This is a genomic window from Streptomyces viridifaciens (assembly GCF_001888885.2).
Lineage (GTDB): Bacteria > Actinomycetota > Actinomycetes > Streptomycetales > Streptomycetaceae > Kitasatospora > Kitasatospora aureofaciens.
In genome coordinates, this window is sequence record NZ_CP090841.1 from 882,501 (window position 1) to 1,339,913 (window position 457,413).

The following is a 457,413-nucleotide window of genomic DNA, read 5'->3' on the forward strand; positions in this document are numbered from 1 at the left end:
GGACGGGCACCGGGTGCCGTTGCTGGCCAACGTCGGTGGCCCGGCGGACGTGCCGGCCGCGCTGGAGAACGGTGCGGAGGGCGTGGGCCTGTTCCGTACCGAGTTCCTGTTCCTGGACGACTCGGCGCAGGCTCCGAGCGAGGAGAAGCAGGTCGAGGCGTACCGCAAGGTGCTGGAGGCGTTCCCGGAGGGTCGGGTCGTGGTCCGGGTGCTGGACGCGGGCGCGGACAAGCCGCTGGACTTCCTGACCCCGGTCGACGAGCCGAACCCGGCGCTGGGCGTGCGCGGTCTGCGCACCCTGCTCGAGCACCCCGAGGTGCTCGCCACCCAGCTGCGGGCGCTGGCCCGGGCCGCCGCGGGCCTGCCGGTGCACCTCGAGGTGATGGCCCCGATGGTGGCCGACCGCAAGGATGCCGGGGACTTCGCGGCCGCCTGCCGCAAGGCCGGGCTGCAGGCCAAGTTCGGCGCCATGGTGGAGATCCCGTCGGCCGCGCTGCGGGCCCGGGCGATCCTGCAGGAGGTCGAGTTCCTGTCGCTGGGCACCAACGACCTGGCGCAGTACACCTTCGCGGCCGACCGTCAGGTCGGTGCGCTGGCCCGGCTGCAGGACCCGTGGCAGCCGGCGCTGCTGGACCTGATCGCCTCGGCCGCCGAAGCGGCGCAGGTGACCGGCAAGAGCTGCGGTGTCTGCGGTGAGGCGGCCTCGGACCCGCTGCTGGCCGTGGTGCTGGCCGGTCTGGGCGTCACCAGCCTCTCCATGGGCTCGGCCTCGATCCCGTACGTGCGGAGCATGCTGGCCAAGTACACGCTGGCGCAGTGCCGTCGGGCGGCCGAGGCGGCCCGGGCCGCGGACAGTGCCGACGAGGCGCGGGCCGCGGCGCAGCAGGTGCTCTCCGGCGAGTAGGACGTGACAAGGCGTAGGAGTAGCGGAAGGGGCGCCCCCACCCATGGCGGTGGGGGCGCCCCTTCGGCGTTGCGCGGGGAGAGGGTCAGCTGCCGGTCAGGCCTGGCGGTCGACCCGGAGCTGCTCGAAGAAGCGCAGGTGGTCGAGGTTGTCGACGGAGCCGGGGTTGACGGCCTGCTCCAGCGGGGTGCCGGAGAGGATGCGCTTGACCGGGACCTCGATGCGCTTGCCGGTGAGGGTGTGCGGCAGGCCGCGGACGGCGATCACCTCGTCGGGGACGTGGCGCGGGGAGAGTTCGGTGCGCAGCGAGGTGCGGATGCGGCCGATGAGGTCCTGGTCGAGTTCGGCGCCGGGGGCGAGGACGACGAACAGCGGCATCCAGTAGCCGCCGTCGGGCTCCTCCAGGCCGATGACCAGGGATTCGGCGATCTCGGGGAGTCGCTCGACCACCTCGTAGATGTCCGAGGAGCCCATCCGCACGCCCTGGCGGTTGAGGGTGGAGTCGGAGCGGCCGTGGATGACGACGGTGCCGCGGGAGGTGACGGTGATCCAGTCGCCGTGGCGCCAGATGCCGGGGTAGGTGTCGAAGTAGCTGTCGTGGTACCGGGTGCCCTCGGGGTCGTTCCAGAAGCCGGTGGGCATGGACGGGATGGGCTTGGTGACGACGAGTTCGCCGACGGTGTCGGTGTGCGGGTGGCCCTGGACGTCCCAGGACTCGACGGCGGCGCCGAGGCAGGGGGCCTGGATCTCGCCGAGGTGCACCGGCAGGGTGGGGACGCCGCCCACGAAGCAGGAGCAGACGTCGGTGCCGCCGCTGACCGAGGCGAGCCAGACGTCCTGCTTGACCTCGTCGTAGATCCAGCGGAAGCCGTCGGGCGGGAGCGGGGAGCCGGTGGTGCCGATGCAGCGGACCGCGGAGAGGTCGAGGTCGCGGCCGGGGTGCAGTTCGGCCTTGCGGCTGGCGATGGCATAGGCGGCGGAGGTGCCGAGGACGGTGGCGCGGGTGCGGGCGGCGACCGACCACAGGGCTCCGGTGTCCGGGTGGCCGGGGCTGCCGTCGTAGGTGACGATCGTGGCTCCGACGAGGAGGCCGGCCAGCAGGAAGTTCCACATCATCCAGCCGGTGGAGGTGTACCAGAGGAAGCGGTCCTGGGGGCCGAGGTCGAGGTGGAGGCCGGCCTGCTTGAGGTGTTCGAGCAGGATGCCGCCCTGGCTCTGGACGATGGCCTTGGGCAGGCCGGTGGTGCCGGAGGAGTAGAGGACCCAGAGCGGGTGGTCGAAGGGGACGGGCTCGAAGACCGGGGTCGCGTCGTCGGCGACGAGGTCGTCCCACTGGAGGGCGCCCTCGGGGGCGGGGGCGCCGAGCAGCGGGACGTGCACGACGGTGTGCAGACTGGGGAGTTCGCGGCGCAGCTCGGCGACGACCTCGGTGCGGTCGTGGTCCTTGCCGCCGTAGTGGTAGCCGTCGATGGCGAACAGGACGGCGGGTTCGATCTGCTGGAGGCGGTCGAGGACGCTGCGGGCGCCGAAGTCGGGGGCGCAGCTGGTCCAGATGGCGCCGACGGCGGCGGTGGCGAGGAGGGCGACGGCGGCCTGCGGAATGTTGGGCAGGTAGGCGCTGACCCGGTCGCCGGGGCCGATGCCGCGGGCGCGCAGGGCGGCGGCGAGCGAGCCGACCTGGCGGCGGAGTTCGGACCAGGTCAGGGCGGCCGGCTGCTCGGTGGTCTCGTCGAGGTGGAGGATCGCCGGGCGGTCGGCGTTCGCCGGGTCGTCGGCGGCGCGAAGGGCGTGCTCGGCGTAGTTGAGGCGGGCGCCGGGGAACCAGCGGGCGCCGGGCATGGCCGGGTCGGCGAGGACTGCCTCGGGGGCCTCGGTGAAGCGGACGTCGAACCACTGGGTGACGGCCGTCCAGAAGCGGTCGAGGTCGGCGGTGGACCAGGCGTGCAGGTCGGCGTAGCGCTGGGCGGCCTGCTGGTCGTCGGCGGCCGGGGCCAGCGGGGCGGCCGGGGCGCCGTGGTGTTCGGCTGCCCAGGCCTGGAAGGCCACCAGGCTGGTGGCAGCTGCGCGAGCGGGGTTGGGGCGCCAGAGCGGCTGGTCCTGGGGTGGGGTGCTCACGGTGGTGGTCTCCCGGCCGTTGGTGGGGACGGGTGAGCTCGTGGCCAACCCGTCCGGTTGGGCTGTCGGTGCAGACCATGCCATGTGAGCGCCCGCTGCGCCAGGGTTGGCCGGTGGCTTCGCCGCTGCTCAGCTCGGGTCGAACTCGCCGCCGAACCAGCGGCGCAGGATGCCGTTGTGGAAGTCCCACACGAGCGGGGTGTCGGCGGTGGCGAGGAGCCAGCCCTCGGTCTCGTCGGTGGGGCGCGAGGGCGGGAGTTCGGCGAGCGGCCGGGCGGGGAGGAGTCCGCAGAGCATCACGAAGCGGCCGTTGGGGTCGGAGGCCATGTGGATCAGGCGGATGTCGGCGGCGTCGGCCAGGATGCCGGTCTCCTCGGCGAGTTCGCGTACGCAGGCCTGCTGCCAGCTCTCGCCGTAGTCCATGTAGCCGCCGGGGAAGGCGAGTTGGCCGTAACCGGGCTCGATGGTGCGGCGGATGACGACCAGGGCGGGGTCCGCGTCGGGCCGGGTGACGGGCAGGACGGTGACCGCGACGGGCAGCGGGTTGCGGTAGCTGATCTCGGCGCAGCCGGGGCAGGTACGCGGCCAGGCCTGGATGCCGGGCGGGTACGGGGTGCCGCAGAAGTGGCAGTGGGAGAACGGCCGGTGGATCGCTTGCATCGCTTCGTCGGTGGTCATGGCCGGATGGTAGTCCTCCCTCTCAGTGGGCCCGCTCTGCGGCCGGGGCCCTCCCGGTGGATCCGGGCCCGGCGGGTTCGGGCCCGGCGGGTTCGGTCCCGGCGGGCTCCTCGCGGCCGGGGCGCAGGAGGGCGGGGTGGAGGAGGCGGGCGTCGCCGGCGTGGTAGGTGCGGGCACGGGGCCCGCCTCGGGCGCCGCCGCGCTCGGTGGTGGTGCCGGTGCTCTCGACGAAGCCGGGGACGGAGAGCACCTTGCGGTGGAAGTTGCCGGGGTGGAGCTTCTCGTCCCAGACGGCCTCGTAGACGGCGCGAAGGTCGGGGATGGTGAAGTCGTAGGGCAGGAAGGCGGTGGCGAGCGGACTGTACTCCAGCTTGGCGCGCACCCGGTCGAGCCCGTCGGCGACGATCCGGGCGTGGTCGAAGGCCAGCGGGATCGGGCGGGGTGTGCTCCGGCTGGGACCGGTGTGCCCGTCGACGCCACCCCCGTGGGTGTCGACGGGCACACCGGTGGCTCGGGCGCGGTCGGTGGACCGCGGGGCCAGGTCGAGGTCGGCGACCGGGTGCCAGGCGGCGGCCGCCGCGTCCGTCCCGGCCTGCGGGTCGGGCAGGTCGGGGGCGAAGGCCAGGTAGGCGACGGAGACGACGTGCATCCGCGGGTCCCGCTCGGGGGCTCCGTAGGTGCCGAGCTGTTCCAGGTGCAGGCGGCAGAGGGCGGCCTCGGCCTCGGAGGCGCCCTGCAGGCCCGTCTCCTCGGCGAGCTCGCGGGCGGCGGCCTCGTCCAGCCCCTCCTCCCCCGCCCGCAGGAAGCCGCCGGGCAGCGCCCAGCAGCCCTGGAACGGCGGGGCACCGCGTTCGACCAGCAGCACGTGCAGGCGGCCGGCCCGCAGCGTGAGGGCGACGACGTCGACGGTGACGGCGATCGGGGCGTAGGCGCGCGGGTCGTACGCGGCGAGCCATTCCTGCTCGGCCGTGGGCCCGGCGGCGGGCTGGGGGGACGGTTCGTCCACTGCCATCGCCGGCTCCTCTCCGCGCCCGCCGGGGCACCTGTTGCGTCGTTCTCGGAATGAGCACAACGTAACGACTTCGTTCCCCGGCGGCAAACGGTTTTCCGGGTCCGCGGGGGCCTCCGGCTTCTAGGCTGTGACCAGGAACGACCGTGCCGAGGAGACTGCCATGCCCACTGCTCCCCCGCCGGACTTCGCCGCGGCGCTGGCGGCCGGTCCGCTCGTGCTGGACGGCGGGATGTCCAACCAGCTGGCGGCCGCGGGGCACGACCTGTCGGACGCCCTGTGGTCGGCGCGGCTGCTCGCGGACGACCCGGAGGCCGTGGTCGCGGCGCACCGGGCGTACTTCGCGGCCGGGGCCGAGGTCGCCATCACGGCGAGCTACCAGGCGAGCTTCGAGGGCTTCGCCCGGCGCGGAGTGGGTCGTGCGGCGGCCGCGCGGCTGTTGGCGAGCAGCGTGGAGCTGGCCCGGGAGGCGGTGCGGGCCGAGCCGGGCGGGCGGCGTCGCTGGGTGGCGGCGTCGGTGGGCCCGTACGGGGCGGTGCTGGCGGACGGTTCGGAGTACCGGGGCCGGTACGGGCTGAGCCACGCGGAACTGGTGGCCTTCCACCGGCCGCGGCTGGAGGTGCTGGCGGCGGCCCGGCCGGACGTGCTGGCGCTGGAGACGGTCCCGGACGCGGACGAGGCGCGGGCGCTGCTGGAGCTGGTGCGCGGGATCGGCGTGCCGGCCTGGCTGTCCTACAGCGTGGCGGACGGCCGGACCAGGGCCGGGCAGCCGCTGGCGGAGGCGTTCGCGCTGGCCGCGGAGGTGGACGAGGTGCTGGCGGTGGGCGTCAACTGCTGCACGCCGAGGGACGCGGACCTGGCGGTGGCGGTGGCCGCCGAGGTGACCGGGAAGCCGGTGGTGGTGTACCCGAACAGCGGGGAGCGGTGGGACGCGGACCGCCGGGACTGGCGCGGGGAGCCGACCTTCCGCTCGGCCCGGGTGGGCGGCTGGCTGGCGGACGGCGCCCGGCTGGTCGGCGGCTGCTGCCGGATCGGTACGGACGGGATCGCCGCGCTGGCGGCCGAGGTGGCGGTGCGGCGCGGCGTGCTCAGCGGTGTGGACGGGTAGCTCCGGCCGAGGGGCGCGGAAACCGAAGGCGCGGGAACCGGGGGCGGGGAAGCCGAGGGCGCAGAAGGTTAACACCCGGCCGAGACCGGGTTACCGAGGGGGAAGGTGCACGGACGGACGGCGGCCTGGCAGACTCGTCCCGTCACCACTGCGGTCGACAATGTCGACCGCCTGTCAGCGCGGAGGTACCCCATGCCCGGCCCGATCCAGTCGCTCTCCCGGGCCGCCGCGATCATGCGCCTGCTGGCCGGCGGTGAGCGCCGCCTGGGCCTTTCCGAGGTGGCGACCGCCCTGGACCTGGCCAAGGGCACCGCGCACGGCATCCTGCGCACGCTGCAGCAGGAGGGGTTCGTCGAACAGGACCCGGAGAGCGGCAAGTACCAGCTGGGCGCCGAGCTGTTGCGGCTCGGGCAGAGCTACCTGGACGTGCACGAGCTGCGGGCGCGGGCGCTGGTGTGGGCGGACGACCTGGCCAGGGCGGCCGGCGAGACCGTGTACCTGGGTGTGCTGCACCAGCAGGGCGTGCTGATCGTGCACCACGTCTTCCGGCCCGACGACACCCGGCAGGTGCTGGAGGTCGGTTCGATGCAGCCGCTGCACAGCACCGCGATCGGCAAGGTGCTGGTGGCCTACGACCCGGTCGCGCGGGGCGAGTTGGGTGACGGGCCGTACGAGTCGTACACCCTGCGGACGTTGACCGGGGCGGGCGAGCTGGACGCCGAGTGCGCGCTGATCCGGGAGCGCGGCTGGGCCGACTCGGTCGAGGAGACCTGGGAGGGCGTGGCCTCGATCGCCGCGCTGATCCAGGACCGCCGGCGCAACCCGGTGGGCGCGGTGTGCATCAACGGCCCGGTGGAACGGGTCTGCGAGGACGGCTTCGTGAAGCCCTCGCTGGTGGCCTCGGTGCGCAGCGCGGCGCGGGCGATCTCCCGCGACCTGGGCGCCGGGCGGTTCTGAGCACGGCGGTCGATTCGTCACGCTGAGGCGCGGACAGGCGGTGAGCCTGTCCGCGCCTTGGCGTTTTGTCCCAGTTCGGGGCGCTCCGCTGGGTAACTTCGGAGGGTCGACCGAGGGAAGGGTCACAGCTGCGTAACCCCGCCTTGACGCGGAGCCGACCTGGGGAGGAAGCTTCCGCATGACGGTCGACATTGTCGAACGATGGCCGGGAAGATCACTCCCACAGCGCGCTCACCCGCACAGGGTTCCACCGGCCACCTGCCCCCACCCGCACCTCCGGGCATTGACAAGGGAGTCTTTGTGTCCGCGTTCTCCAACGGCGACGTCTTCGTCGGCGAAACCCTCGGCACCGCCGCCCTGATACTCCTCGGCGGTGGCGTCTGCGCCGCCGTGACCCTCAAGAAGTCGAAGGCCATGAACGCCGGTTGGCTGGCGATCACCTTCGGCTGGGGCTTCGCGGTCCTGATCGCCGCCTACATGACCGGTGCCAAGTCCGGCGCCCACCTCAACCCGGCCGTCACCATCGCGCTCGCGGTCAAGAGCGGCGACTGGAGCCAGGTGCCGCTCTACATCGGCTCCCAGATGCTCGGCGCGATCATCGGCGCCGTGCTGGTCTGGCTCACCTACCTCGGCCAGTTCCAGGCCAACAAGGAACCCACCCTCGGCATCTTCTCGACCGGGCCCGAGATCCGGAACCCGATCCAGAACGTGATCACCGAGGTCATCGGCACCTTCGTGCTCTGCATGGCGATCCTGACCCTCGGCACCACCAAGGGCCTGGACAGCAGCGGCATGGGCACCCTGATCGTCGCCCTCACCGTCGTCGGCATCGGCCTCTCGCTCGGCGGCCCGACCGGCTACGCCATCAACCCGGCCCGTGACCTCGGCCCGCGCATCGTGCACGCGCTGCTGCCGATCCCGAACAAGGGCAGCTCCGACTGGTCCTACGCCTGGGTCCCGGTCGTCGGGCCGATCCTGGGCGGACTGGCGGCCGGCGGCGTCTACAACGCCCTCTTCTAAAGGACCCCCGGCAAGGGCACAGTCGAACCCGCCGAGCACGGGGACTGACCGGACGGGCGTCCACCGAACGTCCGTGTCAGGCCCACCCACCCCGTAACCCCCGAACTTGAGCCGAGGACCCTCCACATGACCTCCACTGGCAACTACATCGCCGCGATCGACCAGGGCACCACCTCCAGCCGCTGCATCATCTTCGGCGCCGACGGCCGGATCGTCGCCGTCGACCAGCAGGAGCACCGGCAGATCTTCCCCCAGCCCGGCTACGTCGAGCACGACGCCGCCGAGATCTGGACCCGGGTGCAGTCGGTCGTCCGCGGCGCGCTGGAGAAGGCCGGCCTGACCAAGGACGACATCCGCGCGATCGGCATCACCAACCAGCGCGAGACCACCGTCCTGTGGGACAAGAACACCGGCGAGCCGGTGCACAACGCCCTGGTGTGGCAGGACACCCGCACCGAGGCGCTCTGCCGCGAGCTGGGCCGCAACGTCGGCCAGGACCGCTTCCGCCGCGAGACCGGCCTCCCGCTGGCCAGCTACTTCGCCGGCCCGAAGATCCGCTGGCTGCTGGACAACGTCGAGGGCCTGCGCGAGCGCGCCGAGGCCGGCGACATCCTGTTCGGCACCATGGACACCTGGGTGATCTGGAACCTCACCGGCGGTGTCGACGGCGGCAAGCACGTCACCGACGTGACCAACGCCAGCCGCACCATGCTGATGAACCTGAAGACCCTGGCCTGGGACGAGAGCATCGCCGAGTCGATGGGCGTGCCGATGGCCGTCCTGCCGGAGATCCGCTCCTCCGCCGAGGTGTACGGCGAGGCCGTCGGCGACCTGGCCGGTGTCCCGGTCGCGTCCGCGCTCGGCGACCAGCAGGCCGCGCTGTTCGGCCAGACCTGCTTCGCGGAGGGCGAGGCCAAGTCCACCTACGGCACCGGCACCTTCCTGCTGCTGAACACCGGCGAGAAGATCGTCAACTCGTACCACGGCCTGCTGACCACGGTCGGCTACCGGATCGGCGACCAGGCCCCGGTGTACGCGCTGGAGGGCTCGATCGCCGTCACCGGCTCGCTCGTCCAGTGGCTGCGCGACCAGCTCGGCATCATCTCCACCGCCGCCGAGATCGAGACCCTCGCCAACACCGTCGAGGACAACGGCGGCGCCTACTTCGTCCCGGCCTTCTCCGGCCTGTTCGCCCCGTACTGGCGCTCCGACGCCCGCGGTGTGATCGCCGGTCTGACCCGGTACGTCACCAAGGGCCACCTGGCCCGGGCCGTCCTGGAGGCCACCGCCTGGCAGACCCGCGAGGTCGTCGACGCCATGCAGAAGGACTCCGGGGTCGAGCTCACCGCCCTCAAGGTCGACGGCGGCATGACCAGCAACAACCTGCTCATGCAGAACATCGCCGACGTCCTGGACGCCCCGGTCGAGCGCCCGTACGTGGCCGAGACCACCGCCCTCGGCGCGGCCTACGCGGCCGGACTCGCCGTCGGCTTCTGGAACGACCTCGACACCCTGCGGGCCAACTGGCACCGCGCCGCCGAGTGGACCCCGCGCATGGACGAGGCCACCCGGGAGCGTGAGTACAAGAAGTGGCTCAAGGCCGTGGAGCGCACCATGGGCTGGGTGGAGGAGGAAGAGAACAACTGACCGACAAGCCGGTCGGGGCCCCTTGCCCCGACCGGCCGGTTCCGCTCAACCGGCCCGCCGCACCGGGCCGACCGGCCCCTCCCGCAGGGGCCGCACCGCACACGAGAGGAGTAACGGCGCCGCCCGACCAGCGCGCCGTACACAACCACCATGGCAACCATCCCGACCCTGGGCGCCGAGCGCACCGCCGGCCGCACCGCCTCCCGCGCCGAGACCCGTGAGCTGCTCGGCAAGGCCACCTACGACCTGCTGGTGATCGGGGGCGGCATCCTCGGCACGGCCGTCGCCTGGACCGCGTCCCAGGCCGGCCTGAAGGTCGCCATGGTCGACGCCGGCGACTTCGCCGGTGCCACCTCCAGCGCCTCCTCCAAGCTCGTCCACGGCGGTCTGCGCTACCTGCAGACCGGCGCGGTCAAGCTGGTCGCGGAGAACCACAAGGAGCGCCGCGCGCTCTCCACCGACGTGGCCCCGCACCTGGTCAACCCGCTGACCTTCTTCGTGCCGGTCTACAAGGGCGGCCCGCACGGCGCGGCCAAGCTCGGCGCCGGCGTGTTCCTGTACTCGGCGCTGTCCGCCTTCCGCGACGGCATGGGCCGGGTCTCCACCGCCGCCCACGCCGCCCAGCAGGTGCCCGCACTGCGTACCGAGGGCCTGCGCTCGGTGGCCGTCTACGGCGACCACCAGATGAACGACTCGCGCGTCGCGGTGATGACCGTGCGCGCCGCCGTCGACGCCGGCGCCGTGGTGCTCAACCACGCCGAGGTCACCGGCCTGCGCTTCACCGGCGGCCGGGTCACCGGCGCCGAGCTGCGCGACCGCCTGGACGGCAGCGAGTTCGGCGTGAACGCCCGCCTGGTGCTCAACGCCACCGGCCCGTGGGTGGACCACCTGCGCAAGATGGAGGACGCCGGCGCCGCGCCGTCGATCCGCCTCTCCAAGGGCGCCCACGTCGTCGTCAAGCGCCGCTCGCCGTGGCGCGCCGCGCTGACCATCCCGATCGACAAGTACCGCGTCTCCTTCGCCATCCCGTGGGAGGACCACGTCCTGCTCGGGACCACCGACGAGGAGTACACCGGCGACCCGAAGGACGTCCGGGCCACCGACGCCGACATCGACCAGATCATGGGCGAGGCCGCGCACGCGATCCGCGACGAGCACCTCGACCGCGACCTGATCACCTACTCCTTCGCCGGCCTGCGGGTGCTGCCCGGCGGCCCGGGCGACACCGCCGCCGCCAAGCGCGAGACCGTCGTCACCGAGGGCCGCGGCGGCATGCTGTCGGTCTCCGGCGGCAAGTGGACCACCTACCGGCACATCGGCCGCACCGTGCTGGAGAAGCTGGCCCACGTCCCCGGCACCAGCCTCGGCGAGGACATGTCCCCGATCGCCCCGACCGTCCCGCTGCCGGGCGTCGGCGCGCCGAACGCGGTGGCGCACCGCCTGCTGATCGACCGCGAGCCGGGCTCGCGGATGGAGCCGCTGGTGGCCAAGCACCTGGCCAGCCACTACGGCACGCTCTCCTTCGAGATCGCCCGCATGATCGACGAGAACCCGGAGCTCGGCCGGCCGATCCACGAGGACGGTCCGGACGTCTGGGCGCAGGTCGCCTACGCGGCCGAGAACGAGTGGGCGTACACCGCGGACGACGTGCTGCGGCGCCGCACCACCATGACGGTGCGCGGGCTGGACACCCCGGAGATCCGGGGCGAGGTCGAGGCCTTCCTGGCGAAGCGCTCCAAGTAACCGGCGTACGGCGGACGGGCGTTCGGGGTTCCCCCCGGACGCCCGTCCGGCGTTCCCGTCAGACCGGCGTACCGGCCTTGACCACGTACCGCAGGTGCTCCTCCGGGCGGGTCAGCACGGCGAGGTCGGCCAGCGGGTCGCCGTCCACCACCAGCAGGTCGGCGTGCGCGCCCGGGGCGAGGGTGCCGATCTCCCCCTCCATCCCGAGCAGGCGGGCCGCCGTGGTGGTCGCCGAGCGGAGCACGTCGGCGACCGGCTGGACCTGGGCGCGCAGGGTGAACTCCTCCAGCTGGGCCGGGTGCAGCGGGCCGAGCAGGTCGCTTCCGTAGACCAGGTTCACGCCCGCGCGGTGGGCGCGCTCCAGCGCCTCCAGGCCCCGGTCGCGGACCTCCGCGAGCTTGCCGACGGAGGCCGGCGGCAGGCCCGAGGCAGCGCCGAGCCGGGCCGTCTGCTCGTAGGCGACCAGGGTGGGGACCAGGAAGGCGTCCTTCTCCAGCAGCAGCGCGACCGTGGTGTCGTCCAGCAGGTTGCCGTGCTCGACGCAGCGCACCCCGGCCCGCAGGGCGCGGTCGATCGCCCGCGGGTGGTAGGCGTGCACGGTGACGTAGCGGTTGTGGTTCTCCGCCTCCTCGACGGCCGCCCGGATCTCCTCCTCGCTGTACTGGACGGCGGCGATCTCGTCGTGCGGGGAGGCGACGCCGCCGGACAGCAACACCTTGAGGTGCCGGGCGCCCTTGCGGAACTCGTCCCGAGCGGCGGCGCGCACCGCGTCCACGCCGTCGGCGATCCGGCCGAAGTTCGGGCGGGCCTCGCAGCAGGGCAGGGCGTCCTCGCCGAGCGGGCGCAGGTCGCCGTGGCCGCCCGTCTGGGAGAGCGCCTTGCCGCCGTGCAGCAGGCGCGGGCCGGGCACCAGGCCCTCGGCCAGGGCGCGGGCCATGCCGTGGTCGGCACCGCCGACGTCGCGCACGGTGGTGAAGCCGCGGCGCAGCATGCGCTCGGCCTCGGCGAGGGCGCGGACGGTGGCGTAGCCGGGCGTCCAGTTCGCGAAATCGCGCAGGTCGAGCGAGGTGACCAGCAGGTGGACGTGGGCGTCGATCAGGCCGGGCAGGACGGTGCCGCCCTGCGCGTCGACGACCCGGACGCCGTCGGTGGCGGCGGGCGGGCGGCCGGTGCCGGTGGCGGTGATCCGGCCGTCGGCGGCCTCCAGCCAGCCCGGATCGGTGCGGGTGCCGTCCTCGGGGTGGAGCAGATGGGCGTTGGTGATCAGCAGGCGGTTCATGCGCCCGCCTCGCTGCGCTCGGCGGGGGCGTTCACCCGTGCGCGCCTCCTGGTGGTTCGCTCGCTTCGCTCGCTCATGCGGTGGTCCCCTCCGGTTTCAGTACGGGCCGTATTGAATACGACCTGTACTGAATACACCATGTATCGTGCTCCTGTGAACCCACCCCCCACCGACCCCGCCGCTCCCCGGCCGCCCCGTCGTCGGATCCACACCCGGGCCCGGCTGCTCGCCTCGGCGAGCGAGCTGTTCCTCACCGCCGGCTTCGCGCGGACGAGCATCGAGGACGTCTGCGCCGCGGCCGGGTACACCCGCGGCGCCTTCTACTCGAACTTCGGCAGCAAGGAGGGCCTGCTGCTGGCGCTCTTCGACGACCGGGCCGCCGAGCGGATGGCCGAGCTGGAGCGGCTCGCCGCCGGCTGCGAGGGGTTGGCGCCACGGGAGCGGGCCCGGCTGCTGGTCGAGGCGCTGCTGCGGGTCGAGCCAGCGGAGACCGGGTGGATCCTGCTGTTCCTGGAGTTCCGGCTGGTCGCGGCCCGGTCGGCGGCACTGGCCGAGCAGGTCGCCGCGCACGACCGGACCCTGGCGCGGGCTGCGGCGGACGTCCTGGAACGGGCCCTGCCCGAGCTGGTGCCCGCGGGGGCGGACGCCCGTCAGGCGGCGGCGGTGATCCTGGCGGCACGCGAGGGACTGCTGGCCCGTACGGCGGCGGGCGGCGCGGTGGCCGAGGAACTGATGGCGGCGACGGCGGCGGTGCTTTCGGGCCTGTTGGTGCACTGACGCGAACGCCGGGGGGCGGCACCCGTACCCGTCCGGGTGCCGCCCCTGGGCGGCGGTGTGCGCGGGGCGCGCGCTAGACCAGCAGGCTCAGCGGCAGGATCAGGGCTATGGCGACGACCGAGATGATCGTCTCCATCACCGACCAGGACTTCAGCGTCTGGCCGACGCTCATCCCGAAGTACTCCTTCACCAGCCAGAAGCCGGCGTCGTTGACGTGCGAGAGGAACAGTGAACCGGCTCCGACCGCGAGCACCAGCAGGGCCGAGTGGGTCGAGGACATGTTCGCCGCGAGCGGGGAGACGATGCCGGCCGCGGTGATGGTGGCGACCGTCGCCGAACCGGTGGCCAGGCGGATCAGCACCGCGATCAGCCAGCCCAGCAGCAGCGCCGAGATGTGCCACTGGCCGGCCCAGTGGCTGACCATGTCGCCGACGCCCACGTCGATCAGGGTCTGCTTGAAGCCGCCGCCCGCGCCGACGATGAACACGATGCCCGCGATCGGGCCGAGCGCCTTGCCGACGGTGTCGGAGATCCGCGCCCTGTCGAAGCCGGCGGCCCTGCCGAGGGTCAGCATGCCGAGCAGCGTCGCCGCCAGCAGGGCGATCAGCGGGGAGCCGACGAAGTCGAGCACCCGCTGGACCATCGCCTTCGGGTCGTCGATCACGACGTCCGCCAGGGCCTTGCCGAGCATCAGCACGACCGGCAGCAGGATGGTCGCCAGCACCGCGCCGAAGGACGGAGTGTGCTCGCGCTTGACCGGCTCCTCGGGGGTGACGGCGGTCGGGGACTCCAGCGGGCCGACCCAGCGCTCGGCCACCCGGGAGAACAGCGGACCGGCGATGACCAGGGTCGGGATCGCGACCAGCAGGCCCAGCGCCAGGGTGATGCCGAGATCGGCCTTCAGCGCGTCGATCGCGACCAGCGGGCCCGGGTGCGGGGGCACCAGGCCGTGCAGCACCGACAGGCCGGCCAGGGCCGGGATGCCGACCCGCATCAGCGGCACGTTGCCGCGCCGGGCGACCAGCAGCACGATCGGGATCAGCAGGACGACGCCGACCTCGAAGAACAGCGGCAGGCCGAGCAGGGCGGCGATCAGCGCCATCGCCCAGGGCAGCGCCTTGCTGCCGGTCCGGGCCAGCACGGTGTCCGCGATGATGTTGGCGCCGCCGGAGTCGGCGAGCAGCTTGCCGAGCATCGCGCCCAGGCCGATCAGCAGGCCGACGCTGGCCACGGTGGATCCGAAGCCCGTGGAGAAGCTGTTCAGCAGCTTGTCGAAGGGGGCGCCCGCGACGACGGCCAGCAGTCCGGAGCCGAGCGTGAGGGCGAGGAAGGGGTGCAGCTTCAGCCGGGTGATCAGCAGGATGATCGCACCGATGCTGAGCAGTACCGCGACCAGCAGCTGGGTGTTGTCGCTGGTGTGCGGCAGGGCCGGTGGGGCGGCCGCCAGCAGAGTAGTGGGGGCAATGCTCACGCGAGGTCTCCATTGACGGGCCGCAGCAGCGCCACGGCCATCTCGACGAGTTCTTCGGGGGACGGGCCCACGTCCAGCACGGCGCCGTTCTCGTCCGCACCCAGGGGCTCCAAAGTGGCGTACTGGGAGTCGAGCAGCGACGTCGGCATGAAGTGGCCGGTGCGGTGCGAGAGCCGGTCTCCGACCAGCTCGTGGCCACCGCTGAGGTGCAGGAAGAAAGCGTCCGGGGCGTCCGCGCGCAGGATGTCGCGGTAGCTGTGCTTCAACGCCGAGCAGGTGACCACGCCGCCGGTGCCTGCCTCGGTGTGCGCCTTGAGCCAGGCGCCGATGGCGCGCAGCCACGGCTCACGGTCCTGGTCGTCCAGCGGGATGCCGGCGGACATCTTGGCGATGTTGGCCGGCGGGTGGAACTCGTCCGCCTCGGCGAAGGGGAGATCGAGGCGGTCGGCCAGGAGGCGGGCCAGCGTGGTCTTGCCGACACCGGAGACGCCCATCACCACGACGGTGCGGGGGGCGTCCGGGAGGGCGCGGTTCTCGACGTTGAGAGCCATGGGTGGTGCTCCTTCGTTGCAGGCCGCCACTATCGCTTCAAAGATATGACGTATTCAAGTGCCGGAAACCAAATCGTCATACTTTTACTTCCCCCGGGGAGCGGGGGTGCAGGCGGGGTGGGGTCGGTGAGTGCGCGGGCGCGAGTGAGGCGGGGGCGGGGCGGGCGGAGCCGGGGGGCGTGGGCGGAGGGTGACGTGGGGATTCCGGCGCGTGGCGTCTACGCTGGGCGGATGGAGATCCAGGGGCTGCCCGGTCGGGTGCTTGACGAGCTCGGGCCGGCGATCGCGTCGGGGGAGATCCCCGAGGGCGCGGTGCTGCGCGGGGAGGAGCTGGAGCAGCGGTTCGGGGTGTCCCGGACGGTCGTCCGGGAGGCGGTGCGCGTCCTGGAAGGGATGCGCCTGGTGGCGTCCCGGCGGCGGGTCGGGATCACCGTCCAGCCGAAGTCGCTCTGGGACGTCTTCGACCCCATGGTGATCCGCTGGCGCCTGGCCGGCGCCGACCGGCCCGCCCAGCTACGCTCGCTCGGCTCGCTGCGGGTGGCCGTCGAACCGGCCGCGGCCGCACTCGCCGCCACCCACGCCACCGACGACGACCGGCGCGAACTCAGCTCGCTGGCCGTGGAGTTGACGGTCGCCGCGCGGGAGGCCGACCTCACCACCTTCCTCGGGCACGACATCGCCTTCCACGCGCTGGTGCTCCGCGCCTCCGGGAACGAGATGTTCGCCCACCTCGGGGACACCGTGGGAGCGGTACTCACCGGCCGGACCGAGTACCATCTGATGCCCCATCAGCCGGAACCGTACGCGATCAGGCTGCACCGGGAGGTCGCCGACGCGATCTGCGGGGGCGATGCCGCCCACGCGGAACGGGCGATGCGGACGATCGTCACGGGCGCCCTGGGCGAGCTCAACCTGCAGCTGGGCTGAGCTCCGGCCGCCGCCTGCCCCGGATCACACGGTTTGGCGGCAGTTCGGTGGATTCGGACGCATGGTCCGGGTTCGGCGGGGGCAGAGTGAGGCGAGGGGGCGCGTTTCGCGTGCGCCCGTTCCGTGTCCGCCACCGGATTCGCGCCTGGGGGTCTCCCGATGTCCCTGCCACGCCGCCGTCGCCGCCTGCCCGACGAGGTGCGCCACGCCGCGGTCCGGGCCGTGCTCTGCCTCGCCTTCACCCTGGTCGGCGTGGTGGTCGCCACCCTGGCCTCGTACGCGGGCAGCTGGTTGATGACGCCCGCGCTGCTGGCGATGGGGCTCGGGGTGTTCGGCACGATGTGGTGCCTGCTGGAGATCCTGATCTCCCGCCAGGTCGCCGCCCAGCGGATGCGCGGCCCGAACTCCGCGTACCCGATGGCGGGCAGTCGGGCCGCTCCCGAGCCGCTGGCCGCCCGGCCACTCCCCCGGCCCGTCGGCGCACCGCAACAGCCGTACCAGCAGCGCCAGTCGTACCGTCCCGGGCCGCCCCAGCGCGGAGTGCCGACGCGCTAGCCGCCCGGCTCCCACGGCCGCACGGGCGGCGGGGTCGACCGTCGGCGCGCTCCCCTAGAGTCGGGATCATGAAGTTCTTCCGTGCCAAGGAAAAGCCCCAGTACGACCCCGACCTCACCAACCTGACGGTCGACCAGGCTGAGCACCTGCGCCAGTTGGTGCGCCGGTACCACGCGGACATCGGCGTACAGGTGACGGTCTCCGGGCAGACCCTCCGGCGGGCCGAGGGCACCAACAACCTGTACAACCTCGCCGAGTTCTGCCGCCGCACCGATCCGAGTGACTGGCCCGGGATCGTCGCGCGGCACTTCGGCTCCCTCACGGGCGCCGCCCGGACGGTGCCCGGCGGTGCCGACGAGACCCTGAGCCGCGTCTACCTCCGGCTCGTCGCCGACGACGCGTTCCCGGCCGAGATCGCCTCCGCGTTCAGCTACACCCGGCCGGTCGCGACCGGTCTGCTGGAGGCGCTCTCGGTCGACCTGCCCGACACCGTACGGACCTTGGACGACAAGGCCGTCGCCGAGGTCGGGCTGCAGCGGCTGCGGGCCGCCGGCCGGGCCAACCTGATCGCCGACCCGGTCGAGTACGACGTCCTCCAGGGCCCCACCGAGGGCTCGACCCTGTACGCCGTGCACGGCGACTCGATGTTCGTGGCCAGCAAGGCGCTGGTGCTGGACGACCTGGCCCGCGCGGTGACCGGGCGCGAACTCCCCGAGGAGGGCGCCCTGTTCGCCGCGCCCAGCCGGGAATACCTGTTCTTCCACCCGCTCGCCGAGGCCGGGGTCGCGGGCGCGGTCAACGATCTGGCGTCGATGGCGCTGCGCGTCCACCAGGAGAACCCGGGGCCGCTGTCGCCCCGGCTCTACTGGTGGCACAAGGGCGAGGTGACCAACCTGACGCGGATCGACGAGGCCGAGCGCTCGTTCTCCATCGAGCCGCCCGACGAACTCACGGCGGTCCTGCGCCGGTTGGCGGGGAGCTAATCGGTGACCACCCGGTAGTGGGTGGTGAGCCGGCCGCCGTCCAGGACGTGGAAGGCGAGCATCGGCGGGTGGTCGAAGAGGATGCCCTTCCCGCCCTCGCAGGGCAGCGTGATGGTGGAGACCACCCCCGGCGCGACCAGTACCGGCAAGCCCGCGAAGGTGGTCGCGGCGGACGTGTGGGCGTGGCCGCAGAGCAGCGCGGCCACCCGGGGGTGGCGGTGCAGCACCTGCGCCAGCCGTTCCTCGCCGAACTGGCGGATCCCGTCGACGAACGGGACGTGCAGTTCGACCGGCGGGTGGTGGAAGGCCACCAGAGCGGGCAACTCCTGGCGGCCGGAACCCAGTTGGGCGTCCAGCCAGTCCAGGGTGGCGTCGTCCAGCAGGCCGTCGTGCTGGTCGGGTATCGAGGAGTCGAGCATCAGCACGTCGGTGCCGGGCAGTTGGTGCAGCCGGTTGACCGGGTCGGTCGTGGGCTCCTCGCCGAGCAGCACCTGCCGGTACGGCGCCCGGCTGTCGTGGTTGCCGGGGCAGGTGAGCACCGGATGCCGCGAGGCCAGCACCTCGGCGGCCTGCCGGTACTCCTCGGGCAGGCCGTGGTCGGCGAGGTCGCCGGTGACCAGCACCGCGTCCAGCGGGCCGGGCAGGGCGTCCAGGTAGGCCATCACCTGCTCGGCCCGCCGCCGGGCCCGCTTGCCCGCGTCCCGGCGGTGGACCTGGCCGAGGTGGATGTCACTGAGGTGCGCGATCGTCAGCATGTGATCACGCTAGTGACTTCACGTCTGCGCGGGAACCTCCGCGGGGCGCTTGAACATCCGGGTGGCGGTGATCTCGCCGTGGATGGTCGGGCCGTCCGGGTCCTGCGGGGCGGGCAGGCCGGGGCGCAGGTGCTCCTCCACCGAGATGTACTTGAGGCCGGCCCGCAGGTCGGCGTCGTTGCGCAGCCGGATCACCAGTGGGAACTCGGCGAGCGCGGTGGTGTCGAACAGGCCGGTGGTGTAGATGAGCTGGACGCCGAGGGCGTCCGCCACCGCGCGCTGGAGTTCCAGCAGGTAGGTGGCGTTGGCGCGGCCGATCGGGTTGTCGAGGAACAGTGTGCCCGCGTGCCGCAGTTGGGACTGGCCGCGGTCGTTGGCGCGCAGCGCGGCCATCGTGCAGTAGAGCGCGATGGCCGCGGTGAGCAGCTGGCCGCCGGAGAAGACGTCGGACATCTGGCCGACGCCGACCCGCTCGGCGCGCAGCACCGCGTCCGGCTTGAGGATCTCGACGCTGACGCCCTTGGGTCCGATCGCGGCGGCGACGCCGCGCAGCAGCAGGGACATGCCGTCGCGGCGCAGGTCGCTGTTCTTCCGGACGGCGGCGCGGGTGGCCTCGTCGATGACCTCGCCGAGGCGTTCGACCAGGGTGGCGGGGTCCGGGTCCTCGAAGCGGATCCGCAGGAACTCCTGGCCGGACCACTCCCCTAGGCCCTCGGGCAGCCGGGACAGCCGCTGGGCGGCGCGCAGGGTGGTGAGCGAGGACTCGACCAGGCCGCGCAGCCGGTCGACGATCGAGCCGCGGTTGCGCTCCAGCTGGGCGAGCTCGTCGGTGAGCACCCGCAGCCGGGGCGCGAAGGCGGCGGCCCAGGCGGCGGCGTGCTCGGGCAGCGCGGAGGCGGGCAGTTCGCGGATCTGCTGGCGGGCCGGGGTGCGGACGGCCTCGTAGCGGGCGGCGTTGGCATGCCGGACCAGCGCGTCGGAGGCGTCACGGACGGCGAGTTCGGCGGAGGACAGCTCGCCGGCGGCCGTCCGCAGGGCGCGGCGGGCGTCGGTGCAGGCGTTGCGGGCCTCGGGCAGCGAGCCGAGGTAGGGCTCGACCGGCTGGCCGTCCTCCTCCTGCTGCTCGCGCAGGCCGTCGCGCAGCTGGCCGGCCAGCTCGTCGAAGTCGGCGGCGGCGGACTGGGCGGTGTCGAAGGTGCGCTGGAGGTCGGCGTGCGCGGTGCGGGCGGCGTCCACGGCCTCCCGGCACTCGGCGAGCCGGCTGGTGGCGGTGCGCAGCAGGGTCTGGGCGTGCTCGGGGTCGGTGGGGACGAGTTCCTCGGGCAGCTCGGTGTGCGCCTCGCCGTCGGCGGGGGCGGAGCGCTCGGCCTCGCCGCGCAGGCGGCCGAGCTGCTCGCTGGCGGTGGCGGAGCGGGCCTCGATGGTGGCGACCAGTTCCTCGGCGCGGGCGGCGGCGGCCTGGCGGGCCGGGCCGTCGGCGCCGTCGGGGCTGCCGAGGAGTTCCTCGGCGCGGGTGCGGACCTTGTTCGTGAGGCGGTCGAGTTCGGCCGCGGCGGCGGCCTCGTCGCCCTCGGCGCGGGCCTGTTCGGCGCGCAGGTCGGCGCCGACGCCGACCTTCTCGTACAGCTGGGAGGCGGACCGGTAGGCCTCGCGCAGGGCGGGCAGCGCGGCGGGGGCGATCTGCTCGGCGGGCTCGTCGGTCTGCTCGGCGGCGGGGATCTCGGCGCGTTCGGCGCGCAGGGCGCGTACCGTGCGGCGGGCGTCGTCGGCGGCGCGCTGGGCGGCCCGGCGGTCCTCGTCGCAGGTGCGGGCGCGCTCGGCGCAGACGGCCTGGCGGCGGTCGCACTCGGCGGCGTCCTCGGCGAGTTCGCGCTGGCGGCGGGCCCAGTTGGCGCGCTCGCGCAGCCGGAAGGCGAGGCCGGAGAGGGCGTCGGCGCGGCGGCGGGCGCGCTGGGCGGCCTCGCGGTGCTCCTCGTGGGCGGAGGCGGCGGCCGCGTGGTCGGCCTCGGCCTCGTCGTGGTCCGCGCGCAGGGTGGCCAGGGCGGCGGCGGCCTGCTCGGCGTGCTCGCGGGCGGCCTCGGCGGCGGCGGCGAGTTCGGCCAGGGTGCCGGGCGGGCAGCTGGCGTGCCAGGAGGCGAGGCGGGCGGCGAGGGCGCGGTCGGCGCCGAGGCGGCCGGCGAGCTCGCGGATGTGCTCCTCGCGGGCGGCGGCGCGGGCGCGCAGTTCGCGGCGCTCGCCGTCGGCGGCGGACTCGTCGTGCATGGCCGGGTTCGGCGGCACCAGGAAGAAGGCCGGCTCGTCCGTGATCGGGGCGATCAGTGAGGCGGCGGCGCCGACGGCCACGGTGGAACGCGGCAGCAGGGCGGCGGCCTGCAGGGCCTCTCGGGCGCGCTCCAGCGAGGACGGGTCGGTGACGACCACGCCGTCGACCAGTTCGGGTCGGGCGGCGAGGATCGCCTCGTGGTCGGCCGGGTCGACGGACTGGGCGAGGTAGCGCCAGCCGGGCAGGGCGGGGATGCCGTGCTCGGCGAGGTACTCGACGGTGGCCAGCACGTCGGGGCCGGGCGGCAGCAGGCCGCCGTCGCCGAGCGCGGCGAGGATGCGGGAGTCGTCTGCGGCGGCCGTCCGGAGGTCGAACAGGGTGCGTTCGGCGGTGGCGATGGCCTCGTCGAGGAGTTCGCGCAGGTACTCGGCGTTGCGGTCGAGTACGGCGGGGGTGAGGAAGCCGGCGTCCTCCTCGGCGTCCTCCTGGTAGGGCGTCAGGGAGAGCAGGTCGGCCAGGCGCTGCTCGGTGGCGAGCAGGGCGGCGGTGCGCTGCTCGGCGGCCAGCGCGCGGGCGGCGGCCTTGCGGGCGTCGCCGGCCCGCTCGGCGGCGAGTTCGGCGCGGGAGGTGGCGGCGGCGGCCTCGCGCAGCCGGGTGGCGCAGGCCTCGGCGGCGGTACGGGCCTGGGCGAGGGCCGCGGCGGCGGCCTTCTCGACGTCGGCGGCGTGCAGCGCGGCCCGGGCCGGGTCCACGTCGCCGTCGGCGTCGATGAAGCCGGCCTCGACGGCGGCCTCGGTCTCCTGCTCGACCTCGGCGAGGCGCTGGCGCAGGTGTTCGGCCTCGCTGCGGGCCTTCTGGGCGGCGGTGGCGGCCTCGGTGGCGGCGGACTGGGCCTTGCCGCCGTCCTCCTGGAGCTCGCTCGCGCGCTGTTCCTCGGTGTCGGCGCGGGATTCGGCGGCCGCGGCGGCGGCTTCCAGGGCGCGGGCGAGCGCGGTGGCGGCGCGGGCGCGGGCGGCGAGCGCGGGGGCGGCGTCCAGCTCGGCCTCGCGGATGGCGGCGGCGACCCGGGCGACCCGGTCGGCGGCGGCGCGCTGGCGCAGCACGGCCTCGGCGGCCTGCCAGGCGGAGTGCAGGGTGCGGGCGTCGATGAGTTCGCGGCGCAGCGCGGCGGCCTCGGCGGTGGCGGCGGCGAGGCTCAGGGTGGCGTGCCGGTGGGTGAGTTCGTCGGCGATGAGGCTGTGCCGGGTGCGGTCGGACTCGGCGGCGCTGACGGCGCTCGCGGCGGCGGCGACCTCGATGGCGAGGTCCTGGGCGCGGTCGCGTTCGGCGGCGGCGCGGGAGGTGAGGGCGTGGGCGAGGCGGCGGGCGCGGCGCTCGGCGGTGCGGTGGGCCTCGCGGACGCTCTCGCGGGCGGCGGTGGCGTCGACGATGCGTTCCAGCAGGTCGAGCGAGCCGGCGGTGAAGTCGCGTTCGGCGGTGAGTTCGGCGCGCAGGCCGAGCTTGGCGGCGAAGCCGTGCACCAGGTCGGCCAGGCCGTCGGTGTCCCGGGTGTCGGTGACGGCGCGCAGCAGCAGGTCGGTGAAGTCCTTGTCCTGCTTGACCGCGAAGAGGCCGGCCGCCTCGCCCTCGTCGGCGTTCATCTCGCGCTGGTAGCGGAAGAGTTCGGGGTCGAGGCCCAGTTCGCCGAGGTGTTCGGTCCAGCGGTCGTGGCCGTCCTCGAAGACCAGGTCGAGGTGGGGGTGGGCCTTGCCGGCCTCGGTGAGGGCGTCGCGGAAGCCCTTCATGGTGCGGCGGCGGCCTCGGGCCTTCTGGTCGCCGGCCAGGCTGACGCGTTCGGCGACCGGCAGGGAGTCGAGGGTGAGGCCGGGGCCGGGGCGGAAGGAGTACCAGGTCTCGGCGAACTTGCGCGGGTCGGAGGAGACCTGGCGGCCGCGCCACTCGCTGACCTTGCCGACCACGATCAGCTCGCCGGTGACGGTGTGCTGCCACTCCAGGGCGACGTGGCCGCAGTCGTCGGCGAGCAGGAACTTGCGCAGCACGCCGGAGCTGGCGCCGCCGAGGGTGTTGCGGTGGCCGGGGAGCATCACCGAGAAGATCAGCTTGAGCAGGACGGACTTGCCGCCGCCGTTCTCCAGGAAGAGCACGCCGGCCGGGGCGGGGCGGCGGACCGGGCCGTCGGTGTCCTCGCCGAACAGGCCGATCTGCTGCGGGGCCGGGTCGGCGACGGGCTCGCCGACGCCGCGCAGGTCGAGCACCGTGTCGGCGTAGCGGGCGCCGGCCGGTCCGATCGAGTAGAGGCGGACCCGGTTGAGCTCGTACATGTGCGGCGGTTCTCCGTGCGTCTTATGGGGTTGTCAGAGCGGTCAGAGCGAGTGGAACGGCAGGCCGGCGTCGGCGACCAGCTCGTCACCGGTGTCCGGCGGCAGCAGGCTGGCGGTGCCGTCGGAGACCGGGACGATGCCGAGGTCGAGCAGTTCGGCCATCGCGGCGCTGCCGGCCAGGTCGCGGACCTGGAGCTGGTAGCGGGCGGTGGTGCGGTAGGTGCCGCCGGAGTCGTCGGAGACCTTCTGCAGGAAGCCGGAGTCGACCAGGAACATGACGGCCTTGGCGACTATGCCGATGGTGGAGCCGGAGAGCCGGCGGGCGTCCTTGGTGGCGCCGGTGGCGGTGCGTCGGGCCCAGACCCGCCAGGCGGCCTCCAGGCCGGGGGCGTCGGAGGCCGGGTCGGTGTTGGCGCCGTCGGCGTCGGCCTGCTCCTCCAGGCGGCGGCAGGCCTGGCGGACGAAGGAGTCGACGCCGTTGACGGTGATCCGGCCGAGGTAGCCGTCGTCGGCGAGGTCCTCGGGGCGGGGGAAGGCCAACGCGGCGACGGCCAGGTGGGCCAGGCCGTGCAGGAAGCGGTCGGTGGACTCGGAGGCGGCGCGGCGCGAGTAGTCGCCCATCCGGACGGCGAACAGCGAGTCCTCGGCGGCGGCGACGGCCATCCCGGCCCGCGGCGAGACCTCCAGGACGACCAGGCCCATGCCGGTGGCGATGGCGTCGGCGAGGCGGGCGAACGGCGGGTCCTCGCGGTGGCGGCGGACGAGTTCGGCGTACTCGGCGTCGCGGGCGGGGAGCAGCTTGGCCTGGAGGCCGAAGGAGACCAGCCGGGCGGCGTCGGCGACGTCGGCCGGGGTGATCGGCGCGGGGGCCGCGGGTTCGGTCTCGGCCGCCCAGGACGTGTCGTGGTTGGTCGTCACGGGCGGTGCTCCTCGGGGGTGGCGCGGTGGTTACGGTTCGTCAATGTGCTGTTCCGGCGTCGGGTCAGCCGGCGTCCTTGCGGTCGGCGGCCATGCCGACCGCGTCGAGCAGGGCGCTGCCGACGATCAGGTCGGCGCCGCCGAACTCCCGGTCGCGCAGCGGGGTGCCGTCGTCCACGGCGAACAGCAGGCGCTCCTCGCCCTGGCGGTAGGCGGTGCCGACCGGCGGGCTGGCCGCGTGCACGGCCAGCAGGGCGACCAGGTACGGGAGTTCCGGGTCCCGCTTGCGGGCGTCGGCGAGCAGGCCGGAGAGCCGGCGGGGGGCGTCCGGGGGCAGGTCGAGCAGCTCCAGGGCGGATTCGAGCTGGGCCTCGGAGAAGCGGCTGTCGTCCGGGGTGGCGACGAGGTCCGGGTCGGGCAGTTCGGCGCCGAGGTGCTCGCGCTCGACGGGCGGGGTGAGCAGCAGGTCGACCAGGTCGGCGACCCGGACCGAGACGGGCGTGCGCAGGCCGGCGCCGCGGGCGAAGAAGGCGCCGGTGGGGCGGACGGCCTGCTCCACCGGCAGCCGCAGCACGGGGGCGAGCAGCTGCCCGTACAGGTCGATGCCGCTGCGGGCGCCGGGGGTGGCGAAGGCCTGCCGGTCCTGCTCGGCGCGGAACAGCGGGCCGGCCTCCAGCAGGCGGGTCTGCAGCTGGGTGTGACGGCGGATGCAGTCCTTGACGATGTCGACCAGCTCGGCGGCTCGGCGCTTGTGCTCGGGGTCCTCGGCCTCGTCGCGGGCCTTGCGGATGTTGGTGAGAATCGCGTTCTCGTGCCGGTAGCGGTCGGCGATGTGGTCCAGCGCCTCGTCGATGAGGTCCGGGACCGCCTTCATCCAGTCGACCGCGCGGACGTTGCGGCGGGTGGCGTCGAGGGCGCGGCGCAGCGTCTCGGCGTACTGGACGGTGCGGTACCGGGCCTGTTCGGCGGCCAGTTGGGCATCGGCCAGGCGGCCGCGGCGGATCAGCACCTCCAGCTTGACCTCGGCGGCGATCTGGGCCGAGGTGACGTCGGTGTCGAGCGCGCCGACCAGGACGTTGACCGCCTCGTCGGTGGTGCGCAGGTAGACGCCGCCGTCGGGGCCGGGGACCTCCTCGATCAGCTTGAAGTCGTAGTCGCGGCGGACGTACTCGCCGTCCGGCCCGAAGGTGCCGTAGACCGCGCGGAAGCCGCGGTCCACGCTGCCGACGTTGATCAGCGACTCCAGCACCCAGCGGGCGACCCGCTCGTGCTCGAGGGCGTGCCGGTGCGGGGCCTGGGCGGCGACCCTGGGCAGCATCCGGGCGAGCACCGTCTCGCGGTCGGCCCCGGTGTCGAAGTCCATGTTCAGGGTGACCAGGTCGATCGCGGCGAGGCCGACCTCGGCCATCGCGTAGCCGCCGTACTCGCCGGCCAGGTTGACCTTGCGGTTGTCCAGGTCGTGCAGCGGGGCGGTGCAGGCCAGCGCCTTGAGCCGGCGGGCGAGGCCCTCGTCGGCGGCGGGGCCGGGCGCGGGCCGCGGTGCGGGCACGGCGGCGCCGGCGGCCGGCCGGCGGCCGGTCTCGGTGGGCGGGTCAGCGATGGCGGTCACGGTGGACAAGATTAGAGGTTCGCACCGACATCGACCGAAACGGACCTTGCGGGTGGAGCGAGCCGCAGGCCGGGGGGCGTGTCCGGTGCGGATTCGGAACGCGGTTTCGACGGGATTCCGCCATTCCCGAACCGGTATTCGACAAAACCGTGAGGGCCGCGGGACGGTTCGGTGATGATCGACGCATGATCACCCGACTGGCCGCAGCGTCCCTCGGCGCCGCCCTGTCCATGACCCTCCTCATCACCGGCGCCGCGGTGGCCGCGCCGGCCGGCACGCCGTCGACCTCCGCCCAGCACGTGACCGTGTCGCAGAGCGGGAACTACCCCGGCGGCTTCTTCACCTCCGGCAACATGGCCGCGAGCTGGGTCTCCTCCGGCACCTCGGACCTCACCGGCCCGACCCACTTCACCGTCGACCTGCCGCCCGGCGTCACCACCGACGGCGCGATGTTCTACTCCACGCCGTACGACTACACCTTCACCGAGACCCTCTCCCCCGACGGCCGCCACCTGGAGGCCGTGCTCACCGGCACCCGGGTCGTCGGGAAGAGCGAGTTCATGAAGCTGAGCCTGCGCACCACTCCCGGGGTGCCGGTCGCGGGCGTGATCACGGTGACGGCCGCCAACCCGAACGACACCGACCCGACCGGGCACGTCTCCCGCTACGACCTCGGCAGCGGCAGCCAACTGCCCGCGACCGTCCAGGCCGCCCCGGCCGTCACCGGCCTGGGCACCACCACCGGCCCGGGCGCGGGCGGCACCCCGGTGACCGTCAGCGGCAGCAACCTGGCCCACGGCATGGTGCTGGTCGGCGGCGTCCCGGCGGCGGGCACCTGCACCGACACCGCCTGCACGGTGACCACGCCGGGCGGCTCGGGCAGCGCCCCGGTCAGCGTGGTGACCCCGGGCGGCACGGCCACCGCGCCGGCCGGCTTCGACTACACCGGCGCCGCACCGCCGGCGCCGCCCGCGCCGGTGGTCAGCAGCCTGACCACCACCAGCGGGCCGGTGACCGGCGGGACCGGCGTGTACGTCCAGGGCGCCAACCTGACGTACGGCTCGATCGCCTTCGGCGGGGTTCCGGCCGCGCACGTCTCCTGCGGGCCGTCCTTCTGTTCGGCCACCGCTCCGGCGGGTGCCGCGCCCGGCCCGGTTGACGTGACGGTCACCACGGCGGGCGGCACCAGCGCGCCGGTGACGTACACGTACACGGCGTAACACCTGCGCCCTCGGTGCCCGGGTGCCGCTCCGGCGCCCGGGCACCGGTGCGTCCGGGGGCGGTGCGTCCGCCATGGCACCGGTGGCGTCCGGGGTCGCCCAGGGGTGCGTTGAACATGTTCAAAAGCTGGGTCTAGAGTCGGTTCCGCGCAGGTGGGACAAGGCTCCGCCTGCACCTCGGCGTGCCCCCGCCAGGAGGCCGCTCGACATGGAGGTGTGCGAGATGGACGGCGACCCTGCGGTCATCCTGCGGCGGGTCCGGCGGTGGCTCCGGTTCTTCCTGGTCTGCCTGGTGCTGAGCGGCCTGACCGCCTTCCCCCTGGAGACCGAGACCGGCTGGCTGGTCGACTTCGCCTCCGGCCCGGCGGCGCCGCTGGCCGACCACTTCCCGGCCGCGCTCGCCTGGTTCGAACGGGTGCACACCGGCATCGTCGAGACCAACGACCGCTTCCCGTTCCTGGCGTACGGCACCGACTGGCTGGCCTTCGCCCACCTGGTGATCGGCGCCGCCTTCTGGGGGCCGCTCAAGGATCCGGTCCGCAACATCTGGGTGATCCGCTGGGCGGTGCTCGCCTGCGGCGCGGTGATCCCGCTGGCACTGGTCTGCGGACCGCTGCGGGGAATCCCGCTGGCATGGCGATTCATCGACATGTCGTTCGGTGTCTTCGGCGTCATCCCTCTGCTGATCGTGCTGCGGGCGCTGCGTCCGCTGGAACGTTCCTTCCAGCAACGCACGGCCACGCACTGAGTCGAGGGCCCTCGGCGCCGCCCCGGGGCGCGTGCACAATGGCCGCGCGCCGGAGGGCGCTGCGGGCGTCCGGGTCACGGTCACCGGGCTCCATCCCCAGGCCCTACCATCTGGCTCAACAGCTGCTGGGAGGCGGACGGGCGTGGCCGATGCGGTGATCGATCTCAATGCGGACCTCGGCGAGGGGTTCGGACGCTGGAGCCTGACCGACGACGAGGCGCTGCTGTCCGTCGTGACCAGCGCCAACGTCGCCTGCGGCTACCACGCCGGGGACCCGTCGACGATGCGCCGGGTCTGCGCGCTCGCGGCCGAACGCGGCGTCCGGATCGGCGCCCAGGTCTCCTACCACGACCTGGCCGGCTTCGGGCGCCGCGCGATGGACGTCCCGCCGGAGGAACTGGCCGACGAGATCGCCTACCAGATCGGCGCCCTCCAGGTCTTCGCCCGCGCCGCCGGCTCCCGGGTGTCCTACGTCAAACCGCACGGCGCCCTCTACAACCGGGTGGTCGGCGACTCCGAGCAGGCCGAGGCCGTGGTGGCCGGGGTGCTCCGCGCCGGAGCGGTCTGCGACGGGCCGCTGCCCGTCCTCGGACTGCCCGGCTCCCGGCTGCTCACGGTCGCCGAGGGGGTCGGGCTGCCGGTCGTCACCGAAGCCTTCGCCGACCGCGCCTACACCTGGGCCGGCACCCTCGTCCCGCGCCGCGAACCCGATGCGGTGGTGCACGACCCCGAATCGGTGATCACCCGCGCGGTCGGCATCGCCCGGGACAGCACGGTGGAGGCCGTCGGCGGCGAGCCCATCGCCGTCGAGGCCCGCTCGCTGTGCGTCCACGGCGACACCCCGGGCGCCGCCCAGCTCGCCTGGCGGATCCGCGGCGCCCTCGCCTCGGCGGGGGTCCGGGTCGAGGCGTTCACCTGACGGCGGACGGGCGGAGCCGGGGGCACCGGTGCGGGGTACCCGGCGAGCCTCCGTGGCGGTCCCGTTCAGCCTAGGGCGGCGTTCGGCCCAGTACGGCGTCCGGCCCAGTACGGGCCCGGTGCGGGTTCAGCCGACGCCCAGCGCCTTCGCGGCCGCGGCCGCGAAGGCGTCCGGGTTGTCGAGCATGATGTTGTGGCCGCAGTCCGGCACCTCCACCACCCGCACCCCCGCAGCGCGCAGTTCGTCGGCGCCCGCCGGCTCCTCGGCCTCCGGGTGGAGGAAGGTGCGCGGGAGGTCGAGCCCGAGCAGCAGCTCGCGCATGGTCGGTTCGCTCCCCCGCGCGAGGTGCACGGCGCTGCGGTACAGGCCCTCGGGCCCGGCCAGTCGCATGGTGGACCACCAGAACGCTCCGACCCGGTCGGCGACTTCCGCCCGTCCGCCGGCCAGGAACTCCGCCTCGGTGTAGCTCGCGATGCCGCTGCTGCCGATCCGCCGGCGGCCGGACTCGATCGGGTCCAGGTTGGCGTCCACCAGGAGCAGTCGCGACACCAGCCCGGGGTGCCGGTGCGCCAGGACGATCGCGATCGCTCCGCCCATGCTGTGGCCGACCACCTCGACCTGGCGCAGCCCGGCGGCCGCGACCGCCGCCGCGACCGCGTCGGCGTGCGCCTCCAGGGTGTAGGAGAAGTCGGTGGGCCGGTCACTGATCCCGAAGCCGAGCAGGTCCAGCAGCAGTGAGCGGCGCCCGGTGAGCAGCGGGTGGGCGACGGCCGCCGCGAAGTAGACCGGCGAGCTGGCGCCGAGCCCGTGCAGGTAGAGCCGGGCGGGCCCGGCGCCGGGCAGCTCGACCCAGCGGATCCGGTCGCCGTTCGCGGTGACGGGGGCTTCGCGCATGCGCACACACTCCTGTGTCGGTCGGTAGCTGCGGAGACCATACATCGAAGCCGAGGTATCGCGTAAGCGATATACCTGCGCTCCGAGACACGGATCTGAGAGAGTGGGCCCCATGCTGAAGCTCGCCATCCTCGGGTTCCTGTACGACCGGCCGCTGCACGGCTACGAGCTGCGCCGCCACCTCGCCGCGCTCACCGGCCACGTCCGCCCGATCAGCGACGGCTCGCTCTACCCGGCGATCAAGCGCCTGGAGGCCGACGGCCTGCTGGTCCGCGAGACCGAGCCCGGCAGCGCCGCCGCGCCCCGGCACACCCTGCACCTGACCGGGGCCGGCCGCACCGCGCTGCTCGACCGGCTGCGCGCACCCGAGCCGCTCGACATCAGCGACGGGAACCGCTGGACCGCCCTGGTCTCCTTCCTGCGCCACCTCGACGACCCGGCCGCCCAGGCCGCCGTGCTGCGCCGCCGGATCGCCTTTCTGTCCGAACCGGCCAGCTTCTTCTACGAGGGCGACCGCCCGCGCGCCGCAGAGGAGTTCACCGACCCGTTCCGGCGCGGCCTGCTGCTGACCGCCCGGGCCACCACCGAGGCCGAACTCTCCTGGCTGCGCGCCGCCGTCGACGAACTGTCGAGCTGACAGGCCGACAAGGCGAATCGCCCGCGTTGACCGAAAGCCGCCGAACCGCCCTTCCCTCCCCGTCCCACCCGTGTTCCGATGGCACCCATGGGCAACGACACGCATCTGCGCAACAAGCGACGCGAAGGCTACGACGGCACGGGCGCCGGCGCGATCACCCCGGACGGCTGCGCGGTCGAGGTGTGGACCCGCCTCCCGGTGGGCGACGCCCCGGACGTGATCGAGGCCGCGGTGCCGCCCGGCGCCCGGATCCTCGAACTGGGCTGCGGCGTCGGCCGGATGACCCACCCGCTGGTCGAACGCGGCTTCGCCGTCACGGCCGTGGACGAGTCCGCCGAGATGCTGGCCCGGGTGCGCGAGGGCGTCCGCACGGTGCGCAGCCCGATCGAGCGGCTGGACCTCGGCGAGCGGTTCGACGTCGTCGTGCTGGCCTCCTTCCTGGTGCACGCCGGCGATCCGGCCGTCCGCCAGGGCCTGTTGGAGACCTGCCGCCGCCACGTCGCCGAGGACGGCTGCGTGCTGGTGCAGCGCGAGGGCGAGGACTGGCACCGCAACGTGCCGCGGGAGAGCCGGATCGCCGGAACGGACGGGGTGGCCCGGATCGTCTCGGCGACACCGGTCGGTTCCGGGGTGAACTCCGTCCACGCCGAGTACGTCTTCCCGGACGGCACCTGGACGCAGACCTTCCTGTCCCGTCCGCTCAGCACGGAGGCCTTCGAGCAGGCCCTGGCGGACGCCGGCCTGCGGGTCGAGACGTACCTGACGGAGGACCGCACCTGGGTCCGGGCACGGCCCGCGGGCTAGTCCGAACCCGGCCAGGTGCGCAAAGTCCGGTCAAGGGGTGAACGAAGAATTGTCACTTTCACCCCGCGCCATCGGCCGCTCCGGGCCCGTGCGCGGCCCGGGCCGCGCGGGTCACGGTCGTCCGCATGCCGCTCCGGCCCGCGAGGACCCACCGTGCCGCAACCAGCGCCCCGCCCGCCCGATCCCACCGGCGCAAGTAGAACGGCGTTCCACGACGGCGCCCGAAAAACCAGTGGCCGGGACACCCTCGTGGTGTCCCGGCCACTGAACGTTGAGCCTCGGCCCGAAGCGGAGCCGCCAGGGCAGGCCCTCAGCGCCCGAACTCCCGGGCGGCGGTCAACCGGCCGCGTACGGCGGCGTGGACCTCGGCCTCCTCGGCCGGGTCGGCGGCGAGCCTTCGCAGCCGCTCCAGCACACGCGCGTCGCCCGTGGTGGCGACGTGGCGCGCGGCGAGCTCGCGCGTGGACTCCTCGCAGTCCCAGAGGGACTCGACGGCGGGCCCCTCGGGGAAGTGCACATCGGTCACGGCGAGCGCCCGGGCGGCGCGACCGCGCAGTTCGGAGGAGGCGGCCTCCCCGTAGATGTGGCGCAGGACCGGGACGGCGTCGGCGGCGGCCAGCCGCCCCGCACCGTCGACCAGCGATCCCAGGCCGGTACCGCTGACCCCGCGCACGGAGATCCAGCGGCGCAGTCCGGCGACCACCAGCGGCGCGTCGGCCGGTTCCCCGGCATCGGCGAGCAGGCGGACGGCCGTCTCCCCGAGCGCGCTGTCGGCTCCCCCGCTGGCCGGGTCGGCCCAGCGGCGGGCCTGGGCCAGCACCTCGGGACCGCGCATCCGCCCCAACAGCTCCAGAGCTGCCCGGACGATCCGGTCGTCCACGTCAGCTGCGGCGGCCTCGATCAGTTCGAGGGCGGCCGGATCGCGCTGGTCGACCAGGTAGCGCAGGGCGGCCCGCCGGGCGCCGGGCAGGCCGTCCCTGGCGGCCTCCAGCAGGACGGGACGGTCCTCGGGCCGGACGACGGCGGTCAGACAGCGGGCGGCCGCGGCGGCGCGGCGGTCCACGGCATCGGGGCCGGACGGGTCCTCGTCGACGCGCACCGGCTCGGGACGGCCCAGGAAGGCGTCGGCGCCGAGGTTGCCCAGGTGCCCCTGGTCGGCCCAGGCCAGGACGTCCGCGGTGGACCAGCCCGGGGTGACCCCGCTGCGGTTGATCTGGCGCTGCCAGAGGTCGAAGGGTGACTGCTCGCTGGCCGCGGCCACTCTGGGGTGGTAGGCCGCCCAGAGCCGCCAGGGCCTGGGCTCGTAGGCGTTGCGGATGAACTCGCGCAGCTCGGCGTCGCCCTCGGGGCCCGGCGGGAAGCGGTCCAGCACGGCGGTGCCGAGCAGCAGCAGGCCCCGGTCGTCGTCGCGCAGGGCGAGTTCGTCCAGGGCCCAGGCCCAGTTGGCGCCGGTGGCGGCGTACTCGCGCAGCATCAGCAGCGCGTCGCGCCGGCCGTACGCGGCGAGGTGGCCCAGGACGGAGAGGGCGAGGCCGGTGCGGCTCTCGTCGTCGCTGACGAGGTCCTCGGCGGAGTGGAGGTGGTCCTCGATCCCGTCGAGGGAGGCCTCCAGCTCCATGTAGAGGCGGGCGTAGTAGAGGGAGCGGCTCTCGACCTGCCAGTCGGCCCGCGGATCCCTGGTGACGCACTCCTCCAGCGCGGCGATGGCCTCGGCACGGTCGGCGGCCAGCGCGTGGAGCTGCCCGTCACCACGGCCTCGCTGAAGGAGGCCTAGGAGGCTGGCACTAGGTGCTATCACTGGCTCGAACATGAGGTCAGCATCCGTTGCGGCGGTCGTAGTGGCAACGGGATTTCCGTCGCCGGGGGTCTCTGGTCGGTACTGCGGTGGGCGCCCGGGCGCCGGAATCACCGAAGGTTACCGCCTCGGACCCCCTTCCGCACACAGGGCGACGAGGGCCGCCGCCACAGTGGCATATGCCAGGGGAATTTGGCCTGCGTTCTGTCCAAATCGCCCACACCGGCGTGGACGCTGTGCGACAGTCTTCTCACCACCCGACGACCCGCACGGGAGCCGCACCCAGCGATGGATCCGTCATGAACATGCCCTTTTGTGCCGCCCGCCCACCGGACACCGCCACGGTGGACGGCGCCCCGGCGGGCGATCCGGACGGCAAGGCCGAGGACGACTCCGACGGCAGGTCGGACAGCGGAACGGAGGGCGGAGTGGACGGCACGACGCAGGGGCCCTCCGGCCCCTCCCTCGACAGCGACGGCCACCCCGGCCCCCGCGACCGCGACCGCGACCGCAAGCCGGTCATCGGCTCGGCGGAGTGGGACCTGCTGACCGACGGCGTCCGCTGGAACGCGGAGACCTACCTCCTCCTCGGCTGCGATCCGGGCCACGGCCCGCTCAGCCTCGACCGGCTGCCCGACCGCCTCCCCGAGGCGGACCGGCCGCTGCTGCGCCGGATGATGACCGACGCCCTGGTGCACGGCCGTCCGGCCGCCGGCACCCTGCGGATCCGCCGCCCCGGCGGACGGCACCACAGCGTCGAGTGCGCGGGCGAACCCGTGCTCGGCGCGGACGGCACCGTCACCGCGCTGCGCATGCTGCTCCGGCCGGCCCCGGCCGCCTGAGCCGACGACCGATCCCGGCCCACACCCCGGCCCGAAGCCCCGCTCGGTGCCCGACCGGCATCCCGCCGGCCGCCCGTCTCACGACGGCCGCGGCCGGTTCTTGGCATCCGCCGCCCGCAGCTCCCGGCCGAGCTCCGCCCGCAGTTCGTCCACCACCGGCAGCCCCCGGTACCGCGCGGTCAGCCGGTACATCTCGCGCAGCCGGTCCCAGGTCCGGTGCGAGGAGTTCTGGCCGATCAGGTTCATCACCATCTTGGCCTGGAACGCCGCCGCGTCCGGCTCCCCGGTGATCCACTGCACCGAGGCCAGGGTGATCCGGTCGAACAGCGCCGAGCGCAGCTGCCCGGTGCCCTCCCGCAGGGCGATCACCCGCTCCGCGTGCCGCCGGGCCCGGGGGGCGGCCGCCTCGTCGTGCTCGGCCAGGGTGCGCAGCACCAGCCCCTGCATGCCGCGCAGTTCGGCCTCGTCGAAGACCTGCATCCAGGACGGCGCCGGCTCCGGCGACTCCTCGGCGAACAGGTCCTCCGCCTCGCCGAGCAGCCGGTAGGTGTCCTGGGAGTGCCCGATCGATGCGTGCGCCCAGGCCTCGACGGTGTTGAACATCGCACGGGTCCTGGGCAGCAGCAGACCGCCGCCCGCCTTGGCCGCCGACATCAGGTCGATCGCGTCGTCGGCCCGGCCCAGGTGGACCATCTGCCGGGCGGCCCGGGAGATCGCCTCACCGGCCCGCGGCCGGTCGCCGGCCTCCTTGGCCGCCTCGGCCGCGATCATGAAGTACCGCTGGGCGGTGGGCTCCAGACCCACGTCGTGCGACATCCAGCCCGCCAGCACCGCCAGATTGGCCGCGACCAGCCACAACCGCTGCTCCACCGCCGGTGCGTGGCGGTGGGTCAACAGGCCGCCGACCTCGTTCAGTTGACCGACCACCGCCTTGCGCTGGAGCCCGCCGCCCCGAGCGGCGTCCCAGGCCCGGAACACCTGCACCGAGCGCTCCAGCGACTCCACCTCGTCGAGCCCCACCGGGCCAGCGTCGTACACGTCCACCACCGGGCGCGGGCCGCCCCCGGTGACCACCTGGCGGGGCCCGGGCACGGAGGCCGCGTAGGCCACCGCGTCCCCGCCCAGCCAGCCCTTCAGCGAGTCGGCGATGACCGCCCCGGTCGTGAGCGCGGCTCCGGCGCCCACCAATCCACGTCGGTTCAGCATGAGGTCCATTCCCGTGAACTCGGTGAGGACCGCGGCTGTTCGATCCGGCGACCACGGCGCTGCTGCGGAGGGCTCCGCTCCGGACCTGGTGGGCCGGTGTCGTTCCAGACCGAGGTCCTCAGTGGTGACGACACGGCCGAGCCGCTCCGTGAACACGGCTGCCAGCACCCTCGGCACCGGATCGCGCGGGATCTCCCCCTGCTCGATCCACCGTCGTACCCTCGACGTGTCGGTGGACAACTGCTGCTGCCCCAGCGCGGCACCCCGACGGTTGACCAGCCGTGCCAACTCGCCCTTGGACCATCCGGTCAGGACGAACAGATCGGCGAGTCGGGTGTTGGGTTCCCTGCTCAATGAAGCCCCCAGGTTCCTCGGCACCTCGAGGCTAGAGGCTCCGGCAAGTGCCAGGCGAGCATTCGCCACCGTTCGCCAGGGCCCGCCAGACTACTAAGCCAGTGCCTGACGGGTGTGTTGTAGGGGTGCGCCACCTCGGCCCTCGGGTCGGGCGGCGTCCCACCAGGGCCGGGGCAGTCCCCCGACCGTGGCACGGGGCGCTCCCGGTCCTCACCCGAGGGGGTGGCGCGGCCGGGTGGCGCGGGGGCGCCGGGCACGGCCACGGCAGTCCGGCCGACCGCATTCCCCAGGGTGCGGACGGCCGGAGCACTGCCGAACAGGGGTTCCCGACCCCGCGTCCGTGCCCGGCGCCCGCGCTCCACCCACCGACCGCAGCAGGGCCGCCGCCGTGCCAGGAAGCACCCGGCGACGGCCCTCCCCGCCCCGCGGGGCACACCCGCCGACGGACCGGAAGGGACCACCCTCAGCCCATGTACTCCTCAGCGACGACCCCCACGCCGACCGCGACCCGCACCACGCTGCGCCCCCCCACCGCAGCCACCGGCCGTCCGGGGCCCAAGCAGGTGCCCCCGGCGAGCCGTCCGGTCGCTCCGCGCGGCACCGAGGGCCGGTCCACGGACGCCCGGGTCCCGGCCGGCCGTACGGCGCTGGGGCTGCGCACCCCCGAGACCGCTCCGCCGGTCGGCCACCGCCTCCCGCTGGCCCGTCAGGCCGACGGCCAGGTGCTGCGCGCCCGGCGGCCCGGCCAGCCGCTCGGGCCGGAGCGGATCGATCCGTCCGCTCTGCAGACCCCGGCGGTGCGGGCCGCGCTGGGCAGTGTCGCGCGGATATGTCCCGCGTTCACCCCGCGCCAGGTCCTGCGCGAGGGCAGCCGCCACATCCTGGTGGCGGGCACCATCGGGCGGGCTCCGGTGGTCGCCAAGTGCCTGGCGCCGCAGGCGGTGCGGAGTGAGTACTTCGAGCAGCTGGTGGCCGACTTCCACCACGAGGTCGCGGTCTACCGGGCGTTCGTCCGGCACCGCCCGCCGGTGCGGCTGCCCCGGCTGGTCGCGGCCGATCACGACCGGTGCGTGCTCGTCATGGAGCGCGTTCCCGGGCGGCCGGCCGCCCGGGAACGCCACCCGGTCAGCGCGCCCACCCCGGGCGAGGTGCGGGCGCTGCTCGGCGCCGTCCGGACGCTGAACCTCTGGCGGCCGCCGAGCGACGTCTTCCAGCCGCGCCTGGACTACCAGTTGGAGATCGCCCGCTACCACTCGGTGGGCCAGCTCACCGACCGGGACGCGGGCGACCTGCGCGGCCTGCTGCACGGCCTCGGCCACACCCCGCTGCAGCTGTGCCACGGCGACGCCCTGCTCAGCAACATGCTGCTGGCGCCGTCCGGCCCGGTGCTGGTCGACTGGGAGCAGGCCGGCTGGTACCTGCCGGGCTACGACCTGGCGGTTCTGTGGAGCGTGCTCTCCGGCGACACCGCAGCCCGCCGCCAGATCAGCCAACTCGCCCAGAACGGCGGCACGCTGGCCCGGGACGCGTTCCTGGTGAACCTGGTGCTGGTGCTGATGCGGGAGATCCGGCTGTACGACGTGCCGGGCGCCGGCGAGGAGCAGCGGATCATGATCCGCCGGCTCTACGACGACGCCGCGCTGGCCCGCCGCGCGGTCCGGGCCGCGGTCGGCACCCGCTGAGCCGCCGGGGTCCGGCGCTCGGGTCGGGCCCGACCCGAGCGCCGGGCCCGACCGAACCGCCGGGCCTGACGGAACCGCCGGGCCTGGGGGGCGTTGAGCCACTGGGCCGCTACGGCCGGGCGCCGCGTTCCAGGGCCGCCCGGCCGGCGGCGTCCAGGACGGCCTCCTCGGGTGCCAGGTGCACCCGGCTGCTGAGCACGTCCCGCAGGTAGCGCTCCAGCGGGTGACGCCGACTCAGTCCCGGGTTTCCGGTGAGCGCGACGGCCTGCTGGACGGCCGCGGTGGCGGCACGGGTGGCCAGCAGTTGGGCGGGGCCGGTCCGGGCCACCGCGTCCGGCTCGCCCCGGTCCACCCGGGGGGCCAGGCCGTGGAGCAGTTCCTCCGCCCCGATCAGCTGGGCCTCGATCTCGCCGAGCGCGCAGCGGTAGCGCGGCAGGGTGCCGAGCGGTTCGGTCAGATTGGCCGGAGTGCGCTGGTTCAGGAACCGGACCAGCCATGCCCCGGCGGCCCGGGCGACCCCGATCGCCACCGCGGCGAGTGCCAGGTCCTGCCACGCGCGGGCGAGTTCGGCTTCCGCGACGTCCTCCTGACCGGGTGTACGTAGACCGAGCGCGAGTTCGACCGGGACCCGCACCCCGTCGAGCACGACGTCGTGGCTGGCGCTGGCCCGCAGGCCGAGCTGGTCCCAGGTGGGGTCGATCTCCAGGCCCTCGCTCTCGCCGCGGACCAGGAACGTTCCGACCCTGGGCTCGGGTTCGTCGGTCCGCGCCGTGACGGCCATCCAGGCCAGCGCCTCCGCGCCGGTGCAGTACGTCTTCCGGCCGGTCAGCATCCAGCCGTCGCCGTCCCGCCGGGCCAGCGTCGCGGGCAGCGCGTCCGGTCGGCCGCCGGGCTCCATCCGCAGCGTGTTGACCAGCGCGGGCCCGCGCCGGGACTCGGTGAGCAGCCGCCGGTAGCCGGCCGCCGGCCAGGTCGCGCGGCGGGCCTGCTCGGCGTGCTGGAGCAGGGTGAAGGCGGTGACCACGGCCACCGAGGCGTCCCCGCGGCCGAGTTGGGTGAGCACCCGGACGGTGTCGGCGAGCGTGCCGCCCGGACCGCCGTACCGCGGGGACACGGTCAGGGTGAGCAGTCCCGCCTCGTGGACGGCCTCGATGCCCTGGTACGGGAAGGTGGCGTCGCGGTCGTGCTCCTCGGCGCGGGCGGCGAGCAGGTCGACCACCCGGGGCAGGCCGGACAGGGCGGCCTCGACCGCGGAGCGGTCGGGTGCGGACGCGGATCCGGGTGCGGACGCGGCTGCGGTGGGTCCGGTGGGTGCAGCGGGCCTGGCGGAGGCCTTGGGGCGCGCGGGCGGCGCGGACGCTGCCGGGGGCGCGGACCGGGCGGGCGGCTCGGCGGGCGCGGGCGGCTCGGGGTGGCCGGAATCCGACGGTTCGGTTCGAGGACGATCGTTCGGTGAACGATCGTTGGCGGCGAGGGTCGTCATGGGGCTGGTGCCTCCGGGCGGCAGCGTGGCTCAGCGAGTGCGGGCGGCACGCCGTACGGGCGCGCGGAACCGGCCGGCGGCCCCGACGGCCGGCACCCGACCCGTCCCCGGGATGTTTCGGCGCCGACCCGGTCCGGTCGGCCGCCCGCCGCCACGGGGGCCGAATCCCCCGTCAGCGACCCGGACAGACCGCGCTGGCGGTCCGGCGCAGGTCCAAATGCCTGCGGCGGGTCAACAGCGGGAGACGACACGGCATGTCCGCGACTGTACGAACCGGTGATCGATACCGTCAAGCAGCGTCCGAGCCCCGGGCGGGCCCGGTCAGCCCTGCTGGAACATGTCGGCCGGAAGCGGCTTCAGCAGCTGGTACAGGTCGTCCGAAATCGGTCGGTCCCAGGACGCGATGGTGACCAGCACGCCGTCGCTGCGGCCGAACTGGGCGCAGAACACGCGCTCCTCGCTGACCTTGACCTTCTTCACGATCAGCAGGTCGTCCCCGAGCATGACCGGGAAGTCCTCGGCCGAGACGAACTCGACCGGCTCGTCGTTCTCCAGCGCCGCGAGCAGCTGCCGCACCTCGAAGGGCACCTCGTCGCCGGTCTCCCGGGCGGGCGAGCCCTCGGGAAGGTTGCCGATGAACATCGCCGGGCCTCTGCCGCCGAACAGGTCGTAGCGCAGGAAGATGCCCTGGCAGGAGCCGTCCGGGCCGGTCATCATGGCCGCACCGAAGTCGCCGGGCCAGTCGCCCGGGTCCATCGCGAGCACGTCGAAGTCCGGGCCGGCGGGCTGTCCGGAGCGACGGCGGAGAAAAGACATGGGAACATCGTACGTGTCCGGCACACCGTACTCGCGAGGCGGGTGGGACCCCGACGGGGGACGGGCGGGAGGTCGACGCTCAGAGACCAATGTTGACTCTGAGCAACCGTCCGGGCTACGTTCGGTTCAGCACGACAGCCGTTCTGGGTTTCACCCTCCGGGGGGACGGCATGTCGCAACGCGGCCCTACACGCGTATCCCTCACTGTGCACTTGTCGTGCCGAACTGCCGAGCCCAGCTTCGTCATCGTCATCGCGCACAGCGCAAACACACAAGCCAACAGTTCCACTGCAGTTCCGTGCAACAAGAGCCAGATCCGCGGGGCCCCGGCCCGTCGCTCCCGTGGATCTGCTCGGGACGCCGCCGCGTGGGGGCGTGCGGGTCCCGAGCAAGAGGTGCCGTGGTCCGAGTCGCTCTCGGCTTCGGCGCCAGCCTCCCGGCGACTGCCGGCCCCTCGTGGGCCGGGACCGGCCGACGCACCCCGGTGCGCAGGGGATGACTGGGAGGTATGGCCTGGCATTGCTGCCGGGCCGCACAGCAGGCGCCGTGTCTGGCCGCGTGGGGGCGGTGGGCACGGCGTCTGCCTGTGCTCATACTCTGAGCTGCGTTTGTCTAACAGTCAACAGAAATTCTGACGGAGCACGCTCAATAGATCATCAGTTGTGATGTTCGGTACCGGAAACAAGCGTCCGCGCCCGCTGCGGAACCACCGGGGGGCGACCGGGGCCACCCCGGGACCACCCGCGGAGCGGCCCCGGGCCGCCGCACGTGTTCCTGGCAGCTCGGACCGCCCCGCGGAACGAGGCCCGCTCAGGTGAGGTCGAACTCGCCGTCCCGGGCGCCGAGCACGAAGGCTCGCCACTCGGCCGGGGTGAAGACCAGGACCGGCCCGTCCTCCTGACGGCCGTCCCGCATCCCGATGTACCCGTCCACGAACGCGATCTGGACGTCCCCGACCCCCTGGCTGCTGCACAGCCACTCGGCCCCGGTGAAGTCCACCTTCGGCTTGCCGTTCGGCGCGAGCTCCGGCTCCACCCCGGCCGCACCGGCGTTCACACCGGTGTCCGTACTGCTGTTCACTGCCACTGATCGATCTCCTCCCGACGGCGTTCCACGATCAGCCTAGCCACACCGCGCGGCCCCGGTCAGCGGGTTGACGAGGTCTCCGCCGGGGCCAGGAGGAGGGCCGGCGGAGAAGGGCCGGCGGAGGAAGGCCGGCGGAGGAGGCGGCGGAGGAGCGGTCGGGACGCGGTGGGGCGTGTCCCGACCGGCGAGGGCCCCGGGCAGCTGCCAGAGTGCTCCCCAGGACGACGCGTACGGACCCGCCCGCCGGGCAGGGGTCGGTCGGCGGTGTCGTACGGGCCCCGAGCCGTCGTCGCGCCGTCGTCGGGCGCCCTCGGGCGTCCTCCCGGCGTCCCGGGCCGCCCCGGGCCGTCCGGTACTCCGACGGTTCCCCGAAGGTCCGCCCACGACCCGCCCACGACCCGCCCACGACCCGCCCAGGACCCCCTCCTGACCCGTTCACCACCCGCCCACGACCCCGCCCTAGGGAGCAGCCGATGAGCCGCCGGGACGGCACCCGCACCCGCGCCGACGTCATCCCCATCTCCGACGCCCCCTCGGCCCACCCGCCGGCGCCCCGCACCCCGCCCTCGCCCACCCCGCTGCCCCGGCCCACCCCGGCCCGGACCGCCTTGCACGGCCGGGTCGGGATCGTCCTGGTCTCGCACAGCCAGGAACTGGCCACCGCCGTACGCTCCCTGGCGCTCACTCTGACCGGATCCGACTCCCCCGCGCCGGTCGCCGCGACGGGCGGCGACCCGGCCGACGGACCGGGCATCAGCGCGGTGCTGGTGGCCGCCGCCACCCGGCGGGTCGACCAGGGCCACGGCGTGGTGGTGCTCGCCGACCTCGGCGGCGCGGTCACCACCGTACGGACCCTGCTGTCCGACGCCGACGAGCACGGCCTGCCGTTCCCGGTCCGCTTCGCGAACGCGCCGTTCGTGGAGGGCGCGGTGGCCGCCACCGCGACCGCCACCGCGGGCGGGGACCTGGCAGCCGTGGTGGACGCGGCAGAAGAGGCCTACCGGCAGCAGAAGGGCTGAAACCGGCGCGCCCTACGGGCGCTCCTCGCCCGCCCAGGTGAAGACCGCCGGGCCGCTGCACTCCAGCGCGTGGCGCAGCCGCTCGTGCTCGAAGTCGAGCATCGGCGGCAGCTCGTCCAGCGCGAACCAGCCCACCTCCAACGACTCGTCGTCGTTCACCCGGGCCTCGCCGCCGACGGCCCGGCAGCGGAAGGTCAGCACCAGGTACTGCGTCACGTCGCCGTTCGGGTAGGTGACCGGCCGGGTGACCGTGGTCGAGGCGAGCAGCTCGGGCACGACCACCACACCGGTCTCCTCCAGGCACTCGCGCACCACGCCGTCGGCCGGCTGTTCGCCGGGGTCGAGTATTCCGCCGACCGAGGCCCACCTCCCGTCGTCGACCCGGCGGGCGAGCAGCACCCGCTCCCGGTCGTCCACGACGACGGCGCAGACGGCGCTCAGCCAGAGCGGGCGGTTGCCCACGAGGGAGCGGAGTTCGAGGAGGAAGGGGGGAATCGCCATGCGCCGCAGCCTACCGAGCCGTCGGCGGCTCCCCGCGGGAACGTATTCACGGAATAGAGGGGGGATGAAGTCGTTGTCCGGAAATGGTGAAAGACGGCAGGTGGGATTGTCGGATGAGATTAAATTCGGTCGTTCTGACCAATTTCGCTCGATCTGTTGATCAATCGCACCGGGACGGCCATTGGAGTGACCGGCGAATTTGTCGGGACGCCGTCAAAATGTGGCACCCCGGCGGCGGAGCACCCCGAAGACGATCCGGCCGAGCAGCAGCACCCCCGTCGCCAGGCAGCCGGCCACCGCCATCGCCCAGGCCGGACCGTCACCGTCCGGAACGATCACGGCCACGACGATGCCCAGCACGAGGCAGGCCACACCCGCCACGGCCAGCGGAATCCGGTGGGTGACCAGGGCTCCACCGCTGCACGCGCGGGCCCACCGGGTCGCACCGTGCAGATGGAAAGGATCACGGTCCGCATCTGCCATGAGCCCAAGGTACCCCGCACGGGCCGGCCCGGCAGCCCGCGGGGAGTGATCGTCCGCGCGCTCTGCGCGATCACCGATCAGGGGCTTCATCCGGCCGCGGACGCGTGTGCATGCTCCACAATCAGTCCACGAAAAATCCTCGGCCCCCCGGTACAACCATCCGTCCGGTGCAGCGGTCTCAATGGCATCGAGTGATCCAGGAGCCGTTCACGGGACGGGTGAGAACCCCCCACCGAGAACCGGAATACCCAGGGAGCGGAGCCGCCGCCTCCTGGAGCCGGAGGCCGGGCTCCGTCCTCCGGCGGTACCGCCACGCCGCTCGGCGACCAAGGGGGAACCGTTGCCGCAGACCCAATCCACCCCATCGACCTCCCCGGCCCGCGCCAGGCCCGTGCCCGGCGTCCGGGCACTGCCACCATCCACCGGCTGCGCGTCCGACCACCACGGCGCCGGCCGACCCCGACCGGCCGTCGAGGCGAAGCGCTTCGAGAGCACGCGACTCGATGCCAAGCGCCTCGACGCCAAACGCCTCGATGCGACGCTCCTAGACCCGAGGCAGCTCGACCCGAGACACCTCGGAACGAGGCCTGCCAACGCGGGGAACGTCGACGTCGGGTACGTCGGCGCCGGGCCCGTCGACGCGGGGAACGTCGACGCCGGAAACGTCAACGCCAGGAGCATCGACGCGATGCGGACCGGCACGGAACAGCAGGACGCACGGGGCGAATGGCTGCGGTTCGCCCCCGTACAGCCGCTGTTCCGGGCCCGGGCCGCCCAGCGCCTCGCCGTCCTCGCCTACCACGGGGTCACCGACCACCGCTCCTTCGGCGCCCAGCTCGACCGACTGCGGCGACTCGCCACCCCGGTCTCGCTGGAAGCCGTCCTCCAGGCCGTCACCGAGCGGCGGCCGCTGCCGCCGCGCAGCGTCCTGGTCACCTTCGACGACGCCGACCGGAGCGTCCTCACCCACGCCCTGCCCGCCCTCGACGCGCGGGGCATCCCCGCCACCGCCTTCGTCATCTCCGAACTCATCGGCACCGAGCGACCCTTCTGGTGGCACGAGGCCGACTTCCTCGCCCGCCACGGCGGCCGCGCCCGCTCACTCGACTGCGGCCACCCCTCCCAACTGCTCCCCCGGCTCAAGGCCATGCCCGACCCGGACCGGCGCCGGAGCCTGCACGAACTGCGGGTCAGCGCCGACCGCCGGCCACCCCGTCAGGAACAGCTCACCCCCGCCGACCTGCTCGCCCTGCGGGACGGCGGCGTCGCCATCGGCAACCACACCCAGGGGCACCCCTGCCTCGGCCGCTGCGACGACGCCACCGTGCGCACGGAGATCACCGGCGCCCACGAAGCCCTCACCCACTGGCTCGGCGAACCCCCGATCGCCTTCGCCTACCCCGACGGCGGCCACGACCCCCGCGCCGAAACCGTTCTGCAGGAACTCGGCTACCGCCTCGGCTTCCTCTCCGACCACCGCCTCGGCCCCCGACTCCCCACCCACCCCCTCCAGATCAGCCGCCTCCAGGTCGACTCCACCACCAGCACCCGCCGCTTCGACACCATCCTTTCGGGCCTCGAACCCGCCTACCGCCGCTGGCGCCGCCAAGGAGTCGCCTGACGACCGACGGCGCTGTGTGCGGATCACTCCCCCACAGCGCCGTCCCCTTCAGGCCATTTCCGTCCCCTGAGCGGCCCTGCCCCGCAGACACGCCGCGTGCCCCCACGGCATCGCCCGGGCGCCCGTTCCAGCCACCTCGAACGGCGAGGACCGCTGCCCGGCCTGATCGACCTCCCACGCCGCAGGAACCACAGGCGTTCCTCAGCAGGCCCCGCCCCCTTTAGGGCTCACGCCGCTCCTGGGTACCACCCGAACCACACGAGAAGTCGGGCCGGCCGACTTCCTGCGCATACGGTCTGCCGACCCCCTCAGCAGGCGTCGTGCCCACGGACCAGGTGGGAGCCCTGCCGCCCACGCGCTGCATGGTCCAGGTATCGCCCGGGCCGCGTGAGAAGTCGGGCGGATCGACTTCCTGCGCATCACGCGGTGCCATGGCCCGGGGCGGGTGGCCTCGGGCGCCCGTGCCGTCTGCACGAGAAGTCGGCCTGGTCGACTTCTGCGCGGAGCTGACGCCGAGGCCGCGGATCCGGCGGGCTGCTGGCATCCCGATGTTCGTGCCGGCCGGGGGCGCGCTGCGGCGCTGGGTCTCAGCCTGCTCGGGTGCGCGAGAAGTCGGCCTGGTCGACTTCTCGTGTGGGGCCAGGGCGGGTGGGTTAGGCGGTGACGGGGGCGAGGGTGAGGCCCTGGGGGTAGAGGGTGGCCGTGGGGGGGAGGGTGGCGGGGAGGCCGGCGTGGAGGACGGTGAGGGTGCCGGTTCCGGTGCGGGTGGGGTCGGCGACGCGGCGGAGGGCCTGGGCGGCGACAGCGTCGGCGGAACCGAGGAGTGCGAGGGCCGGGGAGGCGGTGGGGGCGACGGCGGCGCGGATGCGGTCGGCGACGAGTTCGTAGTGGGTGCAGCCGAGGACGATCACGTCGGTGCCGTGCGGGGTGCGGGCGGCCGCGTCGGCGATGGCCGCGGCGGTGGCGTCCTCGTCGCCGTGCTCGACGGCGTCCGCGAGGCCGGGGCAGGCGACCTCGGTGACGTCGGCGGTACCGCCGAAGTCGCGGATCAGCCCGCGCTGGTAGTCGCTGCCGGTGGTGGCCGGGGTGGCCCAGATGGCGACGCGGCCGCCGAGTGCGGCGGCGGGCTTGATGGCCGGGACGGTGCCGATGACCGGCAGGCCGGGCTCCAGTTCGGCGCGCAGGGTGGCGAGCGCGTGGACCGAGGCCGTGTTGCAGGCGACCACCAGGGCATCGGGTTCGAGGGCGGCCGCGGCCCGGCAGCAGCCGAGGGCCAGTTCGGTGACCTCTTCGGGCGTGAGCGGCCCCCACGGCATCGAGGCCGGATTGGAAGAGAGCACCAGATCGACGTCCGGGCGCAGCTTCCGAAGGGCGTCGGCGGCGGCCAGCAGGCCGATTCCGGAGTCCATCAGTGCGATCTTCACGAGGCAAGACTTTAGTCGATCCACCCGTCCCGGCCGGTTCTGCGGCAGACTGCCGGGGTGACCGTCCTGCTGTGGATCGCCGCGTTCTCCCTGCTGGTCTGGCTCTGGCTGGCGTGCTGCCACGGTCTGTTCTGGCGCACCGACGTGCGGCTGCCGCCGCGTCGTCCGCCGGTGCGGTGGCCGCGGGTGGTGGTCGTGGTGCCGGCCCGGGACGAGGCGGCGGTGCTGCCGGTGAGCCTGCCGACGCTGCTGGCGCAGAAGTACCCGGGGCGGGCGCGGGTGATCCTGGTGGACGACCACAGTGCGGACGGCACCGGGGCGCTGGCCGCGGAGCTGCGGACGATGGACGGGCTGGAGCTGACCGTCACCAGCCCTCCCCCTCTGCCGCCGGGCTGGACGGGCAAGCTGTGGGCGCTGCGGCACGGGGTGGAGCTGGCCGGTACGGACGCCGAGTACCTGCTGCTGACGGACGCGGACATCGCGCACGGCCCGGATTCGCTGGCCGAGCTGGTGGCCGCCGCCGAGGGCAACGGGCTGGACCTGGTGTCGCAGATGGCCCGGCTGCGGGTGGAGACCGGTTGGGAGCGGCTGATCGTTCCGGCGTTCGTCTACTTCTTCGCCCAGCTGTACCCGTTCCGCCGGAGCAACCGCCCCGGCTCCCGGACGGCGGCCGCGGCGGGTGGCTGCTCGCTGGTGCGGCGGGAGGCCCTGGAGCGTGCGGGCGGGGTGGCCGCGATCCGGGGGGCGGTGATCGACGACGTGTCGCTGGCCCGGGCGGTGAAGTCCTCGGGCGGGCGTACCTGGTTGGGGCTCGCCGGGGAGGTGGACAGCGTCCGTCCGTACCCGCGGCTGGAGCAGTTGTGGCGGATGGTGTCGCGCAGTGCGTACGCCCAGTTGCGGCACTCGCCGTTGCTGCTGCTCGGGACGGTGCTGGGGCTGGCACTGGTGTACCTGGTGCCGCCGGTGGCGACGGTGGCCGGGCTGGTGGCGGGGGCGCCGCCGGTGGCGGTGGCGGGCGGGGCGGCCTGGGCGCTGATGGCGGGCACCTACCTGCCGATGGTCCGGTACTACGGGCAGCCGGTCGCGGCCGTGCTGCTGCTGCCGTTCACGGCTTCGCTGTACCTGCTGATGACGGTGGACTCGGCGGTGCAGCACTGGCGCGGCCGGGGCGCGGCCTGGAAGGGGCGGACGTACTCCGGGGCCTAAAGGGGCACCAGCGGGCACGGGCGGGCACCAGCGGGCACGGACGGCGGCGGGCGGGCACCAGCAGCGGGCACCAGCGGGCACTGGAAAACGGCGGGCGCGCCGGGCCGGTCGGCTCCATACTGCTCGAATGGACCGTCAGCGGATCTCCCGGCTCGCCCATGCCCACCACCCGATCGCGGCGCCGTTGTCGGACGGCTCGGTGGCCCGCCTGCTGGACCGCGCGCTGGCCGGGCAGGAGGCCGGCCGGGCACTGGACCTCGGCTGCGGCGAGGGTGCCTGGCTGCTGCGGGCGTTGGCCGCGCGGCCGGCTTGGCGGGCGGTGGGGGTGGACCTGGACGCGGCGGCGCTGACCCGGGCCCGGGAGACGGCGACCGCCCTCGGCGTGGAGCGCCGGATCGGCCTGCACCACCGGGACGCCCGGGATTTCACCGCTCCGGAGCCCTTCGACCTGGTGCTGTGCGTGGGCGCCACCCATGCCTTCGACGGGCTGCTGCCCACGCTCGCTGCGGCCCGTGAACTCCTCGCCCCCGGCGGGAGGTTGCTGGTCGGTGAGGGGTTCTGGGAGCGCGAGCCGTCCCGGGCCGCGCTGGACGGGCTGGGCGCCGCCCCGGAGGACTTCGCGGACCTGGCGACCACCACCGACCGGGTGCTCGCGGACGGCTGGACACCGGTGTACGGGCACGTCAGCACGGCACGGGAGTGGGACGACTACGAGTTCTCCTGGACGGGTTCGCTGGCCGGGTGGGCACTCGACCACCCGGACCACCCGGATGCGGCGGCCGCCCGCGAGGCCGCGGACCGCCACCGCGCCGACTGGCTGCACGGCTACCGGGGGACGCTCGGTTTCGTCACCTACCTGCTGCGCCGCGACTGAACCCTCCGACTCCAGGTGCTACTTCTGCGTCCGCGCGAGGAAGTCGTCGATCAGCGGCGCGATTTCGGGCAGCTTCTCCTCCAGCGCGAAGTGCCCGGTGTCGAAGACGTGCAGTTCCGCCCCGGGCAGGTCGCGCAGGTAGGCGCGGGCGCCGGCCTCGGTGAAGAACGGGTCGTTGCGGCCCCAGAGCACCAGCGTGGGCGGCTGGTTGGCACGCAGCCAGTCCTGCCAGGCCGGGTAGAGCTCGAGGTTGGAGAAGTAGTCGAGGGCCAGTTCGACCTGGATGTCCTTGCGGCCGGGCAGGTCGAGGTAGTGCTGGTCGAGGGTCCAGCCGTCGGGGGCGACCAGGCTGGGGTCGCCGGTGCCGCCCTCGTACTGGCTGCGGGTGACGTCCAGGGTGAGGATCGACCGGGCGGCCTCCTCGGCGCCGGGGACGCCGCGCCGGTGGGCGATGAACTCCCTCGCCTGCTCGGAGAGTCCCTCCTCGTAGGCGTTGCCGTTCTGGACCACCAGGCCGGTGATCCACTCCGGTCGGCGGGTGGCCAGGCGCAGGCCGACGGGCGCACCGAAGTCGAAGACGTACAGCGCGAAGCGGTCCAGACCGAGGGCGAGGCAGAAGCGCTCGGTCACGTCGGCGAGGGTGTCGAAGCGGTACCGGAAGGCGTCGGGCGCGGGGCTGTCGCTGTTGCCGAAGCCGGGGTAGTCGGGGGCTATCAGCCGGTAGCGGGTGCCGAGGGCGTCGAGCAGGCGGGCGTACTGGTGCGAGGCGGAGGGGAAGCCGTGCAGCAGCAGGAGGACGGGGGCGTCGGTCGGGCCGGTTTCGCGGTAGAAGACGCGCAGGCCGTCGAGGTCGACGTGGCGGTGGTGGACGTGTGGAATCGTCAGCTCGCTCACACTAACCATTAAACAGCATATGAATGGTTAGGCAAGAGCCTTCGAGCAAGCTGATCGACCGCCACAACCACGTGGGGGCTCAGCCCTTCTGCAGCTGCTCCCGCTGCACCAGGTAGTCCAGCACCTCGGGCATGCCCTCGACGCCGCCGGCCTTGGTCGGCGACGTGCGGTACTCGCCCTGGACGACCACCGTCGGCAGCTCGTTGATGCCGTAGCGGACGAACTGGGCGGCCGCGTCGTCCACCGACTGCCCGACCTCGGCGGAGCGGTAGGCGGCGCCGAAGCGCACCGCGTCGACGCCTTGGCGCACCGCCCAGTCGGTGGCGGCGGCCTCGGTGTTGAGGTCGGCGTGCTCGGTGTGGATCGAGCGGAAGGCGCTGGTCTGCAGCCGCTCGACCAGGCCCAGGCGCTCCAGCGTGTAGTACAGGCGCGCGTGGGCCCGCTGCACGCCCTCGTCCGGGCTGCCCTGCCAGATCGCCGGCACCCGGCGCAGCACGACGTCGGCGCGGTGCTTCTCGGCCCAGGCCCGCAGGGGCTGCTCGAGCGCCTGGGAGTGACTGCAGTCGTACCAGAAGAACTCGACGGCCTCGGTGCGGGCGTTCTCACGCACCGGCTGCGGATGGTCGAGCCTGACGAACTGGGCACCCTCGGAGGGGGGTTGATGGGAGACCGCACCGGCCTGAACGGGGGACACGGCAATCCCGGCGGCGACGGCGAGCAGGACGGTGGACCGCAGCAGCGACTTCGATTTCACACCGCGCAGTCTGCTGGTGACGACCAGTTACCGACGAGTCGGGGCCGAACGTCGAGCTCGGGTTCACCCGGACGGCGCAAGGACCCGCACCGGATCCCGCCGTAGCCCCAACCGAGACCCCCGTCGCGCCCCGTCGGAGATCCCGCCTGAACGCCCGAGGCAGTCGGAACGCCCGAGGCGGCGCACGTCGGAACGCCCTGGGCGGCGCACGTCGGGCAGAACCCGTCGGTGCACGTGAGCCGCGACGCCCGTCAGCTCGCGGGGTCGGCCGTCCACACCTCGGCGACCAGCCGCTGCCAGTCGTCCACCACCGCACCCAGCTCGAAGTGCTCCAGCGCGTGCGCCCGGGCGGCCGCGCCGAGGCCCGCGCGGTTGCAGGCCAGCACCTTGGCCAGGGCTTCGGCCAGGGCGAGCGGGTCGCCCGGGGCGACCAGCGCTCCGGTGGCGCCGTCCCGGACCACCTCGCGCACCCAGCCGACGTCCGTGGCCACGGCCGGCACCCCGGCCAGGGCCGCCTCGATCAGCGCGCCGGGCACGCCCTCGCTGTCGCTGGTGAGCAGCAGCGCGTCGGCCGCCCGGTAGAGCGGCGCCGGGTCGGGCAGCGGGCCGAGGAAGTGGGCGCGGGCGGCGGCCGGGTGGCGGGCCAGTGCCTCGAGCAGCGGGCCCTCCCCGGCCACGGCCATCCGGACGTCGGGCAGCCGGTCGAGCACGTCGAGGGCGAGGTCGAGCCGCTTCTCGGGGGATATCGCGCCGATCCAGGCGACCAGCAGGACGTCCGCCGGCAGGCCCAGGGCGTGCCGGGCGGCGCGCCGGTCGTCCCGGCCGTCGGCGGGCGGATAGCTCTCGGCGGCCCGGGAGTTGGGGATCACCCGGACCTTGCCCTCGGGCAGCTCGAACTGCTCCTCCAGCACTTCGCGCGCCTCGTCGGTGAGCGTGGTGACGGCGGCGGCGCGGTGCATCAGGGCGCCGCCGCGCAGTCTGCGCAGCCGGTTGGCGGTCCAGTAGCGGGGGTGGCCGACGGAGACGTAGACGAAGGGGGTCCGGGTGCCGGCCAGGGCGAGGGCGCAGGCGGCCAGGGTGTCGGAGCCGTGGGCGAGCACGACGTCGGCGGCGCGGGCGGCGGAGCGCAGTGCCCGCAGGGTCGTGGGGCGCAGGCGGCCGGGGCCGAGGACGGCGGCGGCGCGCAGCCGGGCGGTGTCGGGACACCCCTCACCGCAGGTCCCGGGTACGGCCGTCCCCGCGGTGCACACCTCCGACACGACCGCACCCGGCCGCGCGGGTGGCACGGCCGGGTGGGGGGCGAGGGCGCACAGCGCGGAGGCCTGGCCCCGGCGGCGCAGTTCCCGGTGGAGGTCACGGGCGAAGTTCTGGGCGCCGCCCCGGCGTTCGTCGCTGATCAGGTGCAGGACACGCGGGCGGGCTCCGGCCGAATCGGCCGCCGTAGGGTCGGGCATGGACCGACCTTGGCACAGCGCTCGGCCCGGTACAGCCCCTTCGCGCAACCTGGCGGTGGCCCGCACGCCCGCGCCCGTACACCCGGTGTGCGCTGAAGACCCGCCGTCGTGCGCCGGTTGCGACCGCTGTGCGCCCCTTCTCGCCCCTGCCGCTCCGCGGTGCCGCCCTCCGCTCCCCCGCACGCCGCGTCAGGTACCGGCTCACACCATCGAGTGGGGAGCGAGCCGCACGGCGCCGATGGACCGGTACGCGGAGGGCCCGGTCGCCACCCGGGTTCACCGGGCACGGGCCGGGCGGGGGAACGGCCCCCACTGTCGGGTGGTTACGCGGATCGGGTGAACGCGGGTTGGACCTGGGCCCGGCCGCTCGGCAGGATGTCCGGCCGGAGCAACCCTCGCGCTGCCCCATCTCCCCCTCTCGCGTTCGGATTTGGAGTCACCCGGTGTTCAAGGGATTCCGCAGCTTCCTGCTGCGCGGAAACGTGGTGGACCTCGCGGTCGGCATCGTGATCGGCGCCGCCTTCACCGCCGTCGTCACCGGGTTCGTCAGCGCCTTCCTGACCCCGCTGGTCGGGGTCGCCACCGGTGCGGTCGGCGACTTCACCCAGAAGACCTTCGAGGTGGGCGGCACCAAGTTCCCGTACGGCCTCTTCGTCAATGCCGTGATCGGGTTCGTGCTGGTCAGCGCGGTCATCTACTTCGCCGTGGTGGTACCGGTCGGCAAGCTGCAGGACCGCTTCGAGAAGTCCAAGCCCGCGCCGGCCGCCAAGGTGGACTGCCCGGAGTGCCTGAGCTCGATCCCGGCCGCCGCGACCCGCTGCTCGTTCTGCACCACCGAGGTCGCCGCCCGGCCCGCTCTGCCCGCCCAGGCGCAGGCGCTGCAGTCGCACTGACGCCCCGCCGGTGGGCTGCGGAGTTCTCCCGCGCAGCGCGTCCGGGTTGCCCGCTCCGGGCGCTGACGGGAACTTTATCCCCGAAACATTCACGAGCCCCCGTCGCACCCTCGGCGGGGGCTCGAATGCGCCGGGCGCACGCCCCGTCCGCAAAAGTTTCTCCATGGGGGCCGGGCGTCCGCCGGCCGGTCGCCGCAAGGCCTTCCGACCGCTGCGTCCGGGTGCTGTTCGATCACTGACGGGGTGCCAGGGTTGTCCGGAACTGAGCGCCGGAATGTCCGTTCTTACTACTTTCGAAACCTTTGTGCGAGCGAAGACTGTGTAAACACTCGAACTGCTCCCCCTCCCGCTCTCCTCAGCAGGCGCATTGTGGGCTTACCGTATGCCCCATGACCTCGCCCCGCTCCTACGACGGAGTCGGCTACCCCTCTCCGTCCTTCTCCTCCGGCACGCCGATCTACGACAGCCTCGTGGCTGAGCGCGGCGTCCCCCAGATCGCACCCATCAACGTGCCGGCCGCCCTGCCGCCGGCCCTGTCCTCCGGTTACGGATCCGGCCTCGGCCAGTCCTACGAGAACCGGTACGGCAACGGGTACGAGAGTGCCGGCAGCAACCTCCCCGCGCTGCCGCCCGCCCGCCTCGCCCTGGGCCCCGGCCCGAGCAGCGGCCCCTCCGCCGGCCCGGCCACGGCGTACATCCCCGCGCAGTCCGCGCCGGCGTACGCCTCCGCCCCGCAGCCGACCGTCCCCGCTTACGGCGCCCCCCAGCCGTACCAGCGGCCGCAGCCCGCCGCCCCCGCCTTCGCCCAGACCGCGAGCGGCGGCTACCAGCCGACCGGCGGCCAGAGCTTCGGCGGCCAGAACACCTTCATCGGCCAGGGCAGCCAGCAGACCTTCGGCGCCCAGCCGACCGGCGGACCGGCCGGTTTCGGCCAGGGCCAGCCGGGCGGCCTCCCGCAGGGCGGTCCGCAGAGCTTCGGCGGCCAGCAGTCCTTCGGCGGCCCGAACCCGGCCGGTCCCGGCTTCCAGGGCCAGGGCGGCGACCAGGGCTTCGGCGGCGCCCAACTGCGCCCGGCCATGGCGCCGGTCGCGCCGGTCCGCCCGATGCAGCCGCAGCGCCCGGGCCCGTACGGCGAGCCCGGGGGCTTCCAGCAGGGCGGCTACCAGCAGCAGGGCCAGGGCTACTGAGCACTGCCACCGAGGGGCCGACCCCACCGGCCCGCACCCGCACCACCTGAGCACCACCCGGCGCCCCCTGAACGCCGGGCGAACGGAGAAACGGGTCATCCACGGACCGCCCGGAACGCCCCCCACGGCGTACCGGGCGGTCCGTGCGCGTACGGGGCGGACCCTGCGCGTACCAGGCGGGCCTGCGCATGCCGGGCGGTCCCCTGCGCACACGGGTCCGGGAGGCGCCCGACCCCTGCGGGCCGGGAGCGGGCCCGGCACCTCCGGGTGCCGTGCGTCCGGACGCAGCGCTGCTGGCAGGATGGGGGAATGCACCTCACCGGACTCCACGTCTACCCCGTCAAATCGATGTACCGCCTGAGCCCCGACAGCTCCGCGGTCCACCCCTGGGGTCTGGCCGGAGACCGCCGCTGGATGCTCGCCGACCCCACCGGACGCTTCGTCAGCCAGCGCGAGAACGCCGCCCTCGGACAGATCCGGGTCCGCCCGCTGCCCGACGGCGCACTTGCGCTGACCGCTCCAGACGGTTCCCGGATCGAGGTCGCCGCCCCCGCCGTCACCACCGGGGACCCGGTCGCCGAGGTCGAGGTCTGGGGCACCCGCTTCCGCGCCGTCGAGGCCGCCAAGGAGGCGCACCTGTGGATCGGCGAACACCTCGGCGACTACCGCCTGGTGCACCTGGACGACCCGCGCGCCAGGCCCGTCGACCCCGAGTACGGCGAGCCCGGCGACACCGTCTCGATGGCCGACGGCTTCCCGCTGCTGCTCACCACCACCGCCTCGCTGGAGCGGCTCAACGAGCTGATCGCCGCCGAGCACCCGGACGCCCACGAGACGCTGCCGATGGAGCGCTTCCGCCCCAACGTGGTGGTCGGCGGCTCCGAGCCCTGGGCCGAGGACGGCTGGCGCCGGATCCGGATCGGCGCGCTCACCTTCAAGGTGGTCAAGCCCTGCGGCCGCTGCGTGGTCACCACCACCGACCAGGAGAGCGGCGAGCGCCGCGGCCCCGAGCCGCTGCGCACCCTGGCCCGGCACCACAAGCTGATGCGCAGGGCCGCGTTCGGGCAGAACCTGATCCCCGAGCGGCCGGCCGGCGTCGAGGGCGACGTCCTGGGCACGCTGCTCGTCGGCGACGACGTCGAGGTACTGGAGGACGGGGCTCACTGGCCGGCCGACGGACGCTGAGCCGCCGGCACGCCCTGGCCGCGGTTGCGCGTGCGGCCCGCCGGTACGGAACTCCGGCTGTGCGCGCTCGTTGAAACAAGTGGTCGGAACCTGTGGCCGCGGTGGGCGCCCCCGGTGTCCACGCGGCGGCGGGCCGCCGGACCGGCCGTCCGGGCGGCCCGGAACGGGCGGACCGACCACCCGCCGGGGCGCGCTACGGTGGGCGGACGGCCCGCGCACCCCCGCGCCCACGGCCCGTTGATCGCCGGCACGACGAAGGTGGGGACGACAGACCGTCATGGCTGAGCACAGGGTCCGGGTCACCCAGGACAGCGCATCCCGCTGGCGTCGCCGCGCGGGCGAGTACGACACGCTCGCGGAGGCCCTGGCGGCCGCCGAGCCGGGCGACACCGTGACCGTCCGGCCGGGCACCTTCCGGGAGAACGTGCTGCTGGACAAGCCGGTGACGATCGTCCCGGCCCAGGGCCCGGGCACCGTCCGGATCGAACCGTCCTCCGGGGTCGCGATCACCGTCACCGCCGCCGCGACCGTGAAGGACCTGGTGGTCGAGGGCGGCGACAGCTCCTCCCCGGCCGTCCTGGTCACCGGGCCGGAGGCGACGCCCGCGTTCAGCGGCTGCCGGATCGACACGCGCTCCGCCACCGGGATCGAGATCGGCGGCGGCGCCCGGCCGACCCTGCGCGGCTGCGTGATCGCCAACCCGGGCGGCCTCGGACTGCGGCTGCGCGGCGAGGGGACGGCCGCCGCCTTCGAGGACTGCGAGGTCACCGCGGCCGGCCAGGCCGGACTCGCCGTCCTCGGCGGGGCGACCGCCGCCCTGGACCGCTGCCGGGTGCACCACGCCTCCGGCGCCGGAGTGCTGCTCTCCGACCCGGGCAGCGCGGCCGAGCTCACCGGCTGCGAGATCTACGAGATCCGCGGCAGCGGCGTTCAGGCCGAGGCGCAGGCGGGTGGACGGCTGGTCGACTGCGACATCCACCGGGTCACCGGCAACGGCCTGACCCTGGACGGTGAGGCCGAACTCGTGCTCACCGGCTGCCGGGTGCACGACCTGCCGGAGAACGGCGCCGACCTGCGCGGACGCGCCAGGCTCACCCTCCTGCACAGCACCGTGCGGGACTTCGGGCGCGGGGCGCTGTCGGTCTGGGACCAGGGCACCGAGGCGGTCGCCCAATCCTGCCAGCTCCACGGCTCCACCGGCGAGTACCCGGCGCTGTGGGTCAGCGACGGCGCCCGGCTCACCCTCACCGACTGCTCGCTGCACGACCTGCCGGACGCGCTGTTCGTCCTCGACCGGGACTCCGCCGCGGTCGCCCAAGGTTGCTCGTTCAGCCGGATCCGCAGCTCGGCGGTCTCGGTCAGCGGCGGGGCCACGGTCACGCTGGCCTCCTGCCGGGTGCAGGAGGCCGGAACCGGGCTCTGGTTCCGCGACCACGGCAGCGGAGGGTTGCTCACCGACTGCGAGATCTCCGACGTCGCCACCGGAGTCATCGTCACCAAGGGCGCCGACCCGGTGCTGCGCGAATGCACCGTACGGACGAGCACCGACGCCGGGGTGTACGTCTCGGCGCAGGGGCGCGGCACCTTCGAGGACTGCCGGGTCTCGCACGGCAAGGGCTTCGGCTTCCACATCATCGACGGGTGCCGCACCCAGCTCACCCGGTGCCGGGCGGAGCAGAACGAGCGAGCCGGGTTCGAGTTCTCCGAACCCGGGCCGGTCGCCGAGGGGTGCACCTCGGACGACGTGGCGCCGGCTGGGTCCGCGGGCGCCAAGGCCTCCGGACTGCCGGAACTGCCGGGCCCGAGGGGCGGCCAACCAGCCTCTTCAAGGCCGCCGTTGACGGCCCCTTCGATGTCCTCGGCAGCCTCCACCGTCTCGACGGCTTCGGCTGCAACGGCTGCAACGGCTTCGACGCGTTCGGCGGGTTCGGCGGCGACCGCCGCGATCGCACCGATCCCGGACTGTCGGCCCGCCGACGAGGCACTCGCCGAGCTGGACTCGCTGGTCGGACTGGCCACGGTGAAGCAGGAGGTGCGCACCCTGATCGACCTGATCTCGGTCGGCCGGCGCCGCCGCCAGGCCGGGCTCAAGGCGCCCTCGCTGCGCCGGCACCTGGTCTTCACCGGCGCCCCTGGCACCGGCAAGACCACCGTCGCCCGGCTGTACGGCGAGATCCTGGCCTCGCTCGGGGTGCTCCAGCGCGGACACCTGGTCGAGGTGGCCCGGGTCGACCTGGTCGGCGAGCACATCGGCTCCACCGCGATCCGCACCGCCGCCGCCTTCGACCGGGCGCGCGGCGGGGTGCTGTTCATCGACGAGGCGTACGCGCTCGCACCCGAGGACGGCGCCCGGGACTTCGGGCGCGAGGCGATCGACACCCTGGTCAAGCTGATGGAGGACCATCGGGACGAGGTGGTCGTCATCGTGGCGGGCTACACCGCCGAGATGAAGCGCTTCCTTTCCGCCAACCCCGGTGTCTCGTCACGTTTCTCACGCACCATCACCTTTCCCGACTACACGGCGGACGAACTGCTGGAGATCGCCCGGGCGCAGTGCGCGGAGCACGAGTACGCGCTCTCCGAGGCGGCCGAGGATGCGCTGCTGGAGCACTTCGACCGGCTGGAGCGCGGCCCCAACTTCGGCAACGGGCGCACCGCGCGGCAGATCTTCGAGACCATGGTCGAGCGCCACGCGGTGCGGGTGGCGGGCCTGGCCGACCCGTCCACCGAGGAGCTGCAGCTGCTGGTCCCGGCGGACCTGCCGGTGGTGCCGCAGCCGTAGCGGGCTGGGGAACTCCCCGACGGCCGCGGACCGTTGGGCGCACATGAGCATGCTGTTGACGGGCGCGGCGGGCGGCTTGCTGTTACCGGCCGGACTGGTGGTGCTGTTCTTCCTCGGCGCGGTGGTGCGGCGGTTCCGCAACCGGCCGGCGGTGGGCGGGCCGGGCACCCCGGCGGGGGGCCGGGGTGCGGGGGCGACCGCGACGGAGGAGTTGCACGCGCTGCTCTACCCGAGCAAGCGGGTGCAGCTGGAGCAGCGGCGGATCGAGCTGGTGCTGCGGGACGACGAGCACGACGGTGCGCCGAAGCGCACGGGGATCGACCTCGCGGGTGGGCGGGCGGTGATCCGGCGGGGCGGAGGGGAGACGGGTGACAGGCGACAGGGTCAGCCCGTCCAGGCGCCTCCCGTTAGGAAGGACTCCATCGCGGCCCGGTACGGCGCGATGTCGATCCGCTCACCGGCCAGCCAGGCGTCCGAGTAGTACTTGTCCAGGTAGCGGTCCCCCGGGTCACAGATCAGGGTGACCACGCTGCCCGTCCGCCCGGCCGTCCGCATCTCCGCGACGATCCGCAGCGCGCTCCACAGCCCCGTCCCGGTGGAGGCCCCGGCCTTCTTGCCGAGCACCTGCTCCAGCACCCGCACGGCGGCGATCGAAGCGGCATCCGGAACCTTCATCATCCGGTCGACCGCCCCCGGCACGAAGCTCGGCTCCATCCGGGGCCGCCCGATGCCCTCGATCCGGGAGCCACTCCCGCAGGCCGCGTCCGGGTCGTGGTTGACCCAGCCGTCGAAGAAGCAGGAGTTCTCCGGGTCCGCCACGCAGATCCGGGTGTCGTACTGCATGTAGTGCACGTACCGGGCGATGGTCGCGGAGGTGCCGCCCGTCCCCGCGGTGGCGACGATCCAGGTCGGCTCGGGGTGGGGCTCCAGGCGCAGCTGGGCGAAGACCGACTCGGCGATGTTGTTGTTGCCGCGCCAGTCGGTGGCGCGCTCGGCGTAGGTGAACTGGTCCATGTAGTGCCCGCCGGTCTCCTCGGCGAGCTTCGCGGAGGCTTCGTACACCTCGTCCGAGCGCTCGACCAGGTGGCACTCGCCGCCGTGGAACTGGATCAGGTCGATCTTGGCCTGGCTGGTGCTCTTGGCCATGACCGCGATGAACGGCACCCCGATCAGCTGGGCGAAGTACGCCTCGGAGACGGCGGTGGAGCCGCTGGAGGCCTCGATCACCGGCTTGCCTGGGCGGATCCAGCCGTTGCAGAGCCCGTACAGGAACAGCGAGCGGGCGAGGCGGTGCTTGAGCGAGCCGGTCGGATGGGTGGACTCGTCCTTGAGGTAGAGGTCGATCCCCCACTCGGCCGGCAGCGGGAAGCGCAGCAGGTGGGTGTCGGCGGAGCGGTTGGCGTCGGCCTGGACCTTGCGCACCGCTTCCTTGAGCCAGGCGCGGTAGTTCGGGTCCGAGCGGTCGACGTCGACGGTCGGCTCGATGTCGAGGCTCACACCGGACTGGGTGCTCATGGTCACTACTCCCTCGTTGCGGCCCCCCGCTGCTCACTACGAGTGTACGAGTGTCACGATAAGTGACCGTTTTCGGAGACCCAGCTTCCGCTTATCCCCTTCGGGTTCGGTGGCCGTGCCGCCGGCGCCACGGTGCCACCCAACGCCACCCACTGCCACCCACTGCCACCCGGCGCTAGACCGGCACCGACTGCGGGTCCGCCAGGTACGGGCCCCAGCCGAGCTCGGCCGCGCCCGCGAGTGCACCGTGCGCCAGCTCCGCGCCGACGATCGGCACCCGACCACTGCGTCCCCACAGGCTGCGCTCGGCGACCACGGCGCGCAGCCGGTCGGGGGCGGCCTCCAGGAGGTCCAGGTGCAGTCCGCTGAGCACCACCCGGTCCGGATTGAGGATGTTGGCGACCCCGGCCAGTCCGAGCCCGAGCCGGTCGATCACGTGCTCCACCGCCGCCCGCGCCCGCTCGTCGGTCGAGGCCGCCCAGCACAGCTCGCGCGCCTGGTCGATCAGCGGGCGCCCCGGCTCCGGGGTGAGGCCGGCGGCGGCGAACAACGCGTCGGGGTCGGTCTCGGAGTTGAGGCAGCCCCGGTTGCCGCACACGCAGGGACGACCCTGCGGGTCGACGGTGAGGTGGCCGACCTCCAGGGCGAGCCCGGCGCTGCCGGTGTGCAGGTGGCCGTCGATCACCAGGGCGCCGCCGACGCCGCGATGGCCGGAGGTGACGAAGAGCAGGTGGCGGGCTCCGCGTCCGGCGCCGTGCCGGTACTCGGCGAGCGCGGCGAGGTTGGCGTCGTTGGCGATGGCGGTGGGCAGCGGGTGCACCGCCATCGGCCCGTGGTCGGCGCGGCCGACCTCGACGTCGTACAGGTCGGCGACCGGGGTGCCGCTCGGCCAGGCGAAGTGGAGCGCGGCGAGCGCGGTGCCGTCCGGTTCGGTGACCGGGTTGGGCAGTGCGAGCGCGGCCGCCAGGCAGCGGCGGCTGGTCGAGCGGGCCAGTTCGGCGCCGGCCTGGGCGACGGCGCGCAGCATCCGGACCGGATCGGTGGCGGCGGGCAACGGCAGGTGGACCGGCGGGTCGAGGAGTCCGCCGAGGCCCGCGAGGGTGACGCTCAGGCCGTCGGCGTGGATCTGACCGGCGACCACGACCGGGCCCTCGGGGTCAATTGCCAGCCGGTGCGAGGGACGGCCGCGACCGCCGCCGGCCGGGCGCGAGTCGACGGTGATCAGGCCGAGCGCCTCCAGCTCGGCCGTGACCGCGCCGGCGGTGGCCCGGGTGACGTCCAGCGCGCGGGTGAGCGCGGAACGGGTGGGCGTCTGGCCGGTGTGGATCAACGAGAGCGCCGGGCCGAGCAGCGTCCGACCGCGGTCGGGAGCCGCGCGGCGGTGGGCGTCGCGCTGCACGTCGGGGTCGGTCCCGGAGCGGGGCCGCGGGCTTGAGGGTGAGAGCTGCACGCCCCTATTGTTACTTTGTGCCGCTTCGAAACAAAATCCGTTCCCACTGCCACACCGACGAATCCTCCTCCCAGTCTCGCAGCACAACTCTGGCGCCCGACAGGCCCTGGGGCGCCGCACGGCTCGCACTCACCGCCTTCTTCGCCGTCGACGGCTTCCTGTTCGCCGCCTGGGTCGTCCGCATCCCCGACATCCGGAGCCAGGTCAGCGCCTCACACAGCGCGCTCGGGCTCGCCCTGCTCTGCCTCTCCATCGGCGCCGTGCTCACCATGCCGGTGGTCGGGCGGCTCTGTCTCCGGTACGGCTCGAGGCCGGTCACCGTCGGCTCGCTCGCCCTGCTCGGTCTCGCCGTACCGCTGCCGGCGCACGCCCACTCGGTGCTGTCGCTCGGCGCCGTGCTGCTGCTGTTCGGCGCCGGGTACGGCGGGGCCAACGTCGCCATGAACAGCGCCGCCGTCGACCTGGTGGCGCAGCTGCGGCGGCCCGTCATGCCCAGCTTCCACGCCGGGTACAGCCTGGGCGGCCTGGTCGGCGCCGGGTTCGGCGGACTGCTCGCCGACCGGCTGACCACCGCTTGGGCGCTCGCGCTCGGCGGGCTGCTTGGGCTGGCCGTCACCGTCGGCGCGGGCATCGTGCTGCTGCGCAGCCCGGCGGCGCCGATGGTCGCACCGGAGCGCGGCGGTGCCGGGTCCGCCGCCGGGTCCGCCGCCGACGCCGGCGGCGGGTCCGACCGCGGGTCCGGTGAGGGTGGCGTGGCCGTGGGCCCTGCCGAGAACTCCACGGTCCGCCCGACCGGGGCACCCGTCCGGTTGCTGGTGCTGATGCTCGGGTTCACGGCGCTGTGCACGGCGTACGGCGAGGGCGCGATCGCCGACTGGACCACCCTCCACCTCACCGACGACGTGCACGCGAGCGCCGGGACGGCCGCCGCCGGGTACGCCGCGTACGCCTTCGCCATGACCAGTGGGCGGGTGGGCGGCACCTGGCTGTCCATACGGCTCGGCCAGAACCGGCTGATGCTGCTCGGCGGGCTGACCGCGGCGGCCGGCATGCTGGTCGCCGCTCTGGCCCCGGCCGTGCCGCTGGCCATCGGGGGGTTCATCCTGGTCGGCCTGGGGCTGGCCAACCTGTTCCCGCTCGCGATCGCCCGCGCCGGCGCGGCGGGCGGACCCCAGGGCGTCGCGCTGGCCTCGACGCTCGGGTACGGGGGGATGCTCATCGGGCCGGTGGTGATCGGCTTCCTCGCCGACGCGGCCGGACTGCCGCTGGCCCTCACGACGGTCGCGGTCGCGGCCACGACGGCGGCGCTGCTGCCGTTCGCGGTCGGGCGGCGCGGCTGACAGATGACAGATGACAGCGAACGGATGACAGATTTCATCATCTGTCATCCGTTCGCTGTCATCTGTTTCCCGGCCTGCGCCTGCTTCGCCCCTTCCCCGCCCCGCCCCTCACGGATCCGCCGCACAAATGGCAGGATGCGACTCCATGACCACCACCGGACGCATCCAGGTACTGCGGGCGAGCGAGCGCCCGGCCACCCCGTGGCTCAACGGGGGCGGGGTGACCAGGGAAGTGGCCGGGTTCCCCGCCGGGGCCGGCCTGAACGACTTCGACTGGCGGGTGAGCCTCGCCGACGTGGCCTCGGCCGGGCCCTTCTCGCCGTTCCCCGGGATCGACCGGGTGATCACCCTGATCGAGGGCGCGGGCATGGCGCTCACCGTGGACGGCGTCGAGCGGTCCGTCGATGCCCCGTTCCGCCCGTTCGCCTTCCCGGGCGACGCCGCCACCGACTGCCGACTGCTGGGCGGTCCGGTGGTGGACTTCAACGTGATGACCCGACGCGGCCGGGTCGAGGCCGCCGTGGACCTGGTCACCGAGCCCGGCGCCGTCCAGGTCCCGTCCGCCGCCACCGTGCTGCTGGTCTGCCTCGCAGGTTCGGCCACCGTCGACGACGGCGAACTGACCCGCTACGACGCCGCCTTGCTCGACGCACCCGGCACGCACCAGCTCCGGCCCCACGGTGTCACGGCCGTCATCACCTTCCGCACCGCCACCGCCACCTCCGCCCACGCCCACGCCGCCGGCACGAGCTGAGCAACGCACTGCCCGTGCCCCCGGAGCGACCGGGGGCACGGGCAGCGGCGCCTGCCGCACAGACGGCGAGCGATCCGTCAGCCGCAGAACACCGGCGTGGCGTGCGCCGGGTCCAGGGCGTTGGTCACCAGGTGCAGCGCCGTCGGCGAGAAGGCGATCGCCACGTGCTCGGCCAGCGTGACCGGGCAGTGGTCCTGCAGTACCTCGTTGTCCACGTCCGGCCCGTTCAGGAACTGTGTCCGCCAGGGGGTGACGACCTCGTCGTACACGGTCGAGATCACCGTGTAGTGCACGCCCGGCACGGTGTCCGGCCGCGAGGCCATGGCGGTGTTGAAGTCGGAGCCCACCGCCTGGTCACGACAGGCCTGGCAGACGGTGTAGATCAGGTCGGCCACCCCGGGGAAGTACGGCGCCAGCTTGGTGATCCCGTCGAGGGTGGTGCCGTGGTTGGACGGCGCCAGGCCGATCAGCTTGTCCACCTTCGAGGCCCCGCCGAGGAACTTCAGGTAGTAGTTCGGCAGCATGCCGCCCTGCGAGTGCCCGACGATGTCGACCTTGGCCGCGCCGGTCGCGGTCCTCACCAGATCGATGAAGCGGGCGAGTTGGGCCGCAGAGGCGGGTACCGCCCCGAGGCCGCCGATCGGCAGCAGCAGTCCGCTGCCGGTGGAGGTGATGCCGGGGACGGTGCCGTAGTCGAGGGCGAAGACGCAGTAGCCCAGGCCCTTCAGCAACGGGGACAGCGCCAGCCAGTTCTCGTAGCGGTTGGCGAAGGTGCCGTGCACCAGCACCACGGGGTCGGGGTGCGCGGCGGACGGTCGGCAGCTCCAGTCGTTGGCACCGGGCGGCGAGGCCACCGTGTCACCGTCGGGCGGGAGTTCGGCCGCGGCGGCGACGGCCGGAGCCGCTGCGGGCGCCGAGGCGGGCGCCGCCGAAGCGGGCGCCGCCGCACCGACCATCAGCGCGCCGGCGAGTACGGCCGCACCGAAGGCCCCTCCGAGCCGACGGCGCAACGGAGTTGCGGAGAAGCAGAGAAGTGGGGTCCTCAACTGTTGCCTCCACGGCGGAAGTTTGTTACCAACAGGTAACCCGAGTGGCTCAATGATGCGGTCGCCCCTCCGGCCCGGCCCTTGGGCGTTCCCCAGACCTGGACGGTGTTCTCTGTGACCGGTCACAACGCACCCCACTGCTCCCCTACGGCCCGCCCCGCCGCAGCGCCCACGACCCGCCCCGCCGCCCCCTCCTCCGACTCCCCCGCCGACTCCTCCTCCACGGTCACCGACCACCCGACGGTCACCGACCACCCCACCCGGTGGCACGTCCCGGTGATCGGCGGACTCCCCGCCGACCAGCGACTCATCGGCGGCGCCCGCGAGTTGGCCACGCGCCTGGTCGCCGCTCTGCTGGACCGCGTGCCGGTCTACCGCCGCCTCCCTCGCGAACAGCTCACCGGTGAGCTCACCCGGGATGCCGAACGCCGCATCCGCGCCCTCGCCCACGCCGTCCGCACCGGGCTCCCCGCCCCCGCGGAGGAGTTCACCGACGTACGGGAGGCCGCTGCCCGCCGCGCCGAGGAGGGCCTGCCGCTGGACGCCGTCCTGCTCGCCCACCACCTCGGGCTGGAGGTCTGCTGGGAGTTCCTCACCCGGGACGCCCACGCCGGTGACGCCGCCGACCTGTTGCTGCTCAACCGCCTGCTGCTCGACCAGCTGCGCCGGGCCGCGATCGCCGCCGGTGTCGGCTACCTCGACGGGCAGCGCTCGGCCGGCGACCGCCGTTCCACCGCCCGGCAGTCCCTGCTCACCGCGCTGCTCGCCGGAACCCCCACCGAGGAGGCCGCCGCCCGGGCCGGAACGGAACTTCCGGCCGGCTACGCCGTGCTCTGCCTGTCCCTCGCCGACCATCCGGACGAGTACTCGCCCGGCATCGACCCGGGCATCGCGGCCCGCCGCAAGCTCCGCCGCTTCGGAGCCGAACTCGACCACCGCACCCGGCAGTCGGCGCTCACCGCGCTCACTCCGTCCGGCGGGTTGGTGCTCGTCCCGCTCGACACCGCGCCGGATCCGACCACCGATCCGACCGACGGGAGAGTCGCGGACGAGCTGTGGCCCCAACTCTCCGCAGCACTCGCCGCCGCGGCCCGCGCCGCCGGTGTCCCCGTGCTGGCCGGAGCGGCCGCCGCGGTACCGGCCGAGGTGTCCGGCGCCGCCGCGCTCGCGTACGAAGTCCTGGATGTGGCGAGGGCGTTCGGCCTGCCGCCCGGGCTGCACCGGTTGGACGACGTACTGCTGGAGTACCAGTTGACCCGGCCCAGCCGGGCCCGCTCCCGGCTCGCCGCACTGCTCGAACCGCTCGCAGACGGCGGGGAGTTGCTCACCACCCTGCGCACCCACCTGGCCGGCGGCCTCAACCGCCGCCACACCGCCGGCGCCCTGCACCTGCACCCGAACACCGTCGACTACCGGCTGCGCCGGATCGCCGTCCTCACCGGTCTGGACCCGGCCCGCCCGGCCGACGTGCTGCGGATCACCGCCGCCATCGCCGCACGGACCGCCGAGCAGTCGGGCTCGGCCCGGCGGCCGACCGAACCGCCTTCCCCCGCAGGCCAGTTATGAAAAAATGACGTCGCCCGCACCACCGGATACCGAAGGCGGCGCGGGCAGCGGTGACGCGCCGGTGCTCAGCAGTTCAGGTTGGAGTGGGCCCCCACCCAGCTGTCCAGCGTGGACCAGGTCTGCGGCCCGACCACGCCGTCCTGTCCGATGCCGGCACAGCGCTGGAAGGTCCACACGGCCGAGTCGGTCGCCGGACCCCAGAGACCGTCCACGTCCAGCTTCGGGCTCCCGAACGAGTACGGGACGTGGTCGAGTTCGCACTGGAGCTGCTTCACCGCGCTACCGGTGGCGGTGGAACGCAGCGTGGGCTCGGAGCCGGTGTAGCCGCAGTACTGCGAGGCCTGTGCCGAGGCGGTGGGCGCGGTCGCGAGCCCGGCCGCCAGCACGAGACCGGCGGTGACGAGCCCGCCGACGAGACGGTTACGCATGGAGGTCCCCCGTTCGATGGATCGTTCGTCCGAAGTCATGGTGATCTTCGAACGAACGGCACCCTAGCCGACGAACCATCAGGATTCAGGAGGACCAATCTAAAAGCTCGACAAAGCGATCCTCAGGCCTGCTGCTCGCCCGGCAACCGGAGGTCCCATCCGACCAGGGCGCGCAGTTGCTCCGCGGTCACCCCGTCCGGCACCGGCCGGGGCGGTTCGTGGCGCAGCGGCGGCTGCCAGCCCTCCTCCTCGCTCCAGCGGCGGACCACCTTGGCCGGGGCGCCTGCGACCACGCTGTGGTCGGGCACCTCGCCCCGCACCACCGCGCCCGCCGCGACCACCACGTTGCGCCCGATCCGCGCCCCCGGCATGATCACGGCACCGGTGCCGATCCAGCTGCCCGCGCCGATCTCCACCGGCTCGTTGCGCGGCCACTGCTTGCCGATCGGCAGCTCGGTGTCGCGGTACTCGTGCGCCTGGTCGCTGACGTACACGCCGGGGCCGGTCCAGACGTCGTCGCCGATGACGATCGACTGGTGGCCCACGATGTGGCTGTCCCGGCCGATCACGCACCCGCCGCCGATCCGCACGATCGGCTCCGGCCCGAGGTCGAGCCCGGGCAGGAACCCCGCGCTGATGGTGACCCGCTCGCCGATGATCGAGAACGGTCCGATGGTGATCCACTGCTCGTTGAACACCGCCCCGAGCGGGAAGGCGAGGGTCGTGCCGTCGCCCAGCTCGCCGAACCGGTACGGTCCCGGGTTCCGGTTGGTCACCGCGCCGGTCCGTTGCATCCAGCGCCAGCCCCGGTGGACGAGGCGTCCGGCGGCCCGGCGGCCACCGGTCCGGACGGTGGAGAGGAGGGAACGGGTTATCGGCATGCGCTCACGTTACCGGCCCGTAGGGTCCGCCCGTCCGTCGGGAGGCCGACATCACACCCGTTCACACCCGTCCCGGCAGTCAGCCTCACCCGCCACCGCAGACCGCCCTACCGGCCTCCGCGCACCCGCTCCCACCGGCCACCCACCACCCGCCGCCGTGCACCCCGCGCCCGCCCCGCCCCCGGTCCCGGTCCCGGCCGTCCGGAATCCGCCACCGCTGTCGGACCCAGGTGAAAGACTCCGCCGCATGGAGATCTCCGAGCACATCGACGCGCTGCGCCGCGAGGGCGTTCTGCTGGCCGACGCCGCCGCCCGCACCGACCTCGCCGCCCCCGTCCCGACCTGCCCGGACTGGCGGCTGAGCGACCTGGTGCGGCACGTCGGCCAGGTCCACCGCTGGGCCGCCGCCTACCCGTCGCAGGGGCTGGACGCCGTGCTGGACGAGGCCGGCGCCCAGGCCGTCATCGGCCCGGACCCCTCGGACGCCGCGCTGCTCGACTGGTTCCGCGAAGGCCACGCGGCGCTGGTGACGACGCTGTCGGAGGCCCCGGCCGACCTCGAGTGCTGGAGCTTCCTGCCCGCACCCAGCCCGCTGGCCTTCTGGGCCCGCCGCCAGGCCCACGAGACCGCCGTCCACCGCTTCGACGCCGACGCGGCGGCCGGCTCCCCGGGCCCGGCCGTGGACCCCGCGTTCGCTCTGGACGGCATCGACGAACTGCTGCGCGGCTTCATGGCCCGCGGCCGGGCGAAGGTGCACTGCGACGGCCCCCGCACCGTCCGGATCCGGGCCACCGACGGCCCGGGCTCCTGGCGCCTGACCGTCTCCCGCGAGCCGCTCGCCGTCACCACCGAGGAGAGCCCCGAGCCGGCCGACCTGATCATCACCGGCCCGGCCCACGAGCTCTACCTGCTGCTCTGGAACCGGCTGACGGTCGAACAGGCCGAGCGGCAGGCGCAGACCGGGCCGGTCGAACTCAGCGGCGACCGGGGCCTGCTCGACCTCTGGCGGGACGGCGCGGCCATCCGCTGACCCCACGTCGACCTGCCCGGTCGTCGGCCGGGCAGGTCATCGGCCGGGCAGGTCATCGGCCGGGCAGGCAGTCATGGGCCGGGCGGGTCGGCCACGGGACACCGGCCACAAACGACCAGCCTCACGTCACGCCTCAAGCCTCGAGCCACCCGCCGCCCCTACGGCTCAGCGAACCCAGGCCGCCGGCCGCTTCTCCAGGAAAGCCCGCATCCCCTCCTGCGCCTCCGCCGAACCGAACAGCAGCGCGGACAGCTGCACCAGCTCGTCCGCGTCCCGCTGGAAGGACCGCACCACCTCGGCGTTGGCCAGGCGCTTCGACTCCGCCAGCCCCTGCGGTGAGCCCTGGCGCAACGCGTCCAGCAGGCCCTTCAGCACCACGCCGGTGTCCTCGGTGGACCCGGCGGCCTGGGTGATCAGCCCGATCCGGGCCGCCTCGGCGGCGTCGAAGACCTCGCCGGTGAGGTAGTAGCGGGAGGCGGCACGCGGCTCCAGCTTGGGGCGCAGCGGCAGCGAGATGACGGCGGGCGCGAGGCCGAGGCGGACCTCGGTGAAGGCGAAGGTCGCGGCCGGTCCGGCGACGGCGAGGTCTGCCGCGCCGATCAGACCGAGGCCGCCGGCCCGGGCGTGCCCGTCGACCACGGCGATCACCGGCTTGGTGCAGTCCACGATCGCCTTCTGCAGCTCGACCAGGCCGCGCGGGCCCACGGTCGGGTCCGCGCCGGTCGCCTCGGAGAGATCCGCGCCCGCGCAGAACACCTTGCCGGTGTGGGTGAGCACCACCGCGCGGACGTCCTGGTTCGCCGCGGCCACCGCCAGTCCGGCGTGCAGTTCGGACATCAGGCGGGAGGAGAGCGCGTTGCGGTTGTGCGGCGAGTCGAGGGTGAGCGTGGTGACGGCGTCGGCGGTGGTGACGCGGACGAGGGGCTCTGCGCTGGTCATCGGCGTGGGCCTGCCTTCCGGCTGAGGGTGGGTCGGACTGCGGGCGCGGTCCGGGGTGCCCGGACCGCGCCCGCACGACTCTGGCACGCCCACCCGCCCCTCGGCCAGAGCCGGCCGCTGCCCGGCGGAGCGCAGCGGCCGCCGGAGGGACGGAAAACCGCTGGTCGCGGCCGTCCGCCGCCGGGCAGCATGGGCGCCATGACCACCGAAGCCCCGGTCCTGCTGCTCGCCCGCGCATCAACGAGACCGGTCTCCAGTTGCGCACCGCCGCCGGGCTGCGCGGCCTGCGGGCTCGCACCGCCGCCTCCTGGCGCGCACCGCGCGAACTGCTCGGCGCGCCGGTCCACGTGTACGGCGGGCCGCTGTTCGCCGACGCGGTCGGCCGGGAGCTCGGGCTCGCCCTGCTGGAGCCCGCCGAGGACTGGCTGGCCAGGCTGCCGCGCGCGCTGACCGGCCGCCGGGTGTCCGCGACGACGCTGGCCGAGGCCCGTGCGCTGCGCGGCCCGGCCTTCGTGAAGCCCCCGGCGGACAAGCTGTTCCCCGCCCGGGTCTACCTCGACGGCGGCGCGCTGCCCGGTCCCGAGCTGCTGGACGGCGACACGCCGGTGCTGGTGAGCGAGGTGGTGCGGTTCCGCGCGGAGTACCGGCTGTTCGTCCTGGACGGCATGGTGCGGGCCGGTTCGCGCTACGCGGTGGACGGCGACCTGTCCGTGGCACCGCTCGGGCGGGACGGCTCCCAGGTACTGGCCTTCGCCCGTGATGTGCTGGTCGCCTCGGCCGCGCAAGCGCCGCTGCCGAGCGCGGTGGTGGTGGACGTCGGGCCGACGGACCACGGGTGGGCGGTGGTGGAGGCCAACGCCGCCTGGGCCAGCGGGGGTTACGCCGCCGGGCCGGAGGACGTCCTGGACGTGGTGCTGCGCTCCTCCGGTCCGGCCACCCAACTGACCGGCACCGACGTGCCGTTCCTGCGCGAGCTGCCCGAAGTGGTGTGCTGACGGCGCCGGTTGGGTGCGCCGGGTCGATCGGCCGGCGTCATCGCTTGCGGCACCGGCGGGCGATGCCGCACGATCGTGCGCCATGACCACCAAGCACCTCACCCACATCACCGAGCCGCCCGGCGTCGCCCCCGGGACCGGCTACACCCAAGTCGTCACCGGCAGCGGTCGACTGGTCCAGGTCTCCGGGCAGGTCGCCTTCGACGAGCACCGGAACCTGGTCGGCGCGGGTGACCCGAAGGCGCAGGCCCGCCAGGTCTTCGAGAACCTGAGCCGCTGCCTCGCCGCCGCCGGGGCCGACTTCTCGGACGTCGTCAAGTTCACCTTCTTCATGACCGACATCGCCCACCTGCCGGCGATCCGGGAGGCCCGCGACGAGTACCTGGGCGACCTTCCGCTCCCGGCGGCCTCCGCGGTGCAGGTCGCCGCGCTGTTCCGGCCGGATGTACTGATCGAGATCGAGGCGATGGCGATCGTCCGGGCGTAGCCGCCGGCCAGGCACAGGGTCGCGGCGCGTCACGGGGCCGCGGCGGGTCAGGCGGTCCGCATCCCGGGCGTCACGCCGCCGGCAGCCGTGCGTCCCGCCGTCCGGCCCACCGGACGGCGTGGCCCATCGCCAGGCCAGCCGCCGCGAGCACCGCGCCCAGGACGGCCCAGCCGGCCGGCCCGTAGCCGATCACCGCGGTGCTGACCAGCGCCGGACCGGCCATCAGCGCGGCGGCCGTACCCGCGTTGAACACTCCCTGGTAGGCGCCGTGGCCGCGCTCGCCCGCGAGGTCGTAGCTCAGTGCCCAGCCGCCCGCCTGGCCCATCACCTCGGCGAGCGACTGCAGCGCGATCCCCGCCAGCACCACAACCGCGGCGAGGATCCCGGGCAGTCCGTGCGCCAGGGCGAGGACCAGGCAGGAGGCGGCGAGCAGCAGCCCGGCACGACGGCACGCCCGGGCGGCGGCCGTCCGCTCCTCGGTGCCGCGGGTGGCCCGCACCTGGAGGGCGATCACCATCAGGGTGTTGACGACCAGGCTGCCCGCGACGGTGATCCGCGGCGCGGCGGTCTGCTGGACGATCCACAGCGGCACGCCGACCTCCAGGACGGCGAACTGCAGGCCGAGCACCGAGCACAGCGCGGTCACGGCCAGGAAGGGGCCGTCGCGCAGCGCCGGATTGCCCCGGCCCTGCTTGACGCCCTTGTCGACGGGATCCGAAGGGTTCGCGGCGCCGGACCTGGCCGCGGCGCCGGAGCCGCCCTCGGTGCCGGACACGCCAGGCGTACCGGCCCGGTCCCGGGACTCGGCCGCCACCGAGGCCGCTGCCGGCGCCGCCACCACCGGCAGCCGGTGGAGCAGGAACGCGACGGCCACGTAGGAGACGGCGTCGGCCAGGATCGCCGACAGGTAGACCGCCCGGGTGTCGAGTTGGAGCGCGATCGCGCCGAGTCCCGTCCCCAGGCAGATGCCGATGTTGGTCACCACCCGCAGGTGGGCCCGGCCGGCCACCCGGCGGTCGGCGGGCAGCACCTCGGCGTAGAGCGCGTTCCGGGCCGCGGACGATCCCCGGTCGACGGCGGAGACGGCGCAGGCCAGGACCACGAAGGCCGGATAGCTGTGCACGAACACGTACCCCGCGGTGCCGACCGCCTCCGCCGAGACCAGCGCCACCAGGACCCTGCGGGCACCCCAGCGGTCGGCAGCCCGACCGGCCGGCACGCTGGCGACGACCCCGCAGAGGCCGGCGGCGGTCATCCCGAACCCCAGCTGGGCGGCGCTCAGGCCGAGCACCCGGGTGAAGAACAGCACCGCGACGGACAACGAGAGGCCGTTGCCGACCGTGTTGACCAGGGTGATCCCGGCGAGCCGACGGACCGTCGGATCGGGGTGCAAGCGGCGCCGGAGGGCCTCGGGCAGGCGGCCGGACCGGCCGGGTTCGGGCATGGCGAAGGACGGGGCGGAGGACTCCGCCGGTGAGGTGGTCATGCCGTCGATTCCACCGCCGTCCGGGGTGGAGCAGGTACTCCTTTAGGCTCTGGCTAAATCTCTGCGGGTCGGCAGCTGGTAGCCGGACCTCGCGTCGGCGTCGGACGTCGGCATCGGGAGGAGAACGCCCGTGCACCGCTTCACGCTCCGCCTGGCCGACCTCGCCAGCACCTGGTTCGCCTACTCGCCGATCCTGGAGGCCACGCTCAGCCTGCGGATGTGGAGCCACCCCGGCGTGTACCGGCTGCAGAGCCGGGCCTTCGAGCAGCTCCGGCCCTCGTTCGAGCGCCTGGACTCCCGGCTGCTGTTGTCACTGGTCGCCGACAACCGCTGGGTCCCCGACTTCCTGACGCCCCGCCCGTCCGCCCCCGCGCCCGAGTTCCGCACCGAGCTGGCCACCGTCCGCGGACTGCCGCCGGAGCTGCTACGCGGCGAACTGGAGCAGACCTTCCGGCCGAACGGGCAGCCGCTTCCCGCCCTGCTCGAAGCCGGACTGGCGGACCCGGAGCGGCTGTTGGCGCGGATCTGCGACGCGCTGGAGGAATACTGGGAGGTCTGTCTGGCGCCCACCTGGTGGCCCCAGGCCCGCGCGGTGTTGGAGGCTGACCTGGTGTACCGGGCGCGGGTGCTCGCCCAGCACGGCGCGGCGGCACTGTTCACGGACCTGGACCACCGGCTGCAGTGGACGGACGGCGTGCTGTCGATCAACCGGCACTGGACGGACGGGGACGTGGAGACCGCCGTGGACGGGCGCGGGCTCGTGCTCTGCCCGACCTTCTTCGTCCGGGGCGCGATCACCATGATCGACAGCAGCCGCGCGCCGCAGATCAGCTACCCCGCGCGCGGGCAGGCGGGCATGGCCGGCCAGGGATCACCGGTGCCGCCGCAGGCCCTGGAGGCGCTGGTCGGCGCCCCGAAGGCCCGACTGCTCTCGCTGCTCGCCGAACCGGCCTCCACCACCGAGCTCGCCTACCGCCTCGGCGTCACCCCGGGTGCGGTCAGCCAGCACCTCTCCGTCCTGGCGGCCACCGGCCTGGTCACCCGAGCCCGGCACGGGCGCTCGGTGCTGTACCGGCGCAGCGTGCTCGGGGACGAGCTGACGGGTGGCAGGTGACAGCGAACAGATTTCTACGGCGCGGCCCCGGCCGGTTCGCGGAGGGGGCCGGCACCCGCGGGTACGACAACCTCATCACGGGCGTCTCCGGACCGACCGTCTACCACGACGCCAAGTCCGTTGCCACGTAAGGCCGCACGGGCGCCAACGGCCAGTGGTGGACCTTCGACGCCCCCTGGTCGATCGCCCGGAAGACGGCCTCCCCCAAGTCGAAGGACCTGCTGGGCGCGATGGTCCGGGAGATGTCCGGTGACACCCCGTCCGGCACCCTGATGAGCTCGCTCGACACCGGGCTCAACCAGCGGGCCCCGTAAGACGGACGGGGCCGACGCTCCTCCCCCACCGGAGCAGCGCCGGCCCCACCCACGCGTGCCGACCGGGAACAGCTACCGCGCCGCCATCGCCATCAGCTTGCGCGCCGCCCGGTTCTGCCGCAGCAACTGCGCGAAGGTCGTGTGCCCCTGGGTGGTCCGGGCGAACGCCCGCCACGCCGCCGGCACCAGGCAGACCGCCGCGTGGAACAGGTACGGCCGCCGCTCGAAGGCGCCCAGCAGCTGCTTGCCCGCGCGCATCTCCACGCCCAGCCCGGCCTTGACCGCGAACGCGTAGTTCAGCGCCTCGCGCCGCACCGACGCCGCGTCGCCCGCCTCCGCGACCCGCACCGCCCACTCGCCGGCCAGCCGGCCCGAACGCAGCGCGTACGAGATGCCCTCGCGGGTCCACGGCTCCAGCAGCCCGGCCGCGTCCCCGGCGACCAGGACCCGGCCGCGGGAGAGCGGCGAGTCCTCCGCCCGGCAACGGGTCAGGTGCCCGGACTCGACCCGCGGGGCGAAGCCGGACAGGCCCAGCCGCCGGATGTAGTCGGCGAGGTACTGCTTGGTCCGCTCGCCGTCGCCGCGCGCCGAGATGACGCCCACGGTCAGGCTGCTGGTCTCGGTCTTCGGGAACACCCAGCCGTAACTGCCGGGCAGCGGGCCCCAGTCGAGGTGGATCCGGCCCGACCAGTCGGCGGCGACCTGCGGCGGCACCGGGATCTCGGCCTCCAGGCCGAGGTCGATCTGGTCGAAGGTGACGCCCACGTGCCGGGCGATCCGGCTGGCGCTGCCGTCCGCGCCGACCACCGCACGGGCCTCGAAGCTGCGCCCGTCGGCCGCCGTCACCAGCGCCGTCCGGTGCTCGCCTCCGCGCTGCTCGACCCCGGTGACGGTCACCCCGGTGACCAGCACCGCCCCGGCCTGCTTGGCCGCCTGCACCAGGCGCAGGTCGAACTCGTCCCGGTTGACCAGCCCGAACAGCATCCGCCTGGCCCGGCGCGTCCGGGTGTACCGGCCGTCGTAGGCGAAGGTGACGGCGGACACCCGGTCCTGCAGGGGTAGTTCGAAGTTCGGCGGCAGGCTGTCCCGGGAGGGGCCGATGATGCCGCCGCCGCAGGTCTTGTAGCGGGGGTGCTCGGCCTTGTCGAGCAGCAGCACCCGGCGGCCCTGCGCGGCGGCGGCGTACGCGGCCGAGGCTCCGGCCGGTCCGGCGCCGACCACCACGACGTCCCAGACGCCGTCGGGCGGCAGCGGCGCCTCGTCGAGCGGGCTGTTGAGCGGGCTACGGGAATCGGGGCTTCCGGAGTCTGTCACGTCGAGCAATCCTATGCGTCCGGCCACCGGCCCGGACGCCGCACCGCCCGCCGATCCCGATGGTCCCCGGAAGCCCTCGAACGCCTCCGCCTATGATCGGCGGTACCCCAACCGATCTGCTCCGCCCGAACCACCCCCGGGCGGACCGCCCCCTCGGAGCACCGATGTCACAGCCCCTGGCCGACGCCGTCCGGTCCCTGATGGACCGTGCCCGCACCGACCTCGCCGAGCTGGTCGCCTTCCCATCGGTCGCCGACCCGCGCCAGTTCCCGGTCGAGGAGTGCCAGAAGGCCGCCCAGTGGGTCGCCGACGCCTTCGCCGCCGAGGGCCTGGGCAACATCCAGCTGCTGGACACCCCGGACGGCACCCAGTCCGTTTACGGCGAGCTGCCCGGCCCGGACGGCGCCCCGACCGTCCTGCTCTACTCGCACTACGACGTCCAGCCCCCGCTCGACGAGAACGCCTGGCTGAGCCCCGCCTTCGAACTGACCGAGCGTGACGGCCGCTGGTACGGGCGCGGCGCCGCCGACTGCAAGGGCAACATCCTGATGCACCTGACCGCCCTGCGGGCGCTGCGCCAGGTGTACGGGGACGGCTACCCGGTCGGCCTGAAGATCATCGTGGAGGGCTCGGAGGAGCAGGGCACCGGCGGCCTGGAGCGCTATGCCGAGGCCCACCCCGAGCTGCTCGCCGCCGACGTCATCGTGATCGGGGACACCGGCAACTTCGCCCCTGGCCTGCCCACCGTGACCACCTCGCTGCGCGGCATGACGGTGGTCGAGGCCTCGGTCACCACCCTGGCCGGCAACCTGCACTCCGGTGCCTTCGGCGGCGCCGCCCCGGACGCTCTGCAGTCCCTGGTCCGGATGCTCGCCTCGCTGCACGACGAGAACGGCGACGTCGCGGTCGCCGGGCTGGCCGCCGACCAGCCCTGGGAGGGCGTGCAGTACCCGGAGGAGCAGTTCCGCACCGACGCCAGGGTGGTCGACGGCGTCGAGCTGACCGGCACCGGCACGGTCGCCGACCGCCTCTGGGCCCGCCCGTCCGTCACCGTCCTCGGCATCGACGCCCCGCCGGTGATCGGCGCCACCTCCTCGGTGCAGGCCGCCGCCAAGGCGCTGATCAGCCTGCGCGTCCCGCCGGGCATGAGCTCGGACGCCGCCCAGGACGCCCTGGTCGCCCACCTGGAGGCGCAGGTCCCGCTCGGCGCCCGGCTGACGATCCAGCGCCAGGGCAACGGCGCCCCGTTCCGCGCCGACACCGACGGCCCGGCCTACGAGGCGATGGGCGAGGCGATGGCCGAGGCCTTCGGAACCCCGATGGTCACGGCCGGCGAGGGCGGCTCGATCCCGCTCTGCAACACCCTGCGCTCGCTCTACCCGCAGGCCGAGATCGTGCTGATCGGCGTCGAGGAGCCGACCACCCAGATCCACGCCGTCAACGAGAGCGTCGACCCGCAGGAGCTGGAGCGGATGGCCCTCACCGAGGCCCTGTTCCTCCGCCGCTACGCCGAACTGCGCTCCAGCTGACGCGAGTTCGCACCGGTTCCGGGCCGCCCGCCACGCCACCGGCGGGCGGCCGCGACCACCGCCGCGTAGCCGACCGCGCCCACGGCGAGCCCGGCCCCGGCACCGAAGCACACCTCCGGGACGAAGTTGCGCCGCAGCGGGCTCAGCCGGTGCAGCACCCCGGCCGCCGTCGCCGCGCCCAGCGCCGCGGTGGCCAGCCGCCGGGTCCGCGGCGCGAGCCGCACCGCCGGGCGCACCGGCTCGACGGCCCGCACCGCACGCACCGCCCAACCGCCCATCGCGGCCAGCGCGAGCGCCGAACTCCCGTACTGCAGCGCCTCGTAGACCGGGACGCCGGCCACCTTCCGGTCAAGTACGGGCAGCAGCCGCACGCCCAGCCGGCCGCCGTGGGTGAACGCGTCCCAGCCGACGTGGGTGGCCGCGCCGACCGCCGCCGAGACCAGGAACCACGCCGCGTCGACACCCCGCACGGCCGCGCCCGCACCTCCGGGCCGCCGGGCCGTCAGCGCCTCCGCGCCGCCCGCCCACCGCTCCGGCAGCAGCCCCACCAGCGGCGCCCGCAGCAGCCCGTGCCACCCCGCCACCAGCGCACCGGCGATCGCCACGTCCAGCGTCGGCACCGCCCACCAGGCGTGCGTCAGACCTCCGCGCCCGTACACCCCGGGCAGCAGGGATTCGGCGAAGAACGGCACGTCGGGCGCCATCGACCCGGCCACCAGCGCCGAGGCCACCAACGGCCCGCGCTCCCCGGCGGCGCGCAACAGGGGCAGGACGGCGGCGGGGTGGCTCAACGTGAACGGCATGCCTCCATCCTGACGCCCCCACCGCCCGCCCGACCAACCAGGGCCCCGCCCTCCCCGCCCGGTGGCCCGCCCGGCCGGGCCCTTCCTCCACCGGGCCCGCCCTCCCGCCGGATCGGCCCGCTCCGCCGGGCCCGCGCTCCCCGCCGCGTCGGCCGTCCGCTCCGCGCCTACACGGCGTCCGCCGTACTGGCCAGGCCGAGCGCCACCCGGCACCCCGCCTCCAGATACCGCAGCTCCCCGCTGCGCCGGGCGTCCAGCGCCGCCGCGAGACGCCGGTAGCGGCTCGGCGGCAGCAGGTCGGCCGCCTCGTCCAGCGTGACGAACCGGCAGCCGCGCAGCTCCTCCTGCTGCAGCAACAGGTTCTGCCGGCCCGCGGCGTCCAGCAGCCCGCCGTCGTACATCAGCCGCAGGCCGCCGCGGCGCGGGCCGGTGCGCGGCTCCCAGTCGACGGCGAGCAGGCGCAGCACCGAGGGGTCGAGCCGCAGCCCCAGCTCCTCGGCGGTCTCGCGCAGGGCGGCGTCGGTGGGGGCCTCGCCGCGTTCGACCACGCCGCCGGGGAAGTCCCAGTCGGGCTTGTAGACCGGGTCGACGAGCAGTACCCGGTCCTGCTCGTCGAAGAACAGCACGGCCGAGGCCACGGTGTCCCCGGTCGGGTCGGGGGCCTGGACGATCGGGCAGCGCGCGTCGCCGACCCGGACCAGCTCGGCTATCCGGTGCGCGGTCTCGCGCGGGGTGAGCGCGCTGGTGTCGAGCATCCGGGCGTCGCCGACCAGCCAGCGGCGGGCGGCCCGGTAGCGGGGCAGGTGTTCGAAGCACCAGGTACGGACCCGCTCGGAGGCCTCCGGGTCACCGGGGCACTCCTCGCGGCGCGCTATCCGGTCAAGAAGGATCGTTTCTTCTGGATCCAGGACGAAGTGGTGCACCGCGATCCCGTGCGCGGCCAGGTCGCCGAATATCTCGTCCCGGTAGTCCTCTCTCAGCAGCGTCATGGGCACCACCAGCGGGCCGCCGACCTCGCCGATCAGCGCGGCCGCCGTCTCGGGCACGAGCCGGCGCCAGGCCGCGAGGTCCTGGAAGTCGGACACCGTGGCCAGCCGGTCGGCCGGGAGCATCCGGCGCAGCCCGAAGCCCACCAGCTCGGGATCGAAGAGCACGCTCCCCGGCAGCAGTTCCACCAGCTCGCGGCAGGCGCTCGTCTTGCCCGCCCCGAATGTGCCATTGACCCAGACGATCACAACGTCCCCTGCCCTCGACTCGCCCCGATGCCGTTCGCACCGGGCAGCGCCCCCGTCGGCCGAACCAGCGCCACCCGTGGTGGTACCCGCGCGATGCCGCTCCCCAAAACTGCTCGCCGCGCCCGCCCGCGCGCCCCGGCCCACCCCTTGACAGGGGCATGTGCCCAGGCCACGGGCCCGGTACGGACATGTACGGACCGGCCGACAACAAAGCCGCACGCCGCGGCCACCCCCTGCGCACGGGAAGTCGGACCGGCCGACTTCCCGTGCGCGCCCCTCCCGTACGCCGCTCGCGCCGCCCTTGCGCCGCCCGCGCCCCTCCCAGCCACGACCCGGCCGCCCTCAGTCCACTCTCCCGCCCCCGACGCCGGCCCTCCCCGCCCTCCGCCTGCCTCGGCGCGTACCCCTTGCGCCGCCCCCGCCCCGGCACGTACAGAGGAACGATGAAGCTGCTCCCCGCCGGCCGGGTCATCGTCATCGGCTCGGTCAACACCGACCGGATCCTCCGCTGCCCCGTGCTCCCGGCGCCGGGCGAGACCGTCCTCGCCGCCGACGCCACGCTGGGGTTCGGCGGCAAGGGCGGCAACCAGGCGGTGGCGGCGGCCCGGATGGGAGCCGCGACCCACCTGGTCGCCAAGGTCGGGCGCGACGCCGACGGGGAGGCGGCGCTCGCCGATCTGCGCGGCGCGCAGATCGAGACGGGCGCCGTGCACACCCACCCCGACGCGCCCACCGGTCAGGCGATCGTCATGGTCGAACCCGGAGGGGAGAACAGCATCGTGGTCGTCCCCGGCGCCAACGCCCGGCTGACCCCGGAGGAGGTCATGGCCGCCCTGGCCCGGCTCCACCTGCTCCCGGTCGATGTCGTGCTCACCAGCAACGAGGTCCCCGCGGAGTGCATCCGCGCCACCGCCGCCGCCCTGCCCGCCGCGGGCCCGAACGGGGGCACCCGCTGGCTGCACAACACCGCCCCGGCCGGCGACCTGCCCGGTCGCGGCCCCACCGGCCGCCGCCCCTTGGTGGTGGCCAACGCCGTCGAGGCCCGCCAGCTCACCGGCGCCGCCACCGCCACCGAGGCCGCCCGTGCCCTGGCCCGGCTGGCCGAGGGGGCGGTGGTCACCCTCGGCGGCGAGGGGGCCGTGGTCGTCACCGGGGAGGGACTCACCCGGCTGCCCGCACCCGCCGTCCAGGTGGTCGACACCACCGGCGCCGGCGACGTGTTCTGCGGCGCACTCGCCGCCCGGCTCGCCCGCGGCGCGGCCCTCGCCGAGGCGGCGGCCACGGCCGTGGCCGCCGGGGCCTTCGCCGTCACCGCGCTCGGCGCCCGCGGCGCGCTTCCCCGCCCGGCGGACCTCTGATCCACCGGCTGCTGACCGACCGATTGCCGACCTGCCGGCTGCTGACCGACCGCCGGCCGACCCGCGTCGGGCCGCAACGGCCCGCAGGCGTGCGGGGCACCCGGCCCGCCGGCTCGGGCGCCCCGCATCGGATGTGCTACGGCCGTCCCATGAACGCCGGGTAGTACCCCTTGCTGATCGACGAGATCCGGATCCGCGTCCCGGGCCGCGCGGCCTCCACGTACTGGTTGTTGCCGAGGTAGATCGCCACGTGCTGGATGCCCCGGGCGGTCCCGTTCGGCGACCAGAACAGCAGGTCACCGCGGCGCAGCTGGCTCGCCTTGATCGGCGTGGTGGCCGCGTACTGGTCGTTGGCGACCCGCGGCAGGGCGATGCCGCCGCGCCGGAAGGACTGCTGCACCAGGCCCGAGCAGTCGTACCCGTCGGGCCCGTTGCCCGCGGTCCGGAACGGCTTGCCCAGCTGGGCGAGCGCGTACTGCACCGCCGCCTCGACGTTGCGGTCCGCCGCCACCGAGCCGCTGGAGGCGCCGCCCGAGGAACCGGACGAGGAGGAGCCGCCCGAGGAGCCGCCGGTCCGCTGCAGGTAGACGTCGTAGTGGGAGGTCCAGCGCCACTCCCCCTTGGTGTTCTTGAACCAGTACCGCGAGCCGTCCCAGCCCGGCTTGATCCCGCCGTTCGAGGACTTCGACGACGACGTGGACGACGCCGCGGACGAGGACTTGGGCGTGGACTTCGAGGAGGACTCCGCGCCGCCGGTCCGCGCCAGGTACACGCTGTAGTGGCTGGTCCAGCGCCACTGCCCCTGGCTGTCCTTGAACCAGTACCGCGAGCCGTCCCACCCGGCGTGCGCCGGCGCCCGCTCGGCCGCGGCGGGGCTCACACCGGTGCCGAGGCCGATGGCCCCCACGCCGACCGCGATCATGGCCGCCATGCCGATCCCCCGGCGGATCCGCCCGTCCCGCGCGGGACGGGCGGCGTTGGCGGAACGGGCCTCGGTGGCGGGGGCGTGCTGCCCGGTCGGTTCGTCGGCGACATCCGGCGCGCCGGTGTTGACGGTGGTCATCCTGCTGACTTCCTTCACTGCTGCGAACGCCTGCGGCGTACGGCCGCCGAACGGGCGGCTGCGGAAACTGCTGCGGACACGCGGTACGCCCCGGCACGGCCGGTTCGTACGGCTCGGCAGATCCCGTCCGACATGCCGGGGCCTCCGGCCGTGCGACCGGAAGCCGCGGCATGTCGCCCAGGGATTCAGTTCTGCCTGCGTGTCACGTTATGCACGCGTCCGCTCACTGCGCGCAGTGGAGTGCGCCAAAGGAAGGTTTCCGGGTGGGGGAGCCGACGGCGCATCAGGATGAACACCCGTCACCGCGGGACGTCCCGACGCCCCCTCATCAGCGGCCCTCGGCCTCCGCCAGCAGCTGCTTCTTCAGCACCTTCCCCAGGGCGTTCCTGGGCAGTTCGGGCACGAGCACGACTCGGCGCGGCCGCTTGTGCACCGAGAGCCGCTCCGCCACGAAGGCCGTCAGCTGTTCCTCCGTCACAACGCCGTCGGGGATGACGTACGCGACGATCACCTGTCCGAGGTCCTCGTCCGGCGCGCCGACCACCGCCGCGTCGGCGACCGCCGGGTGGTCGCGCAGCGCGGCCTCCACCTCGCCCGCGCCGATCCGGTAGCCGCCGCTCTTGATCAGGTCCACCGACGCGCGCCCGACGATCCGGTGGAAGCCGTCCGCCCCGATCACCGCGACGTCACCGGTGCGGAACCAGCCGTCGGCCGTCCAGGCCTCGGCGTCGGCATCCGGCCGGTTGAGGTAGCCGCTGAACAGCGTGGGGCCGCAGACCTGCAACTCACCGACGCTCTCCCCGTCGTACGGCACCGGCTCGCCGTCCTCGCCGACCAACCGGGTGCGCACCCCCTCCAGCGGCAATCCGACGCTGCCGGGCCGCCGTTCACCGTCCGCCCTGGTGCTGACGGTGATCAGCGACTCGGTCATCCCGTAGCGCTCGATAGGGGCGTGCCCGGTGAGCGCCGCCAGCTTCTCGAACACCGGTACCGGCAGCGGCGCACTGCCGGAGACCAGCAGCCGGGCCGAGGACAACCGCCCGGCCGCCTCCTGATCCGCCGCCAGCCGGGACCAGACGGTGGGCACGCCGAAGTACAGGCTGCCGCCCGCCGCCGCGTACCCCGCCGGGGTGGGCCGGCCGGTGTGCACCAGCCGGCTGCCGGTGCGCAGGGCGCCGAGCACACCGAGCAGCAGTCCGTGCACGTGGAACAGCGGCAGACCGTGGACGAGGGTGTCCTCGGCGGTCCACTGCCAGGCGGCGGCGAGGGCGTCCAGGTCGGCGGCGATCGCCGCGCGCCGGATCACCGCACCCTTGGGCGCGCCGGTGGTGCCCGAGGTGTAGAGCACGAAGCCCGTCGCGTCGGGGGCCGGCTCGGCGAACGTGGTCGACGAGCGCTCGGCGGGGTCGACGGGCAGGGCCGTCACCGACGCCCCGTCAGGCGCGGCCTCTCCGGCTGCGTGCGCCAGCAGCGCCGCGCCCGAGTCGCGCAGGATGTGCTCGCGCTCCTTGGGGCCCGAGTCGGGCGGCAGCGGCACCACCGGGACGCCCGCCAGCAGGCCGCCGACCACGGCGGTGACCGTCTCCAGGGTGGGCCGGGCGAGCACGGCGAGCGCGGGAGCCCCGGCCACCCGGTCGGCGACCGCGGTCGCCGCGCCCAGCAGCGCCTCCCGGGAGAGCGCCCGGCCGTCGATCCGCAGCGCGTCCGCCGCGTCGCCGTGGTCGCCCTGAAGTGCCGTCAGCAGTGCCATGCTTCCGTCCTCGCCCTCGTCCTCGTCCTGATCGCGCGGCGGGCTCCCGCGCCCGGCCGCCGTCGGGCCGACTCTACGGGCCGGCGCGGCGCCCCCCTCCGGCACGGGGGCGGAAACGGCGGAGGGCGTGGCACCGAGCACCCGGTGCCACGCCCTCCGGTCCACGGGACCGCTCGGATCAGCCCTTGCGGGCCTTCACCTCGGTGGTGAGCTGCGGCAGCACCTGGAAGAGGTCGCCGACCACGCCGTAGTCGACCAGCTCGAAGATCGGGGCCTCGGCGTCCTTGTTCACGGCCACGATGGTCTTCGAGGTCTGCATGCCGGCCCGGTGCTGGATGGCGCCGGAGATGCCCGCCGCGATGTAGAGCTGCGGGGAGACCTGCTTGCCGGTCTGGCCGACCTGGTTGCTGTGCGGGTACCAGCCGGCGTCGACGGCGGCGCGCGAGGCGCCGACGGCCGCGCCCAGCGCGTCCGCGAGCTCCTCGACCACGCCGAAGCCCTCGGCGGCACCGACGCCGCGGCCGCCGGAGACCACGATGGCGGCCTCGGTCAGCTCGGGGCGGCCGGTCGAGACGCGCGGGGTGCGCGAGGTGACCTTGGCGGCGTTGCCGGTGAACTCCACCGACACGTTCTCGACGGCGCCGGCGGCCGGAGCGGCCTCCGGGGCGACGGCGTTCGGCTTGACGGTGATGACCGGCGCGCCCTTGGTGACCTTGGACTTCACCTGGAAGGACGCGGCGAACACCGACTGGGTGGCGACCGGGCCGCCGTCGCCGGCCTCCAGGTCGACGGCGTCGGTGATGATGCCGGAGCCGATCCGCAGCGCGACGCGCGCGGCGACCTCCTTGCCCTCACCGGAGGACGTCACCAGCACGGCGGCCGGGGACACCGTCTTGGCGATCTGGGCCAGGGCGTCCACCTTGGGGACGACCAGCTGGTCGGCGAACTCGGCGCCGTCCGCGACGTACACCTTGGCGGCGCCGAACTCGGCGGCCTTGGCGGCGATGTCGGCGGCCGCGGCACCGGCGCCCAGGACGACGGCGGACGGCTCGCCGATGCGGCGGGCCAGGGTCAGCAGTTCGAGGGCCGGCTTGCGGACCACACCGTCGGCGTGGTCCACCAGAACCAGGATCTCAGCCATGATTCGTTGCTCCTGATCGATCGTTGGATGCGCTGACGGGCGGGACTAGATGAACTTCTGGTCGGCGAGGAAGGCGGCGAGCTGCTTGCCGCCCTCGCCCTCGTCCTTGACGACCGTGCCCGCGGTGCGCGCCGGGCGCGCCGCCACCGAGTCGACCGCCGTCCACGAACCCGCCAGGCCGACCTCGTCGGCCTCGATGCCCAGGTCGTCCAGGTCCAGCGACTGCACCGGCTTCTTCTTCGCCGCCATGATCCCCTTGAAGGAGGGGTAGCGGGCCTCGCCCGACTGGTCCGTCACCGAGACCACGGCCGGCAGCGAGGCCTCCACCAGCTCGGTCGCCGCGTCACCGTCACGACGGCCCTTGATCACGCCGCCCTCGACCGACACCTCGGACAGCAGCGTCACCTGCGGCACACCCAGCCGCTCCGCCAGCAGCGCCGGCAGCACACCCATCGTGCCGTCCGTCGACGCCATGCCACCGATCACCAGGTCGAACCCGGTCTTCTCCAGCGCCTTCGCCAGGATCGCCGACGTCGCCAGCACGTCCGAACCGTGGATGTCGTCGTCGTTCACGTGGACGGCCTTGTCCGCGCCCATCGACAGCGCCTTGCGCAGCGCGTCCTTCGCGTCGTCCGGACCCACCGTCAGCACCGTCACCTCGGCACCGTCGTTCGCCTCGGCGATCCGCAGCGCCTGCTCGACGCCGTACTCGTCCAGCTCCGACAGGAGGCCGTCCACGCCCTCCCGGTCGGTGGTGTGGTCGTCCGCGAAACGACGGTCACCCGTCGCGTCCGGCACGTACTTCACACAGACAACGATCCTCAAGCTCACGGCCTTGTCTCCTGTACTGGTCTCGTCCGGCGGCTGCGGCGTGCAAGCGGGCGCGAACACGGCACGCACCCGCTCCGGGCAGCGAGTTTCCCGTGCCGGTCCGGAACTTCCTGGCAGCATACTCGGCGGTACACCAGCGGTCACTACTGGCCAGTAGCTTATGCCGGACGGCCCGGGTCGCCGCCTGCGCCCATCCTGCCCCAGCCAGGGGCCGGCTCCACCTCGCGGGGCGGCGCCGACCGCAGATGACAGATATCAGCAAACAGATTTCATCATCTGTTCGCTGACATCTGTCATCTGTTCGCTGTCACTTGTTACTCGGCACCCGCCATCAGACCGCCTGACCCAGCGCCGCGATCACATCCGCCTTGCGCGGCATCCCGGCCGCCCGGCGCACCACCCGGCCCGCCGCGTCCAGCACCAGCACGGTCGGCGTCCGCAGGACCTCCAGCCGACGGACCAGCTCCAGCTGAGCCTCGGCATCCAGCTCGACGTGCTCCACCCCGTCGACCATCCCCGCGACCTCCGCGAGCACCCTCCGGGTGGCCCGGCAGGGCTGGCAGAACGCAGTGGAGAACTGCACCAGGGTCGCCCGCTCACCGAGCGGCCCGCCCAGGTCCGCCTCCGACAGTCGTACCGTCCCGTCCTTGGTGCGCACCCTCAGCCTTCCGTCGCGCCCGGCCCTCAACAGCCCGAACGTGGTCGCCATCGCCAACACGACAACGCACACCACGAGTCCGGTCATCCCTCCAGTCTGCGTCAGCGCGTGCGGGCTCCGAAAGGAAGGTCGACCCGCCGACCCCGGGCCCGTACGATCGGCAGGTGGACTCCGACCCCCTCTCCCCACCGCTGCTGACCGTCCGTCGCGCCGTCGACCCGGATCCGATCGCCACCGCCGGCCGTCGCTGACGCGCCCCGCCGCAGCCGTCCGCCGCGACCCTCCCGGAGCCCCCGTGCAGACCGACCCCCGCGGTCCCCGCTTCGCCGCCGCACTCACCGCAGTGGTGCTGGCCGCCGTCCTCATCACCGGCAGCGGGTTACTGCTGGCCGCCCAGACCCTCGTGTTCGTACTCGGCGCGGTGGGCGGCCCCCGCGTCTCCCCGTACAGCTGGCTGTTCCACGTCTTCATCGCGCCGCACCTGACACCGCCCACCGAGACCCAGGACGAGCGGCCGCTGCGCTTCACCCAGGGCGGCGGGGCCGTGTTCGCCGCCGTGGGCACCCTCGGCTACCTCACCGGGGTGACCTGGCTCGGCCTGCTGTCCACCGGCTTCGCCCTGGCGGCCGCGTTCCTGAACGCAGTCTTCGGCTACTGCCTGGGCTGCGAGATCTATCCGATCGTCCGACGCGCCCAGGGCCGACTGGGCGCGGGCGCCTGACGCCACCCCCGGTACCACCGCCGACACCACCCGCCCGGGAAACGAGGCGGAACGGAAAGGTTCCCGACCGAACTCATCACGGAGATCACACCGTGAATATTCGCTTGACCGCACCCCTCAGGTGACAGCAGGCACTCGTTCGGGGGATCATCTCCGTGTATCACCCGTGACCGCCGCGGCGTGCCGTGCTCCGGTCGGCTCCCACGCACGGCGCGGGTACCCGCCGTACCGGGCCCCGGCCCGTGGAAGTCAGGACTGACCGTGGCAGAGTTCGTCTACCCGCCGGTGATCGGCGCCGCACTCACCGCCTTCCGCGCACTCGACGTGCGGATAAAGATCATCGGTGCCGAGCACATCCCCGCCACCGGCGGAGCGGTGCTGGTCAGCAACCACATCAGCTACCTGGACTTCCTCTTCGCCGGCCTCGGCGCCTACCGCGGCGGCAAGCGCAAGACACGCTTCATGGCCAAGGACGACGTCTTCCGGCACCGCATCTCCGGTCCACTGATGCGCGGCATGAAGCACATCCCCGTCGACCGCACCGACGGCCAGCCCGCCTACGAGGCCGCCGTGCGCGCCCTCAAGGCCGGCGAGGTCGTCGGGGTCTTCCCCGAGGCGACCATCAGCCGCTCGTTCATGCTGAAGAAGTTCAAGACCGGCGCCGCCCGGATGGCCGCCGACTCCGGCGCCCCGCTGCTGCCCGTCGTCCTCTGGGGCACTCAGCAACTCTGGACCAAGGGCCGCCCGAAGACCCTCACCAAGCGCCACATCCCGGTGACCATCATGATCGGCGAGCCGATCCACCTGGGCCCGAACGACAAGCCCGTCATGGTCACCAGAAAGCTGCGCGCCGCCATGACCGAGATGCTCGACCGGGCCCAGCGCGAGTACCCCGGCAAGCCCTCCGGCCCGGACGACACCTGGTGGCTGCCCGCGCAGCTCGGCGGCACCGCGCCCACCCTGGAGGTCGCCGAGGCCGAGGACGAGGCGGAGGCCCTCGCCAAGGCCGAGCGCCGCGCCGCCCGGGGCTGACCCGCCCCGCACTGCCGAGCACTTCCGCGACCACCCCCGCAAAGACTTCCGAGCGCCCGTCCGATCCGTCCACTCCTTGTGACCGAGCAGACGCATTCCGTTGCGTGTCGCCCGGCCTCCGATGTTCCCGTCTGGCACAGTGACAGCTCCTCCAGGGGCCGTCCCCTGGATTCGTCCTGGGTCCCTCCCGCCATCGGAGCCGGGGCACAACGTCGGAGCGGTCGGAAAGGTCGGAGACGGAGATGACGCGGAGCACCGGTACACGGCAGCCCCTCACGAGCAAGGCCCGCACCCGCGCAACCGCCGGTGCGGGCCTCCTGCTCGTAGGCGCCCTGATCACCGGTTGCGGGGCCGAGCCCGGCGAGATCCCGCTCTCCGAGATCCGCCCGGAGTCCCCCACCGCCACCCCCACACCCAGCCAGTCAGCCACCCCGGACGCCGTCGGCGCCGCAGCCGCGGAGGCACACAACGGACTGATCGTCAGCCGGGCCTACACCGACGCCACGCGCACCACCAGCGCCATCGTCACCGTCGGCCCCGACGGTACCAGCCAGCGCCAGGTCACCCAGCCGCCCGCGCGCGCCCGTGACGACCGCCCCGACTGGTCCCCCGACGGCAGCGCCATCGCCTTCGACCGCACCGACCCGCAGACCGGCACCGCCCGCCTCTGGACAGTCTCCACCAGCGGTGAGAACGCGCACCAGATCAGCCAACTCTGCGACGCCGCCGGCGGCGGCGCCGACTGCGCCAACGAGGACGAACGCGCCCCCGCCTTCTCCCCCGACGGCAAGCAGCTCGCCTTCAGCCGTTCCTGGGGCGCCCTCGACGAGGCCCACAACAAGCAGATCCAGTACTCGGACCTCTACCTGATGAGCCCCGACGGCACCAACGTCCAGCGGCTCACCTTCCTGACCAACGACAAGCCCTACTCCGGTGCCGTCAGCAACCCCAGCTGGTCGCCCGACGGCAAGCAGCTCACCTTCGAGTACCGCACCAGCGCCACCGGACAGCCCGCCAACAGCCGCGCCATCTACGTCGTCGGTGTCGACGGCACCGGACTCCGCCAGCTCACCCCATGGGAGCTGCGCGCCGGCGAGCGCGCGGACTGGTCCCCCGACGGCACCCAGATCCTCTTCACCACCTACCCGGCCGGCGCCGACAACGCACCCGGCGGCGGCATCTACACCGTCCACCCCGACGGCACCGCGATCGGCGCCCTCACCCCCGCCCCCTCAACGGCCTTCTACGGCAGCGCGGCCTACGCGCCGGACGGCAAGTCCATCGTCTTCACCCAGGCCGCCGCGGGCTCCGGCACCGATCTCTACAGCATGCGACCGGACGGTACGGGCATGACCCGGCTCACCAACAGCGCGGACAAGTGGCTCAGCCGCCCGGCCTGGGGAACGGCGGCCGTACCGGCCCAAGCCACCCAGTCCGAGGCCCCGTCAGCTACACCCTCTGCTGCACAGTCAGCGTCCGCCTCAGTGGCCCTGTCCGCGGCCCCGTCACCATCGGCCGGGCTGACGCCGGCCCAGGCGCCGGGACAGCCGAAGCCCGATGACAACGAGCTGCCGGACGGCGAAGACGACGACAACTGAGCTGAAATGCGAAAAGCCCCTGATCCAAAGGATCAGGGGCTTTTCTGAATGATTGTTCGGCGGCGTCCTACTCTCCCACAGGGTCCCCCCTGCAGTACCATCGGCGCTGTGAGGCTTAGCTTCCGGGTTCGGAATGTAACCGGGCGTTTCCCTCACGCTATGACCACCGAAACACTATGAAACTGTCAACCGCACCAACCCACGCCTTACGGGGTCGGGGTCGTTGTTTCAGAACAACACAGTGGACGCGAGCAACTGAGGACAAGCCCTCGGCCTATTAGTACCGGTCAACTCCACCCCTCACAGGGCTTCCATATCCGGCCTATCAACCCAGTCGTCTACTGGGAGCCTTACCCTCTCAAGGAGGTGGGAGTGCTCATCTCGAAGCAGGCTTCCCGCTTAGATGCTTTCAGCGGTTATCCCTCCCGAACGTAGCCAACCAGCCATGCCCTTGGCAGAACAACTGGCACACCAGAGGTTCGTCCGTCCCGGTCCTCTCGTACTAGGGACAGCCCTTCTCAACACTCCTACGCGCACAGCGGATAGGGACCGAACTGTCTCACGACGTTCTAAACCCAGCTCGCGTACCGCTTTAATGGGCGAACAGCCCAACCCTTGGGACCTACTCCAGCCCCAGGATGCGACGAGCCGACATCGAGGTGCCAAACCATCCCGTCGATATGGACTCTTGGGGAAGATCAGCCTGTTATCCCCGGGGTACCTTTTATCCGTTGAGCGACGGCGCTTCCACAAGCCACCGCCGGATCACTAGTCCCTACTTTCGTACCTGCTCGACCCGTCAGTCTCACAGTCAAGCTCCCTTGTGCACTTACACTCAACACCTGATTGCCAACCAGGCTGAGGGAACCTTTGGGCGCCTCCGTTACCCTTTAGGAGGCAACCGCCCCAGTTAAACTACCCACCAGACACTGTCCCTGATCCGGATCACGGACCCAGGTTAGACATCCAGCACGACCAGAGTGGTATTTCAACGGCGACTCCACAACAACTGGCGTTGCTGCTTCAAAGTCTCCCACCTATCCTACACAAGCCGAACCGGACACCAATATCAAGCTATAGTAAAGGTCCCGGGGTCTTTCCGTCCTGCTGCGCGAAACGAGCATCTTTACTCGTAATGCAATTTCACCGGGCCTATGGTTGAGACAGTCGAGAAGTCGTTACGCCATTCGTGCAGGTCGGAACTTACCCGACAAGGAATTTCGCTACCTTAGGATGGTTATAGTTACCACCGCCGTTTACTGGCGCTTAAGTTCTCAGCTTCGCCCCACCGAAGTGGAGCTAACCGGTCCCCTTAACGTTCCAGCACCGGGCAGGCGTCAGTCCGTATACATCGCCTTACGGCTTCGCACGGACCTGTGTTTTTAGTAAACAGTCGCTTCTCGCTGGTCTCTGCGGCCACCCCCAGCTCAAGGCGCAAGGCCCGTCACCAGGAATGGCCCCCCTTCTCCCGAAGTTACGGGGGCATTTTGCCGAGTTCCTTAACCATAGTTCACCCGAACGCCTCGGTATTCTCTACCTGACCACCTGAGTCGGTTTGGGGTACGGGCCGCCATGAAACTCGCTAGAGGCTTTTCTCGACAGCATAGGATCATCCACTTCACCACAATCGGCTCGGCATCAGGTCTCAGACTATATGTGAGGCGGATTTGCCTACCCCACGTCCTACACCCTTACCCCGGGACAACCACCGCCCGGGCTGGACTACCTTCCTGCGTCACCCCATCGCTCACCTACTACCCCGTTGGGCCACCGGCTCCACCACTTCCCTTTGCCCGAAGGCTCCGGGACGGCTTCACGGGCTTAGCATCAGAAGGTTCAGCGTTGGCGCTTCAAAGCGGGTACGGGAATATCAACCCGTTGTCCATCGACTACGCCTGTCGGCCTCGCCTTAGGTCCCGACTTACCCTGGGCAGATCAGCTTGACCCAGGAACCCTTGGTCAATCGGCGCAAGAGTTTCCCACTCTTGTATCGCTACTCATGCCTGCATTCTCACTCGTATACCGTCCACGACTCGATTCCTCGGCCGCTTCACCCGGCACACGACGCTCCCCTACCCATCACAGCAGGCGTTGGCCCTATTCGCTGCAATGACACGACTTCGGTGATGTGCTTGAGCCCCGCTACATTGTCGGCGCGGAATCACTTGACCAGTGAGCTATTACGCACTCTTTCAAGGGTGGCTGCTTCTAAGCCAACCTCCTGGTTGTCTCTGCGACTCCACATCCTTTCCCACTTAGCACACGCTTAGGGACCTTAGTCGGTGTTCTGGGCTGTTTCCCTCTCGACCATGGAGCTTATCCCCCACAGTCTCACTGCCACGCTCTCACTTACCGGCATTCGGAGTTTGGCTAAGGTCAGTAACCCGGTAAGGCCCATCGCCTATCCAGTGCTCTACCTCCGGCAAGAAACACGTGACGCTGCACCTAAATGCATTTCGGGGAGAACCAGCTATCACGGAGTTTGATTGGCCTTTCACCCCTAACCACAGGTCATCCCCCAGGTTTTCAACCCTGGTGGGTTCGGTCCTCCACACGGTCTTACCCGCGCTTCAACCTGCCCATGGCTAGATCACTCCGCTTCGGGTCTTGGGCATGCAACTCAAACGCCCTATTCGGACTCGCTTTCGCTACGGCTACCCCACACGGGTTAACCTCGCTACACACCGCAAACTCGCAGGCTCATTCTTCAAAAGGCACGCAGTCACGGCCAGCCGGTAAACCGACTGACGACGCTCCCACGGCTTGTAGGCACACGGTTTCAGGTACTATTTCACTCCGCTCCCGCGGTACTTTTCACCATTCCCTCACGGTACTATCCGCTATCGGTCACCAGGGAATATTTAGGCTTAGCGGGTGGTCCCGCCAGATTCACACGGGATTTCTCGGGCCCCGTGCTACTTGGGTGTTCTTCAAGCGAGCCGTACAGATTTCGTCTACGGGGGTCTTACCCTCTACGCCGGACCTTTCGCATGTCCTTCGACTACCCATACGGTTTCTGACTCGCCGACCGGCCGGCAGACCGATCAAGAAAAAACCCACGACCCCCCGAGCGCAACCCCTGCCGGGTCTCACACGCTCAAGGTTTAGCCTCATCCAGTTTCGCTCGCCACTACTCCCGGAATCACGGTTGTTTTCTCTTCCTGCGGGTACTGAGATGTTTCACTTCCCCGCGTTCCCTCCACACTGCCTATGTGTTCAGCAGCGGGTGACAGCCCATGACGACTGCCGGGTTTCCCCATTCGGACACCCCCGGATCAAAGCTCGGTTGACAGCTCCCCGGGGCCTATCGCGGCCTCCCACGTCCTTCATCGGTTCCTGGTGCCAAGGCATCCACCGTGCGCCCTTAAAAACTTGGCCACAGATGCTCGCGTCCACTGTGCAGTTCTCAAACAACGACCAGTCACACACCCTCAACAATCCCGAAGGACCATCTCAAGTGAGGCCGGCATCCTTGAGGCAACTTCCGTTCCCTCAGGACCCAACAACGTGCCCGACACAGTCAATCCCAGAACGCGTTCCACGCCGAAGCAGTACTAGCCCCTGGTCTCTTCCTGTGCCGAATAGTCAACGTTCCACCCATGAGCAACCGTGCAGAACATTCGCCTGCAAGCGGCCATGTGCTCCTTAGAAAGGAGGTGATCCAGCCGCACCTTCCGGTACGGCTACCTTGTTACGACTTCGTCCCAATCGCTGGTCCCACCTTCGACGGCTCCATCCCTTACGGGTTAGGCCACCGGCTTCGGGTGTTACCGACTTTCGTGACGTGACGGGCGGTGTGTACAAGGCCCGGGAACGTATTCACCGCAGCATGCTGATCTGCGATTACTAGCAACTCCAACTTCATGGGGTCGAGTTGCAGACCCCAATCCGAACTGAGGCCGGCTTTTTGGGATTCGCTCCGCCTCACGGCATCGCAGCCCTTTGTACCGACCATTGTAGCACGTGTGCAGCCCAAGACATAAGGGGCATGATGATTTGACGTCGTCCCCACCTTCCTCCGAGTTGACCCCGGCAGTCTCCTGTGAGTCCCCGACATTACTCGCTGGCAACACAGAACAAGGGTTGCGCTCGTTGCGGGACTTAACCCAACATCTCACGACACGAGCTGACGACAACCATGCACCACCTGTATACCGACCACAAGGGGGCACCTGTCTCCAGGTGTTTCCGGCATATGTCAAGCCTTGGTAAGGTTCTTCGCGTTGCGTCGAATTAAGCCACATGCTCCGCTGCTTGTGCGGGCCCCCGTCAATTCCTTTGAGTTTTAGCCTTGCGGCCGTACTCCCCAGGCGGGGAACTTAATGCGTTAGCTGCGGCACCGACGACGTGGAATGTCGCCAACACCTAGTTCCCAACGTTTACGGCGTGGACTACCAGGGTATCTAATCCTGTTCGCTCCCCACGCTTTCGCTCCTCAGCGTCAGTAATGGCCCAGAGATCCGCCTTCGCCACCGGTGTTCCTCCTGATATCTGCGCATTTCACCGCTACACCAGGAATTCCGATCTCCCCTACCACACTCTAGCCTGCCCGTATCGAATGCAGACCCGGGGTTAAGCCCCGGGCTTTCACATCCGACGCGACAGGCCGCCTACGAGCTCTTTACGCCCAATAATTCCGGACAACGCTCGCACCCTACGTATTACCGCGGCTGCTGGCACGTAGTTAGCCGGTGCTTCTTCTGCAGGTACCGTCACTTGCGCTTCTTCCCTGCTGAAAGAGGTTTACAACCCGAAGGCCGTCATCCCTCACGCGGCGTCGCTGCATCAGGCTTTCGCCCATTGTGCAATATTCCCCACTGCTGCCTCCCGTAGGAGTCTGGGCCGTGTCTCAGTCCCAGTGTGGCCGGTCGCCCTCTCAGGCCGGCTACCCGTCGTCGCCTTGGTAGGCCATTACCCCACCAACAAGCTGATAGGCCGCGGGCTCATCCTGCACCGCCGGAGCTTTCCACCAACCCCCATGCGGAGGAAGGTCATATCCGGTATTAGACCCCGTTTCCAGGGCTTGTCCCAGAGTGCAGGGCAGATTGCCCACGTGTTACTCACCCGTTCGCCACTGATCCACCCCGAAGGGCTTCACCGTTCGACTTGCATGTGTTAAGCACGCCGCCAGCGTTCGTCCTGAGCCAGGATCAAACTCTCCGTGAATGTTTACCCGTAATCGGGTCCACACCCGCGTTGAGCGGCACGGCAACCACCGGAATAGGGTGATCCCGCGCACTGCGTCCTCGCTAGTGTTTGTTTTCAAAAGGAATCTCCAACCCCGATCGCAATGACCGAGGCCGGGGATGTCAACATATCTGGCGTTGACTTTTGGCACGCTGTTGAGTTCTCAAGGAACGGACGCTTCCTTCGGACCGCCTTCCAGCGAGCCCTCCGGGCGCTTCGTTCTTTCGTGTTTCCAGCTTATCAGATGTTTTCCGCTCCGTTTTCCGGAGTTTCATTCATCGGATTCGCTTTTCCGCTTTGGCACCCCGGTCTCCCGCGGCGACTCCGGAACTGTACGGGTACCGACCCGCCACATGCAAATCGTCCCGCCCTGCTGGCGCAGGACGGGACGATCGGCTGGTGGAACAGCGTCAGGCGCGGCCCATCTCCTCGGCGATGGCCGCCGCGAAGGCGTCGATGTCGGCCTCCGTGGTGTCGTACGAACACATCCAGCGCACCTCACCGGTGTGCTCGTTCCAGAAGTAGAAGCGGTAACGCTTCTGCAGCCGCTCGCTCACCTCGCGCGGGAGGATCGCGAACACCGCGTTGGCCTGGACCGGGCGGACGACCTCGACGCCGTCGATCTTCCGGACCGCCGCCTCCAGCCGGCTGGCCATCGCGTTGGCGTGGCCGGCGTTGCGCAGGTAGAGGTCCCCCGCGAGCAGGGCCTCGAACTGGACGGAGACGAAGCGCATCTTCGACGCGAGCTGCATCGAGGTCTTGCGCAGGTACTTGATGTTGCGCACCCGCTCCGGGTTGAGCACCACCACGACCTCGCCGAGCAGCAGGCCGTTCTTCGTGCCGCCGAAGGACAGCACGTCGACGCCGAGGTCCGTCGTGAAGGCCCGCATCGGCTGGCCGAGCGAGGCGGCCGCGTTCGCCAGTCGCGAGCCGTCCATGTGGACCAGCATGCCGAGCTGGTGAGCGTGATCGACGACCGCGCGGATCTCGTCGATCGTGTAGAGGGTGCCGAGCTCGGTGCTCTGGGTGATGGAGACCGCGAGCGGCTGCGCGCGGTGCTCGTCACCGAAGCCGAAGGCCTGGCGGTCGAGCAGCTCGGGGGTGAGCTTGCCGTCCGGGGTGGAGACGGTGTGCAGCTTGATGCCGCCCATCTTCTCCGGGGCGCCGCCCTCGTCCACGTGGATGTGGGCGGTGTCGGCGCAGACCACGGCGCCCCAGCGGGGCAGCAGCGCCTGGAGGGCGACCACGTTGGCGCCGGTGCCGTTGAACACCGGGTAGGCCTCGGCCTTGTCGCCGAAGTGGCGGCGGAAGACGTCCTGGAGGTGCGCCGTGTAGTCGTCCTCGCCGTAGGAGATCTGGTGGCCTCCGTTGGCCAGGGTGATCGCGGCGAGGACCTCGGGGTGCACGCCGGCGTAGTTGTCGCTGGCGAAGCCGCGGACGGCGGGGTCGTGCCGCCGTACCGCGTCCGTACGGGTGAGGTCGGTCATCGGGCTGTCAGCCACAGGTGCTGTCCGTTCAGTTCTGCTGCGGGGCGGTCCCAGAGGTCCGCCAGGTGTCCGGCGAGGTCGGCGGTGTCGGTGAAGCCGGCGAACTTCGCCTCCGGCTTCTCGGCCCGCATCTCGGGGCTGACCAGCGCCTTGATGACCAGGATCGCAGCCGCCGCCGTGGGCTCGCCGTCCGGGGAGGTGGTCTCCTTCTTGAAGGAGTCGGCCATGGCGAGGGTCCAGGCCTCGGTGGCGGCCTTGGCGGCCGCGTAGGCGGCGCCGCCGGCGGTGGGCTTGTGCGCGGCCGAGGCGGAGACCATGGCGTAGCGGCCGGCCGGGCTGCGGACCAGCGCGGGCTGGAAGGCCAGCGAGGTGTGCTGGAGGGTGCGCACGACAGTGTCGTGCAGGAAGTCCCAGTCGTCCAGGCGGGTGTCGAAGAAGGTCTTGCTGCCGCGCCAGCCGCCGACCAGGTGGAACAGGCCGTCGACGTGGCCGTGCTCCGCCTCCAGGTGGTCGGCCCAGTCGTGGACCTCCTGCGGGTCGAGCAGGTCGATCACCTGGCCGCTCACCTTGGCTCCGCGCACCGCGACGCGGGTGGCGTCCAGGGCGGACTCCAGGCGCTGGGCGTCGATGTCGGCGCCGATCACGGTCGCGCCGTCGGCGGTGAGGCGGCGCAGCACCGCCTGGCCGGCCGGGCCGCTGGCTCCGGCGACGGCGATGACCTTGCCGGCCAGCTTGGTGGAGGGGGTGGTGGTGGTCACGCGGCGACTCCCTGGATACCGGCGCCGGTGATGCCGGCGGTGGCGGCGATGACGCCGCGGAGCTTCTTGGACAGGGCCTCGTAGAACATGCTCAGCGGGAACTCGTCCGGGAGCACGGCGTCGCACAGCGCCTTGTTCAGGGCCTTGCCGTCGGTGATGTCGAGCGGGAGTGCCTCCGGGCCCTTGGCCCAGGTGGAGGCCGGGTGCGGGGTGAGGTAGCGGGAGACCAGCTCGTAGGCGGCGATCCAGTGAGCCGGCTTGGGCCGGTCGATGCCGTCGCGGTACAGGGTCTCGATCTCGCCGCAGAGCGCGTTGGTGACCTGCGGGGCGCGGTCCCAGTCGATGGTCAGGCGGTTGTCGCGCCAGCGCAGGGCGTCGTGCTTGTGCAGGTACGCGAAGAGCAGCTGGCCGCCGAGGCCGTCGTAGTTGCGGACGCGGTCGCCGCTGACCGGGAACCGGAACAGGCGGTCGAAGAGGATCGCGTACTGGACGTCGCGGGCGTGCGGGTTGCCCTCGGCCTCCAGCTTCACCGCCTCCTTGAAGGTGGTGAGGTCGCAGCGGAGCTCCTCCAGGCCGTACATCCAGAACGGGCTGCGCTGCTTGATCATGAAGGGGTCGAACGGCAGGTCGCCGTGGCTGTGGGTGCGGTCGTGGACGAGGTCCCACAGGACGAAGGTCTCCTGCGCGCGGTGCTGGTCCTTGAGCAGGCCCTCGGCGTCGGCCGGGATCTCCAGGCCGAGCTGGTCGATGGCGCTGGTGGAGACCGCGCGGAAGCGGGCGGCCTCGCGGTCGCAGAAGATGCCGCCCCAGGTGAAACGTTCCGGCGCCTTGCGCACGGCGACCGTCTCGGGGAAGAGGACGGCGGAGTTGGTGTCGTAGCCGGCCGTGAAGTCCGTGAAGGTGATCGGCACGAACATCGGGTTGTCGAAGCGGGTGCGCTCCAGCTCGTCCAGCCACTCGGGCCACACCACGCTCAGCAGGACCGCTTCGAGGTTGCGGTCCGGGTTGCCGTTCTGGGTGTACATCGGGAAGACGACCAGGTGCTCCAGACCGTCCTCCCGCTGCTCGGCGGGCTGGAAGGCGAGCAGGGAGTCCAGGAAGTCGGGCTCGCGGTAGCCGGTGTCGGCCCACTTGGCGAGGTCTGCGTCGACGGCGGCCAGGTAGGCGGCGTCGTGCGGGAAGTTCGGGGCGAGCTCCTCGACGGAGGCCCGGACGGTGGCGACCAGCGGGTCGACGGTCTGCCGCTGGACGGCGGACAGGTCGATCGAGCCGTCCTTGGACTGCAGCGGGCGCAGCGTCTCGACGGCCTCCTTCAGGCGCAGCCAAGCCGGGTGGGCGGCGAGGGTCGAGACCGGGGCGTCGGCCGCCGCTGCGAGCCTTGGCGAAAGATTCTGCATCGTGGACTCACTTCGACAGGAGTTATTTCAACGAGGACACCATAAGTACGAAAGGTTCTCCCGTTCAAGGGGGTCTGGACCGACAAACATCCGGCGTGCCGCCGTTCCGGCCCCAAAACCTGCGTCGGAACAGCGCTTGTCCGACATGTGGACGGTGTCCTGGATGCTCTGGACAGATGCGCGGGTCTGATGCGAACCTCCCCGCATGCTCCCGACGGTGATCACGGTGGCCGAGCGCCACGACAGCCCGCTCCGGGTGCCCTCCCGTCAGCAGGCCTGTTGTCGTTGCCGCTGCCGCCCGCACGTCCGCTGTCGCCGCTGTCGTTGACCCGGCCGCGGCTCACCGGCTGCCGCTGATCCGGCTCGGGGCGCCGCGGACGCGGGCCCGTACGCCGACCATGCCGTGTGTGTTCCGGCGCCGCCACCGGGGGAAGTGACCCGCCGGGAAGCGGCCCGTCCGGCCCGTGCCGTCGCCGCCTGCCCGGCCCCTCCCCGTTACCCGTCCGGCCCTTCCCTGGAGTCCTGCCATGAGCCTGCGCAAGCCGTCCGCCGTCCTGCCCCTCGCCGCGCTGGTGGTGGCCGCCGCCGCGCTCACGGGGTGCGCGCCGCAGGACGCCAAGTCCGACGGGGCCGCCGCGTCCGGCGCCTCGGGGTCGGCCCGTACCGCGGCGGGCTGCGCGCCGGGCGCACTGGCCACGCGGACCGCCGGAAAGCTGACCATCGGCACCGACAAGCCGGCGTACGACCCGTGGTTCTCCGGAGACGAGCCGGCGAACGGCAAGGGCTTCGAGTCGGCGGTGGCGTACGCCGTGGCGGAGAAGCTGGGATACCCGAAGGACAAGGTCGGCTGGGTGGTCGCGCCGTTCGGCAAGGCCACCGCGCCGGGGGCCAAGGACTTCGACTTCGACATCAACCAGGTGTCCATCAGCGACGAGCGCCGGCAGGCAGTGGACTTCTCCTCCGGTTACTACTCCGTGCGCCAGGCCGTCATCGCGCTGAAGGGCTCCAAGGCCGCGGGTGCGAAGAGCATCGCCGACCTCAAGGACGCCAAGCTCGGCGCGCAGATCGGCAGCACGAGCCTGGACACCATCACCAACACCATCAAGCCCAGCGGACAGCCGGCCGTGTTCGACTCCAACGACCTGGCGAAGGCTGCGCTGAAGAACGGTCAGGTCGAGGCGCTCGTGGTCGACCTGCCGACGGCCTTCTACATCACCGGCGCCGAGGTGCCGGAGGCTCAGGTGGTGGGGCAGTTCGAATCGGCCGCGCAGGGCGAGCAGTTCGGCCTGGTGCTGGACAAGGGCTCCCGGCTGACGTCGTGCGTGTCCGGGGCGGTGGACGCGCTGCGCGCGGACGGGACGCTGGAGAAGCTGGAGAAGCAGTGGCTGTCGGACGCCGTCTCGGCACCGGTGCTGAAGTGACCGGGGAGGCGGGCGCGGCCGGGCCGGTCGAGGTCGCGAAGGAGCCGGTGGGGCCGGAGGGGTCGGAGGGGCCGGAGGGCCCGAAGCGCGCGAAGGACCCGACGGGGGCGACCGAGCCCACGGGGGTAGAGGCCTTCGCGACTCGGGCGGAGCAGGACGGGTACCGCCCGTCCGAGCGGCGGTTGGCACACGAGGCGTACCGGCGCTCCCGCGCCCGCCGCTCGGCGCTGATCGCCACCGCCTCGACCGTGCTGACGGCGGTCGCGCTGTACCTGCTGGTCGTCAACTCCCCCGGCTGGGAGGTGACCCGGCGGACCTTCTTCAACCTGGACTACGCCCGCCAGGCACTGCCCGAGGTTCTGCGGGGGCTGCGGCTCAACCTGGAGCTGATGCTCGGCTGCGGGGTGCTGATCCTGGTGTTCGGGCTGCTGCTCGCGGTACTGCGGACGCTGCGCGGGCCGGTGTTCCTGCCGGTGCGGCTGCTGGCCACCGCCTACGTGGACTTCTTCCTCGGGCTGCCGATGATCATCTGCCTGCTGGTGATGATCACCGGGGTGCCGGCGCTGCGGCTCACCGGGGTGACCACCGATCCGCTGCTGCTCGGCGGGGCGGCGCTGGTGCTGACGTACTCGGCGTACGTGTCGGAGGTGTTCCGCTCGGGCATCGAGTCGGTGCACCCGAGCCAGCGGGCGGCGGCGCGGTCGCTGGGGCTGACCAACGCCCAGGCGATGAGGTACGTGGTGCTGCCGCAGGCGGTCCGGCGGGTGGTGCCGCCGCTGATCAACAACCTGGTGAGCCTGCAGAAGGACACCGGGCTCGTCTCGATCGGCGGCGCGATCGACGCGGTGTACGCGGCGAAGATCATCGCGGCGCACTCCTTCAACTTCACGCCGTACCTGCTGGCGGGGCTGGTGTTCATCGTGCTGACCATTCCGCTGACCCGGTTCGCCGACTGGCTGACCGGGCGGATGAACCGTCGGCAGCTGCAGGGAGGTGCGGTGTGAGCGGGACCGACGTGCTCCGGCTGGAGTCGGTGCGCAAGACCTTCGGCAGCCAGGTGGTGCTGCGCGACGTGGACCTCGCCGTGCCCGAGCACTCGGTGACGGCGCTGATCGGGGCGTCCGGCTCCGGGAAGTCCACGCTGATGCGGTGCGTCAACCTGCTGGAGGGGATCGACGACGGGGCGATCTTCCTGGACGGCTCGGAGATCACCGACCCGCGCGCGGACGTGGACGCCGTGCGGCGCCGGATCGGGGTGGTGTTCCAGTCGTACAACCTGTTCCCGCACATGACGGTGCTGGAGAACATCACGCTCGCGCCGCGCCGGGTGCACGGCGTCGGACGGGCGGAGGCCGAGGCCAGGGCGCTGGAACTGTTGGACCGGCTCGGGCTGGCGGCCAAGGCCAAGGAGTACCCGGACCGGCTCTCCGGCGGGCAACAGCAGCGCGTCGCCATCGTGCGCGCGCTGGCGACCGGGCCCCGCCTGCTGCTGCTCGACGAGATCACGGCGGCGCTCGACCCGGTGCTGGTCGGGGAGGTGCTGATGGTCGTGCGGGACCTCAAGGAGCAGGGGATGACGATGGTCCTCTCCACCCATGAGATGGGCTTCGCCCGCGAGGTCGCCGACCGGGTCTGCTTCCTGGACGGCGGGGTGGTGCTCGAACAGGGACCGCCGGAGCAGGTCTTCGGCGATCCGCAGGAGGAGCGGACCCGGCAGTTCCTCAGCCGGGTCGTGGCCTCCGGGCGGCTCCAGGGCTGAGCGGCGTCCCCTGTTCTCGATTGACCGCTCACGATGCACGGCTCACGCTCACGGCTCACGGCTCACAGCTCACCGGCGGGTGGTGCGAGGTGGGCCGCACCACGGCGGTCACCACTGTGCGCCCCTGCACGCGCCCTGGCCGCGGCAGGGGCGTAGCGGTGATCGTGGAGGGGACGATCGTCGCCGTGGCGGAGGGACGACGGGGGAACGGAGGACGGCGCACAGCTGACAGCTGACGGATGACAGATTTCAATTTCTGTTCTCTGTTATCTGTCATCTGTCTTCTGTCAGCTGTTAGCCGCCCGTCGTTCGCCGCCCGCCACCCCCGGGAGGCCGCCGTTGCACGGACCCACCCTGGTCAACTGGCTCCTCGCCCTCCTCACCGCCACCGCCGGCGCCTACTGCCTGACCCGCCTGCGGCATGCCCCCTGCGCCACCGCCGCCCCGGGCACCGGCCCGACCAACCCGCCACTTGCCCGTGAATCGGACGCCGCGGAAGCCCTGATGGGGCTCGGCATGGCGGCGATGGCCGTCACCGGCGCCACCGTCCCGGCCGCCGTCTGGGCCTGTCTGTTCGGCCTCCCGGCCGCCGCCTTCCTGCTCGCCGCCCTGCACGCGCCCGCCGGCCGGGCGCACCGGCTGCACCACGCGGTCGGCGCGCTCGCCATGACGTACATGGCCCTCGCGATGACCGCCTCCCCCGGCGGACACCACCACGCCACCGCCCTCGGCACCCCTCTACTGACGGGTACCCTGCTGCTCTACTTCGGCGGCTACTCCCTGTGGGCCGGTGCCCGGCTGCTGCGGACCCCGGCCGGCACCCTCGTGCTCGGCACCACCGGTCTGCCCCGGGCCTGCCGACTGACCATGGGCATCGGCATGTTCGCCATGCTCCTGACGATGTAGCCCCTCCGGTACGAGCCCCGCCCGCACCCCCGCTACGCCCACGCCCGCACCCCACCCCGGCCACTCCCCCACGACCACCGAAGCCCCGCCGGGGCCCACCAAAGCCCGCTCCCCCGCGTGGCGTTGGTCACTGGCCGGTCGAAAGCCGTTCCACCGGACGCCGCCAGCGCATAGGTTGGCAGGGAGCGCGTTGTCGCGTTCCGTGCGTACTCGGGGAGCCCATGCGATGACTGCCCTGATCGGCCTGCTGCTGCTCGGCCTGCTGCTCTCCACCGTGGTGCCCCGGCTGCTGGCCCGGGCCCGCTGGGTGGAGCGCGAACCGGTACTGGCCCTGCTGGTGTGGCAGTGCATCGTGGTGGCCGTCCTGCTGTGCTGCGCACTGGGCCTGCTCCTCGCCGCCTCCGCCGCCGAGCCCGAGCTGCGCGCCTGGGTGTTCTCCGGCGCCCCGCACGGCGTGGAGGACGCCTACGGTCTCCAGGACGCCGAGGGCTGGGGCCGGCTGTGCGCCGCGGTCCTGGCGGCGGGCGCGCTCCAGACGGTGCGGGCACTCACCCGCGAGGTCCGTACGGCCAAGGCCCTGCGCAACCGCCGGCACGCCCAACTGGCGACCCGGGCGCCCGAGTTGCCCGAGGCGATCGAGTCCGCCCGGAGCCGCCGGGAGCGGCTGGTGGTGCTGGAGAACGTCCGCCCCGAGGCCTGGTCGCTGCCCGGCCCGAACTCCCGTCTGGTGGTCACCACCGGCGCCCTCCAGCAGCTCACCGACCGGGAGTTGGCGGCCGTGCTGAGCCACGAGCGAGGACACGTCCGGGCCCGGCACCACTGGCTCCAGCAGTTCGCCCAGGCACTCGCCTCCGGTTTTCCCGGCATCGGCGTCTTCCGCGCCTTCCGGGACCAGGTGGCGGAGCTGGTCGAGCTGGCCGCCGACGACCGGGCCGCCCGCCGACACGGCCGGCACACCACCGCCCTCGCGCTGGCTGAACTCAACCTGGACCGCGGGGTGTTCGGCTCCTGTCCGCCCGGCCTGGCGCAGTCCCCGAAGCGGGTGGACCGACTGCTCGCGGGGCGCCCCCGGCTGTCCGTCCCGCAGCGGCTGCGACTCACCGCCGTCGCCCTGGCCGCACCCGTCGGGGCCGTCCTGCTGGCCGTCGCCCCGGGGCTCCACTCGCTCCTCTGACGAATGTCACGGTTCAACCAGCAACAGCGGCATAGCGGTTGAGCCGAAGTCAGCCGCTCGCCGGATCCCCGCAGAGCGGAGCGAACCGCCCGCCGAGCGTCAGCCCGAGCACCGCACGGTGGAGCGGCCGGGCCTGCTCGTAGCGCTCCCGCCCGGCCTCGGTCAGGGCGATCATGATCCCCCGCCGGTCGCTCGGACACATCTCCCGGGTCACCAGTCCGGCCTTCTCCAGGCGGGCGATCAGCCGGGACAGCGCGCTCTGGCTCAGATGGACGATGGATGCCAGCTCGCTCGCCCGCAGGGCGTGCCGGGCCTCGGCCTCACACCCCTCCACCAGCCGTTCCAGCACCTCGAACTCGCTCATGCCCAGCCCGTACTTCTCGCCGAGCTCACGGTCGAGCGCGCAGACGGCCGCGGCATGGCGGGCCAGCAGCTCGCGCCATTCCGCGATGAGACCGGCCTCCGCCGAGGCTTCGAGGGAGTCGAGTTCAGCCACGCCGCCAGACTAGCACGTGCATCGTAAACTTATGCGTTCACATCTTATTCATGTGCATTGAATGCGCGTGCATGTACTCTCCTTCCCATGACCACCGCGACCGTCACGTCACCCGACGCCCCGTCAATCAGCGGCCTGCACTGGACACCCCGCCTCCGGGGCACCCTCGTCGTGCTCTGCGCCGCCATGTTCCTGGACGCCCTGGACGTCTCGATGGTGGGCGTGGCCCTCCCCTCCATCGGCTCCGAACTGCACCTCTCGACCTCCACCCTGCAGTGGGTGGTCTCCGGCTACGTGCTCGGCTACGGCGGCCTGCTGCTGCTCGGCGGACGCGCCGCCGACCTGCTCGGCCGCCGCCGGGTCTTCCTGGTCGCCCTCAGCGCCTTCGCCGCCGCCTCGCTGGTCGGCGGCCTGGTCGACGACGGCGGCCTGCTGATCGCGGCCCGCTTCCTCAAGGGCGTCGGCGCCGCCTTCACCGCCCCGGCCGGTCTGTCCATCATCACCACGACCTTCGCCGAGGGCCCCGCCCGCAACCGGGCGCTGTCGATCTACACCACCTGCGGCGCCAGCGGCTTCTCGCTCGGACTGGTGCTCAGTGGCCTGCTCACCTCGGTCGGCTGGCGCTGGACCTTCCTGATGCCCGTCCCGGTCGCGCTGCTCGCCGTGGTGCTCGCCGTGCGCCTGCTCCCCCGCCCGGTCGAGGAGCCCGCCGAGGGCGGCTACGACGTGCTCGGCGCGATCACCGGCACCGCGACCGTCCTGCTCCTGGTGTTCACCGTGACCGAGGCCCAGGGCGCCGGCTGGCTGAGCCTGCGCACCCTCGGTTCGCTGGTCGTGGTCGCCGCGCTGGCCGCCGCGTTCCTGCTGGTCGAGAGCCGAACCGCCCACCCGCTGGTCCGGCTCGGCATCTTCCGCAAGGGCTCGGTGGCGCGGGCCAACGTGGTCGCCTTCACGATGACCGGCGCGTACGGCGGCTTCCAGTTCGTCGTCACGCTCTACCTGCAGCACCTGCTCGGCTGGTCGGCCCTGCAGATGGCCCTCGGACTGCTGCCGGCCGGCGCCTTCATCGCCCTGTCCGCGCCGTTCATGGGCCCGATCGTGGACCGCTTCGGCACCGCCCGGCTGCTGCCGGTCGGCCTACTGGCCCTGGCCGGCGCCTTCGCCCTGTTCCTGCGCCTGGACGAGCACAGCTCGTACCCGGTCCTGGTGCTGCCGTCGATGCTGCTGCTCGGCGTGGGCTTCGCCCTGGCCTTCCCCTCGGTGAACATCGCCGCCACCGACGGAGTGGCCGACGAGGAGCAGGGACTGGCCTCCGGTCTGGTGAACACCGCGATCCAGGTCGGCACGGCCGTGGTGCTGGCCGGGGCGACGGCGATGATCACCGCCGGGAGTGCGGGCGGCGACAGTGCCCGAGCCCAGTTGGACGGCTACCGGCCGGCCCTGGTCCTGGTCACCGCGGTCGCACTGGTCGGGCTGCTCGTGGCCTCGGTGGGTGCCCTGGTGGACCGCCGCCGGAGTTCAGCTCCCATGTCGGTGCCGGATTATGATTATCCGTCTGCCGGGTCGCCCGTGGCCCGGACCGAAGTCCTGACCGAGCACTGACCCACTGGCCCCCACCCACGGTCGACCCCTGACCGCCGGGTACCGGTGCCGGCTCCACCAAACCCCCGTGTTGGTGGAGCCGGCCGTCTCTGTACGGGCCGCCCGGGCGGCGCCCGCAAGGGCACGGTTCCACGGTGCGGCTGCCGGCTCCGCAAGTATATTGGCCCGGAGCCAACGAACGTTCGGAGCAGTCACGATGGCACCTCGCGGGGATTCGGTCAATGAGGAGATGCGGCAACGCTCCCGTCGCCGCATCATGCGAGCCACCATCGATCTCGTTGACCAGCGCGGTTACGCGGGCACCACGCTGACCGACATCGCCGAGCGGGCCGGACTCGCCCGCGGCCTGCTCTCGTACTACTTCGACGGCAAACGACTGCTGATGCAGTCCGCCACGCACCGGATGATGCACCAGGCGCTCTCCGGCGCACTGGCCGAACTGCCGCCGGGCGCCTCCCCCGAGGCCAGGCTGGCCCGCGCGATCGACACCGTCCTCGGCCTGGCCATGGACCACCCCCGGGTGATGCGCTCCCACCTGGCGCTGATCCTCGACCCGGACACCGGCGCCTTCGTCCAGGACCCGGAGCAGCAGCAGGTCGGCGCGATCCTGCAGGGCCTGCTGGAGGACTGGGGCGCGCCGGATCCGGTCGCCGAGCACGGGGTGCTGCGCAGTGCGCTGATGGGCGGCTGCATCGGGGTGCTGCTGCCGGGCGCGGAGGTCCCGTTGGCGCCGATCCGGGCCGACCTGTTCGGCCGCTACGGCCTCGCCTGGGAGTTGGGCCGCCCGCCGCAGCCGCTGCCGCCGGAACGCGAACGGCCGCCGACCCGCGGTTGACGGCGGGTCGGCCGGCCTTCGAAGGACGATCTGCTACCGAACGTCTCCCGGGCCCCGCCCGGGGTCGCTCAGCGCTCCTTCAGGATCGAGGCGAGCAGGTCTATCCTGCGCTCGGGCGTGAGGCTGTCCACGCAGAGCCGCTCCATGACCTGGACGTATGCGTCGACATCGTCCCGCTTGTCCAGGTAGAGCGCGCTGGTGAGCTGCTCCAGGTAGACCACGTCCGCGAGGTCCTGCTCCGGGAAGCGCAGGATCGTGAACGCCCCGGACTCGCCGGCGTGCGCGCCGAAGCGGAACGGCATGACCTGGATGACCACGTTGGCCTGCTCGGCGACGTCGATCAGGTACTGCACCTGACCGCGCATCACCTTGGGACCGCCGACCGGCCGGCGCAGCGCCGCCTCGTCGATGACCGCCCACAGCCGCGGGCTGGCGCCCTCGGTCAGCAGCTTCTGGCGGCGCAGGCGGAGGCTGACCCGCCGCTCGACCTCCTCCTCGCTGATGACCGGCCGACTCTGGCCGAAAACCGCCCGCGCGTACTCCTCGGACTGCAGCAGTCCGGGGATGAACTGCACCTCGTAGGTGCGGATCAGCTGGGCGGCCTCCTCCAGACCGACGTATGTCTGGAACCAGCCCGGCAGCACGTCGTTGAAACTGTGCCACCAGCCGGACTTGTTGGCCTCGCGGACCAGGCCGAGCAGGGCCTCCCGCTCCAGGCCGTCGTCGACGCCGTAGAGGCTGAGCAGGTCCGCGACGTCGCGCTCCTTGAAGCTGACCCGGCCGAGCTCCATGCGACTGATCTTGGACTCGGACGCGCGGATCGCGTAGCCCGCGTCCTCACGGGTGATCCCGCGCGCCTCGCGCAGGCGGCGCAGCTGCGAGCCGAGGAGGATCCGGCGGACCATCGAGCCGCCGCCCGGCTGAACTGTGGTCATGCGGTCGAAACCTCCACCTAGGGCAAACAGCGCACAGTCTGCCATCAGTTGAGCGCTCACGGTGCCGATACTGACGGATGTTCCTATCAGTTCTGCACTCCGCACACCAGGATGCACGTGCATCCGGCGCTTGCATATGCCAATAGTGCGACTGCACGTGAATCGACTCTTGCATCTGCAGTGAGCGCACACCACCATGGTGCACGTGCACCTGCACATCCCTGGCAATCCCGCGGGCTCCGCGTCGACCCCACGCGCGACTCCGTGCACCGGCCCGACGGCGTCCCCCGCGTCATCGGGCGTTCGAGTGCGCGCGCGCGTGGTCGAGGGGGCGGCCGAGCGGCCGAGCGAGTCGGAGGTGACCGGCATGACCCCGGCGGGTCCAGCCGTGTCCGCCCCCTTATGGGAGGAGCTCTTCATGAGCACCGGTACGGCTTTGGCGGTTGACCCCCTTGTGGTCACCTGTACGCTCGCTCCTCGCTTCGAAGCCGTGAGAACCGCGCGCGACTTCGCCCGGACCGCTCTTCAGCGCTGGTGCCTGATGGAGCTGTTCGACGACGTCGCGCTGGTGGCCTCGGAACTCGTGACCAACGCGCTCCGGCATGCGGTCGGCGCACGGCCCGACCCGTCGGGCGGCGCCCCGGGCGAGTACGACTTTCCCACACAACCGTCCCCGGAGGGACGGCTGCCGATCCGAATAAGCCTGGTGCACCGCGCGCCCCAGGTGGTCTGCGCGGTGAGCGACCCGAGCAGCACCGGCCCGGTGGCTCGGGAGGCGGACTTCGTCGCCGAGTCCGGCCGCGGACTGCACCTGGTGGAGTCGTTCAGCCGCTCCTGGGGCTGGCATCCGTTGGGCAGCGGCAAGGTGGTCTGGGCCGTGTTCGAGGCGGAGCCGGCCGGCGCCAGCAGGCTCGACGGCGGCAGGCTCGACGGCAGTGGGCTCGACGGCCACGCGTTGGACGGGCTGGGCGGACGAGTCGAAATCGGTGGACGGCACCGGCGCTCGGCCTAGCGCCACACGGCGCACGGCCGACCGCGGGACGACCCGGGTGGACCACGCCCCGAGCTCTTCAGCCAGGCCCCCGTGCCGGACCGGACCGCAGCCCCGGCACCGGTTACCCGCACCGGCAACTCCGGCCTCGCCGACAGCTCCGGCTCCGGAGACGGCGGGCCGCCCGCAGGAGCGTCCCCGGCACCCCCGGCGGCCCTCGCCGCACGGTCCACCACGGGACCGGACGGAACGGGGAGGGGAACACGGCCGGACAAAGACAAAGGCCGTCGTGGTGTCAGCACCCACGACGGCCCCCCGATGGTGGAGCAGCGGCCGGTCAGACCGCCAGGTGATCGAACTCCCCGTCCTTGGCCCCCAGCAGCAGGGCGGCGATCTCCGCCCGGGTGTAGATGAGCGCCGGGCCGTCCGGGAAGCGCGAGTTGCGCATCGCGACGTCGCCGCCCGGCAGGGCCGCGAACTCGACGCAGTTGCCCTGGGAGTTGCTGTGCCGGCTCTTCTGCCAGACCACCCCCCTGAGGTCGGCGGCGGCCATCCCGTTGTATGTGTGGTTCGAGCCGTGCGTGTTCTGCGAGTCGTGCATAGAAGTCTCCCGAAGAGCTCCGGAGTTGTCGTCCAGCGCGGCGCCCCCGGCACCCGCCGAATGAACGGACCGGCCCCGTACCGGCCCGGCACAACGCCTCACTTGACGCGATGATAGCTGCAGTGCACGTGCATCAGCACGGGACATTGCAGGTGCACGGTGCCTTTTGTCGGTCGCGCCGAACTCTTCACGGACCCTTCTCCTGACGGTACGTAAACGGACATAGCCGATGGAATCGTCGGCTCTTCCATAACCGGCCGTGAGCGGCCCCCCGCTAAATGTTGATCTTCGAATGCCGGGAGTCGCACCGCTGTGACCCTCCGTCAGGCCACCTCACGGCTGTGAGACATCTCACGCGCCCCGGATGCAACGCGCCGCCCCTCGGGACGCGTCAGGGCAACTGTGTGCGCCCGCGGGGGCACTGCGCGAGGAATGTCCGGATTGTAGGCAAATCGCCCAGACCGGTGCGGCGGCGACACGGCCTCCGCACCACGACCACCCGAAACCCGTACGGCAGCCGACTGCAGGCCCGACGGGCCGATGTCCTACGATCTCCGGCATGAGCACCGCAGCCATCCCGGGCGCGCCACTGCCCGTCCGCACTCCAGGCTCCCGTGCGCGGGGGCGCCACCGCCGCCCCGAGCGCCCCGAGATCCGCACCGGCTCGCCGGCCCTGGTGCTCGCCGTTCCCGCGACCGCGGGGCCCGAGTCCCGTTCGGTCGTCGAGGAGCTGCTGTCGATCGTCCGCAGCGAACACGCCGGCGTCCAGGCCGCGGTCGGCTACCTCCCGGCCGACGGCGCCGAGGACGGCGGATCCGAGGACCGCACCGTGGCGGAGCTGCTGGCGGCCGCCGCCGAGGCCGGACTGCCGACGCCCGTCGTGGTGCCGCTGGTGCCCGGTCCGCACGACTTCCTGACCGGGCTTCACGCCCTCGCCGCGGAGTACGGCGCGACCGTCACCGACGCGCTGGGCCCGCACCCGCTGCTCGCCGAGGCCGTCCACGTGCGACTGTCCGAGGCCGGACTGGCCCGGGCCGACCGGGCCCGGCTGTTCGCCATCGCGACCGCCGCCGACGGCGTCGTGCTGACCACCGTCGGTGGTGAGGACGCGGCCGCCGCGGCGGGCATCACCGGCGTGCTGCTGGCGGCCCGGCTGGCCGTGCCGGTCGTCGCCGCGGCGCTCGACGTGCCCGGCTCCGTCGCCGGGGCCGTCAACCACCTCAAGGAGACCGGCTCCCAGCGCCCGGCGCTGGCCCCGCTCGTCATCGGCCCGGAGGCGGACTCCGAGCTGCTCGCCACGGCCGCCGAGGAGACCGGCTGCCCGTCGGCGGCGCCGCTGGGCGCGTACCCGACGGTCGGCCAGCTGATCGCCTCCACCTACCTCGCCGCGCTGCCGACGCCGTCGGCGGAGGAGCTGGCCGAGGCCGAGGCGGAGGCCGCCGCCACCGTGGGGGCCGGCGAGGGCTCCCGACGCGCCCACGCGGCCACTGAGGGGCCCGTGGAGGACTGACGGGCCCACCCACCACCTGTCGCGCCCACCCACACCACCGAAGGACCCGGAACGACTGTGTTCCGGGTCCTTCGCGCTTGTTCGGATTGCCCCGCTGGGGCGTTAAGCGGCCATTGCCAGCAATGTCCGTTCTGGTGCAATTTGTCGATGAATAGTCGGCGCATCGAGGGGCGCTCGAATTCCCGGCACCCCCCGATCCGACGGGCACGCCCCCCTCCCGCTCCAACGCTCCGTCACATCACTCCTGAGGCGTAGCCAGTTTTCGGAATTCCTCGCGGGATTGCCGATGAACGATCATTTCCGATCATGAAATGCGAGTCATTCGGCCCTTTTCCGCAAACCGTGATGCGCATCACAGATATTTGCAGTTTGAACTTAAGTCTGCTTAACGTGCTCCCCGTTCGTGACCACACGGACCCAGTTCATCCGCGACGCCGAGTCCTGCCGTCGGATGTCCTGGCAGCGCGAAAACGCATCACGGCAGGAGCGGGGGAACCACAGGTAAGTCGCCCCGGACCGCTTCCCGGAAACGGTCCTGGGCTAGGGGTGAAGCCGTGCCACAGCGCGGCCGGGCAACTCCAGCCCGAATCCGACAGCTCACCTCGCAGGCGTGGGAGAGGACCGCGTCTTCATGCTGCCTTCCAACGGCAACCGCCTGTCCAGCCGTACCCGTCGCGTGATCGCCGCCCTCGGCGTCGCGGGCGTCGGCCTCACCGTTCCCTGCCTCACCACCGGCACCGCCAACGCCGCCTCCGTCGCCACCTGGGACAAGGTCGCCCAGTGCGAGAGCGGCGGCAACTGGAGCATCAACACCGGCAACGGCTTCTACGGCGGCCTGCAGTTCACCTCCAGCACCTGGGCCGCCTTCGGCGGCACCTCCTTCGCCCCGCAGGCCAACCTCGCCACCAAGGACCAGCAGATCGCCGTCGCCGAGAAGGTCCTCGCCTCCCAGGGCCCCGGCGCCTGGCCGGTCTGTTCGGTCCAGGCCGGTCTGACCCAGGGCGGCGCCGCGGCCGCCGTCGACACCTCGACGGCCGCCAAGCCCGCCGCCAAGCCGGCCCCGAGCCAGGCCCCGGCCGCGAAGCCCGCCGTGCCGTCCGCGCCCGCCCAGGCCTCCGGTGACTCCGCCTCGGCCTCCGCCGCCAAGTCCGCCACCAGCGGCTGGGCGAAGCAGCGTCCGGCGCAGACCCAGGCCGGCGACTACACCGTCGTCGAGGGCGACTGGCTGTCCTCGATCGCCGAGAAGCACAACGTCCAGGGCGGCTGGCAGCACCTGTACGAGCTCAACCGCGGCACCCTCACCGAGGGCCCGGACACCATCTACCCGGGCCAGCAGCTGACCCTGGGTGACGGCACCCCTGCCCAGGCCGACCGGTCCTCCACCGCCACCAAGTCCGGCTCGGACTTCACCTGGTTCGACCGCTCGCAGAAGTCCGGCCAGGCCTCGAACGGCGGTGCCGTGAACGCCAAGCCGACCGCCCGGACCACGGCCCCCGCCTCGAAGCCGGCCGCCCAGGCGCAGACCAAGGCCCCGGCCGCCACCGGCAGCATGGCCGCCGCCGTCTCCTTCGCCGAGTCGAAGGTCGGCCAGGCGTACGTCTACGGCGGCACCGGCAACGGCGGTTGGGACTGCTCCGGCCTGACCCAGGCCGCGCTGCGCGCCGCGGGCATCAACGTCCCGCGGGTCGCCGCCGACCAGGCCGCCGCCAGCACCCACGTGTCGCTGGACAGCCTGCAGCCGGGCGACCTGCTCTTCTGGTCGAACAACGGTCAGAACTCCGGCGTCTACCACGTCGCCATCTACGTCGGCGGCGGCCAGTACGTCGAGGCCGCCAACCCGAGCGTGGGCGTCCGCCTCCAGACCATCGCCAACTGGGCCCCGGACTTCGCCGGCCGGGTCTGAGCGCCGCGAACACCGAACAGACGGCAGATGACGGCTGACGGCTGACGGCTGACGGCTGACCGCCCCGGGGAGAGTCCGAGCGCTCCTCCCCGGGGCTTCGGCGTACCCGCGCGATCGACGCGATGCTGCTCTCCGCGGCCAAGAACCCCCGGACGCCGCCGAACTGGTACCGCGCGACCACCGGGCACGCGCACGCCGACGGGCCCCGGAGAGCAACCGCCCTCCGGGGCCCGTCAGTTGGTACCTACGGCCGCGGCTCAGCGCGCACAGGCCCCCGTGGAGCCCCGCATCACCAGCTCCGGCTGGAACATGAACTCCCCGCGCTGGGCGGCGTTCCCGCCGACCTCCTCCAGCAGCGCGTCCACCGCCGCCGTCGCCATCGCCTCGACCGGCTGGCGGATCGTGGTCAACGGCGGCTCGGTGAAGGCGATCAGCGGCGAGTCGTCGAAGCCGACCACCGACACGTCGTGCGGCACCGACAGCCCGCGCTGCCGCACCGCCCGGATCGCCCCGAGCGCCATCATGTCGCTCCCGCAGACGATCGCCGTGCAGCCCTTGTCGAGCAGCGCGCCGGCTGCCGCGTGCCCGCCCTCCACGCTGAACAGCGTGTGGTGGACGAGGCCTTCCGCCTCCTCCTGCCCCAGCCCGAGCACCTCTCGCATCGCCGCCGTGAAGCCCTCGATCTTGCGCAGCACCGGCACGTACCGCCGCTGCCCGACCGCCAGGCCGATCCGCTCGTGCCCGAGTTCGGCCAGGTGCTGGACGGCCATCCACATCGCGGACCGGTCGTCCGGCGAGATGAACGGCGCGTCGATCTTCTCGCTGAAGCCGTTGATCAGCACGAACGGCACCCCGCGCCCGGCCAGCCGGGCGTAGCGGTCGTGGTCGGCCGTGGAGTCGGCGTGCAGCCCGGAGACGAAGACGATGCCCGCCACGCCCCGGTCGACCAGCATCTCGACCAGTTCGTCCTCGGTGGACCCGCCCGGGGTCTGGGTGCACAGCACCGGCGTGAAGCCGTGCCGGCTGAGCACCTGCTCGATCACCTGCGCCAGCGCGGGGAAGATCGGGTTGCTCAGCTCCGGCGTGATCAGCCCGATCAGCCCGGCACTGCGCTGGCGCAGCCGGGTCGGCCGCTCGTAGCCGAGCACGTCCAGCGCCGCCAGGACGGTCTGCCTGGTGGCGGCGGAGACGTTCGCCTTGCCGTTGAGCACGCGGGAGACGGTGGCTTCGCTGACCCCCGCCTGTGCCGCGATGTCTGAGAGTCGCGCCGTAGTCACGGTCCCAGAGCCTATTGCAACCACGTCAGACCGCCCACCAGCCGGTGGCGTCCGGAGCGAGCACCGTCTCGCCGCCGTCCACCACGAGTTCGGTCGAGGCGAGCAGCAGCCGGCCCGGGGCGGGGATCCGCACCGGCTCGCCGGTGGTGTTCACCGTGCAGGCGAAGGAGCCGCGCCGGAAGACGAGGGTGCCCTCGGGGCTGTCCAGCCACTCGACCTCGGTGCCGGCGCCGAGGTCGGGCTGTGCCCGTCGGACGGCCAGCGCGCTGCGGTAGAGCTCCAGGGTGGAGGACGGGTCGCCGGTCTGCGCCTCGACGCTCAGTTCGGCCCACTCGGCCGGCTGCGGCAGCCAGGACGGCCCGCCCGCGACCGGCCCGAAGCCGTACGGGGCCTCGGTGCCGGACCACGGGATCGGGACGCGGCAGCCGTCGCGGTAGCCGTCCTGGCCGGCCTGGCGGAAGAAGGACGGGTCCTGGCGGACCTCGTCCGGCAGGTCCGTGACGTCCGGCAGGCCGAGCTCCTCGCCCTGGTAGACGTACGCGGAGCCGGGCAGCGCGAGCATCAGCAGGGTGGCGGCACGGGCGCGGCGCAGGCCGAGCTCGCGGTCGCCGGGGGTGCGGATCTGGGTGCCGAGGCCGGGCTCGTTGGCGAAGCGGGTGGCGTGCCGGGTGACGTCGTGGTTGGACAGCACCCAGGTGGTGGGGGCGTCGACCGGACGCATCGAGTCGAGCGAGAGGTCGATCACCTCCCGCAGCGCGGCGGCGTCCCAGTCGGTGCCCAGGTACTGGAAGTTGAAGGCCTGGTGCAGCTCGTCGGGGCGGACGTAGTTCGCGGTGCGCTGGACGGTCGGGGTCCAGGCCTCGGCGACGCCGATCCGCTGGCCCGGGTACTCGTCGAGGATCCGGCGCCAGCTGCGGTAGATCTCGTGCACGCCGTCCTGGTCGAAGAACGGCATGACGTCGTTGCCGAGCAGCTTGAGCTGGTCGGCGCCGCCGAGGTCGGGCAGGCCGGGGGCCTTGACCAGGCCGTGGGCGACGTCGATGCGGAAGCCGTCCACGCCCATGTCCAGCCAGAACCGCAGGATCGAGCGGAACTCGTCGGCGACCGCCGGGTTCTCCCAGTTGAAGTCGGGCTGCTCCGGGGCGAACAGGTGCAGGTACCAGTCGCCGGGGGTGCCGTCAGGGTTCTCGGTGCGGGTCCAGGCGGGGCCGCCGAAGATGGACTCCCAGTCGTTGGGCGGCAGTTCGCCCTGCTCACCCTTGCCGGGGCGGAAGTGGTACCGCTCGCGCAGCGGGGAGCCGGGGCCCTCGCGCAGGGCGCGCTGGAACCACTCGTGCTGGTCCGACGAGTGGTTGGGGACGAGGTCGACGATGATCCGCAGGCCCAGCTGGTGGGCGTCGCGGATCAGCGCGTCGGCGTCCAACAGGGTGCCGAACATCGGGTCCACGGCGCGGTAGTCGGCGACGTCGTACCCGGCGTCGGCCTGCGGCGAGGCGTAGAAGGGGGAGAGCCAGACGGCGTCCACGCCGAGGTCGCGCAGGTACGGCAGGCGGCTGCGGATGCCGGGCAGGTCGCCCATGCCGTCGCCGTTGGAGTCGGCGAAGCTGCGCGGGTACACCTGGTAGATGACCGCGTCCCGCCACCAGCCTCTGGACGCGCCGCCAGTCACAGGAGCCAGCGGGGCCGCCTCGTGAGCGGTGTCGGCGGCAGGCCGGGAGGTGTCGGCCAGGTTCTGGGTCATGGACGGAATCCCTTGGGGACTAGAGGAGCGAGGAGCGCTGAGGGGTGCGGGAGCGTTACGACTTGGAGGCACCGGCGGTCAGGCCGGTGACCAGGTGGCGCTGCACCAGGTAGAAGAAGGCCGCGGACGGGATCGCGATCAGCACCGCCGTGGCAGCCATCAGGTTCCACTGGGCGTCGTGCTCGCTGACGAAGCTCTGCAGGCCGACGGCCAGCGTGTACTTGTCGGAGCTGAGCATGAAGGTGGAGGCGAACGGCACCTCGGCCCAGTAGGTGAGGAAGGAGTAGAAGGCGGCAACCGCCAGGCCCGGGCGGGCGAGCGGCAGCACCAGCCGCCAGAAGGTGCCGAAGGGGCTGAGCCCGTCGACCCGGCCGGCCTCGTCGATCTCCACCGGGATGGTGTCGAAGTAGCCCTTCAGCAGCCAGGCGCAGTACGGCACGGTGGTGGTCGAGTACACCAGGATCAGGCCGGTGTAGCTGTCCAGCAGCCCGAGTTCGGAGAGCATCGTGTACATCGGCACGATCAGCACCGCGATCGGGAACATCTGGGTGACCAGCAGCGACCACATCAGCGGCTTGTGCCCGGGGAACTTCATCCGGGAGACGGCGTAGCCGGTGGTGGCGGCCAGCATCACGCCGAACACGGTGGTGACGCCGGAGACCAGCAGGGCGTTGCCGAACCAGGTGAAGAAGTCGGTGTCGGCCAGCACGTGCTGGTAGTTCGACAGCGTGAGCTTGCCGAAGATCTGGCCCGGGTGGAGGTAGTCGGTCTTGTCCGGTCCGAGCGAGACGAAGAGGATCCAGCCGACCGGGAACAGCGCGATCAGGCTGGCCAGGATCAGGACGCCGTGGGACAGCGCCTTGGACAGCGGGCTGCTCTCGCCGCGCGGCCGGAACTTGGCCGGCCGGGCGGCCGGGACCGCGGTCGCCGCGGCGGCGGGGCGTTCGGTGGTGGTGCTCATCGGGTTACCTGCCTTCGTGGGTCAACTGGGTCCGGGGGCCTCAGCCGTTGGCCTGCTCGTTGCGGGCGAGCCAGCGCCGGTAGAAGGCGGTGAAGACGATCAGGATGGACAGCAGGATCACGCCGTACGAGGCGGACTGCGCGAAGTCCTGGGGGATCTGGCCGAAGGCGAGGCGGTAGGCCCAGGTGACCAGCAGCTGGGCGTCGGGCGCGCCCTTGCCGAACAGCAGGAAGATGACGTTGAACTGGTTGAACGTCCAGATCACGCCGAGCAGCACGACGGTGGAGGAGACGCTGCGCAGCCCGGGCAGGGTGATGTGGCGGAACTGCTGCCAGCGGGTGGCGCCGTCCATCTCGGCGGCCTCGTACAGCTCGGCCGGGATCGACTGCAGGCCGCCGAGCAGCGAGATCATCATGAACGGCACGCCGGCCCAGGTGTTGACCAGGATCGCGGCCGCCTTCTGCGCCCACGGGTCGGTGAGCCAGCCGGGCTCGGGCAGGTGCAGGCCCGACAGCACGGTGTTGACGACGCCGCCGTCGGAGAGCATAAGGCGCCAGGAGAAGACGGTGACGAAGGTCGGTACGGCCCACGGGAGGATGAGCAGCATCCGGTAGGCGGCGCGTCCGCGCAGCTTCTTGTTGAGCAGGACGGCGAGGCCGAGGCCGAGGGTGTAGTGCAGGCAGACGCAGATGACCGTCCAGGCGATGGTCCACACGAAGTGGGACCAGAACCGGTCGTACGAGCCGGGGCCCCAGAGGATGTCGGCGTAGTTGTGGAAGCCGATGTACTGGTAGCTGGCCGGGATCTCGTTGACGCCGATGTGGCGGGCGACGTTGAGGCTGTTGGCGTCGGTGAGGGTCAGCCAGATGCCCTGGACGAGCGGGTAGAACACCAGGACGCCGAGCACCAGCACGACCGGGGCGATCATCGCGTAGGCGTACCAGTGCCTGGCGTAGGAGCGCTTGAGGCGTTCCAGCAGGCCCGGACGCTGATCGCGCTCCCGGCTGCCCTTGCCGGTGGCGCCCTGCACGGCGACTGACATCGTTTGCACCTTCTCGGGGGGAAGTCTCGGGGGAGCCGACGGCCCGGCCCGCCGGTGTCGGCGGGCCGGGCTGCGGGGACTACTTGGCGAAGCCCGGCAGGAGCTTGGCGTAGTCCGTGGCCACGGTGTTCAGCGCGTCCTGGGTGCTGGTGCCCTGGACGGCCTTGCCCAGGTTGGTGCCGAGCGAGTCGAACAGCGAGCCGTACTCGGGCAGTTCGGGGCGCGGCTTGGCGCTGCCGAGGATGGCCTGGAAGCCGGCGATGCCCGGGTCGGCCTTGACGTCGGCGGTGTAGGCGTCGGAGCGGGTCGGCAGGGTGGAGTTCTTCTGCGCGATGAAGGCCTGGCTCTCGGCCGAGGTCATGAAGGCGGCGAACTTCTCGGCGGCGGCCTTGTGGGCCTTGTCGGCACCTGCGTAGACGGCGATGTTGTGGCCGCCGGTGGGGGCACCGGCCTTGCCGCCGGAGCCGGCCGGGACGGGGGCGATGCCGAGGTTCTTCTTGTCGGCGAAGGCGGAGCCCTTGTAGATGTTGGTGATCTCCCAGGGGCCCTGGATGATCGCCGCGACCTTGCCGCTGTTGAAGGCGTCCATCATGTGGGCGTAGGCGTCGGTGGTGACGTCGGCCTTGGCCGTGCCGGGCGAGGTGAACATCGACTTGTAGGTCTCGATGCCCTTGACGGCCTCGGGCGAGGTGATGGTGATCTTCTTGTTGGCGGCGTCGACGGTGTCGGTGCCCTCGCCGAACAGGAACGGCATCGCGTAGTAGCCGTCGGCGGCCTTCAGCCAGAAGCCGTCGACGCCCGCCTTGTCCTTGATGGTGGCGGCGTCGGTCTTCAGCTCGTCCCAGGTCTTGGGGGCGTCGGTGATGCCGGCCTTGGCGAACAGGTCCTTGTTGTAGAGGAAGCCGAGGGTGTCGGTGACCAGCGGGACGCCGTACAGCTTGCCGTCGTACTTGGCCTGCTGGATCAGGCTGGGCTGGAAGGCGGAGGTGTCGGCGGCGGCCGGGGTGCCGTCCAGCGGCTCCAGGAAGCCGGCCTTGGCGAAGGCGGCGGTCCAGCCGACGTCGGAGCGGAACACGTCCGGTGCGCCCTTGGCCCCCATGGCCGTCTGCAGCTTGTTCTGGGCCTGGTCGAACGGCACGTTGACGAAGTTGACCTTGATGTTCGGGTTGGCCGCCTCGAACTTCTTGGCCAGTTCCTGGTAGTTCGGAGCCTCGTTGGTGGCGTTCGACGTGTCCCAGTACGTGAGGGTGACCGGGCCGTCGGCCTTGCTGTCCGAGCCGGAGCCGCCACTGCTGCCACAGGCAGCCATCGAGACCGCGAGGGCCACAACGAGGGCAGAGGCCGCGATGCCACGCCGCATGAGAACTCCTTGGGAGGGTGGGGGTGCCCGAGATGTTCGGAGACAGGCGCATAATGGCTGCCTCGTGCCGACCGCACCGTTGCTGCCGTCGGGCTCGGAAGGAAGTTAACAGCGGCGCAACAGTGACGGAAAGTCCTTGCAGCAAGTTTCTGCAAGAAACGGCGATCGTTACTCCCGCGTGTCCTGGACGTGGCCGTGCGGTAGTTGACAGTGCGGTGCAATGTCCGACTTCGTCCGTTTCCACCCCGGTACGGGGTGGCCGACGCGACCACCCTGGGTGGCCGAAAGGCGCTTGCAGCAGACTGGACGGATGCGCATCAGAGCCGTCACCGAGGACGAACTGCCCCTGCTGGGCGAACTGGAGCGGGCCGCCGGGGCCCCCTTCGCCGAGATCGGGATGCCGGAGATCGCCGAGGACGAACCCCCCGCCCCGGAGGAGCTGGCCCGCTACCTGGAGCACGGCACCGCGCTGGTCGCCGAGGCCCCCGACGGAACCGTCGCCGGCTACCTGCTGGCCGAGCCGGTGGACGGCGCACTGCACGTCGAACAGGTCTCGGTCCACCCCGACCACGCGCGCCGGGGCATCGGCCGGGCGCTGATCGAGCACCTCGCCGAGGGCACCGACGCCCCCGCGCTCACCCTGACCACCTTCGCGGACGTCCCGTGGAACGCCCCCTACTACGCCCGCTGCGGATTCCGCCCGCTGGCCGACGCCGAGCTCACCCCCGGCCTGCGCGAGATCCGCCGCAAGGAGGCCGAGCACGGCCTCGACCGCTGGCCCCGGCTCTGCATGCGGCGGGACCTCGTCCGGCGGGTCAGCTGACCCCCAGCCGCAGAACGGTGGTCGAGCGGAACTCCTCCTCCGGCCGCAGCTCCGTGCTCGGGAAGGCCGGGTGGTGCGGGGAGTCCGGGAAGTGCTGGGTCTCCAGCGCGATCCCGGCGAACGGCCCGTACGGGACCCCGCTCGCTCCGGTGACCGCGCCCTGGAACTTGTTCGCCGTGTAGACCTGGAGGCCCGGCTCGGTGGTCAGCACCTCCAGGGTGCGGCCGCTGACCGGGTCCTCCAGCAGCGCCGCCCGCGCCAGGCCGCCGCTCGCCGGGCGGGCGCGCAGCGCCCAGTTGTGGTCGTAGCCGCCCGGGCCGGCCAGCTGCGGGTGGTCGTCGTGCAGCGACTTGCCGATCGGGGTGGCCACGGTGAAGTCGAAGGGCGTGCCGGCCACCGGCTCGGTCCGCCCGTACGGGATCTGCCGCTCGTCGGCCGGGGTGTACTCGTCGGCGTCCAGGGTGAGCAGGTGGCCCAGGACGTCACCGCTGCCCTCACCCGCGAGGTTGAAGTAGGCGTGGTTGGTCAGGTTGACGACGGTCGGCTTGTTGGTGACGGCCCGGTAGTCGATCACCAGCTCGCCGCCCGCCCCCGGGGCGTACGACAGGGTGTAGGAGACGGTGACGTCCAGCGCGCCCGGGAAGCCCTGGTCGCCGTCCGGGCTGTGCAGCCGCAGCAGCACCCCGCCCTCGACCGGCTCGGCCGCCCACATCCGCTGAGCGAAGCCGTCCGGGCCGCCGTGGATGGTCGTCCCGCCGCCGGTCGGGGCCAGCGGGTGGTTCTGGCCGTCGATGGTGACGCTGGAACCGTCGATCCGGTTGGCGTACCGGCCGACCACCGTGCCGTAGTGCCGCGCGGGGCCCAGGATCTGCGCCAACTCGTCGGTGGAAAGCAGCAGTTGGGCCGTACGACCGGACCGGTCCGGCCCGCTGAGGGTGTGCAGGGTGGCACCGAGGGTGAGCACGCTCGCCTCGTACGGACCGGCCGTCAGCGTCCAGCGCTGGATCGCCGCGCCCGCACCCGAGGGGTCGAGGGGTTCTCGGCGCACCGTGGTGGCCTCGCTCGGCATGGCCTGCTCCTCACTGGCGGCGGCAGTGCGCCACTTCCGCCCGGTCCCGGTCCGTCCAGGGAGCGTAGCGGCGGCCCCCGTGGTGTCCGTCAGCCTAGCGAGGGCGGCGCCCGCGGGGGCGCTTCCACGCCTCCGCGCGCCGCCCGAACGCTACCGGCCGCCGAACGCCAACGGCCGCCCGCCCCTCACGGCCGCTGCCCTGCTGCCCTCGACGGGCCGTCTCGCCCGTCCGCAGGCCGTCGCCCTGCCGCGCGCGCCACTACTCCCCCGGCTCCTCCTCCAGCCGCTGCTGCAGCCCCAGTGCCGAGGCCAGCCCGTCCGGCCCGGTGCCCGCCTTGCGGTAGACCGCCGCCAGCCGCCGGTTGACCAGGCTCAGGTGCACCCCGAGCTGCTCGGCGATCCGCTGCGGCGGCACGCCCTTGACCGCCAGGTTGGCGACCTCCCGCTCCGGCCCGCTGAGCGTCTCCAGGGTCTCCTGGAAGTCGTGCAGCCCCAGCCGGTTGGGCCGCAGCCCGTAGTTGGCCAGTTCCCGCCGGGCCCGGTCGACCAGCTTCTCCGCCGAGCAGTGCTGGGCCAGCTCGATGCCCTGGTACAGGTACTCCTGGGCGTCCTCCAGCCGTCCGACCCGGCGCAGCGCGGCGCCGAGGTCGACCAGCGCGACGGCGTGCTCGTACCCGGCCGGGGACTGCCCTAGGTGCTCCACGGCCTGCTCCAGCAGTTCGACCGCCTGCTGACCGTCCTCGATCCGCGCCTGCAGCCGCAGGGCGCTGCCGATCGCCGAGGCGGTGCCGAAGGTGCGGGCGTCCCTGACGGCCTTCTGGGCGTACTCGCGGGCGCGCTCGGGCTCGTCGGACGCGATCGCGATCGCGAGGTGTCCGGCCCACGGCGCCCAGACGGTGTTGCGCCAGCCGCGGACCTCCAGCTGGGCCCCGGCCTCGGTGAGCGAGGCGGCCGCCCCGGCGTGCCGGTTCTTGGCGACCAGCAGCTTGCCGTACAGCGAGGCGGCGTCCGGCAGCACCATGGCGGTCGGGTGGTACGGCGGGTGGAAGCCGAACAGGTTGGCCTCCTCCCAGGCCTCCTCGACCCGGCCGCGGGCGATCAGGGTGTCCACCAGCACGCCGACGGCGTCCCAGGCCAGCGGCAGCTTGGCCCCGATCCGCTCGGAGATGCGGTAGGCCCGGCGCAGGAAGTCCTCGGCCTCGGCGAGCAGTCCGCGGCGGAAACGGGCGAGCCCCATCAGGAAGTACGCGAAACCCCGGTGGGCACCGCTCCAACCGGCCACCTCGAACTGGATGATGGCGTCCGCGGCCAGCCGCTCGGCCTGGGCGATGCGGTCGTTGTAGATGTACGTGAGGCAGAGCATCGAGGGCAGTTCGAAGCCCCAGCCGAGGCCCTTGGGCAGCCGGCCGCCGTCCAGGACCTCGTCGGCGAGCGCCAGCGCCTCGGCGGAGGAGGCGCCGCGCAGGGTCAGGTCCCAGGCGCGCATGGCGAGCACGGCCCGGTCCGCGGCCTCCCGGCCGGTCAGGTTCCGGCACATTTCGGCGAGCCGGGCGGAGCGGCCGGGGCCGTCCTCCTCAGACTTGCGGAAGGCGTGCCACATGAACGAGGCCGCCTGGAGCCGCTGGCGCCGGGCCGGGTCGGCGGTCTGCTCGGCCTCCTCCTGGCAGACCAGGGCGGCCTGGCCCAGCTCACCGCTGTGGGCGAGCACCTCGGAGAGCCGGAAGGTGGCGTCCACCCGCAGTTCCGGGCGCAGCGGCCCCTCGTCGGGGTCGAGGGCCAGCCGGAGCTGGTTGACGGTGGCCCCGGGGTCGGTGAGCAGTGCGGAGCAGCCGAGCTCGTACAGCACCTCGGCCTTGATGTCGTCGGCGGGCGGCTCGTTGAGCGCGCGGTGCAGGCAGCGCTGGGCGGCCTCCGGGGCGCCGATCAGCTGGTGTTCGACGGCGGCGCGGCGCAGCTTCTTGACGATCCGGTCGTCGCCCTCGCCGGAGTGGGTCTCGACCAGGTGGCGGGAGGCGGCGAGCAGGCCGAGTCCGGCGTTCTCGATCTCGACGGCGGCGATGCCGTGCATGCCGAGGCGGGTGGCGTCCGGCATGGTGTTGTAGATCGAGCTGGCGATCAGCGGGTGGACGAACTCAAGGTTCCCGTTGGGGGCCTGGGTGAGGACCCGCTGCTTGCGCAGCTGCTTGATGGACTCGCGGGCGCCCTCGGTGCTCTGGGTGGAGATCCGGGTGGCGAGGTCGACCCGGATGTCGGTGCCCAGCATGGCGCAGGCCCAGGCGAAGCGCAGAGTGGCGGGCCCGAGCCGGTCCAGCCAGCTCTTGAGGGTCATCCCGGTGGCGTCGACGGCGAGTTCCCGCAGCTGTCGGGAGTTCTCCTCGACCGGCTCGAGTTCCTGTTCACGCACCTGGTCGAGCAGGCGACCGGCCTCGAAGGGGTTGCCGTTGACGACGTTCCAGAACTCGTAGCAGAAGGCGTCCTCGGCCTTGTCGCCGAGTTCGGCGCGGATCATGTCGGTGACGGAGCTCAGGGTGAGCCGGCTGAGCTCGTGCTTGCGGCTGGCGAGGTCGAGGACGCCCCGGCGCAGGCCCTGGGTCTCGGTGGGCCAGTCGTTCTCGTCCTCGCGGAAGGCGAAGACCAGCAGCACGGGCAGTTCGCCGGAGCGGACGGCGAACTTGGCGAGCCAGGAGAGGGATTCGGCGTCCGCCCAGTGCAGGTCGTCGACGATCATCACCATCGGCGCGCGGCGCGGCGCGAGCTGGGTGAGGACGTAGTCGAGGCCGTCGCGCACGCCCTGGGGGTCCAGGCGGCGGGCGCCGGCCTTGGGCTGCTTGAGGCCCATGGCCGGTCCGACGACCTCCTCCCAGGTGCCCATGACCTGGCGGAACTCGTCGGCCTCGAGCTTGGTCAGGACGGGCTGCAGGAGCTGGCGCAGCACGTGGTACGGCTCCTTGAACTGCTGTTCGCCGCCGCGGGCGAACAGCACGGTGGCGCCCTCGCGCAGGCTGGCGATCCGTCGGACCTCGTGCAGCAGGCTGGTCTTGCCGATGCCGGGGCGGCCGGAGAAGGCGAGCAGTTCGCCGATCTCGGTGCCGCCGGCGGCGAACTCGCGGCAGAGGCGGTCGACGGCCGCTTCGACGGAGCGCAGTTCGGCGTCGCGGTCGCGCAGCCGGACCCGGGCCGCCGGTCCGCCGTCACCCCGGCCGGACCCGGTTCCCGCCCGAAGTTCGTTGCCCTGATCGGTCACCGTCGCGCCTCCGCCTCACCCGCTCGCGGCACGGCTCCGCCGCCGCACGGGGGAGCCGGTCCATCACTGTTCGTGGAGCCGAGGTTAGCGCCGTGTAGGACTTCCCGTGAGGCATTCGTGCAGGCTGGGGCGGACGGTGAGGGTTCGGGCGGCTTGCCAAGGGCAATTGCCCTATATCCCTAACGTCCGATCATTGCATCAGATACCCTACGGCCCGCGAGGCGCGGATGATCTTGCGTAAACCACCCTCACCCGCCGCGCCCCGTCACGTCAACTCCCCCACGAGAAGTGCTCGAACCACAAGCGCCCCCACCCTCCGCTGCACCGGGAGTCCGATGTCTGACGACACATCACTTGAGATCCCGTTCCCGTACCGCCGCAGTCCGCACGGACCGTACGCCACCGCACTGCACCGGGACTGGCTGATCCGCCACCCGCTGCTCCCCGACGCCGACCACCCCGGGTACGCGCACTGGGAGGTGGTCGACCTCGCCGCGCTCGGCTACCCGGACGCCGGTCCGGACGAACTCGCGCTGGCGGCCGATCTGATGGGCTTCTACTTCCTCTTCGACGACCAGTTCGACGGGCCGCTCGGTCGCCGCCCCACCGAGGTCGCCCCGATCTGCGAGCGCCTGATCGCCGTCCTGCACGGCGCCCGGCCCGACCAGCACTCCCCGGTCGAGACGGCCTTCGCCGACCTGTGGGCCCGCAGCGTGCGCGGCATGCCCGCCCGCTGGCAGGCCCGGGCCGCCTACAACTGGGAGTACTACTTCGCCAGTCACCCGGCCGAGGCGGCCGGCCGGATCTCCGCCCGACCGCCGGACCGGGACGGCTACCTGGAACTCAGACGGGGCACCGCGGCGATGGAGACCATCTTCGACATGGTCGAACGGATCGGCCAGTTCGAGGTCCCCGCCTCCGTGCTGCACCATCCGGTGCTCCGTCAGATCCGACAGCTGGCCGCCGACATACCGTCCCTCAGCAACGACGTGCGGTCCTTCCCGCTCGAAGCCCCGCGCGGCGACGTCAACAACCTGGTGATGATCGTCCAGCGCGAGCGCCACTGCTCGGCCGAGGAGGCCTGCTCCGCGGTGATGGCGGAGGCGCAGCTGATGGTCGAGCGCTGCGCCGAGCTGCACGAGCGACTGCCCGACGTCTTCCTGGAGTTGGGCCTGTCCCGGATCGAACGCACGATCGCCCAGCGGTACGCCGACGGGCTGATCACCTGGCTGGCCGGGTACCTGAGCTGGGAGGCCCGCACCGGCCGGTACCACGCGGTCTGAGGCCCCGTCCCTCGGACGTCGGAGCACCACCGGGCGCGGCCGCCCGGCAACGGCCGGAACGCGGACCCTCCGTACCGGGCCGGCGTACGGACCGTAGCCGCTGCGCGCACCCGGCGGTTATCGTGCTCGTCGGCGGGCGCCCCGGCGGGGCGCCGCCCGACTGCGTGTCCGCACCCTCCCGCCGAGCCGCCCCCTGACCGGGCGGCCCGGCGTGCCGCCCCCGGTCCGACCGGCGCCAGGGGCGCCCGACGTCGCGAGGAGCACAGAGCATGACGGTCTACCAGCCGCCCGGCACACCCGGCAGCATCGTCGCCTACCGTTCCCGGTACGACCACTGGATCGGCGGCGGATGGGCGCCCCCGGTGCGCGGCGAGTACTTCGGCAACCCGACGCCGGTCACCGGTGAGGTGTTCACCGAGGTCGCCCGCGGCACCGCCGAGGACATCGAGGCCGCCCTGGACGCGGCGCACGCCGCCGCCCCGGCCTGGGGCCGCACCTCCGCCGCCGAGCGGGCGCAGGTCCTGCTGCGGATCGCCGACCGGATGGAGGCCCACCTGGAGCAGCTGGCCGTCGCGGAGAGCTGGGAGAACGGCAAGCCGGTGCGCGAGACGCTGGCCGCCGACCTCCCGCTCGCCGTCGACCACCTGCGCTACTTCGCCGGCGCGCTGCGCGCCCAGGAGGGCAGCCTCTCCCAACTGGACGAGGACACCGTGGCGTACCACTTCCACGAGCCGCTGGGCGTCGTCGGCCAGATCATCCCGTGGAACTTCCCGATCCTGATGGCGATCTGGAAGCTGGCCCCGGCACTCGCGGCCGGCAACGCGGTGGTGCTCAAGCCCGCCGAGCAGACCCCGGCCTCGGTGCTGCTGCTGGCCGAGCTGACCGCCGACCTGGTGCCGCCGGGCGTGCTCAACATCGTCACCGGCTTCGGCGAGGAGGCCGGCGCCCCGCTGGCCGCCAGCAAGCGGGTCCGCAAGCTCGCCTTCACCGGTGAGACCGGCACCGGCCGGCTGATCGCCCGCGCCGCCGCCGACAACCTGATCCCGGCGACCCTCGAACTCGGCGGCAAGAGCCCCAACCTGTTCTTCGCGGACGTCGCCGCCGACGACGACGCCTTCTACGACAAGGCCGTCGAGGGCTTCGCGATGTTCGCCCTCAACCAGGGCGAGGTCTGCACCTGCCCCAGCCGCGCGCTGATCGAGTCCCCGGTCTACGAGCGGCTGCTCGGCGACGGGCTGGGCCGGGTGCGCGCCATGCGCCAGGGCGACCCGCTGGACACCGAGACCCAGGTCGGCGCGCAGGCCAGCGCCGAACAGCTGAAGAAGATCCTCTCCTACTTCGAGATCGGCCAGGCCGAGGGCGCCAAGGTCCTGGTCGGCGGCGAGCGCGCCGACCTCGGCGGCCCGCTGGCCGGCGGGTACTACGTGACGCCGACGGTCTTCGAGGGCGTCAACAGCATGCGGGTCTTCCAGGAGGAGATCTTCGGCCCGGTCGTCTCGGTCACCCGCTTCGACGGCTTCGACGAGGCGGTCGCGCTCGCCAACGACACCCAGTACGGGCTCGGCGCGGGCGTGTGGACCCGCAACATCAACACCGCCCACCGGGCCGGGCGCGCCATCCAGGCCGGCCGGGTCTGGACCAACTGCTACCACGCCTACCCGGCGCACGCGGCCTTCGGCGGCTACAAGAACTCCGGCATCGGGCGGGAGAACCACAAGGCGCTGCTGGAGCACTACCAGCAGACCAAGAACCTGCTGGTCAGCTACTCACCCGACGCGGTCGGCTTCTTCTAGGCCCCCGGGCCCCGGTAGGCCCCGACGGAAGTCCGGGGGCCCGACAGAAGTGGAGCGGGAGACCTCGTCCGGTCCCCCGCTCCACCGCCACTCCCCGCGGCGGGCTCTCGGGGCCAATCCCGTGTTCCGGGAATTTCACCTGGTTCGGGATCTAAGCACGTGAATCGGCTGATTTTCCCGACGCGCCGCCGACATGCCCGAACGGCCCCCGCGAACGCCGTAGACAGGACTCCCCGTTCCCGATCCCTCCCACGGAGTCCGGCATGACCATCGCCCCCGCCAAGCTCACCGACCCCACCGTGCGTGCCTTCGTCACCGCGGTCAACGCGGGCGACCGCGAGGCCTTCTTCCACGTGCTCGCCCCGGACGCGACCATGTCCGACGACGGCTCCGACCGCGACCTCGACGAGTGGGTGGACCGGGAGATCTTCGGCCCCAACGGCCGCATGGACGTCCAGAGCGAGTCCTCCGGAGGCCACGCGCTGGTCGCCAACTTCACCAACGAGACCTGGGGCGAGATGCGCACCGCCTGGCGGTTCACCGTCGACGGCGGCAGGATCAGCCGCTTCGAGACCGGCCAGGCGTGACCCGGTGCCCGACCGGCCTCAGGACAGCCCCAGGCACCCCCGCACCGCGCGGATCAGGTTGCGCGAGCGGACGTCCCCGGTGACGCCCGGCTGCATGCCGTTGGTGACGTACCCGAAGCCGAGCCCGAGCTCGGGGTCGGCGAAGCCCAGCGAGCCGCCCCGGCCCGGGTGGCCGAAGCTCGTCGGCGAGGTCATCGGCGCGGTCGGTCCGTGCCGCCAGAAGCCCAGGCCGAACGTGGAGTTGACGATCAGCACCCGGTCCGGGCCGTTCACCACCGGCCCGACCGCGCGGGCCAGCACCTCCGGGCCGAACAGCGGCGGCAGCAGCGCGCCGGACCCGTCCGGGCGGTCGGCGGCGCCGATCAGCGCCGCGTAGAACCGGGCCACCGAGCGGGCGGTGCCGATGCCGCCCGCGCCCGGGATCTCGGCGGCCTGCACCGCCGGGTCGTTCATGTTCACCCCGGGCAGCACCGAGGCGAAGGCGCGGGCGGTCAGCGAGGTCGGGTCCTGGTAGGCGTCCCGCACGGACTGCTTGGGCCGCAGCCGCAGCCCGCTCGGGCCGGTCCGGGCCGCCTCCGGGGCGGGCAGGTCGACCAGCTTGCCGACCCGGGGCGCGGCGCCGGCCGGCAGCCCGATCCACAGGTCGAGCCCGAGCGGCCGGGCGATCTCCTCGGCGAAGTACTGGCCGACCGTACGGCCGCTCACCCGGCGCACCACCTCGCCGACCAGCCAACCGAAGGTGTACGGGTGGTAGCCGTGCGCCGTCCCCGGCTCCCAGGCGGGCGCCTGGGCGGCCACCGCGGCGACCGCCCGCTCCCAGGTCAGCACGTCCTCCAGGCGCAGCGGCACGTCCAGCGCCGGCACCCCCGCCTGGTGCGACAGCAGCCAGCGCACCGGCACCGCGCCCTTGCCCGCCGCCGCGAACTCCGGCCAGTACGAGGCCGCCGGCGCGTCCAGGTCGAGCAGGCCGCGCTCGACCAGCAGCAGCGCGGTGGCCGCGGTCAGGCCCTTGGTGACCGAGCGCAGCACCTGGGCGGTGTCCGCCGTCCACGGCACCGCGGGCGTGGGCCGCCCGCCGACCTCGGGCCGGGCGTCCCCGCCCCACAGGTCGACCACCTTGCGCCCGCGCACGTACAGCGCGAACGCCGCGCCCAGCTCGCCGTACTCGGCGAAGTTCCGCGCGAAGGCCTCCCGTACGGGCTCGAACCCCTCGGCCGTCTCGCCCCAGATCTCCACCACCGCGTGCCGTCCTCAGGTCGTTCGTCGCCGCCCAGCTGATCGATCCCGCGTTCGAAGCGGGCTCCGAAACCCTAACCTGTCGTTCATGACCAACCCTGCCGAAGAGCTGCTGGACATCGTCGACGACAACGACCGGGTGATCGGTACCGCGCTGCGCGGGGAGGTGTACCGGCAGGGGCTGACCCACCGGTGCGTCTTCATCATGGTCCGCGACCCGGCCGGCCGGATCTTCGTCCACCGCCGCACCGACACCAAGCTGTTCGCCCCCGGCGCGTACGACATGTGGGTCGGCGGCGTCGTCGGCTCCGGCGAGACCTACGCCGAGGCCGCCGTCCGCGAGGCCGAGGAGGAGCTCGGGGTGCGCGGCATCGCCCCGCGGCCGATCTTCAAGTTCCTCTTCAGGGAGCCGGAGGGCGGCAAGCTCTCCTGGTGGTGCGACATGTACGAGGCGGAGTGGGACGGCCCGGTCTCCCCGCAGGAGTCCGAGGTCGCCTGGCACGCCTGGCTCACCCCGGCCGAACTCTCCGAGCGCCTCGCCCGCGACACCTTCGTGCCCGACGGCCTGGAGGCCTACCGCCGCTACCTGGAGCGCCAGGAGAGTAAGGGCCGTCCGGCGGACCGTGCCGAACCGGCCTCGGGCAGCGCATGAGGGCAGGGGAGCGCAGGCCGGGCCGCATGGGCCCGCGGGCGGCCGACGGATAGGCTGACGCGCATGGCCTCCCGTACGCCGTCGCCGACGGCCGACCGCGCAGAACGGACCGCCGCCCCCGACCGGGGCGCCGCGGGTGAACGGCCGCGCCGACGGCTGAGCGTGGACGAGCGGCGGGAGCAACTGATCGCCGTGGCGCTGGAGCTGTTCAGCCGGCGCCCGCCGGAGGAGGTGTCGATCGACGACATCGCCGCCGCCGCGGGCGCCTCCCGGCCGCTGGTGTACCACTACTTCCCCGGCAAGCAGGCGCTCTACGAGGCGTCGCTGCGGCGTGCCGGGCGGGAACTCTCGGCCCGGTTCGAGGAGCCGATGGAGGGGCCGCTGTCGGAGCGGCTGTACCGGGTGATGGGCCGCTACCTGGACTTCGTGCAGAGCCACGGGCCGGGCTTCGCCGCGCTGTTGCGGGGCGGCTCGGTGGCGGCCAGCGCGGGCACCTCGGCGGTGATCGACGAGGTGCGCCGGGCCGCGCACGACCAGATCCTCAGCCACCTGGCGATCCCCGCTCCGAGCCCCGGACTGCGGCTGACCGTCCGGGCCTGGATCGCCAACGCCGAGATCACCTCCCTGGAGTGGCTGGCCGAGCGGTCCGTTCCGCTGGAGGAGCTGCAGCTGCACCTGGTGCAGGAGTTCGTCGCCTCGCTCACCCTGACCGCCGCCCGGGAGCCCGCGCTCGCCGCCGAGCTGGCCTCCTTCTTCGCCGACGAGCGGCCCGACGGGCCGACCGGGCGACTGGTCCAGGACCTCGCCGGGCTGTTCGCGGTGCCCGGCATCCTCGACGCGGTCACCGCCCTGGCCGCCGGGCCGCAGACCGTCGGGCCGCAGACCGTCGGGCCGGTGGACGAAGCGTCCGCGCAGGCCACGGAGGGCACTGCCGGGGCCCCCGCGGAGTGATCATCAGGTGATCCTGCGGTTCGGCGACGACGGTGGGCTCTGATAGGAATGGGCGGGGACCTGACGACCCGCCGCCGGGCGGGGCCCGGTCCCACCCGAACCACCGACGGCAGACGGAGCAGAGCGGGGGGCTCACCAGTTGACCCAGGACGTCCAGTTCAGCGCGGAGGCCAACCCCTTCGCGGCGGCCGAGCAGGTCTGCGCGACCCTCGGCACCCTCACCGACGCCCTCTTCGACGAGCACACCTCGCGCCACCCGGCGACCGCGCTGAGCGCCCTCGAACCGGCCGAACACCCTGCCGCCGAGGCGCTGTTCGGCCTGCCGCTGGCCCCCAACGGGCCGGTGCACCAGGCCCTCGACCGGCTCGGCACGGTGATCACCGCCGGCACGGCCCGACCGGGCACCGGCGCGCGGATCGCCGACCGGGTGACGGCCGCGCTGCACCACCGCTACGGCGGCGGAGCCGTGCGCGGCGCCATCGCCGACCGGGGCACCACCTCGGCCGCGCTGTTCCAGCTGCCGGTCACCGGCGAGTTCGCCGACGCCAAGCTTCGCCCGCCGTTCGCCCCGGCGCTGGCCGCGCTGGCGGCCGGGCGGCAGACCCGGCAGCCGGTCGAACTCGCCACCGGCGCGGGCACCGAGGTCCGGCTGGTCGTCCCGCCGGGCTTCCACTCGCTGACCTCCCCCGGCGGGCCCGCCGGGGCCTCCTCCCGTACGGTGCCCCCGCTTCCGGGCGGCGGCGGTGACGGAACCGCGGACACCCACGGAACCGCGGACGCCGACGGGACCGACCGCGCCTCCGTGGCGGCCGCCACGGAGCTGACCGGGCACCTGGCGGAGGTCGCCGAGGAACTGTTCAGCGCCACCGGCCCGGAGCCGCGCCGCGACTTCGCGGTGATCTCCGCGACCCTGACCGACCTGGTCCAGGACGCCGGCGTCCGCTACGCGGGCGTGTGCGCGCTGGAGGTCGACGGGCGCGCCACCGAGGCCACGCTCGTCGTCTCGCTCGCCCGCCACCCGCTGCCGATCACCGCGTTCGCGACCGAGCTGGCCACCGTACGGCGGCACGCCGAGGTCTGGACGGTGCTGCTGCCCGCCGGGCCGGCCGCCGTCCTGGTCGAGGGGCGGACCGTCCCGGTGCCCGGACCGCTGGCCGCCGACGGGCAGCGCCGCTGGGTGGTCACCTCGGTCGTCCAGGCGTTCGTGCCGCTGCCGGACGGCGGAACGGTTCTGTGCGCCCAGCTCTCCACCGCCCGGCCGGAGGACTGGGAGCTGTACACGGAGGCCTTCGCGGAGCTGCTGAAGAGCATCCAGTTCGGCTGGGACGGCGTACCGCTCACGGCTGCGGTCGCGCCCGCGGCGGCGGCCCCACCGGTGCCGGTGCCGCCTCCCGTGGCCCCTCCTGCCGCTCCGACCACTGCGCCGAGCGCCGTTCCGACCGCTGCGCCGACCGCTGCGGCCGTGGCGGAGGAGCCGGAGGAGAAGCCGGTGCACCTGCGCGGGACGCCGGTGCGCATCCCGCCCGCGGACTTCAACCCCTTCGCGCCCGTCGCGCAGGAGGAGGCGGCGGCGGACGCCGCTGCCGCTGCCGTCCGCGCGGAGCCGGCCGAACGCAAGGGCACGCCGGTCATGATCCCGCCGCCGGACTTCGACCCCTTCGGCATCGGGGGCACGATCCCGACCGCGGAAGGAACCGCTGCGCCGGCCGCCGGCGCCGGTACGGCTGCGCCCGACCCGTTCGGGACGACGGTCGCAGCCGAGCAGAAGCCCGACCCCTTCGGCACCACCGTCGCCGCCCAGGGGCCGGCCGTCCCGCCGCCGCCCTCGGCCCCGCCGCTGATCCCGGCCCCGACCGCCCCGGCGGCTGCTCCGGCGGGCGCACCTGCGGCGAACGCGGACGAGCCTGCCAAGCGCAAGGGCACTCCGGTGATGATCCCGCCACCGGACTTCGACCCCTTCGGCATCTCGGGCCTGGCCGCGAGCTCGGACGAACCGCAGGCGGAGGCCGCAGCCGACGCCGAGGCGGAGCCGGAGCACCGGCCGTTCGGCTGACGGAGGGCAGCCCGCCGCCGACCGCGGCGGCCGGTAACAGATGACAGCTGACGGATGACAGCCGACAGACTTCAGCGAACGAAAGCTGAAATCTGTCAGCTGTCATCTGTCATCTGTTACCCGTCGCCCCTCCCCGCGCCGCGATCAGCGCCCCCACCCCGTCCAGCATCCGCGCCAGCCCGAACTCGAACAGCGCGTCGAGGCCGAGGTCGATCTCCGGTCCCCGGTTCAGTGCGTCGAACATCGGGAAGCGCTCCGGGTCCGACATCAGCCGGTCGTGGTCCTCGTCGTCGAGCCGTTCCATCCACTCCTCCGCGGACATCCCGCTGTCCTGCTCCGCCTGCGCCTCCCGCTCGAAGTGGACGGCCAGCCCACAGGTGAAGGCCGCCAGGCTGACCGAGGCCTGGGCCATCTCCTCCCAGCTCAGCCCGAGCCCCGCAAGCGCGGAGATCGCCCGCTCGGTGTGCAGCGCCGCGTCGGGCGCCAGCACCGGCCGGGTGAAGGACATCGTGGACGCCAGCCAGGGGTGGCTCCGGTAGATCCGCCACTGCAACCGCGAGACCTCTTCCAGTCCCGTCCGCCAGGCCGGGGCCGGTGCTGCCGCGAGCGGCTGCTCACCGAAGACCCTGTCCGTCATCAGCCGCAACAGCTCGTCCTTGCCCGGCACATGGCGGTAGAGCGACATGGTGGCGACACCCAGTTCGGTCGCGACCCGGCGCATCGACAGCGCCGCCAGCCCCTCGTGGTCGGCGACCCGCACCGCGGCCTCGACGATCCGCTCCCGGCCGAGCTCCCGCTCCCCGCCCTTCGCCCGCCGTACGACGCCCGCCGCACCCGGCACCCGCTCCGCCTCCCGGCCCACCTCGCGACCCGCCTCCCGGCCCGCGACCGCACGGCCCTGCGCAGGAGCGCCCGCCGGAGCCCGCCGGGCCGCCACCACCGTCCCCACCCCCGGGACGGCCCGCACCAACCCGTCCTCCCGCAGCCGGTTCAGCACCTTGGTCGCGGTGGCCATCGCCACGCCCCACTCCCGCATGATCCGCCGCGTGGAGGGCACCCGGGCACCCGGCTTCAACTCCCCTGCCGCGATCCGGCGTCGGAGCTCGGCCGCGATCCGCTCCGAAGGCGTTCCGCCGTCCACCACAACCACCACCGCCCGCTCGACCGACCGCACTAACCGCACTAGTGCACTGCAGGCACCCACGCTAGCAGTCGGTCACTCTGCCGCGAGGTGAACCCAAACCGCACGCCCCGCCGGCCAGTTGACGGCCGCCGTCGCCAACAGGTCCGCGCAGCGGCCCGGTTCAGCCGGAGCGCCGCGCCAGGTGCACCACGTCCGGCACCCCCCGGCTCACCGGCACCTCCCGGCTGACCACGTCCGCGAAACCCGCGGCCCGCAGCGCCTCCTCGAAGTCCGGCGACGGCTGCGCGCTCCACACCGCCAGCACTCCGCCGGGCCGCAGCCGGTGCCACAGCACCGCGAGCCCGTCCGCCCCGTACAGCCCGGAGTTGGAGTCGGTGACGGTCCAGTCCGGCCCGTTGTCGATGTCCAGGCAGAGCGCGTCGTAGCGCTCGCCGTCGGACGCCGCCAGGTACCCCAGCAGGTCGGTGTGGATCACCTCGACCCGCTCGTCGTCCAGCGCACCGCCGGAGAAGCCGCCCAGCGGGCCGCTGCGGTGCCAGTCGATGATCGCGTTCTCCCGCTCCACGATGGCGATCCGCCCCCAGCGCGGCTCGGCCACCGCGTACGCGAGCGAGAAGCCGACCCCGAGCCCGCCGATCAGCACCGACGGCGCGGTCACGGCGGCGCCGGTCCGGTCCAGCTCGTCCAGCGCCGCCTGGACCAGCAGCCGCTCGGAGCGTCCGTCGGCGGTGTCCATCAGGAAGCACCCGTTGGCGATGATCTCGTAGTGCCGTCCGCGCTGCCGCAACACCACCTCGCCGAACGGCCCCTCCCGTCGGTCGAGCGTGACGACGGCCTCGTGGCCGTCCCGTTCGGGCAGTGCGGTGGTCATGCGTCCTCCTCGACGGACTCGGCAGCAGGATCGTCCCGGTACGGGCGATCTTCCGCCCGACGATAACCGAGTCCGCACTCGTCCGGCCCGTGAATAAACGGCCCCCACGGACAGGGCCGGGCCCCGAAGGGACCCGGCCCGGACGCAACCCCGCCCCGTCAGGTCGTGATCAGCACGCCCGCGTAGGACACACCGGCGACGACCACCCACGAGCCGAGACCGAGCAGCGCGAGCCGCCCGCCGGTCCGCACCATCGTGGGCAGGTGCACCGCGCTCCCCAGCCCGAACAGCGCGGCCGCGAGCAGCAGTTCCTGCGCGTCCCCGGCCAGCGTGAGCGCCCGCTCGGGCAGCACCCCGGTGGTGCGCAGCACGATCATCACGAGGAACCCGGCCACGAACAGCGGCACGATCGGCGGCCGGTTTCCGCTCTTGGCGACACCGTCCGCCCCGTCGGCCGAAGCACCGCCGGCCGCGGCCCCGCGCGCATTGCGCCGCGCCACCACGGCGACGCCCGCGACCAGCGGCGCCAGCAGCATCACCCGCATCAGCTTGACCAGCACCGCCTCGCGCAGGGCGCCGGGGCCCCCGGTCTGCGCGGTGGCGACCACCTGTCCGACGTCGTGCACGCTCGCCCCGACCCAGCGCCCGAACTCGATCTCGCCGAGCCCCAGCGGGTGCTGCAGCAGCGGCAGGACCGCGATCGCCAACGTCCCGCACAGGGTGACCAGCGCGACCGAGGAGGCGACGTCCTCCTCCTCGCTGCCGGCCGCCTGGCTGACCGCGCCGATCGCCGAGGCCCCGCAGATCGAGTAGCCGGTGGCGACCAGCAGCGACTGGTCGCCGGGCAGGCCGAGTCGCCGGCCCAGCCAGAGCGTGCCGGCGAAGGTGGCGGCGACCACGGTGAGCACCATGGCGACGGTGGCCCAGCCGAGGCCGAGCACGTCGTCCAGGCTGAGCTTGAGCCCGAGCAGGACGATCCCGAGCCGCATCAGCCGCTTCCCGGCCGTCGACAGCCCTGGCCGGGCGACTCCGCGGACCACCGGGCGCAGCCCGGGCAGGTGGGCCACCGCCATGCCGAGCACGACGGCGGCGGTGAGCTCGGGCACGGCCGGGACGGCCGCGTGGACGGCGATCGCGGCGGCCACCCCGACCGCCGCGAGCAGCAGGCCGGGGGCGTCCCCGCCGAGCGGGGGAAGTGAGCGGGTGCGGGCGGCCCGCTCCCGGAGGGTCAGTGCCACGTCGCCGCTCACCGCTCCTGGTCGGCGGGGAGCCGGTAGACCCGCCGGATGCTGGTGCCGAGCCGCGAGACGTCCGCGCCGTACACGTGGATGGAGATGGCGGTGGTGCTGCAGGAGTTGCGCACCAGGTGGATGTCGCCGGGCGGGGCGAAGGCGGCGACCGTCCCGGCGGGGCCCGCCACGTGCTCGGTCTCGACCAGCCGGGAGCTGCGCCCGTCGGAGACCAGCCGGTAGCGCGTCTCGCTCTCCTGGCCCTGGTGGACCCCGGCCACGCACCACGAGACGTGGTCGTGGATCGGGGTGTGCTGTCCGGGCAGCCAGACCAGGGCGACGACGGAGAAGCTGCCGTCCCCCTCGGCGTGCAGGACGTGCTGGCGGTAGCGCTGGGGGTCGCCCTCGCGCTGGGCGGGGGTGAGCAGGGCGTCGGGCCCGTCGGGGGCGGTGAGCAGGTGCGGGGCGAGGCGTTCGCCGACCAGGTACGCGGTGAGTTCGGGTGGCAGTCCGCGGTCCACGACGGCGCGGATCTCGCTGACCAGCGCGGCCATCCGCTCCGTGAGCCGGTCGCTGCCGACCGTGGCTGGGGGTGTCATACCAGCAGGCTGGGACCGACCGACCTATCACGTCCAACGAGGGTTCCTAAGCATCACCCTCACTCATGCTTATGGGTCGAGCAGCAGGTGCGGCGCAGCAGCCGCGGCCTCAGCACCCGACCCGGCTCGCCGCTGCCTGCCGCAAGTGGTCCAGCACCAGCGCGGTGGCGGGGATCCGCCGGTGCTCGCGCAGCACGTACGCGCTCACCTGCCGCCGCAGGTGCGGCTCGACGGCCCGCCCGGTGACCTTGCGGTGGCACATGAAGGAGAGCACCAGCGCGGGCATCAGGGCGATCCCGACCCCGGCGGCGACCAAGCTCTGCACGGCGAGGTTGTCGTCGGTGGAGAACACGATGTCCGGCGCGAAGCCCTCCTCCGCGCAGACGTGCAGCAGGTTGGCCCGGCAGCGCGGGCAGCCGGCGATCCAGCGCTCACCGTCGAGGTCGGCCAGCCGGACGGCGTGCCGACGGCCGAGCGAGTGCCCGACCGGCAGCAGCACGGTGAGCAGGTCCTCCATCAGCGGGATCTCGTCCAGCCCGTCCGGCACCTCGGTGGCCTGGCCCGGATAGCGGAAGGCCAGCGCGATGTCGCACTCGCCGCGCAGCAGCCGCTGGACGGAGTCCGGCGGCTCGGCCTCCAGCAGCTCGACCCGGACGCCGGGGTGCTCGGCGAGCAGCCGGGCCATCGCCTCCGGTATCAGGGTGGCGTTGGCGCTGGGGAAGGCGCAGACCCGTACCCGTCCGGCGCGCAGCCGGGCGAGCGCGGCGAGCTGCTGCTGGGCGGCGGAGAGGCTGCCGAGGATCAGTTCGGCGTGCCGGGACAGCGCCTCGCCCGCCTCGGTGAGCCGCAGGCCGCGCCCGGCGCGGGTGAACAGCGGGACGCCGACGGTGCGTTCGAGGGCCTTCATCTGCTGGGTGATGGCGGGCTGGGTGTAGCCGAGCTCCCGGGCCGCGGCCGAGTAGGAACCGGCCCGGACGACCTCGTGGAACGTCCTGATGTGCCGCGAGTCGAACACCGGCTCCATGGCCCCTCCGCCCGGTCGTCTGTCGCCTGCCCTCGCAATCATAAGAGGAATTTGGAGGTCCCGGCCCCGATCCCACCCGCACCTATGGTTCAGACGCGAACCAGCCTTACCTGCCACGGGCCCACAGCGCGCCGGGGCTCACAGCGCGCACCGCTCACTACTGTGCCGACGGCGGCAACCCCATCGCCACCCCGGCCTTGGCCACCGGCGCCCCGCCCCGCACGCTCGGGCTGCGGCGGCTGCGCCGCTCGACCCAGCGGGCCAGCCAGGACAGCAGCAGGCACATGCCGATGTAGATCGGCGCGATCACGATCACCACCGGGATGAACGGCAGGTCGTAGTCCAGGTTGGTGGCGATCAGCTTGCCCGCGTGCAGGAACTCCTCGAAGGTGATCAGGAATCCCAGCGAGGTGTCCTTGAGCGCGACCACCAGCTGGCTGATGATGGCCGGCAGCATCGCCCGGTTGGCCTGCGGCACCAGCACGTACGTCATCACCTGGGTCTTGCGCATGCCCAGCGCGTACGCGGCCTCCCGTTGCCCCTTGGGCACCGCGAGCACACCGGCCCGGAACACCTCGGCCAACACCGAGCCGTTGTAGAGCACCAACCCGGCCACCAGCGCCCACAGCGGCTGCACCCTGAGGGCGACGAACACGAAGAAGATCATCACCAGCAGCGGCATGGCCCGGAAGAACTCCACCACCAGCGTGGCGAACCAGCGCACCACCCGGTGGTCGGACAGCCGCCCGGCCGCGAACAGCGCGCCGAACGGCAGCGCGAACAGCACCGTCCAGCCGAAGGCCCGGAGGGTGTTGCCCAGGCCGCGCAGCAACAGGTCCTGCACGCCCTGGTACGTGAAGGGCTCCCACTTGGCGTAGGTGAACTGCTGGGTGTGGAACAGCATGTAGACGACCCAGCCGATCAGCGCCGCGATCAGCAGCAGCGCGATCCCGCCGTAGAGCCGGTGCCGGGCCAGCGCCTTGGGGCCGGGGATGTCGTACAGCGCCGAGGATTCACCGGTCATCGGGACACCGCCACTCGTCGTTCCAGCAGGTTGAAGACGGCGCTGATGGCCAGGGTGATGATCAGGTAGCCGACGGCGATCCAGAAGAAGGTCCAGATGATGCTGTAACCCAGTTCGTTGATGGTCCGGTAGGTGCCCAGCAGCTCGGTGACGCTGAACGAGCCGGCGATCGCCGTGTTCTTCGCCAGCGCGATCATCACACTGCCGATCGGCGCCACCACCGAGCGGTACGCCTGCGGCAGCACCACCAGGCTCATCGTCTGCCCGAAGCTCATGCCCAGGCTGCGGGCCGCCTCGCCCTGCCCGGACGGCACGGTGTTGATGCCCGAGCGCATCGACTCGCAGACGAAGGCCGAGGTGTAGCAGCCGAGGGCGAGAACGGCGAAGGTGTAGAAGGGCAGGGTGATGTCGAACCGGGGCAGGCCCAGCACCACGATGAAGAACAGCAGGGTCAGCGGCGTGTTGCGCAGCACCGTCACCCACACCGTTCCGAACACCCGCAGCGGCCGGACCGGCGAGACCCGGAAGCCCGCCATCAGCACCCCCAGCACCAGCGACAGCACGGCGCTCGCCGCGAACAGCGAGAGCGTGCCGAGGAAGCCGTCCCAGTAGGTCGACCAGTTGTCGGTCAGCGTTTTCACGGCGCGGCCCTCTCAGTACCGGTCGATCTTCGGCGGGGTCGGAGCGGGTGCCCCGGACAGGCCGAGGGTCGCCTCGAAGGCCTTCTTCCAGTCACCGTTCTGCTCGTGGTGCTCCAGCGCGTCGTTCAGCGCCCCGCGCAGCACGGTGTCGTTCTTCGGCGTGCCGATCCCGTACGGCTCGGTCGAGAACAGCGGGCCCACCACCTTGAGCTCGTCCGGCACCTTGGCCGCGTAGCCCAGCAGGATCGCGTTGTCCGTGGTGACGGCGTCGACCTGGCCGGTGATCAGGTTGTCCACGCACGCCGAGTAGGTGTCGTAGCCGATCAGGTGCGCCTTGGGGTACTGCGACTGGATGCGCTGGTACGGGGTCGAACCGGACGCCGAGCAGACCTTCTTGCCGTCCAGGTCCTGCGGCCCGTGGATGCTGTCGTCGTTCTTCCGCACCAGCAGCGACTGCCCGGCGATGAAGTACGGCCCGGCGAAGCCGACCAGCTTCTTGCGGTTGTCGTTGATGGTGTAGGTGCCGACGTAGTAGTCCACCTGGCCGTTCTGCAGCGCGGTCTCGCGGTTGGCCGAGGCGATGGTCTTGAACTGGATCCGCTCCGGCGGGAAGCCGAGGAAGGCGCCGACCATCTTGGCGATCTCGATGTCGAAGCCGGAGTACTCACCGATCGCCGGGTTCTTCTGACCCAGGTACGGCTGGTCCTCCTTGGCGCCGACCACCAGGTGGCCCCGGCTGCGGGCGGCGTCCAGGGTCGGCGAGCCGGTGATCGAGGAGGCGTCCTGCACCTGGTAACTGGGCAGCGCACTGGGCTGGGGGCCCTTGGGCGGCGGGGTGCCGGCCTTGCCGCAGCCGGCGGCCAGCAGTGCGAGCAGCAGGGCGGCGGCGGTCAGGCGGCCGCGCGCCCGCGCGGCGGGCGTGGTCGTACGGTTCACGGCGCCGCCCTCAGTGCTTCAGGATCTTGGACAGGAAGTCCCGGGCGCGCGCGCTCTCGGGGGCACTGAAGAAGTCCTCCGGGGCGCGGTCCTCGACGATCCGTCCGTCGGCCATGAACACCACCCGGTTCGCGGACGCCCGGGCGAAGCCCATCTCGTGGGTGACCACGACCATCGTCATGCCCTCGCTGGCGAGCTGGCGCATGACGTCCAGCACCTCGTTGATCATCTCGGGGTCGAGCGCCGAGGTCGGCTCGTCGAACAGCAACGCCTTGGGGTCCATCGCCAGCGCGCGGGCGATCGCGACCCGCTGCTGCTGGCCGCCCGAGAGCTGGGCCGGGTACTTGTCGGCGTGCGCCGAGAGGCCGACCCGCTCCAGCAGCGAGCGGGACTTGGCGTCCGCCTCCGCCTTGGCGCGGCCGCGGACCTTGATCTGGGCGAGCGAGACGTTCTGCAGCACGGTCTTGTGCGCGAACAGGTTGAAGGACTGGAACACCATGCCCACCTCGGCGCGCAGCTTGGCCAGCCCCTTGCCCTCCGCGGGCAGCGGCTGGCCGTCGATCAGGATGGTGCCGCGCTCGATCGGCTCCAGCCGGTTGATCGCCCGGCAGAGCGTGGACTTGCCGGAGCCGGACGGGCCGACCACCACGACGACCTCGCCGCGGCCGACCGTCAGCTCGATGTCCTGCAGCACGTGCAGCTCGCCGAAGTGCTTGTTGACCCCGCGCATCTCGATCAGTGGGGCGAAGGCCGGGTTACCGGGCGGTGCAGGTTCGGGAACGGTGTTCACCGGGCGTGCCGTCCCTTCAACAGCCAGCCGATCGCACCGCCGGCGACCAGCGTCGCCAGCAGCGCGATCCAGAGCGGCGCGGTCACGGTGAACACCCAGAACTGGATCTTGACCTTGTCGAGGTTGGCGAAGAGGAACCACACCGCGAGGACGACGATGACGCCGATCCCGATGTACCGCGTGGGGATCCCGCCGATCTCGCTGCGCTGGGGGCGGGACGAGCCGTCCGAAATCTTGGTCACCGGTGCAGTCTGCTGGCCGGGGCCGGCGGTTTGCCCGGTTACGCGCCCTTCCGGGCCATGAGGTAACCCGTACGGGGCAATCCTGCCCCGTACGGGTTTCGAATCCCCGTTACACTACCGCGCCCTCACGGGCCGGCGCGCTCAGCGTTCGTCCCGCCAGGAGCGCCAGAGCGCCGCGTACGGGCCGCCCGCCGCGACCAGTTCCGGGTGGCTGCCGTACTCGCTGATCCGGCCGCCCTCGACCACCGCGATCACGTCCGCGTCGTGCGCGGTGTGCAGCCGGTGGGCGATGGCGATGACCGTCCGGCCCTCCAGCACCTTGGACAGCGAGCGCTCCAGGTGCCGGGCGGCACGCGGGTCGAGCAGCGAGGTGGCCTCGTCCAGCACCAGGGTGTGGGGGTCGGCCAGCACCAGCCGGGCCAGGGCGAGCTGCTGGGCCTGAGGCGGGGTCAGCGAGGCGCCTCCGGAGCCGACCTCGGTGTCCAGCCCCTCGGGGAGGGCGTTCACCCAGGCCCCGGCCTCCACCGCGTCCAGCGCGGCCCGCAGTTCGGTGTCGTCCGCCCCGGGCGCGGCCAGCCGCAGGTTGTCCCGCAGGGTGCCGACGAACACGTGGTGCTCCTGGTTGACCAGGGCGACCTGCGAGCGCACCCGCTCGGCCGGCATCCGGGACAGCGCCGCCCCGCCGAGGGTGACGCTGCCACGGCCGGGCGCGTAGATCCCGGCCAGTAGCCGGCCGAGCGTGGACTTGCCCGCCCCGGACGGCCCGACCAGCGCCACCCGGCTGCCCGGGGCGACGTCCAGGCTGATCCCGTGCAGGACGTCCGCGCCCTCGCGGTAGCCGAAGCGGACCTCCCGGGCCTCGACCCGGCGGCCCTCCGGCCGGGCCGACTCGTCCCCGTCGTGCTCCGGCACCTCGTGCACGCCGACCAGCCGGGCCAGCGAGGCCTGCCCGATCTGCAGCTCGTCGTACCAGCGCAGGATCAGGTCCACCGGGCCGATCAGCATCTGGGCGTACAGCACGCCGGTGGTCAACTGCCCGACGGTCAGCCAGCCCCTGAGGGTGAACAGCCCGCCGACCACCAGGGTGGTCAGCACCGCCGCCGTGTAGACCACCTCGATGGTCGGGAACCAGACCGAGCGCAGCCACAGGGTGTAGCGCTCCCAGGCCAGCCACTCGCGCAGCTTGCGGTCCGTCAGCCCGACCCGCCGCTCCCCCAGGCGCAGGGACTCGACCGTCCGCCCGGCGTCCACCGTCTCGGCCAGCACGTTGCTCACCGCCGCGTACCCGGCCGACTCGTTGCGGTAGGACTGCGGGGCGCGGCGGAAGTACCAGCGGGAGCTGGCCAGCAGCAGCGGCAGCCCGACCAGCGAGGTCAGCGCGAGCACCGGTGAGGTGACCAGCAGGGCGCCGATCACCAGCAGCAAGGAGACGACCGCGACGGCGAGTTCGGGCACCGCCTCGCGCACCGACTTGTCCAGCCGGTCGATGTCGGTGGTCCCCCGGGAGACCAGGTCCCCGGTGCCGGCCCGTTCCAGCACACCGGTCGGCAGCGCGACCGAGCGGACCAGGAAGTCCTCGCGCAGGTCGGCCAGCACCCGCTCACCGAGCACCGACCCGCGCATCCGCGACCAGCCGGTGAACGCGGACTGCACCGCGAGCGCCAGCAGGTACCAGCCGACCGCCACCGCGATGGTGCCCCCGGCGGTGCCGGTGGCCAGCGACTCGACCAGGTTGCCGAGCACCCAGGGCCCTACCAGCCCGGCCAGGGTGGCCGCCGAGTGCAGCGCCACCACGGTGGCGAACCCGCCCCGGTGCCGGCGCGCCAGCAGCCCGAGGTAGCCGCGCACGGCGGCCGGGGAGCCGACCGGCAGGGTGGTGGCCGGCCCCTGTTCCTGATGGACGGGGGGCTTCATGACGTACTCCTCGCTCGTGGGGCCGGACGGTTGGCGACGGTGCTCATACCGACGCGGCCTCCTCGTCCCGGGTGACCACGGCCCGGTAGGCCGGTTCGGTGCTCATCAGCTCGCGGTGGCGGCCGGCCGCGGCCACCCGGCCGTCCCGCAGCAGCACCACCCGGTCCGCCTGGTCGAGCAGCAGCGGGCTGGTCGCGAACACCACGGTGGTGCGGCCCGCCCGGACGTCGCGCAGCCCGGTGGCGATCCGGGACTCGGTGTGGGCGTCCACCGCGCTGGTGGGCTCGTCCAGCACCAGCACGGGCGGGTCGGCCACCAGCGCCCGGGCCAGGGCGAGCCGCTGGCGCTGCCCGCCGGAGAGCGAGCGCCCGCGCTCGGTGATCCGGGCGAGCATCGGATCGCCCCCGCACTCGGGCGAGCCGTCCACGAGGGCTTCCAGCACGTCCTCGGAGCGGGCTGCGGCGAGCGCCTCGGCCACGGGCACCCGGCCGGAGGCCGGGACGTCCAGCAGTTCGGCCAGCGTGCCGGAGAGCAGCACCGGCTCCTTGTCGTGGACCAGTACCGCCGCCCGGGCCTCGGCCAGCGGCACGGTGTCCAGCTCGGTGCCACCGAGCCGGACGGAGGGCGGTCCCGACTCGCCCGCGGCCAGCGGGACGTGGCCGCCGAGCCGTTCGGCGAGCGCCCCGGCGAAGTCCGGGTCCCCGCAGACCACCGCGGTCAACTCGCCGGCCCGGACGGTCAGGCCGGTGGCCGGGTCGTGCAGATCGGACCTGTCCGGCCGGGCCAGCACGCCCTGGGCCGTGCCGCCGGTCCGGCTGAGCGAGAGCACCCGCACGGCCCGTCCGGCGGAGACCCGGGCGACGCTCCAGGCGTGCGCCGCCTCGCCCAAGATCCGCAGCGGCGAGGCGAGGAAGGCGGTGGCTCCGTAGACCGCGATCAGGGTGCCCACACCCAGCTCGCCGGACACCACCAGACGAGCGCCGTACCACGTCACCGCGACCACGAACACGCCGGGCAACAGCACCTGTTGGGCCTGCATCAGGGACCACAGCCGGGCCGAGCGCACAGCCGCGGCGCGGACCTTCTGGGAGGCCGCCCGGTACCGCTCCAGGAACAGCTCCTCGCCGCCGATGCCGCGCAGCACCCGCAGTCCGGCCACCGTGTCGGCAGCCAACTCAGTTGCCTTTCCCCCGAGTTCACGCTGCTCCTGGTAGCGCCGCTCGAACGGCCCGATCAGCGGCCAGACCGAGGCCGCCAGCACCGGGACACCGAGCAGCACTCCGATCCCGAGTACCGGCTCGACCACCAGCACCACGGCGCTGACGGCCAGCCAGGAGATCACCGCGGCCCGGACCCGGGCGACCAGTTCGACGTACCAGCCGATGCGTTCGACGTCGCCGCTGCCGACCGCGACGACCTCGCCGGTGGCGATCCGGCGGGACAGCCCGGCCCCGAGGTCGGAGGCCTGACGCGCCACCAACTGCCGCAACTGGCAGGCGGCGTGGATCCAGTTCCACACCGCCTGCCGGTGCAGCAGCACGCTGCCGAGCGCGGCGGTGGCGGACAGCAGCAGGGCGAGCGCGCCCGCCCACCAGATGCCGCCGGCGTCGCCGTCCACGGCGGCCTGGACGCCGCGCCCGAGCGCCACCGGCGCCGCGGCCTGGGAGCCCATCTGGACCAGTGCCCAGCAGGTGGCGCGGACCTGCCCGCGCCGCTGGGCGCGCTGCAACCAGCGCAGGAAGGCCAGGGGTGAGGAGAGGTCGGGACTGCCGGGGTCGGCCAGCGGCAGGGGGATGAGCGGCATGACTCTCCGATACGAGGGGTGCGGAGCACGAAAGTGCGGGAGCAGGAGTCGCGGAGGGTGCGGGGAGAGCACGGGCACTCGGCCGTACGGCGGTGCCGCCCCGCCGACGCACGGGGACGGGCGGAGGACGCGCGGCGCGAAGGTGCGCCGACGTCGGAACGTCCGGCGGCGACGGCGGCCGGACCGCGGAAGGGTACGAAGGACCCTGGTCTCAGGAGGTCATGTCCGTGAGCCTGCCAAGCCCGCTGTGATCCACGCAACAGGTTTTCCGCCGCCCCGCCGCGCCGCCCCCGCCGCTCCGCCCGCGCCACCCCGGCCGGCGGCGCCCAGCCACTCGCCACGCCGCCGTAAAGCTTCGCCGGAGATTCGCCCGAACGGCGGGAACAATCGTGCCGGGGCACCAGTTGCCCCTCTGGAACCAACGGACGACCAGGAAGGCACCCCTTCCCGTGAGCAACATCCCCAGCGTCACCCTGAACGACGGCACGCAGATCCCGCAGCTCGGATTCGGCGTGTGGCAGGTGCCGGACGCCGAGGCCACCCCGGCGGTCCGCACCGCGATCGAGGCCGGCTACCGCTCCATCGACACCGCCGCGATCTACGAGAACGAGACCGGCACCGGCGCGGCCATCAACGAGGCGCTTGCGGGCGGCCTCGCCCGCGAGGACCTCTACGTCACCACCAAGCTGTGGAACTCGGGCACCCGCGACTGGTCGGGCGAGCAGGGCCGCGACGCGGTGCTGCGCGAGTTCGACGCCTCCCTGGACAAGCTCGGCCTCGAGTACATCGACCTGTACCTGATCCACTGGCCGCGCCCGATGCACGGCACCTTCCTGAACGTCTGGAAGGCCCTGGAGCAGCTGAAGGAGGGCGGCCGGGTCAAGTCGATCGGCGTCTCCAACTTCGGCACCGAGCAGCTGACCCGCCTGCTCGACGAGGCCTCCGTCGTCCCGGCGCTGAACCAGGTCGAGCTGCACCCGTACTTCCCGCAGGGAGAGCTGCGCGCCTTCCACGCCCAGCACGGCATCGCCACCGAGGCGTGGAGCCCGCTGGGCCAGGGCGGGGAGCTGCTGGCCGAGCCGGAGCTGGCGAGGATCGCCGAGAAGCACGGCCGCACGGTCGCCCAGGTGGTGCTCCGCTGGCACCTGCAGAACGGCGTGATCGCCATCCCGAAGTCGGTCACCCCGTTCCGGATCCGGGAGAACCTCGCGGTCACCGGCTTCGAGCTGGACACCGAGGACCTCGCGGCGATCGCCGGTGTCGCCACCGGCAAGCGGATCGGCCCGGACCCGCAGGGGTTCGACTGGAATTGATGCCGGCCGTGGGGGCGCCGGCCGAGCCGGCCCGGCGCCCCCGACAACGACAGTCCGAGCGAATCTGACAGTCGGTCATATCGAAGTACCGCTCGTTCCGGTCATGGACGAGCGGCACTTCGGTGCGCCCTGATTCACCCGCGTCCACGGTCGGCCGATGCGGACACCCGAGGAGTTGAGGAGCTTTGGTGAATCGTTTTGGCTGTTGTTACCAAAGCTTGGGCTAGAGCCTGGCCGCCTTGGCGATGAGCGCGAGCGCAGCCTCGTGCTCCTCCTCCTCCAGCGGCGCGAGCAGCAGCCGCTGGACCTCGGCCACCCCGGCGGCCGAGCGGTGCAACAGGTCCTGCCCCGCCGGCGAGAGCGAGAGCAGGTTGCGCCGCCCGTCCGAGGGGTCGCGCCGGCGCTGCACCAGACCGCGCCGCACCAGTCGGCTGACCATCTCGGCCATCGTGGCCTTGTCCAGCGAGGCCAGCTCGCCGACCGTGCGCTGGTCCGCACCCGGTTCCAGCTCCAGCGCGTCCAGCACGGCGAACTGCGGAGCCGTGAGCTCCGCCCCGACGTGCTCCGACCAGAGCTTGGTGTGCACCTGCTGGCCGACCCTGATCAGGTAGCCGATCGCCCGCTGGGCGTCCAGTATCGGCCGCGCGTCGGAGAAGACGGCCACCGCCGCGGGCTCCAGCCTGGCTATCTTGGCCATCACCCGGACGATCTCGACCTGCTCCTCCGGCGTGAGCGGCTCGAACAGCACCCGCTGGACGCGGACCACACCACCGGTGGCCTCACGCACCGCCTGGGCGCCGCTCTGCGAGAGGGCGAGCAGCTTGCGCCGGCCGTCGGCCGGGTCACGCCTCCGCAGCACCAGGCCGCGGCGGACCAGCCGCGCGACCATCTCGGCCATCGTGGCCTTGTCGAGCGAGGCACGCTCGCCGACCGTCCGCTGGTCCGCGCCCGGTTCGAGGGCGAGCACCAGCAGGACCGCGAACTGCGGAGCCGTGAGATCGGCTCCGACGTGCTCGGACCACAGACGGGTGTGGACCTGCTGTGCAACGCGAATGAGGTGTCCGGGCGACTGCTGCAGTCGCGCGGACACGCGGGTTGTCGGGATCTCCCCCAGCACCATGTATCCGTCCCGATGTCACACCCGGTGTGTGTGGGACACCCGGGTGGGGCAGTAACGGCGAGTGGGCGTCCAGCTATGAGGGAGGGCGCTCCAGCCGTGCAGCCGGTGGCTGCTGGCGGACACTATACAAACGGCAGGCCCTTGCTGGCAGGCAGGGGCGGATAGTAGACGCAGGTTCGGCAACATTGGCATATTTACGCGCTGCCACGCCCTTGCAGTAACCCGTTCTCAGCAGAAAGCCGACCGGTCGGTCCTTACCGACCGTCACCTGCGCCTCTCCACCCTGGCCGCCGCCCCTACTCGCCGGTAGGGTGTGGGCACCCTCTCCGGGGGCACTCCCCGGAGGCACCCCCGAGAGAGACGAGAGCGAGCATGACCGAGCAGAGCACCGCCCCCCGGGTCGCGGTCGTCACCGGCGCCGCCCGCGGACTGGGCGCCGCCACCGCCGTCCGGCTGGCCGCCGACGGCTACGCGGTCGCGGTCCTGGACCTGGACGAGGCGGCGGGCAAGGACACCGTCGACCGGATCACCGCCGCCGGCGGGCGCGCCCTGGCCGTCGGCGCCGACGTCTCGGACGCCGAGCAGGTCCAGGCCGCGGTCGACCGGGTGGTCGCCGAGCTCGGCGCCCCCGTCGTGCTGGTCAACAACGCGGGGGTGCTCCGCGACAACCTCCTCTTCAAGATGTCCGAGTCCGACTGGGACACGGTCATGAACGTTCACCTGCGCGGCGCCTTCCTGATGACCCGCGCGGTGCAGAAGCACATGGTCGACGCCGGTTTCGGCCGCATCGTCAACCTGTCCTCCTCGTCCGCCCAGGGCAACCGCGGCCAGGCCAACTACTCCGCCGCCAAGGCCGGTCTGCAGGGCTTCACCAAGACTTTGGCCATCGAGCTGGGCAAGTTCGGCATCACGGCCAACGCGGTGGCCCCCGGCTTCATCGCCACGGACATGACGGCGGCCACCGCCGCCCGGGTCGGCGTGGACTTCGAGGACTTCAAGCGCGCCGCGGCCTCCCAGATCCCGGTCCAGCGGGTCGGCGAGCCGGAGGACGTCGCCAACACCATCTCCTTCCTCGCCGGCGAGGGCGCCGGCTTCGTCTCCGGCCAGGTGATCTACGTCGCGGGCGGCCCCCTCGACTGAGCACGGAACCTACACAGGGTTACCACGGAGTGGGGAGCCGGACGGACCGGCCTCCCGCTCCGTTTTCTTTACCGGGGCTTTTGCAGAATCATTCGAAGACCACACGGACATTCGATCCTGGAATACTGGAAATCACTCCCCGGGTCACCCGGCGGCGCCCTAATTGTCGATTTCCCGGGAAAATGACAAATTCGCTCCGGGATGCCCCCGGTCGGATGGGTATGGTCACCCCGTGCAATCCAGAAGTACCGCCGCTCGCATTCCGCGGCAGGAGCCGGAAAACCGGACCGGCGACCGTGGGGAACTCCCGGTCCCCGACCGCGCCCCGGCCCGCGTGCCCGGCCCCACCCGCCCCGGCCTGACCGGCCCCGGCTCGACCGGACCCTGCCCGACCGGCCGCGACCGCGGTGAGCCCGGCTGGCCCCCGATGAGCCGCCGCCGGGCCGCCCTGTTCGCCGGGACCTTCGCGGTCTACCTGCTGGTACTGGCCGGGGTGCTGCTCAACACCGACCTGGTCGACCTCGACTGGTCGGTCCGCCTGCTGCGCCCGTACGAGCGGTGGCCCAGTCTGGAACCGGTGCTCAACGCCTGGGTCGTGGTCGGCCAGCGCGGGCCCAGCGCCATCGCCGCCTTCGCCTGGCTGCTCTGGCGCGCCCGTCGGCTCGGCCGGCTGCGCCCGCTGCTGGTCATGGGCGTCGCCCTGCTGCTGCTCAACGTCACGGTCGGCGCGGTCAAGATCGTCACCGGCCGGCTCGGCCCGCACTACGCCCAGTACGTCGGCTCACCCGAGCTGTTCTCCGGCGGCACCATCTTCCCCTCCGGCCACACCGCCAACGCCGTGGTCACCTGGGGCGTGCTCGCCTACCTCGCCGTCCGCTGGCGGCGCACCGGCGCGGTGATCGCCGCCGCCACCGCCTGCTCGATCGGCCTGACCACCGTCTACCTGGGCACCCACTGGGTCTCCGACGTGCTGGCCGGCTGGGCCGCCGGGCTGCTGGTGCTGCTCTGCCTGCCGCTGCTGGAACCCCTGGTCGCCGTCGCCGAGCAGCGGCTCAACCGGCGGTTCGCGCGCTGAGCCCCGCACCACGGGGAGGGCTACCCCTCCCAGCTGCGCTCGACCACACCGTCCCGCACCGCGAGGTTGAGCCGCCCCTCCCGGTACTCCAAGGTGATCAGCTGCCCCGGCTCCAGCACCCGGACCGAGGCCCAGCCGTGCCGCCGGGCCAGCTCCCGGGCCCGCTCGATCCGCAGCCCCGCGTACCCCTCGGCGTCCTCCCCCGCCCCGTCCGACCCCGTCATCGCGCCTCCCCGGCTCTCCGCCCCCGACGTACGCTGGAATCGTAGCCCCACCCGCGCGACCCGGAGGTGAACGGCGATGCGCACCACCACCCCGCGACGGTGGCGCAGCGGCACCGAGCCGGCCACCGCCCGCAGCGACCTCAAGCTCCGCTACTTGCTCGCAGTGACCTTCACCCCGTTGTTCGCGCTGGGGACGGCGGGCTTCGCGCTCTGGGCCGCCTCCTCGCCGGTGGACGGCGCACCCAGCCGGGGCACCCTGACCGGCTTCGCGATCGCCCTCGGGCTGGTCACCCTGTTCGCCGTCGTCGACCTCGTGGTGGTCATCCGGCGTCGCCGGACCGAGCTCTGACGCGGTGTCTCCCGCGGGGTGGGAAGTCGGCCGGGCCGACTTCCCACCCCGCGCCGCGCTACCGGTTCCCCACCGCCTGTCTCACCAGGGTCCGGCCGAAGTCCCACATCAGGCCGTTGCCCCGGTGGGCCTCGTCCATGATCTCCGTGAAGGCGTCCAGGAACCGGTCCACGTCCCGGTCGGTGATGATCAGCGGTGGAATCAGTTTGATCACTTCCAGGTGGTCCCCGGACACCTGGGTCAGGATCCGGTGCCGCTGCAGCAGCGGGACGACCACCATCTGGGCGAACAGCCCCTTGCGCGCCGCCTGGAGGGCCGTCCAACCGGTGCGCAGTTTCAGCGACCTGGGCCGGCCGAACTCGATGCCGGTCATCAGCCCGCGGCCGCGCACCTCGGCGACCAGCTCGTACCGGTCGACCAGTTCGGTGAGCCGCTCGCGGAGCCGGTCGCCGACCTGCCGGGCGTTCTCCACCACCTTCTCCTCGCGCATCACCTCCAGGGTCGCCAGCCCGGCCGCCATCGCCTGGGCGTTGGACCCGAAGCTGGCCGAGTGCACCAGCACCCGGTCCATCGAGGAGTACACCTTCTCGAAGATCCAGCTCTTGCCGAGCGTCGCCCCGATCGGCACGTACCCGCCGGAGAGCGCCTTGGCCGCGCACACCAGGTCGGGCAGCACGCCCTCCTCGTGCTGGTACGCGAAGAACTCGCCGGTGCGGCCGATCCCGGTCTGCACCTCGTCGCAGATCAGCAGCGCCTTGTGCTCGTGCAGCAGCGCCTGGGCGGCGCGCAGCCAGCCGGGCGGCGGCGCCTGGACACCCTTGCCCTGGATCGGCTCCACGATCAGCGCCGCGACGTCCCCCCGCTTCAGCTCCTTGGTCAGCGCCCCGATGTCGCCGAGCGGGATGGCCGTGTCCGGCAGCAGCGGGTCGAAGCCCTTGCGGAAGCCGCTCTCGCCGTTGACCGACAGCGAGCCGGTGGTGAGCCCGTGGAAGGCGTGGTCGGCGTAGAGGACGCGCTTGCGGCCGGTCGCGTACCGGGCGAACTTCAGCGCGGTCTCCACCGCCTCGGTGCCGCTGTTGCCGAAGAACACCCGCTCCAGCCCGGGTGCGTGGGACAGCAGCCGCTCGGCCAGCAGCCCGGGCAGCGGCGAGCAGTCGAAGCGGACCAGGTCGGGCAGCTCCAGGTCCATCACCTGCTGGACCGCCGCGCGCACCGCCGGGTGGTGCCGGCCGAGCGCGAAGATGCCGAAGCCGGCCAGCATGTCGAGGTACTCGTTGCCCTCGGCGTCGTAGAAATACTGGCCCTCCGCGCGCTCGTAGTACTTGTCGAAGCCGATGGTGCGCAGCATCCGGGGCAGCTGCGGGTTGAGGTAGCGGCTGTGCAGCTCGTATCGCTCGCCACCGCGTTCGGCGAGGAGCGCGGCGAGGTCGAAGGCGGGGCGGTCTGGTTCAGCCGGCATGGCGCGGGTTCGCTCCTCGGGTCGGTAGCAGGTTCTTGGCGAAGACGGCGGTCTGGGCCGCGACCCCGGTTCCGGTCAGGCCGGCCTCCTCCAGGATCTCGCCGCGTGCGGCGTGGCCGAGGAACTCCTGCGGCAGGCCGAGCACCCGCACCGGGACGTCCACGTCGGCGTCGCGCAGCGCCTGGGAGACGGCCGAACCCACTCCGCCGGTACGGCCGTTGTCCTCGACGGTGACCACCAGCCGGTGGGCGGCGGCGAGTTCGGGCAGCGCCGGATCGACCGGCTTGACCCAGCGCGGGTCGACCACGGTCGCGGTGAAGCCCTCGGTGAGCAGCAGCCGGGCGGCGTCCAGGCAGGCGGAGGCGGTGCTGCCGACGGCCAGCAGCAGGATCTCCGGCGCCGGTCCGGTGCGCAGCAGCACGTCCGTCCCGCCGATCCGCTCGACCGCCGGAACAGCCGGGCCGACATTCCCCTTGGGGAAGCGGACCACGGTCGGCGCGTCCCGGACCTCGACGGCCTCGCGCAGCTGGGCCCGCAGCTGCTCGGCGTCGCGCGGCGCGGCGAGCCGCAGCCCGGGGACGACCTGGAGGATCGACATGTCCCACATGCCGTTGTGCGAGGCCCCGTCCGGGCCGGTCACCCCGGAGCGGTCCAGTACGAAGGTGACGCCCAGCCGGTGCAGGGCGACGTCCATCAGGACCTGGTCGAAGGCCCGGTTCAGGAAGGTCGAGTACACCGTCACCACCGGGTGCAGCCCCCCGGTGGCCAGGCCCGCCGCGCTGGTGACGGCGTGCTGTTCGGCGATCCCGACGTCGAAGGTCCGGTCCGGGTAGGCCTTGGCGAACGGTTCCAGCCCGACGGGCTGGAGCATCGCGGCGGTGATCGCCACCAGGTCGGGCCGCTCGGCGCCGAGCGCGACCAGCTCCTCGCCGAACACCGAGGTCCAGGAGATCCCGGCGCTCGGCGAGATCGGCAGGCAGGTGTACGGGTCGATCGGGTTGACGGCGTGGAAGCGGTCCGCTTCGTCCTGCTCGGCCGGCAGATAGCCGCGCCCCTTGACGGTCAGGCAGTGCACGATGACCGGTCCGCCGAAGTTGCGGGCCTGCCGCAGCGCCTGTTCCACCGCGCCGACGTCGTGGCCGTCGATCGGCCCGAGGTACTTCAGCCCGAGGTCCTCGAACATGCCCTGCGGGGCGAAGGCGTCCTTGAAGCCCTTCTTGGCCCCGTGCAGCGCGTCGAAGATCGGCTGCCCGACCAGCGGGGTGCGCTGCAGCGCCTCCTTGCCGAGGGCGAGGAAGCGCTCGTAGCCCTGGGTGGTGCGCAGGGTGGCCAGGTGGTGGGCGAGGCCGCCGATCGTCCTGGCGTAGGAGCGCTCGTTGTCGTTGACGACTATGACCAGCGGCCGGTCCTTGGCGTCGGCGATGTTGTTGAGCGCCTCCCAGGCGAGCCCGCCGGTGAGCGCGCCGTCGCCGATCACCGCGACGGTGTGCCGGTCGTGCTGGCCGAGCAGCTGGGCGGCCTTGGCCAGTCCGTCGGCGTAGGAGAGGGCGGTGGAGGCGTGCGAGTTCTCGACCAGGTCGTGCTCGGACTCGGCCCGCGAGGGGTAGCCGGACAGCCCGTCCTTCATCCGCAGCCGGGAGAAGTCCTGGCGGCCGGTCAGCAGCTTGTGGACGTAGCTCTGGTGGCCCGTGTCGAAGACGATCCGGTCGTACGGCGAGTCGAAGACCCGGTGCAGCGCGATGGTGAGCTCCACCACGCCGAGGTTGGGCCCGAGGTGGCCCCCGGTGCGGGTGACGGCGTCGATCAGGAAGTCGCGGATCTCGTCGGCTAGCAACGGCAGTTCGGGCGCGGGGAGCTTGCGCAGCTCGGCTGGGGACGTGACGCGGGAGAGCAGTGACATGGGTACACCTCACGACTCGGAGCGGTGCGGTGGTGCCTCCGCCCGGCGTGGGCGGGAAGCCGGCCCGGGCACGGTGGCCCGGGCCGGACGGGAACTCGGGGCGGTACGGCTTCGGAACCGGGCGCGGCCGGCCCGGTCTCAGTGCCCGCGGCTGGAGCTGACGGTCTCGGTGATCGCGCGCAGCGACTGCTGGAGCGAGCCCATGGTCGCGAGGACGGCGGTCGGCTCGTATCCGCAGTGGGCCATGCAGTTCTCGCAGCGCGGGTCCTTGCCGCGCCCGTACTTGCTCCAGTCGGTCTTCTCGACCAGCTCGCGGTAGGTCGGCACGTAGCCGTCGGCCATCAGGTAGCAGGGCCGCTGCCAGCCGAACAGCGAGTAGTTGGGGATGCCCCAGGGGGTGCACTCGAAGTCGGCCTTGCCCTCCAGGAAGTCCAGGAAGAGCGGGCTGTGGTTGAGGCGCCAGCGCTTGCGGTTGCCGCCGGCGAAGGCCTTGCGGAAGAGCTCCCGGGTCTGCTCGACGCCGAGGAAGTGCTCCTGGTCGGGGGCCTTCTCGTAGGCGTAGGCCGGGGAGATCATCATCTCGTCGACCTTCAACTCGTCGTTGAGGTAGTCGAGGACGTCGATGACGGTCTGCGGGGTGTCGGTGTTGAAGAAGGTGCTGTTGGTGGTCACCCGGAAGCCGCGCCGCTTGGCCTCCCTGATCGCCGCCACCGCCTCGTCGAAGGTGCCCTCCTTGGCCACCGACTCGTCGTGCCGCTCCCGCAGGCCGTCGATGTGCACGGCGAAGGTGAAGTACGGCGATGGCTTGAACTTGTCCATCTTCTTGCGCAGCAGCAGCGCGTTGGTGCAGAGGAAGACGTACTTGCGGCGCTCCACCAGCTGCCGGACGATCTCGTCGATCTGCGGGTGCATCAGCGGCTCGCCGCCGGCGATCGAGACCATCGGGGCACCCGACTCCAGGACCGCCCCGACCGCCTGGGCGACGGGCATCCGCTGCTTGAGCACGCCCGCCGGGTGCTGGATCTTGCCGCAGCCCTCGCAGGCGAGGTTGCAGGCGAACAGCGGTTCCAGCTCGACGATCAGCGGGAACTTGTCCCGTCGCTTGAGCAGCTTCTGCTGCATCAGGTAGGTGCCGACCCGCACGGTCTGGCGCAACGGCATGGCCATGGCTAGCTCGCCTCCTGGGGGAGCGTCGAGGATGTGGGGTGGTTCAGGTCTGCGGAGCCGTCGACGGGCTCCTGCCGGTACCAGTCGACCAGGGCGGGTACCGTCGCCCGGAGGGTCCGCCAGGCGCGCACCCCGGCGGGCAGGGTCCCGGGGCGCAGCAGCTCGTGCTCGGGGGTGTCGACCACCACCCGCAGGACGGCGACGGGCAGGACCGGGCGCACCTCCCGCAGTGCGGCGAGCACCGCGGCGGCCTCCATGTCGACGGCGAGCGCGCCCTGCAGGTGCAGGGCGCGCCGTTCGATGCCGCGCACCACGTGGTCGGCGGTGTGGTGCACCCCGATGTGCACGGTGAGGCCCTGCTCCTTGAGCGCCCGGGCCAGCTCCGGCCCGGAGTCGACCGGGTAGAGGTGGCCCTCGGCGTCGCGCACGCCGTCGGCGGCGACGACGTCGCCCGGTGCCACGCCCGGCCCGACGGCGGCGCCGAAGCCCGCCACCACGACCGCGCCGTAGCCGCCCCGGGCGGAGTTGAGCAGCCGGCGGACGGCCGTCCCGGCGCGCCGTCGGCCGACCCCGGTGCGTACCAGCACCGGGGGTCCGCCGACCGCGCCGCGCCAGTCACCGCCGCGCAGGGCCCACACCTCGGGGCCCAGCGCGCAGAGCACGAGCAAGGGTGCGGTGGTCACCGCGCCGCGCCGATCGCCGGGGTACCGCCGGGCTTCACCATGCCCGGGGCGCCGTTGAGGTAGCGGCCGAGCGCGGTGACCGGGAAGACCAGCCGGTACAGGTGGTAGTTGATGGAGAAGTCCCACGGGAAGCCGGTGCCGGTGAACTGCGGCTCGTCCCAGGTACCTTCGGGCAGCTGGGTGCGCACCAGCCAGTCCACGCCGCGCTCCACGGCCGGGTTGGCCCGGCCCTCCGGGCCCTCGCCGGCCGCGAGCAGCGCCATCAGCGCCCACGCGGTCTGCGAGGCGGTGGACTCGCCGCGCCCGGCCCAGCGCGCCGGGTCCTCGTAGGAGCGCATGTCCTCGCCCCAGCCGCCGTCGGTGTTCTGCCGGTCCTCCAGCCAGCGCACCGCCCGGCGGATCGCCGGGTGCTCGTCCGGGACCCCGGCCGCGACCAGGGCGGGCAGCACCGAGCCGGTGCCGTAGATGTAGTTGGTGCCCCAGCGGCCGAACCAGGAGCCGTCCGCCTCCTGGTTACGCAGCAGCCACTCGATGCCGCGCCTGGTCCGCGGGTCCCGGGCCCGGCCGGTCTCGGCGAGCATCTCCACCACGTGGGCGGTGACGTCGGCGGACGGCGGGTCGACCACCTCGCCGAAGTCGCAGAACGGCAGCTTGTTCGGCAGCAGGCTGGTGTTGTCGACGTCGAAGGCGCCCCAGGCGCCGTTCTTGGACTGCATGCCGAGGTTCCACAGCACGCCCCGGTCCACCGCCGCGTCGACCCTGGCCGGGTCCGGGTGGGCGACCCGGCGCAGCGCGAGCACCACCTCGGCGGTGTCGTCGATGTCGGGGTAGGTCTCGTTCTCGAACTCGAAGGCCCAGCCGCCGGCCGGCAGGTCCGGCCGCTGGACGGCCCAGTCGCCGCGCTTGCGGATCTCCTCGCCGAGCATCCAGTCGACGGCGGAGACCAGCGCCGGGTGGTCGGCCGGGAGCCCTGCGTCGACCAGCGCGATGGTGGCCAGGCAGGTGTCCCAGACCGGGGACTGGCAGGCCTCCATCCAGCGCATGCCGTCCTCGGTGTGCACGGTGAAGCGGTCGAAGGAGGCGAGCCCGGCCTTCATCACCGGGTGCTCGAGCTCGTAGCCCTCCAGGTGCAGGGCGATCAGCGAGTAGACGGCCGGCGGCTGGATGCCTCCCCAGCAGCCGTCGGCCTCCTGACGCTCGACGATCCAGCGGCAGGCCTGGGCGACGGCGAGCCGGCGCAGCGGGCGGAAGGCCCGGCGGTGGTAGGCGTGCAGCACCTTGTCCAGGCGCTCGAACAGACCGTCCCAGCTGGTAGCGGGGGCGAGCGGCCGGTCGGGGTACGGGTGGTCCGGGTCGGTGTGCAGCTCGGTGAGCGCGAAGGGGGCCGGACGCACCGGACGGTGGGCCGAGACGACGGTCAGCGGGACGATGGTCTGGCGGGCCCAGCAGCCGAAGGCGTAGATGTTCAGCGGCAGCCACCTGGGCAGGAAGATGATCTCGGGTGGCATCTCGGGCAGCCGCTCCCAGGGCCACCAGCCGAAGAGCGCGAGCCAGATCCGGGTGAACACCCGGGCGGCCGCGATGCCCCCGGCGGAGCGGACGTACCGCGCGGCGGCCAGCATGTGCGGGTCGTCGGGGTCGTCGCCGGCGAGCTTGAGGGCGACGTACGCCTCGACGGTGGTGGACAGTTCGGCGGGCCCGCCGTGGAAGGTGGCCCAGGTGCCGTCCTCCCGCTGCTGGGAGCGGATCCACTGGGCGGTGGCCCGGGTCTGCTCCTCCGTTCGGATGCCCAGGAACTGGCGGAGCAGTAAGTCCTCGGCGTCCATGGTGACATTGGTCTCCAGGTCGCCCTTCCACCAGCCCTCGGAGGACTGCAGCGAGAGCAGGTGGGTGGTGGCGCGCGCCAGCGCCTCGCGCGCGTCGCCGGGCTGCCGGTCCGCCTCACCGGCCGGCCGCGGCCGGTCGGTGTCCTCGGGCTGCCACCGCCCCGCGCCCAGCAGGGCCGGGGGGCGGTCGCCCACCGCGACCGGCTCGGAATCGTACTCAGGGTCGAGCCGGCCGTCCGCGGTTGCTGTCAACGTAACGTCACCTCTCTCGTACCACCACGAATTCGGCGAGTGCGACGAAGTGCTCGCGCACCGCGTCGGACATGGGCACCTCGTCCAGGGCGGCGAGGGCAGTCGTGTGCTGGCGGCGGGCCTCCTCCTGGGTCCAGGCGCGGCCGCCGGCCTCCTCGATCAGCGCGGCCCGGGCGGCGAGCTCGGGCTCGGGCTCCTCGCCCCGGCCCTTCGGGTCCGCGAGCTCCTCGGCGAGCCTGCGCGAGGCCGCCCCGCCCTCGGCGAGCGCGGCGGCGACCGGCAGGGACTTCTTGCGCTGGCGCAGGTCGCCCCAGTGCGGCTTGCCGGTGACCTCGGTCGCGCCCCAGATGCCGAGCAGGTCGTCCACCGCCTGGAAGGCCAGGCCCAGGTGGTGGCCGTAGCGCTGGAGCGCGCCGGACACCTTGTCGTCGGCCCCGGCCAGTACGGCGCCGATCGCCGAGGCGGCCGCCAGCAGGGCCGCCGTCTTGCCGCCCTCCATCTCCAGGCACTCGGCGACGGTGACGCTGTCGCGCTGTTCGAAGGCGACGTCCATGGCCTGGCCGTCGATCAGGTGGCGGGTCGCCGTGGTGAGCAGCCGGACGGCACGCGCCGCGTCGGCGGGGCTGGCGCCGCCGGTGTCCCCGGCGTCGAGCAGCACCTCCGTGCCGAGCGTCGCCAGGGCGTCGCCGACCAGGATCGCCTGGGCCGGACCGAAGACCGTCCAGGCGGTGGCCCGGTGCCGCCGGGTCTCGTCACCGTCCATCAGATCATCATGGAGCAGGGAGAAGTTGTGCACCAGTTCAACAGCCACCCCACCCGGCACGCCCACCTCTGCCGCCGCACCGGCGGCCTGGGCCGAGAGCAGCGCCAGCGCCGGGCGCACGGCCTTGCCGCCGTCCCCCTCCACCGCGGTGCCGTCCCGGTCGATCCAGCCGAAGTGGTACGCCGCGACGGTGTCCATCGGTGCGGCCAGACGGGCGACGGTGGCCCGGAGCGGCGGGGTGCAGAGCGTACGGCTGCGGGCGAGCAGCTCCGGCACCGAGACCGGTTCGGCGTGCGCCGTGCCTCCGACGGCGAAGCCGGTGCGTGACTCCACGTGCGTTCCCTCTCCCTCGTGGTGCCGGACCGCGCGGGGCGGCCGGGTGCTGTCGGTGCCGCTGGTGTCGATGCCGGTGCGGTCGATGCTGGTGCTGTCGATGCTGGTGGTGGCGGCGCGAACGGTGTCCGTACGGCCGACGGGGCCGACGGTACGCCCGTCGGCTCTGGCGGGCTCCCCGGCGACGGGAGCCGCCGTCACCTGGGCCACCGCCCGTCGCCCCGGTCCACCGGCACCCGGGCTCCGGCCGCGGCCAGCGCGGCGTCGGCGGCGGCGTGGCCGCTGCGCACGGCGCCCTCCATGGTCGCGGGCCAGCCGGTGGCGGTCCACGCACCGGCCAGCAGCAGGCCGGGGACGCCGGTCCCGGCTCCGGGCCGCAGCTCGGCACTGCCGGGCGCCCCGTCGAAGGTGGCGGTGCGCTCCCGGGTGACGAAGAAGTCCAGCACCTCGGCGCCCGCGGCGGCCGGGAGCAGCCGGGCGAGCTCGGGCAGGTAGCGGCGGCGCAGCTCGGCCACCGGCAGGTCGATCTCGTCCCGGACGGCGGACTGCGAGAGTGCCAGGTACTGGGCGCCGGGGTGGGCGCGGCCGAGTCCGGTGCCGGCCAGGCCGGAGTGGGTGGTGCGGTCGAAGACCCACTGGACCGGGCTGCCGAGCGCGGCGAAGAAGGGCCGGCGCAGCACCTTGCGGTCGTAGACCACGTGCACGTTGAGGATCGGCGTGGTGCCGAACCCGGCCAGCCGCTCCTGCCCGGGGACGGCGCCGGGGGGCAGCAGAGCGGCGGCGGTGTCCTGGGCACCGGCCAGCACCACGGTGTCGGCGGTGAGCAGCTGCCCGTCCTCCAGCCGGACGGCGTGCTGGGGCGCGGCGGGCTTGAGTTCCGCGACCCGGGCGCGCAGCAGCACCCGCACGCCGGCGCGTTCCAGCTCGACGAGCGCCCGGTCGTGGTGGATCACTCCGAGCGGGACGGCGGGCACGCCGATGTCGGAGGCCCCCGGCTCGGAGAGCAGGCCGGTCTTGAACACCATCGCGGCGAGCGCCAGCGACACCTCGTCGGCCCGGGCGTTCAGGGTGGCGACGCCGACCAGGTCCCAGAGCGCGGCCGTGGTGGCGGCGTTCTGCCCGTTGCGGCGCAGCCACTCGCCGAAGGAGAGCCGGTCCAGCGCCGGGTCGGCGAGGTCCAGGCCCTTCAGGGCGAGCGCGCCGCGGACGACCCGGGCGCGGTCGGCCGGTGACAGGTGCGGGTAGCGGGCGAGGCTGCCGGCCAGGTGCAGCGGAACGGGCAGGCCGGCCCGGCGCAGTCGGCCCAGGGTGCGCACCGGGGCCTGCTCGGGGCCGGCGACGGAGAGCACCGGGACGTCCAGGCGGTCCTGGAGATGGGTCATCCGGGCAGCACCCAGGCGCTCCAGCAGCCCGCGGTAGGCGGTGCAGCAGCGCAGGAAGACGTGCTGGCCGTTGTCGACGGTCAGCTCGCCGCGCTGGAAGGAGAACGCCAGGCCCCCGAGCCGGGGACGCCCCTCCGCCAGGGTGACGTCGTGGCCGGCCTCGGCCAGCCGCAGCGCGGTGGTGATCCCGGCCAGGCCGCCGCCGACCACGACGGCGGCCGGGCGCGCGGCATCGGCTCGCCCGGTCATCGGCCCTCCCCCTCGCTCGACCGCCCGGTGGCGGTCGGTGTGGCCGGCGCGCTGGCGGCCGGCACCGTCATGGTCAGCATCGTGGTCAACGCGGCTCTACCCGGATGTGATTCCCCGCTGACACAGCGTGACAGAACCGTGACGAGAATCAAGAACGCCCCCCGGCGAGCCCGGAAAGCGCCACGTACGCCTTCTCCCAGCCCGGCAGCGAGACCCGGCCGCGCAGCACCGACTCGGGATCGGCGGCGATCCGGCCGAGCAGCCGGTGGTAGATCCCGGCCATCGCGGCGGTGCAGGCGCGGCTGCGGCGGTCGAGCATCGGCAGCAGCCGCAGGCCCTCCTCGAAGGCGGCCTGGGCACGGGCGGCCTCGAAGGCCACCAGACCGGTGAAGTCCGCGCCGACCGGCGGCTTGGACAGCGCGAAGCCCTGCTCGCAGCCGAACCGGACCAGGTCCTCGGTGGGCAGGTAGGTGCGGCCGTTCAGGGCGTCCTCGCGCAGGTCGCGCAGGATGTTGGTGAGCTGCAGGGCCAGGCCCAGGGTGTCCGCGTAGCGCGCGCCGCGCTCCGGGTCCTCGCAGCCGTAGACGCCGAGCGAGAGCCGGCCGATGGCTCCGGCCACGCAACGGCAGTAGATCTTCAGCTCCTCGTACGTCTGGTACTCGGCGCCCTTGAGGTCCATCTCCACACCGTCGATCAGCTCGTCGAAGCCGCCGAGCGGGATCGGGAAGCGCCGGGCCGCGTCGGCCAGGGCGACCTTGATCGGGTCGGTGTCGTCCTCGGCGACCGTCCCGGAGCGGACCTCGTCCACCAGTTCCCGGGTGCGCACCAGCGCCTCGGCCTTGCGGTCGGCCGGGAGGTCGCCGTCGCCGATGTCGTCCACCCGGCGGGCCAGCGCGTACAGGGCCGACATGGCCAGCCGCTTGGGTTCGGGCAGCAGCCGGATGCCGTAGCTGAAGTTGCGCGCCTGCAGTCCGGTGACTGCCTCGCAGTACCGGTACGCCGCCATGACCTGGGCCGACGCCAGTGGTGATGCCGCCACTCGGGCGTTCACCTTCCCTTCGCGAAGATGGCCGCCGCCTTCACTGCGAGGCGACGCTTGTCCGGCTTCGCCTGCCGGGCGAGCACGTCGTACCCGGCGTCCTCGACGGCCGCCAGGGCCGCGTAGCCGCCTGCGGTGAATCCCGCCAGTAGCAGTCGAAGCCTCCCCCGAACCGTACCTACCAATGGTGCGCCGCGGTCGAGCAGGGTGCGGGCCCGTTCGGCCTCGAAGGCGATCAGTTCCCGAACCGCTCCGGTCGCGCGGGGGGCGGCGAGCTCCTCCTCGGTGACGCCGAAGCGTTCGAGGTCCTCGGTGGGGAGGTAGATCCGGCCGCGGGAGAGGTCCTCGGCCACGTCCTGGAGGTGTTCGACCACCTGGAGGGCGGTGCAGATCGCGTCGGAGAGGGCGATCCGCTCGGGGGTGGAGACGCCCGCGATGGCCAGCACCAGGCGGCCCACCGGGTCGGCGGAGAGCGTGCAGTAGCCGACCAGGTCGTCGTACGTGGCGTAGCGGGTGGTGGTCTGGTCCACCCGGTTGGCCTCGATCAGACGCCGGAACGGCTCGGGGGTCAGCTGGTGCCGGTCGACCAGCGGGACGAGCGCCGTCATCAGCGGGTGGCGGGGCCGTTCGGCGTCGGCGGAGTGCAGGGCGGTCTCGAACACCCGGTCGAGATCGCGCTCCAGCCCGTCGAGCAGCGCGAGGCGGAAGGCGGCCTCCGCCGGGCTCGGCCGGCCGGACTGGGCCGAAGGGGTGGCGGCGGGCCGCCGCTCGACCCCGAGCAGGGCAGCGGTGGCGGCCGGGTCGGCCAGGTCGCCGTCGCCGGCGTCGTCGACCAACCGGGCGAAGCCGTAGACGGCCATCAGGTCGTCGCGCCAGGCCGCGGGCAGGAAGAAGGGGGCGACCGGGAAGTTCTCCGCACCCGCCTTCTCCAGGGTCTGTCCCGCGGAAGGGTTCACCGGCGTATCTCTGGGCTGGGCCGAAGCCGACACTGCAGTCACTCCCCCGTTCTACACCGCTGGGTACCACCGGTCCGACTCGGACACGCGTCCGAGCGCGGGCGTCACGCAGGGCACATCGCCCCCGCGCCCCCAGCCTGACACCACGCGACGCGCCCGAGAAGAGTGCCCCGCCCGGCGCACGGTGGCGCTCACCCCCGCGGGGACGGCCAGCCGGACTAGGGCGCGTATTCGGTCGTGATCAGTGGGTTCGGGTGAGGTCCTTGATCCAGATCATTGCGCCGCGGAGGTGGAGGCCGGCGAGGTAGCTTTCCGGGGTCTTGTCATACCGGGTCGCGATGCCTCGCCAGGCCTTCAGCTTGTTGATCAGGCGCTCGACGGTGTTCCGCTCCTTGTAGAGCTCGGCGTCGTGGCTGACAGGCCGGCCGCCCCGGCTGCCCTTCTTCTTCCGGTTGGCGGCCTGGTCCTTCTTCTCCGGGATGACCGCCTTGATGCGGCGTTTGCGCAGGTGGGCACGGTTGCCGCGGGACGAGTAGGCCTTGTCCCCGGCGACCGCGTCGGGCCGGGTGCGAGGACGGCCGACCGGCACCCGGACCCGGACCTTCTTCAGCACGGGGATGAACTGCGGGCTGTCCGCGGTCTGGCCCTCAGTCAGGATGAACACCAGCGGGCGGCACTTGCGCTCACCGGCAACGTGGATCTTGCTGGTCTGCCCACCCCTGGAGCGCCCGAGCAGGGCTTCCTTCAGCCGGAGCTTGCGCCGGCGCCGGATGCGTCGCCGTTCTGCCCGTTTCGGGTCACCTGAGGCGTCCCGCCCGTCTTGTTCCTCCGGGCCTCCCCCTTTTGCCGGGCCTTCTCCGCCTCCTCGGCAGCCTTCTCCAGGGCGGCCATGGTGTCGGAATCGAGGTGCATCCCGGCGGCGTCGTGGTGAGCGCGCACGGTGGTGGAGTCCACACTGACCAGGGACAAGTCCACCTCGCCGCGCTTCGCGGCTTCCGCGATCACGCCCTCCATCAGAGCTTCGAAGACACCGGCGTCCCTCCACTGCCGGAACCGATTGGAGACGGTTGACCACGCACCGAACTCCTTCGGCATCTCCCGCCACTGCCCGCCCGTCCGGAATCGCCAGATCACGCCCTCGAACTGCTGCCGCAGCCGCTCCGGGTACGGGCCGTACTCGCCGATCGGCAAGTACGGCTCGATCAACACCCACTCCGCATCCGTAAGTTGCGCTCGTGTCACGCACTACGGTCTACCGGATCGGGACCCGCCGCGAAGGTGAATCGGGCAGATTGATCACGACCGAATACGCGCCCTAGGGCGCGTCTTTCGGATGACGTCGGATCAGCGGGCGCACGCCGAAGGGCCGGCTCCGGAGTGTTCCGGGGCCGGCCCTCGGGAGCCAGGGGTTTTCGGGGGCCTGAGCCTACGGGCGCTCGCCGCGCTCGTACCGTCCGACGACCTCGTCGGTCGGGCCGTCCATGACCAGCTCGCCCGCCTCGATCCAGATGGTCCGCTCGCAGACCTCGCGGATCGAGTTGTTGTCGTGGCTGACCAGGAAGACCGTACCGGCGGAGCCGCGCAGCTCGTCGATGCGCCTCTTGCTGCGCTGCTGGAAGGCCTGGTCACCGGTGGCCAGCGCCTCGTCGATCAGCAGCACGTCGTGGGTCTTGGCGGCGGCGATCGAGAAGCGCAGCCGGGCGCCCATGCCGGAGGAGTAGGTGCGCATCGGCAGGGAGATGAAGTCGCCCTTGTCGTTGATCCCGGAGAAGTCGACGATCTCCTGGTAGCGCTCCTTCACCTGGGCCGGGGTCATGCCCATCGCCAGACAGCCCAGGATGACGTTGCGCTCGCCGGTGAGCTCGTTCATCAGGGCCGCGTTGACGCCCAGCAGCGAGGGCTGGCCGTTGGTGTAGATGCCGCCCTTCTCGGTCGGCAGCAGGCCCGCGATGGCGGCCAGCATGGTCGACTTGCCGGAGCCGTTGGAGCCGATCAGGCCGATCGCCTCGCCCTTGTACGCGGTGAAGCTGATGCCCTTGACCGCGTGCACCTCGCGCACGCCGGCGCCGCGCTTACGGCTGAGGATGCGGCTCATCGCCGAGGTGGCGCTGCCCTTGCCGGAGCCGGCGCCGTGCACCCGGTAGACGATGTGCACGTCGTCGACGACCACGGTGGGCTCGCGGGCCACGCTGACGGCCGGGACGGCGTCGCGCTTGATCAGGTCGGTGTCAGCCACGGCCGTACTCCTCCTCGGCCTTCCAGAAGAAGACGTATCCGATGACGAACATGCCGATCGCCCAGCCGATGCCGTACGTCCACTGGTGCGGCGGAAGGGTCTGGTGAACGGCCTGGTGCTTGTTGTAGATGATCGGCGCGAAGGCGTGCCGCAGCAGGTCCATGTAGACGGAGGCCGGGTTGAGGGCCATGATCGTCTGGATGGAGTGCGGCCAGGTCTGGATCTTGTCCTGGATGCTGAACATCACGCCGGACAGGAACATCCAGGCCCGCATCACGAACGGGATCAGCTGGGAGATGTCACTGGTCTTGGAGCCGATCCGGGCGAAGATCAGCGAGATGCCGGTGTTGAACAGCGTCTGCAGGAGCAGTGCCGGGATGACCAGCAGCCAGGTCTTGCCCGGCTTGATGCCGCCCGCCAGCACGGTGACGACCAGGACCACCATCGAGATCAGCAGCTGCTGGAGCTGGATCACGGTGAAGGCGATCGGCAGGCTGGCGCGCGGGAAGTGCAGCGCGCGGATCAGGCCGAGGTTGTCGGAGATCGCCCGGGTGCCGGACTGCACCGCGTTCTGGGTGAACTGGAAGACGAATACGCCGATGCACAACCAGGAGATGTAGGTGTGACCGGGGAAGCCCTGCTTGCTCGCCAGGATCACGCCGAAGACCAGGTAGAACACGCCGCAGTTGAGCAGCGGGGTCACGACCTGCCACAGCTGGCCCAGCTTGGCGTCCGTGTACTGGGCCACCAGGCGGGCGGTGGCGAAGGCCCAGATGAAGTGGCGCCGGGCCCAGAGCTGCTTGGTGTAGGCGAACAGCCCGGGGCGCGCGCCGCTCACCGACAGGCCGTACTTGTCCGCAAGCTGCTTGGGGGTCAGGCCCGCGTCCGCCCCCCTCGGGGCTGAGAGGCTGACGGGTTCACTCACTGTCGACACATTCGTCCTTCGCGCGGGATCTGGTCGGGGCGGCCGGTCGGCGGGGGTCCGCCGGCCTTGCGCCGATGGGGATCCACTGGGATCACGGGGGAGGTTCCGGCCGGTGTGTGGTCACCGGCCGAGGCGATCGATCACTCGATCCAATCAGATGATCGGAGGACGGCCCATCCTGGTCAGTCGCCAGACGGTACGCCACCGCATGGGCTTCCGCGGACCGCAGGGTTCGCGGAAGCCCGCCCGGAATCCGCCCATCCAGGCCTTCAGTCCCTCCGCGGAGGGACGTCGGGCCAGGGTCAGCAGGAACCAGGTTCCCAGATAGAGAGGCACCAACGGGGCCGGAAGGTTCCGTCTCGCGAGCCAGACCCTGTTACGGGCCACGTTGTGGAAGTAGGCGGCGTGCCGGGCCGGCGAGGTGGCGGGGTGGTGCAGCACCACCTCCGCCCGGTAGTCGATGGCCCAGCCGGCGTCCAGCGCGCGCCACGCGAGGTCGGTCTCCTCGTGGGCGTAGAAGAACTCGGCGGGCAGTTGCCCGGCCTGCTCGAACACCTTGCAGCGCACGGCGCTGGCGCCGCCCAGGAAGGTGGTCACCCGGGAGGAGCGCATCGGATCGCTGGCACGCAGCCGGGGGACGTGCCGGCGCTGGGTGACGCCGGTGTCCGGGTCCTCGATCCGGAAGGACACGATGCCCAGCTCCGGATCGGCGGTGAAGGCCTCGCGCAGCAGGCGGGCCGAGTCGGTGCGGGGCAGCAGCCCGTCGTCGTCCAGGAAGAGGACGGCGTCCACCTCCCGGCCGTCCGGCCCGAACAGCTCGATGCCGACGTTGCGCCCGCCCGGGATGCCGAGGTTCTCCGGCAGCTCGACGGTGCGCACGCCCTCGACCAGCGGCGGCAGCTCGACGCCCTGGCCGACCACGGCGAGCTCGACCGCCGGGCCCTCCTGGGCGCGGACGGACTCGATCAGGGCGTTGAGCTCGGCGGGCCGGTTGCCCATCGTGATGATGACGACGCCGAGGCGGAAGCTGTCCGCGGTGGTGGTGGTAGTGGTCATCGGAGCCTGCTCGAAAGGACGATGCTCAGCAGGTGGAGGACGGTCTGCAGCATGGCGATCGCCGCCAGCACCACGACGGCGAGCCGGGTGAGGAGGAGCCCGCCGTGCACGGCGTCGGCGATCCCGGCCGCCAGGATGAACAGCGAGGCCTCGACCGCGCCGACCAGGCGGTGGAACTTCAGCAAGGAGGCCACCCGGCGCGCCTTGGCCACCGAGGAGGAACGCGGAACCGAGGCGCTGTCCTCGACCGCCGTCATGCCGCTGCGGGCCCGGGCCACGTCCACCAGGTCCGTCTCGGACTTGATCAGGATCGCGCCGAGCGCGGCCAGCGTGCCCAGGAACGCCCACTCCCAGTGGGAGCCGTGGCCCTCGCGGTGCAGCAGGTCGGTGGCGCGCAGGCCGAGGCCGGTCAGCAGGGCCGCCTCGGACATGTAGTGGCCGACCCGGTCCAGGTAGACGCCGGTGAGCGAGGTCTGCCGGCGCCAGCGGGCCACCTCGCCGTCCACGCAGTCCAGCAGCAGGTAGACCTGGATCAGCAGGGCGCCCAGGACCGCGCCGGTGATGCCCGGCACGACCAGTGCGGCACCGGCCAGGATGCCGGTGAACATCATCAGGTAGGTCAGGCCGTTGGGCGTGATCGCCGTCACGGTGGACAGCACGCGGGTGATCCGCAGCGAGATCTTCCGCATGTACAGGCGCCCGGCCCAGTGCTCGGCGCTGCGACGCTGGAGCATGCCCTCCGGGTGGATCACCGCGCGCAGTTCCTCGATCGAGGGCCGGCGGGTCAGGTCAACCGGGGGCCGCTCGGCGCCCGCGGTGGAGGGGTCAGCTGTTGACGGCTTGGACATAGTCGGCGTACGCGTCCCTGATTGCGGAAGGGGAGAGGTCGAGGTGTTCCAGGATGGTGTAGCGGCCCGGGCGGGTGTTCGGAGCGTAGTGCACCGCCTCGGTGAACTCCGCTTCGGTGAAGCCGATTTGAGCTGCGGTCACCGGCAGGCCGTGGCGCGCCAGGCGCTCCACGACCAGGCCGGTCAGCTCGCGCTCGCCCCGCAGGAAGCTGGCGAACGCGGCGCCGAGGCCCACCTGTTCGCCGTGCTGGGCGGAACGCTTGGGGTACAGCACGTCCAGGGCATGCGAGATCTCGTGGCAGGCGCCCGACGAGGGCCGGGTACTGCCCGCGATGTTCATCGCGATGCCGGACAGTACCAGGGCTTCCGCGAGGGCCGTCAGGAGGTCCTGGTCCTGAGTACTTCCTGGGTGCCGCAGCAGGTTCTCGCCAGCCGAGCGGGCCATCGCCACGGCCAGTCCGTCCACCGGTTCGCCGGTGACGGTGTGGGACAACTCCCAGTCCGCGCAGGCCGAGATGTTGGAGACGACGTCCCCGATGCCGGCCGCCACGAAGCGCTGCGGGGCCTGCCGGATCACGTCCAGGTCGACGATGATGCCGATCGGGCTGGGCACCCCGTAGGAGCCCCGGCCGGCGTCGTTGTCGAGGGTGGAGACCGGCGAGCAGATGCCGTCGTGGGCCAGGTTGGTGGCCACCGCGACGACCGGCAGGCCGACCCGGGCCGCGGCGTACTTGGCGGCGTCGATGATCTTGCCGCCACCGAGGCCGACGACCGCGTCGTAGTGCCGGCCGCGCATCTCCTCGGCGAAGCGCACCGCGCTGTCGAGGCTGCCGTCGTCCACGTTGTACCAGTCGGCGCCGGGCAGGGCCGGCTCCAGGCGTTCGCGCATCGCGGCGCCGGAGCCGTTGCTGATCGCCACCGCGATCCGGCCCGACGCCGACAGCCGCTGGTCCGCCAGGATGCCGCCGAGCGCGTCCAGCGCGCCCGGGCGGATCTCGGCGAACAGCGGCGACGGAACCAGTCGGGTCAGTACTGGCACGCGATCTCCCGCGCCTTCGCCAGGTCGTCGTGGTTGTCGACCTCGACCCAGGACACCTCGCCGATCGGCTGCACGTCGATCCGCAGGCCCCGGTTGACCATCTCCTGGTAGCCGTCCTCGTAGTACAGCTGCGGGTCGCGCTCGTAGGTGGCGCGCAGCGCGTCGGTCAGGTCGGCGGCGGCGGCGGGGTTGATCACGGTGACGCCGATGTACTCGCCGGTGGCCTCGGCCGGGTCCATCAGCTTGGTGATCCGGCGCATGCCGGCGGCCGGGTCGACGACGACCTTCATCTCCTCGTCGGCGAGCTTCTTCACCGTGTCGAGGGCGAGCAGGATGCCGGGGGCCCGGCCGGCCTCGGCGAGCTGCCGGTTGCCCTCCAGCATGGTGCGCTGCACCGAGGCCGGGTGGACGGTGTCGCCGTTGGCCAGCAGCAGGCCCTCGGAGAACAGCTCGCGGGCGCACCAGAGCGAGTACGCGTTGTTCCACTCCTCGGCCTTGTCGTTCTCGACCAGGTGGAGCTTGACGCCGTACTTGCTCTCCAGGGCGTCCTTGCGGTCGCGGACCGCCTCCTTGCGGTAGCCGACGACGATCGCCGCCTCGCGCAGGCCGACCTCGGCGAAGTTGCCGAGGGTGAGGTCCAGGACGGTCCGCTCCCCGTCGACCGGCACCAGTGCCTTGGGCAGGGTGTCGGTGTACGGGCGCAGCCGGCGGCCGGCGCCGGCTGCCAGAACGAGGCCGATCATGCGGGGTCTCCTGATCCGTCGTGCGTCGTGCGGTGCGCGCGGGATGTGCCGACGGGCGCGGCGGCGCTGTATCGCCCCGGAGCGGCGTTCGGCCGGGCCCGGGGGCGGCGCGCCGGACCGGCACAGATCCGGGCAGCGTGTCGTTAGTGATGGTAGGCGACCCGGACCACCCTCCCGAACGCGGCCGGAGGCGGCAAGGTGACGGCCCGGTGGAGGAGCCGTGATCGAACGTGATTGGAACGGATATCGAACTGGCCTGCGGGTCCAATGACCGTCCGGGGGCTTCCCGGGGCCTTCTCTGCCCGGATCGGGACTCCCCCGGGTCATGATCCGCCCGGTTGTGCGTGGGACCCGTCCCGACCGCCACCCATACGGCAGACTGGAGCCCGACGCCGGCGCCGGTGCCCCCGCTGTGTTCCGTGCCCTCCACCCGGTGCACGGGACGCACCCGGTGCTTCCGTTGCTCCCGCTCCCGAAAGAGGCCCCATGCCCCAGAGTCTGCCGACCGACCCGACGCACTTCGCCGCCGAGATCGACACCGGTCTCGACGTCGAGACCGACGTGACGGTCGACCCACGGGCCTCCGCCGCCGCCTCCGGTGCCGAGATCCTGCTGGAACTGGTCGACGACGAGGGTGTCACGATCGGCACCGCCGAGAAGCACTGGGCCCACCAGCAGCCGGGCCGGCTGCACCGGGCCTTCTCGGTGTTCCTCTTCGACCGCCAGGGCCGGCTGCTGCTGCAGCGCCGGGCGCTCGGCAAGTACCACTCCCCCGGCGTCTGGTCGAACACCTGCTGCGGGCACCCGTACCCGGACGAGCCGCCGTTCGTCGCCGCCGCCCGGCGCACCGCCGAGGAGCTGGGCGTCGCGCCGGCGCTGCTCTGCGAGGCGGGGACGGTCCGCTACGACCTCCCGGACGAGGCCTCGGGGCTGATCGAGCGGGAGTGGAACCACCTGTTCGTCGGGCTGGTCACCGCGCCGGTCGAGCCGAACCCGGAGGAGGTGGACGACTTCGCCTTCGTGACCGCGCAGGAACTGCGCGAGCTGCGGGCGGACCGGCCCTTCTCGGTCTGGTTCGAGACGGTCTTCGAGGCGGCGCTGCCGGGGATCCGGGAGATCGCCGGGCGGGACTGGTAGCGGCCGCGCCTGCGCGCGGACGGCCGTCCCGCCGCCGCCCTCTCGGAAGCGGTCCCCTTCCCCGGGGGCGGTCGCCCTCCCAGGGGCGGCCGTCAGTGCGCGGGCCCCGGGGGGACGGGCAGCGAGGCCCAGATGACCTTGCCGCCCTCCCCCGTCTGCTCGACGTCGCACACCCCGCCGGCCTGCAGGGTGACGCTCTTCACCAGCAGCAGGCCGCGCCCGCCGGTCCGGGCGGTGTCGCTCTCCAGGGCCTTCGGCCGGTACGGATCGCCGTCCTCGACCGAGACCCGCACCCAGCCGCGGCGCACCGACAGCTCCGTCGTCACCTCGGGTGACAGCTCGGCCGCGTGCCGCACCGCGTTGCCGACCAGCTCGGAGACGATCAGCAGCAGGTCGTCGACCAGCTCCTGGTAGCGCACACCGGTCATGCCCTGGGCCAGCAGGCGGTCGCGCACCGCATGGCGGGTGCGCGGCACGGAGGCCTCGACGGCGGGCACCCGGAAGCGCCACACGCCCTCCACGGGGCCGTCGGCGGCCTGCCGCCCGCCCGGCCGGCTGCCGGGTCTCGGGCCGGCCTTCGCCGACCCGCTGATCTGCTCCACGTCCAGCCGCCCTTCGTCCGCGACCCGGGAATCAGGCGACCCGGGAATCAGGCGATCCGCTCATGGCGCCCTCGGTCCACAGAGGCTAGGAGAGCGGTCGGCGCGGCCGGGGCACCGTCGACAAGTTGCCCGTGTCGGATCGGTTCGGATCGGGATCGATCGTGAGTGGGGGCGAAACCGATCGTTTGCTTAGCGCTCCCTCACCGCTTCGGCCGGGGTTCGAGCGCCCTCGCGAAGCGTTCCAGCCAGTCCGCCCGGGCCCCCCGTCCCATCCAGGCGGGGCGGGGGCCCGGGCGGCAACCGGAGCACACGGCGGGCCCGGACGGCCGCGAGGCCCGGGCGCGCGGCCGCCGCGGGGCGGGGCCGAGGAAACGCAGGTGAGAAGCACTCCAGAACCCTGGTAATGTTCTCTCTGTCGCCGAGGGGGCGAGAAAAACCCCGGAGCACACACCCCGTCCGGGTGGCGGAATGGCAGACGCGCTAGCTTGAGGTGCTAGTGCCCTTTATCGGGCGTGGGGGTTCAAGTCCCCCCTCGGACACAGTCGAAATTCCCCGTGGAATCCGAAAGGAATCCACGGGGAATTTCCTTTTCCCGGCCCGAGCCCGGCTCCCCCCGTGATCCACTGCCGTCCGGCGGTGTGGCGTCCGTCTCGCTGCAGGGTCCAGTCGTCCGGAAACCGGACACGAGATGGCAACGATCGGGCAGTTTGAGCTTCCTCTGAGGTATTCGCCCCTTTTCGAACCATAGGCTTCTGGCGTTTGTCCGGAATGCCGACCAAAACCGTAAAAGAACCGACACCATCCGCTGAACCCCGAGCGAGAGGACCGATACGTTGAGTGAGCCCGCTTCGTCGACGGCATCACACCAGAACTACCGCCGATCGCTCGGGACGATCAGCCTGACCGCGGTCGGCCTGGGTTCGATCATCGGATCCGGCTGGCTGTTCGGTGCCGAGCGGGCGGCCAAGCTGGCCGGGCCCGCCTCGATCCTCGCCTGGGTGATCGGCGCCGCCGTGGCGCTGACCATCGCCCTCACGTACAGCGAGCTGGGGTCGATGTTCCCCAAGGCCGGCGGCATGGTCCGGTACGGCCAGTACTCGCACGGCTCGCTGGCCGGCTACCTGGCCGCCTGGGCCAACTGGATCGCCATCGTCTCGGTCATCCCGGGCGAGGCCACCGCGTCCGTCCAGTACATGAGCTCCTGGCACTTCGGCTGGGCCAAGGGGTTGTACGACGGCAAGGAGCTCACCGTCAGCGGTGTGGCGCTCGCCAGCGTGCTGCTCGTCGTGTACTTCGCCCTGAACTGGTTCGCGATCACGCTGTTCGCCAAGACCAACACGGCCATCACCGTGTTCAAGGTCGTCGTGCCGACGCTGACCGCCGGTGCGCTGCTCCTCGCACACTTCGACACCTCGCACTTCACCCAGCAGGGCGGCTTCGCGCCGAACGGCTGGAGCGCCGTGTTCACCGCCGTCGCCGTCTCGGGCATCGTCTGGGCCTTCAACGGCTTCCAGTCCCCGCTCAACATGGCCGGCGAGGCCCGCAACCCCGGCAAGTCGCTGCCGAAGGCCGTCATCGGCTCGATCCTGATCGCCCTGGTGATCTACGTCGCGCTGCAGATAGCCTTCATCGGCGCCATCCCGGCCGCCGATCTGTCGAAGGGCTGGAGCAGCCTCTCCTACACCTCGCCGCTGGCCGACCTCGCGATCGCCTGGGGCATCAACTGGCTCGCGCTGCTGCTCTACGCGGACGCCTTCGTCTCGCCGTCCGGCACCGGCATGATCTACGCCGCCACCACCTCGCGCATGATCCACGGCGTGCAGGAGAACGGCCACCTGCCGAAGATCTTCGGCAAGGTCGACGCCAAGACCGGCATCCCGCGCCCGGCGCTGCTGCTGAACCTGCTGGTCGCCTTCCTGTTCCTCGCGGTCTTCCGCGGCTGGGGCTCGCTGGCCGAGATCGTCTCGGTGGCCACCGTGATCTCGTACATCACCGGCCCGGTCGCCGTGATGTCGCTGCGCCGCCTCGCCCCGGACCTGAAGCGTCCGGTGCGGCTCAAGGCCATGCCGGTGATCGCGCCGGTCGCGATGGTGTTCGGTTCGCTCGTCCTGTACTGGGCCCGCTGGCCGCTCACCGGCAAGGTCATCCTGCTGATGGCCGCCGGTCTGCCGATCTGGGCCTTCTACGAGCTGCGCAAGCCGTTCGCCGAGCTGAAGCCGCACCTGAAGGCGGGCGCCTGGATGGTGGCCTACCTGTTCGTGATGGCCGGGATTTCCTGGGCCGGCAGCACCGACTTCGGCGGCCACGGCTACCTGCCGGAGGGCTGGGACCTGCTGATCGTGGCCGCGATCGGGCTGGCGTTCTACTACTGGGGCGTCGCCAGCTCCTGGGTCAACCCCTCGCTGGCCGAGGTGCGACGCGAGCTGGAGACCGAGGCCGCGGCCGAGGCGTCGGGTGACGCCGCGGGGACTGCGGAGCCTTCGCGGGTCTGAGCGGATACGCGTTTCGAAGGGCCGGTCGGGTTTCCGACCGGCCCTTCGGCGTTGGTGCGAGGACGGGGTTCAGATGACAGAGACTGAAATCTGTCATCTGTTATCTGTTCGCTGTTATCTGTCCGCTGTCAGCTGTTCGCCGCCGCCGTCATCGGTTCACCGACCGCCGACCGCCGCCCGCCGCCCGTCAGGCTGGTCAGCCGCGACGAGCACGGCGGATGGCGGAGGTGACGACCGGCGGCAGGAGGTCCTTCGCGGCGCGTTTGGCGACGTTGACCGGGCGGCGCGCCTCCGCGGCGCGGGCGCGGCGCACGGCGAGGTCGAGCGCGGCCTCGTCCTGGGCGGCGCGGAGCGCGTCGCGGGACTGCGACGGTTCGACGGCGGGGCGCCGCCGGTGACGGGAGGCGCGAAACGGCTGGATGCCCTCCGAGCTGCCGGTCATCCGCAGCACCTGCCGACCGTTCAGGGTCTCGGTGCTGAGGTGGCAGCCGGACGCGAGATGCACCCGGTCGAGCAGGTCGCGCTGGAACGGCTCCGGGTCGCCCCAGGTGCCGTAGAACTTGCACTCGGTGAGCATGATCGGCTTGAGACCGTGGTTGAACACCGCCTCCCAGGTCGCGGCCGCGACGCCGGGGGTGTGCTGGGCCCGGTAGTCGTCCAGCACCACGACGCCCTGCTCCTGCAGCGCGACCCGGGCCACCTGGAGGTCGCCCACCACGTGCTCGTAGAGGTGCGAGGCGTCGATGTGGATGAAGCGGTAGGCCCCGGCCGCGATCCGCCCGCCGGCCAGTACGGAGGTCGGGGCCTGGATGATGTCCGGCAGCTCGTCGTGGAAGGACAGGTAGTTGGCCTCGAAGGCCGACCGGGTCAGCGTCTTCCGGTAGGAGGTGTCCATCTCCTTGGAGTTCTCCTCGTCCGGCGCGACCGAGTCGAACAGGTCGCAGACGGTGAAGGTCTCGCCGGGCTGGAGGTGTTCGCCGATCACGATCGCACTGCGGCCGAGGTAGGCACCCATCTCCAGCAGGTCGCCGGTCACACCGCGCTCGGTCTGCCGGTCGAGGAACCACTCGAAGGAGTGCCGGTCGTGGTCCCAGAACCAACCCGGGACGTCCTCCAACACGGCGGGTTCGCCGGGCTGCTGCGATTCGCCCTGCAACGCGGTGTCGGTCACGGGATGCTCCTTAGCGGTACGGGTGACCTGCGGGTCCTGGGCCACGTCTCGGCGCGGTGGCAGCCTGCTCGGGCCCGGGGACGGCCGGGTCACCCGGCCGTACGCGAGTCGCCCCCCACCGCCAGTAGGCCCCACCACGGAGTTCGCTGCAATCTACAGCGGGACCCGGGCGATGAGGAGGGCTCTCGGGTGCCCAATTGCCGAAATGCGGAACACGGCTCTTCGCAACCGGAGGTGAACACGGTCTGGCGGCTGGGCTACGTCCAATTGTGCCCCGATCGGCCGCCCCGCGTCACCGGCCTCGCGAATGATCTTCGTCGCCACTTCCACCCCTACCGTGGTGGCAGACGGCCCGACAAGGGCCTCGAGGCGAGGAACGGATCGGCATGACAGCAGCAGAGCGTGACCGGACGGAAACCCAGGCGAACGCACTCTCCGTCGAATTGACGGCGATGATGGCTGAGGACAACACGGCCGCGCGGCTGGCGCACAGCCCTGACCTGGCCGAACAGGCCGTCTGGCGAAGGCTCACCGCCCGGCACGGCGACCGGCTTTCGGAGATCATGGCGGAGCACGGCTGGCCGACCGAGCGGACCGTCGGCGCCGATGCCGCCCGGGCGGCCTGGCTGGTCGCCCAGCACGCGGACCGCCAACTGGAGGTCCAGCGGCGGGCGGTGCAGCTGATGGCGGAGGCGGTGGCGGACGGCGCGGCGAGCGCCCGGGACCTGGGCTTCCTGCAGGACCGGCTGGCCGTCAACGAGGGGCGCCCGCAGCGCTACGGCACCCAGATCGGCGCGGTGGCGGACGGCCGCCCGGTGCCGTGGCCGTGCGAGGACCCGGAGCGGCTGGACGAGCGTCGCGCGCAGGTCGGGATCGAACCGTTCGACCAGTACACCGCGCGGTTCGCTCCGCGATAACCAGCCGGTCCACGCGGCGGGTTCGCTGACCAGCCGACGGGACGACCCGTGCAGGAGCACGCGGAGTACGGCGACCAGTGCGTCGACGGTTCCTGGCGGCCCTCCGGGGACTACGGATCCCCGTCGCCGTACTGAACCCGGCCACCGAGCGGGTGCTCACCACCGTACCGGCGGGCGGGGCGGCCGACGTCGACGCCGCGGTGACGGCGGCCCGCCGGGCGGCCCCGGGCTGGGCAGCCACCACCCGGTTCCTGCAGTACAAGTCACTGCAGTACTGCCCGGCTCGGGCCCGGGGCTGCCGAACAGCTCTTCGGTAGCCCCGGGTTGCGGTCGGCCCGCGCCGTCCCGGTCAGACCAGGTCGACGCCCGGGTAGAGCGGGAAGGGCGCGAGGAGGTCGGCGGCGCGCTTGGCGATGCCGTCGCGCAGGGACTCGTCGAGGGCGTAGTTCGCCTTGGAGGGCGCCCCGTTGGCGGTGGTGGTGGGAGTCGTGCCGCGCAGGACGGTGTCGATCAGGGCGGCGATCTCGTCCATCTCGGCGGTGCCCAGGCCACGGGTGGTGAGCGCCGGGGTGCCGAGCCGGACGCCCGACGTGTACCAGGCGCCGTTCGGGTCCTGGGGGACGGAGTTGCGGTTGGTGACGATGCCCGAGTCCAGCAGTGCCGCCTCCGCCTGACGGCCCGTCAGTCCGTAGCCGGAGACGTCGGTGAGCACCAGGTGGTTGTCGGTGCCGCCGGTGACCAGCTTGCCGCCGCGGCGCAGCAGGCCCTCGGCGAGCGCCTGGGCGTTGTCGACCACGGCGCGGGCGTAGGCGCGGAACTCGGGGCGGCGGGCCTCGGCGAGGGCGACGGCCTTGGCGGCCATGACGTGCGAGAGCGGGCCGCCGAGCACCAACGGGCAGCCGCGGTCGACGTGTTCGGCGAGCTCGGCGTTGCTGAGCACCATGCCGCCGCGCGGCCCGCGCAGCGACTTGTGGGTGGTGGTGGTGACGATGTGGGCGTGCGGCACCGGGTCGTGGTCGCCGGTCAGCACCTTGCCCGCGACCAGGCCGGCGAAGTGCGCCATGTCGACCATGAGGGTCGCGCCCACCTCGTCCGCGATCTCGCGCATCCTGCGGAAGTCGACCAGCCGCGGGTAGGCGGAGTACCCGGCCACCAGGATCAGCGGGCGGAACTCGCGGGCGGTCTCGCGCAGCGCGTCGTAGTCGATCAGGCCGGTTTCCGGGTCGGTGCCGTAGCTGCGCTGCTCGAACATCTTCCCCGAGATGTTGGGCCGGAAGCCGTGGGTGAGGTGGCCGCCGGTGTCCAGGGACATGCCCAGCATGCGCTGATTGCCGAGCTCCTGGCGCAGCTGGGCCCAGTCCTGCTCGGTGAGGTCGTTGACGTTGCGCACCTTGGCGCGCTCCAGGGCCGGGCTCTCGACCCGCTGGGAGAGGACCGCCCAGAAGGCGGTGAGGTTGGCGTCGATGCCGGAGTGCGGCTGGACGTAGGCGTGTTCGGCGCCGAACAGCTCGCGGGCGTGCTCGGCGGCGAGCGCCTCGACGGTGTCGACGTTGCGGCAGCCGGCGTAGAAGCGGCGGCCGACGGTGCCCTCGGCGTACTTGTCACTGAACCAGTTGCCCATGGCGAGCAGGACGGCCGGGGAGGCGTAGTTCTCGCTGGCGATCAGCTTGAGCGAGGCGCGCTGGTCCTCCAGTTCCCTGCCGATGGCGGCGGCGATCCGCGGCTCGACGCCGGCCACGACGTCCAGGGCACTGCGGAAGGCGGTGTCGGCGGCGGCGCTCGCGGCGGTGTGCGGCTGCGCGGGGGTCTGCTGGGGCTGCTCGGGCTGGGCCATGGCGGTCTCCTGGTGGGGATGCGGGCGGCCCAGGCGCTCGGCAACGACGTGCGGATCCACGGGACCGCTTCCCGATGGTCGATTCCATCCCTACGCGCCAGTCGCGGTCCAACGGGATCGTACCAAGACCGCGGGGACTGTGGCGGAGGTCTCAGAATGCGGGACGGGCCGCCCGGTTCGCCAATATATTTTCGTTCCTCTGTGGCGGCCGTGTTGCCGGGAAACGAAGCTGCCACAATCCCCGAAACAGTCCGGGAGGAATTCCTCCGGAGCGACTTCCGGTGATTTGCGGAAACCGGAACGCGTCCGAGCTCCGGGAAGTCCACCGTCGGGCTGGCCGTGCTCGGCCTGCACGACCCGCGCACCACCACCGTCAGCGGCTCGATCCGGCTGGACGGACAGGAGTTGGTGGGCGCCGGGGAGCCGCTGCTGCGCGGGGTTCGGGGCGGCCGGGCCGCGCTGGTCCTCCAGGACGCGCTGACCTCGCTCAGCCCGTTCCACGGCGTCGGCGCCCAACTCGCCGAGACGTACCGGCTGCACCACCCGCGGGCCGGGCGCGCCGAGGCCCGCCGGCGAGCGGCGGAGATGCTCGACCGGGTCGGCATCCCGTCCGCCCGGCTGCGCGACCACCCGCACCGCTTCTCCGGTGGGACGCGGCAGCGGGTGGTGATCGCGATGGCGCTGATGAACGAGCCGCGGCTGCTGATCGCGGACGAGCCCACCACCGCGCTGGACGCCCGGGTCCAGCGGCAAGTACTCGACCTTCCGGGCGAGTTGCAGTGCGAACACGGCACGGCGGTGCTGCTGGTCAGCCACGACCTGGGCGTGGTCGCGGGGACGACGGACCGCACGCTGGTGCTGCGCGACGGCTCCGAGGTCGAGTCCGCGCCGACCGGCGAGCTGCTGGCCGCGCCGCGCGCGCCGTACACCCGGGCACTGGTGGGGGCGGCGCTGCGGACGGACTCCGTACCGGGCAGCGGCCGCGGCGCACTGATCGCTGCGCCCGGGCGCCGCTGTTCGCCCTTCGTTCGGCTGCGCGGGCGCGGTTCCACGCGTTAGCGTGCTGGCGACGCGACGTCGCTCAACGTGCCGCGGCCCTCCCTGAGCCGCGGGATCGCCACCGGAGGGGGCACATTGTCGGACGACCTGCTCTTCGCGAAGATCAATCACGGTTTCGACCACCTCGACGCCGACGGGGACGGGCTGCTCACCGAACGGGACCACGTGCTGATGGGCCACTCGGTGGCCCGCTCGCTCGGCCACCAGGAGGGCTCGGAGGCCGAGGCCGTGATCGTCCGCGCCTACCTGACCGTCTGGCACGACCTCCACCTCGCCGGAAAGCCCACCGGAACGGAGGCGATCACCCGCGAGCAGTTCGTCGCCTCGACCGGCGCGCTCGCCGACGACCCGGTGGCCGCCCGGGAGATCTTCGGCGCCCTGGCCGGGTCCTTCCTCGCCGTCGCTGACGCCGACCACAGCGGAACGGTGGACGCCGGCGAGTTCTTCGTCTTCCAGCGCGGCCACTTCGCCGGACTCTCCCGCGACGACGCCGACGAGGCCTTCCGCCACCTCGACCTGGACGGTGACGGAACGCTGTCGGCGGACGAGTTCACCAACGCGATCATCGAGTACTGGACCAGCCGCGACCCTGAGGCGCCGGGGAACTGGTGGACGGGGAAGCCGCCCCACGCGCTCTGATCCGCGCGCTCCGGCACACAAGCTTCCGCCGATCCGTTCAGGACCGGCGGAGGCTCTTCGCCTGCTCGGCGCACTGCCGGGGTGATCCGGCGGACCGGGTTTCGGTCGTGCTCACCTGCGCGCCGCCGTCGCCCTCACCTGCGCGCCGCCGCCCCCGCCTTCGACGGACGCCCCTGCCGCCGGCTGACGCTGACCACCAGACAGACGCCGGCCACCACGATCGACCCGCCCGCCAGCGTCGGGCCGGTCAGCGGCTCGGCCAGGATCAGCCAGCCCAGCAGCACCGCGACCACCGGGTTGACGTACGCGTAGGTGGCGACCAGGGTCAGCGGGGCCGACCGCAGCAGCCAGGCGTACGCGGTGAAGGCGAGCAGCGATCCGAACAGGACGAGGTAGGCGAGGGCCAGCCAGGACCGGCCCGACACCGCCCCGAGGTCCAGCCCGTGCTGCTCGCCACGGGCCAGTCCGATCAGCACGTTGCACAGGCCGCCCGCCAGCATCTGGTAGGCGCTCGCGGCGAGCACGTTGCCCGGCATCGGGATCTTCTTGCTCGCGAAGGAACCGGCCGCCCAGGCCAGCGTGGCGCAGATGATCAGGACCACGCCGAGCGGCTCCACCGACCCGCCGATCGCGGGGGCGGACAGCACACCGAGGCCGACCAGGCCCAGCAGCACCCCGGCGAGCTCTGCGCGCCTGGGGCGCTCGCCGCCGCCGACGGCCGTCAGCACGACCATCCACAGCGGGACGGCGGCCACCAGCAGGGCGGCCAGGCCGGACGGGACGGAGGTCTCGCCGAGCACCACCAGGCCGTTGCCGCCGGTCAGCAGCAGCACGCCGACCAGGGCGGCGGAGGCCAGCTGGCGCCCGCTCACCCGCAGGCCGGCCGGGCCCTGGCGGACCAGCAGGTAGCCGACCAGCAGCAGGCCGGCGGTCAGGAAGCGGGCGGCGGCGGAGAAGAAGGAGGGCATCGTCTCGACCGCGATCCGGATCGCGAGGTACGTCGAGCCCCAGACCACGTAGACCACCGCGAGGGCGAGCCAGACGGCGCCGGAGAGCCGGGTGGGGGAAGGGGCGGGGGCGGTCGAAGGGATGGCGGAGGTGCTGCTGTCGGGGGTCGTCGCCGGTGGCGGCGAGGCGGGCGATGTCATGCGTGTCCCCCTTGGACGGTGCTGGCTGAACACCCGACATGACAGCGCATCGACGGCCCGGCGCGCCAGTGGGTATCACGGATCGGTCCGCAGAACGTACCGTTGGCGCTCCCCGGCGAGGAGGTCGAACAAGTGTCAGCGCCCGAGCAGACCCCACCGGTCGAGGCGGCGCTGCCGTTCTTCGTGTACGGCACCCTGCGCAGCGGCGGCCGCAACCACGCCGTCCACCTGGCCGGACGCTGCGACGGGATCCTGCCCGCCGTGCTGGACGGCGCCGCCCTGCACGACGGACCGGGGTACCCGTACGCGATGCCGGACGCGACGCCCGGGCGCCGGATCGTGGGTGAGCTGGTCACCGTGCGCCCGGGCGCGTACGCCGGGGTGCTCGCGGACCTGGACCGGCTGGAGGACTGCCGGACGGACGGGACGGGGCTCTACCTGCGGCGCCGGATGGCGGTGCGGACGGCGGCGGGCGAGCGGCGCGAGGCATGGGTCTACCTCGCCGGTCCGGCGGCCGCGGCACGGCTGCGGGCACGGCCGGCGCTGATCGCCTCGGGGGACTGGACGGACAGGTGAGGGCGGCCGGTTCCGGCCCGGATACCGCCAGGTAGGCTGCCCCGGCCAGCAGGAACGAACGACGAGGAGCCACCCGGTGCCCGAGCTGCCACCTCCGATCACCGTCGTCGGGATCGGGGCCGACGGCTGGTCCGGCCTCGCCGCGGGTTCCCGGGCCGCGCTGCAGTCCGCCGAGGTGGTCATCGGCGGCCCCCGGCAGCTGGCGCTGCTCCCCCACGGCGAGGTCGGCGCCGAGCGCGTCGCCTGGCCGTCCCCGCTGCGCCCGGCCCTCCCCGGGCTGCTCGCCGACCACGCCGGCCGCCGCCTCGCCGTCCTGGCCAGCGGCGACCCGATGTTCTTCGGCATCGGCCGCACCCTCGCCGAAACCGTCGGCGCCGACCGGCTGCGCGTGCTGCCCCACCCCTCCTCGGTCTCCTACGCCTGCGCCCGGCTCGGCTGGCCGCTGGAGGCCACCGAGGTGGTCAGCCTGGTCGGCCGACCGCTGGACACCCTCACGCTCGCCCTGCACCCCGGGCGCCGCCTGCTGGTGCTCAGCGCCGACGCCGCCACCCCCGCCGCCGTCGCCGCACTGCTCACCGAACGCGGCTTCGGGGCCGCCCGACTGCACGTGCTGGAACAACTCGGCTCCCCGGACGAGCGCCGCCTCGACGGCCGCGCCGACGACTGGCCGCACCCGCCCGGCAACCCGCTGAACCTCATCGCCGTCGAACTCGGCGACGGCCCGCGCGGCTCCCTCGTCCCCGGCCTGCCCGACGCCGCGTACGAGAGCGACGGCCAGCTCACCAAGCGGCACGTCCGCGCCGCCACCCTGGCCGTGCTCGCCCCCTCCCCCGGCGAACTGCTCTGGGACGTCGGCGGCGGCTCCGGCTCGATCGCCGTCGAGTGGCTGCGCGCCCACCGGGACTGCCGGGCGGTCAGCATCGAGCGCGATCCCCTCCGGGCCGAGCGGATCGCCCGCAACGCCGCCTCGCTTGGCGTGCCCCGGCTCCGGGTGGTGACCGGCCCGGCACCCGCCGCACTCGTCGAACTCCCCACCCCCGACGCCGTGTTCATCGGCGGCGGCCTCACCGCGCCCGGCCTGCTGGACCGTTGCTGGGCCGCGCTGCGCCCCGGCGGGCGGCTGGTCGCCAACACCGTGACGCTGGAGTCCGAGGCACTGCTCACCGAGTGGTACCGGCGGCACGGCGGGGAGCTGGTCAAGCTGGCCGTCGCCCACGCCGTCCCGGTGGGCGGCTTCACCGGATGGCGGCAGGCGATGCCGGTCACCCAGTGGTCCGCCGTCAAGCCCAACACCCCCCAGGAGAAAGCCTCGTGACCGTCTACTTCATCGGAGCCGGCCCGGGCGCCGCCGACCTGATCACCCTGCGCGGCCAGCGCGTCCTGGCCCGTGCCGAGGTCTGCCTCTACGCCGGCAGCCTCGTCCCGCGCGAGCTGCTGGAGGAGTGCCCGCCCGGCGCCCGCCTGATCGACACCGCCCAGCTCAACCTGGACCAGATCACCGCCGAGCTGGTCGCCGCGCACCGGGCCGGCCAGGACGTGGCCCGGCTGCACTCCGGCGACCCGTCCGTCTTCTCCGCCGTCGCCGAGCAGATGCGCCGCCTGGACGCGGCCGGCGTCCCCTACGAGGTGGTCCCCGGCGTGCCCGCCTTCGCCGCCGCCGCGGCCGCGCTGAAGCGCGAGCTGACGGTGCCGACCGTCGGCCAGACCGTCATCCTCACCCGGATCGCCAAGCGCGCCACCCCGATGCCCGAGGGCGAGGACCTCGCCACCCTCGGCCGCAGCGGCGCCCTGCTGGTGCTGCACCTGGCCGCCGGCTACGTGGACGACGTGGTCGAGCAGCTGCTCCCGCACTACGGCGCCGACTGCCCGGCCGCCGTGGTCGCGATGGCCAGCCGCCCCGACGAGCTGGTGCTGCGCGGCACGCTCGCCGACATCGCCGGGCAGGTCAAGGAGGCGGGCGTGGTGCGCACCGCCGTCATCATCGTCGGCCGCACGCTCGCCGCCGAGCAGTTCCGCGACAGCCACCTCTACTCGGCGGACCGCGAGCGCCCGCACCAGCCCTGCGGCGCATGACCGGGGCCCCGGCGCACGTCCTGGTCCTCGGCGGCACGACGGAGGGCCGGGCGCTGGCCGCCGCGCTGGACGGCCGCCCGTCCCTGCGGGTCACCAGCTCGCTGGCCGGACGGGTCGCCCGGCCCCGGCTGCCCGCCGGGCAGGTGCGGGTCGGCGGCTTCGGCGGCCCGGACGGGCTGGCCGCCTGGCTGCGCGCCGAAGGGGTGGCCGCCATGGTGGACGCCACCCACCCGTTCGCCGCCGGGATGTCCCGCAACGCCGCGCTGGCGGCCGCCGCCACCGGGGTGCCGCTGCTGGTGCTGCGCCGCCCCGGCTTCGCGTCCGTCCCCGGGGACCGCTGGCACCCCGTGCCCTCGCTCCCGGCGGCCGCCGAGCTGCTGCCCGGGCTCGGGCGGCGGGTCTTCCTCAGCTCCGGCCGGCAGGGCATCGGCGCCTTCGCCCACCTGGACGGGCTGCACTTCCTCGCCCGCTCGGTGGACCCGCCGGAGCCGCCGCTGCCGCCGTCGCTCGAAGTCCTGCTGGACCGCGGCCCGTTCACCCTCGACGGCGAGCGGGCGCTGCTGCGCGACCACCGGATCGACGTGGTCGTCACCAAGGACAGCGGAGGCGCCGCGACCGCGCCCAAGCTCACCGCGGCCCGCGAACTCGGCCTGCCGGTGGTCGTGGTGGAACGCCCGCCGGTGCCGGAGGGCGTGCCGGTCGCGGCGGACGTGGCGGGCGCGGTGCACTGGCTGGAGCGGACGGTCTGAGTCCAGGCCCGCGTCCGGTCCGTGGAATTCACCGGGCGGTCACGCGGGCGGGCGGTCAGGATGGCCCGATGACCGATGACCAGACCACTGCCGCCCCGCGGACCGCGACCCTGCCCACGGCCGGCTCGCGCACGGCCGACTCGCGCACGGCCAGCTCGCGCACGACGACCCTGCGCACGGCCGATGAACGGGCCACCCTGGCGAGCTTCCTGGACCACCAGCGCGACACCCTGGCCATGAAGTGCGCGGGCCTGACCGCCGCGCAGCTCCGCACCCGGGTGCTGGAGCCTTCCGGGCTCTCCCTGCTCGGGCTGGTCCGCCACCTCGCCGAGGTGGAGCGCAGCTGGTTCCGCAACGTCCTGGACGGCGAAGGCCGGCGCGGCTTCTGGAAGCACCCGGACGGCACCTTCGCCGAGTTCGACGTCGAGACCGCCGACCCGGAGGAGGCCTTCGCCGTCTGGCGCCGCGAGTGCGACCACACCCGGGAACTCGTCGCCGCCGCAACGTCGTTGGACGTCCTGGGCCACCACGGCGAGGAGGTCTTCTCGCTGCGCTGGATCCTCACCCACATGATCGAGGAGTACGCCCGCCACAACGGCCACGCCGACCTCCTGCGCGAGCACCTCGACGGCACCACCGGCGAGTAGCGGCCGCGCCGGCGCACGGGGCCGTCGGACGCTGGTGCGCTGCCACTCGGGCTACAACCGCTCGGGCCTGGTGGTGGCCCAGGCGCTGGTCGAGCTCGGGCACGGCACGGACGAGGCGGTCCGGCTGGTGCGGGAGCGGCGTTCGCCCTGGGCGCTGAACAACCCGGTGTTCGTGGACTACCTGAACACCGGGTTGGACGTGGCGGTACTGCTGACCGGCCTCAGCGAGTGGGGCCGATCGGTGAACTGACGGAACGCCAACTCGTCGGTCAGATGTCGCGGAAGGTCTCGATCTGGGCGCCGATCGAGTTGAGGCGCTCGGCGAGGTCCTCGTAACCGCGGTTGATGACGTAGACGTTGCGCAGGACGGAGGTGCCCTGGGCGGCGAGCATCGCGAGCAGGATGACCACGGCCGGGCGCAGCGCGGGCGGGCACATCATCTCGGCGGCGCGCCAGCGGGTCGGGCCCTGGACGAGCACCCGGTGCGGGTCGAGCAGCTTGACGTCCGCGCCGAGTCGGGTCAGCTCGGTGAGGTAGATCGCGCGGTTGTCGTAGACCCAGTCGTGGATCATCGTGGTTCCGTTCGCGGCCGCGGCGATGGCGGCGAAGAACGGCACGTTGTCGATGTTGATGCCGGGGAACGGCATCGGGTGGATGGTGTCGATCGGCGCGCTCAGCTTGGACGGGCGCACGGTGAGGTCGACCAGGCGGGTCTGGCCGTTGTGGGCCCGGTACTCGGGGCTCCGGTCGTAGTCGAGGCCCATGCCCTCCAGCACCGCGAGCTCGATCTCCAGGAACTCGATCGGCACCCGGCGGATCGTCAGCTCGGAGGAGGTGACCACGGCGGCGGCGAGCAGGCTCATCGCCTCCACCGGGTCCTCGGCGGGGGTGTAGTCGACGTCGCGGCTGATCTGCGGGACACCGTGGACGGTCAGCGTGGTGGTACCGATGCCCTCGATCCTGACGCCCAGCTTCTCCAGGAAGAAGCAGAGGTCCTGGACCATGTAGTTGGGCGAGGCGTTGCGGATGACGCTGACGCCGTCGTGCCGCGCGGCGGCCAGCAGGGCGTTCTCGGTGACGGTGTCCCCGCGCTCGGTCAGCACGATCGGGCGGTCCAGCGGGGCACCCGGCTCGACCGAGGCGTGGTAGGCGCCGCCGGTGGTGGCGACCTCCAGGCCGAAGCGGCGCAGCGCCGTCAGGTGCGGCTGGACGGTGCGGGTGCCGAGGTCGCAGCCGCCCGCGTACGGGATGGCGAAGTGCTGGGCGCGGTGCATCAGCGGGCCGAGGAACATCAGCACGCTACGGGTGCGGCGGGCGGCGTCGACGTCCATCGCGGCGAGGTCGAGCTCGGCCGGCGGGGTGAGTTCGAGGTCGCGGCCGTCGTTGAGCCAGCGGCTCTTGACGCCGATGCTGGTCAGCACCTCGAGGATGCGGTAGACCTCCTCGATCCGGGCGACGCTGCGGATCGTGGTGCGGCCGGTGGTCAGCAGCGAGGCGCACAGGATCGCGACGCAGGCGTTCTTGCTGCTGCGGACGTCGATGGCGCCGGAGAGGCGGGTGCCGCCGGTGACGCGCAGGTGCATCGGGCCGGAGTAGCCGAGGGAGACGATCTCGCTGTTGAGGGCTTCGCCGATGCGGGCGATCATCTCAAGGCTGACGTTCTGCTTGCCCTGTTCGATGCGGTTGACCGCGCTCTGGCTGGTGCCGAGGGCCTCTCCGAGCTGCGCCTGGGACCAGCCGCGGTGCTGGCGCGCGGTACGGATGAGGGTGCCGATACGGGTGAGGTAGTCGCCTGTCACTCGGCAGACCATATCTCATGGTTGAGATGACGCCAGAACCATGGATGGGCGCGACGCCACTTTTGTCCGTTTCTCACCCCGCATGAGCGCCGGATCTTCACATCACCGTACGAAACTGCTGAGCTTGCGCTGAGCGGGGCGGCACGCTCAACTGGACGCCGCGCAGGGCCCGGGCGGTTCCCCACGGACGTTCAGGGCCCGAGCGGTTCCGCCCGTACGTTCAGGGTTCAGGGCCCGAGCGGCTCCGCCCGGCCGACGACCGTTCCGGCGCGGTCGATGCAGATGACGTCCACCGCGACCGGCGAGCCGAGCAGCACGCCGAGCGCCGTCGCCCGGGCCGCCTCGGCCACCAGGTCCCCGAGCGGCACCCCGGCCGCCCGGCACAGCTGCACGGCCTCCAGCCCGGTGTTGGCCACCGCCACCGCGGCCGCCAACTCCTCGTCCGCCCCGCCGCGACGGGCCAGTTCGGCCAGATACCCCTTGTCCACCTGGGAGCGCGCCGAGTGCAGGTCGAGGTGGCCGTGGGCGAGCTTGGAGAGCTTGGCGAAGCCGCCCGCGATGGTCAGCCGGGGCACCGGGTGGCGCTTGAGGTACTTGAGCACGGCCCCGGCGAAGTCGCCCATGTCCAGCAGCGCGTCCTCGGGCAGTCCGTGCACCGCGACCGCGACCTTCTCCGAGGTCGAACCGGTGCAGCCCGCCACATGGGTGCGCCCGGCCGCCCGGGCCACGTCGACGCCGCGGCGGATCGAGTCGATCCAGGCCGAGCAGGAGTAGGGGACGACGATCCCGGTGGTACCGAGGATGGACAGCCCGCCGAGGATTCCGAGGCGGGGGTTCCAGGTCGAGCGGGCGATCTCCTCGCCGTGGTCCACCGAGATCTCCACCACCACGTCCCCGCTGCCGCCGTGCGCCGCCGCCGCTTCGGCCACGGCGTCGCGGATCATCTGCCGGGGGACCGGGTTGATCGCGGGCTCGCCGACCGCCAGCGGCAGGCCCGCCTTGGTGACCGTGCCGACTCCGGGGCCGGCCCGGAACACGACTCCGGTGCCGGGTCCGCCGGGCCGGACGGTGGCGCGGATCAGTGCGCCGTGGGTCACGTCCGGGTCGTCGCCGGCGTCCTTGACCACGCCCGCCATGGCGCCGGCCGGCACCCCGCTCTCCGTGGTGAGCTGCTCGGCGGCGAGGGCGAAGGCGGGCTGCTGGCCCTTGGGGAGGGTGATGGTGACCGGGTCCGGGAACTCGCCGGTCAGCAGCGCGGTGTACGCGGCCTTGGTGGCGGCGGTGGCGCAGGCGCCCGTCGTCCAGCCGTGCCGCAGCCCGCTGCTCTTCAGCTGGCCGGCCCGGCCTCCCGCCTCGGCTCCCGCTGCGGCCACCCTGCGCCTCGTTTCCGCGCTGCCGGGGCGGCGCCCGCGCACCGCCCCTCGTCCCGTCGGCGGCCGCACCGGCCGTCGCCGCCGATTTTCCCCCATCCGTCCGGCTCCGCCCCGACCGGGGTGGCGGCCGGCCCCACAGCCGACGGGCCGGCGCAGGGGTGCGCCGGCCCGTGTTCCCGAAGAGTTCTCCACCCGGGCCTAACGCACGGTGGCTACCGGTGGGTAATCTGGCGGTCCGCCAGAAGCGGGTTCATGACACTCAGGTCCGGTGGGCGGGGCGCTCTTCCCGGCCGGGCCGTCAGCATGTGGGGGTTTTTGTGGCAGGCATGAAACGACGTACGTTCATCACCGGTACGTCGGTGGCCGCCGCCTGGTCGGCCTTGTCGATCGGCGGTGCGCAGTTCGCCTCGGCCGCCGGGCGGGACCGGGCACTGGCGACCACGGCCGCGCGGGCGGTCGACGTCGCCGGGACGACCTTGGAGCAGGTGGCCACGCCGTCCGGCACCGGCGCCTACAAGCGGCTGACCGCCGGGCCGGGGTGGCCGCTGGTGGTGCGCGGGGAGCTCGCGGCGCCGGGCGCCGGGCGGGACGACCGCCGCACCGGGCTGGCCAGCTTCGTCCAGTTCAGCGACCTGCACCTGGTGGACACCGAGTCCCCGGTGCGCTTCGAGTTCCTGGCCAAGTACAACGACAGCGCCTACCGGCCGCAGGAGGCCCTGAACGCCCGGGGTGTCTCGGCGCTCGTCGAGCGGGTCAACTCGCTCTCCGGCGGCCCGTACACCGGGCTGCCGTTCAGCATGGTGATGGCCACCGGTGACAACACCGACAACCACGAGCTGGCCGAACTCGACTGGTACCTCACCGTCATGGGCGGCGGGCGGATGGCCCAGAACACCGGTGACCCGTCCCGCTACGAGGGCGTGCAGAACTCCGGGAACTCGGCCTTCTGGAACCCCGAGATCGCCTACAGCGACGTCTACAAGGCGAAGGGCTTCCCGCAGGTGCCCGGCTTCCTGTCGGCGGCCGGTCGGCCCTTCGACGCGCCGGGCCTGAAGACCCCCTGGTACACCACCGTCGGCAACCACGACGACAGCATCGAGGGCTCGCTGCCGGACTTCGGGCTGCTGAACGACCTCTACACGGGCGGGCTCAAGCTGGAGGGTTGCGACGACGCGACCGCCGCCCAGCTGATGGACTCGCTGCGCCGGGACCCGGCGGGCGCCGTGCTGCTGCTCGCCAAGCTGCTCGCGAACGGCGAGGCGGTGCGCCGGGTGACCCCGGACGAGCGCCGACACCCGTTCACGCTCAAGGAGTTCGCCAAGGCCCACCTCAACCCGGCCGTCACCGGCGCCGGTCCGTTCGGGCACGGCTTCACCTCGGACATGGTGGGCAGCGGCAAGCTCTACTACACCTTCCGGATCTCGGAGAAGGTCGTCGGCATCAGCCTGGACACCACCAACCAGGCCGGGTTCGCCGACGGCTCACTCGGCACCACGCAACTGCGCTGGCTGGAGCAGCAGTTGAAGGACCACAGCGGGCACTGGTACGACACCAACGGGAACAAGGTCACGGGCGGCAGCACCGACGACGTGATCCTCCTCTTCAGCCACCACACCAGCGGCTCGATGGGCAACCTGCTGCCGGACCCGCGCAACGTCTTCGAGAAGCGGCACGACGGCAACGAGCTGGTCGCGCTGCTGCAGCGCTACCCGAACGTGGTCGCCTGGGTGAACGGGCACACCCACATGAACAAGATCACGGCGCACGGGCACGCGGTTCCGGAACGGGCGTTCTGGGAGATCAACACCGCCTCGCACATCGACTACCCGCAGCACGGCCGCATCATCGAGATCGCGGACAACGGGGACGGCACGCTGTCGCTGTTCACCACGCTGATCGAGTCCTCGGCGCCGTACACGACGGACTTCGGCAGCACCTCGGACGCCAACCTGGCGGCGCTGTACCGCGAGCTGTCGTACAACGACCCGAACGGGCGGGTCTCGGCGCTGCTCGGCGCCGGGGAGGACCACAACACCGAGCTGCTGATCACCAAGCCGACCCGGTGACGGGTGGCGGGTGGTGGGTGACGGATAACAGGTAACAGCGGACGGAAGACAGAAAACAGATGACAGCTAACAGATGATGAAATCTGTTAGCTGTCATCTGTCATTCGTCCGCCGTCACTCCTCCGGGTACCGCCGGGGCGTCCAGACGACCTCCACGCCGCCGCCCCGCTCGACCGCCCGGGTCTGCGAGGAGCCGATCAGCAGGATGGTCCGCATGTCGACCAGTGCCGGGTCCAGCTCGCCCAGCCGGACGATCCGGATCCGCTCGGTCGGCCCGCCGACGTCACGGGCCATCACCACCGGGGTCTCCGGCGCGCGGTACTCCAGCAGCACGTCCCGGGCCTGGCCGACCTGGGTGGTGCGGGACTTCGAGCCCGGGTTGTACAGCGCGAGCACCAGGTCCGCCTCGGCCGCGGCGCGCAGCCGCTTGGCCACCACGTCCCACGGCTTGAGCCGGTCCGAGAGCGACACCACCGCGTAGTCGTGCCCCAGCGGGGCGCCGGCCCGGGAGGCGGCCGCGTGGGCGGCGGTCATCCCGGGGACGATCCGCACCGGCACGTCCCGGTAGTCCGGCTCGCAGGCGACCTCCAGCACGGCGGTGGCCATCGCGAAGACGCCCGGGTCGCCCGAGGAGACCACGCAGACCCGGTGCCCGCGTCGGGCGAGGTCCAGGGCGAACTCGGCGCGCTCCGACTCCACCTTGTTGTCCGAGCCGTGCCGCCGCTGTCCCGGCCGCTCCGGCACCCGGTCCAGGTAGGTGGTGTAGCCGACCAGGTCGGTGGCCTCGGCCAGCGCGCCGCGCGCCTCGGGGGTCAGCCAGAGCGGCCCGGCCGGCCCGGTGCCGACCACGGTCACGCTGCCCACGCCGTCCGCGGGCCGTACGACCGGCTCCAGCGGGGCGACCCTGCTCGGCAGCACCGCCACCGAGAAGTACGGGACGCTCTCCTCGTCGACCTCGGTGAGCGGCGCGATGCGCTCCCCGTCCATGAAGGCACGCTCGACGTACTGGGCGTCGTCCAGCCGGCCCGCCCGCTCCAGCGCCCGCCGGACAGCCGGGAAGGTACGCCCCAGCTTCATGATCACGGCGGAGTCGGCGGAGGCGATCCGCGCGGTCAGCTCCTCCTCGGGCAGCGTGCCCGGGATGACGGTGAGCGTCTCCTCCGCCTCGGTCAGCGGCTGCCCGAGGCGGGCCGCCGCCGCGCTGACCGAGGTCACGCCGGGCACCACCTCGGTCGGGTAGCGGTGCGCGAGCCGCTTGTGCATGTGCTGGTAGGAGCCGTAGAACAGCGGGTCGCCCTCGGCGAGGACGACCACGTCGCGCCCGGCGTCCAGGTGCGCGGCCAGCCGGGCGGCGGCCTCCTCGTAGAACTCGTCCAGCGCGCCCCGGTAACCGCCCGGGTGGTCGGTGGTCTCGACGGTGAGCGGGTAGACCAGCTTCTCCTCAATCTGACTACCCGTCAGGTAGCGCTCGGCGATCGAGCGGGCGATGGACCTGCCGTGGCGGGCACTGTGGTACGCCACCACATCGGCCTTGCCGATGAGTTCGGCCGCACGGACGGTCACCAGCGACGGGTCGCCGGGGCCGAGCCCGACGCCGTACAGCCGGCCCGTGGTCGTCTGTCGATCCGTCACTCTTCCTCGCTCGCAATCGCGTTGATGGCGGCGGCGGCGATCGCACTGCCACCACGCCGACCGCGCACCACCAAGTGCTCCAGGCCGGAGGGGTGTTCTGCCAGGGCCTGCTTGGACTCGGCGGCGCCGATGAAGCCGACCGGGACGCCGATCACCGCGGCCGGGCGCGGCGCGCCCGCCTCGATCATCTCCAGCAGCCGGAACAGCGAGGTCGGCGCGTTGCCGACGGCGACCACCGCGCCCTCCAGTCGCGGCAGCCACAGCTCCATGGCGGCCGCGCTGCGGGTGTTGCCCATCGCTCGGGCGAGTTCGGGCACCGACGGATCGGTGAGGGTGCAGATCACCTCGTTGTCGGCGGGCAGCCGCTTGCGGGTGACGCCGCTCGCGACCATGTTGACGTCGCAGAGGATGGGCGCACCCGCGTGCAGCGCAGCGCGCGCCGAGGCGACCACGCCGGGCGAGTACACCAGGTCCTCGACCAGGTCGGTCATCCCGCAGGCGTGGATCATCCGCACCGCGACCTGGGAGACGTCCGCCGGGAGGGCGGCCAGATCGGCCTCCGCACGGATGGTGGCAAAGGACTGGCGGTAGATGGACGCGCCGTCCTTCTCGTACTCGATCACTTTGTGGTCCTCCTGGCCTCGGCGACCGCCTCGGCCATCTCCTCGTTCCTCACGTCCACGGGTGCGCCCGCGGTCGTGGTCGGCCCGTTCACCGTCACCCGGTAGCCGTGCCCCGTGGCCAGCACGTCCACCCATCGCCCGGCCGGGTGACCGCAGCGCCGTTCACAGCCGGACCAGTGGACCGGCAGTCCGCCGGTCCCCGCACCGGCCCCGGCGCCCGACACCGCACCCGAACCGGCCCCCGCGCCCGTGTCCAGGGCCCGGGCCGCGTCGGCCCGTACGTCGGCGAGCGACTTGGCGCAGCCCGGCAGTCCCGTGCAGGCGGTGGCCCGCTCCCAGGCGGAGCCCGGCTCGGTGCGGAACCCGGCCGCCGCCAGTGCGGGCAGCCGGTCGGCCGGGACGCCGGGCAGCACGGCGCCCCGCCAGGGGGTCAGCCGCAGTTCGCCCGCCGAGGCGGCGACCAGTGCGCGCCACTGCGCGGCGCTCGCCCGTCCGAAGCGCATGCCCACCGAGAGGCCGCCGGGCAGCGCGCCCACCGAACCGGAGGCGGACGGAACGCAGGCGGTCGGCAGCGGCACGGTGCCGGCCGGGAGCAGGTCGGGGACCTCGCGCAGGTGCCAGGCCTTGCGGCCGCTGCCGCGCAGCGCGTCCAGGAAGGCGCGGGCCGCGTCCAGCACGGCCGTCACCTCCTGGCCGGCCTCCACCGGGTGCCCGTGCTCGGCCCGTCCGAGGCGCAGCAGGGCAGGGCCGCCCGGGGCTGCGATCAATGTCACATCGGCGTCGAGCGCGGCGACGTCGCCCCGCCCGTCGTCCAGCGCGAACAGGAACTTGCCGGAGAGCCCGGCCGCCCAGTCGCTCGCGCACAGCCGCGCGTCCAGTTCCCGTACCCAGGCCTGCACATCGGCGTTGCCGAGGGTGTCCAGCCCGGCCAGCGGCGAGGCGACGATGTTGCGCACCCGCTCGTGGGTGTCCGAGGGCAGCAGTCCGACGGCGCGCAGGCGCTCGCCGAGTTCGGCCCCGCAGTCCGGGGCCAGGCCGCGGAGTTGGACGTTGCCGCGCGAGGTGGTCTCCAACTCCCCGTCGCCCAGGGCCTGCGACGCCTCGGCCAGCGCAATTGCCTGACGAACCGTCAGCAGTCCGCCGGGCAGCCGGACCCGGGCGAGGCCGCCGTCGTCGGCGGTGTGCAGGCGAAGGGCCCCGGGGCAGGCGTCCGCGCGCCCCCGGTCGGGCACGGCGGCGCCCGGCGCGGTGACGTCGGGTGTCGGTGGCATGGCGGCGAGCATACAGATGATCCGATCGGTTGCCTCCGTCCGCTGCGTCACACCCGGCAGCACGCCCGGCCCACCGCCCGGCGCCCGTGGGTTCCGTGCGCCCACCCGTGCGCCGGGCGAGGCCGAGCTGGCTCTCCCCCAGGTCAGCCGCACCCCGTACGATGCTGGCGGGCGGTCCCCAGCGGGCCGTCCACGCCAGCGACGGCGCAGGGGAGGAAACCGGTGCAAGCCCGGTGCGGTCCCGCCACTGTGACCGCGGTTCACCGGGAAGCCGGTCGGCCGCGGGAGCCAGGAACTCCCGCCGTCCTCCACCGGCCCGGGGCGCGGACCCCGAGGAAGGCAGAAATGCACCAGCGCTGTCGCATGCCCGCGCCCGTACCCGCGGCCACCGCCGCGGCCGCCCCGGCCACCACTGCGGCCATCCTGGCCACCGACGAGGCCAGGAGGGCCTTCGCATGATCCTGCTGCTGTCGACGTCCGACACCGACCTGCTCAGTGCCCGCGCCTCGACGGGCCCGGTCCCGTACCGGCTCGGCAACCCGGCCCGACTGACCCCCGAGGACCTGCCCGCGCTGCTGGAGGGCACCGAGCTGGTCGTGGTCCGTCTGCTCGGCGGGCGCCGCGCCTGGCAGGAGGGCCTGGACGCGCTGCTGGCCGGCCCCCGCCCGGTGGTGGTGCTGACCGGTGAGCAGGCCCCCGACGCCCAGCTGATGGAGCTTTCCACCGTCCCGGCCGGCATCGCCGCCGAGGCGCACGCCTACCTCGCCCACGGCGGCGCGGCCAACCTGGCCGAGCTCGGCGCCTTCCTCTCCGACACCGTGCTGCTGACCGGCCACGGCTTCGCCCCGCCCGCCTCCGCCCCCGCCTGGGGCCCGCTGGAGCGCGAAGCCCGTACGAACGAAGGCCCGACGGTCGCGGTGCTCTACTACCGCGCCCACCACATGAGCGGCAACACCGCCTTCGTGGAGACGCTCTGCCGCGCCGTCGAGGACCAGGGCGCCCGCGCCCGGGCCTACTACTGCGCCTCGCTGCGCGGTGCCGACCCCGAGCTGCTGGCCGAACTCGGCGCCGCCGACGCGATCGTCACCACCGTGCTCGCCGCCGGCGGCACCCGCCCGGCCGACGCCCAGGCCGGCGGGGACGAGGAGGCCTGGGACGCCGGCGCGCTGGCCGCCCTCGACCGCCCGATCCTCCAGGCCCTCTGCCTCACCTGGTCGCGCGCCCAGTGGGAGGCCAGCGACGACGGCCTGTCCCCGCTGGACACCGCCACCCAGATCGCGGTCCCGGAGTTCGACGGCCGCCTGATCAGCGTTCCGTTCTCCTTCAAGGAGCTGGACGAGGACGGCCTGACCGTCTACACCGCCGACCCGGAGCGCGCCGCCCGCGTCGCCGGCACCGCCGTCCGCCACGCCCGGCTGCGCCACGTCCCGGCCGCCGAGCGCCGCCTCGCCCTGGTGCTGTCCGCCTACCCGACCAAGCACGCCCGGGTCGGCAACGCCGTCGGCCTGGACACGCCGGCCAGCGCCGTCCGGCTGCTGCACCGGCTGCGCGAGGAGGGCATGGACCTCGGGAACGACCTTCCCGGTCTGGACGGGGGCACGGACGACAGCCACGAGGGCGACGCGCTGATCCACGCGCTGATCGCCGCCGGCGGGTACGACCAGGACTGGCTCACCGAGGACCAGCTGGCCCGCAACCCGGTCCGCATCCCCGCCGCCGACTACCGCCGCTGGTACGCCACGCTCCCGCAGAGCCTGCGCGACCAGGTCGAGCAGCACTGGGGCCCGGCCCCCGGCGAGCTGTACGTCGACCGCTCGCAGAACCCGGACGGCGACATCGTGCTGGCCGCGATCCGCTCCGGGAACCTGCTGGTGCTCATCCAGCCGCCGCGCGGCTTCGGCGAGAACCCGGTCGCCATCTACCACGACCCCGACCTGCCGCCGAGCCACCACTACCTGGCCGCCTACCGCTGGATCCAGGCCGCCCAGGAGGACGGCGGCTTCGGCGCCCACGCCGTGATCCACCTCGGCAAGCACGGCAACCTGGAGTGGCTGCCCGGCAAGACCGCCGCGCTGTCCGCCGAGTGCGGCCCGGACGCCGTCCTCGGCGACCTCCCGCTGATCTACCCCTTCCTGGTCAACGACCCGGGCGAGGGCACCCAGGCCAAGCGCCGCGCCCACGCCACGCTCGTCGACCACCTCGTCCCGCCGATGGCCCGCGCCGACTCCTACGGCGACATCGCACGCCTGGAGCAGCTGCTCGACGAGCACTCCAACATCGCCGCGATGGACCCGGCCAAGCTGCCCGCGATCCGCGCCCAGATCTGGACCCTGATCCAGGCCGCCAAGCTCGACCACGACCTCGGCCTGGACGAGCGCCCCGAGGACGACGGCTTCGACGACTTCCTGCTGCATGTCGACGGCTGGCTGTGCGAGGTCAAGGACGCCCAGATCCGCGACGGCCTGCACGTGCTCGGCCAGGCCCCGGTCGGCACCGACCGGGTCAACATCGTGCTCGCCATCCTGCGCGCCCGGCAGATCTGGGGCGGTGTCAGCGCACTGCCCGGCCTGCGCGAGGCGCTGGGCCTGGACGAGGCGGCCCTCACCCTGGGCGCCACCGACGCCGCCGAGGCCGAGGCCCGCGCGCTGGTCGAGGCGATGGAGGCGCAGGACTGGGCGCCCGAGGCGGTGGAGAAGGTCGCCGCCGGGTTCCCGGAGGCGGTCGGCGAGGTGCTGGCCTTCGCCGCCACCCAGGTGGTGCCGCGGCTGGCCGCCACCACCGACGAGCTGGACGCCGTGCTGCACGCGCTCCGGGGCGGCTTCGTCCCGGCCGGTCCGTCCGGCTCCCCGCTGCGCGGCCTGGTCAACGTGCTGCCGACCGGCCGCAACTTCTACTCCGTCGACCCGAAGGCCGTCCCGAGCAAGCTCGCCTGGGAGACCGGCCAGGCACTCGCGAGCTCGCTGGTCGACCGCTACCGGGCCGACAACGACGGCGCCTACCCGCCCTCGGTCGGGCTCTCGCTCTGGGGCACCAGCGCGATGCGCACCGCCGGCGACGACATCGCCGAGGCCTTCGCCCTGCTCGGCGTCCGCCCGGTCTGGGACGACGCCTCGCGCCGGGTCACCGGCCTGGAGCCGATCCCGCTGGACGAGCTCGGCCGCCCGCGCATCGACGTCACGCTGCGCATCTCCGGCTTCTTCCGGGACGCCTTCCCGCACGTGGTCGCCCTGCTGGACGACGCGGTGCGTCTGGCCGCCGCCCAGGAGGAGGCGCCCGAGTCGAACTACGTCCGGGCGCACGTGCAGGCCGACCTCGCGGTGCACGGCGACGAACGCAAGGCCACCGTCCGCGTCTTCGGCTCCCGCCCGGGCACCTACGGCGCCGGCCTGCTCCAGCTGATCGACAGCCGGGACTGGCGCACCGACGCCGACCTCGCCGAGGTCTACACCGTCTGGGGCGGCTACGCGTACGGCCGCGGGCTGGACGGCCGTCCGGCGCGCGAGGAGATGGAGACCGCGTACAAGCGGATCACCGTCGCCGCGAAGAACACCGACACCCGCGAGCACGACATCGCCGACTCGGACGACTACTTCCAGTACCACGGCGGCATGGTGGCCACCGTGCGCGCCCTCACCGGCAAGGCCCCGACCGCCTACATCGGCGACTCGACCCGCCCGGAGACGGTTCGCACCCGCACCCTGACCGAGGAGGCCGCCCGCGTCTTCCGCGCCCGGGTGGTCAACCCGCGCTGGATCGAGGCGATGCGCCGCCACGGCTACAAGGGCGCCTTCGAGATGGCCGCGACGGTCGACTACCTGTTCGGCTACGACGCCACGACGGGCGTGGTCGCGGACTGGATGTACGAGAAACTGACCCAGGAGTACATCCTCGACCCGGTCAACCGCGAGTTCCTGGCGGGCGCCAACCCGTGGGCGCTGCACGGGATCAGCGAGCGGCTGCTGGAGGCGGCGAGCCGCGGGCTGTGGGAGCAGCCGGACCCGGAGCTGATCGCGCAGCTGCAGGCCGCGTTCCTGGAGACCGAGGGCGACCTCGAGGGCGGCGACCCGGAGGGCGACGAGGGCTGACCCGCCGGCGGGCCGGTGTCAACCACGCGTGACGTCGTCTGGCACCGGCCGCCACCCGGGCGGACAATACGGGGCATGTCGCGCCGCATCGCTCCCGCCAGCCCCGCCCCGAGCACGACCCGCACGACACCCACGGCGGAGCGGCAGCCGCGCGCGCCGCACCGGTACCGGGCGCGCTTCGGGGCGCTGGCGGCGGGGGCCGTGCCGGTGGTGGCCTTCCCGGCACCGGGGCTGGCGTGGCTGGCCTGGATCGCGCTGGTCCCGGGGCTGTCGCTGATGCAGCGGGCACCGTCGGGGCGGGAGGCGGCGGTGCGCGGGTGGTGGTTCGGGGCCGGGTTCATCCTGACCGCGATGTACTGGCTGGTGCCGTCGATCGGGCCGGCGCTGCCGGTGCTCGCGGTGCTGTTCGGGGCACTTCAGTCCGTCGTCGGGTACGCGGTGCACCGGCTGCTGCACCCGCCGCTGACCACCCGTCGGGCGCTGCTCGCGCTGCTGGTCGTCCCGGCGGCGTGGGTGAGCACCGAGTACGCGCGGTCCTGGCACGCGCTCGGCGGACCGTGGGCGCTGCTCGGCGCCACCCAGTGGCAGCACCCGGCGATCCTCGGGCTGGCCTCGGCGGGCGGCATCTGGCTGGTCAGCGCGGCGGTGGCGGCCGTGAACACCGGGGCGCTGATCGCGCTGACCGCGGTGCACTGGCGCCCCCGGGCGGCCGCCGCGCTGGTGACCGTCCTGGTGCTGGCCGCCGGTCCGCTGCTGTTCGCGCTGCGCCCGGCACCGGCGGGGGCTGGGGCGGTGACGGTGGCGCTGGTCCAGCCGGGCATCGTCGAGGACCCGCAGGCCCGGTTCGAGGCGAGCACGCGGGACACCGCCGCCCTGGTCGGGCAGCCGGTGGACCTGGTGGTGTGGGGCGAGAGCAGCACCACCGCGGACCTGGACCGCGACCCGGCCGCGCTGGACGAACTGCGCCGGCTCGCGGCCACCACCGGCGCCGAGGTGATGGCCGGGGAGGACGCCCGCAAGGCGGACGGGCGGATCTCCAAGGACGCGGTGCTGGTCTCCCCGGTGGGGGTGGTCGACCGCTACCGCAAGATCCGGTTGGTGCCCTTCGGCGAGTACATCCCACTGCGGCCGGTGCTCGGCTGGATTGCCGGGGTCAGCCGGGCGGCGGGCGAGAACCGGGCGTCCGGCAGCGACTTCCACGTGCTGCCCGCCACCGACCGCGCCGGCCGGCCACTGCCGGTCGGCGCGCTGATCTGCTTCGAGTCGGCCTTCCCGGACATGGCGCGCACCGCGGCCCGGGAAGGCGCCCGGGTGCTGGTCTACCAGTCCTCCACCTCGACCTTCCAGCACACCTGGGCGCCCGAGCAGCACGTCTCGCTGGCGGCGATCCGGGCCGCCGAGACCGGGCGCCCGGCCGTCCAGGCCTCGCTGACCGGAGTCTCCGCGGCCTTCGACGCCCAGGGCCGGGAACTCGCCCGGCTGGGCACCGACGGCACCGGCGCGCTGACCGTCCGGCTGCCGCTCGCCGCGCCCGGCACGCTGACCTGGTACGACCGGATCGGCGACGTGGTGCCGATGGGCGCCCTGCTGGTCACGGCGGGCGCAGCGGTGTCCGCCTGGCGCTCGCGTACCGCCGCCGGACGGGCGGCGGCCGGGCCGGGCACTCGGCCCGCCGCCTAACCCGGCCTCCGGCGCTCCCGCTCAGCCCTCGGTGGCGTCGCGGTAGATGCCGAACGTGGCGCCCTGGGGGTCGCGCAGCACGGCGGTCCGCCGGCCGCCCGGCATGGAGACCGCGGGCACCAGCACGTCCCCGCCCATGGCGACCGCCCGGCCGACCGTGTTGTCGGCGTCGGCCACCGAGAAGTACGGCAGCCAGTGCGGCGGCACCTGGGGCGGGAAGCGGTCGTCCATCGCCAGCATGCCGCCGAAGTCCTGGCCGTTCAGGCCCCACTGGGTGTAGTGCTCGGACGGCGCTACGGACCAGCCGAAGACCTCCGGGTAGAAGTCCCTCGCGCCGGCCGTGTCACGGGTGGCCAGCTCCACCCAGCCGAGCGCGCCGGGCTCGTTGAACACCCCGGCGCCCTTGAAGCCGCGGGGCTGCCAGAGGATGAAGACCGCGCCGGACGGGTCGGCGGACACCGAGAAGCGGCCGTGGTCGAGCACGTCGGTGGGCTCCTTTATGACCTTGCCGCCGGCGGCCTTGATCCTGGAGGCGGTGACCTCGGCGTCGGCGACCGCGAAGGCGACCGTCCAGGCCGTCGGCTGCTGCGGCGCGTACCGCGGGGTGATGGCGGCGGCCGGGGCGTCGCCGACGAACATCTGGGTGTAGCCCTCGGCTTCCGGGCGGGCTCCGCTGTCGGGGCGCCAGCCGAACAGTTCGGTGTAGAAGGTCCGGGCGGCGGGCGGGTCGTCGGTGCCCAGTTCGACCCAGCAGGGGGCGTTGGTGGTGACGGTGGTCTGCTTCATGGCTCCGACTCTCCGGGGTGGTCGAGGGGATGGGGTTCTGGTTCGTCTGGCTCGTCGGGCTGGTCTGGCTCGACCGACTCGTCCGGGGACCGGCTCGTCCGACTCGTCCGGCTCGTCCAGTTCGCCAAGGGGGATGGCTGTCAGGCGACTTCGATGACGACCTTGCCGCGGACGTGCCCGGACTCGACCGCGGCGACCGCCTCGGCGGCCCGGGCGAGCGGGTGGCGGCCGGTGATGTGCGGGTCGAGGTCGCCGACGGCGACCAGGGCGGCGAGCGCGGCGAGGGTCTCGGAGGTCGTCGAGCGGTCGACGGGCTTGCCGCCGAGTTCGGCGGCGGTGGCGGGGTCGGCGGTGCTCACCAGCTCGGTGCGGTCGGTGCGGACGGCGGCCACGGCGCGCAGGGCGTCGCCGCCGACCAGGTCGAGGATGGCGTCGACGCCGTCGGGGGCGGCCGCGGCGATCCGTTCGGCGACGCCGTCGCCGTAGCGGACCTGGGTGGCGCCGAGGGACTCCACGAACGGGCGGTTGGCGTCGCTCGCGGTGCCGAGCACATTGAGGCCCTGGCGACGGGCGAGCTGGGCGGCGGCGCTGCCGACCCCGCCGGCGATGCCGAGGATCAGCAGCGTCCGGCCCGCGCCGAGGGCGAGTTGGCGCAGGGCGTCGTCGGCGGTGGCGACCGAGACACCGATCACGGCGGCCCGGTCGAAGTCGACGGCCTCGGGCTTGAGAGCGCTCAACTCGGCACGCAACAGGGTCTGTTCGGCGAAGCCGCCGGCGGCGACGAGGCCGAACACCTCGTCTCCCGGGGTGAACACGGTGACTCCGGGGCCGACCTGCTGCACCACTCCGGAGGCTTCCTGCCCCATGACGGCGGGGAGTTCGCGCTCGCGGCCCAGGTGGCCCCGGCGGATCTTCCAGTCGACCGGGTTCACCCCGGCAGCCCGGACCGTGATCGCCAGCTGACCGGGGCCGGGGGCGAGCACCGGACGGTCGAGGAACTCCTGCACCTCCGCTCCGCCGTAGTCGACGAAGCCGAATGCCTTGGCCATCGGTTGATCCCACTCCTCGGGTACGGCCTGCGGCCCCTGCTCCCCCGCCCCAGCATGCGGGGAGCGGCGGGATGGGGGCGGGCGCTGGTGGGCCGAACGGGGGTGGGCGAACAATCGACGGCGGACAGCTGACAGATTTCGAAATCTGTCAGCTGTTATCTGTTGCCTGTGATCTGTCAGCCGTAGCCGCCAGCGGCCATGTGTCGGCCGTCAGCCGCGTGTGGTCCGCGTCACCGGCATCCAGAGCTCCGCCTCCGCGTCGCCCGTCCCGGGGATGAAGCGGGTCCGCAGGATCTCCGGGCCCGGCCGGGTCTCGTACGGGTTGGACGGGAACCACTGGCCGTAGGTGTCCCCCCACATCTCCTGCAGCGCGTGCGGGAACGGCCCGGTGTTGGTGAACACCACCCACGTCCCGGCCGGGACGTGCAGAACCTCCAGGTCCTCCGGGACGACGGCGTCCTCGCGCGCCACCACCGCGTGCCAGTAGTCGAGTTCGGACCTCTCCTCCCGGTTGGGCGAGAAGTCGTCCGTCACCGACACGATGCCGAGCGGGTCCTCGCCGGTGAGCGCCGTGATCCGCTCGACGGTCTCCGCGCCGAGTCCCTTGATGAACTCGGCGATGTGCGGGTTGACGCCCAGGTAGATCAGCGGCACCCGGGCCTTCTTCCCTACGATCCGGAACGCCGGCTTCTCGATGATCCGGTACTCCATGCTGCTGCTTCCCTCCACGATGAGCCGGAAGGACATCCGGGGTTGGGAGACGAGCACCGCTCCGTCGCGCCGGGCCGCCCCGGGCCCGACCCCGTGCATCGACCGGAACGCCCGGGCGAACGCCTCTCCCGAGGTGTAGCCGTACCGGACCGCGATGTCGAGCAACGTCCTTCCGCCGTCAAGCACTTCGGCCCCGGCGACGGTCAGCCGCCGACGCCGGACGTACTCGGACAACGGCATCCCGGCGAGCATCGAGAACAGCCGTCGGAAGTGGTACTCCGACGTCATCGCGGTCCGAGCCAGCTCGGCCACGTCGATCTCCTGGTCCAGGTTCCGTTCGATGTCCTCCATCGCCCGGTTCAGGTGCTCCAGCACTCCGCCCCCGTCCTTCCCTTACTGATCACCACCGTAGGAAGGACCCACCCTGCCGTACCCGACGATCGGTGCCCGATGCGGTCGGGTGCCGATCGCCGGATACCGGTCGCCGGGTGCCGGTCGCCGGGTGTCGGTCGCCGGGTGTCGGCGAGGGCAAGGGCGAGGGCTCAGACCAGGCCCTGGGCCAGCATCGCGTCCGCGACCAGTTCGAAGCCCGCGATGTTCGCGCCCACCACGTAGTCGCCCGGGTGCCCGTAGCGCTCGGCGGTGGTGAAGCAGGAGTCGTGGATGTGCTTCATGATCCCGGCCAGCCGCTCCTCGGTGCGCTCGAAGGTCCACGAGTCGCGCGAGGCGTTCTGCTGCATCTCCAGCGCGCTGGTCGCGACGCCGCCCGCGTTGGCCGCCTTGCCCGGCCCGAAGGCCACCCCGGCCTTCTGGAGGACCCGCACCGCGTCGGGGGTGGTGGGCATGTTGGCGCCCTCGGCGACGGCCAGCACCCCGTTCCGGACCAGGGCGAGCGCGTCGGCCTCGGTCAGCTCGTTCTGGGTGGCGCAGGGCAGCGCGACCTCGCAGGGCACGCTCCACACACCGGGGCCCTCGACGAACTTCACGTGGCCGCCGCGCAGTTCGGCGTAGTCGGAGACGCGGCCGCGCCGGACCTCCTTGACCTCCTTGAGCAGCTCGAGGTCGATGCCCTTCTCGTCGACCACGTAGCCGGAGGAATCGGAGCAGGTCAGCACGGTCGCGCCGAACTGCTGGGCCTTCTCGATCGCGTACACCGCCACGTTGCCGGAGCCGGAGACGACCACCCGGCGCCCCTCCAGGCCCTCACCCCGGCTGCGCAGCATCTCGGCGGTGAACAGCACGCAGCCGTAGCCCGTCGCCTCGGTGCGGACCTGCGCGCCGCCCCAGCCGAGGCCCTTGCCGGTGAGCACGCCGGCCTCGTAGCGGTTGGTGATCCGCTTGTACTGGCCGAACAGGTAGCCGATCTCCCGGCCGCCGACGCCGATGTCTCCGGCCGGGACGTCGGTGTGCTCGCCGAGGTGGCGGTACAGCTCGGTCATGAAGGACTGGCAGAACCGCATGATCTCCGCGTCCGAACGCCCCTTGGGGTCGAAGTCGGAGCCGCCCTTGCCGCCGCCGATCGCCAGCCCGGTGAGGGCGTTCTTGAAGATCTGCTCGAAGCCGAGGAACTTGATGATGCCGAGGTTCACCGAGGGGTGGAAGCGCAGGCCGCCCTTGTACGGGCCGAGGGCGCTGCTGAACTCCACCCGGAAGCCGCGGTTGACGTGGACGTCGCCGGAGTCGTCCGTCCACGGCACCCGGAACATCAGCTGCCGCTCGGGTTCGCAGATCCGCTCGATGAGCCGGGCGTCGAGGAGTTCGGGGCGGTGGGCGAGCACCGGGGCGAGGGTCTCCAGCACCTCGTGCACGACCTGGTGGAACTCCTCCTCGCCTTTGTTGCGGCGTACGACGTCCGCGTAGAGCGTCTCGATCGCGCGCTGCTCGGTGTCGAAGCGGGACTGCGGGGCGGAGGTGGGGGCGCCGGCGCGGCTCGTGGGCATCTGATCAAGACCTTCCGTGGTCGTCGGTGGTCGTGCGCGAGGCGTTCCCGTGCCCAGGAAACGGGAGGCAGTGTCGCACCCGTCCACACCTCGGTTCCCACCCTTCCACATGCTGGAACGCCGCAGCGGGAACACACGGGGCGGGTGCGGCGTTCTGCGCCTCCGGTTGTGCCTCCGGTGTCGAGCCGGGAACCACTCGCATCCAGTTGTTCAAATTGGAACAACCTAGTACGGTCAACACCCGATCCATTCGGATCCGCCCGATCCCACTCGGTCCAACCCGGTCCGACCCGGCCCACCCCCGACGACGGAGGCCCACCCATGCCGCAGCCCGGCTCCGCCACGGTGCGCTCGCGTGTGCGCATCCCGCTGACCTTCCCCGACGGCTACCGCGCCGAGGCGGAGGTCTTCACCTTCCACGGCCTCGCCGACGGCGCCGAGCACCTGGCGCTCGCCCTCGGCGCGGTCCCGGACGGCGGGACGCCGCTGGTGCGGCTGCACTCCGAGTGCCTGACCGGCGACGTCTTCGGCTCGGACCGTTGCGACTGCGGCCCGCAGCTGCGCGAGTCGGTGGAGCTGATCAGCGGGGCCGGCGGTTACCTGCTCTACCTGCGCCAGGAGGGCCGGGGCATCGGGCTGTACAACAAGCTCGACGCCTACGCCCTCCAGGACTCCGGCCTGGACACGTACGACGCCAACACCGCGCTGGGCCTGCCCGAGGACGGCCGGGACTACACCGCGGCCGCCCAGATGCTCGCCGCGCTCGGCATCGACGGCACGGGCGGCACGGGCGGCACGGGCGGCATCGACCTGCTGAGCAACAACCCTGACAAGGCCGCCCAGTTGGGCAGGCTCGGCGTCACCGTCCGGCGGCGGGTGCCGACCGGCGTCCACCTGTCGGCGAGCAATGTCCGGTACCTGACGGCGAAGGTGGAGCGGACCGGGCACTCGATCGAGCTCTCCCGGCTGGTGGGCTGAGCAGGGTGGCGGCGGCCGGCGCGCGGCGAACAGGTAACAGCCGACGGATGACAGATGACAGCAGACAGATTTCGAAAGCTGTCCGCTGTCATCTGTCTGCTGTCATCTGTCAGTTGCCGGTCCCCCGCCCCCGCACCGTCCGCAGCACTCCGTACGCCGCCAGCGGCAGCACCACCAGCAGCGCGGCCCAGAAGGCCCCGTGCCCCCACCAGTTCGCGACCGCGCCGAACAGCCCCTCGAACACCGGGATGCGCAGCGCCTCCACCGGCCCCAACGCCCCGGGCCAGGCCCCCAGGAACAGCGTTCCGAGGATCCAGCCGACGAACAGCACCCGCGCGGTGACCGGCGTCCCGAGAGTGCTCAACAGCGACACCGCCGCCAGCAGGATGACGAACCCCGCCTGGTAGGACGCACCGGTCTGACCCGTCCCCCAGGAATCCGGCGTCCGGTGCACCCCGGCGGCCGCGAGCCGCACCTCCACGACCGCCCAGAGCAGCAGCACCAGCACCCCGGTGCTGCCGAGCGCGAACCGGAGCCGGTCGCGCGTCCCCGCCCGGCCTTCCCGCCACGCCCCGGAGGCGGCCGCCTCCGGCCGCGGCTGCCCATCGGCCCCTGCGGCCCGCGAGACCCGCGCGGCGCGCCGGTCGAGGTCCCGCCAGCCCTCCCGGACCTGCCGCCGGGCCTGCTGGGCAGGCTTGAGCAGCCGGTCGCAGGCCCGCTCGATCAGCACGAAGGCCACCACGACCGCGATCACCGCCACGATCCCGGCCCAACTCCCCATACCGCCCTCGAACATGACCACCCGCTGGGCCACCGGCTGCGGCGCCTCCACCGCCGTCATCGGCGGTCCGAGCCGCAGGTAGCCGATCGTGAGGGCGCCCACGCCGGTCAGCAGGCCCGTGCCGAAGCCAACCCGGGCCGGGAAGAAGGCGAGCACGGCGGCCGCCACGAAGGCCGCGCCCAGTTTGCCGACCACCTGCTCCGCCGCATGCTTCCCGGCGGAGTGCAGCGGCCCGCCGAACAGGTCCGGCGAGAGGTCGAGCCGGTGCCCGCCCTCGACCGGGAGGCGCAGCACCGCCCCCGCCCACAGCAGCAGCCCGAGACCCACCACCAGCAGCGCGACCGCCGCCACCCGGCGCGGCAGCATGGTGCGGGCGTACGGCCACCAGAGCCGCAGCCGGGCCGCCCAGTCCACCGGTGGCCGTCGGCGCCGCTCCCGCCACAGCCGGGCCGCCCGTCCGGCCCTGGCCCGTCCCTCCCGCAGCATGCCCGCCTCCGGCTCGGGCTGCTCGGGCCGCCCGCGGCCGCGCCGTCGCAGCGCCTCCGCCGCCACCATCGCCGCCCGTCCCGAGACCTGCCCCTGGTCGGCCCCGACCGCCCGCCGGCGCAGGGCCGACCAGCGGCGCCGCACCACGTCCCGCGGGGTGGCCGCCTCCGGGTCGGGAGCCGGCCGCCGGGCCACCGAGCGCACCGCCGAACGCGCCCCGGCGCCCGCCGTCAGCGCCCCGTCCACCACCGCCGCCGCCACCACTGCGGCGAGCTCCGAAACCCGTGCGGGCAGCGGCAGTCGATGCAGTGCGGCGGGCAGCGGGGAGAGCCGGGCGAGCAGCCGGTACCGCTCCTCCGGGCGGATGCTCAGCCAGACCGCCAGCCGGTGCGCCTCCTCCCGCTCCTCGGGGCTGAGCCCGCCGCCACCGCGGCGCCCGCCGCCGACCGTACGGGCCGTGCGCTCCACCTCGGCGAGCACGTCCGGGAGCGCCGCGAGGGCGAGCAGCCGCGAACAGTGCTCGCCGGAGCACTCGGGATGGAAGCAGTCGTAGCGCGCGGCGACGGCCGGGGCGCCGCCGCGGACCAGTTCGTCGACGAAGGCGGCGCCGTCCGGTTCGGTGGCGATCCGCTCCAGTCCGGCCGGGTCGATCGGACGGTCGCGGTAGTGCGGGACGGCGGACGGCGCGTAGGCCGCGCCGAGGGCGAGCACGGCGACGCCGGCCACCGCCTCGCGCCGGGGGCCGGGTGCGCGGACCACGTCCGTGAGGTAGTGCAGGTCGAACACGGAGTCCTTGACATCGTCGCGCAGCCAGTCCCGCAGCCGCTCCGCCCCCACCGCCGCCAACCACCGCGCCGCCGCACCGGAGTTGCGCAGCAGCACCTCGGTGAGCCGGACCGGGTCGGTGAACGGGTCGCCGAGGAAGGTGATCGGCCGACGGGCCTGCGGGCGGCGCCGGACCACCTCCGGGCTGCCGCCGGCCAGCCAGCTGCGGACCTCCGGGGCGGTCCAGCGGTCCTCCGGCTTCTTGGTGAACAGGCCCTGAAGCAGGAGGAGTTGGCGCTGGTCGGTGACGGCGGCGAGGTCCACCTCCTCGCCCATGACCAGTTCCAGCTCCAGGTCGTGGTCGGCGGCCCGCCGGCCGTCCGGCCCGACGAACCGGGGGCGGCCGACGAACAGCTCGTACAGCACGTTGCCGAGCCCCCACCAGGGCCCGGCCTCATGGTTCTTGCCGGCCAGTTGCTCGGGGGCCATGTAGGCGACGGTGACCATCATCGCGGAGGTGAAGCGGCGGCTGTCGGTGAGCCGGTCGACGCCGCCGAAGTCGGCGATCACGAACTCCCCGGGCCCCCGGCCGGGCCGAACCAGGATGTTGGCGGGCTTGAAGTCCAGTGGGTTGCGCTGGATCCGCCGCTGCCAGAACTCCAGCAGCGAGACCAGCTCGTAGACGATCTGCTCGGCGGTCCGCGGGTCGGTGTGGGCGCCGCTGCGGCGCAGTTCGGCGACGTGCGCGGAGAGGGTGACCGGCAGGTACTCCATCGCCACCCAGTCGACCAGCGCGCCGTGGTGGCGCACCCGCCCGAAGTCGATCAGGTGCGGTACGTGCCGCCGGAAGCCGTCGTTGCGCAGGTGGGCGAGCAGCTCGTGGTCCATCGGCTGGCCGACGACGGACACCTTGACCGCGGCGTCGGCGCCGCCGTCGGTGCGCCGGACGTACCAGACGGTGCCCTCCGCGCCGGCGCCCGCCTTGCCGAGCGGGGTGAAGCGGGCGCGCAGGGCGTCGGGGAAGCCGTCCTCGGACGGGTCCCCGCCCTCGCACGGGCCGCCCCGGACGGCGGGCCCGCCGTCCGGGGCGGCGGCGCCCACGGGCCCGGGGCCGCCGTTCGGGCTGGGGCCGGGGCCGATGCTGTCCTGCCAGGACGGTCCCTGCGCGGCCCGGGGCCGCACCACCTCGGTGTCGGCGTCCGGGTCGTACCGGCCCGGTGTGCCGGGCCGGACCCTGGTCGCGGCCTCCGGGTCGTGGCGGGGGCCGGGCATCCGCCGGGTGGCGGCCTCCGGGTCCACCGCGGCGGTCTGCTGGGCGCCGAGCCGGGACGCCCCGTCCGCGCCCGCCTCCGTACCAGCCCGCGCACCGCGCCGCCGGTCCCACGACCCCCGGAACCGCGAGCCCCGTTCCCGCGACCCCCAGTCCACCCTGGTCCGCGGCGGCTCCCCCGGCGTCCCCTGGCGTCGGTCCTCCCCGACCGGCCCGGCGTCCTCCGTTGCGCCCATGGCGGCGTTCCCCTCCCCGTGCCCCGGGGCCGGTGCGAGGGCCGTGACTGCGAGGGCCTTGACTGCGGGCGCACCGGTGCCGGGTGGTGATTTTGACGCGTCATCATCCCGCATACCGGTCAGGACCGGAGGGGCTTTCCGCAACGCTTCCGGAACGGTTGCCGGACCGGAACAACAGCCGGGAGTGAGACCAAGGACGGCCGGGAACGCGGCCCGGGGGTCACCGCTCCTCGACCGGGCGCCCCTTCGGCTCCTCGACGATCCGGCGGGCGATCTCGGCGGGCCGCACCGGGCGGCCGAAGTGCCAGCCCTGCGCCCAGTCGCAGCCCATCTCGCGCAGCCGCTCGGCGTCCTTGCGGGTCTCCACGCCCTCGGCGGTGACGTTCAGTCCGAGCGTGTGCGCCATCGACACCAGGCCGCTGACGATCCGCCACCCGGTGGCCCCGTCCTTCGCCGGGTCGTGGAGGTCGCCGACGAAGGAGCCGGCGATCTTCAGCCCGGAGACCGGAAGGTCGCGCAGGTAGGCGAGGTTGGACCAGCCGGTGCCGAAGTCGTCCACCGCCAGCGACACCCCTTGGTCGACCAGCCCGTGCAGGGTGCGCAGCGCCTCGTCCTCGGGGCCGACCACGGTCGACTCGGTGATCTCCAGCTGCAGCCGGGCCGGGTCCAGGCCGGTGCTGTCCAGGATCCGGCCGAGGTCGGTGACCAGCGCGGCGCTGCGCGCCTGCCGTACCGCCAGGTTGACGTTCAACTGCGGTGCGGCGTCGCCGTACTGCTTGATCCACTCGGCGGCCTGGCCGCAGGCCTGCTCCAGCACCCAGCGGCCGAGCGGCATGATCAGCCCGGTCTCCTCGGCGGTGGTGACGAACTCGTCCGGGCCGAGCACGCCGAGCTGCGGGTGGCGCCAGCGCACCAGCGCCTCGACGGCGGTCATCCGGCCGTCGGCGAGGCGGTAGAGCGGCTGGTAGTCGATGAAGAACTCGCCGCGGTCCAGGGCGGCCGGCATCCGGACCGACACCGCGTAGCGGCTGACCGCGCGGGCGTTCTCCTTGGGGTCGAACAGCGTCCAGCGGCCGCGGCCGGCCTCCTTGGCGCGGTACAGCGTCAGGTCGGCGGCCCGGACGGCGGCGCCGGGGGTGGTGGTGGACACCCGCCGTTCCAGCACGCCGACGCTGGCGCCGACGGCGAGCTTGTGGTCGCCGATCAGCACCGGCCCGGCCAGCGCCTTGAGCACCGTCTTGGCGGCGGCCACCGCCTCCTGCTCGCCGCGGCAGTTCTCCAGCAGGACGACGAACTCGTCGCCGCCGAGCCTGGCGACCAGGTGGCCGAGCGGGGTGAGGGCGGCCTTCAGCCGGGCGGCGACGGCGGACAGCAGCTGGTCGCCCATGTCGTGGCCGAGGCTGTCGTTGACCACCTTGAAGCCGTCGAGGTCGACGTAGCACAGGCCGAAGCGGGCGCCCGGCTCCGGGTTCTCGAACAGCTTCTCCAGCCGTTCGAAGAAGGCGGCGCGGTTGGGCAGGCCGGTCAGCGGGTCGTGGGTGGCCTGGTGGCGCAGCCGCTCCTGGAGCCGGTAACGGTCGGTGACGTCCTCCAGCATCGCGACCTGGTACTGCGGGACGCCGTCGTCGTCGCGGATCAGCGAGACGGTCAGGTGGGTCCAGATGATCTCGCCGTCCTGGCGGTAGTACGGCTTGTCGAACTGGAAGTACTCCCGCTTGCCGCTGATCAGCTCCTCGTACGCCTCCCAGACGCCCGGGGTGTCCTCGGGGTGGACGAGATCGCCGACCCGGCGGCCGATCATGTCCGCCGGGGCCGCGCCGAACAGCTCCTGGAGGGCCTTGTTGACGGCCAGGATGTTGCCGTCGGTGTCGCCGATGCCGATGCCGATCGCGGCGCTCTCGAACAGGGCGCGGAACCTGGCCTCGGAGGCGCGCAGCGCGCGCTCGGCCTCCTTGCGGGCGGCGTCGGCGGCGGTGCGGATGGCCTCCTGCTCGCTCAGGGTGCGCTCGCGCAGGGCGTTCGCCCAGCCGGCCGCGAAGGCGCCGGTGAGAGCGGGGCCGCGGTCGTCGCCGATCGGCTGGGACTGCAGCAGTTCGACCGCGCGGGCGAGCAGGACGGGGTCGGTGAAGTGCGCGTCGACCAGCTCGGCGCCGGCCTGGGCGGCCAGCCGGGGCTGGAAGGGCTCGTCCAGTTGGGCGCGGTGCAGCAGCGCGGCGGTCCGCGCGACCAGCCGGCCGAGCAGTCCGGGGTGGACGGCGATGCCGTGGTCGGCGGAGAGCAGCCGGGACCAGTCCTCGTGGAACCGCTCGGCGCTGCCGTTCACCGGGGTCGTGCCGCTCATCCGGCCGCCCCGGTTCTGCGTCGCGTGCTTCGGGCCGTGCCGGGTCCGGTGGTGCGCAGGCCCGGTCGCCCGGTGGTGCGCAGGCCCGGGCGTCCGGCGGCCGTCCCACGGGGCGTACGGCCGTCGGTTGCGCGCCCGGTGCGACCGTTCAAGAACGGAACCCCACGCCCGCCACCCCGGCGATCCGCTCGGGGTGCTCGCCGACCGTACCCGGCTGGTCCGGGCGCCACCGCGGCAGCGGGACCACGCCCGGCTCGACCAGCTCGAAGCCGGCGAACATGGCGGTGACCTGCTGGTTGGTGCGCATGGTCAGCGGGGTCGGGGTCATCCGGTAGAGCTTCTGGTGGTCCTCGGCCTGGTCGGGGCGGGCCTCCAGGGAGGCGTGCGAGAGGGCCAGCGCGCTGCCCGCCGGGAGCCGGTCGCGGATCGTGGCGATCAGCTTCGACGGGTTCTCGTCGTCGCTGACGAAGTGGGCGACGGCCACCAGCAGGACGGCCACCGGCTCGCCCTCGGCCAGGAGTGCGGCCACCTCGGAGCGGTCCAGCAGGTCCTCGACGTCGCGCAGGTCGGCCTGGACGACGGCGCTGTCCGGGTCGTCCTCCAGCAGCAGGCGGCTGTGGGCGACGGCGACCGGGTCGCGGTCCACGTAGACGACCTTCGCCCCGGGGCGGATCGCGCGGGCGATCTCGTGCACGGCGCCGAAGGTGGGGATGCCGGAGCCGATGTCCAGGAAGCGGGTGATGCCCTGCTCGGCGAGGAAGGTCACGGCACGGCGCAGGAAGGCGCGGTTGGAGCGCATGATCTGGGGCAGCTCGGGCCACAGGGCGAGCGCCTTGCGGGCCATCTCGCGGTCGACCTCGAAGTTGTGGGAGCCCCCGAGGTAGTAGTCGTACACCCGCGCGGCGTTCGGCTTGTCCAGGTCCGTACCTTCCGGTACCCAGCTCGGTCGCCGCATGCCTGTGACTCCTTCACTCCGGTTCCGGGGGTGCAGCGCCTGGAGATGCTGCCGTGACTGATGAGACTACAAGCCCAGCAGATCCTCCCCCGCACCCCGAACGGGTGCAAGCGGAGTGCGCACTTCCCCGTGGTCCGCACTCTCTGCCCGGAATCACCGGGCGTTCGCTCCGCGGTTCGCGCCCGCTCGCCCTCGTTCACCCCTCGGGCGGCGGGTGCCCGACTAGGGTGGGCGCGTGGATCCCAACCACTACCGCTTCCGGGGCGTGTGGCGGCTCGCGGCGCCCGCGTCGGCGGTGTACGCGGCGCTGGAGGACGTCCGGGGCTACCCGCTGTGGTGGCCCGAGATCCGCGAGACCCGGGAGACCGGCCCCGACAGCGGGGAGGTGGTGATCCGCGCCCTGCTGCCGTACCGGCTGGTGATCGGTCTGGAGACCCGGCGGCGCGACCCCGCGGCCGGAGTGCTGGAGGCCGCGATGCGGGGCGACCTCGACGGGTGGTCGCGGTTCACCGTCACGGCGGACGGGCCGGGCGGCGCGGCGTGCCGGGTGCTGTTCGAGGAGGACACCCGGCCCGGCAAGCCCCTGCTGCGACGCCTCGCCCTGCCGCTGCACCCCGTGTTCCGGGCCAACCACGCGGTGATGATGCGCCGGGGGCGCCGCGGGCTGGCGGCGTACCTGGCGGGCAGCGGCACCCACGGAACGGGCGAGCGGGAGGCGGCGAACAGATGACAGCTGACAACTTTCAGCGAACAGATGACACCTTTCGAAATCTGTCAGCTGTCAGCCGTCCGCCGGCCTCCACCGCCGCCTGCGACGACCCGGCCGCCTTCGACGTGCCGTTCGCCTTCGACGCCCCCTTCGACCGCACCGGCACCGGCAGCAGCAAGTGGGCCCGGGCCGCCGCCCCCGGGGTGATCCCCATGGGCCTGGCGGACATGGACCTGCCCGGCCCGCCCGCCGTCGCCGAGGCGCTGGAACGGCGCGCCCGCCACCGCGCCTACGGCTACACCGTCTGCGACCCGGCCGGGCGGACCCTGGTCGCCGACTGGTACCGCACCCGGCACGGTGCCGAGGTGGACCCGGACTGGGTCCTGCTGCTGCCCTGCGGCCCGCGCACCGCCCTCCGCCACCTCCTGGAGACCGTACGGACGGACGCCGCGCAGCCGCAGCCCCCCGTCCTCTTCCCCACCCCCGAGTGGGGCGGCTTCGCCCAGCTCTGCCGCGCGGCCGGCCTCCCGTACCTCGAACTGCCGCTGCCCCTCGGCCTCGACGGCTACCGCCTCCCGCGCGGCCCGTTCGCCGGCCCCGCGTCGGCCGTGCTGCTCAGCAACCCCCACAACCCCTCCGGCACGGTGTGGCCGCCCGGCCGGCTGCGGTCCCTGGCCGAGTACGCCGCCGAGGCGGACGCACTGCTGGTCTCGGACGAGGTGCACGGCGACCTCACCCACCCCGGGCGGGCCCACCCCGTCGCCGTCACCACCGTCGAGCCCGCCCTACGCCGCCGCGTGGTCACCCTCAACTCGGTCGGCAAGACCTTCAACTGCTCCGGCATTCCCAGCAGTTTCGCCCTCGTCCCGGATCCCGGGCTGCGCGCCCGCCTCACCGACACCCTGGCCGGCTACGGCCTCTGGGAGGGCGGCCTGCTGGAGCAGACCGTGCAGCGGGCCGCACTGGCCGAGGGCGGCCCCTGGCTGGACGCACTGCTCGCCCACCTCGCCGCCGCCCGCACCCGGCTCACCGACCGCCTCGGCCCCGCCGTCCGCTCCACCCCGCACGCCTCCTACCTGCTCTGGCTGGACGCCGCCGCCCTCGGCCTGCCGCCCGCCACCGCCCGCGCGGCGCTGCTGGAGCGCTGCGGCCTGGAGGCCTCGGACGGCGCCGAGTTCGGCCCGGGCGGCACGGGCTCGCTACGCCTCAACTACGCCCTGCCGGGCCCCGTGCTGGACACCGTCCTGGAGCGGCTGGACCGGCTGTGACCGGGGCATGTGCCCCTGCCGGACACGCCGCCCCCGCTCCTCGCCGCACCACCTCCGGACCCCCGCATTCACCCGTTCGCCACGTTCCTGACCTGCCGGAACGAACATTCACGCGATATTTGCGGAGCGGCCCGGCATGCTCCGTAGCAGACTGGGCAGGGTAGACCGGGCCGCAATCGTGATCCCGAGGATGGTGAGTCCGGTGATACCGACGTCCCGCACCACTCCGCCCGACCGGCAGAGCGCACCGCCTCCCCCCACGGGGGTGACCCCGCTGACCGAATCGGGGGCGCTCAGCCACGTGTCGGGCGTCTGTTTCAAGATCGGACCGCCCAGTCTGGTGGGTGTCGAGGTCGAGTGGTTCGTCCATGACGACCGATGTCCCACTCGTCCCGTCCAGCCCGAACTGCTCCACGCGGCGCTGGAGTCGCTGCCTCTCGGCGGCCCCGACGGCACCTCGCTCCCCTCCGGTTCGCGCCTCACGCTCGAACCCGGCGGACAGGTCGAGCTCAGCTCCCCGCCCGCCACCGGCCTCCTGGCCTGCGTCGACGACACCCGTCGCGATCTGACCGCCTTGCGGGCCGCCTTCGCGGCGCAGGGCCTCCGGCTCACCGGCACCGGCACCGACCCGCTCGCCCGCCCGCGCCGGATGGTGCTGGACCACCCCCGCTACCTCGCGATGGAGCGCTTCTTCGAATCGGCCGGCCCCTGGGGCCGGGTCATGATGACCGGTACCGCGTCCGTGCAGGTATGCCTGGACGCCGGCGACGCGGACGGTCCGCACGCGGCCGAACGGCGCTGGCAGCTGGTCCACCGGCTGGGTCCGGTGCTGGTCGCCGCCTTCGCCAACTCCCCGGTCCTGGACGGCAAGCCGACCGGCCACCGGTCCACCAGGCAGACCGTCTGGTCCCGGATGGACCCGTCCCGCACCCTCGCCCCCGAGTCCGACCACGGCGACCCGCGCGAGGCCTGGGCCCGGTACGTGCTGGACGCCCAAGTCGTGTGCGTGCGACGGCCGGAGGGACTGCCCTGGACGGCCCCGCCCGACCTGACCTTCCGCGACTGGATCCGCGGCGGGAGCGAACGCCCGCCCACACTCGCCGACTTGGAGTACCACTGCACGACCCTGTTCCCGCCGGTGCGCCCGCGCGGCCACCTGGAGCTGCGGATGATCGACGCCCAGCCCGGAGACGGCTGGATGGTGGTCACCGCACTGGTCACCGCGCTGCTGGACGACCCGGTGGCCGCCGACGCCGCGTTCGCCGCCCTGGAGCCGCTGGACGCCCTCGACCGGCAGCAGGGCGCCGCCGCCCCGCGCCCCCCGCGCAGCGCGGCCTGGCGCCGCGCCGCCACCCTGGGCGTCGCCGACCCCGAGCTGCGCCGCGCCGCCCTCACCTGCTTCGACGCCGCCGACGCGGCGCTGGGCCGCCTGCCCGGCGCCGGGCGGCTGCGCGCCACCGTCGCCGAGTTCGCCGAGCGCTACCCCGCGCGCGGCCGCTGCCCGGCCGACGACCAGCTGGACGCCCTGCGCTCCGGCACCCGACGCACTCCGCCGGAGGAGGCATCATGACCGACGTCCGACCGCCCGCCGCCCCGGACACGGGCACGACGGGCACCGAGGCGCTGCGCGAGGCCATCGCCGCCGAACTGCTGGCCGCCCGCGCCCGGACCGCCGCGCTGACCGACTGCGTCGAGGACGCCGACCTCACCGCCCAGCACTCTCCGCTGATGTCGCCGCTGGTCTGGGACCTCGCGCACATCGGCAACCAGGAGGAGCTCTGGCTGCTGCGCAACGTCGGCGGCCGCGACCCGATGCACCCCGAGATCGACCCGCTCTACGACGCGTTCCAGCACCCCCGGGCCGAGCGTCCCGCCCTGCCGTTGCTGCCGCCCGACGAGGCCCGTGGCTACGCCCACGAGGTGCGCGGCCGGGTACTGGACCTGCTGGCTGCCAGCCCCCTGGAGGGGGCGCCGCTGCTGGACGCCGGATTCGCCTTCGGGATGATCGCCCAGCACGAGCAGCAGCACGACGAGACGATGCTGATCACCCACCAGCTCCGCCGCGGCGAACCCGCCCTGGCCGCTCCCCCGCCACCGCCGGCCCCCGCCGACGCGGCCACCCTGCCGGCCGAAGTCCTGATCCCGGCGGGCCCGTTCACCATGGGCACGGACACCGAGCCGTGGGCGCTGGACAACGAGCGCCCGGCGCACACCGTCGATCTCCCGACGTACTTCCTGGACACCACCCCGGTCACCAACGCCGCCTACCAGCGCTTCATCGCCGACGGCGGCTACGACGACCCGCGCTGGTGGACGAAGGAGGGCTGGGACCACCGCCTGCGGGCCGAGCTGAGTGCCCCGCTGTTCTGGAAGCAGCAGGACGGCCAGTGGCTGCGCCGCCGCTTCGGCACGGTCGAGCCCGTCCCGCCGAACGAGCCCGTGCTGCACGTCAGTTGGTACGAGGCGGACGCGTACGCCCGCTGGGCCGGGCGGCGGCTGCCGACCGAGGCCGAGTGGGAGAAGGCGGCCCGGCACGACCCGGCCACCGGCCGCTCCCGCCGCTACCCCTGGGGCGACGGCCCGCCCGGCCCCGAGCAGGCCAACCTCGGCCAGCGCCACCTGCGCCCGGCCGCCGCCGGCAGCTACCCGGAAGGCCGGTCACCGTACGGGGCACGGCAGTTGATGGGCGACGTGTGGGAGTGGACGGCCAGCGACTTCCACCCCTACCCGGGGTTCCGAGCCTGGCCGTACAAAGAGTACTCGGAGGTCTTCTTCGGGCCCGAGTACAAGGTGCTGCGCGGCGGCTGCTTCGCGGTGGCCCCGGTCGCCTGCCGGGGCACCTTCCGCAACTGGGACTACCCCGTCCGTCGGCAGATCTTCTCCGGCTTCCGTACCGCCCGTAGCGCGGAGGAGTCCTGATGTGCCGTCATATCGCCTACCTGGGCGAGCCGTTGGCGCCGCAGGAGCTGCTGGTGCACCCGCCGTACGCACTGTACCGGCAGTCCTGGGCACCCCGGACCCAGCAGTACGGGACGGTCAACGCGGACGGCTTCGGCCTGGGCTGGTACGCGGACGGTGACGAACTGCCCGCCCGCTACCGGCGGGCCGGGCCGATCTGGGCCGACGCGACCTTCGCCGACCTCGCCCGGGTGATCCGCACCGGGGCACTGCTGGCGGCCGTCCGCTCCGCCACCGAGGGCTGCGCGGCGGGCGAGGGCGCTGCTGCGCCGTTCGCCGCCGGTCGCTGGCTGTTCAGTCACAACGGCGCAGTGGCGGGCTGGCCCGGCAAGCTGGACGCACTGGCCGCCCTGCTGCCGCCCGCCGAGCTGCTGGAGCTGGAGGCCCGTAGCGACTCCGCCCTGCTGTGGGCCCTGACCCTGCACCGGCTGCGCCGGGGCGCGGACCTCGGCGAGGCGCTGGCGGGCACGGTGGCCGACGTCGCCGCGCACACCACCGGGCGGCTCAACCTGCTGCTCACCGACGGCACCTCGCTCGCCGCGACCACCTGGGGCGACGACCTGCACCACCGGAGCCTGCCCGGCCTCGGCACGGTGGTGGCCTCGGAGCCGTACGACGACGACCCGGGCTGGACGTCCGTCCCGGACGGCTCCCTGCTGCTGGCCGATGCCGGGGGCGTCCGCGTCCGGCAGCTCCCCAGCCACTACTGACCCTCCGCTCTCCCTTCATCTTCTGAACAGAGGAACCACCCTGTCATGGACACTTTCGATCTCACCCGACTGCTGCCCCCCGACCACTTCAGCACCGCCCTGCGCCACGACGTCCGGCAGGGGCTGACCGCCGACCCCAAGCGGCTGCCGCCGAAGTGGTTCTACGACGCGCGGGGCAGCGAGCTGTTCGAGGAGATCACCCGACTGCCCGAGTACTACCCGACCCGCGCCGAGCGGGCCATCCTCACCGCCCGGGCCGGCGAGATCGCCGCCGCGACCCGGGCCCACACGCTCGTCGAGCTGGGCTCCGGCTCCTCCGAGAAGACCCGGCTGCTGCTGGACGCGCTCCGCTCGCTCGACACCCTGGAGGACTACGTCCCGGTGGACGTCAGCGAGAGCGCGCTGACCTCGGCCGGCGCCGCGCTCGCCGCCGAGTACCCCGGACTGGCCGTGCACGGCGTGCTGGCCGACTTCACCTCCCGGCTCGGCCTCCCCCCGGAGGGCGGCCCCCGCCTGGTCGCCTTCCTCGGCGGCACCCTCGGCAACCTGCTGCCGAAGGAGCGCGCCGCCTTCCTGCGCGGGCTGCGCGCCGCCCTGGACCCCGGCGACTTCCTGCTGCTCGGCACCGACCTGGTCAAGGACCCCGCGGTGCTGGTGGCCGCCTACGACGACCGCGCCGGGGTGACGGCCGAGTTCAACCGCAACGTGCTCAACGTGCTCAACCGCGAGCTGGGCGCCGACTTCGACCCGACCGCCTTCGAGCACGTCGCGCTCTGGGATCCGGAGCAGGAGTGGATCGAGATGCGGCTGCGCTCGCTGCGCGCGCAGACCGTGAAGATCCCGGCCCTGGACCTGCCGGTGCACTTCGACCGGGGCGAGGAGCTGCGCACCGAGGTCTCGGCCAAGTTCCGCCGGGAGCGGGTGGCCGACGAGCTGACGGCGGCCGGGCTGCGGCTGACCCACTGGTGGACCGACCCCGAGGGCCGGTTCGGGCTCTCGCTGTCCGCCCCGGCGTGAGCCGCGGGCCGCAGCCACAGGCCGTAGCCGCAGGCCGCAGGCCGCAGCCGTCGGGAAGGGTTCAATTTGCTTGTTCACCTTACGAATTCTCCGAGCTGGACCTGAGCCTCCCCGCATACAAGGCTTGAACGAATACGGGTTACGATCTCGACTACCGCTCAGCGTTGAGTACCAGGAGTCAAGATCGTGAGTGTCACCCAGAAGCCCTCCGGGGCGGCCGAGGCCACCGCGCCCGGCCGCCTCGGGTTCGTCGTCTTCATCACCGCCGCCGCAGCCCTCGGCGGCTTCCTGTTCGGCTACGACAGCTCCGTCATCAACGGTGCCGTCTCCGGCATCCAGGGGAAGTTCGGAGTCGGCAGCGGCGAGACCGGCCTGATCGTCTCCTCGGCGCTGCTGGGCTCGGCGGTCGGCGCCGCCCTGGCCGGCCGGTTCGCGGACCGCTACGGCCGCATCAAGGTCATGAAGGCGGGCGCGCTGCTGTTCGCGGTCAGTGCCGTCGGCTCGATGCTGCCCTTCTCCCCCTGGGACCTCGCCCTGTGGCGCGTCCTCGGCGGCGCGGCCATCGGCATCGCCTCGGTGATCGCCCCGACCTACATCGCCGAGGTCGCCCCGACCAAGTACCGGGGCCGGCTGGCCTCCTTCCAGCAGGCCGCGATCGTGCTCGGCATCGCGATATCCCAGCTGGTCAACTGGGTGCTGGCGGACGCCGCCGGCGGCGACACCCGCGGCCACCTGCTCGGCCTGGAGGCCTGGCAGTGGATGCTCGGCATCTGCGTCGTCCCGGCCGTGGTCTACTTCGTGCTGTCCTCGGTGATCCCCGAGTCCCCGCGCTACCTGATCCAGGCCGAGCGCCTGGACGAGGCCCGCAAGGTGCTGACCGAGGTCGAGGGCGATGGCATCGACACCGACGCCCGGATCGCCGAGATCCAGTCGCTGATCGCCTCCGACCACCGCCCCCGCTTCCGCGACCTGCTCGGCGGCCGCTTCGGCCTGCTCCCGATCGTCTGGGTCGGCATCGGCCTGTCGGTCTTCCAGCAGCTGGTCGGCATCAACGTGATCTTCTACTACTCGTCGATCCTGTGGCAGTCCGTCGGCATCGACCAGAGCAACTCGCTGCTGATCAGCTTCATCGGCTCGGTCATCAACATCCTCGGCACCGTGATCGCGATCCTGCTGGTCGACCGGGTCGGCCGCAAGCCGCTCGCCCTGATCGGCTCGGCCGGCATGGCCGTCACCCTTGCCGCAGCCGGCTGGGCGTTCTCCTCCGCGACCGGCTCCGGCGACAACGTCTCGCTGCCCGACCTCCAGGGCACCGTCGCGCTGATCTCCGCCAACGCCTTCGTGCTGTTCTTCGCGATGTCCTGGGGCGTGGTCGTCTGGGTCATGCTCGGCGAGATGTTCCCCAACCGGGTCCGCGCCGCCGCGCTGTCCGTGGCCGCCTCCGCCCAGTGGATCGCCAACTGGGTGATCACCGTGTCGTTCCCGTCGCTCTCGCGCTGGAACCTCTCGGCGACCTACCTGGTGTACGCGGCCTTCGCGGCGCTGTCGATCGTCTTCGTGGCGAAGTTCATGAAGGAGACCAAGGGCGTCCGCCTGGAGGACATGGGCTGACCAGCCGCCCATCGGCTGATCCGACGATCAGGCCTTCGGCCCCCGCACCCTAGCGCGCTGAGCGCCGGTGCGGGGGCCGAATCGTTCACTCCCTGTGCCGGGTCCGCGACCTCCGGTACTCCTGTGCGACAGGAGGGATGTGTCCTTGATCTTCGACCGGATTCGCACCCGCAGAACTGCCACCGCCCCGAGCGGCGGCTGTCCGTACGCCCACGGCCACCCGGCCCATGCGCCGGGCGCTCTCCCGCAGCAGCCCGTACCGCAGCGCCCCGACCCGCAGCCGCCTGCATCGCAGCGCCCCGACCCCCAGCCGCCTGCATCGCACCGCCCAGGCCCCCGACTTCCGTCGGTGCCAATGCCGTTCACCGATCCCGACCGGGCCGCCGAGTTCATCCGCCAGTTCCACCGCGAGCAACCCGCCGCCGGCGCCCCGGAGTCGAGGCTGCGCGCCGTCCGGGAGGAGATCGGCCGCACCGGCAGCTACCGGCACACCCCCGCCGAACTCGCCTACGGCGCCAAGCTCGCCTGGCGCAACGCCGCCCGCTGCATCGGCCGGCTGTACTGGCGCAGCCTGGTGGTCCGCGACCTGCGCCACCTGTCCGCCGCGGACGACATCGCCGCCGAGTGCTTCGAGCACCTGCGGCTGGCCGGCAACGGTGGGCGGATCCGCCCGGTGGTCTCGGTGTTCGCCCCCGACCTCCCGGGCCGCCCGGCCGCGCGGATCCTCAACCAGCAGCTGGTCCGCTACGCCGGGCACCGGGTCGACGGCGCCGTCATCGGCGACCCGGCCGGCGCCGCGCTCGCCGCCCGGGCCCGCGAACTGGGCTGGAAGTGCGCCGAGGACCGCTTCGAGCCACTGCCGCTGCTGATCCAGGAGCGCCCGGACGAGCGCCCGCACTGGTACGGACTCCCGGACGACACGACCCTGGAGGTGCCGCTGAGCCACCCCGACCACGCGTGGTTCGCCGAGCTCGGACTGCGCTGGTACGCGGTGCCCGCGATCAGCGACATGACGCTGGAGATCGGCGGCGTCCGCTACCCCACCGCGCCGTTCAACGGCTGGTACCTGGGCACCGAGATCGGCGCCCGCAACCTCGCCGACGCCGACCGCTACGACATGCTCGGCACCGTCGCCGAACGACTGGGCCTGGACACCTCCAGCGACCGCACGCTCTGGCGCGACCGCGCCCTGGTGGAGCTCAACCTCGCGGTGCTGCACTCGTTCCAGGAGGCCGGGGTGACGATAGCCGACCACCACACCGAGTCGGAGCGCTTCCTCAGGCACGTCGCCCAGGAGCGGCGGCTCGGCCGCCCGACCCCGGCGGACTGGAGCTGGATCGTGCCCCCGGTCTCCGGCGGGCTGACACCGGTCTACCACCGTAACCTGCACTAGCTCTGACCTGCGGTGATTCCCTGGCCTGCGGTAACGAGCCCGAACCTCCCCGCTTCACCCCGGATCTTCCCGCTTCTCCGCCCATGGGTGTTCTCGTGGGAACACCGGGCAAGAACATCCTCTGGAACTGGACCCCAGACGCCCTCGACCTGCGTTGACGCCCCTCCCGCCAGCCCCGAGCCTGACCGCTGGCCACCAAACGGCAGAAGCGAGCCAGCCCCGCCCGAGAATGGCCGGAAGTCTCCCCACACCCGGTCACGCGATCGGGCGGCGCGAAGGCACACAGCGGCCCCGGCGAACGCCGGAGCCGCTGCCAGGAGACATGCTCAGCGCTGCTCAGCGGACTCCAGGCCGACCCGGACGACGAGATGCCGCAGCCGCTCCGCAAGCACCTTCCTGCCGTCACCCGAGATGGTGTCGAACGCGACCATGGCCGTCACGATGACGTCGCACAGCTCCGTCTCGACGTCCGACCAGTCGTGCGACCAGCCCTTGCGGGGATTCGCTCCGAGAGCGCCGTGCACGGCTTCGGAGACCTCGCCGAACTCCTCGCCAATCTTGACGACGGGCAGCAACCGCACGTCCGCGACCGACTGCTCGTCCGCCTCGTCCTCCAGCCAGGTGCGTAACATCCCGGCCCGGCCCCACAGCCCATCTTCCATGCTGATCTCCTCGTGCTCTCAGAACAGGGCCGGCACCCAGCTCTGGCCGTAATCGGCTCCTGAACCTTCGAGTGGCTGCACCGCCTCCACACCGAGCCGGACGGACCGCGCCAAGTGGTCAGTCGGCGCGGTCGGGGGCACGCATTCGGCCTCAGGGGTGAGGCGGCGTTGATGGGCACCGGCTCCAGAACGATCCGGGGCGAAGTACCTGAGACGGAGACGGCGCCGAAGTCGAAGCGCACCCGCTCATGCGCAAGGGCGACCAGGGACAGCGACACGGAGCCCCAGACCCGTCCACGCGGTGACACCAAGCGCCGTATCAAGGCTGCGGGTCGTCCGGTGGCAGCCCGTCGCCGCGCGCGATCGGCAGCCACTGGCCCCATGCGTCGCCCAGCCGTCCGTCGGCCGGCTCGGGCCGGGCGACCGCTTCCAAGCGTGCCCGGAAGTGGACACCGCCCCGGCCCGGCATGAACCAGCTCGCGCCAGCCCCTGCCCCATCCACCTGGACACGCTCATCCTGATCACACGTCAGTCAAGTTGGTCGGATGGCTCCAGCGGCGCTGGTATGTTCCAAGCGTGAACCGGGACACCAGCGACCTCGTCTCTCGACTGGCTCGGCCTATGCGGCTGATCGTCACCGGCGGCGGAACGGGCGGCCACACCTACCCGGCCCTCACCGCCGTCCGCGCCCTGCGCTCGCGCCTCGCTGAAGCCGGCGGCGCCCTTGACGTGCTGTGGATCGGCACCGCCACTGGCCTTGAGGCAAAAGTGACCGCCGCCGAGGCCATCCCTTTCAAGACCGTCGCCACGGGGAAGCTCCGACGCTCCGCCAACCCGCTCAAGATGATCTCGCCCGCCAATGTGAAGGACATGGGCCGCGTCCCCCTGGGCGCCGCACAGGCCCGTTCCGCAGTCGCCGAGTTCGCCCCGGACGTGGTGCTCGGCACGGGTGGCTACGTCGCGGTGCCGGTCGGGGTAGCCGCCCGGATGTGCCACCGGCCGCTGGTAGTCCACGAGCAGACCGTCCGGCTCGGCCTGGGCAACCGGGCCCTGGCCCGGATGGCGACCCGGGTAGCGGTCTCCTCAGAGTCGACGCTCCAGTTCCTACCCGAGTCCGCCCGCGCCACCGCCGTGGTGACCGGCAACCCGGTACGCCCGGAGGTGCTGACCGGCCAGGGTGACAAAGCAATCCAGGCGCTCGGGCTGTGGGGCTTCGACCGTTCCCTGCCGACCGTGTACGTCACCGGCGGCGCGCAGGGTTCCCAGCAGATCAACGAGCTGGTCAGCGAGATCCTGCCGTGGCTCCTCGGCCACGCCAACGTGGTCCACCAGTGCGGGCCCAGCCACGAGGAGCGGCTGCGGGAACGGGCGTCGGTGCTGCCGGAACACCTGCGCGCCAGGTACCTGGTGACCGGTTTCGTCGGCCCAGAGCTGCCGGACGTGCTCGCCCTCGCCGACGTGGTCATCTCCCGCAGCGGCGCGGGGACGCTGGCCGAGCTGACCGCGCTGGGGCGGGCCGCGGTGTTCATCCCGCTCGCCACCTCGGCCGGGAACGAGCAGGAGCACAACGCCCGTCACCTGGCGGATGCCGGCGCGGCAGTGGCCCTGCTCGGCCGGGCCGCGCCAGACACCCTCCAGGACGCGATCGGTCCGCTGCTGACGGACCCGGCCCGCCGCGCGGACATCGCGCGACGGGCCGCCGAGCACGGCCGGCCGGACGCCGCCGACCGTCTCGTGGACGTGCTGCTGTCGGTAGTGGACCGCTAGTTCTCCAGGTCCAGCAGGTGCCGGACCGCGCCGGCCTGGATGAGCTCCACGCACACCTGGTACGCCTTGTAGTCGCTCTCCCAGGGGTCGGGCACGTCCTCGCCGCTGATGTAGAGGCCGAGCTTCGCGGCGGCCGGGGTGCCGTCTGTCATGGTCTTGAGTTCGGTGAGGACGGCGTGGTCCATGGCGAGTACCGCGTCGGCCCACTCCAGCATGCGGTGGTTGACCTTGACCGCGCGGTGGTCGCGGATGTCGTAGCCGGCTTCCTCGGCGGCCCGGATGGCGTTGCTGTGCGCCGGGCCGCCGACGTGGCGCTCGCGCAGCCCGGCCGAGCGGACCTCGACCTGCTGCCCGCCGACGTAGGCGAGCACCGCGGCGGCGAGCGGCGAGCGGTTGTGGTTGCCCAGGCAGACCACCAGGATGCGGTGGCGCTTCGGGTGGCGGAACGTCTCGCTCATCTTCGGCTCCTTGGTGTCGGTCATGAGGTGGCCTTGATCGCGTCGGCGAGCGCGGCGACCGTGTAGCGGACGCTGTCGTGGGTCATGGCGGGGTGGAACGGCAGGCCGAGGATCTGGCTGGCGACCTGTTCGGTGACCGGAAGGTCCCGGTGCCAGGGCAAGAACGCGGCCTGGGTGTGGTTGGGCGGGTAGTGCACGGCGACGCCGATGCCGTGTTCCCGAAGGTGGCGGAAGACGTCGTCCCGGTGGTGGTCGAGGACGACCACGCAGTTGAACGGCACGGTGTTCGTCACGTCCACGTCGACCAGGCGGGCGCCTTCCAGGCCGGTCAGTTCGGCCTGGAAGGTGCGCCACAGGTGCTGGCGGTGTGCGGCGGTCTGCGGAAAGTGCTGCAGCTGGGCAAGGCCGATGGCGGCGTTCAGCTGGGACATGTCGAAGCGCATTCCGGCGCCCTGGACCTCGTAGGAGGTCAGGGAGGCTCGTGCGTCCTTGGACTGGACGATGCCGAACAGGCGCAGGCTGCGGAGGGCAGCGGCTTCCTCGCGGGTGCGGGGGACGATCGTGCCGCCCTGGCCGGTGGTGAGGTTCTTGATCGGGTCGTGCGAGAAGCAGGTCAGCACGGCGGGGTCGGCGCCGACCATGGTTCCGTTCGGGTAGCGGGAACCGAAGGCGTGGGCGGCGTCCTCGATGATCTGGATGCCCCGGCCGGCCAGGTGGTCGCGGATCGGGGCGAGGTCCACGGCCCGGCCGCCGTACAGCACGGGCATGACGGCTCGGGTGTTCGGGGTGAGGGCTTCGAGCACGGTGTCCGGGGTGACGGCCAGCGTGCGGGGGTCGATCTCGGCGAATCGGGGTGCGGCGCCGTTCCAGGTGATGGCCTGGACGCTGGCGCAGAAGGTGAGGGAGGGAAGGACGACGTCGTCGCCGGGTCCGATGCCAATCGAGCGCAGAGCGAGGTGGAGCGCGGTGGTGCCGGAGTTCACGGCAACGGTGTCGGTGACGCCGAGCAGGTCGGCGACGTCGGCCTCGAACTGGTCGGTGGCCGGGCCGTGGCCCCACTGGCCGCTGGGAAGGACGGCGCCCAGGGCGACGGCCTCGGTGCCGTGCAGCAGCGGAGCGGCGTTGCGTTCGACGCCCGGGGGCCGCGTGGTGGTCGGATTCAAGGCGGGGAGCTCCCTTGGTCAGGGCGTGCCCGGGATGGGACGGGGCTGGGTGGACAGCGCGGTCACGGACTTGGTGAGGAAGGTGCCGCTGCGGTAGGCGAGCCGGCGGTGGTCGACGGGCTGCCCGAAGAGACCGTTCACGGCTTGGCGGACCAGGTCGGCTCCGGCTTCCTCGGAGAGCAGGAATCCGGCGGCGAACCGGGCGTTGATCTCGGTGATGACCACACGCGGGTCGGCACCTTCGGTGATGAAGCCCTGGACGTCCACCGGGCCGACTGCGCCGATCGCCCGGATCGCCTCGGTGACCCGCTTGGTGGCCTCCGGGTCCTCGATCGTGACGGCGACCATCGACATGCCGGCCTGGACGATCAGGCGCCGTCGTAGGGTGGCGGAGGTGCAGCCGTTGCGGTCCGTCAGGCAGTCGGCGGAGAACTCGACTCCCGGTACGCGCTGCTGGACGATCGGGTCGGGGACGAGCTCGCAGAGCACGCGGGCCTGTTCGCGGGTCCGGCAGAAGTGCACGTCCTTGGAGCCCTGGCCACGGCGCGGCTTGACGACCAGCTCGATGCCCTCGGGGACCTGGTCGATCTCGGCGGGCAGCCACGTCTGCGGGGTGGGCACCCGCGCGCCCCGCATCGCCTGGTGGAACTCCCACTTGTCGCCCGCCGCGGTGACGGTGGCCGCAGGCGGCAGCCAGGTCCGGACCCCGGCGCGTTCCAGGTGGCCGCGCAGGTGGACCAGCTGGGGCAGCTCGTTCTCGACGCAGCAGATCAGGGCGTCCGGCTTGAGGTCGTGTACCAGCTCCATCAGGTCCGCGCCGTACAGAGGGCTGTCGGCGCGCGCGATGGTGCGGGCGGTGATGCCGGGTGCGAGCAGGCCCGGGGCGAGGGGGTTGGAGTCGGTGCCGATGACCTCGTGGCCGAGCTTGAGGAGCGTGAGCGCGAGATCCAGGCCGGGGGCTCCGCCGACGCCGGTCACCAGGATGCGGCCGGGCTCCTCGGGTTCGGTCGTCCTCAGGTCGCGGCGGCTCATGCGACGGCCCGCGCAACGCAGGTCCGCCACCAGTCCGGGTTGCAGCGGTACCAGTCCACGGTCTCCGCGATGCCCGCCGCCAGGTCCTGCTGGGGCCGGTAGCCGAGCTGGGCGAGCTTGCCCCAGTCCATGGAGTAGCGGATGTCGTTGGCGGCCCGGTCCGGCACGTAGGTGACCTGATTCCAGGCGGCGCCCGTGGCTCGCAGGAGCATCCCGGTCAGCTCGATGGTGGTCAGGTCGGTGCCGCCTCCGATGTTGTACGCCTGGCCGGGGATGCCCTTGCGGAGGACCAGCTCCACGCCAGCACAGTTGTCGGTGACGTGGAGCCAGTTGCGGACGTGCTCACCGTTGCCGTGGACGGTGACCCGCTCACCGGCCAGCAGCCGGGTGACAAACAGCGGGATCAGCTTCTCCGGGTACTGACGGGGCCCGTAGTTGTTGGAGGAGCGAGTCACGCACACCGGCACGCCGTAGCTGGAGTGGTAGGCCAGGGCAATCATGTCGGAGGCCGCCTTGGACGCGGAGTACGGCACGGTGGGGCGCAGCGGGTCGGTCTCGAAGGCCGTTCCGGTCGGCAGGGAGCCGTACACCTCGTCGGTCGAGATGTGGACGAACTTGCGGATGCCGATGCGGCGCGCCGAGTCGAGGAGCGTCTGGGTGCCGAGCACGTTGGTGGAGACGAAGCCCCCGGCGTCGGCGAGGGAGCGGTCGACGTGCGACTCGGCGGCGAAGTGGACCACGGCGTCGTGGGTCTCCATCAGGGCGTCGACCAGAGCGCGGTTGAGGATGCTGCCCTGGACGAAGGTGAACTTCTTTGAGTCGGTGATGCCGTCGAGGTTTCCGAGGTTGCCCGCGTAGGTGAGCGCGTCCAGGACGGTCACCTTGGCGACGTCGTCGGCGTTGATGAGGCGGCGGGCGAAGTGCGATCCGATGAAGCCGGCGCCGCCGGTGATGAGGATGTTCTCCATGGGAGTCACCGATTCTGGGTGAGGTGTGGTGGAGGTTCAGCTGGTGTGGGCGGGCAGCAACTTGCGGTCCAGGGCCTCGGGGAGGCTCAGGTTGTTGCCCACGACGATGGAGGCGGGCTCGGGCGGCCATTCGATGGCGAGGTCGGCGTCGAGCGGGTCGATCGTGAGGAACTGCTCGGGTCGGTGTAGCTCGTTGAGCAGGTAGGTGACGGTGGAGCGGTCCGAGAGGGCGAAGGTGGCGTGGCCGACGCCGGGCGGCACGTACAGCGCGGTGCGTCGCTCGGCGTCGAGGTGTTCCAGCCGCCAGGTGCCGAAGGTGGGCGATCCGGTGCGCAGGTCCACCAAGGCATCGAGGACCGCCCCACTGGTGCAGGTGACGTACTTGGCGTGACTGGTGGTGGCGACGCTGATGCCGCGTAGCGCGCCGAGGCGGGAGACGACGGTGTTGGCTTGGGCCAAGCTGAACGAGTGGCCGGTGGCCACGCGGAACACGTTTTCCCGATAGACCTCCTGGAGTTCACCTCGGACGTCGCGGTGCGCGTTCGGTTCGAAGGCGAATGCCCCTGGGATTTCGAGGGCGCGGGCCTTCACCGGTGGCCACCCTCGATGAGCCGGTCCGGGGCGGTGGCGGGGAGCGCTGTTGCTTCGGGCTGGGCGTCGATCTGGTGCTGAGCCGCGAAGCCCAGCAGCGCGAGTACGGGCAGGTGTAGGGCTGCCCAGGAGGCGGCGAGAAACGCGCCGAGTCGGTCACGGCTCGGTGAGGTGGCAGTCAGCCCGGCAAGGGCCGGGCTGATGCTGGATGTCGGCATGGCGGGAGCCTCCGCAGCATGGGACGGGCTGACGATCCCAGTGAACTGCCGGGGCGATGCCGCAATCCGTAGCCGGGCTACGGGCCGTAGTCCGGCTACGGGTCAGACGATCTGCACGCCCGCTCGCCCCGCGAAATCCCGCACTCCCGGCAGCTTGCGGTCATGCCGCAGCAGGCCGACGGCGAGGTCACGGACCACACCACGGCGCACCTCCTGGGGGGCTGCCTCCTCGGCGGCGAGCAGGGCCCGGAACGTCTGCTCAGGCTTTCCCCATTGGTCGAACGCGCGGGCCACGTCGGTGAAGAAGCGGGCCCGCCGCTCGGCGGTCGGCAAGGCGGTCGGGTCGACCGTGCGGGCGAACTCGATCGCGCGGCCGGCGTCACCGAGTTCGTAGTGCACCGACAGCTCGTGCAGCGCGACACCCTGGATACCGTCCACCAGGCCAGAGGCACGTCCGGCAGCGGCAGCGCTGTCGGCGGCCTCCCTGATGAGAGCGTGTGCATAGGCCCGATCGCCGGCCTTCGCCGCGGTGTAGGCAGCGGTGGCGTACAGGTCGCCACGGGTGGCCAGGCGGGCGCCCTCGGACACCGAGGTGTCAGCGAGCAAGTCCTCGGCGGCGACCACCACGATGTCCGTCGCCCTGGCCAGGCTGCCCTGGCGGCGCCAGGAGCTGGACACCATCCGCTGCGCCTCGGCGGTGACCAGCGGGTCGCCGCCCGACCGGGCTGCGGTCAACGCCCGGTCGGAGGTGATCGCCACCAAGTTGTTGTCACCGATCTTGATGCACAGTCGCACCGCGATGTTGTAGAGCTGGGCGACCTGGCGGGCGCGCTCCTCCGCGGTGCCGACCACCTGGGCGGCGACGATCCGGCCCGGCAACGCCTCAGCGAGAGCGTCGTACCGAGCCGCCTTGAACTCCCGGCGAGAGGCGGCCAAGGAAGCCGCTACGGACTCCGGGGTCGGATCGCGGCGAGGCGCAGGGAGGCGTTCCGACCCATACAGCAGCAGATCCTCCAGGCCGGAGAGAGGCGGCGCCCCTTCGGCACGCGCTACGTGCTGTCCGGCGACTGGGGCGACGAGGGCGGCAGCCGCCAGCGTCAGGAACGGGCGGCGTCGCACGTCTTCGTCCTCCTCGGCACCGGAAGTCGACGCCAGCGTAGCCGAGCTGGCGCAGCGTCGGCGCGATCTCGGCCCGTTCGGGATGGGCTGCGGCAACGCCATCAGCTCGTCGATCTTTACGTCCAGAACGTTGGCCAGCAGCCGTAAGAGCCGGACGTCCTTGACCTGCTGGAGGTCCCGCTCGACCTTCGACATCCACTCCTCGCTACGGTCGAGTTCGGTCGCCAGCCGCAGCTGCGTCCAACCCTTCTCCGAGCGGTGCAGCGAGACGAACCTGCCGAACGTGATGCCATCGGTCACCGTGGCCCCCGGTGGGTAGCCGACCGCCGCCGGAGCAGCGGGCGGATGCTCCTGGTAGGGCCCCGCACGCCCACATGCGGCGCGCTGGGGCTGATCCCCGTTGTTGCCACCATGTTCCGGCGGCAGCGCTCGCCCTCCTCGACGCTAGATCGGGGAGGGGCCGGCCGACTCACTCATCGGTCCGGCCCGGCTTGCGGTCGACGTAGCTGAGGGCCTGCTCACCCGGCGGCCAGGACACCTCGGCATCGGCCGCGATCGCCTCGCCCACGTCCCCGCAGCCCGAGCCGCGCCGACGTCGAGCGGCAGGTCCTCACGCACGGCAGCCGCCGCTCCGGGGCCCGAGCCTGGCGACGTGCGCGACGTCGTCCGGCAGGCAGAGCACCCCAGGGGACTCCATCGGCACGGCCCAGTACGCCCCGGCGGTACGGTCCCGCGTGAGGCCGGGCGCCGGCACCGTCATGGTGGAGCCCCGGCCAAGGAGGGCGACACCTGGCACGGGCCAGGTGCGGACCGCGCTCGGCGGCAGCAGCGCCACGTAGAGGCCACGGTCCCCCGTGCAGAACACCGGCCCGTCGAACGACGCCGCGAGGTAGCGATCGATGGTCGCCCAGTCCGCGCTGCCCGCCGCGCTGGCGACGATGTCGGCCGGCAGGCGCGCCGCCGAGAACAGCAGCCCGCAGGGCAGCACCGTGACGCCGCGCGTCGCCCAGTCGGCGGCGGCGGCCGTCCGCTCGCTGTCGGGGAGGGCCGCCAGGAGCCAGTGCCGCACGGCGGCGGTGCGCTCGGCGCCGGTCACCAGGCGGCCTCTCAGGCCTCCGCCGGGATCAGCAGCCAGCGGCAGCGCAACGTCAACTGCATTGCCACACAAGATATCCTCCGAGGGAACTCAAAAGCGATCGATGGGAGATCCAGCCACGGAAGGCCGGGCCTCCCCGGACTGGTGTCGTCGGTCAGGCCGGGGAGGGGACTGAGGGGACTACGCGATCGCCTGGCGGCGGGGAACCGCGCACAGGCGGGAGACACGGACGGTCTCCGAGATGACGCGGGCGCGTTCGGCGGCACGGCTCGGCGGCGACACCCGCACGGCCTTCCCGAGAGCAAGCTCGGCCCACACCTTCTTGCCACCAGCGGTCACCACCGCGCCCCAGTTGACCGAGAGAGCCGCGACCACGAGCAGTCCTCGGCCGGACTCGACGTCGTCGTTGCCCAGGGCGTCCACCGACAGCCGGGGCATGGCCCTGCTCAGATCGTGGACCGTTACCACGATCCGGTCTCCGTCCGGCGACAGATGCAGAGAGGCGTGGTGCCTGCCCGGCGGGCTGTGTCTCGCGGCGTTGGCGACCAGCTCGTCGGCGACAAGCAGCACGTCGCCGAGGTCGGGTTCAGTAACACCCCAACGAGACAAGACAGTTGCGAGCACATCCCGGACCGGGTTCACGGCCGCCAGGCGGCCATCCAGCTGAGTAGCTGTCGCGTTGATGGTCAGCCGGTGGATGAGGCCTCGCTGCCCGCCCTTCACAGCTGCGCGTCCTGGGCGTTCTCGATGGGCTGCTCGACCCGTTCGCCGACCGCGACGAAGGCATCCTTGCCCTGGTGCAGGGCCAGGAGCAGGCGGCAGACCGGCGCCATCACCGCGATGTCGAACGCGCCGGCGTGTGGCGGCCGAGCGAGCAGCTCGCCTCCGACGCGCAGGGCGCCGTCCGCGAGGGTCCGCATCCGCGCACCCGGCGGCAGGTGTCGGTACCGCTCCTGGGTCGCCGCACTGAGGATCATGAGGTGACCGGTCAGCTCTTCGTGCAGCGGGTAGAGGACGTCCAGATCCGCCCCGCTGACCGCTCCGCCAGCGAGGGCCCGCGCGACGAAGGCGTCTGCGTGGGCCGCCGTGCGCAGGACCGCAGTCACGTCGACGTCGACCGGCGTCCTAGCCACAGGTCACCCCCGAACGGCGGCCTGCACGGATCAGGTTCGCCACGAGGCGTGCCGGGCACAGCATGGCGGGCGCGGACATCGGAACGGCCCAGAAGGCTCGCCCGCCGCCGTCCCGGGTCAGGCCGGGGCGCGGAACGGCCGCGGTTTGGCCCAGGCCCAGGCACCTGACCTCCGGGAGCGGCCAGTCCCGCGCCGCGTCAGCTGGCACCAGCGCGAAGTACGCGTCGTGCGCGTCGTAGCAGAACACCGGGCCGCGGTTGAGGCCGCGGGCGAGGTACCGGTCCAGCAGCCGCACGTTGTCCGTCCTCGCCGCCGAGCGGACGCCGGCTCCCGGCATCTCCACGACGGCAAACTGGACACCGGTCGGCAGCATGGCCAGGCCGCTGCGCGACCAGTCGGTGAGGGTGAGCTGCGGCACGGGAGCGGACGCGGCGATCCAGTGCGCGACGGCTCTCTGGCGTTCGGCCAGGGTCGTTACGTGGCCCTTCATCGAGTCACCTCGGCAAGCAGATCAGGGATGGGGGCCAGGGACATCAGCGTGCCCCCGGGGCGTTGGGTATCCGTGAGCGGCGTCAGGTTGCTCCGCTTGCGGCAGTCCTCGCAGGCGTGGATGGCGCGGCCCGGCCCGCTGTTCGCTTCGCCCACGCGGACGGGGCGCAGGTCGGTCGTCTTGGCCGAGCACCTATGACAGGACTCTCGGCGGTTCAGCAGATCAGCGACACCAAGGAGGAGTCGGCACGACGCGGCCAGGTGGTCAACGTGCCATGCGGCGGAGTCGAGCGTGAAGCCGTAGTCCCGGCTGCCGACGGCCTCAACCCAGTTGATCACCCGGTCCGCCTCGGCCCTCAACGTGCCCGACGGAAGTGCCGCGCGCAGAGCGCACACTTCGGGCAGGAGGGCCCGTACGAAGGCCTCCAGTCGGCCCCCGGTGCGCTTCGCGTCGTCGATCTCCGCGAACTTCCGTACTTCTTGCGCCGCTTGACGGACGGCCTCGGCGTCAAGGCCGCCTATCTGCTTTCCTCCGCCTGGGCTCATCACAAACCACTCCAAACCAGAATGAAACGCTCCCGCGTGTCACCGGTTTCGGGGAAGGCCTGGGCTCGAAGGAGGGGTCTCCGACTAGCCTCGACCGGGACGCCTATGACGGTAAGAGCCCGCGATCACAAGAGGCAGTGACCGCGGGTACGAGTAGGACGGCGCGAACTCGCAGAGCAGGGGCTCCCATGCGGTCACGATCGCCAGAAACCCTGACCGCTGGTCAGGGAAAGGCTGTACGCCCCCGCGCGGGCATCATCTCCGGGCACGTCCTACGGGTGATCCGCGAACAACTCGGCAACACCCAGGATGAATTCGCCGAACACATGGCGGTGTCGTCCGACACCGTCGCCGGATGGGAGAGCGGCCGACGCGCCCTGACGGCCGTGCCCGTCGGCCAGATGCTCGCCTACCGCCACCGGCTCATGCGCCTGGGCGCCTCCCCCGCACTGCTCCAGGCCCTCGAACGGGCCCTGGAGGCCGACGTCCTCCTCACCGGCGCCCTCGAAGAGAACACAACCGCCGCCGACAACCCGCTCGGGTTCATGGTGATGCAGCGCGACCTCATCGAGGTGCTGGCCTGGCCGCTCGGCGGCCCGGAGCCCGAATACCTCCGAAGCCTGCCGTCACCACCACGGCCACGGCGAGGGCCGTCACCGGCCGGCCCGGAGCTCACCGCCACCGACCGGACCCACTTCTTCAACAAGATGCGGCGCACTGCAGAAGCAGCACGCGGGGACGCCCACTTCCTCCTTCGCCGCCAGGCGCTCTACCTCGCGGGACTCGACGACCAGGAGGACACCCGGGAGTGGCTCGCCCACCAGCAGCGCACCGAGCGGCCGAGCGACTGGTTGAGCAACTGGCTCAACTTCCGCTCCGTCGCGATGGTGTCCGCCCGCCACGGCGACCCCGACCGGCTGGCCTACTTCATCGATACCGCGCTGTCCGACGACGCCGGCCAAGCGGCGAACCTCAACTACTGGGCCAACTGGCTCGGCGAGACCCCGCTCCAGCTCTCCGACGACTTCATCGCCGCCCCGGCAGCCGGCCCGTGGCCCGGACACAAACTCCTCGACCACCTCGCCAAGGGCCTCAACCCCGAACACGGGTACGTCGACCTGAACATCCACAGCGTGTGGTCGCTACTCCAGATCCGCTCGAACCTGCTGCGCTCAGGAGTCGCCGCAAGAACCATGCACGACCGCCTCACCGTGCTGTTGGATAGCAGCGAGATCTCACCGCGCGGTCGACGCGAACTCGAAAGCATCCGCTACGCAATCCGCCTCAGCGAGGCGTGAGAGGAGTCCCCAGTGGCCGACGACCTGTCCTCCGTCGCCAGGTTCCTGTTCGAGGCCGGGACGCTCAAGCACACCAAGCGCACCGGCTGGTGGATGGCCGGCGTACGCGACCCCGAGTCCGTGGCCGAGCACTCGTGGCGGACCGCGCTCCTCGCCTCCCTCATCGCCAAACTCGAAGGCGCTGACCCGGCCCAGGCCGCGTTCCTCGCGGTGTGGCACGACGTCGCCGAGACCCGCACCGGCGACGTCAACTACGTCGGTAAGAAGTACGCGACCAGCGCGGACCCCAACGCGGTAGCCGCCGACCAGGTCGCCGGCATGCCCGAAGTCCTGGCGTCGGCCGTGCGGGACGTCATCGCCGAGTACGAGGGCAAGGAGACTGTGGAGGCCATCTGCGCCCGGGACGCTGACAAGCTCGAATGTCTGATCCAGGGCGTCGAGTACCGGGCGCAGGGCTACGTGAACGCCCAGCGGTGGATCGACAACAGCCGCGGGCGGCTCACCACGAAGACCGCGAACGCGCTCGCCGACGAGATCCTGGCGACGGACTCGCTGGACTGGCTCCGCGCGGCTCTCGGCGAGCAGCCGAAGTAGCCCGCGCCGGTCGTGCCCGCGTTGGCGCGCGTACCTGGGGTCTTCAGCGGCCCTGCGGGTGACCGCGTCCCAGCTCCTGGGGGGTGGCTTCGCCGTGCTCGGGCGGAGCCACCGTACGATCTCGGGCGTGGCCAAGGAAGAAAAGACGTTCGATTACCCCGAAGATCTGCGGATGGCACAGCGCGCCCTGGAGGCCGTGCAGGAACGCCGCCGCGCCTTCCTCGCTGGGCTCCCGTCCTTCGGCGGGGACCTGGCCGCCGCCGAGCGCGGCCTGGACGAGGAGCAGATCGCGGAGTCCAAGCGGCTGGAGGAGGAACGTCAGGCCAGCCACGTCGTGTGGGTGGACGAGTTCTGGGCCAAGCTCCCGCCGGAGGACCGCGCAGACGCGCGGTCGAAACTCAAGCACCTGCCGCCGGCCGACGCGTAGGCGTCCGACTCTGGCCGCCCGGATGCCCGCCCGCCGCCGCCCGATCGGGTGGCGCGCCGCGACGGCTGGTGGTTGCGGCCGGCTCGGCGGGTAACCACCGAGGTGTGCTGCCGATCAGCGCTCCCGTTCCCCTGGCGCTGGCCAGCCCCGTCGACCAGCTGCCGACCGGGCCGGGCTGGGACTTCACCGCCAAGGTAGACGGCTGGCGCGCCCTGATCATCACGGGGCCGAAGCCGCGGATCTACAGCAGGCACGGCACCGACCTGACCCGCGCCTTCGCGGACATCGCCGAGGCCGCGCGCCCTCCCCGAGGCCGCTCTCGACTGCGAGCTCCTGGCGGTCCTCCCCGACGGCAGCCTCTCCTTCGGCCGTCTCCAGTCCCGCGCAGGCAAGGGCCCCCGCGCAGGTGAGGGCTTCACCGTCCAGGCCGCCGTCTTCGACTGCCTCGCCGACGGCCCAACCGACCTCCGGCCCGCCCTGCTGCCCGACCGTCGCCGTCACATGCTCGCCGTACTCGAGGACGGCCCGCTCTCGATCCAGGCACTCCCGGCCACCAGCGACCCCGCAGCGGCGATGAGCTGGATCGGCGGCCTGGGCGGAGGCGTGGAAGGCGTCGTCGGTAAGCCCGGGGCGGCGCCGTATCGGGCCGGCCGCACCTCGGGGTGGGTCAAGTTCCGCACGACCTGGACCCTCGACGCCGTGATCATCGGCGTCGCCGCTGCCCGCAATCCCGCGCAACAGGCCCTGGTCCTCGCGATGCCGACCATCGGCGGCACGCTGCGTCCGGTCGCCGTCAGCCTGCCTATCGCCGACGCGCTGCGCACCCAGCTGGCCGGGCTGCTCCACCCCACCGGGGACAAACTGGCCGAGTTGCCCGGGACGATCGGCGGGCTGCCTGGGAGCCCGCCGACCACTTACCTGCCCGTCGAGCCCACCACCGTGGTCGAGATCGAGTCGCACCAGGGAACACCTGAATTCGGGCGGATCCGACACCGGCCTCGCGTGCTGCGTGTTCGCCACGACCTCGCGCCGTCGGACGTCAGAACGCTGGAGCACCGGTAGGCCCACCTCATCGGCCAAGGTGCGGGCGCCGTGGCGCTGCTGCATCGTCGAGCTATGGCGATCACCGTGCTGTTCGAGATGGAGCCGGGGCAGATCCCCGACCCGGAGAACGAGGCCTCGGGGGTGCTGCGCGTGCACGCCGCCGCCACCGATCCCGATGTAGTCGAGGACCCTCTGGACCAGACCCTCTGCGGGCGCAGCACGGCCGCCTTGGTCCACTCTCACTATCGGCCGGTCCGCCCGGGCGAGCCCTGGTATCCGTTCTACTTGCGGGCCCGCCGGTGCCCCGAGTGCGAGGACGTTCTGCGCAGGACCTGACCGCCCGGGCTCCGGGGTACGGGCCGCCGAAGCATCGCCAGCTCATGGCAGTATGGACGGTCGACAGGACCCGGTCGAACTGCTGGAGCATCGACCACGGGTCTGGGGAGCGTATTTGGTCGTGATCAAGGAGCAGTTTTGGTGAGGTCCTTGATCCAGATCATTGCGCCGCGGAGGTGGAGGCCGGCGAGGTAGCTGCCGGGTGTCTTGTCGTAGCGGGTGGCGATGCCTCGCCAGGCCTTCAGCTTGTTGATCAGGCGCTCGACCGTGTTCCGCTCTTTGTAGAGGTCGGCGTCGTGGCTGACGGGCCGGCCGCCTGCGCTGCCCTTCTTCTTTCGGTTGGCGGCCTGGTCCCTCTTCTCCGGGATGACGGCCTTGATCCTGCGTCGACGCAGGTGGGCGCGGTTGCCGCGGGACGAGTAGGCCTAATAGGCGTTGAGGGCTGGGAGTTGGGTCAGCTCTGGCAGGGGCCGGGCGAGACGTCTTGCTGTATGCCGCGCTTCGAGCGCTTCGACAAGAGCGACGCGTGCGCGGCCCCTGCCGCTTGGGACTGGGCCGCCGTAGCGTGCCGTGGTTCGAGCCGTTTTCAGGGCCACCTCTTGATCAGCCGGAGCCGTGGAGCTCTTCACGAGAGCGAGGACCCTGGGAACAGCTGGGGCCACGGACGGCTGATGGGGTGGTGCGCCAGCGAGCGCTTCTATTAGGTCGCCGAGTGGTCCTGCCGCGGCTCGACGCCGACGGACAGCGAAGTATCGAAATGAGGCGCGCATGCACGTGACCTGCGGAATCGACTGGGCCGAAGACCATCACGACGTGGCCTTGGTCGACGCCGACGCCCGCCTTGTGGGCAAACTGCGGATCGGCGACGATGCGGCCGGCTTCCAGGACCTGCTGCGACTGCTCGCCGAGCACGGCGACAGCCCGGAGACTCCGGTCCCGATCGCGATCGAGACGTCCCGCGGGCTCCTGGTGGCCTGCCTCCGGGCTTCCGGACGCCGAGTCTTCGCGATCAATCCGATGGCCGTCGCGCGCTACCGGGATCGGCACACCGCCTCCCGCAAGAAGTCCGACCACCAGGACGCCGTCGTCCTGGCGAACATCCTGCGGACCGACGCCGAGCTTCACCGACCCCTGCCGGGCGACTCCGACCTGGTCAAGGCGATAGCCGTCCTCGCCAGAGCCCAGCAGGACGCGGTCTGGGACCGCACCCGAGCCCACAACCGACTGCGCTCGCACCTGCGCGAGTACTACCCGGCGATCCTCGAAGCGTTCGCCGACAAGCGCGAACGATTGCTGGCGCGTGAAGCCCGCGCGATTCTGGCGATCGCGCCCACGCAGGCCGAAGCAGCCAGGCTCACCCGCAGCAAGCTCAAGGCCGCCATCACGAGGGCCGGCCGCCAACGCCGGATCGACGCCGAGACCGACCGTCTGCTCGAGGTGTTCCGCCGGACCTGGCTTCGTCAGCCTGCGCTGGTGGAAACGGCGATGGGACGTCAGACACTCGCCTTGCTCGCCCAGCTCGAAGCAGCCTGCCAGGCCTGCGACGACCTGGCCGGCGGCACCGAAGAGCTCTTCCTGCAGCATCCCGACGCGGAGATCATCACGAGCTTCCCGGGCCTCGCCGTGCTCACCGGCGCCCGGATACTCGCCGAGATCGGCGACGACCGCACCCGATTCGACACGGCCCGGGACCTGAAGGCCTACGCCGGAAGCGCCCCGGTGACGCGGGAGTCCGGCAAGAGCCGTCGCGTCAGCCACAGACGGATCAAGAACAGCCGCCTGGCCGCGACCGGCAGGCACTGGGCCTTCGCCGCACTCACCGCCTCACCCGGCGCTCACAACCACTACAACCACCGGCGGGACACCGGCGACCGCTACTACGCGGCCCTCCGGAACCTGTTCAACCGCATGCTCGGCCAGCTCCACCACTGCCTGACCAGCCGCCAGCCGTTCGACGAAGCGATCGCGTTCGCACCGCCGAAATCAGCACCACTCGCCGCAGCTGCTTGACCCGATAACTGCATGGGGTGTCTTGTCCCCGGCGACCGCGTCGGGTCGGGTGCGGGGACGACCGACCGGCCCGCGGACCCGCAATTTCTTGAGCACGGGAACGAACTGCGGACTGTCGGCGGCCTGCCCCTCGGTCAGCACGAACACCAGCGGGCGGCACTTCCGCTCGCCCGCGACATGGACCTTGCTGGTCTGCCCGCCTCTGGAGCGCCCGAGCAGCGCGGTCTTCAGGCGAAGCTTGCGCCGCCGCCGGGCACGTCGTCGCTCTTCGCGTTCTGGATCATCTGCGGCGTCCTGTCCGTCTTGTTCCTCCGGGCCGCCCCTTTTTGCCGGGCCTTCTCCGCCTCGTCGGCGGCCTTCTCCAGAGCCGCCAGGGCGTCGGGGCCCAGGTGCATCCCGGCGGCGTCGTGGTGAGCCCGAACGGTGGTGGAATCCACGCTGACCAGCGACAAGTCCACCTCGCCCCGCCTCGCGGCCTCCGCGATCGCGCCCTCCATCAGGGCTCCGAAGACGCCCGCGTCACGCCACTGCCGGAAGCGATTGGAAATGGTCGACCACGCACCGAACTCCGACGGCATCTCCCGCCACTGCCCTCCGGTCTTGAACCGCCAGATCACGCCCTCGAACTGCTGCCGCAGCCGCTCCGGGTACGGGCCGTACTCGCCGATCGGCAGGTACGGCTCGATGAACTCCCACTCCGCATCAGTCAGTTGCACTCGCGTCACGCGACATGATCTACCCGATCAGGCCTCGCCATGAGGGCGAATCCCCCAGATTGATCACGACCCGATACCCGCCCTAGGGCGGGGAGCCGCGCTTCTCAGCGTAGTCCGCCAGGACCGGTCCCAGGTCGAGTGTCTCGTCGACCAGGTCCGCGACGAACCGGGCCAGGTGGCCCTCGGGCAGCCAGTCGTCCAGCGACGGCGGCAGCAGCAGGACCTGATGCGGGTCATCCGAGTCAGGAATCTCGACCTGAGTCAGCCGTGCTGGTACTGGACGGGCGCGGGCGTGTTTTGCTCATGTACCAACCCTCGACGCGGGGTCCGACGAGGTCGGACGGCCAGCCTGCCGTCTCGACGGCGGCATCGTAGACGGCGTCACCGAACGCCACAATGGCCTGGTGCGGGTCCGCTGTCTCCCTGAGCTTGGCCCACGGCAGGCGAACCAGACCGGCGTCGGGATGCCAGGCGGCGCCCTCGACACCCCAGGACCGGCCCCCGAGACCGTCCGGCTGGGGCCAGATGTACGCGTACATGCCGACGTGCGGCGCCTTGGCATCCCCGAAGGAGAATCCCACCGACACGTACGCGTCGAGCTGCGCGTTCTGCATGAACGGCGGCTGGTGGGGCGTCGGCACGGTGGGCAGCGCCCGGTAACGCGTGGCGGACAGGTCGAAGCCGCCCCACATCACACCGACCCGGGGGCGGTATCCCAGGAAGGGGGCCTGCCACGCCTCGAGCCCGTCAGCGGCGAGGTTCAACGCTGTCCAGATCAGCCGGGCCGCGTCGCCATCCCAGGTACGTTCGACGTGATCGTCCTCGAAGTGCGGCGGGGCATCCGGAATCTCGCAGATCAACGAGCTGCGCGGTCGGTGTATGCCGAGCTCGTCCGCCGCATCGCAGAAGGACGCATAGAACATGGCGACTGATCCCTTGGACAATGGCACCGTCCGCGAGCCGTTGTCGGCCTCGATGACCACGCCACCGTCGAGCAGGTTGTAGTGCACCGTGAAGGTCACGCCTCGCTGCCGAAGGGTTGGCGTACTGAGCCCTCGGGGGGTGACATCGAGGACGATGTTTCCCCAGCCGACTTCGAAGGGCTCGTCGAGGGTGTACTTGCCTGCGACCTGTATCACCCGGTTCACGTAGTCGACCATGGGCGCCAGGTCCTCATAGACCAGCACCGGCCACGCATTGACACGCTCGCTCACAGAGAGCCTCCCGGCGTATCGATGGGATCAGCGGGAGGGGACATCAGGTGCAGCGCCCGCTCCCTCATGCAGCGTCGGGCGGGCCTCGGACACTGAACTACGATCCAGTACCCAATTCTCACACGCAGGTCAGGGTCCTGCCCGCTCGGTGGCGCCGGGCGTCCGACCGACATGCTGGGCCCAGGGCGCGCGGCGGCTGCGCCCACTACGAACCCCGCCCCACCGACCCGCGCCGCTGGGGCTGCGGGTGAAGGCCGGCCTGGACCGGCTGGAGTGCCCGGGGCGCGTGGAGGCCCGTGCCGCACAGGGCTTGGGCCCGCTGGTGCTGCCCGCCCCGACCAAGCGGGAGCTGGTGGCCGCGATGGTGACCGCGCCGAGCGATCCGTGGTGGGGGTCCGGCTGCAGCATGCCCGCGACTTTCCGGATCGCCGGGCGTAGGTCCGGCGTCGGGTTGTCGGGGGTGGTCAGCCGGGGATGAGGCCGTCGTCGCTGAGTATTTCGCGGACCTCGTCCAAGGTCGCGTTGAGGCCGAGCAGGATCAGTTCGGAGGGCTTCAGGGCGTCGTCGGGAAGGGGTTCGCCCGGGCGGCGGACTGCGCTCAGGAGGGCGCCGAGGCTCCTCCTGAAGCCTTCCTTGTCGCCGGTCTCCATCTCTTCCAGGAGCTCGTCGTCGAGCTTGTTCAGCTTGGCGAAGTGGGCGTCGGCCGGCTTGACCTGGCCCTCGCGTTCGAGCCGGTCGAACCCGTCCGGGTCGAGGTTGGGCATAAAGGGCAATCCGTTCACATCAAATGCCCTCTCAGTCCAGGGCGGGCCGCACGGCCGGGGTGAGCAGGGCGGTCAGCTGGGAGATGTCGTCGAGGGCTTCGAGGCCGAGGACGGCGTTCTCGATGGCGTCCTGGCGGCCCCGGGAGACCACGGAGTGCGTCAGGCTGCGGTACTTGTCGACGATCTCCGTGTTGGTCAGGAGGCGGTCGCCGGTGCCGCGGGGGTGCCGGACGACCGCCTCGCGGACGCCGCCGTCTTTCAGGGTCAGGCGCAACCGTGTAGTGAGCCTTTCATCGGCCGGGAGCCGGTCGTACGCCTGCTCGTGGCGTGTTTCCGTGCGGTCGATCAGATTCCACACGTCGTCGCGATTGATCCGCTCCTCGGTGAACTGGTCGATGAGCACGTCCCCGTCGATGAGCGCCACCGCCACCGTGTAGGCCACGTTCATCTGGGCGCCGATCGGCGCGAGCGGTCGGACTGCCCGCCACCCTCCGTGTCCATAGGCGGCTTTCGGTAGGTCGATCTCGATCCGTTCGACCTGGTCGGCCGTCAGCTTGCGCTCCGACCGCAGGTGGAGGGCGGCGTCGATGGCGGCATGCAGCAGGCCCATGGCGGCGTATGCCTTCACCGCGATGCGCTCGGTCTCCCAGACCGTGCCCAGGCCCGCAGTGATCTGCCCGGCGTCGGGGCTGTGCCCCTCTCCGAAAGTGGACAGGAAGCCGCCGTACTCACATGAGGCGTCGGACGCGCGCGCCCACCCCAGTGGCCAGCGGGGTCAGCGCCACGGCGAGCTGGGCGAACGCTGCGGCGATCCCCGGCAGGACCGGCATCAGAGCGCCGACCAGCGCGGAGATGATCGGCGCGAACAGAGCACCGAGTGCCTGGAGCGCCGGGGCGAGTGCGCCCGCGACGGCGGCCACCACCTGGCCGACGAGCGGCAGCAGCGGGGCCAGGCCGTTGACGATCGCGGCGATCGCCGCCCCGACCGGGCCAAGGCTCGGGCCGATCGCGGCCAGCCCGGTAGCGAGCGCGCTCGCTACCGTCTGGAGGCTCGGGGCGATCGCGGCGATCGCTGGCCCCAGCGAGTTGATCAGCGAGACGATCGCCGGACCGAGCGTCGTGAAGATCGGCCCGAGCGCGGGGGCGATCGCCCCGACCTGTGTGACGACCGCGGCCAGGATCGGGCCCAGCTGCGCCGCGATCTGGCTGACCGTCCGCAGCAGGTTCCCGACGGCGTCCTGGCCGCGCGCGGAGTTGACGAACTCGGCGAACGCGCCGGTGATCTGCTTGAGGTTCCCGAGGAGGCCTCCCCCGACGTCACCAGCGGCGGAGAAGACACCGCTGATGATGCGCCCGACGTTGAGAACGACGGCGCCGAGCTCGGTGAAGACCTGGAGGGCGCCGTTGACCCAGCCGACGGCGGCCCCGGATTGCCCTGCTTGGAAGAGGAACGAGCCGAACGACGCGGCGGCCCGCTGGAGGCCGGCGGCCAGTCGGGTGCCGAACGCCTCGCTGACGGACCGGCCGATCTCCAGGACGCCCTGGACGATGTCCTCGGCGGCCTGGGCAACGCCACCCATTGCGGCGCGGGTGCCGTCCAGGATGCCCTGGACGTTACGCACGCCGTCGCCCGAGGCGACGTACCCCAGGACGGCGGATGCGGCGCGCCCCCAGTCGGCGGCGATCCCGGCAAGGCCCGCCTTGAGTGGGCCTTGAAGAGCCTTCGCGGTGGCGGTGATCTGCCCGGCGACCGCGCCGAACAGGCCGTCCTGCACGGAGTTACGCAGGTCGTCGAACGCGGGCTTGAGACCGCGAACCTCTCGCGCCGCCGCCTGCGCCTTCGGCGACAGCCCTTCAAGGGACTTCTCGAACTCCTTGGAGTCCCCGGTGAGCCCGGCCTTGAAGGCGTCACCGACACCCATCAGCGCGAGCTTCAGCGTCCCCAGTGCGGTTGCGTAGCCGAGCGCCGCCGCCGGTGCCGCGGCAACGATCCCCACCGCCGGGGCGAGAGCGGCTACGAGGCCGCCCACCGCCTTCGCCGCGCCTGCGGCGGCGATGCCGATCGCGCCGACCTTGAGCAGGCCGCCAAGGGCACCGGCGACCCGACCGGCGCTGCCGCCGAGAGCAGCGAGAGACCGGGTCAGCCGGTCGCTGTCGACGTCGGTCTCGACGCGAATGTCCGGAGCGCGGTGCGCCCGGATCCGGGCATCGACTCCGGAAAGGTCCGGGACGACGCGGACCTTGAACTCCGTCTCGCTCAGAGCCGAGCGGATGCGGGCGGCGAACCCGCGCAGGTCCGGCAGGACCGGAACCTCGATGCCTCCCAGGCCGCGCAGCCCCCGCACCAACTGCGCCTCGAAGCGGCGCAGATCGGGCAGGATCGGGACGTTGATCCCGTTGAGGTCGCGCAGCCCGCCGACCAGTTGCGCCTCGAAGCGGCGCAGGTCCGGGGAGACGGGGACCTCGATCGCGCCGAAACCCCGCAGCTGGCGCCGCAGAGCCGTGCCGAAGCGCCTGACATCGGGCTCGATCTGGACGGCGATGGCGCCGGCGGCGCGCAGCCCGCGCTCGATGTTCCGCCGGATCTGCGCGCCGACGGTACGGGTGCTGCGGTCGAGAGCCTGCTGGATGCGGCTGCCGAGGGTACGGGCGTCGGCGACTGCGCCCGCATCGTCCAGCTCAATGCGGATGCGGCCAACGCCGTAGTCCTCTTCCAGAGCCAAGGCAACCTCACGCGAACGCGGTGGTTGCCCGGCCCAAAACCAGCGGCAGTGTCCAGACTAGCTGGTGCGGCCTCCGGCGAGCCTGGCGTCCTCGGCGGCCAGCTGCGCCATCAGTGCCTGGGCACCGGCAGCGTCCAGGCGTGTGCCGGCCGGTCGCATACGCCGCCCGTCGCGGGAACGTGGCGGCATGTAGAGCTTGGCGCGGTTGCGCTGACGCTCTGTCTCGTCTGCCGCCGCGTCATCGATGGCGGCCTCGGCTGCTGAAAGCATGACCCGCAACGGCCAGAGGTGCAGGTCTACGCCTTGGAGCGCGAGGTGGCCCTCCCAGGAGTCCCAGGACGCGGCGATGCTGTCGCAGAGCCGCTGGACGACGTAGGAGGGCGCTGGCCTCCGTACAGCTCGACGACCCACTCCATCAGCTCGATGAGCACTCGGTCCGGCAGGCGCAGCCCACGGTCGACCACGCGGGCGCCCTTGCGGCCGCCGGCGGCCTCTCGGGCCTGCGCCGGGTCGCCGTGGGAGCTGACGGTCTTCCCGGCGGCGACGATGTCCCAGCGGGCGAACTCCTCGGCCGACTCCGGGAGCATGAGGCTGGCGAGGAACAGCCGCAGGGCGACGGTCGCCTCACGAACCTGCCCGAGGTCCACGTCCGGGTTCGACAGGTCGAGATCCAGACTCTTGTAGGTGTCCTGGAGCCGGCTGTAGGCGTCCAGGAACTCATCGCCCAGCACTTCGGGTTGGAACCGCAGCTCGTGGTCGCCGACTTCGGCGATGTGCGGCTCGGTGTTCAGTGCGAACGTCTTCTTCACGGGTGAGCCCTTCCACTCCCGTGCCTGCGCCCGGCCCAGAACCAGCAGCGTGCGACGAGCTTAGCCAGCGATCCTGGTGGCGACCGTGCAATGCGCCTCTGCGCGCCCCGCACGTCCTCTGTTCTTGTGACCGCCCCGGTCCATGGCCCCAGCGTCTGACCTGTCTCTTTGGGGACCGGCCGCCTTGCCCGGTCCCAGGTGGCGAACCGGGCGAGTTTGGAACTTCCCCAACGAACCCCCGGCCATCTCTGACTACTCGTGACGTCTCTTCCCAGATGTGTCGCGCGGTGAGACGCTAGATATGGGTTCGCCGGTAGGACTTGCTGATGGCAAGAGGTGGTTCCGATGGGTGCACACACTCATTTCGGCAACGGAGAATCTGTCGGCGCCGCAAGTAGGGTCGTTCGGCCAGGGATCATCACCCTCGGCTTTGCGGTACTGATCTTCCTCATCGTTCGCCTCGCCATGGGGCCTGAAGATGCCGGATGGATCGCTGCACTTGGCTCACTCGGTGTGGGGCTTCTGATCATAGGGTACTTTCTTCCAGATCCCGAAGAGGTCGGCAATGTTGAGGTAATCGGGCTACTCAAAGTTGAGCGCCTAAAACGCCTCGAAAAGGGGCTGAGTCAAGTGTCCAAGGCCGCTTTCCGGGGGATCCTCGGCTCACACGAACGCTCCCACCTCAGAAAATTGAATAAGCAAGAAGCCGACATAGTTCACTACCAATCGGGGCTACAGACGGAATGTGAACGACTAGAGGCTTTAGGGTATCTCCAGGCCACAGACAAGAGCCGTGGGCTGCAAGCCCTGAGAGACGAAATGGGAAACAAAGAGGGCTTCGCTCTGGCGAAATACGCCCGCATCACACCGGACGGCAAGGAGTACCTTCGGCTCTACGACCAGGTGGCTCCCCCATAAGGATCTCCGAGTATCGCCAGGCTGGGGACTACCCGCGACGAGCATCGGCGCCCCGTCCCCTGCGGCGCTGCCGATGTCCACAACCTGTGGAAACTGATCACGCTGCGACCGGTGCCCGTCAACGGCCCTCGCGCAGCGCCCGCTGGAGGAACGGGTTCGCCCGGGTGCCGGGATGGTGGACGACCTTGGCGAACACCGTCCGGCCGCCGATCTCGAACCTCAGCGCCTTCGCCCGCCGGGGCCGGATGATGTGCGGGCGGGTGCCCTCGACGACGTACCGGGTCGCCGGGTGGTCGCAGACGATGACCCCCTGGAGGCCGTTGGGCCCCTCGGTGATCTTCCACGAGATGAAGTCGCCCATCCTGCCGGGCGCCAGCCGCTCGGCGATCGCGGCGGTGCGCTCCGTCCGCTTGCGCAGGCCCCGCTCGGCGAGCCCTCCGCGCAGCCGCAGCAGGCGAGCGATGCGGCCCTGGTCGATCCGGACTTCGACGCTCACGGCTTCTCCTCGGTCGGGCATCCACAGGTCGGCAGGGCCACGGTGACGCGCTGTTCGACGCCCATGCAGCCGCCCTCGGGCTCCAGCAGCCGCCCGGGGCCGAGGTAGAACTGCGGGCCGCGCCGCCCGCCAGCCGCCTCGGGAAGGCAGCACAGCAGCGCGCTGTGGATTGTCGCCATGTCGACGTTCACGGTTCGGGCCGCGTCCGCCAGCTCCTCGCACGCGGGCGGGCACCCACGCTCGTCCATGACCGGTGCGCAACGCAGCAGGGTGACGACCAGCTCGACGGCGGCCGTCGGCGGCGCGCAGTTCCGGCTGCCCTGCAGCGCGCGGTCCTCGGACGGGAACTGGCTGGTGGCCGAGATCCGGGCGACGTGGACGGTCAGCTGGCCGCCGGTCGCGTCACCGCACGGGTCGTTGCAGCCGTCCCACGCCAGCGGGCCGGGGACGACGCATGCCCGGCACGGGCAGCCCGGCTGACCGTCCACGGCCGCCGCAGCCGCCTCCAGCGCTGCGCACACGCATCCGAGGACGGCCTGCGCGAGGTCGTGCACGGCGAGCGGGTTCACGGCCACGTCGTCACCCTCGGCCGCCGGAAGTCGGGGCTGTAGACCCTGCTCGGCGAATCCAGCCGGTGCGGGTTCACCGTGTTGAGCCACAGGTCCACCAGCGGGAGACCGGTGCGCCCCTCCGAGAAGATCAGCGTTGGGTCGGCCATCTCCAGTTCGACGCCCTGGCGCACGACCCGGGTCACGTTTCCAGGCAGCCGGCATTCCCCGCAGCCCCGGGTGCCGGGCGGCAGGCACGCCACGATCAGCTGGCAGGTCAGCTCCGACACGGCGGCGATCGCGGCCTCGTCCAGGGGCAGGCCCACCCGGTAGGTGACGGTGAAGGTGCCGGGGGCGCCCTCGGGGGCGGCCATGTCCTGGCACGTGGGCCAGCACTCGCCGTCGGTGCGCACCAGCAGCCCCGGCGCGTCGACCCGGTACGCCTCCGGGATCAGGTCCTCCCCGTCGACGTTGACCGACACGATGTCGTACACCGGCCCTTCCAGCCGCACTTCGCACAGCTCCCCGCAGGAGCAGTCGGAGGAGCAGCCGCACACGGAGGCGTTGCGCCACGCCCCGTCGACGCCGATGTACGGTACCCACGGGCCGGTGCCGATGCCTGCCTGGAAGGACAGCGGGGCATCGTCCAGGCAAGAGCGGCGGCACGGCCGCACGGTGACCGGGCACGGCCCCCAGCGCATGCCAGACAGCCGCCACAGCGTTTGGGAGGCCACACGCTGCCAGCGGTCAATGACCGCCTGGTCGAGGTCGTCGGGGAGCTTGCAGCACAGCTCGACCGGCCACGGGTCGCACGGCCCGGATCGAAGCGGCATCAACGCCTCCCGGAGGTCGAAGCGGTGGCCGCCCGCGAGCGGGGGTGCCCGCGGGCGGCCTGGGCAGCGGTCACGGCGCGCAGAGAAGCGGCACGTAGTCGCAGGACGGCTTCGGGGGCTTCACCGTGGTGATGAAGGTCCGCCGGTGGCAGGCGGCGCCGATCGGGGCCAGCATCTTGCCCGCGGTGCCGGCCCTGTCGGTCGGCATGACGTCGTACGGGCCGGTGCCCCCGCCGCCGGCGGCCCGGGTCGCGCCGGTGAGGGTGAGCGCGGCCTTCTCTGAGCCGATCTCCAGATCTCCGAGCTGACCGTTGGTCACCCACGGCATCAGGAAGTAGATCCGGGCGCCGTCACCAGCGTTACCGGAGCAGGCGTCCGCGCCGAGGACTTCCGCCCACAGCTCGATCGCGAAGCCGGAATTGCAGCTGATCGAGCAGTCGTCGTAGCCGATCGGCTTGCCGTCGAAGCCAAACACGACCGGGTTGCCGGTCGTGATCTCGATGAACTCCGGGCTCACGGCGAAGAAATTCAACTCGATGTCGTAGCCCTTGAAGCTCGGGCAGCCGCGCTTGAAGCCGCAGATACGGCCGTTCGCAGCCTTGTACTCGACGTCGTCGCCGTCGTCGACGTTCGCGTTCATGGCGAGGGACGCGAAGCAGTCGAAGACGTAGGAGCCTTCCGGGCCGCAGAGGGGGCGGCCACAGCCGTCGACCCGGGTCACCCGGATCGTGTCGCCGTTCGCGATGAGCGGGCAGGACATGCCTGGAACCTCCGGTGACGTGGAGGCCCGGCCCAAAACCAGCGGCTCAGCCACCAGGATAGCGGGGTTGGGTGTTGCCGCCCCGACGCTTCTCCTACGCTTCCTTGGGGGCTTCGTGCCGAAGTGCGAGGAGGGGCCAGGCGTGGGCGGCGACGGCTTGTGTGTGAAGTGCCGCAACAGTCGACCAGCGGACCGCCGGGGCTGCTGCCGATCGAGGATCCCTGGCTGGGCCGTCCTCCTGGTGGTCGCCGCGGCCCTCGCAGGCTTCGTGATCGCTTTCCAGCCCGAGCCGTCCGATAAGTGCCCTGACGAGCCGCTGCTTGTCGCTCCATCCCACCCTCCGCGCCCGGACGGCTGGCGGTGCAAGCACCCCTGACGGCGCCTCGCGCTCAACGGGCGGTACGCGGCTCCTCCGGCTGCGTAACCTCTGAGACCGCAAGGGTGGGCGACCCGAGGGCGGTGTAGTACTCGTCCTCGGAGACCTCCCGGAAGCCTTCGAGTGCGAGCAGGCGCTCGTCCCCCGATGTCTCCAACGCCTGACCGTTGGCGGAAATGTAGAAGGCCATGATCGAGCTCCTATCGGGTGGTGACGTTGATCATCATCTCGGTGACCCACGAGTTCACGTTGAGGGTGCCGCTGACGACGCGCACCGCCGGGTAGGCGGTGAGCGTGCCGCCCACATGGGGGGCGTACACGGCGGCTTGGTGGGTGGTGAAGGTGAACTCTTCGAGGCCTGCGGGGACCGCGGACCCCAGGCGGCCGACCATCCGGCGGGCTGCCGCCGTACCGGCATCGACTTGAACGGCGTAGCCGATCTCGAACTGCGCACCAGCCGGCCACGATGCCTCGACGTGGCCGGTGAACGTGACGCCGAGGGCGATCCCGCGGCAGGGCGACAGGCTGTCAGCGGTGTACTGTGCGCGGCTGTTGATGTCGGGGCCGATGATTGCCCACCCGGTGACACCGAACGTGAACGGCCCGAGTTGAAGTGCTCCTGGCGCGAGGACACCATGGCGGCCGCGTGCTCGGGCGGTGTCCACAGCATGCCTGTGGTGGGGTCGCACTTGAGCGTGGAGTTCACAGCCGAGTCGCAGGACCAGGCCGTCGCCCAGGCGGCTGACCCGCCTGCCGGGCGGACGGAGAGCGGGCTGCCCGCCTGGCCGGTGCCGGTGAGGCCGCAGCCGGTGAGAAGGGGGCTCGTGCTGACCGTGTACGGGGTGCTGGTCGACCCGTTGCCGGACAGCGTGATCCCCGAACCGGCCACGACGACGCAGCTGCATTCGGTGGCGCCGCAGCACCTTCGCATGGGGCTCCTCCTTCGAGGAAAGGCGGCGCCCGGCCCACAACCAGCGGCTCCGTCGAGTCTATGGGCCGCCTGGGCCGGGCGTGGCAAGCGCGGGCCGCGGGGAAGAGCCGGCGGCCCGCGGTTCAGGAAGCCGCGGTGGGCTGCTGTTCGGCCAGCCACTTGGCCGCGCGCTGCTCCGCCTGCTGCGTGGCCTCGCTGCGCTTCTGCTCGTACTCCTGCTGTGGGATCTCGGTCCAGCCGTCTGGTGGCGGCCAGGTGCCGCCGGACTGCATGAGGCTGGTCCCGTCCGGGCTGCGGTGGTACTTCACGGAGCGCTCCTCAGGGGGTGTTGGTGGTGTAGTGGAACGTGCCGTCGGAGATCCACGAGTTGATCGTGAGGCTGCCCGTGCGGACGTACACGGCCGGGTACATCACCACCGAGTTCGCGGTGCTGGCCGGGACACCGAAGTTCGTGACGTTCACGGTGCCGTTGCTGCGTTCCCTGCGTGCTGTACCGACCGTCGTCAGGGGGCCCCAGAGCGGCCGGGCCTGCGGGGGCGCAGCAGGATGCAGCGGGCGCGCCCGGGCCGTCGCCGCAGGGAATGGGCTCGACTGGCACCTCAGGCCTCCTGGTGGGCCTGGCGGCGGTGGGTGTCCCGGCCCCGCTCCGTGCCGAAGTGCCGGTCGCACGTGCCGCACGGGAACGCGGCCTCGGACAGGACGGGGGCGGGGTCGCTGGCCGGCTCTTCCGGGGCCTCGTCGGCGGGATCGGGCTGGGTGCCGGCCGGGCTGGCGGCCGGTGGTGCGCCGTCTCCGGCCGGGGCGTCGGCGGCGCCTTGGCCGCCGGCGGCGGGCACGTAGGGCTGCCCCTCGACGAGGGCGCCGAGCAGAATGTCCTCCGGCGCTTCGGCGAACCGCTCGGCGGGGACGGCGAACTCGTGCGTGCTGACGGTGCGCACCTTCGGGTCCTGGGCGATGGCCCACTGGGCGAAGGCCCGGATGCGTGCGGCGGCAGGCTGGACTCGGATCATGTGGTTCACGGGCAGACCACCACGTTCACGGCGCATACGGTGCAGGTCGTGGCGACGACGTAGGTCCGCTCGACGAGGACCCGCCGGTCGTTGTTGCGGGTGTTGACGGACGGCCCCGGCGTGTCCGGGACGACGGTGGCCGCGCCTCGGCGGATCACCAGCGGACCAGTGATGTACAGCCAGGCGGTGCCCGGCGCGGCGGGGACACCGCCGGGCCCGGTGTTCTCCGCGCTGTACCCGGCGCCGATCACAGCGCAGTTCCCGGCGATGGTGCGCAGCGCCCCCGTCTCCGGGTCTTCACGCAACAGGTTGCTGCAGCCGAGGATCGCGGCGGCGCCGGCCGGTACGTGCAGGGTGCCGACGCCGCCGTACGACTCGGCGAGGCAGCCTTCCAGCACGGCGACGCCCTGGGCGACGCTCAGCGGACCGGCCGCCGGGGTGAGGTCGACAGCGTCGGCGGTCAGCTTGGTCCGCCAGAACCCGGCTTCGACGGCCTGCTGCTCCCCCAGGGTCAGGCTCGCTTCGGCGTGGGCGCGGGCCTCGGCGTATCCCCAGCCGGGTGCCGAGCACTGCGCACCGGCGTAGATGTGGATCGGGGTCGCGTGCTCGACCGCGGGACGGCAGAACTCCTTGGTCTGCGGCGGGCCCGGCGGATCCGCTTCGCACGGGTCGGCCCACACTTTGACCGGGCAGCAGCCGAGCGCCATCCACTCGACGCCGTTCAGCTCGTGGATGTTCTCTTCGGAGACGTCCGTGACGGTTGTGCAGGAGGCACCGAGGATGCCGCGGGGTAGCGGCTTTCCCGGGATCGCCTCGACGTGGCTGCGCAGGCCTTCCGGCATCACGCACCTCCAGTCAGCGAGTAGCGGCGCGCGGCCGGACCCCGGTCAGGGCCCGGCTCGCGCTGGGGTGCGGGAGGCGTCAGGCGACGGGGCAGGCCAGTGTCTTCTGGGCACCGGTGGTGCCGTCGGCGCACACCGGGACGGTGACGAGGCGGGTGTCCACCGAGCGGTCGACCAGCGCCACGCATTCCTCGCTGAACGTGGCGGTGTAGTCGTTCGTGGAGAACTTCGTCGAGTCGTGCACCACCCCGAGGCTGACCTCGGCGCCGCGCCCGATCTGAAGGCTGCCGGCCGGGTAGATCAGGAACTTCACCTCGTCCGGCCAGGTGGTGGCCGCGGTGGCGCCCCCGATGTGGGTCGGCACGGCCGGGGCGAGGCCGCGCGCCCACTGGATGCGCACGCCGAGCGGCGAGTACAGGTCCTGCACCATCGCCGGGGTGACCTGATCGAGGTTGACGCCGTTGCGGCGGGCGAGGTCGGTAAGCATCATGTTCCGCGCCCACCAGGGGAACACGACCTCCAGCGCCGTGCTCTCGCACAGGCTGTGCCGCTCGATCATGTCGGCCGCTTCGAGAGCGACAGCTCCGTACAGCGCCGATACGGTGCCCATCGTCGCGGCCAGCGTGACCGGCGTCGCGGACGCGAGGGCCCGGTTGAACAGTTCCTGCTTGATCCGGATCTCGTGCGCGACCATCTGGTTCCGCAGGTACCAGGCGGTCAACTCCGGGAAGTGGCGCTGCGTCAGGATGCCGCTTTCGAGGCACACGCCGACCGCGTCGCAGCGCACCTCCTCCGGCGTCGGGCAGGGGATCTTGAAGCACGGCTTGGTGGTGCCGGCGATGTCGTCGGCCTCGGTGTGCACCCAGGTCAACTGGCTCACGTCGAGGGTCGGCGTCTTGAAGTACCGCAGACCGCCCCTGGCGAGCTGGGTCTCCGGCGCGTCCCACAGCATGTCCGGGCAGGCGACGTCGGCGATCTCGTACACGGTCTCCGACGGCGCGCACCATCCGCCCGAGGCGACGAGGTCGCCCTGCGGCAGGCGCCGCTGGCTCGACGCGGCGAGGGTCACCGTGGTGCCCTCGGGGATGGACCCGGCGTCGGTGACGATCAGATCCTCGGGGAACGGGTGAGTGTAGGACGCCACCTGGCTGCTGCCACCGCCGACGGTCTTGAGGGCGTTCGCGCGGGCGATGACCCCTGAAGTCAGGTCGTCGAAGTCGATCTCGGAACCGGGCTTGTGGCCAGGGACGTCCACCGACGCGGTCAGGCGGGTCGCCGGCTTGGCGGGCTCCGGCATGACGCGGCGCTGCCGGGCGCGAACCGCCCCGAGGTTCAGCGTCGGCCGGGCGGGCGGGGTGGCCGCCGCGGTGGTGGTCTTCGGCTCGGGGTCGTCGGAGGCGGTCACCTCATCCTCCCGCTCGACCTCGGGCTCGGGCTCGGCAGCGGCCGGCTCCTCGGGCGTTTCGCCGCGCACCTGCGCCGCGAGCGCGTCGATCTCGGCGGCGGCCTGCTGCGCCGCTTCCAGGCGCGCGGCCTGCTCGGCGCGGATGGAGGCGACGCCCGCCACGAGGGCACGCATCTCGTCCAGGTCGTCCGTGCTGATGTTCGCGCTGGTGGAACGGGCGTTGAACGCGGCGGTGGCGCTGTCCAGGAGCGCGGAGAGCTCGTCGTCGGTCAGCGCGTTGAAGGTCTCGGGGAGCTCGAACGGGTCCACGGGCCATGTCTCCAGTTCGTACGTGGAGTGTGGCCCGGCCTATCACCAGCGGCGCTCCCGACCAGCATAGCCAGGTCCTGAGCGCGGCACTTCCTACGCGACTGGGCGGTCTGCCAGCGACGGGACCGCGCGCACGGGGAGCTGGCCTCGGGGTCTCACCTTCACCGGGACCAGCCGCCCGCGCGTATACCGACAGGTCTGCTTCGCGCTTCCGCTACTCCGTGATCTGACTATGCATTACCTTGTTTGCCTTAGCGGGCCGGACGTGTCCGCGAATCGCTCAACGAAGCGGGAGTTCAAGGGTGTTGACGGACGCACTGGTGGAGCTGGCGGCGGCAGGCGGAACTGCGGTGGTCAGCGCGGCGGCAACGGACATCTGGCAGGCCACCAAGGGCAAGGTCGCCCGGCTGTTCGGCCGAGGCGATGACCGGGACGAACAGCGCGTGTCGGTGCAGCTCGACCGAATCCCGATGGAGCTCGACCAGGCCGCCGAACCGCAGCAAGAGCGCGTCCGGGCCGCGCTCCGGGACCGGTGGACCGTGAAGCTGACTGAGCTGCTGGAGGAGAACCCGGAGCTCGAAGACGACCTCCGGGCCCTGGTCGAGGAGGTCCGTGCCGCGGTGCCCGCGGCGCAGCAGACCTTCGTTCAGAACAACAACGCCTACGACAACGCGACGCAGAACATCACCCAGACCGGCGACATCGTGGTCGGCAACAAGTCCCGGGCCCAGTGATGGGCAGCCCCGACCAGGCGGGGGCCCAGGCCAACAACGCCTATGGCAACGCCACGCAGAACATCACCCATGGCGGCGACATCGTTCTGGAGTCACCTGAGGAGGTCAGACGCCGGGCAAAGCACAACCGGTTCGTCAGGATCGGCATCGCCCTGGGCCTGGTTGTCGCGGCGACCGTGGGCATTGTCGTCTTCCAGATCGAGCAGGACTCGCAGACCTCCAACGACCTGGCTCGGAGCGGTCCGGAGTTGAAGTCCAATCTCGCAGCGTCGCAGGTCTCGGCCTACATCGAGGGAGGCATCGACGGCGAGGAATACGACGCCTCTGTTCAGAACGCGGCGCGAACGAAGGTGAACCTCTACGGCCCCCACATCGACATCACTCTGGGGAACATCGCCAACGGCACCTCCCTGGTTACGAAGGCCAGCATTACATTCAACCGGCTCCAGTCCCTGAAATCGTGCGCTGCTGTCGGCGGGCAGCTGGTCGTCTCGGCCAACTACCAGTTCCAGATCCCGGACAATCAGCAGCCCGTACCGCCGGCGAAGCCCTTCACCCTCACCAAGCCGATCAGCTACGAGGTGACCGCCAACAAGCACGACCGGCTCATGCTCACGGTAGGACTGCCGGCCATCCCCGATGGCAACTCGCCGTGGCTCGGCGTGGTGGACGTCATCCTTGAGCATGACGGCGGCCAACAGCTCAAGATTGGCCCCATCGCGCTTGTAGACACCGGCTCCAACTCCGAGTTCTACCCGGCCGGCGACAAGTGGAAGATCCCCGACAAGCCCGCCGCTGGGTGCATCGACGAGAACATCAAGCTGGTCTCCGAGGTCTTGAAAACGCCGAACCTTGTCGTTTCGCGGGAAGTTGCGGGCTTGGACCGCGCCCTGCGGAATTTCAAGGCGTCGCCTACCGGGCAGCCTAAGGCCGACGTGCCGTCACCGTTCGCCCCGGGCCCAGCCAAGACCCCGCCCACGGGACAGGACGGGGACGGCGATCCGTCATATCCTGCCGTCGATCCAGGCGTCTACACGCTCCTCTGACGGCGCCCGACGAGCGGTAGGGCACTGGCCTGGGCCACTTCGTCCTGCCGGCGGGCCACCCGGTTTCTCGGAGTGGCCCGCCCGCTCGTCGTCACTGGGCGGTCTTCGCTGCGTCCATACCCTTCTCCCGGACGACGCTTCCGGGGTACCGCTTGGAGACGGTCTCGGCCGTCGGCTTCGAGGACGAGGCGAAGAGGACCTTGCCCGCGCCTCCGTCGGCGACGACCTCGAACTGCTGGCGGCCCTGCTGGCAGGCGCATCCCGTGAGCGTCTTCGGGCTCATCAGCTTGTGCTTCCGGCCGCGCCGGACCATGGTCTGCTTCATCTTGTTGACCCAGGCGCTCACCGTGGCCTTACTGAAGTGCTCCGTCGAGCGCACATCGCAATGCGCGAAGGTCGGGAAGATGTAGGTCTCCAGCTCCTTCAGGCTGGCCGCTCGGTACCGCTCCTCGACCCTGGTCCTGTTGGCGACGGACGCGCGGGCATAGTTGTCGAAGCGGTACCGCTCGTCCTCCTCTAGGCCGGCGGTGGGGTCGATGTAGCCCTTGCCCTTGACCCAGCCCGGCGGCCACAGCTGGCCGGCCTCGTCGACTGCCGTCTTGAAGATCTCCGCTGAGGCCTCGTCGTCGAACCTCTCGGTCTGCCAGGGAGCGCTGGCGCCACCGCCGAGCCGCCACTTCACCTGGTAGCTGGTGACCTCGCCGTGCTTGTTCTTGCGGGGATATACGCCCTTCATGGCGGCAGAGAGTACGCCGATGTTCCCGCCATGTTCCCGCGTCAGGGGCGTCTCCCGCGCATTTCAGGCCGTTCTCCCAGGTCAGAAGTCATAGACCGCTTGATGTTCAGTGCCGGTCTACCACCGGTACTACGACCCGGTGGACCCGGAGCAGCGGCCGGCCTTCCTCGCCCGCGAGCCCTGGTAGGACGACGCGGAGCGCCTGCGCCGGGTCGGAAGCGGCGCCGTACGGAGCTACCGGACCGGCCGCGCGGCGAGGCGCTCGAAGCGCAGGACGAGCCCCTCCAGCAGCGCCTCCAGCCCGGTCTCGAAGGCGCCCTCGTCGACCGTCCCCCGGTGCCCCGCGAGCCGGTGCGCCTCGCCGAGGTGCGGGTAGTCGGCCGCGTCGTAGACCTCGGCGTCCGCCGGGAAGCCGGCGGCGAAGGAGGCGAGTGCCGAGCCGGTGACGAAGTAGCGCATCAGCGCGCCGATCCGGGTGGCCTGGCCGCGCGGCCAGCCGGAGTCGACCAGGTGACCGAACACGGCGTCGGCCAGGCGCAGCGCGTTGGGCCGCCGCCCCGGTCCCTGGGCGAGCACCGGGACGATGTTGGGGTGGGCGGCCAGCGCGGCGCGGTAGGAGCGCGCCCACGCCCGCAGCGCCTCGGGCCAGGGGGTGTCCGGGCGGCCGAACATCGACAGGTCGACTTCCCCGATGACGCTGTCCACCACCGCGTCCAGGAGTTCGTCCTTGGTGGCGAAGTGGTTGTAGAGCGACGGCCCGCTGACAGAGAGCTCGGCGGCGAGGCGGCGGGTGGAGAGGACCTCCAGCCCTTCGCCGTCGATCAGCCGCAGGGCAGCGGCGACGATCCGGTCGCGGCTGAGGAGCGGGGTGCGCGGGCGGGCCATCGGGTCGCTACCTCCGGTCGGGTGGGTGGGGACCGATTCTGGCAGGTGCCCCTTCCCAGCGCGGCGGGTCGGAGCTACAGTCCCCTCGTAAAACTTACAGCGCTAGTTTAACGAGGTGGCCACCGCCGTGAACCTGGAGTTGTCCGAGGAGCAGAGCGCCGTCCGGGACCTCGCCGCCGCCTTCACCGACCGCGAGGTCGTGCCGTACGCCGCCGAGTGGGACCGCGCCGAGTCGGTGGACCGCGCGATCATCGGCAAGCTCGGGAAGGTCGGGTTCCTCGGCCTGACCATCCCCGAGGAGTACGGCGGCAGCGGCGGTGACCACCTGTCGTACTGCCTGGTGCTGGAGGAGCTCGGGCGCGGCGACTCGGCCGTGCGCGGGATCGTCTCGGTCTCGCTCGGCCTGGTCGGCAAGTCGATCAACGGCTTCGGCACCGAGGAGCAGAAGCGCCACTGGCTGCCCCGGCTCACCTCGGGCGAGGCGCTCGCCTGCTTCGCGCTCACCGAGCCTGGCACCGGCTCGGACGCCGCCAACCTCACCACCCGGGCCGTCCGGGACGGCGACGACTGGCTGATCAGCGGCGCCAAGATGTTCATCACCAACGGCACCTGGGCCGATGTCGCCCTGGTCTTCGCCCGCACCGGCGGCAGCGACCCAGAGCAGCGGGGCCACCGGGGCATCACCGCCTTCCTGGTCCCCACCGACCTGCCCGGCTTCGGCCGCACCGAGGTCCACGGCAAGCTCGGCCTGCGCGGCCAGGCCACCGCCGAACTCGCCCTGAACGACGTCCGGGTGCCCGACAGCGCCCGGCTCGGCGAGGTCGGCAAGGGCTTCACGGTGGCGATGGCGGCCCTGGCCAAGGGGCGGATGTCGGTCGCGGCCGGCTGCGTCGGCATCGCCCGCGCCTGCCTGGAGGCCGCCGTCCGGTACGCGGGCGAACGCGAGCAGTTCGGCAAGCCGATCGCCTCGCACCAGCTCGTCCAGGAACTGCTGGCCGGCATCGCGGTGGACGTCGAGGCCGCCCGGCTGCTCACCTGGAAGGTCGCCGACCACATCGAACGCGGCCTGCCGTTCGCCACCGAGTCCTCCGTCGCCAAGCTCTACGCGAGCGAGGCCGCCGTCCGGGCCGCCAACAACGCGCTCCAGGTCTTCGGCGGCTACGGCTTCATCGACGAGTACCCCGTCGGCAAGTACCTGCGCGACGCCCGGGTGATGACCCTCTACGAGGGCACCAGCCAGATCCACCAACTGCTCATCGGGCGTGCCCTGACCGGCGTCAACGCCTTCTGAGATCCGCAAGCGCATCCCACCCCTCTCGACAAGGAGCACGACGTGCGTCCCGTCTACTTCGCCGCAGCCCGCCGCACACCCATCGGCCGGCTGCGCGGAGCGCTCGCCACGGTCCGCCCGGACGACCTCTCGGCCACCGTGCTGCGCGCCCTGCTCGCCGACGTACCCGCCCTCGACCCGGCCCGCATCGACGACGTCTACTGGGGCGCCGCCAACCAGGCCGGCGAGGACAACCGCAACGCCGCCCGGATGGCCGTCCTGCTGGCCGGGCTGCCGGAGACCGTCCCCGGAGCCACCGTCAACCGGCTCTGCGCCTCAGGCCTGGAGGCCGTCACGCTCGCCGCCCGGGCCATCGGCTCCGGCGAGGCCGAGGTGGTGCTGGCCGGCGGCTGCGAGTCGATGACCCGCGCGCCGTTCGTCCTGCCCCGCCCCGACGAGGCGCTCCCGCACCGGATCGAGACCCACGACACCCGGCTCGGCTGGCGGCTCACCAACCCGCGGATGGCCGAACTGCACGGCGTGCTCAGCATGGGCGAGACCGCCGAGGAGGTGGCCGGCCGGTACGGCATCGGGCGCGAGCGCCAGGACGCCTTCGCGCTGCGCAGCCACCAGCGGGCCGCGGCCGCCCGCAAGGACGGGCACTTCGACGCCGAGCTGATCCCGGTCGAGCGGCCGGACGGGGTGACGGTGACCCAGGACGAGGGCGTCCGCGAGGACACCAGCCTGGAGAAGCTCGCCAGGCTCAAGCCGGCCTTCCGCCAGGGCGGCACCGTCACCGCCGGGAACGCCTCGCCGATGAACGACGGCGCGGCCGGACTGGTCCTGGTCAGCGAGGAGGCGCTGCGCGACCTCGGGCTGCAGCCGCTCGGCCGGTACGTGGCCGGGGCCTCGGCCGGAGTGCACCCGGACGTCATGGGCATCGGGCCGGTGCCGGCCACGGCCAAGGTGCTCGGCCGGGCCGGGTGGAGCCTCGCCGACCTGGACACCGCCGAGCTGAACGAGGCCTTCGCCGCCCAGGCGCTGGCCTCCGCCGACGGCATCGGGTTCAGCCCGGAGCGGGCCGACGAGGTGGTCAACCCGAGCGGCGGGGCGATCGCCCTCGGCCACCCGCTGGGCGGCTCGGGCGCCCGCATCCTCACCACCCTGCTGCACCGGATGCGCCGCACCGGCGCCCGGCGCGGCCTGGCCACGATGTGCGTGGGCGTGGGGCAGGGTACGGCCGTGCTGGTCGAGAACGTCTGACGGATTTTCGAGTGAGCGGAGGAACTGAGATGGCGCGTTTCGCAGGGAAGGTCGCCGTGGTGACCGGCGCGGCGCAGGGGATCGGCGCGGCCACCGCCCGCCGGCTGGCGGAGGAGGGCGCGACGGTCGCCGTGGTCGACCTGACCGCCGAGCGGGCGGCCGGGACGGTCGCCGAGATCACAGCCAAGGGCGGCACCGCCAAGGCCTACGGCTGCGACGTGGCCGACTACGAGGCCGTGGACGCGGTGTTCGCGCGGGTGGTGGAGGAGCTCGGCGGGCTGCACATCCTGGTGAACAACGCCGGGATCACCCGGGACAACCTGTTCTTCAAGATGCCCAAGGCCGACTGGGACACCGTCCTGACCGTCAACCTGACCAGCGCGTACAACTGCAGCCACGTGGCGCAGAAGTACATGGTGGCCCAGAAGTACGGGAAGATCGTCTCGCTCAGCTCGCGCTCCGCGCTCGGCAACCGGGGCCAGGCCAACTACGCGGCTGCCAAGGCCGGCATCCAGGGACTCACCGCGACCCTGGCGATCGAGCTCGGTCCGTTCAACATCAACGTCAACGCCGTCGCCCCCGGCTACATCGCCACCGCGATGACGGCGGCCACCGCCGAGCGGGTCGGCGCCACCGCCGAGGACCACCAGGCCGAGGTGGCCGCCCGCACTCCGCTGCGCCGGGTCGGGCAGCCGGAGGAGATCGCCTCGGTGGTGGCCTTCCTGGCCAGCGAGGAGGCCTCGTACGTGAGCGGGCAGACGCTGTACGTCAACGGCGGGGCCCGGTAGTCCCGGCAGCCGGCTGGTCCCGGCAGCCGGCGCGATTCCGACGACTCCGGTGGCTCCGGATTGAAATGGGTGAGCGCTGGGTAGATACGGTTAATATTCATTGAATGTTACTGACGCGTCATCACATGGCCGTCCCAGGTGCGTGGTTACTTTTTCCTGGGACGGCCTTTACCATTTCGCGTGGCCGATCATGACCATCTACCCGGTCGGACGACCCCACCAAATGACTATGGCATGATCATGCGGCGCTCGATGGGATGTCCAAACCGACCCGACCGGACCTGGTCGGGCCCTCTGCGTCCCAAGGAGTCCCATGGGCAGCCCCGCCACCCTCCGCCGCGCCCTGGCTCTGCTCGCCGTGGGGGCCACCGCCCTCACCGCCGGCACCATCGCCGTTCCGGCCGTCGGCGCCGCGACCGCCGCCCCCGCGCACGACCTCTCCGGCGTGCACGTCCGCCCGGCCTCCTTCGGCCACCACCTCGCCACGACCCGCCCGGCGCCGCTGACCACCACCCAGTGCGTCAGCCAGATCGGCATCCACTGCTACTCGCCCGTCCAGTACCAGGCCGCCTACAACCTGGCGCCGCTGTACAAGGAGGGCATCACCGGCAAGGGCCGCACGATCGTCATCGTCGACTCCTTCGGCTCGCCGACCATCCAGCACGACCTGGAGGTCTTCGACAAGCAGTGGGGTCTCAAGGACACCCAGGTCGAGGTCCGGAAGTGGGGCAACGTTCCCGCCTTCGACCCGAAGAACCCCGACCACACCGGCTGGGCCGGCGAGACCACCCTGGACGTCGAGTACGCCCACGCGATCGCCCCCGACGCCCACATCGTCCTGGTCGAGACCGGCGTCGCCGAGACCGAGGGCACCACCGGCCTGCCCGAGATGATGGACGCCGAGAAGGACCTCATCAAGAAGGGCGTCGGCGACGTCATCTCGCAGAGCTTCGGCGCCACCGAGAACACCTTCCCGGGCTACGACAAGGGCGACTTCAAGTCGCTGACCGACCTGCGCTACGCCTTCAAGGCCGCCGCCGACCGCAACGTCACCGTCCTCGCCGCCTCCGGCGACAACGGCGCGACCGACTCGCAGTCCAACGGCACCGACCTGTACCCGTTCAAGGTCAACTCCTGGCCGTCCTCGGACCCGCTGGTCACCTCCATCGGCGGCACCCAGCTGACCCTGGACGACAAGGGCAACCGCACCGCGCCCGACAAGGTCTGGCACGACAAGTCCGGCGCCGGCGGCGGCGGCGTGTCGGGCATCTTCTCCCGCCCGTGGTACCAGGCCGGCGTCGCGGACGTCACCGGCAACCACCGCGGCACCCCCGACATCAGCATGAGCGCGGCCGTCGACGGCGCCGCCTGGACCTACGAGTCCTACGACCCGACCGCGGTCGGCTGGCACCTCACCGGCGGCACCAGCGAGGCCACCCCGCTGTTCTCGGGCATCGTCGCCCTCGCCGACCAGCTCGCCGGCCACCGCCTCGGCCAGCTCAACCCGAGCCTGTACGGCCTGAGCCTGCTCCCGAGCAACTGGAGCGGCATCGTGGACGTCAAGGAGGGCGACAACAGCTGGGGCGGCGTCACCGGCAACAACGCCACCCAGGGCTACGACCTCGCGAGCGGCCTCGGCACCATCGACGGCACCAAGTTCGTCCACGCGATCGCGGGTGACGTGCTGGGCAACGACAACAGCCAGGGTGACGAGCAGTAAGCAGTCGCGGGTGGTCGGCGTGCGGCGGTCGGTGTCCGACAAGGGACCGCTGGCGGCTGACAACTGACAAGTGACAGCGAACGGATAACAGATTTCATCATCTGTTATCCGTTCGCTGTTTTCTGTTTGCTGTCATCTGTTCGGCCCTTGCCCGGTGCCCGAGGCCCGGGACCGACCGGCTGTCAGGCCTGGCCGGTCGCCGGGACGGGGGCCGGGGAGGCGGCCAGTTGGGTCAGGTAGCGCTCGGCGGCCCGGAGCTTGCGGTTGTCGGGGCCCGGGAGGAAGGCACGCAGCTCGATGATCTCCGGAGCGATGCGGATGGCCTCGGCCCGGTCGGTGATCGCGCGCCAGCAGGCCTCGGCATTGGTGGCCGCACGCTGGGTCTCCGGGTGGTCCGCGCCCTGCGAGCGGAGCAGCGTCATCGCCACCTCGCGGTAGATCTCGGCGGCGTCGACCGGTCGGCCCGCGAGTCGGCACACGTGGGCCCGTACCTGGCGCACCTGGAGCACCGTCTCGGAGACGGCGCCGTGCTCGGCGATCGCCTCCAGTTCGAGGGCGAAGGCGAGATCGGTGGCGGCGGCGTGGTCCCCGGCGTCGGCACTGCGGACGATCCGTCCGATGACCTCACGGTAGTCCGCGCGCGGCGCGTGGGGGTCCGGGGAGTCGGCCTGCGGGGCGACAGGAGCCGTCGGGGCATCGGCCGGTGCGGACGGTCCGTCGGGCGACACCGCATCGGACGACACCGCATCGGTCGGCACTACGTCGGACGGCACTACGTCGGACGGCACCGCATCGGCGGGCGCCTGGTCCTGCGCCAGCTCGGCGGTCGGCTGGAGGTCGGCCGGGACGGCGTCGTGGGCCTCCTCCGCGACCGCGTCCTCCACCTCCTCCACGACCCCGTCGGCCGCCTGCTCGGTGACGCCGACGGGCTCCTCGACGACGACATCCTCGACGACCGCGGGCACGCTTTCGTCCTCGGCAGCCTGCGACGACGGAACCGTACCGGCCTCCGGGGCCTCCGGCCGGGCCTTGCGCAGCGTGACGCCCACCGAGGGCACGGCGTCGGCCGGCTCCATCCCCGCACCGGCCGGAACGGCCTTGCGCAGACTCACGCTCGACGGCGCCTCCGCCGACTCCTCGCCCGCCTTCAGCAGGCTGACCGGGCGAGCCGGTCGGGGCGGTGTGGGCGGCACGCCGGGCTTGATCAGGTTCACCGGGCCACCGGCCGGCGTGACCGGCACCGGCACCGGCACCGCAGCCCCAATCGCACCCGCACTCGCACCCGCCGAGTCCCGCGCGACCACGGCTTCCCGCGGCTCCGCCTGCCACGGCAGCGGCGGGGCCGCGGAGGGAGCCGGGCCGGCCGACGCCGCGTCCCGGAGGGGCAGCGCGTCCGTCACCGGGAGCACGACGTCCGCCGGCTGGGCCTCGCCCCGGCGAGCGGTGTTGCGGAAGACCGGCCGGTCCGGGGTGTGGGTGGCCAGGATGACGACGTCCGGCCGCAGCACCGAGTACACCTGCTGGCGCAGCTGTTCGGGGGCGAGCACGTCGCCCGCGCCCGGGCGGCCGCCGTGCAGCGCCTCGATCAGGGCGCGGGTGAAGGTGCCGATCTGCTCCGGGTCCGGGCTGACGACGGCCCACAGCGGGATGCCCTCGCTGAGCGGCGACACGGTGCCCTGGAGGTACGGCCAGGCGTTCTGGTCGGCGCTCAGGTCGGCGATGACCAGCGTCTGCCACTCGGCCGGACGGTGGCTCAGCTCCGCGGCGATGGCCTGCCAGGGCAGGCCGTCCTGCTTGGCGTCGCGCAGGGTGAGCTGCAGCTGGCCGCCGCGCTTGTCGGCGACGACGTGTCCGCCCAGGTGGACCAGCAGCGGTCCGGGGTGCCGGGAGGCCGCGCGCAGGTGGGCGAGGACGGTGTGCGGGTCGCTGGCGCCCGGCAGGTGGACGGCGTCCACCGCGTCCGCGGCGAGCAGCACCTGCGGCGAGACGGCGGCCAGCATCGCCGACAGCACCGGCGCCTGGGCGGGACCGCCCCGGCCCCAGGTGCGGCGGCCGGAGTTGCCGTAGCCGCCCTCGATCACCAGGATCCGGCCGCGCGGCGCCGCGCCCAGCCCGCCGGGGCCCGGGGCCTGAGCCGCGGCAGCGGCCGCCGGGGACGGAGCACCCGCGGCGGGCAGGCCGGTGAGGGTCCATCCGGTGGACGCGGCCGGTGGCGCGGGCGGTGGCGGAGCCGTCGGCACCGAAGCGGCGGGGGTCGGGGCCGGCGCAGGGGCAGGGGCAGGGGGCGCCACCGGGGGCGCCGGAGGCGCGGGCGGCGGCTCGTACAGCGCGGCGGGCCCGGGCGGGTGCTCCTCGGCGGGCCGGCCTGCGGACAGCGGCGGTACGGCGTCCCAGGGGCCCGAGTCCGCTGCCGGTTCGGGACCTCCGGAAACAGCTGTCGTCTCCGCCATCTTCTGGTCACCGCCCCGCCCCGCCGCTTCCACGGCGTCTGATGCCCTTGCCTTCGTGGTGCCTGCCACCACAACCCGTGCGCGCCACCCTACGAGATCCCGGCACGCCCGAGCCAGGCCGGGTGGGAGATCGGCGTGCCAGGCCGTCGGCACCGGCCGCTATCGTGCCGTCATGACCGGTTCCGGCCCGCCCCTGCTGTTCCTCGACGTCGACGGTCCGCTCATTCCCTTCGGTGCTCCGCCCCCGGCCGGCTACCCCACCTATCCGGGCCCGGGCTCGGGGCCGTCCGGCAATCCGCTGGTGGCCCGGGTCGACCCGGCTCTCGGGCGTCGACTGCTGGGCCTGCCCTGCGAACTGGTCTGGGCCACCACCTGGCTGGCGGACGCCAACGACTGCCTCTCGCCCCGCCTCGGCCTGCCGCAACTGCCCTACGTGGACTGGCCGGTGGTCGACGGAACGAAGGGCGACGGCCAACTGCACTGGAAGACCCGCACCTTGGTCGCCCGCGCGGCCGGCCGCGCGTTCGCCTGGGTGGACGACGAGATCTCCCCCGCCGACCGCCGCTGGGTCGACGCCCACTCCCCCGGCCCCGCGCTGCTCCACCGCGTCGACCCCCGAGTGGGCCTCACCGAGGCCGACTTCACCGCCCTCGACGCCTGGCTGCGCACGGTCTGACTACACTCCACCGCCATGGAGTTCGTCGCCGGACCGCCGGCCCGCTGGCATCTGACCCTGAAGGACGGGACGTTGCTCGAACTGTGGGCGGACGGGTACGGCATCGTGAACGGGGCGTACGAGTTCAGCGCGCTCGTCCGGGCGACGGAGGAGGAGCAGGGGCAGGCCCACGTCCTGGCCCGGACCCCGTCCGACTCCCACCGGGTCATGGTGGCCGTGGCCCGGCTGGCGACAGGATCCGTCCAGGACGTCCACACCGCCTCCCGGCCCTCGCGCGACGGCGCCTGCGTCTGCCCCGGGCTCCCCGGATCCTCAGCCGGGGAATGAGCGCGCCCGCCCGGCCACCGCCCGGCGAACCGGGAGTGATCGGGCGGGCGGCCCGCCTGCTCAGGAGCCCGCGAGCAGGTCCCGCAGCAGGGCGACCGTGTCCGCGTCCAGGTCCCGGCCGGTACGGCGGCTCAACGCGTCGAGGCGGTTGACGGCACGCAGGAGCTGGTCGCGCGCGCCGGCCGAGGCGTAGGCGTAGAACAGGTCCCGGTGCAGGAGTTCGACGTCCGGGGCCACGGCGAGGCCGCGGAAGACGGCCGCCTCGGCACTGCGGTGGTCGCCGTACTGGAGACGGCGGGCGGCGAGTTCGTGAGCGGTGTCGACGATCGCGGCGATCATGTCCTGGCGCTCCGACTCGGCCCAGCCGTACGAGGCGGGCGGGGCCTCGGCGAACGGGGCTCCGCGCACCAGCGCCAGGGCGTGGGCGAGGGCGGCGTCGGCGGTCGCGCTGGTGCTGCGCATGCCGCGCCGGTACAGGCTGCGGAACTCGTCCCAGTCGCAGGTGACGGCCGGGGTGAAGGCGTAGCCGTCGGTGGTCTCGGTGGGCAGGTAGGCGCGCCCGTCGGGCGAGGTGCCGAACCAGGCCGCCAGGTCGGCGAGTTTGGCCGGGAGCGGGCTCTTGGCGTCGGACGCGGTGGGGTGCGGGTCGAGGTGGGCGGCACCGGGGTGCAGGTCGTGGTCGAGCGCGTGGTGGTCGGCGCCCGGGCGCAGCGCCAGGTAGACGGCGAGCTCGGTGAGCCTGGGCAGCGCGCCGGGCTCGACGGCACCGGGGGTACCGGCCACGTCGACCGGGCCGAGCAGCCGGATCCGGGGGGCGTTGCGCGGGGTGTGCGCCTCCGGGGAGCGCAGGATCGCGAGCAGGTCGTCGCTGTCGCTGCGGCCGGGGGCGGTCCGGGCGACCGGGGCCACGGCGGCCGGGCCGGGTTCGACCGTCGCCCCCGTCTCGGAGCCGGAAGAGCCGCTCGGACCGGAGGGGCCGGTACCGGGCTCGGGCCTGGCCGGGACGCGCGGGTCGGCGCCGGTGGGCGCGGGCGCGCTCTGGTGCGTCGGCGCCGGCTCGACGGGCCGTACGGGCTGCACAGGCTGGACGGGCTGCACAGGCTGCACGGATGGCACAGGCTGGACGGGCGGCACCGGAAGCACCGTGGCCGGGGCGTCCGCCGGTGCCGCCTCCTCGTCCGTTCCGGCCGCGTCCTCCGCACCCGCCTCGGCCGCCTCGGCGGGTCCGCCGGGCAGCCGCAGGTCGCGGGTGGCCTCGTCGGCGGGCTGCTCCGGCCCGGTGGCCGCCTGCCGCCCCTGCCCGTTTACCGCGAACCGTGTCGGACCGGCCGACGGCGGAGCCGGAACCGGCAGCGGGGCAGGAGCAGGCGCGGGCGCGACCGGGTCGGTGCCCGCGAACGGGCTGGCACCGGTCCCGATGACCCGGGTCAGCAGCCGGGGCCCGGCGGCCGCATCCGCCTCCTCCGCCGCCGTCGCGCCCGGAGCACCGACCGCGGCCAGCACCGGTACGGCGACGGGCAGTTCGGTGGTGTCGGTGTCCTCGTCCGGATCCGGGTCGAGCCCGGGACCGTCCAGGGTCCAGGCGGGCGCCGGGTGCTGGGTGGTGTCGTCGGCGGCCCGGAGCAGTTCGGCGACCTGGTCGTACTGGCGGTCGTCCAGCCGCTGGAGCTCGACGGTCAGGTGCAGGCCGGGGATGGCGGCCTGGCCGGTGGTCGGCAGGGTCCAACGGGCCACCGGTCCGGCGCCGCGCTCGGGCGCGCGGGTGACGACGGCGACGCAGGTGCGCGGGCGGGCGTCCAGCAGCCGGCCGAGCTCGGCGGGCACGTCGCCGCCGGGCTGCTGGGCACAGAGCACGATCTCCGGCACCCAGGACTCGTCCGCCCGGCCCCGGCTGCGGGCCTCGCGCGGGCTGGCGGCCTCGGCCGCGATCAGGGTGGCGCGGGCCTTGGCCGTGCGCGGGCCGAGGGCGGCCAGCGCGGCCTCCAGGGTGGGGTGTCGGTGGATCCGCTCGGCGGCCGGTCCGCTGATCGGCACCTCCTCGGCGAGGTCCACCAGGTGCAGGTGGAGCCGGTCGGCCAGCGGGCTGTGGGCGAGCTCGATGGCGAGGGTGCGCAGCACGTCGCGGGCGTCGTCGGGGTGCCCGGACAGGTGGAGCAGCCGGACGGCCTCCAGGTCGGCGAGGACCACCGAGCCGTCCGGCGAGGTGCCGAGGGTGACCAGCGCGGGGTAGGGCGCGGCGGTCTTGCGGGCCTGTGCGGGGCTCAGCAGGTCGCCGGACTCGTCGCTGCACCACCAGACGTTGGCGGCGTGCGCGGCGCGGAACGGGGCGATCGGGGTGGCCGGGCCGGACAGGTGCAGCTCGATGGTGTGGTCGGGAGTGATCCGGGCCGCGACGATCGCGGGCAGCCGTTTGCCGCCGCGCACGGTGTTGCGGGCCAGGGTGCGCAGGGCACGGTCCAGCAGCTCCAGCCCTTCCTGGTCCTGACGGACGATCAGTTCGTTCTCGAAGGCGGCGGCCTCGGCGTCGGGCATCGCGATGCGGTGCCGGGGGCGGCGGGCGCGCTGCTGGGTGCCGCGCTTGTAGGCGACGGTGCCGACCATGATGGCGGCGAGCAGCACGCCGACGGTGGAGGCGCCGAGGGCGATGCGGTAGTCGTCGCTGGGCGCCGGGTCGGCGTGCGCGGCGGGGGCGGGCACGGGTGCGTGGGCGGGCGCACGGGTCGGCGCCGGGGCCGTCTGCGGTGCACCCTGGCTCGGGGCGCCCTGGCTGGGCGCCCCCGGCGCCGGCGCGGCCTGGGACGGCGCGGTGGTCGGGGCCTGGGTGGTTGGGGCCGCCTGGGTGGCCGGGGTCTGGGCAGCCGGGGTCTCGGCGGCCGGGGCCGGGGTGGCCGGGGCCTGCTCGGAACCGGGCGCGGGAGCGGGCGTCTGCGCGGCCGGGGCGGCCGCGCCCGGCACGGTGAGCACCATCCCCGGCTCCAGCACGTCCGGATCGGTCAGCCGCTCCCCGCCCGGCGCCTGCACGCCCTTGTTCGCCTCGAAGAGCTTCGGCCAGGCCTCGGCGTCCCCCAACTCCCGCTGGGCGATGGCCGACAGACTGTCCCCGGACTGCACGGTCACCGTCTTCTGCCCGCCTGCGGTCGGCTCCGTCCCGGACTGCGGCGTCTGCGCCGGAGCCGGCGTCTGCGCCTGGGCCTGGGCCTGGGCGGGATCGGGCGTCGGCGCGGGCGCCTTCGCCTCGTCCGGCTTGGCGTCCGCTGGCATCAGCAGCTCCCACCCGGGCTGGATCGGCCGCTCCGCGTCGAAGCGGATGCCGGAATCGTCCATCACCCGGCCGTTGTTGAGCTTGGCGATCTCCTCCCACCGCTCCCCGGAGCCCAGTTGGCGCTCCGCGATGGACCAGAGGCTGTCCGCCGGGCGGCTGTCCCGCACGGTGTACGTGGGGTGCTGGTCCGCCGCCGGGGTCGGTGCCGCCGCCGGCCGGGCGGCGGGCAGCGCGGCGCGCTGCACGCCCGGGGTCAACTGCGCCTGGGCAGACGGGGCATGGGCCGCCTCGGGCACCGCCGCGAAGGCCGAACCGGCCACCGGCACCAGCGCGAGCACCGAGCCGACCAGCCCGGCCGCGATTCGCTGGCTCCAGCCGAAGGCCGGGATCCGACGGGCGATCCGGCCGCGCAGCTGCGCCGGTACCTCCAGCAGGACGGAGAGCGCGAAGCACGCCCAGGCGAGCCAGCCGACCACCACCAGCAGCCAGAGGAAAAGCCGCCCGTCGTCTGGACCGGTGAGCGCCTCCCCCACCCCGCCGGACGCGACCTCGCCCATCGAGGCGACCGCCTGGGTGCCGTACAGCAGCAGCGCCGGAACGCCGAACAGCAGGGCGAGCAGGGTGACCAGCGCGGCGAGCGCGGTGATCAGTGCGCCGCCGCGGCCGCCCCCGCCGCCACGGCCGCCCCCGGCGCGGCGACCGCTCCGGGCGTGCCCCCTCACCGTTCGCATCCCGTCCTTCCCTGTTCCCCCGGACCCCGATCCCGGCCCACCGGTACGGGCCTGGGCGGAACGGGCCTGGTCCTTGGCACGTGGCGCGGCCATCAGTCGGTCTCCGCATTCTTGACTCCGTGGACGAGGGTCGCACTGCCCTTGCCCGTAACCTTCCGCTGCCCGAGGGCGCCCAGCAGGACCGGCCGGTAGTCGGCCCGCACGGTGACGGTGACGACCTTGCCGTCGCCGGAGAACGTGACGTCGTCGACCTGCAGGCCGTACAGGTTCAGGTAGGTCGCGGCGGCCTGCCGGACGTAGTCCTGCTGGACCTTGAAGCCCTTCCCCTGCAGCACGGCCGCCCGGTCGAGCTGCTGTCCGCCGACCCGTGCGGCCTCCTGGGCGTAGGCGTCGGTGCGTTCGGCGACCCGCAGTCGGCCGCCCGCGTCGATCACCAGCGCGACGACGAGCACCAGGTAGGCCGCGCAGATCGCCACGAAGAGGGCGACCGCGCCGCGATCGGAACGGCGCCCGGCCGGACGGTGGCCGAGGCGTCGCAGTCGGCTCAGCACTCGCATCCCCTCCCCCCGATCCGCACGATGCCTCCCCACCGGCTCCCCACCGGGCGCCACTCGGTGCCGTTGCGTCATCCCCCGAGCGCTCTCCGCTTGCGTCTCCCCCGCACGGGCCGTCCCCAATCCCCCGGCCGGGCCCGTTACGGGCCGGGTGCCGTCCGGTGCCGCCGTCATGTGCCGCGGTAGCGGTCCATCACGGAGATGAACTCCGCGCTGAGGTGCTTCGTCACGGGCAGTCCCGACGGTCCGCCGAGCAGGTCGGCGAGTTCGACGTCGCAGTCGACGGTGACCTTGACGGTCACCACCGGGCCGTCGTCCAGCGTCAACTCGTCCGTGGTGACCCGGACGTCCTCGTGGCGGCAGGTGACGCCCTGCTGGTGCAGGGTCGCGAGGGCGGAGTCCCTGGCCGGCTTGTCCACCCCGGCGACGCTGCGCTGCAGCGAGCCGGTCCGGGCCCCGGCGCGGGCCGCGGCCTCCACCGTGCCGGCCGCGGTCTGCACCCGACCGGCGGCGATCGCCAGCAGGACCAGCCCGATGACGCCCGGGACGACGATCGCCGCCTCGATCGCGATCCCGCCGCGGTCCGAACGGTCCGAACGGTCGGGCCGGTCCGGCCGGCGCAGCCGTCGGCGCCGGCCGTCGACGGCCCCTCTCGCGCCCGCTATCACGGCGTCACCGCCGGCGGGACGAAGCGCTCGCGCGGCGCCTCCGCGTACTGGCGGACGCTGGGCCCGGTGAGCCCGGGGATCAGCAGCGGTGGCGTCAGTTCCACCGTGACCTTGATCGTGTCGGCCGTGCTGTCGCCGGTCTCCACCTGGTACGCGTGCACACCCTGCCGGTCCAGGAAGTCCCGGGCCTGCCGCCGGGCGGCCTCCTCCGCCTCCGCCTCCGTCGCTTTCGCCTGCACCCGCCCGGCGTCCACGCCCTCGCGGGCGGCGGTGAGCGCGACCTGCCGGTCGTACCAGATCAGCGCGGCCTGGACGACGAGCAGCAGGAGCAGCAGGACGACCGGGAAGACGATGGCCAGACTGATGCTCATCGATCCCCGGTCGCCGCGGCGGCGAAGCCGGCCGGTCACTTGGTGGCGCCGCCCGCGCCGCCACCGCCGGGCAGGTTCGGGTCCTGCTCGACCTTGGTGACCACCTTGTCCTTCAGCAGGTACAGCGCGGTCGCGACGGCACCCGCGACGAACACCAGCGCGATGATGGCGAGGGCGAGTTCGATGCTGATGGCGCCGCGGTCGCCGCGCGCCCGGGCGGCGCGCAGCCGGCCCAGCCGCAGCGTGAAGAGCAGCAGGGCGAACTGCACGGGCAGCAGCACGGGCCGCAGCACCCGTCCTGCCAGCTGGGCAAGTCGTACGGTCATCGGGATCTCCGGGGGGGTGATGTGTGGTGTCAGCTGCTCGGTGACATACGTCAGTTGAGCATCTGGTGGAGTGCCGGGAAGACGATCAGGACGGTCATCAGCAGGGTCAGGGCGGCGCCCGGCGCGACCATCCGCTCGCTGTCGGCGTTCGCGCGGGCCAGGTCCTCGGCGAGGAGTTCGCCGCGCAGGCCCTTGGCGCGGGCCCGCAGGGTGTCGTACACGGCGGCGCCGTCGGTGCCGGACAGCCGCATGATGTCGGCCACGTCCTGGAGCGGGCTGAGGCCCAACTCCTCGGCCAGTGCGTCCAGTCCGGCCCAGGGCGGGAGCCGGTCGGTGGCCGCGCGCTCCAGCGCGTCGCGGATCCGCCGGAACACCGCGCCCTGCCCGACCGAGGCGGCGCGGCGCAGCGCCTCGGCGGGGCCGCAGTCCGCGGCCCGCTCCAGCGCGACGAGTTCCAGGTAGGCGGCGATGCCGTGCAGGTACTCGGTGCGGGCCTCCTTGGCCTCGCCCCGCACCACGGCGTCCGGGACGAACCACAGCAGCCCGGCCAGCAACGGCCCGACGACCAGCGGCAGGGCGAAGGGCAGGCCGACGTCCACCAGCACGGCCATCGCGCCCAGGTAGGCGGGCAGCACCAGGCCCAGCGCGGCGAACAGCAGCTTGTGCACCATGAACCGGGCGGGAGTGCGGCCGATCAGGGCGAGTTCGCGGCGCGGGATCGTCACCCCGCGCAGGGTGAGAGAGCGCTCGCCGATCCGGTCGTACCAGCGCGGCCGCTCGTCCGGGTCCTGCTCGCGGTCGGCCGGGGCGCGGTGCAGCCGGTCCAGGGCCTGGCCGAGGTCCGGCGGCGCGGGCCGCAGTTCGGCGATCAGCAGGGCGAGGCCGCCGGCCGCGACCGCGCCGGCCAGCACGGGCCAGGGGGAGATCACCGGACCTCCCCGAGCTGCTCGACCGGCTCCTGCACGGGTCCGCGGCGGCCGCCCTTGCTGCGGCGGTCCGGGGTGAGCAGCCGCGGCACCGGCGGGTGCGAGGCCAGGGCGCGCATCCAGGCGATGATCGCGACGAACAGGGCGGCGACCACGGCGAGCACGACCTGCCCGAGGAAGGTCCCGTACGGGCGGGTGTACTCGGTGTTGAACGAGCCGACCGTGACGACCAGCACGATGATGCCGACCAGCCAGCGGATGGTGGTGCGGTGCTTGGCCCGGTCGGCCTCGATGGCACGGCGCTGGCGGACCTCCTCGCGCACCGAGTCGGCCATGTCGGACAGCGTCCGGGCCAGGCCCGGGCCGCTGTCCCCGGCCCGCAGCACCAGGGCGGCGAGCACCTTGTCGGCGGTGGCGTCGGCCAGGCTGTCGGCGAAGGCGTGCAGCGCCTCCTCTGGCCGCCAGCGGGCCTGAAGCCGGGCGGCCAGCTCGCCGATCTCGTCCTCCAGGGCGGCGGGGGCGGTGCGGCGGCTGGTGACGATGGCCTGGTTGAGGCCGACGCCGAGCAGCAGCACGTCGGCGATCCGCTGGGTCCACTCGGACAGCGCCTCCAGCCGCTCGATCCGGTGGGTGTCCGGGCGGGTGGTGTCGAACAGCCAGGGCAGGCCGAAGACGGCCAGCGGCACCAGCAGCGCGGTCAGCGGGATGCCGGTGAACAGCCAGGCCAGTGGGCCGCCGACGAGCGCCAGCGGCAGCTGGATCCGGCGCAGCCGCACCATCCGCAGCGAGGCCGAGCCGGGGGCGCCGTACCAGAAGACGTGGGCGCGGCCGGCCAGCGGGTTCTCCCGGCGGGCGGGCCCGTCCCCGTCGTCGGGCTCGCTGCCGCGGGCCCAGGCCACCAGGGCGACCAGGCCGCCCGCGACCACCAGCCCGCACAGGGCGAAGAGCAGCATCACCGCGCGCCACCGCCGATCCGCAGTTGCAGCGGGGTGGCCCAACTCCCGTAACGGGAGCCGAGCAAGGAGGCGTCGAAGCCGGCCCGGCGCAGGTCGTCCAGGCACTGCGGCGGGGTGTGCGGGACGGCGCGCGGCTCGCCGAGATCCGGCCGGGGGCCGAAGACGGTGTTCAGCGCGGGCCGGCCGCTCTCGCCGAGGCCGGTGACCTCCAGGACGTGGGAGACGAAGCGGTGCCGGCGCCCGCCGACGGCGGTCTCGTCGACCATGCTGACGTGCACGATGAGGTCCAGGGCGTTGGCGGTGAGCCGGTAGGCGAGCGCGTCGGTCATGTGCGAGCCGTACTCCAGGCAGAGTTCGGCGATCCGGTCGACCACCATGTGCGGACCACGCGCGTGCAGGGTGCACATCGAGCCGCCCTCGCCGTTGGTCATGACCCGCAGCATCGGGACGACCTCGCCGGAGCGGACCTCGCCGACGATGATCCGGGAGAGCGTCATCCGCAGCGCGGCCGGGATGAGGTCGCCGATGCTCAACTCCCCGGCCAGACGGCCCTCGACGCGCTCCCCGTTGCCTTCGCGGGCCTCCATCGGGACGACCTGGCGCAGGTGCCCGAGGGTGTGCAGCCACAGCTCGAACTCCGACTCCAGGGTGCCGATCCGCTCGTCCGGCGGGATCTCGGCGGCCATCGCGCGCAGCAGGCTGGTCTTGCCGACGCCCTGGGTGCCGGTGATCATCACGTTCTTCCTGGCCCGGATCGCGGCGGCCAGGAAGGCGGCCAAGGTGGTGTCCAGAGTGCCGAGTTCGACCATCTCGGGCAGCGTCGCGGAGGCCACCCGGTGGCGGCGGATCGCCACGTACGGGCGGGGCGTCACCTCGGTGAGCGCCTGGAGGCGCATGCCGCCCTCCAGGCGCAGCGCCAGCGTCGGACTGGCGGTGGAGAGGCTGCGTTCGCCTCCGCCGTGCTGCCGGGCCAGGTCCTGGAGCAGTTCGACCAGTTCGGCGTCGCTGTCGGCCACCGGCGGCACCTGGCGCAGGGGTTGGTGCACCTTGGAGACCCAGACGTCGTCGCAGCCGTTGATCAGGATGTTCTCGATCTCCGGGTCGTCCAGGTAGGGCTGGAGCCGGCCGGCCCGGAACAGCAGGTCGAAGACGGCCTCGGCGAGGGCGCGGTCCTGCTCCCGGGTGGGTGGGATGCCGTGGGTCTGCGCGTAGGCGTCGGACCAGCGGGCGACCGACTCCTCGATCAACGCCCGGCCGCGCTGGCGGCGGGTGGCGCGGTCCGGCTCTGAGCCGGAGGCGGTGGTCAACCGGGTGATCTGCTGGTGCAGTTCGGCCGCGACCTGGCGCTTCAGCTCGCGGGCGACCTGCGGGTCGACGGCCGGGCGGGTGGCGGCGCCGCGCACGTCCAGCGAGGGCAGCTGGGAGGGCACGGCGGTGGGCCCGGCGGCCTCACCGCCGGATGCTACGGGCTGGGGCGCGACCGGGCCGGGCCGGTACGCCTGCGGCTGCGGCTGGGCGGCGGCCGGTACGGGCGCGGCCCAGGGCAGGGCGGCCGGGTCGGCCGTCGGGTGCTGGTGCAGGGGGCTACCGCGCACGGAGCACCTCCCCGGGGTTGCACGGGTACCGGTCCTCGATCTGATCGTTCGTCACCATCGGTTGCTGCAGGCGGTACTGGCCTTCGTCCTCGGTCGGTCCCGCCGCCTGGACGTGCGCCGGGAACGGCGCCGGGGCTGCGGGCTGCGGCGCCAGCCCGGCGAGCGGTGCGACCGGTCCGGTGGTGATCACCGGTGGGGCGTAGGAGGGCGGCTCGGCCTCGCCTTGGCCGTGGGCCGGATGCGCGTGGGCGGGTTCGGCGTAGCCGAACTGTCCGTAGCCGGGCTGGGCGTAGCCGGGCTGGCCCTGCCCCTGGCCCGTCGGCCCGTAAGCGGGCTGCCCGTACGGTGCCGGACCGGGCGCCGACGACGCCTGCGGCACCGGAACGGACGGCGGCGCCACAGGCACGGCCACGGGCCCGGCTGCAGCAGGCCCCGGTCCACCCGGTGCCGAGAGCTGAGCGGCGGCTGCGGGCGCACCCGCAGGCGCCGCGTTCGGCGCGAGCCGCTGCCGCCGGCGCCGGACCAGCAGCTGGACCTCGTCCGCCGCCGACCGCGCGGTGCGCATCAGCTCCGAGCGGATGAACCGCCGGTCGGTGGTGTCCCCGCCGTCGGAGAGCACCCGCGCCGTGCGGGTGGCGTACGGCAGCACTCCGAGCAGCGGCAGGCCGAACTCGCGCGACACCTCCGCCCCCGAGTAGGGCCCCTCCGCGACCAGCAGCAGTCCGAGCGCGTCCGCCCCGGTCCCGGCCGCGGCCAGGTCCTCGCCGAGCGCGGCGAGCCGGGGGCGGGCCGCGCTCAGCCCGCGCAACGTGCTGCGGACCGTCACGGCCACGACGTCCGCGCGGCGGGCCAGCACCGCGCTCGTCCCGGTGGCGCCGGAGCGGCCGAGGTCGACGATGACGTCGTAACCCTGCTGCTCGATGCCGTGCAGCAGTTCGGCGAGCGGCTCCCAGGTGTAGGCGAGGCCGGGTGCCTGGGCCGGGTCGGTGAGGCCGGGCAGCAGCAGCCGCTCGGCGTTGCCCTCGGGCGACAGGTCGATCAGCTGCTCCCAGATGGTCTGGGCGAGCAGCCCGCGCCGGTCGGCGACGGCCAGGTTGCGCAGCCCGTACACCGCCTCCACCCGGCCTTCCAGGGCACCGGCGAGCACCGCGCCGCCGTCCGGGTCGGCCTCGACCAGCAGGATCCGCCGGCCGGGCCGGAGCGGCCAGGCCAGCAGCAGGGCCAGGGCGGTGGTGGTGGCGCCGGGCGCGCCCGGGCCGCCGACCACCGCGATCACCGCCATCAGGCACCACCCGTTCCGGCCGGGGCCGCCGGCGCGCCGGCCCCTCCGGAGGGTGCCGTGCCGCCGGAGGGTGCCGTGCCGGTGGAGGCAGCGGAGGGCGCGGCCGAGGGGGAGGCCGGGGCCCCGGATCCGGCCGGACCGGATCCGCCCGCGGCGGCCCCGCGCGGGGCCAGCAGCACCTGGATCCGCCCGCCGGCCACCCACTGGGCCAGCCGGGGCCCGTCCGCCGAGCCGACGGCCACGTCGATCACCTGGCTGCCGTCGGTGTCCACCCTGCCGACCGTGATGACCGTCGCGGCCAGCGAGTCGGGCCTGCCGTTGTCGGGGGTGTTGACCACGACGATCTGCACCCCGGGCTGGAGCCGGCTCGCGGGCAGCTGGGTGCGCTTGGCGGACACCCCGACCACGATCTGCCCCGGCTGCACGGTCTGGCCCTGCGCCAGGTCCGAACCGGTCAGCATGGAACCGCGCTTGAGGTCGGTGGCGGCCCGCATGCCGACGGCCTTGGAGCGGTCCTGGGCGGAGACCGGGTGCAGCGCCGGGTCGCCCGCGATCCGGGCCACCACCAGGTCGTCGTCGGTGATCACCTGCCCCCAGGGCACATCCCGGGCCAGCGCCAGCACCGCGACCCGCTGGCCGGTGCTGTTGTAGAGGGCGGCGCCGCCGAGCCCGCCGGCCGCGATCAGCGCGACCGCCATCGCCAGCACCGCGGGGCGCCGCCGCCGGGCCCGCATGGTCCGGCCGGGCGCGTGCGGCACCGCCCGTCCCCGGCCCCGGCCGCCGCCTCCAGCGCCCGGCTCCTGCTGCTCCGGCAGCGCCACGGAGACCGCGGCGCCGGCGGGTGTGCCGGATCCCGGCGTCGCGAATGTACGGTTCTCCACCGGGTTCCGCCCTTCCCTCGTTCGCTCTTCGGATCGTCAGTGGTCGAATCGTCGCCGTGGCGGCGTCAGTTGAGGACCTGCACCTCGGCGACCTTGACCGTGAAGGGTTCGCTGTCCTGCGGGGGCATCGAGATCGTGTACTTCTCCGGCTTCGGCCCCGTCACGACCACGTCGGCCACCCAGTGGGTGGAGACGGTGGCGGTGAAGGCGCCGTTCTGCTTGGTGCCCGAGCCGACCGTGAACTCGTAGCCGCAGTCGGGGGACGCGGTGCCGCCGTACTTGGGGTCGTACGGCGTCCCGGCCGTCGCGCACTCCTTGGTGTGGCCGTCGCCGAAGTCCCAGGTGACACCGGTCAGTCGGGCCGTGACGGTGACGCTGACGCCGCCGGACGTCGCGTTCCCCGGCTTGGGCGGCGTCGCGTTCTCCGCCCAGAGCCACACCGGAGCCTTGACCACCGCCGTGCCGCTCGGCGCGACCCGGCCCACCGGCGCCGGGAGGTGGACCCGGTCCTTCGCCTCCTGCTTGAGCTCCGCCACGCTCTTCGCCCGCTGCCCGGTGGGCACGAAGACGAACTGGGCGCCGTCCTGGCCCCCGTTGGTCTGCGGACAGACCTTCGAGTAGATCGAACCGTCCGAGGGCTTGTTCGTGCCCCAGGCCGAGTCGTCCGCCGGGGGCTGCTTGTCCAGTTCGCGGTAGTAGCAGCCCTCGCCGCTGTCGAAGGAGCCCCACTGAGGGTCGTAGCACGCCCACTGCACGCCGTGGTAGCCGCACAGCTCCGGGCCGCCGTCCGATCCTCCGCCGTTTCCGCCGGGATTCGGGGTGGCGGTCGTTCCGCCGGAACCGGCGTGGGCGCAGATCACGTTGGGGAAACACTGTTCGGCGCCGCCACTCGGCGGTTCGTCCGCCGTCGCGGTCACCGCCGAGGTCAGCAACAAGCCGGCCGACAGGGATGCGACGGCCGCGAATCGTCCGGCCGGTTTCCGCGCGTTCAGCATGTCCGGTCCACCTCCCGAGTGAACTCGTAGATCAGCCAATGTGCTTGGAACCTGCGCAGGGAAGCGGTCGCGACGTACCGGTTCAAGCGCCCGCCCGGATCCTTCGCCGCCCCGGTGACGGCGTCGACCCGGTGCCAGTCCGAGAGATCGACGCAGTCCTCGATCACGGCGGTCTGCGGATCGGCTTTCAGATCAATCGCCTTCACCAGCGCGGAATTGCGCGGTGTTCCGGTCATCACCACTTTGGCGTCGTGGAGTTGGCGCAGCCCGACCAGGGTGTCGGACAGGGCGCGCCCGGAGGAGTACTGCGCCAGCGCCGAACCGTCCGAATCCGGACGCCCGAACGCCTCGGCCTGGGCCTGCCACCAGTCCTGATAGGTCTTCACGGCCAGCCGCCCCATGGCTCCCTCCGGGCCGTCGGTCGGCGCGATCGTGGCGTTTGCCGAACCACCCGAAGGAGTTAACGGACCCACTCCCGCAACCGTGGGCGCGGGCGAACCGAGACGATCGACGGAACCACTCGCACCACCACTCGCACACCCGCCGAGCAGTAACACCAGAACCGCCCCGCCAGTCCCAACCGCCCCAGGGCGCAACACATTTCCGCGCTGTCGCATGGCCCCACCTCGTCGCGACCGAGCCGATCCGTGATCCACGGCCGCCAGGAGAATTCCGCCGTCCCGCCGATGTTTCCGCTGGGGATCGATTCTTCGCCAACCCACCCCATCACGGCAACACCTCAGGCCCCCTGACCTTACGCGGAAGGCGGTTCCGTCGGGGCGCTTTCCCGCCACAGGACGGCCAACAGTTCTTCGGAAAGCGACAATCCGGCCAATGCGCCCCGAACGGCGGCCCGATTGCGCATCAACAGGCGCCCGCCCTGCGGCGGAACGAGCAGGCGCGCGCCCGGCGCACCCGAACTACCGGGCGGATCTCCCCCGTCGAGCAGACCGGCCACGGCGGGCTGGAGGTCCGACGGGGCGACGGCCGCGGGGGCACCCGGGACGCCCTGCCGCAGGACGGTGGTGAGCGCCCGGCTGAACGAGCCCTCGTCACCCGGCAGTACGGCGCCCCGGCCGCGTCTGCCCGGGGCGTACCGGCCGATCCGGCCCCACAGCGGGACCCTGGAGTAGCTGAGCAGCTCGCCGGCGGTGTCCTCGCCGGTGCGCTCCAGCGCCGTCCAGGCGTCCCGGTCGGCCACCGCGTCGACCAGCAGCAGCGCCTCCTCCTGGTCGCCGTGCACCATCGCGCTGACCACCCAGTCCCAGGCCAGGCCCCGCCGGTAGGCGTTGTCGGGGGTGCTGCCGCCGGTGACCAGGGCGAGCCGGCGCCCGCGCGGGTCCGCCACCAACTGGCCGACCAGGCAGACCACCAGCCAGCGGCCGGGGTGCTGGGCGGCGCCGCGGACGGCGGTGAGCATCGCGTTGGCGTCCGCGTCCGGCGCCACGGCGCTCACCCGGCAGCCCGCGGCCCCGGTGTCGAAGCACATCCCGGGCAGCACCTCGGCCAGCAGCCGGGCGCCCGCCGGGGCGTGCGCCGAACCACCGAAGGCCCGGTCGGGGCCGCCGTCCGCCCCGATCACCACCAGATCGACTCCGCCGGCCATCCGTCCGCCCCCTCCTGCACCCGCCCCGCCACCGATCCCGCCACCGATTCAGCCATCGGTTCCGCCGCCGGGCAGGCTACCCCGCCGGGCGGCCGCCGACGGGGCTCCCGACCCGTCCGCCCAGGGACCATGGGCCCTATCGACGCACGCGCCGACCGAGGACGATCGATCGCATGGAGCGTGAGGACGGTGTGGAGACCCTGAGCGAGGCCGAGTGCCTGCGGCTGCTCAGCACCGTGCCCGTCGGGCGCGTGGTGTACACCGAGCACGCACTGCCGGCCGTCCTGCCGGTTTCCTTCGAGGTCCTGGACGGGCGGCTGGTGCTCGCCGTGCGCCGGGGAAGTGCCACCGCGCGCGGGCTCGACGGCACGGTGGTGGCCTTCCAGGCGGACCTGCTGGACCCGGTCACCCGCACCGGCTGGAGCGTGCTGGTGCACGGGCGGGCGGACGCGGTGAGGGACCCCGAGCAGGTACGCCGGGTGCTGCGGTCCGGGCTTCGCCCGTGGGTGGGGGACCCGGAGCCGCTGTTCGTCGCGCTGGTACCGGAGCTGGTCAGCGGCCGCCGGCTGTTCCCGACCGGGCAGGGTCCATTGGGCCAGGGGCCAGTGGGGCAGGGAGCCGCCGGGCGGCCGCTGCTGCGGCCCTGAACTGGCGCTTCGCGTTCCGCTCCTGACAGGTACCGGTGGGTAGGCATACGCTTCCCGCGTCCTGGCCCCTCCGCGGGGCCCGTCCCCCTCCAGGAGCGCACCGTGACGACCTTCGCGTCCCTCGCCGAACTGACCGCCGCCGTCGGCACCGAACTGGGCACCAGCGAGTGGCACACCATCGACCAGCGGAAGATCGACCTCTTCGCCGAGGCCACCGGGGACCACCAGTGGATCCACGTCGACCCGGAGCGGGCGAAGGAGAGCCAGTTCGGCTCGACCATCGCGCACGGCTATCTGACCCAGTCGATGATCCCGGTACTGGCCAAGGAGTGCTACGGCGTCGAGGGCGTGCGGATGGCACTGAACTACGGCTCGGACAAGGTGCGCTTCCCGGCCCCGGTGCCGGTGGGCACGGCGATCCGGGCCACGGCCGAACTGCTCTCGGCCACCGAGGTCCCGGGCGGGGTCCAGGCCGTGGTGCGGTTCACCATCACCAGTGAGCAGAGCACCAAGCCGCACTGCGTCGCCGAGGCGATCACCCGCTTCTACGCGTAGCGGCGCAGCGGCTGCGGCGGAGTCGCCACCGCGGCGACCGGGCAGGCATCGGGTACGCCGATTGCACCGTGCCGGGCCCTCCACCGGGTCCGAACGGCCCACGGCGAGTAACGTCCGACGAGATGGTTGTCGTACCCCAGCGGCCTCATGAGCCTCCGAGGTACGCGCCCCGGCCTGCCCGGTAGCCGTGACCGTCCCTGGAGGAGCCGTGCCCCGCCCCGCCCCGTGGTTCTCCCGTCTCGCCGGTCTGGCCTCGCAGTTCGCCCCGCCACCCGCCGGGAAACCCGCCTTCCCGGTCCGGGCCGTACCGGAACGGGCCGTCCCCGGCCTGGCCGGACTCCCCCGCGCCGCCTGGCACCGGGTCCGCACCGACGCCTTCGGGGCCGAGCCCAGGGGCGAACGGCTGGCCCGGATCCGCTGCTCGCCCCAGTTCGCCGACGGCGCCTTCCGCAACCCGGTGCCGACCCGCCGACTGGTCTACGAGCGGACCCCGCTGGAGATCACCCGCGCCCAGCTGAGCGCGGACAAGACCCGCCGGGCCCCGGCCGCCGCCGTGCCGGTGCACCGGCTGCTCCCGGTCGACCTGGCGGCCCCGCCGGCCTCCGGGCTGCGGCTCACCTGGCTCGGGCACGCCACCGTGCTCGCCGAGATCGGGGGACGGCGGATCCTGCTCGACCCGGTCTGGGGCGAGCGCTGCTCCCCGTTCGACTGGACCGGGCCCAAGCGGCTGCACCCGGTGCCGCTGCCGCTGTCCGAACTCGGGCCGGTGGACGTGGTGGTGATCTCGCACGACCACTACGACCACCTCGACATGCGCACCGTACGGGCCCTGATCGACAGCAGCGCGGTGTTCGCCGTACCGCTCGGGGTCGGGGCACACCTGGAGCACTGGGGAGTGCCCGCGCGGCGGATCGTCGAGCTGGACTGGTGGGAGTCGGCCGAGGTCACCGGGCTGACCTTGACCGCCACCCCGGCCCGGCACTACTGCAGCCGCGGTCCGCGCACCAGCGCGCTGTTCCTGTGGGCGTCCTGGGTGGTGGCGGGCGGCGGGCACCGGATCTTCCACAGCGGGGACACCGGGTACTTCCCCGGCTTCACGGAGATCGGTCGCCGGCTCGGCCCGTTCGACGCGACGATGGTGCAGGTCGGCGCGTACAGCGAGTTCTGGCCCGAGGTGCACATGACCCCGGAGGAGGGCGTGCAGGCGCACCTGGACCTGGGCGGACAGCTGATGCTGCCGATCCACTGGTGCACCTTCAACCTGGCGCTCCATCCCTGGGAGGAGCCCGCCGAACGCGTGGTCGCCGCCGCCCAGGCCCTCGGCGTCCACCTGGCCGTCCCCCGCCCGGGCAAGCCCTTCGAGCCCGTCGACCCACCGGCCCTGCGGCTGTGGTGGCGCGCCGTCGCGGCGAAGCCGCGCGGCATCGAACCGCTGGTCGCGGGGCGGCCGGAGGCGCGGGAACGGGTGACGGGTGTCAGCGAACAGATTTCAAACTCTGTCATCTGAAATCCGTTCGCTGAATTCTGTCATCTGTTATCTGTCGTCCGTCATTCGTTCGATGTCGCCGACGCTCGCAATGGAACACGTTCTATCCCCCTGGAGCGTTACCCAGGTCACACCACCGCACGGTTGGCTTCTGCCACTATGGGCCCGTGACCGACCTGACAGAACAGCAGAGGCCGACCGAACAGGCGCCCGACCCGGCCGCCCCGTTCGCCGAACTGCTGGCGATCGAGCAGCTGGACGAGAACACGTTCCGGGGCCACTGCCACGCCGGCGCCCCGATGCGCACCTTCGGTGGCCACGTCGCCGCCCAGGCCCTCGCCGCCGCCGGCCGCACCTGCGCCACGAAGCGCGCGGTGCACTCGCTGCACGGCTACTTCATGCTGCCCGGCGACCCGACCCGGCCGATCGACTACCAGGTCGAGCGGCTGCGCGAGGGCTTCACCTACACCACCCGCCGGGTCCGGGCGGTGCAGGAGCGGAACGAGATCTTCAACCTCACCGCCTCCTTCAAGCTCCCCGAGCCGACCGCCGGCGACCGCCACCGCGCGATGCCGCCGCTGCCCGGCCCGGAGTGCCTGCCCGACGCCTTCTCCCACCGGGACGAGGAACTGCGCGCCGCGGTCAGGAGCTCCGACGGCTTCCGCGACCTCGAACTGCGCTTCGTGCCGCCGGACGCCCCGGGCGTGCCGCCGGCCGTCCCCGGGATGCCTCAGCAGTTCGTCTGGCTGCGCATCGCCACCCCGCTGCCGGACACCGAGCCGCTGCTGCACACCTGCGCCCTCACCTACCTGTCCGACCTCACCCTGGCCTCCACCGCGGGCCTGCACGAACAGCCGAACTTCTTCCAGCGCACCGAGCCGCCCCGGCTGCTGATGACCTCACTGGACCACGCGATGTGGTTCCACCGCCCCTTCCGGGCCGACGAGTGGCTGCTGTTCGCCCAGCGCAGCCCGTCCGCCTCGGACGGCCGCGGCCTGGCGCTCGGCGAGTTCTACGACCGCGACGGCCGACTGGTGGCCTCGGCCGTCCAGGAGGCGCTGATCCGCAGGCTGCCGTAGCGCTCGCCGCCCCGGCGCTGCCACACCCCCACGCCCCGGCGCTCGCCGCCCCGGCGCTCCGACACCCCGACACCCCGGCGCTCCGACCGCCGCCCGAGGAGCTGCCGGGGCGCCCCGGCACGCCCCGGCAGCCCCCGGAGGAAGCCCGGTTGCCGCCGGGCGAACGGAAGGGGGCCGGTCGGCGTCATACTCCTGAGCGGCCCCGGCCCGTATCATGGTGCGGGTGACCAAGGTTGACCTGTCACCACGGCCGGTGGAGGCGATGTCTCCGCGTCAGCTCGAACGCCGCGAAAGCCTGATCGCGGCCGCGCTCGCCCTGGTGAACGAGATCGGCGTCGAGCGGCTGCAGATGAAGCAGGTCTGCGAGCGGTCCGGAGTCGCCCTGGGGACGGCGTACCGATACTTCTCCTCCAAGGACCACCTCCTGGCGGCGGCGATCGCCGAGTGGCACCGGCTGCTGCTGGCGGACCTGGTGGCCGAACTGCGGGGGCCGCGCGCCGGACTGGGGGCCACGGACCGGGCGGTGCGGTTCGTCCGGGGCGGGATGCGGGCTTACCAGCGCCAGCCCGAACTGGCCCGTCTGCGGGTGGCCGTCGCCGCCTCCACCGATCCCTTCGCCAGCGAGGCGCTGCAGGGCATGGCCCGGGCCGACAGCGCCGCCCTCCAGGCGGTGACGGCCGAGGTGCCGGCCGCCGCCAGCGAGCTGGTGCGGCACATCGTCGCGCACGCCTGGCAGGGCGAGCTGACCGCCTGGGTGACCGGCCGCACCACGCTCGGGGACGCCCGGCGGCGGCTGGAGGACGTGGTGCGGCTGGTGCTGACCCCGTACGAGACCCACTATCCGGCCCCGTACGAGGTCCAGTCCACCGGCTGAGCCGGATCGGGAGGCCCGTCGGGGGCTCAGCGGGGGCTCGCCTCAGGCTCTCACCGCGAGCTCTCGTCGGGAGCTCTCGTCGGGGGCTCTCAGACCACCGTCACCGGGTGCGCCACCACCGCGCCGAACAGGTAGCCCTCACGGTTGAAGGCCTCCCGTTCGGGCTGGGTGGCGCCCTGGCGGTCCGTCGCGCGGGCGCGCAGCTCGTAGCGGCCCGGCCTCTCGGGGCGCCAGACGGTGCTCCAGCGCGTCCAGTCACCGGCGCACGGCTCCTCGGCCAGCTCGGCCGTCCGCCAGCTCAGGCCGCCGTCGGTGCTCACCTCCACCTGCCGCACCGGTGCCGTGCCGGACCAGGACCGCCCGTGCAGCCGGTGCTCGCGGCCGGCCTCCAGCCGCGCGCCCTCGGCCAGTTCGAAGGCGGACTTGACCACCTGGGTGGTGAGCGCGGGCCCGCCGCCGGGCGGGTGACCCGGGCCGTACATCCGGTAGAAGACGGTGTTCCAGGGTGAGTGGAGCGGGTGGTCGGCGACCTCGATGCTGCCGACCCACTTGATCGAGGCGATGCCGACCCAGCCGGGCACCACCAGCCGCACCGGCGCGCCGTGGTCGGGGGTCAACGGCTCGTCGTTCATCTCGTACGCGAGCAGCGTGTCGTCCAGCGCCTTGGCGATCGGCAGCGGGCGGCGCACCGGGCCGTAGTCGGTGCCGTCGACGACGTAGTCCGGGTCCAGTCCGGTAGGCAGCACGTCGACCGCCGCGTCGGTCAGCCCGGCGGCCCGCAGCACCTCGGCCAGCCGGACGCCCCGCCAGCTCGCCGAGCCGATGCTGCCGAGCGTCCACGGCGTGCCGGGGGTGAGCCGGCCCTGCTGGCGGTGGAAGTAGCTGCGACCGTTGCCCGCGCACTCGATCAGCGCGTGGATGCCGGTGGCGGGCAGCGCCCGCAGGTCGTCCAGGGCGAACTCGACCGCCCGCTCCGGGGACGGGGCGCCGCGCAGGCCGCTGCCGAACAGTTTCAGCCGCCAGCCGACCGGGTCGATCAGCGGGGTGCTGGTGTGGTTGCGGACGAAGAACCGTTCCACCGGAACATGACGGCCGACGACGGCCTCGCCGTCGGCGTCGCGCAGCGACTCCCACCGCATCTCGGCGTTGGTGTCGCGCTGGACGAACCACTGGGCGGGCAGCGGCTTGACGATTCCGGGGATGTTGACGCTTTCGGGCACGGGGCCTGGCACCTCCTCGGCGGCCGCCCGGCCCGGGGCGAACACCGGAGCGGCCGACGCGGGCACGGTGAGCGCCCCGGCGGCGGAGCGCAGCGGTATCCGGACGGCACTGTCCGGATGGCGCTCCACGCCCCAGCGTAGGCGCTCCGGCGCTTTCCGTGACCAGGGCGAACCCCCGGGCTTTCCACTTGACCTTCTCACCGGTGTGAATCCCTAGCGTTCCCGGTGTCGGAATCGAGCCCCGGCCCAGCCGGGCGGCCCGTACGACCAGGCCACCGCACGGCCAGGCACCTGTACGACCAGGCCCGCCGTACGACCAGGAAACCCACGACCCGAGGAGCACCCGTGCCGTCCACCGTCCCCGCCCCCGCCGTCGCCCCGCTCGCCCGGATCGTCCAGGGCTCCGGCCCCGGCCTGCTGCTCGCCCACGGCGCCGGGGGCAGCGCCCGGGACAACTGGGGCCCGCTGCTGGCCGACCTGGCCGCGCACCGCACCGTCGTCGCCCCGGACTACCCCGGCTCCGGCGACAGCCCGTACGAGCCGGGCGAACCCACCCTGGACGAGTACGCCGACCGGCTGGTGGCCGCCGCCGACGAGGAGGGCCTCGACACCTTCGACCTGGCCGGCTTCTCGCTGGGCGCCGCCGTCGCCGTCCGGATCGCCAACCGCCACCCCGGGCGGGTCCGCTCGCTGCTCCTGATCGCGGGCGTGGCCGGCGGGTCGGCGCGGCAGAGCACCCTGACCGAGCTCATGGTCGGGCTCCGCGACCGGCCCGCCGAGCTGGCCGACCTGATGCTCACCGTCGTGCTCGGCCACAGCTGGGTGGACGCCCTGCCCGCGGTCCAGCTCGCGGCGCTCCGCGAGGGGCTCAGGTCCCCGCTGCCGGCCGGGTTCCCGCAGCAGTTCCGGTTGGCCGCCCGGACCGACGTCCGCGCCGAGCTGGCCTCGATCGCCGTGCCCACCCTGGTCGTCGGGGCCGCCGAGGACATGCTCGTCCAGCCGTCCCAGCACCGCCTGCTGGCCGAGGGCATCCCGGGCGCCCGCTTCGTCGAACTCCCCTCCGGACACCTGCCGATGATCGAGGCGCTGTCCCAACTGCGCGAAGTGGTCATGGAGTTCGTGAAGGGCTGAGCCGGGGAACCCGAACCCGGGCACCGGCCCGAGCGGGAACAGCCCCGCGGTGGACCGCGTTGACCCGATCATGCGCATCGGAGAACTCGCCCGCGTGACCGGGGTGTCCGCCCGCCTGCTCCGCTACTACGAGGAGCAGGGCCTGCTCCGGCCCGCGCGCACCGCGGCCGGCTACCGCGAGTACGGCGAGGAGGACACCGTACGGGTGTGGCAGATCCGCAGCCTGCTCGCGGCCGGTCTGCCCACCCGGATCATCGCCGGGATCCTGCCCTGCGCCACCGGCCCGGTGCCCGCCCTGACGGCCTGTCCGAACCTGCTCGCCACCCTGCGCGACGAACTCGCCGACCTGGACGCCCGGATCGAGGACCTCACCCGCAGCCGCCGGGTGCTCTCCCACTACCTGGCGACGGCGCACGCGCCGAGCGAGGAACAGGCGGCCTGACGGGACGCCGTACGGGACGCCGTACCGGTCGCCGTCGGCCTGGCCCTCGCCGGCCGCGGAGGGCCCCGCTGACCAGCACATACGCCCCGCCCGCGGGTCGGGTGGGGCGTATGCGGCCAACCGACGCCCAACCCCCGTCCGGACTTCACCCGCGCGTACCGACCGTTCACACCGCCCTGGAAGCCTCCCTGTCATGAACGCCAGCACTCAGGCGCCCTACCAGGAACCGCGCTTCCCGCTCCCCCAGCGCCACCGCCGCCTTCTCGCCTGCACCGCCGTCCTCGCCTCCATCGCCCTGGGCACCCTCGGCGTCGGCGCGACCGTGGAGACCGTCCAGCACGGCCCGCTCGCCACCGCCACCGCCAGCAGGTAACCGCCACCTCCCGGCGCCCGGTCCGGGGTCCCGGCTAACCCCTGGCCCGGCTCGGCCCGCGGCCCCAGCCGAGCCGGGCCCGGCCTCCGCCGGCACCCCGGGCGAGCACCGCCGCCTCGCGAGGGCCGATCCGACCGTCGAGCACCTCGCCGACGACCTGTTGTACTACGCCGCTGCTGGTCGCCATGGTGGGACGGGAGCGCACCGGGCCACAGGGTCCCACTCGGCAACCCGGCGAACCCCGTGCGGTCACGGCGCCAGCTGCACCGGCCGCGCGGGTCGGTGGTGGCGGCAGGTGCCGGGGCGGCGCGGAAGGTCGGGGCCGGGGCGGAGCGACGTGCCGGTGGCCAGGGGCGTCGCTAGGTGTGCGGGCCCTCGCGGGGCGGGGGCGGAGTCGGGGTCGTGGGGCGGGAGTGGCGGCCGGTGCCGGGGGTGGGGCGGAAGTCGGGGGCCGGGGCGTAGCGGGCGGCCGGGGGGCGGAGGAGCCAGGTGGCCCGGGGGGTCGGGGTGATCAGGCCGAGGCGGTGGAGGAGGTCGAGGGCGTCGCGGCGCAGGGCGGTGCGGTCGGCGAGGTAGCGGGCGGGGAGGTCGTGGTCGTCGGCGATGTCGCCGAGGACCCCGTCTATCAGCGCGTCGGGGATCGCTACGTCGCCGCCCGGGTCCTCACCCGGCAGCGGGCGGACCTCCTCGACCAGGCGTTCCACCAGCAGCAGGGCGGCCTGGGCGAGGGTGCCGGCACCGGGGAGGGCGAGGTCGGTGAGTTCGGCGGCCGGGTCGAGCAGGGCGACGCCCTCGGCACGCAGTTCGGCCTCCAGCCCGAGGAACTCGGCGAGCGCGGCCGGGCCGCTGAGCCGGTGCTCGCGCAGCCACTCGCGCTGGTCCTCGGGGAGGTCGGTGGTGAGGACGGCGGGCGTCTCGGCGAGGAGGCGGCGCACTGCGGTGCCGGGCTCGGCCTCGGCGGCGCGGCGGATGAGGTCGGCGGCGTCATCGGCGAGCGCGGGCGGGCCGGCCGGGACGGCGCGGGCGAGTTCGCGGTCGACGGTCAGGACGAAGGCGGTGTCGCCCGGGTCGGCGGGCAGTTCGCCGAGCACCTGCCAGTCGGCCAGTGCGGCGAGCGCCATGTCGAGGGACGCGTCAAGGGCCGCACCGAGGGACGTGTCGAGCGCCGCCGTGCCCGTCGGCGCCCCTTCCGCCGCGAGGTCGGGTGCGGCTGCCCGCATCGCCTGGACCAGCCTCCCGTACGGGAGTTGCTCGGGGGCGTCGACGAGCAGGGCCAGGGCGAGCGCGAGCCGGGCGTAGCCGGCCGGGGTGAACGGGGCGCCGGTGGCCGGGTGTTCGAGGCGGCGGGCGGCGCCGGGGCCGAGGCCTGCCTTGAAGAGCCGGGCGTGCCAGGGGCCGATGACGAGGCGGTAGCCGAGCAGGGTGTCGAAGCGTTCGGTGAGCCAGTCGCGGTGACGGCGGATCAGGGGGAAGCCGTCGGCGTGCGGGCCGGAGGCGGTGACCAGCGGGTGGGCGAGCAGCAGCCGGGCGGCGATACGGCGTTCGGCGTCCGGGAGTTCCTCACCGGAACGATCCTGCACGTCACGGGGGGCATCCGGCAGTGCACGGCTGCGCTCCGGCCTGCGGTGCCTGCCGGGGCCGCCCTGCTTGGCGCCCGACCGGACGACGGGCAGTGCGGCGGCGTCTCGGCGGGCGCGGCGCAGGCCGCCGTCCGTCCGGGCCTCGCGGGCGCGCGGGACGGCGGCGTGGGCGGTCGGGCCGTGCCACCAGCTGACGGCGGGGTCGGCGGGGGCGGCGGCGGCGCCGAGGTGGCGGGCGGGGTAGAGGCCGAAGGAGGCGGTGCACAGGTCGTCCGCGGTGCCGGGGGTGGCGGCGGCGAACCAGTGGGCGAGCCGCAGCAGCCCCGGGTCGGGCGAGAGTCCTTCGGCGGAGGTCAGCGGGTCGTCAGCTCCGCTCCCGGCCACGGCCCCCACGGGGTCGGCCTCGCAGTCGCGTTCGACTTCGCCTTCGGCACCGCGCTCGACCGAGCGCTCGACCTCGCGTTCGGCTTCACGTACGGCGAGGACGGCGTCGGCGGTTCCCCGTCCTGCCCCGCCCGTGCGCCCGTCCGGTCTGCCGGCGGCCACCCGGGTGGCGCCGACCGCGTACTCCTGCTGCTCCATGTCGGGGTCAAGACTAGACGGTGGCCGGGTCACCCGGTGGCAGCAACCGTCCTCCTGAGGAAGTCTCCGCAGGAGCCCTCGAACCGGCCGCAGGCCCTCCGCTCTCCCGGCCCGGTCCGTCACGGCCCGTTCCCCGGACGGGTTACGCACCGGTAACCCGGTCTTCCCCCGCCCGGTCGGCTCCCGTAGGGTCGGTTGGTCCCCCAGCCGAGCGACCTCGGAGGCATTCACCGCATGAGCATCCGTACGACCACCCGCGCCGCCGGCCTCGGCGGGCGCCTGCGCTCGGCCACCGGCCTGCTCGGCGGCTTCGCGGCCACCTCGGTGGCGCACCTGGGTTCGATCCTGTCCGGGGCCTCGGTGCTGCAGAACGCCACCAAGCCGGCCCTGATGCCGCTGCTGGCCGCGCACAGCGTGTCGGCGGCGACCACCGCCGGGCGCGAGGCGCCGAAGCTGCTGGCCCCGGCGCTGCTGGCGAGCGCCGGCGGGGACGTGCTGCTGCAGCTGAAGGACGACACCGCTTTCCTGGCCGGCATGGGCTCGTTCGCGGCCGCGCACGTCTGCTACGTCACGATGTTCGTCCAGCGCGGGGCGTTCACCGACCGCCGGCGCGCACTGGTGGTCGCGGCCGCGTACGCGACGGCCTGGGCGGGCCTGGTCGGTCAGCTCTGGCCGGACCTCGGGGAGTTGAAGGTCCCGGTGGCCGGGTACAGCCTGCTGCTCACCTCGACGGCCGTCACCTCGGCCGGGCTGGGCTGGCGAACCGGGCTGGGCGGGGCACTGTTCCTGCTGTCCGACACGCTGATCGCCACCCAGCTGGCGAAGTGGCGCGAGCTTCCGGGGCATCAGTTCTGGATCATGGCGACGTACGTGCTGGCCCAGTACCTGCTGGCCAGCGGCATCCTCCGGCACGAGGAACGACAGGAGCTGCAGGAGCGACCTGCTTTCTGACGCGTCGAGGCGCCGCCGGTCCCGTCAGGATCCGGCGGCGCGTCGCGCGGGCGCGATGGGGACGGGGCCGCCGTCAGGCATTGCGCCTGCGGAGCAGCCAGAAGCCGCCGAGGCCGCCCGCGACCAGGGCCAGCCCTCCGGCCAGTTCCGCGGGGTCCGCCGCGACCGAGCCGCCGAGGCCGGTCTTCACCGCGCCGTGCGGGGCGACCTGCTGGCTGCCGACGCCGGACTGGCCGAGCGAGCCGGCCCACTCCCCGGCCGCCTTGCCCCAGTCGCCGAGGCCCTTGTCGGGGCCGGAGGCAGCGACGGTGGTGACGGTGACACCGGTGGAGAAGGCGGCGCCGTCCGGGCAGGTGCCGTCGACCTTGCTGTTGCCGTTGTGCTGGGAGGCCAGCCGGGCGGAGCCCGTGTGCTTGCCGTCGGACCCCAGGGTGAGGGTCGCGGGGCCGCCCTCGAAGGCGGCGGAGTGGGCGGTGACGGTCTTGGCGTCGGGCCTGTCCGACTTCTCGCAGGAGACCGTGACCGTCACGGTCTGGCCCGGTGCGGCCTGGGACGGGCTGACCGAGGCCGCGCCGTCCCTGGCTGCCGCGAGGGGGGCCGTCAGACCGGTCAGCACCGTCGCGCCGATCAGAGCGGCGGCGGCCGTACGCATGGGGCGCATGCCGAACCTCCGGGATTCTCGGGCGCAGCCGGGGACTCCCATGTCCACGTGGTGTTTCAACTGCACCCGGTCATTCACCGACGGTAGGCAGGGGCTCCGGGGGCGGCCACCGCTCAGGTCCGTTCGAGCGACGGCCCGTCACTTAGTGTGACCAGGGGTGGAGCCCTGTTGCCTCAGACGTCCAGGTCCACCACGACCGGGGCGTGGTCCGAGGTGCCCTTGCCCTTGCGGGCCTCGCGGTCCACGTAACTGTCGGTGACGGCGTCGACGAAGGGCTTGTTGCCGTAGGTGAGGTCGATCCGCATGCCCCGGTTCTTCGGGAAGGCCAGCTGACGGTAGTCCCAGTAGGTGTACGGGCGGTCGTACTTCAGCGGGCGCGGCACCACGTCGTGCAGACCGATCTCGCCGAGGGCCTCCAGCGCGGCGCGCTCGACCGGGGTGACGTGCGTGAGGCCCTCGAAGGCGGCGACGTCGAAGACGTCCTCGTCGGTGGGGGCGATGTTGAAGTCGCCGAGGACGGCGAAGGGACGCGGACCGGCCGCGTCGGCGGCGGCGGCCTTGCGCAGCGCCTCGAGCCACTCCAGCTTGTAGCGGTAGTGGGCGTGGTCGACCTCGCGGCCGTTGGGCACGTAGACCGACCAGACCCGGACCGGGCCGCAGGTAGCGGCGATGGCCCGCGGCTCGACGTCGGGCAGCAGGGCGCCGTCGGCCAGGTAGCCGGGCTGGCCGGGCAGGTCGCGCACGACGTCCTCCAGGCCGAGCCGGGAGACGATCGCGACGCCGTTCCACCGGCCGGTGCCGTGCGCGGCCGTCTCGTAGCCGAGCTCCCGGACCTGCTCGTACGGGAAGGCGTCGGCCGCGCACTTGAGCTCCTGGAGGCAGAGCACGTCGGGCCTGGCGCTCTCCAGCCACTCCAGGAGCTTGGGCAGCCGCGCGGTGACGGAGTTGATGTTCCAGGTGGCGATGCGGACGGTCACGGCGGGCGGCCTTCCCGGTGGTTCGGTCGGTACGGACGGGGGTGGGCCCGCCCCGGAGGGAGGCCCACCCCGAACATACCGCCCGGCGCCGACAACCCGGCCGGTCAGCCTCCGGGACGGGCGCCCGCCCGGGTCAGCGCGAGCCTGCGGGCCGGACCACCGCGGCCGAGCCGCCGCCACGCCGCACCGGTTCGGCGGCGGCGACCCAGCGGCCGTCCGGCAGCCGTTCCACCCCGGTGGCGGCGCCGATCTCGCCGCCGTTGGCGAACCGGTGCCCGAGGGCCTCCAGCCCGGCCCGTTCCGGCAGCGCCAGGAAGCCCTGCTCGGCCTGGGTGACGGCGGTGTTGCGCTGGCTGGCGCGCGGCGCGGCGATGGCCTGCTCCAGGCTCAGCCCCCGGTCGAGACGCCCGAGCAGCACCTGGAGGGCGGTGGTGATGATGGTCGCGCCGCCAGGGCTGCCGGTGGCCAGCAGCGGCTCACCGTCGCGCAGCACGACGGTCGGGGACATCGAGGAGCGCGGCCGCTTGCCCGGACCGGGCAGGTTGGGGTCGGGGACTCCGGCGGTGAGCGGTGCGAAGTCGAAGTCGGTCAGCTCGTTGTTGAGCAGGAAGCCCCGGCCGGGGACGGTGATGCCGCTGCCGCCGGTCTGCTCGATGGTGAGGGTGTAGGAGACGACGTTGCCCCAGCGGTCCGCCACCGTGAGGTGGGTGGTGTTGGGGCCCTCGTACGGCTCGGCGACGGCCTGGCCGGTGTCGGCGCAGTCGGCCGGGTGGCGCGGGTCGCCGGGGGCGAGCGGGCTGCTGAGGGCGTGGTCCGGGCTGATCAGGCAGGCCCGGGAGGCGGCGTAGCGCTCGGAGAGCAGCTGCTTGGTGGGGACGTCGTTGAAGCTCGGGTCGCCGACCCAGCGGTTGCGGTCGGCGAAGGCGATCCGCGAGGCCTCCAGGAAGTGGTGGTAGTACTGCGTGCTGCTGTAGTCCGAGAGTTCGCCGTCCTCCAGGATGTTGAGCGCCTCGCCGACGGTGGTGCCGCCGGAGCTGGAAGGGGCCATCGAGTAGACGTCGTAGTCGCGGTAGGCGACGTGGGTGGGCGCCTGGCGGCGGACCTGGTAGGCGGCCAGGTCGGCGGTGTCGACCTTTCCGGGGCGGGCGTTGCGGCCGGAGGCCGGGTCGACCGGCGGGTGCTGCACGGTGTTGACGATGTCCCGGGCCAACTCGCCCTGGTAGAAGGCCTTCACGCCGTCCTTGGCGAGCAGCTTGTAGGTCGCGGCGAGGTCGGGGTTGCGCAGGACGGAGCCGACCTCCGGGGGCTTGCCGTTCGGCAGGTAGATCTTGGCGGTGGCCGGGAAGTCCTTGAACCGGCCGTAGTTGTCGGCGGTCTGGCCGCGGAAGGTGTCGTCGACGACGAAGCCGTTCTCGGCGATCCGCTCGGCGGGTGCCAGGGCCTGGGCGAGCGAGCGGGTGCCCCACTGGCGCAGGGCGGAGTCCCAGGTGGCGGGGGTGCCGGGGACGCCGACGGACAGGCCGCTGGTCACGGCGTCGGCGAAGGCGAGCGGCTTGCCGTCCTCCAGGAACAGTCCGCTGTCGGCGGTGTGGCCGGCCACCTCCCGGCCGTCGACGGTGTGCACCTGTCCGGTGGCGTGGTCGTAGTAGACGAAGTACCCGCCGCCGCCGATCCCGGAGGAGTACGGCTCGGTCACCCCGAGCGCCGCGGCGACGGCCACCGCCGCGTCCACCGCGTTCCCGCCCTTGCGCAGCACCTCGATCCCGGCGGCGGTGGCGTCCGCGTCCACGGACGCCACCGCCCCACCCCACCCCACCGCCTCCGGTGCCTTAGTCGGCGGTGCCGCGGCGCCGGCGGGACCGGTGGTGGCCCAGACCAGTGCGGTGGCGAGCAGCAGTGGTGGCGCGAGACGGGTCAGAGCCCTCATCCGAGTCCTCCTGATTCGACGTCAACTCACCAGTTGTTCCACAGGAGCGACAATCCGACAACCACACCGCATCGCTACCCATGGGTAGTTGACGTACCGACAGGCCAGGACAATCGGAGGTCACGTTCCGGATTCGGTTCCGCACGATTCGGAACGTCTCTTTATGCGATCTGTATACGGTGTGAGGGTTCGCCACGTCCCCACCACGAGAAGGACCCGGCTCCCCCGTGTATCCGTCACCACCCCCGCCCCCGCCCTCCCAGCCACCGGCGGTTCCGCCGCTCCGCCCCTGGTGGCAGCGCCGCGGGGTGCACGCCGCCAGCTTCCTGGTCTTCCCGGTCGCGGCCTTCGCGATCGCCTGGACCTGGCGGCCCCGACCGCTCTGGCGCAGGCTCATCAGCACGGTCGTCGCGGCGTTCTGCAGCCTGGTGTGGCTCGGCGCGCTGGTCGGCCCCCAGCCGGCCACCACCGCACCCACCCCCGCACCGGTCGCGGCGACGACCGGCCCGTCCGCCGGCCTGACGCCCACCGCCACGCCGACGCCCGCCCCGGACCCGACACCGACGGCAACGCCGACGCCGGCCGAGACGCCGCCGGCCACCACCGCACCGGAACCGCCCGCCCCGACCCAGGCCCCGCAGAACCACACCGAGCCACCGGCCCCGACCGCGCCCAGGCCCACGCCGCACCCCACCGCCCGGCCGGCCGATCCGGGCGGCGGCGGAAACACGGGCGGCGGGAGCGGCTCGTCCACCGGCAGCGGTGGCGGGAGCGGCTCGGGCGGGTCCGGCACGGGAGGCTCGTCCGGCTCGGGGGGTTCGACCTCCGGCGGGTCGGGCTCCGGAGGCGGGTCCGACGCCGGTGGGTCCGGTTCGGCAGGCGGGTCCGGCCCGGCAGGCGGGTCCGCCGGAACCGTCCACCCGGGCGCCTTCTGCTCCCCGGCCGGCGCGACCGGCGTCACCACGAAGGGCACCCCGATGGTCTGCGGCCCCGGCACCGACGGGCGGGACCGCTGGAAGTCGGCGGGCTGACGACTGAGGACTTTCAGATGACAGATTTCAGCGAACAGATGACGTTATCTGTTCGCTGAAATCTGTCAGTTGTCATCCGCGCCCGGCCGCCGCCCGGCGCCCCACCGCTACAGCGCGCTGCGCTCCACCCGTCGCCGCTTGATGGTCCGGAACCGCCGCGCCACCTGGCGGGCCAGGTCGGCGGCGCCGACCAGGCCTGCCTCGTTGCCGAGGGCGGCGTGGACGATGGTGGCCTCCGGCCGGAAGCCGCGGCCGGTCAGGGTGCGCCGGAAGGTGTCCCGGGCCGGGCCGAGGAGGAGGTCGCCGGCCTCGGAGACACCACCGCCGATGACGAAGCGCCCCGGGTCGAGGCCGGCGGCGAGGTTGGCGATGCCGACGCCGAGCCAGGTGCCGACCTCGTAGAGCAGCTCGACGGCGGTCGGGTCCCCGTCCTGGGCGGCCTCGGTGACCAGCGGACCGGTGATGCCCTCGACCGTCCCCCCGGCCCGGGCGAGCAGCGGCTGCACCACCGGGGACTCCTCGGCGACCAGTTCGCGGGCGTCCCGCACCAGCGCGTTGCCGGAGGAGTACTGCTCCCAGCAGCCGCGGTTGCCGCACGGGCAGCGGTGCCCGCCGGGCACCACCTGCATGTGCCCGAACTCGCCCGCCAGGCCGTACTTCCCGCGGTCGACGTAGCCGTCCCGGACGACCGCGCCGCCGATGCCGGTGCCCAGGGTGAGCATCACCATGTGGTCCTCGCCCCGCCCGGCGCCGAAGCGCCACTCGGCCCAGGCGGCGGCGTTGGCGTCGTTCTCCACGATCACCGGGAAGCGCAGCCGCTCGCTGAGCGCCTGCTGGAGCGGCTCGTTGCGCCAGTTGAGGTGCGGGGCGAAGAGTACCCGGGAGCGGTCGGCGTCGACCCAGCCGGCCGCGCCGATGCCGACCGCATGGACGTCGTGCCGGTCGGCGAGCTGCAGCACCAGCTCGACGATGACGTCCTCGACGACCTTGGCGCTCTTGCTCTTGTGCGGGGTGTCGGTGCGCAGCTTCTCCAGCACCTTGCCCTCGCCGTCGACCACCCCCGCGACCACCTTGGTGCCGCCGATGTCGACACCGATGGTGGGCAGCCGCAGTATCCCCGCGGGCAGGGCGCGGCGGCGGCGCTCGGCGCGCGGGCCGAGGCCCAGCAGGGTGGGCAGGACGGCCGGCCGGGTGGTGCCTTGGGGGCTGGTCACGGCTGCGGACGCTCCTCACGGGTCTCGCGGGTCTCACGGGAAACAGGGGGCTCGAGCGGGTCGGCGACGGACGGCCGGGCCAGCTCGTGCGAGAGCTCGGCGAGGTCGGAGCCGCCGGCCATCTCGGTGGTGAGCTGTTCCAGGCCGATCTCGGCGCGCGGGTGGCTGCCGGCCATCCGCCCCCGCTTGAGCAGGGTGAAGTGGTCGCCGACGAGGTGGGCGTGGTGCGGGTTGTGGGTGATCAGGACGACTCCGAGCCCGGCGTCGCGGGCCGCGGTGACGTACTTGAGCACCACCCCGGACTGCTTGACGCCGAGCGCCGCGGTGGGCTCGTCCAGGATGAGCACCTTGGCGCCGAAGTGCACGGCGCGGGCGATCGCCACGCACTGGCGTTGCCCGCCGGAGAGGGTACCGATCGGCCGGTCGACGTCGTGCAGGTCGATGCCCATCCTGGCGAGCGCCTCACGGGTGGTGGCGCGCATGCCGTCGGCGTCGAGCCGCAGGCCGCCCCAGCGGCGCATGCCGCGTTCGGAGCCGAGGAAGAAGTTGCGCCACACCGGCATCAGCGGCACGACGGCCAGGTCCTGGTAGACGGTGGCGATGCCGAGGTCCAGGGCCTGGCGCGGGGAGTCGAACCGGACCTCCTCGCCGCCGACGGTGTAGGTGCCCTCGTCGTGCTGGTGCAGTCCCGCGATGATCTTGATCAGGGTGGACTTGCCGGCCCCGTTGTCGCCGAGCACGCAGCTGATCTCGCCGGCCCGCAGGGTCAGCGAGACGTCCTCCAGGGCCCGGACCGTCCCGTAGGACTTGCCGACGCCGACCAGGGAGAGGAGTTCGCCGCCCGGGGAGAGTGCGTCGTTCATCGCGGCCCCCGTTCGGCCCGGCGCTTGACGTAGGCGTTGAGCAGCGCGGCCAGCAGCAGCATCGCGCCGAGGAAGAACTTGAACCAGTCCGGGTTCCACTGGGCGTAGATGATCCCCTTGCTGGCCATGCCGAAGATCAGCGCGCCGAGCGCGGAGCCGACCACCGAGCCGTAGCCGCCGGTGATCAGACAGCCGCCGATGACGGCCGCGACGATGTAGATCAGCTCGTTCCCGACGCCCTCGCCGGACTGCACGGTGTCGAAGGAGAACAGCAGGTGCTGCCCGAGCACCCAGGCGCCGAAGCCGACGCCCAGGTAGAGCACGGTCTTGGTCCGGGCGACCGGCACGCCGACCGCGCGGGCGGCGGACGCGTCACCGCCGACGGCGAAGACCCAGTTGCCGAAGCGGGTGCGCAGCAGCACCCAGCTGCCGACCGCGAGCAGGCCGAGCCACCACCAGACGGTGGCCTTGACCGTCAGCCCGCCGATGTTCACCTCGGAGGCGAACAGCAGGCGGCAGGTCTCGAAGCCCTGCATGTCCGCGATCGACTTGGTGGAGACCGTCCCGGAGACGGCCTTGGTGACGCCGAGGTTGGCGCCGGTCAGCATCAGGAAGGTGCCCAGGGTGACGATGAAGCTGGGCAGCTTGGTGCGGCCGAGCATCCAGCCGTTGAACCAGCCGACCGCCAGCGTGGTCGCCAGCGAGACCAGGACGCCGACCCAGGTGACGGCGGTGAACTGGTACGAGACCATCGAGGAGGTCAGCGCGGCCGTGGTGACCAGCACTCCGGCCGACAGGTCGAACTCGCCGCCGATCATCAGCAGTGAGACCGGCACGGCCATGATCCCGATGGTGGAGGCCGCGTAGAGGACGGTGCCCAGCGAGGAGACCCGCAGGAAGGGCTCGGCAGCGGCGGCGAAGACCGCGAACACCGCCACGGCGGCGATCAGCGAGCCCAGTTCGGGGCGGGCGAGGAGCCGCCGCAGGGCCGCCGGGCGGTCCTGGACGAGCAGGTCGGGGGTGGTCGAGGCGCTCACCTGGTCCCCCTCGCGACGTACTCGGCGAGCGCGTCGGCGTTGTCCTTGGTCAGGATCTGCGGGCCGGTCGCGACGGGCTTGCCGCCGCCGAGCATGTCCAGGTTCGACTTGTACAGCCACAGCAGGTCGACGCCCTCGTAGCCCTGGAGGTAGGGCTGCTGGTCGACGGCGAAGCCGACGGTGCCGGACTTGAGCCCGGCCACCACCTGCGGTCCCAGGTCGAAGGTGTCCAGCTCGACGCCGCGGTGGGCGTCCTGGACGGCCTGCATCCCGGTGGCGGCCATCGGGCCGGAGAGGGTGAGCACGGTGTCGATGGAGGGGTCGGCCTGGAGCTTGGCGGAGATCGCGGCCCGGGCGTCGGGCATGTCGGTGCCGTTGACGTAGAGCACCTGGAAGCTGCCGCCGGCCTTGGACTGGGCGCCCGAGCAGCGCTCCTCCTGGCCGACGTTGCCCTGCTCGTGGATCACGCAGAGCACGTTCCTGCGGCCGCGGGAGGCCAGCTCCGCCCCGGCCGCCTGACCGGCCGCCGACTCGTCCTGACCGATGTGGGTCAGTGCACCGAACTTCGCGGAGAACTCCTGACCGGAGTTGATCGTGATCACCGGGATGCCGGCCGCCCTGGCCTTGCCGAGGACGTCGGCCATCGCGTCGCCCTTGGCGAGGGTGACCAGCAGGCCGTCGACCTTCTGGTCGATGGCGGCCTGGACGAGCTGGACCTGGTTCTGGGTCTGCGCGTCGTTGGAGTACAGGAAGGTGATGTTGTCCTTGGCGGCGGCCTGCTCGGCGCCCTTGCGCACGCTGTCCCAGAAGGCGTCCCCGGGGCCGGCGTGGGTCACCATGGCGACCTTCCAGCGCGGGGTGGTGACGGCGCTGCCACCGGCGGCCACGGCCTTGGCGCGGGCCTCCTCGGCGCGTCTGCCTCCGGTACTGCTGCAACCGGCCGCGGTGACCGCGAGGGCCAGGACGGCGCACACGGGCCAGAAGCGGCGGGACGGGCGAAAGCGGGTTGTGCTCATCCCCATAGTCTCTCTGGCCCGGCTGCGCGGGATCGCACCGCCTCGCCCGGCGGCGCGCACGGGCCGGGAGGTAAGGTGCCCCGGGGGACCTTCCTGGAAGTTCGCTGAACATCTGGTCCGGAGCACCGCCGTCCGGGTGACAGACTAGGCGCCGACCCGAAGCAGGAACAGCTCGGAAACGTGATGTTCCTCTCAGGTTCCGCACAGATTCGGACGGCAACCGATCATCGGTTCCCAGCCGTCTGATGCCATTGACGTGCGTTCGGGCGCCTGGGGCCCGAGCGGCGAGCGACCCGGATACGAGAACTCGATGGAACTGACAGGTACGCCATTCTTCATCCTCACCGTCGTCCTTGTGCCGGTGTCCATCACGGTGGCGCTGCTGTTCTGGGGGAAGGTGCGCGGCCCGCAGCCCGTGCGCACTCTCTCCCGGATCGTCATGATCATGTTCTGTCAGGTCACGGCCGTGCTGATGGTCTTCGTGATGGTGAACAACGCGAACCTGATCTACGGCAACTGGGACGACCTGCTCGGGACCGGTGACCACGTCCGCGCGGTGCCCTCGGTGCCGCCGGCGGACCCGGCGGGCAACGGCCAGTCCGGCGACGCCGCCAAGCAGCCCCCGAAGGTGCTGCAGAAGTTCGGCGGGGTGAACGACCCGGCGGTGCCCGGCGACGTCCAGAAGACCGAGCTCAAGGGCCAGGTGTCGGGCGTCGACGGCGAGGTTCTGGTGTGGCTGCCGCCGCAGTACAACGACCCGGCGTTCAAGGACAAGAAGTTCCCGGTGGTCGAGCTGATCCCGGGCTACCCGGGCTCCTCCTCCACCTGGTACGGCACCCTCAAGGTCTCCGAGCAGCTCAAGCCGCTGATGCAGCAGGGCAAGGTCGCGCCGTTCATCCTGGTCTCGCCGCGCACCCTGCTGCTGGGCAGCCACCAGGACGCGGGCTGCACCGACATCCCGGGCAAGATCAACGCGGACGCCTGGATCACCCGCGACGTCCCGCAGATGGTGATGGACAACTTCCGCGCCGACCCGTCCGCGGACCGCTGGGCGATCGCCGGCTACTCGGCCGGCGCCCACTGCGCGGCCAAGCTGTCGCTGGCCCACCCCAACCGCTACCGGGCCGGCATCGCGATGTCCGGCTACAACGACCCGGCGGTCGAGCCCGACTCGCTGGTCGGCAAGGACGCGAAGCTGCGCGAGGCCAACAACCCGGTCAACATCCTCAAGTCCGCCCAGCAGCCGCCGAAGGTCGCCCTGCTCGTCAGCGGCGCCAAGGGCGACGGCTACGAGGACGGTCAGGCGATCGCCGCCGTGGCCAAGGAGCCGACCAAGGTCCAGGTTGAGGAGAGCACCGGCCCGCACACCACCGACATGTGGAAGCGGATGGTCCCGAGCGCCTTCGAGTGGCTGACCGGGATCATCCCGGTGCAGTGACCGGCCGTCACGACCGACCGGCCGTCACGACCGACCGGTGGTCAGACCGACCGGTGGTCAGACCGGTCGGCACGGCCGAGGGCCCGCCGCGAGCGTTGGCGGCGGGCCCTCGGCCGTTTTCGGTTCTCCCGGCGATTTCCCAGGAACCGATCGGACACGGTCAGGATCGACCGGGGCCCGACCGGGACTGCCAGAAGGCGGTCAGTCCACCGATCAGGCCGACGATCAGACCGGCGACAAGACCGGCGATCGGTCCACCGGTCAGGCCAGTTCCAGCGCCAGGTAGAAGTCCACCCGGTCCTCCAGCCGGGAAAGGTCCCGCCCGGTCAGCTCCTCGATCCGGCCGATCCGGTAGCGCAGGGTGTTGACGTGGACGTGCAGCTGCCCGGCGCAGCGGGTCCACGAGCCGTCCGAGCGCAGGAAGGCCTCCAAGGTGCGGACCAGGTCCGCCTGGTGCTCGATGTCGTACGCGATCACCTTGTCCAGCAGCCTGCTGCGGAAGGCGCGGCGGACCTCGTCCGGGACGGCGGCCAGCAGCAGCACGTGCGAGGCCAGTTCCTCGGGACCGGCCACGCAGACCCGGCCGACCCGGGCGGCGGCGATCCGGCGGGCGTGCCGGGCCTCCTCCAGGGCGCCGCGCAGGCCGCCGGCCTCGGAGGCGGGGGCGGAGACGCCGAGGGTGATCCGGCCCTCCGAGCCGAGCCCGGCCTCCAGCGGGGCGAGCAGTTCGCGCAGGGTGTCGGCGGGCACCGGGGTGTCCAGCGCAGGCAGCACCACCACGGCGCCGTTGCCCGCCCCGGCGACCAGGGCGCGGTCGGAGGTGCCGCCGAGCGCCTCCTCCAGGACGGCCCGTACCGTGCCCTCCGGCAGGCCGGTGCCCTCCGCGCTGAGCACCAGCCAGGAGGATTCCTGTGCCTGGGACTTGGGCTCGGGGCTCTCGTAGCGGGCGGCCATCGCCGAGGAGGCGTACAGAGTGCGGCTGATCTCGCCCGGGTCGGCGTCGCGGCGCAGCAGGGCGAGCAGTTCGTCGGCCAGTCGGCGGCGCAGCCGGCGGCCCTCGTCGCGGCGGTGGCGCTCGGCGGCGACCAGACGGGCCAGGTTCTCGGCGAGCTGCTGGCGCTTGGTGGTCCACTCGGTGACGTCACCGGCCACCGCGAGCACCCAGTCGGCCAGCAGCGCACCGGTCTGCGGCGCCTCGGGCCCGGCGGAGGCGCCGGCGGAGGCGCCGGCGGGCAGCAGCGAGTAGGCGCCTCCGGCCAGCCGGGCCCGGTGCGGGGGGCGGCGGCGCTGGCGCTGGGCGGCGAGGTGAGCGCGGACCAGCTGGTCGCGGTCCTCGGCGGTGAGCCGGTCGGCCGGGCCGGCGATCACCGCGCCGGTGGGGGCGAGCACCCAGCAGTCCAGGTCGAGGTCGCCGCCCAGCAGGTCCAGCACGGCGTCCAGTCCGCCGCCGCCGGCCGCCGACACCAGCAGCCGGTGGCGGTCGACCAGGGCGGCGAGGTCGGCGGCGCGGTCGGCGGAGACCTGACGGCCGATGAACTCGGTGACGGTGCCGAAGGCGATGTCGTCGGGGACGGCCAGCAGCGGCATCCGGTGCCGGCGGCAGGCCTCGACCAGGTCCTCGGGCACCGGGCCGACCTCGGCCTCGCCGGCCGCCAGGGCGACCGCGCCGCCGGCCGCGATGGTCCGGACGAACCGTTCGGAGTCGGCCGGGCCGCCGCGCCAGAGCATGCCGGTGAGCACCAGCTCGCCGCCGTGCAGGTAGCGGCCGGGGTCGTGCAGGTCCGTGGTCATCACACCGCTGACCTGCCGGTCCAGCTCCTCCTCGGCCGCGAGCAGGCGCAGTCGTGGGGCGCCGGGGGCGAGCAGGTCACGGACACGCATCCGCGGACTCCTTACGGGGGGTTGGACCAGGGGGTGGAACGGGGAAGGGAGCCGGATCGAGGGGGTGGGGTGGCCGGACACGCGGTCCGGGGGTGACAGTGTGCCCGAACATCCGTGCTCGGCGTTACGTACCAGCGGCTCACCGGGTCCCGGGGCCGTAGCCCGCGAATCACGGCCGGATTACGGTCGTAGGTAGCACCCGGCCAACACCTGGGCTGCGGGATTCTCCTGCTTAGAGGAACGTACAGGATGCCGGGCGGGCTCACAGCCGGGGCTTCATGCCATCGGTGACTGCCAGTGGCCCCGGTCACAGGGGTTCACTGGGCGACACGCCGCCGGACACCCGGTCGGCGAACACTTGAGGAGACACCCGCATGGAGTTCCTTCGGCCCGCCACCTGGGACGAGGCTCTCGCGGCGAAGGCTGAGTACCCGACCGCGTTGCCCATCGCGGGCGGCACGGACGTCATGGTCGAGCTGAACTTCGACGTGCACCGGCCATCCGCGATTCTCGACCTGAACCGCGTCACCGAGCTCACCGAATGGACGAACGACGGCAGCGTCGTCCGGCTCGGCGCCTCCGTCCCGTACGCCCGGATCATCTCGGAGCTGTCCGGGCCGCTGCCCGGGCTCGCGCTGGCGGCCCACACCGTCGGCTCACCGCAGATCCGCAACCGCGGCGGCGTCGGCGGCAACCTGGGCGCGGCCTCCCCGGCCGGTGACTCCCACCCGGCGCTGCTGGCGGCCGGACGGGACGTCCACGTCGAGGCGGCCTCGGTGCGCGGCACCCGGCTGATCCCGATCGACGAGTTCTACGTCGGGGTCAAGCGCAACTGCCTGGAGGCCGACGAGCTGATCCGGGCCGTGCACGTGCCGGTCGCGGACGGCCCGCAGCAGTTCTCGAAGATCGGCACCCGCAACGCGATGGTGATCGCGGTGTGCGCCTTCGGCTTCGCCCTGCACCCGAAGAACGGGACCGTGGGCACCGGTATCGGTTCGGCTGCCCCCACGCCGCGCCGCGCCGTCGAGGCCGAGGAGTACCTCCAGGGTGTGCTCGCCGAGCGCGGGCTCTGGGAGAGCGGGGAGCTGCTGGGCACCGAGGTGGTCCAGCGCTTCGGCGAGCTGGTGAAGGCCGCCGCCTCCCCGATCGACGACGTCCGGGGCACCGCCGACTACCGGCGGCACGCGCTGGCCGTGATGGCCCGCCGCACCCTCACCTGGTGTTGGAACGACTACGGCAAGCAGATCAGGAGCGCGGCATGAGGGTCACGTTCACCGCCAACGGCAAGCCCGTCGAGGCAGACGACGTCTGGGAGGGCGAGAGCCTGCTCTACGTGCTGCGCGAGCGCGTCGGCCTGCCGGGCTCGAAGAACGCCTGTGAGCAGGGCGAGTGCGGTTCCTGCACCGTCTACCTGGACGGCGTGCCGGTCTGCTCCTGCCTGGTCGCGGCCGGCCAGGTGCAGGACCGCGAGGTGCGCACGGTCGAGGGCCTGGCCGAGGAAACCGGCGAGCTGGGCCTGGTCCAGCAGGCCTTCGTCGACGCCGGGGCCGTCCAGTGCGGCTTCTGCACCCCCGGCCTGCTCGTGCAGACCGACGCCCTGCTGGAGAAGGACGCCCAGCCGAGCGACAACGACATCCGCGAGGCGCTGTCGGGCAACCTGTGCCGCTGCACCGGCTACGAGAAGATCATGGACGCGGTGCGGCTCGCCTCGGCCCGCAAGTGCGCCAGGGAGGTTTCCTGATGGCTACGCGGACCATCCAGGGTCAGAAGAACCTGCAGAACATCAACCAGGCCTCCAAGGACGGCATCGGCGGCTCGCCGCTGCGCCCGGACGGCAACCTCAAGGTCAGGGGCGAGTTCGCGTACTCGTCCGACCTGTGGCACGAGGACATGCTCTGGGGTATGGCGCTGCGCTCGCCGCACCCCCGGGCGAACATCCTCTCGGTGGACATCTCCGAGGCGCTCAAGGTGCCCGGTGTCTACGCCGTGCTGACCCACGAGGACATCCCCGGCTCCAAGTACTACGGCCTGGAGATCCGGGACCAGCCGGTCCTGGCCATCGACAAGATCCGGTACCACGGCGAGGCGATCGCGCTGGTCGCCGCCGACCACCCGGAGACGGCCCGGCGCGCGGTGAAGAAGATCAAGGTCGAGTACGAGGTGCTCACCCCGATCGTCACCGAGGAGCAGTGCCTGGACCCGGAGACCCACGGGTACGTCCACGAGCCGCACGAGTACAAGTCGCACGCGTACGGCAACATCTGCCACGAGCAGAAGCTGGTCTCCGGCCTCGGCGTGACCGACGAGGTGCGGGCGATGGCGGACGTCATCGTCAGCGGCGACTACGAGGTCGGCATGCAGGACCAGGCCTTCCTCGGCCCCGAGTCCGGCCTGGCCGTGCCCGCCGAGGACGGCGGCATCGACCTCTACATCGCCACCCAGTGGCTGCACGTGGACCGGGAGCAGATGGCCCCGGTGCTGGACCTGCCCGAGGAGAAGGTCCGGCTCACGCTGGCCGGCGTCGGCGGCGCCTTCGGCGGCCGCGAGGACATCTCGATGCAGATCCACGCCTGCCTGCTGGCCCAGCACACCGACAAGCCGGTCAAGATCGTCTACTCCCGGGACGAGTCCTTCTACGGCCACGTCCACCGCCACCCGGCGCGGATGCACTACGAGCACGGCGCCACACGCGACGGCAAGCTGGTCTTCGCCGACTGCCGGATCGTGCTGGACGGCGGCGCCTACGCCTCCGCCTCCCCCGCCGTGGTCGGCAACGCCGCCTCGCTGGGGCACGGCCCGTACGTGATCCCGAACGTGAAGATGCACGCCATCGCGCTCTACAGCAACAACCCGTCCTGCGGGGCGATGCGCGGCTTCGGCGCGGTGCAGGCGGCGTTCGGCTACGAGTCGCAGATGGACAAGCTGGCCGCCGAACTCGGCATGGACCCGGTGGAGCTGCGGCAGCTGAACGCCATGTCGGAGGGCGACTTCATGCCCACCGGCCAGCAGATCGACTCCCCCGCGCCGGTGGCCGAACTGCTGCAGCGCGCCAAGGACATGCCGCTGCCGCCGCCGCTGGACACCGAGCACCTGGACGTCCGCGCGCTGCCCGGCGCGCTGTCCAACACCTCGCACGGCGAGGGCATCGTGCGCGGGGTCGGCTACTCGGTCGGCATCAAGAACGTCGGCTTCTCCGAGGGCTTCGACGACTACTCCACCGCCCGGGTGCGGCTGGAGGTGATCGGCGGCGAGCCGGTCGCCATGGTGCACACCGCGATGGCCGAGGTCGGCCAGGGCGGCGTCACCGTGCACGCCCAGATCGTCCGCACCGAGCTGGGCGTCGAGCAGGTCACCATCCACCCGGCCAACACCGAGGTGGGATCGGCCGGTTCGACCTCCGCCTCGCGCCAGACGTACATGACCGGCGGTGCTGTGAAGCTGGCCGCCGAGGCCGTCGGGCGGGCGCTGATCGAGAAGGGCCGGCGCCGCTACGGCTGGACCCACCAGGACATCACGCTGGCCGGCGGCAAGGTCGTCTCGGAGAGCGCCGGCGTGCTCGTCCCGATGGTGGACCTGCTCGGCGACGAGGCGATCGACCTCACCCGCGAGCACCACCACCGGCCCACCCAGGCCTTCGACAAGGAGACCGGCCAGGGCTTCGGCCACGTCCAGTACACCTTCTGCGCCAACCGCGCGGTGGTGGACGTGGACGTGGAGCTGGGCCTGGTCAAGGTGGTCGAGCTCACCGCCGTCCAGGACGTCGGCAAGGCGCTCAACCCGCTCTCCGTGGTCGGCCAGATCCAGGGCGGCTGCACCCAGGCGCTCGGGCTCGCGGTGATGGAGGAGATCATCGTCCGCGACGGGAAGGTGCGCAACGCCTCCTTCACCGACTACCTGATCCCCACCATCCTGGACACCCCGCCGATCCCGGTGGACGTCCTCGAACTGCCCGACCCGCACGCCCCGTACGGGCTGCGCGGCGTCGGTGAGGCGCCGACCGTGTCGGCGACCCCCTCCATCGTGGCGGCGATCCGCAACGCGACCGGTCTCGCGCTCAACCGGATCCCGGTCCGGCCCGAGCACCTGACCACCGAACAGCCCGGCTGACCCCCGGAGTTCGGCTCCACGGCACCACCGCACAGCAGCACCGAACAGCACTGCCGAACAGCACAACCGAGCAGTACTTCCCGGGGCGGCGACGAGTCTTCCCCGCCGCCCCGGGGACCCCCACCCGCTGCCCTCCCACGCCGGGGTTCCGCAGTGGTGCGCACCACCCTCTCTGCACCGCTGGCACTCCCCCCGAAGAGTGCCCCAGTGAGTCGATACCGTCCCCCTGCCGCCAACTTCGTTGACTGGCAACCAGGTCGGCTCGCCCCACCCCAACCCCCATTGACACTTGGGAGTGGACATGACCAGGATCCCCACGGAGCCCGGCACCACCGAAGCAGACAGACCCACCGGGGACGAGACCCACCCCTCGCCCCCGGCACCAGGGCCGAAGGGCGCACTCGACGCGTACTTCAAGATCTCGGCCCGCGGCTCGACCCTCGCCAACGAACTGCGTGGTGGCGTCACCACCTTCATGGCGATGGCGTACATCATCCTGCTCAACCCGCTGATCCTCAGCGGCGCGGACGTCACCGGCGTGAAGCTCGACCACGCCGCGCTGACCACCGCCACGGCCCTCGCCGCCGCCGTCACCACCATCCTGATGGGCCTGGTCGGCAACGTGCCGCTGGCCCTCGCCGCCGGGCTCTCGGTCTCCGGCGCGGTCTCCGCGCTCGTCGTACCGCACACCAGCTGGTCCCAGGCCATGGGCCTGTGCGTGATCTACGGCCTGCTGATCGTGCTGCTGGTGGTTTCCGGACTGCGCGAGAAGATCATGAACGGCATCCCGCTGCCGCTCAAACACGCGATCACCATCGGCATCGGCCTGTTCGTCACGGTCATCGGCCTCTACAAGGCCGGCTTCGTGCACACCGGCGGCCCCACCCCGCTCTCGCTCGGCCCGTTCGGCGAACTCTCCGGCTGGCCCGTCCTGATCTTCTGCCTCACCCTGCTCACGATCTTCGTGCTGATGGCGCGCGGCGTGCGCGGCGCGATCCTGATCGGCATCGCCGGCGGCACCGTGGTCGCGATGGCCGTCGACAAGCTCGCCCACGTACCCGCCAAGGCCTGGGCGAACTCCGTCCCGGTGTGGCCCGGCAGCCCCGTCGCCGCCCCCGACTTCAGCCTGTTCGGCCACGTCGACCTGTTCGGCGCCTTCGGCGGCAGGGGGATGGGCGCGATCAGCGCCTCCGTCGCGGTGTTCACCCTGGTCCTGGCCGGCTTCTTCGACGCCATGGCCACCATCATCGGCGTCGGCACCGAGGCCGGACTGGCGGACCGGCAGGGCCGGATGCCCGGCCTGTCCAAGGCCCTGTTCGTCGACGGCGCCGGCGGTGCGATCGGCGGCCTGGCGGGCGCCTCCGGCCAGACCGTCTTCGTCGAGTCCGCGACCGGTGTCGGCGACGGCGCCCGGACCGGCCTCGCCTCCACCGTCACCGGCGCCCTGTTCGCGCTGATGCTGTTCTTCTCGCCGCTGGCCGGCATCGTCCCGGTCGAGGTCGCCTCCGCCGCCCTGGTGGTGATCGGCTCGATGATGATGAGCCAGGCCCGGCACATCGACTGGTCCGACCGCGAGGTCGCCATCCCGGCCTTCCTGACCTCCGTGCTGATGCCCTTCACCTACAGCATCACGGCGGGCGTCGCCGCCGGCGTCATCTCCTACTCGGTGATCAAGGCCGGGCAGGGCAAGTGGCGCGAGCCCGGGCTGCTGATGTGGATCCTCACCGGGGTGTTCGTCCTGTACTTCGCACTCAGCCCGATCAAGTCCTGGCTGGGCGTGCACTAGCCGGTCCTTGGGCGCCACCGCCCTGCGGGCACCACCGCCTGCGGGTACCAGCGCACCTTTTGGCACCACCGCCGCCGTACGGGATCGTTTCCCGTACGGCGGCGTCTCCCGCTACTGTCGAAACCGTGTAAGGAGCCTCCGACATGCAGGACATCGCCGAGCAGTTGCAGGCCTGGCACGCGTCCGGGCGCTCCTTCGCCGTGGCCACCGTGGTCGGCGTCTCCGGCAGCGCCCCGCGCGACCCTGGCGCCGCCCTGGCCGTCGACGCGGCCGGCGAGGCGGTCGGCAGCGTCTCCGGCGGGTGCGTCGAAGGTGCGGTGTACGAGCTCTGCCAGGCCGCCGTCGAATCCGGCGAACCGGTGCTGGAGCGCTTCGGCTACAGCGACGAGGACGCCTTCGCCGTCGGGCTGACCTGCGGAGGGATCCTCGACGTGTTCGTCCAGCCGGTCGTCCCCGGGGCCGCCCCGGGAATGGACGCCGGCCTCGCCCTCATCGCCGACGGCACGCCCGTCGCCCTCGCCCGGATCATCGCCGGACCGGCCGGAATGCTCGGCGCCACCATCGCCGTCACCGCCACCGGACAGCACGGGGCACTCTCCGTCGGACCGTCCACGGTGGGCGCCCTGGAGCGCTCCCTCGTCGCCGAGGCCCGGGCCATGCTGGACGCCGGCCGGACCGGGCGGATCGTGCTCGGCCTCGACGGACGGCCCTGCGACGAGCACGGGCAGGGCACGGTCACCTGCTTCGTCGAGTCCTACGTGCCCGCGCCGAGGATGCTGGTCTTCGGCGCCATCGACTTCGCCGCCGCCGTGGTGCGGATCGGCAAGTTCCTCGGCTACCACGTCACCGTCTGCGACGCCCGGCCCGTCTTCGCCACCACCCGGCGCTTCCCCGAGGCCGACGAGGTCGTCGTCGACTGGCCGCACCGCTACCTGGACTCCCAGCTCGGCCGGATCGACGGGCGCACCGTGCTGTGCGTGCTCACCCACGACGCCAAGTTCGACGTCCCGCTGCTGGAACGCGCCCTGCGGCTGCCGGTCGGCTACGTCGGCGCGATGGGCTCCCGGCGCACCCACCGCGACCGGCAGGCCAAGCTGCGCGAAGCCGGGCTCACCGACGCCGAACTCGCCCGGCTGCGCTCCCCCATCGGCCTCGACCTCGGCTCCCGCACCCCGGAGGAGACCGCCGTCTCCGTCGCCGCCGAGATCGTCGCCCACCGTCGCGGCGGCAGCTGCCTGCCGCTGAGCGCAGGCGACGGGCCGATCCACCACGACGCCGCGGCCGCCGCGGAGGAGCCGCAGGCCGCACGGCGGACCGACGCCGCCTGAGGCCCGGGGCGGCCCCTTCAGTCGGCCAGCGCCAGCTTCAGGCCGAAGCCCACCACCACGGCGCCGGTCACCCGGTCCATCACCCGCCGGGCCGCCGGGCGGCGCAGCCAGCCCCGCAGCACCCGGGCGAAGCCGACCAGCAAGGTCGACCAGAGCACGCCCTCCACGACGTGCACGCAGGTCAGCGCCACCCCGGCGGCGAAGTGCGGGGCCCCGGCGGGGATGAACTGCGGCAGCACGGCCACGTAGAACACCCCGACCTTGGGGTTCAGCAGGTTGGTCAGCGTGCCGCGCCGCCAGCCGTGCCCGAATCCGCCCTCGACGGACTCCTCCTGCTCGGCCGCGGCCTCGGTCCCTCGCTTGCGCAGCATCCCGACGCCCATCCACACCAGGTAGGCGGCCCCGGCCCAGCGCAGGACCTCGTACGCCACCTGCGAGGCGGTCAGCAGCGCCGTCACCCCGGCCGAGGTCAGCGTCCCCCAGATCAGCGTCCCGGTCTGGATGCCCAGCACCACGCCCCAGGCCTGCCGCCGCCGCCCGAGCGCGGAGGTCCGCAGGATCAGCGCGGTGTCGAGCCCGGGCGTGAGCGTGAGCAGCCCCACGACGAGGGCGAAGGACCACAGGGCGGTTGTCATCTCCATGGGCCCGGATGCTCTCACACGCCCGATGACGCGTTCACACGCCCTGTTCCACCGGCCCGATGAGGCCGGGCAACCCGCCGCCGGCGAGCCAGGCCAGGAACGCATCGCAGGCCCGGCAGTCGCTTCAGGTGACGTTGAGGCGGGCGGCGAGGCGGAGGAGGCCGGGGCTGAGCCGGGAGAGGAGGCGGGCGGCCTTGGCCTCGGGGGTGACCGGAACGACGGGCTTGCCGGTCCGGACGGCGGCGAGGATCGCGGTGGCGACCTTCTCCGGCGGGAAGCCGCGGCGGGCGTAGAGCCTGGCGGCGCGGACCTGCTTGGCGGTCTGCTCGGCCGCCGTGCTGGCGGAGAAGGTGGAGGTGCGGGTGATGTTGGTGTTGACGATGCCGGGGCAGATGGTGGACACGCCGATGCCGTGGCCCACGAACTCGGCGCGCAGGCAGTCCGAGAGCATGAACACGGCGGCCTTGCTGGTGGCGTAGGCGGTGAGCGCCTTGGAGGGGAGGTAGGCGGCGGCCGAGGAGACGTTGACGACGTGGCCGCCCTGGCCGCGGTCGGCCATCAGGGCGCCGAAGGCGCGGCAGCCGTGGATCACGCCCCAGAGGTTGACGTCCAGGACGCGCTGCCACTCCTTCTCGGTGGTCTGCAGGAAGGTCCCGGAGTGGCCGATGCCGGCGTTGTTGACCACCACGTCGGGCACGCCGTGATCGGCGGCGACGCGCTGGGCGAAGGCGTCCACCGCAGCGCCGTCGGAGACGTCCACCCGGTAGGCGTGTGCCTGCGGGCCGATCAGCGAGGCGAGTTCGGCGGTGCGCTCGGCGGCCGCGAGGTCCAGGTCGCAGACCACCACCCGGGCGCCGTCCTCGGCGAAGGCGAGCGCGGTGGCCCGTCCGATGCCGCTGCCGCCGCCGGTGACGACGACCAGGCGGCCGTCGCCGTCGGCCTCCCGGGACCGTCCCGACTCGATCCGGGCGGTGAACTCGCGGACCATGCCGGCCACGGTGGCTCCCTTCTCCAGCAGCGCCGACCAGTGGCCGGCGTGCAGTGTGCGTCGGGTCAGATCGGGCACCCAGCGCTCCAGGCCCTCGGAGAGGTAGGTGCCGACGTAGCGGTCCCGGGTGAGGGTGATCAGCTGGACCGGGACCTCGGTCGGGCGTTCGCGCGGACTTCCCATCGTGGGGCGGAAGTTGGCCCGGTACAGCTCGATGCCGCGGACCGCGTCCCGGCGCAGGGTGCGCTGCGGGTGGTCGGCGCGCGGGGTGACGTGCTCCAGGTCGCGCAGCACCCGCGGCCAGGCCCGGGCGAGGCCGAGGCGCCAGGCGGCCGGGGCCAGGTAGGGCAGGTGGAAGACGGTGATGTACCAGGAGTGCAGGCCCTGGTGGAGCAGTTGCCAGAGGTGGCGCGGGGTGGGGCGGCGCAGCCGGTGGCGCAACCAGTAGCCCATGTGGTCCAGGCTGGGGCCGGACAGGGTGGTGTAGGAGGCGATCCGGTGCCGGGCGCCGGGCACGGTGACGGCCTCCCAGGACTGGATCGAGCCCCAGTCGTGGGCGACCAGGTGCACCGGGCGGTCGGGGCTGACGGCTTCGGCGACGGCGAACAGGTCGTCGGCGAGCCGCTCCAGGCGGTAGCCGTCGCGGTCCGCCGGGGCGGCCGACTCGCCGGCGCCGCGCACGTCGTAGCGGACCACGTGGTGGTCACGGGCGAGATCGGCGGCGATGTCGTCCCAGACGATGTGGGTGTCCGGGTAGCCGTGCACCAGGAGGACGGTGGGGGCCTGCGGGTCGCCCTGCTCGAAGACGGCGAGCGGGAGTCCGCCGGAGTGGACGGTCCGGCGGCGGACCGGGGGCGTCGGCGCGGGCGACGGGGCTGGCGACGGCGGGGGCGTCATCGGGTGACCTCCAGGGTGGTCGGCTCGTCAGTGGGCTCGGTCCGCTCGGTCGGCTCGGTGGCCGCGGCGGTCCCGGCGGACCAGCGGCGGACGTGCGGGAGGTCGTCGTCGAGCCAGTGGGCGTCGTCCTCGGTGACCACCAGCAGTTCCTCGAACTTGATGCCCACGCCGCGGAACCCGATGTGCGGTTCGACCGCCCACAGGCCCGGGGTGGGCGCGTGCCGGGACGACCGGCCGTCCGCCCACAGCGGCGAACGGCCGTGCAGGCGCTCGGAGATGAGCTCCCGGCCCAGGGTCTGCAGGGTGCGCACGCCGAAGCCGAGGACGTTCACCCCGGCCGGGCCGCGCACGGTGGTACGGGTGACCTGGTGGCCGATCACCCGCCCCGGATAGACCTGGTGGCGGTTGTCGTAGCCGTGCGCGGCGATCTGCGCGTCCACCGCGGCGTACACCTCGTTGAGCGGTCGGCGGGCGCGCACCTCGGCGAGGATCAGCTCGCGGTAGACCTGGAGGTCGGCGGCCAGGCGGTCCCAGACCCGGTTCTCGCCGATCTTGCCGCCGTAGCCGATGTCCGCGGTGTAGCCGTCCACGACCGGCGCGCAGTCCAGCACGTACGGCATGCCCTCCTCCAACCTGCGGTTGCCGGCGAAGAACTGCAGCGGGGTGTGGAAGTGCCGGAAGGCCGTGCGGTCGCCGAACCAGGCGAAGGGGACGTGGAAGAAGTCCTGCACCCCGGCGGTGATCAGGCGGCGGCGCAGCTCGGCGGTGGCCTGCCGCTCGGTGACGCCCGGTTCGATCCAGGCGGCGACCTGTTCGGCGCAGTGGTAGGCGAGTTGCTGGGTCTCGCGGAAGCGGGCGAGGTCGCGCTCGGTGTACGGGAAGGCGGGCGTCGCTTTCACCGTCGGGGCCGTCGGGGCCGTCGGGGGCATCGAGGGGCTCTCCTTCTAGATGTCGAGCACGAGGGTCTCACCCTCGGCGGCCCGGGAGACGCAGGGCAGCAGGGCGCCGGCGGCGCGCTGTTCGGGAGTGAGGCGGCGGTCCCGGTGGTCGGGCCGACCGGCGAGCAGGCGCACCTCACAGGTGCCGCAGAAGCCCTGGTGGCAGGAGTACGGGAGGTCCGGACGGGCCTCGCGCAGCACATCCAGGGCGGAGCGGTCGGCGGGGACGTCCAGCGTCGGGCCGTCGGCGCCGATCCGGACGGCGAAGGGCTCGCCGTCGGTGATCGGGGCGGCGCCGAAGCGCTCGAAGTGCAGGGAGGCCGCGGGGGATGCGTCCAGGGCCCGCTGGACGGCGGCGAGCATCGGAGCCGGCCCGCAGCAGTAGACGGCGGCGCCGCGCGGGGCGTGGGCGAGCAGTTCGGCGCCGGTGGGGACGCCGCCGTGCTCGTCGTCGGTGCGCAGCACGACGCGGTGCGCGTCGAGGGCGCGCAGCTCGTCCGCGTAGGGCAGGGTGTCGGCGCTGCGGCCGACGTGGACCAGGCGCCAGTCGAGGCCGTGGCGCTGCGCCTCGCGGGCCATCGGCAGGAGCGGGGTGATGCCGATGCCTCCGGCGAGCAGGAGGACGGCGGGCTCGGCGCAGAAGGCGAAGCCGTTGCGCGGGCGGCGGGCGGTGAGGCGGGCACCCGGGTGCAGGGTGTCGTGGACCTCGGCCGATCCGCCGCCGCCCCCGGGCAGTCGCCGGACGGCGATCCGGTAGCGGAGGCGGTCGGCGGGGTCGCCGCTGAGCGAGTAGTGGCGCTCGCGGCCGGAGGGTAGGGCGAGACGCAGGTGGGCGCCGGGCTGCCAGGGCGGCAGCGGGCCGCCGGATGGGTCGGCGAAGGTCAATTCAACGACTTCGGAGGCCAGTTGGCGGCGGGCGGCGACGGCCAGCTGCAGCGGCGGGGTGGGGCGGCTGAGCGGGCGGCGGGGGTTGCGCCGCAGCAGGGGGCCGCCGAGCGCCGGGGAGTAGCGGTCGCCGAAGGCGGTGAGTCGGCGGATGAAGGTGTCGGTGCGGGGGCGGCCGTAGAGGTCGGGGGGTGGGGTGGACAGGTCCATCCGGCGGGGTCCTTGGGGTGGGAGAGGGGCGGTTGTCACCCGTGCGCCGCCGCGGCGCGGGCGGCCGGGGAGGTGGCGAGGTAGCCCAGCGCCTGGCTGGAGGACCCCTCCTGGGTCGGGTGGTAGCCCGGCCGCAGGTAGCGCAGCCCGGAGCGGATCGAGCGGATCGGGTCGGGCAGCAGTCCGCGCCTGGCGATCCGGCCCGCCTCCCGCCAGCTGGGCTTGAGCCGCCCCTGCAGCGTCGGGTCGGCGGCGAGCAGGAAGCGGGCGCCGCGCACCCAGAGGTGCACCAGCAGCGGCCCGGACAGTGCCATCCCGCGGACCCGGCGCAGGTAGCCCGGGTCCAGGTGGACCATCAGGTCGAAGGCCACGCTGCGGTGCTCGACCTCCTCGGCGCCGTGCCAGCGCAGCAGGTCCAGCATCGTCGGATCGGCCTTGGCCCGGTCCAGGCCCGGGGAGTTGAGCGCCCAGTTGCCGAGGAAGGCGGTGAAGTGCTCGATCGCCGCGACGAAGGCGACCCGTTCGATGACGTTCTCCCTCCGCTGGGCCGGCGTCAGGCCGGGCTTGTCGCCCAGGACGCGCTGGAAGAGCCAGGAGACCTGCCGGACGTACGGGCGCGGGTCGAGGCCCTGGCCGAGCAGGTGGTCGAGCACCTCCTGGTGGGCCTCGGCGTGGATGGCCTCCTGCCCGATGAAGCCGAGCACCTCCTCGCGCAGTTGCTCGTCCCGGATGAGCGGCAGCGCCTCCTTGAACACCTTGACGAACCAGCGTTCACCCTCGGGCAGCAGCAGGTGCAGCACGTTGATCACGTGGGTGGCCATCGGCTCGTCCGGGATCCAGTGCAGCGGCAGCCGGGCCCAGTCGAAGCGGACGTCCCGGGGCTCCAGGACGAGGCTCTCGTGGACGCGCGCGGCAGGGGCGGCGAGGGCGGGGACGGGAGTGGAGCGGGGCATGGCAGGCCCTCCTGAGCTGGGGCGGCGGCTCGGCTTCAGGGAAACGTACTCGCGGGTAGCGGCCGGGGCAAGGGTTTCTCCCACCCTTATCGACATCCCGTCTAATAGTGTTTGCACCGCCGGGCGCCCCGGGAAACACGTGAGCCCCGCCGGATCCCGGCGGGGCTCCCTACGTGACCGACGACCGTGCGGCGCTCAGACCGCCATGGCCAGCATCAGCGGCGCGGCCCGGGCCGCCAGCAGCTCGGCGGCGGCTTTCAGCTTGTGGATGTTGTCCACCGGCATCGAGGTGGCCAGGCAGCCGACCGTGCTGCCCGCCGTGATCGGCACCGCCGCGCAGACCGTGCCGAGCGCGTACTCCTGGATGTCCAGCACCGGCACCGTGGCGGGCTGGCGCTCCAGCCGGTGCATCAACTGGTCGGCGTCCGTGACCGTACGGGAGGTGAGCCGGGCGACCGGGTGCCGGGAGAGGTGGTCCCGCCGCCCGTCCGAGTCGAGCTGGCTGAGCAGGCACTTGCCGATCGCACTGGCGTGTGCGGTGGCGCGGAAGTCCACCCACTCCTGCACGGCGGGCGCGTAGTCGGCCGCCGAGACCGCCTCGACCGTCAACTCCCCGTCGTGGTACCGGCTGAAGTACACCGCAGCACCCAACTCGTCCCGGAGTTCGGCAAGTTTGCGGTTCAGCCGGGCCTTGACGAGCTGTTCGCGGTTGTGCTGCCCGAGCAGGGCGAAGGTGCCGCCGAGCACCCAACCGCCGTCCTGGCACTGGAGGTAGCCCTCGATCTCCAGGATCTCCGCGAGCCGCCGGACGGTCGGCAGGCCCAGCGAGGTCTCCCGCGCGAGGGCGACCAGGGTGGCGCCGTCGGGGTGCCGGTCGACGGCCTCCAGCAGTCTGAGGGCGTGCTGCAGGGAGGTGAACGGGCCCGCCAGGCCCTGGTCCAGCGCGGCGTGACGACCCGGGGCTGGTGTCGACATGTCGTCCCCTTCCGATGTCCCCCCACGGAGCGACCGCGGGCAGTCTCCAGCCTATCCACCCCGGGGGCCGGTCGACTGCCGTCCGTGAATATCCGTGAACATTCCGTGGAGCAACCGCCGGTCGCCTGGTAGAAGGGGCGCACCGACCCGCCCGGCCCGCGCCCCCGCCCCGCGCGGCCCGCGCCCTCGGCCCGCGCGACCCGTGCCCGCGACCTGCGACCTGCGACCTGCGACCTGCGACCCCGGCCCGCATGAGCCGGGCCCCCGGGAACGCCCGACGGGCCCCTCCCCCACTGCCCGGGGGGGGAGGGGCTCGTCGGGCGGCCGCCGGGGTGCGGGCCCCGGCGGCCGTGAGGGTGCGGACGGATGGTCCGGTGAGGGCTTCCGGGGCGTCAGCCCTCGTCGCCCGCGCGGAGCCTGGCGACGGCCGCCTCGAGCCGCGCGCCGTACTCCTCGTCGGCGGCGTGGAAGTGGGCGAGGTTCTTCTCGACCACGTCGTCCCGGGCGACCTGCGACAGGGAGCCCGCGATGTTGTTGATCAGGCGGGTCTTCTCGCCCTCCGACATCAGCCGGTACAGCTCGCCGGCCTGGAAGAAGTCGTCGTCCTTGGTGTGGGCCGGCGTGGTGTAGGTGCCGGTGTGGCCGTCCAGCTTGAGCGGCGCGGCGAGCGCGCCGTCGGTCTGGACCGGGCCGTCGTACGAGTTGGGCTCGTAGTTCTTGCCGCGGCCGGCCGGGTTGAGCGCGTTGTGGCCGTCGCGCCCGTAGTTGTTGGCCTCGGTGGCGCGCGGGGCGTTCACCGGCAGCTGGGTGTGGTTGACCCCGAGGCGGTAGCGCTGGGCGTCGGCGTAGGCGAACAGCCGGCCCTGGAGCATCTTGTCCGGGGACGGGCCGATGCCGGGCACGAAGTTGTTCGGCGAGAACGCGGACTGCTCGACCTCGGCGAAGACGTTCTCCGGGTTCCGGTTGAGCACCAGGCGGCCGACCTTGACCAGCGGGTAGTCGGCGTGCGGCCACACCTTGGTGAGGTCGAAGGGGTTGAAGCGGTAGTCCGCGGCCTCGGCGACGGGCATCAGCTGGACGTAGAGGGTCCAGGACGGGAACACCCCGCGCTCGATGGCCTGGTGGAGGTCGCGCTGGTGCGAGTCGGCGTCGGCGCCGAGCACCTCGGCGGCCTGGTCGCCGTCCAGGCTGCGGATGCCCTGGTTGGTCTTGAAGTGGTACTTCACCCAGTAGGCCTCGCCCTCGGCGTTGACCCACTGGTAGGTGTGCGAGCCGTAGCCGTTCATGTGGCGGTACGAGGCCGGGATGCCGCGGTCGCCGAAGAGCCAGGTGATCTGGTGGGTCGAGGCCGGCGAGTGGGCCCAGAAGTCCCAGACGTTGTCCGCCTCCTGCACGCCGGTGTACGGGTCGCGCTTCTGCGAGTGGATGAAGTCGGGGAACTTGATCGGGTCCTTGATGAAGAACACCGGGGTGTTGTTGCCGACGAGGTCGTAGTTGCCCTCCTCGGTGTAGAACTTCACCGCGAAGCCGCGCGGGTCGCGCACCGCGTCGCCGGCGCCCAGGTTGCCGGCCACGGTGGAGAAGCGCAGGAAGAGTTCGGTGCGCTTGCCGACCTCGGACAGGAAGGCCGCCCGGGTGTACTTCGACACCTCGTCGGTGACCTCGAAGTAGCCGTACGCGCCGGAGCCGCGGGCGTGCACCACGCGCTCCGGGATGCGCTCGCGGTTGAAGCGGGCGAGCTTCTCCAGCAGGTGCTGGTCCTGGAGCAGCAGCGGGCCGTACTCACCGGCCGAGGCCGAGTTCTGGTTGTCGGCGACCGGGGCGCCGGACTCCGTGGTCAGGGTCTTGGACATGGAGGGTCCTTCAGGTGTCGATAAGGCGGTGCGTGGAGAGGTGGAGCGGGCGCGCGAGCCCCGACCCGGGAGACGGGCCCCGGGCCAGGCCGTAAGACAGGCCCTAGACGCCCAGCAGGCGCCACAGCGCCGAGCGGCGGCGGGCGGAGTGCTCGCCGTCCGGGCCGTCGGCCGGCTGGAGGGCGGCGACCGCGGCGGTGGCCGCCGCCGGGTCCGCCAGCGGGCGGGCGGCGGCCAGCGCGTCGGCCTCCTCGGAGGTCAGGCCGGCGTCGGCGAGGGCGGCCGCGGCCTCGGCGGCCGGGACCGCGTTGAACCAGCGCAGTGCGAGGGCCGCGCGGCCGGCCTCGGTGAGGCGGCCGGTGAGCCGCAGGCGGGCGAGGCCGCCGTCCGGGTAGACGTTGATCCGCACGTGGGTCACCGGGCGGCCGACGTCGAGCCGGAAGCGGTGCCGGGTGTCGGGCTGCAGGCGGGTCCGGGGAAGGATCTCGAACCACTCACCGTCGGCCGGTGTCTGTGAAGTCGCAGCCTGCCCGGTCGAGGCGTCGAAGCCGATCAGGTCGGCCCAGCCGGGGGCGTTGGCGACGAAGTGGGTGGTGTCCACCTCGGCGGCCAGGACCTCGCCGCCCCCGGCCAGGGCGATCTGCACCCAGTCGTTGGCCTTGTCGCGCCGACGCCGGGTCTCCCAGCCCTCGCCCATGACGGAGGCGCGACCGGGAGCGTTCAGGTTGTGCGGGGAGGAGAAGTAGCGGTCGGACGCCGCCTCGGCCACGCCGCCGTACTCCTGGGCGGCCAGGTCGAAGGTGAGGCCGTCCAGTTCGCGCGGGTCGGGCAGCACCTCACCGTGCACCCGCAGCCGGGCGACGCCGCCGTCCGGGAAGATGCTGAGCCGCACGTGGGTGTAGCGGGTGTCGTCCTGGACGGCGAACTCGTGGGCGGTGTCGCCCCGGAGCGGGGTGCGCGGCACGATGACGGTCCACTCGGCGTCCTGCAGTTCCTCGGGCGAGGGGTGCCCGGGGACGGAGGCCGCCTCGACCGAGGCGCTCTCCGGGTAGTTGCCGGTGAAGTGGGCGGTGTCGACGATCACGCCGCGGATCACGCCGCCGACGCCGAGCCGCACGATCGTCCAGTCGTGGTCCTGGTCGGTGGGGTGCGGCTGTTCGGCGGAGACGCCGCGGCGGCGCTTGGACTCCCAGCCGTCCATGATCTGGCCCTTGTGGCCGAAGGTGTGCGGGCGGAACTCGGCCGGCTTGGCCACCAGCAGGTTCTCGGCGTCCGCGAAGGTGTCCTCGTTGGTGGCGACGACGCCCGCGCCGAGCAGTCGGGAGGCCAGGTTGACCAGCTCGGTGAAGGGAGCGCTCGGGGTGTCGGCAGTGGTCACTGACTCTCCTCGGAAGACGTGTCGGTTCAGAAGGCGGTGCCGGCTCGGTCGCCGCTCCGGGTCGGGAAGCGGCGCCGGCTCAGGAGGCTTTTTCGGGGCGGGAGTCGGCGGGGCGGGTGAGCTGGCGCCCGAAGGGCTCGGCGCCGGTGTCCACCGCGCGGCCGCGCAGCCAGGTGGTGCGGACGGCACCGGTCAACGTCCTTCCCGCGTACGGGGTCACCGGGTTGCGGTGATGCAACTCACCTGCGTGGACGGAGAATTCGCCGTCGGGGTCGAAGGCCACCAGGTCGGCGTCGCAGCCGGGCGCGATGGCGCCCTTGGTGCCGGTGAGGCCGACCAGTTCGGCCGGTCCGGTGGACATCCAGCGCACCACGTCGGCCAGGGTGTGACCGCGGCGGCGGGCCTCGGTCCAGACGGCGGGCAGGCCCAGCTGCAGCGAGGCGATGCCGCCCCAGGCGGCCGCGAAGTCGCCGCTGCCGCCGTACTCGGGCAGCAGCTTGAGGTCGGGGGTGGACGGCGAGTGGTCGGAGACGACGGCGATGAACTCTCCGTCGGCCAGAGCCTCCCAGAGCGCGTCCCGGTTCGCCTCGTCGCGGATCGGCGGGCAGCACTTGAAGGCGGTGTCGCCGTCCGGCACCTGCTCGGCGGCGAGGGTCAGGTAGTGCGGACAGGTCTCCGCGGTCACCCGTACGCCCTCCTCGCGCGCCCGCCGCAGCAGCGGCAGCACGGCGGCCGAGGAGACGTGCAGGATGTGCACCCGGGCGCCGGTGCGCCGGGCCGTGCGGAGCAGGTGGGCGACCGCCGCGGTCTCCGCGCCGGGCGGGCGGGAGGCGAGGAAGTCCCGGTAGTGGACGCCGGGTTGCTGCGGTGCGGCGGCGAGCACGGCCGGGTCCTCGGCGTGGATGATCGCCAGTGCCCCGATCCGGGCCTGCTCGGCCAGGGCGGCCTCCAGGTCGGCGGCCTCGACGTGCGGGAACTCGTCGACGCCGGAGGGGGCGAGGAAGCTCTTGAAGCCGAACACGCCTGCCCGGTGCAGGGGTTCGAGGTCGGCGACGTTGCCGGGGACGGCCCCGCCCCAGAAGCCGAGGTCGACCCATGCCTGGCCCTCGGCGGTCTTCCGCTTGACGGCCAGCCCGTCGACCGTGGTGGTGGGCGGGATCGAGTTGAGCGGCATGTCGATGATCGTGGTGACGCCGCCGGCCGCGGCGGCCCGGGTGGCGGTGGCGAAGCCCTCCCACTCGGTGCGGCCGGGCTCGTTGACGTGCACGTGGGTGTCGACCAGGCCGGGCAGCAGGGCGGTGTCGCCGAGGTCGACGAGCTCGCCGTCGCCGACCACCAGCGATCCGTGGGCGGCGACCTGCTCGATCCTCCCGTCCCGGATCAGCACGTCCGCGGGGCGCTCACCGGTGGGCAGCACCGCCCGGCGGGAGCGGATCACCGCTGGCTGGCTGAACGGCATGGGGACCTCCGAAACCTGGAACTGGGGGATGGGGGTACGCGGGGACACACCGGACCACACGGCCCGGGGAGGCGCTCGCGGGTGGTCGGAGTGGGTGGGAACCGAAGGATTGCCGGGAGCCTAGGGCCGCCTTCAACAAAACGTCAATGGAGGAACGTACGAGGGATCAGGCCGGCAGAAGCGCTCCGGCCAGCTGCTCCCCCGCCACCTCGGCCAGCTCACCGGCCCTGGTCATGCTGTCCCCCGGCTGCTCGGCCAGGTCGGTGAGCGCGATCGCGGCGGTGAAGCCGGCCGCCCGCCACTCGGGCTCGGACAGCTCCAGCCGACCCGCCACGGCGGCCACCCGAACCCCCGCCCGAGCAGCCGCCGCGGCGACTCCGGCGGGGGCCTTGCCGTGGAGCGTCTGTGCGTCCAGGCAGCCCTCGCCGGTGACGACGAGACGTGCCCCACGCACGGCCTCGTCGAAACCCAGCAGTTCGAGCAGCAGCTCGATACCGGGTCGCATGGTGGCGCCGAGCAGTGCGAGGGCGGCGAAGCCCACCCCGCCCGCGGCCCCGGCGCCGGGGGCCTGCCGCACGTCGCGTCCGGTGACCGCGGCCACCTGGTCGGCGAAGCGGGTCAGCCCCTCCTCCAGGACCACCAGGTCGTCGCCGTCGGCCCCCTTCTGCGGGCCGTACACGGCGGTGGCGCCGCGCGGTCCGAGCAGCGGGTTGTCCACGTCGCAGGCGACCACGACCTCGACGCCGGTCAGCAGACCGGCCAGCGGCCCGAGCTCGATCCGCTCCAGGCGGCGCAACGCGGCGCCACCGGGCGGCAGTTCGACGTCGTCGGCGTCCCGCAGGCTGACTCCGAGCGCCTGCACCATGCCGGCGCCGCCGTCCGTGCAGGCGCTGCCGCCGAGGCCGAGGACGATCCGCTTGGCGCCCCTGGACACCGCCCGGCCGATCAGCTGGCCGACGCCGTAGGAGCCGGCCGCGAGCGGGGCGGTCCGGCCGCCGGGCAGCCGGGCGAGGCCGGAGGCCTGGGCCAGCTCGACCACGGCGGTGTCGCCGCGGACGGCGAGCGCGGCGTCCACCGGCAGACCGGTCGGACCGGCCACCTTGGCCGGGACGCGGTCGAAGCCGGCCGCGAGCGCCGCGGCCAGGGTGCCCTCGCCGCCGTCGGCGACGGGCAGTTCGCGCACCTCGGTGCCGGGCGCGGCGCGCCTGATGCCGGCGGCGATCCGGGCGGCGACCTCGGCACCCTCGAGGGTGCCCTTGAACTTGTCCGGCGCTACGACCACGTGACCCTGGTGGGGGGTGGGGGGCATCGGTGGTCCTCACTTCCGTACGGGGTCTGGCGGTGGTTCGACAAGCATGTGTCCGGTGGCCCGGGGAAGGCGACCCCCGCCCGGGTGGTGCGGCCAGGGCCGCGGAGGTGCGGCCAGGGCCGCGGAGGTGCGGCCAGGGCCGCGGAGGTGCGGCGCCCCCTCCCCGCCGTTCCCCTCGTCCCGCTTCCGACGTACGAGGGGCTCCCCTCGGCGGGGAGGGGGCCGGGCGACACGCAACAGGCACGACCGAAGTGCCCCCGGGGGAGGGTGTGCGCGTCACCGGCTTGGGTCGACCGGCGGGCGGGCGGATGAGCCCCTGCCCGCACGCCGGTCGGGCCTGGCCTCCTGGCGGCGCGGGCACGACCGGATCAGGTACACGCCGCCAGGAGGAGTCTGTCGGGGCCGGGGCCCCTTCGTCACTTGACCGCGCGGGTCGGTTGAGCCCGCGGGTCAGTTGACCGCGTGGGTCAGTTGACCTCGCGGGTCACTTGACCTCGCGGCCGGAGAGCCGCTCGACGCCGCGCAGCAGCGCCGAGTGGTCGAGCGGGCCGTCGCCGTTGGCCCGGGCGGAGGCGACCAGCTGGGCCACCACGGCGCCGACCGGCAGCGCGGCGCCCACGGCACGGGCGGCGTCGGTGACGATGCCCATGTCCTTGTGGTGCAGGTCGATCCGGAAGCCGGGGGCGAACTCGCGGTTGAGCATGTTCGCCTTCTTGCGGTTGAGCACGGTGGAGCCGGCCAGGCCGCCGCCGAGCACGTCCAGCGCGGCGGCGAGGTCGACGCCGGCGTTCTCCAGGAACACCACGGCCTCGGCGAGCACCTGGATGTTGACCGCGACGATCAGCTGGTTGGCGGCCTTGACGGTCTGGCCGGCGCCGTCCGGGCCGACGTGGACGACCGTGGTGCCCAGCGCGTCGAACAGCGGCTTGGCCTCGGCGAAGTCCGCCGCCTCGCCACCGACCATGATCGACAGCACCGCCTCGATCGCGCCGGCCTCGCCGCCGGAGACCGGGGCGTCCAGGGTGCGCACGCCCTTCTCGCGGGCGGCCTTGCCGACCTTGATGGAGGTCTGCGGGGTGATCGAGGACATGTCGATCACGAGGGTGCCCGCGCCGACGTTCTCCAGGACACCGCCCTCGCCGAGGATGACCGCCTCGACGTGCGGGTCGGCCGGGACCATGGTGATGACGACCTCGGCGTCCTTCACCGCGTCCGCGATGCTGGCGGCGCCGTGGCCACCGGCCGCGACCACGGTGTCGATCGAGGCCTGGGAGAGGTCGAAGCCGGTCACGTGGTGGCCGGCCTTGACCAGGTTGACGGCCATGGGCTTGCCCATGATGCCGAGGCCGACGAAGGCAATCTTGCGGGAGGCGCTCATCGCGTCGGGTTCCTTACGTGTGCGGGTGGGAGGGGTGGCTTTCCGGCGGCCGTCGGGCGCCGCGCTGCGGGGGCTGCCGGACCGCCTGGGCTGCCGGACTGCCGGGACTGCCGGACCGCCTGGGCTAGCGGGCCGCGCGCAGCTCGCGCGGCAGCCAGCCGAAGCTGTCCGCACTGACGCCGGTGGAGGGGCGGTACTCCAGGCCGATCGAGCCCGTGTAGCCCGCGGCGCTGAGCCGGGCGAAGAGGTCCTCGAAGTCCAGCTCGCCGGTGCCGGGCTCGTTGCGGCCCGGGTTGTCGGCGATCTGCACGTGGCCGATCCGGTCGGCGTAGGTGTCGATCACCGCCGCCAGGTGCTCGCCGTTCTTGGCCAGGTGGTACAGATCGCAGAGGAACTTGGCGTTCCCCAGGCCGGTGGCGGCGTTGACCTTGTCGACCACGTCGACCGCGGCGGCCGCGGAGACCAGCGGGTAGTCCGGCGACTCGGCCTTGTTGAGGGCCTCGATCAGCAGGATCGCGCCGATCCCGTGCGCCGCCTCGGCGGCGAGCACCAGATTCTCCAGCGCGAGCGCGTCCTGCTCGGCCGGCTCGACGCCCTCGATCCGGTTGCCGTACAGCGCGTTGAGCGCGGTGGCGCCGAGCGAGGCGGCGAGTTCCGCGGCGACCGGGACGTTGGCGCGGAACCGGTCCCGCTCGGACGGGACCGAGACGGTGCCCCGGGCGCCCCGGCTCAGGTCGTCCAGGAAGTTCAGGCCGGCGAGCCGGACGCCCGCCTCACCGAACGCCTTGCGCAGCGCGTCCAGTTCGGCCTGGCTCGGGGTGTGCTCGGTGCCGAAGGGCCACCAGAGCTCGGCGGCCGTGAAGCCGGCCGCGGCCGCGGCCGCGGGTCGCTCCAGCAGCGGGAGTTCGCCGAACAGTATCGACAGGTTGACCGTGAAGCCGTGCTTGGCAGCCGCCGTCACGTCCATCACCTCTCACTCTCTCTTCCTTCATCCGCAACTTCCACGATCCGGAAGAGGGATTCTGTGTGGTGGAAGCATCTCCGGCCCGGCGAGGCAGTGTCAAGGCTGTCGCAACATTTTGTTGAAGCGGCCGGGAGGGGCCCGCCACCAGCACCCCTGGCTGTTCGATCGCCCAGCCCCTGCCCCCGTCCACCCCCCGCTCGATACAGTGAGCACGTGCGATTGATGGTGGAGTTCACGACAGAACCGTTCGAACTGGACACGTTCCCGGAGCACGCCGCGGCGGCCCGCAAGGTCGTCGACGAGGCCGGCCTGGACGTGTTGGTCGGCCCCTTCGGAACCGGCGCCGAGGGCGAGGCCGAGCAGGTCCTCGCCGCGGTGACCCGACTGCTCCGGGAGACCCTGGACGCCGGGGCGACCCGGATCTCGGTCCAGGTCAGCCTGCTGGGCGAGGAGGGCGGTACGCCGTGACCGAGCAGCACGTGGAACACCCGCTCGCCGCGGCGGTCAAGCCGCTACTGGCCGCGGTCGGCGCCACGCCCGTCCCGCTGGACGAGGCGAAGGCCGAGGACGTCGTCCTGGAGTGGGAGGGCACCCCGGCCCTGGCCGTCCGGCTGCCGCACCTGAGCAGTGCGCTGGACCGGCTGCTGGCCGAGATGACCCGGCAGTTCGACGGCCGTCCACTGGCCGAGCTGGACCGCTGGGAGAAGCAGCGGGTGGTCGCCCTCCTGGAGGAGCGCGGCGCCTTCACCGTCCGCCACGGGGTCGAGACGGTCGCCTCGGCCCTGGGCGTCAGCCGTTTCACCGTGTACAACTACCTGAACCGCCAGGACGGCTCGAAGCCCTCCTGAGCGACCCCGGGCCGCCCCTGGCGGTCCGCCGACCGGGCGACCCCGCCGGTGCCGAGAAGTCTGGATCGGCGCACGGCGGGGCACACTTGGCGAATCGCACACGAAAGGGCCCCGCACCGGGGGCCGGTTCAAAACGTAACCACCAACCGTTCAACAAACTGTTGACGGCCGGGTGGGGCCGATCTAGCTTTCCGGGTGGCACCACTCTTCAGGAGGTCCACCCGTGACCAACCACCCCCACGCCCTTGACGCCCTGGCCGCGGCCGATGCCGCCGAGCTCGAAGGGATCCTGCTGGAGGTATGCTCCAGCCCCCGTTGGGCCGCCGCCGTCGCGGAGGCCAAGCCCTGGTCCAGCCGTGAGGCCCTGCTCGCCGCCAACGCGGCGGCGATGGCCGGACTGACCGCCGCGGACCTGCGCGACGCGATGGCCGGACACGCCCGGATCGGACAGCCCAAGGCGGGCGACGCCACCTCCGAGCGCGAACAGGCCGGGATCCAGGGCGTGGACCAAGCGGTCCTCGACGAACTGCACGAGGCCAACGCCGCCTACGAGGCCAAGTTCGGCCACGTGTTCCTGATCTGCGCGACCGGCCGCACCGCGGCCACCATGCTCGCCGCGCTGCGCGAGCGCCACCCCAACGATCCCGCCACCGAGGCGGAGATCGTCCGGGGCGAACTGCGCAAGATCAACGACATCCGGCTCAACCGCCTCCTCGACGCTTCCTGACCTCTCGTCAAGAATGCTTCGTGGGCGGTCCGACGCCGCCCGTGCGCCGCTCTTTCCCATTTCGACTGACGCGCGATCATCTCTGCCATCAGTAAGGTCACTTCACCCATGACTGGCATCTCCACCCACGTGCTCGACACCAGCCTCGGCCGCCCGGCCGAGGGTGTTCCGGTCGAGCTCGCACTGCACACCGAGGGTGGCTGGCAGGTGCTCGGCACCTCCGCCACGGACTCCGACGGCCGGGTCAAGGACCTGCCGGCCGTGGAGGCGGGCTCGGTCGTCCGGCTGCTGTTCGACACCGCCGCCTACTACGCGCGCAAGTCCGAGGAGCCGCCGTTCTTCCCCGAGGTCTCGATCGTCTTCACGGTCGCGCCCGCGCAGCACCACTACCACGTGCCGCTGCTGCTGAACCCGTTCGGATACTCGGTCTACCGCGGAAGCTAGTAGACCGACCTTGAAGCTTAGGAGCCTGTCATGGCCCACGTGCTCGGTCAGAACCAGTACGGCAAGGCGGAGAACCGCATCGTCCGGGTCTACCGCGACTCCACCCGGCACGAGATCAAGGACCTGAACGTCTCGGTCGCCCTCCAGGGCGAGTTCGAGGACGTCCACCTCACCGGGTCCAACGCCAACTGCCTCCCCACCGACACCACCAAGAACACCGTCTTCGCCTTCGCCAAGGAGTACGGCATCGACTCGGCCGAGGCCTTCGGCATCCTGCTGGCCCGGCACTTCGTCGACGACACCGAGCGCGGCGTCGTGCACAGCGCCCGGATCCGGATCGAGGAGTACGCCTGGGACCGGATCAAGACGCCGGACAGCTCGGCCCGCTTCATCGGCTCGGAGGAGGTCGGCCACTCCTTCGTCCGCAGCGGCCAGGAGACCCGCACCACCGAGGTCGTCTACGACGGCGAGAAGGTCCAGGTCATCTCCGGTCTGAAGGACCTGATCGTGATGAACTCCACCAACTCGGAGTTCTGGGGCTACATCAAGGACAAGTACACCACCCTCCAGGAGGCGTACGACCGCATCCTCGCCACCCAGGTCACCGCCCGCTGGAAGTACGGCTACAGCGGTCGCGACGGCGAGGCCCAGCCCAACTGGAACCGCTCCTACACCCACGTGAAGCGGCACATGCTCGAGGCGTTCGCCGAGACCTACTCCTACTCGCTGCAGCAGACCCTGCACTCGATGGGCACCCGGGTCCTCAACAACCGCGCCGAGGTCGACGAGGTGCGCCTCGAACTGCCCAACAAGCACCACTTCCTGGTCGACCTGGAGCCCTTCGGGCTGAAGAACGAGAACGAGGTCTACTACGCCGCGGACCGCATGTACGGCCTGATCGAGGGCACCGTGCACCGTGAGGGCGTCGTACCGGTCATCCCGGTCGTCTGACCTCCCCCCACCGCGCCACCCGCTTCACCCCTGCTCCACCTCGCTCCACCTCGCTCCACCCCGCTCACCCACGGCCTCCGCCCGGAGTCGCCGCACCTCCGGTCCGCACGGGCCGGTCGAGTCCGGGCGGACCGCACCACCCGCACCACCTGTTTCTCCACCCCCACCAACCGGAGTTCGTGTCTGCCTCACGGCGGCCGGCCCGGTGCACTGGAGAAGCGCCCCGAGGGATCCTTGCTCCGCCGTCCCGCCCTCGGGGGGTCTCCAGCGCCACGGGCGCGCCGGGAGCCACGGGCACAAGAGGGGCTCGACATGGCACCCAGCACCACCAGCAGTAACGACGGCGGTTCCACCCCAGCAAGAACCCCAGGCCTGGACGGCGACTCAACCCGCCTCCCCGGCAAGCCGTCCGGGTCCGGTACCCACCCCGGTACCCACCCCGTGGACGAGGTGCTGCCCCCGGTGAAGCTGTTCTCCACCGGGCTCCAACACGTCGCCGCGATGTACGCGGGGGTCGTCGCACCCCCGCTCATCGTCGGCGCCGGCGTCGGACTCTCCGCCGCCGACCTCGCCCTGCTCATCTCGGCCAGCCTGTTCACCGCCGGACTGGCCACCCTGCTCCAGACCCTCGGCATCTGGAGGATCGGCGCGCGACTGCCGTTCGTGAACGGCGTGTCGTTCGCGGGCGTCGCGCCCATGATCGCCATTGCCGAAGAACACGGACCGAAGGACGCCCTCCCGGTGATCTTCGGAGCGGTGATCGTCGCGGGGGCCCTGTGCTTCCTCGCGGCGCCGTACTTCTGCAAGCTCATCCGGTTCTTCCCCCCGGTCGTCCAGGGCACCGTGATCACCCTCATCGGGGTGTCCCTGCTCCCGGTGGCGGTGAACTGGGCGCGCGGCGGCTCGCCGGGCGCCGCCGGATACGGCTCCATGCGGGCCATCGGCCTCGCCGCGATCACCCTCGTCGCGGTGGTGCTCTGCAACCGGCTGCTGCGCGGCTTCTGGCAGCAGCTGTCCCTGCTCATCGGTCTGGCGTTCGGCACCCTGATCGCCTTCCCGCTGGGGCTGGCCGACTCCGGCGCGGTCCAGGACGCGAAGGTCTTCGCGCTCCCCTCCCCGTTCCACTTCGGCGCGCCCGCGTTCGACGCCGCCGCGATCGTCTCGATGTGCATCGTCATGGTGGTCTCGATGACCGAGTCCACCGCCGACATGCTCGCCCTCGGCAAGATCGTCGAGCGCGAGGCCGACGAACCCACGCTCGCCGCCGGCCTGCGGGCCGACGGACTGGCCACCGCGCTCAGCCCCGTCTTCAACGGTTTCGCCGCCAGCGCCTTCGCCCAGAACATCGGGCTGGTGGCACTGACGAAGATCCGCAGCCGCTTCGTGGTCGCGGCCGGCGGAGGCATCCTGATCCTGCTCGGGCTCTTCCCGGTGCTCGGATCGCTCGTCTCCCTGGTGCCGCAGCCCGTCCTCGGCGGCGCCGGGATCGTGCTCTTCGGCACGGTCGCGGCGAGCGGGATCCGCACCCTCGCGGAGGCCGGCATGGAGTCGAGTGCCAACACCATCCTGGTGTCGGTCTCGCTCGGCGTCGGCATCATCCCGATCGCCGTGCCGAACTTCTACGACTCCTTCCCGGAGGCCGTCCGGACCCTGATGCACTCGGGGATATCCGCCGGCTGCGTGATGGCCGTCCTGCTCAACCTGCTCTTCCACCACGTCGGGGCCGCCCGCCGGTCAGGACCGGAACCGGAATCCAGATCCGGCCAGGCCCCCGGCGCGACGGTGCCGACGGCGACACCGTCCTGACCGGTCCGGGCAGGGGCGCGCACCGTGCGGTGCGCGCCCCTCCCGACCCTCCCCCCATAGGAGTGACACCATGGCAGTCCAGCCCCCACCCGCCGACCAGCGGATCGTGATCGAGAACGTCGCGATCGCCACCGTCGACGCCGCCGACACCGAGTACGCCCGCGGCCACGTCGTCATCCTCGGGAACCGGATCGAGTCGGTCGGGGACGGCCCCGCCCCCAACTGGCTGGACAACGTGGTGCGCCGCATCAACGGCGAGGGCCACCTGATCACCCCGGGCCTGGTCAACACCCACCACCACTTCTACCAGTGGATCACCCGCGGGCTCGCCCAGGACAACATCCTCTTCGACTGGCTGGTCGCCCTCTACCCGACCTGGGCCCGGATCGACGAGAAGCTCGTGCACGCCGCCAGCCAGGGCTCGGCCGCCGCCCTGCTGAAGTCCGGCTGCACCACCGCCTCGGACCACCACTACGTCTTCCCCAAGGACGGCGGGGACGTCCTCGGCGCCTCGATCGAGGCCGTCCAGGAGCTCGGTCTGCGCTTCACCGCGCTGCGCGGCTCGATGGACCGCAGCAAGAAGGACGGCGGGCTCCCCCCGGACCACGCCGTCGAGGAGCTCGACGACATCCTGGCCGCCTCCGAGGCCGCCGTGGACCACTACCACGACTCCTCGTTCGGCTCGATGCTGCACGTGGCGATCGCGCCCTGCTCGCCGTTCTCGGTCTCCACCGACCTGCTCCGCCAGTCCGCCGAACTCGCCCGCCGCAAGGGCGTCCGGCTGCACACCCACGGCTCGGAGACGGCCGAGGAGGAACAGTTCTGCAAGGAGCTGTTCGGCATGGGACCGACCGACTACTTCGAGTCGGTGGGCTGGCTCGGCGAGGACGTCTGGATGGCGCACTGCGTCCACATGAACGACTCCGACATCGCCAAGTTCGCCGAGACCGGCACGGGCGTGGCGCACTGCCCGTCCTCCAACGCCCGCCTGGCCGCCGGGATCGCCCGGGTGCCCGACATGCTCGAGGCCGGCGTACCGGTCGGGCTCGGCGTCGACGGCACCGCCTCCAACGAGTCGGGCGAACTGGGCACCGAGCTGCGCAACGCGCTGCTGATCAACCGGCTGCACGGCTACCCGACCGCGCTGACCGGGCGTCAGGCGCTGCGGCTGGGCACCATGGGCGGGGCCCGGGTGCTGGGCCGGCAGAACGAGATCGGCTCGATCGAGGCCGGCAAGCTGGCCGACCTGGCGCTGTGGAAGATCGACGGCGTCATGCACTCCTCGATCGCCGACCCGGTCGCGGCCCTCACCTTCGGCGCGCTGCCGCCGCTGGCAGTGCTGTTCGTCAACGGCAACGCCGTGGTCGAGAAGGGCGAGCTGACCACCGTCAACGAGGACCGGATCGCCCGGGCCTGCGCCCGCGCCGCCAAGGAACTGGCTTCCCGGCCGGTGTGACGGCCCGACACCGAAGAGCTCCGGGGCGCCCAGGGACGGTGCGCACCCGGACTCCGTAGGCCCGGCAGGGCGTACGGACCGCGGCCCCGAACCCACGGCGAGGGTTCGGGGCCGCGGTGCATGTGCGGGCGGGGTCGGCGGCCGGGCGCTGGCGGACACACGCAGCCAACAGATTTCAACGAACAGATTTCAGCAGACAGACTTCAGCGAACGGATGACAACTTTCATCATCTGTTCGCTGAAGTCTGTTCCCCGCCGGGCCGCCGGGCCGCCGGGCCATCAGGGCGCCAGCCGTCAGCCCGCGCGCCCCAGCGTCGCCAGGTAGGCGCGCCAGCCGCCGTGATGGGTGATCTCGCGGTGCACGCCGCGCTCGACCTCGCCCCGGGCCAGCAGCATGGACAGGCACGGGGAGCCGTCCTCCAGCTTGATCACGCCGAGTTCCAGCTCCCGGGGCTCGCCGGGCAGGATGACGTCCCGCAGGCGCTCCAGGCTGATGTCGTACAGCTCCCCCTCGATCGCGCTGTCCACGGCCGGGTCGGCCAGCAGACCCGGGCAGACGTCCGTCCCGCCGCTGTGGTCGATGGAGAAGAAGCGGTACCCGGGTGCGGTGCGGGCGGGGCCGATCAGGGCGTCGGCGACCTTGCCGTGGAACGGTCCGCCGACCATCGCCTGGCCGTTGAAGAAGATGCGTGCCATCGGTGAACTCCTCGCGAGGAAAAGACCGTTCCGTACGGCGACGAGAGGACAGGTGGATTCGTCGCCGTACGGAACGGAGCAAAGGGCGGCGGAACTGCTACAGCCCGGCAGGCGGCAGCGGTGGCGCCGGTGGATAGATTGGTGCTCAGCCCAGCAGGGGAAGCGCGGGGAGGGTCAGGAAGTCCGCGAACTCATCGGCCAGGGCAACCTGTTCGAAGAGCTGGGCGGCCTCGCGCCAGCGGCCGGCCTGGTAGGCCTCGGCGCCCAACTCGGCACGGAGCTCGGCCAGTTCGGTGGCGACCAGGCTGCGGACCAGCTCGGCGGTGGCCTTCTCGCCGGTGTCGGACAGCACGACCCCGTTGTGGATCCACTGCCAGATCTGCGAGCGCGAGATCTCGGCGGTGGCGGCGTCCTCCATCATGTTGAAGATGCCGACCGCCCCGAGCCCGCGCAGCCAGGCCTCGATGTAGCGGATGCCGACCTGGACGGCGTTGTGCAGCCCGGCGTGGGTGCAGGTGCCGCCGGCGCCCGCGACGTCGAGCAGTTCGGCGGCGGTGACGGGCTCGGCCGGCCCCGGGTTGTCCTTCTGGTTGGGCCGCTCGCCGAGCACCGCGTCGAAGGAGGCCCGGGCGACCGGGACGAGGTCCGGGTGGGCGACCCAGGAGCCGTCGAAGCCGTTTCCGGCCTCGCGGTCCTTGTCCGCCTTGACCTTCTCCAGCGCGGCCGCGTTGACCTCCGGGTCCTTGCGGCTGGGGATGAACGCGGCCATGCCGCCGATCGCGTGGGCGCCGCGCTTGTGGCAGGTCTGCACCAGCAGCCGGGTGTAGGCGGCCATGAACGGCGAGGCCATGGTGACGCTGTTGCGGTCCGGCAGGATGTAGTGCTCGCCGGCGTCGCGGAAGTTCTTGACGATCGAGAACAGGTAGTCCCAGCGTCCGGCGTTGAGGCCGGCCGCGTGGTCGCGCAGCTCGTGGAGGATCTCGTCCATCTCGAAGGCGGCGGTGATGGTCTCGATCAGCACGGTGGCCCGGACGGTGCCGTGCGGGATGCCGAGTTCGGCCTGGGCGTGGGTGAAGACGTCGTTCCAGAGCCGGGCTTCGAGGTGGCTCTCGGTCTTCGGCAGGTAGAAGTACGGGCCGGAGTTCGGGTCCTCGGCACCCTTGGCGAGCAGCCGGGCCGCGTTGTGGAAGAAGTACAGGCCGAAGTCGACGAACGCGCCGGCGACCGGGACGCCGTCGACGAGCAGGTGGTTCTCGTCCAGGTGCCAGCCGCGCGGGCGGACCACGACGGTGGCGAGTTCGGCGGCGGGCTTGAGGGTGTAGGCCTTGCCGGCCGAGCTGGTGAAGTCGATCCGGCCCTCGAAGGCGTCGATCAGGTTGACCTGACCGCTGACCACGTTCTCCCAGGTCGGGGAGGTGGCGTCCTCGAAGTCGGCGAGCCAGACCCTGGCCCCGGAATTGAGCGCGTTGATGACCATCTTGCGGTCGGTGGGGCCGGTGATCTCGACCCGGCGGTCCTGGAGCGCGCGCGGCGCCTCGGCGACCTTCCAGTCCCCGGCCCGGACGTCGGCGGTCTCGGGGAGGAAGTCCAGCGTGCCCGTACGGGCGATCTCGGCGCGTCGGGCCTTCCGCCTGGCCAGGAGCTCCTGCCGGCGTCCCTCGAAGGCGCGATGGAGGCCGACGACGAAGGCGACCGCCTCCGGAGTGAGCACCTCCTCCGCCCGGTGGACGCGCGGTCCGGCGACAGTGACGACCGGAGCGGCGGGGGAGGCGCCGACGGGCCCCTGATCTGCAGCCATGAGCAGGACACTCCTAAGACGGTTGAGCCTGGCAGAGGGAGTTCCGGTGGGAACTTCCTCGGGAACTTCCTCGATCGATACCCGCCTGTCGGCGAGTTCGATTCTGTAAGGTGGAGACTAGTTTCCGCGATACAGAATTTCAACGGTTTGTTGAAGAGGTCGCCGGGACTCTACTCCTCCCCGACAGCGAAGGGAACGCCGGTGGTTGCGACCCCCGACACAGCATCGACGACAGGCGCCGACCGCGCGAGCGGCGGCGTGCAGTCCGTCGAGCGCGCCTTCCAACTCCTGGAGGCACTGGCCGACTCCGGCGGGGTGGCCACCCTCAGCGAGCTCTCCAGCAGTTCCGGCCTCCCGATGCCGACCATCCACCGACTGGTTCGTACCCTCGTCCAGCAGGGCTATGTCCGCCAGGACACCGCACGCCGCTACACCCTCGGCCCCCGGCTGATCCGCCTCGGGGAGACGGCCGGCCGCCTGCTCGGCAGCTGGGCCCGGCCGTACCTGGCCGAGCTCATGGAGGCCACCGGCGAGACCGCCAACCTGGCGGTGCTGGAGGGCGGCGAGGTGGTGTACGTCGGGCAGGTGCAGTCCCGGCGCTCGATGCGGATGTTCACCGAGGTCGGACGGCGGGTGCAGCCGCACTGCACCGGCGTCGGCAAGGCGCTGCTCGCCCAGCTCCCGGAGGACGAGGCGCGCGCGATCCTGGGCCCCAACTCGCTGCCCGCGCACACCGAGTACACCGTGACCGACCCGCAGGAGCTGATGGACCAGCTCGCCGAGGCGCGCGAGCGCGGGTACGTGGTCGACGACCAGGAGCAGGAGATCGGCGTCCGCTGCATCGCGCTCGCGGTACCGGGCGCGCCGACGCCCACCGCCCTGTCGGTATCCGGCCCGGAGGCCCGGATCCGGGCACTGGAGGAGCAGGCGGGGGCGTCCTCGCTGGTGCCGGTGATGCACCAGATCGCGACCCGACTGGGACAGGTCCTCGCTCCCTGACGCCACGTCAATCCTCATGCTGCGGCGGGAGGGTGTGGCCTGGATGCCGGCCGTCCGCAGTGTCCTCCGTTCGACGGACCGGTGGGCGGGTTGCGCCGGGTCCGGCGCCCCGGTGCCACCAGCCTGGTGCGGACGCGGCCCGCGACGGAGCGGGCGGCCGGAGGACGAGGGAGCGGTGAGCGGTGGTGGCAGGCGGGCAGGGCAGGCGCAGGCGGCTTCGGGTCGAATCCGGCGGGACGGCGTTCACGGCGGCGACGGCGGCGGGTTGCGCGGTCGCGCTGCTGGCCGCCGGGCCGTCCTGGGCGGCCCCACGTACCGCGCCCCGGCCGGAGCCGCGGATTCCGGTGGTGGGCCCGGCGGCCGTGCGGTCCGACTCCGACCTGGAGGTGGTCCGGGAGGACCCGGACGCCGCTCCGCCCGGCGGCACGACCACCGTCCGTGCCTTCGTCGCGAACCGCGGCCCGGACACCACGGCCTCGCCGTTCACCGTGATCGTCACCCTGCCCGACGGCGTGACCCCGCAGGGGCCGTACTTCCCCGCCGACTGTGCGGTGCTGCGGGGCGGGCACGAGGTGCGCTGCGTCTTCGGGGCCGGGCTGAAGCAGGGGCGCAGCGCGACCGCGCTCGTACCGGTGCGGGTCGGCCTCGACGTGCGGCTGGGCATGCTGACCGGCGGGTCGGTCGAGGTGCGCAGCCCGGACGACCGGGACAGGAGCAACAACCGGCAGCCGTTCGACCTGAACGTGGTCGAGACGGCTGCCGGTTCCTGAGAGCGGCTGGTCTGCGGGCGGGCGTGTCGGACACGCCCCGGGCGGTCAGCGGTGGACGCGCACGCTGTGGAGCGGCTTCACCCCTGGCCGCGGCCCGCACGCCGGCGCGCACGGGCCGGGCACTGACCTGATTCCCCCGCTCCCGTCCGCTGTCGTGCTCGGCTGCCCGCCGGCGGGTGGACAGGACTCGGCATCCCGGCGACGGGGTCCGCGGGGGCGGACGACCCGTTGCAGGCTGGGCAGTCCGCGCGTGGACGGACAACTCGATCGGGCCGGTTGTCGCGCAGGTCACAGTGGTGTCGATCAACGACCCTGGGTGGCCGCCGAATTGATCAGTCCCGGCGCCGGCCCAGGGGCCGGTCGCGCAGCGTGAGCGGCGCGACGGTGGCGGACCGCACCGTGGCGCGGGCCGCCCGAGTCCGCCCGGTCGGATAAATTGGAACCCTGGCATTTTCCGCGGTGCACAAGTGCGCCGAGTCCCGGTGTGCCCGGTCCGTACGGCCCGTCCCACGCTCCCGAGAAGAGGTTCCGCCCCACCATGACCGCGTCCCTGCCCGCCTTCGCCGGCCGTACCTACGTCTTCCGGGTCGACAACGGCGCGGCCTTCCGCAACACCTACTCGGCCGACGGCGCACGGCTGCGCTGGGAGGGCCTCGGCGAGTCGGCGGGCCAGTGGGAGGACGTGCGGCTGCACGTCGCCGAGATCGCTCCGGGGATCTACTTCGTCAGCTGGACGGAGCAGAGCGGGATCACCGTCAGCCACGTGATGGACCTCAACGCGCTGACCGTGCGGGCCTTCTGGACCTTCGAGGGCGAGGGCGGCCGGGTCGGCCAACTGCACACCGGGACCCTGGAGCGGGTGGCCTGAGCCGCGTGGCGACGCACTGAACCCGGGGGGCCGTGGCCGGTCCCCGGGGTTCGGTGCGCTCTCGTCAGACGGTCCGGCCCGGCTGGTCCGGCACCTTGAGGTGCTGGGACAGCCACTCCAGCGAGGAGGGCAGCAGTGCGCTCCAGGTCTCGAAGTTGTGGCCGCCGTTCTCGAGCATGCTGTACGAGACCTTCATCGGGCTGTGCACCGCGTCGATGAACGCCTCGGTGTCCTGCTTGTAGTTGCCGTCGCCCTTCTTGGTGCCGGCCAGCAGGAGCGAGATGTTCGGCTGCGGCAGGTTCTTCAGCCGCCACATCAGGTTGGCCTCGTTGCGGCGCTGCTTGCTGCCGCCGAAGAGGTCACCGGTGGTCGGGTCGTCGGCGGCCTCGTAGTACCCGGACAGCGAGACGGCGGTCGGGAAGACGTCCGGGTGGCGCATGGCCAACTTGACGGCGCAGTAGCCGCCGGTCGAGTTGCCCATGTAGGCCCAGGCCCGCGGGTCGGCCGAGACCCGGTAGCTCGCCTCGATCGCCGAGGGGACGTCCTTGGTGAAGTACGTGTCGGACTGGGCTCCGCCCGGGATGTCCTCGCACTCGGTGTCCTGCGGCAGTGCGGGCGAGGGACGCATCAGGACCATGACGGTCGGCTGCATCCGGCCCTCCTGCAGCAGCTTGAGGGCGGCACCCGGGTAGTTGAAACGGGTGATCAGGTTCTCGGCGATTCCTGGGAATCCGGTGCTGACGATCACGGCCGGGAACTGCTTCTGCGCGTACTCCGGCTGGAAGTACTGGGGCGGCAGGTAGACGTACCCCTCGGTCGACAGCCTGCTCTCCCGGCCGTCGATCCGGACCTTGCGGATCTCCCCGGACTGGCTGGGCTCGCGGCCCATCGCGCCGCCGCCCTTGACCGAGGCCTGGCCGATGGTCTCCACCATCAGGCGCCCGGAGGCGTCCGCCTTGTTGTGGATCACCACCGGGCCGGTGCTGCCGGTGCCCAGCAGGTCGTCCCAACTGCTGTAGAACGCGAAGTAGTTGTTGGCCACCAGGCCGAGTGCGGCGAGCACGGCGACCTGGGTGGCGAGCAGCGTGCCAATTCGGCCGAGCACCGCCTGCCAGCTCTTCTTGGCGAGTCTGGGCCAGAGCCAGACCGTGCCGACCATCATCACGACCGCCATCAGCACGGCCAGCGCCAGCACCTTGTGGCTCGTCAGACCCATGTCCCAGTTGCTCCCACGCCTCGAACTCCGCGTCCCCTCCGCTCAGGGACATCCGAGGAGGTCACCCCGGTTCCCCCACGGGGGCGCGAGGACCAACCCTAGCGGGAGCTGTGAGACAGCTGACCGGCGGCTGGGGGTCAGGTGAGGAGTCGCAGCCCCGCCGTGAGCTCGCGCATGCAGCGGGCGCCGAGGTCCCGCGGGGAACCCGGGCCGGCGACCGGGGCGTCGGAGCCGGCCCACTGCTCCAGGGCGACCCGGATCGCCGTCGTGGCCGCGGCGGCGGCCAGCCGGATCTCCAGCGGATCGGCGCCGTCCGGGCAGCGGGCGGCCAGCACGGACCGCAGCCGCTCCTCCGATCCGGCGTGGACGCGCTGCCAGGTGCCGTCCAGCCGCGGGTCGCGCAGCAGGCTGCGGGTCCAGTGCATGGCCTCGACGGCCTCGTCGTCGGCCGGGGTCAGCGACTCGACCGCCGAGCGTTCCAGCGCCTCGCGCAGCGGGAGGTCCGTCGGGCTCGCGGCCAGGAGGTCCACCCAGCGCTGTCCGCCCGCCGCGAGCAGCGGGGCGACGGCGTCCTCCTTGACCGAGAAGTAGCGGTAGAAGGTGCGCAGCGAGATGCCCGCGGCGGCGGCGATCTCCTCGGCGGTGGTCGCCTCGGCGCCCTGCTCGGCGAAGAGCGCGGCGGCGGTGCGGGCGATGTCCAGCCGGGTGGCGTCACGGCGGCGCTGGGTCAGGGTGGGGCGTCCGGTCACGAGGGCCAGCGTACGCAGTTCCGTGCCGCCATGGCTCCGCACGCCGAGGAGGCACGACAGGACTTTTTGGCACGACGTGCCATTCAGGCGTATTGTGCCTCTCGAGGTCGAGAGACCGCGAACGAAGGAGTACCACCATGGAGCGCTTCAGCGGACGGAACGTCCTGATCACCGGCGGCGGCTCTGGCATCGGCCAGGCGACCGTCCACCGGATCCTCGCCGAGGGCGGGACGGTCGTCGCCGTCGACGTCAACGAGGACGGCCTGAAGAGGACCCTGGACCGCGCGACCGCCGACGGCACCGCCGACCGCCTGACCGTCCAGGTGCTCGACATCGCGGACGAGGCCGCCGTCGTCACGGGCATGGCCGAGGCGGTCGCGGCGCTGGGCGGCCTGGATGTCCTGGTCAACGCGGCCGGCATCCTGCGCTCCTCGCACACCCACGAGACCACCCTGGAGTTCTGGAACGAGCTCCTGGCGGTCAACCTGACCGGCACCTTCCTGATGACCCGCGAGGCCCTCCCCGCACTGCTCGCGACCGGCCGGGGCGTGGTGGTCAACTTCAGCTCCACCTCCGCGGCCTTCGCCCACCCCTACATGGCCGCGTACGCCGCGACCAAGGGCGGCATCCAGTCCTTCACCCACGCGATCGCCTCGGAGTACTCGAAGCAGGGCCTGCGCGCGGTCTGCGTCGCGCCGGGCAGCATCGACAGCGGCATGACCAACAACCCGGGCCTGCCCGCCGACGCCGACTTCAGCCTGCTCGCCAAGCTCTCCCCCGCCCTCGGCCAGGGCTTCGCGGGCCCCGAGACGGTCGCCGGCGTGATCGCCATGCTGGCCTCCGACGACGGCGCCTTCGTCACCGGCACCGAACTCCGCATCGACGGCGGCACCCACATGTGACCCGTCCGCCGGCCCGGTCGGGCGCGGGGCCTACGCCGTCCCCTGTACGGCACAGGCCCCGCGGGTTTCTCCGGCCACCTGCGGCCCTCGTCCCGGCCGCAGGTGGCCGTGCTAGGTGACCGCGTGCGACCGGCGGGGGTCAGCCGCTCCCCCGCCGGGCGTTCACGGGGTGCACCAGTCAACGGCGAAGGCCGACGCCGGGTTGGCGAGCAGCAGTCGGTCGGGCAGCTCGGGCCCGAAGGTGCGGGACAGCCGCGGGGCGAGGTCGGTGAGCAGCCGGGCGGGGCCGCCGAGCTCACGGGCCGTACGGGTGGTGGTGTCGGCGCCGAGCAGCAGCCGGTCGGCGAGGCCCGCCTCGACCAGGTCGGCGATCACGTCGAAGGCCTGGAGGTCGGCGGGGTGACCGATCCGGGAGGGGCTGTCCAGGGCGAGGAAGACGCCCTCGGCGGCGAGACTGCGGTGCAGCGACCGGTCGGTGAAACGGGTGAGGTGGCCGAGGACGATCCGGTCGGGGCGGACCCCGTGCCGTCCGTGGAGGCTGCGCAGGACGCCGTGCGGGTCACCGTCGGGTTCAAGGTGCACGGCGATCGGGGCGCCGGTGGCGTGGTGGGCCTCGGCCGCGGCGGCCATCGTCCGGCGGGTGTGCGCGGTGAGCGGGCCGGCGTCGTCGGCGATCTTGATCAGGCCGGGTCGCACGCCCTCGGGGGCGCCGGGGAGCCCGGCGGTGAGCTCGGTGACGAAGCGTTCGGCGAGGTCTGCGTACGGGGCCTGGAGGTCGGGGATCGGGAGGTCCGGGCCGGGGAAGCGGCCCGGGGCGTAGTGGGCGGTCTGGTGCGCACCGGTGGCGGCGACGATGTGGACGCCGGTCGTGCGGGACAGCTCGGCGAGGGCGTCCGCACCACGGCCCATGCCCCACGGCGTCCACTGGACGAGGGTGCGGCCGCCGACGGTGGCGTAGGCACGCAGCACGTCCTCGGCGGCTGCCGGGTCGTCCAGCTCCTGGCCGGGGAAGCGGGGGCTGCGGATGAACAGGTGGTCGTGGGAGTCGGTGACGCCCAGCTGGGCGGGGTCGATGTCGCCCAGGACGGTCCGGACGGTCGGGGCGGCCGGGGCGGCGGTCATGCGCGGGCCTCCGCCGGGGTGGCGGACGCCGATGTGACGGACGCCGAGGTGTCGGGCGCTGGGGTGTCGGACTCGGGAGTGCCGGCGGCGGGGGCCTTGGTCGTCGGGGCCTCGGCCGCCGTGAAGGTGGAGGCGGCGACCCGCAGGCCGGCCAGGGCCTTGGGGACGCCGACGTACGGGGCGAGATGGACGATCACCTCTGTGATCTCCTCCCGCGTCATGCCGATCCGCAGGCTGTTGCGGACGTGGTCGGCGAGCTGCGGCTCGACGCCGCCGAGGGCGGCGAGGGCGGCGAGGTTGGCGATCTGGCGGTCGCGCAGGGCCAGACCGGGGCGCTGGTAGGTGCCACCGAACAGGCTGGTGACGATCCAGTCGGCGAAGCCGGGAGCGAGTCCGTCCAGGCCGCCGAGGGTGGCGACGGCGACCGGGCCGGCGAGCTCGGCGAGCAGGGCGTACCCGGCTTCGCGGTCGAGCGGTGCGGGCGTGAGGTCGGCGGGGGTCATCGGCTCGGGGGGCGTGGTCTCAGGGGGCGTGGTCTCAGGGGTCGTGGTCTCAGGGGTCGTGGGATCGGGGGTCGTGGGATCGGGGGTCGTGGGATCGGGGGTCACGGTTGCGGAGGTCACGGCGGCGGGGCCTTTCACCAGTGGCGGCCGGCCGGCAGCCGGTCGAGTTCGGGGCGGGACAGGTGCAGCACCTGGTAGCGGGTGCCAGGCGCGTCCTCGGGAGCCGGGCCGTGCCAGAGGGCGAGGGTGAGCAGTTCCCAGCGGCTGGGGTCTACGGCGACGGCGGCGGTGTGCAGGGCGGACTGCCCGGGGCGGGCGGGAAGCTCGGTGAAGGCGGCGAACTGGGCGAGTTCGGCGACGGCCTGTTCGAGGGCCTCGGCCGGGTCCGCGGTTTCCGGGAGCCGTACGGTCGTGCGGGTGGCGGTCGTCGGGGCGTCGGTGCGGGTGCCCTCGACCAGGCCCGCACCGAGCCAGTGGTGGACGGCGGGGCGGCCGAAGTCGGCGCTCAGTCCGCGGAAGCCCGGGCCCCAGAGGAAGCCGTTCATGCCCTCGGCGGTGCGCCAGAGGTAGAACGGCGCGTACTGGTTGACCGGCGAACCGCCCTGCCCGCGCTCGCGGACCAGGTACGCCTTGAGACCGAGCCCGGGGTGGGCGTCGAGCAGGTGGCCCTTGTCGGCCACGCGCTTGCGGATGATGCCCATGTCGTAGTCGGCGGGCAGGGTGATCTCGTACTGCATGGCGTGCACGGCGGGGCTCCTGGGCTCGGACGGCTGGCGGCGTGGGCGGCCGGAGGCGGCGGGCCCGCCCGAGGGGGGCGGGCGGCCGGAGGGGGTCGTGTGCGGTGGACGTCGCCCGTCAGGCCTGCCGGCGCCGTGTGGCGAGCAGGCCGAGGGCGCCGCGGACGGCCTGTTCGAACGGCGCGGCACTGTCCGCGGCGCGGGCCAGGACGTAGCCGCCCTGGACGACGGCGACCACGGCGGCGGCGGTGTCCGCCGGGTCGAGGCCGGGGGCGAACTCGCCGTGGGCCTGGCCCTCGGCGACCAGTTCGGCGATCCGGCCGCGCAGCCAGTCGAAGGTCTCCTCGACCGGGGCGCGCAGCTGCGGGTCGGCGACCACGTCCGGGTCCTGGGCCATCCGGCCGATCCGGCAGCCGCGCAGCACCTCGCGGTCGCGGTTCAGGTAGGCGGCGATCCGGTCGTACGCGGTGCCGGGGGCGGCGAGGTCGGCCTCGGCGGTACCCCGCATCTGCTCGGCGCTGCGGCGCAGGGCGGCGGCGGCGAGGTCGGGCTTGCCGTTGAAGTGGTGGTACATGCTGCCCTGGCCGACGCCGGAGAGCTGCTGGATGGCTTTGGGGCTGGTGCCGACGTAGCCGCGCTCCCAGAGGAGGGCCTGAGTGCTCTCGATGAGGCGGTCCTGGGTGGTCATGTGGACCACTGTACATACCAGTAGGTACAGAAGGGAAGGGGTTCCCCGAATCCTGGATGGGACTGCGCCGGAGGATCGAGGGCCGTGCGCCGCCCCCCGGCGGCCACGGCCCCTCGACCGTTCGTCATCCCCCGCGCCGGCGTTGGGCATTCCGTCACGGCCGGTGGCGCGCGTCACGTCACGTACGGTGGCGGGCATCACGCCGGGCAGGGGGTGCGCGGCGCGTTGCGCGGGCGGGCGGCCGGGGGACGTTCGCGCCGGACCGCCGGGGCGGCATCACGCAGGGCTTGATCAGGCCGGACCTGCTGGCAAGATGTCCGCCATGAGCTACCTCGCCGCGGATGACCGCTATGCCTCGATGACCTACCGGAAGGCCGGCCGCAGTGGCGTGCAGCTGCCCGCCGTCTCGCTGGGGCTCTGGCACAACTTCGGTGACTCCCAACCGCTCGACGTGCAACGGGCGGTGCTGCGCCGGGCCTTCGACCGCGGCGTCACCCACTTCGACCTGGCGAACAACTACGGTCCGCCGTACGGCAGCGCGGAGCGCAACTTCGGCTACCTCTTCGCGCAGGACTTCCGGCCGTACCGCGACGAGCTCTTCATCGCGACCAAGGCCGGCTGGGACATGTGGCCCGGCCCGTACGGCAACGGCAGCAGCCGCAAGTACCTGCTGGCCAGCCTGGACCAGTCGCTCGGCCGGATGGGGCTGGACTACGTCGACGTCTTCTACTCGCACCGCTACGACCCGGACACCCCGATCGAGGAGACGATGGGGGCGTTGGACAGCGCGGTGCGCTCGGGCAAGGCGCTGTACGCGGCGATCTCCAACTACCCGGCGGAGCAGCACCGGGAGGCGGCGGCGATCCTGCGCGAGCTGGGGACGCCGGCACTGATGAACCAGTCGGCGTACTCGATCCTCGACCGGCACGTGGAGGAGGCCGGCGTGCTGGACGCGGTGGGCGACACCCAGACCAGCCTGATCGCCTATTCTCCGCTCGCGCAGGGGCTGCTGACCGACCGTTACCTTTCCGGGCAGGTGCCCGCCGGGTCGCGGATGTCGGTCGGGAGGTTCCTGACCGAGGAGGTGCTGACCGGGCCGAAACTTGAGCAGCTGCGGGCGCTGAACAAGGTCGCCGAGAGGCGCGGGCAGAGCCTGGCCCAGCTGGCGCTGTGCTGGGTGCTGAGGGACCCTCGGGTGGTCTCGGTGATCATCGGGGCGAGCAGCGTGGCCCAGCTGGACCAGAACCTCGACGCGCTGGCCGGCGGGCCGCTGACGGAGGAGGAGCTGGCGGAGATCGACCGGCTGAGCGCGTGAGAGCGGCCACCGACGCATGACAGATGACAGCTGATGAAATCCGTCAGCTGTCATCTGTTATCTGTCAGCCGTCACCTGTCGTTCCGGCCGATCCCTTCGATCAGTGGACCGGCGTGTACTTGTACCCGACCCGGCGCACCGTCACGATCGAGTCGCGGTAGGTCGGTCCGAGCTTGCGGCGCAGCCGGGCGACGTGCACGTCGACCGTGCGGCCGTCGCCGACGTGGCCGTAGCCCCAGACCGCCGAGACCAGGTGGTCCCGGGTGTGCACCCGCTGCGGGTGCTCGGTGAGGTGGGCCAGCAGTTCGAACTCCAGGTACGTGAGGTCGAGCAGCCGCCCGTCGACGTAGGCGTTCCGCCGCTCGGCGTCGACGGCGATGCCGCGTCCGGCCGGACGGACCGGCCGCACGGCGCCCGCTGCGCCGGCCCCGGGCAGGCCGCCCGGTGCCGGCGTCGGGTTCTCGGCCGGCACCAGCACCAGGTAGCCGACCATCGGGTGGCCCGCGGGCCCGCCGGCCTGGGCACCGTACTGGGCGAGCAGTCCCTGCGGCAGCGCACCCTGGGGCAGGGCGGCGACCACGGTCGCTCCCTCCGGCAGTGCGGCGAGCAGCGAGGCGGGCGCCGGCGGTACGACCGCACCGGGCTGCGGCCCGGCGGACGGGACCGCCCCCGGACGGCTCGGCCCGACGACCGGGGAGCCGGACGGGCCGGGAACGGTCGGGGCGGTGGAGGGGATCGCGGAGAGGGAGGGAACGGACCGGACCGCGCGCAGGTGCGGGGTGGTCGCGGTGGGCAGGGGCAGGGTGGCCGTGGAGGAGGAAGACATGGTGTGCCGCTCATTTCGCGCGTGACGGACGGGGTGGAGTCGTCTGCGCGTCGACCGGGCGTACTGCCGGAGCTGGACCGGGTGGGTCGGGTTCAGCGGGCGGAGGGCCGGGACGCGCTGGGCGAGCCCGGACACGTCTGGTCGAACAGGTGCGGCTGCCGGGACGGCCAGAACGGCTCGAGGTCGTGGCGACCCCGTCGGCAGTCCGTGCCGGGACCGGTCCGACCGGTGGGGCTGCTGGGGCGGACGATGTTCACTGGTGGTTTCTCCGCGGGGCGGGGCCGGTTGGGAAGGCCCGGGGCCGGTTGGGAAGGCGCGGGCGCACCTGACGGGTGATCCGCTGCGGCCCGGTCGACGGGTTCGATGGTGCGTCGGACGGCGGCCGGGTGTGGGCCGGAGGTGCCGGGGACGTACCGGGTCGGGGCGAAGCCGGTCAGCGACAACAGGCGCTGCAGATCAGCGCGTGGTCGATGTAGCGGCGGACGGTGAGCACCGGCATGACGGGACCGGGCACGGAGGCGATGCGTCGCTGGTCGACGGTCATCCCTGCTGCCCTCCCCCTTCGTCCTGCCTCGTTCGGCGTCGTGCTGCGTCGTTCTGACGGCCCTCCCGGCGGCACGGCCGGGACGGCTTCCGTCCACAGAGCCTTCCACGCCCGAGGCTGTCTAGGCAACCTTCCGGACGTCGAACGTCCGGCATATGGACGGCCGAATGAGACGCCGTATATGCGGATGGCCTCTGACCAGCGGCGATCCCACGGCCCCTCAGGCCAGCGCCTCGATCTGCGCTCAAGCCTCCGCTCGGTCCTGCACCCCGCTCTGGGCTCGGGCCTGCGTTCAGGCCCGTCGGCGGAGCGCGGCGGCGTGCTCGACCAGCGTCACCAGCAACTCCTTCCCGTCCTCCCGCAGCCGCGCGTCGCACAGCACCACCGGGATCCCCGGGTCGAGGTCCAACGCGTCCCGGACCTCTTCCGGGGCGAAGCGCTCGGTGCCCTCGAAGCAGTTGACCGCGACCAGGAACGGGATGCCGCGCTGCTCGAAGAAGTCCACCGAGGGGAAGCAGTCGGCCAGTCGCCGGGTGTCGGCGAGCACCACGGCACCGAGCGCGCCGCGCGCCAACTCGTCCCAGATGAACCAGAACCGGTCCTGCCCGGGCGTCCCGAACAGGTAGAGCGCGAGGCCGGGCCGCAGGTCGATCCGGCCGAAGTCCATGGCCACCGTGGTGGTGCGCTTGGTCTCCACGCCCGAGGTGTCGTCCACCGGGCGCCCCAGCTCGCTGAGCTCCTCCTCGGTGCGCAGCGGCCGGATCTCACTGACCGAGCCGACCAGGGTGGTCTTGCCCGCGCCGAACCCACCCGCCACCAGGATCTTCACCGCGACGCCCGGCCCGCCCCGCCAGCGCGGGTCGTTGGCGCTCCCGGCCGGGTTCGGTCCGGCACTGCCCGGAGCGTGACCGGACGTGCTCGGCGGGGTGTGGTCAGAGCGCACGGAGTCCATTGATCACGTCTCGCAGCAGGCGCTCGTCCGGCAGCTCGGCGAGCGGAACGGGTCGGGTGACGCTGATCAGGTCGGCGTCGTAGAGGTCGCCGAGCAGGACCCGCACCACGCTGACCGGCAGGTCGGTGTAGGAGCCGAGTTCGGCGACGGACAGCGGCTCGTGACGGCACCAGGCCAGTAGGGTCTGGTGCTCCGGGTCGAGGACGTGCGCGGGCACGGCCCCCGCGTCCGGCCCGGGGTCCTTGGCGGTGACCAGCGAGATCAGGTCGAACAGGCCCTCCTCGACCGGCCGGGTGCGGCCCCGGGTCATCGAGTAGAGCCGCACCACCGGGCCGGCCTCGTCGTCGAACCACCGGTCGTCGGCCGGGGTGCGCGGACGGAACAGGTCGACCTCTGGTCCGTCCGGGGACTCCGGCCCCGGCACCTGCTCCGCGCCGGCGGGCCCGGCCGGTGTCGTCGAGCCCTCCGGTGCCGCCGGGCCGCCCGGCCCGCCCGCCTTCGGATCCGCCATCGGACCGCTCAGCCCCTCGGCGCGGCGGTTTCGGTGCGCGGCTCGGCGGCCATGTGCTCGCCGACCCGCTTGACCAGCAGGGCCATCTCGTAGGCGATCTGGCCGATGTCCGCCTCGGCCTCGCTCAGCACGGCCAGACAGGAGCCGTCGCCGGCGGCCGTGATGAACAGGAACGCCTCGTCCAGCTCCACCATCGTCTGCCGGACGCCGCCGACCTTGAAGTGCCCGCCGGCGCCCTTGGCCAGGCTGTGGAACCCGGCCGCGACGGCGGCGAGGTGCTCGGCGTCCTCCCGGTCGAGGTCGCGCGAGGCACCGGTGGCCAGCCCGTCGCTGGAGAGGATCACCGCGTGCCGCAGGGCCGCGACGCGGCCCACCAGGTCGTCCAGGAGCCAGTTGAGGTCCCCCGACGGCTGCGTCGAAGTGGTCATGAATCAGTTCCTTCCGCTGGAGCGGGTGATGCGGGCACTGCGGGTGTTGCGGATACCGCGGGTCCTGCGGGTTGTCCGGGTCCTGCGGGTGGTGCGGGCACTGCCGGTACTTCCGGTGTTACGGGTGCTGAGGGTGTCACTTGAGGTACGGGCGGGGCGCCCGCAGGGTTCCGCCGCACCGGCTGGCCCGGCTGGATCCGGCGGACGAGCGGCGCTCGGTCGGCGTCCTCGGGGTCGGGCCCGGGGAGCGCCGCCGGAGCCGGCGCCGGGCTGATCGCCCGCCGGGACGGGTCCGGGGGCTGCCAGGCCGGTACGGCCGTGGGGCGGGTGCCGGGCGCTGGGCGGCTGCTGGGCGCGGCCGGACGGTTCGCTGCGGCCGGGGCGTCGCCGCCGGTGGCCCGGCCCGGAACGGTGCCGTCCTGGGTCCTGGCGGGGGCGGTGGTCCCACGTCCACGGGTGAAGCCGCGCTGGAACGAGGCGAAGGTGGCCCGGGCCTCCTCCGGCGAGCGTTCCCGGGCGTCCCGGGCGTCCGGTGCCTCGACGGCCCGCGCGCCCGACCCGGCTGCGCGGTCCACGGCCCCGGTCTCCCCGCGGAGCCGCTCCTTCGCCTGCTCCTTGAGCTGCGGTGCCAGGTTCGCCTGCCGGACCCGCCGGGGCAGGCCGCCCGGCGTCCGGGGCGCCGCCGTGTTCACCGGGGTGGTGTCCACTGAGCCGTCCTCCCGGGCGGCGTCCAGGGCAACGGCGTCCGCGGCAGCGGCAGCGGCGCCCAGGGAAGCGCGGTCCACCGGCGCGGCTTCCAGTTGCCCGTGGAGCGCCGCGGCCTCCGCCGCCTCCCGCCGGTGCCGCCCGGTTCCCGACGCGCCCTCGGCGTCCGTCCCCGGCGCGGGTACCAGGACCGGGCCGCCCTTGGTCCGCGCCGCCCGGCGCGGCAGCCCGTTGGCCGTACGCCCCTCCTCGGGCACGGACGGCCGTGGACCGCCGCTGCCCCGGTGCCGCCCGGCCGGACTCTCCGCCGCTTCCGAGGCTGAGGAGGGAACCGGGTCCGGCCCTGCAGGGGTGCCCACAGCCGCGCCCGCGCCCGGGGCCGGGTCCGGCACCGCGACCAGGTCGCGCCGCCCCGTCGTGCGACCGGCCGTCCGTCCCGCCGGGCGGCGGCCACCGGCCCCGGCGGAGGGCGGCTCCGGCAGGCCGTCCGGCGCTTCCGCCAGCAGCTCGCGCGGGATCAGCACCACGGCCGTCGTTCCGCCGTACGGGGAGGGCCGGACATGGACCCGGATTCCGTGCCGCCGGGCGAGCCGACTGACCACGAAGAGCCCGAGCCGGTCGGTGTCGGCGAGGTCGAACTCCTGCTCCACGGCCAGACGTTCGTTGATCTCGGCGAGGAGCTGCTCGCCCAGGCCGAGCCCGCGGTCGTCGATCTCCAGCGCGAAGCCGTGCGCCACCACCTCCCCCTGGACGGTCACTTGGGTGCTGGGCGGAGAGAACACCGCGGCGTTCTCGACGAGTTCGGCGATCAGGTGGGTCACGTCGGCGACGGCGCTGCCGAGCAGGCCGGTGCCGGGGAACGGCCGGACGGTCACCCGGGCGTAGTCCTCGACCTCGCCGACCGCCGCTCGGACCACGTCCACCATCCGGACCGGCTTGCGCCAGGCACGTCCGGGCGAGCCGCCGGCCAGGATGATCAGGCCCTCGGCGTGGCGGCGCATGCGGGTGGTGAGGTGGTCGACCTTGAAGAGGTCCGCCAGCTCCGCCGGGTCCTCGGTGCGGCGCTCCATGGTGTCGAGCAGGGTGAGCTGGCGGTGCAACAGCACCTGGCTGCGCCGGGCCAGGTTGACGAAGACGGCCGAGACGCCGCGGCGCAGTTCGGCCTGCTCGACGGCGGCCTCGACGGCGGCCCGCTGGACGGCGTTGATGGCCTGGCCGACCTGCCCGATCTCGGCCTGTCCGAAGTGCAGTTCGGGCGCCTCGGCGGCCACGTCCACCGCTTCGCCGCGGCGCAGCCGCAGCATGACGGCGGGCAGCCGGGTGGTCGCGAGTTCGTTGGCCGCGTTGCGCAGGTTGATCAGCTCGCGGGCCAGGCCACGACCGATCCGGAACGAGATCAGCACCGACAGCACGACGGCGACCAGGCCGATGGCACCGGCGATGCCGCCGCGCCACAGTGCCGCGATCGCGGCGGAGCGGCCGCGGTCGTCCAGTCCGGCGGCAATCCGGGAGTTGATGGAGGAGAGGTCACCGAGGGAGCGGTCGGCGGTCTGCCGCCAGTTGTCGGCGTTGAGCGCCTGGACCACCCGCTCGGGGCCGCCGGCGCCGACGAAGTCCGCCTCGGCGCGGGCCAGCGCGGCCCAGGCCTCGCCGCCGCGCAGGGCGATGTAGTCGGCCTGGTCCGCGGGCTCGAGCTCGGCGATGTAGACGGTGTACAGCGCCTGCTGGTCGTGCAGGGCGTCCAGCGCGGTCTGGTACTGCTCGGGGGTGGGCCTGGTCGCGCCGGTGCGCAGGCCCTCCATCGCCGCGTCCTCCTGGGAGAGGTACTCGCGGGCGCGCACCAGCTCGATCAGGATGGTGCCCTGACGCGGGAGTTGGCCGCTCTGCCGGGCGACGTAGGCGGACCGGAAGCCGAACACCGGCCGGACCAGGTCGCTGTACTGCCCGAGCGCGAACTCCCAGTTGAGCGCCAGACGGCCGACCTGGGCCCGGAGCGGGCCGATCTGGTCGGCGGCGGCGATGATCTGCACCAGGCGGGCCCGCTGGGCGGTGGAGAGCCGGTCGCCCGCGGCATCCTTCTTCTGCCGCAGCACGGCGAGGCTGCGGTCGGTGGCGGCGGTGGCGCGGGCGAAGGCGTCCCGGGCGACCGGCGAGTTCGGGTCGGCCAGGTGCTGGACGGCGGCGCGGCGCTCGTTCTGCAGGTCGCCCGCGTACTGGTCCACGGCCGTTCCGTAGTCCTTGTACGTACGGCTGATCGCCAGCTGGTTCCAGGCGTCCCCGGTGGCGGCGAGCGTCGCGTACACCCACAGGGCGATGAGCGCGACGATGGGCACCAGGAGCAGCGCGATGATCTTCGCGCGGATCGAGCTGCTGCGCAGACGCATGGAGTCCTCGGTCGGGAAGTGCCAGGCGCGGACGGGGAGCGGTACGGAGGGGTTCCGGGGTGCTGGGGTGCTGGGGGGCGGGTTCGGCGGGACTTTGGGGAGGCCTGGGGGAGGAGGCTGGGGAAGCCTCCCGGCCACAGGTCTGCGAGACTCTACTACGCCCTGACCACACGTTCGAGGGTCGAACCATTCCGCTTCCCACCTTGCCCCGAACACGTCAGACACCGATCGCGGTCCCGCCCGCGCCGCGGGCGCACGACCGGCGCATCACGGGCGCACCTTCGCCGCACCGCCGGCTCACCGTCCACCGCCGGGCCGCGACGCCGCTGGAGAGTCTCCCCGATTCCTCCGCAGTTACGACACCGTTCCCGCGGACCGGTGCCGATCTCGTCGCGCCACCGTCACAACCCTGGGCAGTGACAGGCCGATCCGATAGTTTCGCTCCACCCGCACGACCGGGCGCCGCCGTCCCGGCACCCGTGCGCCGGGACCGGCAGACAGCGCCGCGAGACGCGAACTGGGGAGGACCGTGCGCGAGTTCACCACCCCCGCCCCGGCCGGCCCCGAGGCCACCGGAGGACTCGCCGACTCCCTGTACGACACCGCCGAACGCACCCCCGACCTGGTCCAACTGTCCCGACGGACCGGCGACGGAGGCTGGCAGGACGTCACCGCGCGGGAGTTCCGGGACGAGGTCATCGCCCTCGCCAAGGGCCTGCTGACCCACGGCGTGCGCTACGGCGACCGGGTCGCGCTGATGTCCCGCACCCGCTACGAATGGACCCTGTTCGACTACGCACTCTGGTCGATCGGCGCGATCACCGTCCCGGTCTACCCCACCGCCGCGCCCGAGCAGGTGCGCTGGATCCTCGCCGAAACCCAGGCGGTGGCCTGCCTGGTCGAGGACGAGGACGCCGCGATGACCGTCGGCGCGGTCTGCGACGCGCTGCCCGACCTGACCGGGATCTGGCAGCTCGACCGCGACTGCGTCACCGCGATCACCGAGGACGGCCGGGACGTCCCCGACGCGCTGGTACACCGCCAGCGACTCGGCGTCGCGGCCCCCAACATCGCCACCGTGGTCTACACCTCCGGCACCACCGGACGCCCCAAGGGCTGCCTGATCACCCACGGCAACCTTGCCGCCGAGGCCGACTCGCTGCTGGCCGGCTGGGGCGAGGTGCTCCGCGACACCGGCGGCGGCCAGCCCGCCACCCTGCTGTTCCTGCCGCTGGCGCACGTCTACGGGCGGGCCGTCCAGATCGCGGCCGTCCGCGGCGGCTTCCGGATCGGCCACATCCCCGAGGTCTCCACCGACGCCCTGCTTCCCGCACTGGAGAGCTTCCGGCCGAGCTTCCTGCACGCCGTCCCGTACGTCTTCGAGAAGATCTTCCAGCGGGCCAGACGCGCCGCCGAGGAGGCCGGGCGCGGCGAACTCTTCGAGCAGGCCCGGCAGGTGGCCGTCGACTGGGCCGCCGCCCGGGAGCAGAAGACCTTCGGCCGGGGCCCCGGCCCGGGTGCGGCGCTACGGCTGCGCCACCTCGCCTACGAGCGGACCGTCTACCCCAGGCTGCGCGCCGTGCTCGGCGGCCGGGTGCGCACGGTGATGTGCGGGGGTTCCGGGCTGCGGCGGGAGCTGGGACTGTTCTTCACCGGCGCCGGGCTCCAGCTGTACGAGGGCTACGGCCTCACCGAGACCACCGCGGCGATCACCGCGAACCCGGCCGGACGGCAGAAGCTGGGCACAGTCGGGCAGCCGGTGCCGGGCGCCTCGGTGGCGATCGCCGACGACGGCGAGGTGTGGGTGCGCGGCGGCTCGGTCTTCGACGGCTACCTCAACCACCCGCAGTGCACGGCCGAATCACTGGTCGAGGGCTGGTTCGGGACGGGCGACCTGGGCCGGCTGGACGAGGACGGCTACCTCACCATCACCGGCCGCAAGAAGGACCTGATCGTCACCAGCAGCGGGAAGAACCTCGCCCCGGCGGCACTCGAGGAACGGGTCGAGGCACATCCGCTGGTCTCCCAGTGCCTGGTGGTGGGCGACGACCGCCCGTACGTGGCGGCGCTGATCACGCTCGACCCGGCCGCGCTGGCGCACTGGCTGAAGAGCCACGGACGGGAGCAGCTGGACGCCTGGGCGGTGCTCGCGGACGAACAGTTGCACGTCGAGATCCAGCGCGCGGTGGCGGCGGCGAACACCGCCGTCTCGCGGGCCGAGTCGATCCGCGCCTTCCGGCTGCTGCCAAGGGAGTTCAGCCTGGAGCAGGGGCTGCTGACTCCCTCGCTCAAGCTTCGGCGAGCGGCGATCGCGGAGCACTACTCGACGGACATCGAGGAGCTCTACCTCTCCTGATCGATCCTGGATCGGCTTGCGGCGCACATTTTCTGACGTCACGTCTTATTGCTTCCGGCGCTCAGTCGTTCATCGCCCGGTTCACCTGCCGTTCCCTTGACGGGTCGATTGGTCCAGTCCATTGTTGCTCTTCGGTCCGCGTGCGGCGCACCGACACCACCCGCTCCCGCCCCTCCGGGAGCGCCCCGGTTCCACGGCCCAGATTCCCGTTCACGCCCTCCCCACGGGCGTGCCCCCACCCGCTGGAGTCCTCACGTGTCGATGTCCACGCGCCTGTGTGCGCTGGCCGCTTCCGTCGCGCTGCTCACCGCCCTCGCCGTCCCGGCGGCCGCCGCCGACCCGGGAGCTGCGGCCGGTTCGGGCGCCCCGACCGTCAACCTCGCCACCAACCCCGGGTTCGAGCTGCCCTCCCCCAACCTCGCCGACTGGGGCAGCGTCCCCGGCTGGAACTGCACGGGCGGTCCGGCCGAGGCGGCCGTCACCACCACGGCCGCCCACTCCGGCACCTCGGCGCTGACCGTCACCCCGGCGAACGCCGACTCCACCGGCGAGTGCGCGCAGACCGTCGACGTCCAGCCCGACACCACTTACACCGCCTCCGCCTGGGTGCGCGGCAACTTCGTCCACCTGGGCGCCACCGGCACCGGTCACGACGTCGCCCCCGCCTGGACCGCAACCACGTCCGGCGGGTGGCAGCAACTGACCACCCGCTTCACCACCGGCCCGAACGCCCGTAGCATCCGGCTGTACGTGCACGGCTGGTACCAGCAGGGCCCGTTCTCGGTGGACGACGTACGGGTGGACGGCCCGGCACCCGCACCCGCGGTCGCGGCGGGCTCCATCCCGACGACCGACAAGGTCGTCTTCTTCACCGTGGACGACGGCTGGCAGCGCACCCCCGAGGCGGAACGGTTCATCGCCGACCACCACCTGCCGATCACCGCCTTCCCACTGCCCATGCCGGCCGGCACCGACCCGGACTTCTTCAAGCGGGTCACCGCCGTGCCCGGCTCCTCCGTCCAGGACCACAGCGTCTCGCACTCCGACCTCAGCAAGCTCCCGCTGGAGCAGCAGCAGGTCGAGATCTGCGACGCGCGCGACACGATGACCCGCCTGTTCGGCACCGCACCCGTGGTGTTCCGCCCGCCGTTCTTCACCTGGAACACCGACACCCTGCAGGCCGCCGCCAACTGCGGCATCCGCACGGTGCTGACCGCGGACGCGGACTTCAGCTGGGGCGCCTCCAACATCTGGCACCCGGGGCTGCTCCAGCCCGGTGACGTGGTCCTGATGCACTGGACCGACACCCTCGCCGCCGACCTGCCCCGCGCCCTCGCGGCCGCCGAGGCCGCGGGACTCAAGCCGGCCGGGCTGGTGGACTACCTGCACTGACGGGCAGCCGGGCTGGCGGGCCGTCATCTGTCATCTCTTCGCGCCGGCTTCCGGCGGGCCGGGATCGCTCCCGTGCTCCGGACGGTGCTGTCACCACTCGCCGCGGTGGCCGATCACCCGGAAGCTGCCCACGACGCCATCGCAATCGAAGGCGCCACCGAAATCGGACTCGTCCTCATCGAAGTGGCGGGCCGCCACGCCGTTGGTGGAGCTGTGGGGGCCCACGACGGCGACCGGACCACCGTGGTCGCAGTTGAAGCCGCGGAAGACCTCGATGGTCTTCCAGCTGTCGTTGAAAACGTTGAAACTGGTAGCACCCAGGCCGCTGGCCGTGGTGATGCAGCCCTCGGTGTGGGCGGAGAACGTTCGTTCGTTGAAGAAGATCCTCCCCTCCTTGTGGCGGTGGCCGCGCTCGCCGCCCTCGTGGCCGCGTCCACCGTGTTCGCCCTCACCGTGTTCGCCGCCCTCGTGGCCGCGTCCACCGCCCTCGCCGCGGTCGCCGCCCTCACCGTGTTCGCCGCCCTCGTGGCCGCGTCCACCGCCCTCGCCGCGTCCACCGCCCTCGCCGCGTTCGCCGCCCTCGTGGCCGCGTCCACCGCCCTCGCCGTGTCCACCGCCCTCGCCGCCCTCGTGGCCGCGGTTTTCGTTCTTCTCTCCGCCTGCGTTGCTGCCGCCAGAGGCGATCGCCTTCTCTCCGCCCGCGTTGCCGCCGCCAGAGGCGACCGCCTTCTCTCCGCCCGCGTTGCCGCCGCCAGGGGCGGCCGCGGCCGGGGCGGCTGGTTGGGCTGGCGGGGCCGCAGGCTGGGCTGCCGGCTGGACGGGCGGCGGCGCTGGGGTGGTTCCGGAAGACGAGGCGTACGTGATGCCGGTGGCCGCAAGGACCGTCGTGCCTATTCCGGCAGCGGTCAAAGTTAGTGCGCGCGTGAACATGTCACTTCTCTCTGTCGCAAGGACGCCGACCAGGCGTCCGATCTGCGATGAACGTAATGAGAGCTCTTGTGGCTGGCATTTCGGACATGTCCAAGGTGTGACGCCATGGGGCCAGCCAGGTGGAATTGCGGCACGCATCGCATACCGATCAAAGATCTGAGGCCTGGTGGATCACGACCCCTCGGGGGGCGACGCGCGGTCCTGAGTGGAGGTCAGCGCACCGCGATCCGTCCCGGACGAGCGCTCGACAGCCCAGCGCCTCCGCCGGATCGGGACCAGGACGGCGATCGGGGTGAGGGCGATCGCCCGGGTGGGTGCACCACGACCCGACTGATCATCCGCCGAGGCTTCGGCTTCCACTCCGCAGACGCGGTCATCGCCCTGGTCGTGCTCACCCTCGCCCCCGCCCCGCCCTCCCGGGGCGCCAACCCACAACGGCCTGACCCACACATCAAGCAGGAGAGCCTGTCTTCCGACGTCTCTTCGCCGCCACCCGCCCGCCGGTGATCTTGTTCGTTGACAGGGCGTCCGTGGCATGGCTCTAATGGGGGCGTGCAGCGCGGCGTCGGCCACTGAGCAGTGGGCCGGCCGACAGCCGAGCCAGCACCTGATGTGCAAGGGGACGATGCGCGATGAGTACTTTCTCCGCTGCCCTGATCTGACCCAGGCGGCCACTGCGGTGTCCGCCGAGTTGTTTGCGCGCGCCGCGTGTGGCCGCTGATCCTCGAGTTCCCAGGAGACTTCACCACACACGCATGCCTATGTCCTTCAATCTGAACATCATCGAGGAGTTCCGCGCGAACGGCGGCCGGGTCGGCGGACCGTTCGAGGGCGGCGACCTGCTGTTGCTGACCACCACCGGGGCTCGCTCCGGTCGGCCGCACACCGTGCCGCTGGGGTTCGTCCGGTCCGAGGGCCTGCTCCTGGTCGTCGCCTCGGCGGCCGGGGCGCCGGAGCACCCGCAGTGGTACCGCAACCTGCTGGCCCATCCGGTGGTGCGGGTCGAACTCGGCACCGAGACCTTCGACGCGATCGCCGTGCCCGCCGAAGGTGACCGCCGCAAGCGGCTGTTCGAGACCGTGGTCCGTACGGCGCCCGGGTACGGCGACTACCAGGCGCACACCGAACGGGAGTTGCCGGTGGTCGTGCTGGAACGGCCCGAGGCGCCGCCAGGTCTGCCGAGCGAGGCGCGCAGTTTGGCCGACAAGCTGCTGGAGGCGCACACCTGGCTGCGGGCCCAGCTGCGCCACGTCCGGGCCGAGGCGCAGTCGCACTCCCCCGGCCGCCCGGCCGGGCTCGGACTCCAACTGCGCCAGCACTGCCTGGCGTTCTGCGCCGGGTTGACCCACCACCACACCGGGGAGGACTCCGCGATCTTCCCGGCCCTCGCGCGCAGCCACCCCGAGCTCGCCGGAGTGCTGGAGCAACTCGGCGAGCAGCACCGGGCCATCGGGCGGATCAAGGATGAGCTGGTGGCACTGCTCGCCGAGATCGGGATCTCCGAGCCGGCCCGGCTGCGGTCCGAACTGGACCGGATGTCGGCGGAGTTGGAAACGCACCTCGACCACGAGGAGGCGGAGCTGTTGCCGGCGCTCGCCGGGATCCCCTTCCCGCCGGTGCGGCCGGGGCCGACCGCGCTCTGATCCTGCGGCGCCCTGATCCGGCGGCACCGGCTGTCACGTCACGGTCCCGACGGGACGGCGGAACCGGGGCGGGACGGGCCCGGTCTCAGGACTGGCTGAAGACCGGGAGGTAGCCGTCGGCCTGGCCGGACGAGTTCGGGTGGTAGCTCTCGTCGATCGGCCAGGTGGTGCTGTGCAGCCAGGTGTCCAGCCCGCCGCAGATCTCGTGCCCGGCGAAGGTGTCGCGCACGTCGGCGAAGGTGAAGCCGGCGTTGGCGACCTCCTTGGAGATGACGCTGTCCAGCGTGTCGGCGGCCTCGTTGATGGCGGCACGCTTGGTGTCGCCGATGCCGAAGAGGCAGTAGCCGCCGATCTGGTAGAGGTGCGGGTAGCCCATCACCACGACGTGGGCGTTCGGCGACTTCGACTTGATCGCGGAGTACACCTGGTCCAGCTGGCCCGGCAGGGTGTTGACCGCGTAGTTCTCGGCCGTGTTGACGGCGTTGAGGCAGTCGCTGTCGGAACCGAGCACGCAGGTCTGCATGGTGCTGGAGAACCCGGCGTCGTTGCCGCCGATCGTGAGACTGACCAGCGTGGTGGAACTCTTCAGCGCGGAGATCTGGCTGTTGAGGACGTCACCGGTTCTGGCGCCCGAACAGGCGACGAAGGAGAAGGAGGACGGGGAGTTCGCGTTCGACCACAGGTAGGCGTAGGCGTTGGTGCTGCGCTTGCAACTACCGCTGTCACTCAGGTAGTTGCCGGCACCGACGCCGGCCGAGTAGGAGTCCCCGAGCGCCACGTAGTTGACGCCGGCCGCGTTGGCGGACGACGCCGTGAAGAGCGTCGTCATGGCGAGGACGGCCGCTGTCGCGGCGACGGAGAGAGCACGAGCTGGGCGGAACATCGCACCTCCAGGTAATGGCGTGGGACACGGAAGGAATGCCGAGCGGTGGACGAAAGCGAGAGTGTTCATGCCAAGGTTGTCGGCGGACCGTGGGCGCGGGGAGAAGTGAACTGCCCCGGCACAAGGGCGCCGCCACGCGGGCGACCGGGCGGACGTCCTGACCGACGCGCTCAGGAGCGACTGAAGACCGGGAGGTAGCCGCTGGCCTGGCCGGCAGAGGTGGGGTGGTAGCTCTCGTCGATGGGCAGGGTGGTGCTGTGCAGCCAGGTACTCAGCGAGCCGCAGATCTCGTGGTCGATGAAGGCGCTGCGCACGTCACCGAAGGTGAAGCCCGCGTTGGCGACCCGCTTGGCGATCACGCCGTCGAGGGCGTCGGCGGCGGCGTTGATGGCGGCGCGCTTGGTGTCACCGATGCCGAAGAGGCAGTCGCCGCCGACCTTGTACAGGTGCGGGTAGCCCATCACCACGACGTGGGCGTTCGGCGACTTGGACTTGATCGCGGAATACACCCGGTCCAACTGGCCCGGCAGGGTGTTGACCGCGTAACTCTTCGCCGTGCTGACGGCGTTGAGGCAGTCGCTGTCGGACCCCAGGACGCAGGTCTTCATGGTGTCGGCGAAGCCCGCGTCGTTGCCGCCGACCGACAGGCTGACCAGCGTGGTGGAACTCTTCAGCGCGGAGATCTGACTGTTGAGGACGTCCCCGGTTCTCGCGCCCGAACAGGCCACGAAGGCGAAGGAGGACGGCTTGTGCGCGTTCTTCCACAGATAGGCGTAGGCGTTGGTGCTCCGTTTGCAGCTACCGCTGTCGCCCAGGTAGCCGTCGGCACCGACGCCGGCCGAATAGGAGTCCCCGAGGGCGACGTAGTTGACGCCGGCCGCATTGGCGGCGGACGCGGTGAAGAGCGTCGTCATGGTGAGGCCGGCCGCTATCGCGGCGACGGACAGGACACGAGCAGGGCGGAGCATTGCACCTCCTGGTATGACGCGGGTCACAGAAGGGATACCAGGCGGTAGCCGAACGCGGAAGCGTTCACGCCAAGGACGTTGACGGACAGTCTGATAGCGGAGAAGTGAACTGCTCCCGACAGAACGTGAGTTCACGCAGGTGGGTGCTGGTGTATGTCGACGCGCGTCGGTCATCGCGTGTAGACGAAAAACTTTCGAGAAGTCGGCTCGCGGTCAGCCGGCGGTCAGCGTACGGCCGCCGGTGCGTCAGTTCGCGGCGCGCAACGGCACGCGCGCCGGGGCCCGAACGGTGTTACCGGGGGCGCGACTCAGCGCCCCGGGGAGCGTCCGCCACCCGGGTAGACCGGGCCGGGGAAGACCGTGCAGCCCTCGACCGGCAGCTCCTCGATCGTCTCGTTCGCGGCGGCGGGCACGCCGAGCCAATGGACGGCTGCGGCGACCGCCGCCCGGGCCTGGCGCAGCCCGGGCGCCCCCCAGCCCAGCAACTCGACCGCGAGCCCCGGCGCGACCAGCAGCCGCCGGTAGTGCCGACCCGAGGCCGGGTCGGCCTCGCTCGGCCCGACCGCCCGCAGCGCCGCCGCCATCCGGACCCGCGCGCACTCGTGCCCGCCGTTCGCCGAACCGACCCGGTCGTAGAGGTAGCCGAGGTAGTACGGCCGGCCGATCACGGCCTGGGCCTCCTCGCTCGCCTCCCGGGCCAGCGCGGCCGCCGGGTCAGCGGCGTCCTCCGGCTCCAGCGAGCCGCCGGGCAGCGAGCAGATCCCGTCCCTCGGGTTCACCAGGGTCAGCACCCGCCCGTCCGGGGCGAACAGCCACCCCCAGGACTGCTTCGTCGGCAGCCCGTCCGGTACCTGCTCGCCCGGCCGCCACGGCCAGCCCGCCGTGGGACGCCGACGCACCTTCCCGAGCAGCTCGGCGATCTCCGCCGTGAACTCGATCCGGCCCATGCCGCGCGTCCCCCCTCTCGCTGTCGGGCTCGCCGGACCTGCGGAGCACGGTTCGAGCAGAGCGGCCGGAGCGGCGGCGTGGGGTACCGCGCGCTCCTGCTGTTGATCTTCTCCGATCTTCCCCGAACAGGCGGTCGATGAACAGTCCCCAGCACCGCATGGCGGATGCGGCGGCCGCGAACACCCTGATCACCCCAGCGGCCCACCCCCGCCCCCGGCTTCGGCCCCCGCCCCCGGGAAGTCCGGCAGCCGGAACCCCGGCTGCGGGACCACACCGGGCGGGAAGGGCAGCCCGCGCGCCGCGTCGTCGGCCAGTTCGTCGAACACCTCGTGGGCGGTCATCGGCCGCAGCCGCCCACCGGCCAGCGCCCAGCCCCGCACCCGCGGCCCGGGCCCCGGTCCGCCCGGCGGCCCGCCCGAGGGCCCGTCGGGCGACCTGTCCGGCGGCCCGTCCCCGTTCCCCGCGGACGGATCGCCGTGCAGGAGCAGCGCCCCCTCACCGCCCGAGGCCACCCCGGCCGCGAGCGTGACGCAGAACGCCTCCGCATCCCGCCCGGCGGGGTGCAGGTGCCCCCGCTCCACGCAGACGTCCACAGCCGAGGTGAGTTCCTCGCCGTCCTCCGGACCGTGGCAGCGCAGCGTCAGCAGGTGGCAGCCCTCCCCCGCACCCTCGGCCAGCGCCAGGTAGACCGAGGTCACGTACCTCATCACGGCCGCCATCCGCCGCTGCCCCGTCGGGTCGTCACCCACCGCGCCCAGCAGCGCCGCGCAGGCCACGGACATCCGCACCCGCGCCCGGTGGTCGTCCAGCAGCACCGGCAGGAGGTCCACCAGCGGCTCCCCCGCGTAGACGAAGGGCTCCCCGGCCAGCTCCGGATCCCCCGCGTACGCGACCCGCGCGGCCGGGGCCCGGGGATCGAGCCCGAGCGCCGAGCAGTAGTCCTCGAAGTCACCCGCCTCCAGCACGCGCAGGTGAACCTCCAGCCCCTGCTCGTACAGGCCCGTCAGCTGCTGCTGCGCCCGCAGCAGGTACTCCTGGTGCCCGAGCGCACCGAACAGCCCGTACTTCGCCAGCCCGGCGAAGTCGGCCGCCTCCGCGGCCAGCGCCACCGCCACCGGCTGCGGCGGCGCGCCCCTGGCCCGACCGCCGCGCCGCCGCCCGCGCGCACCGGTCCCACCGGATCCGCCGGCCCCGGCGGGACCGACCGCCCGTCCACCCGGCGGCCGACCGCCTCCGGGCGGCGCCGCCCCGCCCGGCCCGCCAACCGGCAAACCCCCGGCTCCGGCTCCGGGCCCCCGCCCGCCGAACAACGACGCCCGCGGGGCCCGAGCCGCCCTCGGCGCCGGCACCGCCTGCGCCTCCCGCATCGACCCACGCCGCACCACCACGACGCCCAACACCTCGTACACCGACTCCCGCGCAGTCATGGGTTTCCTCCCGTTCACTCGACCAGCACGAAACAGCACGAACGAACCACATCGGCCGCCCCGACCCCGGAGCCCCGATGCCACGGAACATACACAGAGCCACCGACAATCCACTCCAAGTAATCGAACACCGGCGCTCGGCACCCCCTCCGATGGGGCAAAGTTGGCCCGCCGTCCACACAGAACGCACCTGCCCCAGCCCTCCGAGGAACACAATGCGCCCCTCCTCGCACCCCGCCCCGCCGACGGCCCGTCAGCTGAACCCGAGGACGGGCCCGCCCCCTGCTTCCCTCGCCCCCCGGCTTCCCCCGGGCCCCGGCCCCCTGGCGCCGGCGCCCCGGGCTCCGGCACCCTGAGCCCCGGCCCCGGTACCCGCGTGAACACCGAGCCCGGCGGGATTGTCCGTGGCGGACGTTAGGGTCGGGGACCATGCGACTGCTGCATACCTCCGACTGGCATCTCGGGCGTTCGTTCCACCGGGAGAGCCTGCACGACGCCCAGCGCGCCTTCCTGGACCACCTGGTGGCGGTGGTCCGGTCCGAGGGCGTGGACGCCGTGCTGGTCGCCGGGGACGTGTACGACCGGGCGCTGCCCGGCCTGGACGCGGTCGCGCTCTTCGACGACGTGCTGCACCGGCTGGCCGACCTCGGCGTGCCGACGGTCTTCATCAGCGGCAACCACGACTCGGCCCGCCGCCTCGGGGTCGGCGCCGGGCTGATCGGGCAGGCCGGGATCCACCTGCGGACGGACCCGGGCGAGTGCGCCGAGCCCGTGCTGCTGGCGGACCGGCACGGGCCGGTGGCGGTGTACGGGCTGCCGTACCTGGAGCCGACGCTGGTCCGCGAACGGTTCGGGCTGGCCAAGGGCGGACACGCGGCGGTCCTCGGCGCGGCGATGGACCGGGTCCGGGCCGATCTGGCGATGCGCCCCGAAGGGACGAGGGCGGTGGTGCTGGCGCACGCCTTCGTCACCGGCGGCGCGCCGAGCGACAGCGAGCGGGACATCGCGGTCGGCGGGGTCGCCGCCGTGCCCGCCTCGGTGTTCGACGGGGTCCACTACGCCGCGCTCGGCCACCTGCACGGCTGCCAGACCCTCGCCCCGCACCTGCGCTACAGCGGCTCCCCGCTCGCCTACTCCTTCTCCGAGGCGCGCCAGCGCAAGACCATGTGGCTGGTCGACCTCGCGGCCGACGGCTCGGTGACGGCCGAGCGGGTCGACTGCCCGCAGCCCCGCCCGCTCGCCACCCTGCGCGGCACGCTGGAGGCACTGCTCACCGAGGAGGCGTACGCCGAGCACGAGCAGTCCTGGGTGCAGGTCACCCTCACCGACGCGGCCCGGCCGAGCGAGCCGATGGAGAAGCTGCGCCGCCGCTTCCCCCACACCCTCCAGTTGCTGTTCGACCCCGAGGACGGCGGGGCCGAGCCGTCCCGCTCGTACGCGGCGCGGGTCAGCGGCCGGGACGACCTGGAGATCGCCGAGGGCTTCCTGCGGCACGTCCGCCCCGGCGCCGAGCCGGAGCCGGACGAGCTCGGCTGGCTGCGCGAGGGCTTCGAGCGCGTCCGCGAGGGCGCCGACCGGAAGGCGGACCTGCCCCGATGAGGCTGCACAAGCTCACCGTCACCGCCTTCGGCCCGTTCGCGGGCAGCGAGACGGTGGACTTCGACGCGCTCGCCGCCGGCGGCCTGTTCCTGCTGCGCGGCGCAACCGGCGCGGGCAAGAGCAGCGTGCTGGACGCGGTCTGCTTCGCCCTGTACGGCGAGACGCCGAACGCCCGCCGGGCCAACCGCCTGCGCAGCGACCACGCCGCCCCCGGACGGCTGACCCAGGTGGAGCTGGAGCTGACGCTGGGCGGACGCCGGCTGCACATCACCCGGCTGCCGGAGCAGCGCCGGCCGAAGAAGGTCGGCACCGGCACCACCGTCGAGCGCCCGCAGACCCTGCTCCGCGAGTGGGCCGCCGACGCGGGCGACGGCACCCCCGGCTGGCGACCGGTCAGCAAGTCGCACCAGGAGGCCGGAGAGGAGATCCACCGGCTGATCGGCATGAGCCGGGAGCAGTTCTGCCAGGTGGTGCTGCTGCCCCAGGGCGACTTCGCCCGCTTCCTCAAGGGCGACTCGGAGGAGCGCGGCAAGCTGCTGCGCCGCCTGTTCGACACCGAACGCTACGGGCTGGTCGAGGCCTGGCTCGCCGAGCAGCGCCGCGCCCAGGAGAGCGCCGTCCATTCCGGTCGGCGCCGCCTGCGCGACCTCGCCAGCAAGGCCGAGCAGGCGGCCGGTCCCGCCGCCGAGCCCGCCGGGGAGTGGGTGCCGGCCGAGGACGGCGACGCGGACCTGACGGCCGGGGTGCTCGGCTGGGCGGCGATCCTGCGCAGCGGCGCGGCCGAGCAGCTCGCCGTCGCCGAGGCGGCGCTCGCGGGCGCCGAGGCGGCGCAGCGGACGGCCCAGCACGAGCGCGAGGCCGCCGAGGAGCTGGCCGGACGACAGCGCCGGTACCGGGAGGCGCTGGCCGAGGCCGAGCGGCTGGCCGGGTTCGGAGAGGCCGCGGCTCGGGACCGTCACCGCTTGGCGGCCGCGCAGGAGGCGGTCGGCGTGGAGGCCGCGCTGCGGCTGCGGGAGAGCGCCGCCGAGGCGCTCGACCGGGCACGGGCGGCGGAACAGCGGCATCGGGAGGCACTCGCCCGGACGGACGGCGGAGGGCAGTTGCCGACCGGGGCCGGAGCCGACGCCGCCGAGTTGGCCGAGGCGGAACGGCGGCTGCGAGCCGAGGTGGTCCGGCTGGAGGCGGCCCGGGCGGAGGAGCGGCGCCGTACCGAACTCGCCCGGGAGCAGCACGCCCTGGCACGGGACCGGCGCGCCGCCGAGGACCTGGCCGAGGAGGCCGAGGACTGGCTGGCCGAGTTCGACGGCGAGCTGGCCCGGTTGGAGCAGCAGCAGACGCGGGCCCAGATGGCGAGCACCCGGGTCGAGCAACTGGACGGACAGCGGCGCGAGTTGACCACCCGCCTGGGCGCGGCCCGGGAGCGGGACGGTCTGCTGGCGGAGATTGCCGCCGCCGAACCGAGGGTCGCCGAGCTGCGCACGGCCGCGCTGGACGCCCGCGAGTTCGGCCTGGACCTGCGGGACCGCCGCCTCGCGGGCATGGCCGCCGAGTTGGCAGCGCAGCTGCGCCCGCACGAGGCCTGCCGGGTCTGCGGCTCACCGGAGCATCCGGCACCAGCCGAGGCCGCCGAGGGCGACCGGGTGAGCGCCGAGGACGAGGAGCGGGCCGGCCGCGCCCAGGCCGCCGCCGAGCGGCTCTGGGGCGAGGCCGACCAGGCACTGACCGCGCTGCGGGTGCGCGAGGCGGCCGCCGCCGGTGCGGCCGGGCCGGAGAGCGCGGACGTGCTGGCCCGAACGCTCGCCGAGCTGGAGCACGAGCACCGCACCGCGCTGCAGGAGGCCGAGGCGCTCGGCCGGGTCGGGCAGGAGATCGCCCGACTGTCCGAGGACCGTGCCCGCCGACTGGAGGAGCTCAATGAGGCCAGGGAGCGCGCCGCCGTGCTCACCGACCGGCTGGCGAAGCTGGACGACGAGCAGCGGGCGCTGACCGCCAGGGTCGCGGCCGCCCGGGGCGAGGCGGCCTCGGTGGCCGACCGGGCCGCATCGCTGACCGGGCTCGCCGAGGCCGTCGCCGCTGCCGCCGCGGCCGCCCGGACGGCGGCGGAGGCACGGGCCCGGCTGGATGAGGCGGAGGAGGAACTCGGCGGGGCCGCCGCCGCGGCGGGCTTCCCGGACGCCGGGGCGGCGCTCGCGGTACTGCTGCCGCGCGAGGAACGGGAACGGTTGGAGGCCCGGCTGGAGCGGCACCACGCGGAGTCGGCCGCCGTCCGGCACGAGCTCGCGCTGCCCGAACTGGCCGAGGCCGCAGCCCGTCCGCCGGTCGACCTGCCCGCCGCGGCGGCCGCGCTCTCCGCCGCCACCGACCGGCTCGGCCGGGCGCATGCAGCGCGGTCGGCGGCCCAGGAACGCTGCACGGCACTCGCCGAGATCGGGCGGCAGCTGGGCGCCCTCGCCGCCGAGCTGGCGCCGGCGCTGGAGCGTTACCGGCGGATCAACCGGCTCGCCGCACTGGCCGCCGGCACCTCCACCGAGAACCGGCTGCGGATGCGCCTGGAGTCGTACGTCCTGGCGGCCCGGCTGGAACAGGTCGCGGCGGCGGCCAGCGATCGGCTGGTCCGGATGTCCGGGGGCCGCTACACCCTGGTGCACAGTGACGACCGGGGCACCGGCAACAAGCGCTCCGGCCTGGCCCTGCGGGTGGTCGACGCCTGGACGGGCACCGAGCGGGACACCGCGACGCTCTCCGGCGGCGAGAGCTTCTTCGCCTCGCTCTCCCTTGCCCTCGGCCTGGCCGACGTGGTCACCGACGAGGCGGGCGGAATGCCGTTGGACACCCTGTTCATCGACGAGGGCTTCGGCACCCTGGACGAGCAGTCCCTGGAGGAGGTGATGGACGTCCTCGACGGCCTGCGCGAGCGGGACCGCGCGGTCGGCATCGTCAGCCACGTCGCCGATCTGCGCAGCCGCATCCCCGCGCAGCTACTGGTCCGCAAGGGGCGGCACGGCTCCACCCTCGCCCTGGCCGGACGGGAGGACGCGTAGCGGCGGCGGGCACCGCCGGTTCGCCGCCGCTCGAGCCGGTCCGGTTGGTCATGTCGGACCTTTCAGACGCCTCAGACGCTCAGGCCCCTCGGTTCCCTCAGCCCGAACAGGCGATCCGCTGGGCCTGCTGCCAGGCGCAGGTCGGACACAGCGTGCTGCCCGGCTGATCGGCGGGCAGCACGGTCGGCTCGCCGCACAACACGCAGTCGGCCCGCGGGCCGGTCGCCGCCGGGTCCTCGCGCAGCGCCGCCTCGGCCGAGTCGGTGGGCGCCGGCTCGCAGACCGCAGCGTTCGCGCTCGCAGCGGCCTCGTTCGTCGCGCTGTCGCTCATGACGCCTTCCTACTCTCCGGCCCCGCCCCACCGCAAGGCGCCTTATCTCAAGGCTCCCCACCCCAAGGCGCCCCACCTCGAGGCGCCCCACCTCAAGGCGCCCCGCCTCAAGGCGCCCCACCTCAAGGCGCCCCGCCTCAAGGCGCCCCGCCTCAAGGCGCCCCACCCCAAGCGCTCCCCCAACGCCCGACTACCGTGGCCGCCATGGTTGGCGATCTTCAACAGCGACTACGGGCCGCCCGGGCCACCGAGCCCACCTACCCCGAGGTCGGGGCCACCCGCCGCGGCCGGCTGCCGGACGGGTACGCGCATCTGCGGCGGCGGGTGCACCTCGGGCACGGGCCGGAGGTGCTGGAGCGGGCCGGGCGGTACGTGCTCGGGTGGGGCAGCCAACTGGGGACCGGGTTCGCCGTGTACCCAGGCGGCCCCGCCCGGGAGGGAGCCACCGTGCTGCTGCGGCTGAGCCTGCCGGGCAGCCGGTGGCCGCGGCTGGTGATCCCCTGCCGAGTGGTGTGGACCGTGGCCGAGCCGGACCGGATCGGCTTCGCGTACGGGACGCTGCCCGGCCATCCGGAGTGCGGCGAGGAGTCGTTCCTGGTGTCGATGGACGCCGAGGGCGAGGTGTGGTTCGAGGTCGCCGCGTTCTCCCGGCTGTCCGCCTGGTACGCCCGGCTGGGCCGACCGGTCGCGCTGCTCTGCCAGCACCTGGCGATCGAACGCTACCTCGCCGCCCTGGCCGGCCACGTCGCCGCGGGCCGCTGACCCGAACCGCCCGGCCAAGAACCGCGCGGCTCGGGACCACCCGCCCCGGAAACACCCGGGGCACCGCTCAGCCGAGGAAGGACAGCCGGACGGTGCGGCGCGGGTTGTCCCCGTTGGTGTCGATCAGCACCACCGACTGCCAGACGCCGAGCGCCAGTTGACCGCCGAGCACCGGCAGGGTGGCGTGCGGGGCGACCAGGCCGGGCACCACGTGGTCCCGTCCGTGGCCGGGACTGCCGTGCCGGTGGCGCCAGCGGTCGTCGGCCGGGAGCAGGTCGCGCAGCACCGCCAGGAAGTCGTCGTCGCTGCCCGAGCCGGTCTCCAGGACGGCGATCCCGGCCGTGGCGTGTGGGACGAAGACGTTGAGCAGCCCGTCCCGCCCGGGGGCCCGCTCGTTGAGGAACGCGACGCAGCGGTCGGTGATGTCGAGCGCGACCTCGCGGTTGCCGGTGGTGATCTCCAGGGTGGTGCTCTGGAAGGAGCCGGTGGACCCGGCCGACGTGGAGTGGTTGTTGTCCGCCATGGCGCCATCCTGACCCAGGTCAGCGGGTCGGGCGTACTGCCTCGCCGACCGCCCGCGCCGGGGCGTCGGGCTCGCGTAGGGTGAGGGGTTCGGACCGGAGCAGCGGTCCGGGCCGCGGATACGCCGACGACCCGACGGACCGGGTGGTCCGACGGGTCGCTCACGGTCCGGCCGCCGAGCCCCGGGCCGCACCCGGGGGCCAGGCCCCGGGACCGACTGTTAGCCGCGCCCGCCGAAGAGGCTCCGCCTCAGCCGACGCAGCGGCGCCAGCAGCGAGACACGGGTGTGGCGGCGGCGAGCCGCCGCCGGGGTGCCGGCGCCGCGCGGCGTCAGCTCCCTTATCAGCCCGAGCGCCTCGGCGGTGTCCACCGCCGAGAGCGCGGGCGCGCCGAGCACGGCCAGGTGTCGGTCGATCCTGCGGCCGGTCGCGCCGACACCGCACTGGATCGCCGGCACACGGGGCCGAGTCCGCACTTGCATGTGTTCCATCAGTTTTTCCCACCCCTACGAGGCGCCAGGGCCGTGAGGCGAAGACTATCCGTGAGGGACGGTCTTCGCGCAACCGTCCTTGGTGTTGTGCCACCGTACCGTGCGACGTCAACTGACGATGCACCAGGGGCCGCCCGGGCGATCACGACTAGGCATCAATGATGGTGCACGACCAGCCGTCCGTCATCAGGACCAGGAGGCGCGGACCCGGCGCCCGCATCCGCGGCATGCGCCGGGCGCACGGAAGCGGACGGCCGGTGCGGCAGCCGTATCGACGAAACCGCTGCCGACGCCCCTCCCCACGCCTCCCCCGATGCCCTTCCGACACCCTCCCGCCGCTCCTCGCCCGGCTCCCCATATAGGGGACAGCCGTCACGTCGACAAAGCGATCACCGCGTCACCGTCCGACTTCATCCGACTTCATGAAGTGAACGCATTCGAGGGATTGACTCCCGCCAATCCTCCAAGCAATATCTGATGCACACGCCCAGGTGCCCGCACCGCACCCATGCGCGTGTTCGAGTCGTGAACGACGCGACTCGGTGAAAGACTCCGGCTCCTGCGGGCCACTGCCCGGTCACCTCGACGCTGCGGTGGCCAGGCCCGCGTGGTGCCCGGACCGGCGGCCGGCCGTAGAGGGTCGGCCGGGCCGCCACCAGACTGCCGGTGCCGCCCCGCTCGGGGCCCGGCACCGGCGGTTCCGGGCCCCGTCACGCGCCGGTCACACCGCCCGCCTTCCGCAGCCCGACGTCCCCGCAGGTCGCACCGTGCGGATCGGTAGACTCGGCCAGCGTGTCCCTCCTCCTCAGCATCGTGCTTCCGGTCCACGGCGTGGAGCGGTACCTGCCGCGCTGCCTCGACTCGATCCTCGGCGAGACCCCCGCCGCCGAGACCCGCTTCGAGGTGATCGCGGTCGACGACCTCTCCCCCGACGGCTCCGGCGCGATCCTGGACGCCTACGCCGCCCGCGACCCCCGGCTGCGCGTGATGCACCTCACCGAGAACCAGGGCCTCGGTGGCGCCCGGGCCGCCGCCCTGCCGCAGGTGCGCGGCGAGTACGTCTGGTTCGTGGACAGCGACGACTGGCTGCCCGAGCGGACGGTCGGCGTGATCCTGGACGAGCTGGCGCAGGAGCGCCGCCGCGAGGTGCCCGCCGACGTGCTGCTCACCGACTTCACCCACGTCTATCCGGACGGCGGGAGCGAGCCCAACCCCTGGCGGCACGTGCTGGTCGGCTCCCCGCTGGTCGAGGGCTGCACCCTCGCCGAGCACCCGGCGCTGTTCCAGACCGTGATGTCGGTGTGGAACAAGGTGTTCCGCCGCGAATTCCTGGAGGGCCTCGGCGTCGCCTTCGGCCGCGGCTACTACGAGGACATCTCGGTCACCTACCCCGCGCTGCTGGCCGCCGAGCGACTGCGCTACCTCGACCGCCCCTGCTACTTCTACCGGCGCGGCCGGGACGGCGCGATCACCGCCACCGCCTCCCCCAAGCACGCCGACGTGTTCGCCCAGTACGACGCCATCTTCGCCTTCATCGACCGTTCCGACCGCCCCGGCAGGCCCGTCCCGGAGTCGCTGCGCACCCTGGTCTTCGACCGGACCGTCCGCCAGGCGCTGAACGTCTACGACACCCCCGGGCTGGTCCCCGTCGCCCGGCGCAAGGACTACTTCCACCGGATCGCCCTGCACTTCGAGCGCCACCGCCCCGCGGACTACCGCTTCCCCGGCGGGGTGCGCGGCGTGCAGTACCGGCTGGCCGCCCGCGGGGCCCGGATCGCCTACGCCGAGCTGCGCCGCACCGGCCGCCTGCCGCGCGAACTCAAGCGCGGGGCGAGGGCGGTGGCGCCCGCGGTGAAGAAGGGCGTGCGCAGCGGCGCCCGGTTCACCGCGTACAACGCCTTCCGGCGGCTCCCGCTGGACGAGCACCTGGCGGTCTACGCCGCGTACTGGCACCGGGGTTACGCGTGCAACCCGGCGGCGATCTACGAGAAGGCCAAGGAACTCGCCCCGCAGATCCGGGGCGTGTGGGTGGTGGAGAACCGCCGGCAGGCCGACGCCATGCCGCCCGGCGTCCCGTACGTGATCGTCAACACTCCCGCCTACCTCAAGGCGATGGCGACCGCGAAGTACTTCGTCAACAACGTCAACTTCCCGCGCACGATGGCGAAGCGCCAGGGCACGGTGCACGTCCAGACCCAGCACGGCACCCCGCTCAAGGCGATGGGCATGGACCTGCGGGGCCGCCCCGAGGCCGCCGAGGGGATGGACTTCGACCGGCTCCAGGAGGCCATCGACCGCTGGGACTTCCTGGTCTCCTCCAACCCGCACACCAGCGAGCACTTCTCCCGGGCCTTCCCCGGCCGGTACGAGATGCTGGACACCGGCTACCCGCGCAACGACCGGCTGGCCAACGCCACCCCGGAGGAGGTCCGGGCGATGCGCGAGCGGTTCGGGCTGCGCCCCGGCACCACGGCGGTGCTGTACGCACCGACGCACCGCGGCGGCAAGGGCGGCTACGTGCCGCTGCTGGACGTGGCGGAGCTGGCCCGGCGGCTGGGCCCGCGCTTCACGCTGCTGGTGCGCACCCACTACTTCCACACCGACGGCCCGGGCGACCTGACGACCGGTGCGGACGCGGCGGAGATCGTGGACGTGTCGACGCACCCGGTCGTGGAGGACCTCTACCTGGCGGCGGACGCACTGGTGACGGACTACTCGTCGATGATGTTCGACTACGCGGTGCTGGACCGTCCGGTGGTGATATTCGCACCGGACTGGGAGGAGTACCAGCGCGAACGCGGCGTCTACTTCGACCTGTTCGCGGAGCCGCCGGGCGCCGTCACGGTGGACGTGGACGGGCTGGCGCGGGCGCTGCGCGCGGGGGATCCGGAGCCGGGGGCCCGGGCGCGGTTCCGGGCGAAGTTCTGCGTCTGGGACGACGGCGGCGCGGCGGAGCGGGTGGTGCGCCGGGTGTTCCCGATGGGTCCGGCACGGTAGAGGACGGGCCCACGGACGGGGTCGGGGCCGCCGGCAGGGCGGATCCGGCCCCGTCCGCGCGGGCTCAGCGCTGACGCGCGGCCAGGAACTCCTCGAAGTCCAGGAAGCCCTGGTGACGGGTGTCCATCGCGTGGATCAGCGCCTCGGCCATCGAGATGGTGACGCTGTGGTCGCCCATCTCGTTGGCGGCCAGCGCGTACTCGGCAGCGGTGATCTTGCCGTCGCCGTTCTTGTCGAAACGGTCGAACATCTCCTTGATGGCCTCGACGCTCTCCATCGTTTCCTCCTGCGTACTGCGGGGTCTTGCTCGGTTCGGACGGCCGTACCCTACCCGCCCGTGGTGTTCGCCACGGTCTCCGGGAGTGGACGCACGCCGGGGTGGGTGTCGTAGTCTGCGGGTCTGATTGCTGACCCGGGCGCCTCCCGGGCGGTCGTTCGTCCAGGGAGGGAAACCGTGCTCGACCTCGCCACCAGGCTGGTGCTGAAACCCGTTTCGCGGGGGATCTGGCGCCCGGTCATCGAGGGCATCGAGAACGTGCCGCGCAAGGGCGGGGTGATCCTGGCCAGCAACCACCTGTCGTTCATCGACAGCGTGGTGATCCCGCTCACCGCCCCGCGGCGGGTCCACTTCCTCGCCAAGGCCGAGTACTTCACCGGCACCGGGCTCAAGGGCCGGGTCTCCAAGGGCTTCTTCGAGGCGATCGGCGCGGTGCCGGTCGAGCGCGGCACCTACCGTTCCGCGCAGGCCTCGCTGGAGTCGGCGCTGGAGATCCTGGAGGACGGCAAGGCCTTCGGCATCTACCCCGAGGGCACCCGGTCGCTGGACGGCCGGCTCTACCGGGGCAAGACGGGCGTCGCCTGGCTCGCGCTGACCGCGGGCGTTCCGGTGGTGCCGGTGGCCCTGGAGGGCCCGGAGCAGATCCTGCCGATCGGCAAGCGCGTCCCGCGGATCAAGAAGGTGACCGTCCGCTTCGGCGAGCCGCTGCACTTCGACGAGCTGCACGGGCAGGCCCGTTCGCTGAAGGCCCGTCGGCAGGTGACCGACGAGGTGATGGCGGCGATCCAGCGGCTCTCCGGCCAGGAGGTCGTGGAGAGCTACAACGAGATCCCGAAGGCGGCCTGACCGCCCTTCGGACCGGTCACCTTGCGCTCGACGGCCGCCGGGCCGCCGGGCCGCCGGCCCGCTTGTCCGCGGCCAACGGCTACGGAGTCACGCGTGGCCGAGGCGGACGGGCTCACGCGTGGCCGAGGGCGGCCGCCGACAGGGCCGCGGCCTCCGGCGCCTCCCGGCGCAGCAGCGCCGCGTACCGGCCGTCCAGCTCCACCAGCTCCTCGTGGGTACCGAGTTCGACCACCTCACCGTGGTCGAGCACGGCGATCTGGTCGGCGGAGCGGACGGTGGACAGCCGGTGCGCGATGGTGATGGTGGTGCGGCCGGCGGCCAGGGTGTCCACGGCCTGCTGGACGGCCTGTTCGGTGCGGTTGTCGAGCGCGCTGGTGGCCTCGTCGAGGATGAGCACCGGCGGGTTGCGCAGAATGGTGCGGGCGAGCGCGAGGCGCTGCTTCTCGCCGCCGGAGAAGCGGTAGCCGCGTTCGCCGACCAGGGTGTCGTAACCGTCCGGGAGGGCGGCGATGGTCTCGTGGATCTGCGCGGCCCGGGCGGCCTCGACCAGTTCGGCGTCGCTGGCGCCGGGCTTGGCGAACCGCAGGTTGTCGGCGACCGAGGCGTGGAAGAGGTAGGTCTCCTGGGAGACCACGCCGACCGCGCGGGACAGGGTGTCGAAGGACAGCTCGCGCACGTCCACGCCGTCCAGGGTGACCCGGCCGCCCGTGACGTCGTACAGCCGCGGCACCAGGTAGCTGAGGGTGGTCTTGCCCGAGCCGGTCTCGCCGACCACGGCCAGTGAGGTCCCGGCCGGGACCTTGAGTTCGACGCCGGTCAGGGTCGGGCGCTCCTGCTCGGGGTCGTAGCGGAAGTCGACGGCCTCGAAGCGGACCTCGCCGCGGATGTCGGTCAGGCCGACCGGCCTCGGCGGTTCGGCGATCTCGACCGGCAGGTCGAGGTACTCGAAGATGCGCTGGAAGAGCGCGAGCGAGGTCTGCACGTCCACGCCGGTGGAGAGCAGGCTGACGGTCGGGCGGAACAGGCCCTGCTGGAGCGTGACGAAGGCGACCAGGGTGCCGACCGAGACGATCGGCGCGCCCGCGGCGGAGGTCAGCCCGGCCGCCCAGTAGATCAGCGCGGGCATCGCGGCCATCACGATCATGATGGTGTTCATCCGCCAGCGCCCGGCCATGCTGGCCCGCACCTCCAGGTCGGCGAGCTGGTCGGACTGCTCGGTGAACTCGCGGGCGAGCGAGTCGGACCGGCCCATGGTGCGGCCGAGCAGGATGCCGCTCACCGACAGCGACTCCTGGACGGCCGAGCTCATCGCGGCCAGCTGCTTCTGCCGCTCGGTGGTGATCTTCTTGCGCTCCCGGCCGACCCGCCGGCTGATCCAGACGAACAGCGGGAGCAGGAGCAGCGAGACGACGGTCAGCCGCCAGTCGAGGGCGACCATGGCCACGATCGAGGCGATCACCGCGGTGAGGTTGGAGACCAGGCTGGTCGCCGTGGAGGTCACCGTGGACTGCATGCCGCCGATGTCGTTGGCGATCCGGGACTGCACCTCGCCGGTGCGGGTGCGGGTGAAGAAGGCCAGCGACTGCCGTTGGAGGTGGCCGTAGACGGAGGTGCGCAGGTCGTGCATGACCCGCTGGCCGACGGTGGTGGAGATCAGCGTCTGCAGCACGTTGAAGATGCTGTTCACCACGGCGGTGAGGATCATCCCGAGCGCGAGCAGGCTGAGCAGCCCGGTGCGGCCCTGCGGGATGGCGGTGTCCAGTACGGCCCTGAGCAGGAACGGCGAGATGACGGACACCACGGCCGAGGCCGCGACCAGCAGCCCGACGGTGGTGAGGCGGCCCCGGTACGGGCGGAACAGCGCGAGGATGCGCCGCCACTGGGCCGGTGGGCGGGGATCGCCCTCGGCGCGGTCGGGCGGGGTCCAGTCGATGGCGGCGGGCCTCAAGAACGGGCCTCCCTGGATCGGGCGCGCGGGGGCGTGGGCGCAGCGGCGGGCATGGCGGTCGGTCGGGTTTCAGCATAGCGAGACTAGCTCATAGTTAGGCAAGCTAATAGTGAGGGTGACTCTATTCCCGCTGCCGCTCCCCGGCCCGACCGCCGCTGCGCCCCAGCCCGTCCGGCGGGTACGCGCCTCAGTTCGTCCGGTAGGTGCGCGCCGCCTTCGAGGAGAGGCCGCCGAGCTTGCCGGACGGCAGCACCCGGGCGACCGCCACGGCCAGCTTGTAGCGCTTGCCCGGCACGGACACCGAACGGCCGCGGGCGAGGTCGCGCATCGCCTCGTTCACCACGCGCTCGGCCGACAGCCAGGACCAGGACGGGATGTTGCCGGTGCCCATGCCCGCCCGCTGGTGGAACTCGGTCCGGGTGAATCCGGGGCACAGCGCCATCATCCGCACGCCCGTCCCGCCGAGGTCGCGCAGTACGCCCTGGGTGAAGCTCACCACCCACGCCTTGCTCGCCCCGTACGTGCCGCGCGGCAGGAAGGCCGCCACCGAGGCGACGTTCACGATCGCACCCCGGCCGCGCTCGCGCATTCCCGGGAGGGCGGCCGTGGTCAGCCGCAGGATGGCCTCGACGTGCACCTTCAGCATGTCCAGCTCGTCCTGGAGCGGGACGGTCCCGAAGGCGCCCTTGTTGCCGAAGCCGGCGTTGTTGATCAGGAGATCCACCGGGCGCTCGGCGTCGGCGAGCCGCGCTTCGACGGCGGCGATGCCCTCGTCGGTGGCGAGGTCGGCGGTCAGCGCCTCCACCTCGGTGCCGTACCGGGCGTGCAGGTCGGCGCTCGCGCGCTCCAGGCGCTCGGTGTCCCGGGCCACCAGGACGAGCCGGTAGCCGCTGCGGGCGAGCCGGCCGGCGAAGGCGGCTCCGATGCCGGCGGTCGCGCCGGTGATCAAGGCTGTGGTCATGCCCCCGACCGTACCGACTCCCTGCGGCCACGCCCACACCCCGGGCGGCTCACCTGGTCGGCCAGCTGCGGATGCAGGCAATCGATCGTGCTCGTAGTCTCGGACGAGGCATCGCCCCACCGGGCGGTGCGATCCAGGTGAGGAGGCGGATCCGATGCTCACTCAGTTCCGGACCGAAACCGCCTCGGCGTCGAGCAGTGCGACGCTGGCCGAGGCCGAGACTCTCGCGAGTCTGATGGTGGAGGACGAGGCCGTCGTGTCCGACGCGCCCACGTACCTGCCGGAGGCCCAAGGCCTGCTGCTGCTGACCGGGCTGCTGGCCCTCTCTCCCAAGGTGCCCAAGGCCCCCAAGGAGAAGCCGGCCCGGTAGCCGGGCCGCTCCGCCCAGGGCCACGCGCCCAGTGCCACTTCTCGGATGTGCGAAGGAGGGACCCTCCGCATGCCGTTCGCCGACACGTCACTCCGCGACGAGTACGCCGCAGCGGTCGAGCAGGTGGCGGGCCGGACCCTCGACGCCCTCCGGGACGGCGGGGGCCCGGCCGCACTCACGGCCCGTGACACCACCGCGCCCCGCCCGCTGCTGGCCGCCGTACGGGTGCTCGGCGCGGACCTGTTCGCCCCGCAACTGCTCACCGGGGCCGAACCCGACGGACCCACCGCCGAACTGCTGGTCGAGGCCCGGCGCACCCTTCCTCCTCCGGCTGCCGGGTCCGAGGAGGCCGCGCTGGCGATCGGCTGGCAGGACTGGGCCGCCGACCGGATGCTGGCCCGGACGCCGTTCGGGGCGGCCGTGTCGCCCGCCGCTCCGCCGCGCACGCCCCCCGCGCCGTCGCCCGGTTCGGAAACCGCCGGATGGCAGGCCTGGTCGGTGCGGATGGCGCAGTTGTCCGTACTCGCACTGCCCGGCCTGGACGGGCCGGTTCACGAGGACGCCCGCACCCACACCCTGGGCCTCGCCCGGGGCGCGACCCGCGCCATGCTCCGGAACGACCTCACCACCGCCGTTCGACTCGCCCGCTGGCTCGCCTGGGCCCGGGCCGACGGCCGTCCGGTCCGGCTGGAGATCGAACCCGTCCTGGAACGGATCCGCCTGGTCGGCGCCGGCAGCGCTCGCATGCGGCTGGAACTCGACGTCGCCCACGGCCTGTTGAACGCTGGTCCGCGATGACCGACACCCAGGTGCTCACCGTCGCCCAACGGCTCGGCACCCGGGCGCTGGCCTGGTTGCACGCGCACTACACCGACGGCAGGGGACGGCTCACGGACAGCACCGTCCGCGACCTGGCCGATCCGGACGACGTCTACAAGCCGCTCTGCGAGACCGCGCTGGCCGCCTCCCTAGTGCTCCGGGAGGGGGTCTCCGGTCCGCGCGACACCCGGGCGGCGCGGGAACTCCTCGAGACCGCCTGGGCCCAACTGCGCGGGGGCGACCTCCTCTACGACCGACAACTGCGGCACGTCGCGATCACCGACCCGCTGGAGACCTACGCGCACTTCGCCCGGGCGGGCTACCGCCACGCCGCCCTGGAGGAGCTGCTGAACTCCCTCGGCCGGCTCCGGGCCGTCCACGCCCTCGAAATGCAGGGAAGCCGCCGACTCGCCCTCGCCAACGCCTGGCGGATCGCCGGACTGGAACACCGGCCGGACTGGCCCGCGCTGGCCCGGGCGACCTGGCTCGGCGCCCGCCCCGAGCCGTGGACCATCACCTGGGTGATCGGCTACCAGGTCACCCACACCGTGTTCCACCTCACCGACTGGGGCTCCCGGCCCGACTGCCTGCCCGAACCGATGCGCGACTACCTGCGCGACTGGCTGCCGGTCTGGCTCGACGTCTGGCTGGAGACCGGAGAGTGGGACCTCGTGGGCGAGTTGCTCATCGTCGACTCGTGCATCGGCGAGCCGGTCACCGGCCGGACCGGGTGGGAGGCACTGGCCGCGCTCCAGCACCCGGACGGACTGATCCCGCGCGACGCCGTCACGCCCGTCCACGAGGACCCGGAGGACACCTTCCGCGAGCACGAACACACCGCCGTCGTCGGGGTGGTGGCGGCCACCGTCGCGCTCTCGCGCGCGCTCGGCGGCACACCGGCGCCCGCGTGAGCGAACTGGCCACCGCGGTCGCGGCGACGCTGCGGGCAGCCGAGCCGTACGCGACCGCCGTCACGGTGGCCGTCGCGCGCGGGGACCGGGAACAGGTCCGGTGCCACGGTCGGCTCGGCCTCGCACCGGTCGCGCCGCCGTGCACGCCGGAGACCGTCTTCGAACTCGGTTCGGTGACGAAGACCTTCACCGCACTGCTGCTGGCGCGGATGGCCGCGCGGGGCGAACTCGCCCTGGACGACCGGCTGGAGCACCACCTGCCACCCAACTGGCGCCCGGCGAAGGTCCGTTCGGCCGACCCGGTGCGACTGCTGCACCTGGCCACCCACACCTCGGGACTGCCCCGGCTGCCGCCGGGCCTGCTCGCCAGCGCCGCGCCCGCCTGGTTCACCAATCCGTACGCGACCTACGGTGAGGACCAGTTGCGCCGCGGCCTGGCCCGAACGACGGTGCGCGGCAGACCCGGTAGTCGGTACTGCTACTCCAACTACGGAGTCGGTCTCCTCGGGCGCCTGCTCGCCGAGAGGGGCGGACTGCCGTACGGGGATCTGCTCGCCGAACGCGTATGCGGACCGCTCGGGCTGCGCTCCACGACGTGCGCCCCGGACGCCCCGGGCCTGGCCGTCGGATACCGCCGCGGACGGCCGGTGCCGCCCTGGCACATCCCCGGACTGCCGGGCGCGGGCGCCGTGCGGTCGTCCGGGGCCGATCTGCTGCGCTACCTGCGGGCCCACGCCCTGGGCGCGGGCGGCGAGTTGGGCGCCGCCCTGCGGGACGTCCAGCGGCTACGGCTGCGGCTGCCCCACTCGACGGACCGGCTCGGCCTCGTCTGGATGCACCGCCGCTCGGGCGGTCGCGACCTGTACTTCCACTCCGGCGGCACCCGGGGGTTCACCAGCTTCGCGGGGTTCTCGCCCGAGGGCCCGACCGCCGTCGCCGTCCTCGCCAACACCGCACCGGCACCGGACGGGCGCCTCGTCCGAGCGGGGTACGAGGTGTTGCGGGCGGCGGCGACCGGGGTCTCCTAGGCCTCCTGGGCCTGGTAGGCCGACTGGGACAGCTCTCAGGCCGCCACCGTCCTGGCGCGGTCGGCGGCGATGCGCACCGCGAGGCCGGCGAGGACGGTGCCCATCACGTAGCGCTGGACACGCAGCCAGACCGGGCGGCGGCCGAGGAAGCCGGCGATGCTGCCCGCGCTCATCGCGATCAGGCCGTTCATGCCGACCGCGATCGTGATCTGGACCAGGCCGAGCACCAGGCTCTGCACCGCGATGTGGCCCCGCTCGGGGACCACGAACTGGGGCAGCAGCGAGATGTACATGACGGCGATCTTGGGGTTGAGCAGACAGGTCAGGAAGCCCATCGCGAACAGGCGCCGCGGCGGGTCCGGGGGCAGTTCCTGAGGGGCGAAGACCGCCGTGCCGCCGGGCTTGACCGCCTTCCAGGCCAGCCAGAGCAGGTAGCCGGCCCCGGCCAGCTTGATCACGGTGTAGAGGACGGGGACCACCGAGAAGACCGCCGCCACCCCGGCCGTCACCGCGACCAGGTAGACCAGGAACCCGGCGGCGACGCCTGCCAGCGACACCAGTCCGGCGCGGCGGCCCTGGGATATCGAGCGCGAGACCAGGTAGATCATGTTCGGCCCCGGTGACAGCACCATGCCCAGCGCCACCGCGGCGATGCCGAGCACCGCGTGGCCGTCCACCGCGTGCAGGGCGCCCGTGATGTTCATCAGCTCGTCCATGCGTCGAGGCTAGGGTGCGGAGTGATCTCGATGCAATGATGACTTTGCGCTCGGTGCAATCGCCCGATGCGGGGAGCACGAGGGGTTGGTTCGCCATGGACGACTACCGGCTGATCGCGGACGAGGTCGCCGCCGACATCACCAGCGGACGGCTGCGGCCCGGCCAGCAGCTGCCCACCCAACGCGCCTTCGCCCGCCGGCGGGGCATCGCCGCCTCGACGGCGGGCCGGGTCTACCGCGAACTGGTCCGGCGCGGGCTGACCGTCGGGGAGGTCGGGCGGGGCACCTTCGTCCGGGCCGGGGGGCGGTCCGGGGAGAACGGGCGGATCGCCCTCGCCGAACCGGCCACCGCGCCGATCGACCTGGAACTCAACTACCCGAGCGCGCCCGGGCAGGCCGAACTGCTGGCCGGCGCACTGACGCCCCTGCTGCGGGCGGACGCGCTGGAGGAGGCGCTGCGACCGGTCGGCGCGGCCGGAACGGACGCCGCACGGCAGTCCTTCGCCGGGCTGCTGACGGCGGGCACGGGCGGTTGGGAGGTCGAGGCGCGGGGGCTGCTGTTCGCGGGCAACGGACGGCAGGCCGTCGCGGGGGCGCTCGCCGCGCTGGTGGCGCCCGGACAGCGGCTGGGGGTCGAGGCGCTGACCTACCCGGTGGTCAAGGCGGTGGCGGGGCGGCTGGGTGTCCGGCTGGTGCCGCTCGCGGTGGACGAGCACGGGCTGCGGCCCGACGCCGTCGCGGCGGCCCACCGGACGGCGCCGCTGAGCGCGGTGTACCTCCAGCCCCGGCTGCAGAACCCGCTCGGCATCAGCCTGCCGCCCGAGCGGGCGGTCGCGCTGGCGGCGGAACTGCGCCGACTGGACCTGCCGGTGGTCGAGGACGCCATCTGGTCCTTCCTGCGTCCCGAGCTCGCGCCGCTCGCCGCGCTCGCGCCGGAGCGGACGGTGCTGGTCGACAGCCTGTCCAAGCGGCTCGCGCCGGGACTGACCGTCGGGTTCGCGGTCGTCCCGGACGGGCTGCGCGAACGGGTCGCGGGGGCGCTGCGGACCGGTGGGTGGACGCCGAGCGGCTTCGCGCTGGAGGCGGCGGTGCGCTGGATCGCGGACGGGACGCTGGCCGCGGTGACGGCGGCGAAACGCACGGACGCGGCGGCGCGGCAGGCACTGGCCCGGGAGGCGCTCGCGGGGCAGCGGCTGCGGGCGGACCCGTGCTCGTACTACCTGTGGTGGGAGCTGCCGGGCAGCTGGCGGGCGGAGGCCTTCGTCGCCGCGGCGGCGCGGGCGGGGATTTCGGTGACACCCGCGGCGGCCTTCGCGGTGGATCCGCGGAGCACGCCGTCCGCGGTGCGGGTGGGGCTGGCCTCGCCCCCGTTGCCGGTGTTGGCGTGGGCTCTGCGGGTGCTGGCGGGGATCGCGGACGGGCGACGGGTGACGGGCGACGCCGGCAACTGACAAGGAACAGCTGACAGACTTCAGATTTCAGATTTCGAAATCTGTCATCTGTCAGCTGTCAACCGTTCGCCGTCAGCCGTCAGCCGTCCGCCCCCGACCGGGTCGTGCGCGCCGCCGTGTCCGCGGCGCCGCCGGCCCCGACTGCGCGCAGTCGCGAGGCGGCGGTGGCCGCGAGCTGCGGGGCGAGCTTGGCCACGTCACGGGAGCCGACCACCGCGATCAGGCTCGGCAGCAACCACCGGACCGGCTGCATCCCGCGCAGCCAGGCCTGGGCGTACACATGGGCGGACCGACGGGCGATCCCGGCGACGATCCGGTCCACCGCGGGCTCCAGCGGATAGGTCTTGTTGGCCGGCCACGGCAGCCGGCCGCGCATCTGCTTCAGCACGGTGTCCTCGTCGGCGCCGCGCACCATGTCGGTGTCGGTCCAACTCAGGTACCCCACCCCGACCTTGACCCCCTGATAGGCGACCTCGGCGCGGATCGAGTGGGCGAAGGCCTCCACCCCGGACTTGCTGGCGCAGTACGCGCTCATCAGCGGTGCGGGCGTCAGCGCGGCGAGCGAGGCGATCTGCAGCAGGTAGCCGCGACTCTCGACGAGCGCCGGCAGGAAGGCCCGCGCGGTGGCGACGCTGCCGAGCAGGTTGACCTCGATCACCCGGCTGAACGCCCGGTGGTCGCTGTCGGCCAGCGGTCCGCCGATCGCGATCCCGGCATTGGCGACCACGGTGTCGATCCGACCGTAGTGCTCCTTGATCCGGTCGGCGGTGTCACTGAGCGCCTCCAGGTCGGTGACGTCCACCTCCCACGCCGTGGCGGCCGCGCCGCACTGCGCCGCGACGGCCTTCAGCTCCTCCGGCTCCAGGCCGAGCAGCGCGACCTTGGCCCCGCGCCGGGCCAGCCTACGGGCCAGCGAGGCGCCAACCCCGCGGGCGGCCCCGGTGACGACGACGACCTGCGCGGACAACGGCGGGACGGCGCTCATGCGACGGTGGTCCTCTCAACGACGGGCACGGCGACGGGAGCAGGGACGGAAGCAGCAGCGGGAGCATCGACGGAAGCAGCGGCCGAGGCGGCGGCGGAGGCGGCATCGGAAGCGGCACCGGTCAGGTGCGCGGCGGCCATCCGGTGGATTTCGGCGGCGACCTCCACCGGCCGCTCCAGCGGCGCCATGTGCCCGACCCCCGGGAGCAGCAACAACCCCTGTGGGTCCGCCAGTTCGGCGACGATCCGGTGAGCGTGCACCGGCGGGGTCAGCCGGTCCGCGGTGCCCACCACTACGGCGGTGGGGGCGGTGACCCGGCCGAGCCCGGCCCGTACGTCCAGGCGGTCGAGCACTCCGGCCCAGTGGAAGCGGACCGCGGCGGGGCAGGCGTGCACGATCCGGGCCGTCGCCTCGACCTGACCGGCCGGCGAACTCGGCCCCATTGTCGCGTACTTGAGCGCCGCCCGGCTGACCGCCGAGACAGGACCGAGCGGCATCCGGGAGCGCAGCAGCCGCCGGTGCAGGAAGCGCCGCAGGCCCGGGGCGCGGACGACGTCCGACAGGACGGTGAGTTCGGCGACCAGCTCGCTCGGGCCGGTGGAGATCAGGACGTTGGCGGCGGTGCGCTCGGCGACCTCGGGTCGGCCACCGGCGGCCATGATGGTCATCCCGCCCATGCTGTGCCCGGCCAGCACCGCCCGCTCCCCCGCCGGAACGGTCCGGGCGAGCACGGTGGCCAGGTCCTCGGCGAGTGCCCGGGGGGAGTACCGGGCGCGGCTGGGCGGGATCTCGCTGCGCCCGTGGCCGCGCTGGTCGTAGACCACGACCCGGTAGCGGTCGGCGAGTTGGCGGATCACCGGGGCCCAGAACGCGGTCGAGCAGGTCCAGCCGTGGGAGAGCACCACGGTGGGCGCCCCGGGCCGGCCGTGCACCTCGACGTGCAGCCGGATGCCGTCGGCCGAGCGGATGCCCAACTCCTCGACGGGCGTGGGCGGTACGTAATCCGCGGGAAGCTGGACGGAACTCATGCGTTGGCCTCCTGGACGGTTCGGGCGGCGGTCGGGGCGGTGGCCATGATCAGCTCGTACTCGCCGAGGTCGACCTTGCGGGTGGCGCGCCGGAAGGAGGTCGTGGAGCCGGGCCAGAGCACGGTGTTCCTGCCACTCGGGTCCAGGTACCAGCTGCGGCAGCCGCCGGTGGTCCAGACGGTGCGGTCCATCCGGTGCTGCAGTTCCAGGTTCCACTGCCGCTGGGCGCGGACGGTGGGCTGCATGGCGGCGGCGCCGACCGAGTGGAGCGTGGTCAGCGCATCGATCATGTAGTTCAGTTGGGACTCGATCATGAGGATCATCGAGCTGTTGCCGAGGCCGGTGTTGGGGCCGATCACGAAGAAGAGGTTGGGGAAGCCGTGCACGGTGGAGCCGCGCAGCGCCTCCATGCCGTCCTTCCACTCCTCCGCCAGGCTCGTCCCGTTCACCCCGAACACCCGGGCGCCGATGGGCATGTCGGTGACGTGGAAGCCGGTGCCGAAGACGATGGCGTCCACCTCGTGCTCGCTGCCGTCGGCCGCGACCAGGGTGGAGCCGTGCAGCTCGCGCAGGCCCGAGGAGACCACCTCGGTGTTGGCGGCGGCGAGCGCCGGGTAGTAGGTGTTGCTGAGCAGGATCCGCTTGCAGCCGATCCGGTAGTCCGGGGTGAGCTTGGCGCGCAGTGCCGGGTCGGCAATGCCCTGGGCGATGTGGCGTTCGGCGAGTCGCTGGACGAGGCGCAGCAGTCCGGGTCGGCGGACGAAGGCGTCCACCTGGATCTCGCGGAGCGCGAACAGGGTGCCCCGGCGGATCTTGGCGGTGACCGGCAGTCGGCCGTGGAGCCACTTCTCCAGCTGGGTGATCTCCCGGTCGCGGCGCGGCAGGACCCAGGCCGGGGTGCGCTGGAAGACCGTCAGCTTTCCGGCCTTCGGCTGGATCGACGGGATGATCTGGGCGGCCGAGGCTCCGGTGCCGACCACGGCGACGCGCTTGCCGGTCAGGTCGTAGTCGTGGTCCCAGCGGGAGGAGTGGAACACCTTGCCGGGGAAGGTGCTGAGGCCGGGCAGGTCGGGGATCTGCGGGTCGGCGAGCGGTCCGGCGGCGGAGACCACGGCGTCGGCGGTCCACTGGCCGGCCGAGGTGGTGATCCGCCAGCGGATTTGTTCACTCTCCCAACGCGCTTCCAGCACCTCGGTGTTGAAGCGAAGGTGCGGGCGGAGGCCGAAGACGGTGGCGACCTTCTCCAGGTAGGCGCGGATGTCCGGCTGGCCGGAGAAGCTGCGCGGCCAGTAGGGGTTGGGCGCGAAGGAGAAGGAGTAGAGGTGCGAGGGCACGTCGCAGGCGCAGCCGGGATAGCTGTTGTCGCGCCAGGTGCCGCCGACGGAGTCCGCGCGCTCCAGGACGACGAAGTCGGTGATCCCGGCGCGGCGAAGCCGGACGGCCGCTCCGAGGCCGCCGAACCCGGAGCCGATCACCGCCACCCGCACGTGCGGTACGGCCTCCGCCGCAGCGCCGGTTCCGGTCGCGGCGCCCGGGTCCGCCGCAGCGCCCCGGCCTGTCGCGGCGCCCGGGCCTGTCGCAGCACCTGGGTCGGTCGCTGCGGACGCGCCGGAGCGGGGGCGCTTGCTGCTGGATGCCATGCGGCCTCCTTCTGAAGGGTGGGGCGGTGGTCGTCACGCTCTTCCGGGGGTCGCGGTCCGGGAACCTCCCGGACCGTCCCCGGAACCCTGCCAATCGCGCCAGTAATCACTGGCACGGTTGGCAGGGTAGCCCTTGCTGACACCGGATGGAAGAAGCACGACGGCCCGGATTCACCGGCAGTTCCCCGAGTTCCCGGAGGCTCCCCCGTCGAGGTGCCGGACCTATGCTGATCGCCGTGGACAAGGTCAGAGCTGCCGCGGACGACAGAAAACGCGAGTACCGGGTGGAGGAACTGGCCGAAGCGGCCGGGATCACCACTCGCACCCTGCGCTTCTACCGCGAGCGCAAACTACTCCAACCGCCCCGCAAGGAGGGCCGGATCGCCTGGTACGGCGAGGAGCACCTGTCCCGGCTGCGGATGATCGGCGAACTGCTCGAACGCGGCCACACCCTGGGCGGGATCGCCGAACTGATCGGCGCCGGCGAGAGCGGCCGGGACGTCGCCGGACTGATCGGGCTGGAGGCCGCGATCGTCGCCCCGTGGTCGGACGAGACCCCCGTCCGGCTGGACTGGGAGGAGCTGAAGACCGCTTTCGGGGACCAGCTCACCGAGGAGAACACCGCCGAGGCGATCGCCCAGGGCTACATCTCGATCGAGGACGACGGGATCACCCACGTCAGCCGGCGGCTGATGGACGCCACCACCGAGCTGGTCGCCGAGGGCGTCCCGCTCGCGGCCGTCCTGGACGCCAGCCGTCGCACCCGGGAGTACGTCGACGCCATCGCGGAGATCTTCATCGAGGTGGTCAGCGAGCACCTGCTCAGCGCGCTCTCCGGCGACACCCCGCTGCCTCCCGGCGAGGCGGCCCGGCTCACCGAGCGCATCCTGCGGGTCCGGCCGCTCGCCCGCACCGTCGCCGACGCCCAGTTCACCCTGGCGATGGACCGCCGGGTCCAGGCCGAGTACGCCGAACTGCTGCGACAGCGACGGGAGTACGGCTCCGAGGCGTAGCGGGGCCACCCGGCGGGCAGGGTTCCCGCGGCCCCGTCCGGCCGTCGGCGGCCACTGCTCCGCCGGCGGAGGTGTCCGTCCGTTGGAGGAGTCGCCGATGCCCCGAACCCTCAGCCGCCGCGCAGCGCTCGGCCTCGCCGCGGGGCTCGCCCCGGGCCTGGCCATCGCCGCCTGCGGAAGCGGCTCCCCCGCACCGGACGGCGCCCCGTCCGGCTCCGGCGGCACCCGGACGGTCGAGCACGCGCGCGGCAGGAGCGCCGTACCGGCCCGGGCCGGCCGGGTGGTGGCGCTGGACACCGACGCCCTGGACTCGGTGGTCACCCTCGGACTGAGCCCGGTCGGCGCCACGACGGTCAGCGAGGGCGCACCGTTCCCCGGCTACCTGCCCGCCGAGCGGCTGGCCGGGACGAAGGCGGTCGGCACGATCGGCCAGCCCAACCTGGAGGCGATCGCGGCGCTGCGGCCGGACCTCATCCTGAGCAACCAGGTCCGCGACGACAAGCGGTACGACCAGCTGTCCGAGATCGCGCCGACGGTGCTGTCCAAGACCACCGGCCCGACCTGGAAGGAGAACGTCCGACTGCACGCGGAGGCCATGGGCCGCCAGAGCGAGGCCGGGGCGGTGGACGCGACGTACCGGACGGAGCTGCGGGACGTGGTCACCGCGCTGGGCGGGCCGGCGAAGGCGGCGGCCACCCGGGTCGAGATGGCGCGCTTCCTGGCAGGCGCGCCCACCCGGCTCTACCTCAACGACACCTTCGTCGGCTCGCTGTTCAAGGACCTCGGCCTCGGCCGCCCGGCCAACCAGGACAAGTCCGGGTTCTCGCTGGAGATCAGCCCGGAGCAGGTGGACCAGGCGGCGGCCGACGTCATCTTCTACTCGGTGTACGGGGACGCGTCGAAGTCCGACCGCACCAGGATCACCGAGGGCGCGCTGTGGAAGGACCTGGAGGCCGTCCGCAACGGCCGGGTGTACGAGGTGGACGACGACCTGTGGATGCTCGGCATCGGCTACACCGGTGCCGGGCTGATCCTGGACCGGATCCGCAAGGACCTGGCGTGACGGCGGACAGCTAACAGATGACAGATGACAGATGACAGATGACAGATGATGAACCCTGTTCGCTGTCATCTGTTCGCTGATATCTGTTAGTTGTTACTCATCTCCTGTCACCGGAGCTCCGCCACCCGCCCTCTACTCCGCGTCGTCCACCGCCCCCGGCGCCAACGCGGGAGACGGGAAGACGTGCCGGGCCTCGCCGCCCGACCACCACACCCCGATCGCGAACACCGCCGCCGCCTCCAGCAGCCCTGCCCGGTCGAGACCGCCGCAGTGCACCGGCACGCAGCCCATCGAGCCCACCAGATCAGCGGTCAGGTCCCCGGTGCCCTGGTCGTCCGCACAGTACGGCACCCCGAGCGGCGCACCCTCGAAGCTCGGCCGCGGCAGCGACCAGATGCTCTCGTGGCAGATGCCGAACACCTTCACCACCCGTGCCGCCGGAGCCGCCGAGGCGAGCCGCCGGGCAACGGAATCCCTGGCTCCTGCCGTGGTCAGGGCCGGTCCGTCCGCGCCCGGGGCCATCGGCACGGTGCAGTCCAGCAGCACCCGCCCGGCCAGTTCACCCGCCAGTGACCCGACCACCGGCACCGCCGCCGTCGCCGGCAGCGCGACCAACACCGCCTCTCCGAAGCGCACGGCTTCCGTCGGCTCGCCACCACCCACGGCCCCGATCCCCACAGCGAGTTTCCGGGCCGCCGCCACGTCACGCCCGCCCACCCGCACCTCGTGCCCGGCCCGCACCCAGGCCCCGCCGAGCGCGGCCGCCATGGAGCCCGTACCGAGAATCCCGATCCGCATGGTCCATCCACTCCTCATCACGTCCGATGTCGCGCTCCGGACGCTAGACGGGCCGATGCACACCGCCCGGTAGGCAACGGATCGGGCAGGATGGACGCATGGGGACCGAGGACGTCATCGAAAACCGGGCGGACCACGACCTGGGCGGCGGGCTGTTCGCCGCGGACTGCCGTGCCCGGCTGGCCTTCGAGGTGATCGCCAACCGCTGGGACAGCGTGGTGGTGTACGTCCTCGGCGAGTGCGGCCCGATGCGCCCCCGATCCCTGCTGGACCGGATCGGCGGCCTCAGCCCGAAGGTGCTCAACGAGTCGCTGCGCCGGCTGGAGTACAACGGCCTGGTGGAGCGCCGCCGTTACGCCGAGGCCCCGCCCCGCGTCGATTACACGCTGACCGAGGCCGGCACCGCCCTGCTCGACCCGATCCGCGCCCTCGGCGCCTGGGCGGCCGTGCACGGCGACGCCGTACTGGCCTCCCAGGAACTCCATGGCGACAAAGTGATCTGATGGCACGTCAGTCCGGCAAGCCATCCCGGCTTCGCGCGTACCCCACGACAACTGGAGGCCACCCGTGCACACCGGTCCGGACGAACTGGAAGTCATCACGCCCTTCGTGGCAGACGTCCCCGCTGCGAAAGGCTACTACCAGGAGATCTTCGGTCTCCCCGATGGTCCACCAGGACAGCGCCGCACACAGGACGGCGGGGGCGACGGTGGTCCGCACACCGTCGCCCCCGCCGTCACGCCCGGCCGTTCGGCACCCACAGTCCGACCGGGCCCCGCTCGGGCGCGTCCCGGGCGGCCCTGCCCAACTCGGGCCCGACCCGGTTCGGGCCCGAGTCAGTTGACGTTGACCGCGGTCCAGGAGGCCGCGACGGCGTTGTACTCGGCGCTGTTCGCGCCGTACAGGTCCGACGCCGCGCTGAGGGTGGCCGCACGGGCACCCGCGTAGTCGGTCGTCGAGGTGAAGTACACGGTCAGCGCGCGGTACCAGATCTGCGCGGCCTTGTCCCGGCCGATGCCCGCGAGCGAAGAGCCGTCGGCCGTCGGGCTGTTGTAGTCGAACCCGTTGATGCTCTTCGCGCCGCTGCCCTCGGAGAGCAGGTAGAAGAAGTGGTTCGCCACGCCGGACGAGTAGTGCACGTCCAGGTTGCCGACGTTCGGGTCCCAGTAGTCCGCCGACGAGCCGTCCTTGCTCGGCTGGTCCATGTAGCGCAGCGGGCTGCCGTCGCCACGCAGGTTGATCAGCTCGCCGATCCAGTAGTTCGGCGGGTTGGAGGGCAGGTTGGCGTACCACTCGACCATCGTGCCCATGATGTCCGAGGTGGCCTCGTTGAGGCCGCCGGACTCGCCCGAGTAGTTCAGCGCGGCGGTCGCCGCGGTGACGCCGTGGGACATCTCGTGGCCGGCCACGTCGATCTCGGTGAGCGGCGCGCTGTTGTTGTTGCCGTCGCCGTACGACATGCAGAAGCAGTCGTCGCTCCAGAACGCGTTGACGTAGTTGGAGCCGTAGTGCACCCGGCTGAGGGCGCCGACGCCGTCGTTGCGGATGCCGTTGCGGCCGAAGGTGTTCTTGTAGAAGTCCCAGGTGGTGGCGGCACCGAATTGGGCGTCCACGGCCGCGGATTCGCGGTTGTTGTTGGTGCCGTCGCCGAAGCTGTTGCTGGTGTTGGCGAACAGCGACCCGCTGCCGGACTCGCCGTTGCTCATGTCGGTGGTGGACTGGCCGCCACGGCCGGTGTCCTTGAGCTCGAACTGCGAGCCGTTCTGGTTGGTGTTGAGCGGGACCTGGCCGACGAAGATTCCGGTGCCGGTGCCGGCGGCGGTCTCGATCTTCTCGTGGGTGGAGAGGACCTGGCCGTTGGCCGCGTCGGTCACGAGGATCTGCGCGCTCGGGGTGCCGTCGGCGCGGGTGCCCTCGACGGTGGTCCGGTAGGCCAGCCGCGGCTTGCCGTCGGTGGCCCAGACGACCAGCTGGGCCTGGCCGGTCTGGTGGACGTCGACCAGCGGGGACTCGTCGGAGTCGATGGTCTGACCGACGGTCGCCTTGACCGCGCCGGAGGCCTGGGCGGCGGCCTTGTCCGCCGGGATCTTCGGGGTCAGGCTCGGCAGCGCGATCTGGGCGGAGACCGCCTTGTCGACCGACTTCACCGCGCCGTCGGCCTTCTGGTGGACGACCAGGTCGCCGCCGATGACCGGCAGGCCGGCGTAGGTGCGCTCGAAGCGCAGGTGCCGGGTGCCGTCCTTGTCGACGACGGCGTCCTTGGCCACCAGCTTCTCCTGGCCGCCGAGGCCGAGCGCCCCGGCCAGCGGGGCGGACTGGCCGTTGGCCACCGCGAGCACGGCCTCGCGCTGCTGGGCGGCCTGCGCCTGCAGCGAGGGGGCCGCGGGGGCGGCCTGGGCGGTGGTGGCAACCTGGACGACACCGGTCAACATGGCCGTGGCCGAGAGTACGGCGACAGCGGCGAGCTTTCGCTTCACGTACGAGTCCTTCCGGGAAACCGCGTGTGGGCGCGGTCGCACCGCGTCCCGGGGGCCGGGGTCGGCACCTGTGGGGCGGAACGGGCGCTGACGTGCTGAAACCCCGTGCGGTCGAGCGGCTCGCCACCGAGGGGTGGGGGTGGGGGGCTACCGCTGAGGGGTGTACAGAAGCATGACAATCCAGCAGGTGAATTGACAGGTCTGCCTCAGTTATTGGCCAGGTCCCGCCAGTAGGTAAAGTGATTCAAGTGGTGATCAAATCGGGGCAATCCACCCGGACTTGCAGTGGGTTCCCACTCGAACCAGGGCCGACCGCCTGCGCTGACGACAGATCGACCACCGGTCGCTGGTCCGGCGATCGAAATCGATCATCGACCGATCGACTTTTACATCTCTGTAGAACTTTCCATACACACTCTTGACGCCCGGGTGGCGAGGTCCCGCCACCGCCCGCCCTTGCCCGGGCGGGCGGCCGTCTGATAGCGCCGGCCGCCCGGTGAGCGGGCGCTTACTCGCTGTATTGCCTTGCCGCGTCCAGCAGTTGGCGCAGCGAGGGGTTCACCATCGGACGGCCGCCCACGGTTGCCGTCGGGACGGTCTCGTTACCGTCCGCGACCGAGCGGACGAAGGCGGCGGCGTCCGGGTCCTTCCAGATGTTCACCCGGGTGAAGCGCCGGCTGTAGCGGAGCCGGGTGAAGAGCAGGCCGAAGCGCAGCTTCATGCAGTAGGTGCACAGGGGACGCCAGTACAGCACCACGCCGTCGTTCCGTGTCATTGCTGGAACCGCCACTCCTGTGCCTTGAGACCGGGGGTGCAGGTCTGCATGGTGATGTTGCGGCCCTCACCGTTGGCGGTCATGCAGCTCTGACCCGCCGCCAGCGTGTAGGTCCCCGAGGCGGTCTTCTGTACCGTCCAGTTGTTCAGGAAGGTCATGCCGGGGCTGAGCGTCACGGCGTCGCTCTGGAAGACCTGGACGAGCTGGGGGCCGTTGGCGTTGCAGGCGTTGTACTGGTACCAGTTGCCGGGCGTTACCACCCAGCCGTACTGCGAGGCCCCGCCCAGGACGATCGGGGTGGAGGCCGCGAGGCTGTCGCTGGCCATACCGATCGGCAGGCCGTACTGGACACTGACGATGCGGGTCCAACTGTCGCCGCCGCAGGAGGCCGGCCGGGCCGGGGACTGCGGGGCGGGCGGGTTGCCGCCGGAGGGCGAACCGCTGGAAGTGCCGCCCTGCGAGGTGGAGTTGCCGGGATGGCCCGGTGGCTGGTTCGCCGCACCGCCCCCACCCGCGGGCTGGTTGGCCTGCCCGCCGGAGGAGCCACCGTTCGAGCCGCCGCTCGAACCGCCCGAGGAGCCGCCGTTCGAGGCCCCGCCGCCGTGGCCCTGGGCCGCGCCGTTCCCGCCGTTCCCGCCCTGGGCCGTTACCGGTGCGGGCAGTTGGCCGCCGGACGGCTGGTCGGCGGCCGGATTGCCCGAGGGGGTGTCCGTCGGCTGCGCACTCGCGGACGCGGGGGTGGTGGCGGCCGGGGTGGTGGTGCTCGGGGCCGCCGGGACGGTCACCACCACGGTCGGCTGGGCGGCGGGTGGCACGGCCGCGGCGGAGTTGCCGGGGCTGCGGTCGATCAGCAGCGCGGTCGCCGTGCCCATCGAGATGACGACCGGGACGACGATCGGCAGCAGCAGGGCGCGGCGCGAGCGGCGTCCGCCCGGCTCGGTGTCCGCCCGCGGGTCCGCCTTCACGACCTGGTCGGGCGCGCCCGGAGTCCCCGCACCCGCGGGCACCGCTCCCGCCCCCGGCCGCAGGTCGATCGTCCCGCTGTCCACCGCCCTGCGCGGCGCCCCCGGCAGGCCGATCGCCACGCGGGCCGCCGCCGCCATCCCGGCGGCGCTCGCGAAGCGGTCCTCGGGCCGTTTGGCCAACGCGGTGGCGACCAGCGCCCGCACCGCCGCCGGGAAGGTCTCCGGCAGTTCCGGCACCGGCTGGTTGACGTGCTTGAGCGCGACCTGCAGCGGCCCCTCCCCCAGGTAGGGGACCCGCCCGACCAGCAGCTCGTAGCAGACCACGCCGATCGAGTAGAGGTCGGAGGCCGGGCCGGTGGCCTCCCCCGAGGCCTGCTCGGGGGACATGTAGGCCGCGGTGCCGATGATCGCGTACGGTGCGGTGAGCTTGGTGCTGGCGACGGCCCGGGCGATGCCGAAGTCGGTGATGACCACCCCGCCGTCCTCGCGCACCATCAGGTTGGAGGGCTTGAGGTCGCGGTGCACGATCCCGCGCCGGTGGGCGGCGTGCAGCGCGTCCAGGGCGTCGGCGAGCAGGCCGAGGGCGCGCTCGGCGCTCATCGGGCCGTCGTCCTTGAGCACCCGGTCCAGCGGACGGCCCTCGATCAGGTCCATCACGATGTACGCGCAGCGCTCGTCACCGTCCTCGCCGCCGTCGCCGTGGCCGCTGCTGCCGCCGCCGCTCTCGCCGTAGTCGTGGACGTCCACGATGCCCGGGTGGTCGATCGCGGCGACCAGCTGGGCCTCGCGGCGGAAGCGCTGGACGGCGGTGTCGTCCTCGAACAGGTCCGCGCGGAGGATCTTGACGGCGACCGGTCGTGCCAGCACCTCGTCATCGGCCCGCCAGACCGCGCCCATCCCCCCGCCGCCGATCTTCTCGACCAGCGTGTACCGCCCGCCGAGCACAGTGCCCGCGCTACTCATCCGCCCCGCCCCCAGGTGTCATGACCCTTCCCCGTCGGGTCGTCGGCACACAGTGTGCCAGAGGGTGCCGCAGGCCCAGCAGGCCTTGTGCAGGTGGTTGTTGAAGCTCAATGTCCGGCGTTCCGGGCGATTCGGGCGGGGGCGGACACCTCCCGGACGGCCGCGGCGACCACGTGCGGCCGGTCGGCGTGGACGTAGTGGCCGGCACCGGGCACGACGGTGTGGACGCCCCGGTCGGCCCCCGCCGCGATCCCCGCCTGCGCGGCGGTGAACCGGGCGCGCAGGGAGCGCGGCAGTCCCTCGGTCGCGCTCAGCACGGTGACCGGCACCTCGGGCAGCGGGGCGGCGGCCCGCCGACGGCGCAGCGCCGGAACGGCGCGACCGGTCAGCCGGTGCTCGGCGAGCACCGCCCGCCGCTGGTACGGGCGGGCGACGGCCGCCGCGCCGGCCCGGGCGAGGGCGTCGCCGCGGTCGGGTGCCGTGGGTGCGATCGCCGTCCGGAGCAGCGAGAACCGGAGCAGGGCGACCTCGGCGAGAGCGATGGCGCGCGGGCTGAACTCCTCGTGCGCCGGGTCCACCAGGACCAGACCGGCCACCAGCTCCGGCCGCTGCCGAGCGAGGAGTTGGGCCAGCTGACCACCCCAGCTGTGCCCGACCAGTACGGCCGGTCCGGCGTCCAGGTACCGCACCAGAGCAGCCAGGTCCTCGACCTGCGCATCCAGCGTCAGGCGAGGGGCGCGGTCAGGTGCGCTGGCACCGAGCCCGGCCCGATCGTACGCCACGACCCGGCCCAGCTCGGCGAGTTCGGGCAGCAGCGGCGCCCAGGTGAGCGAGGATTCGCCGCAGCCCGCGACCAGGACGATCGGCACGCCCTCGCCCGGGCCCGTCTCCACCCAGCGCAACGCCCGTCCGCCACGGTCGAGTTCGCCCGGCCGCACCCCGCCCGGAGTGCGCTCGGCCAGCGCCTCGGCGATGAGCTCCCGAACGCCGCCCACCGCGCGGCCGGTTCGGCTGTTCCCCTGGTTCGGCATGTTCGGTCCCCCCGGTGCTGCGTCGACGGGGGCCGCCGATCCGGTGCGACCGGGCGGCCGAGCGACCGGATGACCGGCGTCGCCTCCCGGCCGCGCCTGCGGGCCCCGGCCCCACTTTACGGGGGCGTGGACGGGGCCCAACAGACCGGTACCCGCCCGGTGTTACGCAGGAAGGCTGCGCTTCAGCAGGTCGAACAGCGCCGTCCAGTGCCGGGCGTCGCCGACTGCGTCGTAGCGCGTGGTGTCGGCCTGGGTGAAGCCGTGCCCGGCACCCTCGTACACCTCCGCCCGGTGGCGTACGCCGGCCGCGGTCATGGCTTCGCTCAGCCGGGCGATCTGCGCGGGCGGCATCGCGTCGTCCCGGTCGGCGTGGCCGAAGTACACCTCGGCGGTGATCCGTCGGGCGTCCAGGTGCGGGCTGTCCGGACGGTCGGTGGCGAGGTGGCCGCCGTGGAAGCAGGCGGCTGCGCCGACCCGGTCCGGGTGGCTTGTCGCGGTGCGCAGGCCGAGGAAGGCACCGAGGCAGTAGCCGGTGACGCCGATCGGGCCGTCCTTGACCAGCGGGGAGCCGTCGAACCAGGCCAGGTAGGCGTCCGCGTCGCGGGCGGCCACGTCCGGCGCGGTGGCGGTGACGAGCAGCGGGCCGAGCTGGGCGTAGATCTCGGCGCACTGCTCGACGTCGATCAGCTCGGGCAGTTCGACCAGCGGCGCGCGGCCCTTGCGGTAGTAGGCGTTGGGAACGAGGACGGTGTACCCGGCCTCGGCGATCCGGTCGGCCATGGCCTGGAGGTGGGGCCGGAGGCCGAAGGCGTCCTGGTACAGCAGCACTCCGGGGTGGGGGCGGCCGTCGTCGGGGTGGGCGAGGTAGGCGTCGGCGGTGCCGTCCGCCGTCGGGATGTCCACGAGGGTTCCGCGCACGGTCATGGGTGAGAGCTCTCCTTAGGGTCCGCGGGCAGCCTAGCCGGTGGGCCCGAACATCCGGGAACGCCCGGGCGACCGTGCGGCGTTGGGCTGGACATGGGGTTCATCGTGGGTGTCGGGTGCGTGGTCGCGGCGGTGATCGGGCTGGTGGCGCTGGCGAGTTGGCAGCTCCGGTCGGAGTCCTCACCGCGCCGTCACGAACGCTCGCCGGGGGTCGGGGTGGGCGGCGGCGGTGGACTGGACGAGCTGTACGCGCTGTTCAGCCCGGGCAAGCGGATCCAGGTCGAGCAGCGGCGGGAGCAGGCGACACGCCGGGACGACACGCAGGCCGGGGCGCCGCCGCACTTCGGGGTGGACCTGGAGCGGGGCGTCGCGGTGCTGCGCCATGACAGCAGCGACGGGAACAGCGGGAGCAGCGGGAGCAGCGGCATCGGCGGGAGCAGCGCAGACGCCCGGGTGTAGAGAAGGCACCGCCGTCAGAACCGCCGAAGCCGCTCCTCGTCGCCGGTGCGCGGGCAGGTCAGGCAGGCGAGGGCCTCGGGCTTGACGGCGTAGTAGAGGCAGCAGCCGAGCCGGGTGCGGGTGTGGTGGTCGCGGCCGTCCGGGGAGCGCAACCGGCGGAAGTCGGCCGCTCCGGGCAGCGGCAGGGTGCCGCCGGGCAGCAGGGCTCCGGCGGCGGCAACGGCGGCGTCCTCCGCAACGGCCAGCCCTTCGACGGCCGTTCGCCGCCCGGCCTCCCCGGCCTCCCCGGCCTCCCCGGCCTCGGCAACCCGGCTCCGGGTGTCGAGCATCCGGCCGAGGTACCAGACGGCGGAGGCGAGGTCGTCGGTCACCATGCCCCAGAGCGCCCGGTCGCGGCGCCGGGTCGGGCCGGCGAATGCGGCGAGCACCGGTTCCAGGTGGCCGACCACGGCGGCCCGCAGTTCGGCGCGCAGTTCGTCCTCGCCGGGGCGAGTGACGTGCCCGCCCGGACGCAGTGCGAGTTCGCCGGTGGGGGCGTGCAGCCAAAGGTCGGCGAGGCCGAGGGCGGGGACCCGTCGGCCGAGGTGCCAGGGGCCGGCGATGAGCAGGCAGACCGACCAGACGTAGTGGTGGAGCAGCCGGGAGGCGGTGACGTGCGGGCGCGGCGCGCGGCCGTGCTCGGCGGTGATCCGGGACTCCTCGCCGGCCAGGGCGGCGGCCAGCGCCCCTTCGTGGGTGGCGAGTTGGGCCCCGGAGTACCAGCCGTCGGCAGCCGACGGGTCGGGCGCGGCGGGGTCGAGCAGGCGCAGCCGGAGCGCCGGGCAGAGCCCGCGCAGCCGCTCGTAGTCGCCGGTCAGGGCGACGGGCCGCCGCCGGGAGAGGACGGGCAGGGGTGTTCCGGGGACCATCGGCGCTCCCGAGATCGACTCCGAGTGATCGATTAAGGTGAGGCTCACCTTACAATGCCTCAGAGTGTGCACCAACCACCCTTTCGCCGGAACGGGCGATCCACCTCGACGGGCGAACCCGCCTTGACGAACTTAGGTAAACCTAACCTAAGATATCGACTCGTGTTGAGAACCGAACCGCCGCCCGCGACAACCCCGGCCACGCCTCGTTCCTCGGCGGTCCGGCGGCCCCTGCTGCTGGTCGCCGGTATGGGCGCGCTCGTGCTGTGCGCCGCCCTGAGCCTTGCGCTGGGCTCCCGATCCGTCCCGCTGGCCACCGTCGTCGACGCCCTCACCGGTGCCGCCCATGGCGGTGACGCCGACGTGGTGACGGGCCTTCGGGTCCCGCGCACCCTCATCGGGCTGGCCGTCGGCGCCGCGCTCGGTGTCGCCGGGGCGGTCGCCCAGGGCGTCACCCGCAACCCGCTGGCCTCACCGATCACCCTCGGCATCAACGCCGGCGCGAGCCTGGCCGTGGTCGCCGCGATCTACACGCTGGACCTCTCCCGCCCGGCCGAGTACGTCTGGTTCGCCTTCGCCGGGGCGGCCGTCGCCGCCGTCGCCGCGTACGCGATGTCCCGGCGCGGCGGGGACCTCGACCCGGTCCGGCTCGCGCTGGGCGGCACCGTGCTCACCGTGGTGCTCACCTCCTGGACCTCCGCGCTGATGCTGGCCAGTCACCGCACCCTGGACGAGGCCCGTTTCTGGCTGGCCGGCTCGATCGCCGGGCGGCACCTGGACACCCTCACCCCGGTCCTGCCGTTCCTGGTCCTCGGCCTGGTGGCCGCCTTCGCGATCTCGCCCGCGCTCAACGCGCTGGCCCTGGGTGACGAGACCGCCCAGTCGCTGGGCGTGCCGGTGGCCCGGATCCGGGTGGTCGGCGGACTGGCCGTGGTCCTGCTCGCGGGCAGCGCGGTCGCCGTCTCCGGACCGGTGGCGTTCATCGGACTGGCGGCACCCCACCTGGTCCGTCCGCTGCTCGGCAACGACCACCGCTGGCTTCTGCCCGGCTGTCTGATCACCGGGCCGCTGCTGCTGCTCGCCGCCGACGTGCTCGGCCGGCTCGTGGTGCGGCCCTCCGAGATCGAGGTGGGCATCGTGACCGCCTTCCTCGGCGCTCCGCTGCTCGCCGTGCTGGCCCGGAAGGTGGCCAAGTGACCGCGCCGACCGACCCGACGAGGCTCACCGCACCGACCGCGCCGACCACACGGACCCGTCGGACGGGCGCGATCACCCGTCGCCGGGCCCGGACCGCCGCCTGGTCACTGCTCGCCCTCGCACTGCTGGTGCTGCTGACCGGCGTCGCGCTCGGCACCGGCCAGGTGAGCATCTCCGCCTGGGACGCGCTGCGCGCCCTGTTCGGTCAGGGCGAGCCCGGCAACGTGCTGGTGGTGCAGCAGTTCCGGGCACCCCGAGTGGTGTCCGCGCTGATCGCGGGCGCCGGACTGGCGATGGCCGGCTCGATGCTCCAGCGACTCTTCCGCAACCCGCTGGCCGCCCCCGACACCATCGGCATCACCGGCGGCGCCTCCTTCGGCGCGGTGCTGATGCTCGCCACCGGCGCCTCGCAGCAGCTGATCCCGCTGGCCGCCGTCGGCGGCGGATTGCTCGCCGCGATGCTGCTCGGCGGCTTCGCCTGGCGGTCGAAGATGGCCGTCACCCGGCTGGTCCTGGTCGGCCTGGCGGTCCAGCAGGGCCTGGCGGCCGCCGTGAACCTGATGATCGTACGGTTCCCGGCCGAGTTGGCCTCCTCCGCGATGCAGTGGACCACCGGCTCGCTGTACGGACGCAACTGGACCGAGGTGTGGATCGGCGGCACCGCCATCGCGCTGACCGCCGCGGCCCTGCTGCTCTGCCAGCGGCGGGTCGCCGTCCTCGACCTCGGCGACGACTCGGCCGGCGGCCTCGGCCTGAACCCCGCCCGGGACCGGCTCTGGCTACTGCTGCTCACCATCACGCTCGCCTCGCTGGCCGCCGCCCTCACCGGGCCGGTCGCCTTCGTCGCGCTCGCCGTGCCCCACCTGGTCCGGCTGCTCGCCGGGCCGCCCACCCTCGGCACGCTCGGCCTCACCGCGCTCACCGGCGCCGTGCTGCTGCTCTCGGCCGACCTCCTCGTGCTCCACGTGATCCCCGTCCACGGCCTGCCGGTCGGTGCCGTCACCGCCACCCTCGGCGCGCCCTGGCTCCTGGTGCTGATGATCCGCCAGGGCCGGCTTCCCCAGAGGAGCAGCTGATGACCAGCACCACCGACGTCAACCGGCTCGCCGCCCACAGCCTCGGGCTGCGCTACGGCGACCGCACCATCCTCGAAGGCCTCGACCTCGAACTGCCCGGCGGCGCCGTCACCGCGATCGTCGGACCGAACGCCTGCGGCAAGTCGACCCTGCTGCGCGGCCTCGTCCGGCTGCTCGACCCGGCCGCCGGCACCGTCACCCTGGACGGCGCCGACATCCACCGGATGCCCGCCCGGACGCTGGCCAAGCGGATGGGCCTGCTGCCGCAGCAACCGGTCACGCCCGAGGCGGTCACCGTCGAGGCGCTGGTGCGGCTCGGACGCTACCCCCACCAGCGGATGCTCAGCCCTTGGTCCAAGGCCGACCAGGCCGCGGTCGAGGAGGCGCTGACCCGCACCGGCACCGCCGAACTGCGCGACCGGCAGGTCGACCGGCTCTCCGGCGGGCAGCGCCAGCGGGTGTGGATCGCGCTGGCGCTCGCCCAGGAGACCGACCTGCTGCTGCTCGACGAACCGACCACCTTCCTCGACCTGCGCCACCAGCTCGACGTGCTCGACCTGGTCGCCGACCTCCACGCCGAGGCCGGGCGCACTGTCGTCATGGTGCTGCACGACCTCGGGCAGGCCGCGCGGTACGCCGACCACCTGGTGGTGCTCAAGGACGGGCGGCTCGCGGCGGCCGGTCCGCCCACCGAGGTGCTGACGGCCGAGCTGGTGGAGTCCGTGTTCGGCGTGCCGTGCCGGGTGGTGCCCGACCCGGAGACCGGTACGCCGCTGGTCGTGCCGCGGGCGCGCACCCGGGCCGCGGCCGCTGCTCCCGCCTCCGCCTCTGCCACTGCTCCCGCCTCCGCGGCTGCTTCCGCCTCCGTTCCCGCGTGAACCCCCCTTTCCCATCCCCCCGTTCGACCCGATCCAAGGAATTCCCGATGAACCGCCGACTCCCCGTCGCCGTCCTCGCCGTCACGCTCTCCGCCACGCTCCTCGCCGCCTGCGGCAGCAGCGGGGACACGTCCACGTCGGGCGGGGGCTCCGCGTCCTCCGCCGCCCCGTCGGGCACCGCCGCCGGGTTCCCGCGCAGCGTCAAGCACGCCGCCGGGACGGCCCAGATCAAGTCGCAGCCCAAGCGCGTCGTGGTGCTGGACAGCGGAGAGCTGGACGACGTCACGCTGCTCGGCATCACGCCGGTCGGCGCGGTGTCCCCGCACATGAAAACCGAGGGCGGGTTCCCGAACTACCTCAAGGACAGGATCAAGGACACCAAGGACGTCGGCCCGATGAACGAGCCGAACCTGGAGCTGATCGCCTCCCTGAAGCCCGACCTGATCCTCTCCTCCAAGGTCCGGCACGCCAAGGTGTACGACCAGCTGAACGCGATCGCGCCGACCGTGCTGGCCGAGACCACCGGGTTCCCGTGGAAGGAGAACCTGGCGCTGTACGCCCAGGCGCTCGGCAAGGAGGACGAGGCGAAGAAGGCGCTCGCCGACTACGAGGAGCGGGCGCACAAGCTGGGCGAGGCGATCAAGGCGAAGTACAACGGGAAGATGCCGACCGCCTCGGTGGTCCGCTTCGTGGCCGGCCCGACCCGCCTGTACGCCAAGGCCTCCTACAGCGGTGTGGTGCTCAAGGACGTGGGCCTGGCCCGCCCGACCTCGCAGGACGTGGACAAGAACATCATCGAGGTCAGCGCGGAGCAGATCAACCAGGCCGACGCCGACCTGGTGTTCGTCACCACCGCCGACGACCCGTCCAAGACCAAGGAGAGCGAGGTCCAGCAGACCCCGGTCTGGCAGGGCCTGAACGCCGTCAAGGACAGCAAGGTCTTCACCGTGCCGGACGAGACCTGGATGTCCGGCATCGGCGTCCAGGCCGCGGACGCGATGCTCGTCGACATCGCGAAGGCGGCGGGCGTGGACGCGCCCGAGTAGCCGTTGCCCGCTGTTCGCCCGCCCTCGGCTGAGGAGGAGCAGCGAACAACGCACAACGAACAACTGACACCGAACGGATAACAGAGTTCGAAAGTTGTCATCTGTCATCTGTTATCCGTTCGCCGTCCTTCGTCCGCCACCCCGCCCCCAAGGAACTCCCATGCGGCTCTACCTGCTCGCCCTCAACCCCACCGACTCGGTCACCCTCGGCTTCCTACCCGCCGCCGCCCGGCTCGGGCTCGACGTCACCGTTCTCACCGACCACGTCGAGGCCCACCAACGCGCCTACTCCGAAGCGGAATTCGCCTGCGAGGTGGTGGAGTGCGACGTCCAGGACTTCCGCGAGGTGATCGGGCTGATATCCCAACACCACGCGCCTGCCGCGGTGTTCAGCAACAGCGACCATCTGCAGACCCAGACCGCGCTGGTCGCCGAGTACTTCGGTCTGCCCGGCAAGGACTGGAAGGCCGCACTGCGGGCGAAGAACAAGGGCGAGCTGCGCCGCCACCTCGCCGAGTGCGGGCTGGACCGGGTCTGGTCCGCCGAACTGGTGCCGGGGCAGGACCCGGCCGGCCTCGCCCCGCCGTTCCCGTGCATCGTCAAGCCTCGCGAGGGCGTCGCCAGCGAGGACGTCACCCTGGTCGCCGACGCCGCCGGACTCGCCAGGCGGGTCCGGGAGATCCAGCGCCGCCGCCCCGGCGCCACGCTGGTGGTGGAGGAGTTCCTGGACGGCGAGCTGTGCACCCTGGAGACCCTCGGCGACGGCCGTGACCGGCACGTCCTCGGCGGCTTCCGCACCCGGCTCTCCCCGCCCCCGGACTTCATCGAGGAGGTCCTGACCTTCGTCCCGGCGCACCCCCGGCCGGTGGTCGACCAGGTACTCGACCAGCTCGACGCCCTCGGCGTCGGACTCGGCGCCTGCCACACCGAGTTCGTCCTCCAGCCGGACGGCCGCGCCCGCCTCATCGAGGTCAACTACCGTGCCATCGGCGACCAGTGCGACCTGATGCTCGCCGAGATCCTCCGGCTCCCCTACTTCGAGCTGGTGCTGCGCACCCATCTCGGCGAACCGCTGCCCGCCGACCTCGGCGCACGCACCGACCAGCGGGCCCGCCACGAGCGCGTCTGCGCCGAACAGGCAGGCACCCTGACCGCCGCCCCCGAGCCGCACTTCGAGCGGCGCGCCGACGGCGTCGTGCTCTCCTACCGCCCGGTCCGCGAACTCGGCGCCCACCACGAGCTCTACCGCACCAACCGCGACTACCTGGGCGTCGTCTGGGCGGTCGGCCCGGACCAGGGCGCGGTGGACGCCGCCGTGGCGGAGTTCATCGCCGCCAACCGCTGGGAGATCGCCTCATGACCCCGACCCCGGCCGAGGCCACCGCCCCCGGCAGCGCACGCGGCACCGCCCCCGGCATCGCGCCCTCGGACGGAACCGCCGCCGACCGGCTGACCCTGCGGGTCCTGTCCGCCCTGCTGCGCGAGGACGTGCTCGGCCTGCGCACCAACGGCGTCCTGGAGCAGCGGCCCGACGGCCCCTGGCTGACCGACGGCACGCTCGCCCTCCCGGTCGCCCCCGACGGGTTCCAGGCCGACCACGCCGCCCGGCTACCGGTGCTTGAGGTGAACGGCGTCCGCCTCATCGGCCTGCCCGCCGTCCTCGCCCACCTGGCGGAACGCGCCGACCCGCTGGACCGCCCGGGCCACCTGGCCTTCGCCGAGGAGTGCCGGCAGACCCTCACCACCATGGAACTGCACGACCGGGTGCGGCCCGAGGTGCACGCCGAGCTCGCCGAGCGCTACGGCAAGGACGTGGCCGACTGGACCGGTCCGCGCGCCTCGCTCGGCTTCGAGGCCCTGGCCGCCTTCCTGGACCACCCGGTCTATCCGACCGCACGCGGCCGCTCCGGCCTGGCCGAGCCGCAACTGCGCTCCTACGCACCCGAGTTCCACCCCACCTTCAAGCTGCGCTGGCTCGCCGTCCCGGCCGGACACCTGACCGTACGCGGTGACGGTCCGCGGCCCGCCTGGTGGCCGAGCGCCGAACAGCTCGGCGTACGGCTTGGCGCACCGGGCGAGTTCCTGACCCTCCCGGTCCATCCACTCACCGCGGGTGAGGACTTCAGCCGGATCGCCCCCGGCGCGGTGCTCGCGCCCGAGCCGTACCTCGACGTGCTGCCGACGCTGTCCATGCGCACCGTCGCCGTCGCCGAGGATCCGGTCTGCCACCTCAAGCTGCCGCTGGCCACCGCGACCCTGGGCCTTCGCAACCGGCGCACCATCAAGCCGGTCACCCTGGTCAACGGGGCGGTCGGGCAGCGCCTGGTGGAGGCCGTGGTCGCCCGCGAACCGCGTTTCACCGGGCGGGTGCTGCACGCCGACGAGCAGCGCTACGCCCACGCCGACGACGAGCTGCTCGCCGTCCTGCTGCGCCGCTACCCGGACGGCCCGGACGGGTCCGTCACCGTACCGCTGGCCGCCCTGCTCGCCGAGGCCCCCGACGGACGACTGGTGATCGACCACCTGGCGGACCGTTTCCACCGGGGCTCCGTCCTCGCCCTGTACGAGGAGCTGCTGCGGCTGCTGGTCGACTGGCAGACCACCTTGTTCCGCCACGGCATCGCCCTGGAGTCGCACCAGCAGAACACCTCCCTGGTCATGGACGGATCCGGCCTGCGGCTGCTCTACAAGGACAACGACGGCCCGCGGATCAACACCACCCGGATCGGCGAACTGGCGTCACTGGCCGCCGAGTTCCGGGATCCCAGGATTATCGGCGAACAGGACCGCGCGCTCACCGACCTGTTCACCACGATCACCGGCCATCTGTGCACCGCCTCGCTCGCCTTCGGCCTCGCCGCGCACGGCCGGGTGCCGCTGGATCGGAGCCTGGAGGTACTGCGCACCACCCTCGCCGAGGCCGTCGACCGCCTCGGCGAGGCCGGGCGACCGCTGCGCACCGCCCTGCTGGACGCCCAACGGCTCCCGGTCAAAGCCATGGTGAGCGCCGGCACCCTGCTGAGCAAGGAGCGCAGCGGCGCCGCCGACATCAACAAGCACTACACCGACGGTCCCAACTACCTGCTGCCCGGAAGCGGTTCATGACGACCGCCGAGCCGCTGCCGAGGACGGCCGGAACGGTCGGGCTGGACCGGCGCCAGGTGCACGCGGTGGCGGCCTGCTACTTCGTCGCCTCCTTCGCCGCCCTGGGCCTGCCGCCCTACCTGACCGAGATCCTCCCGGGCCTCGGCGACCGGGACGGGCACTGGGCCGGTCTGCTCTACATCGTGCCGACCGTCTTCACCGCCCTCGGCGCGCCCCTGTGGGGCCGCCTGGCCGACCGCTTCGGCCAGAAGCGGCTGCTGCTGCGCGCCCAACTCGGCCTCGCCGTCTCCTTCCTCCTCGCGGGGGCCGCCGACAGCCTCCCCGCCTTCACCGTCGCGCTGGTCTTCCAGGGATTCCTCGGCGGCACCTTCTCCGCCACCAACGGCTACCTCGCGGCGGCCCTGGACGGCTCCCAGCTGTCCAGGGCGCTGACCCTGATGCAGGGCAGCGCCCGGGCCGCCCTGGTCGCGGCGCCGATCCTGGTCGGCACGCTGTCGCCGTGGATCGACCCGCACCGGCAGTACCTGGTGTTGGCGGTGCTGCCGCTGACCGCCGCCGTGCTGCTCAACTTCCTTCCGGAGCCCGTCCGTCCGGCCGCGGCCCGAACCGGCCGCGACACGGCCGAGGCCGACCCTCCGGGCTCGCTCAGGCTGCTCTACACCTTCGAGTTCGCCTTCGTCTTCGCCACCATCATCTCCTTCCCGTACCTGATCACCCTGGTCCAGCAGCGGTTGCCGGGCGTCAACGGCGCGGTCGCGGGCCTCCTGTTCGCACTGCCGCACCTGGTCTACCTGGTCGGCGCCGGGCGGGTGCACTCCGCTGTCGAGGCGCGCCCCCGGACCGGACTGGCCGTGGGCTTCGCCCTGGTCGCCCTCGGACTGGCCGGCCACGCCCCGGCCCACTCCCTGCTCACCTTCGCCCTCACCCGGGCGGTGCTCGGACTCGGCATGACCTTCGGCCTGGTCTGCCTCGCCGTCCTCGCCGCCGAAGCCGCCCGCGGCCGCGCGCCGGGCCGGATGTTCGGCACCCGCGAAACCGTCTCCAAGTGCGGTGCCGTCGCGGCCGGACTCGCCGCCGCGCTCGCCAACGGCAGCAGCGGCCCGGCCGCCCCGGTCGTGATCGGCACCGTCGCCGCACTGGCCGCCGCCCTGCTCGCCCTCCTGACCCGTAGGAGCCCCCGATGACCGCCCGGCCCACCACCCTCCCCACCACCCTCCCGGCCGCCCTTTCGCTCGAAGCGACCGCCGAACTCCCCGGCACCGACGAGGCGGTGGCCCACACCCTGCTCAACTGCCTGCTGCGTGAGGTCTCCGCGCCCGAGCACCAGACCGCCGTCGACGACGGCCGGCTGCTGCTGCGCCTGCCGCGCCGCGGCACCCTGCTGCGAGTCGCGCTGCGCCGCACCTCACTGCTCGGCGCGCACCGCTTCACCGGCCCCGTCCACGAGGAAACCCCCGACGGTTGGCGCGAGTTGGGGTGGCGCGAACTGGCTGGGTACGCCCAGGACGAACTGGAGCTGCGCACCGGTACGGTGAACGAGGAGTTCCTCGACCAGGTGGCGTCCAGCCATCACGGCGTCGGCGCGGGCCTGGCCGGACGCCCGGCTCCCGGAGCGGACCGCTACCTGGAGTCCGAGCAGGCATTGCTGTTCGGCCACCGCTTCCACCCGGCTCCCAAGTCCCGCTCCGCCGCCCGCGGCGACTGGCGCGACTACGCGCCCGAGTCCCGCGCGGCCTTCCCGCTGCGCCACCTCGCCGTCCGCGCCGAACTGCTGGCCGAGGAGTCCCTGGAGGAACGCGCCGGCGCCGTACTGGACGGCCTCGGCGAGGTGCCGGACGGCTACCGGCTGCTGCCGGCCCACCCCTGGCAGTACCAACTCATCGGCGACCACCCGCTGTTGCGCGCCGCGCTGGCCAGCGGGGACGTCCTCGACCTCGGCCCGCGCGGCGAGGACTTCGCCGCCACCGCCTCGGTGCGCACCCTGTACGGCGCGGACGCCTTCCTCAAGTTCAGTCTGAACGTCCGCATCACCAACTGCCTGCGCAAGAACGCCGCCTACGAGCTCACCGGCGCGGTCGCACTCACCCGGCTGCTCGACCCCGCGCTCACCGACCTCGCCCGTCGCTTCCCCGGGGCGGCGATGCTGCGCGAGCCAGCCTTCCGCACCCTCGCCCTGCCCGGCGCCGACGGCCGCCCCGACCGGGCGCTGTACGAGGGCTTCGGCCTGATCCTGCGCGAGGGGTTCGGCGGCCTGCTGCGACCCGGCGTGACCCCGCTGCTCGCCGCGGCCGTCGCCGACGAGCACCCGACCAGCTCGGCGCACATCTCCCGCCTGCTGGGCGGGCGTTCGGACGGAGCGGCAGCGCTCGACTGGTGGCGCGATTACCTGCGCCTGCTCCTCCCGCCGGTGCTGGCCGCGTACTTCGACCACGGCGTGGTGCTGGAGCCGCACCTGCAGAACGTGCTGATCGGCGTGGACGCCGAGGGACGTCCGGCACAGGTGCTCTTCCGCGACCTCGAAGGAACCAAGCTCGTCCCCGAGCAGAACGCCGACATCCTGGCCGCCCTGCCTCCCGAGGTGGCCGGCCCGATGACGTACGACGCCGAACGCGGTTGGGACCGGGTGGTCTACTGCCTGCTGGTCAACCACGTCGCCGAACTGCTCGCCGCCCTCGCCGACCGCCACCCCGAGCTGGAGGGCGCGCTCTGGCAGGCCGTCCGGGACGCCCTGGAGGAGTACGCCGCCGCGCACGGCCGCCCGCCCCGGTTGCGGGCACTGCTGGCCGGCGTCCCACTGCCCGCCAAGGCCAACCTGCTGACCCGCTGGGAGCGCAAGGCCGACCGCGAGGCCGGATACGTCCGACTGCCCTCCCCGCTGGCCGGCTCGGTGCTCGCCGAGGCCACCCGCATGACCGCCCACCACCGTCCCGCCGGGAGCACCGCCCGATGAGCACCACCGTGAACAGCACCGTGAACAGCGCTGTGAAAAGCACCCTGGACAGCACCGCGAACAGCACCCTCGGAAACCCCGTCCACCGCCGGGTCGCTTCGCTCGCGGCCGACGAACTTCCCTCCTATGTCCACGACTTGGCCGCGCTGCGCGAACACGCCGCCACCGTCCGGGCCGCGCTGCCCGAGCGGGTCGAGCTGTACTACGCCGCCAAGGCCAACCCGGAGGCGCCGCTGCTGACCGCGCTAAGCGACGCCGTCGACGGCTACGAGGTTTCCAGCGGCGGGGAGTTGGCGCACGTGCGGGCCGCCGTGCCGGACGCGCCGCTGGCCTTCGGCGGGCCGGGCAAGACCCCGGCCGAGATCGCCGCCGCCGTGGACGCCGGGGTGCACCGCTGGCACGTCGAGAGCGAGCAGGAGCTGCACCGGCTCGCCGCCGTGCTGGCGGAGCGGCCTGGGGCGGCGGTGGACGTCCTGCTGCGGGTCAACCTGCCCGTGGTGACCGACGCCCTGGACGCGGTGCCGCTGGCCATGGGTGGACGCCCGACCCCGTTCGGGCTCGACCCGGACCGGGCCGAGGAGTGCGTCCGACTGCTCACCGACGGCGGTCCGCTCGGCCGACAGCTGCGTCTGCGCGGGGTGCACGCCCACCTGGCCAGCGGGCTGGCGGCGGCGGAGCAGTTGGCGGTCGCCCAGCAGATCGTCACCTGGTCCGCCGAGCTGGCCGAGCGCACCGGTTTCCCGCTCACCGAGGTCAACATCGGCGGCGGCATGGCGGTGGACTACGACGACCCCGCGCGGCGCTTCGACTGGACGGCCTTCGGCGAGGGCCTCGCCGAGCTCCTCGACGCCCACCCCGGGCTGGTCCTGCGGATCGAGCCCGGGCGGGCACTGACCGCGTACTGCGGCTGGTACGCGACCGAGGTGCTCGACGTGAAGCGGAGCCACGGCGAGGACTTCGTGGTGGTCCGCGGCGGCACCCACCACCTGCGCACCCCCGCGACCCGCGGGCACTCCCAGCCCTTCACGGTGCTGCCGGTGGACGCCTGGCCGCACCCCTGGGCGCGCCCCGCCGTCGGCAGCGGCCGGGCGACCCTGGCCGGGCAGCTGTGCACCCCGAAGGACGTGCTCGCCCGGGCCGCGACCGGCGCGGCCGGCCTGCGGGCGGGGGACCGGGTGCTGTTCGCGATGGCCGGTGCGTACGCGTGGAACATCTCGCACCACGAGTTCCTGATGCACCCCCGCCCGGGATTCCACTACCTGGGTGGCTGACGAACCGGACCGGAGGCTGACGACGAACCCCCGGCCCCGAACGGCGAACAGCTGACAGATTTCAGATCTCAGATTTCAGCGGACAGATAACAGATTTCGAAATCTGTTATCTGTCCGCTGAAATCTGTTTGTTGTCACCAGTCCGTCGACACCCCATTCGCGCACTCGTGCGAAAGTGGTAACGGCGAAGGGAGCGCGAGCGTGCTGATGGACAAGGTGGCGGAAATACTCGCCGAGGCTTCGGCCCAGGCGGTGGAGCCGCGCTTCCGGGCATTGGCCGCCGGCGAGGTGATGGAAAAGGCACCCGGCGAGGTCGTCACGATCGCCGACCGCGAGGCCGAGGCGATCATCACCCGCCGCCTGCACGAGCTGCTCCCCGTCCCGGTGGTCGGCGAGGAGGCGGTGGCCGCCGATCCGTCGCTCGCCGACGCCATCCACGACGAGCCCGCCGTCTGGCTGGTCGACCCGGTGGACGGCACCTCCAACTTCGTCGCCGGACGCCCCGACTACGCCGTGATGTGCTCCCTGGTCCGCACCGGCCGGACGGTCGCCTCGTGGATCTGGCAGCCCGCCACCGCGACCGGCTACCGCGCCGAGCTGGGCTCCGGCGCCTGGCGCGACAGCGAACGCCTCACCCGCCCACCGGCACCGGCCGACGCCGGGAAGCTCACCGGCGTCCTGAAGAGCCGCTTCCTCGACCCGGTCGACCGCCACCGCCTCGAGGCCGGCTGCTCGGCCTTCGGCGAGATCTCCCCCGGCCGCAGCGCCGCCGGGATCGAGTACCCGGACGTCGTCGAGGGCCGCACCGACTTCATCTTCTACTGGCGCACCCTCCCCTGGGACCACGCCCCGGGCTCGCTCCTGCTCGCCGAGGCCGGCGGCGTCGCGGCCCGCCTGGACGGCACCCCCTACCAGCCCGAGGCCCCCGGCTGCGTGGACGGTCTGCTGGTCGCCGCCGACCCCGACACGTGGGAACGCACCCGCGGCATCCTGCTGAACGCGTGACCTGCCCGAACCGCACGCCGACGGCGGCGGCGGTTGCGGGCCCGCCCCGACGACGGACTGCCCGACGACGGGCTGCCCGGCAACGGGCTCCCCAGCGACAGGCGCCCCGGCGACGGCCCGCCGCCCTACCCCGCCCGCTCCCCGGCGACCTTGCGCCCCGCACCGACCACCTCCCGCAGCAGCGCGCCCACCTCCCCCACCGTCGTGTGCGGATTGAGCAGCGTGAGCTTCAGCCGCACCCGCCCCGCCCCCTCCCCCGGCAGCTCGGTGCGCCCGACCACCGCGCGCCCGGTGCGCAGCAGCAGTCGGCGCAACTGCCCGTTCAGCTCGTCCACGGCGGCCTCGTCCGCCGGCCCGGGCGGCCGGTAGCGGAACAGCAGCGTGGTGAGGACCGGCTCGGAGTGCAGTTCGAGCGAGGGTTCGGCGCGGACGGCGGCGGCCGCCGCCAGCGCCAGTTCGTGGCAGGTGTCCACCAGCCGCCCGAGTCCCTCGCGACCGAGGGTGCGCAGGGTGACGGCGAGCTTGAACGCGTCGGCCCGCCGGGTGGTGCGCAGTGAGCGGCCGAGCAGACTGGGGTAGCCGGCCTGCTCGTCGTCCACGGGGTTGAGGTACTCGGCGCGCCGGGCGAGCGAGACGTACGTCTCCGCCCGTCGGACCAGGAAGACCCCGGCGGCCGCGGGCTGCCAGCCGAGCTTGTGCCAGTCGAGGGAGACCGAGTCGGCGCGGGCGATGCCGTCGAGCAGCGGGGCGAGCCGGTCGGAGAGCAGCGCGCCACCACCGTACGCGGCGTCGACGTGCAGCCAGGCGCCGTAGCGTCCGGCCAGGTCGGCGGCGGCGTCGAGCGGGTCGATCGCTCCGGTGTCGGTGGTGCCAGCGGTGGCGACGACGGCGATGGGGGTTCGCCCGGCCCAGCTGACCTCGGCCAGCTCCCGTTCCAACTCCTCGGGGGACATTCGGAGTTGGCGGTCGACGGGGACGGCGATCACGGCCCGTTCGCCGAGGCCGAGCAGGGCGGCCGAGCGCTGGACGGAGAAGTGCGCGGCCGCGGAGGCGAGGATGCACGGCCGTACGCCCGCCGGGATCCCGTCCAACTCGACGATGCCGTCGAGCTTCTGGTCGCGCGCCAGCATCAGGCCCATCAGGTTGGACTCGGTGCCGCCGGAGGTGAGCACCCCGGCCGCCCGGGCCGGGTCGTAGCCGACCAGCGCGGCGAGTTCGGCGATCAGCGCGGTCTCCAGGGCCGTCGCGGCGGGGGCCTGGTCCCAGGAGTCCTGCGAGGGGTTGAGTGCGCTGACCGCGAGGTCGGCGGCGGTCGCGACGGCGAGCGGCGGGCAGTGCAGGTGGGCGGCGCAGGCCGGGTCGGCCGGGTCGGCGGCGCCGTAGGCGAGCAGCTCGGTGAGCCGGGCCAGGGCGCCGCGCCCGCGGGTTCCGGACAGCCCCTCCGCGACCAGGGCGGCGATCTCGGCCGGGCTCCCGGCGGGCAGCGGCCCGGAGCGCAGGGCGGTGCCGGCCTCCAGCGCGTCGAGGACGGTGGCCAGCAGCGGGCCGAGCGATCCGGGCCCGCCGGCGCCGCCCGCGAGCGCGTCCAACGGGACCTCCTCGCCGGGCAGTTCGGGCACCGGACCGGACGGGTCGTCGGTCATGCGCCTTCCCGGGCGGCTGGTGCGGACGCCGACGGAGCCACCGCCGACGCCGACCCCGGCCTCGAAGCCGCCGCGACCGCGTCCGCCAGCCGTTCCAGAACCGCGGCGACCTGCTCGTCGGTGATGGTGAGCGGCGGCAGCAGCCGCAGCACCGCGTCATGCCGCCCGCCGAGTTCGACGATCAGCCCGCGCGCCAGGCAGGCCTCCCGGACCCGTACGGCGAGCGCCGGATCGGCCGGCCGGGCGCCGCAGGCGTCGGGTTCGGCGGCCGGGTCGACCAGTTCGACCCCGATCATCAGCCCTCGTCCGCGGACGTCGCCGATCGCCGGCAGTTCCGTGGCGAGCTCGCGCAGCCGGGCGGTCATCCGGGCCCCCGCCACGGCGGCCCGCTCGGCCAGTCCGTGCGCGGCGACGTACCGCAGGGTGGCGGCGCCGGCGGCCATGGCGAGGGTGTTGCCGCGGAAGGTGCCGGTGTGGGCGCCGGGGCGCCAGCCGTCGTATTCCTCGCGGTAGACCACGACGGCGAGCGGCAGACTGCCGCCGATGGCCTTGGAGAGCACCATCGCGTCCGGGACGATGCCGCTGTGCTCGACGGCCCACATCGCGCCGGTGCGGCCGACGCCGGTCTGCACCTCGTCCACGATCAGCGGGATGCCGCGCTCGGCGGTGATCCGGCGCATCTCGCGCAGCCAGCCGTCCGGCGCGGGGACGACCCCGCCCTCGCCCTGGACGGCCTCCAGGATCATCGCGGCGGGCGGCACCACCCCGCCCGAGGGGTCGTCCAGCAGCCGTTCCACGTAGGTCGCGCCGAGTTGGGCGCCCGTCTCGCCGCCGACCCCGAAGGGGCAGCGGTAGCCGTACGGGTAGGGCAGCCGGACCACCTCGCCGCCGCCGGGCAGCGGCTCCTTGACGGCGACGTTGCCGGTGAGCGCGAGTGCGCCGGCGGTCATGCCGTGGTAGGCGCCGGTGAAGGCCAGGGAACCGGACCGTCCGGTGGCGGTCTGCATCAGTTTGAGCGCGGCCTCGACGGCGTCCGTGCCGGCCGGTCCGCAGAAGTGCACCCGGGCGCGGGCGGCGAACTCTGCGGGCAGGTTCTCGAACAGCGCGCTGGTGAAGTCGTCCTTCTCGGCGGTGGCGAGGTCGAGCAGGTGCAGCGGGGCACCGCTGTCGAGGGTGCGGCGGATCGCTTCCAGCACGACGGGGTGGTTGTGGCCGAGGGCGAGCGTCCCGGCGCCGGAGAGGCAGTCCAGGTAGCGGCGTCCGTCGGCGCCCTCGACGGTCATGCCGTGGGCCCGGACCGGGACGATCGGGAAGGAGCGGGCGTACGTCCGGGCGGCGGACTCACGGACGCGCTGTCGGCGCAGGATGGCGTCCCCGGGGGGCGGGGCCGCAGCGGCGGTGGCCCCGGTGGCGATGGCCCCGGAGACGGCCCGGGCGGGTACGGCGGCAGGCGACAAGGCGAACCCCCAAAAGAAGTTAGGTAAGCCTAACCTTATCGCTCTTGACCTGGCGGAACGGGTCGGGGGCACCCAGAACCACCCGAGCGAGTGAACCTCCGCCGTACCCGTGTGCGCCGCCCCTCGGCCAGCCCAACGACCGACCCCCCGAAAGGTCATGGCGCCGACCACTCCCGACCGAATCCGCCCCGGCGAGTCCGAAATCGGATCCGCCCCGACCAGTCCGGAACGTCACCCCGTCAGGCAGGTCACCGCCCCTTCCACCGGTAGCAGAGCTCCGGCCGCCCGACGCTCCCGTACTGCGGCTCGCGGACCGCCAGCCCGGTGTCCACCAGGTGTTCGAGGTAACGCCGCGCGGTGATCCGGGACACCCCGGCGGCGGCACCGGCGGCCGCCGCGGACAGCCCGGTCGAGGCCTCCCGCAGCACCGAGGCGACGGTGTCCAGGGTGGGCGCGCTCAGTCCCTTGGGCAGCGAGCTGCGCTCGGGCGTGCGGAGCAGGGCCAGCGCCTGGTCCACCTCGTCCTGGCCGGTCGCCTCGCCGGTGCGCCCGAGGCTGTCCCGGTAGCGGGCGTAGCGCTCCAGCCGGTCGTGCAGGGCGGCCGCGCTGAACGGTTTCAGCAGGTACTGCACGACCCCTGCCGAGACCGCCTGCCGGACCATCGCGAGGTCACGCGCCGAGGTCACCGCGATGACGTCGGTCCCGTGCCCGGCGGCGCGCAGTGTGCGGCACAGCTGGAGGCCGTGGCCGTCCGGCAGGTAGAGGTCGAGCAGGGTGAGGTCGATGGGTGCCCCGGCCGCACGCGCCCGCTCCAGGAAACGCAGCGCGTCCGCGCAGCTGTGGACGGTGCCGACGGCGCGGAAGCCAGGCTCGCGCTCGACGTACAGGGTGTGCGCGGCCGCGGCCACCGGGTCGTCCTCCACGACCAGGACGGAGATTCCGCCGCGGGCCCCGGCCGCGTCGCCGGTCACGTCGTGGCCCCTTCGCACTCCCGCACCCGGCCGGCCAGCGGCAGCCGTACGGTGAGCACCGCACCCCGCTCGCGCCCGACCTCGACGGTGCCGCCGTTGCGCCGGGCGGCCTGGGCGACCAGCGCCAGCCCGAGGCCGTGCCCGCGGCCGTCCTGCTTGGTGCTCCAGCCGCGCCGGAACACGTCCTCGACGGCGCACGGATCGATGCCCGCCCCGGTGTCGGCAACCCGCAGCAGCAGGCAGGCGCCGTCCCGGGCGTCCCCCCGGCCGGCTTCCCCGGCTCCCCCGACACCACCCACGACACCAGCCCCGGCGCCACCCCCGTCACCCCGTCGCGGATCCTCGATCCGCGCGGTGACGGTGACCTCCGGCGCCACCGGGCTGTGCGCGGCCCCGGCGATCGCGGCGTCCACCGCGTTGTCGATCAGGTTGCCGAGGACGGTGATCAGGTCCCGGGGGGCGAGCCCGGGCGGCAGCACCCCGTCATCGATCCGGCTGTCCTCGGTGAGGGTCAACTCCACGCCCCGCTCGGCGGCTTGGGCCGCCTTGCCGAGCAGCAGCGCGGCCAGCACCGGCTCGCTGACCGCCGCTACCACCCGGTCGGTCAGCTGCTGGGCTAGGGCGAGTTCGGCCGTGGCGAACTCCACCGCCTGTTCGTGGCGGCCGAGTTCGATCAGTGAGACGACGGTGTGCAGCCGGTTGGCGGCCTCGTGGGCCTGGGCGCCGAGCGCCTCGGTGAAGCCGCGCACCGAGTCCAACTCTCCGCTGAGCGACTGCAGTTCCGTGTGATCGCGGAGGGTCACCACCCGGCCGAGGCCGGTGCCGATGGTGGAGGTGTTGAGCACCACGACCCGCTCGGCGGTCAGGTGCACCTCGTCCCGCGCCGGCACCTCGCCGAGCACGGCCGCCACCAGCGCCTCGGGCAGCCCCAGTCCGTCCACCGGTCGGCCGTCCAACTCGCCTGCCAGTCCGAGCAGTTCGCGGGCGGCATCGTTGCACAGCACCACCCGGTGCGCGCGGTCGAGCAGGATCAGCCCCTCCCGCACCGAGTGCAGGGTCGCCTGGTGGTACTCGTACAGGTGGCTGAGTTCGTCCGGCCCCATGCCGTGGGTGTGCCGCCGCAGCCGGGAGTTGGCGAGGTAGGTGCCCAGCCCGCCGAGGGCCAGGGCACCCGCCGCGACGCCGACCAGGGCGAGCAACGGTCCGCTCAGCTGGGCGGAGATCGACTCCAGCGTCAGGCCCACGCTGACCAGCGCGACCACCCGGTGCCGGTCGTCCCAGACCGGGGTGACCACCCGCACGGACGGGCCGAGCGTGCCGGTGTACGTCTCACTGCGGGTCTGCCCGGCCAGCGCCCAGTCGATGTGCCCGAGGTACTGCTTGCCGATCTGCTCGGGCAGCGGGTGGGTCCAGCGCACCCCGTCGGTGTCCATGACGGTGATGAAGGAGACCCCCGCGTCCTGGCGCACCTGCTCGACGTACGGCTGGAGCACCGCGGTCGGGTCGGGCCCGCCGACGGCGGAGCGCACGGTGGGCGAGTCGGCGACGGCATGGGCGACCGAGGTGACCTCGCGGCGGGCCGCGTCCTCAGTGCGCTCGGCGGTGAACAGGTACGCGAGCACCGCGCCGCCCGCGACCACGGCGGCGACGATGACCACCTGGACGACGAACAGCTGCCCGGCCAGGCTGCGGACCAGCCGGTGCGGCAGGGGGAACCACCGGTGACGCGAGCGGGTGGGGGCGGTGCTCACGGACATGCCTGCCAGTGTGCACCACGGCCCGGGCCGCCCCCCAGGGGCCGGAGCGCGCCCACGGGGGGCGGAACCGCGCCCACGGAGCCGCGCCCGTTCCCGTCGCGCCGTGAACTCTATGAACGCAAACGTGACCTCCGTCACGCCCGAAGCCCATAGTCGGAGCGGCCCACCACCCGGGGCCGCCAGGACTGCAGGGCGAAGGAGCCGCAGATGACGACCACCGAGACCGCCACGGCGGGGGGACCCAGACGCAAGGACCGGACCCACTACCTCTATCTGGCGGTGATCGCCGCGGTGGTCGCAGGCGTGGTGGTCGGGCTGGCCGCCCCCGGCTTCGCCGTGGAGCTGAAGCCGATCGGCACCGGGTTCGTCAATCTGATCAAGATGATGATCAGCCCGGTGATCTTCTGCACCATCGTGCTGGGCATCGGCTCGGTCACCAAGGCCGCGAAGGTCGGCAAGGTCGGCGGCCTGGCCATCGGCTACTTCCTCGTCATGTCGACCATCGCACTGGCCATCGGCATGGTCGTCGGCAACCTGCTGGAGCCCGGCGGCGGCCTGCACCTGACCGCCGCGCTCGCCAAGTCCGGCCACGCCCAGGCAGCCGCCGGCGGCGCCCAGTCGACCACCGACTTCCTGCTCGGGATGATCCCCGACACCCTGTTCTCGGCCCTCACCCAGGGCAAGGTGCTGCAGACCCTGCTGGTCGCACTGCTGGCCGGCTTCGCACTGCAGGCGATGGGCCCGGTCGGCGCCCCGGTGCTGCGCGGGGTCGAGCACCTCCAGCGGCTGGTCTTCCGGATCATGTCGATGATCATGTGGGTGGCGCCGGTCGGCGCCTTCGGGGCGATGGCCGCGGTGGTCGGGGCGACCGGCGTCGACGCACTGAAGAGCCTCGCCGTGATCATGATCGGCTTCTACGTGACCTGCGTACTCTTCGTCGTCGTGGTGCTCGGCGCACTGCTGCGCCTGGTCGCCGGGGTCAACGTGTTCGCGCTGCTCAAGTACCTCGGGCGCGAGTTCCTGCTGATCCTCTCGACCTCCTCCTCCGAGAGCGCGCTGCCCCGCCTGATCGCCAAGATGGAACACCTCGGCGTCAGCCGCCCGGTCGTCGGCATCACCGTGCCGACCGGCTACAGCTTCAACCTGGACGGCACCGCGATCTACCTCACCATGTCCTCGATCTTCATCTCCGAGGCGATGGACAAGCCGATGTCGATCGGCGAGCAGCTCTCGCTGCTGGTGTTCATGGTGATCGCGAGCAAGGGCGCGGCCGGGGTCACCGGCGCCGGGCTGGCCACCCTCGCGGGCGGACTGCAGTCGCACAAGCCCGCGCTGGTGGACGGGGTCGGCCTGATCGTCGGCATCGACCGCTTCATGTCGGAGGCCCGGGCGCTCACCAACTTCGCGGGCAACGCCGTCGCGACCGTGCTGATCGGGCACTGGACCGGCGAACTGGACGCCGAACGGGCCGGCCGGGTGCTGAACGGCGAGCTGCCGTTCGACGAGCTGACGCTGGTCGACGCCCACGGCCCCGCCCGCCCCGGACCGGAAAGCGACCCCGCACCGGGAGCCGATCCCGCGCCGGGAGCCGACCCCGCGCCGGGAGCCGACCCGGCACCTGAGGCCGTCCCGGCCGCAGCGACGACCGCCGGCTGAGCGACCCCTTCCCGCACTCCCTCGGTCCGGCGCCTGTCACCAACCCCGGAAACGGCGCCGGGCCGGGGGTTCCCGTTCAACCAGGGGAGTCCTGGGCCGGGGTTCCCCGCTCGGCCCAGGACTCCCGTCCGCCCGACCGCTGTTCACAGCTCCTGCGAGCCGCTGACCGCCCAGGCCACCCCACTGGCCGGATCCTCCAGCGCCACGTGCAGATGGTGCAGCCCGGCGGCAGGCTCCTGCCAGGTGAAGCAGCGCATCCGGGCCACCAGGGCGTCCACCTCGGAGCGGTCCGGAACGTTCGCGCCGGCCATCGCGCCCAGCGCGCGCCACAGGCGCATCCGCCCATGCGCGCAACCGTGCGTCCGGCCCACCGCGGCGGCCTGCACCAGGGCGGGATAGACCAGCGCGAACGGCAGGAAGCCGCCGAGCACCCGTCGCCCCCGGGCCAGCACGGCGGCCGCCTGCGGGGCCGGGCCGCGGACGCAGACCACCTCCGCCCAGGGCACCAGCGCGGCCAGCTCGGCCAGGCCCCGGGTGACCCGCTGCCGGCCCGGCCGGGCCGCCGCCTTCGGCAGTTCGACCTCGCCCAGGCCCTCCCGGCTGGCCGGCAGGGTCAGCACCGCGCTGCGCGCTCCGCCGCCCGGCAGGTACTCGCGCACCCGCGAGGCCTCGCCCCAGCCCGCCTTCTCCCAGGGCTCCAGACTCAGCGGCACGCCGTCGGGATCGGGCTCGGCCCCGTACGAGAGGTCCTCGCCGAGCAGCACCCGGGTGTGGGCGACCAGGCGGCGCACCGGCGCCGGCCCGAGCAGCGGCGCCAGCCGCAGCCAGGAGTGGCGGGTCGCCAGCACCTCCCAGAGCGGACCGGCGTCGTGGTCGTCCACCCCGGCGACCGTTCCCTCACCACCGTCCGCGTCGAACAGTCGGACGGCCAGTTCGGGCGGCGCCGCATAGGCGATCAGGTGGCCGAGCGGCGCGGTCAGGGCCACCGCGGCCTGCTCCCCGGCCTGCACGACGGCGGCCGCCCGGCCCTGCCGGTAGGCGGCGAGCAGCTCGGGCCAGCGGCCGTCCTCGGCCAAGGCGCGGAGGCTGTGGTCCTCGTACGCGATCACGATTTTCAGCGTACGGGCCGGGGTCGCGCATCAGCCGACTTGCCGTCGGCTCGGTGCGTCGGGGCTCGACCTCCGGCGGTAGCCGGTCGCCGGTAGCTGGTCTGCGGTCTCCGCTAGCTGGGCTCCGGTCGTCAGGGGTCGTGCCGTCGCTCGCGCTCCAGGACGGCGCGCAGTCGGCCGTGGGCACGGCGGCGGGTGACGGCCAGGGTGCTGCGGTGCAGGCCGAGCAGCTCGGCGGCCTCGTCGACGGAGTAGCCGTCGAGATCCACCAGCACCACGGCGCGGGCCTGCTTGACGGTGAGGAAGCCGAGCAGCCGGACCACCTCCCAGCGCGCCTGGAGCTCGGCCGTCCCGCCGTGCGGCGGATCGAGCGCGGCGCGGCCGCGCTCCACCGCCTCGGCCAGCTCGGGCACCTCGGGCAGCGCCACCCGGCGGCGCTCGCGGCGCCACTGGTCGCGCAGGATGTTCGTCATCGTGGTGAACACGTAGGCGTACGGCTGCGGGTGACTGAGGAAACGCTCGGGGCGGCGGGCGATCCGCACGTACGCGTCGTGGACGATGTCGCCGGCCGCGAGCGGGCTGCCGGTGAGCATCGCAGCCGCCTGCTGGAGTCTGGGCAGCAAGGCCGTGAACATCCGGTTGAAATCGGTGGACTGGGCTTCTGTCGGCTCCGGACCGAAGTCCTTCCGCCGCTCGCCCGCAGACCGTCCGCTGCATTCCGCCATGCCGTTCTCCCCGGAAATCGGCATTCCGAACGCCCGGTTGGGGCTGGCCCCAGCCCCAACCGGACATAGTGTGACACAGATCACATCATAGGTCGTCCTCTTACTCTGCGCAGTCATTCGTGTGCAATTCGTCAACGGCGGGGCGGGAGGCGGGAATTCACCCTCCGTCGACCACACCGCCCCGGCCGGGGCCACCGGGGGGCATTCCACCCGATGGGAACCGTCGAGCGAGGAGAACCGCCATGCGAGGCTGTATCACCAGGAAGATCGCCACGTTCGGGATGGCCGCCGCGGCCGCCCTGGGCATGCTCGGGACCGCCACCCTGCCGGCCGCCGCGGCGCCGGCAGACGACCAGACCATCACCCCGAGCGCGGCGGCGGCCTCGCCCCACGTCGCCGCCGCGCCCTACCACTGCGTCATCACGGCCAACTACGGTTGGCGCTGGGAGGGATACTGCAACGTCTACTCCGGCCAGCTGCGCACGATCACCTACTGCGCCAACGGCAGCTACACCGTCGGACTGTGGATCGGCGCCCGGCCGGACGCGTGGGCGGTCTGGGGCAACTGCCCCGGGTCGACCTGGACGAAGATCGTGTTCCAGTGGCACAGCTGAGCGGGTAACGCCCGCGACGCGCCGCGGGAACGGCGGCGAACAGATGACAGCTGACAGATTTCGAAATCCGTCATCTGTCAGCTGTCATCTGTCATCCGTTTCTGTCATCCGTTTCTGTCCTCCGTCGCATGCCCTCCGTCGTGTGTCCTCTGTCAGACCTCCGCCAGCAGCCGGGCCGCGTGCACCCGACCGGCGTGCTCGACCAGGCTGATCAGCACCTCCTTGCCGGAGGCGCGCTGCCGGGCGTCGCAGAGCACCACCGGCGTACCGGGGTCCAGGTCCAGCGCGCGGGCGACCTCCTCCGGGCCGTACTCGCTCGTCCCGGCGAAACGGTTCACCGCGACGACGAACGGGATGCTGCGGTGCTCGAAGAAGTCGACGGCCGGAAAGCAGTCGGTCAGTCGGCGGGTGTCCGCAAGCACCACCGCCCCGAGCGCGCCCTGCGCCAGCTCGTCCCAGAGGAACCAGAACCGGTCCTGGCCCGGGGTGCCGAACAGGTAGAGGGCCAGTCCCTCGCGGATGGTGATGCGGCCGAAGTCCATGGCCACCGTGGTGGTGGTCTTGCGCTCCACTCCGTCCAGGTCGTCCACCTCGCGCCCGGCCTCGGTCAGCCGTTCCTCGGTGCGCAGCGGGCGGATCTCGCTGACGGCGCCGACCAACGTCGTCTTGCCGACCCCGAACCCGCCCGCCACGAGGATCTTGAGCGCGAGCACGGAGTCGGCCGGATCCACCGGATCGGACGGCCAGCGGTCGGACGGGTGGTCAGAGTGCACGGAGCCCATGGAGGACCTCCTGGAGGATGCGCTCGTCGGGGAGCAGGGCGGGCGGGACGGGGCGGCTGACCCGGATGAGCCCGGCCGCCAGCAGGTCGCCGAGCAGCACCCGCACGACCCCCACCGGCAGGTCGAGGTCGGCAGCCAGTTCGGCCACGGACAGCGGCGTGCCCCGGCACAGGCCGAGGATGCGCGCCTGTTCAGGGCCGACCGGCGGCTCGGGCGCGTCCGGAGAGAGCGCCGGGTCCGGCAGCTCGGACACGACCACGGCGATCAGGTCGAACTGCTGCTCACCGGCACCGGTCCGCCCCCCGGTCACGGCGTACGGGCGGACCAGCGGCCCGGCCTCGTCGTCGTACCAGCGGGCCCGGTGAGCGGCGGCGAGCGGGTTCCGGGGCGGTCGGCCGGGATCGGCCCGCGGATGCTCCGGATGTCGCTGGTGGTACGGATGGAACGGGGGCTCCGACCGGTACGGGCGGTCCGGATGGGACACCGTCCTCACCCGCCGTGCACCGTACGGGGCGGGGCGCTCAGGTGCTCGCCGACCCGGCGGACGAGTCTGGCCATCTCGTAGGCGATCAGCCCGAGATCGGCCCGGGCGGTGGCGAACACGGCCAGGCAGGTACCCTCCCCGGCCGCCGCGACCAGCAGGTAGCCCCCTTCCAACTCGACCAGTGTCTGGCGGACTTCACCGGCGCCGAAGTGCCGACCGGCGCCCTTGGCGAGGCTGTGGAAGCCGGAGGCGACGGCGGCCAGGTGCTCGCCGTCCTCACGTTCCAGACCGGCCGAGGTGCCCATGGCCAGGCCGTCGGCGGAGAGCATCACGGCGAAGCGGACCTCGGGGGCGCGCTGGGCCAACTCGTCGAGGAGCCAGTTCAGTTCCCCCGTGCGGTGGGTGGTGCCGATCACGGCTGGTCTCCTTCGGGTCGGGCGTCGGGTCGGAAATCGGGTCGGACACCGGATCGGTGGTCGAATCGGTGGACGAGTGGGTCGTCGGGTCGGTGGTCAGGGCGGGGGTCAGGGCGGTGGTCGAATCGGTCGCCCGGTCCGCCGGAGGGGCCCCCGTCGAACCGCCGGTCGGGCCGCAGGCCGCGCGCCCACCCGCTCTGGAAGGCGGACAACGCGGCCCGCGCCGCCTCCGGGCTGCGGGTCGCGGGCCCCGCGCCGGCCCGGCCGGAGGCGGTACGACGGCTGCGCGGGGGGGCTTCGGCCGGGGCCTCCCTCAGCTGCGGCACGAGACTCGCCTGGCGCACCCGCCGCGGCAACTCCTCAGGGGCGTCTGCAGATTGCCGCTCGCCGGGCGGTGCCGCGGTTGCCGTGCGGTACGGCGGCGGCGAACCGGGCTGCGGACGCGAGGTGGCACCCGGGCCCCCGTCCGCAGCCGGTCCGGCCGTCCGGGCGCCCGCGGCCCGGACGGGGGTGCGGCGCACCGGCCCGGGGTCGCCGCCCCGGGTGCCGAAGGGCAGCAGCGCCCCGCCCTCCGGCGACGGCCCACCCGCCGCCGGAAGCTCGATCTCCGTCACTCCGCCGGCCGGGAAGGCCGGGGCCGGTCCGGACTGAGGCCACGCCGCGGGTCCCGGAACCGGCGCCGGCCCCGGCGTCGGAGCGGGAGCCGGAGTCGGAGCCGGAGCCGGAACCGGCGCTGCGGCCGGGGTCGGAGCCGGACCCGGGGTCGGGGCAGAAGCCGAGGTCAGAGCCGGAGCCGGAGCCGCAGCCGCGGCCCCGGCAGGCTCGTCCGGCACGTAGGAGGCGTCCAACTCCGCTGGCAGTTCGAAGCCTTGCCCCTGCCCCTCCCGCCCGTCGGCCAGCAGTTCGGTGGGCAGCAGGACCACCGCGGTGGTGCCGCCGTACGCGGAGGTCACCAGCGAGACCCGCACGTCGTGCCGCCTGGCCAGCCGGCTGACCACGAACAGGCCGAGCCGGTCGCTGTCGAACAGGTCGGTCTGCTCGGCGGCGGCAATCCGCCGGTTGGCGGCGGCGAGCGCGGCCGGGCCCATCCCGAGGCCGCGGTCCTCGATCTCCAGCGCGTAGCCGTTGCCGACCTGTTCACCGCGGATGTGCACCCGGGTGTGCGGCGGGGAGAACCCGGTGGCGTTCTCGACCAGTTCGGCCACCAGGTGGGTCAGGTCGGCGACGGCGTGGCCGACGACGGCGGCGCGCGGCAGCGGGTGCACCTCGACCCGGGCGTACTCCTCGACCTCCGAAACGGCCGCCCGCACCACGTCCACCAGTGGGACGGGCCGGCGCCAGGCCCGGCCGGGCGCGGCGCCGGAGAGGATGATCAGGCCCTCGGCGTGGCGACGCATGCGGGTGGTGAGGTGGTCCAGCCGGAACAGGTCGGCCAGCTCGGACGGGTCCTCGGTCCGCCTCTCCATGGTGTCCAGCAGGGTGAGCTGGCGGTGCACCAGGACCTGGCTTCGGCGCGCGAGGTTGACGAACACCCCGGACACCCCGGACAGCACCTCGGCCCGTTCCACCGCCGCCGTGACGGCCGCCCGCTGCACGGTGCCGAGCGCCCGGTGCACCTGGCCGATCTCGTCGTCGCGACCCACCGGCCGAGGCGCCTCGGCCTCGATGTCCACCTCCTCCCCGGCGCGCAACTTCCGGAAGGTGGCAGGAAGTTTGCGGCCCGCCAGGTCGAGCGCCGCGTTGCGCAGGCCGGTCAGCTCGGTGACCAGGCCGCGGCCGATCTGCACCGAGATCACCAGTGAGGCGACCACTCCGAGCAGACCGAGCAACACGGCCATCCCGGCCGGAGTGAACAGGCCCAGTGCATAAGGGTTCTGGCGCTCGGCGGCGATCCGTCCGGCCCGGTCCTCTACGCCGCGCAGCCCGTCGGTGACGTTCCCGGCCACCACCGCCCACCGGTCCGCCGGGACCGCGGCGACGGCGGCCCGGCCGTCGGCGGCGGTACGGACCTTCTCCTCGTAGCCGACCAGCTCTCGGTGGTCCGGCCCGGCGGTCAGGGCGAGCAGTGCGTCCCGATCGGCGGATCCCAGGTCGGCGGCCGCACCCTGCTCGAACTCACGCCGGGCGAACGCCACACCGGAGAACTCGCGCAGCTGGTCGTCGCCGAGCCCGCCGGAGAGCTGGGCGGAGCGCAGCAACGCGTCCTCCCGGGCCAGGAGTTCACGGGAGCGGGCCAGGTCCGGCAGCACCCGGGTGTCGGCACCGGCCCCACCGTCCTGCAGCGGCGCGACGGCACCGGACACGGCCAGCGCCCGGTCCACCGCCTCGCTGTACGCCGCGTACGCCTCGGGCCAGCCGACGCTCCGGGCGAGCACCCTGCCGCGCAGCCCGGGCAGGGCGGCGAGGGATTCGCCGAGGGCGTCCAGCCGGGCGGCGGCGTCGGCGCCCAGACCCTGGGCGTCGGCACGGTTGTAGCCCTCGCCGGGGTGGCGCGGGTCGGGGAACAGCGGGGCGAGCGCCCGGTCGGTGGCGGCCGCGGCCTCGCGCAGGGCACTCTCCCGGCCTGCGGCGGGCACGGTCCCCGGGACGAGACCCGGCCCGGCCAGCAGCTGCCCGGCGGCCGCACGCTCGGCCTGCAGGTCGGCGACCGTGTCCGCGACGGGCGTGAGCAGGGTGCGCTGGGCGTCGCGGAGACGCAGCAGATCCCAGACGCCCTGGGCCGTGGTGACGGTGGCGAAGCCCCAGAGGGCGATGACGGAGACGACCGGCACCATCAGCAGGGCGATGATCCGGGCGCGGACGGTCCGAGGACGCAGCCCGCGCAACCAGGGGCCGGGGCGCGGTGGACGGGCGGGCGGTCCGGCATGGGCACCCCGGCGGGCGCCGGGGGCGGTACCGCGGTCTTCTCGCATGGGTGTGGGGCCTTTCGGGCAGGGGCGTGGGGGCGTGGGTAGAAGACGGGGTTCGGGCTGGCCGGGCCGAGGCAGGCAGCACGGGACCCATGCGGCGCAGGGCTCAGGCGGCGCAGGGCTCAGGCGGCGCGGTCGTGGCCGTACGGGTCCGGTCCGTACGGGTGCTGTCCGTACGAGTCGAGGCCGTGCGGGTCGGCGGGCGCCGCGCCCGGGAGGTCGGCCTCCGGACCGACGGCCGGGACGGGGAACTCCTCGACGGCCAGTTCCCCCGCCGCCGGGCCCCCGGCCCGCTCCTGGGCGGTCGGGGAGAGCGCGACGAAGGCGGAGGCGAGGAAGAGGAACGAGCCGAGGCCGACGGCGAGCGGGAAGACGAACTCCATCGGACTGACCCCGTCGAGGTCGGTACGAGCGGGATCCAGCTGGACGTGGACGGCGGCCATTCCGATGTAGTGCATGCAGCTGACGGCGAGCCCCATGCCCAGCGAGGCGGCGGCGGCCGCGTACACGTTGCGGATGGTGACGGCGGCCCAGAGTGCGGCGGTGGCAGCGCCGACCGCGACCAGCACGGACAGCGCGACCGTTCCCGCGTCGTAGCGCAGCCCACCGTGCATGCGGACGGCGGCCATGCCCAGGTAGTGCATCGCGGCGACGCCGACACCGGTGGTGACTCCGCCGCCCAGCAGGGCGAGGCCGCGGTGCCGGCCGTAGCAGACCACGGTCAGGCCCAGGCCGGTGACCAGCACCGCGACCAGCAGGCTCACGACGGTCAGCGGCACGCTGTAGCGGAGCTCGGTGCCGTCGACGGCGAAGCCGAACATGGCGACGAAGTGCATGGTCCAGATGCCGCAGCCGATCGCGGCGGCGGCGGTGAGCAGCCAGTTCCGACGGGTGGCGCCGGTGGCGGCCAGGCCGCGCAGGGTGCAGCGCAGACCGAGGGCGGCGCCGGCACAGGCCATCGCGTACGAGAGGACGGGTGTCAGCCACCCGAAACTGAAGTGGTTGAGGGTGCCCATGGGACCTCCGGTCGACCGGTCGGGCCCGGGGCGGTCAGCGGTGCGCCCGGGCACCCCGGTCGGGCGGACTGCATGCGGCAGGCATATGCGTGGCGCATGTGCGCTTCCGACCTGGGGTGCGTGGGACGCTATCGAGCGACTGGAATCGCCCAGACGAAGATCTGAAAAGCTGCACACGCAGCCGGGGCGATGTGTTCGAATGGCCCGGTCGTGTGCCCGGGGAGCCGGTCGTCCGCCGGCGAACGGCGAACGGCGAACAACGAACAGATGACAGATGACAGATGACAGATTTCGAACTCTGTCATCTGTTAGCTGTCATCTGAAAGTTGAACGCGGAACCCCGGACGCTGAAGCCCGCAGTCCCCCTCCGTCACCCCACCGGCGAAACCCGCACCCGCATCGCGCTCGCCGCCCGGAGGGTGATCCCCTGCGCGAGCGCGACCCGCCGGTCCACCACCTCCACCTCGAAGTCCCGCAGCAGTACCCCGAGGGTCAGCACCGACTCCAGCATCGAGAAGTGCTGCCCGATGCACGCCCGCGGCCCGCCCCCGAACGGGAACCAGGCGTACCGGTGGCGCGCCTTCTCGGCCTCCGGCAGGAACCGGTCCGGGTCGAAGCGCTCCGGCTCCGCCCAGTGGTCCGGGTGCCGGTGGGTCACCAGCGGCGCCACCACGAGCTGCGCCCCCGCCGGGATGACGTACCCGTCGATGACCGTCTCCTCGACCGCCCGCCGCCCGACCAGCGACGCCGCCGGGAAGAGCCGCATCGCCTCCTTGAGCACCCGGGTGATGTAGGGCAGCCGCTCCAGGTCCGCCGCCGTCGGCGCCCGCCCGGCCAGGACGGTCCGCGCCTCCTCCTGGGCGAGCTTGCGCTGCTCCGGGTGCTTGGCCAGCAGGTGCAGCGCGAAGGCCAGCGAGGTGGCCGTGGTCTCGTGCCCGGCGAGCAGGAACACCAGGACCTGATCCCGGAGTTCGGCCGGATCCAGCCGCTCGCCGTCCTCGCCGCGCGCCCGCCCGAGCAGGGTCAGCAGGTCGTCCGCGTCCTCGTCGCCGCCCCCGCGCGCGGCCCGCTCGGCGATGATCCGGTCGCACACCTCGTACAGCGCCCGCTGCGCCGCGAGGCCGCGCCGGTTGCCCGGCGTCGGCCAGGTCCGCGGGAGGCGGACCGGCGCGAAGCCGCGTTCCATGATGTACTCGCCGACCGCCGGGAAGCTGCGGTTCACCACCTCCACCGCTTCCTCCACGTCGGCCCCGAAGAGGATCCGCGCGACCGCGCGCAGCGCGAACCGCGACATCTCCTCCGCCGCGTCCACGACCCCGTCCGGCAGCGCCCGCCAGCGCTCGGCGAGCGCCTGCGCCTCCTGCGCGAGCGCGTCCGCGTACCCGTCCACCCGGCGCCGGGTGAACAGCGGCTGGATGAGCCGTCGCTGGCGCTGGTAGACCTCGTCCTGGCTGGTCAGCAGCCCGTTGCCGACGCTGGTCCGCAGCTCGTCGTAGAAGTTGTTCTCCTTGCGGAAGTTCGCCACCTCGCTGCCCAGCACCTGGTGGACGCCCTCCGGCGAGAACACCCCGTAGAACTCGACGCGCAGCCCGGGCGGCCCGGCCAGGAAGCGCACCACGTCCCCGTGGTCGCGCCGGGCCGCGAGGTAGGTGCGCAGCGGACGGCGGGTGAGGTCGAAGAGCGAACCGACCAGGGGGTTCCCGGCCGGTCCGGGTACGGCGGCTGCGGTGGCCATCGGCACTCCTTCTGGACTTCCTCGGCGCTGGCTGCGCGTGGTGACCCCCAACCTTACTGACGGGTATTCAGCCGAGGAAGCCGCTCACTCGTACTCGGTGCCGCCCTTGCGGGTCAGGTAGGCGTCGCTGACCGCCTTGGCGATCGCCCGTCCGCCGAGCAGCGGACTCCAGCGCTCCACCACAGGCCGGACCACCACGCCCTCGCGCAGGTGGAGTTCGCGCCCGGAGTAAGTCTCCCTGCCCTGCGCGTACGCCAGCACCGTGCTGGCGTCGAACGGCCCGCGCCACAGTTCGGGCACCAACGGCAGCTCGCCCTCGAGCAGTTCGGCGGCCGGCAGCCAGCTCAGCTGCCCGTCCACCACGGCCGACACGTCGAACGCGGCGTACCCGGGGCGATCGGTACGCGCGGAGGCGCCGTACGTGAGGTCCTGCACGCCCTCGCCGAACACCTCGCCGAAGATGCCGACCCGCTCGGCGCCCAGCCGTTCGGCCAGCCGGGCCGCCACGGCCGGGAGGTCGTACGCGCGCACGGCCCGCCAGTACAGGTTGCGCTCGTCCTCGACCAGGGCCAGGCCCTGCGCGCCGATCCCCTTGGAGGAGACCTGCACCTCGCCGGTGGCGGCGGTGTAGGTGACCAGGCAGCAGCTGCCGTGCAGCTTCTCGGTCAGCACCACGGGCTCACCGGGCTCGAAGACGTCGGGGTGGCGCTTGAGGTTCTCGATGTCCACCCAGGGCAGCAGGTCCGGCGCGCTGACCACCTCGCCGCTCATCGAAGTCGGCACCGGCGGCTGCCACTTGACGATCCCGAGCAGCTCGGCGAAGTCCTCGCCCCGCTCGGCGGCACCGGCCAGGTCGGTGCCGGTGAGCGCGGCAGGCCGGCACACGATGCCCTGCGACAGCTCTCCGCGCAGCCGCACCGCCTTCACCCGGTTCGCCGCCCCGCCGGCCAGCTTGCCGGTCAGTCCGAGCTCGTCGATCAACCCGTCCGGGAGGACGGCCTGTTCGGGGATGTAGACGGCGTGGTCACCGGTCCGGTACACGCCCTTCGCGACCACCGCCCGGTAGAGGCCGACCTGTGCCAGCTCCAGGGCATCGGCGTTCGGGTGTTCCAGGATGACCAGACTCTCGGCGGTGACTCTCAGCGTGGACATGGACGGACTCCTCCCCGTGGATCCGTGTGGATCGACCGTTTGGCCCGGGCGGCCGACGGTCGGCTCCACCTGCGGGTTGCCCCCACTCTGGCCTCTCCCCCTGCCCGGGTGCGACGGATTTTCCGGCGGTCCCCGGCCGCGCCCTCTCGCACCTCTCCTCGCACCACCCGCGACACCGATCCCAGCGCCGCCCCCACCACCGGCCCCAGCGCCCGATCCCACCACCGCCCCAGCACGGCCCCCAGCGGTCCGCACCGGAACCGTCCGTGCACGTTTGAGCCTTCGCACAGCGGCTCCGAGGCTCCCGCCGCACCCCGCCTGTGCAAAGCGACAGAGGATTTAGTGCTCGCATCTGCGGCACTATGATCGCTGTAATGGCCGCACCTGCGGCCACGCCTTCGCGCCCCCGTCCGGCGCGAACCCTGGAGGGGAAGCACCGATGAGCACCCGCACCACCGCCACCCGCAGACTCGCCGTCGCCACCGCGGCGGCGCTCGCCCTCGGCGTCGGGGTCACCGCCTGCGGCAGCAACGGCGGCAAGTCCTCCGGCTCCGCCTCCTCCGTCTCCTCCGCAGCTACCGCCGCCACCGCGAGCGGCGACGGCGGCACCGGGAACGCGCCGAAGGCCAAGGGCGCGATCACCGTGTTCGCCGCCGCCTCGCTCAAGGAGACCTTCACCGACCTCGGCAAGAAGTTCGAGGCCGCGAACCCGGGTACCAAGGTCACCTTCAACTTCGGCGGCAGCTCCGCCCTGGCCACCAGCATCAACTCCGGTGCCCCGGCGGACGTGTTCGCCGCCGCCAGCCCAGCCACCATGAAGACCGTCACCGACGGGGGCGGTGCGAGTGGCTCGCCGAAGACCTTCGTCAAGAACACCCTCACCATCGCCGTGCCCAAGGGCAACCCCAAGCACATCGCGGGCCTGAAGGACCTCACCGGCTCCGGCGTGAAGGTCGCGCTGTGCGCGAAGGAGGTGCCCTGCGGCGCCGCCGCCCTCACCGCGCTGAAGGCCGCAGGCCTCGACCTCACCCCGGTCACCCTGGAGCAGGACGTCAAGGGAGCGCTGACCAAGGTCGAGCTCGGCGAGGTCGACGCCTCCCTGGTGTACAGGACCGATGTACGGGCCGATGCTGCGAAGATCGACGGCGTGGACTTCCCCGAGGCCGACAAGGCCGTCAACGACTACCCGATCGCCGCCCTCGCCAAGGCGCCGAACAAGGACGGCGCCGCCGCCTTCGTCGCCTACATCCAGTCGCCCGAGGCCAAGCAGGTGCTGACCGCGGCGGGCTTCCAGGCGCCGTGAAGGACCGCACCACCGCACGCGGCCGGAGCCGCACCACCGGCCCCGGCCGGGACGGTGTCGCCGGGGCCGGCCCGGACGGGGCCAACGAGGCGTCGGCCGGACCCGCGACGGCCCCACCGCGCCGCAGGGGCACGCGTCTCCGGGGCACACGCCGCCACCCGGGCTCGCAGCGCGTCCCGGTCACGCTGTTGCTCCCGGCACTGCTCGGCCTGGCGTTCCTGGTCCTCCCGCTGATCGGGCTCCTGGTCCGGGCGCCGTGGAGCGGGCTGTCCGAACAGCTCACCAGCAGCGCCGTCTGGGACGCCCTGCGGCTGTCACTGATCTGCGCGACGGCCGCCACCGGGGTCTCACTGGTCCTCGGCGTCCCGCTGGCCTGGCTGCTCGCCCGTACCGAACTGCCCGGCCGTCGGCTGATCCGGGCACTGGTCACCCTGCCGCTGGTGCTGCCGCCGGTGGTGGGCGGTGTGGCACTGCTGCTGGTGCTCGGGCGGCGCGGGATCGTCGGCTCCTGGCTGGACTCGGCCTTCGGCATCACCCTGCCCTTCACCACCACCGGGGTGGTGATCGCCGAGACCTTCGTGGCGATGCCCTTCCTGGTGATCAGCGTCGAGGGCGCACTGCGGGCCGCCGACCCCCGGTACGAGGAGGCCGCCGCGACCCTGGGCGCCTCCCGGCTGACCGCGTTCCGCCGGGTCACCCTGCCGATGATCGCCCCGGGGATCGCCGCAGGGGCCGTCCTCGCCTGGGCCCGGGCGCTCGGCGAGTTCGGCGCGACGATCACCTTCGCGGGCAACTTCCCGGGCCGTACCCAGACCATGCCGCTGGCCGTCTACCTCGCCATGGAGTCCGACCCGGAGGCCGCGATCGCGCTGTCGCTGGTCCTGCTGGTGGTCTCCGTCGCCGTCCTCGTCGGGCTGCGCGACCGCTGGATGTCGACCCCGTGACCGAGGATGCCGAGCCGATGAACTCCCCGCACCGCACGAGCCCCACCACCCCGGACACCACCACCCCGGGCACCACAACCCCGGACACGGCCCCGGACACGGCCCCGGGCGGCACACCCCCCGCCGTCACGGCCGCTGCCACCGCCGGTGCCGCCCTCGACGCCCGCCTCCGGGTCGACCGCGCCGCCTTCGCGCTCGACCTGGCGCTCGCCGCCGCCCCCGGCGAGGTGGTGGCGCTGCTCGGCCCGAACGGCGCCGGGAAGTCCACCGCCCTGCGCGCCCTGGCCGGCCTGCTCCCGCTCACCGGCGGCCACCTCAGGCTGGACGGCCGAGTCCTGGAGGACCCGGCCCGGCGCCTGCACACCCCCGCCGAACAGCGGCCGGTCGGCGTGGTTTTCCAGGACTACCTGCTCTTCCCGCACCTCAGCGCGCTCGACAACGTCGCCTTCGGCCCGCGCTGCCAGGGCCGCCCCAGGCGCGAGGCCAGGGCCGAGGCGGCGGCGTGGCTGGAACGGATGGGCCTGGCCGAGTACGCCTCGGTGCGCCCCGGCCGGCTCTCCGGCGGCCAGGCCCAGCGGGTGGCACTCGCCCGGGCCCTGGCCGTCCGCCCCCGGCTGCTCCTGCTGGACGAGCCGCTGGCCGCCCTGGACGCCCGCACCCGGCTCGACGTACGGGCCCAACTGCGCCGTCATCTGGCCGATTTCGAGGCCGTGGCGGTGCTGGTGACGCACGACCCGCTGGACGCGATGGTGCTGGCCGACCGGCTGGTGGTGATCGAGGACGGCCACGAGGTGCAGTCCGGCAGCCCGGCGGAGGTCGCCCGCCGGCCGCGCACGGACTACATCGCCCGCCTGGTCGGCCTCAACCTGTACCGGGGCCGGGCCGAGGGCACCCGGGTCACCCTGTCGGACGGGACAGTCCTGACCACCGCCGAGGAGCTGTCCGGCCCGGCGTTCGTCGCCTTCCCGCCCTCCGCCGTCACCCTGTACCGGGAGCGGCCGCAGTCCAGCGCCCGCAACCTGTGGCAGGCCGAGGTCACCGGCCTGGACCTGCACGGCGACCAGGTGCGCGCCGAACTCTCCGGCGCCCTCCCGATGGCCGCCGACCTCACCCCGGCCGCCGTCGCCGAACTGGGACTGGCACCGGGCACGGCGGTCTGGGCCTCGGTCAAGGCCACCCAGACCCACGCCTACCCGGCCTGACGACCGGGCCTGCCACAGCAGCCACCCGCACCGCCCGATGTGCCGGGAACGTCCGACCGATGGCCCTACTGCTCCAGCGGCCCTACTCCTCCGACGGCCCGACGAACCCCGACTCGTACGCGGCGATCACCGCCTGGGTGCGGTCCCGCGCGCCGAGCTTCGCCAGCACACTGCTGACGTGCGTCTTCACCGTCTGCACGCCGAGGACCAGTTGCTCGGCGATCTCCCCGTTGTTGAGCCCGCGCGCCATCAGCCGCAGCACCTCGGCCTCGCGGCCGGTCAGGGCCGCCCGGTCCAGGGCCGCGCGGGCAGCGGGGTTGCCGTGCCCGGCGGCGAGGCGGCGGATCGCGGACGGGAACAGCAACGACTCACCGGCCGCCGCCAGCCGTACGGCGTGGGCGATCTCGGCCGGGCGGGAGCGCTTGAGCAGGAAGCCGTCGGCGCCCGCGCGCAGCGCCTGGTAGACGTAGTCGTCGTTCTCGAAGGTGGTGACGACCAGGATCCGCGGGGGCCGCTCCCCCGGCGCGCCGGGGCGCAGCAGTTCGCGGGTGGCGGCCAGGCCGTCCAGGACGGGCATCCGGACGTCCATCAGCACCACGTGCGGGCGCAGGGCGCGGGCCAGGGCCACCGCCTGCGCGCCGTCGGCCGCCTCGCCGACCACCCGCAGATCGCCCTGGGCCTCCAGGACGGCCCGCATCCCGGCGCGGACCAGTTCCTCGTCGTCGGCGAGCAGGATGTCGGTCACGCCCGTGCCTCCTGCCGTCCGGCCGCCGTCTGCAAGATCATTCGTCACGAGCCCAAGCGTAGGGGCAGCCGGACGTCGAGCACCCACTCCCCGCCGCCCTCGGCGGACGGTCCGGGGGAGTCGGCCGGTCCGGCCGAGGCCGCGCCGCCGAGCAGCACGGCTCGCTCGCGGATGCCGCGGAGCCCCTTGCCGCCCTTGCGGCCGGCACCGGCCCGACCCGGCGCCGCCACCAGGCGGTTGGCGCACCGCAGTTCCAACTGCCCTTCGCGGACGGCGACCTGGACGTCGACCGGCTGGCCGGGCGCGTACTTGAGCGCGTTGGTGACGCCCTCCTGGACGATCCGGTAGGACTCGCGCGAGAGCACCCCGGGCAGCGCTCCGGCTGGCACCTCGATGTTCGCCTCGACCGGGCAGCCGGCGGCGCGGGCGGTGTCGAACAACGCGGGCAGCTGGTCGATGCCGGGCTGCTCGGTCGCCGCCCCGCTCCCCGAGGTCCTGCCCGCCGAGGTACCGCCCGCCGAAGGGCCGCCCGCGGGGGTCTCGCGCAGCAGGACCAGGGTGCGTTCGAGGTCCTCCATCGCCTGCCGCCCGGTCTCCTCGATCACCTCCAGCGCCTTGGCGGCGAAGGCCGGGTCGCCGATCTCGCGTGCCGCTCCGGCCTGGAGGACCGTCACCGTCAGTGCGTGGCCGATGGAGTCGTGCAGCTCGCGGGCCAACCGGTTCCGCTCCAGCAGCCGTTCGGCCCGCAGCTCCGCCTCCGCCAACCGATCCGCCGGGGATGGCCCCAGAAGCCTTACCGCCATGGCGAGTTGGAGACGGCCTGCCCAGACCACCAGCCAGCCGTAGCCGAGCGCCAACACCGGGACGAGCGGGAGGTACCGCAGGGCGCGCGGACCGGTCAACAGGTCGAAGACCGGCGTGAGGCCGAAGACCGTCGCGAAGCCGACCGTCGAACCGAGCACCACCCGCCCGATCAACCAGCCCGCCGTACGACGCCGGTCAGCCCAGGTGCCGGAGGGCTCGACGCCGATGTCCTCCTCGCGGTCGGGCACCAGCAGCAGCCGTGCCTGCACGCCCTCCGCGCGGCGCGCAGCCGGAATGAGGGCGACCAGCGCTAGCAGCACGACGTCCAGCGAGACGGCGTTCGTCAGGATCTCGCCGAGGCCCTTCCGGTACGTCCCCGGGTAGATCATCAGGATGACGCCCGCGAAGATCCACCCGACCAGCAGGTGCAGCAGCCGGGCGTAGTTGGCACCGGCCACCAGCGGCGCGAGGATCGTGGTCACTCGGCCCCGGATCCGGAACGCGGTCATTCTTGGCACCGCTCCATCCTGCCAGCTCTGCGGGCCGCTCCGGCTCCCCCGCCGGATCGTCGTCGTCTCCCTCCCGGGAGGGAGACCGGTCCCCGCTGTGGCGGGATCCGCCCACCCGGTCCCTTCCGGTCGAATGGAACCACCGTCCGGAGCACGGACGGCGACCAGCTACCAGGAGGGGAAGGCGGCCGTGATCGAGATCCAGGGTCTGACCAAGGAGTACGACGGCCGGCGGGTCGTCGACGCCCTGTCGTTCGAGGTCCGGCCCGGCGTGGTGACCGGCTTCCTCGGCCCGAACGGCGCCGGGAAGAGCACCACCATGCGGTTGGTCCTCGGCCTGGACCGCCCCACCGCCGGGCAGGCCCTGGTCAACGGCCGCCCGTACGCCCAACTCACCGAGCCCCTGCGGCAGGTGGGCGCACTGCTGGACGCCCACGCCCTGCACGGCGGACGGACGGCCCAGGGCCACCTGCGCTGGCTCGCCGCGAGCAACGGCCTGCCCGCGCGACGGGTCGGCGAGGTGCTCGCCCAGGTCGGGCTGGCGGACGCCGCCGGGCGGCGGATCAGGGGCTTCTCACTCGGGATGCGCCAGCGCCTCGGAGTGGCCGCCGCACTGCTCGGCGACCCGCCGGTGCTGCTGCTGGACGAACCGGTCAACGGCCTGGACCCGGAGGGCATCCGCTGGATCCGCACCCTGCTGCGCGAACTGGCCACCGAGGGACGGGCGGTGCTGGTCTCCTCCCACCTGATGACCGAAATGTCCCTCACCGCCGACCACTTGGTGGTGATCGGCCGCGGCCGGCTGCTCGCCGACGCCGCCACCTCAGAGTTCATCGACCGCCACGGCCGTACCAGGGTCCGGGTCCGGGCGGTGGACGCCGCCAAGTTGGCCGCACTGCTCGGCGGGCCCGGTCACGGCCTCGACGCCGTCGAGGCCGAGGGTGGCGCCTGGGAGGTGACCGGCGCCGAACCCGAGCGGATCGCCGCACTGGCCGCCGCGAACGGCGTGGTGCTGTACGAGATCGCGGTCCAACAGGACTCCCTGGAGGAGGCGTTCATGCGGATGACGGCGGACAGCGTCGAGTACCGGGCCGAGGCCGCCGCATGAGCGCCGTGCCGCAGGCCTTCCGTGCCGAGCGGATCAAGCTCACCACCCTCCGCTCGCTCTGGGTCACGCCGCTGCTCTCCGTACTGCTCACCGTCGGGGCCACCGCGGCCGTAGGCGCGGCACTCGGCGACAAGGACCGCAACCTCACCGACGATCCCGGCGTCGGCGTCTTCTACGGGCTCAACTTCGGCCAGGCCGCCATGGTCGCCTTCGGAGTCCTGCTGATCGGGCAGGAGTTCAACACCCGGATGATCGACGTCTCCCGAACCGCCGTCCCCCGGCTCGGCCGACTGTACGGCGCCAAGCTGGCGTTGGCCGCCCTGATCGGCCTCGGCGCGGGCGCGGTCGGCACCGCGGGCGCCTACGCCGGGTACGCGGCCACCGTCCCCGCCGACTGGCACGGCCCGGCCTTCGCCCGCGCGGCCACCGCCGGGGTGCTGTACCCGGCGTTCCTGGTGGTGTTCTGCCTCGGGGTGACCGCGCTGTTCGGCAACCTCACCGCCGCCATGGGCCTGTTGACCCCGACCGTCTTCCTGCTGTCCCCGCTGCTCGGCGGTGTGCCCGGCCTGCGCGAGGTGTTCCAGTTCCTCCCCGACCGGGCCGGCCAGTACGCACTGCACTACGCCGACGACCCGCACCTCGTGTACGGGCACTGGACCGGACTGGCGATCATGGCGCTGTGGACGGCGCTGGCGGCGTACGGCGGACTGCGCGCGATGCAACGACGCACCAAGTGACCCTGAGCGAAGGAGAGATGGGCATGAGCCTCGGAAACGCGCTGCGCGCGGAACGGATCAAGTTCACCACGCTGCCCTCGCAGTGGGCGGCACCGCTGACCGCCGTGGCGCTGACCGTCGGCGTCACCGCAGCCGTCAACGCGGCCTACGGAGCGAAGGACCACACTCCCGGCGAGGACCCGGCCGGAGGGATCTACTACGGCCTGCTGTTCGGACACGTCGCCGTGGCCTGCCTCGGGATCCTGCTGGTGGGGCAGGAGTTCAACACCCGGATGATCGGTACCTCGCTCACTGCCGTGCCCCGGCGCGGCCGACTGTACGGCGCCAAGGTCTCGCTCGGCGCCGGGCTGGGCCTGCTGGTGGGACTGGCCTCCACGGCCGGCTGCTTCCTCACCGTCGACGCCACCGTCGGCCTGGACTTCTCCACCCCCGGGCTGGCCCGCAGCTTCCTGGCCGGTGTGCTCTACCACCCGATGATGGTGCTGATCTGCCTCGGACTGACCGCCATGCTGGGCAACTTCAGCGTGGCGCTGGGCCTGCTCACTCCGATGGTGTTCCTCGGCACCACCTGGCTGGCGGCGATCCCCGGCGTCCGCGAGGTCGGCCAGTTCCTGCCCGACCGGGCCGGGCTGTACGCCATGCGCACCCAGACGGAGGCGGGTATCCACTACGGCCACTGGACGGGACTGCTGATCATGGCGCTCTGGACGGCCGCAGCGGTGTTCGGCGGCCTCCGGGCGATGCGGCGCTACCAGGCCTCGGGCGGGTAGCGGGCGGGGGCGTGGGCGGGACAGGCTGCTCGGCAACGGCGGGGCGCGGGGGAACAACGAACAACGAACAGCGGACAGATGACAGATTTCGAAATCTGTCATCTGTCCGCTGTGATCTGTTGGCTGTCAGCTGTCAGCCGTTACCCCGGCAGCCGGCCGTCACCGCAGCGCCGGGTGCTCCGCGATCACCGTGCAGCTGCCCGGCGCGATCTCCGTGAAGCCCGCGTCCTGGACCACCGGCAGCCCGCTGCGGACCAGGTCCTCCCACGCCTCCGGCGCTGCCGTGCGGACCGCGAGCGCGAAGCCCGACTCCGCCCACTCCTTGCGCTGCGCCTCGTCCAGCCGCCGCCACGCGAGCTGCGCGGCGTGTCCGGTCTGGGCCATCGTCTTGCCCGCGCTCATCTCCACGTCCGGGTTGAGCCACAGCACCGGCAGCCCCGGCCCGGGCTCGCCGACCTCTGCGGTCTCCTCCAGGTCCGTCCCGGAGACCTGCAGCTTGGCCAGCTCCTTCGGCCAGCCGTCCAACGGGATCGGCGGGAACACCCGCACCTCCGCCTCCCGGCCCCGCACCGTGATGCCGGGCAGCTCCCCGGCCCGGCGCCACTCCCCGCCCCGGGCCCGTCGAACCACCTTGCGGATCCGGGCATCCTCCCAGGCCGCGACCCGCTCCGCCCACTCCCCGTCCACCTCGGTCACCCGGGAATCGGCGAGCAGCGTCAGCACCGCCCGTGCCGAGGTCTCCAGCGCGTCCGTCCGTCCCGGCGGCGTGGCCCGCTCCAGCCGGACGACCAGCGGCAGCACGTACTGGGGCAGCGCGTCGCGGTCCGCGGGGTCGGGTGCGTCGGTGGGGGCGGGAACGGCGGCCGGGGCATCGAACGGAGAAGTCACCCGTCCAGCATGCCAGCCCCGCAGCAACCGACCCGGCCCACCCCCGGCCACTCCGCCCCCACACTCCGCCCCCCACACACCACCGCCCGCATCACCGCCCCCACGCCGTCGCCCCACCCCGACGGCGGTAAATCAGCGCAGCCGCTGCCGCAGCTCGTCCACCGCCGCCCGGATCCCCGCGCTGTACGCGTCCACCGGCAGGGCGTCCAGGCTCCGCACCGCCCGTTCGAGCTGTTCGCGCGCGAGGTCGGGCTCTCCGAGCTTGAGGTGGTCGGAGGCCAGGTTGAGGTGCAGCGAGGGGTAGAACGCCCGCACCTGGAGGGCGGACTCGTACGTCGCGGCCCGCTCGGCGGTCAGCGAGTCGGCCGCCGCGAGGGCCCGACGGTCCCACTCCAACTCGGCCCGGGGGTCGTCCTGCAGGTCGGCCAGATAGTGCGCCAGGACGCAGCGGTGGAAGACGTCCCGTTCCCCCAGTTCCTCCCACAGGGCCTCGAAGCTGGCCCGCGCCTCGGCGGTCCGCCCGTGCTGCGCCGCCCGCACGCCCTCCAGGCCCAGCTCGATCCGACCCAGCGCCGGCTCGTCCGAACCGGGCTCCACCGAATCCCCCGACCCCCTCGGCCCCCCTCCCGGCTGCGCGGACTCCCCCGCGGACATACCTCTCACACCAGACATATCGGACATGTCCGCAGCCTAACCGCCCGCCCACCACCCCGCCCGGACTGCGGACCGCAGGAGGGCCCGACGCCCGTTCAGCGCCGGTATCCGCGCTGCGGGTCCCGTTCCTCCGCGTCCTCGTACATCAGGAACCACCCCTCGGGGTGCGTGGCCGCCAGCAGCAGTTCGGTGCGCTGCTCCGCGCCGAGTTCCGGGTCCCCGTCGTCGGGCCCGTACACGCCGAACAGTTCGTCGTGGCAGCCGTCCCAGTCGTAGTCGTAGAGGTCGGCCGGCAGGTCGCCCATCATGTCGGCCACCGACTCGGGCTGGGAGCCGAGCAGCGTCCGGGCGTCCACCAGTGCCATCCGCAGCGCGATCTCCTCGGCGAGGCAGCGCGGCAGCGGCCACTCGCCGAGGGCGAGGTCGTCGGCCAGGTCGTCGAAGGCACGGGCCATCGCACGCCGCCAGCCCCGGTGGAGCCGCCAAGTGCGCTGGGGCAGCCGGGCGAAGACCGTCCAGTCCACGTCCTCGCCGTCGACGACCGGGTCGTCCCCGTGCTCGTCGAGGTCGTCGTAGGCGGCGTCGGCCAGGCCGAGCAGCTGGGCGTGCAGCAGGCAGGCGGTGCGCGGGGTGAGGGTCCAGTCCGCACCCGCGCCGCCATCCTCGTCCTCGCCGTCCAGCGGGAACAGTTCGGCGAAGTCCGGCGTGAAGTCCTCGGTGACGCTGATCTCCAGCGTGCCCCCGATCGCCTCGACGCCGGGGATCGCGGCGACCAGCCGGTCGGGGTGCAGCAGCGCGCCCAGCGCCGCGTTGGCGTCCTCGGCGACCTCGCGCAGCAGTTCGCGGCGCTGGCCGGCCGGGTCGATGCCCTCGAAGTCCAGTTCCTCGACAGCCCTGATCGCGGCCGCGCGCAACGCCGGCCAGTCGGTGATCCGCAGGCCCAGCACCACGGTCGCCTCGATCTCCGGCGCGCCGGAGTACTCCGCCGCGCCCGGCCCCTGCGGATGATCGCTTCGCTCGCCCATGGAGCTACGGTACGGCTTTTCCGCCGCCCGATCACCGGTCTGAACCAGCTTCCCGAGACCTTCTCGGCCAGCTCGCCGCCGCGCCTCTGTCACTCGGACGCACCACCCCGGCAGGATGGGCCCCATGGCTGACATCAACGAGTACGGCGGCGGGCAGAGCCCGAACGCCGACGTCCTGGTCGTGACCACCAACGACATCCCGGGTTTCCGGGTCGACCACGTGATCGGCGAGGTCTTCGGACTGACCGTCCGCAGCCGGCACATCGGCAGCCAGATCGGCGCCGGGCTGAAGTCCCTGATCGGCGGCGAGCTGTGCGGCCTGACGAAGACCCTGGTCGAGAGCCGCAACGAGGCGATGCAGCGGCTGGTCGAGCAGACCAAGGCGCGCGGCGGCAACGCCGTCCTGATGATGCGCTTCGACGTGACCGAGGCGGCGGACGCCGGCACCGAGGTGTGTGCGTACGGCACCGCCGCGGTGATCTCCCCGATCGGCTGAGGCTCCGCCCGTGGCGGCAACGCGGCGCCGGTGGTGCGCTTCGACCTGGCCTGGGCGGCGGACGTCGGCACCGGGGCCCGCCCGTCACGGGGAACAGCCACCCGGTCCCCGATGTTTCGTGGGCGTGACTGTTTACGGTGCAACCAACCAGGCGGGCCGGCCGCGGCGTGTGGACGTCCTGGTCGTGGGCGCCGGACAAGCGGGACTGTCCGCCGCCTACCACCTCGGCCGTCGCGGCTTCGCCCCCTACCGGGAGCGCGTCGACGGCGGCTTCGTCGTCCTCGACGCCAACGCCACCCCCGGCGGCGCCTGGGCGCACCGCTCGCCGTCACTGCGGATGGCCACCGTGCACGGCTTCCACGACCTCCCGGACGCCGAGCTCCCCGCGCCCGACCCCGAGGCCCGCGCGCGCGAGGTGGTGCCGGGGTACTTCACGGCGTACGAGGCCCGGCACGCGCTCCCGGTCGTACGCCCGGTCGCGGTTCGCACCGTACGCGCCGAGTCCGAGCGCCCCGATTCCCGGCTGCTGGTCGAGACCGACCACGGCACCTGGTCCACCCGGGCGCTGATCAACGCCACCGGCACCTGGACCCGCCCCTTCCTCCCCCACTACCCGGGGCACTTCGCGGGCCGCCAGCTGCACTACGCCGAGTACCGCGGCCCCGAGGAGTTCGCCGGGAAGCGCGTCCTGGTGGTGGGCGGCGGCGCCTCGGCGATCCAGGTCCTGTCGGAGGTGGCGGCAGTCGGCGAGACGATCTGGGTCACCCGCTCCGAACCCGTCTACCGCGAGGGCCCGTTCACCCCCGAGTACGGTCGCGCGGTGGTCGCCAAGGTCGAGGAGCGGGTCCGTCGGGGGCTGCCGGTGCGCAGCGTGGTGAGCGTGACCGGCCTCGGCCCCTCCATGGCCTACCGCCGGGCGCAGGAACTGGGCGCGCTGCACCGCCGGCCGATGTTCGACCGGCTCACCGAGCACGGGGTGGCCTGGGGCGACGAGGAGTCGGCGGTGGACGCGATCGTCTGGGCGACCGGCTTCCGCCCCGAGGTCGGCCACCTCGCTCCGCTCGGCCTGCGCTCCCCCGGCGGCGGCATCGCACTCACCGGCACCCGCGCCGCCGCCGACCCGCGCGTCCACCTGGTCGGCTACGGCCCGTCCGCCAGCACCATCGGCGCCAACCGGGCCGGTCGCGCCGCCGTCAACGACCTGGTCAAGCTGCTCGGGGACCCGGCGACGGAGACCGCGACGACGGGTCCCACCGCGATCGAACCGACCGCCACCGGGCCCACGGCGACTGGGCCCACGGGGACGGGGACCGCGGCCGAAAGCGCCGCGATCCCCGTCCCCGTCTGAACCGCGGAAGGCCGGCGGTCGTCCGCGGAAGGTCAGCGGTCGTAGTCGACCGTGACCCGGTCGGTGAGCGGGCGGGCCTGGCAGGTGAGGACGTAGCCGGCGGCCAGCTCCTTCTCCTCCAGCGCGAAGTTGCGGCGCATCTCGACCTCGCCTTCGGTGACCAGGGCCCGGCAGGTGCCGCAGACACCGCCCTTGCAGGCGAACGGCAGGTCGGGCCGGGAGCGCTGGGCACCGTCCAGGATCGAGCGGTCGCGCGGGAGGGTGAGGGTGCTGCCCCGACCGTCGAGGACCACCGTGACCTCGCTGCGCTCGCCGGGCGCGTCCTCGGTGCCGCCGTCCGCGCGGTCCCCGCGGTCCCAGTCCTCGTCGCGCTCGGCGAGCGGCTCGTCCTCGGCGTGGAACAGCTCCTGGTGCACCCGCTCGCCCGGCACCTCCAGTTCGGCGAGCAGCTCCTTCGCCCCGGCGACCATGCCGAACGGGCCGCACAGCCACCAGTGGCCGATGCCTCCGACGTCCACCAGGGCAGTCAGCAGCGCCCGAACCCGCTCCGGGTCCAGCCGTCCGCTGAGCAGCTCGGCGTCCCTGGTCTCCCGGGAGAGTACGTGTACCAGCTGGAACCGGCCGAGGTAGCGGTCCTTCAGGTCGGCCAGCTCGTCCGCGAACATCACGGTGTCGCTGCGCCGGTTGCCGTAGAGCAGGGTGACGGTCGAGCGGCGGTCGGCGGCCAGCACCGAGGCGGCGATCGACAGCATCGGGGTGATCCCGGAGCCGGCCGCGAGCAGCACGTGGTCGGCGGGGACGCCGAGTTCGGGGGTGAACAGGCCGGACGGGGTCAGCACCTCGACCTCCTCGCCGGGCCGGGCCTCGCGCACCAGCCAACGCGAGAACAGCCCGCCGGGCACCTCGCGGACGGCGATCCGCAGCGGGCCGCCGACGGGGGCGCAGATCGAGTACGAGCGGCGCTCGTCGGTGCCGTCCACCACCTTGCGCAGGGTCAGGGTCTGGCCGGGCCGGAACGCGTACGCGGCTGCCAGGCCTTCCGGCACCTCGAAGGTCACCGCCACGGCGTCCTCGCACAGCCGCTCCACCCGCTCGATCCGCAGCGAGTGGAAGGTCGGGCGGCGGGCCGGGCGGACGGCCTCCGTGGAAGCCGCAGGATCGGCGGACGCCGCGGAACCGGCGGAGACCGCGGAACCGGTCGCTGCGGCGGGCGAGGTGGCAGAGGCGGGCGAGGCGGCGGAGGCGGGCGAGGCGGCGGGCATTCTCAGATCTCCTTGACGCGTTCGAACGGCTCGCGGCAGGCGCGGCAGCGCCAGAGCGCCTTGCAGGCGGTGGAACCGAAGCGGGACAGCTCCTCGGTGTCGGTGCCGCCGCAGTGCGGGCAGGGCACGGGGGCCGCGGCTCCCGTGCGGGTGGGGCCGAGGGCGAGCGGGACGGGCCCGGGCCCTGGTGTGGACGCGACGGCCGAGGTCGGGCGCGGCGGGGCGATACCCGCCTCGGCGAGCTTGCGGCGGCCCTCGGCGGTGATCAGGTCGGTGGACCACGGCGGGTCCAGCCGCAGCCGCACCCGCACCTCCGGGTACCCGGCGGCGCGCAGTCGGCGGTCGACGTCGGCGGCCATCTCGGCGACGGCCGGGCAGCCCGAGTAGGTCGGGGTCAGCCAGGCGGTCACCGCGCCGCTGCCGCCGTCCACCTCGACCCCGGCCAACACGCCCAGGTCGGCCAGGGTGAGCATCGGCAGCTCCGGGTCCGGGACGGCCGCGGCGACCGACCAGGCCAGGTCGCGGGCCGTCCCGGCGGTGCCGGTGCTCCCGGCGGTCCCAGCGGTCCCAGCGGCGCCCATGGTCCCGGCGGTGCCCGTCACCACGTCGCCCCCGGGTGTGCGCGGGCCAGCACCTGCAGCTCGGCGAGCAGCGGGCCGAGCGCCTCGGTGTGCACCCCGTCCCGGCCGGCCCGGCCCAGCACGGTGGCCAGCGGCGGGACGTCCGGCACGGTCAGCCCGGCCTCGGCGATCACGGCGGCCAGCTCGCGCAGCACCGGCTCGCGCAGCTGCGCCGGATCGACGCCGGCCCGGAGCTCCACCGGGTGCGCGGTGAACAGCTCTTCCAGCAGCGGCCAGACCGCGTCCAGCCCTGCCTGCATCCGCTCCGCCGAGTACGGCGTGCCGTCGCCGAGCCGCAGGGTCCAGGCGGTGGCGTACTCGCGGTGGTACGCCAGCTCCTTGACGCCCCGGACGGCGACCGCGGCCAGCACCGGGTCGGGGTGCGAGCCCAGCGCCTCGTACAGTGCGCCGCGGGCGGTGGAGAACAGCAGCAGCCGGGCGATCGAGTACGCGAAGTCGCCGTTCGGGGTCTCCACCAGGCGGACATTGCGGAACTCGTGCTCCTCCCGCCAGTACGCCAGGTCGTCCTCGGTGCGGCCGGAGCCGTCGGCCTGACCGGCCCGGGTGAGCAGCAGCCGGGCCTGGCCGAGCAGGTCGAGGCCGAGGTTGGCGAGCGCGACCTCCTCCTCCAGTTCGGGCGCCCGGGTGCACCACTCGATCAGTCGCTGCGCGAGGATCAGCGCGTCGTCGCCGAGCATCTGGCAGTAGGCGGCGAGGTCGGCGCCGTCCAGGCCGGCGGGCAGGGCGGTGTCCACGCCGAGCAGCGGGTCGGCGAAGCCCGTCCCGTACGCCCAGCGGCCCTCGCCCTCGGGGCCGGGGGTGGCTCCGGCGAGGCTGAGGTAGACGTGGTCGTCCTCGGTGGTGGACGTGGTGTGGTCGTGCACGGTGGCTCCCCCGTCAGATGTGCGGGACATCCTCGGGGATGTCGTAGAAGGTCGGGTGGCGGTAGACCTTGTCACCGCTGGGCTCGAAGAACGGGTCGCGCTCGTCCGGGGTGGAGGCGGTGATCGCGTCCGAGCGGACCACCCAGAGGCTGACGCCCTCGTTGCGACGGGTGTACAGGTCCCGGGCGGCGAGCAGGGCCATCCGGTCGTCGGAGGCGTGCAGCGAGCCGACGTGGACGTGGTTCAGGCCGCGCCGGGGGCGGACGAACACCTCGTACAGCGGCCAGCCGGCCTTGGACTCGGTCACGTTCAGTTCTCCTGTTCGGGGGTGGGCCGCTCGGCGGGCGCAGCTTGTTCGGCGGCGCGCTTGGCCGCGTAGGCGACGGCCGCCTCGCGCACCCAGGCGCCGTCCTCGTGGGCGGCCCGGCGGCGGTCGACTCGCTGGGCGTTGCACGGGCCCTGGCCGTGGATGACCCTGGTCAGCTCGGACCAGTCGGGCTCGCCAAAGTCCCAGCCGCCGCGCTCCTCGTTCCAGCTCAGTTCGGGGTCGGGGAGGGTGACGCCCAGGTGCTCGGCCTGGGGGACGGTCATGTCGACGAAGCGCTGACGGAGTTCGTCGTTGGTGTGGCGCTTGATCCGCCAGGCCATCGAGCGGGCGGTGTTCGGCGACTCGGCGTCCGAGGGGCCGAACATCATCAGCGACGGCCACCACCAGCGGTCGACCGCGTCCTGGACCATCCGGCGCTGGGCATCGGTGCCGCGCATCAGGGTCATCAGCAGCTCGTAGCCCTGGCGCTGGTGGAAGGACTCCTCCTTGCAGATCCGCACCATCGCGCGGGCGTACGGGCCGTAGCTGCAGCGGCAGAGCGGGACCTGGTTGCAGATCGCGGCGCCGTCCACCAGCCAGCCGATCACGCCGACGTCGGCGAAGGTGAGGGTGGGGTAGTTGAAGATCGAGGAGTACTTCTGGCGACCGCTGATCAGCTTCTCGGTGAGCTCGGCGCGGTCGACGCCGAGGGTCTCGGCGGCCGCGTAGAGGTAGAGGCCGTGCCCCGCCTCGTCCTGGGCCTTGGCCAGCAGGATGGCCTTGCGGCGCAGGGAGGGGGCCCGGGTGAGCCAGTTGCCCTCGGGCTGCATGCCGATGATCTCGGAGTGGGCGTGCTGGGCGATCTGGCGGATCAGGGTGGCCCGGTAGGCGTCGGGCATCCAATCCCTGGGCTCGATCCGCTGCTCGGCGGCGATCACCGCGTCGAAACGGTCCTCCGGCGTCTGCGCCGGGACCGCCTCGGCCACCTCTGCTGTCACCACGGTCCCCTCTCGTGTTCCTGCCCTGGTCCCTGCGCCGGCTCTGTGCAGTGACGCCGGGCACCAACCGACTGACCGTTCGGTCGGTACCATTCTGCGCGGCGGAGCGGAGGGATGGCAAGGGAGTGGGAAAACAGATAACAGCTGACAGAATCTGAAATCTGTCAGCTGTTATCCGTCATCTGTCCGCTGTTATCTGTCCGCTGTTACCTGCTGACTGTCTTCTGTTTTCTGCCAGCTGTCACTGCGAGCCGTCAGCCATCCATCGTCAGCCGTCAGCCACCCTCCGCCCGGCTGCCCCACTCACCCTTCCCCACGATCCCGCAGCCGGGGCAGCGGAACGGCGAGCAGCGCCGCGATCAGGGCGATCCTCGGAGCGAGCTGGTCCAGCCGGATGTACTCGTGCCGGGCGTGCGCACCGGCACCCACCGCGCCGAAGCCGTCCAGCGTCGGCAGCCCGCGCGACCCGGGCAGGTTGGTGTCCCCGGCCCCGCCCGCCGGAGCGCCGTCCAGCTGCTGCCCGAGCACCGCCGCGAGCGAACGCACGTGCCGCAGCAGCGGATTGCCGGTCCGCTCGGGCCAGGCCGGCCGACTGGACAGCACCTCCGTGCGCACCCGCGCACCCGGCCGCAGCGCGGTCAACCGCGCGAGGTTGTCCAGCGTGCGGCGCTGCGCCTCCACGGTGGAGAACCGAAGACCTAGCTCGGCCTCGGCCCGTCCGGCGACCACGTTGGCCCGCGAACCCCCGCTGATCCGACCGGCATTGAGCTCGGTCCCGGGCTGGCCTGCGAGTCCGCGGACGAGCACCAGCTGGTCGACGAGCTCGTCCACCGCGGACACCCCGTCGTGGGCGTCGTTGCCCGCATGCGCCTCCCGCCCGGTGACGGTGAGGCGCACCCGGGTGCTGCCGCGCCGCGCGGTCTTCAGCCGCCCGTCCGGATGCGGCGGCTCCAGCCCCAGGACGGCTGCCGCGCCGCGCAGTTGGCGCTCGACCAGGCGGCGCCCGTCCGGGCTGCCGACCTCCTCGTCGGACACCACGACCAGCCGCACGCTGCGGTGCGGCCGCTGCCCCAGGTCCGCGAGCAGCGCCAACGCGCCCTCCAAGACGGCGAGTCCGCCCTTCATGTCGACCACGCCGGGGCCGGTGAGCCGCCCGTCGTGCTCCGCCACCGGCCAGTCCGCCAGCGTGCCGACCGGCCAGACGGTGTCGTGGTGGCCGACGACCAGCAGGTGCGGGAGGGACTCGTCCCGGCCCGGCCACTCGATCACCAGGTGGTCACCGGCCGGCCCGGGTTCGCGGCGTGCGGTGGCCCCCGTAGCGCGGAACCCGGCGGCCAACTCCTCGGCGAGCGCGTCGAGTCGGGGCGCGTCGCCGCTCGGTGACTCGATCCGGGCCAGGTCCGCGCAGCGCCGCCGGACGGCACCCGCGAGCGTGCGGGCCCGGGCACTGAGCGCCTGCGGCAGTCCGGGCAGCGCCGCGGTGGTGCCGGAGGCGACGGCGCCCGCAGCCGACGCGGCAGCTGGGCCCGCGGCGGCACCGGCAGCGGCAGTAGCAGCAGAGGCAGCAGCGGAAGCGGAGGTCGGGGCTTCACCGTCGGGGGCGGCCGGGACCGTCACGGGGACGCGATCGGGCTCCGCGGCAGCACCCGACGCGGCCGGCGACCCGACGATCTGGGGACTCAACGCTCGCCTCCGCGGCCGCAGCCGGTACTCAGCGGCCGGATCGGCCGACCGCTCCCGCCCGGGTACCAGACCCGGCCGGACCGCACCGCTCGGCCCGGAGGCCGGACGGCCCGTCGGAACGGCCCGTCTGGCCCAAGTACGGTGGAACGGCTGGGCGGCGTGCTTGGCATTGCGTCCTCCTCGCTCGATCCGGTGCCCCGGTCCGCCCGGAGCCCCGTGCACGGCGGCTTCCTCGCGGCGGGCGCAGTGGCCGAACCGCCGCAGGGAAGCCGAGATGTGAGCCTAGAAGAACCGTTCGGTTTCCTGCGAGGTGGCCCTGGTCCCAGCGTGCCGGTACGGGCCCCGGCCTCCGTCACCCGTCGGAGGAAGCGGCGGGCGGTCGGCGCGCGGGCCTGGATCGGCGCGCGGGCGCGGTCGCCGGATCACGCCCATCTCCACCATGGACCCGCCGCCCGGGTTCGGCAGCGCAAACCGGCAAGGCACGGCATTTCCACGCCGGATGGGTGACATCGGCTCAGCGAGCGGTACCAACCGGAGGCACGCGGCGGCTCAGGGAAGCCCGCGGCACGGGCCGAACGGTCCTCCGGGGAACGTCCGCGTGAACACCGTCCGACGCTGCGCCCCGCCCTGCCCTCGCGAGCGCCCGCCGTCACCCGCCGTCACCGACCAGCCCCGCATCGCGTGCGAGCAGCGCGGCCTGGACCCGGTTGGCCACGCCGAGCGCGGTCAGGATCCGGCTGACGTGCGCCTTGACGGTGCTCTCCCGCATCCCCAGCACGCCCGCGATCTCCGCGTTGGAGAGCCCGTCCGCGAGTTCGCGCAGCACGTCGCCCTCGCGCGGGGTGAGCCCGGCGATCCGGCTCCGGGCGGCCACCGCCCGGCGCGCGCCGACCCGGTGGTACCGATCGATCAGCCGTCGCGCGGCCGCCGGGTGCAGCATCCCCTGCCCGGAGGCGACCACGTGCACGGCCCGGGCGATCTCGGCGGGCGGGGTGTCCTTGAGCAGGAAGCCGTCCGCCCCGGCGGCGAGCGCCTGGTACACGTACTCGTCCAGGTCGAAGGTGGTGAGCGCGATGACCCGGGGCGCGTCGGGGAGTTGGCGCAGACGGCGGGTGGCGGCGATCCCGTCGAGCCGGGGCATCCGGATGTCCATCAGCGCGACGTCGATCCGGTGCCCGCGGGCGAGTTCGACGGCCTGCAGTCCGTCGACGGCATCGGCGACCACGGTCAGCTCCGGGTCCTGGGCCAGGAGGTCGACCAGCCCGAGGCGCACCAGCGCGTCGTCGTCGACCACCATCGTGCGGATCATGCGGCGTCCTCCGGCTGCGGGGGTTGAGAGGGCTGTGGGTGAGGAGCCCGCGGGCCCGGAGACTCCGACCTCGCGGCCGTCGGGCGCGAGGGCCGCGGCCGGTCCGGCGCGGGCAGCCGGGCGGAGAGCCGGAAGCCGCCGACGGCGTCCGGGCCCGCGTCCAGGTGCCCGCCGAGCGCGCCGACCCGTTCGCCGAGCCCCACCAGAGGTCGCACAGGGCCGGCGCCGGGACGCGCACGGGCGGGGTGGGCGACGCCCGCGTGCAGCACCAGCAGGCTCAACCGGTGGGCCAGCACGTCGTGCATCTCCCGGGCGATCCGGGCCCGTTCGGCGGACCAGGCCTGCTCGGCCCGCAACTCCCGCTCCCGGCGCAGGTTTTCGACCTGGGCGTGCAGGGCGCGGATCAGCGCCCGGCGACCGTGCAGCCACAGACCGAAGGACAACACGGCGACCTGGAGGAGGAGTTGGGACCCAGTGGTGCCCGCCCAGCCGACCAGGGAGTCGGCCCTGGCCGCACTGGCCAGCACGATGACCGCACCTGCGGCCACCGCCGGACCGGTCCGGCAGAGGGAGGCGAGGGGGGCGACGCCGAACAGGCCGGGGAAGGCCCGGTTGAACAGACTGCTGGTGAGCACCGGCAGGACGGCCGAGGCGGCCGGGTGGCGACGGGCGAACAGGAGGGAGAGCGCGGAGAGCGCGGCCACCACGATCCGGTACGGGCGCAGCGGCCCGTCGGCGTGCAGCCACTGGAAGAGGCCCTCCTCGGCGGTGAGCACGAGGATGCCGAGCAGCAGCAGACTGTCGACCCAGGGGCGGTGGTCCGGGCCGTACCAGCCGAGCAGGCCTGTGCGCATCGAGCTCTCCCGTCCGCTTCCACCCGTCCGTTGACGCCGGTTCACGCCCGTTCGCTTCCCCGTATCCGTATCCGCTCGGGTCCGTTCGCGTCCCCGTATCCGTTCCCGCCCCCCCGTATCCGTTCCCGCCCCCCCGTATCCGTTCGCGTCCGTTCGCTCGATGCTACGGGCGGGCACCGGCCCTTCGCCCCCTTCTCCCGGGCAGCCGCTCCCTCGACTTTCGTCGGGGGTCTGCGCCGCTCACCGGCCGGTTCCGGGGCGTCGCGGTCTCCCTAGCGTCGACGCCATGACGACCGAACAACTCCGCCCGGACTCCGGCTCCCTTCCTCAGAACCGCAGTTCGCACCCCTCGCCGTACGGCGGGGACCGCCTGCTGTTCCTCACCGAGGCGCTGCGCACCTTCCACGACACCGGCGCGCTGGCGCCGAGCGGGCCCGATCTGGTCGACGCGCTGGTGGTTCCGGTCACCAGTCGTCCGAACCGCCCGATCTCGGTGCTCGAGGTCGGCGCCGGGACGGGCGTGGTGACCCGCCGGCTGGCCCGGGTGCTGCGCCCGGGCGACCGGCTGCACGTGGTCGAGGCGAACCCGCGGTTCGCCGAGCGGCTGCGTGACGACCCCGTCCTGGCCGCCCGCCGCCCGGAGGTCGGGCTGCGGCTGTCGGTGTGCCGGGTGGAGGAACTACCGGAGGCGACCGACGGTCCGGGCCCGGACAGCCAGGGGGGCGCCGGGCGGTACGACGTGATCGTGTCGGGACTGCCGTTCACCAACTTCGAGCCGGCCCTGGTCCGGCAGGTCCTCGCCCTCTACCTGCGGCTGCTGGCCCCCGGAGGCGAGCTGACCTACTTCGGCTACCTCGGCACCAGCACGGCGCGCACGCTCGTCTCGGGCCCCCGCCGGGTCGCCCGCCACCGGGCGGTGGTGCGACTGCTACGCCGTTTCGAGGCCACCTACGGGCTGGGCGAGCGCACGGCGTGGCGCAACCTGCCGCCCGCCCGGGCCCACCTGCTGCGCTCGCCGGGGCCGTACGCCTGGCGGAAGCCCCCGGGAAGCGGCGGAGGCCGCCCGCGACAGGGGGGAGATCCCGCCCCGCTGAGAGCTCCGGTGCGAACAAATGACAAAAGACAGCGAACAGATTTTGAAATCTGTTCGCTGTCATGCCATAGTGAGACCCGGGTCACACCGCCCTCCGCCGCCCGGCGCCGCATCCGCCCCTGGAGTTCCCATGGCCTCGACCTCTCCCCGCCCCGCCCAGCGCCGCCTCGGCGCCTCCGGCCCGGTCACCTCCGCCCTCGGCCTCGGCTGCATGGGCATGTCCGACCTCTACGGCCCCGCCGACGAGGCCGAGAGCATCGCCACCATCCACGCCGCGCTCGACGCCGGGATCACCCTGCTCGACACCGGTGACTTCTACGGCATGGGCCACAACGAGCTACTGATCCACGAGGCCCTGCGCGGCCGGGACCGCGAGAGCGTGCAGATCAGCGTGAAGTTCGGCGCCCAGCGCGGCCCGGACGGCCAGTGGCTCGGCTACGACTCCAGCCCGGCCGCCACCAAGAGCGCGCTCGCCTACACCCTGCGCCGCCTGCGCACCGACCACGTCGACGTCTACCGCCCGGCCCGGCTCGACCCGAAGGTCCCGATCGAGGAGACCGTCGGCGCCATCGCGGACCTGGTCAAGGCCGGCTACGTCCGCCACATCGGCCTCTCCGAGGTCGGCGCCGACACCCTGCGTCGCGCCGCCGCCGTCCACCCGATCAGCGACCTGCAGATCGAGTACTCGCTGCTCACCCGTTCGATCGAGGCCGAGATCCTGCCCGCCGCGCGCGAACTGGGCATCGGCATCACCGCGTACGGCGTGCTCTCGCGCGGCCTGCTCAGCGGCCACTGGAACCCGGACCGCCCGCTCGCCGGCACCGACTTCCGCGGCGACAGCCCGCGCTTCCAGGGCGACAACCTGGCCCACAACCTCGCCCTGGTCGAGGCGCTGCGCGAGGTCGCCGACGCCAAGGGGGCCAGCGTGGCCCAGGTGGCCATCGCCTGGGTCGCCTCCCGCGGGGAGGACGTCGTCCCGCTGGTCGGCGCCCGCCGCCGGGACCGGCTGGCCGAGGCGCTCGGCTCGCTGGACGTCACCCTGACCCCGGCCGACCTCACCGCCATCGAGGCGGCCGTCCCCGCCGGTGCCGCCGCCGGCGACCGGTACGCTGCCGCGCAGATGGCGCGCCTGGACAGCGAACGCTGACCGACCCAAGCTGACCGAGCCCCCGCCGACCAGCGGAAATCCCCCGCGCCACCCCCGACCGCACGACCCTAAGGACGGCCCCCGTGACCACGGACACCGCACTCACCGCCGAACAGATCCTGATCGCGGCGGAGGAAGTCCTCCGGCGGTTCGGCCCGGCCAAGGCCACCGTCGTGGACGTCGCCCGGGAGCTCGGCGTCAGCCACAGCAGCGTCTACCGCCACTTCCCCAGCAAGGCCGCCCTGCGCGAGGCGGTCACCCAGCGCTGGCTCGACCAGGCGCACTTCGAGCTGAAGGCCGTCATGGACGACTCCGGCGGCGCCGCCGAGCGCCTCGAACGCTGGCTGACCACGCTGTTCGCGGCCAAGCGGAAGAAGGCGCTGGACGACCCGGAGCTGTTCGCCACCTACATGGTGCTGGTCGAGGAGAACAGCCAGACCGTCGAGGAGCACATCGACACGCTGGTCACGCAGATCGCCGAGATCTTCCAGGACGGCGTGGACGGCAGGGAGTTCAAGCCCGCCCACGTCCTCACCACCGCCCGCGCGGTCTTCGACGCCACCGCCCCCTTCCACGACCCCGCCTACGCGTCGACCTGGGCCGAGCCGACCGCGGACGAGCGTTTCAGGGCCGTCTGGAAGCTCGTCCTCGGCGGCCTGAAGGCCAAGTGAGCCACAGCCGTCACGTCGGGGCGTCGGCGGCCGGGGCGTATTCCGGTCGCCGGCGCCCCGGCATCTCCGGCAGACTGCGCGCACAGTTGATCTCGATCGGAGGATGACATGCGTGCGACCGGCCCGGTCCTGGACAGCCTGCGGGGCCTCGCGCTCGGCGACGCCTTCGGCGACCGCTGGTTCTCCGCCCCCGTCGACGAGGCCCCCGTCGACCTGGCCGCCCGCCTGGTCCGCCCCGCGCCCTGGCACTGGACGGACGACACCGCGATGGCCCTCGTCCTGGTCCGCCACCTCACCGTCCACGGCGAGGTCCGGCAGGACGCGCTGGCCGGGGAGTTCGCGGCCGAGTACGCCCGCGAGTACCAGCGCAAGTGGGACCGCGGCACGCCGACGGGCCGGCCCCTGGAATCCCCCCGGTTGCACCGGCCCGTCGAACCGCTCCGGCCCCGCTGTCAGCGGCGCGAGTTGCCGAACAGCAGCCGGTAGGCGATCAGCAGCACCAGCGCACCGCCGATCGCGGACACCCAGGTCGGCCCGTCGAAGAAGCGGGCCGTGATCGACCGGTGCATGAAGTGCGACGCGATCCAGCCGCCGACGAAGGAACCGGCGATCCCGATCAGGGTCGTCACGATCAGGCCGCCCGGGTCCCGCCCCGGCAGCAGCAGCTTGGCCAGGGCTCCGGCCACCAGACCCAGCACGATCCACGCGATGATGCTCATCCGACCCTTCCCTCCCGTCCGTGGCGCGACGGCCCCGTCCCGCGCGCCCTGCTCCGAAGGACGCCCTTCCCACCCGCCCGGTTCCGACCGGGCCGGCCGAGCGGCACGATCCGGCCACCCGAATCCGACCGGTCCGCACGTGCCGTCCTTCCGACCGTGCCCGTCCTGCTCGACGCCCCCTTCTGGTCCGCGCGACTCACCGCACCCGGCACCTTTGCCATCCGTCACCTGTCAGGTGTTCGCCGACCCCCGCCCGCCACCGGCAGCCCGCTGAGCGCCAGGTACACCACCGAGGCCGAGGCGAAGCCGACCGCCCAGCCGTAGTCGGCGAGGGGCTTGAGGAAGGGGATCATGCCGTCGACCGGGAAGGGTCCCTGTTCGGCGCCGTGGGAGTCGACGCCGGAGTACGAGCCGCCGACCGCCAGCAGGCCGCCGACCAGCAGGGCGGCGACCGCCCGCCAGTTCCAGCCGGCCGCGTACCAGTAGGCACCGAACGGGCGGTACAGGTCGGCGAGTTGAAGGCGTGTGCGGCGCAGCGCCCAGTAGTCGGCGATCAGCACCCCGGCGACCGTTCCGAGCAGGCCGCCGACCACGCCCAGCCAGACGTAGATGTAGACGTGCGGGTCGGCGGTCAGCTTCCAGGGGAGGATCGCGATCCCGACCACGCCGGTGATCAGCGCCCCGGTACGGAAGTTGATGAACCGGGGCACCAGGTTGGTCAGGTCGTAGGCCGGTGAGACGACGTTGGCGGCGACGTTCACCGACAGCGTCGCGACCAGGACGGTCAGCAGCGCGAACAGGACGGCCGCCGGGCTCTCCATCTTCGCGGCGAGCTTGATCGGGTCCCACACCGGCTCGCCGTACACCGCCTCCGACCCGGAGGTGACCAGCACGGACAGCAGGGCGAAGAGCGTCATCGTCGTCGGCAGGCCGAGCGCCTGGCCGCGGATCTGGGCCCGCTGGCTGCCGCCGAAGCGGGTGAAGTCGGGGATGTTGAGCGACAGCGTGGACCAGAACCCGATCATCCCCATCAGCGACGGGAAGAAGACCTTCCAGAACCCGCCGCCCCAGCCCAGTCGGGACGGCTGGTCGAGCAGCGGCCCCAGCCCGCCCGCCTTGACCGCGATCCACCCCAGCAGGGCGAGCGCGCCGACGATGACGAACGGCGCCGCCCAGTTCTCGAAGCGCCGCAGCGTCTCCATCCCCCGGGCGATGATGACCATCTCGACCAGCCAGAACAGCAGGAAGGAGGCCCACTGCGTCCACGGGTACCCGCCGAACTCCGTCGCGGTGCGCCAGGATTCGCCGAACAGCTTGCCCGCCAGAAGGAAGATCCCCTCGCCCCCGATCCAGGTCTGGATGCCGAACCAGGCGCAGGCCACCGCCGCCCGGATGAGCGCGGGCAGGTTGGCACCGCGCAGTCCGAACGAGGCCCGGGCGAACACCGGGAAGGGGATGCCGTACTTGGTGCCCGCGTGCCCGGTGAGCAGCATCGGCGCGAGCACGATCAGGTTGGCGAGCGCGATGGTCAGTACCGCCTGCTTCCAGTCCATGCCGATCGCGACCAGGCCCGAAGCCAGCGTCCAGGACGGGATGTTGTGGGCCATGCCGACCCAGAGTGCGAGGAAGTTGTAGGTGGTCCAGGTGCGCCGCCGCACCGGGACCGGCCGGAGGTCGTCACTGGTGAAGCCGTTGGACGGCAACGTCCCCTCGGCCGGGTCGAGTTCGACCCGGCCGTCGGGGTGCTGCCGCTGTCTTCCGCCGCCGGTCGCGGTGTCGGCCATGGGCGACTCCCGTCTGCCGCAGGGGGTGTCAGAGGTGAGGGATGACGTCCGTTCCGTACGCGTCGATGGTGGCCTCGACGGCGTCGTGCATGGCGTAGACGGCGAACTGGTCGACGCCGAGCGAACGGAGCTCGGCGAGCCGGGCGCGCTGGGTCTCCACCGGCCCGATCAGGCAGAAGCGGTCGACGATCCCGTCCGGGACGAACGCCGTGTCGGGGTTCCCGGCCCGGCCGTGGTGGCTGTAGTCGTAACCCTGGCGGTTCTTGATGTAGTCGGTCAACGCGTCGGGCACCAGGTCGGAGTGCTCGCCGTAGTGGCTGACCAGGTCGGCGACGTGGTTGCCGACCATCCCGCCGAACCAGCGGCACTGCTCGCGGGCGTGGGCGAGCGCGGCCGGCGAGTCGTCCGCGGTGACGTACGCGGGCGCGGCCACGCAGATGGCGACCGAGGACGGGTCCCGGCCCGCCTCGACGGCCGCCTTCCGGACCGCCTTGACCATGTACTCGGTGAGGTACGGGTCGGCCAACTGCAGGATGAATCCGTCCGCCTGGCGGCCGGTCAGCGCCAGCGCCTTCGGCCCGTACGCACCCATCCAGATCGGCAGCGAGGCGCCGGGGCCGACCCACGGCAGGTGCATCTCGGTGCCGTCTACCTCGACGGTGCGCCCTTCGGCCAACTCCTTGACGGCGTGCATGGCTTGGGAGAGCCGGTCGAGGGTGGCGGGGCGGCGCCCGGCGACCCGCATGGCGGAGTCGCCGCGCCCGATGCCGCAGACCGTGCGGTTGCCGTACATGTCGTTGAGCGTGGCGAACAGGGAGGCGGTGACCTCCCAGGTGCGGGTGGACGGGTTGGTGACCATCGGGCCGACGGTCAGGCGCTCGGTCTCGGCGAGGATGCGGCTGTAGATGACGAAGGGCTCCTGCCACAGCACGCAGGAGTCGAAGGTCCAGCCGTGGCTGAACCCGGCCCGCTCGGCGCGGATCATCCGGTCGATGAGCAGGCGGGCGGGCGGGTCGGTCTGCAGGACGAGGCCGATGTCCATGGGTGGCTCCGGGGAGAGGGGTGGGAGGGCGGACCCGGGGCCGGCACGCACGGCGCGCGGCAGGGCCCCGGGCCCGGATCGGGAAGGGAAAGGCGGGGAGAGGGATCAGGTCAGGTACTGGCAGGTGTCGCGGCGTAGGAAGGTGCCGTGCCCGGCCCGACCGAGCCAGCGGCCGCCGTCCAGCACCACGGTGCCGCGCGAGAGCACCGTCCGGGCCCGGCCGGTGAGTCGCCGGCCCTCGTAGGCCGAGTAGTCCACGTTCATGTGGTGGGTGGCGGCGGAGACGGTCTGCACGGCGGTGGGGTCGTAGACGACGAGGTCGGCGTCCGCGCCCGGCGCGACGGTGCCCTTGCGCGGGTGCAGCCCGAACATCCGGGCCGGGGTGGTGCAGGCGATCTCGACCCAGCGGCGCCGGCTGATCTGCCCGTCCACCACGGCCTGGTGCAGCAGGTCCATCCGGTTCTCCACGCCCGGAAGCCCGTTGGGGATCTTCGAGAAGTCGCCGCGGCCGAGTTCTTTCTGCCCGACGTAGCAGAACGGGCAGTGGTCGGTGGAGACCACCTGGAGGTCGTTGGTGCGCAGGCCCCGCCAGAGCGCCTTCTGGTGCTCGCGTGGCCGGAGCGGTGTGCTGCACACGTACTTGGCCCCCTCGAAGCCGTCCGCGCCCTGCTCGGCGAGGTTGTCGGTGGAGAGGAAGAGGTACTGCGGGCAGGTCTCGCCGAAGACGTTGAGCCCGGCGTCGCGGGCCCGGGCGAGTTCGTCGAGCGCCGAGGCGGCGGAGACGTGCACGACGTAGAGCGGGCTGCCCGCCACCTGCGCGAGCTTGATCGCCCGGTGGGTGGCCTCGGCCTCCAGCAGTTCACGCCGGACCTCGCCGTGGAAGCGCGGAGTGGTGTGCCCGGCGGCGAGGGCCTGTTCGACCAGGACGTCGATGGCGATGCCGTTCTCGGCGTGCATCATGATCAACCCGCCGTTGGCCGCCCCGCGCTGCATGGCCCGCAGGATGCGGCCGTCGTCGCTGTAGAAGACGCCGGGGTAGGCCATGAAGAGCTTGAAGGAGGTGGACTCGCCGGAGTCGACCAGCGCGTCCATCTCCTTGAGGACGGCGTCGTTGACGTCCGAGACGATGGTGTGGAAGGCGTAGTCGATCGCGCAGTTGCCCTCGGCCTTCGCGTGCCAGGCGTCCAGGCCCTCACGCAGCGCGCCGCCGACGGGCTGGACGGCGAAGTCGACGATGGTGGTGGTGCCGCCCCAGGCGGCGGCGCGGGTGCCGGTCTCGAAGGTGTCGGAGGCCGCGGTGCCGCCGAACGGCAGTTCCATGTGGGTGTGGGCGTCGACGCCGCCCGGGATGACGTAGTGGCCGGTGGCGTCGATGACGGTGTCGGCGGTCCAGGCCTCGGCGGCGGCACTGCCGGTGGCGGCCAGGGCGGCGACGCGCTCGCCCTCGATCAGGACGTCGGCGTGGAGTTCGTCGGTGGCGGTGATGACGAGGCCGCCGCGGACGACGGTGCGCTGCTGCGGGTCGCGGGTGGTCATCGCGGTGCTCCTCAGGCCTCGGCGAGCGGTCCGTAGGCGTCGGGCCGGCGGTCGCGGTAGAACGCCCATTGCTGGCGGACCTGTTCGATCAGGCCGAGGTCGAGGTCTCGGACGACGAGTTCCTCCTCCTTGTCGGAGGCGACGTCGCCGACGAACTGGCCGCGCGGGTCGACGAAGTAGGAGGTGCCGTAGAAGTCGTTGTCGCCGTACTCCTCGGTGCCGACCCGGTTGATGGCGGCGACGAAGTACTCGTTGGCGACGGCGGCGGCGGGCTGTTCGAGCTGCCACAGGTAGGCGGACAGGCCGCGGCTGGTCGCGGAGGGGTTGTAGACGATCTGCGCACCGGCCAGGCCGAGGGCGCGCCAGCCCTCGGGGAAGTGCCGGTCGTAGCAGATGTAGACGCCGACCTTGCCGACGGCGGTGTCGAAGACGGGCCAGCCGAGGTTGCCGGGCTTGAAGTAGTACTTCTCCCAGAAGCCCTTGACCTGCGGGATGTGGTGCTTGCGGTACTTGCCGAGGTAGCTGCCGTCCGCGTCGATCACCGCGGCGGTGTTGTAGTACACCCCGGTCTGCTCCTCCTCGTAGACCGGCACGACGATCACCAGGCCGAGTTCACGGGCGAGGTCCTGCATCCGGCGCACCGTCGGGCCGTCCGGGACGGCCTCGGCCCAGCGGTAGTGCTCGGGCTCCTGGACCTGACAGAAGTACGGGGAGTTGAAGACCTCCTGGAAACCGATGATCCCGGCGCCCTGGGCGGCGGCCTCGCGGGCGTACCGCTCGTGGAGCGCGATCATGCTCTCCTGGTCGCCGGTCCAGCGGGTCTGGACGAGCGCGGCACGGACGATCTGCGACATGGGTACCTCCGCAACTCCGCGTCCCGGCCGTGCGGTCGGGCCCGCGGTCTGAGGGTTGACGGGGCGGTCTCGCCCTGCGGGTCCGCTCGGGGAACCGCAGGGGTCTACGTGATGGGTCTACGTGCGTAGAAAGCGATCTGTAGACGGTAGGCCGGTCCTCGGTGGCCTGACAATACGTTGGCGGAAACGCGTCTGGGGCGATCTCGTCGAGCGGACACGCGGACGGTCCCGTGCGGGATGAAACGCTCATCTACCCCGCAAGTGACCTCCTTACTCATTCGAGTGAAAGCGGACCCCGAGGGTGCGGAATCGGCCACGGCAGGGTAGAACGCGCTTGGGCTCGCCAACGGACCGTCATCTGACGTCCCTGTGGCGCGACTTCGCGGATCAGGTCCAGGCAGCGACGGTCGGTACGGGGCCGAACGGGGGGTGTACGGATGGCAGCGGTCGAGGGGCACGAGGAGCGTACGGCGGACACCACGGCGACGACGGGCACATCGACGCCGAACGCGACGCCCGGGACGCCCGGGACAGCCGGGACGACCCCGTCGGCCGGGGGCGACGGCCCGGCGGGCCGGCCACCGGCGCTGCCCGCCTGGGCGGGCCTGGTACTCGCCCTCGCGGCCCTGCTGCCGCTCGCCCTCGGCCTCCTGCTGAGCCGGTCGCCGGTGTCGCGGACCGGCCTGACCGCCCTGCAACTGGCCGGTTCCCGGGCGTCCGCCGAGGCGGTCGTCGGCGACCGCTCTGCGGCCTACCGGGCCGCCCTGCGCGCCGAACCCTGGCTGATCGCCGGCTACGGACTGACGCTGGCAGCCGCCGCACTGCTGGGCGGCTACGTGCTGGGGCGGCGGCTACGGCTCGGCCCGGCGCTCGCGGTCGGGGCCGCGGGGCTGCTCGCAGCGGCCTGCGACCTCGGGGCGAACGTCCTGCTGCGCCTCGGGCTCGGCCACGGCGGCTCCGACGCGCCCTTCGCGGTGGCGGCGGCGCTCGCCATCGTCGCCCGGCTGCTGCTCCTGCCCGCCGGGGTGGCCGCCGCAGGCCTGCTCGCCGTGACGGCCGCCCGGGCGGTACGCGGCCTCCGGCGGGCGGCCGCGAAATCCGCCGACGAAGCCGACGACGCCGACCCACAGCGCCCGGCACTGATCCCACCGTGGCCGGTGGCCCCGCGACACGGCGGGCCGCCGCGCGGAGCACCGCAGCAGGAACCGCCGGCGGCCGACGCCCCCGGCGCCCACACCCACTGGCGCGACGCGGGCCGGGTGCCGCCCGGCCGTGAGCCCGCCGAGCTGGGCTTCTGCGCCTCCGGCGGCGGCATCCGCTCGGCCTGCGTCACGCTCGGCGCGCTCCAGGCCCTGCGCCCCTGGCTGAAACGCGCGCGCTACCTGGTCTCCGTCTCGGGCGGCGGCTACACCGTGGGCGCACTGCAACTCGCGCTCAGCGACTCCGCCCCCGGCAGTCCGGTGCACGCCGTCTCGGGCCTGACCGCCGACACCGTGATGGAGCCCGGCTCCCCGGAGGAGGACCACCTCCGCAGGCACAGCAAGTACATCGCCGACGGCGCGGGCGAATGGCTGGTCGCCCTCGGAACGCTGCTGCGCGGCGTGCTCTCCGCGCTGGCCCTGCTGCTGGCCGCCGTCCTGGTGCTCGGCCTCGGCCTCAGCCGCTTCTACCACGCCGTCCCGCTCACCGATCTGGGCGCCCTGGCGGCGGCGGGGCTGCGCCACCCGGGCGCCGTGCCGGGCTCCCTGGCGTTCCGGACACCCGCGTTGGCCGCCCTCGGCACGTCACTGGCGGCCGCCGCCGGGTGCTGGCTGCTGTGGCTGCTTGCCTTCCCGCCGCTCGGCTGGCACGCGCTGCTGCCGCGCGCCCTGCGCCGGCTCAACTACGCCGCGCTCTCGCTGGCCGGACTGCTGGCCGTCGGGGTGCTGGCGGTGCCGGGCCTGGCCTGGGGCGCGGTCCGGCTCCAGCAGGCGTTGGCGGCCGGACCCCAGCTGACCGGCGCCGGGCTCAGTCTGACGGTGGTGCTCAGCTACCTCGCCCTCTTACTCGGCATACTCTGGCGCGACCGCCGGGCGATCGGCCGGGGGGTTGGCGTCCTCGGCGGGGCGCTGCGCGGGGCGAGCCGCTTCGGCGGCGCGCTGACCGTCAACCTCCCCCAGTACCTCGTGGTGTGGGCCGCCCTCGCCACGCTGACGGCCGGCGCGCTGCTGTCCCTCGGCTGGGCGGTCGCCACCGGGTACGCCTGGCCGCCGGCCGTCCAGGTGCTGCTGCCGCTGGTGCTCGGCGCCGTCGGGCTCAACCTCGACCAGACCTGGATGAGCCTGCACCCGTTCTACCGCCTGCGCCTGGCCTCGGCGTTCGCCGTACGCCGGGTCACCGAGGGCGGCCGCACGCTGGCCCGCCGGTACGACTTCTACCGGGAGCAGACCTGGCTGAGCCACTACGCCGCCCGGCATCCCGACTTCCCACAGGTGATCTTCTCGGCCGCGGCCAACCTGTCCGGCAACTCCCGCACGCCGCCCGGCCGTCGGGCCGTCTCCTTCTCGCTCTCCCACGACTACGTGGGCGGTCCGGACGTCGGGTACGCGCGCACCGACCTGCTGGAGCGGCGCACCCGCCGGCACATCGCCCGGGACCTCACCGTGCAGTCGGCGATGGCCGTCTCCGGCGCCGCCTTCTCCTCCGCGATGGGCCGCCAGTCCCGGGTGTACCAGGGGCTGTTCGCGGTGACCAACGCCCGGCTCGGGACGTGGCTGCCCAACCCGGCCCAGCTCGGCCCGTCCTGGTCCGGCACACCGGACTGGCGGCGCGCCGAGCAGCCCGCCGTCCGCCGGCTCCCGTACCAACTGCGGGAGCTGACCGGCCGGTTCCCCGTGCACGACCGCTTCCTGCTCACCACCGACGGCGGGCACTACGAGAACCTCGGCCTGGTCGAACTGCTGCGGCACCGGGTGCGGACGGCGGTGAGCATCGACGCCAGCGGGGACTCCGGCTACGCCGGCAACCTGGCCGCCGCGATCACCCTGGCCCGGGAGGAGCTGGGCATCGTCATCACCCTGCACCAGCCGGAGCTGCTGATCCCGGGCGGCACCACCGCCGACCGGGGCGCGGGCGGCACGCCCTTGCAGGGGCTGGCGGTCCAGCTCGCCGACCGGCTCTCGGCCCGGGGCGTGATCACCGGGGACATCCACTACCCGGCCGTCGACGGTGAGCCGGACTCGGAACGGTACGGCACGCTGATCGTCCTCCAGGCGGTACTGACCGCCGACATGCCCTTCGAGCTGCACTCCTACGCGGTGGCCAACCGCGCCTTCCCGAACGACGGCACCAGTGACCAGTGGTTCGACCACCAGCAGTTCGACGCCTACCAGACCCTCGGCCGCTACCTGGGTGAGCAGGCCGGACCGGTGATCGAGCAGGCCCTCGCGGCCGCCCCGGCCGGATCCGCCCGGGCCGGATCCGCCACCGACGGATACGCCGCGCCCGTCCCCGCGCAGCCGCCGGGGGGCTCGGCCCCGACGCCGTCCGACCGGTCGGCAGACAGCCCGCCGGTGCCGCGCCGTCCTGCGGAGGGGTGAGCCGGAGTTTCACGTCGCGGTCGGGCCGGGAGGGGTGGGCCGGCGGGCGGGCCGGGGGGTCGACGTCGGGCGTTGACGCGCGGGAGTTAACAGGGCGCAACAGGCGGGCGCCCCGGCTTGACTTCGTCCGACCGGCTCGGAAAGGATCCGGTGCATGGACTCCGGCACCACTCTGGTTTGCCGCCTGCACGTCGATCTGCGACGCCAGGCGAGTTCCATCTGTGCCTGTTGACCTTGCTCCGCACCGCTGGCACCCCCCTGTGACCTCTGCCAGGGCCCGTACCGCGCACCCGCACTCGCAGTTCTGAACCCCGCCCGCCCGGCGGCACCCGTACGTGCCGCGACCGGTCGCTCCGCAGCCACGCCACCGGCCCGGGCGCACCCCTGCCGACGTTCCCGCCGCACCCGAGGACGCCCCATGAGCCCGGACCTCGTCTCCGAGACCCCACCGCACAGCCTCCACGCCCCGAACGCCCTGAACGCCCCCCTCAGCCCGCTCAGCCCGCTCACTCCGGACGCCCCACACGCCCCGCTCAGTTCGAACGCCCTGCGGACCGTCGTCCGCGAGCTGGCCGAGCAGCCCGAGCAGTGGATCCACCTGGTCCGGCTCTCCACCGATGAGCGCTGGTACCAGCGGCTGGTGGCCGAGGACGACCACGAGGTCTGGCTGATCAGCTGGCTGCCTGGCCAGTCGACCGGCTTCCACGACCACGGCGGCTCGCGCGGCGCGTTCGCCGTCGCCCTCGGCGAGTTGGAGGAGCTGTCCCTCGGCGGGCCCGACCAGGGCCTGCTGATCCGCCGGGTCCCGGCCGGAACCGCCCGCGCCTTCGGACCGGAGTACGTGCACGACGTGCGCAACACCGCCTCCGGCCCGGCCGTGACCCTGCACGCCTACTCGCCCCCGCTCAGCTCGATGGCGCACTACGACCTGCGGGCCGGCGGGCTCGTCCGCACCTCGGAGGAAGGACCGGAACAGTGGTGACCACGATCGACGACCTGGTGGAGCGGGCCCGTGAGGGCGTCCACCGCCCGCGCGCCCGGGAGGCGTACCAGGCCCAGCTGGACGGCGCGCTGCTGGTGGACATCCGTCCGGCGGCGCAGCGGGCGGCCGAGGGCGAGATCCCCGGCTCGCTGATCATCGAGCGCAACGTCCTGGAGTGGCGGCTCGACCCGACGGGCAGTCACCGCATTCCCGAGGCCTCGGGCTACGACATCGAGGTGATCGTGGTCTGCTCGGAGGGCTACGCCTCCAGTCTGGCCGCGGCCTCGCTGCGCGAACTGGGCCTGCACCGGGCGACCGACCTGGACGGCGGATTCGTCGGATGGGCGGCGGCGGGACTGCCGACCCGTTAGTGCCCGCTCCGGCGGCTGAGCCGGGGTCACACCGCGTGCCGGGCCGTAAATCAGGGACAGGAGATGATGCAGGTCATAGTCTGATCAGAGTTTCCGCCGGTCCCAAGCTGGGCAGCCACGCGGGCGGAAGAACGCCCGGGCGGTGCAACCGCCGTCAACCGAACAAGCCGAACACGCGAACGCTCAGATTGAGCCGAACGACCGACAGACACAGGCGCCGCCTCCCCGGGGCGCCCTGACGAGGAAACACTCCGTGATCAGATTCGAGGGCGCCGGCAAGCGCCACCCCGACGGCACCGTCGCGGTCGAGGGCCTGGACCTGGAGGTCCCGACCGGTCGGATAACCGTCCTGGTAGGGCCGTCCGGCTGCGGCAAGACCACCCTGCTGCGCATGGTCAACCGGATGGTCGAGCCCACCTCGGGCCGGGTGCTGCTGGACGACACCGACGTCGCCGAGCTGGAGCCCGCCAAGCTGCGCCGAGGCATCGGGTACGTGATCCAGCAGGCCGGGCTCTTCCCGCACCGCAAGGTGATCGACAACATCGCCACCGTCCCGTACCTGCTCGGCTGGGACCGCAAGAAGGCCCGTGCCCGGGCCGCCGAACTGCTCGAACTGGTCGGACTCGCGCCCGAAACCGCCAAGCGCTACCCGTTCCAACTGTCCGGCGGCCAGCAGCAGCGGGTCGGCGTGGCCAGGGCGCTGGCCGCCGACCCGCCGGTGCTGCTGATGGACGAACCCTTCAGCGCCGTCGACCCGGTGGTGCGGGCCGGGCTCCAGGAGGAGCTGCTGCGGCTGCAGTCCGAGCTGCACAAGACGGTGTTGTTCGTCACCCACGACATCGAGGAGGCCGTCCGGCTCGGCGACCAGGTCGTGGTGCTGCGCGAGCACGGCCGGATCGCCCAGCTGGCCGACCCGCACACCCTGCTGACCTCCCCCGCCGACGACGGTGTGGCCGCCTTCCTCGGCCGCGACCGGGGCCTGCGCGGCCTCGGCCTGCGGCCCGCGAAGGCGGTCGAGCTGCGCCCGGTCGACGACGGACTCCGCTACGGCGGCTGGGAGTTGGCCCTGGACGACGAACGCCGTCCGATCGGCTGGATCGACCGCAGCGCCGGCACCGCCGAACTGCAGCCGTCGGCCGGCTACCGCCCGGACTCCGACACCCTGCGCGCCGCCCTGGACGCCGCCGTACTCTCCCCCGCCGGGGTCGCGGTCGCGCTGGACGCCGACGGCCGGGCGATCGGCACGGCGAGCCGCGAGGCCGTCCTCGCCGCGCTCACGCCGGCCGGCGGCGGGCCCGTCAGCGTACGGAAGCCCGACCCGGCCGACGCGATGGGCACCCCCGCCGGAGCCGACACGGTGGGCACGGCCGACGGAGCCGACGTGGTGGGCACGGCGGACGGAGCCGACGGTGGACGATGAACCGATCGTCCGCTGGTACTGGATCGGCGACCACCTCGGCTACCTCGGCAACCTGCTCGCCGACCACGCGGTGATCGCCCTGGTCCCGGTGCTCATCGGCCTGCTGCTGGCCGTCCCGCTCGGGCTGGCCTGTGCCCGCTTCCCCCGGCTGTACCAGCCGCTGTCCGCCGTCTTCAACATCGTCTACGCGCTGCCCTCGCTGGCCGTCTTCGTGGTGCTGATCCCGTACACCGGGCTCGCCACCCAGGCGACGGTGATGTTCCCGCTCACCTTCTACGCCCTCGCCGTCCTGCTGCCGACCACGGTGGACGGGCTGCGCGCCGTCCCGGACTCCGTCCGGCAGGCCGCCACCGCGATGGGCTACGGGCCGTGGCACCGGCTGACCGCCGTCGAACTGCCCGCCGCCGTGCCGTACCTGATCGCCGGGCTGCGGGTCGCCGCGGTGTCCAGCATCTCGCTGGCCAGCGTCGGCGCGCTGGTCGGGCGCGGCGGGCTCGGCTACCTGTTCGTCGACGGCTTCCAGCGCACCTTCCCGACCCCGATCGTGGCCGGAATCACGCTGATCGCCGTCCTGGCGCTGGCGGTCGACCTGCTGCTGGTGGCCGCCCGCCGGCTGCTAGCGCCCTGGGCCGTCCGGGAACAGGGGGCGGGCTCGTGAACTGGCTGAACTGGCTGAGCGACTTCTTCTCCGACCCGGACCACCGCAGCGGTCCGGACTCGATCCTGCACCGGGTCTCCGAGCACCTGACGCTCTCCGGCGAGGCCCTGCTCTACGCGGCGCTGCTCGCCGTCCCGCTCGGGCTGCTGATCGGCTACACCGGGCGCGGCGTCAACGTGGTCACCGCGCTCGCCGGGGCCGCCCGTGCGCTGCCGACCCTCGGCCTGGTGACGCTCGCGGTGCTGCTCGCCGGGGTCGGCGACACCGCCGTGCTGTTCCCACTGGTCGCGCTGGCGGCGC

General features: G+C 73.0%; 403 protein-coding genes, 1 tRNA gene, 3 rRNA genes, 8 pseudogenes and 3 riboswitches (2 of these 418 running past the window's edge). Of the genes and pseudogenes, 176 read left to right on the plus strand and 239 right to left on the minus strand.

All coding sequences use genetic code 11. The annotated features are described in order from the left end of the window. Positions 1-904 carry the 3' portion of a phosphoenolpyruvate--protein phosphotransferase gene (gene ptsP / locus BOQ63_RS11390; protein WP_030290885.1) on the plus strand. Its footprint begins 767 nt before the window's first position, so 904 of the gene's 1,671 nt are visible here — the last part of the coding sequence; its start codon lies beyond the left edge, outside the window; it ends in the stop codon at positions 902-904. Between the two features lie 96 nt (positions 905-1,000). Here ptsP and BOQ63_RS11395 read toward each other — a convergent pair whose 3' ends face one another. From BOQ63_RS11395 to BOQ63_RS11405, 3 genes are read right to left on the minus strand one after another with little or no spacing between them, the layout of a single operon-like run. Continuing rightward, positions 1,001-3,103 carry an acetoacetate--CoA ligase gene (locus BOQ63_RS11395; RefSeq protein WP_079183554.1) on the minus strand — a complete coding sequence of 701 codons (2,103 nt, stop codon included), beginning with the start codon at positions 3,101-3,103 and terminating at the stop codon, positions 1,001-1,003. Between the two features lie 45 nt (positions 3,104-3,148). Beyond that, complete coding sequence (locus BOQ63_RS11400; RefSeq protein ID WP_072654172.1) at positions 3,149-3,697, minus strand: NUDIX domain-containing protein; 549 nt, start codon at positions 3,695-3,697, stop codon at positions 3,149-3,151. A 22-nt stretch (positions 3,698-3,719) separates the two neighbouring features. After that, positions 3,720-4,709 (minus strand): NUDIX hydrolase, encoded by a 990-nt coding sequence (locus BOQ63_RS11405; protein WP_078867770.1) that lies wholly within the window; start codon positions 4,707-4,709, stop codon positions 3,720-3,722. 160 nt (positions 4,710-4,869) lie between these two features. On the opposite strand from BOQ63_RS11405, the gene mmuM reads away from it, so the two are divergent. The 5 genes from mmuM (at position 4,870) to BOQ63_RS11430 (ending at position 11,181) form a co-directional block, all read left to right on the plus strand. After that, positions 4,870-5,814: a homocysteine S-methyltransferase gene (mmuM, locus tag BOQ63_RS11410; protein ID WP_051747346.1), complete on the plus strand. Its 945-nt coding sequence runs from the start codon at positions 4,870-4,872 to the stop codon at positions 5,812-5,814. Positions 5,815-6,006: 192 nt separating this feature from the next. Then, entirely contained in the window at positions 6,007-6,771 is a 765-nt protein-coding gene (locus BOQ63_RS11415) for an IclR family transcriptional regulator (RefSeq protein ID WP_030290891.1), read from the plus strand. A gap of 300 nt (positions 6,772-7,071) precedes the next feature. Beyond that, the gene (locus BOQ63_RS11420) at positions 7,072-7,791 is read left to right on the plus strand and encodes an MIP/aquaporin family protein (protein WP_030290893.1); all 720 of its coding nucleotides are present in this window, start codon (positions 7,072-7,074) and stop codon (positions 7,789-7,791) included. Positions 7,792-7,917: 126 nt separating this feature from the next. After that, positions 7,918-9,438 (plus strand): glycerol kinase GlpK, encoded by a 1,521-nt coding sequence (glpK, locus tag BOQ63_RS11425; protein WP_030290895.1) that lies wholly within the window; start codon positions 7,918-7,920, stop codon positions 9,436-9,438. A gap of 150 nt (positions 9,439-9,588) precedes the next feature. Then, positions 9,589-11,181 carry a glycerol-3-phosphate dehydrogenase/oxidase gene (locus BOQ63_RS11430; RefSeq protein WP_030290897.1) on the plus strand — a complete coding sequence of 531 codons (1,593 nt, stop codon included), beginning with the start codon at positions 9,589-9,591 and terminating at the stop codon, positions 11,179-11,181. A 58-nt stretch (positions 11,182-11,239) separates the two neighbouring features. Here BOQ63_RS11430 and BOQ63_RS11435 read toward each other — a convergent pair whose 3' ends face one another. Continuing rightward, positions 11,240-12,460: a metal-dependent hydrolase family protein gene (locus tag BOQ63_RS11435; RefSeq protein ID WP_030554149.1), complete on the minus strand. Its 1,221-nt coding sequence runs from the start codon at positions 12,458-12,460 to the stop codon at positions 11,240-11,242. 153 nt (positions 12,461-12,613) lie between these two features. Here BOQ63_RS11435 and BOQ63_RS11440 point away from each other — a divergent pair, with 153 nt between their 5' ends. Continuing rightward, positions 12,614-13,237: a TetR/AcrR family transcriptional regulator gene (locus BOQ63_RS11440; protein WP_050366416.1), complete on the plus strand. Its 624-nt coding sequence runs from the start codon at positions 12,614-12,616 to the stop codon at positions 13,235-13,237. 73 nt (positions 13,238-13,310) lie between these two features. Here the strand turns inward: BOQ63_RS11440 and BOQ63_RS11445 are convergent, their stop codons facing one another. Then, complete coding sequence (locus tag BOQ63_RS11445) at positions 13,311-14,708, minus strand: GntP family permease (RefSeq protein WP_223885903.1); 1,398 nt, start codon at positions 14,706-14,708, stop codon at positions 13,311-13,313. Then, the gene (locus BOQ63_RS11450; RefSeq protein ID WP_046386646.1) at positions 14,705-15,259 is read right to left on the minus strand and encodes a gluconokinase; all 555 of its coding nucleotides are present in this window, start codon (positions 15,257-15,259) and stop codon (positions 14,705-14,707) included. Before BOQ63_RS11450 ends, BOQ63_RS11445 begins: the two co-directional genes overlap by 4 nt. A gap of 231 nt (positions 15,260-15,490) precedes the next feature. Between BOQ63_RS11450 and BOQ63_RS11455 the strand changes: the two genes are divergently transcribed. The 3 genes from BOQ63_RS11455 (at position 15,491) to BOQ63_RS11465 (ending at position 17,724) form a co-directional block, all read left to right on the plus strand. Beyond that, on the plus strand, positions 15,491-16,186 hold the full coding sequence (locus BOQ63_RS11455; protein WP_030288655.1) for a FadR/GntR family transcriptional regulator: 696 nt from the start codon (positions 15,491-15,493) through the stop codon (positions 16,184-16,186). Positions 16,187-16,345: 159 nt separating this feature from the next. Continuing rightward, entirely contained in the window at positions 16,346-16,741 is a 396-nt protein-coding gene (locus tag BOQ63_RS11460; RefSeq protein ID WP_050366417.1) for a hypothetical protein, read from the plus strand. Positions 16,742-16,809: 68 nt separating this feature from the next. Then, positions 16,810-17,724 carry a hypothetical protein gene (locus BOQ63_RS11465; protein WP_072654174.1) on the plus strand — a complete coding sequence of 305 codons (915 nt, stop codon included), beginning with the start codon at positions 16,810-16,812 and terminating at the stop codon, positions 17,722-17,724. Here the strand turns inward: BOQ63_RS11465 and BOQ63_RS11470 are convergent. The 4 genes from BOQ63_RS11470 to BOQ63_RS11485 form a co-directional block, all read right to left on the minus strand. Continuing rightward, positions 17,721-18,479: a metallophosphoesterase gene (locus BOQ63_RS11470; protein ID WP_030288651.1), complete on the minus strand. Its 759-nt coding sequence runs from the start codon at positions 18,477-18,479 to the stop codon at positions 17,721-17,723. The two genes, BOQ63_RS11465 and BOQ63_RS11470, sit on opposite strands and share 4 nt — an antisense overlap. An 18-nt stretch (positions 18,480-18,497) precedes the next feature. Beyond that, complete coding sequence (locus BOQ63_RS11475) at positions 18,498-23,063, minus strand: hypothetical protein (protein ID WP_030288650.1); 4,566 nt, start codon at positions 23,061-23,063, stop codon at positions 18,498-18,500. Positions 23,064-23,105: 42 nt separating this feature from the next. Then, positions 23,106-23,981 carry a hypothetical protein gene (locus tag BOQ63_RS11480; protein WP_030288648.1) on the minus strand — a complete coding sequence of 292 codons (876 nt, stop codon included), beginning with the start codon at positions 23,979-23,981 and terminating at the stop codon, positions 23,106-23,108. A 64-nt stretch (positions 23,982-24,045) separates the two neighbouring features. Further along, positions 24,046-25,590 carry a hypothetical protein gene (locus BOQ63_RS11485; RefSeq protein ID WP_370863301.1) on the minus strand — a complete coding sequence of 515 codons (1,545 nt, stop codon included), beginning with the start codon at positions 25,588-25,590 and terminating at the stop codon, positions 24,046-24,048. Positions 25,591-25,775: 185 nt separating this feature from the next. Here BOQ63_RS11485 and BOQ63_RS11490 point away from each other — a divergent pair, with 185 nt between their 5' ends. The 3 genes from BOQ63_RS11490 (at position 25,776) to BOQ63_RS11500 (ending at position 28,477) form a co-directional block, all read left to right on the plus strand. Then, positions 25,776-26,810: an IPT/TIG domain-containing protein gene (locus BOQ63_RS11490; protein ID WP_150475813.1), complete on the plus strand. Its 1,035-nt coding sequence runs from the start codon at positions 25,776-25,778 to the stop codon at positions 26,808-26,810. 223 nt (positions 26,811-27,033) lie between these two features. Beyond that, positions 27,034-27,558, plus strand: coding sequence for a hypothetical protein (locus BOQ63_RS11495; protein WP_030554140.1), 525 nt, complete (start codon positions 27,034-27,036; stop codon positions 27,556-27,558). A 142-nt stretch (positions 27,559-27,700) separates the two neighbouring features. After that, positions 27,701-28,477, plus strand: a complete 777-nt coding sequence (locus BOQ63_RS11500; RefSeq protein WP_030288640.1) for a LamB/YcsF family protein — start codon at positions 27,701-27,703, stop codon at positions 28,475-28,477. A gap of 126 nt (positions 28,478-28,603) precedes the next feature. On the opposite strand, the gene BOQ63_RS11505 is transcribed toward BOQ63_RS11500, so the two are convergent. Then, complete coding sequence (locus BOQ63_RS11505; protein ID WP_030288638.1) at positions 28,604-29,371, minus strand: alpha/beta fold hydrolase; 768 nt, start codon at positions 29,369-29,371, stop codon at positions 28,604-28,606. Positions 29,372-29,483: 112 nt separating this feature from the next. On the opposite strand from BOQ63_RS11505, the gene BOQ63_RS11510 reads away from it, so the two are divergent. Together BOQ63_RS11510 and BOQ63_RS11515 are read left to right on the plus strand one after the other, a co-directional pair. After that, positions 29,484-30,008 carry a PadR family transcriptional regulator gene (locus BOQ63_RS11510; RefSeq protein WP_030288635.1) on the plus strand — a complete coding sequence of 175 codons (525 nt, stop codon included), beginning with the start codon at positions 29,484-29,486 and terminating at the stop codon, positions 30,006-30,008. An 87-nt stretch (positions 30,009-30,095) separates the two neighbouring features. Further along, positions 30,096-30,812, plus strand: coding sequence for a class I SAM-dependent methyltransferase (locus BOQ63_RS11515; protein WP_030288632.1), 717 nt, complete (start codon positions 30,096-30,098; stop codon positions 30,810-30,812). A gap of 310 nt (positions 30,813-31,122) precedes the next feature. Here the strand turns inward: BOQ63_RS11515 and BOQ63_RS11520 are convergent, their stop codons facing one another. Continuing rightward, positions 31,123-32,622 carry a HEAT repeat domain-containing protein gene (locus BOQ63_RS11520; protein WP_072654177.1) on the minus strand — a complete coding sequence of 500 codons (1,500 nt, stop codon included), beginning with the start codon at positions 32,620-32,622 and terminating at the stop codon, positions 31,123-31,125. A gap of 284 nt (positions 32,623-32,906) precedes the next feature. Between BOQ63_RS11520 and BOQ63_RS11525 the strand changes: the two genes are divergently transcribed. Continuing rightward, positions 32,907-33,449, plus strand: a complete 543-nt coding sequence (locus BOQ63_RS11525; protein ID WP_072654178.1) for a PAS domain-containing protein — start codon at positions 32,907-32,909, stop codon at positions 33,447-33,449. 78 nt (positions 33,450-33,527) lie between these two features. Here BOQ63_RS11525 and BOQ63_RS11530 read toward each other — a convergent pair whose 3' ends face one another. Next, on the minus strand, positions 33,528-35,009 hold the full coding sequence (locus BOQ63_RS11530) for a DNA-binding protein NsdB (RefSeq protein WP_030288626.1): 1,482 nt from the start codon (positions 35,007-35,009) through the stop codon (positions 33,528-33,530). 470 nt (positions 35,010-35,479) lie between these two features. Between BOQ63_RS11530 and BOQ63_RS11535 the strand changes: the two genes are divergently transcribed. Then, positions 35,480-36,691 carry an aminoglycoside phosphotransferase family protein gene (locus BOQ63_RS11535; RefSeq protein ID WP_051747168.1) on the plus strand — a complete coding sequence of 404 codons (1,212 nt, stop codon included), beginning with the start codon at positions 35,480-35,482 and terminating at the stop codon, positions 36,689-36,691. Between the two features lie 109 nt (positions 36,692-36,800). On the opposite strand, the gene BOQ63_RS11540 is transcribed toward BOQ63_RS11535, so the two are convergent. From BOQ63_RS11540 to BOQ63_RS11555, 4 genes are all read right to left on the minus strand, one after another. Then, positions 36,801-38,174: an acyl-CoA dehydrogenase family protein gene (locus tag BOQ63_RS11540; protein WP_150475814.1), complete on the minus strand. Its 1,374-nt coding sequence runs from the start codon at positions 38,172-38,174 to the stop codon at positions 36,801-36,803. A 172-nt stretch (positions 38,175-38,346) separates the two neighbouring features. Then, the gene (locus BOQ63_RS11545) at positions 38,347-38,430 is read right to left on the minus strand and encodes a putative leader peptide (RefSeq protein ID WP_355211871.1); all 84 of its coding nucleotides are present in this window, start codon (positions 38,428-38,430) and stop codon (positions 38,347-38,349) included. A 65-nt stretch (positions 38,431-38,495) separates the two neighbouring features. Continuing rightward, a complete protein-coding gene (locus tag BOQ63_RS11550) occupies positions 38,496-38,990 on the minus strand; it encodes a hypothetical protein (protein ID WP_030288620.1) in 495 nt (164 codons plus the stop codon). 810 nt (positions 38,991-39,800) lie between these two features. After that, on the minus strand, positions 39,801-40,025 hold the full coding sequence (locus BOQ63_RS11555; protein ID WP_030288619.1) for a DUF397 domain-containing protein: 225 nt from the start codon (positions 40,023-40,025) through the stop codon (positions 39,801-39,803). A 524-nt stretch (positions 40,026-40,549) separates the two neighbouring features. On the opposite strand from BOQ63_RS11555, the gene BOQ63_RS11560 reads away from it, so the two are divergent. Further along, positions 40,550-41,095 carry a PTS-dependent dihydroxyacetone kinase phosphotransferase subunit DhaM gene (locus BOQ63_RS11560; protein ID WP_078657098.1) on the plus strand — a complete coding sequence of 182 codons (546 nt, stop codon included), beginning with the start codon at positions 40,550-40,552 and terminating at the stop codon, positions 41,093-41,095. 12 nt (positions 41,096-41,107) lie between these two features. Here the strand turns inward: BOQ63_RS11560 and BOQ63_RS11565 are convergent, their stop codons facing one another. Both BOQ63_RS11565 and BOQ63_RS11570 read right to left on the minus strand, forming a co-directional pair. Next, entirely contained in the window at positions 41,108-41,596 is a 489-nt protein-coding gene (locus BOQ63_RS11565) for an NUDIX hydrolase (RefSeq protein WP_030288617.1), read from the minus strand. A gap of 213 nt (positions 41,597-41,809) precedes the next feature. After that, positions 41,810-42,079 (minus strand): hypothetical protein, encoded by a 270-nt coding sequence (locus BOQ63_RS11570; RefSeq protein WP_143174698.1) that lies wholly within the window; start codon positions 42,077-42,079, stop codon positions 41,810-41,812. A gap of 340 nt (positions 42,080-42,419) precedes the next feature. Between BOQ63_RS11570 and BOQ63_RS11575 the strand changes: the two genes are divergently transcribed. Next, positions 42,420-43,700, plus strand: a complete 1,281-nt coding sequence (locus BOQ63_RS11575) for a polysaccharide deacetylase family protein (protein ID WP_223885904.1) — start codon at positions 42,420-42,422, stop codon at positions 43,698-43,700. Between the two features lie 653 nt (positions 43,701-44,353). Here the strand turns inward: BOQ63_RS11575 and BOQ63_RS11580 are convergent. Next, entirely contained in the window at positions 44,354-45,124 is a 771-nt protein-coding gene (locus tag BOQ63_RS11580; RefSeq protein WP_030554119.1) for a glutamate racemase, read from the minus strand. A 57-nt stretch (positions 45,125-45,181) separates the two neighbouring features. On the opposite strand from BOQ63_RS11580, the gene BOQ63_RS11585 reads away from it, so the two are divergent. Both BOQ63_RS11585 and BOQ63_RS11590 read left to right on the plus strand, forming a co-directional pair. Beyond that, positions 45,182-46,330 (plus strand): glycosyltransferase, encoded by a 1,149-nt coding sequence (locus BOQ63_RS11585; RefSeq protein WP_030288611.1) that lies wholly within the window; start codon positions 45,182-45,184, stop codon positions 46,328-46,330. Between the two features lie 127 nt (positions 46,331-46,457). Then, on the plus strand, positions 46,458-47,204 hold the full coding sequence (locus BOQ63_RS11590; RefSeq protein ID WP_030288609.1) for an SAM-dependent methyltransferase: 747 nt from the start codon (positions 46,458-46,460) through the stop codon (positions 47,202-47,204). 18 nt (positions 47,205-47,222) lie between these two features. Here the strand turns inward: BOQ63_RS11590 and BOQ63_RS11595 are convergent, their stop codons facing one another. The 3 genes from BOQ63_RS11595 to BOQ63_RS11605 all read right to left on the minus strand — a co-directional run bounded on the left by BOQ63_RS11595 (position 47,223) and on the right by BOQ63_RS11605 (position 50,306). Then, positions 47,223-48,098, minus strand: a complete 876-nt coding sequence (locus BOQ63_RS11595; protein ID WP_030554115.1) for an alpha/beta fold hydrolase — start codon at positions 48,096-48,098, stop codon at positions 47,223-47,225. Positions 48,099-48,177: 79 nt separating this feature from the next. Beyond that, entirely contained in the window at positions 48,178-48,852 is a 675-nt protein-coding gene (locus tag BOQ63_RS11600; protein ID WP_030554113.1) for a thiol:disulfide interchange protein DsbA/DsbL, read from the minus strand. 251 nt (positions 48,853-49,103) lie between these two features. Next, positions 49,104-50,306 carry a glycosyltransferase family 4 protein gene (locus tag BOQ63_RS11605; protein WP_030554111.1) on the minus strand — a complete coding sequence of 401 codons (1,203 nt, stop codon included), beginning with the start codon at positions 50,304-50,306 and terminating at the stop codon, positions 49,104-49,106. A gap of 443 nt (positions 50,307-50,749) precedes the next feature. On the opposite strand from BOQ63_RS11605, the gene mscL reads away from it, so the two are divergent. From mscL to BOQ63_RS11630, 5 genes are all read left to right on the plus strand, one after another. Then, positions 50,750-51,199: a large conductance mechanosensitive channel protein MscL gene (gene mscL, locus BOQ63_RS11610; RefSeq protein WP_030288601.1), complete on the plus strand. Its 450-nt coding sequence runs from the start codon at positions 50,750-50,752 to the stop codon at positions 51,197-51,199. Between the two features lie 389 nt (positions 51,200-51,588). Continuing rightward, the gene (locus BOQ63_RS11615) at positions 51,589-52,386 is read left to right on the plus strand and encodes a DUF6643 family protein (RefSeq protein WP_318299361.1); all 798 of its coding nucleotides are present in this window, start codon (positions 51,589-51,591) and stop codon (positions 52,384-52,386) included. A gap of 309 nt (positions 52,387-52,695) precedes the next feature. Then, entirely contained in the window at positions 52,696-53,571 is an 876-nt protein-coding gene (locus tag BOQ63_RS11620; protein ID WP_030554106.1) for an MOSC domain-containing protein, read from the plus strand. 277 nt (positions 53,572-53,848) lie between these two features. Beyond that, the gene (locus tag BOQ63_RS11625) at positions 53,849-56,353 is read left to right on the plus strand and encodes a right-handed parallel beta-helix repeat-containing protein (protein ID WP_072654185.1); all 2,505 of its coding nucleotides are present in this window, start codon (positions 53,849-53,851) and stop codon (positions 56,351-56,353) included. A gap of 43 nt (positions 56,354-56,396) precedes the next feature. Then, positions 56,397-56,834 carry a DUF6191 domain-containing protein gene (locus BOQ63_RS11630; protein WP_050366425.1) on the plus strand — a complete coding sequence of 146 codons (438 nt, stop codon included), beginning with the start codon at positions 56,397-56,399 and terminating at the stop codon, positions 56,832-56,834. Here BOQ63_RS11630 and BOQ63_RS11635 read toward each other — a convergent pair. Then, entirely contained in the window at positions 56,738-57,868 is a 1,131-nt protein-coding gene (locus BOQ63_RS11635; RefSeq protein WP_030288593.1) for a PLP-dependent cysteine synthase family protein, read from the minus strand. The genes BOQ63_RS11630 and BOQ63_RS11635 overlap by 97 nt on opposite strands. A gap of 175 nt (positions 57,869-58,043) precedes the next feature. Further along, positions 58,044-59,267, minus strand: coding sequence for an ROK family protein (locus BOQ63_RS11640; RefSeq protein ID WP_030288591.1), 1,224 nt, complete (start codon positions 59,265-59,267; stop codon positions 58,044-58,046). Positions 59,268-59,335: 68 nt separating this feature from the next. On the opposite strand from BOQ63_RS11640, the gene BOQ63_RS11645 reads away from it, so the two are divergent. Together BOQ63_RS11645 and BOQ63_RS11650 are read left to right on the plus strand one after the other, a co-directional pair. Next, positions 59,336-60,658, plus strand: coding sequence for an MFS transporter (locus BOQ63_RS11645; RefSeq protein WP_072654186.1), 1,323 nt, complete (start codon positions 59,336-59,338; stop codon positions 60,656-60,658). 145 nt (positions 60,659-60,803) lie between these two features. After that, positions 60,804-61,412: a HutD/Ves family protein gene (locus tag BOQ63_RS11650; protein ID WP_072654187.1), complete on the plus strand. Its 609-nt coding sequence runs from the start codon at positions 60,804-60,806 to the stop codon at positions 61,410-61,412. A 77-nt stretch (positions 61,413-61,489) separates the two neighbouring features. Here the strand turns inward: BOQ63_RS11650 and BOQ63_RS11655 are convergent, their stop codons facing one another. Next, complete coding sequence (locus BOQ63_RS11655) at positions 61,490-62,368, minus strand: esterase/lipase family protein (protein ID WP_150476356.1); 879 nt, start codon at positions 62,366-62,368, stop codon at positions 61,490-61,492. 204 nt (positions 62,369-62,572) lie between these two features. Here BOQ63_RS11655 and BOQ63_RS11660 point away from each other — a divergent pair, with 204 nt between their 5' ends. Continuing rightward, positions 62,573-64,024 (plus strand): PucR family transcriptional regulator, encoded by a 1,452-nt coding sequence (locus tag BOQ63_RS11660; protein WP_223885905.1) that lies wholly within the window; start codon positions 62,573-62,575, stop codon positions 64,022-64,024. Between the two features lie 65 nt (positions 64,025-64,089). Here the strand turns inward: BOQ63_RS11660 and BOQ63_RS11665 are convergent, their stop codons facing one another. Together BOQ63_RS11665 and BOQ63_RS11670 are read right to left on the minus strand one after the other, a co-directional pair. Then, positions 64,090-64,452: a peptidoglycan-binding domain-containing protein gene (locus BOQ63_RS11665; RefSeq protein WP_072654190.1), complete on the minus strand. Its 363-nt coding sequence runs from the start codon at positions 64,450-64,452 to the stop codon at positions 64,090-64,092. 122 nt (positions 64,453-64,574) lie between these two features. Next, complete coding sequence (locus BOQ63_RS11670) at positions 64,575-65,333, minus strand: acyltransferase (RefSeq protein WP_030288579.1); 759 nt, start codon at positions 65,331-65,333, stop codon at positions 64,575-64,577. Between the two features lie 247 nt (positions 65,334-65,580). Here BOQ63_RS11670 and BOQ63_RS11675 point away from each other — a divergent pair, with 247 nt between their 5' ends. Then, positions 65,581-66,363, plus strand: a complete 783-nt coding sequence (locus tag BOQ63_RS11675; protein WP_072654191.1) for a maleylpyruvate isomerase family mycothiol-dependent enzyme — start codon at positions 65,581-65,583, stop codon at positions 66,361-66,363. A gap of 165 nt (positions 66,364-66,528) precedes the next feature. Here BOQ63_RS11675 and BOQ63_RS11680 read toward each other — a convergent pair whose 3' ends face one another. Beyond that, positions 66,529-67,302, minus strand: coding sequence for an enoyl-CoA hydratase family protein (locus BOQ63_RS11680; protein WP_030288576.1), 774 nt, complete (start codon positions 67,300-67,302; stop codon positions 66,529-66,531). Between the two features lie 257 nt (positions 67,303-67,559). On the opposite strand from BOQ63_RS11680, the gene BOQ63_RS11685 reads away from it, so the two are divergent. Both BOQ63_RS11685 and BOQ63_RS11690 read left to right on the plus strand, forming a co-directional pair. Next, on the plus strand, positions 67,560-68,297 hold the full coding sequence (locus BOQ63_RS11685; protein ID WP_223885906.1) for an ATP-grasp domain-containing protein: 738 nt from the start codon (positions 67,560-67,562) through the stop codon (positions 68,295-68,297). Between the two features lie 82 nt (positions 68,298-68,379). Continuing rightward, entirely contained in the window at positions 68,380-68,784 is a 405-nt protein-coding gene (locus BOQ63_RS11690; protein WP_072654193.1) for a RidA family protein, read from the plus strand. A gap of 70 nt (positions 68,785-68,854) precedes the next feature. On the opposite strand, the gene BOQ63_RS11695 is transcribed toward BOQ63_RS11690, so the two are convergent. Beyond that, a complete protein-coding gene (locus BOQ63_RS11695) occupies positions 68,855-70,270 on the minus strand; it encodes an MFS transporter (protein WP_072654194.1) in 1,416 nt (471 codons plus the stop codon). 130 nt (positions 70,271-70,400) lie between these two features. On the opposite strand from BOQ63_RS11695, the gene BOQ63_RS11700 reads away from it, so the two are divergent. After that, the gene (locus BOQ63_RS11700) at positions 70,401-71,384 is read left to right on the plus strand and encodes an ArsR/SmtB family transcription factor (protein ID WP_030288570.1); all 984 of its coding nucleotides are present in this window, start codon (positions 70,401-70,403) and stop codon (positions 71,382-71,384) included. A gap of 386 nt (positions 71,385-71,770) precedes the next feature. Here BOQ63_RS11700 and BOQ63_RS11705 read toward each other — a convergent pair whose 3' ends face one another. Next, positions 71,771-72,949: a geranylgeranyl reductase family protein gene (locus BOQ63_RS11705; protein WP_033354918.1), complete on the minus strand. Its 1,179-nt coding sequence runs from the start codon at positions 72,947-72,949 to the stop codon at positions 71,771-71,773. A 227-nt stretch (positions 72,950-73,176) separates the two neighbouring features. On the opposite strand from BOQ63_RS11705, the gene BOQ63_RS11710 reads away from it, so the two are divergent. Then, positions 73,177-74,541 (plus strand): dipeptidase, encoded by a 1,365-nt coding sequence (locus BOQ63_RS11710; protein WP_072654195.1) that lies wholly within the window; start codon positions 73,177-73,179, stop codon positions 74,539-74,541. Here the strand turns inward: BOQ63_RS11710 and BOQ63_RS11715 are convergent. After that, positions 74,517-75,344, minus strand: a complete 828-nt coding sequence (locus tag BOQ63_RS11715) for a DUF4184 family protein (RefSeq protein ID WP_150475816.1) — start codon at positions 75,342-75,344, stop codon at positions 74,517-74,519. The two genes, BOQ63_RS11710 and BOQ63_RS11715, sit on opposite strands and share 25 nt — an antisense overlap. A 167-nt stretch (positions 75,345-75,511) precedes the next feature. After that, the gene (locus tag BOQ63_RS11720) at positions 75,512-76,579 is read right to left on the minus strand and encodes an NUDIX hydrolase (RefSeq protein WP_030288564.1); all 1,068 of its coding nucleotides are present in this window, start codon (positions 76,577-76,579) and stop codon (positions 75,512-75,514) included. Between the two features lie 443 nt (positions 76,580-77,022). On the opposite strand from BOQ63_RS11720, the gene BOQ63_RS11725 reads away from it, so the two are divergent. Then, positions 77,023-77,937, plus strand: a complete 915-nt coding sequence (locus BOQ63_RS11725; RefSeq protein ID WP_150475817.1) for a PfkB family carbohydrate kinase — start codon at positions 77,023-77,025, stop codon at positions 77,935-77,937. A gap of 136 nt (positions 77,938-78,073) precedes the next feature. On the opposite strand, the gene BOQ63_RS11730 is transcribed toward BOQ63_RS11725, so the two are convergent. From BOQ63_RS11730 to BOQ63_RS11750, 5 genes are all read right to left on the minus strand, one after another. Then, positions 78,074-79,000 carry a C40 family peptidase gene (locus BOQ63_RS11730; protein ID WP_072654197.1) on the minus strand — a complete coding sequence of 309 codons (927 nt, stop codon included), beginning with the start codon at positions 78,998-79,000 and terminating at the stop codon, positions 78,074-78,076. 328 nt (positions 79,001-79,328) lie between these two features. After that, complete coding sequence (locus BOQ63_RS11735; RefSeq protein ID WP_030288556.1) at positions 79,329-80,750, minus strand: acyl-CoA synthetase; 1,422 nt, start codon at positions 80,748-80,750, stop codon at positions 79,329-79,331. Between the two features lie 178 nt (positions 80,751-80,928). Then, a complete protein-coding gene (locus tag BOQ63_RS11740; RefSeq protein ID WP_084768068.1) occupies positions 80,929-81,891 on the minus strand; it encodes an electron transfer flavoprotein subunit alpha/FixB family protein in 963 nt (320 codons plus the stop codon). A 45-nt stretch (positions 81,892-81,936) separates the two neighbouring features. Further along, positions 81,937-82,722, minus strand: coding sequence for an electron transfer flavoprotein subunit beta/FixA family protein (locus BOQ63_RS11745; RefSeq protein WP_150475818.1), 786 nt, complete (start codon positions 82,720-82,722; stop codon positions 81,937-81,939). A gap of 331 nt (positions 82,723-83,053) precedes the next feature. Then, on the minus strand, positions 83,054-83,467 hold the full coding sequence (locus BOQ63_RS11750; protein ID WP_030291205.1) for a thioredoxin family protein: 414 nt from the start codon (positions 83,465-83,467) through the stop codon (positions 83,054-83,056). A gap of 208 nt (positions 83,468-83,675) precedes the next feature. Between BOQ63_RS11750 and BOQ63_RS11755 the strand changes: the two genes are divergently transcribed. The 3 genes from BOQ63_RS11755 (at position 83,676) to BOQ63_RS11765 (ending at position 86,731) form a co-directional block, all read left to right on the plus strand. Further along, positions 83,676-84,101 carry a DUF4395 domain-containing protein gene (locus BOQ63_RS11755; protein ID WP_030291207.1) on the plus strand — a complete coding sequence of 142 codons (426 nt, stop codon included), beginning with the start codon at positions 83,676-83,678 and terminating at the stop codon, positions 84,099-84,101. A gap of 261 nt (positions 84,102-84,362) precedes the next feature. Continuing rightward, the gene (locus BOQ63_RS11760; protein ID WP_030291209.1) at positions 84,363-85,133 is read left to right on the plus strand and encodes a lysophospholipid acyltransferase family protein; all 771 of its coding nucleotides are present in this window, start codon (positions 84,363-84,365) and stop codon (positions 85,131-85,133) included. A 242-nt stretch (positions 85,134-85,375) separates the two neighbouring features. Then, entirely contained in the window at positions 85,376-86,731 is a 1,356-nt protein-coding gene (locus BOQ63_RS11765) for a TolB family protein (protein WP_072654200.1), read from the plus strand. A gap of 54 nt (positions 86,732-86,785) precedes the next feature. Here the strand turns inward: BOQ63_RS11765 and rrf are convergent. From rrf to BOQ63_RS11795, 6 genes are all read right to left on the minus strand, one after another. Next, positions 86,786-86,902, minus strand: a 5S ribosomal RNA gene (gene rrf / locus BOQ63_RS11770). Between the two features lie 86 nt (positions 86,903-86,988). Further along, positions 86,989-90,109, minus strand: a 23S ribosomal RNA gene (locus BOQ63_RS11775). Positions 90,110-90,380: 271 nt separating this feature from the next. Continuing rightward, positions 90,381-91,897, minus strand: a 16S ribosomal RNA gene (locus BOQ63_RS11780). Together the 16S, 23S and 5S rRNA genes form the textbook arrangement of a ribosomal RNA operon. A gap of 431 nt (positions 91,898-92,328) precedes the next feature. Beyond that, entirely contained in the window at positions 92,329-93,405 is a 1,077-nt protein-coding gene (locus tag BOQ63_RS11785) for a threonine aldolase family protein (protein WP_030281354.1), read from the minus strand. Beyond that, a complete protein-coding gene (locus BOQ63_RS11790) occupies positions 93,402-94,163 on the minus strand; it encodes an SDR family NAD(P)-dependent oxidoreductase (protein ID WP_030281352.1) in 762 nt (253 codons plus the stop codon). Before BOQ63_RS11790 ends, BOQ63_RS11785 begins: the two co-directional genes overlap by 4 nt. Further along, on the minus strand, positions 94,160-95,560 hold the full coding sequence (locus BOQ63_RS11795; RefSeq protein ID WP_030281351.1) for a DUF6421 family protein: 1,401 nt from the start codon (positions 95,558-95,560) through the stop codon (positions 94,160-94,162). Before BOQ63_RS11795 ends, BOQ63_RS11790 begins: the two co-directional genes overlap by 4 nt. A 527-nt stretch (positions 95,561-96,087) precedes the next feature. Here BOQ63_RS11795 and BOQ63_RS11800 point away from each other — a divergent pair. The 5 genes from BOQ63_RS11800 to BOQ63_RS11820 all read left to right on the plus strand — a co-directional run bounded on the left by BOQ63_RS11800 (position 96,088) and on the right by BOQ63_RS11820 (position 100,820). Then, on the plus strand, positions 96,088-96,981 hold the full coding sequence (locus BOQ63_RS11800) for an ABC transporter substrate-binding protein (protein ID WP_030281349.1): 894 nt from the start codon (positions 96,088-96,090) through the stop codon (positions 96,979-96,981). A gap of 182 nt (positions 96,982-97,163) precedes the next feature. Beyond that, positions 97,164-97,985 carry an amino acid ABC transporter permease gene (locus BOQ63_RS11805; RefSeq protein WP_072656220.1) on the plus strand — a complete coding sequence of 274 codons (822 nt, stop codon included), beginning with the start codon at positions 97,164-97,166 and terminating at the stop codon, positions 97,983-97,985. Next, complete coding sequence (locus tag BOQ63_RS11810; protein ID WP_030281345.1) at positions 97,982-98,740, plus strand: amino acid ABC transporter ATP-binding protein; 759 nt, start codon at positions 97,982-97,984, stop codon at positions 98,738-98,740. The genes BOQ63_RS11805 and BOQ63_RS11810 overlap by 4 nt, the downstream gene beginning before the upstream one ends. Positions 98,741-99,079: 339 nt before the next feature. Beyond that, positions 99,080-99,646, plus strand: a complete 567-nt coding sequence (locus BOQ63_RS11815; protein WP_030551532.1) for a DUF5134 domain-containing protein — start codon at positions 99,080-99,082, stop codon at positions 99,644-99,646. Positions 99,647-99,872: 226 nt separating this feature from the next. Then, the gene (locus BOQ63_RS11820; protein WP_030281341.1) at positions 99,873-100,820 is read left to right on the plus strand and encodes a M56 family metallopeptidase; all 948 of its coding nucleotides are present in this window, start codon (positions 99,873-99,875) and stop codon (positions 100,818-100,820) included. Between the two features lie 49 nt (positions 100,821-100,869). Here the strand turns inward: BOQ63_RS11820 and BOQ63_RS11825 are convergent, their stop codons facing one another. Next, positions 100,870-101,316, minus strand: coding sequence for a MarR family winged helix-turn-helix transcriptional regulator (locus tag BOQ63_RS11825; protein ID WP_046386823.1), 447 nt, complete (start codon positions 101,314-101,316; stop codon positions 100,870-100,872). Positions 101,317-101,403: 87 nt separating this feature from the next. Here BOQ63_RS11825 and BOQ63_RS11830 point away from each other — a divergent pair, with 87 nt between their 5' ends. Both BOQ63_RS11830 and BOQ63_RS11835 read left to right on the plus strand, forming a co-directional pair. Beyond that, complete coding sequence (locus BOQ63_RS11830) at positions 101,404-102,918, plus strand: MFS transporter (RefSeq protein WP_072654201.1); 1,515 nt, start codon at positions 101,404-101,406, stop codon at positions 102,916-102,918. A 256-nt stretch (positions 102,919-103,174) separates the two neighbouring features. Next, positions 103,175-103,753: a TetR/AcrR family transcriptional regulator gene (locus BOQ63_RS11835; RefSeq protein ID WP_223885907.1), complete on the plus strand. Its 579-nt coding sequence runs from the start codon at positions 103,175-103,177 to the stop codon at positions 103,751-103,753. A gap of 68 nt (positions 103,754-103,821) precedes the next feature. Here the strand turns inward: BOQ63_RS11835 and BOQ63_RS11840 are convergent, their stop codons facing one another. Continuing rightward, complete coding sequence (locus BOQ63_RS11840; RefSeq protein ID WP_072654202.1) at positions 103,822-104,688, minus strand: Sco1979 family transcriptional regulator; 867 nt, start codon at positions 104,686-104,688, stop codon at positions 103,822-103,824. A gap of 418 nt (positions 104,689-105,106) precedes the next feature. On the opposite strand from BOQ63_RS11840, the pseudogene BOQ63_RS11845 reads away from it, so the two are divergent. Then, positions 105,107-105,577 (plus strand): annotated as a pseudogene (locus BOQ63_RS11845) (ATP-binding protein); the annotation flags it as partial. Between the two features lie 439 nt (positions 105,578-106,016). Here BOQ63_RS11845 and BOQ63_RS11850 read toward each other — a convergent pair. Beyond that, positions 106,017-106,280, minus strand: coding sequence for a DUF397 domain-containing protein (locus tag BOQ63_RS11850; protein WP_030281329.1), 264 nt, complete (start codon positions 106,278-106,280; stop codon positions 106,017-106,019). Positions 106,281-106,839: 559 nt separating this feature from the next. Here BOQ63_RS11850 and BOQ63_RS11855 point away from each other — a divergent pair. Together BOQ63_RS11855 and BOQ63_RS11860 are read left to right on the plus strand one after the other, a co-directional pair. Next, complete coding sequence (locus BOQ63_RS11855) at positions 106,840-107,790, plus strand: sirohydrochlorin chelatase family protein (RefSeq protein WP_063737802.1); 951 nt, start codon at positions 106,840-106,842, stop codon at positions 107,788-107,790. 461 nt (positions 107,791-108,251) lie between these two features. After that, positions 108,252-108,414, plus strand: a riboswitch (cyclic di-AMP (ydaO/yuaA leader). 7 nt (positions 108,415-108,421) lie between these two features. Next, positions 108,422-109,693: a transglycosylase family protein gene (locus BOQ63_RS11860; RefSeq protein WP_150475819.1), complete on the plus strand. Its 1,272-nt coding sequence runs from the start codon at positions 108,422-108,424 to the stop codon at positions 109,691-109,693. A 257-nt stretch (positions 109,694-109,950) separates the two neighbouring features. Here BOQ63_RS11860 and BOQ63_RS11865 read toward each other — a convergent pair whose 3' ends face one another. The 5 genes from BOQ63_RS11865 to BOQ63_RS11885 form a co-directional block, all read right to left on the minus strand. Then, positions 109,951-110,970, minus strand: a complete 1,020-nt coding sequence (locus BOQ63_RS11865; RefSeq protein ID WP_191093550.1) for a LacI family DNA-binding transcriptional regulator — start codon at positions 110,968-110,970, stop codon at positions 109,951-109,953. A gap of 25 nt (positions 110,971-110,995) precedes the next feature. Further along, positions 110,996-112,711, minus strand: a complete 1,716-nt coding sequence (locus tag BOQ63_RS11870; RefSeq protein ID WP_030551522.1) for a glycoside hydrolase family 13 protein — start codon at positions 112,709-112,711, stop codon at positions 110,996-110,998. A gap of 55 nt (positions 112,712-112,766) precedes the next feature. Beyond that, on the minus strand, positions 112,767-113,672 hold the full coding sequence (locus BOQ63_RS11875) for a sugar ABC transporter permease (protein WP_072654204.1): 906 nt from the start codon (positions 113,670-113,672) through the stop codon (positions 112,767-112,769). Between the two features lie 40 nt (positions 113,673-113,712). Then, a complete protein-coding gene (locus BOQ63_RS11880; RefSeq protein ID WP_030281317.1) occupies positions 113,713-114,714 on the minus strand; it encodes a carbohydrate ABC transporter permease in 1,002 nt (333 codons plus the stop codon). Between the two features lie 79 nt (positions 114,715-114,793). After that, positions 114,794-116,074 (minus strand): extracellular solute-binding protein, encoded by a 1,281-nt coding sequence (locus BOQ63_RS11885; protein ID WP_030281315.1) that lies wholly within the window; start codon positions 116,072-116,074, stop codon positions 114,794-114,796. 310 nt (positions 116,075-116,384) lie between these two features. Between BOQ63_RS11885 and BOQ63_RS11890 the strand changes: the two genes are divergently transcribed. Beyond that, positions 116,385-116,897 carry a GNAT family N-acetyltransferase gene (locus BOQ63_RS11890; protein ID WP_072654205.1) on the plus strand — a complete coding sequence of 171 codons (513 nt, stop codon included), beginning with the start codon at positions 116,385-116,387 and terminating at the stop codon, positions 116,895-116,897. Here the strand turns inward: BOQ63_RS11890 and BOQ63_RS11895 are convergent. Both BOQ63_RS11895 and BOQ63_RS11900 read right to left on the minus strand, forming a co-directional pair. After that, a complete protein-coding gene (locus BOQ63_RS11895; RefSeq protein WP_072654206.1) occupies positions 116,890-117,966 on the minus strand; it encodes an aldose epimerase family protein in 1,077 nt (358 codons plus the stop codon). The two genes, BOQ63_RS11890 and BOQ63_RS11895, sit on opposite strands and share 8 nt — an antisense overlap. A gap of 259 nt (positions 117,967-118,225) precedes the next feature. Next, the gene (locus BOQ63_RS11900; RefSeq protein WP_079183558.1) at positions 118,226-121,210 is read right to left on the minus strand and encodes a helix-turn-helix transcriptional regulator; all 2,985 of its coding nucleotides are present in this window, start codon (positions 121,208-121,210) and stop codon (positions 118,226-118,228) included. Positions 121,211-121,545: 335 nt separating this feature from the next. On the opposite strand from BOQ63_RS11900, the gene BOQ63_RS11905 reads away from it, so the two are divergent. The 3 genes from BOQ63_RS11905 to BOQ63_RS11915 all read left to right on the plus strand — a co-directional run bounded on the left by BOQ63_RS11905 (position 121,546) and on the right by BOQ63_RS11915 (position 124,873). Beyond that, positions 121,546-122,493, plus strand: coding sequence for a terpene synthase family protein (locus tag BOQ63_RS11905; RefSeq protein ID WP_046386335.1), 948 nt, complete (start codon positions 121,546-121,548; stop codon positions 122,491-122,493). A 269-nt stretch (positions 122,494-122,762) separates the two neighbouring features. Next, the gene (exaC, locus tag BOQ63_RS11910; RefSeq protein WP_030281304.1) at positions 122,763-124,286 is read left to right on the plus strand and encodes an acetaldehyde dehydrogenase ExaC; all 1,524 of its coding nucleotides are present in this window, start codon (positions 122,763-122,765) and stop codon (positions 124,284-124,286) included. 263 nt (positions 124,287-124,549) lie between these two features. Beyond that, positions 124,550-124,873, plus strand: a complete 324-nt coding sequence (locus BOQ63_RS11915; RefSeq protein WP_030281302.1) for a nuclear transport factor 2-like protein — start codon at positions 124,550-124,552, stop codon at positions 124,871-124,873. 18 nt (positions 124,874-124,891) lie between these two features. On the opposite strand, the gene BOQ63_RS11920 is transcribed toward BOQ63_RS11915, so the two are convergent. After that, a complete protein-coding gene (locus BOQ63_RS11920; RefSeq protein WP_150475820.1) occupies positions 124,892-126,112 on the minus strand; it encodes a serine hydrolase domain-containing protein in 1,221 nt (406 codons plus the stop codon). A gap of 85 nt (positions 126,113-126,197) precedes the next feature. On the opposite strand from BOQ63_RS11920, the gene BOQ63_RS11925 reads away from it, so the two are divergent. The 3 genes from BOQ63_RS11925 to BOQ63_RS11935 all read left to right on the plus strand — a co-directional run bounded on the left by BOQ63_RS11925 (position 126,198) and on the right by BOQ63_RS11935 (position 129,765). Next, positions 126,198-126,761 (plus strand): NUDIX hydrolase, encoded by a 564-nt coding sequence (locus BOQ63_RS11925; protein ID WP_046386334.1) that lies wholly within the window; start codon positions 126,198-126,200, stop codon positions 126,759-126,761. A gap of 63 nt (positions 126,762-126,824) precedes the next feature. Then, positions 126,825-127,712 carry a TetR/AcrR family transcriptional regulator gene (locus BOQ63_RS11930; RefSeq protein WP_078867172.1) on the plus strand — a complete coding sequence of 296 codons (888 nt, stop codon included), beginning with the start codon at positions 126,825-126,827 and terminating at the stop codon, positions 127,710-127,712. Positions 127,713-127,851: 139 nt separating this feature from the next. Next, positions 127,852-129,765, plus strand: a complete 1,914-nt coding sequence (locus BOQ63_RS11935; protein WP_150475821.1) for a hypothetical protein — start codon at positions 127,852-127,854, stop codon at positions 129,763-129,765. 109 nt (positions 129,766-129,874) lie between these two features. Here BOQ63_RS11935 and BOQ63_RS11940 read toward each other — a convergent pair whose 3' ends face one another. From BOQ63_RS11940 to BOQ63_RS11995, 12 genes are all read right to left on the minus strand, one after another. Then, positions 129,875-130,939, minus strand: a complete 1,065-nt coding sequence (locus BOQ63_RS11940) for a TetR/AcrR family transcriptional regulator C-terminal domain-containing protein (RefSeq protein ID WP_223885908.1) — start codon at positions 130,937-130,939, stop codon at positions 129,875-129,877. 130 nt (positions 130,940-131,069) lie between these two features. Next, positions 131,070-131,780: a spermidine synthase family protein gene (locus tag BOQ63_RS11945; RefSeq protein ID WP_033348403.1), complete on the minus strand. Its 711-nt coding sequence runs from the start codon at positions 131,778-131,780 to the stop codon at positions 131,070-131,072. 158 nt (positions 131,781-131,938) lie between these two features. Then, on the minus strand, positions 131,939-133,012 hold the full coding sequence (locus tag BOQ63_RS11950) for a YeiH family protein (RefSeq protein WP_046386504.1): 1,074 nt from the start codon (positions 133,010-133,012) through the stop codon (positions 131,939-131,941). A gap of 14 nt (positions 133,013-133,026) precedes the next feature. After that, positions 133,027-133,608, minus strand: a complete 582-nt coding sequence (locus BOQ63_RS11955; protein WP_030281281.1) for a cysteine dioxygenase family protein — start codon at positions 133,606-133,608, stop codon at positions 133,027-133,029. Between the two features lie 109 nt (positions 133,609-133,717). Continuing rightward, a complete protein-coding gene (locus tag BOQ63_RS11960) occupies positions 133,718-134,623 on the minus strand; it encodes a LysR family transcriptional regulator (protein WP_030281279.1) in 906 nt (301 codons plus the stop codon). 166 nt (positions 134,624-134,789) lie between these two features. Continuing rightward, a complete protein-coding gene (locus tag BOQ63_RS11965; protein WP_033348401.1) occupies positions 134,790-135,656 on the minus strand; it encodes an amino acid ABC transporter permease in 867 nt (288 codons plus the stop codon). Further along, complete coding sequence (locus BOQ63_RS11970) at positions 135,653-136,297, minus strand: amino acid ABC transporter permease (protein ID WP_030281275.1); 645 nt, start codon at positions 136,295-136,297, stop codon at positions 135,653-135,655. The genes BOQ63_RS11965 and BOQ63_RS11970 overlap by 4 nt, the downstream gene beginning before the upstream one ends. 12 nt (positions 136,298-136,309) lie before the next feature. After that, a complete protein-coding gene (locus BOQ63_RS11975) occupies positions 136,310-137,233 on the minus strand; it encodes a glutamate ABC transporter substrate-binding protein (protein ID WP_223885909.1) in 924 nt (307 codons plus the stop codon). Positions 137,234-137,243: 10 nt separating this feature from the next. Then, entirely contained in the window at positions 137,244-137,972 is a 729-nt protein-coding gene (locus BOQ63_RS11980) for an amino acid ABC transporter ATP-binding protein (RefSeq protein ID WP_206267854.1), read from the minus strand. A gap of 47 nt (positions 137,973-138,019) precedes the next feature. Next, a complete protein-coding gene (locus tag BOQ63_RS11985) occupies positions 138,020-138,265 on the minus strand; it encodes a LapA family protein (protein WP_079183559.1) in 246 nt (81 codons plus the stop codon). Positions 138,266-138,406: 141 nt separating this feature from the next. Then, positions 138,407-140,179 carry an ABC transporter ATP-binding protein gene (locus BOQ63_RS11990; protein ID WP_030281268.1) on the minus strand — a complete coding sequence of 591 codons (1,773 nt, stop codon included), beginning with the start codon at positions 140,177-140,179 and terminating at the stop codon, positions 138,407-138,409. A gap of 43 nt (positions 140,180-140,222) precedes the next feature. Continuing rightward, complete coding sequence (locus tag BOQ63_RS11995; protein WP_030281267.1) at positions 140,223-141,983, minus strand: ABC transporter transmembrane domain-containing protein; 1,761 nt, start codon at positions 141,981-141,983, stop codon at positions 140,223-140,225. A 449-nt stretch (positions 141,984-142,432) separates the two neighbouring features. On the opposite strand from BOQ63_RS11995, the gene BOQ63_RS12000 reads away from it, so the two are divergent. Further along, positions 142,433-143,296: an aldo/keto reductase gene (locus tag BOQ63_RS12000; RefSeq protein ID WP_150475822.1), complete on the plus strand. Its 864-nt coding sequence runs from the start codon at positions 142,433-142,435 to the stop codon at positions 143,294-143,296. Between the two features lie 223 nt (positions 143,297-143,519). Here BOQ63_RS12000 and BOQ63_RS12005 read toward each other — a convergent pair whose 3' ends face one another. Next, the gene (locus tag BOQ63_RS12005; protein ID WP_158714003.1) at positions 143,520-144,386 is read right to left on the minus strand and encodes a MarR family winged helix-turn-helix transcriptional regulator; all 867 of its coding nucleotides are present in this window, start codon (positions 144,384-144,386) and stop codon (positions 143,520-143,522) included. A 402-nt stretch (positions 144,387-144,788) separates the two neighbouring features. On the opposite strand from BOQ63_RS12005, the gene fabG (BOQ63_RS12010) reads away from it, so the two are divergent. Together fabG (BOQ63_RS12010) and BOQ63_RS12015 are read left to right on the plus strand one after the other, a co-directional pair. Then, positions 144,789-145,556, plus strand: a complete 768-nt coding sequence (fabG, locus tag BOQ63_RS12010) for a 3-oxoacyl-ACP reductase FabG (RefSeq protein WP_030551498.1) — start codon at positions 144,789-144,791, stop codon at positions 145,554-145,556. A 232-nt stretch (positions 145,557-145,788) separates the two neighbouring features. Beyond that, positions 145,789-146,631 (plus strand): phosphatase PAP2 family protein, encoded by an 843-nt coding sequence (locus BOQ63_RS12015; RefSeq protein ID WP_223885910.1) that lies wholly within the window; start codon positions 145,789-145,791, stop codon positions 146,629-146,631. A gap of 20 nt (positions 146,632-146,651) precedes the next feature. Here BOQ63_RS12015 and BOQ63_RS12020 read toward each other — a convergent pair whose 3' ends face one another. Continuing rightward, positions 146,652-146,855 (minus strand): I78 family peptidase inhibitor, encoded by a 204-nt coding sequence (locus BOQ63_RS12020; protein ID WP_072656225.1) that lies wholly within the window; start codon positions 146,853-146,855, stop codon positions 146,652-146,654. 76 nt (positions 146,856-146,931) lie between these two features. Between BOQ63_RS12020 and BOQ63_RS12025 the strand changes: the two genes are divergently transcribed. Beyond that, on the plus strand, positions 146,932-147,204 hold the full coding sequence (locus BOQ63_RS12025) for a DUF6343 family protein (RefSeq protein WP_033348395.1): 273 nt from the start codon (positions 146,932-146,934) through the stop codon (positions 147,202-147,204). Between the two features lie 58 nt (positions 147,205-147,262). Here BOQ63_RS12025 and BOQ63_RS12030 read toward each other — a convergent pair whose 3' ends face one another. From BOQ63_RS12030 to BOQ63_RS12105, 16 genes and pseudogenes are all read right to left on the minus strand, one after another. Next, positions 147,263-148,663, minus strand: a complete 1,401-nt coding sequence (locus tag BOQ63_RS12030) for an aspartate aminotransferase family protein (RefSeq protein ID WP_072654210.1) — start codon at positions 148,661-148,663, stop codon at positions 147,263-147,265. Further along, positions 148,653-150,563, minus strand: coding sequence for a 1-deoxy-D-xylulose-5-phosphate synthase (gene dxs, locus BOQ63_RS12035; protein ID WP_030551495.1), 1,911 nt, complete (start codon positions 150,561-150,563; stop codon positions 148,653-148,655). Before dxs ends, BOQ63_RS12030 begins: the two co-directional genes overlap by 11 nt. 138 nt (positions 150,564-150,701) lie before the next feature. Further along, positions 150,702-151,730, minus strand: a complete 1,029-nt coding sequence (hpnH, locus tag BOQ63_RS12040) for an adenosyl-hopene transferase HpnH (protein ID WP_030281258.1) — start codon at positions 151,728-151,730, stop codon at positions 150,702-150,704. Between the two features lie 2 nt (positions 151,731-151,732). Then, complete coding sequence (locus BOQ63_RS12045) at positions 151,733-152,413, minus strand: 5'-methylthioadenosine/S-adenosylhomocysteine nucleosidase family protein (RefSeq protein WP_063737800.1); 681 nt, start codon at positions 152,411-152,413, stop codon at positions 151,733-151,735. Continuing rightward, positions 152,410-154,491: a squalene--hopene cyclase gene (gene shc / locus BOQ63_RS12050; protein ID WP_223885911.1), complete on the minus strand. Its 2,082-nt coding sequence runs from the start codon at positions 154,489-154,491 to the stop codon at positions 152,410-152,412. Before shc ends, BOQ63_RS12045 begins: the two co-directional genes overlap by 4 nt. Positions 154,492-154,498: 7 nt before the next feature. Beyond that, positions 154,499-155,587, minus strand: a complete 1,089-nt coding sequence (locus tag BOQ63_RS12055) for a polyprenyl synthetase family protein (RefSeq protein ID WP_030281253.1) — start codon at positions 155,585-155,587, stop codon at positions 154,499-154,501. Between the two features lie 197 nt (positions 155,588-155,784). Next, positions 155,785-157,218, minus strand: a complete 1,434-nt coding sequence (hpnE, locus tag BOQ63_RS12060) for a hydroxysqualene dehydroxylase HpnE (protein ID WP_030281251.1) — start codon at positions 157,216-157,218, stop codon at positions 155,785-155,787. 148 nt (positions 157,219-157,366) lie between these two features. Then, on the minus strand, positions 157,367-158,224 hold the full coding sequence (gene hpnD / locus BOQ63_RS12065; RefSeq protein WP_046385645.1) for a presqualene diphosphate synthase HpnD: 858 nt from the start codon (positions 158,222-158,224) through the stop codon (positions 157,367-157,369). Positions 158,225-158,265: 41 nt separating this feature from the next. After that, the gene (gene hpnC, locus BOQ63_RS12070) at positions 158,266-159,213 is read right to left on the minus strand and encodes a squalene synthase HpnC (protein WP_037828741.1); all 948 of its coding nucleotides are present in this window, start codon (positions 159,211-159,213) and stop codon (positions 158,266-158,268) included. A 241-nt stretch (positions 159,214-159,454) separates the two neighbouring features. Beyond that, positions 159,455-160,455, minus strand: a pseudogene (locus tag BOQ63_RS12075) (IS5 family transposase). 184 nt (positions 160,456-160,639) lie between these two features. Continuing rightward, positions 160,640-161,449, minus strand: a complete 810-nt coding sequence (locus BOQ63_RS12080; protein WP_167344913.1) for an ABC transporter ATP-binding protein — start codon at positions 161,447-161,449, stop codon at positions 160,640-160,642. Further along, on the minus strand, positions 161,442-162,383 hold the full coding sequence (locus BOQ63_RS12085) for an ABC transporter permease (protein ID WP_030551489.1): 942 nt from the start codon (positions 162,381-162,383) through the stop codon (positions 161,442-161,444). Before BOQ63_RS12085 ends, BOQ63_RS12080 begins: the two co-directional genes overlap by 8 nt. A gap of 144 nt (positions 162,384-162,527) precedes the next feature. Continuing rightward, entirely contained in the window at positions 162,528-163,430 is a 903-nt protein-coding gene (locus BOQ63_RS12090) for a glycosyltransferase family 2 protein (RefSeq protein WP_072654212.1), read from the minus strand. Then, positions 163,427-164,164, minus strand: coding sequence for a CDP-alcohol phosphatidyltransferase family protein (locus BOQ63_RS12095; RefSeq protein ID WP_072656226.1), 738 nt, complete (start codon positions 164,162-164,164; stop codon positions 163,427-163,429). Before BOQ63_RS12095 ends, BOQ63_RS12090 begins: the two co-directional genes overlap by 4 nt. Positions 164,165-164,255: 91 nt before the next feature. After that, positions 164,256-165,317 (minus strand): iron-containing alcohol dehydrogenase family protein, encoded by a 1,062-nt coding sequence (locus BOQ63_RS12100; RefSeq protein ID WP_030281237.1) that lies wholly within the window; start codon positions 165,315-165,317, stop codon positions 164,256-164,258. After that, entirely contained in the window at positions 165,305-166,060 is a 756-nt protein-coding gene (locus BOQ63_RS12105; RefSeq protein ID WP_030281235.1) for a phosphocholine cytidylyltransferase family protein, read from the minus strand. The genes BOQ63_RS12100 and BOQ63_RS12105 overlap by 13 nt, the downstream gene beginning before the upstream one ends. A gap of 486 nt (positions 166,061-166,546) precedes the next feature. Here BOQ63_RS12105 and idi point away from each other — a divergent pair, with 486 nt between their 5' ends. Continuing rightward, positions 166,547-167,197, plus strand: a complete 651-nt coding sequence (idi, locus tag BOQ63_RS12110; RefSeq protein WP_078656438.1) for an isopentenyl-diphosphate Delta-isomerase — start codon at positions 166,547-166,549, stop codon at positions 167,195-167,197. A 92-nt stretch (positions 167,198-167,289) separates the two neighbouring features. Here the strand turns inward: idi and BOQ63_RS12115 are convergent, their stop codons facing one another. Continuing rightward, entirely contained in the window at positions 167,290-167,799 is a 510-nt protein-coding gene (locus tag BOQ63_RS12115; protein ID WP_030281232.1) for an ATP-binding protein, read from the minus strand. A gap of 454 nt (positions 167,800-168,253) precedes the next feature. On the opposite strand from BOQ63_RS12115, the gene BOQ63_RS12120 reads away from it, so the two are divergent. Together BOQ63_RS12120 and BOQ63_RS12125 are read left to right on the plus strand one after the other, a co-directional pair. After that, a tRNA-Leu gene (locus BOQ63_RS12120) sits at positions 168,254-168,338 on the plus strand. 294 nt (positions 168,339-168,632) lie between these two features. Then, complete coding sequence (locus tag BOQ63_RS12125) at positions 168,633-170,291, plus strand: APC family permease (RefSeq protein WP_037828739.1); 1,659 nt, start codon at positions 168,633-168,635, stop codon at positions 170,289-170,291. 196 nt (positions 170,292-170,487) lie between these two features. Here the strand turns inward: BOQ63_RS12125 and BOQ63_RS12130 are convergent, their stop codons facing one another. Next, positions 170,488-171,462: a class I SAM-dependent methyltransferase gene (locus BOQ63_RS12130; protein WP_037828738.1), complete on the minus strand. Its 975-nt coding sequence runs from the start codon at positions 171,460-171,462 to the stop codon at positions 170,488-170,490. Between the two features lie 386 nt (positions 171,463-171,848). Between BOQ63_RS12130 and BOQ63_RS12135 the strand changes: the two genes are divergently transcribed. Then, positions 171,849-172,379: a DUF6624 domain-containing protein gene (locus BOQ63_RS12135; protein ID WP_051746716.1), complete on the plus strand. Its 531-nt coding sequence runs from the start codon at positions 171,849-171,851 to the stop codon at positions 172,377-172,379. Between the two features lie 77 nt (positions 172,380-172,456). Then, positions 172,457-172,696, plus strand: a complete 240-nt coding sequence (locus BOQ63_RS12140; RefSeq protein WP_167395727.1) for an aldehyde dehydrogenase family protein — start codon at positions 172,457-172,459, stop codon at positions 172,694-172,696. A gap of 32 nt (positions 172,697-172,728) precedes the next feature. Here BOQ63_RS12140 and BOQ63_RS12145 read toward each other — a convergent pair whose 3' ends face one another. Next, positions 172,729-174,213 carry a glycine hydroxymethyltransferase gene (locus BOQ63_RS12145; protein ID WP_072654213.1) on the minus strand — a complete coding sequence of 495 codons (1,485 nt, stop codon included), beginning with the start codon at positions 174,211-174,213 and terminating at the stop codon, positions 172,729-172,731. A 20-nt stretch (positions 174,214-174,233) separates the two neighbouring features. Next, positions 174,234-174,328: riboswitch (ZMP/ZTP riboswitch) on the minus strand. Between the two features lie 209 nt (positions 174,329-174,537). Here BOQ63_RS12145 and BOQ63_RS12150 point away from each other — a divergent pair. After that, positions 174,538-175,272: pseudogene (locus BOQ63_RS12150) on the plus strand (ATP-binding cassette domain-containing protein); the annotation flags it as partial. A gap of 75 nt (positions 175,273-175,347) precedes the next feature. Beyond that, positions 175,348-175,911: an EF-hand domain-containing protein gene (locus BOQ63_RS12155; RefSeq protein WP_030281221.1), complete on the plus strand. Its 564-nt coding sequence runs from the start codon at positions 175,348-175,350 to the stop codon at positions 175,909-175,911. A 134-nt stretch (positions 175,912-176,045) separates the two neighbouring features. Here the strand turns inward: BOQ63_RS12155 and BOQ63_RS12160 are convergent, their stop codons facing one another. Continuing rightward, the gene (locus BOQ63_RS12160) at positions 176,046-177,059 is read right to left on the minus strand and encodes an EamA family transporter (protein WP_072654214.1); all 1,014 of its coding nucleotides are present in this window, start codon (positions 177,057-177,059) and stop codon (positions 176,046-176,048) included. Between the two features lie 132 nt (positions 177,060-177,191). Between BOQ63_RS12160 and BOQ63_RS12165 the strand changes: the two genes are divergently transcribed. The 6 genes and pseudogenes from BOQ63_RS12165 to BOQ63_RS12190 all read left to right on the plus strand — a co-directional run. Beyond that, positions 177,192-177,635, plus strand: coding sequence for a gamma-glutamylcyclotransferase family protein (locus tag BOQ63_RS12165; RefSeq protein ID WP_191093551.1), 444 nt, complete (start codon positions 177,192-177,194; stop codon positions 177,633-177,635). 76 nt (positions 177,636-177,711) lie between these two features. Next, entirely contained in the window at positions 177,712-178,950 is a 1,239-nt protein-coding gene (gene cbiE, locus BOQ63_RS12170) for a precorrin-6y C5,15-methyltransferase (decarboxylating) subunit CbiE (protein WP_150475823.1), read from the plus strand. Beyond that, positions 178,947-179,708, plus strand: coding sequence for a precorrin-4 C(11)-methyltransferase (gene cobM / locus BOQ63_RS12175; protein WP_030281213.1), 762 nt, complete (start codon positions 178,947-178,949; stop codon positions 179,706-179,708). The genes cbiE and cobM overlap by 4 nt, the downstream gene beginning before the upstream one ends. Further along, positions 179,705-180,457, plus strand: coding sequence for a cobalt-precorrin-6A reductase (locus tag BOQ63_RS12180; protein ID WP_150475824.1), 753 nt, complete (start codon positions 179,705-179,707; stop codon positions 180,455-180,457). Before cobM ends, BOQ63_RS12180 begins: the two co-directional genes overlap by 4 nt. A gap of 68 nt (positions 180,458-180,525) precedes the next feature. Then, positions 180,526-181,104 carry a DinB family protein gene (locus BOQ63_RS12185; protein ID WP_079183565.1) on the plus strand — a complete coding sequence of 193 codons (579 nt, stop codon included), beginning with the start codon at positions 180,526-180,528 and terminating at the stop codon, positions 181,102-181,104. Positions 181,105-181,123: 19 nt separating this feature from the next. After that, positions 181,124-181,354, plus strand: a pseudogene (locus BOQ63_RS12190) (dual specificity protein phosphatase family protein); the annotation flags it as partial. Between the two features lie 19 nt (positions 181,355-181,373). Here BOQ63_RS12190 and BOQ63_RS12195 read toward each other — a convergent pair. Beyond that, positions 181,374-182,903, minus strand: a complete 1,530-nt coding sequence (locus tag BOQ63_RS12195) for a UDP-N-acetylglucosamine 1-carboxyvinyltransferase (RefSeq protein WP_094742883.1) — start codon at positions 182,901-182,903, stop codon at positions 181,374-181,376. Positions 182,904-183,130: 227 nt separating this feature from the next. Beyond that, complete coding sequence (locus BOQ63_RS12200; RefSeq protein ID WP_030281199.1) at positions 183,131-184,276, minus strand: cobalt-precorrin-5B (C(1))-methyltransferase; 1,146 nt, start codon at positions 184,274-184,276, stop codon at positions 183,131-183,133. Positions 184,277-184,602: 326 nt separating this feature from the next. Between BOQ63_RS12200 and BOQ63_RS12205 the strand changes: the two genes are divergently transcribed. Next, positions 184,603-186,342 carry a TIGR03767 family metallophosphoesterase gene (locus tag BOQ63_RS12205; protein ID WP_030281198.1) on the plus strand — a complete coding sequence of 580 codons (1,740 nt, stop codon included), beginning with the start codon at positions 184,603-184,605 and terminating at the stop codon, positions 186,340-186,342. A gap of 114 nt (positions 186,343-186,456) precedes the next feature. Here BOQ63_RS12205 and BOQ63_RS12210 read toward each other — a convergent pair whose 3' ends face one another. The 3 genes from BOQ63_RS12210 to BOQ63_RS12220 are packed head-to-tail and all read right to left on the minus strand — an operon-like array spanning position 186,457 to position 189,880. Then, complete coding sequence (locus BOQ63_RS12210; protein WP_072654216.1) at positions 186,457-187,974, minus strand: precorrin-2 C(20)-methyltransferase; 1,518 nt, start codon at positions 187,972-187,974, stop codon at positions 186,457-186,459. Beyond that, positions 187,971-188,597, minus strand: coding sequence for a precorrin-8X methylmutase (locus BOQ63_RS12215; RefSeq protein WP_030281194.1), 627 nt, complete (start codon positions 188,595-188,597; stop codon positions 187,971-187,973). Before BOQ63_RS12215 ends, BOQ63_RS12210 begins: the two co-directional genes overlap by 4 nt. Continuing rightward, positions 188,594-189,880, minus strand: coding sequence for a ferredoxin-like domain-containing protein (locus BOQ63_RS12220; RefSeq protein ID WP_191093552.1), 1,287 nt, complete (start codon positions 189,878-189,880; stop codon positions 188,594-188,596). Before BOQ63_RS12220 ends, BOQ63_RS12215 begins: the two co-directional genes overlap by 4 nt. Positions 189,881-190,080: 200 nt before the next feature. Continuing rightward, positions 190,081-190,166, plus strand: a riboswitch (cobalamin riboswitch). A 157-nt stretch (positions 190,167-190,323) separates the two neighbouring features. On the opposite strand from BOQ63_RS12220, the gene cobN reads away from it, so the two are divergent. Together cobN and lnt are read left to right on the plus strand one after the other, a co-directional pair. Beyond that, positions 190,324-193,953 carry a cobaltochelatase subunit CobN gene (gene cobN, locus BOQ63_RS12225; protein ID WP_150475826.1) on the plus strand — a complete coding sequence of 1,210 codons (3,630 nt, stop codon included), beginning with the start codon at positions 190,324-190,326 and terminating at the stop codon, positions 193,951-193,953. Between the two features lie 75 nt (positions 193,954-194,028). Beyond that, positions 194,029-195,633, plus strand: a complete 1,605-nt coding sequence (lnt, locus tag BOQ63_RS12230) for an apolipoprotein N-acyltransferase (RefSeq protein WP_150475828.1) — start codon at positions 194,029-194,031, stop codon at positions 195,631-195,633. A 21-nt stretch (positions 195,634-195,654) separates the two neighbouring features. Here lnt and BOQ63_RS12235 read toward each other — a convergent pair whose 3' ends face one another. From BOQ63_RS12235 to gdhA, 4 genes are all read right to left on the minus strand, one after another. Continuing rightward, positions 195,655-196,419 (minus strand): VOC family protein, encoded by a 765-nt coding sequence (locus BOQ63_RS12235; RefSeq protein ID WP_030551457.1) that lies wholly within the window; start codon positions 196,417-196,419, stop codon positions 195,655-195,657. A 140-nt stretch (positions 196,420-196,559) separates the two neighbouring features. Next, complete coding sequence (locus BOQ63_RS12240) at positions 196,560-197,468, minus strand: NADP-dependent oxidoreductase (RefSeq protein WP_072654219.1); 909 nt, start codon at positions 197,466-197,468, stop codon at positions 196,560-196,562. A 210-nt stretch (positions 197,469-197,678) separates the two neighbouring features. Continuing rightward, positions 197,679-198,554, minus strand: coding sequence for an AraC family transcriptional regulator (locus tag BOQ63_RS12245; protein ID WP_030281181.1), 876 nt, complete (start codon positions 198,552-198,554; stop codon positions 197,679-197,681). Positions 198,555-198,721: 167 nt separating this feature from the next. Then, positions 198,722-200,119, minus strand: a complete 1,398-nt coding sequence (gdhA, locus tag BOQ63_RS12250) for an NADP-specific glutamate dehydrogenase (RefSeq protein ID WP_030281178.1) — start codon at positions 200,117-200,119, stop codon at positions 198,722-198,724. A 321-nt stretch (positions 200,120-200,440) separates the two neighbouring features. Here gdhA and BOQ63_RS12255 point away from each other — a divergent pair, with 321 nt between their 5' ends. Continuing rightward, positions 200,441-201,097, plus strand: a complete 657-nt coding sequence (locus BOQ63_RS12255; protein ID WP_030281176.1) for a GTP cyclohydrolase II — start codon at positions 200,441-200,443, stop codon at positions 201,095-201,097. Between the two features lie 109 nt (positions 201,098-201,206). On the opposite strand, the gene BOQ63_RS12260 is transcribed toward BOQ63_RS12255, so the two are convergent. From BOQ63_RS12260 to BOQ63_RS12270, 3 genes are all read right to left on the minus strand, one after another. Continuing rightward, entirely contained in the window at positions 201,207-204,635 is a 3,429-nt protein-coding gene (locus BOQ63_RS12260; protein WP_191093553.1) for a protein kinase domain-containing protein, read from the minus strand. Between the two features lie 220 nt (positions 204,636-204,855). Continuing rightward, positions 204,856-206,976, minus strand: a complete 2,121-nt coding sequence (locus BOQ63_RS12265) for a putative bifunctional diguanylate cyclase/phosphodiesterase (RefSeq protein ID WP_051746714.1) — start codon at positions 206,974-206,976, stop codon at positions 204,856-204,858. A gap of 148 nt (positions 206,977-207,124) precedes the next feature. Then, complete coding sequence (locus BOQ63_RS12270) at positions 207,125-207,931, minus strand: SAM-dependent methyltransferase (protein ID WP_030281169.1); 807 nt, start codon at positions 207,929-207,931, stop codon at positions 207,125-207,127. A 235-nt stretch (positions 207,932-208,166) separates the two neighbouring features. Here BOQ63_RS12270 and BOQ63_RS12275 point away from each other — a divergent pair, with 235 nt between their 5' ends. The 8 genes from BOQ63_RS12275 to BOQ63_RS12310 all read left to right on the plus strand — a co-directional run bounded on the left by BOQ63_RS12275 (position 208,167) and on the right by BOQ63_RS12310 (position 217,597). After that, positions 208,167-208,661, plus strand: a complete 495-nt coding sequence (locus tag BOQ63_RS12275; RefSeq protein ID WP_046387291.1) for an SRPBCC family protein — start codon at positions 208,167-208,169, stop codon at positions 208,659-208,661. Beyond that, positions 208,658-209,908 carry an aminotransferase class I/II-fold pyridoxal phosphate-dependent enzyme gene (locus tag BOQ63_RS12280; protein ID WP_078958635.1) on the plus strand — a complete coding sequence of 417 codons (1,251 nt, stop codon included), beginning with the start codon at positions 208,658-208,660 and terminating at the stop codon, positions 209,906-209,908. Before BOQ63_RS12275 ends, BOQ63_RS12280 begins: the two co-directional genes overlap by 4 nt. A gap of 265 nt (positions 209,909-210,173) precedes the next feature. After that, on the plus strand, positions 210,174-211,478 hold the full coding sequence (gene egtA / locus BOQ63_RS12285; protein ID WP_030281163.1) for an ergothioneine biosynthesis glutamate--cysteine ligase EgtA: 1,305 nt from the start codon (positions 210,174-210,176) through the stop codon (positions 211,476-211,478). Continuing rightward, the gene (gene egtB, locus BOQ63_RS12290; RefSeq protein WP_150475831.1) at positions 211,475-212,827 is read left to right on the plus strand and encodes an ergothioneine biosynthesis protein EgtB; all 1,353 of its coding nucleotides are present in this window, start codon (positions 211,475-211,477) and stop codon (positions 212,825-212,827) included. Before egtA ends, egtB begins: the two co-directional genes overlap by 4 nt. After that, a complete protein-coding gene (gene egtC / locus BOQ63_RS12295; protein ID WP_030281158.1) occupies positions 212,827-213,576 on the plus strand; it encodes an ergothioneine biosynthesis protein EgtC in 750 nt (249 codons plus the stop codon). The genes egtB and egtC overlap by 1 nt, the downstream gene beginning before the upstream one ends. 45 nt (positions 213,577-213,621) lie before the next feature. Continuing rightward, a complete protein-coding gene (gene egtD / locus BOQ63_RS12300) occupies positions 213,622-214,593 on the plus strand; it encodes an L-histidine N(alpha)-methyltransferase (RefSeq protein WP_072654223.1) in 972 nt (323 codons plus the stop codon). A 186-nt stretch (positions 214,594-214,779) separates the two neighbouring features. Beyond that, complete coding sequence (locus tag BOQ63_RS12305; RefSeq protein WP_050366436.1) at positions 214,780-216,204, plus strand: sugar porter family MFS transporter; 1,425 nt, start codon at positions 214,780-214,782, stop codon at positions 216,202-216,204. Positions 216,205-216,559: 355 nt separating this feature from the next. Further along, entirely contained in the window at positions 216,560-217,597 is a 1,038-nt protein-coding gene (locus tag BOQ63_RS12310; protein ID WP_072654224.1) for a nitric oxide synthase oxygenase, read from the plus strand. Positions 217,598-217,923: 326 nt separating this feature from the next. Here BOQ63_RS12310 and BOQ63_RS12315 read toward each other — a convergent pair whose 3' ends face one another. Beyond that, a complete protein-coding gene (locus BOQ63_RS12315) occupies positions 217,924-218,259 on the minus strand; it encodes a MazG-like family protein (RefSeq protein ID WP_072654225.1) in 336 nt (111 codons plus the stop codon). A gap of 621 nt (positions 218,260-218,880) precedes the next feature. Here BOQ63_RS12315 and BOQ63_RS12320 point away from each other — a divergent pair. Further along, the gene (locus BOQ63_RS12320; protein WP_150475833.1) at positions 218,881-220,026 is read left to right on the plus strand and encodes a UDP-N-acetylglucosamine--N-acetylmuramyl-(pentapeptide) pyrophosphoryl-undecaprenol N-acetylglucosamine transferase; all 1,146 of its coding nucleotides are present in this window, start codon (positions 218,881-218,883) and stop codon (positions 220,024-220,026) included. Here the strand turns inward: BOQ63_RS12320 and BOQ63_RS12325 are convergent. The 12 genes from BOQ63_RS12325 to BOQ63_RS12380 all read right to left on the minus strand — a co-directional run bounded on the left by BOQ63_RS12325 (position 220,023) and on the right by BOQ63_RS12380 (position 228,854). Next, on the minus strand, positions 220,023-220,484 hold the full coding sequence (locus tag BOQ63_RS12325) for an arsenate reductase/protein-tyrosine-phosphatase family protein (protein ID WP_072656229.1): 462 nt from the start codon (positions 220,482-220,484) through the stop codon (positions 220,023-220,025). The two genes, BOQ63_RS12320 and BOQ63_RS12325, sit on opposite strands and share 4 nt — an antisense overlap. A gap of 20 nt (positions 220,485-220,504) precedes the next feature. Then, positions 220,505-221,647, minus strand: a complete 1,143-nt coding sequence (locus tag BOQ63_RS12330; protein ID WP_072654226.1) for a DegT/DnrJ/EryC1/StrS family aminotransferase — start codon at positions 221,645-221,647, stop codon at positions 220,505-220,507. An 18-nt stretch (positions 221,648-221,665) separates the two neighbouring features. Beyond that, a complete protein-coding gene (locus BOQ63_RS12335; RefSeq protein ID WP_150475834.1) occupies positions 221,666-222,679 on the minus strand; it encodes an ATP-grasp domain-containing protein in 1,014 nt (337 codons plus the stop codon). Continuing rightward, positions 222,676-223,647 (minus strand): dTDP-glucose 4,6-dehydratase, encoded by a 972-nt coding sequence (gene rfbB, locus BOQ63_RS12340; RefSeq protein WP_150475835.1) that lies wholly within the window; start codon positions 223,645-223,647, stop codon positions 222,676-222,678. The genes BOQ63_RS12335 and rfbB overlap by 4 nt, the downstream gene beginning before the upstream one ends. 36 nt (positions 223,648-223,683) lie before the next feature. Then, positions 223,684-224,238 (minus strand): dTDP-4-dehydrorhamnose 3,5-epimerase family protein, encoded by a 555-nt coding sequence (locus BOQ63_RS12345; RefSeq protein ID WP_191093554.1) that lies wholly within the window; start codon positions 224,236-224,238, stop codon positions 223,684-223,686. Beyond that, positions 224,235-224,456, minus strand: coding sequence for a hypothetical protein (locus BOQ63_RS12350; RefSeq protein ID WP_191093555.1), 222 nt, complete (start codon positions 224,454-224,456; stop codon positions 224,235-224,237). Before BOQ63_RS12350 ends, BOQ63_RS12345 begins: the two co-directional genes overlap by 4 nt. 102 nt (positions 224,457-224,558) lie before the next feature. After that, complete coding sequence (locus tag BOQ63_RS12355; protein WP_150475838.1) at positions 224,559-225,875, minus strand: helix-turn-helix domain-containing protein; 1,317 nt, start codon at positions 225,873-225,875, stop codon at positions 224,559-224,561. A 310-nt stretch (positions 225,876-226,185) separates the two neighbouring features. After that, entirely contained in the window at positions 226,186-226,671 is a 486-nt protein-coding gene (locus BOQ63_RS12360) for a hypothetical protein (protein WP_150475839.1), read from the minus strand. 180 nt (positions 226,672-226,851) lie between these two features. Continuing rightward, positions 226,852-227,394: an ATP-binding protein gene (locus BOQ63_RS12365; RefSeq protein WP_191093556.1), complete on the minus strand. Its 543-nt coding sequence runs from the start codon at positions 227,392-227,394 to the stop codon at positions 226,852-226,854. Beyond that, positions 227,391-227,804 (minus strand): hypothetical protein, encoded by a 414-nt coding sequence (locus BOQ63_RS12370; RefSeq protein WP_143174703.1) that lies wholly within the window; start codon positions 227,802-227,804, stop codon positions 227,391-227,393. Before BOQ63_RS12370 ends, BOQ63_RS12365 begins: the two co-directional genes overlap by 4 nt. Next, a complete protein-coding gene (locus tag BOQ63_RS12375; RefSeq protein WP_072654230.1) occupies positions 227,797-228,294 on the minus strand; it encodes a hypothetical protein in 498 nt (165 codons plus the stop codon). The genes BOQ63_RS12370 and BOQ63_RS12375 overlap by 8 nt, the downstream gene beginning before the upstream one ends. After that, positions 228,291-228,854 carry a DUF6415 family natural product biosynthesis protein gene (locus tag BOQ63_RS12380; protein ID WP_143174704.1) on the minus strand — a complete coding sequence of 188 codons (564 nt, stop codon included), beginning with the start codon at positions 228,852-228,854 and terminating at the stop codon, positions 228,291-228,293. Before BOQ63_RS12380 ends, BOQ63_RS12375 begins: the two co-directional genes overlap by 4 nt. Before the next feature lie 173 nt (positions 228,855-229,027). Between BOQ63_RS12380 and BOQ63_RS12385 the strand changes: the two genes are divergently transcribed. The 5 genes and pseudogenes from BOQ63_RS12385 (at position 229,028) to BOQ63_RS12405 (ending at position 232,538) form a co-directional block, all read left to right on the plus strand. Then, the gene (locus BOQ63_RS12385) at positions 229,028-230,137 is read left to right on the plus strand and encodes a helix-turn-helix domain-containing protein (RefSeq protein WP_072654232.1); all 1,110 of its coding nucleotides are present in this window, start codon (positions 229,028-229,030) and stop codon (positions 230,135-230,137) included. Between the two features lie 12 nt (positions 230,138-230,149). Further along, on the plus strand, positions 230,150-230,731 hold the full coding sequence (locus tag BOQ63_RS12390; RefSeq protein WP_072654233.1) for an HD domain-containing protein: 582 nt from the start codon (positions 230,150-230,152) through the stop codon (positions 230,729-230,731). Between the two features lie 127 nt (positions 230,732-230,858). Next, positions 230,859-231,158 (plus strand): DUF8825 domain-containing protein, encoded by a 300-nt coding sequence (locus BOQ63_RS12395; RefSeq protein WP_143174705.1) that lies wholly within the window; start codon positions 230,859-230,861, stop codon positions 231,156-231,158. Positions 231,159-231,479: 321 nt separating this feature from the next. Next, a pseudogene (locus tag BOQ63_RS12400) lies at positions 231,480-232,220 on the plus strand (ATP-dependent DNA ligase); the annotation flags it as partial. A 54-nt stretch (positions 232,221-232,274) separates the two neighbouring features. Continuing rightward, positions 232,275-232,538: a hypothetical protein gene (locus BOQ63_RS12405; protein WP_072654236.1), complete on the plus strand. Its 264-nt coding sequence runs from the start codon at positions 232,275-232,277 to the stop codon at positions 232,536-232,538. Positions 232,539-232,663: 125 nt separating this feature from the next. Here the strand turns inward: BOQ63_RS12405 and BOQ63_RS12410 are convergent. After that, positions 232,664-232,963 (minus strand): annotated as a pseudogene (locus tag BOQ63_RS12410) (transposase); the annotation flags it as partial. Between the two features lie 343 nt (positions 232,964-233,306). Between BOQ63_RS12410 and BOQ63_RS12415 the strand changes: the two are divergent. Then, a complete protein-coding gene (locus BOQ63_RS12415; RefSeq protein ID WP_150475843.1) occupies positions 233,307-234,548 on the plus strand; it encodes an IS110 family RNA-guided transposase in 1,242 nt (413 codons plus the stop codon). A 21-nt stretch (positions 234,549-234,569) separates the two neighbouring features. Here the strand turns inward: BOQ63_RS12415 and BOQ63_RS12420 are convergent. The 8 genes and pseudogenes from BOQ63_RS12420 to BOQ63_RS12455 form a co-directional block, all read right to left on the minus strand. Continuing rightward, positions 234,570-235,273, minus strand: a pseudogene (locus tag BOQ63_RS12420) (transposase); the annotation flags it as partial. A 76-nt stretch (positions 235,274-235,349) separates the two neighbouring features. Continuing rightward, positions 235,350-235,514 (minus strand): annotated as a pseudogene (locus tag BOQ63_RS12425) (IS5/IS1182 family transposase); the annotation flags it as partial. Beyond that, entirely contained in the window at positions 235,507-236,478 is a 972-nt protein-coding gene (locus BOQ63_RS12430; RefSeq protein ID WP_072654238.1) for a DUF5996 family protein, read from the minus strand. The gene BOQ63_RS12430 and the pseudogene BOQ63_RS12425, both read right to left, overlap by 8 nt. Before the next feature lie 464 nt (positions 236,479-236,942). Continuing rightward, positions 236,943-237,242 (minus strand): PspA-associated protein PspAA, encoded by a 300-nt coding sequence (gene pspAA / locus BOQ63_RS12435; protein ID WP_072654240.1) that lies wholly within the window; start codon positions 237,240-237,242, stop codon positions 236,943-236,945. Between the two features lie 31 nt (positions 237,243-237,273). Continuing rightward, the gene (locus BOQ63_RS12440; protein ID WP_223885914.1) at positions 237,274-237,852 is read right to left on the minus strand and encodes an MmgE/PrpD family protein; all 579 of its coding nucleotides are present in this window, start codon (positions 237,850-237,852) and stop codon (positions 237,274-237,276) included. Between the two features lie 118 nt (positions 237,853-237,970). Then, positions 237,971-239,965, minus strand: coding sequence for a phage tail family protein (locus tag BOQ63_RS12445; protein ID WP_072654242.1), 1,995 nt, complete (start codon positions 239,963-239,965; stop codon positions 237,971-237,973). A 57-nt stretch (positions 239,966-240,022) separates the two neighbouring features. After that, positions 240,023-240,235: a hypothetical protein gene (locus BOQ63_RS12450; RefSeq protein ID WP_072654243.1), complete on the minus strand. Its 213-nt coding sequence runs from the start codon at positions 240,233-240,235 to the stop codon at positions 240,023-240,025. Positions 240,236-240,261: 26 nt separating this feature from the next. Further along, on the minus strand, positions 240,262-240,774 hold the full coding sequence (locus BOQ63_RS12455; protein ID WP_072654244.1) for a hypothetical protein: 513 nt from the start codon (positions 240,772-240,774) through the stop codon (positions 240,262-240,264). 345 nt (positions 240,775-241,119) lie between these two features. On the opposite strand from BOQ63_RS12455, the gene BOQ63_RS12460 reads away from it, so the two are divergent. Next, positions 241,120-241,692 (plus strand): hypothetical protein, encoded by a 573-nt coding sequence (locus BOQ63_RS12460; protein WP_143174707.1) that lies wholly within the window; start codon positions 241,120-241,122, stop codon positions 241,690-241,692. Positions 241,693-241,810: 118 nt separating this feature from the next. Here BOQ63_RS12460 and BOQ63_RS12465 read toward each other — a convergent pair whose 3' ends face one another. The 11 genes from BOQ63_RS12465 to BOQ63_RS12515 form a co-directional block, all read right to left on the minus strand. Beyond that, on the minus strand, positions 241,811-242,188 hold the full coding sequence (locus tag BOQ63_RS12465) for a hypothetical protein (protein WP_072654245.1): 378 nt from the start codon (positions 242,186-242,188) through the stop codon (positions 241,811-241,813). Next, a complete protein-coding gene (locus tag BOQ63_RS12470; RefSeq protein ID WP_072654246.1) occupies positions 242,185-242,763 on the minus strand; it encodes a hypothetical protein in 579 nt (192 codons plus the stop codon). The genes BOQ63_RS12465 and BOQ63_RS12470 overlap by 4 nt, the downstream gene beginning before the upstream one ends. Beyond that, positions 242,754-243,569 carry a hypothetical protein gene (locus tag BOQ63_RS12475; protein WP_072654247.1) on the minus strand — a complete coding sequence of 272 codons (816 nt, stop codon included), beginning with the start codon at positions 243,567-243,569 and terminating at the stop codon, positions 242,754-242,756. Before BOQ63_RS12475 ends, BOQ63_RS12470 begins: the two co-directional genes overlap by 10 nt. Positions 243,570-243,639: 70 nt before the next feature. Next, on the minus strand, positions 243,640-244,383 hold the full coding sequence (locus tag BOQ63_RS12480; protein ID WP_223885915.1) for a hypothetical protein: 744 nt from the start codon (positions 244,381-244,383) through the stop codon (positions 243,640-243,642). Between the two features lie 335 nt (positions 244,384-244,718). After that, positions 244,719-244,895 carry a hypothetical protein gene (locus BOQ63_RS12485; protein WP_167395728.1) on the minus strand — a complete coding sequence of 59 codons (177 nt, stop codon included), beginning with the start codon at positions 244,893-244,895 and terminating at the stop codon, positions 244,719-244,721. A 10-nt stretch (positions 244,896-244,905) separates the two neighbouring features. Continuing rightward, positions 244,906-245,370 (minus strand): hypothetical protein, encoded by a 465-nt coding sequence (locus BOQ63_RS12490; RefSeq protein ID WP_072654249.1) that lies wholly within the window; start codon positions 245,368-245,370, stop codon positions 244,906-244,908. A 388-nt stretch (positions 245,371-245,758) separates the two neighbouring features. Then, positions 245,759-245,944: a hypothetical protein gene (locus tag BOQ63_RS12495; protein WP_072654250.1), complete on the minus strand. Its 186-nt coding sequence runs from the start codon at positions 245,942-245,944 to the stop codon at positions 245,759-245,761. 10 nt (positions 245,945-245,954) lie between these two features. Beyond that, positions 245,955-246,098, minus strand: coding sequence for a hypothetical protein (locus BOQ63_RS12500; protein WP_167395729.1), 144 nt, complete (start codon positions 246,096-246,098; stop codon positions 245,955-245,957). A 137-nt stretch (positions 246,099-246,235) separates the two neighbouring features. Next, the gene (locus tag BOQ63_RS12505; RefSeq protein ID WP_107488638.1) at positions 246,236-246,646 is read right to left on the minus strand and encodes a hypothetical protein; all 411 of its coding nucleotides are present in this window, start codon (positions 246,644-246,646) and stop codon (positions 246,236-246,238) included. A 5-nt stretch (positions 246,647-246,651) separates the two neighbouring features. Continuing rightward, on the minus strand, positions 246,652-247,488 hold the full coding sequence (locus BOQ63_RS12510; protein WP_072654251.1) for a cupin: 837 nt from the start codon (positions 247,486-247,488) through the stop codon (positions 246,652-246,654). 79 nt (positions 247,489-247,567) lie between these two features. Further along, positions 247,568-249,202, minus strand: coding sequence for a major capsid protein (locus BOQ63_RS12515; RefSeq protein WP_072654252.1), 1,635 nt, complete (start codon positions 249,200-249,202; stop codon positions 247,568-247,570). A 302-nt stretch (positions 249,203-249,504) separates the two neighbouring features. Between BOQ63_RS12515 and BOQ63_RS12520 the strand changes: the two genes are divergently transcribed. Both BOQ63_RS12520 and BOQ63_RS12525 read left to right on the plus strand, forming a co-directional pair. Further along, entirely contained in the window at positions 249,505-249,936 is a 432-nt protein-coding gene (locus BOQ63_RS12520; RefSeq protein WP_072654253.1) for a hypothetical protein, read from the plus strand. Continuing rightward, on the plus strand, positions 249,936-250,982 hold the full coding sequence (locus tag BOQ63_RS12525) for a hypothetical protein (RefSeq protein ID WP_143174708.1): 1,047 nt from the start codon (positions 249,936-249,938) through the stop codon (positions 250,980-250,982). The genes BOQ63_RS12520 and BOQ63_RS12525 overlap by 1 nt, the downstream gene beginning before the upstream one ends. Positions 250,983-251,073: 91 nt before the next feature. Here BOQ63_RS12525 and BOQ63_RS12530 read toward each other — a convergent pair whose 3' ends face one another. Together BOQ63_RS12530 and BOQ63_RS12535 are read right to left on the minus strand one after the other, a co-directional pair. Continuing rightward, a complete protein-coding gene (locus BOQ63_RS12530; RefSeq protein WP_223885916.1) occupies positions 251,074-251,718 on the minus strand; it encodes a hypothetical protein in 645 nt (214 codons plus the stop codon). Positions 251,719-251,952: 234 nt separating this feature from the next. After that, positions 251,953-252,603, minus strand: coding sequence for a TetR/AcrR family transcriptional regulator (locus tag BOQ63_RS12535; RefSeq protein ID WP_030281151.1), 651 nt, complete (start codon positions 252,601-252,603; stop codon positions 251,953-251,955). Between the two features lie 127 nt (positions 252,604-252,730). Between BOQ63_RS12535 and BOQ63_RS12540 the strand changes: the two genes are divergently transcribed. From BOQ63_RS12540 to BOQ63_RS12555, 4 genes are all read left to right on the plus strand, one after another. Beyond that, positions 252,731-253,894 carry an acyl-CoA dehydrogenase family protein gene (locus tag BOQ63_RS12540; protein ID WP_030281149.1) on the plus strand — a complete coding sequence of 388 codons (1,164 nt, stop codon included), beginning with the start codon at positions 252,731-252,733 and terminating at the stop codon, positions 253,892-253,894. Positions 253,895-253,936: 42 nt separating this feature from the next. Beyond that, on the plus strand, positions 253,937-255,136 hold the full coding sequence (locus tag BOQ63_RS12545; protein WP_030281146.1) for a thiolase family protein: 1,200 nt from the start codon (positions 253,937-253,939) through the stop codon (positions 255,134-255,136). Between the two features lie 29 nt (positions 255,137-255,165). Further along, the gene (gene fabG, locus BOQ63_RS12550; protein WP_030281144.1) at positions 255,166-255,924 is read left to right on the plus strand and encodes a 3-oxoacyl-ACP reductase FabG; all 759 of its coding nucleotides are present in this window, start codon (positions 255,166-255,168) and stop codon (positions 255,922-255,924) included. Between the two features lie 313 nt (positions 255,925-256,237). Continuing rightward, the gene (locus BOQ63_RS12555; RefSeq protein ID WP_046386510.1) at positions 256,238-257,644 is read left to right on the plus strand and encodes a S53 family peptidase; all 1,407 of its coding nucleotides are present in this window, start codon (positions 256,238-256,240) and stop codon (positions 257,642-257,644) included. A gap of 182 nt (positions 257,645-257,826) precedes the next feature. Here BOQ63_RS12555 and BOQ63_RS12560 read toward each other — a convergent pair whose 3' ends face one another. Next, positions 257,827-259,884: a hypothetical protein gene (locus tag BOQ63_RS12560; RefSeq protein WP_150475845.1), complete on the minus strand. Its 2,058-nt coding sequence runs from the start codon at positions 259,882-259,884 to the stop codon at positions 257,827-257,829. A gap of 382 nt (positions 259,885-260,266) precedes the next feature. On the opposite strand from BOQ63_RS12560, the gene BOQ63_RS12565 reads away from it, so the two are divergent. Together BOQ63_RS12565 and BOQ63_RS12570 are read left to right on the plus strand one after the other, a co-directional pair. Continuing rightward, positions 260,267-260,770 (plus strand): HAD domain-containing protein, encoded by a 504-nt coding sequence (locus BOQ63_RS12565; RefSeq protein ID WP_030551435.1) that lies wholly within the window; start codon positions 260,267-260,269, stop codon positions 260,768-260,770. Between the two features lie 15 nt (positions 260,771-260,785). Further along, positions 260,786-261,097 (plus strand): hypothetical protein, encoded by a 312-nt coding sequence (locus BOQ63_RS12570; protein WP_051746713.1) that lies wholly within the window; start codon positions 260,786-260,788, stop codon positions 261,095-261,097. A gap of 60 nt (positions 261,098-261,157) precedes the next feature. Here the strand turns inward: BOQ63_RS12570 and BOQ63_RS12575 are convergent, their stop codons facing one another. The 13 genes from BOQ63_RS12575 to BOQ63_RS12635 form a co-directional block, all read right to left on the minus strand. Beyond that, the gene (locus tag BOQ63_RS12575) at positions 261,158-265,090 is read right to left on the minus strand and encodes a LysM peptidoglycan-binding domain-containing protein (RefSeq protein WP_150475846.1); all 3,933 of its coding nucleotides are present in this window, start codon (positions 265,088-265,090) and stop codon (positions 261,158-261,160) included. Positions 265,091-265,182: 92 nt separating this feature from the next. After that, positions 265,183-265,647 carry a TadE/TadG family type IV pilus assembly protein gene (locus BOQ63_RS12580; protein ID WP_046387514.1) on the minus strand — a complete coding sequence of 155 codons (465 nt, stop codon included), beginning with the start codon at positions 265,645-265,647 and terminating at the stop codon, positions 265,183-265,185. Positions 265,648-265,814: 167 nt separating this feature from the next. Beyond that, complete coding sequence (locus tag BOQ63_RS12585) at positions 265,815-266,312, minus strand: TadE/TadG family type IV pilus assembly protein (RefSeq protein ID WP_050366439.1); 498 nt, start codon at positions 266,310-266,312, stop codon at positions 265,815-265,817. Next, the gene (locus BOQ63_RS12590; protein ID WP_046386603.1) at positions 266,309-266,683 is read right to left on the minus strand and encodes a TadE/TadG family type IV pilus assembly protein; all 375 of its coding nucleotides are present in this window, start codon (positions 266,681-266,683) and stop codon (positions 266,309-266,311) included. The genes BOQ63_RS12585 and BOQ63_RS12590 overlap by 4 nt, the downstream gene beginning before the upstream one ends. Before the next feature lie 35 nt (positions 266,684-266,718). Further along, positions 266,719-267,009 carry a hypothetical protein gene (locus BOQ63_RS12595; protein ID WP_050366440.1) on the minus strand — a complete coding sequence of 97 codons (291 nt, stop codon included), beginning with the start codon at positions 267,007-267,009 and terminating at the stop codon, positions 266,719-266,721. Positions 267,010-267,059: 50 nt separating this feature from the next. Continuing rightward, positions 267,060-267,938, minus strand: coding sequence for a type II secretion system F family protein (locus tag BOQ63_RS12600; RefSeq protein WP_051746710.1), 879 nt, complete (start codon positions 267,936-267,938; stop codon positions 267,060-267,062). Beyond that, positions 267,935-268,888: a type II secretion system F family protein gene (locus BOQ63_RS12605; RefSeq protein WP_150475848.1), complete on the minus strand. Its 954-nt coding sequence runs from the start codon at positions 268,886-268,888 to the stop codon at positions 267,935-267,937. Before BOQ63_RS12605 ends, BOQ63_RS12600 begins: the two co-directional genes overlap by 4 nt. Next, entirely contained in the window at positions 268,888-270,486 is a 1,599-nt protein-coding gene (locus tag BOQ63_RS12610) for a TadA family conjugal transfer-associated ATPase (RefSeq protein WP_030551427.1), read from the minus strand. Before BOQ63_RS12610 ends, BOQ63_RS12605 begins: the two co-directional genes overlap by 1 nt. Next, complete coding sequence (locus BOQ63_RS12615) at positions 270,476-271,768, minus strand: CpaE-like family protein (protein ID WP_191093557.1); 1,293 nt, start codon at positions 271,766-271,768, stop codon at positions 270,476-270,478. Before BOQ63_RS12615 ends, BOQ63_RS12610 begins: the two co-directional genes overlap by 11 nt. Next, positions 271,768-272,649, minus strand: coding sequence for an SAF domain-containing protein (locus BOQ63_RS12620; RefSeq protein WP_150475850.1), 882 nt, complete (start codon positions 272,647-272,649; stop codon positions 271,768-271,770). Before BOQ63_RS12620 ends, BOQ63_RS12615 begins: the two co-directional genes overlap by 1 nt. Positions 272,650-272,714: 65 nt before the next feature. Continuing rightward, positions 272,715-273,644 (minus strand): hypothetical protein, encoded by a 930-nt coding sequence (locus tag BOQ63_RS12625; protein WP_072654261.1) that lies wholly within the window; start codon positions 273,642-273,644, stop codon positions 272,715-272,717. Next, positions 273,638-274,045, minus strand: coding sequence for a hypothetical protein (locus BOQ63_RS12630; protein ID WP_030551423.1), 408 nt, complete (start codon positions 274,043-274,045; stop codon positions 273,638-273,640). Before BOQ63_RS12630 ends, BOQ63_RS12625 begins: the two co-directional genes overlap by 7 nt. Before the next feature lie 353 nt (positions 274,046-274,398). Then, positions 274,399-275,250 (minus strand): hypothetical protein, encoded by an 852-nt coding sequence (locus tag BOQ63_RS12635; RefSeq protein WP_030281107.1) that lies wholly within the window; start codon positions 275,248-275,250, stop codon positions 274,399-274,401. A 173-nt stretch (positions 275,251-275,423) separates the two neighbouring features. Between BOQ63_RS12635 and BOQ63_RS12640 the strand changes: the two genes are divergently transcribed. From BOQ63_RS12640 to BOQ63_RS12660, 5 genes are all read left to right on the plus strand, one after another. Beyond that, on the plus strand, positions 275,424-275,897 hold the full coding sequence (locus tag BOQ63_RS12640; RefSeq protein ID WP_063737795.1) for a pyridoxamine 5'-phosphate oxidase family protein: 474 nt from the start codon (positions 275,424-275,426) through the stop codon (positions 275,895-275,897). Positions 275,898-275,999: 102 nt separating this feature from the next. Then, a complete protein-coding gene (locus BOQ63_RS12645) occupies positions 276,000-276,452 on the plus strand; it encodes a MaoC family dehydratase (protein ID WP_030281102.1) in 453 nt (150 codons plus the stop codon). Positions 276,453-276,780: 328 nt separating this feature from the next. Beyond that, positions 276,781-277,959, plus strand: a complete 1,179-nt coding sequence (locus BOQ63_RS12650; protein WP_078867177.1) for an MBL fold metallo-hydrolase — start codon at positions 276,781-276,783, stop codon at positions 277,957-277,959. A gap of 146 nt (positions 277,960-278,105) precedes the next feature. Then, positions 278,106-279,017, plus strand: coding sequence for an acyl-CoA thioesterase (locus BOQ63_RS12655; protein ID WP_305953100.1), 912 nt, complete (start codon positions 278,106-278,108; stop codon positions 279,015-279,017). Between the two features lie 223 nt (positions 279,018-279,240). Next, complete coding sequence (locus BOQ63_RS12660; RefSeq protein ID WP_030281094.1) at positions 279,241-279,891, plus strand: TetR/AcrR family transcriptional regulator; 651 nt, start codon at positions 279,241-279,243, stop codon at positions 279,889-279,891. An 89-nt stretch (positions 279,892-279,980) separates the two neighbouring features. On the opposite strand, the gene BOQ63_RS12665 is transcribed toward BOQ63_RS12660, so the two are convergent. Next, positions 279,981-281,240 carry a sulfite oxidase gene (locus BOQ63_RS12665; RefSeq protein WP_050366444.1) on the minus strand — a complete coding sequence of 420 codons (1,260 nt, stop codon included), beginning with the start codon at positions 281,238-281,240 and terminating at the stop codon, positions 279,981-279,983. A 216-nt stretch (positions 281,241-281,456) separates the two neighbouring features. Here BOQ63_RS12665 and BOQ63_RS12670 point away from each other — a divergent pair, with 216 nt between their 5' ends. From BOQ63_RS12670 to BOQ63_RS12680, 3 genes are all read left to right on the plus strand, one after another. Continuing rightward, positions 281,457-282,242 carry an alpha/beta fold hydrolase gene (locus BOQ63_RS12670; protein WP_072654262.1) on the plus strand — a complete coding sequence of 262 codons (786 nt, stop codon included), beginning with the start codon at positions 281,457-281,459 and terminating at the stop codon, positions 282,240-282,242. A 49-nt stretch (positions 282,243-282,291) separates the two neighbouring features. Next, a complete protein-coding gene (locus BOQ63_RS12675; protein WP_223885917.1) occupies positions 282,292-282,684 on the plus strand; it encodes a MerR family transcriptional regulator in 393 nt (130 codons plus the stop codon). Between the two features lie 193 nt (positions 282,685-282,877). Beyond that, complete coding sequence (locus BOQ63_RS12680) at positions 282,878-283,057, plus strand: hypothetical protein (protein ID WP_030281081.1); 180 nt, start codon at positions 282,878-282,880, stop codon at positions 283,055-283,057. A gap of 34 nt (positions 283,058-283,091) precedes the next feature. Here BOQ63_RS12680 and BOQ63_RS12685 read toward each other — a convergent pair whose 3' ends face one another. Beyond that, complete coding sequence (locus BOQ63_RS12685) at positions 283,092-283,244, minus strand: hypothetical protein (protein WP_157846539.1); 153 nt, start codon at positions 283,242-283,244, stop codon at positions 283,092-283,094. Between the two features lie 172 nt (positions 283,245-283,416). Further along, complete coding sequence (locus BOQ63_RS12690) at positions 283,417-285,219, minus strand: DUF2398 family protein (RefSeq protein ID WP_150475852.1); 1,803 nt, start codon at positions 285,217-285,219, stop codon at positions 283,417-283,419. 234 nt (positions 285,220-285,453) lie between these two features. On the opposite strand from BOQ63_RS12690, the gene BOQ63_RS12695 reads away from it, so the two are divergent. Next, complete coding sequence (locus BOQ63_RS12695) at positions 285,454-286,170, plus strand: lysoplasmalogenase (protein WP_046386641.1); 717 nt, start codon at positions 285,454-285,456, stop codon at positions 286,168-286,170. A 73-nt stretch (positions 286,171-286,243) separates the two neighbouring features. Here the strand turns inward: BOQ63_RS12695 and BOQ63_RS12700 are convergent, their stop codons facing one another. The 3 genes from BOQ63_RS12700 to ggt form a co-directional block, all read right to left on the minus strand. Further along, positions 286,244-286,831 carry a hypothetical protein gene (locus tag BOQ63_RS12700; RefSeq protein ID WP_030282916.1) on the minus strand — a complete coding sequence of 196 codons (588 nt, stop codon included), beginning with the start codon at positions 286,829-286,831 and terminating at the stop codon, positions 286,244-286,246. A 173-nt stretch (positions 286,832-287,004) separates the two neighbouring features. Next, positions 287,005-287,808, minus strand: a complete 804-nt coding sequence (locus tag BOQ63_RS12705; protein ID WP_030282918.1) for an exodeoxyribonuclease III — start codon at positions 287,806-287,808, stop codon at positions 287,005-287,007. A 133-nt stretch (positions 287,809-287,941) separates the two neighbouring features. Continuing rightward, on the minus strand, positions 287,942-289,735 hold the full coding sequence (ggt, locus tag BOQ63_RS12710) for a gamma-glutamyltransferase (protein ID WP_030282920.1): 1,794 nt from the start codon (positions 289,733-289,735) through the stop codon (positions 287,942-287,944). A 308-nt stretch (positions 289,736-290,043) separates the two neighbouring features. Here ggt and BOQ63_RS12715 point away from each other — a divergent pair, with 308 nt between their 5' ends. Next, positions 290,044-290,766 carry a hypothetical protein gene (locus tag BOQ63_RS12715; RefSeq protein WP_030282922.1) on the plus strand — a complete coding sequence of 241 codons (723 nt, stop codon included), beginning with the start codon at positions 290,044-290,046 and terminating at the stop codon, positions 290,764-290,766. A 107-nt stretch (positions 290,767-290,873) separates the two neighbouring features. Here BOQ63_RS12715 and BOQ63_RS12720 read toward each other — a convergent pair whose 3' ends face one another. From BOQ63_RS12720 to BOQ63_RS12735, 4 genes are read right to left on the minus strand one after another with little or no spacing between them, the layout of a single operon-like run. After that, the gene (locus BOQ63_RS12720; RefSeq protein ID WP_030282924.1) at positions 290,874-291,980 is read right to left on the minus strand and encodes an ROK family glucokinase; all 1,107 of its coding nucleotides are present in this window, start codon (positions 291,978-291,980) and stop codon (positions 290,874-290,876) included. Further along, entirely contained in the window at positions 291,977-292,843 is an 867-nt protein-coding gene (locus BOQ63_RS12725) for an ATP-binding cassette domain-containing protein (protein ID WP_051746798.1), read from the minus strand. Before BOQ63_RS12725 ends, BOQ63_RS12720 begins: the two co-directional genes overlap by 4 nt. Continuing rightward, positions 292,840-293,880: an ABC transporter permease gene (locus BOQ63_RS12730; RefSeq protein ID WP_030282928.1), complete on the minus strand. Its 1,041-nt coding sequence runs from the start codon at positions 293,878-293,880 to the stop codon at positions 292,840-292,842. The genes BOQ63_RS12725 and BOQ63_RS12730 overlap by 4 nt, the downstream gene beginning before the upstream one ends. Beyond that, complete coding sequence (locus BOQ63_RS12735; protein ID WP_046386853.1) at positions 293,877-294,896, minus strand: sugar ABC transporter substrate-binding protein; 1,020 nt, start codon at positions 294,894-294,896, stop codon at positions 293,877-293,879. Before BOQ63_RS12735 ends, BOQ63_RS12730 begins: the two co-directional genes overlap by 4 nt. A 310-nt stretch (positions 294,897-295,206) precedes the next feature. Here BOQ63_RS12735 and BOQ63_RS12740 point away from each other — a divergent pair, with 310 nt between their 5' ends. Next, positions 295,207-296,334, plus strand: coding sequence for an alpha/beta hydrolase (locus tag BOQ63_RS12740; RefSeq protein ID WP_030282932.1), 1,128 nt, complete (start codon positions 295,207-295,209; stop codon positions 296,332-296,334). Positions 296,335-296,595: 261 nt separating this feature from the next. Here BOQ63_RS12740 and BOQ63_RS12745 read toward each other — a convergent pair whose 3' ends face one another. Beyond that, positions 296,596-298,215, minus strand: a complete 1,620-nt coding sequence (locus BOQ63_RS12745; protein ID WP_030282935.1) for a PucR family transcriptional regulator — start codon at positions 298,213-298,215, stop codon at positions 296,596-296,598. Between the two features lie 374 nt (positions 298,216-298,589). On the opposite strand from BOQ63_RS12745, the gene BOQ63_RS12750 reads away from it, so the two are divergent. The 5 genes from BOQ63_RS12750 (at position 298,590) to BOQ63_RS12770 (ending at position 305,436) form a co-directional block, all read left to right on the plus strand. Continuing rightward, positions 298,590-299,477, plus strand: a complete 888-nt coding sequence (locus tag BOQ63_RS12750; protein WP_030282937.1) for an FAD binding domain-containing protein — start codon at positions 298,590-298,592, stop codon at positions 299,475-299,477. Beyond that, complete coding sequence (locus BOQ63_RS12755) at positions 299,474-299,956, plus strand: (2Fe-2S)-binding protein (protein ID WP_030282939.1); 483 nt, start codon at positions 299,474-299,476, stop codon at positions 299,954-299,956. The genes BOQ63_RS12750 and BOQ63_RS12755 overlap by 4 nt, the downstream gene beginning before the upstream one ends. Then, positions 299,956-302,322, plus strand: coding sequence for a xanthine dehydrogenase subunit D (gene pucD, locus BOQ63_RS12760; RefSeq protein WP_037829269.1), 2,367 nt, complete (start codon positions 299,956-299,958; stop codon positions 302,320-302,322). The genes BOQ63_RS12755 and pucD overlap by 1 nt, the downstream gene beginning before the upstream one ends. Before the next feature lie 301 nt (positions 302,323-302,623). Then, positions 302,624-304,108, plus strand: a complete 1,485-nt coding sequence (locus BOQ63_RS12765) for an NCS2 family permease (protein ID WP_030282942.1) — start codon at positions 302,624-302,626, stop codon at positions 304,106-304,108. Positions 304,109-304,251: 143 nt separating this feature from the next. Continuing rightward, entirely contained in the window at positions 304,252-305,436 is a 1,185-nt protein-coding gene (locus BOQ63_RS12770; RefSeq protein ID WP_030552181.1) for an XdhC family protein, read from the plus strand. Between the two features lie 17 nt (positions 305,437-305,453). Here BOQ63_RS12770 and BOQ63_RS12775 read toward each other — a convergent pair whose 3' ends face one another. The 12 genes from BOQ63_RS12775 to BOQ63_RS12830 all read right to left on the minus strand — a co-directional run bounded on the left by BOQ63_RS12775 (position 305,454) and on the right by BOQ63_RS12830 (position 320,267). Further along, a complete protein-coding gene (locus BOQ63_RS12775) occupies positions 305,454-306,077 on the minus strand; it encodes a LysE family translocator (RefSeq protein ID WP_030282947.1) in 624 nt (207 codons plus the stop codon). Positions 306,078-306,201: 124 nt separating this feature from the next. Continuing rightward, entirely contained in the window at positions 306,202-307,962 is a 1,761-nt protein-coding gene (locus BOQ63_RS12780) for an SDR family oxidoreductase (protein WP_072654265.1), read from the minus strand. After that, positions 307,959-308,891 carry a M24 family metallopeptidase gene (locus BOQ63_RS12785; RefSeq protein WP_072654266.1) on the minus strand — a complete coding sequence of 311 codons (933 nt, stop codon included), beginning with the start codon at positions 308,889-308,891 and terminating at the stop codon, positions 307,959-307,961. Before BOQ63_RS12785 ends, BOQ63_RS12780 begins: the two co-directional genes overlap by 4 nt. A 15-nt stretch (positions 308,892-308,906) precedes the next feature. Beyond that, positions 308,907-309,995 carry a PDR/VanB family oxidoreductase gene (locus BOQ63_RS12790; protein ID WP_072654267.1) on the minus strand — a complete coding sequence of 363 codons (1,089 nt, stop codon included), beginning with the start codon at positions 309,993-309,995 and terminating at the stop codon, positions 308,907-308,909. Positions 309,996-310,030: 35 nt separating this feature from the next. Then, positions 310,031-310,948: a metal-dependent hydrolase gene (locus BOQ63_RS12795; RefSeq protein WP_033351831.1), complete on the minus strand. Its 918-nt coding sequence runs from the start codon at positions 310,946-310,948 to the stop codon at positions 310,031-310,033. Between the two features lie 195 nt (positions 310,949-311,143). Continuing rightward, the gene (locus BOQ63_RS12800) at positions 311,144-311,923 is read right to left on the minus strand and encodes an IclR family transcriptional regulator (protein WP_046387358.1); all 780 of its coding nucleotides are present in this window, start codon (positions 311,921-311,923) and stop codon (positions 311,144-311,146) included. A gap of 392 nt (positions 311,924-312,315) precedes the next feature. Continuing rightward, entirely contained in the window at positions 312,316-313,776 is a 1,461-nt protein-coding gene (locus tag BOQ63_RS12805) for a catalase (RefSeq protein WP_030282960.1), read from the minus strand. 103 nt (positions 313,777-313,879) lie between these two features. Further along, positions 313,880-315,154, minus strand: coding sequence for an allantoicase (gene alc, locus BOQ63_RS12810; protein ID WP_043388451.1), 1,275 nt, complete (start codon positions 315,152-315,154; stop codon positions 313,880-313,882). A gap of 79 nt (positions 315,155-315,233) precedes the next feature. Continuing rightward, entirely contained in the window at positions 315,234-316,613 is a 1,380-nt protein-coding gene (gene allB, locus BOQ63_RS12815; protein WP_030282964.1) for an allantoinase AllB, read from the minus strand. A 166-nt stretch (positions 316,614-316,779) separates the two neighbouring features. After that, on the minus strand, positions 316,780-317,922 hold the full coding sequence (locus tag BOQ63_RS12820; protein ID WP_037829275.1) for a glycerate kinase: 1,143 nt from the start codon (positions 317,920-317,922) through the stop codon (positions 316,780-316,782). A 484-nt stretch (positions 317,923-318,406) separates the two neighbouring features. Continuing rightward, positions 318,407-319,300 (minus strand): 2-hydroxy-3-oxopropionate reductase, encoded by an 894-nt coding sequence (locus BOQ63_RS12825; RefSeq protein ID WP_030282968.1) that lies wholly within the window; start codon positions 319,298-319,300, stop codon positions 318,407-318,409. 124 nt (positions 319,301-319,424) lie between these two features. Then, a complete protein-coding gene (locus BOQ63_RS12830; RefSeq protein WP_072654269.1) occupies positions 319,425-320,267 on the minus strand; it encodes a TIM barrel protein in 843 nt (280 codons plus the stop codon). Between the two features lie 219 nt (positions 320,268-320,486). On the opposite strand from BOQ63_RS12830, the gene BOQ63_RS12835 reads away from it, so the two are divergent. From BOQ63_RS12835 to BOQ63_RS12865, 7 genes are all read left to right on the plus strand, one after another. Next, on the plus strand, positions 320,487-320,732 hold the full coding sequence (locus BOQ63_RS12835) for a thiamine-binding protein (protein WP_078656799.1): 246 nt from the start codon (positions 320,487-320,489) through the stop codon (positions 320,730-320,732). Beyond that, positions 320,729-321,112, plus strand: coding sequence for a helix-turn-helix domain-containing protein (locus BOQ63_RS12840; protein ID WP_030282975.1), 384 nt, complete (start codon positions 320,729-320,731; stop codon positions 321,110-321,112). Before BOQ63_RS12835 ends, BOQ63_RS12840 begins: the two co-directional genes overlap by 4 nt. A 223-nt stretch (positions 321,113-321,335) precedes the next feature. Further along, positions 321,336-321,839 (plus strand): 2-oxo-4-hydroxy-4-carboxy-5-ureidoimidazoline decarboxylase, encoded by a 504-nt coding sequence (uraD, locus tag BOQ63_RS12845; RefSeq protein WP_050366448.1) that lies wholly within the window; start codon positions 321,336-321,338, stop codon positions 321,837-321,839. A gap of 108 nt (positions 321,840-321,947) precedes the next feature. Beyond that, positions 321,948-322,283 (plus strand): hydroxyisourate hydrolase, encoded by a 336-nt coding sequence (gene uraH / locus BOQ63_RS12850; RefSeq protein WP_030282979.1) that lies wholly within the window; start codon positions 321,948-321,950, stop codon positions 322,281-322,283. Positions 322,284-322,313: 30 nt separating this feature from the next. Beyond that, a complete protein-coding gene (pucL, locus tag BOQ63_RS12855; protein ID WP_030282981.1) occupies positions 322,314-323,234 on the plus strand; it encodes a factor-independent urate hydroxylase in 921 nt (306 codons plus the stop codon). A 312-nt stretch (positions 323,235-323,546) separates the two neighbouring features. Continuing rightward, positions 323,547-325,040: a nucleobase:cation symporter-2 family protein gene (locus BOQ63_RS12860; RefSeq protein WP_499504045.1), complete on the plus strand. Its 1,494-nt coding sequence runs from the start codon at positions 323,547-323,549 to the stop codon at positions 325,038-325,040. Between the two features lie 70 nt (positions 325,041-325,110). Continuing rightward, on the plus strand, positions 325,111-326,496 hold the full coding sequence (locus tag BOQ63_RS12865; RefSeq protein WP_030282986.1) for an 8-oxoguanine deaminase: 1,386 nt from the start codon (positions 325,111-325,113) through the stop codon (positions 326,494-326,496). 294 nt (positions 326,497-326,790) lie between these two features. Here the strand turns inward: BOQ63_RS12865 and BOQ63_RS12870 are convergent, their stop codons facing one another. Both BOQ63_RS12870 and aceB read right to left on the minus strand, forming a co-directional pair. Next, positions 326,791-327,192: an allophanate hydrolase-related protein gene (locus BOQ63_RS12870; protein WP_030282988.1), complete on the minus strand. Its 402-nt coding sequence runs from the start codon at positions 327,190-327,192 to the stop codon at positions 326,791-326,793. A 145-nt stretch (positions 327,193-327,337) separates the two neighbouring features. After that, the gene (gene aceB / locus BOQ63_RS12875; RefSeq protein WP_030282990.1) at positions 327,338-328,990 is read right to left on the minus strand and encodes a malate synthase A; all 1,653 of its coding nucleotides are present in this window, start codon (positions 328,988-328,990) and stop codon (positions 327,338-327,340) included. 201 nt (positions 328,991-329,191) lie between these two features. Here aceB and BOQ63_RS12880 point away from each other — a divergent pair, with 201 nt between their 5' ends. The 3 genes from BOQ63_RS12880 (at position 329,192) to BOQ63_RS12890 (ending at position 331,627) form a co-directional block, all read left to right on the plus strand. Then, positions 329,192-329,989: an IclR family transcriptional regulator gene (locus tag BOQ63_RS12880; protein WP_063736401.1), complete on the plus strand. Its 798-nt coding sequence runs from the start codon at positions 329,192-329,194 to the stop codon at positions 329,987-329,989. Positions 329,990-330,174: 185 nt separating this feature from the next. Further along, positions 330,175-330,759 (plus strand): hypothetical protein, encoded by a 585-nt coding sequence (locus BOQ63_RS12885; RefSeq protein WP_191898841.1) that lies wholly within the window; start codon positions 330,175-330,177, stop codon positions 330,757-330,759. Positions 330,760-331,297: 538 nt separating this feature from the next. Continuing rightward, the gene (locus tag BOQ63_RS12890) at positions 331,298-331,627 is read left to right on the plus strand and encodes a MoaF-related domain-containing protein (protein ID WP_046386777.1); all 330 of its coding nucleotides are present in this window, start codon (positions 331,298-331,300) and stop codon (positions 331,625-331,627) included. 64 nt (positions 331,628-331,691) lie between these two features. On the opposite strand, the gene BOQ63_RS12895 is transcribed toward BOQ63_RS12890, so the two are convergent. Next, a complete protein-coding gene (locus BOQ63_RS12895; RefSeq protein ID WP_030282999.1) occupies positions 331,692-332,843 on the minus strand; it encodes an alpha/beta hydrolase in 1,152 nt (383 codons plus the stop codon). A gap of 137 nt (positions 332,844-332,980) precedes the next feature. After that, positions 332,981-333,592, minus strand: a complete 612-nt coding sequence (locus BOQ63_RS12900; RefSeq protein ID WP_078656801.1) for a TetR family transcriptional regulator — start codon at positions 333,590-333,592, stop codon at positions 332,981-332,983. Between the two features lie 137 nt (positions 333,593-333,729). On the opposite strand from BOQ63_RS12900, the gene BOQ63_RS12905 reads away from it, so the two are divergent. Next, the gene (locus BOQ63_RS12905) at positions 333,730-334,494 is read left to right on the plus strand and encodes an SDR family NAD(P)-dependent oxidoreductase (protein WP_030283003.1); all 765 of its coding nucleotides are present in this window, start codon (positions 333,730-333,732) and stop codon (positions 334,492-334,494) included. Between the two features lie 162 nt (positions 334,495-334,656). Here BOQ63_RS12905 and BOQ63_RS12910 read toward each other — a convergent pair whose 3' ends face one another. From BOQ63_RS12910 to BOQ63_RS12925, 4 genes are all read right to left on the minus strand, one after another. Then, a complete protein-coding gene (locus BOQ63_RS12910; protein WP_072654274.1) occupies positions 334,657-335,616 on the minus strand; it encodes a phosphotriesterase family protein in 960 nt (319 codons plus the stop codon). Next, positions 335,613-336,239 (minus strand): carboxymuconolactone decarboxylase family protein, encoded by a 627-nt coding sequence (locus BOQ63_RS12915; protein ID WP_499504051.1) that lies wholly within the window; start codon positions 336,237-336,239, stop codon positions 335,613-335,615. Before BOQ63_RS12915 ends, BOQ63_RS12910 begins: the two co-directional genes overlap by 4 nt. A gap of 14 nt (positions 336,240-336,253) precedes the next feature. After that, positions 336,254-336,865 carry a DUF4865 family protein gene (locus BOQ63_RS12920; RefSeq protein WP_072654275.1) on the minus strand — a complete coding sequence of 204 codons (612 nt, stop codon included), beginning with the start codon at positions 336,863-336,865 and terminating at the stop codon, positions 336,254-336,256. A gap of 109 nt (positions 336,866-336,974) precedes the next feature. Further along, positions 336,975-337,544 (minus strand): TetR/AcrR family transcriptional regulator, encoded by a 570-nt coding sequence (locus BOQ63_RS12925; RefSeq protein ID WP_030552199.1) that lies wholly within the window; start codon positions 337,542-337,544, stop codon positions 336,975-336,977. Positions 337,545-337,866: 322 nt separating this feature from the next. Between BOQ63_RS12925 and BOQ63_RS12930 the strand changes: the two genes are divergently transcribed. Next, positions 337,867-338,859, plus strand: a complete 993-nt coding sequence (locus BOQ63_RS12930) for an aldo/keto reductase (protein WP_030283014.1) — start codon at positions 337,867-337,869, stop codon at positions 338,857-338,859. A 100-nt stretch (positions 338,860-338,959) separates the two neighbouring features. Here BOQ63_RS12930 and BOQ63_RS12935 read toward each other — a convergent pair whose 3' ends face one another. The 5 genes from BOQ63_RS12935 to BOQ63_RS12955 all read right to left on the minus strand — a co-directional run bounded on the left by BOQ63_RS12935 (position 338,960) and on the right by BOQ63_RS12955 (position 345,209). Then, entirely contained in the window at positions 338,960-339,685 is a 726-nt protein-coding gene (locus BOQ63_RS12935; protein WP_037829279.1) for a winged helix-turn-helix domain-containing protein, read from the minus strand. Between the two features lie 836 nt (positions 339,686-340,521). After that, entirely contained in the window at positions 340,522-341,058 is a 537-nt protein-coding gene (locus tag BOQ63_RS12940; protein ID WP_030283018.1) for a GTP-binding protein, read from the minus strand. 103 nt (positions 341,059-341,161) lie between these two features. Continuing rightward, positions 341,162-341,491: a DUF742 domain-containing protein gene (locus tag BOQ63_RS12945; RefSeq protein WP_232543114.1), complete on the minus strand. Its 330-nt coding sequence runs from the start codon at positions 341,489-341,491 to the stop codon at positions 341,162-341,164. A gap of 209 nt (positions 341,492-341,700) precedes the next feature. Continuing rightward, the gene (locus BOQ63_RS12950; protein ID WP_030283024.1) at positions 341,701-342,120 is read right to left on the minus strand and encodes a roadblock/LC7 domain-containing protein; all 420 of its coding nucleotides are present in this window, start codon (positions 342,118-342,120) and stop codon (positions 341,701-341,703) included. Continuing rightward, a complete protein-coding gene (locus BOQ63_RS12955; protein ID WP_150475854.1) occupies positions 342,117-345,209 on the minus strand; it encodes a sensor histidine kinase in 3,093 nt (1,030 codons plus the stop codon). The genes BOQ63_RS12950 and BOQ63_RS12955 overlap by 4 nt, the downstream gene beginning before the upstream one ends. A gap of 529 nt (positions 345,210-345,738) precedes the next feature. On the opposite strand from BOQ63_RS12955, the gene BOQ63_RS12960 reads away from it, so the two are divergent. Together BOQ63_RS12960 and BOQ63_RS12965 are read left to right on the plus strand one after the other, a co-directional pair. Beyond that, positions 345,739-347,565, plus strand: a complete 1,827-nt coding sequence (locus BOQ63_RS12960; RefSeq protein WP_030283028.1) for an AMP-dependent synthetase/ligase — start codon at positions 345,739-345,741, stop codon at positions 347,563-347,565. Positions 347,566-347,826: 261 nt separating this feature from the next. Continuing rightward, a complete protein-coding gene (locus BOQ63_RS12965) occupies positions 347,827-348,957 on the plus strand; it encodes a polysaccharide deacetylase family protein (protein ID WP_143174714.1) in 1,131 nt (376 codons plus the stop codon). Between the two features lie 90 nt (positions 348,958-349,047). On the opposite strand, the gene BOQ63_RS12970 is transcribed toward BOQ63_RS12965, so the two are convergent. Then, positions 349,048-349,887 (minus strand): hypothetical protein, encoded by an 840-nt coding sequence (locus BOQ63_RS12970; protein WP_150475855.1) that lies wholly within the window; start codon positions 349,885-349,887, stop codon positions 349,048-349,050. 755 nt (positions 349,888-350,642) lie between these two features. Here BOQ63_RS12970 and BOQ63_RS12975 point away from each other — a divergent pair. Continuing rightward, entirely contained in the window at positions 350,643-351,530 is an 888-nt protein-coding gene (locus tag BOQ63_RS12975; RefSeq protein ID WP_072654279.1) for a nitroreductase/quinone reductase family protein, read from the plus strand. 85 nt (positions 351,531-351,615) lie between these two features. Here the strand turns inward: BOQ63_RS12975 and BOQ63_RS12980 are convergent, their stop codons facing one another. The 4 genes from BOQ63_RS12980 to BOQ63_RS12995 all read right to left on the minus strand — a co-directional run bounded on the left by BOQ63_RS12980 (position 351,616) and on the right by BOQ63_RS12995 (position 355,756). Then, positions 351,616-352,413: an SGNH/GDSL hydrolase family protein gene (locus BOQ63_RS12980; RefSeq protein ID WP_030552214.1), complete on the minus strand. Its 798-nt coding sequence runs from the start codon at positions 352,411-352,413 to the stop codon at positions 351,616-351,618. A 170-nt stretch (positions 352,414-352,583) separates the two neighbouring features. Further along, positions 352,584-353,381, minus strand: a complete 798-nt coding sequence (locus BOQ63_RS12985; protein WP_072654280.1) for an SGNH/GDSL hydrolase family protein — start codon at positions 353,379-353,381, stop codon at positions 352,584-352,586. Positions 353,382-353,689: 308 nt separating this feature from the next. After that, positions 353,690-354,328 (minus strand): hypothetical protein, encoded by a 639-nt coding sequence (locus BOQ63_RS12990; RefSeq protein WP_063737792.1) that lies wholly within the window; start codon positions 354,326-354,328, stop codon positions 353,690-353,692. A 189-nt stretch (positions 354,329-354,517) separates the two neighbouring features. Next, the gene (locus BOQ63_RS12995; RefSeq protein ID WP_494408225.1) at positions 354,518-355,756 is read right to left on the minus strand and encodes a DUF8829 domain-containing protein; all 1,239 of its coding nucleotides are present in this window, start codon (positions 355,754-355,756) and stop codon (positions 354,518-354,520) included. A gap of 429 nt (positions 355,757-356,185) precedes the next feature. Here BOQ63_RS12995 and BOQ63_RS13000 point away from each other — a divergent pair, with 429 nt between their 5' ends. Then, a complete protein-coding gene (locus BOQ63_RS13000) occupies positions 356,186-357,355 on the plus strand; it encodes an exonuclease SbcCD subunit D (protein WP_030283049.1) in 1,170 nt (389 codons plus the stop codon). Further along, on the plus strand, positions 357,352-360,396 hold the full coding sequence (locus BOQ63_RS13005; protein ID WP_030552222.1) for an AAA family ATPase: 3,045 nt from the start codon (positions 357,352-357,354) through the stop codon (positions 360,394-360,396). The genes BOQ63_RS13000 and BOQ63_RS13005 overlap by 4 nt, the downstream gene beginning before the upstream one ends. Before the next feature lie 97 nt (positions 360,397-360,493). On the opposite strand, the gene BOQ63_RS13010 is transcribed toward BOQ63_RS13005, so the two are convergent. After that, positions 360,494-360,727 (minus strand): hypothetical protein, encoded by a 234-nt coding sequence (locus tag BOQ63_RS13010; RefSeq protein ID WP_033351891.1) that lies wholly within the window; start codon positions 360,725-360,727, stop codon positions 360,494-360,496. Between the two features lie 204 nt (positions 360,728-360,931). On the opposite strand from BOQ63_RS13010, the gene BOQ63_RS13015 reads away from it, so the two are divergent. Then, positions 360,932-361,489 carry a DUF1990 domain-containing protein gene (locus tag BOQ63_RS13015; protein ID WP_030283054.1) on the plus strand — a complete coding sequence of 186 codons (558 nt, stop codon included), beginning with the start codon at positions 360,932-360,934 and terminating at the stop codon, positions 361,487-361,489. Positions 361,490-361,556: 67 nt separating this feature from the next. Here BOQ63_RS13015 and BOQ63_RS13020 read toward each other — a convergent pair whose 3' ends face one another. Beyond that, on the minus strand, positions 361,557-362,012 hold the full coding sequence (locus BOQ63_RS13020) for a YjbQ family protein (protein WP_046385912.1): 456 nt from the start codon (positions 362,010-362,012) through the stop codon (positions 361,557-361,559). Between the two features lie 219 nt (positions 362,013-362,231). Beyond that, positions 362,232-362,501 carry a hypothetical protein gene (locus tag BOQ63_RS13025; protein WP_072654281.1) on the minus strand — a complete coding sequence of 90 codons (270 nt, stop codon included), beginning with the start codon at positions 362,499-362,501 and terminating at the stop codon, positions 362,232-362,234. 792 nt (positions 362,502-363,293) lie between these two features. Between BOQ63_RS13025 and BOQ63_RS13030 the strand changes: the two genes are divergently transcribed. Continuing rightward, positions 363,294-365,498: a bifunctional glycosyltransferase/CDP-glycerol:glycerophosphate glycerophosphotransferase gene (locus BOQ63_RS13030; RefSeq protein ID WP_072654282.1), complete on the plus strand. Its 2,205-nt coding sequence runs from the start codon at positions 363,294-363,296 to the stop codon at positions 365,496-365,498. Positions 365,499-365,562: 64 nt separating this feature from the next. On the opposite strand, the gene BOQ63_RS13035 is transcribed toward BOQ63_RS13030, so the two are convergent. Continuing rightward, positions 365,563-365,775 (minus strand): EF-hand domain-containing protein, encoded by a 213-nt coding sequence (locus BOQ63_RS13035; protein WP_030283062.1) that lies wholly within the window; start codon positions 365,773-365,775, stop codon positions 365,563-365,565. A 177-nt stretch (positions 365,776-365,952) separates the two neighbouring features. Here BOQ63_RS13035 and BOQ63_RS13040 point away from each other — a divergent pair, with 177 nt between their 5' ends. Continuing rightward, complete coding sequence (locus tag BOQ63_RS13040) at positions 365,953-366,621, plus strand: lysophospholipid acyltransferase family protein (protein WP_030283064.1); 669 nt, start codon at positions 365,953-365,955, stop codon at positions 366,619-366,621. A 112-nt stretch (positions 366,622-366,733) separates the two neighbouring features. Here the strand turns inward: BOQ63_RS13040 and BOQ63_RS13045 are convergent, their stop codons facing one another. Both BOQ63_RS13045 and BOQ63_RS13050 read right to left on the minus strand, forming a co-directional pair. Beyond that, complete coding sequence (locus BOQ63_RS13045) at positions 366,734-368,569, minus strand: ABC transporter ATP-binding protein (protein ID WP_072654283.1); 1,836 nt, start codon at positions 368,567-368,569, stop codon at positions 366,734-366,736. Between the two features lie 187 nt (positions 368,570-368,756). Next, positions 368,757-369,530, minus strand: a complete 774-nt coding sequence (locus BOQ63_RS13050) for an SDR family NAD(P)-dependent oxidoreductase (protein WP_072654284.1) — start codon at positions 369,528-369,530, stop codon at positions 368,757-368,759. 154 nt (positions 369,531-369,684) lie between these two features. Here BOQ63_RS13050 and BOQ63_RS13055 point away from each other — a divergent pair, with 154 nt between their 5' ends. The 4 genes from BOQ63_RS13055 to BOQ63_RS13070 all read left to right on the plus strand — a co-directional run bounded on the left by BOQ63_RS13055 (position 369,685) and on the right by BOQ63_RS13070 (position 372,658). Then, positions 369,685-369,900, plus strand: a complete 216-nt coding sequence (locus tag BOQ63_RS13055; RefSeq protein WP_030283070.1) for a hypothetical protein — start codon at positions 369,685-369,687, stop codon at positions 369,898-369,900. A gap of 69 nt (positions 369,901-369,969) precedes the next feature. Further along, entirely contained in the window at positions 369,970-370,698 is a 729-nt protein-coding gene (locus BOQ63_RS13060) for a hypothetical protein (RefSeq protein WP_037829283.1), read from the plus strand. Beyond that, complete coding sequence (locus BOQ63_RS13065; protein WP_072654285.1) at positions 370,695-371,630, plus strand: DUF6895 family protein; 936 nt, start codon at positions 370,695-370,697, stop codon at positions 371,628-371,630. Before BOQ63_RS13060 ends, BOQ63_RS13065 begins: the two co-directional genes overlap by 4 nt. After that, positions 371,627-372,658: a serine hydrolase domain-containing protein gene (locus BOQ63_RS13070; protein ID WP_072654286.1), complete on the plus strand. Its 1,032-nt coding sequence runs from the start codon at positions 371,627-371,629 to the stop codon at positions 372,656-372,658. Before BOQ63_RS13065 ends, BOQ63_RS13070 begins: the two co-directional genes overlap by 4 nt. 35 nt (positions 372,659-372,693) lie before the next feature. On the opposite strand, the gene BOQ63_RS13075 is transcribed toward BOQ63_RS13070, so the two are convergent. Continuing rightward, on the minus strand, positions 372,694-373,374 hold the full coding sequence (locus BOQ63_RS13075; RefSeq protein ID WP_223885918.1) for a LysE family translocator: 681 nt from the start codon (positions 373,372-373,374) through the stop codon (positions 372,694-372,696). Between the two features lie 95 nt (positions 373,375-373,469). Here BOQ63_RS13075 and BOQ63_RS13080 point away from each other — a divergent pair, with 95 nt between their 5' ends. After that, the gene (locus tag BOQ63_RS13080; RefSeq protein WP_072654287.1) at positions 373,470-374,825 is read left to right on the plus strand and encodes an aminotransferase-like domain-containing protein; all 1,356 of its coding nucleotides are present in this window, start codon (positions 373,470-373,472) and stop codon (positions 374,823-374,825) included. A 79-nt stretch (positions 374,826-374,904) separates the two neighbouring features. On the opposite strand, the gene BOQ63_RS13085 is transcribed toward BOQ63_RS13080, so the two are convergent. The 3 genes from BOQ63_RS13085 to BOQ63_RS13095 are packed head-to-tail and all read right to left on the minus strand — an operon-like array spanning position 374,905 to position 378,478. Next, positions 374,905-375,810, minus strand: coding sequence for an SDR family oxidoreductase (locus tag BOQ63_RS13085; RefSeq protein ID WP_030283080.1), 906 nt, complete (start codon positions 375,808-375,810; stop codon positions 374,905-374,907). After that, entirely contained in the window at positions 375,807-376,838 is a 1,032-nt protein-coding gene (locus tag BOQ63_RS13090; RefSeq protein WP_072654288.1) for an alpha/beta fold hydrolase, read from the minus strand. The genes BOQ63_RS13085 and BOQ63_RS13090 overlap by 4 nt, the downstream gene beginning before the upstream one ends. Continuing rightward, a complete protein-coding gene (locus tag BOQ63_RS13095) occupies positions 376,835-378,478 on the minus strand; it encodes a flavin-containing monooxygenase (protein ID WP_079183579.1) in 1,644 nt (547 codons plus the stop codon). The genes BOQ63_RS13090 and BOQ63_RS13095 overlap by 4 nt, the downstream gene beginning before the upstream one ends. 224 nt (positions 378,479-378,702) lie before the next feature. Between BOQ63_RS13095 and BOQ63_RS13100 the strand changes: the two genes are divergently transcribed. Both BOQ63_RS13100 and BOQ63_RS13105 read left to right on the plus strand, forming a co-directional pair. Next, complete coding sequence (locus tag BOQ63_RS13100) at positions 378,703-379,491, plus strand: MerR family transcriptional regulator (protein WP_046386456.1); 789 nt, start codon at positions 378,703-378,705, stop codon at positions 379,489-379,491. A gap of 97 nt (positions 379,492-379,588) precedes the next feature. Beyond that, the gene (locus BOQ63_RS13105; RefSeq protein WP_072654290.1) at positions 379,589-380,554 is read left to right on the plus strand and encodes an ABC transporter substrate-binding protein; all 966 of its coding nucleotides are present in this window, start codon (positions 379,589-379,591) and stop codon (positions 380,552-380,554) included. Between the two features lie 132 nt (positions 380,555-380,686). On the opposite strand, the gene BOQ63_RS13110 is transcribed toward BOQ63_RS13105, so the two are convergent. Further along, complete coding sequence (locus BOQ63_RS13110; protein WP_072654291.1) at positions 380,687-381,352, minus strand: NADPH-dependent F420 reductase; 666 nt, start codon at positions 381,350-381,352, stop codon at positions 380,687-380,689. A gap of 98 nt (positions 381,353-381,450) precedes the next feature. Here BOQ63_RS13110 and BOQ63_RS13115 point away from each other — a divergent pair, with 98 nt between their 5' ends. Beyond that, on the plus strand, positions 381,451-381,855 hold the full coding sequence (locus BOQ63_RS13115; RefSeq protein WP_046387088.1) for a winged helix-turn-helix transcriptional regulator: 405 nt from the start codon (positions 381,451-381,453) through the stop codon (positions 381,853-381,855). A 333-nt stretch (positions 381,856-382,188) separates the two neighbouring features. On the opposite strand, the gene BOQ63_RS13120 is transcribed toward BOQ63_RS13115, so the two are convergent. The 5 genes from BOQ63_RS13120 to BOQ63_RS13140 form a co-directional block, all read right to left on the minus strand. Then, on the minus strand, positions 382,189-383,784 hold the full coding sequence (locus tag BOQ63_RS13120; RefSeq protein WP_078867269.1) for a M4 family metallopeptidase: 1,596 nt from the start codon (positions 383,782-383,784) through the stop codon (positions 382,189-382,191). A 553-nt stretch (positions 383,785-384,337) separates the two neighbouring features. Next, on the minus strand, positions 384,338-384,604 hold the full coding sequence (locus BOQ63_RS13125; RefSeq protein ID WP_030283093.1) for a glutaredoxin domain-containing protein: 267 nt from the start codon (positions 384,602-384,604) through the stop codon (positions 384,338-384,340). Beyond that, on the minus strand, positions 384,601-386,532 hold the full coding sequence (locus BOQ63_RS13130; RefSeq protein ID WP_078867258.1) for a serine/threonine protein kinase: 1,932 nt from the start codon (positions 386,530-386,532) through the stop codon (positions 384,601-384,603). Before BOQ63_RS13130 ends, BOQ63_RS13125 begins: the two co-directional genes overlap by 4 nt. Before the next feature lie 107 nt (positions 386,533-386,639). Continuing rightward, positions 386,640-387,563 carry an alpha/beta fold hydrolase gene (locus BOQ63_RS13135; RefSeq protein ID WP_050366454.1) on the minus strand — a complete coding sequence of 308 codons (924 nt, stop codon included), beginning with the start codon at positions 387,561-387,563 and terminating at the stop codon, positions 386,640-386,642. Between the two features lie 162 nt (positions 387,564-387,725). Beyond that, a complete protein-coding gene (locus BOQ63_RS13140) occupies positions 387,726-388,487 on the minus strand; it encodes a dienelactone hydrolase family protein (RefSeq protein WP_072654292.1) in 762 nt (253 codons plus the stop codon). 93 nt (positions 388,488-388,580) lie between these two features. Here BOQ63_RS13140 and BOQ63_RS13145 point away from each other — a divergent pair, with 93 nt between their 5' ends. Continuing rightward, positions 388,581-388,946, plus strand: coding sequence for a DUF6191 domain-containing protein (locus BOQ63_RS13145; RefSeq protein ID WP_037829286.1), 366 nt, complete (start codon positions 388,581-388,583; stop codon positions 388,944-388,946). Positions 388,947-388,960: 14 nt separating this feature from the next. Here BOQ63_RS13145 and BOQ63_RS13150 read toward each other — a convergent pair whose 3' ends face one another. Further along, positions 388,961-389,854 (minus strand): iron-sulfur protein, encoded by an 894-nt coding sequence (locus BOQ63_RS13150; RefSeq protein ID WP_223885919.1) that lies wholly within the window; start codon positions 389,852-389,854, stop codon positions 388,961-388,963. A 249-nt stretch (positions 389,855-390,103) separates the two neighbouring features. On the opposite strand from BOQ63_RS13150, the gene BOQ63_RS13155 reads away from it, so the two are divergent. The 10 genes from BOQ63_RS13155 (at position 390,104) to BOQ63_RS13200 (ending at position 402,382) form a co-directional block, all read left to right on the plus strand. Then, a complete protein-coding gene (locus tag BOQ63_RS13155) occupies positions 390,104-391,051 on the plus strand; it encodes a FecCD family ABC transporter permease (RefSeq protein WP_046387176.1) in 948 nt (315 codons plus the stop codon). Then, positions 391,048-392,127 (plus strand): FecCD family ABC transporter permease, encoded by a 1,080-nt coding sequence (locus BOQ63_RS13160; RefSeq protein WP_079183580.1) that lies wholly within the window; start codon positions 391,048-391,050, stop codon positions 392,125-392,127. Before BOQ63_RS13155 ends, BOQ63_RS13160 begins: the two co-directional genes overlap by 4 nt. Next, on the plus strand, positions 392,127-393,005 hold the full coding sequence (locus BOQ63_RS13165) for an ABC transporter ATP-binding protein (RefSeq protein ID WP_046387175.1): 879 nt from the start codon (positions 392,127-392,129) through the stop codon (positions 393,003-393,005). The genes BOQ63_RS13160 and BOQ63_RS13165 overlap by 1 nt, the downstream gene beginning before the upstream one ends. Before the next feature lie 47 nt (positions 393,006-393,052). Beyond that, on the plus strand, positions 393,053-394,051 hold the full coding sequence (locus tag BOQ63_RS13170; RefSeq protein WP_030283109.1) for an ABC transporter substrate-binding protein: 999 nt from the start codon (positions 393,053-393,055) through the stop codon (positions 394,049-394,051). Between the two features lie 160 nt (positions 394,052-394,211). Then, positions 394,212-395,411 (plus strand): ATP-grasp domain-containing protein, encoded by a 1,200-nt coding sequence (locus BOQ63_RS13175; protein ID WP_072654293.1) that lies wholly within the window; start codon positions 394,212-394,214, stop codon positions 395,409-395,411. After that, positions 395,408-397,156 (plus strand): IucA/IucC family protein, encoded by a 1,749-nt coding sequence (locus BOQ63_RS13180; protein ID WP_072654294.1) that lies wholly within the window; start codon positions 395,408-395,410, stop codon positions 397,154-397,156. The genes BOQ63_RS13175 and BOQ63_RS13180 overlap by 4 nt, the downstream gene beginning before the upstream one ends. Then, positions 397,153-398,340, plus strand: a complete 1,188-nt coding sequence (locus BOQ63_RS13185; protein ID WP_150475859.1) for an MFS transporter — start codon at positions 397,153-397,155, stop codon at positions 398,338-398,340. The genes BOQ63_RS13180 and BOQ63_RS13185 overlap by 4 nt, the downstream gene beginning before the upstream one ends. Beyond that, positions 398,337-400,106, plus strand: coding sequence for an IucA/IucC family protein (locus tag BOQ63_RS13190; RefSeq protein ID WP_150475861.1), 1,770 nt, complete (start codon positions 398,337-398,339; stop codon positions 400,104-400,106). Before BOQ63_RS13185 ends, BOQ63_RS13190 begins: the two co-directional genes overlap by 4 nt. After that, entirely contained in the window at positions 400,103-401,377 is a 1,275-nt protein-coding gene (locus BOQ63_RS13195) for a type III PLP-dependent enzyme (protein WP_078867261.1), read from the plus strand. Before BOQ63_RS13190 ends, BOQ63_RS13195 begins: the two co-directional genes overlap by 4 nt. Positions 401,378-401,584: 207 nt before the next feature. Continuing rightward, positions 401,585-402,382: an inositol monophosphatase family protein gene (locus tag BOQ63_RS13200; RefSeq protein WP_030283122.1), complete on the plus strand. Its 798-nt coding sequence runs from the start codon at positions 401,585-401,587 to the stop codon at positions 402,380-402,382. Between the two features lie 125 nt (positions 402,383-402,507). On the opposite strand, the gene BOQ63_RS13205 is transcribed toward BOQ63_RS13200, so the two are convergent. From BOQ63_RS13205 to BOQ63_RS13220, 4 genes are all read right to left on the minus strand, one after another. Continuing rightward, positions 402,508-404,025: a pyridoxal phosphate-dependent decarboxylase family protein gene (locus BOQ63_RS13205; RefSeq protein ID WP_078867262.1), complete on the minus strand. Its 1,518-nt coding sequence runs from the start codon at positions 404,023-404,025 to the stop codon at positions 402,508-402,510. After that, positions 404,022-405,440 (minus strand): diaminobutyrate--2-oxoglutarate transaminase, encoded by a 1,419-nt coding sequence (locus BOQ63_RS13210; protein ID WP_150476360.1) that lies wholly within the window; start codon positions 405,438-405,440, stop codon positions 404,022-404,024. The genes BOQ63_RS13205 and BOQ63_RS13210 overlap by 4 nt, the downstream gene beginning before the upstream one ends. A 290-nt stretch (positions 405,441-405,730) precedes the next feature. Continuing rightward, positions 405,731-406,453, minus strand: coding sequence for a response regulator (locus BOQ63_RS13215; protein WP_079183583.1), 723 nt, complete (start codon positions 406,451-406,453; stop codon positions 405,731-405,733). After that, positions 406,450-408,210, minus strand: a complete 1,761-nt coding sequence (locus BOQ63_RS13220; protein ID WP_079183584.1) for a sensor histidine kinase — start codon at positions 408,208-408,210, stop codon at positions 406,450-406,452. The genes BOQ63_RS13215 and BOQ63_RS13220 overlap by 4 nt, the downstream gene beginning before the upstream one ends. A 207-nt stretch (positions 408,211-408,417) precedes the next feature. Here BOQ63_RS13220 and BOQ63_RS13225 point away from each other — a divergent pair, with 207 nt between their 5' ends. Beyond that, positions 408,418-409,866 (plus strand): cation:dicarboxylate symporter family transporter, encoded by a 1,449-nt coding sequence (locus BOQ63_RS13225; RefSeq protein ID WP_072654295.1) that lies wholly within the window; start codon positions 408,418-408,420, stop codon positions 409,864-409,866. Positions 409,867-410,009: 143 nt separating this feature from the next. Here the strand turns inward: BOQ63_RS13225 and BOQ63_RS13230 are convergent, their stop codons facing one another. Next, the gene (locus BOQ63_RS13230; protein ID WP_030283132.1) at positions 410,010-410,975 is read right to left on the minus strand and encodes a hypothetical protein; all 966 of its coding nucleotides are present in this window, start codon (positions 410,973-410,975) and stop codon (positions 410,010-410,012) included. Positions 410,976-411,106: 131 nt separating this feature from the next. After that, complete coding sequence (locus BOQ63_RS13235; RefSeq protein WP_078867264.1) at positions 411,107-411,700, minus strand: RNA polymerase sigma factor; 594 nt, start codon at positions 411,698-411,700, stop codon at positions 411,107-411,109. 242 nt (positions 411,701-411,942) lie between these two features. Between BOQ63_RS13235 and BOQ63_RS13240 the strand changes: the two genes are divergently transcribed. Further along, the gene (locus BOQ63_RS13240) at positions 411,943-412,314 is read left to right on the plus strand and encodes a hypothetical protein (protein WP_030283134.1); all 372 of its coding nucleotides are present in this window, start codon (positions 411,943-411,945) and stop codon (positions 412,312-412,314) included. A gap of 152 nt (positions 412,315-412,466) precedes the next feature. Here BOQ63_RS13240 and BOQ63_RS13245 read toward each other — a convergent pair whose 3' ends face one another. The 7 genes from BOQ63_RS13245 to BOQ63_RS13275 all read right to left on the minus strand — a co-directional run bounded on the left by BOQ63_RS13245 (position 412,467) and on the right by BOQ63_RS13275 (position 420,808). Continuing rightward, positions 412,467-413,096, minus strand: a complete 630-nt coding sequence (locus BOQ63_RS13245) for a GTP-binding protein (protein ID WP_078867265.1) — start codon at positions 413,094-413,096, stop codon at positions 412,467-412,469. Further along, positions 413,077-413,424 carry a DUF742 domain-containing protein gene (locus BOQ63_RS13250; RefSeq protein WP_051746810.1) on the minus strand — a complete coding sequence of 116 codons (348 nt, stop codon included), beginning with the start codon at positions 413,422-413,424 and terminating at the stop codon, positions 413,077-413,079. Before BOQ63_RS13250 ends, BOQ63_RS13245 begins: the two co-directional genes overlap by 20 nt. 161 nt (positions 413,425-413,585) lie before the next feature. Continuing rightward, positions 413,586-413,996: a roadblock/LC7 domain-containing protein gene (locus BOQ63_RS13255; protein ID WP_030283140.1), complete on the minus strand. Its 411-nt coding sequence runs from the start codon at positions 413,994-413,996 to the stop codon at positions 413,586-413,588. Then, positions 413,993-416,908 carry a sensor histidine kinase gene (locus tag BOQ63_RS13260; RefSeq protein WP_150475863.1) on the minus strand — a complete coding sequence of 972 codons (2,916 nt, stop codon included), beginning with the start codon at positions 416,906-416,908 and terminating at the stop codon, positions 413,993-413,995. The genes BOQ63_RS13255 and BOQ63_RS13260 overlap by 4 nt, the downstream gene beginning before the upstream one ends. A 119-nt stretch (positions 416,909-417,027) precedes the next feature. Continuing rightward, the gene (locus tag BOQ63_RS13265; protein WP_078867267.1) at positions 417,028-417,921 is read right to left on the minus strand and encodes an MHYT domain-containing protein; all 894 of its coding nucleotides are present in this window, start codon (positions 417,919-417,921) and stop codon (positions 417,028-417,030) included. Between the two features lie 370 nt (positions 417,922-418,291). After that, positions 418,292-419,656 (minus strand): cytochrome P450, encoded by a 1,365-nt coding sequence (locus tag BOQ63_RS13270; RefSeq protein WP_072654297.1) that lies wholly within the window; start codon positions 419,654-419,656, stop codon positions 418,292-418,294. Between the two features lie 84 nt (positions 419,657-419,740). Next, positions 419,741-420,808: an RNA ligase (ATP) gene (locus BOQ63_RS13275; protein WP_072654298.1), complete on the minus strand. Its 1,068-nt coding sequence runs from the start codon at positions 420,806-420,808 to the stop codon at positions 419,741-419,743. Positions 420,809-421,247: 439 nt separating this feature from the next. Here BOQ63_RS13275 and modA point away from each other — a divergent pair, with 439 nt between their 5' ends. From modA to BOQ63_RS13290, 3 genes are read left to right on the plus strand one after another with little or no spacing between them, the layout of a single operon-like run. After that, positions 421,248-422,111: a molybdate ABC transporter substrate-binding protein gene (gene modA / locus BOQ63_RS13280; RefSeq protein WP_030283152.1), complete on the plus strand. Its 864-nt coding sequence runs from the start codon at positions 421,248-421,250 to the stop codon at positions 422,109-422,111. After that, positions 422,108-423,055 (plus strand): ABC transporter permease, encoded by a 948-nt coding sequence (locus BOQ63_RS13285; RefSeq protein ID WP_079183585.1) that lies wholly within the window; start codon positions 422,108-422,110, stop codon positions 423,053-423,055. Before modA ends, BOQ63_RS13285 begins: the two co-directional genes overlap by 4 nt. A gap of 17 nt (positions 423,056-423,072) precedes the next feature. Then, positions 423,073-424,257 (plus strand): ABC transporter ATP-binding protein, encoded by a 1,185-nt coding sequence (locus tag BOQ63_RS13290; RefSeq protein ID WP_150476361.1) that lies wholly within the window; start codon positions 423,073-423,075, stop codon positions 424,255-424,257. 82 nt (positions 424,258-424,339) lie between these two features. Here BOQ63_RS13290 and BOQ63_RS13295 read toward each other — a convergent pair whose 3' ends face one another. Next, positions 424,340-425,002 carry a response regulator transcription factor gene (locus BOQ63_RS13295; RefSeq protein ID WP_030283158.1) on the minus strand — a complete coding sequence of 221 codons (663 nt, stop codon included), beginning with the start codon at positions 425,000-425,002 and terminating at the stop codon, positions 424,340-424,342. Between the two features lie 44 nt (positions 425,003-425,046). Continuing rightward, positions 425,047-426,315, minus strand: a complete 1,269-nt coding sequence (locus BOQ63_RS13300; RefSeq protein ID WP_072654299.1) for a sensor histidine kinase — start codon at positions 426,313-426,315, stop codon at positions 425,047-425,049. Positions 426,316-426,505: 190 nt separating this feature from the next. On the opposite strand from BOQ63_RS13300, the gene BOQ63_RS13305 reads away from it, so the two are divergent. From BOQ63_RS13305 to BOQ63_RS13315, 3 genes are read left to right on the plus strand one after another with little or no spacing between them, the layout of a single operon-like run. After that, on the plus strand, positions 426,506-427,423 hold the full coding sequence (locus BOQ63_RS13305) for an ABC transporter ATP-binding protein (RefSeq protein ID WP_030283162.1): 918 nt from the start codon (positions 426,506-426,508) through the stop codon (positions 427,421-427,423). Further along, complete coding sequence (locus BOQ63_RS13310; RefSeq protein WP_050366462.1) at positions 427,420-428,160, plus strand: ABC transporter permease; 741 nt, start codon at positions 427,420-427,422, stop codon at positions 428,158-428,160. Before BOQ63_RS13305 ends, BOQ63_RS13310 begins: the two co-directional genes overlap by 4 nt. Before the next feature lie 23 nt (positions 428,161-428,183). Then, complete coding sequence (locus BOQ63_RS13315; protein ID WP_072654300.1) at positions 428,184-428,930, plus strand: ABC-2 transporter permease family protein; 747 nt, start codon at positions 428,184-428,186, stop codon at positions 428,928-428,930. 159 nt (positions 428,931-429,089) lie between these two features. Here the strand turns inward: BOQ63_RS13315 and BOQ63_RS13320 are convergent, their stop codons facing one another. The 3 genes from BOQ63_RS13320 to BOQ63_RS13330 form a co-directional block, all read right to left on the minus strand. Further along, positions 429,090-429,818 carry a peptidyl-tRNA hydrolase gene (locus BOQ63_RS13320; RefSeq protein ID WP_072654301.1) on the minus strand — a complete coding sequence of 243 codons (729 nt, stop codon included), beginning with the start codon at positions 429,816-429,818 and terminating at the stop codon, positions 429,090-429,092. Positions 429,819-429,950: 132 nt separating this feature from the next. Further along, positions 429,951-430,415 (minus strand): hypothetical protein, encoded by a 465-nt coding sequence (locus BOQ63_RS13325; protein ID WP_094742887.1) that lies wholly within the window; start codon positions 430,413-430,415, stop codon positions 429,951-429,953. 152 nt (positions 430,416-430,567) lie between these two features. Then, entirely contained in the window at positions 430,568-431,497 is a 930-nt protein-coding gene (locus tag BOQ63_RS13330) for a hypothetical protein (RefSeq protein WP_030280352.1), read from the minus strand. A gap of 124 nt (positions 431,498-431,621) precedes the next feature. Here BOQ63_RS13330 and BOQ63_RS13335 point away from each other — a divergent pair, with 124 nt between their 5' ends. Together BOQ63_RS13335 and BOQ63_RS13340 are read left to right on the plus strand one after the other, a co-directional pair. Continuing rightward, positions 431,622-431,993 carry a YbjQ family protein gene (locus BOQ63_RS13335; RefSeq protein WP_072654302.1) on the plus strand — a complete coding sequence of 124 codons (372 nt, stop codon included), beginning with the start codon at positions 431,622-431,624 and terminating at the stop codon, positions 431,991-431,993. A 184-nt stretch (positions 431,994-432,177) separates the two neighbouring features. Next, positions 432,178-433,341 (plus strand): NAD(P)-binding domain-containing protein, encoded by a 1,164-nt coding sequence (locus BOQ63_RS13340; protein WP_232790662.1) that lies wholly within the window; start codon positions 432,178-432,180, stop codon positions 433,339-433,341. Positions 433,342-433,373: 32 nt separating this feature from the next. Here BOQ63_RS13340 and paaE read toward each other — a convergent pair whose 3' ends face one another. The 8 genes from paaE to BOQ63_RS13380 form a co-directional block, all read right to left on the minus strand. Further along, positions 433,374-434,603: a 1,2-phenylacetyl-CoA epoxidase subunit PaaE gene (gene paaE, locus BOQ63_RS13345; protein WP_079183586.1), complete on the minus strand. Its 1,230-nt coding sequence runs from the start codon at positions 434,601-434,603 to the stop codon at positions 433,374-433,376. A 2-nt stretch (positions 434,604-434,605) separates the two neighbouring features. Further along, on the minus strand, positions 434,606-435,184 hold the full coding sequence (gene paaD, locus BOQ63_RS13350) for a 1,2-phenylacetyl-CoA epoxidase subunit PaaD (protein WP_046385925.1): 579 nt from the start codon (positions 435,182-435,184) through the stop codon (positions 434,606-434,608). A 17-nt stretch (positions 435,185-435,201) separates the two neighbouring features. Then, positions 435,202-436,137 (minus strand): 1,2-phenylacetyl-CoA epoxidase subunit PaaC, encoded by a 936-nt coding sequence (gene paaC, locus BOQ63_RS13355; RefSeq protein ID WP_078867124.1) that lies wholly within the window; start codon positions 436,135-436,137, stop codon positions 435,202-435,204. Further along, positions 436,121-436,414: a 1,2-phenylacetyl-CoA epoxidase subunit PaaB gene (gene paaB, locus BOQ63_RS13360; RefSeq protein ID WP_030234269.1), complete on the minus strand. Its 294-nt coding sequence runs from the start codon at positions 436,412-436,414 to the stop codon at positions 436,121-436,123. Before paaB ends, paaC begins: the two co-directional genes overlap by 17 nt. A gap of 2 nt (positions 436,415-436,416) precedes the next feature. Further along, entirely contained in the window at positions 436,417-437,505 is a 1,089-nt protein-coding gene (gene paaA, locus BOQ63_RS13365) for a 1,2-phenylacetyl-CoA epoxidase subunit PaaA (protein ID WP_078938671.1), read from the minus strand. 210 nt (positions 437,506-437,715) lie between these two features. Then, a complete protein-coding gene (locus BOQ63_RS13370; protein WP_223885921.1) occupies positions 437,716-439,029 on the minus strand; it encodes a M20 family metallopeptidase in 1,314 nt (437 codons plus the stop codon). 715 nt (positions 439,030-439,744) lie between these two features. Next, entirely contained in the window at positions 439,745-440,404 is a 660-nt protein-coding gene (locus tag BOQ63_RS13375; RefSeq protein ID WP_030280331.1) for a response regulator, read from the minus strand. Then, positions 440,401-441,258: a histidine kinase gene (locus BOQ63_RS13380; protein ID WP_072654304.1), complete on the minus strand. Its 858-nt coding sequence runs from the start codon at positions 441,256-441,258 to the stop codon at positions 440,401-440,403. Before BOQ63_RS13380 ends, BOQ63_RS13375 begins: the two co-directional genes overlap by 4 nt. A 286-nt stretch (positions 441,259-441,544) precedes the next feature. On the opposite strand from BOQ63_RS13380, the gene BOQ63_RS13385 reads away from it, so the two are divergent. The 4 genes from BOQ63_RS13385 to BOQ63_RS13400 all read left to right on the plus strand — a co-directional run bounded on the left by BOQ63_RS13385 (position 441,545) and on the right by BOQ63_RS13400 (position 444,655). After that, a complete protein-coding gene (locus BOQ63_RS13385) occupies positions 441,545-442,663 on the plus strand; it encodes a class I SAM-dependent methyltransferase (RefSeq protein ID WP_072654305.1) in 1,119 nt (372 codons plus the stop codon). Next, positions 442,563-443,498: an aldo/keto reductase gene (locus BOQ63_RS13390; RefSeq protein WP_223885922.1), complete on the plus strand. Its 936-nt coding sequence runs from the start codon at positions 442,563-442,565 to the stop codon at positions 443,496-443,498. The genes BOQ63_RS13385 and BOQ63_RS13390 overlap by 101 nt, the downstream gene beginning before the upstream one ends. A gap of 83 nt (positions 443,499-443,581) precedes the next feature. Then, on the plus strand, positions 443,582-444,169 hold the full coding sequence (locus BOQ63_RS13395) for a TetR/AcrR family transcriptional regulator (protein ID WP_072654306.1): 588 nt from the start codon (positions 443,582-443,584) through the stop codon (positions 444,167-444,169). Between the two features lie 108 nt (positions 444,170-444,277). Then, positions 444,278-444,655: an ADP-ribosylglycohydrolase family protein gene (locus tag BOQ63_RS13400; RefSeq protein WP_079183587.1), complete on the plus strand. Its 378-nt coding sequence runs from the start codon at positions 444,278-444,280 to the stop codon at positions 444,653-444,655. Here the strand turns inward: BOQ63_RS13400 and BOQ63_RS13405 are convergent. The 5 genes from BOQ63_RS13405 to BOQ63_RS13425 form a co-directional block, all read right to left on the minus strand. Further along, positions 444,622-444,888 carry a GlsB/YeaQ/YmgE family stress response membrane protein gene (locus BOQ63_RS13405; protein ID WP_030280319.1) on the minus strand — a complete coding sequence of 89 codons (267 nt, stop codon included), beginning with the start codon at positions 444,886-444,888 and terminating at the stop codon, positions 444,622-444,624. The two genes, BOQ63_RS13400 and BOQ63_RS13405, sit on opposite strands and share 34 nt — an antisense overlap. A 224-nt stretch (positions 444,889-445,112) precedes the next feature. Next, a complete protein-coding gene (locus BOQ63_RS13410) occupies positions 445,113-446,672 on the minus strand; it encodes an NCS1 family nucleobase:cation symporter-1 (protein WP_072654307.1) in 1,560 nt (519 codons plus the stop codon). A gap of 28 nt (positions 446,673-446,700) precedes the next feature. Next, positions 446,701-447,714 (minus strand): TIGR03842 family LLM class F420-dependent oxidoreductase, encoded by a 1,014-nt coding sequence (locus tag BOQ63_RS13415; RefSeq protein WP_030280315.1) that lies wholly within the window; start codon positions 447,712-447,714, stop codon positions 446,701-446,703. Between the two features lie 105 nt (positions 447,715-447,819). Continuing rightward, positions 447,820-449,250, minus strand: coding sequence for a dihydropyrimidinase (hydA, locus tag BOQ63_RS13420; RefSeq protein ID WP_072654308.1), 1,431 nt, complete (start codon positions 449,248-449,250; stop codon positions 447,820-447,822). 11 nt (positions 449,251-449,261) lie between these two features. Further along, positions 449,262-450,104 (minus strand): nitrilase-related carbon-nitrogen hydrolase, encoded by an 843-nt coding sequence (locus BOQ63_RS13425; protein ID WP_030280311.1) that lies wholly within the window; start codon positions 450,102-450,104, stop codon positions 449,262-449,264. A gap of 437 nt (positions 450,105-450,541) precedes the next feature. Here BOQ63_RS13425 and BOQ63_RS13430 point away from each other — a divergent pair, with 437 nt between their 5' ends. From BOQ63_RS13430 to BOQ63_RS13460, 7 genes are all read left to right on the plus strand, one after another. Continuing rightward, complete coding sequence (locus tag BOQ63_RS13430; protein ID WP_150475865.1) at positions 450,542-453,682, plus strand: hypothetical protein; 3,141 nt, start codon at positions 450,542-450,544, stop codon at positions 453,680-453,682. Positions 453,683-453,836: 154 nt separating this feature from the next. Next, entirely contained in the window at positions 453,837-453,914 is a 78-nt protein-coding gene (locus BOQ63_RS13435; protein WP_101948289.1) for a putative leader peptide, read from the plus strand. Positions 453,915-454,100: 186 nt separating this feature from the next. Next, on the plus strand, positions 454,101-454,664 hold the full coding sequence (locus BOQ63_RS13440) for a cysteine dioxygenase (protein ID WP_079183588.1): 564 nt from the start codon (positions 454,101-454,103) through the stop codon (positions 454,662-454,664). Next, on the plus strand, positions 454,658-455,035 hold the full coding sequence (locus BOQ63_RS13445; protein WP_030280305.1) for a rhodanese-like domain-containing protein: 378 nt from the start codon (positions 454,658-454,660) through the stop codon (positions 455,033-455,035). The genes BOQ63_RS13440 and BOQ63_RS13445 overlap by 7 nt, the downstream gene beginning before the upstream one ends. Positions 455,036-455,288: 253 nt before the next feature. Beyond that, complete coding sequence (locus tag BOQ63_RS13450) at positions 455,289-456,455, plus strand: ABC transporter ATP-binding protein (protein WP_078867122.1); 1,167 nt, start codon at positions 455,289-455,291, stop codon at positions 456,453-456,455. After that, a complete protein-coding gene (locus tag BOQ63_RS13455; protein ID WP_030280301.1) occupies positions 456,445-457,113 on the plus strand; it encodes an ABC transporter permease in 669 nt (222 codons plus the stop codon). The genes BOQ63_RS13450 and BOQ63_RS13455 overlap by 11 nt, the downstream gene beginning before the upstream one ends. Continuing rightward, positions 457,110-457,413, plus strand: the beginning of a protein-coding gene (locus BOQ63_RS13460; RefSeq protein ID WP_030280299.1) for an ABC transporter permease. Its footprint extends 374 nt past the window's final position; only the first 304 of its 678 coding nucleotides appear in the window; its start codon is at positions 457,110-457,112; the stop codon falls past the right edge of the window. The genes BOQ63_RS13455 and BOQ63_RS13460 overlap by 4 nt, the downstream gene beginning before the upstream one ends.

Coding starts and splice junctions, on each gene's coding strand:
- BOQ63_RS11765 (WP_072654200.1), top strand. CDS start 85,376: ATGACGCGGAGCACCGGTACACGGCAGCCCCTCACGAGCAAGGCCCGC.
- BOQ63_RS12335 (WP_150475834.1), bottom strand. CDS start 222,679: ATGAGCCGCCGCGACCTGAGGACGACCGAACCCGAGGAGCCCGGCCGC.
- BOQ63_RS11625 (WP_072654185.1), top strand. CDS start 53,849: ATGGCTGAGCACAGGGTCCGGGTCACCCAGGACAGCGCATCCCGCTGG.
- BOQ63_RS11510 (WP_030288635.1), top strand. CDS start 29,484: ATGCTGAAGCTCGCCATCCTCGGGTTCCTGTACGACCGGCCGCTGCAC.
- BOQ63_RS11710 (WP_072654195.1), top strand. CDS start 73,177: ATGTCACAGCCCCTGGCCGACGCCGTCCGGTCCCTGATGGACCGTGCC.
- BOQ63_RS11505 (WP_030288638.1), bottom strand. CDS start 29,371: ATGCGCGAAGCCCCCGTCACCGCGAACGGCGACCGGATCCGCTGGGTC.
- BOQ63_RS13225 (WP_072654295.1), top strand. CDS start 408,418: ATGACGACCACCGAGACCGCCACGGCGGGGGGACCCAGACGCAAGGAC.
- BOQ63_RS12265 (WP_051746714.1), bottom strand. CDS start 206,976: ATGAGCGGCACGACCCCGGTGAACGGCAGCGCCGAGCGGTTCCACGAG.
- BOQ63_RS11475 (WP_030288650.1), bottom strand. CDS start 23,063: ATGTACGAGCTCAACCGGGTCCGCCTCTACTCGATCGGACCGGCCGGC.
- BOQ63_RS11565 (WP_030288617.1), bottom strand. CDS start 41,596: ATGGCGATTCCCCCCTTCCTCCTCGAACTCCGCTCCCTCGTGGGCAAC.
- BOQ63_RS12775 (WP_030282947.1), bottom strand. CDS start 306,077: ATGGAGATGACAACCGCCCTGTGGTCCTTCGCCCTCGTCGTGGGGCTG.
- BOQ63_RS13180 (WP_072654294.1), top strand. CDS start 395,408: ATGACCCCGACCCCGGCCGAGGCCACCGCCCCCGGCAGCGCACGCGGC.
- BOQ63_RS13300 (WP_072654299.1), bottom strand. CDS start 426,315: ATGACCGCGTTCCGGATCCGGGGCCGAGTGACCACGATCCTCGCGCCG.
- paaA (WP_078938671.1), bottom strand. CDS start 437,505: ATGGTACCGACCGAACGGTCAGTCGGTTGGTGCCCGGCGTCACTGCAC.
- BOQ63_RS13270 (WP_072654297.1), bottom strand. CDS start 419,656: ATGGCCACCGCAGCCGCCGTACCCGGACCGGCCGGGAACCCCCTGGTC.
- BOQ63_RS12090 (WP_072654212.1), bottom strand. CDS start 163,430: ATGACCACTACCACCACCACCGCGGACAGCTTCCGCCTCGGCGTCGTC.
- BOQ63_RS12030 (WP_072654210.1), bottom strand. CDS start 148,663: ATGCCGGCTGAACCAGACCGCCCCGCCTTCGACCTCGCCGCGCTCCTC.
- BOQ63_RS12510 (WP_072654251.1), bottom strand. CDS start 247,488: ATGCCGGAAGGCCTGCGCAGCCACGTCGAGGCGATCCCGGGAAAGCCG.
- BOQ63_RS12185 (WP_079183565.1), top strand. CDS start 180,526: ATGACCGATGACCAGACCACTGCCGCCCCGCGGACCGCGACCCTGCCC.
- BOQ63_RS13175 (WP_072654293.1), top strand. CDS start 394,212: ATGCGGCTCTACCTGCTCGCCCTCAACCCCACCGACTCGGTCACCCTC.
- BOQ63_RS13120 (WP_078867269.1), bottom strand. CDS start 383,784: ATGTTGACCGGTGTCGTCCAGGTTGCCACCACCGCCCAGGCCGCCCCC.
- BOQ63_RS12765 (WP_030282942.1), top strand. CDS start 302,624: ATGACCAGGATCCCCACGGAGCCCGGCACCACCGAAGCAGACAGACCC.
- BOQ63_RS12695 (WP_046386641.1), top strand. CDS start 285,454: ATGAGCATCCGTACGACCACCCGCGCCGCCGGCCTCGGCGGGCGCCTG.
- BOQ63_RS12740 (WP_030282932.1), top strand. CDS start 295,207: ATGGAACTGACAGGTACGCCATTCTTCATCCTCACCGTCGTCCTTGTG.
- BOQ63_RS12605 (WP_150475848.1), bottom strand. CDS start 268,888: ATGCTGCTCTTCGCCCTGTGCGGGCTGGTGGTCGCGGGCGGCCTGGTC.
- BOQ63_RS12350 (WP_191093555.1), bottom strand. CDS start 224,456: ATGCCGACATCCAGCATCAGCCCGGCCCTTGCCGGGCTGACTGCCACC.
- BOQ63_RS11880 (WP_030281317.1), bottom strand. CDS start 114,714: ATGTCAGTCGCCGTGCAGGGCGCCACCGGCAAGGGCAGCCGGGAGCGC.
- BOQ63_RS11715 (WP_150475816.1), bottom strand. CDS start 75,344: ATGCCGTTCACGTTGAGCCACCCCGCCGCCGTCCTGCCCCTGTTGCGC.
- BOQ63_RS12575 (WP_150475846.1), bottom strand. CDS start 265,090: ATGCGAACGGTGAGGGGGCACGCCCGGAGCGGTCGCCGCGCCGGGGGC.
- BOQ63_RS13185 (WP_150475859.1), top strand. CDS start 397,153: ATGACGACCGCCGAGCCGCTGCCGAGGACGGCCGGAACGGTCGGGCTG.
- BOQ63_RS12135 (WP_051746716.1), top strand. CDS start 171,849: ATGACAGCAGCAGAGCGTGACCGGACGGAAACCCAGGCGAACGCACTC.
- BOQ63_RS11895 (WP_072654206.1), bottom strand. CDS start 117,966: ATGCCGAGCGAGGCCACCACGGTGCGCCGAGAACCCCTCGACCCCTCG.
- BOQ63_RS12895 (WP_030282999.1), bottom strand. CDS start 332,843: ATGGGTCTGACGAGCCACAAGGTGCTGGCGCTGGCCGTGCTGATGGCG.
- BOQ63_RS12955 (WP_150475854.1), bottom strand. CDS start 345,209: ATGCGTCTGCGCAGCAGCTCGATCCGCGCGAAGATCATCGCGCTGCTC.
- BOQ63_RS12970 (WP_150475855.1), bottom strand. CDS start 349,887: ATGTTCACGCGCGCACTAACTTTGACCGCTGCCGGAATAGGCACGACG.
- BOQ63_RS11405 (WP_078867770.1), bottom strand. CDS start 4,709: ATGGCAGTGGACGAACCGTCCCCCCAGCCCGCCGCCGGGCCCACGGCC.
- BOQ63_RS12685 (WP_157846539.1), bottom strand. CDS start 283,244: ATGGCGACCAGCAGCGGCGTAGTACAACAGGTCGTCGGCGAGGTGCTC.
- BOQ63_RS13435 (WP_101948289.1), top strand. CDS start 453,837: ATGGACTCCGGCACCACTCTGGTTTGCCGCCTGCACGTCGATCTGCGA.
- BOQ63_RS13170 (WP_030283109.1), top strand. CDS start 393,053: ATGAACCGCCGACTCCCCGTCGCCGTCCTCGCCGTCACGCTCTCCGCC.
- BOQ63_RS12700 (WP_030282916.1), bottom strand. CDS start 286,831: ATGCGCCCCATGCGTACGGCCGCCGCCGCTCTGATCGGCGCGACGGTG.
- BOQ63_RS12800 (WP_046387358.1), bottom strand. CDS start 311,923: ATGTCGACACCAGCCCCGGGTCGTCACGCCGCGCTGGACCAGGGCCTG.
- BOQ63_RS11615 (WP_318299361.1), top strand. CDS start 51,589: ATGACCTCGCCCCGCTCCTACGACGGAGTCGGCTACCCCTCTCCGTCC.
- BOQ63_RS13015 (WP_030283054.1), top strand. CDS start 360,932: ATGGTTGGCGATCTTCAACAGCGACTACGGGCCGCCCGGGCCACCGAG.
- BOQ63_RS12925 (WP_030552199.1), bottom strand. CDS start 337,544: ATGACCACCCAGGACCGCCTCATCGAGAGCACTCAGGCCCTCCTCTGG.
- BOQ63_RS12485 (WP_167395728.1), bottom strand. CDS start 244,895: ATGGCCTTCTACATTTCCGCCAACGGTCAGGCGTTGGAGACATCGGGG.
- BOQ63_RS12280 (WP_078958635.1), top strand. CDS start 208,658: ATGACAGCTGACAACTTTCAGCGAACAGATGACACCTTTCGAAATCTG.
- BOQ63_RS11855 (WP_063737802.1), top strand. CDS start 106,840: ATGAGCACCGCAGCCATCCCGGGCGCGCCACTGCCCGTCCGCACTCCA.
- BOQ63_RS12375 (WP_072654230.1), bottom strand. CDS start 228,294: ATGAAGGGCCACGTAACGACCCTGGCCGAACGCCAGAGAGCCGTCGCG.
- BOQ63_RS11630 (WP_050366425.1), top strand. CDS start 56,397: ATGAGCATGCTGTTGACGGGCGCGGCGGGCGGCTTGCTGTTACCGGCC.
- BOQ63_RS13005 (WP_030552222.1), top strand. CDS start 357,352: ATGAGGCTGCACAAGCTCACCGTCACCGCCTTCGGCCCGTTCGCGGGC.
- paaD (WP_046385925.1), bottom strand. CDS start 435,184: ATGGGCGCCGCTGGGACCGCTGGGACCGCCGGGAGCACCGGCACCGCC.
- BOQ63_RS12450 (WP_072654243.1), bottom strand. CDS start 240,235: ATGCTTTCAGCAGCCGAGGCCGCCATCGATGACGCGGCGGCAGACGAG.
- paaC (WP_078867124.1), bottom strand. CDS start 436,137: ATGTCCCGCACATCTGACGGGGGAGCCACCGTGCACGACCACACCACG.
- BOQ63_RS12640 (WP_063737795.1), top strand. CDS start 275,424: ATGGAGCGTGAGGACGGTGTGGAGACCCTGAGCGAGGCCGAGTGCCTG.
- BOQ63_RS12965 (WP_143174714.1), top strand. CDS start 347,827: ATGTCCACGCGCCTGTGTGCGCTGGCCGCTTCCGTCGCGCTGCTCACC.
- BOQ63_RS12240 (WP_072654219.1), bottom strand. CDS start 197,468: ATGGCCAAGGCATTCGGCTTCGTCGACTACGGCGGAGCGGAGGTGCAG.
- BOQ63_RS11735 (WP_030288556.1), bottom strand. CDS start 80,750: ATGGCACTGCTGACGGCACTTCAGGGCGACCACGGCGACGCGGCGGAC.
- BOQ63_RS11680 (WP_030288576.1), bottom strand. CDS start 67,302: ATGACCAGCGCAGAGCCCCTCGTCCGCGTCACCACCGCCGACGCCGTC.
- BOQ63_RS11665 (WP_072654190.1), bottom strand. CDS start 64,452: ATGCGTAACCGTCTCGTCGGCGGGCTCGTCACCGCCGGTCTCGTGCTG.
- BOQ63_RS12735 (WP_046386853.1), bottom strand. CDS start 294,896: ATGAGCACAACCCGCTTTCGCCCGTCCCGCCGCTTCTGGCCCGTGTGC.
- BOQ63_RS13155 (WP_046387176.1), top strand. CDS start 390,104: ATGGGCGCGCTCGTGCTGTGCGCCGCCCTGAGCCTTGCGCTGGGCTCC.
- BOQ63_RS13125 (WP_030283093.1), bottom strand. CDS start 384,604: ATGACACGGAACGACGGCGTGGTGCTGTACTGGCGTCCCCTGTGCACC.
- BOQ63_RS12945 (WP_232543114.1), bottom strand. CDS start 341,491: ATGACCCGGGGCCGCACCCGGCCGGTCGAGGAGGGCCTGTTCGACCTG.
- BOQ63_RS13220 (WP_079183584.1), bottom strand. CDS start 408,210: ATGTCCGTGAGCACCGCCCCCACCCGCTCGCGTCACCGGTGGTTCCCC.
- BOQ63_RS12680 (WP_030281081.1), top strand. CDS start 282,878: ATGAACGCCAGCACTCAGGCGCCCTACCAGGAACCGCGCTTCCCGCTC.
- BOQ63_RS12910 (WP_072654274.1), bottom strand. CDS start 335,616: ATGACCGCCGCCCCGGCCGCCCCGACCGTCCGGACCGTCCTGGGCGAC.
- BOQ63_RS12315 (WP_072654225.1), bottom strand. CDS start 218,259: ATGGAAGATGGGCTGTGGGGCCGGGCCGGGATGTTACGCACCTGGCTG.
- BOQ63_RS13060 (WP_037829283.1), top strand. CDS start 369,970: ATGCCGTTCGCCGACACGTCACTCCGCGACGAGTACGCCGCAGCGGTC.
- BOQ63_RS13440 (WP_079183588.1), top strand. CDS start 454,101: ATGAGCCCGGACCTCGTCTCCGAGACCCCACCGCACAGCCTCCACGCC.
- BOQ63_RS12625 (WP_072654261.1), bottom strand. CDS start 273,644: ATGCTGAACGCGCGGAAACCGGCCGGACGATTCGCGGCCGTCGCATCC.
- BOQ63_RS11520 (WP_072654177.1), bottom strand. CDS start 32,622: ATGTTCGAGCCAGTGATAGCACCTAGTGCCAGCCTCCTAGGCCTCCTT.
- BOQ63_RS11820 (WP_030281341.1), top strand. CDS start 99,873: ATGACTGCCCTGATCGGCCTGCTGCTGCTCGGCCTGCTGCTCTCCACC.
- BOQ63_RS11535 (WP_051747168.1), top strand. CDS start 35,480: ATGTACTCCTCAGCGACGACCCCCACGCCGACCGCGACCCGCACCACG.
- BOQ63_RS11925 (WP_046386334.1), top strand. CDS start 126,198: ATGACCAACCCTGCCGAAGAGCTGCTGGACATCGTCGACGACAACGAC.
- BOQ63_RS13095 (WP_079183579.1), bottom strand. CDS start 378,478: ATGGCATCCAGCAGCAAGCGCCCCCGCTCCGGCGCGTCCGCAGCGACC.
- BOQ63_RS13375 (WP_030280331.1), bottom strand. CDS start 440,404: ATGATCCGCACGATGGTGGTCGACGACGACGCGCTGGTGCGCCTCGGG.
- hydA (WP_072654308.1), bottom strand. CDS start 449,250: ATGACCACCCGCGACCCGCAGCAGCGCACCGTCGTCCGCGGCGGCCTC.
- rfbB (WP_150475835.1), bottom strand. CDS start 223,647: ATGGAGAACATCCTCATCACCGGCGGCGCCGGCTTCATCGGATCGCAC.
- paaE (WP_079183586.1), bottom strand. CDS start 434,603: ATGCCCGCCGCCTCGCCCGCCTCCGCCGCCTCGCCCGCCTCTGCCACC.
- BOQ63_RS13315 (WP_072654300.1), top strand. CDS start 428,184: ATGAGCCTCGGAAACGCGCTGCGCGCGGAACGGATCAAGTTCACCACG.
- BOQ63_RS11670 (WP_030288579.1), bottom strand. CDS start 65,333: ATGCCGATAACCCGTTCCCTCCTCTCCACCGTCCGGACCGGTGGCCGC.
- BOQ63_RS13035 (WP_030283062.1), bottom strand. CDS start 365,775: ATGGAGAGCGTCGAGGCCATCAAGGAGATGTTCGACCGTTTCGACAAG.
- BOQ63_RS12830 (WP_072654269.1), bottom strand. CDS start 320,267: ATGGACGTGACGGCGGCTGCCAAGCACGGCTTCACGGTCAACCTGTCG.
- BOQ63_RS12145 (WP_072654213.1), bottom strand. CDS start 174,213: ATGGCCCAGCCCGAGCAGCCCCAGCAGACCCCCGCGCAGCCGCACACC.
- cobN (WP_150475826.1), top strand. CDS start 190,324: ATGATCCTGCTGCTGTCGACGTCCGACACCGACCTGCTCAGTGCCCGC.
- BOQ63_RS11740 (WP_084768068.1), bottom strand. CDS start 81,891: ATGGCTGAGATCCTGGTTCTGGTGGACCACGCCGACGGTGTGGTCCGC.
- BOQ63_RS11450 (WP_046386646.1), bottom strand. CDS start 15,259: ATGGCTCTCAACGTCGAGAACCGCGCCCTCCCGGACGCCCCCCGCACC.
- BOQ63_RS13080 (WP_072654287.1), top strand. CDS start 373,470: ATGGACGACTACCGGCTGATCGCGGACGAGGTCGCCGCCGACATCACC.
- hpnD (WP_046385645.1), bottom strand. CDS start 158,224: ATGGCGGCGTACCGGTACTGCGAGGCAGTCACCGGACTGCAGGCGCGC.
- BOQ63_RS11550 (WP_030288620.1), bottom strand. CDS start 38,990: ATGTCTTTTCTCCGCCGTCGCTCCGGACAGCCCGCCGGCCCGGACTTC.
- BOQ63_RS11840 (WP_072654202.1), bottom strand. CDS start 104,688: ATGACCACAGTTCAGCCGGGCGGCGGCTCGATGGTCCGCCGGATCCTC.
- BOQ63_RS12460 (WP_143174707.1), top strand. CDS start 241,120: ATGGGTGCACACACTCATTTCGGCAACGGAGAATCTGTCGGCGCCGCA.
- BOQ63_RS11690 (WP_072654193.1), top strand. CDS start 68,380: ATGACCACCAAGCACCTCACCCACATCACCGAGCCGCCCGGCGTCGCC.
- BOQ63_RS12820 (WP_037829275.1), bottom strand. CDS start 317,922: ATGCCCCCCACCCCCCACCAGGGTCACGTGGTCGTAGCGCCGGACAAG.
- BOQ63_RS12780 (WP_072654265.1), bottom strand. CDS start 307,962: ATGACGCCCCCGCCGTCGCCAGCCCCGTCGCCCGCGCCGACGCCCCCG.
- BOQ63_RS12385 (WP_072654232.1), top strand. CDS start 229,028: ATGCGGTCACGATCGCCAGAAACCCTGACCGCTGGTCAGGGAAAGGCT.
- BOQ63_RS13410 (WP_072654307.1), bottom strand. CDS start 446,672: ATGGCCGACACCGCGACCGGCGGCGGAAGACAGCGGCAGCACCCCGAC.
- BOQ63_RS13240 (WP_030283134.1), top strand. CDS start 411,943: ATGCGAGGCTGTATCACCAGGAAGATCGCCACGTTCGGGATGGCCGCC.
- mmuM (WP_051747346.1), top strand. CDS start 4,870: ATGCCCACTGCTCCCCCGCCGGACTTCGCCGCGGCGCTGGCGGCCGGT.
- BOQ63_RS12745 (WP_030282935.1), bottom strand. CDS start 298,215: ATGCGTGTCCGTGACCTGCTCGCCCCCGGCGCCCCACGACTGCGCCTG.
- BOQ63_RS12320 (WP_150475833.1), top strand. CDS start 218,881: ATGCGGCTGATCGTCACCGGCGGCGGAACGGGCGGCCACACCTACCCG.
- hpnH (WP_030281258.1), bottom strand. CDS start 151,730: ATGGCCATGCCGTTGCGCCAGACCGTGCGGGTCGGCACCTACCTGATG.
- BOQ63_RS11875 (WP_072654204.1), bottom strand. CDS start 113,672: ATGAGCACCACCACCGAACGCCCCGCCGCCGCGGCGACCGCGGTCCCG.
- BOQ63_RS11695 (WP_072654194.1), bottom strand. CDS start 70,270: ATGACCACCTCACCGGCGGAGTCCTCCGCCCCGTCCTTCGCCATGCCC.
- gdhA (WP_030281178.1), bottom strand. CDS start 200,119: ATGCCCACGAGCCGCGCCGGCGCCCCCACCTCCGCCCCGCAGTCCCGC.
- BOQ63_RS13330 (WP_030280352.1), bottom strand. CDS start 431,497: ATGGGCGAGCGAAGCGATCATCCGCAGGGGCCGGGCGCGGCGGAGTAC.
- BOQ63_RS12260 (WP_191093553.1), bottom strand. CDS start 204,635: ATGGGCGCAACGGAGGACGCCGGGCCGGTCGGGGAGGACCGACGCCAG.
- BOQ63_RS13425 (WP_030280311.1), bottom strand. CDS start 450,104: ATGTCGCAGATCGTCCGTGCCGCGCTCGTCCAGACCCGCTGGACCGGC.
- BOQ63_RS13135 (WP_050366454.1), bottom strand. CDS start 387,563: ATGCCGAACCAGGGGAACAGCCGAACCGGCCGCGCGGTGGGCGGCGTT.
- BOQ63_RS12530 (WP_223885916.1), bottom strand. CDS start 251,718: ATGAAGGGCGTATATCCCCGCAAGAACAAGCACGGCGAGGTCACCAGC.
- egtD (WP_072654223.1), top strand. CDS start 213,622: ATGGACACTTTCGATCTCACCCGACTGCTGCCCCCCGACCACTTCAGC.
- BOQ63_RS13085 (WP_030283080.1), bottom strand. CDS start 375,810: ATGAGCGCCGTCCCGCCGTTGTCCGCGCAGGTCGTCGTCGTCACCGGG.
- BOQ63_RS13020 (WP_046385912.1), bottom strand. CDS start 362,012: ATGGCGGACAACAACCACTCCACGTCGGCCGGGTCCACCGGCTCCTTC.
- BOQ63_RS13290 (WP_150476361.1), top strand. CDS start 423,073: ATGAACTCCCCGCACCGCACGAGCCCCACCACCCCGGACACCACCACC.
- BOQ63_RS13165 (WP_046387175.1), top strand. CDS start 392,127: ATGACCAGCACCACCGACGTCAACCGGCTCGCCGCCCACAGCCTCGGG.
- BOQ63_RS12310 (WP_072654224.1), top strand. CDS start 216,560: ATGCCGTTCACCGATCCCGACCGGGCCGCCGAGTTCATCCGCCAGTTC.
- BOQ63_RS12790 (WP_072654267.1), bottom strand. CDS start 309,995: ATGGACCTGTCCACCCCACCCCCCGACCTCTACGGCCGCCCCCGCACC.
- pucD (WP_037829269.1), top strand. CDS start 299,956: ATGGCTACGCGGACCATCCAGGGTCAGAAGAACCTGCAGAACATCAAC.
- BOQ63_RS12325 (WP_072656229.1), bottom strand. CDS start 220,484: ATGAGCGAGACGTTCCGCCACCCGAAGCGCCACCGCATCCTGGTGGTC.
- BOQ63_RS13195 (WP_078867261.1), top strand. CDS start 400,103: ATGAGCACCACCGTGAACAGCACCGTGAACAGCGCTGTGAAAAGCACC.
- BOQ63_RS11590 (WP_030288609.1), top strand. CDS start 46,458: ATGGACCGTCAGCGGATCTCCCGGCTCGCCCATGCCCACCACCCGATC.
- BOQ63_RS12220 (WP_191093552.1), bottom strand. CDS start 189,880: ATGCTCGCCGCCATGCCACCGACACCCGACGTCACCGCGCCGGGCGCC.
- BOQ63_RS12835 (WP_078656799.1), top strand. CDS start 320,487: ATGGTGGAGTTCACGACAGAACCGTTCGAACTGGACACGTTCCCGGAG.
- BOQ63_RS13380 (WP_072654304.1), bottom strand. CDS start 441,258: ATGCGCACAGGCCTGCTCGGCTGGTACGGCCCGGACCACCGCCCCTGG.
- BOQ63_RS11430 (WP_030290897.1), top strand. CDS start 9,589: ATGGCAACCATCCCGACCCTGGGCGCCGAGCGCACCGCCGGCCGCACC.
- BOQ63_RS12890 (WP_046386777.1), top strand. CDS start 331,298: ATGACCGCGTCCCTGCCCGCCTTCGCCGGCCGTACCTACGTCTTCCGG.
- BOQ63_RS12980 (WP_030552214.1), bottom strand. CDS start 352,413: ATGTTCCGCCCAGCTCGTGCTCTCTCCGTCGCCGCGACAGCGGCCGTC.
- BOQ63_RS12105 (WP_030281235.1), bottom strand. CDS start 166,060: ATGATCGGCCTCGTTCTGGCAGCCGGCGCCGGCCGCCGGCTGCGCCCG.
- fabG (WP_030551498.1), top strand. CDS start 144,789: ATGACCGAGCAGAGCACCGCCCCCCGGGTCGCGGTCGTCACCGGCGCC.
- BOQ63_RS12795 (WP_033351831.1), bottom strand. CDS start 310,948: ATGCCCCGCTCCACTCCCGTCCCCGCCCTCGCCGCCCCTGCCGCGCGC.
- BOQ63_RS11750 (WP_030291205.1), bottom strand. CDS start 83,467: ATGACCGGACTCGTGGTGTGCGTTGTCGTGTTGGCGATGGCGACCACG.
- fabG (WP_030281144.1), top strand. CDS start 255,166: ATGGCGCGTTTCGCAGGGAAGGTCGCCGTGGTGACCGGCGCGGCGCAG.
- BOQ63_RS13415 (WP_030280315.1), bottom strand. CDS start 447,714: ATGGACATCGGCCTCGTCCTGCAGACCGACCCGCCCGCCCGCCTGCTC.
- BOQ63_RS11860 (WP_150475819.1), top strand. CDS start 108,422: ATGCTGCCTTCCAACGGCAACCGCCTGTCCAGCCGTACCCGTCGCGTG.
- BOQ63_RS12505 (WP_107488638.1), bottom strand. CDS start 246,646: ATGATCCGAGTCCAGCCTGCCGCCGCACGCATCCGGGCCTTCGCCCAG.
- BOQ63_RS11955 (WP_030281281.1), bottom strand. CDS start 133,608: ATGACACCCCCAGCCACGGTCGGCAGCGACCGGCTCACGGAGCGGATG.
- BOQ63_RS12755 (WP_030282939.1), top strand. CDS start 299,474: ATGAGGGTCACGTTCACCGCCAACGGCAAGCCCGTCGAGGCAGACGAC.
- BOQ63_RS12785 (WP_072654266.1), bottom strand. CDS start 308,891: ATGCCCCCGACGGCCCCGACGGCCCCGACGGTGAAAGCGACGCCCGCC.
- uraH (WP_030282979.1), top strand. CDS start 321,948: ATGACTGGCATCTCCACCCACGTGCTCGACACCAGCCTCGGCCGCCCG.
- BOQ63_RS12930 (WP_030283014.1), top strand. CDS start 337,867: ATGAGCTACCTCGCCGCGGATGACCGCTATGCCTCGATGACCTACCGG.
- BOQ63_RS11990 (WP_030281268.1), bottom strand. CDS start 140,179: ATGAAGCCCCCCGTCCATCAGGAACAGGGGCCGGCCACCACCCTGCCG.
- pucL (WP_030282981.1), top strand. CDS start 322,314: ATGGCCCACGTGCTCGGTCAGAACCAGTACGGCAAGGCGGAGAACCGC.
- BOQ63_RS13205 (WP_078867262.1), bottom strand. CDS start 404,025: ATGACCGACGACCCGTCCGGTCCGGTGCCCGAACTGCCCGGCGAGGAG.
- BOQ63_RS11890 (WP_072654205.1), top strand. CDS start 116,385: ATGCGCATCAGAGCCGTCACCGAGGACGAACTGCCCCTGCTGGGCGAA.
- egtB (WP_150475831.1), top strand. CDS start 211,475: ATGACCGACGTCCGACCGCCCGCCGCCCCGGACACGGGCACGACGGGC.
- BOQ63_RS11835 (WP_223885907.1), top strand. CDS start 103,175: ATGCGAGCCACCATCGATCTCGTTGACCAGCGCGGTTACGCGGGCACC.
- BOQ63_RS12095 (WP_072656226.1), bottom strand. CDS start 164,164: ATGCTCCAGCGTCGCAGCGCCGAGCACTGGGCCGGGCGCCTGTACATG.
- BOQ63_RS12630 (WP_030551423.1), bottom strand. CDS start 274,045: ATGGGGCGGCTGGCCGTGAAGACCTATCAGGACTGGTGGCAGGCCCAG.
- BOQ63_RS11945 (WP_033348403.1), bottom strand. CDS start 131,780: ATGACCACCGCACTGCCCGAACGGGACGGCCACGAGGCCGTCGTCACG.
- egtC (WP_030281158.1), top strand. CDS start 212,827: ATGTGCCGTCATATCGCCTACCTGGGCGAGCCGTTGGCGCCGCAGGAG.
- BOQ63_RS12255 (WP_030281176.1), top strand. CDS start 200,441: ATGCCGCAGCCCGGCTCCGCCACGGTGCGCTCGCGTGTGCGCATCCCG.
- BOQ63_RS12205 (WP_030281198.1), top strand. CDS start 184,603: ATGAAACGACGTACGTTCATCACCGGTACGTCGGTGGCCGCCGCCTGG.
- BOQ63_RS11885 (WP_030281315.1), bottom strand. CDS start 116,074: ATGCGGCGTGGCATCGCGGCCTCTGCCCTCGTTGTGGCCCTCGCGGTC.
- BOQ63_RS12615 (WP_191093557.1), bottom strand. CDS start 271,768: ATGGCGGTGATCGCGGTGGTCGGCGGCCCGGGCGCGCCCGGCGCCACC.
- BOQ63_RS12950 (WP_030283024.1), bottom strand. CDS start 342,120: ATGACCACTTCGACGCAGCCGTCGGGGGACCTCAACTGGCTCCTGGAC.
- BOQ63_RS13115 (WP_046387088.1), top strand. CDS start 381,451: ATGGGGACCGAGGACGTCATCGAAAACCGGGCGGACCACGACCTGGGC.
- lnt (WP_150475828.1), top strand. CDS start 194,029: ATGTCGCGCCGCATCGCTCCCGCCAGCCCCGCCCCGAGCACGACCCGC.
- BOQ63_RS12635 (WP_030281107.1), bottom strand. CDS start 275,250: ATGGCCGGCGGAGTCGATCTGGTGGTGATCGGGGCGGACGGCGGCCCC.
- BOQ63_RS11560 (WP_078657098.1), top strand. CDS start 40,550: ATGAGCCGCCGGGACGGCACCCGCACCCGCGCCGACGTCATCCCCATC.
- BOQ63_RS11395 (WP_079183554.1), bottom strand. CDS start 3,103: ATGGCATGGTCTGCACCGACAGCCCAACCGGACGGGTTGGCCACGAGC.
- BOQ63_RS11470 (WP_030288651.1), bottom strand. CDS start 18,479: ATGCTGACGATCGCGCACCTCAGTGACATCCACCTCGGCCAGGTCCAC.
- BOQ63_RS12440 (WP_223885914.1), bottom strand. CDS start 237,852: ATGGGCCTGCTGCATGCCGCCATCGACGCCGCCCTCCACCTGCGGTCG.
- BOQ63_RS11800 (WP_030281349.1), top strand. CDS start 96,088: ATGAGCCTGCGCAAGCCGTCCGCCGTCCTGCCCCTCGCCGCGCTGGTG.
- BOQ63_RS13405 (WP_030280319.1), bottom strand. CDS start 444,888: ATGAGCATCATCGCGTGGATCGTGCTGGGTCTGGTGGCCGGAGCCCTG.
- modA (WP_030283152.1), top strand. CDS start 421,248: ATGAGCACCCGCACCACCGCCACCCGCAGACTCGCCGTCGCCACCGCG.
- BOQ63_RS12555 (WP_046386510.1), top strand. CDS start 256,238: ATGGGCAGCCCCGCCACCCTCCGCCGCGCCCTGGCTCTGCTCGCCGTG.
- BOQ63_RS11915 (WP_030281302.1), top strand. CDS start 124,550: ATGACCATCGCCCCCGCCAAGCTCACCGACCCCACCGTGCGTGCCTTC.
- BOQ63_RS11540 (WP_150475814.1), bottom strand. CDS start 38,174: ATGACGACCCTCGCCGCCAACGATCGTTCACCGAACGATCGTCCTCGA.
- aceB (WP_030282990.1), bottom strand. CDS start 328,990: ATGGCTGCAGATCAGGGGCCCGTCGGCGCCTCCCCCGCCGCTCCGGTC.
- BOQ63_RS12590 (WP_046386603.1), bottom strand. CDS start 266,683: ATGAGCATCAGTCTGGCCATCGTCTTCCCGGTCGTCCTGCTGCTCCTG.
- BOQ63_RS11655 (WP_150476356.1), bottom strand. CDS start 62,368: ATGGTCGGTGCGGCGGCGCCCGCTTCGGCGGCGCCCGCCTCGGCGCCC.
- BOQ63_RS12995 (WP_494408225.1), bottom strand. CDS start 355,756: ATGACTGCGCGGGAGTCGGTGTACGAGGTGTTGGGCGTCGTGGTGGTG.
- BOQ63_RS12860 (WP_499504045.1), top strand. CDS start 323,547: ATGGCACCCAGCACCACCAGCAGTAACGACGGCGGTTCCACCCCAGCA.
- BOQ63_RS13050 (WP_072654284.1), bottom strand. CDS start 369,530: ATGACCACAGCCTTGATCACCGGCGCGACCGCCGGCATCGGAGCCGCC.
- BOQ63_RS11930 (WP_078867172.1), top strand. CDS start 126,825: ATGGCCTCCCGTACGCCGTCGCCGACGGCCGACCGCGCAGAACGGACC.
- idi (WP_078656438.1), top strand. CDS start 166,547: ATGCCCCAGAGTCTGCCGACCGACCCGACGCACTTCGCCGCCGAGATC.
- BOQ63_RS11570 (WP_143174698.1), bottom strand. CDS start 42,079: ATGGCAGATGCGGACCGTGATCCTTTCCATCTGCACGGTGCGACCCGG.
- BOQ63_RS12270 (WP_030281169.1), bottom strand. CDS start 207,931: ATGCGGCGACCGAGCTGGGTACCGGAAGGTACGGACCTGGACAAGCCG.
- BOQ63_RS11830 (WP_072654201.1), top strand. CDS start 101,404: ATGACCACCGCGACCGTCACGTCACCCGACGCCCCGTCAATCAGCGGC.
- BOQ63_RS11650 (WP_072654187.1), top strand. CDS start 60,804: ATGACCACCACCGGACGCATCCAGGTACTGCGGGCGAGCGAGCGCCCG.
- BOQ63_RS12180 (WP_150475824.1), top strand. CDS start 179,705: ATGACCGGGGCCCCGGCGCACGTCCTGGTCCTCGGCGGCACGACGGAG.
- dxs (WP_030551495.1), bottom strand. CDS start 150,563: ATGTCACTGCTCTCCCGCGTCACGTCCCCAGCCGAGCTGCGCAAGCTC.
- BOQ63_RS12020 (WP_072656225.1), bottom strand. CDS start 146,855: ATGACGGGGTCGGACGGGGCGGGGGAGGACGCCGAGGGGTACGCGGGG.
- BOQ63_RS12865 (WP_030282986.1), top strand. CDS start 325,111: ATGGCAGTCCAGCCCCCACCCGCCGACCAGCGGATCGTGATCGAGAAC.
- BOQ63_RS12990 (WP_063737792.1), bottom strand. CDS start 354,328: ATGGGCCGGATCGAGTTCACGGCGGAGATCGCCGAGCTGCTCGGGAAG.
- BOQ63_RS13245 (WP_078867265.1), bottom strand. CDS start 413,096: ATGGGCTCCGTGCACTCTGACCACCCGTCCGACCGCTGGCCGTCCGAT.
- BOQ63_RS11675 (WP_072654191.1), top strand. CDS start 65,581: ATGGAGATCTCCGAGCACATCGACGCGCTGCGCCGCGAGGGCGTTCTG.
- BOQ63_RS13390 (WP_223885922.1), top strand. CDS start 442,563: ATGGGCATGTCCGACCTCTACGGCCCCGCCGACGAGGCCGAGAGCATC.
- BOQ63_RS11725 (WP_150475817.1), top strand. CDS start 77,023: ATGAAGCTGCTCCCCGCCGGCCGGGTCATCGTCATCGGCTCGGTCAAC.
- BOQ63_RS12805 (WP_030282960.1), bottom strand. CDS start 313,776: ATGTCCAAGACCCTGACCACGGAGTCCGGCGCCCCGGTCGCCGACAAC.
- BOQ63_RS12905 (WP_030283003.1), top strand. CDS start 333,730: ATGGAGCGCTTCAGCGGACGGAACGTCCTGATCACCGGCGGCGGCTCT.
- BOQ63_RS13190 (WP_150475861.1), top strand. CDS start 398,337: ATGACCGCCCGGCCCACCACCCTCCCCACCACCCTCCCGGCCGCCCTT.
- BOQ63_RS11435 (WP_030554149.1), bottom strand. CDS start 12,460: ATGAACCGCCTGCTGATCACCAACGCCCATCTGCTCCACCCCGAGGAC.
- BOQ63_RS13105 (WP_072654290.1), top strand. CDS start 379,589: ATGCCCCGAACCCTCAGCCGCCGCGCAGCGCTCGGCCTCGCCGCGGGG.
- BOQ63_RS11400 (WP_072654172.1), bottom strand. CDS start 3,697: ATGACCACCGACGAAGCGATGCAAGCGATCCACCGGCCGTTCTCCCAC.
- BOQ63_RS13065 (WP_072654285.1), top strand. CDS start 370,695: ATGACCGACACCCAGGTGCTCACCGTCGCCCAACGGCTCGGCACCCGG.
- BOQ63_RS11965 (WP_033348401.1), bottom strand. CDS start 135,656: ATGACCGGTGAATCCTCGGCGCTGTACGACATCCCCGGCCCCAAGGCG.
- BOQ63_RS11525 (WP_072654178.1), top strand. CDS start 32,907: ATGAACATGCCCTTTTGTGCCGCCCGCCCACCGGACACCGCCACGGTG.
- hpnE (WP_030281251.1), bottom strand. CDS start 157,218: ATGACCGGGCGAGCCGATGCCGCGCGCCCGGCCGCCGTCGTGGTCGGC.
- ggt (WP_030282920.1), bottom strand. CDS start 289,735: ATGAGGGCTCTGACCCGTCTCGCGCCACCACTGCTGCTCGCCACCGCA.
- BOQ63_RS13130 (WP_078867258.1), bottom strand. CDS start 386,532: ATGAGTAGCGCGGGCACTGTGCTCGGCGGGCGGTACACGCTGGTCGAG.
- BOQ63_RS12985 (WP_072654280.1), bottom strand. CDS start 353,381: ATGCTCCGCCCTGCTCGTGTCCTGTCCGTCGCCGCGATAGCGGCCGGC.
- BOQ63_RS12770 (WP_030552181.1), top strand. CDS start 304,252: ATGCAGGACATCGCCGAGCAGTTGCAGGCCTGGCACGCGTCCGGGCGC.
- BOQ63_RS13075 (WP_223885918.1), bottom strand. CDS start 373,374: ATGGACGAGCTGATGAACATCACGGGCGCCCTGCACGCGGTGGACGGC.
- BOQ63_RS13100 (WP_046386456.1), top strand. CDS start 378,703: ATGCTGATCGCCGTGGACAAGGTCAGAGCTGCCGCGGACGACAGAAAA.
- BOQ63_RS12025 (WP_033348395.1), top strand. CDS start 146,932: ATGCGCACCACCACCCCGCGACGGTGGCGCAGCGGCACCGAGCCGGCC.
- BOQ63_RS12580 (WP_046387514.1), bottom strand. CDS start 265,647: ATGCGAGTGCTGAGCCGACTGCGACGCCTCGGCCACCGTCCGGCCGGG.
- BOQ63_RS13275 (WP_072654298.1), bottom strand. CDS start 420,808: ATGTCCACGCTGAGAGTCACCGCCGAGAGTCTGGTCATCCTGGAACAC.
- BOQ63_RS11795 (WP_030281351.1), bottom strand. CDS start 95,560: ATGCAGAATCTTTCGCCAAGGCTCGCAGCGGCGGCCGACGCCCCGGTC.
- BOQ63_RS12570 (WP_051746713.1), top strand. CDS start 260,786: ATGGAGTTCGTCGCCGGACCGCCGGCCCGCTGGCATCTGACCCTGAAG.
- BOQ63_RS12595 (WP_050366440.1), bottom strand. CDS start 267,009: ATGACCGTACGACTTGCCCAGCTGGCAGGACGGGTGCTGCGGCCCGTG.
- BOQ63_RS13200 (WP_030283122.1), top strand. CDS start 401,585: ATGGACAAGGTGGCGGAAATACTCGCCGAGGCTTCGGCCCAGGCGGTG.
- BOQ63_RS13335 (WP_072654302.1), top strand. CDS start 431,622: ATGGCTGACATCAACGAGTACGGCGGCGGGCAGAGCCCGAACGCCGAC.
- BOQ63_RS12975 (WP_072654279.1), top strand. CDS start 350,643: ATGCCTATGTCCTTCAATCTGAACATCATCGAGGAGTTCCGCGCGAAC.
- pspAA (WP_072654240.1), bottom strand. CDS start 237,242: ATGCCCAACCTCGACCCGGACGGGTTCGACCGGCTCGAACGCGAGGGC.
- BOQ63_RS11495 (WP_030554140.1), top strand. CDS start 27,034: ATGGACGGCGACCCTGCGGTCATCCTGCGGCGGGTCCGGCGGTGGCTC.
- BOQ63_RS12825 (WP_030282968.1), bottom strand. CDS start 319,300: ATGAGCGCCTCCCGCAAGATTGCCTTCGTCGGCCTCGGCATCATGGGC.
- BOQ63_RS12565 (WP_030551435.1), top strand. CDS start 260,267: ATGACCGGTTCCGGCCCGCCCCTGCTGTTCCTCGACGTCGACGGTCCG.
- BOQ63_RS13090 (WP_072654288.1), bottom strand. CDS start 376,838: ATGAGTTCCGTCCAGCTTCCCGCGGATTACGTACCGCCCACGCCCGTC.
- BOQ63_RS13010 (WP_033351891.1), bottom strand. CDS start 360,727: ATGAGCGACAGCGCGACGAACGAGGCCGCTGCGAGCGCGAACGCTGCG.
- BOQ63_RS13025 (WP_072654281.1), bottom strand. CDS start 362,501: ATGGAACACATGCAAGTGCGGACTCGGCCCCGTGTGCCGGCGATCCAG.
- BOQ63_RS12475 (WP_072654247.1), bottom strand. CDS start 243,569: ATGCCGCTTCGATCCGGGCCGTGCGACCCGTGGCCGGTCGAGCTGTGC.
- BOQ63_RS13110 (WP_072654291.1), bottom strand. CDS start 381,352: ATGCGGATCGGGATTCTCGGTACGGGCTCCATGGCGGCCGCGCTCGGC.
- BOQ63_RS11635 (WP_030288593.1), bottom strand. CDS start 57,868: ATGAGCACCCAGTCCGGTGTGAGCCTCGACATCGAGCCGACCGTCGAC.
- BOQ63_RS11455 (WP_030288655.1), top strand. CDS start 15,491: ATGGAGATCCAGGGGCTGCCCGGTCGGGTGCTTGACGAGCTCGGGCCG.
- BOQ63_RS11545 (WP_355211871.1), bottom strand. CDS start 38,430: ATGCCGTGTCGTCTCCCGCTGTTGACCCGCCGCAGGCATTTGGACCTG.
- BOQ63_RS11415 (WP_030290891.1), top strand. CDS start 6,007: ATGCCCGGCCCGATCCAGTCGCTCTCCCGGGCCGCCGCGATCATGCGC.
- BOQ63_RS13400 (WP_079183587.1), top strand. CDS start 444,278: ATGCGTGCGACCGGCCCGGTCCTGGACAGCCTGCGGGGCCTCGCGCTC.
- BOQ63_RS12725 (WP_051746798.1), bottom strand. CDS start 292,843: ATGAACGACGCACTCTCCCCGGGCGGCGAACTCCTCTCCCTGGTCGGC.
- BOQ63_RS11490 (WP_150475813.1), top strand. CDS start 25,776: ATGATCACCCGACTGGCCGCAGCGTCCCTCGGCGCCGCCCTGTCCATG.
- BOQ63_RS13140 (WP_072654292.1), bottom strand. CDS start 388,487: ATGACCGTGCGCGGAACCCTCGTGGACATCCCGACGGCGGACGGCACC.
- BOQ63_RS12690 (WP_150475852.1), bottom strand. CDS start 285,219: ATGGAGCAGCAGGAGTACGCGGTCGGCGCCACCCGGGTGGCCGCCGGC.
- BOQ63_RS13000 (WP_030283049.1), top strand. CDS start 356,186: ATGCGACTGCTGCATACCTCCGACTGGCATCTCGGGCGTTCGTTCCAC.
- BOQ63_RS12405 (WP_072654236.1), top strand. CDS start 232,275: ATGGCGATCACCGTGCTGTTCGAGATGGAGCCGGGGCAGATCCCCGAC.
- BOQ63_RS13260 (WP_150475863.1), bottom strand. CDS start 416,908: ATGCGAGAAGACCGCGGTACCGCCCCCGGCGCCCGCCGGGGTGCCCAT.
- BOQ63_RS13310 (WP_050366462.1), top strand. CDS start 427,420: ATGAGCGCCGTGCCGCAGGCCTTCCGTGCCGAGCGGATCAAGCTCACC.
- BOQ63_RS11905 (WP_046386335.1), top strand. CDS start 121,546: ATGTCTGACGACACATCACTTGAGATCCCGTTCCCGTACCGCCGCAGT.
- BOQ63_RS11620 (WP_030554106.1), top strand. CDS start 52,696: ATGCACCTCACCGGACTCCACGTCTACCCCGTCAAATCGATGTACCGC.
- glpK (WP_030290895.1), top strand. CDS start 7,918: ATGACCTCCACTGGCAACTACATCGCCGCGATCGACCAGGGCACCACC.
- BOQ63_RS12160 (WP_072654214.1), bottom strand. CDS start 177,059: ATGACATCGCCCGCCTCGCCGCCACCGGCGACGACCCCCGACAGCAGC.
- BOQ63_RS12525 (WP_143174708.1), top strand. CDS start 249,936: ATGGGCAGCCCCGACCAGGCGGGGGCCCAGGCCAACAACGCCTATGGC.
- BOQ63_RS11465 (WP_072654174.1), top strand. CDS start 16,810: ATGAAGTTCTTCCGTGCCAAGGAAAAGCCCCAGTACGACCCCGACCTC.
- BOQ63_RS11785 (WP_030281354.1), bottom strand. CDS start 93,405: ATGACCGACCTCACCCGTACGGACGCGGTACGGCGGCACGACCCCGCC.
- BOQ63_RS12935 (WP_037829279.1), bottom strand. CDS start 339,685: ATGTCTTCCTCCTCCACGGCCACCCTGCCCCTGCCCACCGCGACCACC.
- BOQ63_RS13430 (WP_150475865.1), top strand. CDS start 450,542: ATGGCAGCGGTCGAGGGGCACGAGGAGCGTACGGCGGACACCACGGCG.
- exaC (WP_030281304.1), top strand. CDS start 122,763: ATGACGGTCTACCAGCCGCCCGGCACACCCGGCAGCATCGTCGCCTAC.
- BOQ63_RS13235 (WP_078867264.1), bottom strand. CDS start 411,700: ATGGCGGAATGCAGCGGACGGTCTGCGGGCGAGCGGCGGAAGGACTTC.
- BOQ63_RS11730 (WP_072654197.1), bottom strand. CDS start 79,000: ATGACCACCGTCAACACCGGCGCGCCGGATGTCGCCGACGAACCGACC.
- BOQ63_RS11515 (WP_030288632.1), top strand. CDS start 30,096: ATGGGCAACGACACGCATCTGCGCAACAAGCGACGCGAAGGCTACGAC.
- BOQ63_RS11850 (WP_030281329.1), bottom strand. CDS start 106,280: ATGCACGACTCGCAGAACACGCACGGCTCGAACCACACATACAACGGG.
- BOQ63_RS13265 (WP_078867267.1), bottom strand. CDS start 417,921: ATGGGCACCCTCAACCACTTCAGTTTCGGGTGGCTGACACCCGTCCTC.
- BOQ63_RS13055 (WP_030283070.1), top strand. CDS start 369,685: ATGCTCACTCAGTTCCGGACCGAAACCGCCTCGGCGTCGAGCAGTGCG.
- BOQ63_RS12750 (WP_030282937.1), top strand. CDS start 298,590: ATGGAGTTCCTTCGGCCCGCCACCTGGGACGAGGCTCTCGCGGCGAAG.
- BOQ63_RS11605 (WP_030554111.1), bottom strand. CDS start 50,306: ATGCCCGACCCTACGGCGGCCGATTCGGCCGGAGCCCGCCCGCGTGTC.
- BOQ63_RS13145 (WP_037829286.1), top strand. CDS start 388,581: ATGGGGTTCATCGTGGGTGTCGGGTGCGTGGTCGCGGCGGTGATCGGG.
- BOQ63_RS11995 (WP_030281267.1), bottom strand. CDS start 141,983: ATGCCGCTCATCCCCCTGCCGCTGGCCGACCCCGGCAGTCCCGACCTC.
- BOQ63_RS11870 (WP_030551522.1), bottom strand. CDS start 112,711: ATGACCCAGAACCTGGCCGACACCTCCCGGCCTGCCGCCGACACCGCT.
- BOQ63_RS12535 (WP_030281151.1), bottom strand. CDS start 252,603: ATGGCCCGCCCGCGCACCCCGCTCCTCAGCCGCGACCGGATCGTCGCC.
- BOQ63_RS12870 (WP_030282988.1), bottom strand. CDS start 327,192: ATGGCACGCATCTTCTTCAACGGCCAGGCGATGGTCGGCGGACCGTTC.
- allB (WP_030282964.1), bottom strand. CDS start 316,613: ATGCCGTTCAGCCAGCCAGCGGTGATCCGCTCCCGCCGGGCGGTGCTG.
- BOQ63_RS12235 (WP_030551457.1), bottom strand. CDS start 196,419: ATGAAGCAGACCACCGTCACCACCAACGCCCCCTGCTGGGTCGAACTG.
- BOQ63_RS11460 (WP_050366417.1), top strand. CDS start 16,346: ATGTCCCTGCCACGCCGCCGTCGCCGCCTGCCCGACGAGGTGCGCCAC.
- BOQ63_RS13385 (WP_072654305.1), top strand. CDS start 441,545: ATGACGACCGAACAACTCCGCCCGGACTCCGGCTCCCTTCCTCAGAAC.
- BOQ63_RS13150 (WP_223885919.1), bottom strand. CDS start 389,854: ATGGTCCCCGGAACACCCCTGCCCGTCCTCTCCCGGCGGCGGCCCGTC.
- BOQ63_RS12415 (WP_150475843.1), top strand. CDS start 233,307: ATGCACGTGACCTGCGGAATCGACTGGGCCGAAGACCATCACGACGTG.